General features: G+C 50.3%; 385 protein-coding genes, 6 tRNA genes, 3 rRNA genes, 1 other RNA gene, 38 pseudogenes and 1 other annotated feature (2 of these 434 only partly in view). Of the genes and pseudogenes, 187 read left to right on the top strand and 246 right to left on the bottom strand.

The annotated features are described in order from the left end of the window. Positions 1–821 carry the 5' portion of a methionine-oxo-acid transaminase gene (gene ybdL, locus HBM92_RS17450; protein WP_000183964.1) on the bottom strand. Its footprint begins 340 nt before the window's first position, so only the first 821 of its 1,161 coding nucleotides appear in the window; it begins with the start codon at positions 819–821; its stop codon lies beyond the left edge, outside the window. A gap of 108 nt (positions 822–929) precedes the next feature. Here ybdL and hcxA point away from each other — a divergent pair, with 108 nt between their 5' ends. Next, entirely contained in the window at positions 930–2,018 is a 1,089-nt protein-coding gene (gene hcxA / locus HBM92_RS17455; RefSeq protein ID WP_001120427.1) for a hydroxycarboxylate dehydrogenase HcxA, read from the top strand. A gap of 9 nt (positions 2,019–2,027) precedes the next feature. On the opposite strand, the gene HBM92_RS17460 is transcribed toward hcxA, so the two are convergent. From HBM92_RS17460 to entC, 7 genes are all read right to left on the bottom strand, one after another. Further along, a complete protein-coding gene (locus HBM92_RS17460; RefSeq protein ID WP_000460431.1) occupies positions 2,028–2,225 on the bottom strand; it encodes a YbdD/YjiX family protein in 198 nt (65 codons plus the stop codon). A 112-nt stretch (positions 2,226–2,337) separates the two neighbouring features. Further along, on the bottom strand, positions 2,338–4,443 hold the full coding sequence (cstA, locus tag HBM92_RS17465) for a pyruvate/proton symporter CstA (protein ID WP_001043146.1): 2,106 nt from the start codon (positions 4,441–4,443) through the stop codon (positions 2,338–2,340). A gap of 180 nt (positions 4,444–4,623) precedes the next feature. Then, positions 4,624–5,037, bottom strand: a complete 414-nt coding sequence (entH, locus tag HBM92_RS17470; RefSeq protein WP_000637953.1) for a proofreading thioesterase EntH — start codon at positions 5,035–5,037, stop codon at positions 4,624–4,626. 2 nt (positions 5,038–5,039) lie between these two features. Then, complete coding sequence (gene entA, locus HBM92_RS17475; RefSeq protein ID WP_000347672.1) at positions 5,040–5,786, bottom strand: 2,3-dihydro-2,3-dihydroxybenzoate dehydrogenase EntA; 747 nt, start codon at positions 5,784–5,786, stop codon at positions 5,040–5,042. Next, a complete protein-coding gene (gene entB / locus HBM92_RS17480; protein ID WP_001007140.1) occupies positions 5,786–6,643 on the bottom strand; it encodes an enterobactin biosynthesis bifunctional isochorismatase/aryl carrier protein EntB in 858 nt (285 codons plus the stop codon). Before entB ends, entA begins: the two co-directional genes overlap by 1 nt. A 13-nt stretch (positions 6,644–6,656) precedes the next feature. Continuing rightward, positions 6,657–8,267: a (2,3-dihydroxybenzoyl)adenylate synthase EntE gene (entE, locus tag HBM92_RS17485; protein ID WP_000026784.1), complete on the bottom strand. Its 1,611-nt coding sequence runs from the start codon at positions 8,265–8,267 to the stop codon at positions 6,657–6,659. Between the two features lie 9 nt (positions 8,268–8,276). Beyond that, positions 8,277–9,452 carry an isochorismate synthase EntC gene (entC, locus tag HBM92_RS17490; protein WP_001336900.1) on the bottom strand — a complete coding sequence of 392 codons (1,176 nt, stop codon included), beginning with the start codon at positions 9,450–9,452 and terminating at the stop codon, positions 8,277–8,279. Between the two features lie 188 nt (positions 9,453–9,640). Here entC and fepB point away from each other — a divergent pair, with 188 nt between their 5' ends. Then, positions 9,641–10,597: a Fe2+-enterobactin ABC transporter substrate-binding protein gene (gene fepB / locus HBM92_RS17495; RefSeq protein ID WP_001234311.1), complete on the top strand. Its 957-nt coding sequence runs from the start codon at positions 9,641–9,643 to the stop codon at positions 10,595–10,597. A gap of 3 nt (positions 10,598–10,600) precedes the next feature. Here the strand turns inward: fepB and entS are convergent, their stop codons facing one another. Further along, positions 10,601–11,851, bottom strand: a complete 1,251-nt coding sequence (gene entS, locus HBM92_RS17500; RefSeq protein ID WP_001041793.1) for an enterobactin transporter EntS — start codon at positions 11,849–11,851, stop codon at positions 10,601–10,603. Positions 11,852–11,961: 110 nt separating this feature from the next. Between entS and fepD the strand changes: the two genes are divergently transcribed. The 3 genes from fepD to fepC are packed head-to-tail and all read left to right on the top strand — an operon-like array spanning position 11,962 to position 14,767. Continuing rightward, positions 11,962–12,966: a Fe(3+)-siderophore ABC transporter permease gene (gene fepD / locus HBM92_RS17505; protein ID WP_001443194.1), complete on the top strand. Its 1,005-nt coding sequence runs from the start codon at positions 11,962–11,964 to the stop codon at positions 12,964–12,966. Then, positions 12,963–13,955 carry an iron-enterobactin ABC transporter permease gene (gene fepG, locus HBM92_RS17510; RefSeq protein ID WP_000640938.1) on the top strand — a complete coding sequence of 331 codons (993 nt, stop codon included), beginning with the start codon at positions 12,963–12,965 and terminating at the stop codon, positions 13,953–13,955. The genes fepD and fepG overlap by 4 nt, the downstream gene beginning before the upstream one ends. Beyond that, a complete protein-coding gene (fepC, locus tag HBM92_RS17515; RefSeq protein ID WP_000140634.1) occupies positions 13,952–14,767 on the top strand; it encodes an iron-enterobactin ABC transporter ATP-binding protein in 816 nt (271 codons plus the stop codon). The genes fepG and fepC overlap by 4 nt, the downstream gene beginning before the upstream one ends. On the opposite strand, the gene wzz(fepE) is transcribed toward fepC, so the two are convergent. The 4 genes from wzz(fepE) to fes form a co-directional block, all read right to left on the bottom strand. Beyond that, on the bottom strand, positions 14,764–15,897 hold the full coding sequence (wzz(fepE), locus tag HBM92_RS17520) for an LPS O-antigen length regulator Wzz(fepE) (protein ID WP_000096764.1): 1,134 nt from the start codon (positions 15,895–15,897) through the stop codon (positions 14,764–14,766). The genes fepC and wzz(fepE) overlap by 4 nt on opposite strands. A gap of 246 nt (positions 15,898–16,143) precedes the next feature. Next, entirely contained in the window at positions 16,144–20,025 is a 3,882-nt protein-coding gene (entF, locus tag HBM92_RS17525) for an enterobactin non-ribosomal peptide synthetase EntF (protein ID WP_000077767.1), read from the bottom strand. Next, the gene (ybdZ, locus tag HBM92_RS17530; RefSeq protein ID WP_000885787.1) at positions 20,022–20,240 is read right to left on the bottom strand and encodes an enterobactin biosynthesis protein YbdZ; all 219 of its coding nucleotides are present in this window, start codon (positions 20,238–20,240) and stop codon (positions 20,022–20,024) included. The genes entF and ybdZ overlap by 4 nt, the downstream gene beginning before the upstream one ends. Positions 20,241–20,242: 2 nt before the next feature. Next, a complete protein-coding gene (fes, locus tag HBM92_RS17535; protein WP_000125846.1) occupies positions 20,243–21,445 on the bottom strand; it encodes an enterochelin esterase in 1,203 nt (400 codons plus the stop codon). Positions 21,446–21,687: 242 nt separating this feature from the next. On the opposite strand from fes, the gene fepA reads away from it, so the two are divergent. Together fepA and entD are read left to right on the top strand one after the other, a co-directional pair. Beyond that, positions 21,688–23,928 (top strand): siderophore enterobactin receptor FepA, encoded by a 2,241-nt coding sequence (gene fepA / locus HBM92_RS17540; protein WP_001034892.1) that lies wholly within the window; start codon positions 21,688–21,690, stop codon positions 23,926–23,928. Between the two features lie 174 nt (positions 23,929–24,102). Next, positions 24,103–24,723 (top strand): enterobactin synthase subunit EntD, encoded by a 621-nt coding sequence (entD, locus tag HBM92_RS17545; RefSeq protein ID WP_001375021.1) that lies wholly within the window; start codon positions 24,103–24,105, stop codon positions 24,721–24,723. A 121-nt stretch (positions 24,724–24,844) separates the two neighbouring features. Here entD and hokE read toward each other — a convergent pair whose 3' ends face one another. After that, positions 24,845–24,997, bottom strand: coding sequence for a type I toxin-antitoxin system toxin HokE (gene hokE / locus HBM92_RS17550; RefSeq protein ID WP_000956465.1), 153 nt, complete (start codon positions 24,995–24,997; stop codon positions 24,845–24,847). Between hokE and HBM92_RS25710 the strand changes: the two genes are divergently transcribed. From HBM92_RS25710 to ybdG, 6 genes are all read left to right on the top strand, one after another. Continuing rightward, positions 24,966–25,235: a hypothetical protein gene (locus HBM92_RS25710; RefSeq protein WP_001332745.1), complete on the top strand. Its 270-nt coding sequence runs from the start codon at positions 24,966–24,968 to the stop codon at positions 25,233–25,235. The two genes, hokE and HBM92_RS25710, sit on opposite strands and share 32 nt — an antisense overlap. A 213-nt stretch (positions 25,236–25,448) precedes the next feature. Continuing rightward, positions 25,449–26,567, top strand: coding sequence for a YbdK family carboxylate-amine ligase (locus tag HBM92_RS17555; RefSeq protein ID WP_001130647.1), 1,119 nt, complete (start codon positions 25,449–25,451; stop codon positions 26,565–26,567). 65 nt (positions 26,568–26,632) lie between these two features. Next, positions 26,633–26,881, top strand: a complete 249-nt coding sequence (locus tag HBM92_RS17560) for a DUF1158 domain-containing protein (RefSeq protein WP_000682524.1) — start codon at positions 26,633–26,635, stop codon at positions 26,879–26,881. A 64-nt stretch (positions 26,882–26,945) separates the two neighbouring features. Continuing rightward, complete coding sequence (locus HBM92_RS17565) at positions 26,946–27,329, top strand: MmcQ/YjbR family DNA-binding protein (RefSeq protein ID WP_000360948.1); 384 nt, start codon at positions 26,946–26,948, stop codon at positions 27,327–27,329. 78 nt (positions 27,330–27,407) lie between these two features. Continuing rightward, complete coding sequence (nfsB, locus tag HBM92_RS17570; RefSeq protein ID WP_000351450.1) at positions 27,408–28,061, top strand: oxygen-insensitive NAD(P)H nitroreductase; 654 nt, start codon at positions 27,408–27,410, stop codon at positions 28,059–28,061. A gap of 107 nt (positions 28,062–28,168) precedes the next feature. After that, positions 28,169–29,416, top strand: a complete 1,248-nt coding sequence (ybdG, locus tag HBM92_RS17575) for a mechanosensitive ion channel YbdG (RefSeq protein WP_001153132.1) — start codon at positions 28,169–28,171, stop codon at positions 29,414–29,416. Between the two features lie 156 nt (positions 29,417–29,572). On the opposite strand, the gene pheP is transcribed toward ybdG, so the two are convergent. The 5 genes from pheP to cusC all read right to left on the bottom strand — a co-directional run bounded on the left by pheP (position 29,573) and on the right by cusC (position 37,189). Then, positions 29,573–30,955 carry a phenylalanine transporter gene (pheP, locus tag HBM92_RS17580; RefSeq protein WP_001443193.1) on the bottom strand — a complete coding sequence of 461 codons (1,383 nt, stop codon included), beginning with the start codon at positions 30,953–30,955 and terminating at the stop codon, positions 29,573–29,575. Positions 30,956–31,056: 101 nt separating this feature from the next. Beyond that, complete coding sequence (gene cusA / locus HBM92_RS17585) at positions 31,057–34,200, bottom strand: Cu(+)/Ag(+) efflux RND transporter permease subunit CusA (RefSeq protein ID WP_000573983.1); 3,144 nt, start codon at positions 34,198–34,200, stop codon at positions 31,057–31,059. Between the two features lie 11 nt (positions 34,201–34,211). Beyond that, complete coding sequence (gene cusB, locus HBM92_RS17590) at positions 34,212–35,435, bottom strand: Cu(+)/Ag(+) efflux RND transporter periplasmic adaptor subunit CusB (RefSeq protein WP_000717136.1); 1,224 nt, start codon at positions 35,433–35,435, stop codon at positions 34,212–34,214. 15 nt (positions 35,436–35,450) lie between these two features. Continuing rightward, positions 35,451–35,783, bottom strand: coding sequence for a Cu(+)/Ag(+) efflux RND transporter periplasmic metallochaperone CusF (gene cusF / locus HBM92_RS17595; protein WP_000709873.1), 333 nt, complete (start codon positions 35,781–35,783; stop codon positions 35,451–35,453). A 23-nt stretch (positions 35,784–35,806) separates the two neighbouring features. Continuing rightward, complete coding sequence (cusC, locus tag HBM92_RS17600; RefSeq protein ID WP_000074211.1) at positions 35,807–37,189, bottom strand: Cu(+)/Ag(+) efflux RND transporter outer membrane channel CusC; 1,383 nt, start codon at positions 37,187–37,189, stop codon at positions 35,807–35,809. 156 nt (positions 37,190–37,345) lie between these two features. Here cusC and cusR point away from each other — a divergent pair, with 156 nt between their 5' ends. From cusR to HBM92_RS17635, 7 genes and pseudogenes are all read left to right on the top strand, one after another. After that, a complete protein-coding gene (gene cusR / locus HBM92_RS17605) occupies positions 37,346–38,029 on the top strand; it encodes a copper response regulator transcription factor CusR (RefSeq protein WP_000770953.1) in 684 nt (227 codons plus the stop codon). Then, complete coding sequence (cusS, locus tag HBM92_RS17610; RefSeq protein WP_000253822.1) at positions 38,019–39,461, top strand: Cu(+)/Ag(+) sensor histidine kinase CusS; 1,443 nt, start codon at positions 38,019–38,021, stop codon at positions 39,459–39,461. Before cusR ends, cusS begins: the two co-directional genes overlap by 11 nt. A 149-nt stretch (positions 39,462–39,610) precedes the next feature. Then, positions 39,611–41,848: pseudogene (gene nrfB / locus HBM92_RS17615) on the top strand (cyclic di-3',5'-guanylate-activated glycosyltransferase NrfB). Then, positions 41,835–44,807, top strand: a complete 2,973-nt coding sequence (gene nfrA, locus HBM92_RS17620; protein WP_001304814.1) for a bacteriophage adsorption protein NfrA — start codon at positions 41,835–41,837, stop codon at positions 44,805–44,807. The pseudogene nrfB and the gene nfrA overlap by 14 nt, the downstream one beginning before the upstream one ends. Continuing rightward, positions 44,808–45,698, top strand: a complete 891-nt coding sequence (locus tag HBM92_RS17625) for a DUF4434 family protein (protein ID WP_001224595.1) — start codon at positions 44,808–44,810, stop codon at positions 45,696–45,698. Between the two features lie 658 nt (positions 45,699–46,356). After that, positions 46,357–47,310, top strand: coding sequence for an omptin family outer membrane protease OmpT (ompT, locus tag HBM92_RS17630; RefSeq protein ID WP_001201849.1), 954 nt, complete (start codon positions 46,357–46,359; stop codon positions 47,308–47,310). Between the two features lie 243 nt (positions 47,311–47,553). After that, entirely contained in the window at positions 47,554–48,210 is a 657-nt protein-coding gene (locus HBM92_RS17635) for a class I SAM-dependent methyltransferase (RefSeq protein ID WP_000742375.1), read from the top strand. Positions 48,211–48,264: 54 nt separating this feature from the next. Here the strand turns inward: HBM92_RS17635 and HBM92_RS17640 are convergent. Continuing rightward, positions 48,265–48,639: pseudogene (locus tag HBM92_RS17640) on the bottom strand (tail fiber assembly protein); the annotation flags it as partial. 18 nt (positions 48,640–48,657) lie between these two features. On the opposite strand from HBM92_RS17640, the pseudogene HBM92_RS17645 reads away from it, so the two are divergent. Then, positions 48,658–49,247: pseudogene (locus tag HBM92_RS17645) on the top strand (site-specific integrase); the annotation flags it as partial. A 15-nt stretch (positions 49,248–49,262) separates the two neighbouring features. On the opposite strand, the gene HBM92_RS17650 reads toward HBM92_RS17645, so the two are convergent. Further along, positions 49,263–49,339: transfer RNA gene (locus HBM92_RS17650), tRNA-Arg, on the bottom strand. Positions 49,340–49,371: 32 nt separating this feature from the next. Beyond that, complete coding sequence (locus HBM92_RS17655; protein ID WP_000025786.1) at positions 49,372–49,569, bottom strand: hypothetical protein; 198 nt, start codon at positions 49,567–49,569, stop codon at positions 49,372–49,374. Between the two features lie 40 nt (positions 49,570–49,609). Here HBM92_RS17655 and folD point away from each other — a divergent pair, with 40 nt between their 5' ends. The 3 genes and pseudogenes from folD to HBM92_RS17670 all read left to right on the top strand — a co-directional run bounded on the left by folD (position 49,610) and on the right by HBM92_RS17670 (position 51,319). Continuing rightward, on the top strand, positions 49,610–50,476 hold the full coding sequence (gene folD / locus HBM92_RS17660; RefSeq protein WP_000729155.1) for a bifunctional methylenetetrahydrofolate dehydrogenase/methenyltetrahydrofolate cyclohydrolase FolD: 867 nt from the start codon (positions 49,610–49,612) through the stop codon (positions 50,474–50,476). Between the two features lies 1 nt (position 50,477). After that, positions 50,478–50,690 carry a ribosome-associated protein YbcJ gene (gene ybcJ, locus HBM92_RS17665; protein ID WP_000190290.1) on the top strand — a complete coding sequence of 71 codons (213 nt, stop codon included), beginning with the start codon at positions 50,478–50,480 and terminating at the stop codon, positions 50,688–50,690. Between the two features lie 107 nt (positions 50,691–50,797). Further along, a pseudogene (locus HBM92_RS17670) lies at positions 50,798–51,319 on the top strand (metal-dependent hydrolase). Positions 51,320–51,354: 35 nt separating this feature from the next. Here the strand turns inward: HBM92_RS17670 and cysS are convergent. Further along, positions 51,355–52,740 carry a cysteine--tRNA ligase gene (cysS, locus tag HBM92_RS17675; RefSeq protein WP_000912345.1) on the bottom strand — a complete coding sequence of 462 codons (1,386 nt, stop codon included), beginning with the start codon at positions 52,738–52,740 and terminating at the stop codon, positions 51,355–51,357. A 173-nt stretch (positions 52,741–52,913) separates the two neighbouring features. On the opposite strand from cysS, the gene ppiB reads away from it, so the two are divergent. From ppiB to purK, 5 genes are all read left to right on the top strand, one after another. Continuing rightward, complete coding sequence (ppiB, locus tag HBM92_RS17680) at positions 52,914–53,408, top strand: peptidylprolyl isomerase B (RefSeq protein ID WP_000256002.1); 495 nt, start codon at positions 52,914–52,916, stop codon at positions 53,406–53,408. Between the two features lie 2 nt (positions 53,409–53,410). Beyond that, complete coding sequence (gene lpxH, locus HBM92_RS17685) at positions 53,411–54,133, top strand: UDP-2,3-diacylglucosamine diphosphatase (RefSeq protein ID WP_000212234.1); 723 nt, start codon at positions 53,411–53,413, stop codon at positions 54,131–54,133. A 110-nt stretch (positions 54,134–54,243) separates the two neighbouring features. Beyond that, complete coding sequence (locus HBM92_RS17690) at positions 54,244–54,573, top strand: hypothetical protein (RefSeq protein ID WP_001188438.1); 330 nt, start codon at positions 54,244–54,246, stop codon at positions 54,571–54,573. A 95-nt stretch (positions 54,574–54,668) separates the two neighbouring features. Continuing rightward, positions 54,669–55,178, top strand: coding sequence for a 5-(carboxyamino)imidazole ribonucleotide mutase (gene purE / locus HBM92_RS17695; RefSeq protein WP_001304818.1), 510 nt, complete (start codon positions 54,669–54,671; stop codon positions 55,176–55,178). After that, on the top strand, positions 55,175–56,242 hold the full coding sequence (gene purK / locus HBM92_RS17700) for a 5-(carboxyamino)imidazole ribonucleotide synthase (RefSeq protein WP_000815579.1): 1,068 nt from the start codon (positions 55,175–55,177) through the stop codon (positions 56,240–56,242). The genes purE and purK overlap by 4 nt, the downstream gene beginning before the upstream one ends. A gap of 132 nt (positions 56,243–56,374) precedes the next feature. Here the strand turns inward: purK and HBM92_RS17705 are convergent, their stop codons facing one another. The 4 genes from HBM92_RS17705 to HBM92_RS17720 are packed head-to-tail and all read right to left on the bottom strand — an operon-like array spanning position 56,375 to position 61,027. Next, entirely contained in the window at positions 56,375–57,268 is an 894-nt protein-coding gene (locus tag HBM92_RS17705) for a carbamate kinase (RefSeq protein WP_000855367.1), read from the bottom strand. Continuing rightward, positions 57,265–58,080: a DUF2877 domain-containing protein gene (locus HBM92_RS17710; RefSeq protein ID WP_001304819.1), complete on the bottom strand. Its 816-nt coding sequence runs from the start codon at positions 58,078–58,080 to the stop codon at positions 57,265–57,267. The genes HBM92_RS17705 and HBM92_RS17710 overlap by 4 nt, the downstream gene beginning before the upstream one ends. A gap of 10 nt (positions 58,081–58,090) precedes the next feature. Continuing rightward, positions 58,091–59,350 carry a DUF1116 domain-containing protein gene (locus HBM92_RS17715; RefSeq protein ID WP_000495395.1) on the bottom strand — a complete coding sequence of 420 codons (1,260 nt, stop codon included), beginning with the start codon at positions 59,348–59,350 and terminating at the stop codon, positions 58,091–58,093. Between the two features lie 9 nt (positions 59,351–59,359). After that, positions 59,360–61,027 carry an acyl-CoA synthetase FdrA gene (locus HBM92_RS17720; protein WP_000580879.1) on the bottom strand — a complete coding sequence of 556 codons (1,668 nt, stop codon included), beginning with the start codon at positions 61,025–61,027 and terminating at the stop codon, positions 59,360–59,362. A gap of 316 nt (positions 61,028–61,343) precedes the next feature. Here HBM92_RS17720 and allD point away from each other — a divergent pair, with 316 nt between their 5' ends. The 3 genes from allD to allE are packed head-to-tail and all read left to right on the top strand — an operon-like array spanning position 61,344 to position 64,446. Next, positions 61,344–62,393 carry an ureidoglycolate dehydrogenase gene (gene allD / locus HBM92_RS17725; protein WP_000703882.1) on the top strand — a complete coding sequence of 350 codons (1,050 nt, stop codon included), beginning with the start codon at positions 61,344–61,346 and terminating at the stop codon, positions 62,391–62,393. Positions 62,394–62,414: 21 nt separating this feature from the next. Beyond that, positions 62,415–63,650, top strand: a complete 1,236-nt coding sequence (gene allC / locus HBM92_RS17730; RefSeq protein WP_001298347.1) for an allantoate deiminase — start codon at positions 62,415–62,417, stop codon at positions 63,648–63,650. A 10-nt stretch (positions 63,651–63,660) separates the two neighbouring features. Further along, the gene (gene allE / locus HBM92_RS17735; protein WP_000540994.1) at positions 63,661–64,446 is read left to right on the top strand and encodes a (S)-ureidoglycine aminohydrolase; all 786 of its coding nucleotides are present in this window, start codon (positions 63,661–63,663) and stop codon (positions 64,444–64,446) included. 128 nt (positions 64,447–64,574) lie between these two features. Here allE and glxK read toward each other — a convergent pair whose 3' ends face one another. The 9 genes from glxK to allA all read right to left on the bottom strand — a co-directional run bounded on the left by glxK (position 64,575) and on the right by allA (position 75,157). After that, a complete protein-coding gene (gene glxK, locus HBM92_RS17740; protein ID WP_001304820.1) occupies positions 64,575–65,720 on the bottom strand; it encodes a glycerate 3-kinase in 1,146 nt (381 codons plus the stop codon). Positions 65,721–65,741: 21 nt separating this feature from the next. Continuing rightward, complete coding sequence (locus HBM92_RS17745; protein ID WP_001298336.1) at positions 65,742–67,043, bottom strand: uracil/xanthine transporter; 1,302 nt, start codon at positions 67,041–67,043, stop codon at positions 65,742–65,744. Between the two features lie 55 nt (positions 67,044–67,098). Continuing rightward, complete coding sequence (gene allB / locus HBM92_RS17750; RefSeq protein WP_000006873.1) at positions 67,099–68,460, bottom strand: allantoinase AllB; 1,362 nt, start codon at positions 68,458–68,460, stop codon at positions 67,099–67,101. Between the two features lie 59 nt (positions 68,461–68,519). Then, positions 68,520–69,974, bottom strand: a complete 1,455-nt coding sequence (locus HBM92_RS17755; protein ID WP_000401115.1) for an allantoin transporter — start codon at positions 69,972–69,974, stop codon at positions 68,520–68,522. A 169-nt stretch (positions 69,975–70,143) separates the two neighbouring features. Beyond that, complete coding sequence (gene glxR / locus HBM92_RS17760; RefSeq protein ID WP_000765831.1) at positions 70,144–71,022, bottom strand: 2-hydroxy-3-oxopropionate reductase; 879 nt, start codon at positions 71,020–71,022, stop codon at positions 70,144–70,146. A gap of 99 nt (positions 71,023–71,121) precedes the next feature. Next, the gene (hyi, locus tag HBM92_RS17765) at positions 71,122–71,898 is read right to left on the bottom strand and encodes a hydroxypyruvate isomerase (RefSeq protein ID WP_000943566.1); all 777 of its coding nucleotides are present in this window, start codon (positions 71,896–71,898) and stop codon (positions 71,122–71,124) included. Positions 71,899–71,910: 12 nt separating this feature from the next. Beyond that, positions 71,911–73,692, bottom strand: a complete 1,782-nt coding sequence (gcl, locus tag HBM92_RS17770; protein WP_001304821.1) for a glyoxylate carboligase — start codon at positions 73,690–73,692, stop codon at positions 71,911–71,913. Positions 73,693–73,781: 89 nt separating this feature from the next. Further along, a complete protein-coding gene (allR, locus tag HBM92_RS17775; protein ID WP_000141275.1) occupies positions 73,782–74,597 on the bottom strand; it encodes an HTH-type transcriptional repressor AllR in 816 nt (271 codons plus the stop codon). Between the two features lie 77 nt (positions 74,598–74,674). Further along, on the bottom strand, positions 74,675–75,157 hold the full coding sequence (gene allA / locus HBM92_RS17780; RefSeq protein ID WP_000776370.1) for an ureidoglycolate lyase: 483 nt from the start codon (positions 75,155–75,157) through the stop codon (positions 74,675–74,677). Between the two features lie 229 nt (positions 75,158–75,386). Here allA and allS point away from each other — a divergent pair, with 229 nt between their 5' ends. Both allS and mnmH read left to right on the top strand, forming a co-directional pair. Beyond that, positions 75,387–76,313, top strand: a complete 927-nt coding sequence (allS, locus tag HBM92_RS17785; protein WP_000460119.1) for an HTH-type transcriptional activator AllS — start codon at positions 75,387–75,389, stop codon at positions 76,311–76,313. A 68-nt stretch (positions 76,314–76,381) separates the two neighbouring features. Continuing rightward, a complete protein-coding gene (gene mnmH / locus HBM92_RS17790) occupies positions 76,382–77,476 on the top strand; it encodes a tRNA 2-selenouridine(34) synthase MnmH (RefSeq protein WP_001157949.1) in 1,095 nt (364 codons plus the stop codon). A 140-nt stretch (positions 77,477–77,616) separates the two neighbouring features. On the opposite strand, the gene ybbP is transcribed toward mnmH, so the two are convergent. Together ybbP and ybbA are read right to left on the bottom strand one after the other, a co-directional pair. Then, on the bottom strand, positions 77,617–80,031 hold the full coding sequence (ybbP, locus tag HBM92_RS17795) for a putative ABC transporter permease subunit YbbP (RefSeq protein WP_000561822.1): 2,415 nt from the start codon (positions 80,029–80,031) through the stop codon (positions 77,617–77,619). Continuing rightward, entirely contained in the window at positions 80,028–80,714 is a 687-nt protein-coding gene (gene ybbA, locus HBM92_RS17800; protein WP_001110578.1) for a putative ABC transporter ATP-binding protein YbbA, read from the bottom strand. The genes ybbP and ybbA overlap by 4 nt, the downstream gene beginning before the upstream one ends. Here ybbA and tesA point away from each other — a divergent pair. The 3 genes from tesA to cnoX are packed head-to-tail and all read left to right on the top strand — an operon-like array spanning position 80,685 to position 83,022. Next, positions 80,685–81,308, top strand: a complete 624-nt coding sequence (gene tesA / locus HBM92_RS17805; protein WP_001295836.1) for a multifunctional acyl-CoA thioesterase I/protease I/lysophospholipase L1 — start codon at positions 80,685–80,687, stop codon at positions 81,306–81,308. The genes ybbA and tesA overlap by 30 nt on opposite strands. Next, a complete protein-coding gene (ybbO, locus tag HBM92_RS17810; protein WP_000148959.1) occupies positions 81,298–82,107 on the top strand; it encodes an NADP(+)-dependent aldehyde reductase in 810 nt (269 codons plus the stop codon). Before tesA ends, ybbO begins: the two co-directional genes overlap by 11 nt. A 60-nt stretch (positions 82,108–82,167) precedes the next feature. Further along, positions 82,168–83,022, top strand: a complete 855-nt coding sequence (gene cnoX, locus HBM92_RS17815) for a chaperedoxin (protein WP_001443070.1) — start codon at positions 82,168–82,170, stop codon at positions 83,020–83,022. Positions 83,023–83,084: 62 nt separating this feature from the next. On the opposite strand, the gene fetB is transcribed toward cnoX, so the two are convergent. After that, the gene (gene fetB, locus HBM92_RS17820; RefSeq protein ID WP_001295323.1) at positions 83,085–83,864 is read right to left on the bottom strand and encodes an iron efflux ABC transporter permease subunit FetB; all 780 of its coding nucleotides are present in this window, start codon (positions 83,862–83,864) and stop codon (positions 83,085–83,087) included. Then, positions 83,851–84,528, bottom strand: coding sequence for an iron efflux ABC transporter ATP-binding subunit FetA (gene fetA, locus HBM92_RS17825; protein WP_001298568.1), 678 nt, complete (start codon positions 84,526–84,528; stop codon positions 83,851–83,853). The genes fetB and fetA overlap by 14 nt, the downstream gene beginning before the upstream one ends. Positions 84,529–84,673: 145 nt before the next feature. Between fetA and HBM92_RS17830 the strand changes: the two genes are divergently transcribed. The 3 genes from HBM92_RS17830 (at position 84,674) to HBM92_RS17840 (ending at position 87,388) form a co-directional block, all read left to right on the top strand. Next, positions 84,674–85,591: an SPFH domain-containing protein gene (locus HBM92_RS17830; protein ID WP_000904502.1), complete on the top strand. Its 918-nt coding sequence runs from the start codon at positions 84,674–84,676 to the stop codon at positions 85,589–85,591. Beyond that, entirely contained in the window at positions 85,588–86,046 is a 459-nt protein-coding gene (locus HBM92_RS17835; protein ID WP_000970324.1) for an NfeD family protein, read from the top strand. The genes HBM92_RS17830 and HBM92_RS17835 overlap by 4 nt, the downstream gene beginning before the upstream one ends. A 118-nt stretch (positions 86,047–86,164) precedes the next feature. After that, entirely contained in the window at positions 86,165–87,388 is a 1,224-nt protein-coding gene (locus HBM92_RS17840) for a hypothetical protein (RefSeq protein ID WP_000492611.1), read from the top strand. Here HBM92_RS17840 and cueR read toward each other — a convergent pair whose 3' ends face one another. The 4 genes and pseudogenes from cueR to glsA all read right to left on the bottom strand — a co-directional run bounded on the left by cueR (position 87,389) and on the right by glsA (position 90,148). Beyond that, positions 87,389–87,796: a Cu(I)-responsive transcriptional regulator gene (cueR, locus tag HBM92_RS17845; protein ID WP_001026743.1), complete on the bottom strand. Its 408-nt coding sequence runs from the start codon at positions 87,794–87,796 to the stop codon at positions 87,389–87,391. Then, positions 87,793–87,890: pseudogene (locus HBM92_RS25460) on the bottom strand (hypothetical protein); the annotation flags it as partial. The pseudogene HBM92_RS25460 and the gene cueR, both read right to left, overlap by 4 nt. Before the next feature lie 30 nt (positions 87,891–87,920). Continuing rightward, positions 87,921–89,213, bottom strand: a complete 1,293-nt coding sequence (locus HBM92_RS17850) for an APC family permease (RefSeq protein WP_000982162.1) — start codon at positions 89,211–89,213, stop codon at positions 87,921–87,923. 2 nt (positions 89,214–89,215) lie between these two features. Then, positions 89,216–90,148 (bottom strand): glutaminase A, encoded by a 933-nt coding sequence (glsA, locus tag HBM92_RS17855; protein ID WP_000883041.1) that lies wholly within the window; start codon positions 90,146–90,148, stop codon positions 89,216–89,218. 262 nt (positions 90,149–90,410) lie between these two features. On the opposite strand from glsA, the gene copA reads away from it, so the two are divergent. Then, on the top strand, positions 90,411–92,915 hold the full coding sequence (gene copA, locus HBM92_RS17860; protein WP_000083983.1) for a copper-exporting P-type ATPase CopA: 2,505 nt from the start codon (positions 90,411–90,413) through the stop codon (positions 92,913–92,915). Between the two features lie 57 nt (positions 92,916–92,972). Here the strand turns inward: copA and HBM92_RS17865 are convergent, their stop codons facing one another. Both HBM92_RS17865 and HBM92_RS17870 read right to left on the bottom strand, forming a co-directional pair. After that, positions 92,973–93,314 carry a HigA family addiction module antitoxin gene (locus HBM92_RS17865; protein ID WP_000806442.1) on the bottom strand — a complete coding sequence of 114 codons (342 nt, stop codon included), beginning with the start codon at positions 93,312–93,314 and terminating at the stop codon, positions 92,973–92,975. Positions 93,315–93,349: 35 nt separating this feature from the next. Beyond that, positions 93,350–93,651: pseudogene (locus HBM92_RS17870) on the bottom strand (type II toxin-antitoxin system RelE/ParE family toxin). Positions 93,652–93,783: 132 nt separating this feature from the next. Between HBM92_RS17870 and HBM92_RS17875 the strand changes: the two are divergent. Together HBM92_RS17875 and ybaK are read left to right on the top strand one after the other, a co-directional pair. Continuing rightward, the gene (locus HBM92_RS17875) at positions 93,784–94,578 is read left to right on the top strand and encodes a TraB/GumN family protein (RefSeq protein WP_000365160.1); all 795 of its coding nucleotides are present in this window, start codon (positions 93,784–93,786) and stop codon (positions 94,576–94,578) included. A gap of 203 nt (positions 94,579–94,781) precedes the next feature. Then, positions 94,782–95,261 (top strand): Cys-tRNA(Pro)/Cys-tRNA(Cys) deacylase YbaK, encoded by a 480-nt coding sequence (gene ybaK, locus HBM92_RS17880; protein ID WP_000186633.1) that lies wholly within the window; start codon positions 94,782–94,784, stop codon positions 95,259–95,261. A 36-nt stretch (positions 95,262–95,297) separates the two neighbouring features. Here the strand turns inward: ybaK and ushA are convergent, their stop codons facing one another. Further along, entirely contained in the window at positions 95,298–96,950 is a 1,653-nt protein-coding gene (gene ushA / locus HBM92_RS17885; protein ID WP_000771783.1) for a bifunctional UDP-sugar hydrolase/5'-nucleotidase, read from the bottom strand. Between the two features lie 217 nt (positions 96,951–97,167). Between ushA and fsr the strand changes: the two genes are divergently transcribed. Beyond that, positions 97,168–98,388: a fosmidomycin MFS transporter gene (gene fsr, locus HBM92_RS17890; protein WP_001251634.1), complete on the top strand. Its 1,221-nt coding sequence runs from the start codon at positions 97,168–97,170 to the stop codon at positions 98,386–98,388. A 237-nt stretch (positions 98,389–98,625) separates the two neighbouring features. After that, positions 98,626–100,302: a YbaL family putative K(+) efflux transporter gene (gene ybaL / locus HBM92_RS17895; protein ID WP_000546254.1), complete on the top strand. Its 1,677-nt coding sequence runs from the start codon at positions 98,626–98,628 to the stop codon at positions 100,300–100,302. A 129-nt stretch (positions 100,303–100,431) separates the two neighbouring features. Here ybaL and gsk read toward each other — a convergent pair whose 3' ends face one another. Continuing rightward, positions 100,432–101,736, bottom strand: a complete 1,305-nt coding sequence (gene gsk, locus HBM92_RS17900) for an inosine/guanosine kinase (protein WP_000671574.1) — start codon at positions 101,734–101,736, stop codon at positions 100,432–100,434. Positions 101,737–101,887: 151 nt separating this feature from the next. Here gsk and aes point away from each other — a divergent pair, with 151 nt between their 5' ends. Next, on the top strand, positions 101,888–102,847 hold the full coding sequence (gene aes / locus HBM92_RS17905) for an acetyl esterase (protein ID WP_000801819.1): 960 nt from the start codon (positions 101,888–101,890) through the stop codon (positions 102,845–102,847). Here aes and hemH read toward each other — a convergent pair. The 8 genes from hemH to HBM92_RS17945 all read right to left on the bottom strand — a co-directional run bounded on the left by hemH (position 102,844) and on the right by HBM92_RS17945 (position 110,875). Beyond that, on the bottom strand, positions 102,844–103,806 hold the full coding sequence (gene hemH, locus HBM92_RS17910; protein WP_001250114.1) for a ferrochelatase: 963 nt from the start codon (positions 103,804–103,806) through the stop codon (positions 102,844–102,846). The genes aes and hemH overlap by 4 nt on opposite strands. A 131-nt stretch (positions 103,807–103,937) precedes the next feature. Continuing rightward, positions 103,938–104,582, bottom strand: coding sequence for an adenylate kinase (gene adk / locus HBM92_RS17915; RefSeq protein ID WP_001313630.1), 645 nt, complete (start codon positions 104,580–104,582; stop codon positions 103,938–103,940). Positions 104,583–104,762: 180 nt separating this feature from the next. Further along, positions 104,763–106,637 (bottom strand): molecular chaperone HtpG, encoded by a 1,875-nt coding sequence (gene htpG, locus HBM92_RS17920; RefSeq protein WP_000678201.1) that lies wholly within the window; start codon positions 106,635–106,637, stop codon positions 104,763–104,765. A gap of 109 nt (positions 106,638–106,746) precedes the next feature. Then, on the bottom strand, positions 106,747–107,352 hold the full coding sequence (gene recR, locus HBM92_RS17925; protein ID WP_001195025.1) for a recombination mediator RecR: 606 nt from the start codon (positions 107,350–107,352) through the stop codon (positions 106,747–106,749). Continuing rightward, positions 107,352–107,681, bottom strand: coding sequence for a YbaB/EbfC family nucleoid-associated protein (locus HBM92_RS17930; protein WP_000467098.1), 330 nt, complete (start codon positions 107,679–107,681; stop codon positions 107,352–107,354). The genes recR and HBM92_RS17930 overlap by 1 nt, the downstream gene beginning before the upstream one ends. A gap of 52 nt (positions 107,682–107,733) precedes the next feature. Further along, positions 107,734–109,665: a DNA polymerase III subunit gamma/tau gene (dnaX, locus tag HBM92_RS17935; RefSeq protein ID WP_000122015.1), complete on the bottom strand. Its 1,932-nt coding sequence runs from the start codon at positions 109,663–109,665 to the stop codon at positions 107,734–107,736. Further along, positions 108,337–108,401: a sequence feature (DnaX frameshifting element), on the bottom strand. It overlaps the preceding gene by 65 nt. 128 nt (positions 109,666–109,793) lie before the next feature. After that, positions 109,794–110,345: an adenine phosphoribosyltransferase gene (gene apt / locus HBM92_RS17940; RefSeq protein WP_000127356.1), complete on the bottom strand. Its 552-nt coding sequence runs from the start codon at positions 110,343–110,345 to the stop codon at positions 109,794–109,796. A gap of 152 nt (positions 110,346–110,497) precedes the next feature. Further along, positions 110,498–110,875, bottom strand: coding sequence for a DUF454 family protein (locus HBM92_RS17945; protein ID WP_001188900.1), 378 nt, complete (start codon positions 110,873–110,875; stop codon positions 110,498–110,500). Between the two features lie 69 nt (positions 110,876–110,944). On the opposite strand from HBM92_RS17945, the gene priC reads away from it, so the two are divergent. Next, positions 110,945–111,472 (top strand): primosomal replication protein N'', encoded by a 528-nt coding sequence (gene priC, locus HBM92_RS17950; protein WP_000858961.1) that lies wholly within the window; start codon positions 110,945–110,947, stop codon positions 111,470–111,472. 13 nt (positions 111,473–111,485) lie between these two features. Then, positions 111,486–111,647, top strand: coding sequence for a pleiotropic regulatory protein RsmS (gene rsmS / locus HBM92_RS17955; RefSeq protein WP_000051146.1), 162 nt, complete (start codon positions 111,486–111,488; stop codon positions 111,645–111,647). Between the two features lie 211 nt (positions 111,648–111,858). On the opposite strand, the gene mscK is transcribed toward rsmS, so the two are convergent. Together mscK and acrR are read right to left on the bottom strand one after the other, a co-directional pair. After that, entirely contained in the window at positions 111,859–115,221 is a 3,363-nt protein-coding gene (gene mscK / locus HBM92_RS17960) for a mechanosensitive channel MscK (RefSeq protein WP_000177755.1), read from the bottom strand. 127 nt (positions 115,222–115,348) lie between these two features. Further along, on the bottom strand, positions 115,349–115,996 hold the full coding sequence (acrR, locus tag HBM92_RS17965; protein ID WP_000101737.1) for a multidrug efflux transporter transcriptional repressor AcrR: 648 nt from the start codon (positions 115,994–115,996) through the stop codon (positions 115,349–115,351). A 141-nt stretch (positions 115,997–116,137) separates the two neighbouring features. Here acrR and acrA point away from each other — a divergent pair, with 141 nt between their 5' ends. The 7 genes from acrA to pdeB all read left to right on the top strand — a co-directional run bounded on the left by acrA (position 116,138) and on the right by pdeB (position 124,690). Continuing rightward, a complete protein-coding gene (gene acrA / locus HBM92_RS17970; RefSeq protein WP_001295833.1) occupies positions 116,138–117,331 on the top strand; it encodes a multidrug efflux RND transporter periplasmic adaptor subunit AcrA in 1,194 nt (397 codons plus the stop codon). A gap of 22 nt (positions 117,332–117,353) precedes the next feature. Further along, positions 117,354–120,503 (top strand): efflux RND transporter permease AcrB, encoded by a 3,150-nt coding sequence (acrB, locus tag HBM92_RS17975; protein WP_001132480.1) that lies wholly within the window; start codon positions 117,354–117,356, stop codon positions 120,501–120,503. 544 nt (positions 120,504–121,047) lie between these two features. Next, a complete protein-coding gene (gene tomB, locus HBM92_RS17980; protein ID WP_000344800.1) occupies positions 121,048–121,422 on the top strand; it encodes an Hha toxicity modulator TomB in 375 nt (124 codons plus the stop codon). A 25-nt stretch (positions 121,423–121,447) separates the two neighbouring features. Beyond that, positions 121,448–121,666 carry an HHA domain-containing protein gene (locus HBM92_RS17985; protein WP_001291435.1) on the top strand — a complete coding sequence of 73 codons (219 nt, stop codon included), beginning with the start codon at positions 121,448–121,450 and terminating at the stop codon, positions 121,664–121,666. 172 nt (positions 121,667–121,838) lie between these two features. Then, a complete protein-coding gene (gene maa, locus HBM92_RS17990) occupies positions 121,839–122,390 on the top strand; it encodes a maltose O-acetyltransferase (protein ID WP_000102539.1) in 552 nt (183 codons plus the stop codon). A gap of 115 nt (positions 122,391–122,505) precedes the next feature. Then, positions 122,506–122,976: a YlaC family protein gene (locus HBM92_RS17995; protein WP_001304825.1), complete on the top strand. Its 471-nt coding sequence runs from the start codon at positions 122,506–122,508 to the stop codon at positions 122,974–122,976. Positions 122,977–123,139: 163 nt separating this feature from the next. Then, positions 123,140–124,690 carry a cyclic-guanylate-specific phosphodiesterase PdeB gene (gene pdeB, locus HBM92_RS18000; RefSeq protein WP_001528761.1) on the top strand — a complete coding sequence of 517 codons (1,551 nt, stop codon included), beginning with the start codon at positions 123,140–123,142 and terminating at the stop codon, positions 124,688–124,690. Between the two features lie 41 nt (positions 124,691–124,731). On the opposite strand, the gene HBM92_RS18005 is transcribed toward pdeB, so the two are convergent. Both HBM92_RS18005 and ffs read right to left on the bottom strand, forming a co-directional pair. After that, positions 124,732–125,085 carry a DUF1428 domain-containing protein gene (locus HBM92_RS18005; RefSeq protein WP_000878140.1) on the bottom strand — a complete coding sequence of 118 codons (354 nt, stop codon included), beginning with the start codon at positions 125,083–125,085 and terminating at the stop codon, positions 124,732–124,734. A gap of 119 nt (positions 125,086–125,204) precedes the next feature. Then, positions 125,205–125,301: signal recognition particle sRNA small type (gene ffs, locus HBM92_RS18010), an RNA gene on the bottom strand. Between the two features lie 162 nt (positions 125,302–125,463). On the opposite strand from ffs, the gene HBM92_RS18015 reads away from it, so the two are divergent. Beyond that, entirely contained in the window at positions 125,464–125,775 is a 312-nt protein-coding gene (locus tag HBM92_RS18015; RefSeq protein ID WP_000409908.1) for an MGMT family protein, read from the top strand. Positions 125,776–125,805: 30 nt separating this feature from the next. On the opposite strand, the gene HBM92_RS18020 is transcribed toward HBM92_RS18015, so the two are convergent. Further along, entirely contained in the window at positions 125,806–126,378 is a 573-nt protein-coding gene (locus HBM92_RS18020) for a YbaY family lipoprotein (RefSeq protein ID WP_000779831.1), read from the bottom strand. Between the two features lie 217 nt (positions 126,379–126,595). Here HBM92_RS18020 and tesB point away from each other — a divergent pair, with 217 nt between their 5' ends. Further along, positions 126,596–127,456 (top strand): acyl-CoA thioesterase II, encoded by an 861-nt coding sequence (tesB, locus tag HBM92_RS18025; protein ID WP_001304827.1) that lies wholly within the window; start codon positions 126,596–126,598, stop codon positions 127,454–127,456. A gap of 48 nt (positions 127,457–127,504) precedes the next feature. On the opposite strand, the gene amtB is transcribed toward tesB, so the two are convergent. The 6 genes from amtB to cof all read right to left on the bottom strand — a co-directional run bounded on the left by amtB (position 127,505) and on the right by cof (position 134,345). Continuing rightward, positions 127,505–128,791, bottom strand: coding sequence for an ammonium transporter AmtB (gene amtB / locus HBM92_RS18030; protein ID WP_000685055.1), 1,287 nt, complete (start codon positions 128,789–128,791; stop codon positions 127,505–127,507). A gap of 29 nt (positions 128,792–128,820) precedes the next feature. Next, complete coding sequence (gene glnK, locus HBM92_RS18035) at positions 128,821–129,159, bottom strand: P-II family nitrogen regulator (protein WP_000780338.1); 339 nt, start codon at positions 129,157–129,159, stop codon at positions 128,821–128,823. 180 nt (positions 129,160–129,339) lie between these two features. Beyond that, the gene (locus HBM92_RS18040) at positions 129,340–131,121 is read right to left on the bottom strand and encodes a SmdB family multidrug efflux ABC transporter permease/ATP-binding protein (RefSeq protein ID WP_001256201.1); all 1,782 of its coding nucleotides are present in this window, start codon (positions 131,119–131,121) and stop codon (positions 129,340–129,342) included. Then, the gene (locus tag HBM92_RS18045) at positions 131,114–132,886 is read right to left on the bottom strand and encodes a SmdA family multidrug ABC transporter permease/ATP-binding protein (RefSeq protein ID WP_001235634.1); all 1,773 of its coding nucleotides are present in this window, start codon (positions 132,884–132,886) and stop codon (positions 131,114–131,116) included. Before HBM92_RS18045 ends, HBM92_RS18040 begins: the two co-directional genes overlap by 8 nt. Before the next feature lie 29 nt (positions 132,887–132,915). After that, positions 132,916–133,374, bottom strand: coding sequence for a DNA-binding transcriptional regulator DecR (decR, locus tag HBM92_RS18050; protein ID WP_000884589.1), 459 nt, complete (start codon positions 133,372–133,374; stop codon positions 132,916–132,918). Between the two features lie 152 nt (positions 133,375–133,526). After that, complete coding sequence (cof, locus tag HBM92_RS18055; RefSeq protein WP_001346341.1) at positions 133,527–134,345, bottom strand: HMP-PP phosphatase; 819 nt, start codon at positions 134,343–134,345, stop codon at positions 133,527–133,529. A 99-nt stretch (positions 134,346–134,444) separates the two neighbouring features. On the opposite strand from cof, the pseudogene HBM92_RS18060 reads away from it, so the two are divergent. Both HBM92_RS18060 and queC read left to right on the top strand, forming a co-directional pair. Continuing rightward, positions 134,445–136,145: pseudogene (locus HBM92_RS18060) on the top strand (SgrR family transcriptional regulator). A gap of 64 nt (positions 136,146–136,209) precedes the next feature. After that, positions 136,210–136,905 (top strand): 7-cyano-7-deazaguanine synthase QueC, encoded by a 696-nt coding sequence (gene queC, locus HBM92_RS18065; protein ID WP_000817227.1) that lies wholly within the window; start codon positions 136,210–136,212, stop codon positions 136,903–136,905. A 51-nt stretch (positions 136,906–136,956) separates the two neighbouring features. Here queC and fadM read toward each other — a convergent pair whose 3' ends face one another. The 9 genes from fadM to bolA form a co-directional block, all read right to left on the bottom strand. After that, a complete protein-coding gene (fadM, locus tag HBM92_RS18070) occupies positions 136,957–137,355 on the bottom strand; it encodes a long-chain acyl-CoA thioesterase FadM (protein ID WP_001194552.1) in 399 nt (132 codons plus the stop codon). Between the two features lie 105 nt (positions 137,356–137,460). Beyond that, positions 137,461–137,832 carry a helix-hairpin-helix domain-containing protein gene (locus HBM92_RS18075; RefSeq protein WP_000680314.1) on the bottom strand — a complete coding sequence of 124 codons (372 nt, stop codon included), beginning with the start codon at positions 137,830–137,832 and terminating at the stop codon, positions 137,461–137,463. A gap of 150 nt (positions 137,833–137,982) precedes the next feature. Beyond that, a complete protein-coding gene (gene ppiD / locus HBM92_RS18080) occupies positions 137,983–139,854 on the bottom strand; it encodes a peptidylprolyl isomerase (protein ID WP_000969418.1) in 1,872 nt (623 codons plus the stop codon). Positions 139,855–140,045: 191 nt separating this feature from the next. Next, a complete protein-coding gene (gene hupB / locus HBM92_RS18085; RefSeq protein WP_254892905.1) occupies positions 140,046–140,336 on the bottom strand; it encodes a nucleoid-associated protein HU-beta in 291 nt (96 codons plus the stop codon). Between the two features lie 190 nt (positions 140,337–140,526). Continuing rightward, positions 140,527–142,881 (bottom strand): endopeptidase La, encoded by a 2,355-nt coding sequence (gene lon / locus HBM92_RS18090; RefSeq protein ID WP_001295325.1) that lies wholly within the window; start codon positions 142,879–142,881, stop codon positions 140,527–140,529. 187 nt (positions 142,882–143,068) lie between these two features. Beyond that, positions 143,069–144,343: an ATP-dependent protease ATP-binding subunit ClpX gene (gene clpX / locus HBM92_RS18095; protein WP_000130305.1), complete on the bottom strand. Its 1,275-nt coding sequence runs from the start codon at positions 144,341–144,343 to the stop codon at positions 143,069–143,071. A 125-nt stretch (positions 144,344–144,468) separates the two neighbouring features. After that, positions 144,469–145,092, bottom strand: coding sequence for an ATP-dependent Clp endopeptidase proteolytic subunit ClpP (gene clpP, locus HBM92_RS18100; protein WP_000122253.1), 624 nt, complete (start codon positions 145,090–145,092; stop codon positions 144,469–144,471). A 245-nt stretch (positions 145,093–145,337) separates the two neighbouring features. After that, a complete protein-coding gene (gene tig, locus HBM92_RS18105; protein WP_001198388.1) occupies positions 145,338–146,636 on the bottom strand; it encodes a trigger factor in 1,299 nt (432 codons plus the stop codon). Positions 146,637–146,979: 343 nt separating this feature from the next. After that, positions 146,980–147,297, bottom strand: a complete 318-nt coding sequence (bolA, locus tag HBM92_RS18110) for a transcriptional regulator BolA (protein ID WP_000973448.1) — start codon at positions 147,295–147,297, stop codon at positions 146,980–146,982. 304 nt (positions 147,298–147,601) lie between these two features. Between bolA and HBM92_RS18115 the strand changes: the two genes are divergently transcribed. From HBM92_RS18115 to HBM92_RS18150, 8 genes are all read left to right on the top strand, one after another. Beyond that, positions 147,602–148,180, top strand: coding sequence for a lipoprotein (locus HBM92_RS18115; RefSeq protein ID WP_001295326.1), 579 nt, complete (start codon positions 147,602–147,604; stop codon positions 148,178–148,180). Between the two features lie 43 nt (positions 148,181–148,223). Next, a complete protein-coding gene (gene ampG, locus HBM92_RS18120) occupies positions 148,224–149,699 on the top strand; it encodes a muropeptide MFS transporter AmpG (protein ID WP_000098433.1) in 1,476 nt (491 codons plus the stop codon). A 458-nt stretch (positions 149,700–150,157) separates the two neighbouring features. Then, positions 150,158–151,105: a cytochrome o ubiquinol oxidase subunit II gene (cyoA, locus tag HBM92_RS18125; protein WP_001239436.1), complete on the top strand. Its 948-nt coding sequence runs from the start codon at positions 150,158–150,160 to the stop codon at positions 151,103–151,105. Positions 151,106–151,126: 21 nt separating this feature from the next. Beyond that, a complete protein-coding gene (gene cyoB / locus HBM92_RS18130; protein ID WP_000467180.1) occupies positions 151,127–153,118 on the top strand; it encodes a cytochrome o ubiquinol oxidase subunit I in 1,992 nt (663 codons plus the stop codon). Further along, the gene (locus HBM92_RS18135; protein WP_000179819.1) at positions 153,108–153,722 is read left to right on the top strand and encodes a cytochrome o ubiquinol oxidase subunit III; all 615 of its coding nucleotides are present in this window, start codon (positions 153,108–153,110) and stop codon (positions 153,720–153,722) included. The genes cyoB and HBM92_RS18135 overlap by 11 nt, the downstream gene beginning before the upstream one ends. Continuing rightward, positions 153,722–154,051 (top strand): cytochrome o ubiquinol oxidase subunit IV, encoded by a 330-nt coding sequence (locus tag HBM92_RS18140; RefSeq protein ID WP_000019802.1) that lies wholly within the window; start codon positions 153,722–153,724, stop codon positions 154,049–154,051. Before HBM92_RS18135 ends, HBM92_RS18140 begins: the two co-directional genes overlap by 1 nt. A gap of 11 nt (positions 154,052–154,062) precedes the next feature. Next, complete coding sequence (cyoE, locus tag HBM92_RS18145) at positions 154,063–154,953, top strand: heme o synthase (protein WP_000971336.1); 891 nt, start codon at positions 154,063–154,065, stop codon at positions 154,951–154,953. Positions 154,954–155,101: 148 nt separating this feature from the next. Then, positions 155,102–156,466: an MFS transporter gene (locus HBM92_RS18150; RefSeq protein WP_001001001.1), complete on the top strand. Its 1,365-nt coding sequence runs from the start codon at positions 155,102–155,104 to the stop codon at positions 156,464–156,466. Positions 156,467–156,593: 127 nt separating this feature from the next. Here the strand turns inward: HBM92_RS18150 and yajQ are convergent, their stop codons facing one another. After that, positions 156,594–157,085, bottom strand: a complete 492-nt coding sequence (gene yajQ / locus HBM92_RS18155) for a nucleotide binding protein YajQ (RefSeq protein WP_001138904.1) — start codon at positions 157,083–157,085, stop codon at positions 156,594–156,596. A 167-nt stretch (positions 157,086–157,252) separates the two neighbouring features. On the opposite strand from yajQ, the gene panE reads away from it, so the two are divergent. Together panE and yajL are read left to right on the top strand one after the other, a co-directional pair. Beyond that, positions 157,253–158,164 (top strand): 2-dehydropantoate 2-reductase, encoded by a 912-nt coding sequence (gene panE, locus HBM92_RS18160; RefSeq protein ID WP_000705832.1) that lies wholly within the window; start codon positions 157,253–157,255, stop codon positions 158,162–158,164. Continuing rightward, positions 158,127–158,717 (top strand): protein deglycase YajL, encoded by a 591-nt coding sequence (gene yajL / locus HBM92_RS18165; protein WP_001276309.1) that lies wholly within the window; start codon positions 158,127–158,129, stop codon positions 158,715–158,717. Before panE ends, yajL begins: the two co-directional genes overlap by 38 nt. Before the next feature lie 53 nt (positions 158,718–158,770). On the opposite strand, the gene thiI is transcribed toward yajL, so the two are convergent. Next, a complete protein-coding gene (gene thiI / locus HBM92_RS18170; RefSeq protein ID WP_000668687.1) occupies positions 158,771–160,219 on the bottom strand; it encodes a tRNA uracil 4-sulfurtransferase ThiI in 1,449 nt (482 codons plus the stop codon). A gap of 205 nt (positions 160,220–160,424) precedes the next feature. On the opposite strand from thiI, the gene xseB reads away from it, so the two are divergent. The 4 genes from xseB to yajO are packed head-to-tail and all read left to right on the top strand — an operon-like array spanning position 160,425 to position 164,482. Further along, positions 160,425–160,667: an exodeoxyribonuclease VII small subunit gene (gene xseB / locus HBM92_RS18175; protein WP_001124935.1), complete on the top strand. Its 243-nt coding sequence runs from the start codon at positions 160,425–160,427 to the stop codon at positions 160,665–160,667. Then, positions 160,667–161,566, top strand: a complete 900-nt coding sequence (gene ispA / locus HBM92_RS18180; protein ID WP_000347211.1) for a (2E,6E)-farnesyl diphosphate synthase — start codon at positions 160,667–160,669, stop codon at positions 161,564–161,566. Before xseB ends, ispA begins: the two co-directional genes overlap by 1 nt. Before the next feature lie 24 nt (positions 161,567–161,590). Next, positions 161,591–163,453 (top strand): 1-deoxy-D-xylulose-5-phosphate synthase, encoded by a 1,863-nt coding sequence (gene dxs / locus HBM92_RS18185; RefSeq protein WP_000006816.1) that lies wholly within the window; start codon positions 161,591–161,593, stop codon positions 163,451–163,453. Between the two features lie 54 nt (positions 163,454–163,507). After that, positions 163,508–164,482 carry a 1-deoxyxylulose-5-phosphate synthase YajO gene (gene yajO, locus HBM92_RS18190; protein WP_001199807.1) on the top strand — a complete coding sequence of 325 codons (975 nt, stop codon included), beginning with the start codon at positions 163,508–163,510 and terminating at the stop codon, positions 164,480–164,482. Positions 164,483–164,535: 53 nt separating this feature from the next. Here the strand turns inward: yajO and pgpA are convergent, their stop codons facing one another. From pgpA to nrdR, 6 genes are all read right to left on the bottom strand, one after another. After that, entirely contained in the window at positions 164,536–165,054 is a 519-nt protein-coding gene (pgpA, locus tag HBM92_RS18195) for a phosphatidylglycerophosphatase A (RefSeq protein WP_000154049.1), read from the bottom strand. Further along, a complete protein-coding gene (thiL, locus tag HBM92_RS18200) occupies positions 165,032–166,009 on the bottom strand; it encodes a thiamine-phosphate kinase (protein WP_000742109.1) in 978 nt (325 codons plus the stop codon). The genes pgpA and thiL overlap by 23 nt, the downstream gene beginning before the upstream one ends. A 77-nt stretch (positions 166,010–166,086) precedes the next feature. Next, entirely contained in the window at positions 166,087–166,506 is a 420-nt protein-coding gene (gene nusB / locus HBM92_RS18205) for a transcription antitermination factor NusB (protein WP_000801125.1), read from the bottom strand. A 19-nt stretch (positions 166,507–166,525) separates the two neighbouring features. Beyond that, positions 166,526–166,996: a 6,7-dimethyl-8-ribityllumazine synthase gene (ribE, locus tag HBM92_RS18210; protein WP_001021161.1), complete on the bottom strand. Its 471-nt coding sequence runs from the start codon at positions 166,994–166,996 to the stop codon at positions 166,526–166,528. Between the two features lie 88 nt (positions 166,997–167,084). Further along, a complete protein-coding gene (ribD, locus tag HBM92_RS18215) occupies positions 167,085–168,188 on the bottom strand; it encodes a bifunctional diaminohydroxyphosphoribosylaminopyrimidine deaminase/5-amino-6-(5-phosphoribosylamino)uracil reductase RibD (protein WP_001150440.1) in 1,104 nt (367 codons plus the stop codon). Between the two features lie 3 nt (positions 168,189–168,191). Next, a complete protein-coding gene (gene nrdR, locus HBM92_RS18220; RefSeq protein WP_000543535.1) occupies positions 168,192–168,641 on the bottom strand; it encodes a transcriptional regulator NrdR in 450 nt (149 codons plus the stop codon). 150 nt (positions 168,642–168,791) lie between these two features. On the opposite strand from nrdR, the gene HBM92_RS18225 reads away from it, so the two are divergent. Both HBM92_RS18225 and tsx read left to right on the top strand, forming a co-directional pair. Continuing rightward, on the top strand, positions 168,792–169,331 hold the full coding sequence (locus HBM92_RS18225; protein WP_001298536.1) for a DUF3251 domain-containing protein: 540 nt from the start codon (positions 168,792–168,794) through the stop codon (positions 169,329–169,331). 298 nt (positions 169,332–169,629) lie between these two features. Further along, on the top strand, positions 169,630–170,514 hold the full coding sequence (gene tsx, locus HBM92_RS18230) for a nucleoside-specific channel-forming protein Tsx (protein WP_001295827.1): 885 nt from the start codon (positions 169,630–169,632) through the stop codon (positions 170,512–170,514). 37 nt (positions 170,515–170,551) lie between these two features. Here tsx and yajD read toward each other — a convergent pair whose 3' ends face one another. From yajD to queA, 6 genes are all read right to left on the bottom strand, one after another. Next, complete coding sequence (gene yajD, locus HBM92_RS18235; protein ID WP_000974813.1) at positions 170,552–170,899, bottom strand: HNH nuclease YajD; 348 nt, start codon at positions 170,897–170,899, stop codon at positions 170,552–170,554. Between the two features lie 129 nt (positions 170,900–171,028). Beyond that, positions 171,029–172,000, bottom strand: a complete 972-nt coding sequence (gene secF / locus HBM92_RS18240; RefSeq protein ID WP_000046637.1) for a protein translocase subunit SecF — start codon at positions 171,998–172,000, stop codon at positions 171,029–171,031. A gap of 10 nt (positions 172,001–172,010) precedes the next feature. Beyond that, a complete protein-coding gene (gene secD, locus HBM92_RS18245) occupies positions 172,011–173,858 on the bottom strand; it encodes a protein translocase subunit SecD (RefSeq protein WP_000934823.1) in 1,848 nt (615 codons plus the stop codon). 27 nt (positions 173,859–173,885) lie between these two features. Further along, positions 173,886–174,218, bottom strand: a complete 333-nt coding sequence (gene yajC / locus HBM92_RS18250) for a preprotein translocase subunit YajC (protein ID WP_000007629.1) — start codon at positions 174,216–174,218, stop codon at positions 173,886–173,888. A gap of 22 nt (positions 174,219–174,240) precedes the next feature. Continuing rightward, positions 174,241–175,368 (bottom strand): tRNA guanosine(34) transglycosylase Tgt, encoded by a 1,128-nt coding sequence (gene tgt, locus HBM92_RS18255; RefSeq protein WP_000667319.1) that lies wholly within the window; start codon positions 175,366–175,368, stop codon positions 174,241–174,243. 54 nt (positions 175,369–175,422) lie between these two features. Then, the gene (gene queA / locus HBM92_RS18260) at positions 175,423–176,493 is read right to left on the bottom strand and encodes a tRNA preQ1(34) S-adenosylmethionine ribosyltransferase-isomerase QueA (RefSeq protein WP_001266507.1); all 1,071 of its coding nucleotides are present in this window, start codon (positions 176,491–176,493) and stop codon (positions 175,423–175,425) included. Positions 176,494–176,711: 218 nt separating this feature from the next. On the opposite strand from queA, the gene acpH reads away from it, so the two are divergent. Then, positions 176,712–177,293 carry an ACP phosphodiesterase gene (gene acpH, locus HBM92_RS18265; protein ID WP_001009873.1) on the top strand — a complete coding sequence of 194 codons (582 nt, stop codon included), beginning with the start codon at positions 176,712–176,714 and terminating at the stop codon, positions 177,291–177,293. A 4-nt stretch (positions 177,294–177,297) separates the two neighbouring features. Here the strand turns inward: acpH and malZ are convergent, their stop codons facing one another. The 5 genes from malZ to phoB form a co-directional block, all read right to left on the bottom strand. Beyond that, positions 177,298–179,115 (bottom strand): maltodextrin glucosidase, encoded by a 1,818-nt coding sequence (gene malZ, locus HBM92_RS18270; protein ID WP_000979355.1) that lies wholly within the window; start codon positions 179,113–179,115, stop codon positions 177,298–177,300. 155 nt (positions 179,116–179,270) lie between these two features. Continuing rightward, the gene (gene proY / locus HBM92_RS18275) at positions 179,271–180,644 is read right to left on the bottom strand and encodes a proline-specific permease ProY (protein WP_001295329.1); all 1,374 of its coding nucleotides are present in this window, start codon (positions 180,642–180,644) and stop codon (positions 179,271–179,273) included. A gap of 75 nt (positions 180,645–180,719) precedes the next feature. Beyond that, on the bottom strand, positions 180,720–182,039 hold the full coding sequence (gene brnQ / locus HBM92_RS18280; RefSeq protein WP_000149635.1) for a branched-chain amino acid transporter carrier protein BrnQ: 1,320 nt from the start codon (positions 182,037–182,039) through the stop codon (positions 180,720–180,722). A 406-nt stretch (positions 182,040–182,445) separates the two neighbouring features. Continuing rightward, on the bottom strand, positions 182,446–183,741 hold the full coding sequence (gene phoR / locus HBM92_RS18285; protein WP_000893603.1) for a phosphate regulon sensor histidine kinase PhoR: 1,296 nt from the start codon (positions 183,739–183,741) through the stop codon (positions 182,446–182,448). Positions 183,742–183,798: 57 nt separating this feature from the next. Then, entirely contained in the window at positions 183,799–184,488 is a 690-nt protein-coding gene (gene phoB, locus HBM92_RS18290; protein WP_000113933.1) for a phosphate response regulator transcription factor PhoB, read from the bottom strand. A 189-nt stretch (positions 184,489–184,677) separates the two neighbouring features. Here phoB and sbcD point away from each other — a divergent pair, with 189 nt between their 5' ends. The 3 genes from sbcD to araJ all read left to right on the top strand — a co-directional run bounded on the left by sbcD (position 184,678) and on the right by araJ (position 190,330). Further along, entirely contained in the window at positions 184,678–185,880 is a 1,203-nt protein-coding gene (gene sbcD / locus HBM92_RS18295) for an exonuclease subunit SbcD (protein WP_001221290.1), read from the top strand. Next, positions 185,877–189,020 carry an exonuclease subunit SbcC gene (sbcC, locus tag HBM92_RS18300; protein ID WP_000698972.1) on the top strand — a complete coding sequence of 1,048 codons (3,144 nt, stop codon included), beginning with the start codon at positions 185,877–185,879 and terminating at the stop codon, positions 189,018–189,020. The genes sbcD and sbcC overlap by 4 nt, the downstream gene beginning before the upstream one ends. A gap of 125 nt (positions 189,021–189,145) precedes the next feature. Then, positions 189,146–190,330: an MFS transporter AraJ gene (gene araJ / locus HBM92_RS18305; RefSeq protein WP_001304835.1), complete on the top strand. Its 1,185-nt coding sequence runs from the start codon at positions 189,146–189,148 to the stop codon at positions 190,328–190,330. Positions 190,331–190,598: 268 nt separating this feature from the next. Here the strand turns inward: araJ and mak are convergent, their stop codons facing one another. Next, entirely contained in the window at positions 190,599–191,507 is a 909-nt protein-coding gene (gene mak / locus HBM92_RS18310) for a fructokinase (RefSeq protein ID WP_001219315.1), read from the bottom strand. A 124-nt stretch (positions 191,508–191,631) separates the two neighbouring features. Between mak and rdgC the strand changes: the two genes are divergently transcribed. Next, positions 191,632–192,543 (top strand): recombination-associated protein RdgC, encoded by a 912-nt coding sequence (rdgC, locus tag HBM92_RS18315; protein ID WP_001366457.1) that lies wholly within the window; start codon positions 191,632–191,634, stop codon positions 192,541–192,543. Between the two features lie 80 nt (positions 192,544–192,623). On the opposite strand, the gene HBM92_RS18320 is transcribed toward rdgC, so the two are convergent. The 7 genes and pseudogenes from HBM92_RS18320 to HBM92_RS18350 all read right to left on the bottom strand — a co-directional run bounded on the left by HBM92_RS18320 (position 192,624) and on the right by HBM92_RS18350 (position 195,887). Next, entirely contained in the window at positions 192,624–192,704 is an 81-nt protein-coding gene (locus HBM92_RS18320) for a hypothetical protein (protein WP_122083095.1), read from the bottom strand. Further along, positions 192,701–193,042: pseudogene (locus tag HBM92_RS18325) on the bottom strand (DUF2773 domain-containing protein); the annotation flags it as partial. The pseudogene HBM92_RS18325 and the gene HBM92_RS18320, both read right to left, overlap by 4 nt. A gap of 147 nt (positions 193,043–193,189) precedes the next feature. Continuing rightward, positions 193,190–193,474 carry a pyrimidine/purine nucleoside phosphorylase gene (ppnP, locus tag HBM92_RS18330; RefSeq protein ID WP_000941942.1) on the bottom strand — a complete coding sequence of 95 codons (285 nt, stop codon included), beginning with the start codon at positions 193,472–193,474 and terminating at the stop codon, positions 193,190–193,192. 71 nt (positions 193,475–193,545) lie between these two features. Then, the gene (locus HBM92_RS18335) at positions 193,546–194,223 is read right to left on the bottom strand and encodes an AroM family protein (RefSeq protein ID WP_001276402.1); all 678 of its coding nucleotides are present in this window, start codon (positions 194,221–194,223) and stop codon (positions 193,546–193,548) included. Positions 194,224–194,480: 257 nt separating this feature from the next. Continuing rightward, positions 194,481–194,672: a protein YaiA gene (gene yaiA / locus HBM92_RS18340; protein WP_001142439.1), complete on the bottom strand. Its 192-nt coding sequence runs from the start codon at positions 194,670–194,672 to the stop codon at positions 194,481–194,483. A 49-nt stretch (positions 194,673–194,721) separates the two neighbouring features. Further along, positions 194,722–195,246, bottom strand: coding sequence for a shikimate kinase AroL (gene aroL / locus HBM92_RS18345; RefSeq protein WP_000193393.1), 525 nt, complete (start codon positions 195,244–195,246; stop codon positions 194,722–194,724). Positions 195,247–195,428: 182 nt separating this feature from the next. Further along, a complete protein-coding gene (locus tag HBM92_RS18350; protein ID WP_000158159.1) occupies positions 195,429–195,887 on the bottom strand; it encodes a YaiI/YqxD family protein in 459 nt (152 codons plus the stop codon). A 119-nt stretch (positions 195,888–196,006) separates the two neighbouring features. Here HBM92_RS18350 and proC point away from each other — a divergent pair, with 119 nt between their 5' ends. Further along, the gene (gene proC, locus HBM92_RS18355; RefSeq protein ID WP_001304841.1) at positions 196,007–196,816 is read left to right on the top strand and encodes a pyrroline-5-carboxylate reductase; all 810 of its coding nucleotides are present in this window, start codon (positions 196,007–196,009) and stop codon (positions 196,814–196,816) included. Positions 196,817–196,832: 16 nt separating this feature from the next. Here the strand turns inward: proC and adrA are convergent, their stop codons facing one another. From adrA to HBM92_RS18380, 5 genes and pseudogenes are all read right to left on the bottom strand, one after another. Further along, positions 196,833–197,948, bottom strand: a complete 1,116-nt coding sequence (gene adrA, locus HBM92_RS18360; protein ID WP_000484048.1) for a diguanylate cyclase AdrA — start codon at positions 197,946–197,948, stop codon at positions 196,833–196,835. Between the two features lie 101 nt (positions 197,949–198,049). Next, on the bottom strand, positions 198,050–198,370 hold the full coding sequence (psiF, locus tag HBM92_RS18365; RefSeq protein ID WP_001295332.1) for a phosphate starvation-inducible protein PsiF: 321 nt from the start codon (positions 198,368–198,370) through the stop codon (positions 198,050–198,052). A 118-nt stretch (positions 198,371–198,488) separates the two neighbouring features. Further along, complete coding sequence (gene phoA, locus HBM92_RS18370; RefSeq protein WP_001304842.1) at positions 198,489–199,904, bottom strand: alkaline phosphatase; 1,416 nt, start codon at positions 199,902–199,904, stop codon at positions 198,489–198,491. 100 nt (positions 199,905–200,004) lie between these two features. Then, positions 200,005–200,265: an anti-adapter protein IraP gene (gene iraP, locus HBM92_RS18375; protein WP_000792973.1), complete on the bottom strand. Its 261-nt coding sequence runs from the start codon at positions 200,263–200,265 to the stop codon at positions 200,005–200,007. Positions 200,266–200,447: 182 nt separating this feature from the next. Continuing rightward, positions 200,448–200,650, bottom strand: a pseudogene (locus HBM92_RS18380) (hypothetical protein). A 77-nt stretch (positions 200,651–200,727) separates the two neighbouring features. On the opposite strand from HBM92_RS18380, the gene ddlA reads away from it, so the two are divergent. Further along, positions 200,728–201,822, top strand: a complete 1,095-nt coding sequence (gene ddlA / locus HBM92_RS18385; RefSeq protein ID WP_000413685.1) for a D-alanine--D-alanine ligase — start codon at positions 200,728–200,730, stop codon at positions 201,820–201,822. 23 nt (positions 201,823–201,845) lie between these two features. Here ddlA and HBM92_RS18390 read toward each other — a convergent pair whose 3' ends face one another. After that, positions 201,846–202,058 (bottom strand): DUF2754 domain-containing protein, encoded by a 213-nt coding sequence (locus HBM92_RS18390; protein WP_001295334.1) that lies wholly within the window; start codon positions 202,056–202,058, stop codon positions 201,846–201,848. 259 nt (positions 202,059–202,317) lie between these two features. On the opposite strand from HBM92_RS18390, the gene HBM92_RS18395 reads away from it, so the two are divergent. Further along, positions 202,318–202,626, top strand: a complete 309-nt coding sequence (locus tag HBM92_RS18395) for a YaiY family protein (protein ID WP_000763151.1) — start codon at positions 202,318–202,320, stop codon at positions 202,624–202,626. Positions 202,627–202,684: 58 nt separating this feature from the next. On the opposite strand, the gene yaiW is transcribed toward HBM92_RS18395, so the two are convergent. After that, the gene (gene yaiW / locus HBM92_RS18400) at positions 202,685–203,779 is read right to left on the bottom strand and encodes a surface-exposed outer membrane lipoprotein YaiW (RefSeq protein WP_000092069.1); all 1,095 of its coding nucleotides are present in this window, start codon (positions 203,777–203,779) and stop codon (positions 202,685–202,687) included. 12 nt (positions 203,780–203,791) lie between these two features. Continuing rightward, complete coding sequence (gene sbmA / locus HBM92_RS18405) at positions 203,792–205,012, bottom strand: peptide antibiotic transporter SbmA (RefSeq protein WP_001304845.1); 1,221 nt, start codon at positions 205,010–205,012, stop codon at positions 203,792–203,794. Between the two features lie 351 nt (positions 205,013–205,363). On the opposite strand from sbmA, the gene ampH reads away from it, so the two are divergent. After that, the gene (gene ampH, locus HBM92_RS18410; protein ID WP_000830766.1) at positions 205,364–206,521 is read left to right on the top strand and encodes a D-alanyl-D-alanine-carboxypeptidase/endopeptidase AmpH; all 1,158 of its coding nucleotides are present in this window, start codon (positions 205,364–205,366) and stop codon (positions 206,519–206,521) included. Here ampH and iprA read toward each other — a convergent pair whose 3' ends face one another. From iprA to HBM92_RS18430, 4 genes and pseudogenes are all read right to left on the bottom strand, one after another. Then, positions 206,522–207,145 carry a hydrogen peroxide resistance inhibitor IprA gene (gene iprA / locus HBM92_RS18415; protein WP_001350621.1) on the bottom strand — a complete coding sequence of 208 codons (624 nt, stop codon included), beginning with the start codon at positions 207,143–207,145 and terminating at the stop codon, positions 206,522–206,524. It lies immediately after the preceding gene. Between the two features lie 85 nt (positions 207,146–207,230). Next, positions 207,231–208,676: pseudogene (locus tag HBM92_RS18420) on the bottom strand (autotransporter outer membrane beta-barrel domain-containing protein); the annotation flags it as partial. A gap of 47 nt (positions 208,677–208,723) precedes the next feature. Continuing rightward, positions 208,724–209,893: pseudogene (locus HBM92_RS18425) on the bottom strand (IS3-like element ISEc52 family transposase). A gap of 72 nt (positions 209,894–209,965) precedes the next feature. After that, a pseudogene (locus HBM92_RS18430) lies at positions 209,966–211,471 on the bottom strand (autotransporter outer membrane beta-barrel domain-containing protein); the annotation flags it as partial. Between the two features lie 525 nt (positions 211,472–211,996). On the opposite strand from HBM92_RS18430, the gene hemB reads away from it, so the two are divergent. Further along, on the top strand, positions 211,997–212,971 hold the full coding sequence (gene hemB / locus HBM92_RS18435; RefSeq protein WP_001313620.1) for a porphobilinogen synthase: 975 nt from the start codon (positions 211,997–211,999) through the stop codon (positions 212,969–212,971). A 39-nt stretch (positions 212,972–213,010) separates the two neighbouring features. On the opposite strand, the gene tauD is transcribed toward hemB, so the two are convergent. From tauD to tauA, 4 genes are read right to left on the bottom strand one after another with little or no spacing between them, the layout of a single operon-like run. After that, positions 213,011–213,862, bottom strand: coding sequence for a taurine dioxygenase (tauD, locus tag HBM92_RS18440; RefSeq protein ID WP_000004079.1), 852 nt, complete (start codon positions 213,860–213,862; stop codon positions 213,011–213,013). Beyond that, positions 213,859–214,686 carry a taurine ABC transporter permease TauC gene (gene tauC, locus HBM92_RS18445; protein ID WP_000114575.1) on the bottom strand — a complete coding sequence of 276 codons (828 nt, stop codon included), beginning with the start codon at positions 214,684–214,686 and terminating at the stop codon, positions 213,859–213,861. Before tauC ends, tauD begins: the two co-directional genes overlap by 4 nt. Further along, on the bottom strand, positions 214,683–215,450 hold the full coding sequence (tauB, locus tag HBM92_RS18450; protein ID WP_000939358.1) for a taurine ABC transporter ATP-binding subunit: 768 nt from the start codon (positions 215,448–215,450) through the stop codon (positions 214,683–214,685). The genes tauC and tauB overlap by 4 nt, the downstream gene beginning before the upstream one ends. Before the next feature lie 12 nt (positions 215,451–215,462). After that, positions 215,463–216,425 carry a taurine ABC transporter substrate-binding protein gene (tauA, locus tag HBM92_RS18455; RefSeq protein WP_001018401.1) on the bottom strand — a complete coding sequence of 321 codons (963 nt, stop codon included), beginning with the start codon at positions 216,423–216,425 and terminating at the stop codon, positions 215,463–215,465. A gap of 607 nt (positions 216,426–217,032) precedes the next feature. Between tauA and HBM92_RS18460 the strand changes: the two genes are divergently transcribed. From HBM92_RS18460 to fghA, 7 genes are all read left to right on the top strand, one after another. Further along, positions 217,033–217,704 carry a PIG-L deacetylase family protein gene (locus tag HBM92_RS18460; protein WP_000362014.1) on the top strand — a complete coding sequence of 224 codons (672 nt, stop codon included), beginning with the start codon at positions 217,033–217,035 and terminating at the stop codon, positions 217,702–217,704. 9 nt (positions 217,705–217,713) lie between these two features. Continuing rightward, positions 217,714–218,910 carry a glycosyltransferase gene (locus HBM92_RS18465; protein ID WP_000860428.1) on the top strand — a complete coding sequence of 399 codons (1,197 nt, stop codon included), beginning with the start codon at positions 217,714–217,716 and terminating at the stop codon, positions 218,908–218,910. A gap of 34 nt (positions 218,911–218,944) precedes the next feature. Continuing rightward, positions 218,945–219,469 (top strand): acetyltransferase, encoded by a 525-nt coding sequence (locus tag HBM92_RS18470; RefSeq protein WP_000582568.1) that lies wholly within the window; start codon positions 218,945–218,947, stop codon positions 219,467–219,469. A gap of 1 nt (position 219,470) precedes the next feature. Next, complete coding sequence (locus tag HBM92_RS18475) at positions 219,471–220,244, top strand: YaiO family outer membrane beta-barrel protein (protein WP_000596103.1); 774 nt, start codon at positions 219,471–219,473, stop codon at positions 220,242–220,244. A 185-nt stretch (positions 220,245–220,429) separates the two neighbouring features. Beyond that, entirely contained in the window at positions 220,430–220,705 is a 276-nt protein-coding gene (gene frmR / locus HBM92_RS18480) for a formaldehyde-responsive transcriptional repressor FrmR (protein WP_001141271.1), read from the top strand. 34 nt (positions 220,706–220,739) lie between these two features. Continuing rightward, positions 220,740–221,849, top strand: coding sequence for an S-(hydroxymethyl)glutathione dehydrogenase (frmA, locus tag HBM92_RS18485; protein ID WP_000842109.1), 1,110 nt, complete (start codon positions 220,740–220,742; stop codon positions 221,847–221,849). Positions 221,850–221,941: 92 nt separating this feature from the next. Beyond that, positions 221,942–222,775, top strand: coding sequence for an S-formylglutathione hydrolase (gene fghA, locus HBM92_RS18490; protein WP_000419067.1), 834 nt, complete (start codon positions 221,942–221,944; stop codon positions 222,773–222,775). A gap of 227 nt (positions 222,776–223,002) precedes the next feature. Here the strand turns inward: fghA and HBM92_RS18495 are convergent, their stop codons facing one another. Then, positions 223,003–223,542, bottom strand: a complete 540-nt coding sequence (locus HBM92_RS18495) for a DUF2058 domain-containing protein (protein ID WP_001304849.1) — start codon at positions 223,540–223,542, stop codon at positions 223,003–223,005. 66 nt (positions 223,543–223,608) lie between these two features. Between HBM92_RS18495 and HBM92_RS18500 the strand changes: the two are divergent. The 5 genes and pseudogenes from HBM92_RS18500 to lacA all read left to right on the top strand — a co-directional run. Further along, positions 223,609–223,707: pseudogene (locus HBM92_RS18500) on the top strand (GlxA family transcriptional regulator); the annotation flags it as partial. Positions 223,708–223,743: 36 nt separating this feature from the next. Beyond that, on the top strand, positions 223,744–224,826 hold the full coding sequence (gene lacI, locus HBM92_RS18505; RefSeq protein ID WP_000805862.1) for a DNA-binding transcriptional repressor LacI: 1,083 nt from the start codon (positions 223,744–223,746) through the stop codon (positions 224,824–224,826). A gap of 122 nt (positions 224,827–224,948) precedes the next feature. Continuing rightward, entirely contained in the window at positions 224,949–228,023 is a 3,075-nt protein-coding gene (gene lacZ, locus HBM92_RS18510) for a beta-galactosidase (protein WP_000177874.1), read from the top strand. Positions 228,024–228,074: 51 nt separating this feature from the next. Then, on the top strand, positions 228,075–229,328 hold the full coding sequence (lacY, locus tag HBM92_RS18515; protein WP_000291549.1) for a lactose permease: 1,254 nt from the start codon (positions 228,075–228,077) through the stop codon (positions 229,326–229,328). A 65-nt stretch (positions 229,329–229,393) separates the two neighbouring features. Further along, a complete protein-coding gene (gene lacA / locus HBM92_RS18520; protein ID WP_001298545.1) occupies positions 229,394–230,005 on the top strand; it encodes a galactoside O-acetyltransferase in 612 nt (203 codons plus the stop codon). A 120-nt stretch (positions 230,006–230,125) separates the two neighbouring features. Here the strand turns inward: lacA and codA are convergent, their stop codons facing one another. The 6 genes from codA to prpB all read right to left on the bottom strand — a co-directional run bounded on the left by codA (position 230,126) and on the right by prpB (position 238,613). Beyond that, entirely contained in the window at positions 230,126–231,409 is a 1,284-nt protein-coding gene (gene codA / locus HBM92_RS18525; protein ID WP_001443227.1) for a cytosine/isoguanine deaminase, read from the bottom strand. Next, positions 231,399–232,658 (bottom strand): cytosine permease, encoded by a 1,260-nt coding sequence (gene codB / locus HBM92_RS18530; protein WP_000076233.1) that lies wholly within the window; start codon positions 232,656–232,658, stop codon positions 231,399–231,401. The genes codA and codB overlap by 11 nt, the downstream gene beginning before the upstream one ends. Positions 232,659–232,982: 324 nt before the next feature. After that, positions 232,983–234,869: a propionate--CoA ligase gene (gene prpE / locus HBM92_RS18535; RefSeq protein ID WP_000010237.1), complete on the bottom strand. Its 1,887-nt coding sequence runs from the start codon at positions 234,867–234,869 to the stop codon at positions 232,983–232,985. 39 nt (positions 234,870–234,908) lie between these two features. Then, positions 234,909–236,360, bottom strand: coding sequence for a 2-methylcitrate dehydratase (gene prpD, locus HBM92_RS18540; RefSeq protein ID WP_001275885.1), 1,452 nt, complete (start codon positions 236,358–236,360; stop codon positions 234,909–234,911). A gap of 33 nt (positions 236,361–236,393) precedes the next feature. Then, the gene (gene prpC, locus HBM92_RS18545; protein WP_001285915.1) at positions 236,394–237,563 is read right to left on the bottom strand and encodes a 2-methylcitrate synthase; all 1,170 of its coding nucleotides are present in this window, start codon (positions 237,561–237,563) and stop codon (positions 236,394–236,396) included. Positions 237,564–237,722: 159 nt separating this feature from the next. Next, a complete protein-coding gene (prpB, locus tag HBM92_RS18550; protein ID WP_000052186.1) occupies positions 237,723–238,613 on the bottom strand; it encodes a methylisocitrate lyase in 891 nt (296 codons plus the stop codon). A 238-nt stretch (positions 238,614–238,851) separates the two neighbouring features. Between prpB and prpR the strand changes: the two genes are divergently transcribed. Then, positions 238,852–240,438 carry a propionate catabolism operon regulatory protein PrpR gene (gene prpR, locus HBM92_RS18555; RefSeq protein ID WP_000941018.1) on the top strand — a complete coding sequence of 529 codons (1,587 nt, stop codon included), beginning with the start codon at positions 238,852–238,854 and terminating at the stop codon, positions 240,436–240,438. A 100-nt stretch (positions 240,439–240,538) separates the two neighbouring features. Here the strand turns inward: prpR and yahO are convergent, their stop codons facing one another. Further along, a complete protein-coding gene (yahO, locus tag HBM92_RS18560; RefSeq protein ID WP_000691951.1) occupies positions 240,539–240,814 on the bottom strand; it encodes a DUF1471 family periplasmic protein YahO in 276 nt (91 codons plus the stop codon). 146 nt (positions 240,815–240,960) lie between these two features. On the opposite strand from yahO, the gene HBM92_RS18565 reads away from it, so the two are divergent. Further along, on the top strand, positions 240,961–241,635 hold the full coding sequence (locus HBM92_RS18565; protein WP_000976985.1) for a LysE family transporter: 675 nt from the start codon (positions 240,961–240,963) through the stop codon (positions 241,633–241,635). 16 nt (positions 241,636–241,651) lie between these two features. Here HBM92_RS18565 and yahM read toward each other — a convergent pair. The 10 genes and pseudogenes from yahM to HBM92_RS18610 all read right to left on the bottom strand — a co-directional run bounded on the left by yahM (position 241,652) and on the right by HBM92_RS18610 (position 251,078). Next, positions 241,652–241,895, bottom strand: a pseudogene (yahM, locus tag HBM92_RS18570) (protein YahM). 621 nt (positions 241,896–242,516) lie between these two features. Beyond that, on the bottom strand, positions 242,517–243,566 hold the full coding sequence (yahK, locus tag HBM92_RS18575) for an NADPH-dependent aldehyde reductase YahK (protein ID WP_000692760.1): 1,050 nt from the start codon (positions 243,564–243,566) through the stop codon (positions 242,517–242,519). 86 nt (positions 243,567–243,652) lie between these two features. After that, positions 243,653–243,727 (bottom strand): annotated as a pseudogene (locus tag HBM92_RS25465) (hypothetical protein); the annotation flags it as partial. Between the two features lie 215 nt (positions 243,728–243,942). Then, positions 243,943–245,325 carry an amidohydrolase family protein gene (locus HBM92_RS18580; protein ID WP_000662399.1) on the bottom strand — a complete coding sequence of 461 codons (1,383 nt, stop codon included), beginning with the start codon at positions 245,323–245,325 and terminating at the stop codon, positions 243,943–243,945. Between the two features lie 9 nt (positions 245,326–245,334). Continuing rightward, positions 245,335–246,285 (bottom strand): carbamate kinase family protein, encoded by a 951-nt coding sequence (locus HBM92_RS18585; RefSeq protein WP_000661611.1) that lies wholly within the window; start codon positions 246,283–246,285, stop codon positions 245,335–245,337. Between the two features lie 31 nt (positions 246,286–246,316). Next, entirely contained in the window at positions 246,317–246,589 is a 273-nt protein-coding gene (locus HBM92_RS18590) for a hypothetical protein (RefSeq protein ID WP_001101851.1), read from the bottom strand. Positions 246,590–246,614: 25 nt separating this feature from the next. Then, on the bottom strand, positions 246,615–248,033 hold the full coding sequence (locus tag HBM92_RS18595) for a DUF1116 domain-containing protein (RefSeq protein ID WP_000083433.1): 1,419 nt from the start codon (positions 248,031–248,033) through the stop codon (positions 246,615–246,617). Beyond that, the gene (gene fdrA / locus HBM92_RS18600) at positions 248,033–249,580 is read right to left on the bottom strand and encodes an acyl-CoA synthetase FdrA (RefSeq protein ID WP_000111854.1); all 1,548 of its coding nucleotides are present in this window, start codon (positions 249,578–249,580) and stop codon (positions 248,033–248,035) included. Before fdrA ends, HBM92_RS18595 begins: the two co-directional genes overlap by 1 nt. Beyond that, the gene (locus HBM92_RS18605; RefSeq protein WP_001304856.1) at positions 249,570–250,433 is read right to left on the bottom strand and encodes a DUF2877 domain-containing protein; all 864 of its coding nucleotides are present in this window, start codon (positions 250,431–250,433) and stop codon (positions 249,570–249,572) included. Before HBM92_RS18605 ends, fdrA begins: the two co-directional genes overlap by 11 nt. 39 nt (positions 250,434–250,472) lie before the next feature. After that, positions 250,473–251,078 (bottom strand): ankyrin repeat domain-containing protein, encoded by a 606-nt coding sequence (locus tag HBM92_RS18610; RefSeq protein WP_000153091.1) that lies wholly within the window; start codon positions 251,076–251,078, stop codon positions 250,473–250,475. A 257-nt stretch (positions 251,079–251,335) separates the two neighbouring features. Here HBM92_RS18610 and HBM92_RS18615 point away from each other — a divergent pair, with 257 nt between their 5' ends. Together HBM92_RS18615 and HBM92_RS18620 are read left to right on the top strand one after the other, a co-directional pair. After that, entirely contained in the window at positions 251,336–251,833 is a 498-nt protein-coding gene (locus HBM92_RS18615; RefSeq protein WP_001013871.1) for a DUF1097 domain-containing protein, read from the top strand. 91 nt (positions 251,834–251,924) lie between these two features. Further along, positions 251,925–252,857, top strand: a complete 933-nt coding sequence (locus HBM92_RS18620) for a LysR substrate-binding domain-containing protein (protein ID WP_001084388.1) — start codon at positions 251,925–251,927, stop codon at positions 252,855–252,857. 41 nt (positions 252,858–252,898) lie between these two features. Here HBM92_RS18620 and pdeL read toward each other — a convergent pair whose 3' ends face one another. Continuing rightward, a complete protein-coding gene (gene pdeL / locus HBM92_RS18625; protein WP_001295808.1) occupies positions 252,899–253,987 on the bottom strand; it encodes a DNA-binding transcriptional activator/c-di-GMP phosphodiesterase PdeL in 1,089 nt (362 codons plus the stop codon). A gap of 875 nt (positions 253,988–254,862) precedes the next feature. Continuing rightward, complete coding sequence (betT, locus tag HBM92_RS18630; RefSeq protein WP_000131040.1) at positions 254,863–256,896, bottom strand: choline BCCT transporter BetT; 2,034 nt, start codon at positions 256,894–256,896, stop codon at positions 254,863–254,865. A 128-nt stretch (positions 256,897–257,024) separates the two neighbouring features. Here betT and betI point away from each other — a divergent pair, with 128 nt between their 5' ends. From betI to ykgH, 8 genes are all read left to right on the top strand, one after another. Then, entirely contained in the window at positions 257,025–257,612 is a 588-nt protein-coding gene (gene betI, locus HBM92_RS18635) for a transcriptional regulator BetI (RefSeq protein WP_001313612.1), read from the top strand. A 13-nt stretch (positions 257,613–257,625) separates the two neighbouring features. Beyond that, positions 257,626–259,098, top strand: a complete 1,473-nt coding sequence (gene betB, locus HBM92_RS18640; protein ID WP_001443225.1) for a betaine-aldehyde dehydrogenase — start codon at positions 257,626–257,628, stop codon at positions 259,096–259,098. A gap of 13 nt (positions 259,099–259,111) precedes the next feature. Then, positions 259,112–260,782: a choline dehydrogenase gene (betA, locus tag HBM92_RS18645; RefSeq protein WP_001159142.1), complete on the top strand. Its 1,671-nt coding sequence runs from the start codon at positions 259,112–259,114 to the stop codon at positions 260,780–260,782. Positions 260,783–261,866: 1,084 nt separating this feature from the next. Beyond that, positions 261,867–262,430, top strand: coding sequence for a tyrosine-type DNA invertase IpbA (ipbA, locus tag HBM92_RS18650; protein ID WP_001295805.1), 564 nt, complete (start codon positions 261,867–261,869; stop codon positions 262,428–262,430). A gap of 329 nt (positions 262,431–262,759) precedes the next feature. Continuing rightward, positions 262,760–263,554, top strand: coding sequence for a LuxR family transcriptional regulator HyxR (gene hyxR, locus HBM92_RS18655; RefSeq protein ID WP_001304859.1), 795 nt, complete (start codon positions 262,760–262,762; stop codon positions 263,552–263,554). A gap of 153 nt (positions 263,555–263,707) precedes the next feature. Then, complete coding sequence (hyxA, locus tag HBM92_RS18660) at positions 263,708–264,469, top strand: protein HyxA (RefSeq protein WP_001213046.1); 762 nt, start codon at positions 263,708–263,710, stop codon at positions 264,467–264,469. Between the two features lie 41 nt (positions 264,470–264,510). Next, positions 264,511–266,808 carry an outer membrane autotransporter HyxB gene (hyxB, locus tag HBM92_RS25615; RefSeq protein ID WP_000798212.1) on the top strand — a complete coding sequence of 766 codons (2,298 nt, stop codon included), beginning with the start codon at positions 264,511–264,513 and terminating at the stop codon, positions 266,806–266,808. A gap of 183 nt (positions 266,809–266,991) precedes the next feature. Then, positions 266,992–267,660 carry a protein YkgH gene (gene ykgH, locus HBM92_RS18675; RefSeq protein WP_001005270.1) on the top strand — a complete coding sequence of 223 codons (669 nt, stop codon included), beginning with the start codon at positions 266,992–266,994 and terminating at the stop codon, positions 267,658–267,660. Between the two features lie 242 nt (positions 267,661–267,902). On the opposite strand, the gene HBM92_RS18680 is transcribed toward ykgH, so the two are convergent. From HBM92_RS18680 to rclR, 4 genes are all read right to left on the bottom strand, one after another. Continuing rightward, the gene (locus HBM92_RS18680; RefSeq protein WP_001298555.1) at positions 267,903–268,598 is read right to left on the bottom strand and encodes a lactate utilization protein C; all 696 of its coding nucleotides are present in this window, start codon (positions 268,596–268,598) and stop codon (positions 267,903–267,905) included. Beyond that, complete coding sequence (locus HBM92_RS18685) at positions 268,591–270,018, bottom strand: LutB/LldF family L-lactate oxidation iron-sulfur protein (protein WP_000023919.1); 1,428 nt, start codon at positions 270,016–270,018, stop codon at positions 268,591–268,593. The genes HBM92_RS18680 and HBM92_RS18685 overlap by 8 nt, the downstream gene beginning before the upstream one ends. A 10-nt stretch (positions 270,019–270,028) precedes the next feature. Next, positions 270,029–270,748 (bottom strand): (Fe-S)-binding protein, encoded by a 720-nt coding sequence (locus HBM92_RS18690; RefSeq protein WP_001102123.1) that lies wholly within the window; start codon positions 270,746–270,748, stop codon positions 270,029–270,031. Positions 270,749–271,273: 525 nt separating this feature from the next. Beyond that, positions 271,274–272,128, bottom strand: coding sequence for a reactive chlorine-specific transcriptional regulator RclR (rclR, locus tag HBM92_RS18695; protein WP_001304864.1), 855 nt, complete (start codon positions 272,126–272,128; stop codon positions 271,274–271,276). Between the two features lie 226 nt (positions 272,129–272,354). Between rclR and rclA the strand changes: the two genes are divergently transcribed. From rclA to rclC, 3 genes are all read left to right on the top strand, one after another. Continuing rightward, positions 272,355–273,680: a reactive chlorine resistance oxidoreductase RclA gene (rclA, locus tag HBM92_RS18700; RefSeq protein WP_001046333.1), complete on the top strand. Its 1,326-nt coding sequence runs from the start codon at positions 272,355–272,357 to the stop codon at positions 273,678–273,680. 108 nt (positions 273,681–273,788) lie between these two features. Next, on the top strand, positions 273,789–274,025 hold the full coding sequence (gene rclB / locus HBM92_RS18705) for a reactive chlorine resistance periplasmic protein RclB (protein WP_000474088.1): 237 nt from the start codon (positions 273,789–273,791) through the stop codon (positions 274,023–274,025). Positions 274,026–274,036: 11 nt separating this feature from the next. Continuing rightward, on the top strand, positions 274,037–274,630 hold the full coding sequence (gene rclC, locus HBM92_RS18710) for a reactive chlorine species resistance protein RclC (protein WP_001298546.1): 594 nt from the start codon (positions 274,037–274,039) through the stop codon (positions 274,628–274,630). A gap of 159 nt (positions 274,631–274,789) precedes the next feature. Here rclC and HBM92_RS18715 read toward each other — a convergent pair whose 3' ends face one another. After that, complete coding sequence (locus HBM92_RS18715) at positions 274,790–275,659, bottom strand: aldo/keto reductase (protein ID WP_001295799.1); 870 nt, start codon at positions 275,657–275,659, stop codon at positions 274,790–274,792. A gap of 247 nt (positions 275,660–275,906) precedes the next feature. On the opposite strand from HBM92_RS18715, the gene HBM92_RS18720 reads away from it, so the two are divergent. Beyond that, entirely contained in the window at positions 275,907–276,764 is an 858-nt protein-coding gene (locus tag HBM92_RS18720; protein ID WP_000620996.1) for a helix-turn-helix domain-containing protein, read from the top strand. A 124-nt stretch (positions 276,765–276,888) separates the two neighbouring features. Here the strand turns inward: HBM92_RS18720 and fdeC are convergent, their stop codons facing one another. Then, positions 276,889–281,139, bottom strand: a complete 4,251-nt coding sequence (fdeC, locus tag HBM92_RS18725; RefSeq protein ID WP_000092538.1) for an inverse autotransporter adhesin FdeC — start codon at positions 281,137–281,139, stop codon at positions 276,889–276,891. A gap of 565 nt (positions 281,140–281,704) precedes the next feature. Here fdeC and HBM92_RS18730 point away from each other — a divergent pair. Further along, positions 281,705–282,556 (top strand): aldo/keto reductase, encoded by an 852-nt coding sequence (locus HBM92_RS18730; RefSeq protein WP_001174452.1) that lies wholly within the window; start codon positions 281,705–281,707, stop codon positions 282,554–282,556. A gap of 26 nt (positions 282,557–282,582) precedes the next feature. Continuing rightward, positions 282,583–283,572, top strand: coding sequence for an aldo/keto reductase (locus HBM92_RS18735; protein ID WP_001172293.1), 990 nt, complete (start codon positions 282,583–282,585; stop codon positions 283,570–283,572). 30 nt (positions 283,573–283,602) lie between these two features. Here the strand turns inward: HBM92_RS18735 and HBM92_RS18740 are convergent, their stop codons facing one another. Continuing rightward, the gene (locus tag HBM92_RS18740; RefSeq protein ID WP_001356933.1) at positions 283,603–284,496 is read right to left on the bottom strand and encodes a LysR family transcriptional regulator; all 894 of its coding nucleotides are present in this window, start codon (positions 284,494–284,496) and stop codon (positions 283,603–283,605) included. Between the two features lie 199 nt (positions 284,497–284,695). After that, a complete protein-coding gene (locus HBM92_RS18745; RefSeq protein ID WP_001304867.1) occupies positions 284,696–285,622 on the bottom strand; it encodes a LysR family transcriptional regulator in 927 nt (308 codons plus the stop codon). A 156-nt stretch (positions 285,623–285,778) separates the two neighbouring features. On the opposite strand from HBM92_RS18745, the gene HBM92_RS18750 reads away from it, so the two are divergent. The 5 genes from HBM92_RS18750 (at position 285,779) to ykgO (ending at position 289,355) form a co-directional block, all read left to right on the top strand. Further along, a complete protein-coding gene (locus tag HBM92_RS18750) occupies positions 285,779–286,699 on the top strand; it encodes an alpha/beta hydrolase (protein WP_000860032.1) in 921 nt (306 codons plus the stop codon). A 171-nt stretch (positions 286,700–286,870) separates the two neighbouring features. Continuing rightward, positions 286,871–288,013 (top strand): NADH-dependent flavin oxidoreductase, encoded by a 1,143-nt coding sequence (locus HBM92_RS18755; protein WP_000182341.1) that lies wholly within the window; start codon positions 286,871–286,873, stop codon positions 288,011–288,013. A gap of 472 nt (positions 288,014–288,485) precedes the next feature. Continuing rightward, positions 288,486–288,587, top strand: coding sequence for a small membrane protein YkgR (ykgR, locus tag HBM92_RS18760; protein WP_000662258.1), 102 nt, complete (start codon positions 288,486–288,488; stop codon positions 288,585–288,587). A gap of 364 nt (positions 288,588–288,951) precedes the next feature. Beyond that, positions 288,952–289,215, top strand: coding sequence for a type B 50S ribosomal protein L31 (locus HBM92_RS18765; protein WP_000803998.1), 264 nt, complete (start codon positions 288,952–288,954; stop codon positions 289,213–289,215). Next, on the top strand, positions 289,215–289,355 hold the full coding sequence (gene ykgO / locus HBM92_RS18770) for a type B 50S ribosomal protein L36 (RefSeq protein WP_000866436.1): 141 nt from the start codon (positions 289,215–289,217) through the stop codon (positions 289,353–289,355). The genes HBM92_RS18765 and ykgO overlap by 1 nt, the downstream gene beginning before the upstream one ends. A gap of 34 nt (positions 289,356–289,389) precedes the next feature. On the opposite strand, the pseudogene ykgL reads toward ykgO, so the two are convergent. Beyond that, positions 289,390–289,615: pseudogene (gene ykgL, locus HBM92_RS18775) on the bottom strand (protein YkgL). Between the two features lie 823 nt (positions 289,616–290,438). On the opposite strand from ykgL, the gene ecpR reads away from it, so the two are divergent. The 7 genes from ecpR to HBM92_RS18810 all read left to right on the top strand — a co-directional run bounded on the left by ecpR (position 290,439) and on the right by HBM92_RS18810 (position 297,867). Further along, complete coding sequence (gene ecpR / locus HBM92_RS18780; protein ID WP_000389022.1) at positions 290,439–290,981, top strand: ECP biosynthesis operon DNA-binding transcriptional regulator EcpR; 543 nt, start codon at positions 290,439–290,441, stop codon at positions 290,979–290,981. Between the two features lie 74 nt (positions 290,982–291,055). Continuing rightward, positions 291,056–291,643: a common pilus major fimbrillin subunit EcpA gene (gene ecpA, locus HBM92_RS18785; protein ID WP_000730982.1), complete on the top strand. Its 588-nt coding sequence runs from the start codon at positions 291,056–291,058 to the stop codon at positions 291,641–291,643. A gap of 56 nt (positions 291,644–291,699) precedes the next feature. Next, complete coding sequence (gene ecpB, locus HBM92_RS18790; protein ID WP_000716404.1) at positions 291,700–292,368, top strand: fimbrial chaperone EcpB; 669 nt, start codon at positions 291,700–291,702, stop codon at positions 292,366–292,368. A 25-nt stretch (positions 292,369–292,393) separates the two neighbouring features. Further along, a complete protein-coding gene (gene ecpC, locus HBM92_RS18795; protein ID WP_001131117.1) occupies positions 292,394–294,919 on the top strand; it encodes a fimbrial usher EcpC in 2,526 nt (841 codons plus the stop codon). Then, a complete protein-coding gene (gene ecpD, locus HBM92_RS18800) occupies positions 294,909–296,552 on the top strand; it encodes a fimbrial adhesin EcpD (protein ID WP_001265646.1) in 1,644 nt (547 codons plus the stop codon). Before ecpC ends, ecpD begins: the two co-directional genes overlap by 11 nt. Beyond that, entirely contained in the window at positions 296,521–297,231 is a 711-nt protein-coding gene (gene ecpE / locus HBM92_RS18805) for a fimbrial chaperone EcpE (RefSeq protein WP_001295798.1), read from the top strand. The genes ecpD and ecpE overlap by 32 nt, the downstream gene beginning before the upstream one ends. 306 nt (positions 297,232–297,537) lie before the next feature. Further along, on the top strand, positions 297,538–297,867 hold the full coding sequence (locus HBM92_RS18810; RefSeq protein WP_001443224.1) for a YkgJ family cysteine cluster protein: 330 nt from the start codon (positions 297,538–297,540) through the stop codon (positions 297,865–297,867). 55 nt (positions 297,868–297,922) lie between these two features. Here HBM92_RS18810 and HBM92_RS18815 read toward each other — a convergent pair whose 3' ends face one another. The 3 genes from HBM92_RS18815 to HBM92_RS18825 all read right to left on the bottom strand — a co-directional run bounded on the left by HBM92_RS18815 (position 297,923) and on the right by HBM92_RS18825 (position 299,130). Further along, positions 297,923–298,042, bottom strand: coding sequence for a hypothetical protein (locus tag HBM92_RS18815; RefSeq protein WP_001327337.1), 120 nt, complete (start codon positions 298,040–298,042; stop codon positions 297,923–297,925). Positions 298,043–298,115: 73 nt separating this feature from the next. After that, positions 298,116–298,730 carry a YagU family protein gene (locus tag HBM92_RS18820; protein WP_001019923.1) on the bottom strand — a complete coding sequence of 205 codons (615 nt, stop codon included), beginning with the start codon at positions 298,728–298,730 and terminating at the stop codon, positions 298,116–298,118. Positions 298,731–298,992: 262 nt separating this feature from the next. After that, the gene (locus HBM92_RS18825; RefSeq protein WP_000146239.1) at positions 298,993–299,130 is read right to left on the bottom strand and encodes a hypothetical protein; all 138 of its coding nucleotides are present in this window, start codon (positions 299,128–299,130) and stop codon (positions 298,993–298,995) included. Between the two features lie 63 nt (positions 299,131–299,193). On the opposite strand from HBM92_RS18825, the pseudogene HBM92_RS18830 reads away from it, so the two are divergent. Beyond that, positions 299,194–299,337 (top strand): annotated as a pseudogene (locus tag HBM92_RS18830) (integrase); the annotation flags it as partial. A 216-nt stretch (positions 299,338–299,553) separates the two neighbouring features. Here HBM92_RS18830 and HBM92_RS18835 read toward each other — a convergent pair. After that, positions 299,554–300,247, bottom strand: a pseudogene (locus HBM92_RS18835) (IS1 family transposase). 592 nt (positions 300,248–300,839) lie between these two features. Between HBM92_RS18835 and vat the strand changes: the two are divergent. Together vat and HBM92_RS18845 are read left to right on the top strand one after the other, a co-directional pair. Beyond that, positions 300,840–304,970 (top strand): vacuolating autotransporter toxin Vat, encoded by a 4,131-nt coding sequence (gene vat / locus HBM92_RS18840; protein WP_001034006.1) that lies wholly within the window; start codon positions 300,840–300,842, stop codon positions 304,968–304,970. 155 nt (positions 304,971–305,125) lie between these two features. Next, positions 305,126–305,620 carry a MarR family winged helix-turn-helix transcriptional regulator gene (locus tag HBM92_RS18845; protein WP_001059463.1) on the top strand — a complete coding sequence of 165 codons (495 nt, stop codon included), beginning with the start codon at positions 305,126–305,128 and terminating at the stop codon, positions 305,618–305,620. Between the two features lie 437 nt (positions 305,621–306,057). Here the strand turns inward: HBM92_RS18845 and HBM92_RS18850 are convergent. The 4 genes and pseudogenes from HBM92_RS18850 to proB form a co-directional block, all read right to left on the bottom strand. Continuing rightward, positions 306,058–306,393: pseudogene (locus tag HBM92_RS18850) on the bottom strand (Arm DNA-binding domain-containing protein); the annotation flags it as partial. A gap of 154 nt (positions 306,394–306,547) precedes the next feature. Further along, positions 306,548–306,623 (bottom strand) — tRNA-Thr (locus tag HBM92_RS18855). A 114-nt stretch (positions 306,624–306,737) separates the two neighbouring features. Next, positions 306,738–307,991 carry a glutamate-5-semialdehyde dehydrogenase gene (gene proA, locus HBM92_RS18860; protein WP_000893307.1) on the bottom strand — a complete coding sequence of 418 codons (1,254 nt, stop codon included), beginning with the start codon at positions 307,989–307,991 and terminating at the stop codon, positions 306,738–306,740. An 11-nt stretch (positions 307,992–308,002) separates the two neighbouring features. After that, the gene (proB, locus tag HBM92_RS18865; protein WP_001285288.1) at positions 308,003–309,106 is read right to left on the bottom strand and encodes a glutamate 5-kinase; all 1,104 of its coding nucleotides are present in this window, start codon (positions 309,104–309,106) and stop codon (positions 308,003–308,005) included. Between the two features lie 288 nt (positions 309,107–309,394). Here proB and phoE point away from each other — a divergent pair, with 288 nt between their 5' ends. Then, positions 309,395–310,450, top strand: coding sequence for a phosphoporin PhoE (gene phoE, locus HBM92_RS18870; RefSeq protein ID WP_000749899.1), 1,056 nt, complete (start codon positions 309,395–309,397; stop codon positions 310,448–310,450). 38 nt (positions 310,451–310,488) lie between these two features. On the opposite strand, the gene crl is transcribed toward phoE, so the two are convergent. The 3 genes from crl to gpt form a co-directional block, all read right to left on the bottom strand. Continuing rightward, positions 310,489–310,890, bottom strand: coding sequence for a sigma factor-binding protein Crl (gene crl / locus HBM92_RS18875; protein WP_000174685.1), 402 nt, complete (start codon positions 310,888–310,890; stop codon positions 310,489–310,491). 57 nt (positions 310,891–310,947) lie between these two features. Then, entirely contained in the window at positions 310,948–312,192 is a 1,245-nt protein-coding gene (gene frsA, locus HBM92_RS18880; protein WP_000189578.1) for an esterase FrsA, read from the bottom strand. 91 nt (positions 312,193–312,283) lie between these two features. After that, complete coding sequence (gene gpt / locus HBM92_RS18885) at positions 312,284–312,742, bottom strand: xanthine phosphoribosyltransferase (protein ID WP_001291991.1); 459 nt, start codon at positions 312,740–312,742, stop codon at positions 312,284–312,286. Between the two features lie 260 nt (positions 312,743–313,002). On the opposite strand from gpt, the gene pepD reads away from it, so the two are divergent. After that, positions 313,003–314,460 carry a cytosol nonspecific dipeptidase gene (pepD, locus tag HBM92_RS18890; protein ID WP_001293000.1) on the top strand — a complete coding sequence of 486 codons (1,458 nt, stop codon included), beginning with the start codon at positions 313,003–313,005 and terminating at the stop codon, positions 314,458–314,460. 56 nt (positions 314,461–314,516) lie between these two features. Here the strand turns inward: pepD and prfH are convergent, their stop codons facing one another. From prfH to lafU, 5 genes are all read right to left on the bottom strand, one after another. Further along, a complete protein-coding gene (gene prfH / locus HBM92_RS18895; RefSeq protein ID WP_000602135.1) occupies positions 314,517–315,131 on the bottom strand; it encodes a peptide chain release factor H in 615 nt (204 codons plus the stop codon). Further along, a complete protein-coding gene (locus tag HBM92_RS18900) occupies positions 315,128–316,267 on the bottom strand; it encodes an RNA ligase RtcB family protein (RefSeq protein WP_000521562.1) in 1,140 nt (379 codons plus the stop codon). Before HBM92_RS18900 ends, prfH begins: the two co-directional genes overlap by 4 nt. Positions 316,268–316,456: 189 nt before the next feature. Beyond that, positions 316,457–316,909, bottom strand: a complete 453-nt coding sequence (locus HBM92_RS18905) for a GNAT family N-acetyltransferase (protein WP_001059897.1) — start codon at positions 316,907–316,909, stop codon at positions 316,457–316,459. Next, on the bottom strand, positions 316,906–317,961 hold the full coding sequence (gene dinB, locus HBM92_RS18910) for a DNA polymerase IV (RefSeq protein ID WP_001226161.1): 1,056 nt from the start codon (positions 317,959–317,961) through the stop codon (positions 316,906–316,908). The genes HBM92_RS18905 and dinB overlap by 4 nt, the downstream gene beginning before the upstream one ends. 70 nt (positions 317,962–318,031) lie before the next feature. After that, entirely contained in the window at positions 318,032–318,817 is a 786-nt protein-coding gene (lafU, locus tag HBM92_RS18915; RefSeq protein WP_000207550.1) for a putative lateral flagellar export/assembly protein LafU, read from the bottom strand. Between lafU and HBM92_RS18920 the strand changes: the two are divergent. Next, positions 318,783–320,501 (top strand): annotated as a pseudogene (locus HBM92_RS18920) (flagellar biosynthesis protein FlhA); the annotation flags it as partial. The gene lafU and the pseudogene HBM92_RS18920 overlap by 35 nt on opposite strands. A 274-nt stretch (positions 320,502–320,775) precedes the next feature. On the opposite strand, the gene HBM92_RS18925 reads toward HBM92_RS18920, so the two are convergent. Then, on the bottom strand, positions 320,776–321,525 hold the full coding sequence (locus HBM92_RS18925; RefSeq protein ID WP_000093934.1) for a C40 family peptidase: 750 nt from the start codon (positions 321,523–321,525) through the stop codon (positions 320,776–320,778). 311 nt (positions 321,526–321,836) lie between these two features. Between HBM92_RS18925 and dpaA the strand changes: the two genes are divergently transcribed. Beyond that, positions 321,837–322,577 (top strand): peptidoglycan meso-diaminopimelic acid protein amidase, encoded by a 741-nt coding sequence (gene dpaA / locus HBM92_RS18930; RefSeq protein WP_001225680.1) that lies wholly within the window; start codon positions 321,837–321,839, stop codon positions 322,575–322,577. Here dpaA and HBM92_RS18935 read toward each other — a convergent pair. Together HBM92_RS18935 and lpcA are read right to left on the bottom strand one after the other, a co-directional pair. After that, positions 322,548–323,315, bottom strand: coding sequence for a class II glutamine amidotransferase (locus HBM92_RS18935; protein ID WP_001304889.1), 768 nt, complete (start codon positions 323,313–323,315; stop codon positions 322,548–322,550). The genes dpaA and HBM92_RS18935 overlap by 30 nt on opposite strands. A 204-nt stretch (positions 323,316–323,519) precedes the next feature. Further along, on the bottom strand, positions 323,520–324,098 hold the full coding sequence (gene lpcA / locus HBM92_RS18940) for a D-sedoheptulose 7-phosphate isomerase (RefSeq protein ID WP_000284050.1): 579 nt from the start codon (positions 324,096–324,098) through the stop codon (positions 323,520–323,522). A 239-nt stretch (positions 324,099–324,337) separates the two neighbouring features. On the opposite strand from lpcA, the gene fadE reads away from it, so the two are divergent. Then, the gene (fadE, locus tag HBM92_RS18945; RefSeq protein WP_000973126.1) at positions 324,338–326,782 is read left to right on the top strand and encodes an acyl-CoA dehydrogenase FadE; all 2,445 of its coding nucleotides are present in this window, start codon (positions 324,338–324,340) and stop codon (positions 326,780–326,782) included. 42 nt (positions 326,783–326,824) lie between these two features. Here the strand turns inward: fadE and ivy are convergent, their stop codons facing one another. Beyond that, positions 326,825–327,271: an Ivy family C-type lysozyme inhibitor gene (ivy, locus tag HBM92_RS18950; RefSeq protein ID WP_001308392.1), complete on the bottom strand. Its 447-nt coding sequence runs from the start codon at positions 327,269–327,271 to the stop codon at positions 326,825–326,827. Positions 327,272–327,451: 180 nt separating this feature from the next. Between ivy and yafV the strand changes: the two genes are divergently transcribed. After that, positions 327,452–328,222, top strand: coding sequence for a 2-oxoglutaramate amidase (yafV, locus tag HBM92_RS18955; RefSeq protein WP_001304891.1), 771 nt, complete (start codon positions 327,452–327,454; stop codon positions 328,220–328,222). Between the two features lie 51 nt (positions 328,223–328,273). On the opposite strand, the pseudogene HBM92_RS18960 reads toward yafV, so the two are convergent. Next, a pseudogene (locus tag HBM92_RS18960) lies at positions 328,274–328,468 on the bottom strand (ISAs1 family transposase); the annotation flags it as partial. 25 nt (positions 328,469–328,493) lie between these two features. Continuing rightward, positions 328,494–328,694 (bottom strand): PFL_4695 family integrating conjugative element protein, encoded by a 201-nt coding sequence (locus HBM92_RS18965; RefSeq protein ID WP_001304892.1) that lies wholly within the window; start codon positions 328,692–328,694, stop codon positions 328,494–328,496. 389 nt (positions 328,695–329,083) lie between these two features. Here HBM92_RS18965 and HBM92_RS18970 point away from each other — a divergent pair. Further along, positions 329,084–329,892 (top strand): annotated as a pseudogene (locus HBM92_RS18970) (IS630 family transposase); the annotation flags it as partial. Positions 329,893–329,908: 16 nt separating this feature from the next. Here HBM92_RS18970 and HBM92_RS25620 read toward each other — a convergent pair. The 7 genes from HBM92_RS25620 to HBM92_RS19005 all read right to left on the bottom strand — a co-directional run bounded on the left by HBM92_RS25620 (position 329,909) and on the right by HBM92_RS19005 (position 340,150). After that, on the bottom strand, positions 329,909–330,418 hold the full coding sequence (locus tag HBM92_RS25620; protein WP_000862929.1) for a helix-turn-helix domain-containing protein: 510 nt from the start codon (positions 330,416–330,418) through the stop codon (positions 329,909–329,911). A 21-nt stretch (positions 330,419–330,439) separates the two neighbouring features. Beyond that, on the bottom strand, positions 330,440–330,757 hold the full coding sequence (locus HBM92_RS25715; RefSeq protein ID WP_250236938.1) for a helix-turn-helix transcriptional regulator: 318 nt from the start codon (positions 330,755–330,757) through the stop codon (positions 330,440–330,442). A 284-nt stretch (positions 330,758–331,041) separates the two neighbouring features. Beyond that, entirely contained in the window at positions 331,042–334,869 is a 3,828-nt protein-coding gene (locus HBM92_RS18985) for a beta strand repeat-containing protein (protein WP_000781923.1), read from the bottom strand. 198 nt (positions 334,870–335,067) lie between these two features. Continuing rightward, on the bottom strand, positions 335,068–336,315 hold the full coding sequence (locus HBM92_RS18990; RefSeq protein ID WP_001304895.1) for an HlyD family type I secretion periplasmic adaptor subunit: 1,248 nt from the start codon (positions 336,313–336,315) through the stop codon (positions 335,068–335,070). 60 nt (positions 336,316–336,375) lie between these two features. Further along, positions 336,376–338,523, bottom strand: coding sequence for a type I secretion system permease/ATPase (locus HBM92_RS18995; protein ID WP_000835430.1), 2,148 nt, complete (start codon positions 338,521–338,523; stop codon positions 336,376–336,378). Positions 338,524–338,547: 24 nt separating this feature from the next. Continuing rightward, positions 338,548–339,708 (bottom strand): TolC family protein, encoded by a 1,161-nt coding sequence (locus tag HBM92_RS19000; protein ID WP_001304896.1) that lies wholly within the window; start codon positions 339,706–339,708, stop codon positions 338,548–338,550. Positions 339,709–339,847: 139 nt separating this feature from the next. Then, the gene (locus tag HBM92_RS19005) at positions 339,848–340,150 is read right to left on the bottom strand and encodes a PapB/FocB family fimbrial expression transcriptional regulator (protein WP_016265937.1); all 303 of its coding nucleotides are present in this window, start codon (positions 340,148–340,150) and stop codon (positions 339,848–339,850) included. Between the two features lie 594 nt (positions 340,151–340,744). On the opposite strand from HBM92_RS19005, the gene HBM92_RS25910 reads away from it, so the two are divergent. Then, complete coding sequence (locus HBM92_RS25910; RefSeq protein WP_170989054.1) at positions 340,745–340,858, top strand: hypothetical protein; 114 nt, start codon at positions 340,745–340,747, stop codon at positions 340,856–340,858. A 106-nt stretch (positions 340,859–340,964) separates the two neighbouring features. On the opposite strand, the pseudogene HBM92_RS19010 reads toward HBM92_RS25910, so the two are convergent. Then, a pseudogene (locus tag HBM92_RS19010) lies at positions 340,965–342,511 on the bottom strand (ISL3 family transposase). Positions 342,512–342,874: 363 nt separating this feature from the next. Then, positions 342,875–343,097 (bottom strand): annotated as a pseudogene (locus HBM92_RS19015) (hypothetical protein); the annotation flags it as partial. 1,105 nt (positions 343,098–344,202) lie between these two features. On the opposite strand from HBM92_RS19015, the gene pic reads away from it, so the two are divergent. Beyond that, positions 344,203–348,318 (top strand): serine protease autotransporter toxin Pic, encoded by a 4,116-nt coding sequence (gene pic / locus HBM92_RS19020; protein ID WP_001045652.1) that lies wholly within the window; start codon positions 344,203–344,205, stop codon positions 348,316–348,318. Between the two features lie 246 nt (positions 348,319–348,564). Continuing rightward, a complete protein-coding gene (locus HBM92_RS19025; RefSeq protein ID WP_001270785.1) occupies positions 348,565–348,837 on the top strand; it encodes a PapB/FocB family fimbrial expression transcriptional regulator in 273 nt (90 codons plus the stop codon). 483 nt (positions 348,838–349,320) lie between these two features. On the opposite strand, the pseudogene HBM92_RS19030 reads toward HBM92_RS19025, so the two are convergent. The 9 genes and pseudogenes from HBM92_RS19030 to HBM92_RS19070 form a co-directional block, all read right to left on the bottom strand. Next, positions 349,321–350,528, bottom strand: a pseudogene (locus HBM92_RS19030) (IS256-like element ISEc39 family transposase). Positions 350,529–350,601: 73 nt separating this feature from the next. Next, positions 350,602–350,853: pseudogene (locus tag HBM92_RS19035) on the bottom strand (DUF6862 domain-containing protein); the annotation flags it as partial. 250 nt (positions 350,854–351,103) lie between these two features. Beyond that, positions 351,104–351,295 carry a hypothetical protein gene (locus HBM92_RS19040; RefSeq protein WP_000181305.1) on the bottom strand — a complete coding sequence of 64 codons (192 nt, stop codon included), beginning with the start codon at positions 351,293–351,295 and terminating at the stop codon, positions 351,104–351,106. A gap of 36 nt (positions 351,296–351,331) precedes the next feature. Further along, the gene (locus HBM92_RS19045; RefSeq protein WP_001313590.1) at positions 351,332–351,709 is read right to left on the bottom strand and encodes a hypothetical protein; all 378 of its coding nucleotides are present in this window, start codon (positions 351,707–351,709) and stop codon (positions 351,332–351,334) included. A gap of 75 nt (positions 351,710–351,784) precedes the next feature. Next, on the bottom strand, positions 351,785–352,273 hold the full coding sequence (locus tag HBM92_RS19050) for a hypothetical protein (protein WP_001207945.1): 489 nt from the start codon (positions 352,271–352,273) through the stop codon (positions 351,785–351,787). After that, complete coding sequence (cdiA, locus tag HBM92_RS19055) at positions 352,230–361,880, bottom strand: contact-dependent inhibition effector tRNA nuclease (protein ID WP_000554183.1); 9,651 nt, start codon at positions 361,878–361,880, stop codon at positions 352,230–352,232. The genes HBM92_RS19050 and cdiA overlap by 44 nt, the downstream gene beginning before the upstream one ends. 12 nt (positions 361,881–361,892) lie before the next feature. Further along, positions 361,893–363,665 (bottom strand): annotated as a pseudogene (locus HBM92_RS19060) (ShlB/FhaC/HecB family hemolysin secretion/activation protein). Between the two features lie 221 nt (positions 363,666–363,886). Next, positions 363,887–364,510 carry a hypothetical protein gene (locus HBM92_RS19065; RefSeq protein WP_001313589.1) on the bottom strand — a complete coding sequence of 208 codons (624 nt, stop codon included), beginning with the start codon at positions 364,508–364,510 and terminating at the stop codon, positions 363,887–363,889. A 754-nt stretch (positions 364,511–365,264) separates the two neighbouring features. Beyond that, positions 365,265–366,296, bottom strand: coding sequence for a LacI family DNA-binding transcriptional regulator (locus HBM92_RS19070; protein WP_000416159.1), 1,032 nt, complete (start codon positions 366,294–366,296; stop codon positions 365,265–365,267). 270 nt (positions 366,297–366,566) lie between these two features. Between HBM92_RS19070 and HBM92_RS19075 the strand changes: the two genes are divergently transcribed. Genes HBM92_RS19075 through HBM92_RS19085 form a run of 3 tightly spaced genes read left to right on the top strand, consistent with a single transcriptional unit; the run spans position 366,567 to position 368,582 of the window. Further along, complete coding sequence (locus HBM92_RS19075; RefSeq protein ID WP_000916811.1) at positions 366,567–367,010, top strand: PTS sugar transporter subunit IIA; 444 nt, start codon at positions 366,567–366,569, stop codon at positions 367,008–367,010. Positions 367,011–367,025: 15 nt separating this feature from the next. Continuing rightward, on the top strand, positions 367,026–367,313 hold the full coding sequence (locus HBM92_RS19080; protein ID WP_000705927.1) for a PTS sugar transporter subunit IIB: 288 nt from the start codon (positions 367,026–367,028) through the stop codon (positions 367,311–367,313). A gap of 12 nt (positions 367,314–367,325) precedes the next feature. Continuing rightward, positions 367,326–368,582, top strand: coding sequence for a PTS ascorbate transporter subunit IIC (locus tag HBM92_RS19085; protein WP_000345349.1), 1,257 nt, complete (start codon positions 367,326–367,328; stop codon positions 368,580–368,582). A 246-nt stretch (positions 368,583–368,828) separates the two neighbouring features. Here the strand turns inward: HBM92_RS19085 and HBM92_RS19090 are convergent, their stop codons facing one another. From HBM92_RS19090 to rbsK, 4 genes are all read right to left on the bottom strand, one after another. Further along, positions 368,829–369,083, bottom strand: a complete 255-nt coding sequence (locus HBM92_RS19090; protein ID WP_001327567.1) for a transposase — start codon at positions 369,081–369,083, stop codon at positions 368,829–368,831. 421 nt (positions 369,084–369,504) lie between these two features. Beyond that, on the bottom strand, positions 369,505–370,518 hold the full coding sequence (locus HBM92_RS19095) for an aldose 1-epimerase family protein (protein WP_000107474.1): 1,014 nt from the start codon (positions 370,516–370,518) through the stop codon (positions 369,505–369,507). Between the two features lie 11 nt (positions 370,519–370,529). Beyond that, positions 370,530–371,846: an L-fucose:H+ symporter permease gene (gene fucP / locus HBM92_RS19100; protein WP_000998353.1), complete on the bottom strand. Its 1,317-nt coding sequence runs from the start codon at positions 371,844–371,846 to the stop codon at positions 370,530–370,532. 27 nt (positions 371,847–371,873) lie between these two features. Beyond that, positions 371,874–372,794 carry a ribokinase gene (gene rbsK / locus HBM92_RS19105; RefSeq protein WP_000350265.1) on the bottom strand — a complete coding sequence of 307 codons (921 nt, stop codon included), beginning with the start codon at positions 372,792–372,794 and terminating at the stop codon, positions 371,874–371,876. A gap of 305 nt (positions 372,795–373,099) precedes the next feature. Here rbsK and HBM92_RS19110 point away from each other — a divergent pair, with 305 nt between their 5' ends. Continuing rightward, a complete protein-coding gene (locus HBM92_RS19110; protein ID WP_001305338.1) occupies positions 373,100–373,882 on the top strand; it encodes a DeoR family transcriptional regulator in 783 nt (260 codons plus the stop codon). 1 nt (position 373,883) lies between these two features. On the opposite strand, the pseudogene HBM92_RS25115 reads toward HBM92_RS19110, so the two are convergent. Then, a pseudogene (locus tag HBM92_RS25115) lies at positions 373,884–374,110 on the bottom strand (acetolactate synthase small subunit). 1,310 nt (positions 374,111–375,420) lie between these two features. On the opposite strand from HBM92_RS25115, the gene HBM92_RS19120 reads away from it, so the two are divergent. Both HBM92_RS19120 and HBM92_RS19125 read left to right on the top strand, forming a co-directional pair. Beyond that, complete coding sequence (locus tag HBM92_RS19120; protein WP_001529506.1) at positions 375,421–375,879, top strand: hypothetical protein; 459 nt, start codon at positions 375,421–375,423, stop codon at positions 375,877–375,879. A 342-nt stretch (positions 375,880–376,221) separates the two neighbouring features. Further along, a complete protein-coding gene (locus HBM92_RS19125; protein WP_001327842.1) occupies positions 376,222–376,650 on the top strand; it encodes a CPBP family intramembrane glutamic endopeptidase in 429 nt (142 codons plus the stop codon). A gap of 319 nt (positions 376,651–376,969) precedes the next feature. Here HBM92_RS19125 and HBM92_RS19130 read toward each other — a convergent pair whose 3' ends face one another. From HBM92_RS19130 to HBM92_RS19155, 6 genes are all read right to left on the bottom strand, one after another. Further along, positions 376,970–377,935, bottom strand: a complete 966-nt coding sequence (locus HBM92_RS19130; protein ID WP_001305344.1) for a hypothetical protein — start codon at positions 377,933–377,935, stop codon at positions 376,970–376,972. Positions 377,936–378,042: 107 nt separating this feature from the next. Then, positions 378,043–380,277 (bottom strand): right-handed parallel beta-helix repeat-containing protein, encoded by a 2,235-nt coding sequence (locus tag HBM92_RS19135; protein ID WP_001032962.1) that lies wholly within the window; start codon positions 380,275–380,277, stop codon positions 378,043–378,045. 1 nt (position 380,278) lies between these two features. Continuing rightward, a complete protein-coding gene (locus HBM92_RS19140; protein WP_000134160.1) occupies positions 380,279–381,793 on the bottom strand; it encodes an MFS transporter in 1,515 nt (504 codons plus the stop codon). A gap of 365 nt (positions 381,794–382,158) precedes the next feature. After that, on the bottom strand, positions 382,159–382,482 hold the full coding sequence (locus HBM92_RS19145; protein WP_000497518.1) for a cupin domain-containing protein: 324 nt from the start codon (positions 382,480–382,482) through the stop codon (positions 382,159–382,161). A gap of 54 nt (positions 382,483–382,536) precedes the next feature. Next, positions 382,537–383,337 carry a gluconate 5-dehydrogenase gene (locus tag HBM92_RS19150; RefSeq protein ID WP_000345753.1) on the bottom strand — a complete coding sequence of 267 codons (801 nt, stop codon included), beginning with the start codon at positions 383,335–383,337 and terminating at the stop codon, positions 382,537–382,539. A 29-nt stretch (positions 383,338–383,366) separates the two neighbouring features. After that, entirely contained in the window at positions 383,367–384,539 is a 1,173-nt protein-coding gene (locus HBM92_RS19155) for an oligogalacturonate lyase family protein (RefSeq protein ID WP_001051732.1), read from the bottom strand. A 241-nt stretch (positions 384,540–384,780) separates the two neighbouring features. Between HBM92_RS19155 and HBM92_RS19160 the strand changes: the two genes are divergently transcribed. Then, the gene (locus HBM92_RS19160) at positions 384,781–385,419 is read left to right on the top strand and encodes an RpiB/LacA/LacB family sugar-phosphate isomerase (protein ID WP_000684812.1); all 639 of its coding nucleotides are present in this window, start codon (positions 384,781–384,783) and stop codon (positions 385,417–385,419) included. A 237-nt stretch (positions 385,420–385,656) separates the two neighbouring features. Here the strand turns inward: HBM92_RS19160 and HBM92_RS19165 are convergent, their stop codons facing one another. The 7 genes and pseudogenes from HBM92_RS19165 to HBM92_RS19195 form a co-directional block, all read right to left on the bottom strand. Next, positions 385,657–385,854, bottom strand: coding sequence for a helix-turn-helix transcriptional regulator (locus tag HBM92_RS19165; protein WP_001305346.1), 198 nt, complete (start codon positions 385,852–385,854; stop codon positions 385,657–385,659). Positions 385,855–385,921: 67 nt separating this feature from the next. Further along, positions 385,922–386,192: pseudogene (locus HBM92_RS19170) on the bottom strand (hypothetical protein); the annotation flags it as partial. A gap of 49 nt (positions 386,193–386,241) precedes the next feature. Further along, positions 386,242–386,808 (bottom strand): inovirus-type Gp2 protein, encoded by a 567-nt coding sequence (locus HBM92_RS19175; protein ID WP_000287897.1) that lies wholly within the window; start codon positions 386,806–386,808, stop codon positions 386,242–386,244. Between the two features lie 471 nt (positions 386,809–387,279). After that, a complete protein-coding gene (locus HBM92_RS19180) occupies positions 387,280–387,705 on the bottom strand; it encodes a putative zinc ribbon protein (RefSeq protein ID WP_001013326.1) in 426 nt (141 codons plus the stop codon). Next, a complete protein-coding gene (locus tag HBM92_RS19185; RefSeq protein ID WP_000270955.1) occupies positions 387,702–388,085 on the bottom strand; it encodes a putative zinc ribbon protein in 384 nt (127 codons plus the stop codon). The genes HBM92_RS19180 and HBM92_RS19185 overlap by 4 nt, the downstream gene beginning before the upstream one ends. A gap of 371 nt (positions 388,086–388,456) precedes the next feature. Beyond that, positions 388,457–389,056 carry an inovirus-type Gp2 protein gene (locus HBM92_RS19190; protein ID WP_000860849.1) on the bottom strand — a complete coding sequence of 200 codons (600 nt, stop codon included), beginning with the start codon at positions 389,054–389,056 and terminating at the stop codon, positions 388,457–388,459. A 231-nt stretch (positions 389,057–389,287) separates the two neighbouring features. Continuing rightward, positions 389,288–389,437, bottom strand: coding sequence for an Hha/YmoA family nucleoid-associated regulatory protein (locus tag HBM92_RS19195; RefSeq protein WP_072146520.1), 150 nt, complete (start codon positions 389,435–389,437; stop codon positions 389,288–389,290). 1,065 nt (positions 389,438–390,502) lie between these two features. Between HBM92_RS19195 and HBM92_RS19200 the strand changes: the two genes are divergently transcribed. From HBM92_RS19200 to HBM92_RS19210, 3 genes are all read left to right on the top strand, one after another. Next, entirely contained in the window at positions 390,503–391,294 is a 792-nt protein-coding gene (locus HBM92_RS19200) for a hypothetical protein (RefSeq protein ID WP_001367564.1), read from the top strand. 383 nt (positions 391,295–391,677) lie between these two features. After that, entirely contained in the window at positions 391,678–391,884 is a 207-nt protein-coding gene (locus tag HBM92_RS19205; protein ID WP_001305352.1) for a helix-turn-helix transcriptional regulator, read from the top strand. An 87-nt stretch (positions 391,885–391,971) separates the two neighbouring features. Then, complete coding sequence (locus tag HBM92_RS19210) at positions 391,972–392,580, top strand: hypothetical protein (RefSeq protein ID WP_000782654.1); 609 nt, start codon at positions 391,972–391,974, stop codon at positions 392,578–392,580. Here the strand turns inward: HBM92_RS19210 and HBM92_RS25720 are convergent. Beyond that, the gene (locus HBM92_RS25720; RefSeq protein WP_011076196.1) at positions 392,483–392,683 is read right to left on the bottom strand and encodes a hypothetical protein; all 201 of its coding nucleotides are present in this window, start codon (positions 392,681–392,683) and stop codon (positions 392,483–392,485) included. The two genes, HBM92_RS19210 and HBM92_RS25720, sit on opposite strands and share 98 nt — an antisense overlap. Positions 392,684–393,060: 377 nt before the next feature. On the opposite strand from HBM92_RS25720, the pseudogene HBM92_RS25625 reads away from it, so the two are divergent. Both HBM92_RS25625 and HBM92_RS25125 read left to right on the top strand, forming a co-directional pair. Next, positions 393,061–393,195: pseudogene (locus HBM92_RS25625) on the top strand (AAA family ATPase); the annotation flags it as partial. A 1,181-nt stretch (positions 393,196–394,376) separates the two neighbouring features. Next, positions 394,377–394,588, top strand: a pseudogene (locus tag HBM92_RS25125) (hypothetical protein); the annotation flags it as partial. Between the two features lie 524 nt (positions 394,589–395,112). On the opposite strand, the gene HBM92_RS19215 reads toward HBM92_RS25125, so the two are convergent. The 5 genes from HBM92_RS19215 to HBM92_RS19235 form a co-directional block, all read right to left on the bottom strand. Continuing rightward, on the bottom strand, positions 395,113–395,331 hold the full coding sequence (locus HBM92_RS19215) for a hypothetical protein (protein ID WP_072276226.1): 219 nt from the start codon (positions 395,329–395,331) through the stop codon (positions 395,113–395,115). A 92-nt stretch (positions 395,332–395,423) separates the two neighbouring features. Beyond that, positions 395,424–396,191, bottom strand: coding sequence for an ABC transporter ATP-binding protein (locus HBM92_RS19220; protein WP_000016205.1), 768 nt, complete (start codon positions 396,189–396,191; stop codon positions 395,424–395,426). Then, complete coding sequence (locus HBM92_RS19225; protein ID WP_000217077.1) at positions 396,188–397,246, bottom strand: FecCD family ABC transporter permease; 1,059 nt, start codon at positions 397,244–397,246, stop codon at positions 396,188–396,190. Before HBM92_RS19225 ends, HBM92_RS19220 begins: the two co-directional genes overlap by 4 nt. An 18-nt stretch (positions 397,247–397,264) precedes the next feature. Beyond that, entirely contained in the window at positions 397,265–398,254 is a 990-nt protein-coding gene (locus tag HBM92_RS19230; RefSeq protein WP_000778018.1) for an ABC transporter substrate-binding protein, read from the bottom strand. A 10-nt stretch (positions 398,255–398,264) separates the two neighbouring features. Further along, a complete protein-coding gene (locus HBM92_RS19235) occupies positions 398,265–400,430 on the bottom strand; it encodes a TonB-dependent receptor (RefSeq protein WP_000856947.1) in 2,166 nt (721 codons plus the stop codon). Between the two features lie 482 nt (positions 400,431–400,912). Between HBM92_RS19235 and HBM92_RS19240 the strand changes: the two genes are divergently transcribed. Beyond that, positions 400,913–401,722 (top strand): hypothetical protein, encoded by an 810-nt coding sequence (locus tag HBM92_RS19240; protein ID WP_001305362.1) that lies wholly within the window; start codon positions 400,913–400,915, stop codon positions 401,720–401,722. A gap of 117 nt (positions 401,723–401,839) precedes the next feature. Here HBM92_RS19240 and HBM92_RS19245 read toward each other — a convergent pair whose 3' ends face one another. Both HBM92_RS19245 and HBM92_RS19250 read right to left on the bottom strand, forming a co-directional pair. Beyond that, positions 401,840–402,577: an ETEC_3214 family protein gene (locus tag HBM92_RS19245; protein WP_000019301.1), complete on the bottom strand. Its 738-nt coding sequence runs from the start codon at positions 402,575–402,577 to the stop codon at positions 401,840–401,842. Positions 402,578–402,804: 227 nt separating this feature from the next. Beyond that, positions 402,805–403,407, bottom strand: a complete 603-nt coding sequence (locus tag HBM92_RS19250; protein ID WP_001305361.1) for a site-specific integrase — start codon at positions 403,405–403,407, stop codon at positions 402,805–402,807. 398 nt (positions 403,408–403,805) lie between these two features. Between HBM92_RS19250 and HBM92_RS19255 the strand changes: the two genes are divergently transcribed. From HBM92_RS19255 to HBM92_RS19335, 17 genes and pseudogenes are all read left to right on the top strand, one after another. Further along, entirely contained in the window at positions 403,806–404,906 is a 1,101-nt protein-coding gene (locus HBM92_RS19255; RefSeq protein WP_001313577.1) for a hypothetical protein, read from the top strand. Between the two features lie 221 nt (positions 404,907–405,127). Next, positions 405,128–405,562: a hypothetical protein gene (locus tag HBM92_RS19260; protein ID WP_001069809.1), complete on the top strand. Its 435-nt coding sequence runs from the start codon at positions 405,128–405,130 to the stop codon at positions 405,560–405,562. A 217-nt stretch (positions 405,563–405,779) separates the two neighbouring features. Then, positions 405,780–408,176 (top strand): dynamin family protein, encoded by a 2,397-nt coding sequence (locus HBM92_RS19265; protein WP_000544741.1) that lies wholly within the window; start codon positions 405,780–405,782, stop codon positions 408,174–408,176. Next, positions 408,173–409,078 (top strand): diguanylate cyclase regulator RdcB family protein, encoded by a 906-nt coding sequence (locus tag HBM92_RS19270; RefSeq protein WP_000203555.1) that lies wholly within the window; start codon positions 408,173–408,175, stop codon positions 409,076–409,078. Before HBM92_RS19265 ends, HBM92_RS19270 begins: the two co-directional genes overlap by 4 nt. Beyond that, the gene (locus HBM92_RS19275) at positions 409,075–410,145 is read left to right on the top strand and encodes a patatin-like phospholipase family protein (RefSeq protein ID WP_000102646.1); all 1,071 of its coding nucleotides are present in this window, start codon (positions 409,075–409,077) and stop codon (positions 410,143–410,145) included. Before HBM92_RS19270 ends, HBM92_RS19275 begins: the two co-directional genes overlap by 4 nt. A 128-nt stretch (positions 410,146–410,273) precedes the next feature. After that, a complete protein-coding gene (locus HBM92_RS19280) occupies positions 410,274–410,741 on the top strand; it encodes a hypothetical protein (RefSeq protein ID WP_001239911.1) in 468 nt (155 codons plus the stop codon). Positions 410,742–410,796: 55 nt separating this feature from the next. Then, positions 410,797–411,426, top strand: coding sequence for a hypothetical protein (locus HBM92_RS19285; RefSeq protein ID WP_000680181.1), 630 nt, complete (start codon positions 410,797–410,799; stop codon positions 411,424–411,426). A 434-nt stretch (positions 411,427–411,860) separates the two neighbouring features. After that, positions 411,861–412,313, top strand: a complete 453-nt coding sequence (locus HBM92_RS19290; RefSeq protein ID WP_000682723.1) for a hypothetical protein — start codon at positions 411,861–411,863, stop codon at positions 412,311–412,313. 117 nt (positions 412,314–412,430) lie between these two features. Continuing rightward, a complete protein-coding gene (locus tag HBM92_RS19295) occupies positions 412,431–412,664 on the top strand; it encodes a DUF905 family protein (RefSeq protein WP_001213776.1) in 234 nt (77 codons plus the stop codon). A 99-nt stretch (positions 412,665–412,763) separates the two neighbouring features. Further along, positions 412,764–413,585, top strand: a complete 822-nt coding sequence (locus HBM92_RS19300; RefSeq protein WP_001234359.1) for a DUF932 domain-containing protein — start codon at positions 412,764–412,766, stop codon at positions 413,583–413,585. 341 nt (positions 413,586–413,926) lie between these two features. Further along, complete coding sequence (locus HBM92_RS19305) at positions 413,927–414,400, top strand: antirestriction protein (RefSeq protein ID WP_001313575.1); 474 nt, start codon at positions 413,927–413,929, stop codon at positions 414,398–414,400. A 15-nt stretch (positions 414,401–414,415) separates the two neighbouring features. Beyond that, positions 414,416–414,892, top strand: coding sequence for a RadC family protein (locus HBM92_RS19310; RefSeq protein ID WP_001313574.1), 477 nt, complete (start codon positions 414,416–414,418; stop codon positions 414,890–414,892). Positions 414,893–414,954: 62 nt separating this feature from the next. Next, positions 414,955–415,176: a DUF987 domain-containing protein gene (locus HBM92_RS19315; protein ID WP_000692315.1), complete on the top strand. Its 222-nt coding sequence runs from the start codon at positions 414,955–414,957 to the stop codon at positions 415,174–415,176. Between the two features lie 18 nt (positions 415,177–415,194). After that, on the top strand, positions 415,195–415,839 hold the full coding sequence (locus HBM92_RS19320; protein ID WP_000086761.1) for a hypothetical protein: 645 nt from the start codon (positions 415,195–415,197) through the stop codon (positions 415,837–415,839). Between the two features lie 49 nt (positions 415,840–415,888). Continuing rightward, complete coding sequence (locus HBM92_RS19325; protein ID WP_001285481.1) at positions 415,889–416,263, top strand: type IV toxin-antitoxin system YeeU family antitoxin; 375 nt, start codon at positions 415,889–415,891, stop codon at positions 416,261–416,263. A gap of 46 nt (positions 416,264–416,309) precedes the next feature. Beyond that, positions 416,310–416,687, top strand: coding sequence for a TA system toxin CbtA family protein (locus HBM92_RS19330; protein WP_000854730.1), 378 nt, complete (start codon positions 416,310–416,312; stop codon positions 416,685–416,687). Then, a pseudogene (locus HBM92_RS19335) lies at positions 416,684–417,176 on the top strand (DUF5983 family protein). The gene HBM92_RS19330 and the pseudogene HBM92_RS19335 overlap by 4 nt, the downstream one beginning before the upstream one ends. Positions 417,177–417,254: 78 nt before the next feature. Here the strand turns inward: HBM92_RS19335 and HBM92_RS19340 are convergent. Further along, positions 417,255–418,243, bottom strand: a pseudogene (locus HBM92_RS19340) (IS630 family transposase). A gap of 147 nt (positions 418,244–418,390) precedes the next feature. Then, positions 418,391–418,579 (bottom strand): annotated as a pseudogene (locus HBM92_RS19345) (IS66 family transposase); the annotation flags it as partial. A gap of 60 nt (positions 418,580–418,639) precedes the next feature. Between HBM92_RS19345 and HBM92_RS19350 the strand changes: the two are divergent. Further along, a complete protein-coding gene (locus HBM92_RS19350) occupies positions 418,640–419,773 on the top strand; it encodes an IS110-like element ISEc45 family transposase (RefSeq protein ID WP_000555401.1) in 1,134 nt (377 codons plus the stop codon). A gap of 253 nt (positions 419,774–420,026) precedes the next feature. Here HBM92_RS19350 and tnpC read toward each other — a convergent pair. From tnpC to HBM92_RS19365, 3 genes and pseudogenes are all read right to left on the bottom strand, one after another. Beyond that, positions 420,027–421,431, bottom strand: a pseudogene (tnpC, locus tag HBM92_RS19355) (IS66 family transposase); the annotation flags it as partial. 30 nt (positions 421,432–421,461) lie between these two features. Then, the gene (gene tnpB / locus HBM92_RS19360) at positions 421,462–421,812 is read right to left on the bottom strand and encodes an IS66 family insertion sequence element accessory protein TnpB (protein WP_000624707.1); all 351 of its coding nucleotides are present in this window, start codon (positions 421,810–421,812) and stop codon (positions 421,462–421,464) included. After that, positions 421,809–422,100: pseudogene (locus HBM92_RS19365) on the bottom strand (transposase). The gene tnpB and the pseudogene HBM92_RS19365 overlap by 4 nt, the downstream one beginning before the upstream one ends. Positions 422,101–422,141: 41 nt before the next feature. Between HBM92_RS19365 and HBM92_RS25480 the strand changes: the two are divergent. Both HBM92_RS25480 and HBM92_RS25130 read left to right on the top strand, forming a co-directional pair. Further along, the gene (locus tag HBM92_RS25480; protein ID WP_001313570.1) at positions 422,142–422,336 is read left to right on the top strand and encodes a DUF957 domain-containing protein; all 195 of its coding nucleotides are present in this window, start codon (positions 422,142–422,144) and stop codon (positions 422,334–422,336) included. Between the two features lie 81 nt (positions 422,337–422,417). Then, positions 422,418–423,275 (top strand): annotated as a pseudogene (locus HBM92_RS25130) (DUF4942 domain-containing protein). Between the two features lie 120 nt (positions 423,276–423,395). Here HBM92_RS25130 and HBM92_RS19390 read toward each other — a convergent pair. Next, positions 423,396–423,472 (bottom strand) — tRNA-Asp (locus tag HBM92_RS19390). Between the two features lie 132 nt (positions 423,473–423,604). Beyond that, entirely contained in the window at positions 423,605–424,336 is a 732-nt protein-coding gene (dnaQ, locus tag HBM92_RS19395; RefSeq protein ID WP_001308374.1) for a DNA polymerase III subunit epsilon, read from the bottom strand. A gap of 64 nt (positions 424,337–424,400) precedes the next feature. Here dnaQ and rnhA point away from each other — a divergent pair, with 64 nt between their 5' ends. Further along, positions 424,401–424,868, top strand: a complete 468-nt coding sequence (gene rnhA / locus HBM92_RS19400; RefSeq protein ID WP_000917878.1) for a ribonuclease HI — start codon at positions 424,401–424,403, stop codon at positions 424,866–424,868. On the opposite strand, the gene HBM92_RS19405 is transcribed toward rnhA, so the two are convergent. Next, positions 424,865–425,587 (bottom strand): class I SAM-dependent methyltransferase, encoded by a 723-nt coding sequence (locus HBM92_RS19405; protein ID WP_001295200.1) that lies wholly within the window; start codon positions 425,585–425,587, stop codon positions 424,865–424,867. The genes rnhA and HBM92_RS19405 overlap by 4 nt on opposite strands. Positions 425,588–425,620: 33 nt before the next feature. On the opposite strand from HBM92_RS19405, the gene gloB reads away from it, so the two are divergent. Together gloB and mltD are read left to right on the top strand one after the other, a co-directional pair. Continuing rightward, a complete protein-coding gene (gene gloB, locus HBM92_RS19410; protein WP_001052735.1) occupies positions 425,621–426,376 on the top strand; it encodes a hydroxyacylglutathione hydrolase in 756 nt (251 codons plus the stop codon). Between the two features lie 71 nt (positions 426,377–426,447). Continuing rightward, a complete protein-coding gene (mltD, locus tag HBM92_RS19415; protein WP_000644685.1) occupies positions 426,448–427,806 on the top strand; it encodes a murein transglycosylase D in 1,359 nt (452 codons plus the stop codon). Between the two features lie 48 nt (positions 427,807–427,854). Here the strand turns inward: mltD and HBM92_RS19420 are convergent, their stop codons facing one another. Beyond that, complete coding sequence (locus tag HBM92_RS19420) at positions 427,855–428,625, bottom strand: class I SAM-dependent methyltransferase (protein ID WP_000211716.1); 771 nt, start codon at positions 428,623–428,625, stop codon at positions 427,855–427,857. 77 nt (positions 428,626–428,702) lie between these two features. Next, positions 428,703–429,503 carry an endonuclease/exonuclease/phosphatase family protein gene (locus tag HBM92_RS19425; RefSeq protein WP_001230983.1) on the bottom strand — a complete coding sequence of 267 codons (801 nt, stop codon included), beginning with the start codon at positions 429,501–429,503 and terminating at the stop codon, positions 428,703–428,705. A gap of 240 nt (positions 429,504–429,743) precedes the next feature. Between HBM92_RS19425 and yafC the strand changes: the two genes are divergently transcribed. Then, a complete protein-coding gene (yafC, locus tag HBM92_RS19430) occupies positions 429,744–430,658 on the top strand; it encodes a DNA-binding transcriptional regulator YafC (protein WP_000648563.1) in 915 nt (304 codons plus the stop codon). Here yafC and dkgB read toward each other — a convergent pair. The 8 genes from dkgB to gmhB all read right to left on the bottom strand — a co-directional run bounded on the left by dkgB (position 430,655) and on the right by gmhB (position 437,792). Beyond that, positions 430,655–431,458, bottom strand: coding sequence for a 2,5-didehydrogluconate reductase DkgB (dkgB, locus tag HBM92_RS19435; RefSeq protein ID WP_000997016.1), 804 nt, complete (start codon positions 431,456–431,458; stop codon positions 430,655–430,657). The two genes, yafC and dkgB, sit on opposite strands and share 4 nt — an antisense overlap. Positions 431,459–431,620: 162 nt before the next feature. Then, positions 431,621–431,697 (bottom strand) — tRNA-Asp (locus tag HBM92_RS19440). 54 nt (positions 431,698–431,751) lie between these two features. Further along, a 5S ribosomal RNA gene (gene rrf, locus HBM92_RS19445) occupies positions 431,752–431,867 on the bottom strand. 95 nt (positions 431,868–431,962) lie between these two features. Then, positions 431,963–434,866 (bottom strand): 23S ribosomal RNA (locus HBM92_RS19450). A gap of 183 nt (positions 434,867–435,049) precedes the next feature. Next, positions 435,050–435,125 (bottom strand) — tRNA-Ala (locus tag HBM92_RS19455). Between the two features lie 42 nt (positions 435,126–435,167). Beyond that, positions 435,168–435,244: transfer RNA gene (locus HBM92_RS19460), tRNA-Ile, on the bottom strand. 68 nt (positions 435,245–435,312) lie between these two features. Continuing rightward, positions 435,313–436,854 (bottom strand): 16S ribosomal RNA (locus tag HBM92_RS19465). The 16S, 23S and 5S rRNA genes sit together here with 3 tRNA genes alongside, the layout of an rRNA operon. Before the next feature lie 365 nt (positions 436,855–437,219). Then, positions 437,220–437,792, bottom strand: coding sequence for a D-glycero-beta-D-manno-heptose 1,7-bisphosphate 7-phosphatase (gene gmhB / locus HBM92_RS19470; RefSeq protein WP_001140167.1), 573 nt, complete (start codon positions 437,790–437,792; stop codon positions 437,220–437,222). 187 nt (positions 437,793–437,979) lie between these two features. Between gmhB and metN the strand changes: the two genes are divergently transcribed. The 8 genes and pseudogenes from metN (at position 437,980) to HBM92_RS19510 (ending at position 445,882) form a co-directional block, all read left to right on the top strand. Further along, positions 437,980–439,011, top strand: a complete 1,032-nt coding sequence (gene metN / locus HBM92_RS19475) for a methionine ABC transporter ATP-binding protein MetN (RefSeq protein WP_000593994.1) — start codon at positions 437,980–437,982, stop codon at positions 439,009–439,011. Next, the gene (locus tag HBM92_RS19480; protein ID WP_001294595.1) at positions 439,004–439,657 is read left to right on the top strand and encodes a methionine ABC transporter permease MetI; all 654 of its coding nucleotides are present in this window, start codon (positions 439,004–439,006) and stop codon (positions 439,655–439,657) included. The genes metN and HBM92_RS19480 overlap by 8 nt, the downstream gene beginning before the upstream one ends. Positions 439,658–439,696: 39 nt before the next feature. Next, positions 439,697–440,512: a methionine ABC transporter substrate-binding lipoprotein MetQ gene (metQ, locus tag HBM92_RS19485; RefSeq protein ID WP_000874226.1), complete on the top strand. Its 816-nt coding sequence runs from the start codon at positions 439,697–439,699 to the stop codon at positions 440,510–440,512. A 117-nt stretch (positions 440,513–440,629) separates the two neighbouring features. Next, the gene (gene rcsF / locus HBM92_RS19490) at positions 440,630–441,034 is read left to right on the top strand and encodes an Rcs stress response system protein RcsF (RefSeq protein WP_001202329.1); all 405 of its coding nucleotides are present in this window, start codon (positions 440,630–440,632) and stop codon (positions 441,032–441,034) included. Further along, positions 441,031–441,738, top strand: coding sequence for a tRNA (N6-threonylcarbamoyladenosine(37)-N6)-methyltransferase TrmO (tsaA, locus tag HBM92_RS19495; RefSeq protein WP_000094025.1), 708 nt, complete (start codon positions 441,031–441,033; stop codon positions 441,736–441,738). The genes rcsF and tsaA overlap by 4 nt, the downstream gene beginning before the upstream one ends. Positions 441,739–441,848: 110 nt before the next feature. Next, positions 441,849–443,567 (top strand): proline--tRNA ligase, encoded by a 1,719-nt coding sequence (gene proS / locus HBM92_RS19500; protein WP_001260694.1) that lies wholly within the window; start codon positions 441,849–441,851, stop codon positions 443,565–443,567. 52 nt (positions 443,568–443,619) lie between these two features. Further along, positions 443,620–444,444 (top strand): YaeF family permuted papain-like enzyme, encoded by an 825-nt coding sequence (locus HBM92_RS19505; protein WP_000360474.1) that lies wholly within the window; start codon positions 443,620–443,622, stop codon positions 444,442–444,444. Positions 444,445–444,538: 94 nt separating this feature from the next. Further along, positions 444,539–445,882: pseudogene (locus tag HBM92_RS19510) on the top strand (IS3-like element IS1397 family transposase). A gap of 147 nt (positions 445,883–446,029) precedes the next feature. On the opposite strand, the gene nlpE reads toward HBM92_RS19510, so the two are convergent. Genes nlpE through HBM92_RS19525 form a run of 3 tightly spaced genes read right to left on the bottom strand, consistent with a single transcriptional unit; the run spans position 446,030 to position 447,718 of the window. Then, positions 446,030–446,740, bottom strand: coding sequence for an envelope stress response activation lipoprotein NlpE (gene nlpE, locus HBM92_RS19515; RefSeq protein WP_000239175.1), 711 nt, complete (start codon positions 446,738–446,740; stop codon positions 446,030–446,032). Between the two features lie 13 nt (positions 446,741–446,753). Then, the gene (arfB, locus tag HBM92_RS19520; protein ID WP_000635528.1) at positions 446,754–447,176 is read right to left on the bottom strand and encodes an alternative ribosome rescue aminoacyl-tRNA hydrolase ArfB; all 423 of its coding nucleotides are present in this window, start codon (positions 447,174–447,176) and stop codon (positions 446,754–446,756) included. Next, positions 447,173–447,718 (bottom strand): YaeQ family protein, encoded by a 546-nt coding sequence (locus HBM92_RS19525; protein ID WP_001185284.1) that lies wholly within the window; start codon positions 447,716–447,718, stop codon positions 447,173–447,175. Before HBM92_RS19525 ends, arfB begins: the two co-directional genes overlap by 4 nt. A gap of 165 nt (positions 447,719–447,883) precedes the next feature. On the opposite strand from HBM92_RS19525, the gene HBM92_RS19530 reads away from it, so the two are divergent. After that, complete coding sequence (locus tag HBM92_RS19530; RefSeq protein WP_000417060.1) at positions 447,884–448,084, top strand: YaeP family protein; 201 nt, start codon at positions 447,884–447,886, stop codon at positions 448,082–448,084. Further along, a complete protein-coding gene (rof, locus tag HBM92_RS19535) occupies positions 448,071–448,331 on the top strand; it encodes a Rho-binding antiterminator (RefSeq protein WP_000062311.1) in 261 nt (86 codons plus the stop codon). Before HBM92_RS19530 ends, rof begins: the two co-directional genes overlap by 14 nt. A gap of 33 nt (positions 448,332–448,364) precedes the next feature. Here rof and tilS read toward each other — a convergent pair whose 3' ends face one another. The 11 genes from tilS to skp all read right to left on the bottom strand — a co-directional run. Beyond that, the gene (tilS, locus tag HBM92_RS19540; RefSeq protein ID WP_000176513.1) at positions 448,365–449,678 is read right to left on the bottom strand and encodes a tRNA lysidine(34) synthetase TilS; all 1,314 of its coding nucleotides are present in this window, start codon (positions 449,676–449,678) and stop codon (positions 448,365–448,367) included. 64 nt (positions 449,679–449,742) lie between these two features. Beyond that, entirely contained in the window at positions 449,743–450,132 is a 390-nt protein-coding gene (locus HBM92_RS19545; protein ID WP_000901082.1) for a VOC family protein, read from the bottom strand. 56 nt (positions 450,133–450,188) lie between these two features. Then, positions 450,189–452,330: a lysine decarboxylase LdcC gene (gene ldcC, locus HBM92_RS19550; RefSeq protein WP_001021003.1), complete on the bottom strand. Its 2,142-nt coding sequence runs from the start codon at positions 452,328–452,330 to the stop codon at positions 450,189–450,191. A 97-nt stretch (positions 452,331–452,427) separates the two neighbouring features. Then, positions 452,428–453,387, bottom strand: coding sequence for an acetyl-CoA carboxylase carboxyl transferase subunit alpha (gene accA, locus HBM92_RS19555; protein ID WP_000055746.1), 960 nt, complete (start codon positions 453,385–453,387; stop codon positions 452,428–452,430). 12 nt (positions 453,388–453,399) lie between these two features. Then, positions 453,400–456,882, bottom strand: a complete 3,483-nt coding sequence (gene dnaE / locus HBM92_RS19560) for a DNA polymerase III subunit alpha (RefSeq protein ID WP_001294736.1) — start codon at positions 456,880–456,882, stop codon at positions 453,400–453,402. A gap of 36 nt (positions 456,883–456,918) precedes the next feature. Beyond that, on the bottom strand, positions 456,919–457,515 hold the full coding sequence (rnhB, locus tag HBM92_RS19565; protein WP_000569424.1) for a ribonuclease HII: 597 nt from the start codon (positions 457,513–457,515) through the stop codon (positions 456,919–456,921). After that, positions 457,512–458,660, bottom strand: coding sequence for a lipid-A-disaccharide synthase (gene lpxB, locus HBM92_RS19570; RefSeq protein WP_000139678.1), 1,149 nt, complete (start codon positions 458,658–458,660; stop codon positions 457,512–457,514). The genes rnhB and lpxB overlap by 4 nt, the downstream gene beginning before the upstream one ends. Further along, positions 458,660–459,448 carry an acyl-ACP--UDP-N-acetylglucosamine O-acyltransferase gene (gene lpxA / locus HBM92_RS19575; RefSeq protein WP_000565966.1) on the bottom strand — a complete coding sequence of 263 codons (789 nt, stop codon included), beginning with the start codon at positions 459,446–459,448 and terminating at the stop codon, positions 458,660–458,662. The genes lpxB and lpxA overlap by 1 nt, the downstream gene beginning before the upstream one ends. 3 nt (positions 459,449–459,451) lie before the next feature. Beyond that, positions 459,452–459,907, bottom strand: a complete 456-nt coding sequence (gene fabZ / locus HBM92_RS19580) for a 3-hydroxyacyl-ACP dehydratase FabZ (protein WP_000210739.1) — start codon at positions 459,905–459,907, stop codon at positions 459,452–459,454. A gap of 104 nt (positions 459,908–460,011) precedes the next feature. Then, positions 460,012–461,037: a UDP-3-O-(3-hydroxymyristoyl)glucosamine N-acyltransferase gene (gene lpxD / locus HBM92_RS19585; protein ID WP_001139282.1), complete on the bottom strand. Its 1,026-nt coding sequence runs from the start codon at positions 461,035–461,037 to the stop codon at positions 460,012–460,014. Positions 461,038–461,040: 3 nt separating this feature from the next. After that, positions 461,041–461,373, bottom strand: partial view of a molecular chaperone Skp gene (gene skp / locus HBM92_RS19590; protein WP_000758956.1) — the 3' portion only. The gene runs 153 nt beyond the window's last position; only the last 333 of its 486 coding nucleotides appear in the window; its start codon lies beyond the right edge, outside the window; the stop codon is at positions 461,041–461,043.

Genomic DNA, 461,373 nt, shown 5'->3' on the forward strand with positions numbered 1-461,373 from the left:
TGTGCCGGGGTATTCACCGAAAAGGTCAGATACTGATGCACTTTGCGGATCTCGGCGCTGATGGGCGCAGGCGCAACGCAATAACCCACTTTCCAGCCGGTCATATGATAGGTCTTGCCAAACGATGACACCGCCACCGCTCGCTCACGCAATTGCGGATGCGCCAGCACGCTGGCATGGCCCTGTTGTGAAAAATTGATGTGCTCGTAGACTTCATCGCTAATGACAAAAATCTCGTGCCCGGCGATCGCCTGCCACAGAGCGGCGAAATCAGTCTGCTGCCAGACAGTTGCACTGGGGTTATGCGGGGTGTTGAGGATCACCAGTCGGGTGCGCTCGCTTAACAATGCGGCAAATTCCTGCCAGTCAACGCGAAAATGCGGCGGTTGCAGTGCAATACGTTTCACTATTCCCCCCGAAAGTGCGATGGCGGGGGCGTAACTGTCATAGCTGGGATCAAAACAAATCACTTCGTCGCCATTGCGCACCAATGCGGTTATCGCCGCGTATAACGCCTCCGTCGCCCCTGCCGTCACGGTGATATTGCTGTCGACATCCGGTTGATAGCCATACAGACGTTCCGTTTTCTGAGCAATCGCCTCGCGCAAGGCCTGCACGCCGGTCATGGGCGCGTATTGGTTTGCCCCCTGGGCAACGTGGTACGCCAGCCGCTCCTGTAAATAGCGCGGACCATCAAAATCAGGAAAGCCTTGCGAAAGGTTAATCGCCTGGTGTTGCTGCGCCAGCGCGCTCATCCGGGTGAAAATAGTGGTGCCAAGTTGTGGAAGTTTGCTTTGTGGAATCAGAGGGTTATTTGTCATTTTTATTGTACCTGACGAAGTTGCGTGTTGAAGGCACTATAACACGATGCTAGTATTTGGCAATCAAGACGTTTAGATGTCTAAATAAAACAATAAGGACAACACAACATGCCTCACAATCCTATCCGCGTGGTCGTCGGCCCGGCTAACTACTTTTCACATCCCGGAAGTTTCAATCACCTGCACGATTTTTTCACTGATGAACAACTTTCTCGCGCGGTGTGGATCTACGGCGAACGCGCCATTGCTGCGGCACAAACCAAACTGCCGCCTGCGTTTGAACTGCCAGGGGTAAAGCATATTTTGTTTCGTGGTCATTGCAGCGAAAGCGATGTGCAACAACTGGCGGCGGAGTCCGGTGACGATCGCAGCGTGGTGATTGGCGTCGGCGGCGGCGCACTACTCGACACCGCGAAAGCCCTCGCCCGCCGTCTCGGTCTGCCGTTTGTTACCGTTCCGACGATCGCCGCTACCTGCGCCGCCTGGACACCGCTCTCTGTCTGGTATAACGATGCCGGACAAGCGCTGCATTATGAGATTTTCGACGACGCCAATTTTATGGTGCTGGTGGAACCGGAGATTATCCTCAACGCGCCGCAACAATATCTGCTGGCGGGGATCGGTGACACGCTGGCGAAATGGTATGAAGCGGTGGTGCTGGCCCCGCAACCAGAAACGTTGCCGCTAACCGTGCGGCTAGGGATCAATAATGCGCAGGCTATTCGCGACGTCTTGTTAAACAGTAGCGAACAGGCGCTGAGCGATCAGCAAAATCACCAGTTAACGCAATCATTTTGCGATGTGGTGGATGCCATTATTGCTGGTGGTGGGATGGTTGGTGGTCTGGGCGATCGTTTTACGCGTGTGGCGGCAGCTCATGCCGTGCATAACGGTCTGACCGTGCTGCCGCAAACCGAGAAGTTTCTCCACGGCACCAAAGTCGCCTACGGAATTCTGGTGCAAAGCGCCTTGCTGGGTCAGGATGATGTGCTGGCGCAATTAACTGGAGCGTATCAGCGTTTTCATCTGCCGACTACGCTGGCGGAGCTGGAAGTGGATATCAATAATCAGGCGGAGATCGACAAAGTGATTGCCCACACCTTGCGTCCGGTGGAATCCATTCATTACCTGCCGGTCACGCTGACACCAGATACGTTGCGTGCAGCGTTCGAAAAAGTGGAATCGTTTAAAGCCTGACGTACATATTTAGCAGCAGCGCGCGCCGCCTTTTCCACCGTAGCGCGCGTCCTGCCGCTCACGGAAAAACTCTTCGTAGGTCATCGGCGTTTGATCGGGATGGTTAACCCGCATATGTTCGACATAGTTGTCGTAATCAGGCATACCAATCATCAGTTTCGCCGCCTGACCTAAATATTTTCCGGCTTTTGCCAGTGAATCAAACATCTAAACCTCCAGTAATACAAATGCCCTCCTGAATTAAGAGGGCTTAACTGCTATCAACACGCTCGGGCTGAGAGTAAGGGGAACGCTCAGCACATTCCCCCTCACTCTGACTTTAGTGCGCGCCTTTCGCCTGCGCCACGATCTCCTCGACATTTTCCGGCATCGGCTCATACGGCGTTTCTTTCGCCGTTGGCTTCGGCTCTTTCAATGCCGCCAGTGCCGTCTTAATCGAGAACAGTGCCAGAACCACCACGACCACCATAAAGAAGATGGTTAACCCGGCATCCAGACGGTTGTTGAACACCAGTTGCGCCAGCTGTGACTCAGTATACTGCGACGGAATATTGCCGCTGTCGATCATTGCCTGGAACTTATTAGCAATGGCCAGGAAGCCGACTTTCGCATCCGGGCTAAACGCTTTCTGCCAGCCTGCGGTCAGGGTACAAATCAGCAGCCAGGCCGTTGGTACCAGTGCCACCCAGGCATAACGTTGACGTTTCATTTTGAACAGCACCACGGCACAGAGCATCAGCGCCATCCCTGCCAGCATCTGGTTGGCAATACCAAACAGCGGCCACAGAGTGTTAATACCGCCCAGCGGATCGACCACGCCCTGATGCAGGAAGTAGCCCCACGCCAGCACGCACAGCGCCGTTGCCAGCAGGTTAGCAGGCAGTGAATCGGTCCGTTTCAGGCCCGGAGACACCACGCCCAGCAGATCCTGCAACATAAAGCGCGCAGCACGCGTACCCGCATCCACCGCCGTCAGAATAAACAGTGCTTCAAACAGAATGGCGAAGTGATACCAGAACGCCACATCCATCATGCCGCCCAGCGCACCGTGCAGAATGTAGGCCATCCCCACCGCCAGGGTCGGCGCTCCGCCCGCACGGGAAATGATCGACTGTTCACCCACTTCGCTGGCAATCTGGTTTAGCGTATCCGGGGTAATCGCAAAGCCCCAGCTACTCACCACCTGCGCGGCAGAAGCAACCACATCCGCCGTCCCTGCCGGAGCCAGCACCGCCATCGGGCTGTTCATGGCGAAGTACACACCCGGATCGATGATACAGGCGGAAACCAGCGCCATAATCGCCACGAAGGATTCCATCAACATCCCACCGTAGCCGATAAAGCACGCCTGCCCTTCGTTCGCCAGCATCTTCGGTGTAGTGCCGGAAGAGATCAGTGCATGGAAGCCAGACACCGCGCCACAGGCGATGGTGATAAACAGGAACGGGAACAGGTTACCGGTCCATACCGGGCCAGTGCCATCGACAAATTTAGTTAGCGCAGGCATGGTCAGCGTCGGGCGCATAATCAAAATGCCCACCGCCAGACCGACGATAGTCCCGATTTTCAGGAAGGTTGAGAGGTAGTCACGCGGAGCCAGCAGCAACCACACCGGCAGCACCGCCGCCACAAAACCGTAACCCACCAGCATCCAGGTCAGCTGCACGCCGGTAAAGTCAAAGTACGGTGCCCACGTCGGGCTTTCTGCCACCCAGCCGCCAGAGATAATGGCGAAAATAAGGAACACCAGACCAATCACCGACACTTCGCCAATACGCCCCGGACGCAAATAGCGCAGGTAGATCCCCATAAACAGCGCCAGCGGAATGGTGAACGCAACGGTATACGTTCCCCACGGGCTATGAGTCAGGGCTTTAACCACGATCATCGCCAGCACGGCAAGGATAATGACCATGATCATAAAGCAGGCCACCAGCGCTATCACCCCGGCGGTTGGCCCCATCTCTTCTTTGACCAGCTCACCCAGCGAGCGACCGTCACGGCGCGTGGAAACAAACAGCACCATGAAATCCTGCACCGCACCGGCGAGAACCACCCCTGCGAGCAGCCAGATCATCCCTGGCAGGTAACCCATTTGCGCCGCCAGTACCGGCCCAACCAACGGACCTGCTCCGGCAATGGCCGCAAAATGGTGACCGAACAGCACTTTTTTGTCCGTCGGCACATAGTCCAGCCCGTCGTTATGGCGCACCGCTGGCGTCATACGCGTCGGGTCAACCGCCAGCACATTTTTGGCGATATACAGCCCATAAAAACGGTAAGCGATCAGATAGATACAGACCGACGCCACCACAATCCACAGCGCGTTGATCTGTTCCCCACGATTTAAAGCAATGTATCCCAGAGCAAATGCTCCCATTACAGAGAGCACTGTCCAGACGAGGTATTTCCCTGATTTGTTCATAGTTGTTATCCGTGTGCGTGTCCATAGAGATGTTACATTTTGTTTCTATAACATCTTTGTACAATTTAACAACACAGCAACCATGCAAATCGGAGTTGAAACCAATATTTAACTTAACAATGTTAACTCGATCACTCCGTTAACCGAATTTTCCTGCAATCTCATTTTATTCTGTCGGGTTCATCCCAAAACCGCTGTGCCCAGCCGACAGGTGCAGCAACGCCGCCCCTGTTCATCGAAAACGACGATTTCCCAGCTCTGATTTTGTCGTCCAAGATGCAGCGGCTGGCAGACACCGCGCACCTTTCCCTCAGACACCGGGCGATGATGTGTGGCGTTAAGTTCCGTGCCCACCACACACTGTCCGTCGCGGGTCATCATAAATCCGGCCATCGATCCCAGCGTTTCCGCCAGCGCCGCCGACGCGCCGCCATGCAGCAGGCCAAACGGCTGATGAGTACGGGTATCAACCGGCATTTCGGCTTCGAGTACATCATCGCCCAGACGGGTATACACAATTCCCAGATGCGCCACCATTGTGTTATCGCTGGTGGCGTTCAGCTCGTCGAGCGTTAAATGGCGTTTCCAGATCATGCTTATGCCCCCAGCGTTGAGCCGCCATCGACCACAATATCCTGTAGGGTAATATGGCTGGCGAGGTCAGAGGCGAGGAACAAAATCGTGTTGGCGATCTCCTGCGGACGGGCGATTTTCCCTAGCGGAATGCCGAGTTTAAACTGCTCGCCAAAGCCGCGAATACGCTGCTCTTCGGCGTCATCGCTCACCCACAGCGTGCGTTGCATATCAGTGTCGGTGGAGCCCGGCGAAACCACATTACAGCGCACGCCGCTACCCGCCAGTTCCAGCCCGACGCTCAACGCCAGGCTTTTCAGCGCCGCTTTCGATGCGCCATAAGCACTCATGCCAATGCGCGGCGTGTGTGCGGCGTCGGACGCAACAGTAACAATCGCCCCGCCCCGCTGATGGCGAAACTGGTTCATGGTCTGCTGAAACAGGTTAAACGCACCGCCGACGTTGACCGCAAAAGTCTGCTGCCAGTCCTCTTTACTGAGCTGATCGGTCGCACCCATGCGCAAAATTCCCGCCGCATTGACCAGCACGTCCAGTCGCTCCGTTTCAGCTAACAGTCGCTGACATACCTGCGCCACCTGCGCAGCATCGGCAACATCCATTACTTCGGTCGCAAAAGGATATTGCTCCTGAGTAAACGCTTGATCAAAACCTGTAACTTTCGCCCCCGCCTCAACAAATGCCATCGCCGTGGCATAGCCGATACCTTTCCCCGCGCCAGTTACCCAGACATTTTTACCGCTGAAATCCATTATTTCACCTCGCGGGAGAGTAGCTTCCACCAGGCGTCGATGGTCGGGTTTTTCGCCAGCATGACAAAGTCGATATCACCATGCACTTTGCGCCAGCGCGCCGCCAGCGCCATCATGCGCACCGAATCCAGACCGTAGTCGATCAGGTTGTCGTCATCGAAGGGTTCATCGGACTCGTCCAGCAACGGCAGGATCACCTCACGCAGCTCCGCTTTGCTGGCGGGGATAGGTGCTGGCAGCAATTCTTCGGTCATCACCACCCGACCAGAACGTCCGGCCACATATTTCAGCGACATCAAATGCTCGTCACGGCTGAAATCGGCCAGCGCATCCGCCACCATAAACGGTTTAATATCGCGCATAAATGCGTCCGTTGCGGTGGTCATACAGCCAATGTGGGCATATACCCCGGTAATAATCAGCTGGTTACGTCCACTCTCTTTGAGCATTTGCTCCAGCGGGGAACGATGAAACGCGCTGTAGCGCCATTTCACCAGCACCGTGTCGTCGGCATCTGGCGTCAGGCGATCCACCACCTTTTGCTGTTCCGGCGAACGGGTCAGGCCAGGCCCCCACATATCATTCAACAGCGCCCGATCTTCATCGCTCTGCTCTTTCGGCTGGGCGGTGTAATAAACCGGGATATTGTGCTGTTTGCAGTAGTCGCGTAGTGCCGCAATATTCGCGATCACCTGCTCCATCATCGGGCAGTTCTCACCCCAGAAGCTGACAAAATAGTCCTGCATATCATGGATTAACAACGCGGCACGTTGCGGTTCAAAGGCCCAGTCGACTTTATTCTGCGGAATATCGTGAGACTCCGGCAGTGCGTAAGCCTGTAATTTTGGAATAGCCATCGTGTTCTCTCCTTCAGGCTGATGTGCGTGACGCCAGCCACTGACGTAATTGTTTTTTATCGACTTTCCCGACCGCCGTCAGCGGAAGTGAATCTACACACTCCACGCGATCCGGTAATTTAAATTCGGCAATACCCTGTTCACGCAGGAAACGACGCACCTGCACCGCGCGCAGCGGCTCTTTTACCACCAGATAAGCACAGCTTTTTTCGCCCATCAGCTCATCTTCCATGCTCACCAGTGCGGCGTAGATCACCGCCGGATGGCGCAGCAGCAGGTTTTCGATCTCTTCGGCAGCGATCTTCTCGCCGCCACGGTTGATCTGATCTTTCTCGCGCCCCTGCACAGTGATGTAACCCTCTGGATCAATAGAGATCAGATCGCCGGAACAGTAAAAACCGTTAGCATCAAAGGCGCTGGCATTGTGCTGCGGGCTTTTGTAATAGCCACGGAAGGTGTACGGCCCGCGCGTCATCAGGCGTCCAACTTCCCCTTGCGGCAGTGGATTTCCTTCGGCATCGGCAACCCATACTTCATCGTCCGGGCACATTGGGTAACCCTGGGTATGGATAATTTTCTCCGCACTATCATCAAGACGGGTGTAGTTCACCAGCCCTTCCGCCATGCCAAACACCTGCTGCAACTGACAGCCAATCTCAGCGGGAATACGCGCCGCAAGGGTGGCAGAAAGACGGGCGCCGCCGACCTGTAACAGTTTCAGCGAGGCAAGCTGCGCCCGGCTTTCGCCTCCAGCCAGTGCCTGCAACCACAGGCTGACTGCTGGCGGCACCAGCGCGGTGACGTTCACCTGATGTTTTTCAATCAATGGGAAGCAAAACGTGGCGCTGGGGTCGGCAGCCAGAACGACAGTGCCGCCAGCGAGAAATACCCCCAACGATCCCGGTGAACTCATGGCGTAGTTATGAGCCGCCGGGATCGCGCACAGGTAGCGCGTCTGTTGTGTGAACTGACAAATCTCGACGCTACGACGCACGCTGTAGTAGTAGTCGTTATGAGTGCGCGGGATCAGTTTCGGAGTGCCGGTGGTGCCGCCGGAAAGCTGGAAATAGGCCACTTCATCAGCAGGAGATGGCGTGGCAGTAAAATCCTCAGCCGGATGGTTAATCGCATCCTGCAAGTTATGCTCACCGCTGTCGTTGAGCAGCTGCACCACGCGAATCGAAGAATGCTCTGCAACAAATGTGTTGAGGAAATCATCCCCGCTAAATAGCGCATGTTGGCGATCGGCAATCAGTAACGCCGGTTCAATCTGGCTGGCATAGGCGTTCAGTTCACTACGCTGATGGCTGAACAGCGCCAGCACCGGCGCAACGCCCAGTTTCAGCAGCGCGAAAAAGGTAATGTAAAGTTCAGCGACGTTACCCAGTTGTACCAGCGCGGTTTCACCAGGTTTAATGCCCTGACGGCGCAAACTACAGGCGAGGTTATCCGCCGCCTGATTCAGCTCCCGGTAACTCAACTGCCGCTCGCCGTCGATGACCGCGATGCTGTCGCTTGCGGCATGACGGGTCAGAATGTCGGTCAGCGGCAAATCCTGCCAGTAGCCTTTTTCCCGATAGCGACGGGCAAACTCTTCCGGCCAGCGGGTGAATGGAATGCTCATCCTCGCTCCTTAATGCAATCCAAAAACGTTCAACATGGTAGAAAGTTTGACGCCTGTTTCGCGCCACTCACCCAACGGTGAGGACGCAGGCACAATCCCCGCTCCGGCAAACAGACGCACCTGATTTTCCCGCAGCTTCGCGCAGCGGATGGTCACCACCCATTCACCGTTACCTTCGCTGTCACACCAACCCACAATGCCGCCAAACAGTTCGCGGTCGAACGGCTCCAGTTCAGCAATAACCTGAGTCGCGGCCTGATGCGGGAAACCGCTCAGCGCGGGGGTCGGATGCAGCAGACAAGCCAAAGTCAGTGCGTTTTCTTGCGAATTCGCTTTACCTTCAAAGGGAGTTGCGAGATGCCACAGCGTCGGCGTGGTAATCAATTGTGGAGAGGAGGTAACGTGTAACTCACTACTGCGTTTGCGCAGTACCTCTTTCATCGCCTGAGTCACCAGTTCATGTTCATGGCGATCTTTTTCTGACGCCAGCAGACGATTACCCGCTTCGCGATCGAGCACTTCATCCGGCTGACGACGCGCGGAACCGGCTAACGGAATGGAGCTAAAACGCTCGCCGTCTTTACGTAGCAGCAGTTCCGGGCTGGCCCCCAGCAGAACGCCACCATCAGCCAACGGAACATGGAAGTTGTAACTAACCGGGTTTTGCGCAATCAACCGTTCCAGCAATACGCCACTATCAATGGCGGCGTCAGTAGTGATATCAATCAACCGTGACAACACCACTTTGTCGACCTGCGGCGTGGCGGTAAGTGCGGCAGCACGGGCAACCATCTGTTCAAACGTGGTTTGTTCCGGAATGGCCTGACGTTCCACCACGTTCAGCGACTGGCTGCGGGTGAAACGGCGTGCGGAAGCTTGTTTTTCCTGACGGGAGAACGACTGCCAGGATTCAGGTATATACAGCGACGAAGGCTGACGTGGATCGAAGGGAATCGCCCCGACCATCACCGGATTTTTGATGCCCTGCGCTTTGGCATCGGCAAACAACGCGGCGAGTTTTTGCTGGAAGGGACTGTCGGGCGAATCCCCGTTCACAGCCGGTTCATCGAAGCGGGCGAAACATCCTGACGTCGTAAAACTGCGGTACGGCGACATAAAGAAAAAGCGATTGGGCGCAAGTGTTGCCATGGTCTGCTGTACTTCCTCAGCCAGTGACGTATCCATATCATCCTCCACAAAATGATAAAGGCTTTAATAATGATTATCATTTATATTTTCGGTCGCTAACCTAAAAGCAAACGCGCACTATGTCAACTCTTGAGGTAACGCAATCTGCAACTCGGGGTTGCATCTGGTTGTGGTTACAATGAAAATGAGAAGCATTAACTTCATTAATAACAGGAAGCTGACTTGTGAGACTCGCCCCGCTCTACCGCAACGCCCTTCTATTAACAGGACTTTTGCTTTCAGGAATAGCCGCAGTTCAGGCCGCCGACTGGCCGCGTCAGATTACTGACAGCCGTGGCACTCATACCCTGGAAAGCCAGCCGCAGCGTATAGTTTCCACCAGCGTCACCCTGACCGGCTCACTGCTGGCGATTGATGCTCCGGTGATCGCCAGCGGCGCGACCACGCCAAATAACCGCGTCGCGGATGACCAGGGCTTTTTACGCCAGTGGAGCAAGGTGGCGAAAGAACGCAAACTGCAACGGCTCTATATCGGCGAACCGAGTGCAGAAGCCGTTGCCGCGCAAATGCCGGATCTGATTTTAATTAGCGCAACCGGCGGCGATTCGGCGCTGGCGCTGTACGATCAGCTTTCTACCATCGCCCCAACATTAATCATCAATTACGACGACAAAAGCTGGCAGTCGCTGTTAACGCAGCTTGGCGAAATTACCGGGCATGAGAAACAAGCGGCAGAGCGGATTGCACAGTTTGATAAGCAACTGGCGGCGGCGAAAGAGCAAATCAAATTACCGCCGCAGCCGGTCACTGCCATCGTCTATACCGCCGCTGCACACAGTGCCAATCTCTGGACGCCGGAATCAGCACAAGGGCAGATGCTGGAACAACTCGGCTTTACGCTGGCGAAGTTGCCCGCAGGGTTAAACGCCAGCCAAAGCCAGGGCAAACGCCATGACATCATTCAGCTTGGTGGAGAAAATCTGGCTGCAGGGTTAAATGGCGAGTCACTATTCCTGTTCGCCGGTGATCAGAAAGACGCCGATGCTATTTATGCTAATCCGCTGCTCGCGCACCTGCCTGCAGTACAAAACAAGCAGGTTTATGCGCTGGGAACCGAGACGTTCCGTCTGGATTACTACAGCGCCATGCAAGTGCTGGATAGACTTAAGGCGCTGTTTTAAGCATTAACTGTCGGACGCTGTCACCTGCGGCGGCGTCTGGCGAAAACGTCGCAACTCCACCAGCACCAGCAACAACAACACGCCGATAATCAACAAACCAAAACCGCTCGCGCTTGCGGAAGCAACCGGTGTCATCATCGCTCCCAAACCGCCCAGCAGCGCCGCGCCTATGGCATCGCCCGTCACGTTTTGCGCCGTCCACAAACCGTTAATCCGCCCTAACATCGCTTCCGGGGTTTGCGTTTGCAGCATTGTATATTGCAGCAACGAACTAACCGCACTCAGCCAGCCGAACAGTGCCAGACAAACCACGCCTAAAATCCACATCGGCATCAGGCCAAACAGACCAATGGCGAGGAACGCCCCCAATGTGGAGAGCAACATCAACAGACCTGGCCGTACGCTATGCGCCAGTTTTCCACTGGTTAACGCGCCAATAGCCGCACCGAGCGGGATTGCCGCATAGAGAAAGCCAATTTGCGCCGCCGACATCTGCCAGTTGTCAGCCAGCGCCGGATACAGTACCCGCACCGCGCTCGCCATCGTCAATAAACCCCCCAGCAACGCAATCCCTCCCACCAGCGGGCTGGCGAGTAGAAAACGAAATCCTGCCAGTAATGATTTCAACGGATGCTCACGCGGCTGCGGTGGTGGTGGTAACGCCGGAAGGCTTAACAACGGTAGCAAGGTAATAAACGTGCCCGCCGCCGCCAGCCCGTAGTTCCAGGCCACACCGCCAGTCGCCAGCAGTAAACCGCCAATCATGGGCGAAATCACCGACCCCAGGCGCACGGTCAACATGGTGATCGCCCCGGCCTGCATTAAGTTTTCACGCCCTACCAGTGCAGGTGTCGCCGCCAGTAGCGCCGTAACGCCAAGTGATGCGAAAAAACCATCCCATAAACCAAGTAAATAGATTGCCAGCAATGACGGCTCCGGCAGCAGCGCGTTCAGGCACAGTCCAATGAAGCCAATGCCACAGGTGCCGCGCGCCAGCAAAATCACTTTTTTACGCTCATAGCGATCCGCCAGCACACCGCCGACCATCAGGCCAACAAACATCGCGCCGCCGGTCAGCGTCACCGAAAGCCCCACCTGCCAGGTGGAATGCGTCATCATCTGGATCTGCACCGGCACCGCGACGCCGAGCAAACCCAGAGAAACAATTGAGATAAAACGAGCGAGGAATACTGCGCGAAACGCCGGGTGCGTTTTCAACAGGCTGAGGTTAAGCAGCCAGGATTGTTTATTCATTACAATGCCTTGCCATCAAATATTTTAAATACCTATTCTTAGGCTGCACATGCTAACATATCCAAATAAGATCGATAACGATAATTAATTTCATTATCATGGAAGTTCGTATGTCTGGTTCTGTTGCCGTGACACGCGCCATTGCCGTGCCCGGATTGCTGTTATTACTGATTATCGCGACGGCATTAAGCCTGCTCATTGGGGCAAAATCACTCCCCGCTTCCGTAGTGCTGGAGGCCTTCTCCGGCACCTGCCAGAGCGCCGACTGCACCATCGTGCTCGACGCACGACTGCCGCGCACCCTTGCCGGTTTACTGGCAGGCGGTGCGCTTGGCCTTGCCGGGGCGTTAATGCAAACCCTCACCCGAAACCCACTTGCCGATCCTGGTTTGCTTGGCGTGAACGCCGGTGCCAGTTTTGCCATTGTGCTGGGTGCGGCGCTGTTTGGTTACTCTTCCGCACAGGAACAACTGGCGATGGCCTTCGCCGGGGCGCTGGTGGCCTCGTTGATTGTTGCCTTTACCGGCAGCCAGGGCGGCGGGCAGTTAAGTCCGGTGCGTTTAACCCTGGCGGGCGTGGCGCTGGCGGCGGTGCTGGAAGGGCTGACCAGCGGCATCGCCCTGCTTAATCCTGACGTCTACGATCAACTGCGTTTCTGGCAAGCCGGTTCGCTGGATATTCGCAATCTACATACCTTAAAAGTGGTGCTGATCCCGGTGCTTACCGCTGGAGCAACTGCGCTATTACTGAGCCGCGCGCTGAACAGTTTAAGCCTTGGCAGTGACACCGCGACGGCACTGGGCAGTCGCGTAGCGCGCACACAGTTGATTGGTCTGCTGGCAATTACCGTGCTTTGTGGTAGTGCGACGGCGGTAGTTGGCCCGATTGCCTTTATTGGCCTGATGATGCCGCACATGGCGCGCTGGCTGGTAGGTGCCGATCATCGCTGGTCGCTGCCCGTCACGCTACTCGCTACCCCTGCCCTGCTGCTGTTTGCCGATATCATTGGGCGGGTGATTGTTCCCGGCGAACTGCGCGTTTCTGTAGTCAGTGCCTTTATTGGCGCACCAGTGCTGATCTTCCTCGTACGACGTAAAACGCGAGGTGGCGCATGATTTACGTCTCTCGCCGATTAATTATCACCTGTCTGCTGTTGCTAATAGCTTGTGTGATGGCAGGCGTGTGGGGATTACGTAGCGGTGCCGTCACGCTGGAAACTTCGCAGGTATTCGCCGCGTTGATGGGCGACACGCCGCGCAGTATGACGATGGTGGTCACCGAATGGCGTTTACCACGCGTGCTGATGGCGCTGTTGATTGGCGCGGCGCTGGGCGTCAGCGGCGCGATTTTTCAGTCGCTGATGCGTAACCCGCTCGGCAGCCCTGACGTAATGGGCTTTAACACCGGGGCGTGGAGCGGCGTGCTGGTGGCGATGGTGCTGTTTGGTCAGGACCTGACGGCTATCGCGCTGGCAGCAATGGTGGGCGGCATTGTCACTTCGCTGTTGGTCTGGCTGCTCGCCTGGCGTAACGGTATCGACACCTTTCGGTTGATTATTATCGGTATCGGTGTTCGCGCCATGCTGGTGGCCTTTAATACCTGGCTGTTGCTGAAAGCGTCTTTAGAAACGGCGCTAACAGCGGGTTTGTGGAATGCCGGATCGCTCAATGGCCTGACGTGGGCAAAAACCTCGCCTTCCGCACCCATCATTATATTAATGTTAATTGCCGCCGCCTTGCTGGTGCGGCGAATGCGCTTGCTGGAAATGGGCGATGATACCGCATGTGCGCTGGGCGTCAGCGTCGAACGTTCGCGACTGTTAATGATGCTGGTCGCCGTAGTGCTTACCGCAGCTGCCACTGCCCTGGCGGGGCCAATTTCCTTTATTGCTTTAGTCGCGCCACACATTGCCCGCCGCATCAGTGGCACCGCTCGCTGGGGGCTGACCCAGGCGGCGCTGTGCGGGGCGTTGTTACTGCTGGTGGCCGATCTCTGCGCCCAACAACTGTTTATGCCGTATCAACTTCCGGTTGGCGTCGTTACCGTCAGCCTCGGCGGTATTTACCTTATCGTCTTGTTAATTCAGGAGTCTCGCAAAAAATGACCGAATCAGTAGCCCGTTTGCGCGGCGAACAGTTAACCCTCGGATATGGCAAATATACCGTTGCGGAAAATCTGACTGTAGAAATACCTGATGGTCACTTCACGGCAATTATCGGGCCAAATGGCTGCGGTAAATCCACGTTACTGCGTACCTTAAGCCGCCTGATGACGCCTGCTCACGGGCATGTCTGGCTGGATGGCGAGCACATTCAACATTACGCCAGTAAAGAGGTTGCACGCCGGATTGGTCTGTTGGCGCAAAATGCTACCACACCGGGCGATATCACCGTGCAGGAGCTGGTGGCGCGTGGGCGTTACCCGCATCAACCGCTGTTTACCCGCTGGCGCAAAGAAGATGAAGACGCGGTAACAAAAGCGATGCAGGCCACGGGAATAACTCATCTGGCGGATCAAAGCGTGGACACCCTTTCTGGCGGACAACGCCAGCGAGCGTGGATCGCGATGGTGCTGGCCCAGGAAACGGCAATTATGCTGCTCGATGAACCCACGACCTGGCTGGATATCAGTCATCAGATTGATTTGCTGGAACTGTTAAGCGAACTGAACCGCGAGAAAGGCTATACCCTGGCGGCGGTGCTGCACGATCTTAATCAGGCCTGTCGTTACGCCAGCCATTTGATTGCATTGCGGGAAGGGAAAATTGTTGCTCAGGGAGCACCGAAGGAGATTGTCACTGCTGAACTGATCGAGCGCATTTATGGTCTGCGCTGCATGATTATTGACGATCCGGTTGCCGGAACGCCGCTCGTGGTGCCGCTCGGACGAACGGCACCTTCAACCGCAAAGATTTAAACTAAGTGGTCTGCCATCATGGCATCCTGTTTTCTGGATGCCATCGCATGACGCAACAACACACCACCACAAGCCACCATCCCGCCGACCAACGCAGAAAGGATCACAATAATCGCCTTACCCTGACCGTCTTTTTTTACGGGTAATGACGGACGCAACTGATATTTAAACGGTGTAAAATTCACATCGTTGATATTTGTTTTTGTTAATTGCTCGACTAGATACTGACGATTACGTAATTCACCGTTCAATTCCGCAACGTCAGTGACTGCTTTTTCAATTTCCAGTTTGCGTTCAATACCGTCTGCACCGAGAGAAATAGAGAAATCGGGGTCATCTTTAACGGCCTGACCATTACTGTATACGGGCTTTTTAATTCCTGCCGCGTTGGCAATGTCAAGTGAATAATTGAGGCGCTGAATGTTTGCATCAAGTTGATTTTTCGTTTTAATGCGATCCTGAGCCAGTTTTTCTTTTTCAAACTGGGTTTTGATCTCCAGTTTATTACGGACGTTTTCTATCGACTCTTTCACCACCAACGCAGAGATATAATCGATATACCCGGCCAACACTTTCTGTGCCTCTTCACTGGTGGGTGCGGTGAAACTTAGCGTCCAGGAAGTATACAATGCAGACTCATCTTTTTTCTTACTGGCATTGTCATCAACCGCTTTCATTTTTTCGCTCAATGCAACAATGGCGCGATGCAGATCCAGTGGGTCGATTTTCGCTTCTTTTAATTGATCCATCACATAAGGTGATGAACGCAGGTACTCCTCAAGCAAGCTAACAGACTGAAATTTCTTGATAAACAGGTTAAATGCTTCTGTACGATCAATTTTGATATCCAGATCCAGCACACGAAGCTTAGTGAATGTTTTCTCCAGCTCTTGCCACTGAACAGGTTCTGGAGGCGTGACAACCGCCGCGCTAGTCCATTTTTGCGGCAGGATGAAAGAGATCAGCAAGCCTGCGCAGGCAAACGCAAAAACGACCGCCATGACCGTTTTTTTTGCCCGCCATAAAACCTCGATTAGATTAAGTAAATCAATTTCATTATTACTGGGCGACGCCAGAGGATACTCGGGAAAATGAGCTTCACTTCCCTGTTTAATATTCAGTGATGACATGTAGTGAAACCTGAGGTTTTAGTCCGTAAAGCACAACGATGTACATAGCATTCTAACAGGAACTGAGATTTATCCGAAAGCACTCTTTCACTATTATTATTCTCAAAATGAATAACAAACTTAGCAACCCCAGCAATGACGCTGCTCTCAGAAAAATAAATAAATTTTAAGAATAAAAAAACCATAATCATTTAGTCGGATTATGGTTTTACATGAGGTTATGGCAAGTTCTTTACTAACGTACGGTTAGTTATTAATTTGTGTATTTATTAGTGGTCCTATTTCTTTAAAATACTCCGGGGAAATAATATCCACATGCGCACAATCCTGACGATAGATATCCAGCTCAGCAATCCACGGTGCCCAGGCCTGTTCAGGAGTCATACCTTCCTGAAGCGTGCGTTCGGCAACAAATAGCGTCGCTTTACCATCAAACGGTACGCTATGAGCTGTCGTCAGCAGGCGCACAGCATCAGCGTAGTTGCCTTCAATGGTGGTAAACAACTCCGTTGAGGTACTTCCCTGCTGTGCCGCCAGGAAGGCTTCGCGCTCGCGGTTAATCTCCGCCAGCACTTCCGGATCCAGACCATTGGCTTCTTTTTCCTGCCAGTTTTGCGTTTCTGGCGGCCAGGTATCCAGCAAGCCAAGAAATGCCACCTGTTCGCCACGGGCACGCAGTCGCGCCGCAATGCCCTGCGCCAGCGTACCGCCAAGTGAATAACCCAGCAGGTAATATGGGCCGTGCGGTTGTTGTTCAAGTAAGGTTGCCAGATGCGCTTCGCAGACTTCATCCAGGTTTGCCGCCGTCTGCATGGGGCCATGAGGGCGCGGCGACTGAATGCCGATAATCGACCATTGTGGATCGAGATAACGCGAGAGCACGCTGAACTGCCAGGCAAAACCGGATGCCGGATGGAAACAAAACAGCGTCGGGCCATTACCTTCACGCAACGGCAGAATGGTTTCGAATCCCATGCGCTGGGTGCTGTCTTCTTCACCATCAATAATCGTTGCCAGTTTGGCGACAGTTGACGCGACCATCACCTGCCCCGGCGTCACCTGACGAGCAAACTGTCGACTTAACTGCGCTGCCAGTTTCATTGCCAGTAGCGAATGACCGCCAAGCGCAAAGAAATCAGCATCGGCATCCTGCACGTCACAACCCAGCAACGACGAGAATGCCGCGGCGATAATCGTTTCACTGCCCGCTTTCGGCACACGCCCCGGCGTTTGTGCCTTCAGTTCAGGCAACGGTAAGGCTTTGCGATCCAGCTTGCCGTTGGCGCTAAGTGGTAACTGTGGAAGTTGCAGCAGAACCACCGGTACCATATGTGGTGGCAATGTTTCTCGAAGCTGCGCCTGTAATGCGCTGGTATCCAACGGCAGACCTGATTGCGACACCAGATAGCCCACCAACTGACGCGCATCACCACCAGTGGCTGCCGCCTGGTTAATCACACAGGCGTGGGTAACGGCTTGTTCGACATCCGGCAGCGCCTGCATCACGCGATCAATTTCGCCCAGTTCGATACGCTGCCCGCGAATTTTTAGCTGATCGTCACTGCGCCCGAGGTACTCCACCGCGCCGTTATCCAGCCAGCGGGCCACATCGCCGGTACGGTACATCCGTTCACCTGGGGCAAAAGGATCGGCAATAAAGCGGCTGGCGGTCAGATCGGGTCGTCCAAGATACCCCTGCGCCAGTTGAATACCGGTGAGATAGAGATCTCCCGCCACACCCGGCGGCACCGGATGCATCATCGCATCGAGAATGCGCAGGCCCGTATTCCACACCGGATAACCGATCGGCACACTGCTGCCGCGCACCTCTGCCAGTTCCTCGCCAAAAGCCGGATACCAACTGACATCTACCGCCGCTTCCGTCGGGCCATATAGATTATGCAACGGCGCGCCGGTTAACTGTTGCCATTCGCGGCATAAATCAGCCGGTAAGGCTTCACCACTACAGAAAACCTGTTTCAACGTCGCGCAACTCTGGCGAGCGGTTTGCGGCGTCAGCGATGCAACAAATGCCGCCAGCATCGACGGCACAAAGTGCGTGGTCGTTACGCCATAATCAGCAAAAAAATGCTGCATAGCGAGCGGGTCGCGGTGCGCTTCCGGTTCAGCCATCACCAGTTTCGCCCCGGCAATAAACGGCCAGAAAAACTCCCACACCGAGACATCAAAACTGCACGGCGTTTTTTGGGCAACAACATCTTCGCCTGTAAGCGGGTAATGGTTTTGCATCCATAGCAGGCGGTTAACGATAGCCTGCTGACCGACCATTACCCCTTTTGGTCTGCCGGTGGAACCTGAGGTGAAGATGATATAAGCCGTGTGGTGCGGTTGTGAAAGCTGCAGCGGCGCACTGCCCTGCGGTGTAAGCGGGGCGTTATAGCAAAGGCTGGTTAAATTGGGGATATCGCTAAAGCGCGGCAGTTGATCGTCGGTGGTGATTAACAGCGACGGACGCGCATCTTCCAGCATCATTTTCAGGCGATCGTCCGGATAGCCGGTATCCAACGGTAACCAGGCCGCACCAGCTTCAACTATCGCATGTAGCGCCAGGGTCAAAAAGACCGAGCGCGGTAGAGCCACCGCCACGCTGTCGCCCGGTTTAACGCCGCGCTCACGCAGCAGATTCGCCAGCGCCACCACCTGCTCGCGCATTTCCCGATAGCTGAACTGGTAACGCGCATCTGCCAGCGCCGGAGCATCCGGTGTTTTTGCCGCTTGTTCTGCCACCAGCGCGCTCAGCGTGGTTTCTGGAATCTCAACCTGAGTGGCGTTGATCTGCGCCAGCTGCGCATACTCACCTGGCAGCATAATATCGACATCGCCGCACAACAGCGACGGATTCGCAGCGAACTGCGCAATCAGCATTTTCAGGCGTTCAGCGTGTTGAATTAACGTTGGCTCATCGTAACGCTGTTTATTGGCGAGGATTTCAATACTCAAATCACCGTGTTCATCCGGGAACAGGGCCAGTTCAAGGTCATTAACCGGACCGGTTGCCAGGGTATGGGTTTGCGCCTGAACACCAGGAATATCCAGTTGGTAATCAAATACCTTGATATTGAGTACCGGACCGAACAGCGGTTCCTCTCCTGCCGCTCGCCCGCTGTCACGGACAATTTGTTCGGCATCGTAACGTTGATGGCGACGCATTTTTTTCAGTTGAGCTGCCAGTCGGGTTGCCAGTTGCGGCAGCGTTTCTTGCGCCGCAATGTGAATACCCAATGGCAAAACGTTGAGCACGGGTCCGGTAGCCGTCAGCGCCGCCGAGCCCAGTCGACGCATAAAGATAAATCCGGCAGCGTAGTCCATGCGGTTGCACAATCGCCCCAGCCACAAGGCTGCCAACGCAAGTGCTAAATCGGTACGCTGCACACCTGAAAGTTGCGTAGCCAGCTGGCGGAATTCCCCGTTGGTAAATTCCAGTTTCAGGCGCAAAATATCTGCCGAAGCGCTGCGCCCCGGTAAAGGTGCCGGAGAAAGTGACGCGGGCGGTGGTAGTTGACGACGCTGTTCCGCCCAGAATGCCGCATCACGCTGCCAGGCTTCACTTTCGCGGTACTGCTGATACTCTTCCACTACATCAGCGAAAGGCGTAAACGGCGAAGCAGGCGTTGGTTCGCCACGCAGCAATGCGCAGTAAATGTTGGCGATCTGGCGTGTAATGGCCGGGAAACTGAAGCCATCGACCAGCAAATGGTGATAACGCTGATACCAGTACCAGCGGTTATCCGCCACCTGTATCAGTTGATGAAAGACCAGTGGTTTACCACTATCGACGCGCAGATCTTGTTGCAAATCCGCCTGCATTAATGCCCGCGCAGTACCGTGCGGATCAATGTTGGTTCGCAGGTCGATAATTTCTGGCAGTTCGAACGTCTGCGCATCATCGACCCACTGCCAGACTTCGCCGTTATCTTCCGTAAAACGCATCCGCAACGTATCTGCTTGCGCTAGTCCGGCAACCACCGCGCGGGCCAGTAGTGGCGCATCAACCTCTCCGGTTAACTCAACGTAATGCGCCACGCTCCAGGCGGAGGGTAAATCCGACAGTTTTTCTGCCATCCAGATGCCGGGCTGTGCGGCGACCAAAGGTAAATGCTGGCTCATTGTGCCTCCTGCAACTGGGTGAAATTCGCCGGTGTCAGAGTACGCCAGTGGGCTTCCAGCCACTGCTGGCAGGACGCCTGTGACTGCGGCTGACACACAACGTCCCAGCCTGCCGGTAAGGCGCATTGTTGCGGCCACAGACTGAATTGCCCCTGCGCATTGCGCAAAATGTAAAACGCTCCCTGTGGATCATCGAAGGGATTACTGAATGCCATATTCAACTCCTGTCATGGAAAAGTGGTTGCCAGAGGTCGATTAGCCCCTGCATCAAGCCACCGCGCCAACAAAGCGCATCATGTCCGCCGTCAACCTGACGCCAGAAAATGGATTCTTTTAGGGGGTGTAATTGCGCATACAGCGCCTGATTGGCCTGCATGATCATCGGCTCGCGAACACCCGCTTCCAGCACAATGCGCAGACCTTCGGCGCTAACTTCACCAGTATTTAGCTGTTCAAGTAACATGCCCTCTTGGTGCCCGCCCCGATGCGGCCACCAGTACGAACCTGACTGGCTTAATACACAGCCAAAGCGTTCAGGCCAGTGCAGTCCGGCATACAGCGCGGAAAGCCCACCAAAACTCTGTCCGGCGACCACGGTGCGATCGGCGCGATCGCTAAAAGGGGCAATAGCTTTCACCTGGGGTAATAACTCTTGCTGTACTGCCAGCCAGAAATCCGCATTACACGGCAGTTCGTGGGCGCGGTGCGTGGTGTCGATAGCGTCGATCAACACATACACGGCGGGCGGAAGTTGCCGACGATGGGTCAGCGAAGTCAGCGCAGGCCAGACGGGCATACTCTGCGCCCAAAATTCGCCATCAAGCAAAACTGCCAGCGGGCGTTCTTCTGCTGTTGCATCGCCGGTGGTAAAAATCCATACACGGCGTGAATTTTTCAACCGTTCACTTTTCCAGATAATTTCTTTGGCAGGCGTTTCTGGCGCTTGCGGACAATCCCATCCCGGTTGCAGAGGCGCTTGCGGCATTTCGAGTGCAGAAACAGCGTGCCCTCGCCCGCCTTTCCAGCTTTGTGGATTCAGCGGATCGGCTATCGCCTGGGGTAATAGTTTTCGCCAGCCTTCGCGTAATTCGAGGCGATCGGGGGATGGTGCAGAAAAAATGTCATCGCGTTCAGTAGGAATAAAGCAGTAGCTGCCGCGCCAGTTGGCATTGAGTTGTGTCGTCCACTGCCAAACATCGGTTCCTGCAATTCGCTGCATCGACCGGGGCTGGCTGTTCTGATGGTGATCGGTCACGCCAGTGATATAGACCCATACGCGCTTTATCGTCGAGTATTCTTCAGAACCCTGGGGATCACGCCACCAGAAAGTGACCTCAAACATTTCGTCATTCAGACGTTGCCATTCCGGGCCATGTTTCGACTGCCACCAGCTCTCACTTCCTACTTTTAACGCCGTCACACCATAACCCCATGTTTACTGTGCAATTTTTTATTGATTGCAGAAATATATTGATAATATTATTGATAACTATTTGCATTTGCAATAGCGTAATGGCGCGCCGTGGGAAGCGCGGACATTAATTAATCAGCTGCACTGCGTGTCTTTCAGGATCAAAGGTTTTCGCGGTAGCGGGATGCGTCGTGTTGATGGCGACCATGCCCGACAGTTGCAATTCGTGGCAAAAATGCAGGAATAAAACAATGAACAAGAAGATTCATTCCCTGGCCTTGTTGGTCAATCTGGGGATTTATGGGGTAGCACAGGCACAAGAGCCGACCGATACTCCTGTTTCACATGACGATACCATTGTCGTTACCGCCGCCGAGCAGAACTTGCAGGCGCCTGGCGTTTCGACCATTACCGCAGATGAAATCCGCAAAAACCCGGTTGCCCGCGATGTATCGGAGATCATTCGTACCATGCCTGGCGTTAACCTGACCGGTAACTCCACCAGTGGTCAGCGTGGTAATAACCGCCAGATTGATATTCGCGGCATGGGTCCGGAAAACACGCTGATTTTGATTGACGGCAAGCCGGTAAGCAGCCGTAACTCTGTGCGTCAGGGCTGGCGTGGCGAGCGCGATACCCGTGGTGATACCTCCTGGGTGCCGCCTGAAATGATTGAACGTATTGAAGTTCTGCGTGGTCCGGCAGCTGCGCGTTATGGCAACGGCGCGGCGGGCGGCGTGGTTAACATCATTACCAAAAAAGGCAGCGGTGAGTGGCACGGCTCCTGGGATGCTTATTTCAATGCGCCAGAACATAAAGAGGAAGGTGCCACCAAACGCACCAACTTCAGCCTGACCGGTCCGCTGGGCGACGAATTCAGCTTCCGCTTGTATGGCAACCTCGACAAAACCCAGGCTGACGCGTGGGATATCAACCAGGGCCATCAGTCCGCGCGTGCCGGAACGTATGCCACGACGTTACCAGCCGGGCGCGAAGGGGTGATCAACAAAGATATTAATGGCGTGGTGCGCTGGGACTTCGCGCCTCTGCAGTCACTCGAACTGGAAGCGGGCTACAGCCGCCAGGGTAACCTGTATGCGGGTGATACGCAGAACACCAACTCTGACGCTTACACTCGATCGAAATATGGCGATGAAACCAACCGCCTGTATCGCCAGAACTACTCGCTGACCTGGAACGGTGGCTGGGATAACGGCGTGACCACCAGCAACTGGGTGCAGTACGAACACACCCGTAACTCGCGTATTCCGGAAGGTCTGGCGGGCGGTACCGAAGGGAAATTTAACGAAAAAGCGGCACAGGATTTTGTAGATATCGATCTTGATGACGTGATGCTGCACAGCGAAGTTAACCTGCCGATTGATTTCCTCGTAAACCAAACGCTGACGCTGGGTACAGAGTGGAATCAGCAACGGATGAAGGACTTAAGTTCCAACACCCAGGCGCTGACCGGGACGAATACCGGCGGTGCTATTGATGGTGTGAGTGCCACCGACCGTAGCCCGTATTCAAAAGCAGAAATTTTCTCGCTGTTTGCCGAAAACAATATGGAGCTGACTGACAGCACCATCGTAACGCCGGGGCTGCGTTTCGATCATCACAGTATTGTCGGCAATAACTGGAGCCCGGCGCTGAACATATCGCAAGGTTTAGGCGATGACTTCACGCTGAAAATGGGCATCGCCCGCGCCTATAAAGCGCCGAGCCTGTACCAGACTAACCCAAACTACATTCTCTACAGTAAAGGTCAGGGCTGCTATGCCAGCGCGGGCGGCTGCTATCTGCAAGGTAATGATGACCTGAAAGCAGAAACCAGCATCAACAAGGAGATTGGTCTGGAGTTCAAACGCGACGGTTGGCTGGCGGGCGTGACCTGGTTCCGTAACGATTATCGCAATAAGATTGAAGCGGGCTATGTGGCTGTAGGGCAAAACGCAGTCGGCACCGATCTCTATCAGTGGGATAACGTACCGAAAGCGGTGGTTGAAGGTCTGGAAGGATCGTTAAACGTACCGGTTAGCGAAACGGTGATGTGGACCAATAACATCACTTATATGCTGAAGAGTGAAAACAAAACCACGGGCGACCGTTTGTCGATCATCCCGGAGTATACGTTGAACTCAACGCTGAGCTGGCAGGCACGGGAAGATTTGTCGATGCAAACGACCTTCACCTGGTACGGCAAACAGCAGCCGAAGAAGTACAACTATAAAGGTCAGCCAGCGGTTGGACCGGAAACCAAAGAAATCAGTCCGTACAGCATTGTTGGCCTGAGCGCGACCTGGGATGTGACGAAGAATGTCAGTCTGACCGGCGGCGTGGACAACCTGTTCGACAAACGTTTGTGGCGTGCGGGTAATGCCCAGACCACGGGCGATCTGGCAGGGGCCAACTATATCGCCGGTGCCGGTGCGTATACCTATAACGAGCCGGGACGTACGTGGTATATGAGCATTAATACTCACTTCTGAAGCTAACGTCAGATTGTTGACAAAGTGCGCGTAGTTCATGCCGGATGCGGCGTGAACGCCTTATCCGGCCTACAAAAATCTTGCCAATTCAATATATTGCAGGACCACGTAGGCCTGATAAGCGTAGCGCATCAGGCAGTTTTGCGTTTGTCATCATTCTCTAATATGGTTGACATGAAAACTACGCATACCTCCCTCCCCTTTGCAGGACATACGCTGCATTTTGTTGAGTTTGATCCGGCGAGTTTTCGCGAGCAGGATTTACTCTGGCTGCCGCACTACGCACAACTTCAACACGCTGGACGTAAACGTAAAACAGAGCATTTAGCCGGGCGGATCGCTGCAATTTATGCGCTGCGGGAATATGGCTATAAATGTGTGCCTGCAATCGGCGAGCTACGCCAACCTGTGTGGCCTGCGGGGGTATACGGCAGCATTAGTCACTGTGGGACTACGGCATTAGCCGTGGTTTCCCGTCAACCGATTGGCATTGATATTGAAGAGATTTTCTCTGCACAAACCGCAAGAGAATTGACAGACAACATTATTACACCAGCGGAACACAAGCGACTTGCAGACTGCGGTTTAGCCTTTCCTCTGGCGCTGACACTGGCATTTTCCGCCAAAGAGAGCGCATTTAAGGCAAGTGAAATCCAAACTGATGCAGATTTTCTGGACTATCAGATAATTAGCCGGAATAAACAACAGGTCATAATTCATCGTGAGAATGAGATGTTTGCTGTGCACTGGCAGATAAAAGAAAAAATAGTCATAACGCTGTGCCAACACGATTAATTGACAACATCTGGTACGATTCGCCCGCAGCCATCACTGACCGCGGGCGAAAGTGTAAAGCAGGTGCCTTACCACCCTGACCTGACAACCGGATATGCGGGGATTGCTCCCCGCACAACGGCTACTTCTTCGGTTCGTAAGCGAGAACAGCCTTAAACTCAATATTACGTTCCTTTACGGTAAACTCACACAGCGAGTCTCCGACCAGAAGCGTAAATCCCAGCACCGTTAAACACAGCACTATGACTGCCACAAGGGCATATTTTGTCAGCATGTTTATATTGCCTCCATGCGAAGAAGGGACTACCATCCAAATTGTTCAGGTTTGGGTAGGTAGCCCCAGGGTTGATAGAAATATCGTCCTGGGGCTTCATCCTTCCAGACCTCAGAGTAAACCTGAAACCGGAAAGCTTCAGGCACCCGCCGTTATCTTACCCTTCTTCAGCAAAATAGCTGTTTATTTATACAGTAAGTCCTGTTTCGGACTTCTCTCTCCTCATTTGATCAACTGAAGCTGAACCCGTATTTTTCTGCATGCCGCAATCGTCAAAATTCTTCGCAGCCAGCCAGCTCTGCCATAACTTGGCACATTGCAAAAGTAGCCAAATTGCTTCAGTAGCAATCAGTTCACCATACCCAAAAAAGAAACATTCCAGAACTTCCGCATCTCGCCCAGCCGCTCCGACTTCTATACTGAATAGAAAACGCCAACATAAGAGAAACCTATGCCATTACCCGATTTTCATGTTTCTGAACCTTTTACCCTCGGTATTGAACTGGAAATGCAGGTGGTTAATCCGCCGGGCTATGACTTAAGCCAGGACTCTTCAATGCTGATTGACGCGGTTAAAAATAAGATCACGGCCGGAGAGGTAAAGCACGATATCACCGAAAGTATGCTGGAGCTGGCGACGGATGTTTGCCGTGATATCAACCAGGCTGCCGGGCAATTTTCAGCGATGCAGAAAGTCGTATTGCAGGCAGCCGCAGATCATCATCTGGAAATTTGCGGCGGTGGCACGCATCCGTTTCAGAAATGGCAGCGTCAGGAGGTGTGCGATAACGAACGCTATCAACGAACGCTGCAAAACTTTGGCTATCTCATCCAGCAGGCGACCGTTTTTGGTCAGCATGTCCATGTTGGCTGCGCCAGTGGCGATGACGCCATTTATTTGCTGCACGGCTTGTCACGGTTTGTGCCGCACTTTATCGCCCTTTCCGCCGCGTCGCCATATATGCAAGGAACGGATACGCGTTTTGCCTCCTCACGACCGAATATTTTTTCCGCCTTTCCTGATAATGGCCCGATGCCGTGGGTCAGTAACTGGCAACAATTTGAAGCCCTGTTTCGCTGCCTGAGTTACACCACGATGATCGACAGCATTAAAGATCTGCACTGGGATATTCGCCCCAGCCCCCATTTTGGTACGGTGGAAGTTCGGGTGATGGATACCCCGTTAACCCTTAGCCACGCGGTAAATATGGCGGGATTAATTCAGGCCACCGCCCACTGGTTACTGACGGAACGCCCGTTTAAACATCAGGAGAAAGATTACCTGCTGTATAAATTCAACCGTTTCCAGGCCTGTCGCTATGGGCTGGAAGGCGTCATTACCGATCCGCATACTGGCGATCGTCGGTCACTAACGGAAGCCACCTTGCGTTTACTGGAAAAAATCACCCCTTCTGCACATAAAATTGGCGCATCGAGCGCAATTGAAGCACTGCACCGTCAGGTCGTCAGTGGTCTGAATGAAGCGCAGCTAATGCGTGATTTCGTCGCCGATGGTGGCTCGCTAATTGGGCTGGTGAAAAAGCATTGTGAGATCTGGGCCGGAGAATAAGTCGGGAATTGCCTTACAGAAGAATATCCCTGACAATGGTGTTTTAACTTACATTTAACAATGTTATGAAACACCCTTTAGAAACCTTGACCACCGCAGCAGGCATTTTGCTGATGGCTTTCCTCTCTTGCCTGCTGCTGCCCGCCCCCGCACTGGGGCTAACGCTGGCACAAAAACTGGTGACCACGTTCCATCTGATGGATCTTAGCCAGCTTTACACTTTATTGTTTTGTCTGTGGTTTTTAGTGCTGGGCGCTATTGAGTATTTTGTTCTACGCTTTATCTGGCGACGCTGGTTCTCGCTGGCGGATTAAACGTCGATTATCGCCGAACTTCGCGGCATACTTTGCTTATTCTCCTTCGCCTAAAGGAACATTTATGGATAAGCAATCACTGCACGAAACGGCGAAACGCCTGGCTCTTGAGTTACCCTTTGTCGAGCTTTGCTGGCCTTTTGGCCCGGAGTTCGATGTTTTTAAAATTGGCGGCAAGATTTTTATGCTGTCGTCGGAGCTGCGCGGCGTCCCCTTTATCAATCTGAAGTCCGATCCACAAAAATCCCTGCTAAATCAGCAAATATACCCAAGCATCAAGCCTGGGTATCACATGAATAAAAAGCACTGGATTTCAGTGTATCCCGGCGAGGAAATCTCCGAAGCGTTACTTCGCGATCTGATCAACGATTCGTGGAATCTGGTGGTTGATGGTCTGGCTAAACGCGATCAAAAACGACTGCGTCCTGACTCAACCGTAAATCAATAGCGCATTTTTCTCGCTTACCATTTCATCTCGATCCTTGTAATCTGCTGGCACGCAAAATTACTTTCACATGGAGTCTTTATGGATATCATTTCTGTCGCCTTAAAGCGTCATTCCACTAAGGCATTTGATGCCAGCAAAAAACTTACCCCGGAACAGGCCGAGCAGATCAAAACTCTACTGCAATACAGCCCATCCAGCACCAACTCCCAGCCGTGGCATTTTATTGTTGCCAGCACGGAAGAAGGTAAAGCGCGTGTTGCCAAATCCGCTGCCGATAATTACGTGTTCAACGAGCGTAAAATGCTTGATGCCTCGCACGTCGTGGTGTTCTGTGCAAAAACCGCGATGGACGATGCCTGGCTGAAGCTGGTTGTTGACCAGGAAGATGCCGATGGCCGCTTTGCCACGCCGGAAGCGAAAGCCGCGAACGATAAAGGTCGCAAGTTCTTCGCCGATATGCACCGTAAAGATCTGCATGATGATGCAGAGTGGATGGCAAAACAGGTTTATCTCAACGTCGGTAACTTCCTGCTGGGCGTGGCGGCGCTGGGTCTGGACGCGGTGCCCATCGAAGGTTTTGACGCCGCCATCCTCGATGAAGAATTTGGTCTGAAAGAGAAAGGCTACACCAGTCTGGTGGTTGTTCCGGTGGGTCATCACAGCGTTGAAGATTTTAACGCTACGCTGCCGAAATCTCGTCTGCCGCAGAACATTACCTTAACCGAAGTGTAATTCTCCCTTGCCGGGCATCTGCCCGGCTATTTCCCCTCAGATTCTCCTGATTTGCATAACCCTGTTTCAGCCGTCATCATAGGCTGCTGTTGTATAAAGGAGACGTTATGCAGGATTTAATATCCCAGGTTGAAGATTTAGCGGGTATTGAGATTGATCACACCACCTCGATGGTGATGATTTTCGGTATTATTTTTCTGACCGCCGTCGTGGTGCATATTTTTTTGCACTGGGTGGTACTGCGGACCTTCGAAAAACGCGCCATCGCCAGTTCACGGCTTTGGTTGCAAATCATTACCCAGAATAAACTCTTCCACCGTTTAGCTTTTACCTTGCAGGGGATTATCGTCAATATTCAGGCGGTATTCTGGCTACAAAAAGGCACCGAAGCGGCAGATATTCTGACTACCTGCGCGCAGTTGTGGATCATGATGTATGCGCTGCTTTCAGTCTTCTCGTTGCTGGATGTGATTTTGAATCTGGCGCAGAAATTCCCGGCGGCATCTCAGTTACCGCTGAAAGGGATTTTTCAGGGGATTAAACTGATCGGCGCGATTCTGGTCGGCATTTTGATGATCTCGCTGCTGATTGGTCAGTCGCCAGCGATTCTGATCAGCGGTCTTGGTGCAATGGCTGCCGTGCTGATGTTGGTATTTAAAGATCCGATTCTTGGTCTGGTGGCAGGTATTCAGCTTTCCGCGAACGATATGCTGAAACTGGGCGACTGGCTGGAGATGCCGAAATACGGCGCGGATGGCGCGGTGATCGATATTGGGTTAACCACCGTCAAAGTACGTAACTGGGACAATACCATTACCACTATTCCCACCTGGTCTCTGGTTTCTGACTCCTTTAAAAACTGGAGCGGGATGTCAGCATCTGGCGGGCGACGTATTAAGCGCAGTATCAGTATTGATGTCACCAGTATTCGTTTTCTTGATGAAGACGAAATGCAACGTCTGAATAAAGCGCATTTGTTAAAGCCTTATTTAACCAGCCGCCATCAGGAAATTAATGAGTGGAATCGCCAGCAAGGTTCTACGGAGTCGGTATTAAACCTGCGCCGAATGACCAATATTGGAACCTTTCGTGCCTATCTGAACGAATATCTGCGGAATCATCCGCGGATTCGCAAAGATATGACCTTAATGGTACGCCAACTGGCTCCTGGTGATAACGGTTTACCGCTTGAGATCTATGCGTTTACCAACACCGTGGTGTGGCTGGAATATGAAAGCATTCAGGCTGATATATTCGATCACATATTTGCGATTGTCGAAGAGTTTGGTCTGCGACTTCATCAGTCGCCAACCGGCAATGATATTCGCTCTCTGGCGGGTGCATTTAAGCAGTAATTAAAAAAACCGCTCTCATCGAATGGATGAGAGCGGTTTCGGATGGTTGACATCATTTTGTCGGATGCGGCGTGAACGCCTTATCCGACCTACAGAATCGTTACAAATTGTAGGCCCGATAAGCTTGCGCATCGGGCAAATCAGCCTCACATCAGCTTAATTCACTTTCCTACGCAATGTTTTAAACGCCACAAACAGGAACACAATCCACACCGGCAGCAGAATCGCTGACAAGCGCATATCATCCATCGTGCACATCAGCAGCAAAATCATGCCGAGGAAGGCGATGCAAAGATAGTTGCCGAACGGATAGAGCAGCGCCTTAAACTGTGTTTCACGCCCCTGACGACGCATCGCTGCACGAAAACGCAGATGCGCCAGGCAGATCATAATCCAGTTCAACAGCAGCGTTGCTACCACCAGCGCCATCAGCAGACCAAACGCTTTTTGCGGCAGCAGATAGTTGATTAACACCACCAGCGAAGTGATCGCTCCGGAAAGCATCAGCGAGTTAATCGGCACGCCGCGACGGCTGACGCGAGTCAAAAACTTTGGCGCATTACCCTGCACAGAAAGGCCAAACAGCATGCGGCTGTTAGAGTAAACCCCGCTGTTATACACCGACAGCGATGCCACCAGAATGACGAAGTTCAGCGCAGAAGCTACCACGTTGCTGTCGAGATTATGGAAAATCATCACAAACGGGCTACTGTTGGATTTCACTTCCACCCACGGGTAGAGCGCCAGTAAAACCACCAGTGAACCGATATAAAACAGCAGGATGCGATACACCACCTGATTCACTGCTTTAGGGATGCTTTTTTCCGGATCGCGCGCTTCAGCCGCAGTAATCCCAATCAGCTCCAGACCGCCGAAGGAGAACATAATTACCGCCAGCGACAAAATCAATCCATTCCAGCCGGTGGCAAAGAAACCGCCGTAGCGCCAGAGGTTATTGATACTGGCTTTCTCACCGCCGTGCCCAGAAAACAGCAGCCGCAGGCCAAAGCCGATCATACCGATGATCGCCAGCACTTTAATCAGCGCAAACCAGAACTCGGTTTCGCCATATAAGCGCACGTTCACCAGGTTAACGGCGTTGATGATAATAAAGAAGGCGGCAGCCCAAATCCACGTTGGAACATCCGGGAACCAGTACTGCATATAGATGCCCGCAGCGGTCAGCTCTGCCATTCCCACCAGCACGAACATTACCCAGTAGTTCCAGCCAGAGAGGAAGCCCGCAAACGGTCCCCAGTATTTATAGGCAAAGTGGGCAAATGAACCGGATACCGGCTCTTCGACCACCATCTCGCCGAGCTGGCGCATAATCAGGAAAGCGATGATCCCGGCGACGCCGTAGCCCAGCAATACAGCCGGACCCGCCATCTGAATCGCCGGGCCAATGCCAAGAAACAGACCAGTACCAATTGCGCCACCCAGCGCAATCAGTTGAATATGACGGTTATGTAATCCGCGATGAAGCGTCGGCTCTTGATTCGACGCAGTATCTTCCGATACGGTTGACGCGTTTTTCACGCCTTTCCCCTGTGTGTCTTTTTTGTTGAGGGGCACCTTTTAACATTTAGTGCCCATCGTCGCAAGACACAATCCACACGGTTAAACGGGGTATCCTGCTTTTATTTCCGTACCCGATGTCGGTGCAGCCACATCAGCTTATACGCCGCCGGGATAATAAACAGCGACAGCAAAGGCGCGGTGATCATGCCGCCAATCATCGGCGCGGCAATCCGGCTCATCACCTCTGACCCTGCTCCTGTTCCCCACAGAATCGGCAGCAGACCAGCGATAATCACCGCCACCGTCATCGCTTTCGGGCGCACGCGCAGTACCGCGCCGTGATATAACGCCTCATCCAGCTTCTGCTCGCTGAATGTTTGCGGATTATTCAACGACGGCTCGGCCTCTATGGCGTGACGTAAATACATCAGCATCACCACGCCAAATTCGGCGGCGACCCCGGCAAGGGCAATAAAACCGGTGCCCGTCGCCACGGAAAGATGAAAGCCCATCCACCACAGCAACCAGATGCCGCCCACCAGCGCAAACGGTACGCTGCTGATAATCAGCAACGCTTCGCCCACCCGACGGAACGCCAGATACAACAGCACGAAGATGATCATCAGCGTCATCGGCACCATCAGTTTCAGCTTATGGTTGGCGCGCTCCAGTAGCTCGAACTGCCCGGAGAATGCCACGCTGGTGCCCGGTTTTAACTGCACTTTTTCAGCTATCGCTTTTTGCAGATCGTGAACCACCGACACCATGTCACGATCGCGGGCATCGATATAAATCCAGCTCGTCGGGCGCGCATTCTCGGTTTTCAGCATCGACGGTCCGGTAGAGACTTTAACGTCGGCCACGTCCGCCAGAGTGATTTGCTGCTTCATCGGCGTGAGGATCGGCAACTGGCGCAGTGCCTGCGGGCTATCGCGCCAGCTTTGCGGATAACGCAGATTAATTGGATAACGAGCAATCCCTTCCACCGTTTCGCCAACCATCGCCCCGCCCACCGCAGAAGTCACAAACAACTGCACATCCGCCACCGTCATACCGTAACGCGCGGCTTTTTCACGGTTAATCTCAACGTTGATATAGCGCCCACCTTCCAGACGCTCAGCAAGCGCAGAAGCCACGCCTGGCACCGTTCGCGCCACTTCTTCAATTTGCTCCGCCATCGTGTCGATATCCGCCAGCACAGTGCCGGAAACTTTAATGCCGATAGGGCTTTTAATGCCAGTCGAGAGCATATCGATACGGTTACGAATTGGCGGCACCCACAGATTCGCCAGCCCCGGCAGACGCACGGTGTTATCCAGTTCCTCAATGATTTTGTCCATCGTCATGCCAGGCCGCCACTGATCCTGCGGCTTAAGCTGAATGGTCGTTTCTACCATTTCCAGCGGAGCAGAATCGGTGGCGGTTTCCGCTTTCCCGGTTTTGCCAAATACCCGCGCCACTTCAGGTACGCTCATAATCAGCTTGTCGGTTTTTTGCAGCATACTCGCCGCCTCCGCTGCGGAAATCCCCGGCAGCGTCGATGGCATATACAACAAGTCGCCTTCATTGATCTGCGGTAAAAATTCCCCGCCAACTTTATTGAGCGGCCAGAGAACCGTCAGCACCGAAAGCGCTGCCACCAACAGCGTGGTTTTCGGCCAGTGCAGTACTTTCAGCAACAGCGGATGATAAACACGAATCAAAAAGCGATTGAGCGGGTTACTGCTTTCTGGCGGAATTTTGCCACGGATCCAGTAGCCCATCAGGATCGGGATCACTACGATCGCCAGCAGCGCCGCGCCCGCCATCGCATAGGTTTTGGTGAACGCCAGCGGGCCAAACAGACGCCCCTCCTGCCCTTCCAGGGTGAAAATCGGGATAAACGACAGCGTGATAATCAGCAGACTGATAAACAGCGCCGGCCCCACTTCAACAGATGCATCGGTGATCACCTGCCAGCGCGTTTTATTATCCAGCGTGGCGTCAGGATGCTGGTGCTGCCACTCTTCCAGCCGTTTATGCGCATTCTCGATCATGACGATAGCGGCATCGACCATCGCCCCGACGGCAATCGCAATGCCACCCAACGACATAATATTGGCGTTCAGTCCCTGAAAGTGCATGACAATAAAAGCAATACACAACCCCAGCGGCAACGAAATAATCGCCACCAGCGCCGAGCGCACATGCCAGAGAAACAGCGCACAGACTACCGCCACCACAATAAACTCTTCCAGCAACTTGCCGCTGAGGTTGTCAATGGCGCGGTCAATGAGCTGACTGCGATCGTATGTTGTAACTATCTCCACGCCTTCCGGCAGACTGCTTTTCAGCGTTTCCAGTTTGTCCTTCACGGCGGCGATCACTTCACGGGCGTTTTTGCCGGAACGCAGGATCACCACCCCGCCCGCCACTTCGCCTTCGCCGTTCAGTTCGGCAATGCCCCGGCGCATCTCCGGGCCAACCTGGACCTTCGCAACATCACGCAGATAAACGGGCACGCCATTTTCACTGGCTTTTAAAACGATGTGATTAAAGTCGTCGAGCGTTTGCAGATAGCCGCTGGCGCGCACCATATATTCCGCTTCCGCCAGTTCGATCGACGAACCGCCCGCTTCCTGGTTTGAAGCATCCAGCGCGCTTTTTACTTCGGCGAGACTGATGCCATACTGCGCCAGGCGCTGAGGATCGATAACCACCTGATACTCTTTCACCACACCGCCCACCGACGCCACTTCCGCAACGTCAGGGATGGTTTTTAGCTCATATTTGAGAAACCAGTCCTGCAATGAGCGTAAATCGGCCAGATCGTGCTTACCGCTGCGATCCACCAGTGCATATTCATAGATCCAGCCAACACCCGTGGCATCTGGCCCCAGCTCGGCGCTGACTCCCGCAGGCAGCTTACCCTGTACCTGGTTGAGGTACTCCAGCACCCGCGAGCGCGCCCAGTACGGATCGGTGCCATCTTCGAAAATGACATACACATAAGAGTCGCCAAACTGCGAGAAACCGCGCACAGTCTTCGCGCCAGGCACCGACAACATGGTGGTGGTTAGCGGATAAGTCACCTGATTTTCAACGATTTGCGGTGCCTGACCGGGATAGCTGGTTTTAATAATCACCTGCACATCGGAAAGATCCGGCAGTGCATCCACTGGCGTGTTAATGATAGTCCAGGTGCCCCAGATACTCAGAAACAACGCGCCCATCAGCACCAGAAAACGGTTCGCCACCGAGCGACGAATAATCCATTCAATCATTGGCTATTCCCTCAATGCGCATGGGTAGCACTTTCAGAGCGCATCCGCTCCAGTGCGCCAGAAATATTGGCTTCAGAATCAATCAGGAACAGGCCGCTGGAAACCACCTTTTCACCTTCCGCCAGACCAGAGCGTAACGCGGTGACGCCTTGCGATGCCTGGAAAACGGCAACGCGTTTCGGTACAAAGCGCCCGTCAGCATCAACGGTAATCACCCGCTGTTCGTTGCCGGTATCAATCAGCGCCTGTGACGGAATGAGCAGCATCGGTTCGCTGGCGGTATTGAGTTGCAACCAGGCGTTCATGCCCGGTTTTAGCGCCTCGTCGGCGTTGTCGACTTCCAGACGCAGTTGCAGCGTGCGGGTCGCAGCATCCACGCCAGGTAGCAGCGTCCATTTGCGGATGGTGAGTGTTTTATCAGGTCGCGCCGGAACGGTGAGCGTAAACTGCGAGGCATCTTTCACCAGCCAGGCGATGGACTCCGGGATCGCAGCAGTGACCCACACCGGGTCCATACCCTGAATTTTCGCGACCACGTTATCTTTGGCGATATTCATTCCCGCGCGCAGATCAAACGCGGTGATCACGCCATCAATGGGCGCTTTGAGCGTAAAGCGAGTCTGGATTTTTTGCGTGGCGATCAGGCGGCGAATATCAGCCTCCGGCATTCCCGCCAGTCGCAGTCGCTCAAGAATGCCTTCAGTCTGGGTCGCCGTACCGCCGGTTTCGCGCAGCAGTAAATACTCACTCTGCGCTTCCACCCAGTCGGGAATGGTCAGGTCGAGAAGCGGCGCGCCCTTTTGCACTTTATCGCCCACGGTAAGCGGATACACCTTGTCGATAAACCCGGCGGCGCGGGCCTGCACAATGGCATACTGATACTCGTTGTAACTGACATTCGCCGGGAAACTCTGGGAAAAAGTCAGCGGCCCGCGCGTGACGGTCGCCGTTTTCACCCCCAGATTCTGCGTCTGAGTCGGGTCAATGCGCACACCAGACGCAGAACTCTCTTCATCGGCATATTTCGGCACCAGATCCATATCCATAAACGGCGATTTCCCTGGTTTATCGAACCGCGTATTGGGATACATCGGGTCGTACCAGAATAAGACTTTACGTTCTGCGGTCGACGTTTTTTCTGCGGGCGGTTCCTCCTTTGCAAACCAGGTAAAACCTGCCGCAGAAATAATACCGCCCGCGATCATGCTGCCGATAATAAGCGCGATTTTTTTCATCTCATTAAACCTGGGTTACTGGCTGACTTTAATATCCTGTAATAAAGAAAGGTTGCCCTGTTGGACAAAATTAAACGCTACTTTATCGCCGGTTTTAATTTCGCTCATTTTCGTCTGCGGGGTGATGGTAAAGCGCATAGTCATCTCCGGCCAGTTCACGGCAGCAATCGGATCGTGATGGATGGTGATTTTTTTGCTTTCCAGATCAACACCTTTTACCACGCCAGTGGCGCTAATAACCTGTGGTTGTGCTTCGCTCATGGTTTCATGATGATGTTCGTTAGCCTGGGCATTAAAGCCAATAACGGTAAACAGACTAAACATTGCGACTTGCAGTGCTTTTTTCATTTATTCTCTCCTGGAGTTAAAAATTATTGCTGCCAACCGCCCCCTAAGGCGGTATATAAAGAAATTTCGTTAACCTGACGGGCATAATTCAGGTCAAGTAAAGTTTGTCGGGTTGCAAATAAAGAACGCTCGGCATCCAGCACTTCCAGATAACTGACTGCGCCGTGCTGATATAATGTCCGCGCCCGTTGCAAAGTAATTTGCAGCGACGCAAGATAACGCTGCTGGGCGCTGATTTGATCGTTCAGGCTTTGACGTAATGCCAGCGCATCTGCCACTTCTTTAAAGGCGTTCTGGATTTTCTGTTCATAATTCACCACCGACTGCTGCTGGCGAATTTCGGCGATATCCAGATTGGCCTGGTTGCGTCCGGCATTAAAAATGGGGATCTCAATTTTAGGAATAAAATTCCACATCCCGCTGCTGGCGTTAAATAATGACGACAGATCGCTGCTGGCGGTTGATATTCCGCTGGTCAGGCTGATAGACGGGAAAAATGCCGCACGCGCAGCACCAATATTGGCATTAGCCGCCATTAACGCGTGTTCAGCTTCCATAATATCAGGGCGCTGCAATAAGATTTGCGACGGCAAGCCCGCCGGTAATTTAACGCTTTGCAGGCTGTCGCTGTTTACTGTCTGCGCTTGCGGCAGCTTGCCGTAGCTTCCCAATAACAGTTGCAATGCATTATTTGCCTGCGCCAGTTCCCCCTGACGTTTAGCGATGTCGCTGCGGGTACTTTCTATCACCCCGCGAGCCTGTTCCAGCGCCAGAACATTGCTGCTACCGGTCAACAGTTGTTTTTCGACAAACGCATATGACTGCTGATAATTACGCAGCGTTTCTTCGGCTATTTGCAATTGCGCATACGCCAGTTGCTGATTGAAATAGCTTTGCGCGACATTAGAAACCAGCAAAATATGCACCGCGCGCTGAGCTTCCTCAGTGGCTAAATAATTTTGGCGCTCGGCTTCGCTCATGTTCTTTAAGCGCCCGAAAAAATCGAGATCAAAGCTGGCGTTAAGGCCAGTCGAGAACTCCCGCGTCGTGGCTGAATCGCCTTTAAGATTGCCGCTCCAGCTGCCGCTGCCCTCGCCATTGAGCTGTGGGTAGCGGTCGGCATCGGTCAGACGATATTGCGCCCGCGCTTCCTGCACTTTCAGCGCCGCCATGCGCAAATCCCGGTTATTCACCAACGCCTCGCTAATCAGCGTCTTCACCTGATTATCAACAAAAAAGGTGCGCCAGCCCGCGTTCTGGTAGTTATCTGCTGCGTTAACCAGGCCGTTCTGGCTGAGTGAGAACTGCTGCGGCACGGGCATTGCCGGACGCTGATAATCCGGTGCCAGTGAACAACCGGTTAGCGCAAGGGCCACACAAAATGGCAGAAGTTTACAAGGAGACATAGGCTCATAATTTCTGGTGATTTTATGCTGCCAACTTTACTCGCCAGGCTCTGATTTTCCGGTGACAGGAAAATGACAAAATTGTCATTTTGCCAATAAGCGATTGCCATCTGATCCCGCTACTCTAGAATTGCCCGGGCAACATGCGGAGGAAATATGAAACTGTTGATTGTCGAAGATGAAAAGAAAACCGGAGAATACTTGACCAAAGGGTTAACCGAAGCCGGTTTTGTGGTCGATTTGGCCGACAACGGGCTGAATGGCTACCATCTGGCGATGACCGGTGATTATGATCTGATAATCCTCGATATTATGCTGCCGGACGTGAACGGCTGGGATATCGTGCGCATGTTGCGTTCCGCCAATAAGGGGATGCCGATTCTGTTGCTTACCGCGCTTGGCACCATTGAACATCGCGTCAAGGGGCTGGAGTTGGGGGCGGATGACTATCTGGTGAAGCCGTTCGCTTTTGCTGAACTGCTGGCGCGGGTGCGCACTCTACTGCGGCGCGGGGCGGCGGTGATTATCGAAAGTCAGTTTCAGGTTGCCGATCTGATGGTCGATCTCGTCAGCCGCAAAGTCACCCGCAGCGGCACGCGCATCACTCTGACCAGTAAAGAATTTACTCTGCTGGAGTTTTTCCTCCGCCATCAGGGCGAAGTGCTGCCCCGCTCGCTTATCGCCTCGCAGGTATGGGACATGAATTTTGACAGCGATACCAACGCCATTGATGTGGCGGTGAAGCGGCTGCGCGGCAAAATCGACAACGACTTTGAGCCAAAGTTGATTCAGACCGTGCGCGGCGTGGGTTACATGCTAGAGGTGCCGGATGGTCAGTAAACCATTTCAGCGCCCGTTTTCGCTGGCAACTCGCCTGACCTTTTTTATCAGCCTCGCCACCATCGCGGCGTTTTTCGCCTTTGCATGGATCATGATCCACTCGGTAAAAGTGCATTTTGCCGAGCAGGATATTAATGATTTAAAAGAGATTAGCGCCACCCTTGAACGGGTACTTAATCACCCTGACGAAACGCAAGCCCGACGCTTAATGACGCTGGAAGATATCGTCAGTGGTTATTCCAATGTGTTGATCTCTCTGGCAGATAGCCACGGTAAAACGGTGTATCACTCCCCCGGTGCGCCGGATATCCGCGAGTTTACGCGTGACGCCATACCCGATAAAGACGCGCAGGGCGGCGAGGTGTATCTCCTTTCCGGCCCAACGATGATGATGCCAAGGCACGGTCACGGGCATATGGAACACAGCAACTGGCGGATGATTAACTTGCCGGTTGGCCCGCTGGTTGACGGCAAACCGATTTATACGCTCTACATTGCGCTTTCGATCGATTTTCATCTTCATTACATCAATGATTTGATGAATAAACTTATTATGACCGCATCGGTAATCAGCATCCTGATCGTCTTTATCGTGCTGTTGGCGGTACATAAAGGTCACGCGCCGATCCGCAGCGTCAGCCGTCAAATCCAGAATATCACCTCGAAAGATCTCGACGTTCGCCTTGACCCGCAGACCGTGCCCATTGAGCTGGAACAGCTGGTACTGTCGTTCAACCATATGATCGAGCGTATTGAGGATGTCTTTACCCGCCAGTCCAATTTCTCAGCGGATATCGCCCACGAAATTCGCACACCTATTACTAATCTCATTACGCAAACGGAAATCGCCCTCAGCCAGTCGCGCAGCCAGAAGGAGCTGGAAGATGTGCTCTACTCTAATCTCGAAGAGCTGACGCGAATGGCGAAAATGGTCAGCGATATGCTGTTTCTCGCTCAGGCCGATAACAACCAGCTAATCCCCGAAAAGAAAATGCTCAACCTGGCGGATGAAGTCGGCAAAGTGTTCGATTTTTTCGAGGCGTTAGCAGAAGATCGCGGCGTGGAGCTGCGGTTTGTTGGCGACGAGTGTCAGGTTGCGGGCGATCCGCTGATGCTGCGTCGGGCGTTAAGCAACCTGCTTTCTAATGCCCTGCGTTATACGCCAACCGGAGAGACAATTGTTGTGCGCTGCCAGACGGTCGATCACCTGGTGCAAGTTACCGTCGAAAACCCCGGTACGCCCATTGCGCCCGAACACTTACCGCGATTGTTTGACCGTTTCTACCGCGTTGATCCTTCCCGCCAGCGAAAAGGCGAAGGTAGCGGCATTGGCCTGGCGATAGTGAAATCGATTGTTGTCGCGCATAAAGGCACAGTTGCAGTAACGTCAGATGTGCGGGGGACAAGGTTTGTTATCATATTACCCGCTTAATCCTTCAGCAAACGGCAACTTTTATAACCAGTGTAAAAATAACATGCCGCAATAGTAATACCTATTAATGATAAAAAGCTGTCACAATTCATAAAAAACCTTAATATACGCCACCCTAAACATAACCAGCGTTAATGTAAGGTTTTTGTGTGGACTGGCTTCTTGATGTTTTTGCTACCTAGCTCTACGGCTTAAAAGTAATCGCGATAACGTTAGCGGTCATTATGTTCATCAGCGGGCTGGACGATTTTTTTATTGATGTCGTCTACTGGGTACGCCGCATTAAACGCAAGTTGAGTGTTTATCGCCGCTACCCGCGAATGAGTTACCGCGAACTGTATAAACCAGATGAAAAACCGTTAGCGATTATGGTTCCGGCGTGGAATGAAACGGGCGTCATCGGCAATATGGCCGAGCTGGCGGCGACCACGCTCGACTACGAAAACTATCATATCTTTGTTGGCACCTACCCCAACGACCCCGATACTCAGCGTGATGTTGACGAAGTGTGCGCTCGCTTCCCGAACGTGCATAAGGTAGTCTGCGCGCGTCCTGGCCCCACCAGCAAAGCCGACTGTCTGAACAACGTGCTGGACGCCATCACCCAATTTGAACGTAGCGCCAATTTCGCTTTTGCTGGTTTTATTCTGCATGACGCCGAAGATGTGATTTCACCGATGGAATTGCGTCTGTTCAACTATCTGGTCGAGCGTAAAGATCTGATTCAGATCCCAGTGTATCCGTTCGAACGCGAATGGACGCACTTCACCAGCATGACCTACATTGATGAGTTTTCAGAACTGCATGGCAAAGATGTTCCGGTGCGTGAAGCCCTCGCCGGACAGGTGCCCAGCGCAGGCGTCGGCACCTGTTTCAGCCGCCGCGCCGTGACCGCACTGTTAGCTGACGGTGACGGTATTGCTTTCGACGTGCAGAGTCTGACTGAAGATTACGACATTGGCTTCCGCCTGAAAGAGAAAGGTATGACGGAAATTTTTGTCCGTTTTCCGGTGGTGGACGAAGCCAAAGAACGCGAGCAGCGTAAATTTTTACAGCATGCACGGACGTCAAACATGATCTGCGTGCGCGAATATTTCCCCGATACCTTTTCGACTGCGGTTCGGCAAAAATCTCGCTGGATCATCGGCATTGTTTTCCAGGGCTTTAAAACCCACAAATGGACCTCCAGCCTGACGCTGAACTACTTTCTCTGGCGCGACCGCAAAGGGGCAATCAGTAACTTTGTCAGCTTCCTCGCGATGCTGGTGATGATCCAGCTTTTGCTGTTGCTGGCGTATGAAAGTTTGTGGCCCGATGCCTGGCATTTCCTTTCTATTTTCAGCGGCAGCGCATGGTTAATGACTCTGCTGTGGCTAAACTTTGGCTTGATGATTAACCGCATCGTGCAGCGGGTGATTTTCGTTACTGGCTACTACGGCCTGACGCAGGGGCTGCTATCTGTCCTGCGTCTTTTCTGGGGCAACCTGATTAACTTCATGGCCAACTGGCGCGCGTTAAAACAGGTACTTCAACACGGCGATCCACGTCGCGTCGCGTGGGATAAAACAACGCATGACTTCCCCAGCGTGACTGGCGATACCCGCTCGTTGCGTCCGTTAGGTCAAATCCTGCTGGAAAATCAGGTCATCACTGAAGAACAACTCGATACAGCACTGCGTAATCGCGTCGAAGGTCTACGCCTGGGCGGTTCAATGCTGATGCAGGGGCTGATTAGCGCCGAGCAACTGGCACAGGCGCTGGCAGAGCAAAACGGCGTGGCGTGGGAATCCATCGATGCCTGGCAGATCCCTTCCTCGCTGATTGCCGAAATGCCGGCCTCCGTGGCGCTGCATTATGCGGTACTGCCGCTGCGTCTGGACAATGATGAGTTAATTGTCGGCAGTGAAGATGGTATTGACCCGGTTTCGCTGGCGGCCCTGACGCGTAAAGTCGGACGCAAAGTGCGTTACGTCATTGTTCTGCGGGGACAAATTGTCACCGGATTACGCCACTGGTATGCACGCCGACGCGGTCACGATCCGCGGGCAATGTTGTACAATGCAGTTCAGCATCAGTGGCTCACGGAACAGCAGGCCGGTGAAATCTGGCGGCAATATGTGCCGCATCAGTTCCTGTTCGCCGAAATACTGACCACGCTCGGTCATATTAATCGTTCAGCAATTAACGTGTTGTTATTGCGCCATGAACGCAGTTCTCTGCCGCTCGGCAAGTTTTTGGTCACCGAAGGCGTTATCAGCCAGGAAACGTTGGATCGCGTCCTGACAATTCAACGCGAATTACAAGTTTCGATGCAATCACTATTACTCAAAGCAGGTTTAAACACTGAACAGGTTGCACAACTGGAGTCCGAAAATGAAGGAGAATAACCTTAATCGCGTCATCGGATGGTCTGGTTTACTGCTGACATCTTTATTGAGTACCAGCGCACTCGCAGACAATATCGGCACCAGCGCAGAAGAGCTGGGGCTGAGCGATTATCGCCATTTTGTTATTTATCCCCGTCTCGATAAGGCGCTGAAGGCACAGAAAAATAACGACGAAGCAACCGCCATCCGCGAATTTGAATATATACACCAGCAGGTGCCGGATAATATTCCGCTGACTTTATACCTTGCGGAAGCCTATCGCCATTTTGGTCATGATGACCGGGCGCGGCTGTTGCTTGAGGATCAACTGAAACGTCACCCTGGAGATGATCGGCTTGAGCGCAGTCTGGCGGCTATTCCTGTTGAAGTGAAAAGCGTTACGACTGTTGAAGAACTGCTTGCCCAGCAAAAAGCGTGCGATGCTGCGCCGACCCTGCGTTGTCGCAGTGAAGTCGGGCAGAATGCCCTGCGGCTGGCACAATTACCTGTCGCCAGAGCGCAACTGAACGATGCGACGTTTGCTGCATCGCCGGAAGGAAAAACGCTGCGAACCGATCTGCTGCAACGCGCAATCTACCTGAAACAATGGTCCCAGGCAGATACGCTATACAATGAAGCACGCCAGCAGAACACATTAAGCGCGGCAGAACGCCGTCAGTGGTTTGACGTGCTTCTTGCCGGGCAGTTGGACGATCGGATCCTGGCGCTGCAATCACAGGGGATCTTCACCGATCCTCAGTCATATATTACTTACGCGACCGCGCTGGCTTATCGTGGCGAAAAAGCACGCCTCCAGCATTATCTCATTGAAAATACGCCGCTATTTACCACGGACGCACAAGAGAAAAGTTGGCTCTATCTGTTATCTAAATACAGCGGCAACCCCGTTCAGGCGTTGGCGAATTATACGGTACAGTTTGCCGACAACCGCCAGTATGTTGTTGGCGCGACGCTACCGGTGCTGTTAAAAGAAGGTCAGTACGGCGCAGCGCAAAAACTGCTCGCCACCCTCCCCGCCAATGAAATGCTTGAGGAGCGTTATACCGTTAGCGTAGCGACCCATAACAAGGCTGAAGCTCTGCGTCTGGCACGATTGCTGTATCAGCAAGAACCGGCAAATCTTACCCGCCTGGATCAACTGACCTGGCAACTGATGCAGAACGAACAGTCACGCGAAGCTGCCGATTTATTGCTGCAACGCTATCCTTTCCAGGGCGATGCGCGTGTCAGCCAGACTTTAATGGCGCGACTGGCGTCTCTGCTGGAAAGTCATCCTTACCTGGCAACGCCGGCGAAGGTGGCGATTTTATCGAAACCCTTACCGCTGGCGGAGCAACGTCAGTGGCAAAGTCAGTTGCCGGGTATTGCAGATAATTGCCCGGCAATAGTTCGCTTGCTGGGCGATATGTCGCCTTCCTACGATGCCGCCGCCTGGAACCGTCTGGCAAAGTGTTATCGGGACACGCTACCCGGTGTGGCGTTGTATGCATGGCTTCAGGCCGAACAACGACAACCGGACGCCTGGCAACATCGTGCGGTAGCCTATCAGGCGTATCAGGTTGAGGACTACGCCACCGCACTGGCGGCCTGGCAGAAAATCAGTCTTCACGACATGAGCAATGAGGATCTGCTTGCTGCTGCCAATACCGCCCAGGCGGCAGGAAATGGTGCGGCTCGCGATCGCTGGCTTCAGCAGGCAGAACAACGTGGGCTGGGAAACAATGCCCTCTACTGGTGGCTGCATGCGCAACGTTACATTCCTGGTCAGCCGGAACTTGCACTGAACGATCTCACGCGCTCAATCAATATTGCGCCTTCTGCCAACGCTTACGTTGCGCGGGCGACAATTTATCGCCAACGTCATAATGTCCCGGCGGCGGTGAGTGATTTGCGCGCCGCGCTGGAACTGGAACCGAATAATAGCAACACCCAGGCAGCGCTCGGTTACGCCTTGTGGGATAGCGGTGATATCGCACAGTCGCGGGAAATGCTCGAACAGGCGCATAAAGGGCTACCGGACGATCCGGCACTTATCCGACAACTGGCCTACGTGAACCAGCGTCTGGATGACATGCCTGCGACGCAGCACTACGCCCGGCTGGTGATTGATGACATTGATAATCAGGCGCTGATAACCCCACTGACTCCAGAGCAAAATCAGCAACGCTTCAATTTCCGCCGTCTGCATGAGGAGGTCGGTCGCCGCTGGACGTTCAGTTTCGATTCTTCTATCGGCTTGCGTTCCGGCGCAATGAGTACCGCTAACAATAATGTCGGCGGCGCAGCGCCAGGGAAAAGCTATCGTAGCTACGGGCAACTGGAAGCCGAGTACCGCCTCGGACGCAATATGCTGCTGGAAGGCGACCTGCTCTCAGTTTATAGCCGCGTCTTTGCCGATACCGGAGAAAACGGGGTGATGATGCCGGTGAAAAATCCGATGTCCGGCACCGGTCTGCGCTGGAAGCCGCTGCGCGATCAGATCTTTTTCCTCGCCGTCGAACAGCAGTTGCCGCTGAACGGGCAAAATGGCGCATCCGATACCATGCTGCGCGCCAGCGCCTCATTCTTTAATGGCGGCAAATACAGCGACGAATGGCACCCGAACGGTTCAGGCTGGTTTGCCCAAAACCTGTACCTCGATGCGGCGCAATATGTCCGCCAGGATATTCAGGCGTGGACGGCAGATTATCGCGTAAGCTGGCATCAGAAGGTGGCGAACGGACAGACTATTGAGCCTTACGCTCACGTTCAGGACAACGGTTATCGTGATAAAGGCACTCAGGGCGCGCAGCTTGGCGGTGTCGGGGTCCGCTGGAATATCTGGACCGGCGAGACGCACTACGACGCCTGGCCGCACAAAGTCAGTCTCGGCGTCGAATATCAACATACCTTTAAGGCGATTAATCAACGTAACGGAGAGCGCAACAACGCGTTTCTCACCATTGGAGTGCACTGGTAAATGCGTAAGTTCATTTTCGTATTGTTGACACTGCTTTTGGTCAGCCCTTTTTCCTTTGCGATGAAAGGTATTATCTGGCAACCACAAAACCGTGATAGTCAGGTTACCGATACCCAGTGGCAGGGGCTGATGAGTCAGTTACGTTTGCAAGGCTTCGATACCCTGGTTTTGCAATGGACCCGTTACGGCGATGCATTCACCCAGCCAGAACAGCGCGCGTTATTGTTTAAGCGTGCTACAGCTGCGCAACAGGCTGGCCTGAAGCTGATTGTCGGGCTGAACGCCGATCCGGAATTTTTTATGCACCAGAAACAGTCGTCCGCAGCGCTGGAAAGCTATCTTAATCGCCTGCTGGCTGCCGATCTCCAGCAAGCCAGATTATGGAGCGCCGTGCCTGGCGTAACGCCGGATGGCTGGTACATCAGCGCGGAAATTGACGACCTGAACTGGCGCAGCGAAGCCGCCCGTCAGCCTTTGCTAACATGGTTAAACAACGCGCAGCGGTTGATTAGCGATGTTTCAGCAAAACCGGTTTATATCAGTAGTTTTTTCGCCGGAAACATGTCGCCAGATGGCTATCGCCAACTGCTGGAACAAGTTAAAGCAACCGGTGTTAATGTCTGGGTACAGGATGGCAGCGGCGTGGATAAACTGACCGCTGAACAGCGTGAACGTTATCTACAGGCCAGCGCCGATTGCCAAAGTTCCGCCCCAGCAAGCGGCATTGTTTATGAACTGTTTGTCGCTGGTAAAGGTAAAACGTTTACAGCGAAACCGAAACCGAACGCAGAAATTGCCTCGCTGTTAGCGAAACGTTCCTCTTGCGGTAAAGACACGCTCTATTTCTCTCTGCGCTATTTGCCCGCCGCGCAGAGTATCCTTGAGTATTAATGATTAAAGGGAGCAACTTAGCTTGCTCCTTTCCTTTTCACTTTCCTAATCAAAATCCTGGCAAGATGAATTGTTTAGCAGAATTTCTGTTTTCATTTTATTCGTCTGACGTGTTCCAATTATTTAGCAAAACCGCGACAACAAAGTGATGGTGTAATTTGTAAAAGGGAACAAATAAATGGCGAGGAAATGGCTCGCCCTGCAGGATTCGAACCTGTAGCCCACGACTTAGAAACTCCAAGAACGACATTTTAAATCAACAAATTACCGCGCCATCTCTGCGTTCACACGTTCCACCACCTCAAAATATGTAAAACCTTGCAAGCCATTGCGAGGCCTTATGTGTCTCAGTTTTGTTCCTCTTTTTTATACTAAAAAACACAGCAATTGAGGATAAACCTCATGCTATTATCGCTAATATGCATCTAAAGGCATGGCACTTGAATAGATAAAAACTCCACAAAGAAAAAAATAATTAGCCCATAAAACCACAATACAAAACACAAACAGACAATTAAACTAAAAAACTGACAGCGCATTGTGACAAAAATTCAATGTTAAACAAAATATAAACAGTGGGGCAATATACAATTGACTCATTAAGTTAGATATAAAAAATACATACTCAATCATTAAAACGATTGAATGGAGACCTTTTATGCGGGCGAAACTTCTGGGAATAGTCCTGACAACCCCTATTGCGATCAGCTCTTTTGCTTCTACCGAGACTTTATCGTTTACTCCTGACAACATAAATGCGGACATTAGTCTTGGAACTCTGAGCGGAAAAACAAAAGAGCGTGTTTATCTAGCCGAAGAAGGAGGCCGAAAAGTCAGTCAACTTGACTGGAAATTCAATAACGCTGCAATTATTAAAGGTGCAATTAATTGGGATTTGATGCCCCAGATATCTATCGGGGCTGCTGGCTGGACAACTCTCGGTAGCCGAGGTGGCAATATGGTCGATCGGGACTGGATGGATTCCAGTAACCCCGGAACCTGGACGGATGAAAGTAGACACCCTGATACACAACTCAATTATGCCAACGAATTTGATCTGAATATCAAAGGCTGGCTCCTCAACGAACCCAATTACCGCCTGGGACTCATGGCCGGATATCAGGAAAGCCGTTATAGCTTTACAGCCAGAGGGGGTTCCTATATCTACAGTTCTGAGGAGGGATTCAGAGATGATATCGGCTCCTTCCCGAATGGAGAAAGAGCAATCGGCTACAAACAACGTTTTAAAATGCCCTACATTGGCTTGACTGGAAGTTATCGTTATGAAGATTTTGAGCTAGGTGGTACATTTAAATACAGCGGCTGGGTGGAAGCATTTGATAACGATGAACACTATGACCCAGGAAAAAGAATCACTTATCGCAGTAAAGTCAAAGACCAAAATTACTATTCTGTTGCAGTCAATGCAGGTTATTACGTAACGCCTAATGCAAAAGTTTATATTGAAGGCGCATGGAATCGGGTTACGAATAAAAAAGGTGATACTTCACTTTATGATCACAATGATAACACTTCTGACTACAGCAAAAATGGTGCAGGCATAGAAAACTATAACTTCATCACTACTGCTGGTCTTAAGTACACCTTTTAACAACGTTAAATAGATTTTCTCCCCGGTGGTATTGTATAGCCCCGGGGAATTTGTTTACCGTTAAAAGCAAACAATATCCCCTAATATTGTAAGCATTTAACCTGCGTCCTGGCGTGTAACCTCTTACCGCAACACAAGACCCAATATATTCAAATTCGTTATGCCGTGGCATCATTTAACCCCTTGTAATTCATCTCTATAATTGATTTAATTCACAAATAAAACTATAACACGGTGAAACTAATGAAAAAAAACACAGATGATGGGGCTAAAATTTACACACCACTTACCCTAAAGCTTTATGACTGGTGGGTTTTGGGAGTATCAAATCGGCTTGCATGGGGATGTCCTACAAAGGAACACCTTCTTCCACACTTTCTGGAACATTTAGGTAACAACCATCTGGATATTGGCGTTGGAACTGGGTTTTACCTTACTCACGTACCTGAGAGTAGTCTGATATCTTTAATGGATTTGAACGAAGCTAGCCTGAACGCGGCATCGACAAGGGCTGGGGAATCAAAAATTAAACATAAAATTAGCCATGATGTTTTTGATCCTTATCCCGCGGCGTTACATGGTCAATTTGATTCCATTTCCATGTTTTACCTTCTTCACTGCCTGCCTGGAAATATATCTACAAAAAGCTGTGTAATACGCAATGCGGCGCAGGCCTTAACTGACGATGGAACTCTATACGGAGCCACAATTCTTGGTGACGGCGTTGTGCACAATAGCTTCGGTCAAAAACTGATGCGCATTTACAATCAGAAAGGCATCTTTTCAAACACAAAAGATTCCGAAGAAGGCTTAACACATATACTCTCAGAGCATTTCGAGAATGTTAAAACCAAGGTTAAAGGTACTGTAGTAATGTTTTCCGCTTCAGGGAAAAAATAGCATCCAGCCGCAGCACGTTCTTGCGCACGACGTGCTGCGGCATAATCCCAATGATTACTCTCTGACAGGGTTCACAGGCCACTCAATATCAGGGGCAGTTGATGTATCAACTCGGTTCAGCAACACCCGATACATCTTACAGGCTTCCAGCAACGAGGTTTCTTCCTCCGTATCCTTTATCCATGATGTGCCGTTCCACTTCTGAAACTCCCCTGCCGGGGATAACCAGGTAACATTTTCCGGTAACGGACCGAGCTCAGAAATAAATAACGCGTCCCCTGATGCCACGTCATAAACCGTTTTACCCCGATGGTCTTCAACGAGATGCCACGATGCCTCATCACTGTTGAAAACAACCACGAAGCCAGCCGGAATATCTGGCAGTGCAATATCAGTACTGTTTGCAGGCAAACCTGTATGAGGTGGAATGGCACAAGAGACTTACAAAAGAATCAGGAAAAACGCCTGATTGATGAGAGCCCCAAGCCACTGAAATCTGTCGTCAAGTTTGCGCTGGTAACTGTTCTGAGAAAGTCGAACATCATAAATCTGGAGTGGCAACAGATTGACATGCAGCGACAAGTTGCCAGGGTGAATCCAGAAGATAGCAAATCAAATCGCGCCATTGGTGTGGCGCTGAACGATACCGCCTCTAAAGTGCTGCATGATCAAACAGGCAAGCATCACAAATGTGGGTGTACATACCAGGGCGGCTAAGCGAGCAGATGGAACATCAATGCCTGCGCTCAGGAAGATGCGCATTGACAGCAAGACAGCATGGCTATCAGCTTGTCGTCGTGCAGGAGTTGAAAATTTCCGTTTCCATGACCTCTGGCATACCCGGACAAGCAGGTTGATTCCGTCAGGCGTCCCATTATCAGTGCTTCAGGAAATGGGCGGATGGGAGTCCAGAGAAATGGTTCGTAGATATGCTCACCTTGCGCCTAATCATTTGACTGAGCACGCGAGGAAAATAGACGACATTTTTGGTGATAATGTCCCACTCTGGAATTATAGAAGAAATAAAGAAGGCGTAACTGATTGAATTTTAATGGCGCGCCCTGCAGGATTCGAACCTGCGGCCCACGACTTAGAAGGTCGTTGCTCTATCCAACTGAGCTAAGGGCGCATTGATACCACGGTGTGCTGTAATCGCGTGAATTATACGGTCAACCCTTGCTGAGTCAATGGCTTTTGAACCAGTTGCTGAACAAGTGTACGACCGCATCTGATGTAGCTCACTATGGCGGCAAACCAACGACGGTTATCATGATAGGTGTGAATCAGCCAGGTACAGAAGGTTTTACTTTTCAGAAAACGAAAACTGACAGCGCGCCACGCTTCTGACAAAATAGACACATCCCCTTCGACCTACGTAACAGATGGAATCCTCTCTCTGATGGCAGCAAAGATTATTGACGGTAAAACGATTGCGCAGCAGGTGCGCTCTGAAGTTGCTCAAAAAGTTCAGGCGCGTATTGCAGCCGGACTGCGGGCGCCAGGACTGGCCGTTGTGCTGGTGGGTAGCAACCCTGCATCGCAAATTTATGTCGCAAGCAAACGCAAGGCTTGTGAAGAAGTCGGGTTCGTCTCCCGCTCTTATGACCTCCCGGAAACCACCAGCGAAGCGGAGCTGCTGGAGCTTATCGATGCGCTGAATGCCGACAACACCATTGATGGCATTCTGGTTCAACTGCCGTTACCGGCGGGTATTGATAACGTCAAAGTGCTGGAACGTATTCATCCGGACAAAGACGTGGACGGTTTCCATCCTTACAACGTCGGTCGCCTGTGCCAGCGCGCGCCACGTCTGCGTCCCTGCACCCCGCGCGGTATCGTCACGCTGCTTGAGCGTTACAACATTGATACCTTTGGCCTTAACGCCGTGGTGATTGGCGCATCGAATATCGTCGGTCGCCCAATGAGCATGGAACTGCTGCTGGCAGGTTGCACCACTACCGTGACCCACCGTTTCACTAAAAATCTGCGTCACCACGTAGAAAATGCCGATCTACTGATCGTTGCCGTCGGCAAGCCGGGCTTTATTCCTGGTGACTGGATCAAAGAAGGCGCAATTGTGATTGATGTCGGCATCAACCGTCTGGAAAATGGCAAAGTTGTGGGCGACGTCGTGTTTGAAGACGCGGCTAAACGCGCCTCATACATTACGCCTGTTCCGGGCGGCGTTGGCCCGATGACGGTTGCCACGCTGATTGAAAACACGCTACAGGCGTGCGTTGAATATCATGATCCACAGGGTGAGTAACATGGCGACATTTTCTTTAGGTAAACATCCGCACGTTGAGCTGTGCGACTTGCTGAAACTGGAAGGCTGGAGCGAAAGCGGCGCGCAGGCGAAAATCGCGATTGCCGAAGGCCAGGTGAAAGTCGACGGTGCGGTTGAAACGCGCAAACGCTGCAAAATTGTCGCCGGTCAGACAGTGAGTTTTGCAGGTCACACCGTACAGGTTGTTGCCTGATCCCTTTCCCGGCCTGTATCAACAGGCCGGTTCTCTTTTCAGACTTTTGCCCTCTACGCCCCGTTCATCCATGCTGATAGCATCGACATTTTGCCGAAGCGACCATCATGCCAACCGTTATTACGCACGCCGCCGTTCCCCTATGCATTGGTTTAGGGTTGGGTTAGAAAGCCATCCCACCGCGTCTGTTATTTGCCGGAATCGTCCTGGCGATGTTGCCTGATGCCGACGTATTATCGTTTAAATTTGGCGTTGCTTACGGCAACGTTTTTGGTCATCGCGGGTTTACCCATTCGCTGGTGTTTGCGTTTGTTGTCCCGCTGTTATGTGTGCTGATTGGACGTCGATGGTTCAGGGCTGGGCTGATTCGCTGCTGGCTGTTTTTAACCGTCTCATTGCTATCGCACAGCTTGCTGGATTCGGTAACCACTGGTGGTAAAGGCGTTGGCTGGATATGGCCGTGGTCAGATGAACGCTTTTTCGCTCCCTGGCAGGTGATTAAAGTCGCGCCGTTTGCATTGTCTCGTTACACCACGCCGTACGGGCATCAGGTGATTATTTCTGAATTGATGTGGGTGTGGTTGCCGGGGATGCTACTGATGGGAATGTTGTGGTGGCGCAGGCGATAACCGGATGCGAAAACTCGCATCCGGCAATAGCGCAATTACTTACGACGCCAGGTGGTCCCTTGCGGGCCATCTTCCAGCACGATCCCCATCTCGTTAAGGCGGTCACGCGCCGCATCTGCCGCCGCCCAGTCTTTCGCTTTACGGGCATCCAGACGCTGTTGAATTAACGCTTCAATCTCAGCCACTTCGCTGTCGTCTGCCTGCGCACCGCTTTGCAGGAACGCTTCCGGTTCTTGCTCCAGCAGGCCCAATACGGCAGAAAGTTTACGCAGGTGAGACGCCATTGCATTCGCCGCTGCCATATCTTCTGCTTTCAGACGGTTCACTTCACGCGCCATATCAAACAGCACGGAATAGGCTTCCGGGGTGTTGAAATCGTCGTCCATTGCTTCAATAAAGCGCGCTTCAAACGCTTCGCCACCGGCAGGCGCAACGGTTTTGTCTGTGCCGCGCAGCGCAGTGTAGAGACGTTCCAGCGCCGCACGCGCCTGTTTCAGGTTCTCTTCGCTGTAGTTCAACTGACTGCGATAGTGACCCGACATCAGGAAGTAACGCACAGTTTCCGCATCGTAGTATTTCAGCACATCACGCACGGTGAAGAAGTTACCCAGCGATTTAGACATCTTCTCGCGGTCAACCATCACCATACCGGAATGCATCCAGTAATTCACATACTGGCCATCGTGCGCACAGGTGGACTGGGCAATTTCGTTCTCGTGGTGCGGGAACATCAGGTCAGAACCGCCGCCGTGGATATCAAAGTGGTTACCCAGCTGCTTGCAGTTCATTGCCGAACATTCAATGTGCCAGCCAGGACGGCCCGCGCCCCACGGAGACGGCCAGCTCGGTTCGCCCTCTTTCGACATCTTCCACAGAACGAAGTCCATCGGGTTACGTTTGTCATCGACCACGTCAACGCGCGCGCCTGCCTGCAGCTGATCGAGATCCTGACGCGACAGCACGCCATATGTCGGATCGGTCGGGACGTCGAACATCACGTCGCCGTTGTCCGCCACATAAGCGTGACCTTTGGCGATCAGTTGTTCAGTGAGTTCAATAATTTCGGCGATATGGTGCGTCGCGCGCGGCTCCATATCCGGGCGCAAAATGTTCAAAGCATCAAAATCTTTGTGCATTTCGGCGATCATGCGATCCACCAGCGCCACAAAGCTTTCGCCATTTTCATTGGCGCGTTTGATGATTTTGTCGTCGATATCGGTAATGTTGCGCACATACTTCAGCTTATAGCCGAGGAAACGCAGATAGCGCGCAACCACGTCAAAAGCAACAAAAGTACGCCCGTGACCGATATGACAGAGATCGTAAACGGTGATTCCACACACGTACATGCCGACTTCCCCGGCGTGAATAGGCTTAAATTCCTCTTTTTGGCGTGTCAGAGTATTGAAGATTTTTAGCATCGAAGATTCCGTTTAGACATGTGTGGGTAATTGAGTTGCGTATAATACCCATATTTCCCGCGCGAATCAGCATACATTGCGAGATGATCCGATCGTGCGGTTATGCTATAACACCACCCTATATATGACCCGAACCGGGTTGAAGCACCAATCAAACGGAACAGGATGCAAAAATGGTTACTTTCCACACCAATCACGGCGATATTGTCATCAAAACTTTTGACGATAAAGCACCTGAAACAGTTAAAAACTTCCTGGACTACTGCCGCGAAGGTTTTTACAACAACACCATTTTCCACCGTGTTATCAACGGCTTTATGATTCAGGGCGGCGGTTTTGAACCGGGCATGAAACAAAAAGCCACCAAAGAACCGATCAAAAACGAAGCCAACAACGGTCTGAAAAATACCCGTGGTACGCTGGCAATGGCCCGTACTCAGGCACCGCACTCTGCAACTGCCCAGTTCTTCATCAACGTGGTTGATAACGACTTCCTGAACTTCTCTGGCGAAAGCCTGCAAGGTTGGGGCTACTGCGTATTTGCTGAAGTGGTTGAAGGCATGGACGTGGTAGACAAAATCAAAGGTGTTGCAACCGGTCGTAGCGGTATGCACCAGGACGTGCCAAAAGAAGACGTTATCATTGAAAGCGTGACCGTTAGCGAGTAATCGTGGCGACACTCTTTATTGCAGATCTTCATCTCTGCGCGGAAGAACCGGCGATCACCGCCGGTTTTCTGCGTTTTTTAGCGGGGGAGGCCCGCAAGGCCGATGCGCTGTATATTCTTGGCGATCTGTTTGAAGCCTGGATCGGCGACGACGATCCCAACCCACTTCATCACCAGATGGCCGCAGCAATCAAAGCGGTATCCGATTCCGGCGTTCCCTGTTATTTCATTCATGGCAACCGTGATTTTCTGCTCGGCAAACGCTTTGCCCGTGAAAGCGGCATGACGTTATTGCCGGAAGAAAAGGTGCTCGAACTTTATGGTCGTCGGGTGTTGATTATGCATGGCGACACGCTGTGCACCGATGACGCGGGTTATCAGGCTTTTCGTGCCAAAGTCCACAAACCCTGGCTGCAAACGCTATTCCTCGCCCTGCCGTTGTTTGTGCGCAAACGCATTGCCGCGCGAATGCGCGCGAACAGTAAAGAAGCCAACAGCAGTAAATCGCTGGCGATCATGGACGTTAACCAAAACGCGGTGGTCAGTGCGATGGAAAAACATCAAGTGCAATGGCTGATCCACGGGCATACCCATCGCCCGGCGGTGCATGAACTTATCGCCAATCAGCAAACGGCTTTTCGCGTGGTACTGGGTGCCTGGCATACAGAAGGTTCGATGGTGAAAGTCACGGCGGATGACGTTGAGCTAATCCATTTTCCTTTCTGACCACGAATGGACAGATTCTGAAAAAGCACCGAACTAACGCAACCTGTATATCTTTTTTAAAATCAGCAAGGTAATAATCTCTGAGTGAAATAACAACAGGGAATATTATTATGCAACGCTGCAACGGATTTTTGATTTCTGGCATCGCCCTTACGGCAGGAGCGCCACTGTGTATTAGCTGGTTCGGTCTTGTCGGCTTCTATTTTGGCGCATTGTCACTGGTAGCTGCGGCGGTCATTTCCTGGATAGTCTATTTCTGGCTCATTTATTTAGTACTCACCCGCCCCCATAACCAACGTTTTGTAGAAAGATTTATATTGATTGTCGGTATTTGCTTTTTTCCATGGAGCATTGTGTTGATATGGGCATTCTTTGCCAGTTCAGCCAGAGCGCATAATCAACACGCAGAACAAATTAAAAACTCAACAACTGACGGTTAATTCCGCCTACGCAACCGTTTTCCTTGCACTCTTTCCGTGCTATTCTCTGTGCCCTCTAAAGCCGAGAGTTGTGCACCACAGGAGTTTTAAGACGCATGTCTTCCCGCAATAATCCGGCGCGTGTCGCCATCGTGATGGGGTCCAAAAGCGACTGGGCTACCATGCAGTTCGCCGCCGAAATCTTCGAAATCCTGAATGTCCCGCACCACGTTGAAGTGGTTTCTGCTCACCGCACCCCCGATAAACTGTTCAGCTTCGCCGAAAGCGCCGAAGAGAACGGTTATCAGGTGATTATTGCGGGCGCAGGCGGCGCAGCGCACCTGCCTGGCATGATTGCCGCCAAAACGCTGGTGCCGGTGCTGGGCGTGCCAGTACAGAGCGCCGCACTGAGCGGTGTCGATAGCCTCTACTCCATCGTACAAATGCCGCGCGGCATTCCGGTGGGTACGCTAGCGATTGGTAAAGCTGGCGCGGCAAACGCGGCGTTACTGGCAGCACAAATTCTTGCGAATCATGATAAAGAACTGCACCAGCGTCTGAATGACTGGCGCAAAGCACAAACTGATGAAGTGCTGGAAAACCCGGACCCGCGAGGTGCGGCATGAAACAGGTTTGCGTCCTCGGGAACGGGCAGTTAGGCCGTATGCTGCGTCAGGCAGGCGAACCGTTAGGCATTGCTGTCTGGCCGGTCGGGCTGGACGCTGAACCGGCGGCGGTGCCTTTTCAACAAAGCGTGATTACCGCTGAGATCGAACGCTGGCCGGAAACTGCATTAACCCGCGAGCTGGCGCGCCATCCGGCCTTTGTGAACCGCGATGTGTTCCCGATTATTGCCGACCGTCTGACTCAGAAGCAGCTTTTCGATAAGCTCCACCTGCCGACCGCACCGTGGCAGTTACTTTCCGAACGCAGCGAGTGGCCTGCGGTGTTTGATCGTTTAGGTGAGCTGGCGATTGTTAAGCGCCGCACTGGTGGCTATGACGGACGCGGTCAATGGCGTTTACGCGCCGATGAAACCGAACAGTTACCTGCTGAATGCTACGGCGAATGTATTGTCGAGCAGGGCATAAACTTCTCTGGTGAAGTGTCGCTGGTTGGCGCGCGCGGTTTTGATGGCAGCACCGTGTTTTATCCGCTGACGCATAACCTGCATCAGGACGGCATTTTGCGCACCAGCGTCGCTTTCCCGCAGGCCAACGCACAGCTGCAGGCGCAAGCTGAAGAGATGTTGTCGGCGATTATGCAGGAGCTGAGCTATGTAGGCGTGATGGCAATGGAGTGTTTTGTCACCCCACAAGGTCTGCTGATCAACGAACTGGCTCCGCGTGTGCATAACAGCGGTCACTGGACGCAAAACGGTGCCAGCATCAGCCAGTTTGAGCTACATCTGCGGGCAATTACCGATCTGCCGTTACCGCAACCAGTAGTGAATAATCCGTCGGTGATGATCAATCTGATTGGTAGCGATCTGAATTATGACTGGCTGAAACTGCCGCTTGTGCATCTGCACTGGTACGACAAAGAAGTCCGTCCGGGCCGTAAAGTGGGGCATTTGAATTTGACCGACAGCGACACATCGCGTCTGACCGCGACGCTGGAAGCCTTAATCCCACTGCTGCCGCCGGAGTATGCCAGCGGCGTGATGTGGGCGCAGAGCAAGTTCAGTTAATTGATGCTCATTTTCTTGCCGGATGCGGCGTAAACGCCTTATCCGGCCTACCGTTCCGACACCGCCTGTAGACCTGATAAGACGCGCCAGCATCGCATCAGGCTAGATGTGCCAATTGCCTGGTGCCCATCACTACAGCGAAATACAAGTCCCCGCTTCGCCCGCCAGCGTCTCTTCAATCCGCGATAACGCCCCAATCCACGCGGGTTTACCACGGCTTCTGACATAGCCACTCACCGCCGTTACCTTCGGCCCCATCGAACCATCGGCTTTGGCAAATGGCGCTAACTCATCCGGTGTGGCATGGCGAATGGCACGTTGCTGCGGCGTTCCCCAGTTTTCATATACCGCATCAGCATCGGTGAGGATCACCAGTCCATCGGCATTAATCTGCTCGGCGAGCAACGCAGCGGCGAGATCTTTATCAATCACCGCTTCACTCCCTGCCCCGTCTTCCGTCACAGGCACACCGCCGCCGCCACTGCAAATCACCACATGCCCCTCTTTGAGCAACAACTCGATGGCTTCGCTGTCGAGAATTTTACGCGGTTGCGGAGACGCCACCACCCGGCGCAAATATTTACCATCACGTTTCATCTGCCAGCCGTAAGTCGCTTCCAGTGCCTCTTGTTCTTCTGGCTGATAAACCGGACCAATAAACTTCTCTGGCTGCAAAAACGCCGGATCATCAGGCGAAACCTCAATGCGCGTCAGCACCGTCGTGACATGCGGCATCTGCGGCTGTGCGCTCAAGCTCTGCGCCAGCATATAGCCAATCATCCCCTGGCTTTCCGCCACCAGTACATCCAGCGGATACGGTTCTACCTCTTTCCACGCCAGATTCTGTAACGCCAGCAGCCCCACCTGCGGCCCGTTGCCGTGAACAATCGCCAGCCGATAAGAACGGGCCAGGCGCGCCAGCGCGGGCACAGCACTGGCAATATTGCGATATTGATTTTCTGCCGTCAGCGCCTCACCGCGCTGGAGTAAGGCGTTGCCCCCAAGAGCCACAACCAGTGTTTTCATGGTTTTCCTTGTAATAATTGTTGGCCAAGCCAGAACCCCAGCAGCGTATCGGCCCCTGACGTATGCCCCAGCGCCAGCAGCGAATCGATCGCCGCTGCGGTACGTTTCGGGCAACTCAGAGCATGAACAAAGTGCAGGAGTGGCGAGGCGAAATATCCTTGCGCGGCATAACGTAAATAACTGACGCTCACCGCAGTGGTAACGAGTTGAAGATTGTCGGAACAGGCAAAAAACGGGCGACCGGAGCGCGCATCTAAAGCCCCATAATACCAGGCCGCCAGCAGCATTCCGCTCAGCGTGTCATCATGACTTGGCGTTAATCCGGGGCCTTTACCCAGCCAGTGCCGCCAGTCGGTCTTAACGCCATTGAGCGCGGCCTGAAAACAGTGACGAAACTGGCGTAATTCAGCAGGCAGCGGATCGCTTGCCGCCAATGCCAGTGGCCCGAAAAGCCCGGTTTCCTCCGCGCGTTGCATCCATGCAACGGCAAGCGCTTGAGGATGCGCAGGCGGCGTAATACGCAGCAGATAATAACGCTGTGGCTGTTTAACCGTGAAACGCCCGAGGCGAATCCCTTGTGCCACAACCTGTGGTCGTTCATTGCCGCATAATCCACCGCATAACGCATCGAATTGCGCGCGGCGAAGCACCCATCCGCCGGGGCCGAAACCACTCCCCTGACGATGCAGCGTTAACAGTTCGCCGCTTTCCGTCATCAGGTTAATCGCCCGCCGCCACACTCCCGCTAACCGCCAGGACTGGCGATAATTCGGTGCGCTACGGCTGGCAAGTAGAGGATGGATGATCGTCATTGTGCGTTCCTCAACCAATCCCCATGCTTTCAGCCAGTGCTTCCAGCGCCTGTTCAAAGCACGCCAGCGGTGCCCGCACAGTGCCTGCACCAATCTGCCCGATCCCCGCCTCTTTATGGGCGATACCGGTATTGATGAGTGGCGTAATGCCGGTTTCTACCACGCGACGAATATCCAGCCCCAGGCACGCGCCCTGAAAATCCCAGCTTGGGATCTGCAACTGCATATTGCGCTCAAGGTAAATTTCCGCCATCTCTTCAGAAACGGTTCTGGCCGCTTCCATGCCACCCGCACCGACAAAGCGCGTTACGCCAGGCGCTGCGATCATCGCCGCTCCGCCAATACCAAAGGTTTCGGTAATCGCGCTGTCGCCCATATCCGGGTTCGCCTGCTCCTGCGAGAAGCCGGTGAAAAACAGACCTTGCGGAGTGTTTACAGGCGCCGTAAACCAGCGTTCACCCAGCCCGCTGACCCGAATCCCGAACATATTGCCGTTGCGGGTCATAGCCGTAACGATGCTGCCTGCGCGGATCATCGCGCCTGCATCCATCGCCGCCTTGCAGTAAGCCATCGCGAGGTTAAGGAAGAACTGATCGGTCACGCTGAGGAAATCCATCACTTCCGCAATGTGCTGTTTATCATGATCGAGGCGAGCAATTTGTGGGGCCAGCGCACGCATTAACAGTGCAGAGGAAGCAATGTTGCGTTGATGGAACTCATCGCCCATGGTAATGCCCTGCGCCATCATTGCCGTGAGATCGATGCCGCGCTCCATGCGCCCCAGCGCCGCGCTTAATACTGGCATTAACACATCGCGCATCCAGCGATGGCGAGTCAGGACATCTTCGCCGTAAGCGCCAAAACGCATCACTTTGCCGATACCTTCGTTGAGGTTGCAGTACGCCCGGTTGCCGTCGGTCACGTTCTCGACCACCAGCATCGGCATACTGGCAGAAGTAATGCCGCCCATTGGCCCGACAGCATTCACATGGTGACAAGGAATGAAGTTCACTTCCCCCTGCTCCAGCATTGCCAGTGCCTGCGCTTCATCTTTCGCCCAGCCTTCAAACAGACATGCGCCCACACATGCACCTTTCATTGGCCCGGTCATCTCCTGCCAGCGCATTGGCGGCCCGGCGTGAAGCAGTGTTTTGCCCTTGTTTAGTTCGCTGATAAGTGAAGAAGCCGGTTGCACATCCAGCCAGTGTGGACGAGCCCGACGAATTTGTTCAATAACCGCAGCATTGGCTTGCGCCACTGATGTAAACATGGGAACCCCTTATTGCAAACGTTCTAATAAACGAGCCAGTTTTTTATTGCCGCCGGCGACTGGCGACCATTGGTAATGCACAACCGGTTTGCTGGCGCTTTGTAGCTCCAGCGCAAAGCTGCGTAATCCGATGTTAATCACGGCGACGTTTTCCAGTAATGACGGTGTGTGTTGCTGTGTGGCAGGCGAGAGCGGATGAATTAACGCCGCCGCCAGCAAGGTGGCTTCCGGCAGCGAACTCACTACCGCGATCCCCGCATCTTCCAGCGTGGCGATTTGCTGCGAGCGGCATTGCGGGTCACGTTCAGTGCCTGTCACCGTGGCAATGGCATACAGTGGTTGATTGTCTGAACGCGCGGCACAGGCTTTTTGCCAGGCGCTCACCAGCGAGGCGGCAGGATCGGCGGTCGCACCGAAGCCAATCACGACATCAAGCAGCAACACGCGCACTTGCGGTTTAGCGCCGAGATCGGCAATTAACAGGTTGCGTAAGGTCGGGTCGATCATCGGATGGGGACGCCCGACGGTGTAAAAATCATCGCCCAGGTCGAGGATCTGATGTCCGTCGGCGTCCAGCATCATGCCATGTTGATGGGTATCGTCGGCTTCCACGCCAAGGTGTCCGGCAAGTAATCCCGCCGCTTCAGCAGCCAGCGTACCGCCGGTATACAAACCGCAAATAAATCCGCTGCTGACAGGCGCTATCGCGTTACGTCGCGCAGTGACGCGTGAAAGCAGACAAGCCAGACGAGCGGCCTCATCCAGCGAGGAGGCAAACCAGACATTCTCGTCGCGGGCCACCGCCGGGGTATAACCTAAAAACAGCGCCACCGTCGGTTTGCCAGTTGCTTTCATGGCATTAACAATTTTCAGACGCACAGTTTCGGCAGGTGGTTTTGAAACAAATGCCAGCACTTCGCTTTTCTCGTCTGCACTGAGCATTTCCAGCGCCGTTAGCGCACTGATGCCGCCCACTTCACGGCTGAGATCGCGCCCGCCAAGACCAATCGCGTGAGTAATTCCCTCCCCTGCCAGCGCAATCTGTGAGCACAGCTCCTGAATCCCGGTACCGGAAGCGCCTATGACGCCAATGTTGCCTTCCGGCATCACGTTAGCAAAAGCCAGCGGCGTGGCGGCAATCATCGACGTACCGCAGTCTGGCCCCATCACCAGCAAGCCTTTTTCCCGCGCGCGGGTTTTAAGTTGGATTTCATCTTCCAGCGTGACGTTATCGGAAAACATCATCACGTTGAGGTTGCGATCCAGCGCCTGGTTCGCCAGCTCCGCCGCATACTCACCAGCCACTGAAATCAGCGCCAGATTGGCATCGGGTAATTTCTGACAGGCACTGTCCCAGCGACGCACCTGCGTCAACGCCTGGCTGCTGCCTGAACCCTGCGCCAGTTGTTTTAGCGCCTCTTCAAGCTGCTGCATAACCGCCTGCGCGATCCCCGCATCCGCCGCTTCGCTACGAATTGCCACGCAAATATCGTTCGGCGTGGCGTTATTAAAATCGTCATGCCAGAAACCTGTAGTATCTAATAACGCTTTATTGGCGGGCGTACCCATCATTACGGAAACATCATCAACATTTTCTGATTCGCTGAGTTTTCGTGAAATAATCATTAAACTGACCGAATCCTGAAAACACCCTTTTTTAATAAAGGCGTGGATCATAACAACTCCTTAAAAATTGCACCCATGGCAATTGCACGAGCAGTGTTAATGTGGCGATTACGGTATCGATGACAACGAGTAAATAAGGTGATGAATATCACACGGGAATTATTAACAAAAGAATTCAAATAACCGCCAGACTATTACGCGTTATTTTTTAATAAGCATGGTTGTTTTAAAAACCAGGTTAAAAGCACGAAGATTATCAAATAAATTCTAACTATATTTTTTTGCCTGTCTGGATCACATAATCCAGATATTTTCCCTGTATGTTAATTGCAGTCATGCTTCACACCGTCGTTAAAAAGGAAGACAGATGAAAATCAGTCGGGAAACACTCCACCAGCTAATCGAGAATAAACTCTGCCAGGCTGGGTTAAAACGTGAGCACGCTGCAACCGTGGCTGAAGTATTGGTTTACGCCGATGCCAGAGGGATCCACTCTCATGGCGCGGTGCGCGTTGAATACTACGCCGAACGTATTTCAAAAGGCGGCACCAACCGCGAACCGGAGTTTCGTCTTGAGGAAACCGGACCGTGCTCGGCAATTTTACATGCCGACAATGCCGCCGGACAGGTCGCAGCGAAAATGGGTATGGAACATGCCATCAAAACCGCCCAGCAAAAAGGCGTTGCGGTGGTCGGTATCAGCCGGATGGGTCACAGCGGCGCAATCTCTTATTTTGTGCAGCAGGCAGCCCGCGCCGGATTAATTGGCATTTCGCTGTGCCAGTCCGATCCAATGGTGGTGCCGTTTGGCGGCGCGGAAATTTACTACGGCACTAACCCACTGGCCTTTGCCGCGCCGGGAGAAGGCGACGAGATCCTTACCTTTGATATGGCGACTACCGTACAGGCATGGGGAAAAGTGCTCGACGCCCGCTCGCGCAATATGTCTATCCCGGATACCTGGGCAGTCGATAAAAACGGTGCACCAACAACCGATCCGTTCGCGGTACATGCTCTGCTCCCCGCCGCTGGGCCGAAAGGGTATGGCCTGATGATGATGATTGACGTCCTCTCAGGCGTCTTACTCGGCTTACCGTTCGGGCGACAGGTTAGTTCGATGTATGACGATTTACACGCCGGGCGTAATTTGGGGCAATTACATATAGTTATTAACCCGAACTTTTTCTCCTCCAGCGAATTATTCCGTCAACATCTTAGCCAGACCATGCGCGAATTAAATACCATTACCCCCGCGCCCGGTTTTAATCAGGTTTATTATCCCGGACAGGATCAGGATATTAAACAACGCAAAGCCGCCGTCGAAGGCATCGAAATTGTTGATGATATTTACCAGTATTTAATTTCCGACGCGCTTTATAACACGTCATACGAAACGAAAAATCCCTTTGCGCAATAATTATTGAGACAGGACTTTCTTATGATTACACATTTCCGTCAAGCTATAGAAGAAACGCTGCCCTGGCTTTCCTCTTTTGGCGCTGACCCAGCGGGTGGGATGACCCGTTTACTTTATTCGCCGGAATGGCTGGAAACCCAGCAGCAGTTTAAAAAAAGAATGGTAGCAAGCGGGCTGGAAACACGTTTCGATGAAGTGGGGAATTTATACGGTCGCCTGAGTGGCACCGAATATCCACAGGAAGTGGTTCTGAGCGGTTCGCATATCGATACCGTGGTTAACGGCGGTAACCTCGACGGGCAATTCGGTGCGCTGGCGGCGTGGCTGGCTATTGACTGGCTGAAAACGCAATACGGCGCGCCGTTACGTACGGTCGAAGTGGTGGCGATGGCAGAAGAAGAAGGCAGCCGCTTCCCGTATGTTTTCTGGGGCAGTAAAAATATTTTTGGGCTGGCGAATCCTGACGACGTGCGGAATATCTGTGATGCCAAAGGAAATAGTTTTGTCGATGCGATGAAGGCTTGCGGATTTACTCTGCCGAACGCCCCACTAACTCCGCGTCAGGATATTAAAGCCTTTGTCGAACTGCATATCGAACAGGGCTGTGTGCTGGAAAGTAATGGGCAATCAATTGGCGTGGTGAATGCAATTGTCGGGCAGCGTCGTTATACGGTGACGCTGAATGGCGAATCAAACCATGCAGGCACCACGCCGATGGGTTATCGTCGTGATACGGTTTACGCTTTCAGTCGCATTTGCCATCAGTCTGTCGAAAAAGCGAAAAAGATGGGCGACCCGCTGGTTCTGACCTTTGGCAAAGTAGAGCCGCGCCCGAATACGGTGAATGTAGTGCCGGGTAAAACCACGTTCACCATTGATTGTCGTCATACCGACGCTACCGTGCTGCGCGATTTCACCCAACAGTTAGAAAACGACATGCGGGCGATTTGCGATGAAATGGATATTGGTATTGATATCGATTTATGGATGGACGAAGAACCCGTGCCGATGAATAAGGAGCTGGTCGCCACCCTGACAGAATTGTGTGAAAGCGAAAAACTGAATTACCGGGTGATGCACAGTGGTGCCGGGCACGACGCGCAAATTTTCGCGCCTCGCGTGCCGACCTGCATGATTTTCATTCCCAGCATCAACGGGATCAGCCATAACCCGGCGGAACGCACCAATATTACCGACCTTGCCGAAGGGGTCAAAACGTTGGCACTCATGCTTTATCAACTTGCCTGGCAGAAATAAGGAGTTATAAATGGGATATTTAAATAACGTCACCGGTTACCGCGAAGATTTACTGGCTAACCGTGCGATTGTTAAACACGGTAATTTCGCACTGTTAACACCAGACGGTCTGGTAAAAAATATTATTCCGGGCTTTGAAAATTGTGACGCGACAATCCTCTCCACGCCAAAGCTGGGTGCCTCTTTTGTTGATTATCTGGTCACACTGCATCAAAACGGCGGCAACCAACAGGGCTTCGGTGGCGAAGGCATTGAAACGTTCCTGTATGTGATCTCTGGAAATATCACTGCCAAAGCCGAAGGGAAAACATTTGCCTTAAGCGAAGGTGGCTATCTTTATTGCCCGCCAGGCTCCTTAATGACGTTTGTTAACGCCCAGGCCGAAGACAGCCAAATCTTTTTATATAAGCGTCGCTATATTCCGGTAGAAGGTCATGCGCCGTGGCTGGTTTCTGGCAATGCCAGCGAACTGGAACGCATTCATTATGAAGGCATGGACGATGTTATTCTGCTGGATTTTCTGCCCAAAGAGTTAGGTTTTGATATGAACATGCATATCCTCTCTTTTGCGCCAGGTGCCAGCCATGGTTATATCGAAACACACGTTCAGGAACACGGTGCCTATATTCTTTCCGGTCAGGGGGTTTATAACCTCGACAATAACTGGATCCCGGTGAAAAAAGGCGATTACATCTTTATGGGCGCTTATTCCTTACAGGCCGGTTATGGCGTGGGGCGTGGTGAAGCGTTCAGCTATATTTACTCGAAAGATTGCAACCGCGACGTAGAGATTTAAGTCATACCACTCGCCTGATTATTTTTAGCTATGTTGGATTTTGCCACGGTTTATTCCGTGGCTTTTTTTGTAGTCAATTCAGGTAAAAAAAGATGCGATATAAATCGCATCCGCTTTAAAGGTAATAGTCAGTTTTTAATTCCCTGACCTATTTTAATGGCGCAGGCAATATTTCGCGCACTGTTGAAGAGATTGGTTTCACCGCTGGCGAGCACTTCGGCTAAAGGTGCCAGACGTGGCAAAATGCTGAATACCGCATCAATGCCGTACTGGTGCACCACTTCCACGCCATCACCCAATACGCCAGCAATCCCAATCACCGGGACATTAAACTGCTTCGCCACCGACGCCACGCCCAGCGGCGCTTTACCGCCTGCCGTTTGCGAGTCGATGCGCCCTTCCCCGGTGATCACCAGTGCTGCACCCTGCACCGCCTGCGCCAGATTGACCGCATTCAACACAATCTCAATACCCGGTTTAATATCCGCATTGAGGAATACCGTCGCCGCAATGCCCATACCGCCCGCAGCGCCGCCGCCCGCCATCTGGCAGACATTAATTTCAGTTTGCTGTTGTAAAACACGGGCGTAATTTTGCAGCCCCTGTTCCAGTTCTTCGACCATTTCCGGCGTTGCCCCTTTTTGCGGACCAAACACCGCCGCCGCGCCGCGTGCCCCTACCAGCGGGTTATCAACATCACATGCTACTTCAATATGGCAGTTCGCCAGACGCGGATCGCATTCATCCATCTCAATGCTTGCCACGCGCGCTAAATTGCCGCCGTTAGCCGCCAGCACCTGACCGTCAGCATCAAGGAAACGCACACCGAGCGCCTGCGCCATGCCCATACCGCCGTCGACCGTCGCACTGCCGCCAATGCCGAGAATAATATGGCGAATGCCGTTATCCAGCGCATGACGAATCAGCTCTCCGGTGCCAAAACTTGACGCCAGCAACGGATTACGCTTTTCAGGCGCGACCAGCATCAGGCCGCTTGCCGCCGCCATCTCAATCACCGCCGTTTTCCCGTCGCCGGTAAGGCCATAAAAAGCATTCACTGTTTCGCCCATCGGCCCGCAGACTTCAAGCGTCACGATGTTGCCGCCCGTCGCGGCGACCATCGCATCCACCGTCCCTTCGCCGCCATCCGCTATCGGCAAACAGATATAGTGCGCATCGGGAAATATGGTCGAAAACCCGGCTTTAATTGCCTGACAACATTTTTCTGCACTTAAACTCTCTTTAAAAGAGTCTGGCGCAATGACAATCTTCATTATCAATCCTTTTTCAACAAATTATTCGATGCGTTCCCACGGAATAAGATTATCCATAAGAACAGCCAGTAAAATTCCGACCAGTAAGCCGTTACTGAGCAGAGGACGAAGCGTTAATGGAAGGTCTTGCAGATACACAGGCGGTAATGCCATTAAAAATATGCCGACAAATAACGGCAATGCGAGTCGATAAATATTGCGAGCGGTAAACGTTATTTGCTGGCTAAACACCAGCGCGGAAAAGAGTAAAGGCAGATAAGAAACCAGCATGACCGCGCTACTCACGGGTAAAGGGATACTGCAAAACAGTCGCGTGAGTGCCGGAACCAGTGCCACCAGCAGGCAAATAACGCTGCCATAAATAAACGAACGCCGCGTGTAATCGCCAGTCTGGGTTAATAAACCAATGGATGAAACAAACGGTGAAAATGGAATTACTGCCAGCGGCACGGTTATCAGTGTCATAAATCCGGTCGCCACAAAGCTGCGACGATAACGCGTATTCCCCGCGCCCTGCTGCGGATAAAAAACATCCGTGCCCCGAATCGCACCGTAGGTATTGCTGATATTTACCAGACCTGTAATCACCGCCGTCAGAATAATCCCCGGCGACAAAGCACCGCCACTGCCGAGCGGGAACCACTGCCAGTGCAACTCACCGGAGAGCGAATGCGAAGAAGGAAAGCAAAAGTACCACAACAACCAGCCGGTTATTGTACCGACCAGCAGGCCGTAACGGGCAAAACGTTGTGGCAGGAAAATAATCATCGCCAGTACCAGGCACATCACCGCCACCGAGAGCGCGAACGGCGGTAATTGAATTTTAAAATTCGGGTCGGCTATGCCAAACGGCAGCCCGAGCATACCTTTGAAAAAGATAGTGGTCAGTTGCGCACCCAGCATCAACATAAACAAGACCATCACAGACGGCGTAAATAACCGTGCCAGGCGATGGCCTAATCCGCTAAAACCAATCAACATCGTCAGCACGCCGGAGAGCGCAATCCCCACCGCCAGACTGGTAGCGATATCGTTGATCGGTGTCCCGCGCGATGCTTCGCCAAGGGTGATAGTCAGGATGGTTCCCCACCACAGGCCGCCCGGCCCCTCCATAATAGCGCGACGATGACCGCAGAACGCCTGAGCGAAGCAGGCCAGTGCGGTAGCAAGAAAAGCATATTGCGTGAGCGTAAGCAGGCTACTTTGCGGCAACTGAAAAGCAGAAAGTAGCGTAGGAGGAACCACAACCGTGTTGCAAAAAATAAAGAAAAACCACTGAAATCCTGATAACAGGCTTTCGCGGCCCACAGCAAAATTGAACATAAACACACCTTAACCGGAGAATGCCCGCCACAAGGACGGGCATTGCAGGGCCAGATTACTGCTGATGTTTAAGGATAAATTGACCTTTCGGCGCAACAGGGAAGCCCTGTTCGATATCGTAAATCACATCACCACGTAAGATGGTTTTCGTGATACGCGCGCCAATAGTACGGCCAACATACGGGCTGACTTTGTGGCGATATTCCAGATCGTCATTGGTAAGAACATAGCTGCTATTCGGCTGAATGAAGACGAAGTCGGCATCTTTTCCTGGAGCGATACGGCCTTTTTGCTGCAGACCGAAAATATCTGCTGCGTTAGTCGCCATTAATTTGCCGAACATTGGCAGAGACATTCCGCGTTTCTGTACCGCTTCATCGAACATCACGTCCATGCAGCTTTGCAGACCAGCGATACCGCCCCACGCTTTCATGATGTTACCGGCTTTCATTTCCGGCGGGCATGGAGAGTGGTCGGAAACCAGGCAGTCTATTTCACCGTTAAACAGTTTTTCCCACATGCCTTTCTGGTTTTCCAGATCGCGGATCGGCGGTGAACACTTCGCCAGAGTACCGATTTCTTCGAACTGATCGGTATCCAACACAAAGTAATGCGGGCAGGATTCACAAGTAACATCCTGACCTTCCTGACGTGCACGAGTCACTTCCTCAACACCTTCCGGGCTGCTGACGTGGCAAACGTGCAGACGGCAACCAGCGACTTTCGCCAGGTACAGTACGCGGCGAATCGCTTCCACTTCGGTAAATACCGGACGCGAAGCCACATAGTCATGGGCAGTTACGCGACCTTCACGCTTCGCTTCTTCGCCCAGTGCGTCACAGATCAGCGCGTTTTCGCAGTGCACCAGCACCGGCTGGCCTAGTTCACCCAGCTTCTGCGCGCCTTTGAAGAATTGCCAGTCATTGACGTCACGGAAGTCGTTGTCGATACCGCGATCGCCACAGGTCGCAACGAAGCATTTGAAACCGACAACACCCACTTCATCCAACTCATGCAGACGGTCAATGTTGTAAGACACCAGGCCACCGAGTTGTGCCGCATCGATAGTCAGCTTTCCTTTAGCGGCATCGAACTTCAGTTCAATTGAGGCGCGGTCAACCGTTGCAGGCAGCTGGTTGAGCGGCATTTCGATCATGGTGGTGATACCACCTTTTGCTGCTGCGCGAGTACCGGTTTCATAACCTTCCCAGTGGCTGCGACCCGGTTCAGAAATATGGGTGTGCGCATCAACCATGCCCGGCGAAACCACCAGACCAGACGCATCCATAACGTCTTTTGCATCGCCCAGATCCTGGCCGATAGCAGCAATTTTTCCGTCTTTAACGGCGATATCTACAACGCGAGCTTCGTTTTCTAAAATAACGGTGCCGTTTTTAATGATTAAATCAAAAGACATAACAAACTCCTTGTAAAATACAGATTGGTTTTTAACTCAATGTTCAATATCGTGATTAATTAACCTATGGTTTTTTGTTCTCCTGTTTTTTCTGCTGTTGTACGTTTCTTTAATAAGGCGTAGGCCGCAAAGGCGACGATGACGCCGACAAACCATGAAACACGTGATAACGGTTCCATAAAGGGAATAAACTTACCGCCAAGAGATAAAATAACGGCCACCAGAGTTACTGAAAACGCGGTGAGGTTAAAACCGTTATCGTAATATTTATAATCGCCAGGTGCGGTGTACAGTTCATCAAGATTAATTTGCCCACGCATCACCACAAAATAATGCGCCATCATCACACCAATTACCGGACCAAGCATTCCGCCGATAATATCGAGGAACAGATAAATACTGTCCTGATTTTCCATTAATTTCCACGGGCAGATCAGCAGGCTGATAATACTGGCAATCAGTACGCCGTTTTTATAGGTCAGTTTCGTCGGTGCAATGGCGGCAATCTGATAACCAGCCGGAATAATATTACCGGTGGCGTTAGTAGAGATAGTCGTCATCAGAATAACCAGTACCGCAAAGAACGAGGCGAACAGGCTGTCCCAACGCTGAACAATATCCAGCACGTTCCAGGTGTCAGCGCCGTAATGAATACTGGCTCCGGCAATAATACATACCCCGGCGACCGCAAACAGAATATAGGCCACAACTAAACCCAGCGTTTGCCCCAGCGCCTGCTCACGAAACGAGTGGGCGTTTTGCGTAAAGTCGGATGCGCTCACCGCCGGTGCCGCCCAGACCGCAACCACCGCGTTTATCACCACCAGAAACAGGAAGCCACTGTTTTCTGCTTTCTGAATACCGCCCGGAATGTAGTCAAAGATTGGACCGATCCCGACCAGCGAAATCGCCCAAATCGCCATACCGCCGAAAACGATATAGATGCACGGGTTAAGAATGGCAGTGAATTTATTTAAAACTTTTCCGCCGCCAAAACCAATACCAACGTTAACCAGCCAGAAGAGTAAAAAAGTAATTAATCCCGGTAGAGAAAGGCCTAACAGCGTGAAATCGCCACCGAGAGTCAAAAATCCCGGCCAGATTTTGCCAATCAGAATCAAGCAGGCCAGTGACCCCGCGTAACATTGCAGGCCAAACCACATAATGGCAGCAATACCGCCTCTTAATAATCCGGGAAACAGTGCACCACGTACGCCGTAAGAAGCACGCAGGATCATGGCAAACGGTACGCCGTATTTACTGCCCGCAGCACCGTTTAATACCATTACCGCGGCAATGAAAAAGGCACTGAGGATAATTGCCAGCATAATACTAAAGGTAGACAAGCCGAGAATAAAAAAGCCGCCAACCATCACATAATTGGGAACGTTATGAACCGAACCCATCCATAAGGTAAAATAGTTAAATGTTTTCCAGGTCCGCTGACTTTGCGTTTTCGGCAGTAGATCTTCGCTATAGCCGCGTTGCTGGAATAGTTTTCTCTGATGTTCCATAAATCCCTCTTAATTTCACGTATCGAATAACGTTGTTTTAATCTAGCTATGAGGAACAAATAAAATAAAAATATTATTTTTAATACTGAAGCAACATCTTTGGCTGCTTTCTTTTTTTAATATTGCTGGCCGATTCATTTTCTGATATCGGCCATTTTTATTGCGGGTATCAGGCCAGTTTATGGTTAGCCATTAATTCCAGCGCCTGCACTAATGCAGAGTGATCCAACTGGCTGCCACCGTTTGCCGCACAGGTATTAAACAATTCCTGGCAGGTCGCGGTGTTTGGCAGGTTCAGCGCCAGTGCTTTCGCACTTTGCAGTGCCAGGTTGAGATCTTTCTGGTGCAGCGCAATTTTGAAACCTGGATTAAAGGTGCGTTTAATCATGCGCTCACCGTGAACTTCCAGAATACGTGAGGAAGCAAAGCCGCCCATCAGCGCCTGGCGCACACGTACCGGGTCCGCACCGGCTTTTGAAGCAAACAACAAGGCTTCAGAAACCGCTTCAATATTGAGCGCCACGATAATCTGATTTGCCACTTTGCAGGTTTGACCGTCGCCGTTACCGCCCACGAGAGTGATATTTTTACCGAGCAGTTCAAACAGCGGTTTTACACGTTCAAATACTGCTTCATCACCGCCAACCATAATCGATAACGTCCCTTCACGCGCGCCGATTTCACCGCCGGAGACTGGCGCATCGAGATAATCGCCGCCCAGTTCATTCACCTGACGAGCGAAACGTTTAGTTTCAATCGGGGAAATGGAGCTCATATCAACAATGGTTTTGCCCTTCAGCGAGACTTTGGTACAACCATTTTCACCAAACAGAACGTCTTCAACCTGTGGCGTATCCGGCACCATAATAAAAATGATGTCCGATGCATCTGTTACCTGGCGCGCAGTTTCAACACTAACGGCGCCCAGTGACAGTAATTCATCAGCAACCGGACCAATGGTTGTGACATGCAGTTGATGACCGGCACGCGCCAGATTAATGGCCATCGGTGTACCCATAATGCCTAAGCCAATAAATCCCAGTTTCATAATTAACCTCTTTTAAATTTCGCTTTTCCTGAATTCAGACAACACGATCCCCTGCCAACTTAGCGGCCTAAAAAAGCATTGTCTGAATAGCGTTACGTTTTAACGGTACGGATCCATCCAGCGTAAACCGGCTTCCGTGGTGGTTTGGGGTTTATATTCACAGCCAACCCAACCGTTGTAGTCAGAATTTTCAATTACCGTAAAGAGATATTCGTAATTAATTTCTCCGGTTCCCGGTTCGCCGCGATGCGGATTATCAGCAATTTGCAGGTGACCAATTTTATCGGCCCACTGAGTCATGGTATTAGTTAATTCACCTTCCATCCGCTGCATGTGATAAATGTCATACTGAATTTTCAAATTGCAGCAACCAACATCGTCAATCAGTTTCAGTGCCTGCCGGGTTCCGGTGAGATGGAAACCAGGAATATCAAAATGGTTAATAGGTTCAATCAGTAATAAAATATCTTCTTTCATCAGCATATTCGCGGCATAACGCAGGTTTTCTACAAGCGTTGTGTGAATCTGTTCACTGCTGAAACCAGTCGGCGTTTTACCGACCAGACAGTTAATTTTTTTATTACCCAGAGCACGAGCATAACGAATCGCTGCTGCTACGCCATCCCGAAACTCTTCTTCACGGCCAGGAATACAGGCAATACCCCGCTCGCCCGCCGCCCAGTCACCCGCTGGTAAATTGTGCAGCGTATGCTCGAGTTTATTACTCGCCAGCACCTGTTTTAATTCTTCAATGTCGTAGTCATAAGGGAACATAAATTCAACGCCGCGAAAACCACACTGCGCAGCTTTCTCAAAACGGGCGAGAAAATCATATTCACCAAATAACATCGATAAATTAGCAGAGAAACGTAACATTATTTATCTCCCTTATTCATAGTGCATGAAACAGGTTTCAGTCGGTGCATCCGCTGCGTTATCGGCGATATCTTCAAATTCCATGACGTTATCCAGTTCACTGCCCATCGAAATATTAGTCACACGCTCGAGAATAACTTCCACGACTACCGGTACCCGATATTGCGCCATTAAGACTTTTGCCTGTTCAAAGGCTGGTGCAATATCTTCCGGTTTGAAAACGCGAATAGCTTTACAACCTAAACCTTCCGCTACTTTTACGTGGTCGACGCCATAACCGTTCACTTCGCTGGAGTTAATATTTTCGAACGCGAGCTGTACGCAGTAATCCATATCAAAGGCACGTTGCGACTGGCGAATCAGACCCAGATAGGCGTTATTGACCAGTACATGGATGTACGGAATGTTGAACTGTGCGCCAACGGCTAATTCTTCAATCAGGAACTGGAAGTCGAAGTCACCGGAAATCGCCACCACATTGCGCTCTGGATCAGCGGCACAAACCCCCAGCGCCGCCGGAATCGTCCAGCCCAGCGGGCCTGCCTGCCCACAGTTGATCCAGTGGCGGTCTTTAAAGACATGCAGCATTTGTGCCGCAGCGATTTGTGACAGGCCAATGGTGGTGACATAACAAACATCGCGGCCAAAGGCTTTGTTCATCTCTTCATACACGCGCTGCGGTTTCACCGGCACGTTGTCGAAGTGGGTTTTGCGCAGCAAAGTGCGTTTGCGCTGCTGGCAGTCGGCGACCCACTCTTTACGACACGGCAGACGACCGGCTTTTTGCATCTCCTGCGCCACTTCAACCAGCAGCGTCAGCGCCGCTTTAGCATCAGAGACAATGCCAAGATCCGGACACAGTACGCGGCCAATTTGCGTCGGCTCAATATCGATATGAACGATTTTGCGCCCTTCAGTGTATTTCTCTACCGAACCGGTATGACGGTTAGCAAAACGGTTACCGATACCAAACACCATGTCGGACGCCAGCAACGTTGCATTACCGTAACGATGCGCGGTTTGCAGGCCCACCATCCCGGCCATCAGTTCATGATCGTCCGGGATACAGCCCCAGCCCATCAGCGTTGGGATCACCGGAATGCTGGTCAGTTCAGCAAACTGTTGTAACAGTGCAGCTGCGTCAGCATTGATTACCCCGCCTCCGGCAACAATCACCGGACGTTCGGCCTGGATTAACATTTCTACAGCTTTTTCGATCTGCATACGGCTGGCAGCAGGTTTGTAGACCGGCAGCGGTTCATACATATCAGGATCAAACTCGATTTCCGCAACCTGTACGTCGAACGGTAAATCCACCAGTACCGGACCCGGGCGACCAGAACGCATCAGGTGAAACGCCTGTTGCAGCACACGAGGCACCAGCGCCGCTTCACGAACTGTAACCGCCATTTTGCTGACCGGTTTAGCAATTGCTTCAATATCAACGGCCTGGAAATCTTCTTTATGCAGACGGGCGCGCGGAGCCTGGCCGGTAATACACAGAATAGGAATGGAATCAGCAGAAGCGGAATAGAGCGCGGTGATCATGTCCGTGCCCGCAGGACCGGAAGTCCCCAGACATACGCCGATATTCCCTGCCGTTGCGCGGGTATAACCTTCCGCCATGTGCGAAGCACCTTCCACATGACGCGCCAGAATGTGACGAATACCGCCGTGCTTACGCATCGCTGAGTAGAACGGATTGATTGCAGCTCCCGGAACACCGAAGGCGGTGGTGATACCTTCTTTCTCCAGCACATACATTGCCGCGTCAACGGCTCTCATTTTTGCCATTTTATTCCTACCTCTATTAATTGGAAAAATTTTCCAACTCTCAAATTTTGTCAAAAAAACCCGCTCCGCAGAGCGGGATACGACAGACACTATGGATGTGCTTTCAGTCCCAACGCCGTGCTGATATCGCGGGCGGTGTCTCTGACCAGCTCACCCTGGCTGACAAAACGATCTTCTGTCAGTCTTGATGAAGGCCCGGAGATGGAGATAGCGGCAACAACACTACCTACATCATCGTAAATTGCTGAAGCTATGCAATTCAGGCCGACAACATGCTCTTCTTTATCTACGGTATAGCCCAGTTCACGCGCTTGTTCCAGGTCCTTCAGCAAGGTGGGCATATCCACAAGCGTCGTTGGCGTAAACTGCTGCAAACCGGTTTGCAGAATGATGCTCATCAACTCTTCTTCCGCCAGCGGATAAAGCAGCGCCTTGCCCGCTCCGGAAGCATGCAGCGGCAGACGACTGCCCAGCGGCGCACACATCCTGACCATCGATTTACACTCTAACTGACCAATTAATACCGCTTCATTGCCGTTACGGATCGCGACATTGACCGTTTCGCCGGAAAGTAACATCAGGCGGCGCATAAACGGCCCGGCGACGGAGAGTACATCGCGGTTATGGATGTACGCTGCACCGACGTTAAAGACACCTAATCCTATATGCCACCAGCCTAACTGACTGTCCTGATAGACAAAATCCGCTGCCTGTAAAACCTTCAGCAAGCGAAAGGTCGTGGAGAGCGGCAAATCCAGATTGAGAGAGATATCGCTAACCGACGAACTTCCCCCACTTTTTTCCAGATATTGCAGAATCGCAATTCCCCGCTCTAACGCCTGTGCACCCTTCTGTGCCACAGGCTCCGCCTGTCCTGGCCTGCCGCGCCGTCTAACTTCCGTCATACCTACGTTAACTCCGACCTACAAATGAGCATAAACAATGAACAATTCGTTTATCTTATGCAAGTCGGTTGCAGGCGTCACGCAAAACAGAGTTCCTGTTCAGGAATACTTTCAACATCACAGTTGTCACTGCCGCCGCGATCGATGGTCAGAAAATCGGTGACGCGCTGCCAGGCGAAAAGTGGGTGATGCCAGACGTTACGATGGTAATTCACTCCCTGTTCGCCGTTGGTAATAAACGCCCGCAGGGTTGACAGGTCTGGTTTGTCGTCACCTAACGCCACGACTACCACAAACACTTCACCTTTCATCGGGATAAAGGCCTGAGTGCCCAACGGATGACGTTCGAGTTCGTGAATGGTCAGCGGCAGATTCGCCGGTTGCGCGCGGTTAATGCTGATAAGCGTACGGTCTTGCTCAAGAATCTCAACCAGCGCTAAATCGTGATAGCGCTCCACCAGGCCATTGTTAATATGGAAAAAATCCCGTTTCTGCGTTTCGATTACGTCGCCATAAGCACAGAAGGCTTCCTGACTTAACGGTAATACCTGAAGTTTCATCTTTTTGTCCTTGTAACATAATTCCGTTCAACCACCGCCGACCGGTCAGCTTGGTTTCAATAACAGGCAATCTAAAACCTTAAGAGAACAACATCAACACAAAAGTTGGAATATTTTTCCAAAACTAGATTTAGTCCACAAATTGAACAGGGTTATCATGTAAAAATACTGATAAATCAGAGGATAAGAAAATCACGCAACTTGCGGATTTAAAAGGGGATACCTGAAGATGTTCGATCCAGAAACCTTGCGGACTTTCATTGCGGTTGCTGAAACAGGAAGTTTTTCAAAAGCGGCAGAACGATTATGTAAAACCACGGCGACGATCAGTTATCGCATTAAACTTCTGGAAGAGAATACCGGAGTGGCGCTGTTTTTCCGCACGACTCGCAGCGTGACGTTGACGGCGGCTGGCGAGCATCTACTTTGTCAGGCCAGAGACTGGCTGAGCTGGCTGGAAAGTATGCCCAGCGAGTTACAACAGGTGAATGATGGCGTGGAACGCCAGGTGAATATCGTCATCAACAACCTGCTCTATAACCCTCAGGCCGTTGCCAGGCTGCTGGCGTGGCTAAATGAACGTTACCCGTTTACCCAATTTCACATCTCCCGACAAATCTATATGGGCGTCTGGGACTCGCTATTGTACGAAGGTTTTTCACTGGCTATCGGCGTCACGGGAACCGAGGCGCTGGCAAATACCTTTAGTCTTGATCCCTTAGGATCGGTGCAATGGCGCTTTGTCATGGCGGCGGATCATCCGCTGGCGAACGTTGAAGAGCCGCTAACAGAAGCACAGTTGCGGCGCTTTCCGGCGGTCAATATTGAAGACAGCGCCCGCACCTTAACCAAACGCGTCGCCTGGCGATTGCCGGGGCAAAAAGAGATTATTGTTCCCGATATGGAAACGAAAATCGCCGCCCATCTGGCGGGCGTGGGCATTGGTTTTTTGCCAAAATCACTTTGCCAGTCAATGCTCGATAATCAACAACTGGTCAGCCGGGTAATCCCAACGATGCGCCCTCCTTCGCCATTGAGTCTGGCATGGCGCAAATTTGGCAGCGGCAAAGCGGTAGAAGATATTGTGACCTTGTTTACCCAGCGCAGGCCGGAAATCAGCGGATTTTTAGAAATTTTCGGCAACCCACGCAGTTAAAAATCAAGTTTCCTTGCGCGTTGGCGCGTAAAATAGCGCGCAAGCTGATTTGAGGTTCACTTTTTACTATGCAAGAGAGACACACGGAACAGGACTATCGTGCCCTGCTGATTGCTGATACGCCCATTATTGATGTTCGCGCCCCCATCGAGTTTGAGCAAGGCGCAATGCCCGCCGCTATCAACCTGCCGTTAATGAATAACGATGAACGCGCCGCCGTTGGCATCTGCTATAAACAGCAAGGGTCAGACGCGGCGCTGGCACTGGGGCATAAACTGGTGGCGGGTGAAATTCGTCAGCAGCGCATGGACGCCTGGCGGGCAGCGTGCCTGCAAAATCCGCACGGTATTCTCTGCTGCGCCCGTGGCGGTCAACGCTCGCATATTGTGCAACGCTGGCTGCATGACGCGGGGATTGATTATCCGCTGGTGGAAGGCGGTTATAAGGCACTGCGCCAGACCGCGATTCAGGCAACCATTGAACTGGCACAAAAACCGATAGTGCTGATTGGCGGTTGTACCGGCAGCGGCAAAACGCTGTTAGTACAACAACAGCCGAACGGTGTTGATCTGGAAGGGCTGGCGCGCCATCGCGGTTCTGCTTTTGGTCGCACGTTACAACCACAACTTAGCCAGGCGAGTTTTGAAAACATGCTGGCTGCCGAAATGCTAAAAACCGACGCCCATCAGGATTTGCGCCTGTGGGTGCTGGAAGATGAAAGCCGGATGATCGGTTCGAATCACCTGCCGGAATGTCTGCGCGAACGAATGACTCAGGCGACGATTGCGGTGGTAGAAGATCCGTTTGAGATCCGTCTTGAACGCCTGAACGAAGAGTATTTCTTGCGTATGCATCATGATTTTACCCACGCTTATGGCGACGAACAGGGCTGGCAGGAGTATTGCGAATACCTGCATCACGGGCTTTCGGCGATTAAACGTCGGCTGGGACTACAACGCTATAACGAACTGGCTGCAAGGCTGGATGCGGCGCTGACAACGCAACTCACCACCGGCAGCACCGACGGTCATCTGGCCTGGCTGGTGCCGTTACTTGAAGAATATTACGACCCGATGTATCGCTATCAGCTTGAGAAAAAAGCGGAAAAAGTTGTCTTTCGCGGTGAGTGGGCGGAAGTGGCGGAATGGGTTAAGGCGCAGTGATGGGGGATTCTGTGCACGCTGTTCATGCCGGATGCGGCGTGAACGCCTTATCCAGCCTACAAAATTTCGAAAACTCAATATATTGCACGATCTTCGTAGGCCTGATAAGCGTAGCGCATCAGGCAATCTAACACCTGTCATCACCCCGCAAACTGCCTGAACAGCGCCTTACCCTTAAGCAGTCGCGCACCCAGCCAGCCGCCGCAAAGCGACAGCAGTAGCGCACCGCTGCACGGCAGCACAATCCACAATCGCCAGTCTGGCTCCCACGGGAAATCAAACACTTTCGATTGCAGTACCGCCAGTGCCGTTTCCGCACCGATTGCGGCCACCAGGCCGGATACAAACCCGAGCATGGCGAACTCACACCACAATGTCGTGCGCAGCAGTTTTTTCCCCGCACCAAGTGTGCGCCACACCACCAGCTCCTGATGACGCTGACGCATTCCCACCTGCACCTGCGCCAGCAACAGCAACATGCCGCAGGCGGTGACCAGCACCACCATCACTTCCAGCGCCCGACTTACCTGCTCCAGCACCTGACCGACCTGTTTTAAAATCGCGCCAATGTCTAACAGGCTAATGGTCGGGAACTGGCGGTTGAGTTGCGTCAACATGCCGTTGCCATTCTCCCAGCGGAAACTGGTAAGCCAGCTCTGCGGTTGCCCGTCTAATGCCCCTTCCGGGAAAATAAAATAGAAATTAGGCCGCAGACTTTCCCAGTCCACTTTGCGCAGGCTGGTCACTTTAGCGCGGAACTCCTGGGTATCGCCCATAAAAGTCACGGTATCGCCGAGGGCAACGTTTAAGCGTTTCGCCAGCCCCTCTTCCATCGACACTTCATCGGCTTTTGGCGGCCAGTTACCGGCGACGATCGGGTTATGATCAGGCCGCGTATTTTGCCAGGTGAGATTCAGCTCGCGGTTGAGCGCCTCATCTCCATTGCCTTCTGTCGGCTTGTCGTTAATCGCCGTCAACCGCGCCCGCACCACCGGATAAAACGATTCCGGGACTATCTGATGTTCCGCGAGAAACGCTTTCAGCGGCGTAACCTGTTCCGTAGCGATGTTGATTAAAAAGTAGTTCGGGCTTTCTGGCGGTAGCTGCTGTTGCCAGCGGTCGAGCAGATCGCCACGCAACACCAGCAACAGTGCCAGCAGCATAAAGGAGAGCGAAAATGCCGAAAGCTGGCTTAACGTCGCCCACGGCTGACGCAACAGGCGGCTAACCGCCAGGCGCAGAGGTAGCGATTTCAGCGTCATGCGGCGAAGTACATTCAGCAGCATCCAGCCCAGCACACCGCACAGCAAAGCCAGTACTACCGCGCCCGCCAGCACCGCCCAGAGCAGCATACTGCCGCCCATCAGTCCGGCGAGCAGCAGCACAACCACCACACTGACAATCGGCAGATAAAACTTCAGCGGCCAGACGTTTGCAACCACATCATTACGTAACACGCGTAAAGGCTGCGTTGCCAACAACAGGCGGTATGGTCGCAGCCCCACCAGCAGCGAGATGACCGTCATGGTGCCGAGCGCCCACAGCCACGGCCAGAGGCTGGCAGGAGGTAAAGCGGCAGGTAGCACGGGCTTGAGCAGCACCATCAACACGTTTTCGAACAACAGGCCTATCGCCCCACCGGTAACGGCTGAAAGCGCCAGCACCATCAACCACTGACCGACGATTAACTTACGCAGTTGCGCTCGCCCTGCCCCCAGCGTTTTGAGGATCGCCACCAAGTCGTAGCGACTGCGACAGTAATGATTCATCGCCACCGCGACCGCCGCCACCGCCAGCAGCAAGGTCAGAAGCGCCGAAAGCAGCAGGAACTGTTGCGAACGTTCTATCGATCGCCCCAGCGCGCCTTCGTCCTGTTCCAGACCGTACCAGCGTTGTTCGGGTTTAAGCTGGGGTAACAACCATTTCTCATAGCCGTCGAGCTGGTTCTCGCTGCCGCCGAATTTATAGCGCCAGGTGACCCGACTCCCCGGCTGCACGGCTCCGGTTTTATCAACATCCGCCAGATTCATCATCAGGCGTGGGGCTATCTGGAAAGGATTAAAACCGGAATCCGGTTCCTGAATCACTTCTCCGGCAATCCGCAAGGTGGCATCGCCCACGTCAATGGTATCGCCCGTTTTCAGGTTAAGCAGTGCCATCAGGCGTGGGGCCAGCAATACGCTGCCCGCCTGCGGTTTCAGGCCAGGGGGATTAGTTTGCAGATCGCCATACATCGGGTAGATATCATCCACCGCTTTGACGTTCGCCAGCTGCGGTGTGTCGCCTGCAAAGGTCATTGTGGCGAAAGTCAGCTGCTTGCCGACTTTCAGGCCGCGCTTTTGCGCTTCCTCCAGCCACGCTTGCGGCACTTCGCGCGAACTGCGCAACGCCCTATCGCCCGCCATAAACTCACGGCTTTGCTGGCTTAAACCTTTCTCCATGCGATCGCTAATATTGCCCAGCGCCAGCACACAGGCCACCGCCAGGCTTAACGCCAGCCAGACAATTAATAGCGACGGCGAGCGCCATTCGCGCCAGAACCAACGTGCAATCATGCTTCCTCCTGCAACTGCCCGTTCACCAGCCGTAAGCAGCGGTCACAGCGTGCCGCCAGTTGCAGGTCATGGGTCACCATAATCAACGTGGTGCCATGCTCACGGTTGAGGGAAAAAAGCAGATCGGCAATTTTATCGCCCGTCTGGCGGTCAAGGTTGCCGGTGGGTTCGTCGGCAAACAGCACATCAGATCGACCATTAAAGGCTCGCGCCAGCGCCACTCGTTGCTGTTCGCCGCCAGAAAGCTGTGCCGGAAGATGATCAAGACGTTTACCCAACCCTAACTGTTCGAGCAACGCTTTCGCCCCGTTACGACTTTCTGCGCTACTCTCACCGCGCAGCAGCGCCGGAAGCTCGACGTTTTCCAGCGCGTTAAGGGTAGGAATTAACATAAATGACTGAAAAACAAAGCCTACGTGCTTCGCGCGCAACTTTGCCCGCGCTTCTTCGTCCATATTATGTAGCGGTTGTCCCACCAGACTCACTTCGCCACTGCTGCCGTCATCCAGCCCGGCGAGGATCGCCAGCAAGGTTGACTTACCCGATCCCGACTCACCCACCAGTGCGATGGTCTCGCCACGTTTGACAACCAGCTCAACTCCGGTGAGGATGGAGAGTTCATGCTCCCCCTGACCGACGGACTTCTTAAGATGATGAACTTCAACAATGTTTTCCGCTGGCATTTGCCCTTCCTGTTCCTGGTCCTGTTAACCTTCCGTGCCGCTGCAGCGGACACGTTATTGATTCTGGGTGATAGCCTGAGCGCCGGGTATCGAATGTCTGCCAGCGCGGCCTGGCCTGCCTTGTTGAATGATAAGTGGCAGAGTAAAACGTCGGTAGTCAATGCCAGCATCAGCGGCGACACCTCGCAACAAGGGCTGGCGCGCCTTCCGGCTCTGCTGAAACAGCATCAGCCGCGCTGGGTGCTGGTTGAACTGGGCGGCAATGACGGTTTGCGTGGTTTTCAACCACAGCAAACCGAGCAAACGCTGCGCCAGATTTTGCAGGATGTCAAAGCCGCCAACGCTGAACCATTGTTAATGCAAATACGTCTGCCTGCAAACTATGGTCGCCGTTATAATGAAGCCTTTAGCGCCATTTACCCCAAACTCGCCAAAGAGTTTGATGTTCCGCTGCTGCCCTTTTTTATGGAAGAGGTCTACCTCAAGCCACAATGGATGCAGGATGACGGTATTCATCCCAACCGCGACGCCCAGCCGTTTATTGCCGACTGGATGGCGAAGCAGTTGCAGCCTTTAGTAAATCATGACTCATAAAGCAACGGAGATCCTGACAGGTAAAGTTATGCAAAAATCGGTCTTAATTACCGGATGTTCCAGTGGTATTGGCCTGGAAAGCGCGCTCGAATTAAAACGCCAGGGTTTTCATGTGCTGGCAGGTTGCCGGAAACCGGATGATGTTGAGCGCATGAACAGCATGGGATTTACCGGCGTGTTGATCGATCTGGATTCGCCAGAAAGTGTTGATCGCGCAGCCGACGAAGTGATCGCCCTGACCGATAATTGTCTGTATGGGATCTTTAACAATGCCGGATTCGGCATGTATGGCCCCCTTTCCACCATCAGCCGTGCGCAGATGGAACAGCAGTTTTCCGCCAACTTTTTCGGCGCACACCAGCTCACCATGCGCCTGTTACCCGCGATGTTGCCGCACGGTGAAGGGCGTATTGTGATGACCTCATCGGTGATGGGATTAATCTCCACACCGGGTCGTGGCGCTTACGCGGCCAGTAAATATGCGCTGGAGGCGTGGTCAGACGCACTGCGCATGGAGCTGCGCCACAGCGGAATTAAAGTCAGCCTGATCGAACCTGGTCCCATTCGTACTCGCTTCACCGACAACGTCAATCAGACGCAAAGTGATAAACCAGTCGAAAATCCTGGCATCGCCGCCCGCTTTACGTTGGGACCGGAAGCGGTGGTCGACAAAGTGCGCCATGCTTTTATTAGCGAGAAGCCGAAGATGCGCTATCCGGTAACGCTGGTGACCTGGGCAGTAATGGTGCTTAAGCGCCTGCTGCCGGGGCGCGTGATGGACAAAATATTGCAGGGGTGAGTTGAAGCGCGCGCTTAAGCCCCCATGTCAAAGAAAATATCGACAACAGAGAGCGACTCCATGTCCGTAGAAAATATTGTCAACATTAACGAATCTAACCTGCAACAGGTTCTTGAACAGTCGATGACCACTCCGGTGCTGTTCTATTTTTGGTCTGAACGTAGCCAGCACTGTTTGCAGTTAACCCCAATTCTGGAAAGCCTCGCGGCGCAGTACAACGGGCAATTTATTCTGGCGAAGCTGGACTGCGACGCGGAGCAGATGATTGCCGCCCAGTTTGGTCTGCGCGCGATTCCGACCGTATATCTGTTCCAGAACGGGCAACCAGTAGACGGTTTCCAGGGGCCGCAACCGGAAGAGGCGATCCGCGCCCTGCTGGATAAAGTGCTGCCGCGTGAAGAAGAGCTGAAAGCGCAGCAGGCGATGCAACTGATGCAGGAAGGCAATCACACCGACGCCCTGCCATTGCTGAAAGACGCCTGGCAGTTGTCGAATCAGAACGGGGAGATCGGCCTGCTGTTGGCAGAAACGCTGATTGCGCTGAACCGTTCTGAAGATGCAGAAGCCGTGCTGAAAACCATTCCGTTGCAGGATCAGGACACCCGCTATCAGGGGCTGGTGGCGCAAATCGAACTGCTGAAGCAGGCGGCTGATACGCCGGAAATTCAACAGTTGCAACAGCAGGTGGCGGAGAATCCTGAAGATGCCGCACTGGCGACGCAACTGGCACTGCAACTGCACCAGGTTGGGCGCAATGAAGAGGCGCTGGAGTTACTGTTTGGGCATCTGCGTAAAGATCTCACCGCCGCAGATGGTCAGACACGTAAAACATTCCAGGAGATCCTCGCTGCGCTGGGTACGGGTGATGCACTGGCGTCGAAGTATCGCCGCCAGCTGTATGCGTTGTTGTATTGATGTTTTGTTGATCGGCACATGAACCACAACGCCGGATGCGATGCTGCGCATCCGGCATCGCATCATTTCTTCTTCAATTGCGTCACCACCAATTGGTGGCGCGAATTGTAAAACTTACGATAGGTTAAATAGCAGGCAATAATGGTCGACAAGCTGGCGGTTGAGAGCAGCATAAAGGTCACCATAATCTGATATTTAATCGCCTTCACCGGATCAATCCCGGCAAATATCAGCCCGGACATCATTCCTGGTAAACTCACTAAGCCTACCGTTTTTGCTGAATCGACCGTCGGAATTAAAGCCGCGCGAATACTGTCGCGAATCAATATCGCTGAAGCCTGTTTCGGCGTCGCGCCAAGACTCAGTTTCTCCTGAATCTGTTGCTGTTCGCTAATGACCCGTTGCCCTAAATTGTTGTAACACAACCCCACCGCTACCATGGCGTTACCGGCTATCATCCCGGCGATAGGGATCACCTGCATCGGGATAAACTCAATCGATCCCGATAAAATCAGCACCGCCAGAGTAATTCCCGCCCCGACCGTAATGGCAATAAACGATGAGATAAAAGCTTTAGCAATATATTTACTGCGTTTTTGCGCGTTCCACGCCGCATTAAAGCAGATAAATAACACCATCAATAATGTCAGGCTGGCATCATCCACGCTGAAAATATACTTCAGCACATAGCCGACAATAATCAGCTGAATTATCGCGCGCCCGACGCTCCAGAGAATATCTTTCTCCAGCGCCAGTTTTTCTTTATGGCTAATTAAGATTGCCACCACCACCAGCATTAATGCCAGTGCCAATGATTCGTTAGTAATATTATGCGAGTTCATAGCGTGCTTCCTGCATTTCTCCGGCATGCGGTTGCAGTGTAATCACTTTATCCGCATGATTAATTTCGTCTTTATCGTGTGTCACCCACAGCACGGCAATATTTTGCTCGTGCACATAACGATGGATCATCTCATTAACGTTATGTTTATTACTTTCATCCAGCGCACTGGTGATTTCATCCAGCAATAAAACCTTCGGCATAAATTGCAGGTTACGAATCAATGAGATGCGTTGTTTTTCACCCCCAGATAGCTCGGCGATATTTTTCGTCAAAATGGTGTCCGGCAAAGCGAAGCGTTCGAGAAAATCGAGAAAAATGGCTGGGTCAGGCTGCTGGTTACGGATCTGCCAGGGAAAGATCAGATTATCGTATACCGTATCGCCAAACAGCGTCGGCGTCTGGGCGCAGTAAGAGACTTGCTGGCGGTAGATTTCTGGCTTTAGTGTGCTGACATCCTCACCTTCAAACAGTAACGTTCCGCTGGTTGGGCTGATCAATGAAGCAACTATTTTTAGCAGCGTACTTTTGCCACAACCAGAAGGACCGGTAATTAACTTAAATTCGCCAGCACGCAGCGAAAAATTGATGTTATTAAGAATCTTCGCATCACCCGCCAGATATCCTACGTTTTGTAGCTGAAGCAAAGGACTATTTTCCTGCATCACTGTTCCCTTTTTCTGATTTTTACTAAAAACAGTTTATCCTTCGCAGGAATAGGGGGGAACTCTCTTTCAGTAATCAGGTATAATTTGTTTAATCAAGCAGCAATTTTGCTGATTATGGACGGTACAACAGGAGGTTTTTCCGATGCTTATCTTTATCCCTATTCTCATTTTTGTCGCGCTGGTCATTGTCGGCGCGGGCGTCAAAATCGTGCCGCAGGGCTATCAATGGACGGTAGAACGTTTTGGTCGCTATACCAAAACGTTACAGCCGGGGCTCAGTCTGGTGGTGCCGTTTATGGATCGCATTGGTCGCAAGATCAATATGATGGAGCAAGTGCTCGACATCCCTTCCCAGGAAGTTATCTCGAAAGATAACGCCAACGTTACCATCGACGCCGTGTGCTTTATTCAGGTGATTGATGCCCCGCGCGCCGCTTATGAAGTCAGCAATCTGGAGCTGGCGATCATCAACCTGACCATGACTAACATCCGTACCGTGTTGGGTTCAATGGAACTTGATGAAATGCTCTCTCAGCGCGACAGCATCAACTCACGCCTGCTGCGTATTGTCGATGAGGCCACCAACCCGTGGGGGATTAAAGTCACCCGTATTGAAATTCGCGACGTGCGCCCACCGGCAGAGCTTATCTCTTCAATGAACGCGCAGATGAAAGCGGAACGTACCAAACGCGCTTACATCCTTGAAGCGGAAGGGATCCGTCAAGCGGAAATCCTCAAAGCCGAAGGTGAAAAACAGTCGCAAATCCTGAAAGCGGAAGGTGAACGTCAGTCGGCATTCTTACAGGCCGAAGCGCGTGAACGTTCTGCCGAAGCGGAAGCCCGCGCCACCAAAATGGTGTCTGAAGCCATTGCCTCCGGCGATATTCAGGCGGTGAACTACTTCGTAGCACAGAAATACACCGAAGCGTTACAGCAGATCGGTTCCTCCAGTAACAGCAAAGTAGTGATGATGCCATTAGAGGCCAGCAGCCTGATGGGGTCGATTGCCGGGATTGCCGAGCTGGTGAAAGACAGCGCCAACAAACGGACTCAGCCATGATGGAGTTAATGGTCGTTCATCCACATATTTTCTGGCTCAGTCTCGGCGGGTTGCTGCTGGCAGCCGAGATGTTGGGCGGCAATGGTTATCTGTTGTGGAGCGGCGTGGCAGCGGTGATTACCGGCCTGGTGGTCTGGCTGGTGCCGCTGGGTTGGGAGTGGCAAGGGGTGATGTTTGCCATTCTGACACTGCTCGCCGCCTGGTTGTGGTGGAAATGGCTGTCGCGGCGGGTGCGCGAACAAAAGCACAGCGACAGTCATTTAAACCAGCGCGGGCAGCAGCTGATTGGCCGACGTTTTGTGCTGGAATCTCCACTGGTCAACGGGCGCGGTCATATGCGCGTCGGTGACAGTTCATGGCCTGTCAGCGCCAGCGAGGATCTCGGCGCTGGTACGCATGTTGAAGTCATTGCGATAGAAGGGATAACGCTGATCATCCGTGCGGTCATCGCCTGATGCGTCTTATCACACCTGGAAATCTGTACCAAACCCCATGCCGGATAAGGCGTTTACGCCGCATCCGGCATATAGCCCCCTACATAGTGTTAATTGAATGTTCGGCTAAGGAGTAGCCATGTTTTCCCCCTTTCGAAAACCTGAAGTACGTCTGCTGAAAAATACTGCTGCGGGCGTCATTTTTTCGGTGAAGTCCGGGAAAGGATTTCTGCGTCAATGTGTGATTTACGATCCGCACTCGCACGGTCTTATCCATTCGCTCTGCTGGCAGGATGTCCCGTTAATACGTTTCTGGTCCGAGGCTGGATGCCCTACCTGTGCGGAATTTGTCTACAGCGGTTTTGCGGAGGATGAACAGGGAGCCGCCCGGTTTTTGTCTGCTCTCGAAAACTGGAATCGCCCGTGGTCTGGCATAACGGACGCTTTTGCCGCGCTGACACCGCTGTTCTCATGCATGGCTGATGGTTATTATTTGCTGGAAGATCGTGAACTTTACCCGACGGATGGCAACGGGCATTTCTTTTGGGCGGCAACGGACCATAGTTCCAGTAATCCGGCAACCGTTGCCGTCTGGGATCCTGAATATTGCTCTTTCAGTGACACCGCGCCCTGCTTTCTTCTACCCGGCCAGCCGCCATCACATTTTAATCCTGAGCGTGCGACGTTTTATCGCGATAAACCGGACGCCCGCGCTCTGGCCTGGTATCTCCCTGATTCCTATCTCTGCGTTCTGCTCGACGGACACCATAAGGCTACTGCCGCCGCGCTGGAAGGGCGACCGCTCAAAACACTGGTGCTCAGCACGGCAACCCATTTTAATGATGAGCAACAAACCCTGGTATTTCCTGGCGGGGAATGTCTGCACAAAACAGAGCTGCAATACCACATACCAAAACTCACCGCGTGCAAAACATTACCGCCCAGCGCATGGGAGAGTTTCGGCCCTGATAAGCACATCAGCCCATCCGAAACCTGGTCAGAAGAGTTAAAGCAGAGCGTCAGTCGGTACCCCTCGCTGGATCAAGCCTGGCAAATTGTTGAGGCCGGGAATTTGAGCGAAACTCGTATTAAGAGCATGATCCAACAAGGTTTGGGGGAGGATGAAAAGGCTGATATTATTTTGCAGGCGCTGTTTTCCACACACTCGCCGCTTTTTATTGACTTTGCCCGATTCGTTATCAGCCATCCGGCATACGCCATTTATCGCCCCCTCACCTTCCGGTTGATGGCGCAAAACCGAACGCCGCAAGCAGATGCTTTTTTTCTGGATTTTGCCATCAATGATGACGGGGAACGTCCGGAGCTGACGAAAATAATGGACGACTATTTTCGCAAGCCTTAATCACCCCGCCCGATGATGACAGCAGCCGGAGAGATTTTCGATAATCGGGCAGTCGGCGCTGTCATCACCGGGGCAGGCATTCGCCAGCGCCAGCAGCTGGTTACGCATGGATTGCAGTTCTTCGATATGCTGTTCGATCTCCGCTACTTTCTCCAGCGTACGACGTTTGACGTCGGCGCTGTGACGCTGCGGATCGTTAAACAGATTTACCAGTTCGCCGCTCTCTTCCAGGTTAAAGCCCACCTGGCGTGCCTGGCGCAGTAAGGTCAGTTCGTTGAGATGCTGCTGCGTGTAGGTGCGATAACCGTTTTCGCTGCGCATCGGCGGCGTCACCAGCCCCTTCTCTTCATAGAAGCGAATGGCTTTGCTGGTCAGGCCGGTAATTTTTGCTACATCGCTAATGTTCATCGTTCGCGCAACGCCTCCTGTGCTTTGTTAAAGGGTTTCAACAAATATTCAAGCACGTTTTTTTGCCAGTGCGAATATCGACCGCCACCACAATAATACAGGAAGTACTGCGCACAGAGAGATGTTATACGGTTTTATTGCGCTTCATGACCATTGCCACAATAAGGCTGAGTAAGAGTGCGCCAATAATCCATATCAGCGCACGGCTGCCCTGGGACCAGAGACTGTAGATAAAGCCAACGATCACCAACAACATAACCAACGTACCAACGATAAGAATCGGCAACGAGGCGTGAATATCATGACGCAGGCGGATCGCCACCACAAACACCGCCAGATAGCAGATCAAAAAGGTGGCGCTGGCAACGCTGGCGAGTGAGCCTAAATTCAGCGCCGCCGTCATCAGCATAATCAACACCACGACGATGATGTTGCCCCAGGTACTCTGCCGCCACAGAGGTTTATTCATTAGCTTCGGCAGTTCGCGTTCGCTGCCCATGTTGTCCATGATGTTAAACACGGCGAACAGGTTTGCGTTGATGGCTGAAGCCGTCGCCAGTAAAGCGCCGATGACGACGATCACATACCCCACATGCCCGAGGAGCGGAGAAGCAGCCTGCGCTACGGCGGTATCGGCATATTTTTCTAACTCTAATGCCGATACATCGCTAAGCAAAACCAGCGCCAGCGAGATATAAAGCAACGTGGTAACGCCAATCGCCACCAGAAACGCCCGTGGCATTATGACCTCCGGATCTTTCACTTTATCCGCCGCGTTCGCCATCATGCCAAAGCCCGCATAGGCAAGGAAGGTTATCCCGATACAGGAGAAGAACGCCCCGGAGCTGGGGGGCGCAGAAACGGAAATATGCGCCGGTTGCAGCGACCAGACACCGGCAATAATCAGCAATAACAGGATCATCATTTTAATGCCGACGAGGATCACTTCCAGCCGCCCTACCGCATGGTTGCTTAAGGAGTTGAAAAGCGTCATCACCGCAATGATCCCCAATGCGTAGAGCAAAATAAGGTGCTCCTCCTGGCTGCCTTCATGCAAAAACTGCACGGCATAAGCGCCAAAAGCACGGGCGACCATGGCGATACTCACCGCCAGCGTCAACAGGTACAATAACGAGAGCGCCAGCGAAAAAACGCCGTTGCCTAATCCGCGACGAAAGAAGTCGATAATACCGCCATTGCTGGGATAGCTCGCCCCCAGACGCGCATAGGCATAACCGGAAAACATCGCCACAATACCGCCAAAAGCAAAGGCGACCCAGGTCGAGGCTTCCATTAGCAACGCAGCCTGCCCCAGCAGCGCGAAGATCCCCGCCCCCACCATTGCCCCAATGCCGATGGAAACGACGTTCCATAGACCGAGGGGTTTGTTACCGTTATTACCTTCCGTGTTCATCATGATCAGCCCTTAAACACGTTATAGCCGAGTTGCTTAGCGACCGATGCCACCATTTTTTGACCGCGAACACTGTTGCCTTCTTCGTCCAGCGGTGGTGAAAACGCGGCAATTCCCATCACGCCAGGAACGACCGCCAGAATACCGCCACCTACACCGCTTTTGCCCGGTAAACCAACGCGATACGCCCAGTCACCGGAGCGACCATACAGCCCTTCCATCATCATTTCGGCCAGAATGTACGGCACATTGTCGGCCTGAAGAACGCGTTTATGCGTCAGCGGATTCACACCACCCGCCGCCAGCGTCGCGCCAAGCGTTGCCAGTTCAATAGTATTGATGAGCGTGGAGCACTGACGGGTGTACACGTCACAGGCTTCCATTGCATCACAATAGAGATATCCGGCGGAGTACAGCAGCCAGGCAATGGCCCGGTTATGGAAGTTGGTTGTTTGTTCCGACTGGTTGACTTCATCAGAGAGCGCTACCTGCTCACCAGCCAGTTGTTGTTGGATATGTAAAATTCGCTGCCAGCGTTGTTCAGTATTTTCAGCGTTAATCAGGCTGGTGGTGGCAATAGCGCCAGCATTTACCAGTGGCGAAAGCGGTTTGCCGCCATGCAACTCTAAGGCGATAACTGAGTTAAAGGGCAATCCGGTCGGGTCAGCGCCAACTTTGTCCTGTACCGCCTGCGGGCCGACATCTTCTAACGCAAGGGCTAACGTACAGACTTTCGAGATGGATTCCAGCGCAAAGCGGTAATCACTGTCACCCGCACTATAGACGTTGCCATCGCTGGTCACGATAGCCACTGCCGCCAGTTGACCAGGGACATTCGCCAGAAAGGGAATGTAATCGGCATTTTGTCCGCCGTTAAGTGAGTGAAATTGGGTGTAAGCCTGATCCACTGCCTGCTGTAATTTGTTTGCATCTAACATCTTTTGTTAACTCCTTTTTATAGATGCGGGAGGTAATTCCTCACCCCGGTGCCGATTTTCATGCATCCTGATTTAACTTAGCACCCGCAACTTAACTACAGGAAAACAAAGAGATAAATGTCTAATCCTGATGCAAATCGAGCCGATTTTTTAATCTTTACGGACTTTTACCCGCCTGGTTTATTAATTTCTTGACCTTCCCCTTGCTGGAAGGTTTAACCTTTATCACAGCCAGTCAAAACTGTCTTAAAAGGAGTGTTTTATGTCACAAACTATCGACCTGACCCTGGACGGCCTGTCCTGCGGTCACTGCGTTAAACGCGTGAAAGAAAGTCTCGAACAGCGCCCGGATGTTGAACAGGCGGATGTGTCTATCACTGAAGCGCACGTTACCGGGACTGCCAGTGCAGAACAGCTAATCGAAACCATCAAACAAGCGGGTTATGACGCATCTGTAAGCCACCCAAAGGCTAAACCGCTGGCGGAGTCATCAATCCCGTCGGAAGCACTGACAGCGGTTTCTGAGGCGCTTCCGGCAGCGACCGCCGATGACGATGACAGCCAGCAGTTGCTGCTGAGCGGCATGAGCTGCGCCAGCTGTGTCACCCGCGTACAAAATGCGTTGCAAAGCGTACCGGGCGTCACTCAGGCACGGGTAAACCTGGCGGAGCGTACTGCGCTGGTGATGGGCAGTGCCTCCCCACAAGATTTAGTGCAGGCGGTGGAAAAAGCGGGCTACGGCGCGGAAGCGATTGAAGATGACGCTAAACGCCGCGAGCGCCAGCAAGAAACCGCCGTCGCTACGATGAAGCGCTTCCGCTGGCAGGCAATTGTCGCGCTGGTGGTGGGTATCCCGGTGATGGTCTGGGGGATGATCGGCGATAACATGATGGTCACCGCTGACAACCGCAGCCTGTGGTTAGTTATCGGCCTGATAACCCTGGCGGTAATGGTTTTCGCCGGCGGGCATTTTTACCGCAGCGCATGGAAAAGCCTGCTGAACGGTGCGGCGACGATGGATACGCTGGTGGCGCTGGGAACGGGTGTTGCGTGGCTCTATTCGATGAGCGTCAACCTGTGGCCGCAGTGGTTCCCGATGGAAGCACGGCATCTTTACTATGAAGCCAGTGCGATGATTATCGGTCTGATTAATCTCGGTCATATGCTGGAAGCGCGCGCACGTCAGCGTTCTTCAAAGGCGCTGGAGAAATTACTCGATTTAACTCCGCCGACGGCGCGCCTGGTTACTGACGAAGGTGAAAAAAGCGTGCCGCTGGCGGAAGTGCAACCAGGTATGTTGCTGCGCCTGACGACCGGCGATCGCGTGCCAGTAGATGGCGAGATTACCCAGGGCGAAGCATGGCTGGATGAAGCGATGCTGACGGGCGAACCTATACCGCAGCAAAAAGGCGAAGGCGATAGCGTCCATGCCGGGACAGTGGTGCAGGACGGTAGCGTGCTGTTTCGCGCCAGTGCGGTTGGCAGCCATACTACGCTGTCGCGGATTATTCGTATGGTGCGCCAGGCCCAGAGCAGTAAGCCAGAAATCGGTCAGCTGGCGGATAAAATCTCAGCCGTATTTGTGCCGGTAGTGGTGGTGATTGCGCTGATCAGTGCGGCAATCTGGTATTTCTTTGGTCCGGCACCGCAGATTGTCTATACTCTGGTGATTGCCACCACGGTGCTGATTATTGCCTGTCCGTGTGCGCTGGGGCTGGCGACGCCGATGTCGATTATTTCCGGCGTCGGGCGGGCGGCTGAGTTTGGCGTGCTGGTACGGGACGCCGACGCGCTGCAACGCGCCAGTACGCTCGACACCGTAGTGTTCGATAAAACCGGGACGCTGACCGAAGGGAAGCCGCAGGTTGTCGCAGTAAAAACATTTGCTGATATTGATGAAGCGCAAGCATTGCGTCTGGCGGCGGCGCTGGAGCAAGGTTCCAGCCACCCTCTGGCACGGGCGATCCTCGATAAAGCAGGTGATATGCAGCTACCGCAGGTCAACGGTTTCCGCACATTGCGCGGGCTGGGCGTGAGCGGTGAAGCTGAAGGTCATGCGTTATTGCTGGGCAATCAGGCGCTGTTAAATGACCAACAGGTCGATACCAAAGCAATTGAAGCAGATATTTCAGCTCAGGCATCGCAAGGGGCAACGCCTGTGCTGCTGGCGGTTGACGGGAAAGCAGTAGCCCTGCTGGCTGTACGCGATCCGTTGCGTAGTGATAGCGTGGCGGCGCTGCAACGCCTGCATAAAGCGGGATATCGCCTGGTGATGCTAACCGGGGATAACCCGACCACCGCCAATGCGATCGCTAAAGAAGCCGGGATTGATGAGGTGATAGCCGGCGTGCTGCCAGACGGTAAAGCCGAAGCGATCAAACGTCTGCAAAGTGAAGGACGTCAGGTGGCAATGGTGGGCGACGGCATTAACGATGCGCCAGCGCTGGCTCAGGCGGATGTCGGTATTGCGATGGGTGGCGGCAGTGATGTTGCCATTGAAACCGCGGCGATTACCCTGATGCGCCATAGCCTGATGGGTGTTGCGGATGCGCTCGCAATTTCCCGCGCAACGCTGCGCAACATGAAGCAGAACCTGCTCGGTGCGTTTATCTACAACAGCATTGGTATTCCGGTCGCCGCCGGTATTTTGTGGCCGTTCACTGGAACACTGCTTAACCCGGTGGTTGCCGGAGCGGCAATGGCGCTCTCGTCGATCACCGTAGTGAGTAACGCCAACCGATTGCTGCGGTTTAAACCGAAGGAATAAGTACATCATTGCGGATGCGCTGCTTTAGGGTGGCGCATCCGTTATAGGGAAATTATTCTACGCGACCTTTTTTGCACGCTCTTCACGGCGTGCCAAATATTCAGCCACTGTTTCAATCCGTCCCAATTCTTCCTGGGTACGCATGTTGTTTTCAACTTCCCAAAGATCAACTGCCGCCTGGAGGTTTAGCCAAAAATCGACTGTGGTATCAAAAACTTTCGCCAGACGGAATGCCATCTCAGTGGTGAGTTTACGATTGTTATTGATCAGTGCACTGACGCTATTACGATGAACATGCAGCAACTCTGCTAACTCATTGATTTTCAAATCGAGCGGTTCCAGATATTCATAGAGAAGAATATCTCCGGGTGTCGTCGGTTTTCTTGTTGCCTGTTTCATAGTTTTACCTTTCTCGTCAATACGACAGCTATGTTTTAGTAGTTGTGTGGGTCTAAAAACAATTCTTCGGCCTTGCCATTAACCCATTTAAAAATCAGTCGGTACTGTTTATTCACTCTAATGGAGGAGTATTCCTGTAATTTCCCGGATAACTCTTCGTATCGGTTCCCCGGAGGGGAGCGTAAATCCCGATGAGAAGTGGCAGCATTAATGATGTCCAACTTTCGTGATAACGTGGTATGGATTTCAGCAGGGATCTTTCGATGTGGCGTTGAATGGACAAAAAATCAGCCAACCAGGCATCACGAAAACTCCTTATATTTTTCTTTTGAGCCATTCCTCTCTCATCTCCTTGTCCATTATTTAATCATTGTAATGCACACAAGCACTGTGCACAAGTGCAACAATCAACTCCATTTGCGCCATCCCTCCCCGCGCGCTAGCATGATATTTCACAAAGGGAGGTCGTATGGATCTGTTGTACCGGGTAAAAACGCTTTGGGCCGCGCTGCGCGGTAATCATTACACCTGGCCTGCTATCGATATCTCTCTTCCCGGCAATCGCCATTTTCATCTGATCGGCAGTATTCATATGGGTAGCCACGATATGGCTCCCCTGCCCACCCGTTTGCTCAAAAAGCTCAAAAACGCCGATGCGCTGATCGTCGAGGCGGATGTTTCCACCAGCGATACGCCTTTTGCTAATTTGCCTGCCTGCGAGACGCTGGAAGAGCGCATTAGCGAGGAGCAACTCCAAAATCTGCAGCATATTAGCCAGGAGATGGGCATTTCTCCGTCGCTCTTTTCTACTCAACCGCTGTGGCAAATCGCGATGGTTCTTCAGGCGACGCAGGCACAAAAACTGGGGCTGCGGGCAGAATACGGTATCGATTACCAGCTATTGCAGGCGGCGAAGCAACAACATAAACCCGTGATTGAACTGGAAGGGGCTGAAAACCAGATTGCCATGTTGCTCCAGCTCCCTGACAACGGACTGGCGCTGCTGGACGACACGCTGACCCACTGGCACACCAATGCACGGTTGCTGCAACAAATGATGAGCTGGTGGTTGAATGCGCCGCCGCAAAATAATGAAATAACGCTGCCCAATACGTTCAGTCAGTCGCTGTACGATGTGCTGATGCATCAGCGAAATCTCGCCTGGCGGGATAAATTACGCGCCATGCCGCCGGGGCGCTATGTGGTCGCAGTCGGTGCACTACACCTGTATGGAGAAGGGAATTTGCCGCAGATGTTGCGCTAAAAAAATGGCCAATATCGCTATTGGCCCGTCAAAGAGGAATTTCATTTTTTTATTATTATGCCGTCACTTTAAGCGACGGTGTAACTCGATTGTCGCTCAATCTCACCATCCTGCCAATACTCTTAGGCAAGATGACTCTTTTTTTTGGACCGCCATCAGGCGTATGCTTGCTTCGTTTTTTTGTTTAAGGCAGGAAAATTACCATGACACCCGCAGTTAAATTACTCGAAAAAAACAAGATTTCGTTTCAAATCCATACCTACGAGCACGATCCGGCTGAAACCAATTTTGGCGATGAAGTCGTCAAAAAATTAGGTTTGAATCCGGATCAGGTCTACAAAACGCTGCTGGTCGCAGTGAACGGTGATATGAAACACCTTGCCGTGGCCGTTACGCCGGTCGCAGGTCAACTGGATCTTAAAAAAGTAGCAAAAGCGCTGGGTGCCAAGAAAGTTGAGATGGCCGATCCGATGGTCGCGCAGCGTTCGACGGGATATCTGGTTGGAGGGATTAGCCCACTGGGGCAGAAAAAACGTCTGCCAACGATTATCGACGCCCCCGCACAAGAATTTGCCACTATTTATGTTTCCGGCGGCAAGCGCGGTCTGGATATCGAACTGGCGGCAAGCGACCTGGCAAAGATACTCGATGCCAAATTTGCTGATATCGCCCGTCGCGATTAAGCATTGTGCCGGATGCGAACATCCGGCACTTTCGGATTACTGCCAGCTCACCTCACCTTTCGGTTCATAAACACTCACATCCAGCGGCGAGCTTTTCTGGATATACGCTTTCAGCACTTCGGCATCAATAAAGCCGGTATTCACATAGCCCGGTTTGTTATCAAGGCGCGGATAGCCATCCCCGCCGGTGGCATTGAAGTTTAATGTCGCCATGCGGTAAGTTTTCGCCGGATCGACCGGTTCGCCTTTGATTTTCAGGTCGTTCAGTTTACCGTCTTTCGCCACAAAGCTAACGTTGGCAAATTGCGGGTAGGCACCTGAATCTGGCTTCATCTGCGCGACGGCGGTCAAGTAATCAATCACCTCTTTACCGGTCATGTCGGCATACACCACCACATTGCCGAATGGCTGCACTTTCAGTACGTTTTTATAGCTGATATCACCTGCTTCGATAGAATCACGAATTCCGCCTCCGCTCATCACCGCAAAGTCGGCACCAGTGCGATCCATTTGTGCTGCCAGAATCAACCGCCCCATATTGGTCTGTACAAAACGCACTTTGTCACGATCGCCTTCCAGACGACCATTGGTTTCGCCTATTTTCACTTCCAGCTGCGCTTTACCTTTGTTCTGGAACGGTGATAACAGCGAGATCATTTGCTGGTTTTCAGCGATTTCAGGGGTGTACAGCACGCGCTCGCTTTTCCCGTCTTCCCAGGTCACTTTCTTCTTCAGGTTCACCGGAATCAGCTGGTAGTTAACCATTTTCATTTCGCCATTACGAAACTCAAAATCAGCCCGTCCCACGTATTTGCCCCACTCATGCGCCTGCACAATCCAGATGCCGTTTTGTTGATCCGGTTTGCATGGCGTACCCGGCACGTAATCGACCTGTTTTTTGTTTTCTGCCGCCATACAGACCGGATCTTGCGAGTGACCACCGACGATCATCGCCAGCGATCCGGCAGGCAGCGCGCGTGCCATCTCCACATCGCCCGGTGCGTTAGAGCCGTGCTCACCATTGTCGTAATGCCCCATATGGGTCGCCGCGATAATAATGTCTGGCTTTTCTGTCTGTTGCAGCTCCTGAATCACCAGCTTCGCTTCATCAGCGGGCTTACGAAATTCGATATCAGTGAAATATTCCGGATTACCAATTTTGGCTGTGTCATCCGTCGTCAGGCCAATAACGGCAATTTTCAGATCCTGACGCTTAAACAGCGCCCATGGTTTAAACAGGCGCTCGCCGGTACTTTTCTGGTAGATATTGGCGGAAAGCAACGGGAACTTAGCCCACTTTTCCTGCTGGCGTAATACGGTGAGCGGGTTATCAAATTCATGATTACCGATCGCCATCGCGTCATAGCCCACCAGATTCATACCGCGAAAATCAGGTTCGGCATCCTGTAAGTCGGACTCGGGCACGCCAGTGTTAATGTCGCCACCGGAAAGTAGCAGCACGCTACCGCCTTCAGCCGCAACCTCTTTGCGGATACCATCCACCAGCGTTTTTTGCTCCGCCAGACCATATTCACCATATTCATTGCGCCAAAAATGCCCATGATGATCATTGGTATGCAGAACTGTAATTTTGTAGGTTTTATCCTGCTCGTACGCCAGAGCAGTTTCACTCGCCAGTGTAAATGTGGTTAACAGTGCTAACGCCACGCCCCGCTGCAATAATTTCATACTTCTCTCCCTGACCTGATTTCAACGTGTTGAAAAATAGTATGACGCGACATCATAAACAAGTCTGCGTCCGGTGAAGATAAATCTGCATCCAGATTAGAAATTCTGTATTCCGCGTTGAGACTTCCTTCAGGCAGCGCATACAGGTATGTTAGTCGGGTAATAATCACAAATAAGATCATTCTTTACATCGCAACCCTGAAAAAGTGACTTTCCTATGGCAATGAGTGAACAAACCCAGCCTGTGGCGGGCGCGGCTGCGTCAACGACTAAGGCCCGAACATCGTTTGGTATTTTAGGTGCTATCAGCCTCTCACATCTGCTGAACGACATGATCCAATCGCTGATTCTGGCGATTTATCCACTGCTTCAGTCAGAATTTTCTCTGACATTTATGCAGATTGGCATGATAACCCTCACCTTCCAGCTCGCCTCTTCGTTACTGCAACCGGTGGTCGGCTACTGGACCGATAAATATCCGATGCCGTGGTCGTTGCCGATTGGCATGTGCTTTACCTTAAGTGGTCTGGTGCTGCTGGCGCTGGCGGGCAGTTTCGGCGCAGTTCTGCTGGCAGCGGCGCTGGTCGGTACCGGTTCATCGGTCTTTCATCCGGAATCTTCTCGCGTGGCCCGTATGGCTTCCGGCGGGCGTCATGGCCTGGCGCAATCTATATTTCAGGTCGGCGGCAACTTTGGCAGTTCCCTGGGCCCCTTGCTGGCGGCGGTGATTATCGCGCCTTATGGCAAAGGCAACGTTGCCTGGTTTGTGCTTGCGGCACTGCTGGCGATCGTGGTGTTGGCGCAAATCAGCCGTTGGTACTCGGCACAGCACCGAATGAATAAAGGAAAACCCAAAGCGACGATTATCAATCCACTGCCGCGCAATAAAGTTGTTCTGGCGGTCAGCATTCTGTTAATCCTCATTTTCTCGAAATATTTCTATATGGCGAGCATCAGCAGCTATTACACCTTTTATCTGATGCAAAAATTCGGATTATCTATCCAGAATGCTCAGCTTCATTTGTTTGCCTTCCTGTTTGCCGTTGCGGCAGGTACGGTGATTGGCGGGCCTGTAGGGGATAAAATTGGACGGAAATATGTGATTTGGGGCTCTATCCTCGGCGTTGCGCCGTTTACGCTGATTTTACCCTACGCCAGCCTGCACTGGACGGGGGTTTTAACGGTGATTATTGGATTTATCCTCGCTTCGGCATTCTCTGCCATTCTGGTCTATGCCCAGGAGCTGCTTCCGGGACGTATCGGTATGGTTTCTGGACTATTTTTCGGTTTTGCTTTCGGCATGGGAGGTCTGGGGGCGGCAGTTCTGGGGCTTATCGCCGACCACACCAGCATAGAGTTAGTCTATAAAATCTGTGCTTTCCTGCCACTATTGGGGATGTTGACCATATTCCTGCCTGATAACCGGCATAAAGACTGATTTCATTGCAGCCAAAGGCAAACTTTGGCTGCATCGTTTTACAGTCGCCATAAGCCTTTCCTCTGTTAAACCGCCTTCTGTTTTCCGATCCGTGCTTTTTTTGCAGCTAATTCCATTTTTCTGCAAAATTCAACAATTATTCATAAACATCATCAATGAAATTGTCATAAACTATTACCTGTAATTTTGGTTTTCCCGGCCAAAAATGGACAATAACCACCAGGAAAAGGAGACGGAATGCATCACGCCACCCCGCTTATCACCACCATTGTTGGCGGCCTTGTGCTCGCCTTTATCCTCGGCATGCTGGCCAATAAACTACGTATTTCTCCTCTGGTGGGATATCTGTTAGCGGGTGTGCTGGCAGGACCATTCACTCCGGGCTTTGTTGCCGATACCAAGCTTGCGCCGGAACTGGCTGAACTGGGCGTTATTTTGCTGATGTTCGGCGTCGGTTTGCATTTTTCGCTCAAGGATTTGATGGCGGTAAAGTCCATCGCCATTCCCGGCGCGATCGCCCAGATAGCCGTGGCGACGCTGCTGGGTATGGCGCTCTCCGCCGTGCTGGGCTGGTCGTTAATGACCGGTATCGTGTTCGGCTTATGTCTTTCCACCGCCAGTACCGTGGTGTTACTGCGCGCACTTGAAGAACGGCAATTAATTGACAGTCAGCGTGGGCAAATCGCCATCGGTTGGTTGATTGTGGAAGACCTGGTGATGGTCCTGACGCTGGTATTGCTACCCGCGGTAGCAGGAATGATGGAACAGGGCGATGTGGGCTTTGCCACTCTTGCAGTCGATATGGGGATCACCATCGGCAAGGTGATCGCATTTATCGCCATTATGATGTTGGTAGGTCGCCGTCTGGTGCCGTGGATTATGGCACGCAGCGCAGCAACCGGTTCCCGCGAGCTGTTTACCCTGTCGGTGCTAGCGCTGGCGTTAGGGATTGCCTTTGGTGCGGTAGAGCTGTTTGATGTCTCCTTTGCACTCGGTGCGTTCTTTGCCGGGATGGTACTGAACGAGTCTGAACTGAGTCACCGTGCCGCCCACGATACACTGCCATTGCGCGACGCGTTTGCGGTGCTGTTTTTTGTCTCCGTCGGGATGTTGTTTGATCCGTTAATTCTGATTCAGCAACCGCTGGCAGTACTGGCGACGCTGGCAATTATTCTGTTTGGTAAATCGGTCGCGGCCCTGTTCCTTGTGCGTTTGTTTGGTCACTCCCAGCGCACGGCGTTAACCATCGCCGCCAGCCTGGCGCAGATTGGTGAGTTCGCGTTTATCCTGGCGGGACTAGGAATGGCATTGAATTTACTGCCGCAGGCCGGACAAAACCTGGTACTGGCAGGGGCGATCCTGTCGATTATGCTCAACCCGGTACTGTTCGCACTACTGGAAAAATATCTGGCGAAGACCGAAACGCTGGAAGAGCAGACGCTGGAAGAGGCAATCGAAGAAGAGAAGCAGATCCCAGTGGATATTTGCAACCATGCGCTACTGGTGGGTTACGGTCGTGTAGGCAGCCTGCTGGGGGAGAAATTGCTCGCCTCTGATATTCCGCTGGTGGTGATTGAGACGTCACGAACTCGTGTTGATGAGCTGCGCGAGCGCGGGGTCCGCGCAGTATTGGGCAATGCGGCGAACGAAGAAATTATGCAACTGGCGCATCTGGAATGTGCAAAATGGCTGATCCTGACGATTCCCAACGGCTATGAAGCGGGCGAGATTGTGGCATCTGCCCGCGCGAAAAATCCGGATATTGAGATTATTGCCCGCGCCCATTATGACGATGAAGTGGCGTATATCACCGAACGTGGTGCGAATCAGGTAGTGATGGGTGAGCGTGAAATTGCCCGTACTATGCTGGAACTGCTGGAAACGCCACCGGCGGGTGAGGTGGTGACGAGGTAAACGGTGGTTGCCGGATAATAGGCGCGGATATGTAGGCCTGATAAGACGCGCCAGCGTCGCATCAGGCATTGAAAGCAAAATGCCAGATGCGGCGTGAACGCCTTATCTGGCCTACGAACCGACGATAACTTAACGATCCCAGTAAGACTCTTCCAGGCTGTCTTCACGCTCCGGCAAGCCGCGCGTTAAACGAGGTGAATGCTGGTTCAGTACCTGATAGCTCACACGGTTAGCATATTTACACACCTGCGCTAACGATGAATAAGTTAACCAGGTGAATTTATGTTTGCTGGAGTTTGGTACGTTGCTACGGTGGTAGCTGTTGGCGGTAATGTCATGCAGCAACGCTGCCAGTGCGCCATCCCCTGCTCCATTAGTGTTCATGATTTTTTCCGGCCCGCCCATGTACGGCGCAATGTGCGAATAGACACGCAGCGGATTCTGGCAATCCTTGTGGCGCATGGCGCGGCTAAACTCATACTGATTAAATTCCGCTATAGCACCCGGCAGCAGCGGATGCTGGGTTTTACGTTTCGCTTCGTCTTCGGTAAAGCCTGCCATATACAAGCCGATTGGCCCGGCGGTGCACAGCACCAGATCTACCCAGTCCAGCGCCTTGTCAGATGCCAACAACGGATCGCTTTCTCCGGTCAACGCTTCGGCTTCATCTTCGTTCATCGCAAGGATAGAGACGTGGTCTTTGAGGAATTGCTGCCACCACTGTGGATTCTCGGCAATGACAAACTTGGTGCCCAGCGTCAGCACCACCGGTACGTTATATTTCTTCGCGTACTCAATGGCTTTCATGGTTGCTTCCGGCATGGGTTCACCCGGCTTGCAACGCACCAGATAAGAGGTGAGAACCAGAGCCGAGGCTCCGGCAATCACATCTTCCGGAATACTTTCAGCCCGCAGCTGGTTCATGTGGCCGGGGCTGATAGCAAAGGTACGTTCCCCGGACTCGCCAATCAGCGTAAAGCAACGACCAATTGGGCCATCCACGCCTTGTAGATAGTTAAGATCGGTACGGCTGGAGGTGTTACACAGGTAACGATAGGCATAGCTGCCAATTTCAATATTGCTGCACATGACGCCCAGCAGCACCGAACGGTCGTCCGCGAGCACCGAGTAGTTGTGCATGGTGTTACCAATGGTGCCACCCGCAAACTGATGGGTAATCAGGTTTTTCTGTTTTAGTTCCTGATAAAGCGCTTCGGCAACGTCATCCTCAATCACCAATGAATGCCCGGCGCTTAATCCATAACGCTCAATGAATTCATCATCCACTTTCGCTTCAATATCGACCAGCGTTTGATCGATACCCACTACCCAGGCGGCGCTGGTTTCGTTTTCTGGCTGGAATTGCTGAAGCAGCGGATCGCGTGCGTTTACGGGGAAGTAATGTTTGGATTTACGTTTACCGGGAAATTTCATGGTTGTTTTTACGGGTGGTTAACTGAGCGGCGAATGTTAACACAATCTGACGGGAGCGCGCGAGACACAGCCAGTTTCAATATCAGCAGGCGGGATCGCATTTTCATGGCAGTGGTTCCTTACAATGACGTAATTTGAAAGGAGTTTTTGCATGAAGCCGGAAAACAAATTACCCGTTCTGGACCTTATCTCTGCTGAAATGAAGACCGTTGTGAATACTCTTCAGCCGGATTTACCGCCCTGGCCTGCAACGGGAACGATTGCTGAGCAACGACAGTATTACACGCTTGAGCGCCGATTCTGGAATGTGGGCGCTCCAGAAATGGCAACCAGAGCTTACAGGGTTCCAACAAAATATGGGCAGGTGAAAACACGTATCTTTTATCCGCAGCCAGATAGGCCGGCGACGCTATTTTATTTGCATGGAGGCGGTTTTATTCTCGGCAATCTCGATACCCACGATCGCATCATGCGCCTGCTGGCAAGCTACAGCCAATGTACGGTGATTGGCATTGATTACACCCTTTCACCTGAAGCGCGTTTTCCGCAAGCGATAGAGGAAATTGTGGCTGCCTGTTGTTATTTCCACCAGCAGGCGGAGGATTATCAAATCAATATGTCCCGCATTGGTTTTGCCGGTGATTCCGCAGGTGCCATGCTGGCGCTCGCCAGTGCGTTGTGGTTGCGCGATAAACAGATCGATTGCGGTAAAGTTGCGGGCGTTTTGCTGTGGTATGGGCTTTACGGATTACGGGATTCCGTGACTCGTCGTCTGTTGGGTGGTGTCTGGGATGGCTTAACGCAACAGGATTTGCAGATGTATGAAGAGGCGTATTTAAGCAACGACGCGGACCGCGAGTCGCCATATTACTGCCTGTTTAATAATGATCTCACTCGCGAAGTTCCGCCCTGTTTTATTGCCGGGGCGGAGTTCGATCCACTGCTGGATGACAGCCGTCTGCTTTACCAGACGTTAGCGGCGCATCAGCAGCCCTGTGAGTTCAAACTCTACCCAGGCACGCTGCACGCCTTTTTGCATTATTCACGGATGATGAAAACCGCCGACGAGGCTCTTCGCGACGGCGCTCAGTTCTTTACCGCTCAGCTTTAGCGATACGCGGCAACAAGATTAGCCATCATTTCGATATGTTCCGGCGTGGCATTAAGCGCCGGAATATATTCATATTTTTTCCCGCCCGCACCGAGGAAGACCTCACGGTTTTGCTCGGCAATCTCTTCCAGCGTCTCCAGACAATCCGCAGCAAAGCCCGGGCACATCACCTGAATATGACCCACGCCTTTTTCTCCGAGCATTTTCAGCGTTTCGTCGGTATAAGGCATCAGCCAGGGTTCCCGGCCAAAGCGCGACTGAAAGGTCATCATCACTTTTTCCGGTGCCATCTCCAGTGCGGAAGCGAGTTCGCGAGTTGTTGTGCGGCAACGTTGCGGGTAATCATCGCCTTCATCTGCATAACGCTGGGGAATGCCATGATAAGAGAGCAACAGCAGATCCGGTTCGCCATGTTTGGCAAAAGAAGCACGTACGCTGTTCGCCAGTGCATTAATATAATCGTGGTTATCGGCGTAATCACGAATAAACGATATCCCCGGAATGCTACGTTTGCGCGCCAGAATGCGTGCCAATTCATCCCATACCGCACCGACCGTTGAACAGGAGTATTGCGGATAAAGCGGCAGCACCACAATATGATCTACATGCTCTGCCAGAAGTTCATCTACGGCGCTTTCCAGTGATGGCGAGCCGTAGCTCATTCCCAGCGCCACGGGCGTCTCCGGTAAACGTTGCGCCAGCGCCTGCTGTTGCTGGCGGCTGTAAACCATCAGCGGCGAGCCACCTTCCATCCAGACAGAGGCATACAGCTTCGCCACACGCGGCGAACGCAGCGGCAAAATCACGCCGCGCAGCAACGGCCACCATAACAACCGTGAGGTATCAACCACGCGTCTGTCGCTTAAAAATTGTTTCAGATAGCGTTTTACCGCTTCAGGTGTGGGGGCATCGGGCGTACCCAGGTTTGCCAGCAGGATACCGGTTTTAGTTTGACGCATTACCGCCTCTTATCGATTCAACTTGTTGATAATTGTAGCGGAAAAGTGAAGAAGAAGAACTAATTGCTGTAAGAGGTATTGCCTGAGGAGGATGAGCAGACCTGCCCGAGAGCAGATCTGCGGCGGCTTGATTAGCCGAGAATTTTTTCCAGAGCTGCGCGAACTTCAGCCACCGGCTTGGTGCCGTCAACTTTCGCGTATTTGGTGTTACCCGCTTCAGCTTCTTTGGAGTAGTAGCCGATCAGCGGTGCAGTCATCTGATGGTATTCAACCAGACGTTTACGTACGGTCTCTTCCTGATCGTCTTTACGGGTAGTCAGTTCTTCACCGGTAACGTCGTCTTTGCCTTCTACTTTCGGCGGATTGAATTTAACGTGATAAACACGACCAGACGGCGCGTGAACGCGGCGGCCTACGATACGGTCAACAATCAGTTCGTCCGGTACGTCGAATTCCAGAACGTAATCAACATTGATGCCCGCTTCTTTCATCGCGTCTGCCTGCGGAATGGTACGCGGGAAGCCGTCCAACAGGAAACCGTTGCGGCAGTCTTCCTGAGCAATGCGCTCTTTAACCAGCGCGATCACCAGTTCGTCGGTGACCAGTTTGCCAGCATCCATAATGTCTTTTGCTTGTTTACCCAGCTCGGAGCCAGATTTGACCGCAGCACGCAGCATATCGCCAGTGGAGATTTGCGGAATACCATATTTCTCCATGATGAACTGAGCCTGAGTCCCTTTCCCCGCGCCCGGAGCGCCAAGCAGAATGATACGCATTGCGAAAATCCCCTTAAAATGTGTCGAATTTTTTGAAAAAGCGATAAACGATACCACCAACAGGCGATTGCCTCAAGAAAGGCACCTGAGGCTGAAACGGTTAATGGCAAGATAATTTGCGGAAAGTGCAGATGAAGAAAAGAAAAATGCCGGATGACACGAAGGTCATCCGGCATGACATCAGGAAACCAGCAGCTGGTTCATACGACGAATAAACAGGTTCGGATCTTCCAGCGTACCGCGTTCTGCCAGCAGCGCCTGATCCAGCAGCAGTTCTACCCACTCGCTGAACTTCGCTTCATCTTCAGTATCCGCCGCACGTTTCACCAGTACGTGATCCGGGTTCAGTTCGAAGATGTATTTCACTTCTGGCACTTTCTGGCCCGCCGCAGCGAACAGTTTCGCCATCTGAGTGCTCATTTCGTCCGCGTCGGTCGAAACGATCGCTGGCGTATCGGTCAGACGGTGAGTCAGACGGACATCTTTCACGCGCTCGCCGAGCAGGGCTTTCACACGGTCGATGAACGGAGTCAGTGCTTTCTCCGCTTCTTTCGCGCTCTCATCAACTTCGTCAGCCAGTTTTTCCAGCGACTCGTCAACTTTAGACACAGACTGGAACGGTTTACCGTCGAACTCAGTCAGATAGTTCATCATCCACTCATCGATGCGGTCGGAAAGCAGCAGAACTTCGATGCCTTTCTTACGCAGCAGTTCCAGGTGCGGGCTGCTCTTCGCTGCCGCGTAACTGTCTGCGGTGATATAGTAGATTTTCTCCTGCCCTTCTTTCATGCGGGAAACGTAGTCTTCCAGAGACACGGTCTGCGCAGAAGAATCGGTATGGGTAGAAGCAAAACGCAGCAGTTTGGCGATCGCTTCCTGGTTAGCGAAATCTTCCGCCGGACCTTCTTTCAGTACCAGGCCAAACTGTTGCCAGAAGGTCTGGTATTTTTCCGCGTCGTCTTTCGCCAGTTTTTCCAGCATTTGCAGCACACGCTTGGTCAGCGCATTGCGCAGGTTACGCGTTACCGTGCTGTCCTGGAGGATTTCACGGGAAACGTTCAGCGGCAGATCGCTGGAGTCAATCAGACCACGCACGAAGCGCAGATAGTTCGGCATGAACTGTTCTGCGTCGTCCATGATGAACACACGCTGAACATACAGTTTCAGACCGTGTTTATGATCGCGGTTCCACATATCCCACGGTGCCTGAGACGGAATGTACAGCAGGCTGGTGTACTCCTGCTTACCTTCAACGCGGTTGTGGCTCCAGGTCAGCGGATCGTTAAAGTCGTGGGCGATGTGTTTGTAGAACTCTTTGTACTCTTCATCGGTGATTTCCGACTTGTTACGAGTCCACAGCGCCTGCGCTTTGTTGATTTTCTCCCAGGAGATAACGGTTTCGCCGTCTTTCTCTTCGCGTTTTTCGATCTCTACCGGCAGCGCGATATGGTCGGAATATTTGCTGATGATGGAACGCACACGCCAGTCATCGAGGAACTCGTCTTCGCCTTCACGCAGATGCAGGGTGATTTCAGTACCACGATCTTCTTTAGTGATGTCGGCAACGGTGTATTCACCTTCGCCAGCCGATTCCCAGAAGACGCCGTTTTCTGGTTTTTCGCCTGCCGCGCGAGTACGCACGGTCACTTTGTCAGCCACGATAAACGCAGAGTAGAAACCAACACCAAACTGACCGATCAGCTGGCTGTCTTTCGCCTGGTCAGAACCCAGGGATTCGAGGAATGATTTGGTGCCGGATTTAGCGATAGTCCCCAGATGGTCAATCACTTCGTCGCGGGTCATCCCCACGCCGTTATCGGAGATGGTCAGCGTGCGCTTGTCTTTATCGAAAGAGACACGAACGCGTAGTTCACCATCACCTTCGTACAGGTCCGGGTTAGAAAGCGCGCGGAAACGCAGCTTGTCCGCCGCATCGGAGGCGTTAGAGATAAGCTCACGCAGGAAGATTTCTTTATTGGAATAGAGAGAATGGATCATCAGGTGCAGAAGCTGTTTCACTTCTGACTGAAAACCACGAGTTTCTTGTCCTTTCATGTAGGTCTACCTCAATAATGCCATTTTAAGGTTAAAAACAGGATGAGGGAGAGATGGGGACAAGGGAGAATAATTTCAAGCGAGAGCAGGTGATCCTGCTCTCGTTTGCTTAAAAACGAATCTTATGACGCCCGGCAAGGGAGTGTGACAGCGTGGTGCCATCGACCATTTCCAGTTCGCCGCCAACCGGTACGCCATGAGCGATTCGGCTGGCTTCCACGTCATATTGCGCACAAAGCTCGGCAATGTAGTTAGCGGTAGCTTCACCTTCAACCGTGGGGTTGGTGGCGAGGATCACTTCAGTGATTTTTTCCTCTGCCAGACGCTGTTCCAGACGATCAAGCCCGATATCATCAGGACCGATGCCGTCCAGCGGTGACAGGTGTCCCATCAACACAAAATAACGACCTGAAAACTGCCCCGTCTGCTCAATGGCGTAAATGTCCGCCGGACTCTCCACCACGCAGATTTGACCGTTTTCCTGACGACGTGGATTCGAACAGATGTTACAGACTTCCTGTTCGGTGAAGGTGCGGCAATCGGCGCAGTGACCGATTTCCGACATCGCCCGGGTGAGCGCCTGCGCCAGACGCATCCCGCCGCTACGATCGCGCTGAAGCAGCGTGAACGCCATACGCTGCGCCGACTTCGGGCCAACGCCCGGCAGACAGCGCAGTGCTTCCATAAGCTGTGTTAACAGCGGGCTGGTTTGCATCAGAATGGCATCTTAAAGCCAGGCGGCAGCTGCATTCCGGAGGATACAGAGGCCATTTTTTCTTTCTGCGTTTCTTCAATACGACGTGCTGCGTCGTTGAATGCTGCAGCCACCAGGTCTTCCAGCATCTCTTTGTCGTCTTCCAGCAGGCTCGGGTCGATCTCTACGCGACGGCAGTTGTGTGCACCGTTGATGGTCACTTTTACCAGACCTGCGCCAGATTCGCCGGTGACTTCCAGCTGCGCGATCTCTTCCTGCATTTTCTGCATTTTTTCTTGCATCTGCTGGGCTTGCTTCATCAGGTTACCCAGACCGCCTTTACCAAACATAGGTTTCTCTCTCAATCACGTTAAGGATGACGAACGTAAGCTGTGCTTACGATCAAATGGGGCGGATACTTTCTTCATCCAGCTCCGCATCGAAGAATCGACGCAGGGTCTGAATATTATTATCCGCAATAATGGACTCGCGCGCCTGCGCAAGTTTTTCTTCGTATATCGCCTGACGCCATTCCAGCGGCGTACGCACCGCGGGATTATCATCTTCAACGATAGTCAGTTCAACCGTTGAACCTTTTAACGTGCTCAACGCTTCAGCCAGTTTTTGCTGTGCGCCGCGGTTGTTCAAATGCCGCTGAGAGGAGCGCAAATGCAGACATACTGCGTTGTCGCTCTCCTCTTTCCAGGCATTTAACGCCACCTGTTCGACCAGTTTTGGTAGCGAAAGTTGACTCACCTGAGCCGCCCACGGGTCGCGCTCAATGGCTTCTGCCGCCAGCTTCGCCGCCAGTTCCGGCGTTTTTTCATGTTCCAGCGCTTTTTTCAGCGCCTTCGGCGTGGCGACCACTTCTTTTTGCTGCATCACTGGAGTGGTCGCCTTCCAGCGATACGCTTCTTTTTTGGCTGGCGCTTTTTCCAGCGCCGATGGCACCGGGCGCGCCTGAACGCGATCGGTGACCGAAGCCAGTCTTTCCAGCGCAGCGTTATTCACCGGCCGCGCGCGGGTAGCGGCTGCCGGTTCACTCTTTTTTGCTTTGGTTGCTCCCTGCACGCGCTGCAACTGCTGGCGCGCCGCCAGCACCTGGCTGGTGGTTTCCGGGAGCGGTACAGTCGGTGCCTGCTGCGGCGCTGATTGCGGTTGCGGCGGCACCTGTGTTGGCGTCATTACTGCCGTTGGCGCAACGGGCGCAAAGGACTGGCGTGGCACTTCTGGCTCAGGCAGAGGCATACGCGGATGGAACGCCAGCGCGCGCAGCAGCGTCATCTCAACACCCATACGGCGGTCTGGCGCATACGGTAATTCTTTGCGACCAATCAACAGCGTCTGATAGTAAAGCTGAATATCCGTCGGCGGTATGGTGCGCGCCAGTTCACGCATCCGCAGCTCAATGGCGGCCATGTCGTTGCCAAGAGCAGCAGGCGAAAGTTGTACCATCGCGATACGATGCAACAGACCAAGCATTTCCACCAGCAACGCTTCCCACTCGATACCACGGGCAGCAGCTTCATTAATTAGCGCCATTACGCGCTCGCCGTTGGCCTCGACCATCGCTTCAACCAGCGATAACGCCTGATCGTCGTCAAGCGTACCCAGCATCGCACTGACCGCCTGGGTTGAAACCTGGCCGTCACCGCTGGCAATCGCCTGGTCGGTCAGACTTAAGGCATCTCGCAGGCTGCCTTCAGCGGCGCGTGCCAACAATTGCAGCGCCCGCGGCTCGTGAGCGATATGTTCTTCGTTGAGGATGTGCTCAAGCTGATGGCGAATTTGCTCGACATCCAGCGCCTTGAGATGAAATTGCAGACAGCGTGACAAAATCGTCACCGGCAATTTCTGCGGATCGGTCGTCGCCAGCAAAAACTTAACGTGCTCTGGCGGCTCTTCAAGGGTTTTTAACAGTGCGTTAAAGCTGTGACGCGACAGCATATGCACTTCGTCGATGAGATAAACTTTGAAACGACCACGCGCCGGAGCGTACTGAACGTTATCCAGCAGGTCGCGGGTATCTTCGACTTTAGTGCGCGAGGCGGCGTCGATTTCAATCAGATCGACAAAGCGCCCCTGCTCGATTTCACGACAGTTATCGCACACGCCGCACGGCGTCGCGGTAATGCCGGTTTCGCAGTTTAGCCCCTTCGCCAACAGTCGGGCGATAGAGGTTTTTCCGACGCCACGGGTGCCGGAAAAAAGATAAGCATGATGAATACGCCCTAACGACAAGCCGTTCGCCAGTGCGGTCAGCACATGTTCCTGGCCGACGACGTCAGCAAAGGTTTGTGGGCGCCATTTTCGGGCTAAGACCTGATAACTCATTGGCAGGCTCTGAAACGCTGGAAGGTGGATTCACGAAGGGGGAATGCTAACACAGCCCCGTCAGAACGGCGAGGCTGAATGCACATCTTGTGCTGCCCGTAGCGTGAGCAGCGCAAGACTGACGATAATTAATGGCCCGGGAACGGGACAAGGCTGTAGCTGGTAATGCCCTGTTTTTCGAGACGCTGTTCGCCGCCGAGATCGAACAGGTTGATAATGAACGCAGCGTCAGCTACTTCACCACCCAGACGACGGATCAGTTTAACGGTCGCTTCGATAGTGCCGCCGGTTGCCAGCAGATCGTCCACCACCAGAACTTTGTCGCCCGGTTTGATGGCATCAACGTGGATTTCCAGCTGATCGGTGCCGTATTCCAGGTCGTAAGTTTCACTGATGGTTTCACGCGGCAGTTTGCCCGGTTTACGGACCGGTACAAAGCCAACGCCCAGACCCAGAGCTACCGGAGCGCCAAACAAGAAGCCACGCGCTTCGGTGCCGACCACTTTGGTAATGCCCGCATTTTTGTAACGCTCAACCAGCAAGTCGATGCTGAGAGCGTAAGCTTTCGGGTCTTCCAGTAAGCTGGTGACATCGCGGAAAAGAATGCCGGGTTTTGGGTAGTCCTGAATGCTTTTGATGCTATTTTTGAGATACTCAAGCTGCTGTGCAGTCGCGGTCATAAGTGTATGCCTGCTTGTTACGGTGGTACTCACGGCGCGTTTTGAACGTATCAAAAGTAACAGTTGTTTAACCTTTGACCGCCTGCGCCTGTGCTCGAAAACGCCAGAATGTACTGGCTGTACGCAATAATTGCAACTGCGATTGTTGTGCTTCAGTGCTTTTCTTGCTTTTCATCAATCACCGGAATTCGCCACATATAAAAAAGCAAACAGGCGAGAATTACCAGCAACATGATGCGCACCCACGGCATCTGGACGAACCACAGCGAAATCGTAAACGTAATCAAAATAAGCAAAATCGCCCGTGGTTTTGCGCCGCGCGGCATCGCATGATGTTTCTGCCAGAAACGTAGATAACTGCCAAACCATGAGCGGTACAGCAACCAGGCGTGAAAGCGCGGGGAAGAACGGGCAAAGCACCAGGCCGCCAGCAGGATAAACGGCGTCGTCGGTAATACCGGTAATACCACGCCCAGCGTACCCAGCACTACCGCCAGCCAGCCAATGATGATTAAAATGATTCGTTGCATATTGAGTGTTGTCAGCTTACAGAGTGGCTACTTTAGCATAACAATTATCATTTTCATTGAGGTCTTATCGTGAAAACCACCCTGCTACTGGAAAAACTGGAAGGACAGCTCGCCACGCTGCGTCAGCGTTGTGCCCCGGTAGCGCAATTTGCCACGCTAAGTGCCCGTTTTGACAGGCACCTTTTTCAGACCCGTGCGACAACACTACAGGCTTGTCTCGATGAGGCGGGCGATAACCTGGCTGCGCTTCGTCATGCGGTTGAGCAGCAACAGCTGCCGCAAGTCGCCTGGCTGGCAGAACATCTGGCGGCGCAACTGGAGGCTATAGCGCGTGAAGCCACAGCCTGGTCGCTACGCGAGTGGGATAGCGCACCACCGAAAATTGCCCGCTGGCAGCGTAAACGTATTCAGCATCAGGATTTTGAGCGGCGGCTACGTGAGATGGTTGCCGAACGTAGAGCCCGTCTGGCGCGAGCGACCGCTCTCGTGGAACAGCAGACGCTGCATCGTGAAGTGGAAGCCTATGAAGCGCGCCTGGCACGCTGCCGCCATGCGCTGGAAAAAATCGAAAACAGGTTAGCGCGTTTAACCCGCTAGCAATGGAGAGAGTATGTCACTGGAAAATGCCCCTGACGATGTCAAACTGGCCGTCGATTTGATTGTGCTACTGGAAGAAAATCAGATCCCAGCCCGCACCGTGCTGCGCGCGCTGGATATTGTAAAACGCGATTATGAAAAGAAATTAACGCGCGATGATGAGGCGGAAAAGTGAGAAATAAATGGGGCCGCTAAATGTCCCCTAAGATTGTGGGCAAACGCAAAACTGCCTGATGCGCTACGCTTATCAGGCCTACACCGCTCCTGCAATATATTGAATTCTTGCGGTTTCGTAGGCCGGATAAGGCGGTCACGCCGCATCCGGCATGAACAACGCGCACTTTGTTAGTAATCTCGGGGCAACTAAATGTCGCCCCCTTTGGTTATTACCCTACCGCTGGCGTCGGATCGTCGCCTTTGTAGTCGCGTTTCACTTCCGTCACTTCATCGCCCCTCTCGTTGTGCAGATGCACTTCAAGCTGGTTAAAGGCAATGTTGATGTCGTTTTCACGGCACAGCTGATCGATAGTACGGTTCAGCTCATCGACAGTACGGCTACGGTCACGCAGTTCACGCACATACAGACGCAGCTCATGATCCAACGTGCTGGCACCAAACGCCGTAAAGAAGACTTCCGGCATTGGTTCGTGCATCACCCTTGGGTGCTCAGTCGCCGCCTTCAGTAACACTTTACGCACTTTTTCCAGATCGGAGCCATAGGCCACGCCGAGACGGATCACCAGACGCGTAGTCGTGTCAGTCAACGACCAGTTGATCAGACGCTCGGTAACAAACGCTTTGTTCGGGATAATCACTTCTTTGCGATCGAAATCGGTAATCGTTGTCGCACGAATACGGATCTTGCTGACCGTACCCGAGAAGCTACCAATGGTTACCGTGTCGCCTATGCGCACCGGACGTTCGAACAGAATGATCAAACCGGAAACGAAGTTACCGAAGATCTCTTGTAAACCAAAACCAAGACCTACGGATAATGCTGCCGCCAGCCACTGGAGTTTATCCCACGAGACGCCCAGCGATCCGAACACCGTCATCGCACCAACGGCAATAATGATGTAGTTAAGGATAGTAGTAATGGCATACGACGCGCCCTGGCGCATATTCAGTCGCGAGAGCACCAGCACTTCCAGCAAACCAGGCAGGTTGCGAATCAACGCCCAGGCCACCATTGAGGCGATAATCGCAAACAACAGACTGCCCATGGTGACGTTTTTCACCACCGCAGCACCAGCTTCAGTAGCGTTGTAATGCCAGAGCGTAATGCTGTCGAGATAGCTGAACACGGTGATCAAATCAGACCAAATTGCCCAGAACATGACACCGAACAGCGCAAACATCAGCAACATGGTAATACGCAGCGTCTGCTGGTTAACCTGCTCCAGCGCAATGGTGGGTTCTTCCGGCGGTTCGGCACCTTCTGCGCCCTCTTTCACCAGATTCTGCCGACGCGCCAGTGCACGACGCCAGGCGATACGCCGCGCCGCTACGCTTAAGCCGCGCAATACCGTCTGGTACAGCAGGTTCCAGATGATCACCAAATAAACGGTTTCAATCCAACGCCCGGAGAGGCGCAGCGTGGTGTAGAAGTAACCCGTGGCGGTCAGCACCATCAACGCAATCGGGATAATCGACAGCACGGTAATGGTGACCAGTCGCATGGTGTGCGACTCTTTATCACGCCAGCTTTCGCGGCACATCGGCCACACCAGGAAGGCAATCAGCAGCAGGTTGAAGAAAATCATCGCCTGCCCCAGCACATCATCCATCAGATGCAGCGGGGAGAGTTCTGCCACCACAGACCAGAAATGGATCGGCAGCAACGCGAGGCTGATGCGGACAATTTGCCGACGCCAGTGGCTGGTCTGCTGTTCCGGCATACCAAAGTGACGCACGGCAACACCATTTTTCTCCAGCACTTTCCAGCACAGGCCAAATACCAGCCAGAAAATCGCCAGTTTTTTGCTGAACGACCACAATAACTCGCTGATATTGAGCTGCATAGTCAGCAGAATCAGGCCGACAGCGAGAATAATCAGGCACACCGGCAGTGCGCGGATCAGGTCGATAAGGATCGCTTTTGGTGTGTTGAGCTGGCTGTCGTTACGCAGGGAACCCACAGCGGAAGCCAGTTTTTGTTGATACGCTTTCAGCCAGCCCAGACGCCAGTGGATCAGCCCGGCAATCAACAGCAGCGGCAAACCAGCGAGGAAGGCGATGAATACGGCGGGCCAGGCTTTTTCCCAGTTCACCGTGATTTTCATCGACTTAAATTCATCTTTCAGCGTTTGCGGGAACGCTTTAATCCAGTCCCAGTCCATCGGGCGGTTACTGTTCACCCAAAAAATTTGCTGCGTCAGGATGGATTTCAGGTTTTTCGACACACTCATTAACTGCTGCTGGTTGATTTGCAGGTTAATGGCCATCATCAGCTGGTTACCCAACTGTTTGTTAAGCTGATCCAGCAATTCGCGACGCATATCAACTACTTGCAATAATGCATCGTGAACTTCGCTGTTGACTTCGTTGGTGTGACCTTCTTCCAGTTTGCTGACGAACGCATCGCTCTGGAACAGCGCGTCACGCTGCTGGTTGACTTCAAACTGTTCGAGACGCAAATCCGCGATGCGGTTGGTCATGTTTTCCAGTTCATCTGCCGAGGGGAGTGTTTGTTGTTGCTGGTACAGGATACGTGACAACAGCAGACTGCCCTTCAGAACGGCAATCTGCTCCTTAATATTACGTTCCGATTGCAGCGCACGCTCCAGCCAGTTTTTGACTTTAATGTTTTGCTGCATCAACTGATTACCGTTTTCAGTCGCGGTAATCAGACGCTGACTTAACTGCTGGTTAATTTCCAGTTCCTGCTTCACCAGCGGATTAGCCTGAATACGCGCGGCTTCATCCGGGGAGACAGCTTCCTGCGCCGTTTTTTCGGTTAAAGTCAGGCGCTTGCTGTTTACCGCTTCTTGCAACAGTTGTAACTGGTGCTCCAGACGGGCGCTGTTCGCCGTCACGTAATCACGCTGCTTTTGCAAGGTATCCTGCAAGACAGTGTTCCCTTCCAGGCTTTTACGCTGCTGGTCAATCTCGGCATTCAGCAAAGCCTGCTGGACCTGCATTAACACTTTCTGGCTGGGACGTAAGGCAGTCTCGCCGACATCAGTCCCATCCAGACGACTGCGAATTTGTTGCAGCTGCTGCGAAGCGTTATACATCGCATTTTGTACGCGTTCGGGCTGCGTCTGTAGCGAAACCAGTTGGCTGTTATAAGAGGCCAGATCATTTTGTGCGTTTTGCAAATCGTCCAGCGCCTGGGCAACGCGAGTTTCCAGCTGGCGCAACGAAAGCGTGCTCAGAATTTTGCGCGTTTCTTCGTCGTTATCGACATCACTAAGTGCTGTTAACGCCGCTGTCGCCTGGCGCATTTTTTCCGGCGCTTCAGCGACTTTTTGCCGTAGCTGAACTGTCTCTTCTTTTACGCGATCGATTTTATCGAGGGTGGCTAATGTATCTGTCAGATCCTGCTGCACCAGTTTGTCCTGAGCAGAAAGATCTTTTTGTTTATTCAGTGAGTCAAGTTGTGCCTGCAGGTCCGCTTTTGTCGGTAAATCACCATTCGATGACGCCCGTGCAAACGCCGTGTTCTGGCATAACAAGACAAAAACAAAAGCAATAAATGCTGAAAAAACAAAATGCCGTGATCGTTTGTAATACTGGAACATAGTCATGATGAATGAAGGTTTCTGAACCTGAAGAACGACCTGAAAAAGTCAAACCGCAAGAATATCACGACGCAGTGAACCAGAATAGCAACGACGAAAATGTCCAGGAAAATTCCTGGAGTCAGATTCAGGGTTATTCGTTAGTGGCAGGGTTACGAAGCGTGGGGCACAGGAGATACATCTCCAGTAAGATGGCGACGTAATCGCGGGCTTCTTTTTTAAGATCAAAAGATTGCGGGGCAAAGAGCCAGTTTTCCATCAGGCCGGAAATATAGCCGCGCATAATAATTGCTGCGCGACGCGTCATTAAATCCGCAGGCAACATTTTCGCTTCAATACAATGTTTTAACGTTTGTTCTATACGGTCATAACTTTCCAGACAGAGATTACGTTGTGCCTGTTGCACAACAGCCATTTCTCCGACAAATTCGCATTTGTGGAATATAATCTCCATCAATAATCGACGCCGTTCTTCTGTCACCGTGGACTCAAGAACATGAATTAATATCTCTCTTAATACTGAGAGTGGATCGCCAGGGAATTTTGCCTGATACTCAAGCTCGAGTTCACCAATATTGGATTCTGACAGTTCCCAGATCTCACTGAACAAATCCGACTTGTCTTTAAAATGCCAGTAGATTGCACCGCGCGTAACGCCAGCTGCTTTTGCAATCTCACCCAGCGAGGTGGATGATACCCCCTGCTGTGAGAAAAGACGTAGAGCCACATCGAGGATGTGTTGGCGCGTTTCTTGCGCTTCTTGTTTGGTTTTTCGTGCCATATGTTCGTGAATTTACAGGCGTTAGATTTACATACATTTGTGAATGTATGTACCATAGCACGACGATAATATAAACGCAGCAATGGGTTTATTAACTTTTGACCATTGACCAATTTGAAATCGGACACTCGAGGTTTACATATGAACAAAAACAGAGGGTTTACGCCTCTGGCGGTCGTTCTGATGCTCTCAGGCAGCTTAGCCCTAACAGGATGTGACGACAAACAGGCCCAACAAGGTGGCCAGCAGATGCCCGCCGTTGGCGTAGTAACAGTCAAAACTGAACCTCTGCAGATCACAACCGAGCTTCCGGGTCGCACCAGTGCCTACCGGATCGCAGAAGTTCGTCCTCAAGTTAGCGGGATTATCCTGAAGCGTAATTTCAAAGAAGGTAGCGACATCGAAGCAGGTGTCTCTCTCTATCAGATTGATCCTGCGACCTATCAGGCGGCATACGACAGTGCGAAAGGTGATCTGGCGAAAGCCCAGGCTGCAGCCAATATCGCGCAATTGACGGTGAATCGTTATCAGAAATTGCTCGGTACTCAGTACATCAGTAAGCAAGAGTACGATCAGGCTCTGGCTGATGCGCAACAGGCGAATGCTGCGGTAACTGCGGCGAAAGCTGCCGTTGAAACTGCGCGAATCAATCTGGCTTACACCAAAGTTACCTCTCCGATTAGTGGTCGCATTGGTAAGTCAAACGTGACGGAAGGCGCATTGGTACAGAACGGTCAGGCGACTGCGCTGGCAACCGTGCAGCAACTTGATCCGATCTACGTTGATGTGACCCAGTCCAGCAACGACTTCCTGCGCCTGAAACAGGAACTGGCGAATGGCACGCTGAAACAAGAGAACGGCAAAGCCAAAGTGTCGCTGATCACCAGTGACGGCATTAAGTTCCCGCAGGACGGTACGCTGGAATTCTCTGACGTTACCGTTGATCAGACCACTGGGTCTATCACCCTACGCGCTATCTTCCCGAACCCGGATCACACTCTGCTGCCGGGTATGTTCGTGCGTGCACGTCTGGAAGAAGGGCTTAATCCAAACGCTATTTTAGTCCCGCAACAGGGCGTAACCCGTACGCCGCGTGGCGATGCCACCGTACTGGTGGTTGGCGCGGATGACAAAGTGGAAACCCGTCCGATCGTTGCAAGCCAGGCTATCGGCGATAAGTGGCTGGTGACAGAAGGTCTGAAAGCAGGCGATCGCGTAGTAATAAGTGGGCTGCAGAAAGTGCGTCCTGGTGTCCAGGTAAAAGCACAAGAAGTTACCGCTGATAATAACCAGCAAGCCGCAAGCGGTGCTCAGCCTGAACAGTCCAAGTCTTAACTTAAACAGGAGCCGTTAAGACATGCCTAATTTCTTTATCGATCGCCCGATTTTTGCGTGGGTGATCGCCATTATCATCATGTTGGCAGGGGGGCTGGCGATCCTCAAACTGCCGGTGGCGCAATATCCTACGATTGCACCGCCGGCAGTAACGATCTCCGCCTCCTACCCTGGCGCTGATGCGAAAACAGTGCAGGACACGGTGACACAGGTTATCGAACAGAATATGAACGGTATCGATAACCTGATGTACATGTCCTCTAACAGTGACTCCACGGGTACCGTGCAGATCACCCTGACCTTTGAGTCTGGTACTGATGCGGATATCGCGCAGGTTCAGGTGCAGAACAAACTGCAGCTGGCGATGCCGTTGCTGCCGCAAGAAGTTCAGCAGCAAGGGGTGAGCGTTGAGAAATCATCCAGCAGCTTCCTGATGGTTGTCGGGGTTATCAACACCGATGGCACTATGACGCAGGAGGATATCTCTGACTACGTGGCAGCGAATATGAAAGATGCCATCAGCCGTACGTCGGGCGTGGGTGACGTTCAGTTGTTCGGTTCACAGTACGCGATGCGTATCTGGATGAACCCGAATGAACTGAACAAATTCCAGCTAACGCCGGTTGATGTCATTACCGCCATCAAAGCACAGAACGCTCAGGTTGCAGCTGGTCAGCTCGGTGGTACGCCGCCGGTGAAAGGCCAACAGCTTAACGCCTCTATTATTGCTCAGACGCGTCTGACCTCTACTGAAGAGTTCGGCAAAATCCTGCTGAAAGTGAATCAGGATGGTTCCCGCGTGCTACTGCGTGATGTGGCGAAAATTGAGCTGGGTGGTGAGAACTACGACATCATCGCAGAGTTTAACGGCCAACCGGCTTCCGGTCTGGGGATCAAGCTGGCGACCGGTGCGAACGCGCTGGATACCGCTGCGGCAATCCGTGCTGAACTGGCGAAGATGGAACCGTTCTTCCCGTCGGGTCTGAAAATTGTTTACCCGTATGACACCACACCGTTCGTGAAAATCTCTATTCACGAAGTGGTTAAAACGCTGGTCGAAGCGATCATCCTCGTGTTCCTGGTAATGTATCTGTTCTTGCAGAACTTCCGCGCGACGTTGATTCCGACCATTGCCGTACCGGTGGTATTGCTCGGGACCTTTGCCGTCCTTGCCGCCTTTGGCTTCTCGATAAACACGCTAACAATGTTCGGGATGGTGCTCGCCATCGGCCTGTTGGTGGATGACGCCATCGTTGTGGTAGAAAACGTTGAGCGTGTGATGGCGGAAGAAGGTTTGCCGCCAAAAGAAGCCACCCGTAAGTCGATGGGGCAGATTCAGGGCGCTCTGGTCGGTATCGCGATGGTACTGTCGGCGGTATTCGTACCGATGGCCTTCTTTGGCGGTTCTACTGGTGCTATCTATCGTCAGTTCTCTATTACCATTGTTTCAGCAATGGCGCTGTCGGTACTGGTGGCGTTGATCCTGACTCCGGCTCTTTGTGCCACCATGCTGAAACCGATTGCCAAAGGCGATCACGGGGAAGGTAAAAAAGGCTTCTTCGGCTGGTTTAACCGCATGTTCGAGAAGAGCACGCACCACTACACCGACAGCGTAGGCGGTATTCTGCGCAGTACGGGGCGTTACCTGGTGCTGTATCTGATCATCGTGGTCGGTATGGCCTATCTGTTCGTGCGTCTGCCAAGCTCCTTCTTGCCAGATGAGGACCAGGGCGTATTTATGACCATGGTTCAGCTGCCAGCAGGTGCAACGCAGGAACGTACGCAGAAAGTGCTCAATGAGGTAACGAATTACTATCTGACCAAAGAAAAGAACAACGTTGAGTCGGTGTTCGCCGTTAACGGCTTCGGCTTTGCGGGACGTGGTCAGAATACCGGTATTGCGTTCGTTTCCTTGAAGGACTGGGCCGATCGTCCGGGCGAAGAAAACAAAGTTGAAGCGATTACCATGCGTGCAACACGTGCTTTCTCGCAAATCAAAGATGCGATGGTTTTCGCCTTTAACCTGCCCGCAATCGTGGAACTGGGTACCGCAACCGGCTTTGACTTTGAGCTGATTGACCAGGCAGGCCTTGGTCACGAAAAACTGACTCAGGCGCGTAACCAGTTGCTTGCAGAAGCAGCGAAGCACCCTGATATGTTGACCAGCGTACGTCCAAACGGTCTGGAAGATACCCCGCAGTTTAAGATTGATATCGACCAGGAAAAAGCGCAGGCGCTGGGTGTTTCTATCAACGACATTAACACCACTCTGGGCGCTGCATGGGGCGGTAGCTATGTGAACGACTTTATCGACCGCGGTCGTGTGAAGAAAGTTTACGTCATGTCAGAAGCGAAATACCGTATGCTGCCGGATGATATCGGCGACTGGTATGTTCGTGCTGCTGATGGTCAGATGGTGCCGTTCTCGGCGTTCTCCTCTTCTCGTTGGGAGTACGGTTCGCCGCGTCTGGAACGTTACAACGGCCTGCCATCTATGGAAATCTTAGGCCAGGCGGCACCGGGTAAAAGTACCGGTGAAGCAATGGAGCTGATGGAACAACTGGCGAGCAAACTGCCTACCGGTGTTGGCTATGACTGGACGGGAATGTCCTATCAGGAACGTCTCTCCGGCAACCAGGCACCTTCACTGTACGCGATTTCGTTGATTGTCGTGTTCCTGTGTCTGGCTGCGCTGTACGAGAGCTGGTCGATTCCGTTCTCCGTTATGCTAGTCGTTCCGCTGGGGGTTATCGGTGCGTTGCTGGCTGCCACCTTCCGTGGCCTGACCAATGACGTTTACTTCCAGGTAGGCCTGCTCACAACCATTGGTTTGTCGGCGAAGAACGCGATACTTATCGTCGAATTCGCCAAAGACTTGATGGATAAAGAAGGTAAAGGTCTGATTGAAGCGACGCTTGATGCGGTGCGGATGCGTTTACGCCCAATCCTGATGACCTCGTTGGCGTTTATCCTCGGCGTTATGCCGCTGGTTATCAGTACTGGTGCTGGTTCCGGCGCGCAGAACGCAGTAGGTACCGGTGTAATGGGCGGGATGGTGACCGCAACGGTACTGGCAATCTTCTTCGTTCCGGTATTCTTTGTGGTGGTTCGCCGCCGCTTTAGCCGCAAGAATGAAGATATCGAGCACAGCCATACTGTCGATCATCATTGATACAACGTGTAATCACTAAGGCCGCGCAAGCGGCCTTTTTTATGCATAACCTACGAACATTAAGGAGTATTGAACCACCAACTCAGGATCTCATACGAAAACCAGTATTAACCACGTATAAAATTCATAAAAAATACTGATTGTTAGTTAATTTATATTAAGTAGCGCTAATAGATTTAATAATCCATAACCATTTAGAGGCTATTCTTAATTATTTGCGGTAATTCTTTATTCATTCCTCGGTTATTACGTCATATTCAGAGCAATCCTGGTATTAGTGTCACCAATTTCTTCTGGCGATAATTCTGAAATGTTATGAACAGTTCGAGCAAACTGCTTTTACCTGCTGCGGGTTGGTGCTAGCATGAAAAAGTGAGTCCTGTCCCGCTTCCTTCCTAATTGTAATTTTTCGTAATAATGCGATGAAAACCTACAAAGAGTGGCTTATAGTTAAGCTAACAAACGAGAGGGCAAGTCCAGGTCAGTAAGTTTTTTCCATCCCGAAAGGTGTCCGTTAGTTCAACCGCTAAGAAGGGGACGCGTTATGGATGAATACTCACCCAAAAGACATGATATCGCACAGCTTAAGTTTCTCTGTGAAACCCTGTATCATGACTGCCTTGCAAACCTTGAAGAAAGCAATCATGGCTGGGTTAACGACCCAACCTCGGCGATCAACCTCCAGTTGAATGAACTGATTGAGCATATTGCGACCTTCGCACTTAATTACAAAATTAAGTATAATGAAGACAATAAGCTCATTGAGCAGATCGACGAATATCTGGATGACACCTTTATGTTGTTCAGTAGTTATGGTATTAATATGCAGGATCTTCAGAAATGGCGGAAGTCAGGTAATCGACTATTCCGTTGTTTTGTCAATGCGACGAAAGAGAATCCTGCGAGTTTATCTTGTTAGAATTATTACAACCATGGGTAGAAGTATGTCCGAAAAACCTTTAACGAAAACCGATTATTTAATGCGTTTACGTCGTTGCCAGACAATTGACACGCTGGAGCGTGTTATCGAGAAAAATAAATACGAATTATCAGATAATGAACTGGCGGTATTTTACTCAGCCGCAGATCACCGCCTCGCCGAATTGACCATGAATAAACTGTACGACAAGATCCCTTCCTCAGTATGGAAATTTATTCGCTAATAAATAACTCACTTTCGGAGCTATAACTGGCTGTTTATTAAGAATTTTGCACTTTTTTCGCCATGAAGACATACCCTATGTGATCTTCATCACACAGATGTAATGGGAACGTTCTCTTCACTGACTTTTCGTCTTACTGTGTTGCCGCATTTTCAGCAACCGGAAGTCAGTAATGAGCACAGAAAAAGAAAAGATGATTGCTGGTGAGTTGTATCACTCGGCAGATGAGGCGTTATCTCGCGATCGCCTGCGAGCTCGTCGGCTTATTCACCGATACAATCATTCCCTGGCGGAAGAGCACACATTACGCCAGCAAATTCTTGCTGATTTATTCGGTCAGGTGACAGAGGCTTATATTGAGCCAACGTTTCGCTGTGACTATGGCTATAACATTTTTCTCGGCAATAATTTTTTCGCCAACTTCGATTGCGTGATGCTTGATGTCTGCCCTATTCGCATTGGTGATAACTGTATGTTGGCACCAGGCGTTCATATCTACACGGCAACACATCCCATCGACCCTGTAGCACGTAATAGCGGTGCTGAACTGGGGAAACCCGTCACCATCGGTAATAACGTCTGGATTGGCGGACGTGCAGTCATTAACCCTGGTGTGACCATTGGTGATAACGTCGTGGTAGCCTCAGGTGCAGTTGTCACAAAAGATGTCCCGGACAACGTTGTCGTGGGCGGTAATCCAGCCAGAATCATTAAAAAATTGTAACCAGCTTTTCTCAACTGTTATGCAAAATCGTGGCAAATCTGTTACTTCCCCTCTACTATTCCCACGTTAAAATAGGGTGTTCCCTGGAAAGTTGCAGATATCACGAAGGCAAACGATGACCGAAATACAACGCCTGCTGACCGAAACGATTGAGTCTCTGAATACCCGCGAAAAACGCGACAACAAACCCCGCTTTAGTATCAGTTTTATCCGTAAACATCCGGGGCTGTTTATCGGTATGTACGTTGCTTTTTTTGCCACCCTGGCGGTGATGTTGCAGTCCGAAACGCTTTCAGGCTCTGTCTGGCTACTGGTTGTATTATTTATCCTGCTTAATGGTTTCTTCTTTTTCGATGTCTACCCACGCTACCGCTATGAAGATATCGACGTGCTGGATTTCCGCGTTTGCTATAACGGCGAATGGTACAACACGCGCTTTGTACCTGCCGCGCTGGTTGAAGCCATCTTGAACTCTCCGCGTGTCACGGATGTTCATAAAGAACAACTGCAAAAAATGATCGTCCGTAAAGGTGAACTATCTTTTTACGATATTTTTACCCTCGCTCGCGCCGAATCAACATCTTAAGTTAGGGGTACATACCAGGCGTAAAGCTCTACGCCTGGTCAAATGACAACGATCGCTTCCACCCATCACTTCAGGAAATACCAGCTCTACCTCCTTATCTCCTGCCAGCCTTTTTCCACAATCAGATATACTTTCCCTACACTGTGTTAATAAGGATATGCTGGTGAGAACACGACATCTGGTCAGCCTTATTTCGGGAGTACTGATTCTTTCAGTATTGCTGCCTGTCGGCTTAAGCATCTGGCTGGCCCATCAGCAGGTAGAAACATCATTTATTGAAGAGCTGAATACGTATTCCTCCCGCGTCGCTATTCGGGCCAATAAGGTGGCGACACAAGGGAAAGATGCGCTGCAAGAGCTGGAAAGATGGCAAGGCGCTGCCTGTAGCGAAGCCCATCTCATGGAAATGCGTCGGGTATCTTACAGTTATCGCTATATTCAGGAAGTGGTTTATATCGATAACAACGTTCCCCAGTGTTCGTCTCTGGAGCATGAAAGCCCGCCCGATACCTTCCCCGAGCCAGGTAAAATTTCGAAAGATGGTTATCGTGTCTGGTTAACATCGCATAGCGATTTAGGCATTATCCGTTATATGGTCGCCATGGGAACGGCACATTATGTCGTCATGATCGACCCTGCTTCCTTTATTGATGTCATTCCCTATAGCTCATGGCAAATTGATGCCGCCATTATTGGCAATGCCCATAACGTTGTCATAACCAGCAGCGATAAAATTGCTCAGGGAATTATTACCAGGCTACAAAAAACACCCGGTGAGCATATCGAAAATAATGGAATCATTTACGATATCCTGCCCTTACCGGAGATGAATATTTCGATCATCACCTGGGCTTCAACGAAAATGTTGCAGAAAGGCTGGCATCGGCAAGTCTTTATTTGGTTACCGCTCGGGTTGGTGATTGGCCTGCTGGCAGCGATGTTTGTGCTGCGTATTTTGCGCCGTATCCAGTCACCGCATCATCGGCTGCAGGATGCTATCGAAAATCGTGATATTTGCGTGCACTATCAGCCGATTGTCTCCTTAGCCAATGGCAAAATTGTCGGTGCTGAGGCACTGGCGCGCTGGCCGCAGACAGACGGTAGTTGGTTGTCACCAGATAGTTTTATTCCGCTGGCACAGCAAACGGGCCTTTCTGAGCCATTGACGCTACTGATTATAAGAAGCGTCTTTGAAGATATGGGCGACTGGCTGCGTCAGCATCCTCAGCAGCATATTTCGATCAATCTTGAATCCACCGTGCTCACCTCGGAAAAAATCCCGCAATTGCTGCGTGAAATGATCAATCACTATCAGGTTAATCCCAGACAGATCGCGCTTGAACTCACTGAACGCGAGTTTGCCGATCCGAAAACCAGCGCCCCGATAATTTCTCGCTACCGGGAGGCGGGCCATGAAATTTATCTCGATGATTTTGGTACAGGGTATTCAAGTTTAAGCTATTTACAGGATCTGGATGTCGACATTCTGAAGATCGATAAATCTTTCGTTGATGCGCTGGAATATAAAAATGTCACGCCGCATATCATCGAAATGGCAAAAACACTGAAACTGAAAATGGTTGCGGAGGGAATCGAAACCAGTAAACAAGAAGAGTGGCTACGCCAGCATGGCGTGCACTACGGTCAGGGCTGGCTCTACAGCAAGGCATTACCGAAAGAGGATTTCTTACGCTGGGCCGAGCAACATTTGTGAATTTTAGGGCTGACGGCACGCCGCACAGCCCGTCACGCTACCTACTCGTCGATGATTGATTCGAATCCACCATAGATCATTCGCTTGCCGTCAAACGGCATGGACTCGCCGAACTCTTTCATCCGTGGGTCCGACATCATCTTTTGATTAGCAGCGTCGCGGACCTCTTTTGAAGGGTATTCAATCCAGCTAAAGACAACTTCTTCATTCTCTTCCGCTTTCACCGCCATACGAAAATCGGTCACTTTACCATCCGGTACATCGCTGGCCCAGCATTCGACAATACGAAGCGCACCGAACTCTTTAAATAATGGCGCGGCCTTAGCGGCCATTTCCCGATAGGCATCCTTTTTATCGGCAGGAACGGCAACAACAAAACCATCAACATACTTCATCAGACATACCTCCGAAGCGTACTGCGCAGCCAGACAATTCTTGCGACGTCAGTTGTGGTTAAAGTTTAGCCATGTTGGGATTTTTTGACGAAACGGTGGGAGGCAGAAATGGGTGGGGGCCCTGCCAGCTACATCCCGGCACACGCGTCATCTGCCTTGGCTGCTTCCTTCCGGACCTGACCTGGTAAACAGAGTAGCGTTGCGGGAGAACCAACAGAGCCCCCATTGAGAGCGTTGAGAACCAACGCGCAGGCGCATTATCACTGCTGCCCCGGCTAATTGCAACCCATTGCGTGCCAGATGCTGGTTTCTTGCGCAATGCGGCTTCACTCGGGCGTTTTTCCAGATTATGCTGAAAAATTACCTCAGGAAGAAAAGATGGAAAAAGAAGATTCATTTCCCCAGCGCGTCTGGCAAATCGTAGCCGCTATTCCCGAAGGCTATGTCACCACTTACGGTGATGTGGCGAAACTGGCGGGATCGCCGCGCGCCGCGCGCCAGGTAGGCGGTGTGTTAAAGCGTCTCCCCGAAGGCAGCACCTTGCCATGGCACCGGGTGGTTAATCGCCACGGCACCATTTCACTGACCGGACCGGATTTACAGCGTCAGCGACAGGCATTACTGGCAGAAGGTGTGATGGTGTCGGGAAGCGGGCAAATCGACTTGCAGCTTTATCGCTGGAACTACTAACCCTCTCCGGGCGGAGAGGGTTAACTTCGCTTAATATTGCGTTGGAGCTGGAACTGCCGAAGACGGATTCACCTGGGTTGGTGAAGTTGAAGGTACGGTAGTCGTTGCGCCACCGCTAGCCTGAACCGGCACGGCGGTTTGCTGCACCGGCACCAATGTCAGGTCGGCTTTAGTTCCGCCCTGGTTGATCACCGGCTGAACGGTATCGGTAATAAATACCAGTTTGTCATTCACGGTAATCGCCGCACTCAACAGAATACGCGCGTTCGGCTGAACATCTGCCGGGTTAAATGGCAGAACAAAGCTGAATGGTGACTGTTTACCTTCGGTACGCACCGCTTTCTGCGCCAGCACTTTCGACGGCGCATCGGCTAACGACGCGTCAGAAAGTGTCACGGTCAGCACGGCATCAGGCGGCAGTGCGACTTTCTGACGGATCCAAACGGTACCGGAGACATTCGGTTGCTGGATAGCAGGTTGTTGTGTTGCTGAAATAGACGTATTTGCAGCCGGTGCTGGCGTCTGAATATCCGCGCTTTTATCTGCGCAAGCCGCCAACGCAATCGCAACCGCTAAACCACTGGCCATGTGCACGAGTTTCATTCACTTCTCCTTATTATCAATGCACCAGCGGGCTAACTTTCCTCGCCGGAAGAGTGGTTAACAAAATAGTAACGTCAACAAGTGTGGCACACATCACGCATTTCTGCCTGTAATTAGCCCGTAATTCAGACCATTGCACCCATCGGACCAGTGGCAAATTTGCGTTATACTCAACTCACTTTGGCTTGCTGCGGCAGCTTTGTTACTGGAGAGTTATATGAGTCAGGCGCTAAAAAATTTACTGACATTGTTAAATCTGGAAAAAATTGAGGAAGGACTCTTTCGCGGCCAGAGTGAAGATTTAGGTTTACGCCAGGTATTTGGCGGCCAGGTCGTGGGTCAGGCCTTGTATGCTGCAAAAGAGACCGTCCCTGACGAGCGGCTGGTACATTCTTTTCACAGCTACTTTCTTCGCCCTGGCGATAGTAAGAAGCCGATTATTTATGATGTCGAAACGCTGCGTGACGGTAACAGCTTCAGCGCCCGCCGGGTTTCTGCTATTCAAAACGGCAAACCGATTTTTTATATGACTGCCTCTTTCCAGGCACCAGAAGCGGGTTTCGAACATCAAAAAACAATGCCGTCCGCGCCAGCGCCTGATGGCCTGCCTTCAGAAACGCAAATCGCCCAATCGCTGGCGCACCTGCTGCCGCCAGTGCTGAAAGATAAATTCATCAGCGATCGTCCGCTTGAAGTCCGTCCGGTGGAGTTTCATAACCCACTGAAAGGGCACGTCGCAGAACCGCATCGTCAGGTGTGGATCCGCGCAAATGGTAGCGTGCCGGATGATCTGCGCGTTCATCAGTATCTGCTCGGTTATGCTTCTGATCTTAATTTCCTGCCGGTAGCTCTACAGCCGCACGGCATCGGTTTTCTCGAACCGGGGATTCAGATTGCCACCATTGACCATTCCATGTGGTTCCATCGCCCGTTTAATTTGAATGAATGGCTGCTGTATAGCGTGGAAAGCACCTCGGCGTCCAGCGCACGCGGCTTTGTGCGCGGTGAGTTTTATACCCAGGACGGCGTGCTGGTTGCCTCGACCGTTCAGGAAGGGGTGATGCGTAATCACAATTAAAAAAATAGCCGGAGGTGAAAACCGTCCGGCTGTTTTTTGCAGTGCTTGTTACGCGTTATAGGCATTCTCGCCGTGGCTGTTGACGTCCAGCCCTTCTCGCTCCTGCTCTTCCGGTACACGCAGACCAACCGTCAGATCCGCCAGTTTGTAGCCGATAAATGCCACCACACCAGACCAGACAATCGTAATGGCGATGCTTTCCAGCTGTACCAGCAACTGATGGCCCATCGTCACACCTTCAGCGAAGCCCACACCGCCCAGCGAGCTGGCGGCAAAAATCCCGGTCATGATACAGCCGACAATACCACAAACGCCGTGCACACCGAAGACATCGCAGGGATCATCCACCCGCAGCAAGCGTTTGAGCATGGTAACGCCCCACAAGCCCGCCAGACCAGCTACCACGCCGATAATCAACGCGCCGCCAACCCCAATGTAACCACAGGCTGGCGTCACGCCGACCAGACCGGCAATCGCGCCAGAACACGCTCCCAGCAGTGAAGGCTTACCACGCAGCGCCCATTCACCGAAGATCCAGCCAAGAATTGCCGCCGCAGTTGCGACCACAGTATTCACAAATGCCAGTGCCGCGATTTCATTCGCCGTGCCCGCTGACCCGGCGTTAAAGCCAAACCAACCGATATAGAGAATAGCAGTCCCGGTGAAGACCATCGGCAGGTTGTGCGGTTTAAACGCCTCTTTACCGAAGCCCACGCGTTTGCCTATCAGATACGCGCCCACCAGACCGGCGATTGCGGCGTTAATATGCACCACCGTGCCACCCGCGAAATCCAGTGCCCCGTGAGAAGCCAGCAAACCGCCGCCCCAGACCATATGCGCAATCGGAATGTAAGAGAGCGTCAGCCATACCACCACAAAAATCAACACAGCTGAGAAGCGGATTCGTTCCGCCAGCGCCCCAACTATCAAGCCTACGGTAATGCAGGCAAACGATCCCTGAAACGCCACGTGGATATACTGATAAATGCTGCCCATCACCGCCGTCAGTTCAATGTTTTTCAGCATCAACCCGTTAATGTTGCCGAAGAAGTTGTTGCCTTCGCCAAACGCCAGCGAGTAGCCGTAAACCACCCAGAGAATACAGACCAGTGCAAACGTCACGGTCACCTGCGTCAGCATCGACAGCACGTTTTTGCCACGAATCAGCCCTCCATAAAACAGGGCAATCCCCGGAACGGTCATAAACAGCACCAGCGCAGTACAAATCATCATAAACGCATTGTCGGCTTTATCGGCCACCGCAGGTGCAGCCATTACCAGTCCCGGCAGCATCGCCAGTGAAGTAAGCCCAGTTTTTATCGTTGCTATCTTCATTTTTCGTTCCTGTTGCTGTGTGCCAGAGATTACAGCGCCGCTTCGTCGGCTTCGCCGGTACGAATACGAATGACGCGTTGCAATTCAGCGACGAAGATTTTGCCGTCGCCAATTTTTCCGGTGTAAGCCGCTTTGCTGACGATATCGATCACTTCATCGAGTTGGTCATCAGCAATCGCCACATCAATTTTTACTTTTGGCAGGAAGTTGACGCTGTATTCCGCCCCCCGGTACAGCTCGGCATGCCCTTTCTGACGCCCGAAACCTTTCACTTCGGTGACGGTCAGGCCCTGAATACCAATGGAAGATAACGCTTCACGAACGTCTTCCAGCTTGAATGGTTTGATTATCACGGTCACCAGCTTCATAGATCCCCTCCGGTCAGAATTCGGTAATGGTTCTGCTACACGAAGAAGGTATTGCAAGCGGTGTGCCAGAAATGAAAAACGAGAAAGAGAGCAGGAAGTTAAGAAGATTGAAAATGAAAACGCACTATGACAGTGCACAGTGCGTTACATTTTTGCACCAACGATGAAATATTGCGCTATTCAGGCGCTCAATGATTCCTCTTCACGCACGCTGGCTGCCAGCTCTTCGCCCGCAAGTTGCAGTTGATACATCTGCCAGTAGCGTCCCTGGGCCGCCAGCAGTTGCTGGTGAGTGCCCTGCTCCACAGCTTGCCCACGATGAAGCACCAGAATGGTGTCGGCATCAACAATAGTTGATAAGCGGTGAGCAATCACCACAAGCGTAGTATGTTCACGCACCGCCGCCAGAGCATGTTGAATCGCCTGTTCAGTACCGGAGTCAATGCTGGCTGTTGCCTCATCAAGGATCAGGATTTGCGGCGTCTCCACCAACACGCGTGCCAGTGCCAGCAGTTGCTTTTGCCCGACTGAGAGATTATTCCCCTGCTCGCCAAGCGGCGTGTAAATACCGTCGCTCATGCTACGCGCCAGCTCCGCCAGTTGCACGGTTTCCAGCGCCTGCCAGACGCGTTCTTCGGAGATATCACGCCCCAGCGTCACGTTGGCGAGGAAGGTATCCGCCAGCACCACCGGATCTTGCTGCACCATTGCCACGCCCTGGCGCAGCGCGCTGTGACTTAGCGAACTTAATGGACGACCATCAAGGCGAATCTCACCTTCCGTTAGCGGGTAATAGCCCATCAATAAACTGGCGAGGGTGCTTTTGCCACTGCCGGTATGCCCGACCAGCGCCACAAAGTTGCGCGAAGGCACAGAGAGATTAATGTTCTTTAGCACCAGATTGTCATCGCGATAAGCAAATGACACGTTATCGACTTCGATGGTGCCGCTCTGCAACGGGCGATCATCATTGCCATATTGCTGGCGCGGTCCGTCCATCAGCTCAAAAACGCGCTCACCAGCAACAACAGCCTGTTGCAGCATCGCCTGCTGCGTGGTCAGTTCGATTAAGGGTTCGTTAAGTCGCCCCAAATAACTGATGAACGCATACAACACGCCCACTTCAATGGTGCCGCTGGCGGAGAAACCAAACAGCATCAACAAGCCACAAAGAATGAGCGATGAAAACAGACTCAGCAGCGGACGCAGCAGAAAACCGTCGAGGCGCAGGGTTTGCATCCTCGCCATATAGTGTGAACGACTGGCCTCACCCATACGTTCGCCAAATCGCGCCTGCTGACGGAACTGCTGGATAACGCTCATGCCATTGATGATTTCGTTAAAGCCGTCGTTGATATCCGCCAGATAAGCGCGCACACGACGGACAATCGGCGTGCTGTAACGCTGATATATCACCATTACCACCAGCACCACCGGGAAAATCATTATCGCCACCAGCGCCATTCGCCAGTCGAGGCTGAACATCGCCACCAGCATCGCGCCCACCAGTGCGGCGCTACGCAGGACAGTTGCCACTACGGTAACGTAGAGATCGCGGATCACTTCAGTGTCATTAGTGACGCGGGAAATCACCTGCCCGACGGGTTGGGTATCAAACTCGCTTAATGGCTGGCGTAACGCAGCATCCATCACGTCGGTACGCAACTGTTGCACTACGCCTACTGCCGCCCGATTAAACAGCAGCGACTGCGCGTAATGTAGCCCGGCGGCAAACAGTTGCAGCCCAACATACGCCGCAGCCAGCCCTGCAACCACTTTCAACGGCAGGTTATTTTTCGCTACCATATTGTCGATAAAATAGCTGATAAGCAGCGGCCCACTGACTTCTGCCGCCGCCGCAACCCACATCATCAGGACCGCAATCCCCAACGGTTTACGCCACGGCGAACCGTACGCTAACAGGCGCTTGAGAGTCGGCCACAGTTGGCTAAAACTACGCATCGATGGCCTCCTCGCGAATTTCCGGAGCGTCGTCGAGCGCCGCCTCCAGTTGTTGATAGCGATACATATCGCGATACCAGCCACTTTGTTGCGCCAGCTCATCATGATTGCCACGCTGGGCGATATGTCCGTGCTGCATCACAATAATTTCACTGGCTTCCGTCAGTGCAGAAAGGCGATGGGCACTGATGATTACCGTTCTTCCCTGCCCCCACTGACGCAGGTTATGCAGGATCTGGTGCTCTGTGCGTCCGTCCACCGCTGAAAGCGCATCATCAAGGATGAGGATTTCCGCGTTGACTAATAACGCACGAGCAATGGAGATACGCTGTTTTTGCCCACCGGAAAGCATCACGCCGCGCTCGCCCACTTCTGTATCGTAACCTTGCGGTAAACGCAAAATATCGTCATGCACGCTGGCTAACCGCGCGACATGCTCAATCTCTTGCTGGGTGGCATTCGGGCAACCCAACGCGATGTTGTTCGCTACGGTGTCGGAAAAAAGGAACGGTGTCTGGCTAACTACCGCCAGGCGGCTACGCCAGCTATCGAGTTGTAACTTCGTCAGAGGAATATCATGAAAGCGGATATCCCCCTCGCTGACGTCGAAATGACGCTGAATGAGCGACAACAGGGTACTTTTGCCGGAACCAGTCGGCCCGCAAATACCTACCATCTGACCGGGTTTCAGGGCGAAATTGACGTTTTCCAGCGCAGGATGGTCAGTCTGCGGATACGTAAACTGGCGAATATTCACATCCAGTTCACCACGACCTTCTGGCACCTTATCACTACCATCAATAACGACTGGCGCTTCGGCCAGCATGGTACGAATTCGGCTATACGCCGCGCTGCCACGTTCCACAATGTTAAACATCCATGCCAGCGCCAGCATTGGCCAAATCATCAGACCTAAATACATCATAAAACTGGTGAGCTGGCCCAGCGTTAAACTGCCCTGTACCACCATCCAACTACCGCCGCCAATCGCCAGCAAGTTCGCCATACCAATCGCGATATAGATGGTCGGGTCGAAACGAGCATCAATACGCGCCACCCGCATGTTTTTTTTGCCGGTATCTTCGGCATCCGCGGCAAATAACGCCGACTGACGATCTTCCAGACCAAAGGCTTTGATCATGCGAATACTGGTGAGGCTTTCCTGGGTGCGGTCATTAAGACTGGAAAACGCCGCCTGTGCCAGCTTAAAGCGTTCATGCAAGGCATCGCCGTTGCGCTTGATCATGATCGCCATCACTGGCATCGGCAACAGGGCAAATAAGGTCAACTGCCAGCTAATTTGCGTAGACATCATAATCAACACAGCGCAGCCCATTACCAGTGAATCCACCAGCGTCAGCACCCCTTCTCCGGCGGCAAACACGACGCGATCGACGTCATTGGTCGCACGAGCCATGAGGTCACCCGTGCGATGACGCAGGTAAAACTCAGGATGCTGCCGGCTTAGCTGGCGGTAATAATCTTCACGCAGTTCAACAGCCAGTTGATAAGACGCACCAAACAGCAATACGCGCCAGACGTAACGCAGGAGATAAACCACAACGGCAATCAGCACCATGGTGGCGATCCACATCAGGATCTGCCCGGTAGTAAAGTGTTGTTCTGTCACGCCATCAACAACAATACCAACCACTTTTGGCGGAACCAGTTGCAGCATCGCGATAATGACAAGCAAGGCGACAGCCCCGAGATAGCGACGCCATTCCCGACGGAAATACCAGCTTAATTGAGCAAATAATCGCACGCGTTGTGTCCTGACTTGATTCTGGATATTTATTCGATGGGTAAAGAAGTGGTGTATTTAATCTGTTCCATCGCGAAGCTGGAAGTGACGTCCGACAGCCCCGGTACACTGTTTACCAGACGCTTATAAAACTCGTCGTAGCGTTTCATGTCGGCAACCTGGACGCGCATCAGATAATCGTATTCACCAGCCATGCGCCAGAACCCCAGCACTTCTGGCATTTCGGTAACCACCGTGACAAAGCGGCAATACCATTCGCTGCTGTGATGTTGCGTTTTTATCAGCACAAAGGCGGTCAGGCCGAGGCCTATTTTTTCCGGATCCAGCAGGGCGACTTTGCCGATAAGGATACCGTCGTCCTCCAGCCGTTTCAGACGCTTCCAGCAGGGGGTGGTTGTCAGATTAACGGCTTCAGCCAGTGCCTGCAAAGAGAGGGTGCAATCCTGCTGTAGCAAGGCCAGCAGCTTACGGTCAATTTTATCTAACATAGCCCTTCCACAGAGAATTTTTTTCTCTTTTAATTCTATTTTAAAGGTGAAATCGCGACAATTTATTCTGTGCGGTTTAAGCATCACGGCACAAAATGACAAATTCAACGCAAAAAAAACCGGGCAATTGCCCGGTGCTGGAAGGGATCTCGTTATTCGGGGGAATAAGGTAGATGTGGATAGTCCAGCCAGTGCGTCAAATAGTGAGAGACAGCCTGATTTCGGCAATGTCCAATCACCGGTAAATGCGGGAGCTCCGCGCGCAGTTGCGGCATCGCATTGCCCATAATAAATCCGCTACCGACGCTGCCTAACATTTCGCGATCGTTCATCGCATCACCAAAGGCCATGCAATCGCGTAACGATAAACCTAAATGTTGGGTCAGCACCGTCAATGCAGCGCCTTTATTGCAACCCACCGGCAGCACTTCGAGGCAATCCGTGGCGGAAAAACATAAATGTGCACGCTCGCCTAATGCTTCGTATAGCTGGATCTGCAAGCGTGTAAGATCGTCGTGATCGCCACAGAAGCAGATCTTGGTGACGCTGCCGAGTGGCATTTTTTTGACATCGATTATCTGATAACGAAAACCGCTATAGACAAATGCCTGCAACAACGCAGGGTTCTCTTTCCCGGTAAACCAACCATCGTCATTGAAGATATGCATGCTGGCTCGGGTATCCCATTGCTGATACAGCACCAGCTCCGCGACATCCGCAGGTAAATCATCACGATGTAAAAGTTCACCTTCCAGAGAATGCACGCGCGTTCCGTTGCCGGTAATCAAATATGCATCCAGCGATAGCGCCCCGAGAATATGCTGCATCTCCAGCGCATGACGCCCCGTGGCAAAAGTGAGGGTAATGTCGCGTTCACGCAGCCGCGCCAAAGTAGAGAGGGTTTTCTCACCTAAATGATGGTCAGGCATCAATAAAGTGCCATCCATATCAAATGCTGCCAGACGAGCCATTTCTTTCTCCACTCTGTGACACGGTTAATGGTGATTGAGTATCACCTGATATATACGGAAGTAATAGTGAATAGTTAAATAATATTGTTCCGGGTTTATATGCGACTGCTCAACCGTCTTAACCAGTATCAACGTCTGTGGCAACCTTCCGCCGGAAAGCCGCAAACCGTCACCGTCAGCGAACTGGCCGAACGCTGTTTTTGCAGCGAACGCCATGTTCGTACGCTGTTACGCCAGGCACAGGAGGCGGGATGGCTGGAGTGGCAGGCGCAGTCAGGACGCGGAAAGCGCGGTCAACTGCGCTTTCTGGTCACGCCAGAATCGCTACGCAATGCGATGATGGAACAGGCGCTGGAAACCGGAAAGCAGCAAGATGTGCTGGAGCTGGCGCAACTGGCCCCAGGTGAGTTGCGCACTCTGTTACAGCCGTTTATGGGCGGACAATGGCAAAACGATACGCCCACGTTGCGTATTCCCTACTATCGCCCGCTCGAACCGCTACAACCGGGCTTTTTGCCCGGCCGTGCCGAGCAGCATCTGGCCGGGCAGATATTTTCCGGCCTGACCCGCTTCGATAATAATACCCAGCGCCCGATTGGCGATTTAGCGCATCACTGGGAAACCTCTACTGACGGGTTACGCTGGGATTTTTATCTTCGCTCAACCTTACACTGACATAACGGCGATGCAGTAAAAGCCTCCCACTTACACCAGCGGTTATTGATGCTGTTACAACTGCCAGCACTGGATCAATTATTTATTAGCGTGAAGCGTATTGAAGTCACCCATCCGCAGTGTCTGACCTTCTTTTTACATCGCCCCGATTACTGGCTTGCGCACCGACTGGCGAGCTATTGCAGCCATCTGGCGCATCCGCAATTCCCACTGATCGGCACAGGTCCTTTTCGCTTAACACAATTCACAGCGGAACTGGTGCGCCTGGAGAGCCATGATTATTACCATTTACGTCATCCGCTGCTTAAAGCGGTTGAGTACTGGATAACTCCGCCGCTTTTCGAAAAAGATATGGGAACCAGTTGTCGGCATCCCGTGCAAATCACCATTGGCAAACCGGAGGAGCTGCAACGGGTCAGCCAGGTCAGTAGCGGCATCAGTTTAGGTTTTTGCTATTTAACATTGCGCAAAAGTCTCCGACTGTCCCTCTGGCAGGCGCGAAAAGTAATCTCCATTATTCATCAATCCGGTTTATTACAAACGTTAGAAGTCGGAGAAAACCTGATCACTGCCAGTCATGCATTACTGCCAGGCTGGACTATTCCGCATTGGCAAGTACCGGATGAAGTTAAACTACCGAAAACCTTGACGCTGGTTTATCACCTACCGATAGAACTTCATACCATGGCAGAACGCCTACAGGCGACACTGGCAGCGGAAGGCTGTGAACTCACAATTATTTTTCATAACGCAAAAAACTGGGACGACACGACCCTACTGGCACACGCAGACCTCATGATGGGCGACAGATTAATTGGCGAAGCACCGGAATATACCCTGGAGCAATGGCTGCGTTGCGATCCACTGTGGCCACATGTTTTCGACGCTCCAGCATATGCACATTTGCAATCGACACTGGACGCAGTGCAAGTAATGCCTGATGAGGAAAACCGATTTAATGCCCTGAAAGCGGTTTTTAGCCAGTTAATGGCAGATGCGACGCTGACGCCGCTGTTCAACTATCACTATCGCATTAGCGCCCCTCCCGGCGTGAACGGTGTGCGACTGACACCGCGCGGCTGGTTTGAATTTACCGAAGCCTGGCTTCCCGCGCCGTCGCAATGAATAGCTGGTCCGGGTTAATCGCAGGCGTTACCATAACGTTTTTATTGTTCAAGCAGGATTATCTATGAAACGTGCTGTCGTTGTGTTCAGTGGAGGCCAGGATTCCACCACCTGTCTGGTGCAGGCATTACAACAATATGATGAAGTCCATTGCGTGACGTTCGATTACGGTCAACGCCATCGCGCAGAAATCGACGTGGCACGCGAACTGGCGCTGAAACTGGGGGCACGCGCGCATAAGGTGCTTGATGTAACGCTGCTCAACGAGCTGGCGGTCAGCAGCCTGACGCGTGACAGCATTCCGGTGCCTGATTATGAACCTGAAGCCGATGGTATCCCGAATACGTTTGTCCCAGGGCGTAATATTTTGTTCCTGACACTGGCGGCAATATATGCGTATCAGGTAAAAGCAGAAGCCGTAATTACCGGCGTCTGCGAAACGGATTTCTCCGGCTACCCGGATTGCCGCGATGAGTTTGTGAAAGCACTAAACCATGCCGTCAGTTTGGGCATGGCGAAAGATATTCGTTTTGAAACGCCGCTGATGTGGATTGATAAAGCGGAAACCTGGGCGCTGGCAGATTATTACGGCAAGCTGGATTTAGTCCGTAACGAAACGCTGACCTGTTATAACGGCATTAAAGGCGACGGTTGCGGTCATTGTGCGGCGTGTAATTTACGTGCCAACGGTTTGAATCATTATCTGGCCGATAAACCGACGGTGATGGCAGCGATGAAGCAGAAAACCGGGTTGAAGTAATTATTCCGGGTGTCGCCGGATGCGGCTTGAGCATCCGGCACCACAAAACGTTTACTTAACCATCTGCTCCAGCTTTTCGCGCAATTCCCCTTCCAGAGCTAATGCTTTCTGCGTTTTAAGATCAATACAAACAAACGTAATAAGCGCATCCGCTACCACCTGTCCTTCCGGCTCCAGTGTAATGACCTGGCTTAAGATGCCACTTTTACCGTTTAATTGCTGCAACTGACTGGTAATGGTTAACAGGTCGCTTAATACCGCCGGGCGGCGATAGTTAATATTGATATTGACCACGACGAAGGCGATGTTATGGGCCGTCATCCAGTGAAAACTGTCGCTATTTTCCAACCCATGCCAGCGGGCTTCTTCGAGAAATTCAAGGTAGCGGGCGTTGTTTACGTGCTGGTAAACGTCGAGATGATATCCACGAACTTTGATTTGTGTTTGCATAGCGCAATAACCTTACGTTGTTGTTATAAGAACTGTTATAAGTACAGAGGTCATAACTGGTATGACCTCTTCAGTCTGGCAAAAAATTGCCACTATGCAAATTAATTACAGGGTTAATACCGCCAGATTACGTTCCACCAGCGAATTGCCCATCCCCGGCACCTGCTTTAGATCCTCCACCGTTTTAAACGGACCGTACTCTTCGCGATAACTGACAATCGCCTGCGCTTTCTTCAGGCCAACGCCATTCATCGCGCGGGCTAACTCTTCCGCGCTGGCATTATTAATGCTGACCCGGGTGCCTTCTTCGTCACTGGCTTTCGCCGGTACTGCTGCTTTACTTTGTGCTGCAGGAGCTTCCGCTTTGGTTTCTACTGTTGTCGGTTTCGCCACAGAAGCTGCCGCCAGCGCGCTATGAGACATTCCGGCACAGGCCAGGGACAGGGTAATGAGCAGTGCTTTAATTCCGTGTTTCATACTGTTTTCTCCTTGTTTGTTAACAGTGGAATCACCTTAACGGCAGTGAAAACAGTAAACAAATGGCAATGTTCAGAAATGGAAAAGGCCGCGAAAGCGACCTTTTCTTGTTACAGCTGCAAAGCATTTTTTTGCGAGGCGGCTTCAGGATTATTGCTGTTCCAGCGCATCGCCAATTTTGATTTTCGCCTCTTTACGCAGGTTACTCATCAGAGCTTCAAAGACGATTTGTGCGTTGTTCTGGGTGATACCCTGCACCATCGCTTTTTTCTGATCTTCCGGCATTGAACCTTGTTTCACTTCATCCAGCGCCAGCAGAACCACATTACCTTGCATATCGGTCGCCATACCGTAGCTCGGTTTGTCTTTCGCTGGCAGTGGCAGTGCAAACGCAGCCTGGCTAATCGGGTCACGACCGGAACGGCTTAAGGTTTTCGGCTCGCCAAATTTCAGACCGGCAGCCTGCATAGCTTCCGCACCTTTGCCGGCTTTCAAATCAACCAGCAGTTTCTCAGCATCCACTTTCGCCTGTTGTTCAGCTTTGTTGTGCTGAACCAGTGCCTTAACTTGTTCCTGAACATCTGCCAACGGTTTCACCGCTTCCGGTTTGTGCTCGCTGATGCGCAGCACGAATGCGCGGTCGCCGTCTACGGTGATGATGTCAGAGTTGATGCCCGGCGCGCCGTTTTCACCTACCAGACCGCCGTTGAAGATAGCGTCGGCAACTGGCTTGAAGTTCAACTCTTCCGGCAGGTTATCTTTGCTGAACCAACCCGTCTGAGTGGCTTTAACGCCGGCAGCTTGCTCTGCACCGGCCAGAGACTCGGTGTCGTTGCTTGCCGCATCGCTCACTTTCTGCTGCAGCGCGTAGTACGCATCGAGGGCTTTTTCGTGTTTCACTTTCGCCGCAATGTCGTCACGTACTTCGTCTAACGATTTCACTTTCGCTGGCTGAATGTCGTCCAGACGCACAATCAGGAAACCGACCGAAGATTTGATAACACCAGACAGTTGGCCTTTTTCTTTCAGACCAGCATTTTTCAGTTCGTCCGGGATAGTGGCATCTTCTAACCAACCCATATCACCGCCGTTGCGGGCAGAGATAATATCGGCAGATTTTTCTTTGGCTAATGCAGCAAAATCACCGCCCTTATTCAGCTCATCAAGTACCGCTTTCGCTTCATCTTCAGTTTTGGTCTGGATGATGCTGTAACGGGTACGCTGCGGCTGGGTGAATTGATCCTGATGCTGATCGTAGTAGCTCTGGATATCCGCATCGCTAACCGGTTGCTGCATCGTCGCGGCATCCAGCTTGATGTAACTCACGCGGAATTGTTCCGGCGTCATGAAATTGTTTTTGTTTTGTTCGTAGTAGCTGGCAATTTCCTGTTCGGTCACAGGCTGCTTCGCCGCCAGCGCGTTAACATCGATAGTCGCTTCACGCACCACGCGTTGTTGAGCTACCAGTGCCGCCAGCTCGTCGGTTTCACCTTTCAGCATAAAATCGGTACCGGCAACGCCGTTAATCAGCTGTTGGGTAGTGAGCTGGTTACGCAGCGCCTGGGCGTACTGATCGGCGGTCATCCCCATCTGGTTGAGGATACCGTTATAGCGGCTGTTATCAAATTTGCCGTCAACCTGGAAGGCTGGGGTCGCGAAAATCGCCTGTTTAACCTGCTCATCGCTGATACCCAGTTTCAGCTCACGAGCGTACTGATCCAGAAGCGCCTCGTCGATCAGACGATTCAGCACCTGTTGACGCAGGGTTTTCATATAGCCTTCGTTCGCTGCCAGCTCGGAGTATTGATCGCCCAGCTGTTGCTGCATGCGATTACGCTCGCTGTTGAAGGCGTTCTCGAATTGCCCACGGCTGATTTCCTGGTCATTCACTTTTGCGGCGTAGTTATTGCCTCCGCCAATCAGGTAACCAGTCACGCCGGTCAATATGAACGACACGATAATGATACCGAAAATAATCTTGAGCACGAGACTGTTTGCAGCCGTGCGTAAGCTGTCCATCATGGTGTAACAACACTCCGCTGTAGATGACTGTGTACCTCACGCAACGTATCGATGCGCGCAAAGGCCTATTGTGACAAGAAACGGGGGCAATTGTCAGCCCACAAGACGCAGAAAGTCACCGAATACAAATAAAAAAGGCACATCAGTAGATGCGCCCTTGAACTTCGTCACATCCCCACTGGGGACAACGCTTAGTTTACCGCGTCTTTCAGTGCTTTACCTGCACGGAAGCTCGGTACTTTAGCAGCAGCGATGGTGATCTCTTTACCGGTCTGCGGGTTGCGGCCAGTACGGGCAGCACGCTCTTTAACGGCAAAAGTACCAAAACCTACCAGTGCTACATCATCCCCTTCTTTCAGAGATTCAGTTACGGAAGCAATAATAGCATCTAACGCACGGCCAGCCGCAGCTTTAGAGATATCAGCCCCTGCAGCAATCTTGTCGATCAATTGAGATTTATTCACTCTTCTCTTCCTCTTTATAATTTATATCGCACTTGAATCCTTCAAGGTACGAACGCGCAGCAGTTATATCAGGCCAGCCATCCCCTTACAACACCCCTTAATAAGGGCAAGCCCGATCCGCCATCTAACTTAGCGAGACAAAAAAAGGCTGGCAAGCCCGAATTAGCCTGCCAGCCCTGTTTTTATTAGTGCATTTTGCGCGAGGTCACTATTTTGCAGTCACAACCTGCATGCCAGACGGTTCATTTTGTAGCGCCAGAGTCAGAACTTCCTCAATGCGCTTCACAGGATGAATGTCCAGATCGGCAATTACGTTGTCAGGAATCTCTTCCAGATCGCGTTTATTTTCGAACGGAATTAACACTGTTTTAATCCCGCCGCGATGCGCTGCCAGTAGTTTTTCTTTCAAACCACCGATCGGCAGTACCTGACCACGCAGAGTGATCTCACCGGTCATTGCCACATCGGCACGAACCGGGTTACCGGTCAGGCAAGAAACCAGCGCGGTGCACATGGCAATACCGGCACTCGGACCATCTTTCGGCGTCGCACCTTCCGGTACGTGGACGTGGATGTCACGTTTTTCGTAAAAATCAGGGTTGATCCCCAGTTTTTCCGCACGCGCACGAACCACTGTTAACGCCGCCTGAATAGACTCCTGCATCACTTCGCCGAGCGAACCGGTATAGGTCAGTTTACCTTTCCCCGGAACGCACGCGGTTTCAATGGTCAGCAAGTCACCGCCCACTTCCGTCCACGCCAGACCGGTTACCTGGCCGACACGGTTTTCGTTATCCGCGCGCCCATAGTCGAAACGCTGAACACCGAGGTAGTCATGCAGGTTATCTCCGTTAATTTCGATATGTTTTAATGACTTATCGAGCAGTAACTGCTTAACCGCTTTGCGACACAGTTTGGAGATTTCACGCTCCAGACCACGCACGCCCGCCTCACGGGTGTAGTAACGAATAATGCCGATAATGGCGCTATCGTCGACGGTCAGCTCACCTTTTTTCAGTGCATTACGTTCAATCTGCTTCGGCAGCAGGTGACGTTTGGCGATGTTCAGTTTTTCATCTTCGGTATAACCGGAGAGGCGAATCACTTCCATACGATCCAGCAGCGGTGCCGGAATGTTCATGGAGTTCGACGTAGCGACAAACATTACGTCGCTGAGATCGTAATCCACTTCCAGGTAGTGGTCGCTGAACGCTACGTTCTGCTCTGGATCCAGCACTTCAAGCAGTGCGGAGGCCGGATCGCCACGCATGTCAGAAGACATTTTGTCGATCTCATCGAGCAGGAACAGCGGGTTTTTCACGCCCACTTTCGCCATTTTCTGGATCAGTTTACCCGGCATAGAACCGATGTAAGTACGGCGGTGACCACGGATTTCCGCTTCATCACGCACGCCGCCCAGCGCCATACGGACATATTTACGCCCGGTGGCTTTGGCGATGGACTGACCCAGGGAGGTTTTACCTACCCCCGGCGGCCCTACCAAGCAGAGGATCGGTCCCTTGATTTTGTTGACACGGCTTTGAACCGCAAGATACTCAAGGATACGATCTTTCACGCGCTCCAGACCATAATGGTCGGTATCAAGGATTTCCTGCGCCTGACGCAGGTCTTTTTTGACCTTGCTACGCGCATTCCACGGCACCTGTACCATCCAGTCGATATATCCACGCACTACGGTCGCTTCTGCCGACATCGGAGACATCATTTTCAGCTTCTGCAGCTCTGCTTCCGCTTTCTCTTTTGCCTCTTTCGGCATCTTCGCCGCGTCGATTTTGCGCTTCAGGGCTTCGTTTTCGTCCGGCGCGTCGTCCATTTCACCGAGTTCTTTCTGAATAGCTTTCATTTGCTCGTTCAGATAGTACTCACGCTGGGATTTCTCCATCTGCTTTTTAACGCGGTTGCGAATGCGTTTCTCAACCTGCAGCAGATCGATTTCCGATTCCATCATTGCCATCAGATATTCCAGACGTTCGTTAACGTCGGACATCTCCAGAACGGACTGTTTGTCAGCCAGTTTCAGCGGCATATGTGCAGCAATGGTATCCGCCAGACGCGCCGGATCGTCGATGCTATTCAGCGACGTCAGCACTTCTGGTGGGATTTTTTTGTTTAGCTTGATGTAGCCTTCGAACTGGCTGATTGCAGTACGCACCAGCACTTCCTGTTCCCGCTCATCAATGGTCGGCGACTCCAGATACTCCGCCTTCGCAGAAAAGTGTTCGCCATTGTCAGAGAGCGCAGAAATACGCGCGCGCTGTAACCCCTCGACCAGCACTTTGACGGTGCCGTCAGGCAGTTTCAGCATCTGCAATATAGAGGCCACGGTCCCGACAGTGAAAAGATCGTTTACACCCGGCTCATCCGTTGAAGCTTCTTTCTGCGCGACCAGCATAATTTTTTTATCATGGTCCATCGCCGCTTCCAGACAACGGATGGATTTTTCCCGCCCGACAAATAAGGGGATGACCATGTGCGGATAAACCACCACATCGCGCAGCGGCAATACGGGGATTTCAATGCGTTCAGAACGCTCAGGATTCATAGAGCTCTCTCTTAGTTTAATTTCCGCCAGGTAATCAGATGACACGACTGTGCTTCACGCCATCTATTAACATGTACGTCAGTATATGGGGATGTTTCCCCCACATTCAACGCCGAGAATAGAGGAAAAATTAAAGGGGAGATAAAATCCCCCCTTTTTGGTTAACTAATTGTATGGGAATGGTTAATTATTCACCAGATGCCTGTTGCGCTTCCGGCTTACCATAAATCAGCAACGGTTTGCTTTGACCATCAATTACCGACTCGTCGATAACCACTTTTTCGACATCTTCCATGGACGGCAGATCGTACATGGTATCGAGCAGTGCGGCTTCTACGATGGAACGCAGACCACGGGCACCGGTTTTACGCGCCATCGCTTTCTTAGCGATAGCATCCAGCGCCTCGTCACGGAATTCCAGATCCACGCCTTCCAGATTAAACAGCGCCTGATACTGCTTGGTCAGGGCGTTTTTCGGCTCTTTGAGGATCTGAATCAGAGCTTCTTCGCTCAGTTCATTCAACGTTGCGACAACCGGCAGACGACCAATGAACTCAGGGATCAGACCAAACTTGATCAGATCTTCCGGTTCAACCTGCGCCAGCAGCTCGCCTTCGCTTGCTTTGTCGGACTTCGCTTTTACCGTCGCGCCAAAACCAATGCCGGAACCGGTTTCTACACGATGGGAAATCACTTTATCCAGACCGGCAAACGCACCGCCACAGATAAACAGGATCTTAGAGGTATCAACCTGCAAGAATTCCTGTTGCGGATGTTTACGCCCACCTTGCGGCGGAACAGCAGCTACCGTACCTTCGATCAGTTTCAACAGTGCCTGCTGTACGCCTTCACCGGAAACGTCTCGGGTAATGGACGGGTTGTCTGACTTACGAGAAATCTTGTCAATTTCATCGATGTAGACAATCCCGCGCTGCGCTTTCTGTACGTCGTAATCGCACTTCTGCAACAGCTTCTGAATGATGTTTTCAACGTCTTCGCCCACATAACCGGCTTCGGTCAGCGTGGTTGCGTCAGCCATGGTGAACGGAACGTCCAGCAGGCGCGCCAGCGTTTCGGCCAGCAGCGTTTTACCGGAACCGGTCGGACCGATCAGCAGAATGTTACTTTTGCCCAACTCGACGCCATTGCTGGTATCTCCGTTGCGCAGACGTTTGTAGTGGTTGTATACCGCGACCGCCAGCACTTTTTTCGCCTGTTCCTGACCGATAACGTAATCGTCCAGGTGGTTGCGAATTTCATGCGGCGTCGGTAGCGCACTGCGTTCACGATGCGGTGCAACTTCTTTAATCTCTTCGCGAATGATGTCGTTACATAAATCAACACATTCGTCGCAGATATACACGGATGGACCGGCAATCAGCTTGCGCACTTCATGCTGGCTTTTGCCGCAAAAAGAGCAATACAGCAATTTGCCTGAGCCATCTTTGCGTTTATCTGTCATGGGTCAAAACCTCTTCTTTGTTCTTTGTGCCGCACACGACGACGCAAATGCCATTCTCAGGCGCAAGCCGCTTACAGCGTTGTGCCGCCCTGGATAAGTATAGCGGCACAGTTGCGCCTCTGGCATCAATTACGATGGGTCAGAATCGAATCGACCAGACCGTATTCCACCGCTTCAGGGGCAGAAAGGAAGCGATCGCGCTCGGTATCACGTTCAATCTGTTCTAATGATTGACCCGTATGAAGCGCCATAAGTTCATTCATGCGCCCTTTAACTTTCAGAATTTCACGGGCATGAATTTCGATATCGGTCGCCTGGCCCTGGTAGCCGCCCAACGGCTGGTGAATCATCACGCGCGAATTCGGCAGGCAGAAACGTTTACCTTTTGCCCCTGCAGTCAGCAAGAAAGCACCCATCGAGGCCGCCTGGCCCATACAGATGGTGCTGACATCAGGCTTGATAAACTGCATGGTGTCATAGATAGACATCCCGGCAGTAATCACCCCGCCTGGAGAGTTAATGTACAGATAGATATCTTTTTCTGGGTTTTCTGCTTCCAGGAACAGCATCTGCGCCACAATCAGGTTAGCCATGTGATCTTCAACCTGGCCAGTCAGAAAAATGACGCGTTCCTTAAGTAGACGAGAATAGATATCAAAAGAGCGCTCACCTCGTGAGGTCTGTTCAATGACCATCGGCACCAGCGCCATATGGGGTGCAAAGTTATCTCGTTCGCCGCTGTATGACATTTCCGTCTCCTGGATAAAATTGAAAAAACCTGCTGTACCGATTGTAACCTTATGGACGGATTATCAGCTAGTCCCTGTGTTATGGGTACGGCATCACCATATTTCAAGCATAACAATCTTTTGTTGTTACGCTAACACCGAAAGAGGCTTTTCGCACGGTTCCATGCAAAATTCATGACAAAAAAAAGCCCACCACCTGGCGGTGACGGGCCTTTGTGCGAATTTAGCGCGTTATGCTACGTAAATTACGCCTGCTGGTTCATCAGCTCGTTGAAAGTGGTTTCTTTTTCAGTCACTTTCGCTTTCGCCAGTACAGCTTCAACAGCCTGTTCTTCCAGAGCAACATTGCGCATGTTGTCCATCAGTTCTTTGTTTTTGCTGTAGAACTCGATAACTTCTTTCGGATCTTCGTACGCAGAAGCCATCTCTTCGATCAGGCCTTTCACGCGCTCTTCGTCAGCTTTCAGCTCGTTGGTGCGGATAACTTCGCCCAGCAGCAGGCCAACAACTACGCGGCGTTTAGCCTGTTCTTCGAACAGTTCGCGCGGCAGTTCCAGAGCTTGTTTTTCGTTGCCACCGAAACGCTGTGCAGCCTGGCGACGCAGAACGTCGATTTCGCTGTCGATCAGCGCAGCCGGTACGTCGATGTCGTTAGCTTTTACCAGACCTTCGATCGCCTGAGACTTAACGCGGTTACGGATGGCGCTCTTCAGCTCGCGCTCCATGTTTTTACGCACTTCAGCGCGCAGACCTTCTACGGAACCATCTTCAACGCCGAAACGTTTGATGAATTCTTCAGTCAGTTCCGGCAGTTCACGCTCTTCAACTTTCTTCAGGTTGATAGCGAATTTCGCTGCTTTACCTTTCAGGTTTTCTGCGTGGTACTCTTCCGGGAAGGTCACGTCGATGGTGAACTCTTCGCCAGCTTTGTGGCCTTTGATACCGTCTTCAAAGCCCGGGATCATACGACCCTGACCCATCGCCAGTACGAAATCAGACGCTTTACCGCCTTCGAACTCTTCGCCGTCAACAGAACCGGTGAAGTCGATGGTCACACGGTCTTCTGCTTCAACAGCGCCGTCTTTTTCTTTCCAGGTTGCCTGCTGTTTACGCAGAGTATCCAGCATGCCGTCAACGTCAGCGTCGGTCACTTCAACGATCGGTTTTTCAACTTCGATCGCTTCCAGACCCTGCAGTTCAACTTCCGGATAAACTTCAAACTCTACAGAGTAGGTGAAGTCTTCACCCAGCTTGTATTCGCCCGGAACATAGGTCGGTGCGCCAGCCGGATTGATTTTTTCTTTAATGATGGCGTCAATGAAGTTACGGCTCATCAGGTCGCCCAGGACGTCCTGGCGTACAGACGCGCCATAACGCTGAGCAACGATATTCATTGGCACTTTGCCTTTGCGGAAGCCGTCAATACGTACTTTTTTCGCAACGTTGACCAGCTCGCTTTTAACAGCGGTCTCGATGCTGTCAGCAGCGATAGTAATCGTTACACGGCGGCCAAGGCCTTGAGTGGTTTCAACTGAAACTTGCATCTTGTTACCTCAAAAAATCACAGTGCTCGGTCAACTCTTACCCCGCAAGCACAGGTTGTTGGCTTCGCGGAACCGGGATGTTCTTATAATCAATCACATTCCCTGTTACCAGAATCATCCCGAAAGCATTCAAATAGGACGCGGCATTATAGCGGCATCACTTTTATGAGTCGAGAACGGTTATTGCGCGCTGTCGCGTATTTTTTCACAATTCCCGGGCGATTTTCGTCTGAATGCTGGGCAAAAAGCGCAAAATCCAGACAAAACAAAACGGCCCGCAGGCCGTTTTTCATAAAATCTTTAGCAACATACTGGAAAAGCGCCGACAGTTGCAAATGCGTTTTTACGCGATGCTTCCTGCTCCACGACAGGGAGGAGAGGCAAAGACGGTGTCCTGCAACCCTTCCCACTCCTTAATAGTGTAAGTATGCAGAGCCAGCGCATGAACGGTAGTAGAGAGTTCCTCCGCTAAAGTACTGTAAATCATTCGATGACGATTCAGAAAACGTTCACCCGTAAAACGATCGCTGACCAGCACAACTTTAAAATGGCTTTCAGAGCCGGCTGGGACATTGTGACGATAGCTTTCATCCACTACTTCGAGGAATACGGGTTGGAACGCCGCCCTTAATTTTTCTTCTATCCGCTCACGTATCATCATGAAATATCTCCTCCGACAACGCTGAGATGTCATCCATCCCTTTAAATACTAGCCGCTTTTACCGTTTCCATTGCAGCTTAACAACAAATATTTAGGTTTCGTCCTGGTTTTTCCGTCAAGCGTATGAAGTTTACTGATTTAAAGATTGAAACACAGGCCTCGCATCAGCGTTTCTTTTACCAGGGGCGATTATTTCGTCAACATGATGAATTTACATGCCTTACCCACTTCCCCTCGCCGTTGGCAATGTTATGATGGCGGGAATTTTTACCAAACACGCTTAAGAGTCTCTGAGAGCCCGAACATGTTCAAAAAAATCCTCTTCCCGTTAGTTGCTCTGTTTATGCTTGCAGGATGCGCAAAACCGCCAACAACTATCGAAGTTTCCCCGACGATTACACTGCCACAGCAGGATCCAAGCCTGATGGGCGTCACCGTAAGCATTAATGGTGCCGATCAGCGTACCGATCAGGCGCTGGCAAAAGTCACCCGCGATAATCAAATCGTTACCCTGACCGCCTCCCGCGATCTGCGTTTCCTGCTGCAAGAAGTGCTGGAAAAACAGATGACCGCCCGTGGATACATGGTTGGTCCGAATGGCCCGGTTAATCTGCAAATCATCGTTAGCCAACTGTATGCTGACGTGTCCCAGGGCAACGTGCGCTACAACATCGCGACCAAAGCGGATATCGCCATCATCGCTACCGCGCAGAATGGCAACAAAATGACCAAAAACTATCGTGCCAGCTACAACGTTGAAGGTGCATTCCAGGCCTCCAACAAAAATATCGCCGATGCGGTTAACAGTGTGCTGACCGATACCATCGCTGATATGTCTCAGGACACCAGCATCCACGAATTCATCAAGCAGAACGCGCGTTAATTTCTGCCCTCTGGCCCGGTGCAAGCCGGGCCTGTAGACACCCATGTCCAGTCAATATTTACGTATTTTTCAACAGCCGCGTTCAGCCATATTGCTGATCCTGGGTTTTGCTTCCGGGCTACCGCTCGCCCTGACGTCCGGCACCTTACAGGCCTGGATGACGGTCGAGAATATCGATCTCAAAACCATTGGTTTCTTCTCTCTGGTAGGCCAGGCTTACGTTTTTAAATTCCTCTGGTCACCACTGATGGACCGCTACACGCCCCCATTTTTCGGGCGGCGGCGCGGTTGGCTGCTCGCCACGCAAATTCTGTTATTAGTCGCCATTGCGGCGATGGGTTTTCTCGAACCAGGCACCCAGCTCCGCTGGATGGCGGCACTGGCGGTGGTGATCGCTTTTTGCTCTGCCTCCCAGGATATTGTCTTCGATGCGTGGAAAACCGATGTGCTCCCGGCAGAAGAACGTGGTGCGGGCGCGGCAATCAGCGTGCTGGGTTACCGTTTAGGGATGCTGGTTTCCGGCGGCTTAGCCCTGTGGCTGGCAGATAAATGGCTGGGCTGGCAGGGCATGTACTGGTTGATGGCGGCGCTGTTGATCCCCTGTATTATCGCGACGTTGCTTGCACCAGAACCCACCGACACCATTCCTGTGCCCAAAACGCTGGAACAAGCGGTTGTTGCACCTCTGCGAGATTTCTTTGGTCGCAATAATGCCTGGCTTATTTTGCTTCTTATCGTGCTGTATAAGCTGGGCGACGCATTCGCTATGAGCCTGACAACCACGTTTTTGATTCGCGGCGTCGGGTTTGATGCGGGTGAAGTAGGCGTGGTTAACAAAACGCTTGGCTTACTGGCGACCATTGTTGGCGCATTGTACGGTGGGATTTTGATGCAGCGCCTGTCGCTGTTCCGTGCACTGCTGATTTTCGGCATTTTACAAGGTGCATCTAACGCCGGTTACTGGCTGCTGTCGATTACTGATAAGCATCTCTACAGCATGGGTGCAGCCGTCTTTTTCGAAAACCTCTGTGGCGGGATGGGTACATCAGCCTTTGTCGCGCTGTTAATGACGCTGTGTAATAAGTCATTTTCCGCTACTCAATTTGCCCTGCTCTCAGCGCTTTCTGCTGTAGGGCGAGTTTATGTCGGCCCCGTGGCGGGTTGGTTTGTTGAAGCACACGGCTGGTCGACATTCTATCTATTCTCCGTCGCCGCTGCCGTACCAGGGCTTATTTTGCTGCTGGTTTGCCGCCAGACGCTTGAATATACACGAGTAAATGACAACTTTATCTCCCGTACCGAATATCCTGCAGGTTATGCCTTTGCCATGTGGACACTGGCGGCGGGCATCAGCCTGTTGGCCGTGTGGTTACTGCTGTTGACAATGGACGCGCTGGATTTGACGCACTTCTCTTTCCTGCCTGCGCTGCTGGAAGTCGGGGTTTTAGTCGCCCTTTCTGGCGTTGTGCTTGGTGGTTTGCTGGATTATCTGGCGCTACGAAAAACACATCTGATGTAATCTGTAATATTATTTAGCTGTAGTAATCACTCGCCGTAATTATTACGGCTAAATAAACATCAGCATCGCTTATTAATATTTGTTCTTTTGTGCGGCTTAGCGTTTGGAAATTATTGACGCAATTTATGAATTCTATTTTTCTTACACGATTCAGCTAATGAGTCCTTATTTTCTCACCACCCAGTTGTCACCTCAATGATAATTATTTGTTAAATAATTGTTTTATTTTATATTGATTATACCAATTGCCCGCCCAAACTCCTTCTGCACTCCCCTTTCGTTATAACGCCCTTTTGCAACAGCTTCTTAAAATCAACTTGATATGTTTTGCAACATATGTGACCTGACAGCCAAATCCAAGTAACAGGAATTTAATCATGTTTACAGTAATGTAACCTTCCCGTAAAATGCCCACACACTTTAAACGCCACCAGATCCCGTGGAATTGAGGTCGTTAAATGAGACTCAGGAAATACAATAAAAGTTTGGGATGGTTGTCATTATTTGCAGGCACTGTATTGCTCAGTGGCTGTAATTCTGCGCTGTTAGATCCCAAAGGACAGATTGGTCTGGAGCAACGTTCACTGATACTGACGGCATTTGGCCTGATGTTGATTGTCGTTATTCCCGCAATCTTGATGGCTGTTGGTTTCGCCTGGAAGTACCGTGCGAGCAATAAAGATGCTAAGTACAGCCCGAACTGGTCACACTCCAATAAAGTGGAAGCTGTGGTCTGGACGGTACCTATCTTAATCATCATCTTCCTTGCGGTACTGACCTGGAAAACCACTCACGCTCTTGAGCCTAGCAAGCCGCTGGCACACGACGAGAAGCCCATTACCATCGAAGTGGTTTCCATGGACTGGAAATGGTTCTTCATCTACCCGGAACAGGGCATTGCTACCGTGAATGAAATCGCTTTCCCGGCGAACACTCCGGTGTACTTCAAAGTGACCTCCAACTCCGTGATGAACTCCTTCTTCATTCCGCGTCTGGGTAGCCAGATTTATGCCATGGCCGGTATGCAGACTCGCCTGCATCTGATCGCCAACGAACCCGGTACTTATGACGGTATCTCCGCCAGCTACAGCGGCCCGGGCTTCTCAGGCATGAAGTTCAAAGCTATTGCAACACCGGATCGCGCCGCATTCGACCAATGGGTCGCAAAAGCGAAACAGTCGCCGAACACCATGTCTGACATGGCAGCGTTCGAAAAACTGGCCGCGCCTAGCGAATACAACCAGGTGGAATATTTCTCCAACGTGAAACCAGACTTGTTTGCTGATGTGATTAACAAGTTTATGGCTCACGGTAAGAGCATGGACATGACCCAGCCAGAAGGTGAGCACAGTGCACACGAAGGTATGGAAGGCATGGACATGAGCCACGCGGAATCCGCCCATTAAAGGGGTTGAGGAAGAATAAAGATGTTCGGAAAATTATCACTTGATGCAGTCCCGTTCCATGAACCTATCGTCATGGTTACGATCGCTGGCATTATTTTGGGAGGTCTGGCGCTCGTTGGCCTGATCACTTACTTCGGTAAGTGGACCTACCTGTGGAAAGAGTGGCTGACCTCCGTCGACCATAAACGCCTCGGTATCATGTATATCATCGTGGCGATTGTGATGTTACTGCGTGGTTTTGCTGACGCCATTATGATGCGTAGCCAGCAGGCTCTTGCCTCGGCGGGCGAAGCGGGTTTCCTGCCACCTCACCACTACGATCAGATCTTCACCGCGCACGGCGTGATTATGATCTTCTTCGTGGCGATGCCTTTCGTTATCGGTCTGATGAACCTGGTGGTTCCGCTGCAGATCGGCGCGCGTGACGTTGCGTTCCCGTTCCTCAACAACTTAAGCTTCTGGTTTACCGTTGTTGGTGTGATTCTGGTTAACGTTTCTCTCGGCGTGGGCGAATTTGCGCAGACCGGCTGGCTGGCCTATCCACCGCTATCGGGAATAGAGTACAGTCCGGGAGTCGGTGTCGATTACTGGATATGGAGTCTCCAGCTATCCGGTATAGGTACGACGCTTACCGGTATCAACTTCTTCGTTACCATTCTGAAGATGCGCGCACCGGGCATGACCATGTTCAAGATGCCAGTATTTACCTGGGCATCACTGTGCGCAAACGTACTGATTATTGCTTCCTTCCCAATTCTGACGGTTACCGTCGCGTTGTTGACCCTGGATCGCTATCTGGGCACCCATTTCTTTACCAACGATATGGGTGGCAACATGATGATGTATATCAACCTGATTTGGGCCTGGGGCCACCCGGAAGTTTACATCTTGATCCTGCCTGTATTCGGTGTGTTCTCCGAAATTGCGGCAACTTTCTCGCGTAAACGTCTGTTTGGTTATACCTCGCTGGTATGGGCAACCGTCTGTATCACCGTGCTGTCGTTCATCGTTTGGCTGCACCACTTCTTTACGATGGGTGCGGGCGCGAACGTAAACGCCTTCTTTGGTATCACCACCATGATTATCGCCATCCCAACCGGGGTGAAGATCTTCAACTGGCTGTTCACCATGTATCAGGGCCGCATCGTGTTCCATTCTGCGATGCTGTGGACCATCGGTTTTATCGTCACCTTCTCGGTGGGCGGTATGACAGGCGTGCTGCTGGCAGTACCTGGCGCAGACTTCGTTCTGCATAACAGCCTGTTCCTGATTGCACACTTCCATAACGTGATCATCGGCGGCGTGGTCTTCGGCTGCTTCGCAGGGATGACCTACTGGTGGCCTAAAGCGTTCGGTTTCAAACTGAACGAAACCTGGGGTAAACGCGCGTTCTGGTTCTGGATCATCGGCTTCTTCGTTGCCTTTATGCCGCTGTATGCGTTGGGCTTTATGGGGATGACCCGTCGTTTGAGCCAGCAGATTGACCCGCAGTTCCACACCATGCTGATGATTGCAGCCAGCGGTGCGGTACTGATTGCGCTGGGTATTCTCTGCCTCGTTATTCAGATGTACGTTTCTATTCGCGACCGCGACCAGAACCGTGACCTGACTGGCGACCCGTGGGGTGGCCGTACGCTGGAGTGGGCAACCTCTTCCCCGCCTCCGTTCTATAACTTTGCCGTTGTGCCGCACGTTCACGAACGTGATGCATTCTGGGAAATGAAAGAGAAAGGCGAAGCGTACAAAAAGCCTGACCACTATGAAGAAATTCATATGCCAAAAAACAGCGGTGCCGGTATCGTCATTGCGGCTTTCTCCACCATCTTCGGTTTCGCCATGATCTGGCATATCTGGTGGCTGGCGATTGTTGGCTTCGCAGGCATGATCATCACCTGGATCGTGAAAAGCTTCGACGAGGACGTGGATTACTACGTGCCGGTGGCAGAAATCGAAAAACTGGAAAACCAGCATTTCGATGAGATTACTAAGGCAGGGCTGAAAAATGGCAACTGATACTTTGACGCACGCGACTGCCCACGCGCACGAACACGGGCACCACGATGCAGGCGGAACCAAAATTTTCGGATTTTGGATCTACCTGATGAGCGACTGCATTCTGTTCTCTATCTTGTTTGCTACCTATGCCGTTCTGGTGAACGGCACCGCAGGCGGCCCGACAGGTAAGGACATTTTCGAACTGCCGTTCGTTCTGGTTGAAACTTTCTTGCTGTTGTTCAGCTCCATCACCTATGGCATGGCGGCTATCGCCATGTACAAAAACAACAAAAGCCAGGTGATCTCCTGGCTGGCGTTGACATGGTTGTTTGGTGCCGGATTTATCGGGATGGAAATCTATGAATTCCATCACCTGATTGTTAACGGCATGGGTCCGGATCGCAGCGGCTTCCTGTCAGCGTTCTTTGCGTTGGTCGGCACGCACGGTCTGCACGTCACTTCCGGTCTTATCTGGATGGCGGTGCTGATGGTGCAAATCGCCCGTCGCGGCCTGACCAGCACTAACCGTACCCGCATCATGTGTCTGAGCCTGTTCTGGCACTTCCTGGATGTGGTTTGGATCTGTGTGTTCACTGTTGTTTATCTGATGGGGGCGATGTAATGAGTCATTCTAACGTGAGCGGCGGCGCGTCCCATGGCAGCGTAAAAACCTACATGACAGGCTTTATCCTGTCGATCATTCTGACGGTGATTCCGTTCTGGATGGTGATGACAGGGGCTGCCTCTCCGGCCGTAATTCTGGGAACAATCCTGGCAATGGCAGTGGTACAGATTCTGGTGCATCTGGTGTGCTTCCTGCACATGAATACCAAATCAGATGAAGGCTGGAATATGACGGCATTTGTCTTCACCGTGCTAATCATCGCCATCCTGGTTGTGGGCTCCATTTGGATTATGTGGAACCTCAACTACAACATGATGATGCACTAAGAGCGGCGGTTATGATGTTTAAGCAATACCTGCAAGTAACGAAACCAGGCATCATCTTTGGCAACCTGATCTCGGTGATTGGGGGATTCCTGTTGGCCTCAAAGGGCAGCATTGATTATCCCCTGTTTATCTACACGCTGGTTGGGGTGTCACTGGTTGTGGCGTCGGGTTGTGTGTTTAACAACTACATCGACAGGGATATCGACAGAAAGATGGAAAGGACGAAGAATCGGGTGCTGGTTAAAGGCCTGATCTCTCCTGCTGTCTCGCTGGTGTACGCCACCTTGCTGGGTATTGCTGGCTTTATGCTGCTGTGGTTTGGCGCGAATCCGCTGGCCTGCTGGCTGGGGGTGATGGGCTTTGTGGTTTATGTCGGCGTTTATAGCCTGTACATGAAACGTCATTCTGTCTACGGCACCTTGATTGGTTCGCTCTCCGGCGCTGCGCCTCCGGTGATCGGTTACTGTGCGGTAACCGGCGAGTTCGATAGCGGCGCAGCGATCCTGCTGGCTATCTTCAGCCTGTGGCAGATGCCTCACTCTTATGCCATAGCCATTTTCCGCTTTAAGGATTATCAGGCAGCAAACATTCCGGTACTGCCGGTGGTGAAAGGCATTTCGGTGGCGAAGAATCACATCACGCTGTATATCATCGCCTTTGCCGTTGCCACGCTGATGCTCTCTCTTGGCGGCTACGCTGGGTATAAATATCTGGTGGTCGCCGCTGCGGTGAGCGTCTGGTGGTTAGGCATGGCTCTGCGCGGCTATAAAGTTGCTGATGACAGAATCTGGGCACGCAAGCTGTTCGGTTTCTCTATCATCGCCATCACTGCCCTCTCGGTGATGATGTCCGTTGATTTTATGGTGCCGGACTCGCATACGCTGCTGGCTGCTGTGTGGTAACACAACCTCTCAGTTAAAAAGGTGCTACGGCACCTTTTTTCTTAGCATTAGAATCATATCCCTCTCGAAATATTTACTAAAAAATCCGCATGTTTACCCCATTCGTTTGCCGCTTTACACTAGTCGCGGATTTAAAACAGAGGTGGTAATGAACGATTATAAAATGACGTCAGGTGAGCGGCGCGCGACCTGGGGTTTAGGCACCGTTTTCTCGTTGCGCATGCTGGGCATGTTCATGGTTCTGCCGGTTCTGACCACGTACGGCATGGCTCTGCAAGGTGCCAGCGAAGCATTAATCGGTATTGCCATTGGTATTTATGGTCTGACTCAGGCCGTTTTTCAGATTCCGTTTGGCCTGCTTTCAGACCGCATTGGTCGCAAACCATTAATTGTCGGTGGGCTGGCGGTGTTTGCCGCCGGTAGCGTTATCGCTGCGCTCTCTGACTCCATCTGGGGAATTATTCTGGGTCGGGCGCTACAAGGCTCCGGTGCGATTGCCGCTGCCGTTATGGCGCTGCTTTCCGATCTCACGCGCGAACAAAACCGCACCAAAGCGATGGCGTTTATCGGCGTGAGCTTTGGCATTACCTTTGCCATTGCGATGGTGCTTGGCCCGATCATCACTCACAAACTTGGGCTGCACGCGCTGTTCTGGATGATCGCTATTCTGGCAACAACCGGCATTGCGTTGACCATTTGGGTTGTGCCCAACAGTAGCACTCACGTACTTAATCGTGAGTCCGGAATGGTGAAAGGCAGTTTCAGTAAAGTGCTGGCGGAACCGCGGCTGCTGAAACTCAACTTTGGCATTATGTGTCTGCATATTTTGCTGATGTCGACCTTTGTTGCCCTGCCCGGACAGATGGCTGATGCGGGGTTACCGGCGGCTGAACACTGGAAGGTCTACCTGGCAACGATGTTAATCGCCTTTGGCTCGGTCGTGCCTTTCATTATCTACGCTGAAGTTAAGCGCAAAATGAAGCAAGTCTTTGTCTTCTGCGTCGGGTTGATCGTGGTTGCGGAAATTGTGTTGTGGAACGCACAAACGCAGTTCTGGCAACTGGTGGTCGGCGTGCAGCTTTTCTTTGTGGCGTTTAATTTGATGGAAGCCCTTCTGCCTTCACTTATCAGTAAAGAGTCGCCAGCAGGTTACAAAGGTACGGCGATGGGTGTTTACTCCACCAGCCAGTTTCTTGGCGTGGCGATTGGCGGTTCGCTGGGCGGCTGGATTGACGGCATGTTTGACGGTCAGGGCGTATTTCTCGCTGGCGCAATGCTGGCCGCAGTGTGGCTGGCAGTCGCCAGTACCATGAAAGAACCGCCGTATGTCAGCAGCTTGCGCATTGAAATCCCGGCGAACATTGCCGCAAACGAGGCGTTAAAAGTGCGTTTGCTGGAAACTGAAGGCATCAAAGAAGTGTTGATTGCAGAAGAAGAACATTCAGCTTATGTGAAAATCGACAGCAAAGTGACGAATCGCTTTGAGGTTGAACAGGCAATTCGCCAGGCATAAAAGCGAGGCGAAATTGCCTGCTGCGCTACGCTTATCAGGCCTACTAAGTTCCTGAGTTACAAACCTTTGTAGGCCGAATCAGGCGTTCATGCCGCATCTGACATGAACAAAGCGCAGGTTGTCGCGATTAATCGCGGAAGTTTTTGAACTGGAACGGCTGACCGAGATCGCCACCACGTACCATCGCCATGACAGCCTGTAAATCATCACGAGATTTACCCGTTACGCGGATCTCATCGCCCTGAATTTGCGCCTGCACTTTCAGTTTGCTGTCTTTGATCATTTTGACGATTTTCTTCTGAGTCGCGCTCTCAATGCCCTGTTTCAGTTTCGCTTCCACAAACCAGGTTTTACCGCTATGAACGATATTTTCCGGTACATCCAGTGAACTGCCTTCAATGCCGCGCTTCAGCAACTTGGCACGCAGAATATCCAGCAACTGATTGACCTGGAAGTCGGACTCGCTCAACACTTTGATGGTTTTGCTGGCGTCATTCAGCTCAAATGAGGCTTCAACGTTACGGAAGTCAAAACGGGACTCCACTTCGCGGCTCGCGTTATCGACCGCGTTACGTGCTTCCTGAAGATCAACTTCAGAGACAATATCGAAAGATGGCATCTTTTCCTCTCCCTTCATTTTTGATGCGAAGCATAATACCTGCAAAGTTAAATAACCAACAGTCCTGCACCAGGACGTATCCCTTAATTGTGCATAGTCGCAACAGCATGCACAATTAAGGGATAGCCTTATTGAACACCCGGAGTGGTTGCGGGTGAGGAGGAACAATGAAAATTACCGTATTGGGATGCGGTGCCTTAGGGCAATTATGGCTTACAGCACTTTGTAAACAGGGTCACGACGTTCAGGGCTGGCTGCGCGTACCGCAACCTTATTGTAGTGTGAATCTGGTTGAGACAGATGGTTCGATATTTAACGAATCGCTGACCGCCAACGATCCCGATTTTCTCGCCACCAGCGATCTGCTCCTGGTGACGCTGAAAGCATGGCAGGTTTCCGATGCCGTCAAAAGCCTCGCGTCCACACTGCCTGTAACCACGCCAATACTGTTAATTCACAACGGCATGGGCACCATCGAAGAGTTGCAAAACATTCAGCAGCCATTACTGATGGGCACCACCACCCATGCCGCCCGCCGCGACGGCAATGTCATTATTCATGTGGCAAACGGTATCACGCATATTGGTCCGGCACGGCAACAGGACGGCGATTACAGTTATCTGGCGGATATTTTGCAAACCGTATTGCCTGACGTTGCCTGGCATAACAATATTCTCGCCGAGCTGTGGCGCAAGCTGGCAGTCAACTGTGTGATTAATCCACTGACCGCCACCTGGAATTGCCCGAATGGTGAATTACGTCATCATCCGCAAGAAATTATACAGATATGCGAAGAAGTCGCGGCAGTGATCGAACGCGAAGGGCATCATACTTCAGCAGAAGATTTGCGTGATTACGTGATGCAGGTGATTGATGCAACAGCGGAAAATATCTCGTCGATGTTGCAGGATATCCGCGCGCTGCGCCACACCGAAATCGACTATATCAATGGTTTTCTCTTACGCCGCGCCCGCGCGCATGGGATTGCCGTACCGGAAAACACCCGCCTGTTTGAAATGGTAAAAAGAAAGGAGAGTGAATATGAGCGCATCGGCACTGGTTTGCCTCGCCCCTGGTAGTGAAGAGACTGAAGCCGTCACCACTATCGATCTGCTGGTTCGCGGCGGTATCAAAGTCACCACTGCCAGCGTCGCCAGCGATGGTAACCTGGCGATTACCTGCTCGCGCGGCGTGAAGCTGCTGGCGGATGCGCCGCTGGTTGAAGTGGCTGATGGCGAATATGACGTGATTGTGCTGCCTGGTGGCATCAAAGGCGCAGAGTGTTTTCGCGATAGCACCCTGCTGGTTGAAACCGTTAAACAGTTCCACCGTTCCGGGCGTATCGTCGCGGCTATTTGCGCCGCGCCAGCCACCGTGCTGGTCCCGCACGATATCTTCCCGATTGGCAATATGACCGGCTTCCCGACGCTGAAAGACAAAATACCCGCCGAACAATGGCAGGACAAGCGCGTCGTCTGGGATGCACGGGTAAAATTGCTGACCAGCCAGGGGCCAGGTACAGCTATCGACTTTGGTCTGAAAATTATCGACCTGCTGGTTGGGCGCGAGAAAGCCCATGAAGTGGCATCACAACTGGTGATGGCGGCAGGGATTTATAATTATTACGAGTAGTGTCGGATGCGGTAAACGTCGCATCTGACCAGATGCGACGTTACAACCACATATTACGGGCGATACACCTTCACATTGTTAAAGCCCTGCTCGCGCAGATAGAGCGCCTGCAGGCGGCTCATCACCCCGCGCTCACACCACAACAGCCAGGTTTTGCTCTGGTCGAGATCGCCAAATTTGGTGCTCAGTTTATAGAACGGCAGAGAAACCACATCAATCCCTTCGACTTTCAGTGGCTTATCTTCCTGTTCATCGATAGAACGGATATCGAGGATCACGTCGTTCGGGCCGAAGCCATTGACGGTTTCCACTTCCACCACTTCCTGCTCGGTCTGCTGGGCGATTTCGCGGATATCAACGTTATTCGCTTCCTCCACCACTTTATCGAGAATGCTGAAGTCGAACTTCTCTTCTTCCGCTTCAATCTTCGATTTAACCGCTTTCACCGTCGGGCTTTTGGAAATCACGCCGCAATATTCCGGCATCGTGCGGGCAAAGTCTTCGGTGCCAATCTGGCGAGCCAGGTTGATGATGTGCTCTTTGTCGTAAGAGATCAGCGGACGCAGGATCAGCGTATCGGAGACGTTATCAATCAGGCGTAGGTTGGTCAGCGTCTGGCTGGACACCTGGCCGAGCGCTTCGCCGGTGACCAGCGCCTGTACGCCGTAACGTTCAGCCACTTTAGATGCGGCACGCACCATCATACGTTTGAGGATAACGCCCATCTGACCGTCGTCGATTTTCTCGAGAATTTCCCCGACGACCGGTTCGAAATTAATGGCGACAAAACGCACGCGGTGGGAGCTGCCAAAGCGGTTCCACAGATAATGCGCCACCTGACGCACGCCAATTTCATGCGCCGCGCCGCCGAGGTTAAAGAAGCAGTAATGCACGCGGCAGCCGCGACGCATCAGCATATAACTGGAAACGCCGGAATCGAAACCACCGGAAATGAGCGACAACACATCTTCCTGGGTGCCGATCGGGAAACCGCCAATACCTTCGTAGCGGCCTTTAATCAGCAGCAGACGATCGTCTTCCACTTCCAGATGGACAGTCACTTCCGGATTGGTCAGCTTCACGCGCGCGGATTCAATATGCTGATTTAAACCGCCGCCGACGTAACGTTCCACATCAATCGAGCTAAAATCATGTTTGCCGCGGCGCTTCACGCGTACGCAGAAGGTTTTGCCTTCCAGCTGATCGCGATATTGAACCAACGCTTTCTCGAAAATATCGTGCATGTCGGTAAACGGCACGTCTTCGACTTCGAGAATATGGTGGATACCCGGAATACGGGTCAGGGCGTCGCGAATAGCCAGACGCTGGTTTTCATCTTTTGCGCGAACTTCGATGTTATCCCAGTGACGGACGACAGCGAGCGTCTCATCATAGTGCTTTAAAACGTTACGAATGTTCCCGGTAAGGATTTTTATAAAGCGCAAGCGCACAGATTGGCTTTTGATGGTGATTTCCGGGAACAATTTAATGATAAACTTCATGGCGGCAATGGTTCGTTGGCAAGCCTTAAGCGACTTGTATAGGGAAAAATACAGCAGCCCACACCTGCGGCTGCATCCAGGCGCGGAAGTATACCACTAACATCGCTTTGCTGCGCACATCACCTTACCATTGCGCGTTATTTGCTATTTGCCCTGAGTCCGTTACCATGACGGGGCGAAAAATATTGAGAGTCAGACATTCATTATGCCGAAGAAAAATGAGGCTCCCGCCAGCTTTGAAAAGGCGCTGAGCGAGCTGGAACAGATTGTAACCCGTCTGGAAAGTGGCGACCTACCGCTGGAAGAGGCGCTGAACGAGTTCGAACGCGGCGTGCAGCTGGCACGTCAGGGGCAGGCCAAATTACAACAAGCCGAACAGCGCGTACAAATTCTGCTGTCTGACAATGAAGACGCCTCTCTAACCCCTTTTACACCGGACAATGAGTAATGGACTTTCCGCAGCAACTCGAAGCCTGCGTTAAGCAGGCCAACCAGGCGCTGAGCCGTTTTATCGCCCCACTGCCCTTTCAGAACACTCCCGTGGTCGAAACCATGCAGTATGGCGCATTATTAGGTGGTAAGCGCCTGCGACCTTTCCTGGTTTATGCCACTGGTCATATGTTCGGCGTTAGCATAAACACACTGGACGCACCCGCTGCCGCCGTAGAGTGTATCCACGCTTACTCATTAATTCATGATGATTTACCGGCGATGGATGATGACGATCTGCGTCGCGGTTTGCCGACCTGCCATGTGAAGTTTGGCGAAGCAAACGCGATTCTCGCTGGTGACGCTTTACAAACGCTGGCGTTCTCGATTCTAAGCGATGCCGATATGCCGGAAGTGTCAGATCGCGACAGAATTTCGATGATTTCTGAGCTGGCGAGCGCCAGCGGTATTGCCGGAATGTGCGGTGGTCAGGCATTAGATTTAGACGCTGAAGGCAAACACGTACCTCTGGACGCGCTTGAGCGTATTCATCGTCATAAAACCGGCGCATTGATTCGCGCCGCCGTTCGCCTTGGTGCATTAAGCGCCGGAGATAAAGGACGAAATGCACTGCCAGTACTCGACAAGTACGCAGAGAGCATCGGCCTTGCCTTCCAGGTTCAGGATGACATCCTGGATGTGGTGGGAGATACTGCAACGTTGGGAAAACGCCAGGGTGCCGACCAGCAACTTGGTAAAAGTACCTACCCTGCACTTCTGGGTCTTGAGCAAGCCCGGAAGAAAGCCCGGGATCTGATCGACGATGCCCGTCAGTCGCTGAAACAACTGACTGAACAGTCACTCGATACCTCGGCACTGGAAGCGCTAGCGGACTACATCATCCAGCGTAATAAATAAACAATAAGTATTAATAGGCCCCTGATGAGTTTTGATATTGCCAAATACCCGACCCTGGCACTGGTCGACTCCACCCAGGAGTTACGACTGTTGCCGAAAGAGAGTTTACCGAAACTCTGCGACGAACTGCGCCGCTATTTACTCGACAGCGTGAGCCGTTCCAGCGGGCACTTCGCCTCCGGGCTGGGCACGGTCGAACTGACCGTGGCGCTGCACTATGTCTACAATACCCCGTTTGACCAGTTAATCTGGGATGTGGGGCATCAGGCTTATCCGCATAAAATTTTGACCGGGCGCCGCGACAAAATCGGCACCATCCGTCAGAAAGGTGGCCTGCACCCGTTCCCGTGGCGCGGCGAAAGCGAATATGACGTATTAAGCGTCGGGCATTCATCAACCTCCATCAGTGCCGGAATTGGGATCGCAGTTGCTGCCGAGAAAGAAGGCAAAAATCGCCGCACCGTCTGTGTCATTGGCGATGGCGCGATTACTGCTGGCATGGCGTTTGAAGCGATGAATCACGCGGGCGATATCCGTCCTGATATGCTGGTGGTTCTCAACGACAATGAAATGTCGATTTCCGAAAATGTTGGCGCGCTCAACAACCATCTGGCGCAGCTGCTTTCCGGTAAGCTTTACTCTTCACTGCGCGAAGGCGGAAAAAAAGTTTTCTCTGGCGTGCCACCCATTAAAGAGCTGCTCAAACGTACCGAAGAACATATTAAAGGCATGGTAGTGCCTGGCACGTTGTTTGAAGAGCTGGGCTTTAACTACATCGGCCCGGTGGACGGTCACGATGTGCTGGGGCTTATCACCACGCTTAAGAACATGCGCGACCTGAAAGGCCCGCAGTTCCTGCATATCATGACCAAAAAAGGTCGTGGTTATGAACCGGCAGAAAAAGACCCAATCACCTTCCACGCCGTGCCTAAATTTGATCCCTCCAGCGGTTGTCTGCCGAAAAGTAGCGGCGGTTTACCAAGCTATTCAAAAATCTTTGGCGACTGGTTGTGCGAAACCGCAGCGAAAGATAACAAGCTGATGGCGATTACTCCGGCGATGCGTGAAGGTTCCGGCATGGTCGAGTTTTCACGTAAATTCCCGGATCGCTACTTCGACGTGGCAATTGCCGAGCAACACGCAGTGACCTTTGCTGCGGGTCTGGCGATTGGAGGCTACAAACCCATTGTTGCGATCTACTCCACCTTCCTGCAACGCGCCTATGATCAGGTGCTGCATGACGTGGCGATTCAAAAGCTTCCGGTCCTGTTCGCCATCGACCGTGCGGGCATTGTTGGTGCTGACGGTCAAACCCACCAGGGCGCTTTTGATCTCTCTTACCTGCGCTGCATACCGGAAATGGTCATTATGACCCCGAGCGATGAAAACGAATGTCGCCAGATGCTCTATACCGGCTATCACTATAACGATGGCCCGTCCGCGGTGCGCTACCCGCGCGGCAACGCAGTTGGCGTGGAACTGACGCCACTGGAAAAACTGCCAATTGGCAAAGGCATTGTGAAGCGTCGTGGTGAGAAACTGGCGATCCTTAACTTTGGTACGCTGATGCCAGAAGCGGCGAAAGTCGCTGAATCGCTGAACGCTACGCTGGTCGATATGCGTTTCGTGAAACCGCTTGATGAAGCGTTAATTCTGGAAATGGCCGCCAGCCATGAAGCGCTGGTTACCGTAGAAGAAAACGCCATTATGGGTGGTGCAGGCAGCGGCGTGAACGAAGTGCTGATGGCCCATCGTAAACCAGTACCCGTGCTGAACATTGGTCTGCCGGACTTCTTTATTCCACAAGGAACTCAGGAAGAAATGCGCGCCGAACTCGGCCTCGATGCCACCGGTATGGAAGCCAAAATCAAAGCCTGGCTGGCATAATCCCTACTCTACTCCTGCTATGCTTAAGAAATTATTCATGGCAGGAGTGGCAGCATGCAATACAACCCCTTAGGAAAAACCGACCTTCGTGTTTCCCGACTTTGCCTCGGCTGTATGACCTTTGGCGAGCCAGATCGCGGTAATCACGCATGGACACTGCCGGAAGAGAGCAGCCGTCCCATCATTAAACGTGCGCTGGAAGGCGGCATAAATTTCTTTGATACCGCCAATAGCTATTCCGATGGCAGCAGCGAAGAGATCGTCGGTCGCGCACTGCGGGATTTCGCCCGTCGTGAAGACGTGGTCGTTGCGACCAAAGTGTTCCATCGCGTTGGTGATTTACCGGAAGGATTATCCCGTGCACAAATTTTGCGCTCTATCGACGACAGCCTGCGCCGTCTCGGCATGGATTATGTCGATATCCTGCAAATTCATCGCTGGGATTACAACACGCCGATCGAAGAGACGCTGGAAGCCCTGAACGACGTGGTAAAAGCCGGGAAAGCGCGTTATATCGGCGCGTCATCCATGCACGCTTCGCAGTTTGCTCAGGCACTGGAACTACAAAAACAGCACGGCTGGGCGCAGTTTGTCAGTATGCAGGATCACTACAATCTGATTTATCGTGAAGAAGAGCGCGAGATGCTGCCGCTGTGTTATCAGGAAGGCGTGGCGGTGATTCCATGGAGCCCGCTGGCGCGGGGCCGTCTGACGCGTCCTTGGGGAGAAACCACCGCACGGCTGGTGTCGGATGAAGTGGGGAAAAATCTCTACCAAGAAAGCAATGAAAATGACGCACAAATTGCAGAACGCTTAACGGGCGTCAGTGAAGAACTTGGTGCAACGCGAGCACAAGTTGCGCTGGCCTGGTTGTTGAGTAAACCGGGCATTGCCGCACCGATTATCGGAACTTCTCGGGAGGAACAGCTTGATGAACTGCTAAACGCGGTGGATATCACCTTGAAGCCGGAACAGATCGCCGAGCTGGAAACGCCGTATAAACCGCATCCGGTCGTAGGATTTAAATAGGTATGCAGGCCTGATGAGACGTGACAAGCGTCACATCAGGCATCGGTGCACAACTACGACAGAATACCCAGCGGCCAGTGATGACCGATAAAATACAGGATGCCAGCGGAGATCACCCCGGCGACAATATCGTCAATCATGATCCCCATGCCGCCATGTACATTGCGATCAAACCAGCGGATCGGCCACGGCTTCCACATATCCAGAATACGGAAAATCACAAATCCGGCGGTAACCCACTGCCAGTCATTGGTCGGCAGCGCCATGAGCGTAATCCACATACCAATAAATTCGTCCCAGACAATACTGCCGTGATCGTGCACGCCCATGTCTTTCGCCGTTTGATGACAAAGATAGACGCCGATACAGATCCCCAGCATTACCACCAGCGAATAGAGCTGCCAGGGCAAAAAAGTCATCAGATACCAGAAGGGAATCGCCGCCAGCGACCCCATCGTGCCAGGAACGATCGGGCTTAATCCACTTCCGAATCCGACAGCAAGCAGATGCCACGGATTACTCATTTTCAGGCGACTTTTCGCGACATCTTTATGGCGTGGCAAAATGGTCATATCCTTTCCAGTCTAACGTGACAGGTTCGCCGTCACGAATAAAACAAAGCCCTTCGATATCGGCGGTCATTTGCCCGATACAGGTAAACGGTACGCCCAGGTGTCCGAGAGCCACATCCAGCGCGCCACGGTTCAGTTCCGGCACCGTGAAACACAACTCGTAATCTTCACCGCCAGAGAGCGCCCAGCGCAGCGCCTGTTCCGGTTCAACATGGCGAGAAAGCGCATCAGAAAACGGCAGCAATGCCAGGTCAATACGTGCGCCGCAGTCGCTGGCTTTCACGATATGCCCGAGATCGGAAATCAGACCGTCAGAGAGATCGATAGCTGAATTTGCCAGATCGCGCAGTGCCTGCCCCTGTAAAATACGCGGCGACGGACGGAGATGACGTTTGATCAAGTAGTCCGCATCTTTAGCATCGGCAACCTGCAAACGGTTTTGCAAAATCGCCAGCCCGGCAGCGCTATCGCCCGGTGTACCGGTCACATAGATCCAGTCACCCGGTTTCGCCCCAGAGCGCGTTAAGGCTCGTCCCATCGGAACAAAGCCGTGGATACCCAACGTCATTGATAATGGCCCACGCGTGGTATCGCCGCCAATGAGTTGCATATCGTAATAATTGAGAAGATCAAACAAGCTGTCGCTGAAGGACTCAAGCCACGCTTCGTCTACGTCCGGTAAGGTTAATGCCAGCGTCAGCCAGGCCGGATCGGCCCCCATCGCTGCCAGATCGCTTAGGTTCACCGCCAGTGCTTTATAAGCCAGATCAGCAGGATCGATATCAGGGAGGAAGTGGTTGCCCGCCACCAGCGTATCAGTGCTGATCGCCAGGGTCTGTTTCTCGGGGATATTGAGAAGAGCGCAATCGTCGCCGATGCCCAGTTCGACATCAAGACGAGAACTTCTTACACGGTCAAAATAACGGGCAATCAGGGAGAACTCGCCACATGCCATACGTTACGCCTCAGCAGATAAAAAAGAAAAGGCCGGCGATCGCGGAACGGTCTTCCGTGAATCTACCGGCCTGGATATTACTTTTTGTTAGGGCGAATCACAGGTGCTGCTTTATCGAGTACGCCGTTGACGAACTTATGGCTGTCTTCTGCGCCGAACGATTTCGCCAGTTCGATCGCTTCGTTAATGGCCACTTTGTATGGCACATCGCTACGTTTAGACAGCTCGTACAGCGCAATGCGCAGTACTGCTTTTTCTACCTGGCCCAGTTCTTCCAGCAGACGGGACAGGTACGGCTTCATCAGTCCGTCGAGGTATGCGGTGTTAGTCGCCACCCCGGCCAGCAGCTCACGGAAGTACAGGACGTCAACGTCTTTTACATCCTGTTCAGCCAGGAACTGGTATTCAACATCAGCGATGTCGTTCTGGGACAACTGCCAGGAGTAGAGCGCCTGGACGGCACACTCACGAGCGCGGCGACGAGCAGCAGGTTTCACGGATTTCCCCTTACTAATTTCAGGCCTTGATGGCTTTCAATACATTAATCATTTCAAGCGCGGTCAGTGCAGCTTCTGCACCTTTGTTGCCAGCTTTGGTGCCAGCACGTTCGATCGCTTGTTCAATGCTTTCAGTGGTCAGAACCCCAAAAGCAACCGGAATTTCGCTGTCCTGGGCAACATGCGCCAGGCCGTTGCTTGCACCACCAGCGACATATTCAAAGTGGGCAGTGCCACCACGAATAACCGTACCCAGCGCAATCACCGCGTCGTATTTACCGGTTTTAGCCAGTGCACCCGCCGCCAGCGGCAGCTCATAGGCACCTGGCACCCAAACAACGGTAATGTTTTCATCTTTTACCTGACCGATACGTTTCAGTGCGTCAATTGCACCTTCCAGCAGGCTGTCATTGATAAAGTTGTTGAAACGCGCGATGGTGATGGCGACGCGAGCGTCCGGGGTAGCAACGTTAGCTTCAATAATGTTCATTTTCTTCCTTCGGGTTCGAGTATGGCCCCGCAGGGGGGCGGATTTTAGCATAATATTTCGTGCGCTGCTTCCCTTTCGAGCCGGGAGATCATGCACCCACTAAATGCAGGCAAACATCCGGGCCTACATGACGTATCTCTTTGAATTTAAATTGGGGAGCGTCGGCTAATTTCTCAAGCCCTGGCAGCGTGCATAATCCACGGGCGTCGTTGCCTAATAGTTTAGGTGCGATATAGACAATCAGCTCATCGACTAAACCCGCCTGTAGCAATGCGCCAGCGAGCGTTGGCCCCGCTTCCACCCAGATGCTGTTAATCTGCTGTTTACCCAGTTGCATCATTAGTACAACCAGATCCAGGTGACCTTTATGCTCTGGAATCAGCAAGGTACGCACCGTTTCCGGCCACTCACGAGAATCTTCCTGCGTACGCGCGAACCAGGTTTCGCCGGGCTGCTGCACAATGCGATGTTCCGGCGTCACGCGATTTTGGCTATCAATCACAATACGTACCGGCTGACGGAGATTTTGTTGCGGGTAGAGCCCCTGAGTTTGTTCATCCAGTTCAGACCAACGCACTGTTAAGGCTGGATCATCCGCCAGCACCGTGGCGCTGCTGGTTAAAATGGCATGACTTTGTGCGCGCAGTCGTTGTACGTCGCGCCTCGCCTGAGGTGAAGTGATCCACTGGCTTTCGCCACTCGCCATCGCCGTGCGACCATCAAGCGATGCGCCAAGTTTTAACTGAATATAAGGAAAGCCGGTGCGCATCCGCTTGAGAAAGCCTTTATTCAATTGCTCAGCTTCACTCATCATCAGCCCGTGGCTGACGTCAATGCCAGCCTGTTGCAGACGGTAAAGTCCACGTCCAGCGACCTGCGGATTGGGGTCTTGCATTGCAGCAACCACGCGCGCCACGCCCGCAGCAATTAATGCATCACAACACGGTGGCGTACGACCATGATGGCTACAGGGTTCGAGTGTGACATACGCCGTTGCGCCTTTGGCTTTTTCGCCGGCCATGCGCAACGCGTGTACCTCGGCATGCGGCTCACCCGCGCGTTGATGGTAACCTTCACCGACAATTTCGCCATCTTTGACAATGACGCACCCGACATTCGGGTTGGGATGCGTGGTAAAACGTCCTCGTTGCGCCAGCTTTAGCGCCCGCGCCATGTAATACTCGTCCTGCACGGCTTAGTCCTCCAGGCGCGCGATCTCTTCGCCAAATTCTTTGATATCTTCGAAACTGCGGTAGACAGAGGCAAAACGGATATAGGCGACTTTATCGAGCTTTTTCAATTGCTCCATCACCAGATTGCCAATCATCTTGCTCGGCACTTCGCGCTCACCGGTGGCGCGCAGCTGCGATTTTATATGATTGATTGCCATTTCGACGTCATCGGAACTCACCGGACGTTTTTCCAGCGCCCGCAGCATTCCGCTACGTAATTTCTCTTCATTAAACGGTTCACGCACGTCGTTGCTTTTTACAACACGCGGCATAACCAGCTCCGCCACTTCAAAGGTGGTGAAACGTTCATTACACACCAGACACTGCCGACGGCGGCGTACGGATGAACCCTCGCCCACGAGACGAGAGTCAATTACCTTAGTGTCCACGGCGAAACAGAATGGGCAATGCATACGGCGTCCTGACCAGGTGGTTAACAGAAATCTATTTTACCCTGAACTGACGATACAACAAAGGCGCAACGCTTTTGAGATAAAGGATCGATGCTTTCACTGCTTTTACCCTCTACCACTAGGCTAATTGCGACGAGAAAGGGACGACCTATGAATACTAACGTTTTTCGACTGCTCCTGCTGGGAAGCCTGTTCAGCCTTAGCGCCTGTGTGCAGCAAAGTGAAGTGCGACAGATGAAACACAGCGTCAGCACGCTGAACCAGGAGATGACGCAGCTCAATAAAGAAACGGTCAAAATCACTCAGCAAAACAGGCTGAATGCAAAATCCAGCAGTGGGGTTTACCTTCTGCCTGGAGCAAAAACACCAGCAAGACTGGAAAGCCAGATCGGTACTTTACGTATGTCGCTGGTGAATATTACGCCTGATACAGATGGCACCACCCTGACGCTACGTATTCAGGGCGAATCCAATGACCCTTTACCCGCATTTAGCGGAACCGTTGAATATGGGCAAATTCAGGGAACAATAGACAACTTTCAGGAAATCAATGTGCAGAATCAATTGATTAACGCACCTGCCAGCGTCCTCGCCCCCAGCGATGTTGATATTCCGTTACAGTTAAAGGGTATGTCTGTGGATCAGTTAGGCTTTGTACGTATCCACGACATTCAACCTGTTATGCAGTAAACGTATTGCGGGGCGATATTGTGCGTCCCGCAACATCTTTCTCCGTCATTTTGTTACTCCGCTTACATCACCTGGATTGATAGTAAAAGTTTGCAACAAGGGTGAAAGTCAGTACAATCCCCGCCCGAATGTGTGTAAACGTGAACGCAATCGATTACGTAAATGATAGAACTGTGAAACGAAACATATTTTTGTGAGCAATGATTTTTATAATAGGCTCCTCTGTATACGAAATATTTAGAAACGCAATTTGCGCCTTTTTCACTCCCGCAAGGGATTTTCAAACAGTGGCATACATATGAAAAAAACATTACTGGCAGCCGGTGCGGTACTGGCGCTCTCTTCGTCTTTTACTGTCAACGCAGCTGAAAACGACAAACCGCAGTATCTTTCCGACTGGTGGCACCAGAGCGTTAACGTTGTCGGAAGCTATCACACCCGTTTCGGACCGCAGCTCCGCAACGATACCTACCTTGAGTACGAAGCATTCGCTAAAAAAGACTGGTTCGACTTCTATGGTTATGCGGATGCGCCGGTATTCTTCGGCGGTAACTCCGATGCAAAAGGTATCTGGAACCACGGTTCTCCGCTGTTTATGGAAATCGAACCGCGTTTCTCCATCGACAAGCTGACCAATACTGACCTTAGCTTTGGTCCGTTCAAAGAGTGGTACTTCGCGAACAACTACATTTACGACATGGGTCGTAATAAAGATGGCCGCCAGAGCACCTGGTACATGGGTCTGGGTACCGACATCGATACTGGTCTGCCGATGAGCCTGTCCATGAACGTCTATGCGAAATACCAGTGGCAGAACTACGGCGCAGCGAACGAAAACGAGTGGGACGGTTACCGTTTCAAAGTGAAGTACTTTGTGCCGATTACCGATCTGTGGGGCGGCCAGCTGAGCTACATCGGCTTCACCAACTTCGACTGGGGTTCCGACCTGGGCGATGACAGCGGTTATGCGAACAACGGTATTAAAACACGTACCAATAACTCTATTGCGTCCAGCCATATTCTGGCGCTGAATTACGATCACTGGCACTACTCTGTCGTTGCCCGTTACTGGCATAACGGTGGTCAGTGGAATGACGATGCAGAACTGAACTTCGGCAACGGCAACTTCAACGTTCGCTCTACCGGCTGGGGTGGTTATCTGGTAGTAGGTTACAACTTCTAATTGTGAGAATGCCGGATTTCATATCCGGCATTTTTTATCACTTCTTCTTGTTCATCATCGCTTTCAAATCAGCGAATGGGTTGTACTTCGCTTCACCGACATCTTTCTGCGCATCTTCCCCTGCGATAACGGTCGTACCATACTGATCCGCTTCGGTGTATTTCGAATGCTCATGATCGTGGCAATAGAGACAAAGTAATTCCCAGTTACTGCCATCTTCCGGGTTATTAGTATGGTCGTGATCAATGTGGTGAACGGTAAGTTCACGCAGGTTGGAATAAACAAACTCGCGGGAACAGCGACCGCAGACCCACGGATAGATTTTTAATGCTTTTTCGCGATAGCCGCTTTCTAACCGCGCATAGTTTTTTGGGATGATAGCCATGAAAAAGTTACCTGGATGAAATGTAGGGTTACGCGCAGTTTCCCAAGATGCGGGGATTTTCGCAATCACCTTACATCAAAAAAAATCCCGATCTTCTGACCGGGATTTTCAACATCAGCTGAAACTTGATTAAGGCAGAATTGACGGCTGATCCGCCCCTTCTTTTTCCACTTTCTGCTGCAACATGTGTTCGCGCTTCATACCCAGTTTCAGAGCCAGCGCAGATGCCACATAGATGGAAGATGCAGTACCGATGGAAACACCGATAAGCATGGTCAGCGAGAAGCCTTCCAGTACCGGACCACCGAAGAGGTACAGCATCAGGATAACCATCAAGGTAGTACCGGATGTGATCAAGGTACGGTGCAGCGTCTGGGTCAAGGACACGTTAAAGATTTCGTAAGGCGTACCGCGACGGATCTTGCGGAAGTTTTCACGAATACGGTCCGATACCACGATACTGTCGTTAAGCGAGTAACCGATAACCGACATCAACGATGCCACAATGGTCAGGTCAATCTCGATATGGAATAACGACAAAATACCCAGCGTAATGATAACGTCGTGCGCCAGCGCAATAACAACCCCTGCCGCCAGTCGCCACTCAAAGCGGAAACCTACGTACACGAGGATAGACAGCAGCGCCGCCATCAACGCCATCGCACCGGTTTGCGCAAGGTCTGCCCCCACGCTCGGACCGACGAACTCAATACGCTTCACTGCCGCATTCTGATTGGTGGATTCGTTAATCACCTTCAGAACCTGGCTGCCCAGCACCTGACCGCCGGTTTCGCCTTCAGCAGGCGGCATACGGACCATGATGTCGTGGCTGCTACCAAAGTTTTGCAGCATCGGCTCTTCAAAACCGGCTTTTTGCAATGCATCACGCATTACGTCAATTTCAGCCGGTTTTTCGAGCGTAATTTCAATAACCGTACCACCGGTAAAATCCAGCCCCCAGTTAAAGCCGCGCACGCCCATAATAACGATAGCGGCGATTAACAGCAGACCAGAGATGCCGAAAGCCCAGTAGTCCCAGCGCATAAAGTCATAGACTTTACGGCCGTGGTTTAGTTGTTCAACAGTATATTCCTGTGCCACATCGCACTCCTCAGATTGACAGCTTCTTGACGCGCTTGCCGCCATATAGCAGGTTTACGATGGCACGCGTACCGACAATCGCGGTAAACATCGACGTCGCCACACCGATACCGGTAGTAATCGCGAACCCTTTAATTGCCCCGGTACCCACTGCATACAGGATGATGACTTTAATCAGCGTGGTGATGTTCGCATCGAAGATGGAACTGAATGCGCCACGATAACCTTCATCAATTGCCTGTTGAACAGTACGTCCGTTGCTCAACTCTTCTTTAATACGTTCGTTGATCAGTACGTTCGCATCGACCGCTACCGCAAGGGTTAAGACGATACCCGCGATACCTGGCATACTCAGCGTTGCGCCTGGCAACAGCGACATAATACCGACAATCAAGATCAAGTTGGCAATCAGAGCACTGGTCGCAATCAGACCAAACTTCTTATAGAAGATGATCATGAACAGAATAGAAACCAGCAGACCGGCAAGGCAAGCCTCCAGCCCCTGCTCAATGTTCTGCATACCCAGGGTTGGGCCAATGGTACGTTCTTCAACAATCTGAATCGGCGCGATCAACGCACCGGCACGCAGCAGCAGTGAAAGCTGACGCGCTTCGCTTGGGTTATTGATGCCAGTAATACGGAAGCTGTTACCCAGACGAGACTGGATGTTGGCGATGTTAATCACCTCTTCCTGTTTCACCAGAACCGCACGACCGTTTGCATCTTTCTTACCGCTGTCTTTGTACTCCACAAACAGAGTTGCCATCGGTTTGCCGATGTTGTCCTTGGTGAAGTTAGACATGATGTTACCACCCGCGCTATCGAGCGAGATGTTAACCTGCGGCTGGTTGTATTCGTCCTGGCTGGAAGTGGAGTCGGTGATATGGTCACCGGTCAGAATTACGCGTTTGTACAGCACAACCGGCTGACCTTCGCGGGTCTGTTTCACTTCAGAGTCGCCCGGTACGCGACCGGATGCCGCAGCGGCCTGATCAACGTTGGTGTTTACCAGACGGAATTCCAGCGTTGCCGTCGCACCCAGAATCTCTTTCGCACGCGCAGTGTCCTGAATACCTGGCAGTTCAACAACGATACGGTCAGCACCCTGACGCTGAACCACCGGCTCCGCCACGCCAAGTTGGTTTACACGGTTACGCAGGATATTGATGTTCTGCTGCACCGCATATTCACGCGCTTCACTCAGACGAGCATCGCTCATTACCGCACGCAGCTGGTTGCTGCCCTGGCTGCTAATCACCAGGTCCGGATGGCGCTTGCTCAGATACGCAATGGCTTCATCACGAGCTTTAGCATCGCGGAAAGTGATGCTCAGGCCGTAGTTGTTTTCTTTACGAACGGTGGTATACGGGATGCCCTTTTCACGCAGGTCGCTGCGCAGGCTATCGATATTTTGTTCCTGGAGTTTGCCAAGCGCGGTGTCCATATCCACTTCCATCAGGAAGTGAACGCCGCCACGCAGGTCAAGGCCGAGCTTCATCGGCTCAGCATGAATGGCTGCCAGCCAGCGCGGCGTTGCCGGGGCAAGATTAAGCGCCACGACGTATTTGTCACCCATAACGCCCATTAATGCTTCACGAGCGCGCAGCTGGGTGTCAGTGGAGTCGAAGCGCGCAAGAATAGCGCCCTCTTCCAGTGCCACAGACTTAGCAGTTATTTTTTCTTCTTGTAACGTTTTCTGGACCTGGATCAGCGTTTGCTCACTGGCGGCGACTCCGCGCGCACCAGTGATCTGAACAGCCGGATCCTCACCAAACAGGTTGGGAAGCGCATACAGCAGACCGATGACAATCACCACGATCAGCATGACGTACTTCCACAAAGGATAACGGTTTAACACGGCAATTCCCTTAGGGAAAAATTTTAATTACAGCGCCTTCATGGTGCCTTTCGGCAGAACGGCAGCTACGAAGTCACGTTTAATAACTACTTCAGTGGTGTCATTCAGTGCGATAGCAATGTAGCCGTTTTCCGCTACTTTGGTTACGCGACCGACCAGGCCACCGTTCGTCAGCACTTCATCACCTTTAGCGATGGAGTCCATCAGCTTTTTGTGTTCTTTGGTGCGCTTCTGCTGTGGACGCAGGATCATGAAATAGAAAATCAGACCGAATACCACCAGCATCAAAATCAAAGACATCGGGCTACCTTGCGCCGGTGCACCCGTTGCCGCTACCGCATCAGAAATAAAAAAGCTCATTAAATTTCCCTCATTATTAATATTAATCAACGTTCAAAGGTGGTACTTCTCGCCCCTGACGCTGGTAAAAATCAGTTACGAAGCTCTCTAATTTACCCTCTTCAATAGCCTTGCGTAAACCCGCCATCAAACGCTGGTAGTAACGAAGGTTATGAATGGTGTTGAGTCGCGCGCCTAATATTTCGTTGCAACGGTCGAGATGATGCAAGTAAGCGCGTGAATAATTGCGACAGGTGTAGCAATCACACTCAGGATCGAGTGGGCCAGTATCGCTCTTATACTTCGCATTGCGGATTTTCACCACGCCATCGGTCACGAACAAATGACCATTTCGGGCGTTGCGGGTTGGCATTACGCAGTCAAACATATCGATACCGCGACGTACGCCCTCAACCAGGTCTTCTGGTTTACCAACGCCCATCAGGTAACGCGGTTTGTCTGCCGGAATTTGCGGGCATACATGCTCCAGAATACGGTGCATATCTGCTTTCGGCTCACCCACAGCCAGACCGCCGACAGCGTAGCCATCAAAACCGATATCTACCAGACCTTTAACAGAAATATCACGTAAATCTTCGTAAACACTGCCCTGAATGATACCAAACAGCGCATTTTTGTTTCCGAGACTGTCAAAACGCTCACGGCTACGCTTCGCCCAACGCAGAGACATCTCCATGGAGCGTTTTGCGTAATCCCAGTCAGCAGGATACGGCGTACACTCATCAAAGATCATGACGATATCCGAACCAAGATCGTACTGAATCTCCATCGACTTTTCCGGGTCGAGGAAAATCGGGTCGCCGTTGATCGGGTTGCGGAAGTGAACGCCCTGTTCGGTGATTTTACGAATATCACCAAGGCTGAAGACCTGGAAGCCGCCGGAGTCGGTAAGGATTGGTCCTTTCCACTGCATAAAATCGTGCAGATCGCCGTGCAGTTTCATGATTTCCTGGCCCGGGCGCAGCCACAGGTGGAAGGTGTTGCCGAGGATAATTTGCGCGCCAGTGGCTTCAACTTCTTCCGGCGTCATCCCTTTTACGGTGCCGTAAGTGCCAACAGGCATAAAACAAGGCGTTTCCACTACGCCACGATCAAAGACCAGGCGGCCACGGCGTGCGCGACCGTCGGTGGTGTCCAGTTCAAATTTCATTTTTTCTCCACTACGTCAGAAAAACAGTCCAACGTTTAAACCAGCGCCGCGGAATTACTCCCCAACGCGCTCATTAATTGCCTGCGGATTGTACGTGATAAACATCGCATCACCGTAACTAAAAAAGCGATATTTCTCTTCTACCGCCGCTTTATAGGCATTCATGGTGTGTTGATAACCAGCAAATGCCGAAACCAGCATAATCAGCGTCGATTCCGGAAGGTGGAAGTTCGTCACCAGCGCATCGACCACTTTGTACTGGAAGCCCGGATAGATAAAGATTTGGGTATCGTCAAATAACGGTTCAATGAGATCGTTTTTCGCTGCCTGAGCCGCACTTTCCAGCGAACGTACTGAGGTGGTACCAACCGCAATCACCCGGTTACCGCGCGCTTTCGCCGCCAATACCGCGTCTACCACATCCTGCGGCACTTCAGCGTATTCCGAGTGCATGATGTGATCTTCAATGGTGTCGACGCGCACCGGCTGGAAGGTGCCCGCACCAACGTGCAACGTCACAAACGCCATCTCCACGCCTTTGGCGCGTAATTTTTCCAGCAAAGGTTCGTCAAAGTGCAGTCCGGCGGTCGGTGCTGCTACCGCGCCGGGTTTTTCGCTATAAACCGTTTGATAAAGTTCGCGGTCTGCATCTTCGTCCGGACGGTCGATGTACGGCGGCAGCGGCATATGGCCGATGCTGTTGAGAATATCCAGCACCGAACGTTGATCATTAAATTCGACTTCAAACAGTGCGCCGTGGCGCGCGGTCATTGTTGCGTTAATACTTTCGTCATCGCCCAGCAGCAGTTCTGCGCCAGGTTTTGGCGCTTTCGAGGCGCGAATATGCGCAAGAATGCGTTTGTCGTCGAGCATCCGCTCAACCAGCACTTCAATCTTGCCGCCGCTGGCTTTACGCCCAAACAGACGCGCCGGGATCACGCGGGTATTATTAAAAACCAGAAGATCGCCGGGGTTGAGCTTATCGAGTAAATCGGTGAAAGTACCGTGCGTCAGCGCGCCCGTCGGCCCGTCCAGCGACAGTAAACGACAGCTACTGCGTTCAGGCATGGGATAGTGGGCAATCAGGGATTCGGGCAATTCAAAAGAGAAATCGGTAACGCGCATGACACTGACTCAGACTAAAATAAGAGGCGGGTAGTCTAGTGCCGGGGCGCTCTCCCTGCAACCTTTACCCTCCTTGATGGATGACATAATCTATACACAAAATCATTCAAGATGCATCGAGATGGCAACTGAATGAGTCCCCAGGAGCTTACATTAAGTAAGTGACTGGGGTGAGTGAAGGCAGCCAACGAAGAGGCAGTTTGAAGGATGAAGTGTATATGAATTTTTTAGCTCACCTGCATTTAGCCCATCTCGCGGAAAGCTCGCTTTCCGGCAATTTACTGGCTGATTTCGTACGCGGAAATCCTGAAGAAAGTTTTCCGCCCGACGTCGTGGCTGGCATTCATATGCATCGGCGAATCGACGTATTAACCGACAATCTGCCAGAAGTCCGCGAAGCGCGGGAGTGGTTTCGTAATGAAACGCGCCGTGTCGCGCCTATTACGCTGGATGTGATGTGGGATCACTTTCTGTCCCGCCACTGGTCGCAGCTGTCGCCCGATTTTCCGCTACAGGAATTTACCTGTTATGCCCGGGAGCAAGTGATGACTATTCTTCCAGACTCACCGCAACGCTTTATCAATCTGAACAACTACTTATGGTCAGAGCAGTGGTTGGTGCGCTATCGCGATATGGATTTCATCCAGAGCGTGTTAAACGGCATGGCAAGCCGTCGCCCACGTCTGGATGCCCTGCGTGACTCCTGGTACGATTTAGACGCCCATTACGATGCTCTCGAAACCCGCTTCTGGCAGTTTTATCCGCGGATGATGGAGCAGGCGTCACGCAAGGCGTTATAAGACGTTAATTCATCCACACCGTAGCCGAAATGGCAGGCAAAGCCAGAATCCCGTCCGTCAGTTGCCCGTGACCTTCTTTGCGTTGCCATTGCGCGACATTAAGCAACGGTGACGCGGGTAGCACCACTTCACAGGCTTCGCCACGGTTGATTGCCACCAGTACACGCTGCTGATTCAGCACGCGGACAAATACCACCACGTTATCTTCCGCATACAGCACCTGACAGCCGCCACGACGCAACGCCTGACCTTTCTTACGCAGCGCAATCATTCGCTGGTACAGCGCGAATAACGCCGAATCCTGCTTTTCCACCTGCCAGGGGAACGGCTTACGGCAAAACGGATCGTTTTTGCCATCCAGTCCCACTTCATCACCGTAATAAATGCACGGTACACCAGGCCAGGTGAACAGCCAGACCACCGCCAGGGGCAGGCGCGCAACATCCCGACCGAGCAGCGTTTTAAATCGCGCAGTATCGTGGCTGTCGAGCTGATTAAACATACGTAATTGTTGTTGATGAGAAAGCCCTGCGCGGTAATTATCCATCCAGGCCATACAGGTTTGGGCGTCAATTTGCTGCGGATCGTAAGAGATATCGGTGTTGGCAAGAAATCCCCACAACGGGAATGTGAAGCCGCGATAGTTCATGGCGGCATCTTCCACATCGGCCTGTAACCATTGCCGTGCATCGCCAAAATGTTCGCCGACAATATACGCATCCGGCTGGGTTTCTTTCGCCGCTTCGGTGATCCCGGCAACGTGCTGCAAATTATTGCGCGCCCCACCCGCTTCCCCCAGCATATGCACCACATCCAGCCGCCAGCCATCCATATTCCACGGCGCTTTCAGCCAGTGGCGGACAATACTGTCTTCCCCGCGATAAATTTCATTCACCAGACTTTCCGACTGATAATCCAGCTTCGGCAAGCTGGCATAGCCCAGCCAGTCGAGCGCCGTGCCATCATCACTAAACGAGTACCAGTCACGCCAGAGTGATTCGGGGTTGCGACAAGCTCCCCCCGTGCCACGATTGTGCCTGTCAAACCAGGCATGGGAATCGCCACTGTGGTTAAACACGCCGTCCAGCACCAGTCGTATTCCCAGCTGCTGCGTATTGTGTCGCAAACGCAGCAACGCCCCATCACCGCCAAACTGCGGATCGACATGGCGATAATCCTCGGTATCGTATTTATGCACGCTGGGAGCTTTAAACACCGGATTGAGATACAGCGCCGTCACGCCAAGTTTTTTCAGATACGGCAGTTTTTCACTTATCCCGTCCAGATCGCCGCCATAGAACGTTGCTCCGCCAGCCTGCGCCGTGACCGGTTCATCCCAGTCACGCAATATGATCTCTTGTCCGGCTGCGTGATGGTAATAGACATGATCCTGTTCAGCTTCACGAGGAAGATTACGGGCGAAACGATCAGGGAAGATCTGATAAAAAATCTGATCCGCAGCCCATTGTGGGCCGATATCCGGTACATCGATGGCAAACTGCTCCAGTCGTGCCGGCGGCATTCGGCTGAAGCCTTGCGGTGTAAACCAACGCTGGCGATCGTGCCACAGCAATTTGAAACTATAACGCCGCCGAGGTTGTCCGCTGGAGAGATCGATCGCCGCCCGCCATGCGGTGACGCCAGGCTGCGGCTGACTGCGCTGCTTATGCATCGGTACTGACATTTCTTCGTTATCGTGTTCTGTACGCAGCATAATGCGCTGCGGTGGGTCTTCGCCCGTCAGCCACAGTGTAATGAGCAGTTGATCTTTGCTTTGTTTAACAAATGGGGGCACCGGCAGATGCCATGCATTTAACATCATAATTCCCCTGTGATGAAAATCTGATCACCTTGCCATAGCCTAATGCAGGATCACTCATCATCTGAAGGATATTTGGGGGAGGAGGACGGGGGCGGATAACTTTCGGAATAGCCGGATCAGGATTTCCTCCTGAACCGGCTTACAGAACGCAAGGATTACTGGTTTTCAGCCAGCTGACGATCGTGGCGGCGCTTAAACATCCAGCCAATCAACAGCACAACAATCCACGCGAAACCAACATACAGCGAGATACGCGTATCAGGGTGATAACCAATCAACCCGATAATAAAGAGCAGGAAAATCAAACCGCCGATGGTGGTTGCGACCCCACCCGGCACTTTAAATTTCAGCGCCTTAACTTCTTCTGGCGGCAAACGGCGACGGAAGGCGATTTGCGACAGCAGGATCATAATCCACACCCACACCGTGGCGAAGGTTGCCAGCGAAGCGATCACCAGGAAGACGTTTTCCGGCATGATGTAGTTCAGATACACCGCAAACAGCAGCGCGGTAGTCATCACCAGCACCGTAACCCACGGAATACCGCGACGCGAGGTTTTGCTGAAAATTTTTGGCGCGCTGCCCTGCTCTGCCATACCGTGGAGCATACGGCCTACACCAAATACGTCACTGTTAATTGCCGACAGCGAAGCGGTCAGCACAACAAAGTTAAGAATGCTGGCGGCAAAGGTAATGCCCATATGCTGGAACGTCAGCACAAACGGGCTACCGGCAGTGCCAACCTGATTCCACGGGTAGATAGACATAATGACGAACAGCGTACCGACGTAGAACACCAGAATACGCATCGGCACGGAGTTAATCGCACGCGGAATCGATTTCTCAGGATCTTTCGCTTCACCGGCGGTAATCCCGATAATTTCGATCCCACCGTAAGCAAACATCACCATTTGCAACGACATCACCATACCAAGCCAGCCGTTACTGAAGAAGCCGCCGTTGCTCCACAGGTTATGAATACCGGTCGGTTGCCCGCCGTTGCCAATCCCCCAGATGATGATGCCGAAACCGGCGACAATCATGATGATGATAGTGGCGACTTTAAAGAACGAGAACCAGAACTCCAGCTCACCGAATACCTTCACGCTCATCAGGTTTACGGCGCAAATGATCAGCACCACACTCAGTACCCAAATCCAGTGCGGCACCGTCGGGAACCAGACACCCATATAGATACCAAAAGCGGTCACATCGGCGATGGCGACAATAAGGATTTCAAAGCAGTAGGTCCAGCCGGTAATGTAACCTGCCAGCGGGCCGAGGTTTTCCTGCGCATAACGCGAGAAAGAGCTGGCTGCCGGGTTATGTACCGACATTTCCCCCAGCGCACGCATAATGATATACGCCGCGATACCACCGATAATATAGGCCAACAACACGCTTGGACCGGCCATTTTGATGGCATCTGCCGAACCGTAAAACAGCCCGGTGCCAATTGCTGAACCCAGTGCCATAAAGCGTATGTGTCGGGTACTTAGCCCACGCTTTAGCTTGTTCTTACTTTCCATCAATTCCTAACCCATCAACACAATAAAAAACCACGGGGCATCGCAGCCCCGTGGTTAAAACAAATGTTCAGTGATTTAGTGAGCGCTGGAGGTCACCTGACGACCTGCCGCACGATCCCAGATAATGGCCAGAACCACCATCACCACTGTTGGCATTAACCACGCCAGACCTTGTTCGGCCAGCGGTAAACGCTGCGCCCAGGACGGTAAGATATCGCTGAATGCAGATGCCTTGATCCCGTCGAGAATACCAAAAAGCAGGCTGATAAACATCGGCGGAGCAATCACGCGGGACGAATTATGCCACCATGAGCGTGTAAAACTTAATACAACCAGTGCGATACACGGCGGATAAATGGCGGTCAGCACCGGTACAGAGATCTGAATCAGCTGGCTCAAGCCGAGGTTAGACACCACCATCGAGAAGCCGCCGAGGATAAACACCAGCGTACGATAAGAGAGCGGTACGTACTGGGCGAAGAATTCTGCACAAGCACAGGTCAGGCCAACCGCCGTGACCAGGCAGGCGATGAAGATTAACGCCGCCAGCAGGAAGCTACCGCCGCCGCCAAAGGTATGCTGAACGTAAGCATGCAGGATCGCCGCACCGTTTGCAGACTGATCGACCAGCGACGCGCTGTCTGAACCCAGACGGAACAGCGCCAGGTACAGCAGAGTCAGACCAACACCCGCCATCAGGCCAGCCCAGACGGTATAACGGGTCAGCAGACGCGCTTCGGTAACGCCACGAGAACGCGCCGCGTTAACAATAACGATACCAAACACCATTGCGCCCAGCGTATCCATGGTCAGATAGCCGTTGACGAAGCCGTTAGAAAACGCAGCGTTTTGATAAGCCTCAGTCGCCGTACTGATAGAACCCGCCGGCCAGATAATTGCGGCAACAGACAGGATGACCAGCGCGATAATTTTCAGCGGCGCAAGGAAGTTGCCCACGGTATCCAGCAGCTTGCCCGGATAGAGCGAAACCAGAATAACGATAGCGAAATAGACCAGGCTGTAAATAAACAGCGGCAGCGCGGAATCACCCGTCAGCGGCGCAATGCCCACTTCAAAAGAAACGGTAGCTGTACGCGGCGTAGCAAAAAGCGGCCCCACCGCCAGGTAACAAACTGTTGCCAGCAGTACGCCAGCGACTTTACCAATTGGCGTGCTGAGACTGTCAACACCGCCGCCAACTTTTGCCAGCGCCACTACCGTTAATACCGGTAGGCCAACGGCAGTAATGAGGAAGCCGAATGCCGCAGTCCAGACGTGTTCGCCTGCCTGCAAGCCGACCATTGGAGGGAAAATAATGTTACCTGCGCCGACGAACAACGCAAATGTCATAAAGCCCAGAGCGATGATATCGCGCGATCTTAATTGATGGGTCATAAATCATACTGCCTGTGGATGTGGTGTTGTAACGTTAAATTTTTGTGCCAATCCCTGGGGATGATACAGCGGTATATTTAAACAATTTTAGCGGGAAATACTCCCAACCAGGCGCGGCGAAGAATAGTTTTTCGATTTACCGCGTAAATGCAGTCAGTATGACAGCACCTGAAGCGCAATTTAAACGCTTATAACGTTTTAAAGCAAGAAGGGATCTAAAAACCAGAGGTATATAGCGATAAGAAATCACCAACCAGTATAAAACACTATTTCAATGAAAAAGACATGGCTAATCATGCGAACAAAAAATCACCAACCGTTGTAAAATCTAACGCCCGTATTTCGACTGCAAAGAAAATAAGCCAGCATCGGCTGGCTTATGGCAATAAAAGATGACAAAGGCGAATTAATCGCTGTTTTTGGCAATTAAACGTTCCGGGATAACAAAACTGAAACGTGTACCTTTTCCTACTGTACTCTCAATATTCAGGCGACTTTCGTGATGATTCACCGCATGTTTCACGATCGCTAACCCTAATCCGCTACCACCGGTTTGCCGGGAACGCGCTTTATCAACGCGATAAAAACGCTCGGTCAGGCGCGGAATATGCTCCGGTGCAATGCCCGGTCCGTTATCTTCAACACTAAATTCGGCACCGTGCGGCACTCGCTGCCAGCGTACGGTGATATGCGTGCCTTCCGGCGTATGATTCACGGCGTTATAGACCAGGTTCGAAATCGCACTGCGTAGCTGATCTTCGTTGCCTGACACCTTGAGGCCGTTATCTATCTCAAAGGTAAATGTCTGTTTTTTCTGACTCAGAGTCTGAGCCTCGCGCTCAACGACGCGCAGCATCATCGGCACATCAACCTTTTCATTGAGCAAATGCGTCGGTGCGGCTTCTATTTTCGACAGCGTCAGCAATTGCTTCACCAACCCTTCCATCCGCTGGGTCTGCTCGCGCATGGTGTGCAACGCTTTTTCACGTACCGCGCCTTCCAGCGGTTGCTCATCCATCATCTCCAGGTAACCCTGTAACACGGTCAATGGCGTACGTAACTCATGGCTCACGTTGGCAAAAAAGTTACGCCGCGCCCCTTCCAGTTGATGCATTTGCGTGACATCTCGCGCCACCATCAGCAACTGTTTGTGGGTATAAGGCATGACGCGAATCTCCAGATGCCGCCCGGTGTTGAGCACCAGATTGAGCGGGCGAGAGAAATCACGCGTTTTCAGATATTGCGTAAACTCCGGGTAACGCAGCAAGTTAAGGATGTTCTGCCCGTTATCTTCCGGCCAGCGCAAGCCAAGAATCTGTTGCGCCAGACCGTTGCACCAGAAAATACCGCCCTCTTCCGTGGTCAGCACCACCGCGTCGGGCAGCGACTCCGCGCCGCTACGAAAGCGTTTAATCAGATTGCCCAGTTCACGGCGGCGTTTTTTATTTCGCAGCTGCATCTGGTGTAAGCCGTATAGTAGCGGTTCCCAGCTACCACGCCCCGGTGGCGGGGTCATACTACGATCCACCCACAGCCACCATGAAAGGCGCAATAAATTCCAGAAATGCCAGATAAGCAGTCCTGTTACCGATGCCAGCAAAAACCAGGGCAGGTAACCAAAAAATGCACCCAGGATGAAAGCCGGGAGGCAGCAAAGTAGCAGCTCCAGCACCAGCCTTTTCCACGACAGCCGTTCCAGCACGTAAGATACTCCAGTTAAGAAATCATAAGCCCTGCTCTACGTCCGATGAGCAAGGCCTTAAAAGCGGGTTGAAAAACGATACCCTGTACCGCGCACGGTCTGCACCATGCGGTCATGCCCGCCGGGCTCCAGTGCTTTACGCAGGCGACGAATGTGGACATCGACCGTACGATCTTCCACATACACGTTGGTTCCCCAGACGTGGTTTAACAGCTGCTCGCGGCTGTACACGCGCTCAGGATGCGTCATAAAAAAGTGCAGCAGTTTAAATTCTGTCGGCCCCATCTCCAGCGGTTCTTCGCCCGCCATCACCCGGTGAGATGTCGGGTCCAGACTTAGCCCCTGCATCTCGATCACCTCTTCCACCGCCATTGGCGAAATACGGCGCATTACCGCTTTGATTCGCGCCACCAGCTCCTTCGGAGAAAACGGCTTGGTGATATAGTCATCCGCACCGGTTTCAAGGCCGCGCACGCGATCTTCTTCTTCCCCTCTGGCGGTCAACATTACCACTGGGATATCCCGGGTCATCGACTCGCGCTTGAGGTGTTTGATGAACTGGATACCGGAGCCGCCAGGTAACATCCAGTCAAGGAGAATTAAATCCGGCCAGGGTTCATTCAGTTGATTCACAGCACTGTCATAATCTTCCGCTTCGACCGGCTGAAAGCCATTTTGTTCGAGCACGAAGCAGACCATTTCGCGAATTGGAGCTTCATCTTCTACGACCAGAATACGTCTCGCCATGATTTGCCCTGTTGTAATAGATAGGTTGCGATCATTAATGCGACGTCATTATGCGTCAGATTTATGACAGATTTATGAAAAGCTCGTCGCACATATCTTCAGGTTATTGATTTCCGTGGCACAGAAAAAAGCAAATGGCACATCTGTTTGGGTATAATCGCGCCCATGCTTTTTCGCCAGGGAACCGTTATGCGCATCCTTCACACCTCAGACTGGCATCTCGGCCAGAACTTCTACAGTAAAAGCCGCGAAGCTGAACATCAGGCTTTTCTTGACTGGCTGCTGGAGACAGCACAAGCCCATCAGGTGGATGCGATTATTGTTGCCGGTGATGTTTTCGATACCGGCTCGCCGCCCAGTTACGCCCGTACTTTATATAACCGTTTTGTTGTCAATTTACAGCAAACTGGCTGTCATCTGGTGGTACTGGCAGGAAACCATGACTCGGTCGCCACGCTGAATGAATCGCGCGATATCATGGCGTTCCTCAATACTACCGTGGTCGCCAGCGCCGGACATACGCCGCAAATCTTGCCTCGTCGCGACGGGACGCCAGGCGCAGTGCTGTGTCCCATACCTTTTTTACGCCCGCGTGACATTATTACCAGCCAGGCGGGGCTTAACGGTATTGAAAAACAGCAGCATTTGCTGGCGGCTATTACTGATTATTATCAACAACACTATGCCGATGCCTGCAAACTGCGCGGCGATCAGCCTCTGCCCATCATCGCCACTGGACATTTAACGACCGTGGGTGCCAGTAAAAGTGACGCCGTGCGTGACATTTATATTGGCACGCTGGACGCGTTTCCGGCACAAAACTTTCCACCAGCCGACTACATCGCGCTCGGGCATATTCACCGCGCGCAGATTATTGGCGGCATGGAACATGTTCGCTATTGCGGTTCCCCCATTCCACTGAGTTTTGATGAATGCGGTAAGAGTAAATATGTCCATCTGGTGACATTTTCAAACGGCAAATTAGAGAGCGTGGAAAACCTGAACGTACCGGTAACGCAACCCATGGCGGTGCTGAAAGGCGATCTGGCGTCGATTACCGCACAGCTGGAACAGTGGCGCGATGTATCACTGGAGCCGCCTGTCTGGCTGGATATCGAAATCACTACTGATGAGTATCTGCATGATATTCAGCGCAAAATCCAGGCATTAACCGAATCATTGCCTGTCGAAGTATTGCTGGTACGCCGGAGTCGTGAACAGCGCGAGCGTGTGTTAGCCAGCCAACAGCGTGAAACCCTCAGCGAACTCAGCGTCGAAGAGGTGTTCAATCGCCGTCTGGCACTGGAAGAACTGGATGAATCGCAGCAGCAACGTCTGCAGCATCTTTTCGCCACGACATTGCATAGCCTCGCCGGAGAACACGAAGCATGAAAATTCTCAGCCTGCGCCTGAAAAACCTGAACTCATTAAAAGGCGAATGGAAGATTGATTTCACCCGCGAGCCGTTCGCCAGCAACGGGCTGTTTGCTATTACCGGCCCAACCGGTGCGGGGAAAACCACCCTGCTGGACGCCATTTGTCTGGCGCTGTATCACGAAACCCCGCGCCTCTCTAACGTTTCACAATCGCAAAATGATCTCATGACTCGCGATACCGCCGAATGTCTGGCGGAAGTGGGGTTTGAAGTCAAAGGTGAAGCGTATCGCGCGTTCTGGAGCCAGAATCGGGCGCGTAACCAGCCGGACGGTAATTTGCAGGTGCCACGCGTAGAGCTGGCGCGCTGCGCAGACGGCAAAATTCTCGCCGACAAAGTGAAAGATAAGCTGGAACTGACGGCGACGTTAACCGGACTGGATTACGGGCGCTTCACCCGTTCGATGCTGCTTTCGCAGGGGCAATTTGCTGCCTTCCTGAATGCCAAACCCAAAGAACGCGCGGAATTGCTCGAGGAGTTAACCGGCACTGAAATCTACGGGAAAATCTCGGCGATGGTTTTTGAGCAGCACAAATCGGCCCGCACAGAGCTGGAGAAGCTGCAAGCGCAGGCCAGCGGCGTCGCGTTGCTCACGCCAGAACAAGTGCAATCGCTGACAGCGAGTTTGCAGGTACTTACTGACGAAGAAAAACAGTTACTTACCGCGCAGCAGCAAGAACAACAATCACTAAACTGGTTAACGCGTCTGGACGAATTGCAGCAAGAAGCCAGCCGCCGTCAACAGGCATTGCAACAGGCGTTAGCCGAAGAAGAAAAAGCGCAACCTCAACTGGCGGCGCTCAGTCTGGCACAACCGGCACGAAATCTTCGTCCACACTGGGAACGCATCGCAGAACACAGCGCGGCGCTGGCGCATACTCGCCAGCAGATTGAAGAAGTAAATACTCGCTTACAGAGCACAATGGCGCTTCGGGCGAGCATTCGCCACCACGCGGCGAAGCAGTCAGCAGAATTACAGCAGCAGCAACAAAGTCTGAATGCCTGGCTACAGGAACACGACCGCTTCCGTCAGTGGAACAACGAACTGGCGGGTTGGCGTGCGCAGTTCTCCCAACAAACCAGCGATCGCGAGCATCTGCGGCAATGGCAGCAACAGTTAACCCATGCAGAGCAAAAACTTAATGCGCTTGCGGCGATTACGTTGACGTTAACCGCCGATGAAGTTGCTAGCGCCCTGGCGCAACATGCTGAGCAACGCACGCTGCGTCAGCGCCTGGTCGCGCTGCATGGACAGATTGTTCCCCAACAAAAACGCCTGGCGCAATTACAGGTCACTATCCAGAATGTCACGCAAGAACAGACGCAACGTAACGCCGCACTTAACGAAATGCGCCAGCGTTATAAAGAAAAGACGCAGCAACTTGCCGATGTGAAAACCATTTGCGAGCAGGAAGCGCGCATCAAAACGCTGGAAGCTCAACGTGCACAGTTACAGGCGGGTCAGCCTTGTCCACTTTGTGGTTCCACCAGCCACCCGGCGGTCGAGGCGTATCAGGCGCTGGAGCCTGGCGTTAATCAGTCTCGATTACTGGCGCTGGAAAACGAAGTTAAAAAGCTCGGTGAAGAAGGTGCGACGCTACGTGGGCAACTGGACGCCTTAACAAAGCAACTTCAGCGTGATGAAAACGAAGCGCAAAGCCTCCGACAAGATGAGCAAGCACTTACTCAACAATGGCAAGCCGTCACGGCCAGCCTCAATATCACCTTGCAGCCACAGGACGATATTCAACCGTGGCTAGATGCACAAGATGAGCACGAACGCCAGCTGCGGTTACTCAGCCAACGGCATGAATTACAAGGGCAGATTGCCGCGCATAATCAGCAAATTATCCAGTATCAACAGCAAATTGAACAACGCCAGCAGCAGCTCTTAACGGCATTGGCGGGTTATGCACTGACATTGCCACAGGAAGATGAAGAAGAGAGCTGGTTGGCGACGCGTCAGCAAGAAGCGCAGAGCTGGCAGCATCGCCAGAACGAATTAACCGCGCTGCAAAACCGTATTCAGCAACTGACGCCGATTCTGGAAACGTTGCCGCAAAGTGATGAACTCCCGCACAGCGAAGAAACTGTGGTGCTGGAAAACTGGCGGCAGGTTCATGAACAATGTCTCGCATTACACAGCCAGCAGCAGACGTTACAGCAACAGGATGTTCTGGCGGCGCAAAGTCTGCAAAAAGCCCAGGCGCAGTTTGACACCGCGCTACAGGCGAGCGTCTTTGACGATCAGCAGGCGTTCCTTGCGGCGCTAATGGATGAACAAACACTAACGCAGCTGGAACAGCTCAAGCAGAATCTGGAAAACCAGCGCCGTCAGGCGCAAACGCTGGTCACTCAGACAGCAGAAACGCTGACACAGCATCAGCAACACCGACCTGGCGGGTTATCTCTCACTGTGACGGTGGAGCAGATTCAGCAAGAGTTAGCGCAAACTCACCAAAAGTTGCGTGAAAACACCACGAGTCAAGGCGAGATTCGCCAGCAGCTGAAGCAGGATGCAGATAACCGTCAGCAACAACAAACCTTAATGCAGCAAATTGCTCAAATGACGCAGCAGGTTGAGGACTGGGGATATCTGAATTCGCTAATAGGTTCCAAAGAGGGCGATAAATTCCGCAAGTTTGCCCAAGGGCTGACGCTGGATAATTTAGTCCATCTCGCTAATCAGCAACTTACCCGGCTGCACGGGCGCTATCTGTTACAGCGCAAAGCCAGCGAAGCGCTGGAAGTTGAGGTTGTTGATACCTGGCAGGCTGATGCGGTACGCGATACCCGTACCCTTTCCGGCGGCGAAAGTTTCCTCGTCAGTCTGGCGCTGGCACTGGCGCTTTCAGATCTGGTCAGCCATAAAACGCGTATTGACTCGCTGTTCCTTGATGAAGGTTTTGGCACACTGGATAGCGAAACGCTGGATACCGCCCTTGATGCGCTGGATGCCCTGAATGCCAGTGGCAAAACCATCGGGGTGATTAGCCACGTTGAGGCGATGAAAGAGCGTATTCCGGTGCAGATCAAAGTGAAGAAGATCAATGGACTGGGCTACAGCAAACTGGAAAGTGCGTTTGCAATGAAATAACTATTCAGCAGGATAATGAATACAGAGGGGCGAATTATCTCTTGGCCTCGCTGGTCGTTATCCTGCAATCTATCACTTTATTGGCTACGGTGATTGGTAGCCGTTCTGGTGGTTGTGATGGTGGTATGAAAAAAGTTATTTTATCTTTGGCTCTGGGCACGTTTGGTTTGGGGATGGCCGAATTTGGCATTATGGGCGTGCTCACGGAGCTGGCGCATAACGTAGGAATTTCGATTCCTGCCGCCGGGCATATGATCTCGTATTATGCGCTGGGGGTGGTGGTCGGTGCGCCTATAATCGCGCTTTTTTCCAGCCGCTACTCACTCAAACATATCTTGTTGTTTCTGGTGGCGTTGTGCGTCATTGGCAACGCCATGTTCACGCTCTCTTCGTCTTACCTGATGCTCGCCATTGGTCGGCTGGTTTCCGGCTTTCCGCATGGTGCATTTTTTGGCGTCGGCGCGATCGTGTTATCAAAAATTATCAAACCCGGCAAAGTCACCGCCGCCGTGGCAGGGATGGTTTCCGGGATGACAGTCGCCAATTTGCTGGGCATTCCACTGGGAACGTATTTAAGTCAGGAATTTAGTTGGCGTTACACCTTTTTGTTGATCGCTGTTTTTAATATTGCGGTGATGGCATCGGTCTATTTTTGGGTGCCGGATATTCGCGACGAGGCGAAAGGAAAACTACGCGAACAATTTCACTTTTTACGCAGCCCTGCCCCGTGGTTAATTTTCGCCGCCACCATGTTTGGCAACGCAGGTGTATTTGCCTGGTTCAGCTACGTAAAGCCATACATGATGTTTATTTCCGGTTTTTCGGAAACGGCAATGACCTTTATTATGATGTTAGTGGGGCTAGGGATGGTGCTGGGGAATGTGCTAAGTGGCCGGATTTCAGGACGTTATTCACCACTGCGCATTGCGGCAGTAACTGACTTTATTATTGTGCTGGCACTGCTGATGCTCTTTTTCTTCGGCGGCATGAAAACAACGTCGCTTATTTTTGCATTTATTTGTTGCGCGGGATTATTTGCCCTTTCAGCACCACTGCAAATATTGTTACTGCAAAATGCCAAAGGCGGAGAGTTATTAGGTGCCGCAGGTGGGCAAATAGCGTTTAACCTCGGTAGCGCCGTCGGCGCATATTGCGGTGGTATGATGCTGACGCTGGGGCTGGCATATAATTACGTGGCGCTACCTGCCGCCCTGCTTTCGTTTGCTGCGATGTCGTCGTTGCTGCTGTATGGTCGCTATAAGCGCCAGCAAGCGGCGGATAGTCCGGTGCTGGCGAAACCAGTGGGGTAGATTGCAGCCACGGTGCACGTTGCTTATTGCCGGATGCGGCGTGAACACCTTATCCGGCCTACGGGACTGTTCATTTTGTAGGCCTGATAAGACACGCCAGTGTCGCATCAGGCATCGGAGCACCGGGGGGTTGCCGCCACTGTGCGCGTTATTTGTTGCCGGATGCGGCGCGAGCGCCTTATCCGGCCTACCGGACGGCTCACTTTGTAGGCCTGATAAGACGCGGCAAGCGTCGCATCAGGCATGATACGCCAATTGCCTGGTTTTTTTACTCTTGTGGCCATAACCATGCAGCGCCGCGTACGCCGCTCGAATCACCATGTTTCGCCTTGCGTACCGGCGTTTCACATTCTCCGCCGAAGACAAATTGTTTAATCAACTGTGGAACCGTTTGATATAAACGGTCTACATTGCTCATTCCGCCGCCCAGGACAATCACATCCGGATCGAGAATATTCACGACATGTGCCAGCGATTTTGCCAGCCGCAGCTCGTAGCGACGCAATGCCAGTTCCGCTACCGGATCGCTTTCTTCAACCAGGCGGATAATTTCACTGCCTTTCAGCGCATGTCCGCTCAAACGACGATAATCCGTCGCGAATCCCGTGCCTGAAATAAAGGTTTCAATACAACCTTGTTTACCGCAATAACAAGGGACTTCCTCGCGATAACGCAGTTCGTCTTCGTCCATCCACGGTAGCGGATTGTGTCCCCACTCGCCTGCCGTGCCATTGCCGCCGATATGCGCCCGCCCATTGAATGCCACGCCCGCGCCGCATCCCGTGCCGATAATCACGGCAAATACCGTCTGCGCTCCCGCTGCCGCGCCATCTACCGCTTCTGAAACCGCCAGACAGTTGGCGTCATTTGCCAGCCGCACTTCCCGCTGCAACCGCGCGCTTAAGTCTTTATCGAATGGCTGACCGTTGAGCCAGGTTGAATTGGCATTCTTCACCACGCCGGTGTAGGGCGAAATCGAACCAGGAATGCCCATACCTACCGTTCCGCGCTGCCCTGTTGCCTGCTCCGCCATATCAACCAACGTGGCGATCGTTTCAATAGTCTGCCGGTAATCATCACGCGGCGTGGGCAGACGATGGCGGTACAACTGCTCCCCTGCATCGCCCAATGCAATCACTTCAGTTTTGGTGCCGCCTAAATCGATACCTATACGCACGGTACTCTCCTTATTTTTTTCAATATCAATAGCGTAGAGACGGACAACCGGATTGGCAATGCAAGGCCGCCGACAATTCGTTATCATGCCCGCTAAATTTAACGACAAGGCCGTGGAAATTATCATGCTGTGGTTCAAAAATTTAATGGTTTACCGTCTTAGCCGCGAGATTTCGCTGCGTGCAGAAGAGATGGAAAAACAGCTAGCCTCGATGGCATTTACCCCATGCGGCAGCCAGGACATGGCGAAGATGGGCTGGGTACCTCCGATGGGATCGCACAGCGATGCGTTAACGCACGTTGCCAATGGTCAAATTGTTATCTGTGCGCGCAAAGAAGAAAAAATCCTCCCGTCCCCGGTGATTAAACAGGCGCTGGAAGCGAAAATCGCCAAACTGGAAGCAGAACAGGCGCGTAAGCTGAAGAAAACCGAAAAAGATTCGCTGAAAGACGAAGTGCTGCACTCTCTGCTGCCGCGTGCTTTCAGCCGTTTTAGCCAGACAATGATGTGGATCGACACGGTTAACGGTTTGATTATGGTGGACTGCGCCAGCGCCAAAAAAGCGGAAGATACGCTGGCACTGTTGCGTAAAAGCCTGGGGTCGTTACCGGTTGTACCATTGAGCATGGAAAACCCGATTGAACTGACGCTGACCGAATGGGTACGTTCCGGCAGCACGGCACAGGGCTTCCAGCTGCTTGATGAAGCCGAGCTGAAATCGTTGCTGGAAGATGGCGGCGTGATCCGCGCGAAGAAACAAGATCTGACCAGCGAAGAGATCACCAACCACATTGAAGCCGGAAAAGTGGTGACTAAACTGGCGCTCGACTGGCAGCAGCGCATTCAGTTTGTGATGTGCGACGATGGTTCGCTCAAGCGTCTGAAGTTCTGCGACGAGCTGCGCGATCAAAACGAAGATATCGACCGTGAAGATTTCGCCCAGCGTTTTGATGCCGATTTCATCCTGATGACTGGTGAACTGGCAGCGTTAATTCAAAACCTGATTGAAGGATTAGGTGGCGAAGCACAACGTTAATTGCTGATTTACCTTTAATGCCGGATGCGACGCCTGCCGCGTCTTATCCGGCGTACGAAGCCACACCAGGAATATAATCGTTAGCTACAGCGGGCAATAATTCTTAGCGCAGCAATATTATGCGTTTTATGCTGTAACTTGCTCCAGGGGCGTTGTGTCATTGTTTTTCCTCAAGCCGGTGACGCGCTTCACTGCGAATTTTCCGCGTTGCCCCGGTTTTCACTAAATCACGTAACAGCGAAAGATCGGGTTGTTCGACAAATAAGAGTAATGATGGCTCCTCTTTTAACCACGCCGTTTTCACATCGGCAGCCAGCTGTGAATTATTAATAGCCAGCGACCGCTCCTGAGGCTCAGTCAATGTCGTTAACAACAACACCGGGGTATGTGCGTTGTGCAATGCCGTTTGGCGCAAATGATCATTGCGACTTTGCAGCAATGCACGCCACCATTCATCATCTGATTTATCTTTTATCGTCGCCAGTTCCGCAACAATATCTGGAGATCTTCGCTGATATTTATATCAACCTTGATGAATTATGAATATATCGGAAATCGAAAAAATCCCAGCAAAGGAAATATTATTATGGGTTAAAGAGAGGACATTTCAGAAAAATGCCCTCCCGTTCAAGGGGAAGGCGAGGAATTACAGATAGCGGCACAGATAAGAGGTGGGTTCGGCAACTTGCAGATGAAACTCGCTGTGACCGGGAACATTAAACACCGAACCGGCTTCATACACTTGCCAGTCGGTCGCGTCAGGCAGTAACACATTCAGCGCGCCACTGATTACCGTCATCTCTTCAGGCTCAGCGGTGCTGAAGGTGTATTCACCTTCAACCATAACACCCACGCTGGCGCGACCAGTGCTGCTGCTGGAAAAGCCGATCGATTTCACTTTGCCGGAAAAGTACTCATTACTTTGAAGCATAAACTGGCCCTGTCTGGTAGTTGAACATCTACTTCACTATAGGGGCCAGAGGCGCTGGCTGTCACGCAAAATTACATCAGTAATTCCGCAGCCAGCCGTGCAATCAATACGTTAGAGAGCAAGACAGGAACATCGAGCTGTTTTTGCAGTAAATCGCGATGACGCTGGTTAAATCCCAAACAATCCAGCATGATGACATCTGCACCTTTTGCCAGTAATTCTTTCCCGGCATCAATGATTTTTTGTTCCGAATCATGAATGGGGTTACCCAATGAAAATACTGGCGGTTTCTGCAAAATTTGCCATTTTTGCGCCTGAACGGTCAGCAACTCCTCAACCGGTACGATAACCCCCACCTGATGATCTTCAACAATAGAGGAAACCAGCGGTGGCAATATCCGCGACGGCTCAAGAAAGATCGTATTACGCGCGGTCATACTACTAATGTTTGCTGTACTCATTAATATAATGACGTCGTAACCCTGATTATCGAGCACTTCAACCACACCTTGCAGGTCTCGCTCCACTTTGCGACGCGAAACATGGGCCAGATGGTTGTCATTTAATAATGTGAGAATTGTGTCTTCGCCTGCTTCTGGCGCGTACTCCGCCATCACTTCTTCGCGGCTTAACTTCCCCAGCAGGCTATGATGGGAAATATTATCTTCGTCAATGTATTCTGTCAGGAGCGGCAAAACTTCCTGCATAGGTACAATGCCGATAGTCAGGATCGCCAACGACGCACTCATTGTTCTTCCACCTTACTTTTATTTCGTCGTTAATTACCGGGCAAGTGTTAAGCACCACTGCTGACACTTACTTGTGCTACAAATGACAAAAAGCGTAGCAGCAGACCTGCACTGCATAATGTAAAGATTCCAAATGATTCCAGTAATGGATTGTTATTGTTTAATATTCTAATTATTTGAAAAACATGAATTGTGAAAAATGTGACGCAGATCCCTTGTGGCGGCACTCAGAATCCCTTCCGAGCAGTCTGATGCGGTCACTCTTTGTCAGGGTCCTCATAGCGTTTTTTCGCATCCATCGCTTCCTGAGCGGTCGGATGTTCACTGATCAACGAGTCTGGTTTAGGATGATCGGCTCTGAGTTGGTACCAGGTTACCGTCTGTCCTGGCTTTCCTTTTTCAATCGTCACTATATATGCTTCACGAGGATAAGGCGGTTTCGTTGGCATCGTTCTTCCTTATTTCACGGGATGAACGTTAAGTATAGGCGCTCGAAAATCAACAATTGATCGTCTGTGCCAGAGCGCTGCGAATTTCAGAAATCACCTGGCTGGGTTCGTTTGTTGCGTCGATGATAATATGCGCAACTTCGCGATATAGCGCATCGCGTTCTTCCAGCACTTCCTGAACTTCTTCGCTCAGTGGTTTTCCCGTTAAGGTTGGCCGTAAATCTTCTTCCGGTGCAGCTTGCAGTCGGTTAACCAGGACTGATACTGGCGCACACAAATAAACCACGATCCCGTTATTTTGCATGAAGTGACGATTAAATTCCGTCAGAATAATGCCGCCGCCCGTGGCGATAACGGTGGATGGCGCAGTTACCGCTTCCAGTGCCGCCGTTTCTCTGGCGCGGAATCCCGCCCACTCTTCCCTTTCGACGATCTCCGCGACCGTCATATTGAGCTGTGATTGCAACCACTGGTCGGTATCGACAAACCGACGGTTAAGCGAATCGGCAAGGGCCATTCCGACCGTTGTTTTACCACAGCCCCGAGGCCCGATCAGAAAAAGAGGTTGTGTCATCGTGGGTTTTCCCCAAAAGGTCGCAATGCGGCGAAAGCCGGTGTCATGAGAATAGCGATCATACCATCAAACTAGTACAATTTCGATTGTAAAGAAAAAATTCCACTTAAAGTGAAAATCTCAATACATCCCTTACTATACCAATAAATATTCAAGAATGAAGTGTAAATAATAAATTACATTTAGCCACGACTACGTTGCACTTCCAGCCACCACTTCTCCAGCTCCGCAGCAAAGGCCTGGCGGTCACGTTGTGAAAGACTATCTGGTCCTCCGGTCTGGATCCCACTGGCACGTAAGGTATCCATAAAATCGCGCATCGTCAGGCGCTCACGAATGGTCGCTGGCGTGTAACGTTCGCCGCGAGGATTAAGCGCCGCCGCGCCTTTCTCGATGGCTTCAGCAGCCAAAGGTATATCTGCGGTGATCACCAAATCGCCCGCTTCACACTGCCGGACAATTTCGTTATCGGCAACGTCGAAACCTGCCGCGACGCGCAGCGTACGAATAAATCGCGATGGCGGCACGCGTAAACTCTGGTTTGCTACCAGTACCAGCGGCATCTGCATACGTTCCGCCGCGCGATACAAAATCTCTTTAATTACATTGGGACACGCGTCGGCATCCACCCAAATTGTCATAAAGTCATCCTTTGTTGGGTAATCCTCTATTGTGTCGCGCTTTTGCCTTCCGGCATAGTTCTGTTTATGCTTCTGCCAGCGATTATCAAAACAATGAATTTCACGGCAGGAGTGAGGCAATGGAAAAGAAAATCGGTTTTATTGGCTGCGGCAATATGGGAAAAGCCATTCTCGGCGGTCTGATTGCCAGCGGTCAGGTGCTTCCAGGGCAAATCTGGGTATATACCCCCTCCCCGGATAAAGTCGCCGCCCTGCATGACCAGTTCGGCATCAACGCCGCAGAATCGGCGCAAGAAGTAGCGCAAATCGCCGACATCATTTTTGCCGCCGTTAAACCTGGCATCATGATTAAAGTGCTTAGCGAAATCACCTCCAGCCTGAATAAAGACTCTCTGGTCGTTTCTATTGCTGCAGGTATCACACTCGACCAGCTTGCCCGCGCGCTGGGCCATGACCGGAAAATTATCCGCGCCATGCCGAACACTCCCGCGCTGGTTAATGCCGGGATGACCTCCGTAACGCCAAACGCGCTGGTAACCCCAGAAGATACCGCTGATGTGCTGAATATTTTCCGCTGCTTTGGCGAAGCGGAAGTAATTGCCGAGCCGATGATCCACCCGGTGGTCGGTGTGAGCGGTTCTTCGCCAGCCTACGTCTTTATGTTTATCGAAGCGATGGCCGACGCCGCCGTGCTGGGCGGGATGCCACGCGCCCAGGCGTATAAATTTGCCGCTCAGGCGGTAATGGGTTCCGCAAAAATGGTGCTGGAAACGGGAGAACATCCAGGGGCACTGAAAGATATGGTCTGCTCACCGGGAGGCACCACCATTGAGGCGGTACGCGTACTGGAAGAGAAAGGCTTCCGTGCCGCAGTGATCGAAGCGATGACGAAGTGTATGGAAAAATCAGAAAAACTCAGTAAATCCTGATGACTTTTGCCGGACGTCAGGCCGCCACTTCGGTGCGGTTACGTCCGGCTTTCTTTGCTTTGTAAAGCGCCAAATCTGCCGATTTCAACCACTCACGATAGTGACTCATTTGTGGGTTCAGCGGCGCAACCCCCACACTAATCCGTAAAGTTACCTGTGGCGTATTCGGCAGACGTAATGTATTTAGCCCTTCATGCACTCGTAACATGGCGGTAATGGCGCTCTCAGCTGGCGTACCGGACATGATTACCGCAAACTCATCGCCGCCAAACCGACCAATCACATCGCTACCGCGCAGGGTTATTTGTAACTGTCGGGTAAGCGCCACAATCGCTTCATCGCCCACATCATGGCCCCAGGTATCGTTGATGCTCTTGAAATGGTCGATATCGATAATCAGTAATGTCGCATCGCGGTTATGCCGCCGACAGTTATCAAATTCATTGCGTAACATAGTTTCCCAATGACGTCGGTTATACACGCCCGTCATACCGTCGCGGGTACTCATGACCTGCAACCTGCGTTTATGTTCCGCCAGTTTAGTCGCCGTCTGGTAGCTGACCCAGCCAAACAGCAGAGGATAAATGACGATAATGGGAAGGGAGAGCCACCATTCCAGCGGCGCACTATTGAACGACACGGTGATGCCCGTCAGTTCGAGGGTGACAAGGCAGGAAACCACCATCAACACCAGACCCGCGACAAACAGACGGGGGCCGCCTGCCCCCATCAAATTCAGACACATAATCATCAACATCGCGGTGGAAGGCAGCACGTTTACGCCCATTACGCCTACCCACATTCCCGCTAATACTGCATCGGTTTTTAAGTTGTAAATTTCCCGGCTAAGCGGATCGACGGCCCTGCTCGCTATCTGCCAGGCTAAATGCGGCCAGACGAACGCCCAGCCGACCAACACCAGCCACCACCAGCCCGGCGGCGGGTGCGAAACCAGCGTTGAAGCAATCGGTAAGAACATGCCAGCCAGGCCAACCGCGCGGGGTAGTCTGACGCGACGGGCGAAGCGCAGCCCGGATCGCTGATGTTCGTTTTGAGGAGTTAAAGGAGGTTCCTCCCCATGCGCCGCCGCTTTTTTGAAAAAGTTTTCATCATTCATTATTTTTGGGAACATTCAGAAACAATTTTCCCAAATTATAGAGACGGGGCTAAAGGCAGAAGTATGAAATTTCGGGTGAGCCATTTTCGTAGCTCACCCGTTAGCACTATCAGGTATCAGGCGGCTTTCTTGAGGCAGGCGCTCATAAACTTATTACGATCATCACCTTTCAGAGATTGTTGCGTTGCTTGATTATTACATTCGCGCATCTTTTGCTGCTGTGGCGTCAAACTTTTTTCACCAGGCGCAGACTTGCTGTTCTTCAGGCAATCACTCATGTAGGTCTTACGAGCATCCCCTTTCAACGCCTGCGCCGTCGCCTGCTGATTACAGGAGGTCATACGCTGTTGTTGCGGGGTTAAGGTTCTCTCGGCAGCGCCGACGGTGGTTAAAAAAACCAGTCCGAAAAGCAAGGTAACCAGTAATGTTATTTTCATAGCACCATCCCTCTTCATGTTTTAACCATGAGCGTTTGCGCCCGTGATCTGCCATTAAGTCTGGTTGCTAACAGCAAAAAAACCACCCGACAGCGAAAATTCACCGCCGGGCGCGGTTTTATTTCAGCCCCAGGGCGGCTTTCATGGTGTAGAAGAGATCGGTCTGGTCGGTCAGTCCAACGACATTGGCGGCATGTGGGCCATACGCTGCAATACGCAACTGACTGCCGGTATGTTCTTGTGAATCCTCTTCGGAGTTCCCGTAACTCATCACCATCACTGCGCCATCTTTGGTATTTAGCGCCTGGGTGAGGCCCGGAGCTTTGGTATCCGGCGCAACTATCTGGCTGGCATGGGCGTGATCAGCGGTGACTATGACCAACGTGTTACCATCCTTTTTAGCGAATTCCAGCGCCCGTTGTACGGCTTCATCGAGATCGACCGTCTCGCCAATTTGCCCACAAGGATTCGCTGCGTGATCCTGTTTATCGATTGACGCACCTTCAACTTGCAGGAAAAAGCCTTTCTCATTTTTACTCAACAATTCAATGGCTTTGTCGGTCATCTGCGCCAGGGTCGGTACACTGTCATTACGTTGCGGATTAGGCGTACAGGTGACTGCGGGCTTATCTATATTACCGTGGTACGTTGCTTTCGGTCCTTGCCAGCGCACTGGCATATTGCCGTCAGCAAACAGTCCTAATAGGGGTTTTTGCTGATTCGCTTCCGTCACCGAATTCAGTGAGGCAGTATCGCTCACCAACTGATAACCACGCGCCTGTGCCTGTTCACGCAGCGTTTTTCCCTGCCATTCACCGGCGGTTGCCGTTTCAGCAAAGGTTTTTGCACCGCCGCCAAGCGTAACATCGGCACGGGCGTTAAGCAGCTGTTCGGTAATCGATCCTTTTCCGCCTTTTTCCAGAGCGTTACCCGGACATTTTTCACTGGTCGCACTCGGACCGTAGCATTTGCGCGAGGTCACATGCGCCACCAGCGCAGCGGGCGTGGCATCCTGCAACTCTGCGGTAGAAACGTTACCGGTCGCCAGACCTGCGGCTTTTGCCATTTCCAGAATCGTTGGGTGATCTTTTTCGTGAATATCGACGCCCAGCGCGCCGTTATAGGTTTTGACACCAGTTGACCAGGCGGTTGCTGATGCAGCCGAGTCGGTGACGTAGTCCGGTTTGCCGGTTTTTTTATTCAGCGCATAGTGAGTGTATTGCCCGGTAAGCGGTAAGGCATCGATACCTTTAAAAAAGCCGCCCGCACCTTCGGCATAATTGCGTGCGGCAGTAATTTCCGAGTCCCCCATCCCATCGCCAATCAGCAAAATAATATTTTTTGCAGGTTTATCGCTAAGAGAATCACGCAGAGCGGCGGTCTGATCACCCGTTAAGCGGTGAGCACCGCCGGGTGCAGTAATATCGCCCTGAGCAGCCCGGTTTTCCAGAACAGGCATTTCTGGTGTCCGGGCTTTTGTCACAGGGGTAAACAGTAACGGTAAGAGTGCCAGTGCAATAGTGCTTTGTTTCACTTTATTTTCTCCATGTACAAATACATTAAAAAATAAAAACAAAGCGACTATAAGTCTCGGCCGTGACAACTTTATGACAGCTGTTGAAAAGATTAACTTTTTACTGACGAGGATGCCTCAATAACTTCTTTACGTAATCGCGCAGCAGCTCCGTATCGTCGTCAGGAATGCTGGCATCGGGCTTTACCTCGTACAGCGCCCCCTCTACCTGATCAATCAACCGCTGTTGATCATTTTGCGCCATATTGCGAAGCATTGCCGTGACGATAATCTCCAAAGCTTCTACCTGCGCGCACAGTTCTTTCGACTCTTCTTCTTTTTGGGCAAGCTTAAATAACAACTCAGCAATGAGATTTTTCATGTCTGTATTTCCTTATCCAAAGTATGGAGAAGTTAACATTATGTTTCACAACTTCATAGTGTCTGGAAGTATTATTTTTATGACAAAGGAAATACTTTGCGCAAATATTTTTTTGTTTGATTACCAGCGAAACGTTTCTCTTATTTAAATAATTACCCACATAAAATACAGGCCTTTAATTATCAACCTTTATTATAAATAAAAGTTATGAAATATATTCTCTTCGTTATCTTATAATTAAGAGAAAAAACTCACCACATGGTCATTTAAGCCAGGAATAAATTAGCTTCCCGTTCATCATTTTTGTGATCTTGCACACATCTTTGAGATAACGCACTTTCTTCACCAGTACGTTGCTCGCTTTGTCAGCAGAAGATTGCAACATTCTGTCAGAAGGCCGCGAATCCCCCGTTTTGTCATGGTAATGTATGCACTTTGTGTTAGACGGGATAGGTTTTTAAGATGGAAAAACTGCGGGTAGGAATCGTTTTTGGTGGTAAATCAGCGGAACATGAAGTGTCTCTGCAATCGGCAAAAAACATTGTCGATGCCATTGATAAAAGTCGCTTCGATGTTGTGCTGCTGGGCATTGATAAACAAGGGCAATGGCACGTCAGCGATGCCAGCAATTATCTGCTAAATGCAGACGATCCTGCCCATATTGCGTTGCGTCCTTCGGCGACCAGCCTTGCGCAGGTGCCAGGTAAACATGAGCATCAGCTTATCGACGCACAAAACGGTCAGCCGTTGCCGACGGTGGATGTCATTTTCCCGATTGTCCACGGTACGCTGGGCGAAGATGGTTCCTTGCAGGGAATGCTGCGGGTCGCCAATTTACCGTTTGTAGGTTCTGATGTTCTGGCTTCAGCGGCCTGTATGGATAAAGATGTCACCAAACGTCTGCTGCGCGATGCCGGGCTGAACATTGCGCCATTTATTACCCTGACGCGCGCTAATCGTCACAACATCAGTTTTGCCGAAGTGGAGTCTAAACTGGGGTTACCGCTGTTTGTAAAACCGGCTAATCAGGGCTCTTCTGTTGGTGTCAGCAAAGTAACCAGTGAAGAACAGTACACAATTGCCGTCGATCTGGCGTTCGAGTTCGATCATAAAGTGATCGTTGAGCAAGGGATCAAAGGTCGTGAAATCGAATGCGCAGTTCTTGGCAACGATAACCCGCAAGCAAGCACCTGTGGCGAGATCGTACTCACCAGCGATTTCTATGCCTACGACACCAAGTACATTGACGAAGATGGCGCGAAAGTGGTAGTTCCAGCAGCCATTGCGCCAGAAATCAACGATAAGATCCGGGCGATTGCCGTTCAGGCTTATCAGACGTTGGGATGCGCAGGCATGGCGCGTGTAGACGTGTTTTTAACCCCAGAGAACGAAGTAGTGATCAACGAGATCAACACCCTGCCTGGCTTCACCAACATCAGTATGTATCCGAAGCTGTGGCAAGCCAGCGGTCTGGGTTACACCGACCTGATCACGCGTTTGATTGAGCTGGCGCTGGAGCGTCACGCTGCGGATAACGCACTGAAAACCACAATGTAATATTCAAACGCCCGGTAATATTCTTATTGGGCGTTTTCAGTTTCTTCATCGCGACGACGAATAATCAACCCCGCCAGCCAGAAACTAATCACCCACGTCACCAGACCGACGGCATAGGTCTGCCAACCTTTTGCTTCAAATCCCAGTAACCCCACCACGCCATTAAGAATGAATATAAGGCCAATGGCGAACGCATAGTAGTGCCAGTCACGGCGGATTTTTACAGGCAGATTCATGGCAGCTCCGTTAACGAAAAACAACATCCTTGCATATTCTGTAACAACTGTCTGTGGTGTAGACAACACTTTCGCAATTGTTAATAAATTTAACTTAAGGTTGCTATTTTGTGACTCACAACGAAGATTCACGCTTCGGGAATATTCCCAACATCAATTTACCATGATTCTGATATTGACAATCGAAATGACCTGTCAGACTTGCCATAAGCCGCTGGTATCACACCAGAAGAGAAGCAGATGACTTCCGGAGGTTTTTATGGCTGATTTCACCCTGTCAAAATCGCTGTTTAGCGGAAAATATCGCAATGCATCTTCAACGCCTGGCAATATTGCCTATGCGTTGTTTGTGCTGTTTTGCTTTTGGGCTGGGGCGCAATTGCTGAACCTGCTAGTGCATGCGCCCGGCGTCTATGAGCGTTTAATGCAGGTCCAGGAAACAGGTCGCCCACGGGTGGAAATTGGTTTAGGTGTCGGCACCATTTTTGGGCTGATCCCGTTTTTAGTAGGCTGCCTCATTTTTGCAGTAGTGGCGCTATGGCTGCACTGGCGACATCGCCGCCAGTAAGATTTACGTTGCCAGATGCTGCCTAAAACGCCTTATCTGGCGTGACATTCCTGTTTGATCACTGTTTCATACAACGCGCCCGCCGTTCGTCTACGCGCTTCGCAAACCAGGCCGTAGTCAGATTGCGGGTGATTTTCGGGCTTTCCAGTTGAATGCCAGGCAACATTTCGCGGGGTAGTGATTTACCGGTTTTCGCTTCGGCAAGTTGATAAACTTTCTTGTACAGCGCCGTCTCCTCAAAAGAGAAGCTGTCCCCTTTCTCTAACTGACGGCGAATTTCGCTGTCGCTCATCCCCAGTTTTCCCGCCAGTTTGCGCGTTGCCAGTTCGGTTTTCCCGGGCTCTTTACTGTCGTAACGAATTAAATCACCGTCCAGTGCCAGCTTCACGCCGCTGGCCTTACTGACCGCGTTCTGAAACGCGGCATTACGACTGGCGTACCAGCCAGCGTTAAAATCAGCAAAACGGTATATCGGCGCGCTATAGCTGGCGGGATAATTCAGTAAATGGTAAGTACCAAACCACAACCCGCCGCGGCGACTGAAGACTTCCTGACGGACTGTACCGTCCATTTTCCACGGATACCCTTTGGTATGCTGTTCGGCAAAAGCAATACTGACCTGCATCGGCCCACCGGTGCGCACCGGATTGAGCGAACCAAACAGCGTCTGCCCCATTGGCACCATGCTGATCAGATCGTCAAAAATCGCGCTCAATTGCTTTTCTGTACGCACCGAATCTAACCGTTCGCTATAGCTTTTGCCGTTTGGCGATTTGATTTTTAGCGCGGTATGCACCAGAAAAGCAGGAATGTGCATCCGTTCAGCACGACGGTCAATCTCTTGCCAGGCGATCTTGCTTAAGCCCGGAACGGCCGGATCTGCCTGATAATTTGACTCCTGCTGCGCCACCGCCAGCACCGAGCAGACGTTTTCCAGCGTCGGTGCCAGCCCCTGACTTTCAAAGGTGGTGGCGAGATCTTTCGCCCAGGCATCGCGGTCTTTCACGCTCGCAGGCATCTTCTGCCGCACGACGCTCGCCACATCTATCGCTTTTTCGCCCTTTTTCAACGGTTGCGGAGCCTGACTACTACACCCCGCTAAAACCAGAACCGCCAACAATGACAGCGAAGATAGAGGATTGACGCGCGACATTACTTCTCCTTTTTAGCTCAAGGTATGGGTTACTTCCTGAATTTTGTCACCATCCAGCTCATGTTCAAAGCTGCGCAGACGTTTGTAGATAGACATCAACTCAACCAGTGTGGTCCATGAGTTAATCAGGTACTGGAAAGCACCGCGAACCTGACCAAAAACGTTAGTAATCTGCGTCATCAGGCCGAGTGTAATCGTACCGGCAACAATTGACGGAAACAGCAAGAACAAACCGAAAACGTTATCGACCTGCAAATAGAGAATGCGGGCGATATTGAAATACATATAGTGAAAATAGAGGCGGAAATAGTTTTTCCGTACGGCGCTAAAAAGCTCGCGTACCGTAGGCGGCGTCGCGCGCGTGGCATCGTCTTCACCATAAACCAGCTCTTTACGGTAGGCAGCCTCTACACGCTGGTTTTTAAACTCCAGCCCCGGCAGTTTGATCCCTACCACTGCCAGTAATCCGGTCCCCATCAGCGACCAGACGATAGCGGCAATCACCAGACCATACGGAATGTGCCCGACAATCGGCAGCTCCGGCACATGTGCGGAGAGCGTTACCAGCACCGGCAGGAAGGCGATCAACGTCATGATAGCGTTGATAAAGCTGACGCCCATATTCTCCAGCGTTGAAGCAAAACGCATGGTGTCTTCCTGCACACGCTGCGCGGCCCCTTCGATATGACGCAGTTGTTGCCAGTTCGCCATGTAATATTCGTTCATCGCCGTACGCCAGCGGAACACGTAGTGACTGACAAAGAAGTTGTTCAGCACACTGATCACCACCGCGATCAGCGCAATCCCCAGAAAGACGCCCACTTCGCGGTAAAATTGTTCGATGGTGACTTTATGCGGCGAACTTAGCGCCGTTTGAATCAGATCATAGAACGGCGCATACCAGGCGTTGACGGCAACCCCGACTTCCACCAAAAACCAGGTGACGAAGATAATCAGCGCAGTACCGAGTATTGACCAGTATTGCCAACGGTGCGGGCTATAGATAAACCAGAACAATGCAAAAAGTCCTACGCAAACAATGTAGTAAGCGTAAAAAATCAGGAAATCCAACGACCAGAAACGCGCGGCGCTAATCGGGATCTGCCCGGAAGCGCCGGTGATACGCGCCACCCAATCACCCCCACCGGCTTGCCAGAAGATAACGGCAATCAATGCCCAAACAAAGGCCGAGAGAAAAAACGTTCCCGGCTTTGGGAAAAAAGACTTAAACATATGCACTCCTGCTAACTTCTTATCGTTTTAACAACTGCTGTGTATTAACCGCATGACCGCTACAAAGCGTCAGCCAAATGAAACTGCCCATTGTGACCCATAGCAAGGCGCTTAGTTCGCCAGCCTGACCATAAGAATTGTTTCGACGGGTTTCACAAACCAAAGATTGTTTACATAAGCGGATTAACACGCGCAGGATCACAAATGCAGGCATTGGTGAGCAGGAAAAAGATCGTGTTTACGCGCCGTTACGTTTTTAACACTATTATTGCACTAATTCGCCCTTTGCAATCCATCAATGAGTAGTATAAATACGCTCAGTTACCTTCATTCAATCTATGGACACCACCGTTGAAACGTAGTCTGCTTTTTTCTGCCGTGCTGTATGCGGCGTCATTGACCTCCGTCCATGCGGCGCAGCCGATCACTGAACCGGAGTTTGCCTCTGATATTGTCGATCGTTATGCCGATCATATTTTTTACGGCAGCGGTGCCACGGGGATGGCGCTGGTTGTTATCGACGGTAACCAGCGCGTCTTTCGCAGTTATGGCGAAACGCGACCTGGTAATAACGTTCGCCCGCAGCTGGATTCCGTCATACGTATTGCTTCCCTCACCAAGTTAATGACCAGTGAGATGCTGGTGAAATTGCTCGACCAGGGGACCGTGAAGTTAAACGATCCGCTAAGTAAATATGCTCCGCCAGGCGCACGCGTACCGACCTACAATGGGACGCCCATTACGCTGGTGAATCTGGCAACCCATACCAGCGCCCTGCCCCGTGAACAGCCCGGTGGCGCGGCACATCGTCCGGTATTTGTCTGGCCAACGCGCGAGCAACGCTGGAAATACCTTTCCACTGCCAAACTAAAAGCCGCGCCGGGCAGCCAGGCCGCGTACTCCAACCTCGCATTCGATCTGCTGGCAGATGCACTGGCGAATGCGTCCGGCAAGCCTTATACCCAGTTGTTTGAAGAGCAGATTACCCGTCCGTTGGGGATGAAAGACACCACCTACACCCCCTCACCGGATCAGTGCCGCCGTTTAATGGTTGCTGAGCGCGGTGCCAGTCCGTGCAATAACACGCTGGCGGCAATTGGCAGCGGCGGCGTCTATTCCACGCCAGGCGATATGATGCGCTGGATGCAGCAGTATTTGTCATCTGATTTTTATCAGCGCAGTAACCAGGCTGATCGCATGCAGACGTTGATTTATCAGCGCGCGCAGTTTACAAAAGTGATTGGCATGGATGTCCCCGGCAAAGCGGATGCGCTTGGTTTAGGCTGGGTATATATGGCCCCGAAAGAGGGTCGTCCGGGGATTATTCAGAAGACAGGTGGTGGTGGCGGTTTCATTACCTATATGGCGATGATCCCGCAGAAGAATATTGGCGCGTTTGTGGTGGTCACTCGTTCGCCGTTGACGCGCTTTAAAAATATGAGCGATGGCATCAATGACCTGGTGACCGAGCTAAGCGGGAATAAACCGTTGGTTATCCCCGCATCCTGATTAATACTCTGAAGGCAAACGGTTGATAGCGACCAGTTTGCCTTTATTCATTTCGATATAGCCGCCTTTACGCAAAGCAGCAAGAACTTCCGCAACGACAGAACGCGATATACGTGTACGTTGATGGATATAATTCATCACGCCAATACGTGATCGCAATTCTTCATTCCAGTCAATCATTGATAATAACGTCGCGCGGATTTGTTCGTAGGAATTATGCCCAATGAGCTGAACGTCGCGTAATTCCAGAATTCTATTTTGCCAGGCTAACCAGTAAAAAGCGTCTCGCCAGAGTTGATTTTGTTCAATAAGAGTAATGGTTTGTTTGGCTGGCAAATGATATCCCGTACAGTTTCCTTCTGATATTAATTTGTATGGTATATCGTTTTTCATTAAACCATCAGCCAGCCCCATAATATAAGGAGCCTGTGTAATACCGATAAGTACGTTTTCTTCTCTACGCAAAGAGATAACGCCCTCTAAAATAACGAAAGTATCTTCGCTATTGACATTACTGGAAAATATAACTTGCTTTTCATTATTAAACTCGAAGCGCGTACCGTATCTGGACAAACATTTATCGAGCTTACCAAATTCCTGAAGAGGTTTAACTACAGATAACATTTGCGCGTCCTTTGCAGTAATGCCCGTCAAATCCTTGACGGGCATTATTTAGATTAAATTACCTATTTCTTCGGAGTGAAGAATATTACCAGGTATATTTAACACCCACATTCGCGGACCAGTCTTGATCTACGTCACCACCACCGAGGTAGTTAGCATCGGTATAGGCGCTGAAGTTCTTGGTGAAGCTGAACTGAGTACCCAGACCAACACGTACCGCAGACCCTTCAGTACCGTTATCGATGGAATCACCGTTCACATCGTTATCGTTGTTAGAGTCGTCGTAGACGTAAGCCAGTTTGAAGTACGGAGTCAGAGCCTGGTCTTCGCTGTAGGTGAAGGTATAACCTGCATCTACACCCAGTTCATAACGCATGCTGTCGTAAGACTGACCATCAACTTTCATGTCGTTGCTCAGCTGGTAATCATCACCAGACTGGAACAGACCAGAAACGCTGCCGTAAGGAGTCACGTAACCTGCATCACCCAGTTTGAAGTCGTAACCGGCTTTCAAACCAAAGCCCCAAGCGTCGGAGTTGGTGCTGCCGTCAACGTAAGTACCGTTGCTCATGGTTGCAGACAGGTCGTTGTTGAAGTGAGAGTAGCTCAAGCTACCGTCAACAAAGACGTTGTTCGCGAAGTGAGCAGAAGAGTAGATGTAGGCAGTCTGGCTGTCTTGATCCACCTGACCAGAACGGTCATTCATATCACCTTTAGCGAAGCCTGCAGCCGCACCGACGATCCACTTAGCGTTGTTACCGTCAATTTTGGTATCAACACCGACCATGATGCCGTTAACATCCTGATCATAGTTGATGGTGCCGTTGTCGCCGTTGAAGTTACCACCGAAGTAGCTTACCCATGCGCCGCCGTTATCAGCCAGACCATGACGAGAGTTGGTCAGACGAGTACCAACGGTGTCTTGTTCCAGGTTCCAGATATTGGTGTTCGCAGACGGGATGCTCAGCGCCATGTTAGCGTAGTCGGTCAGCTCCATCTGTTGCAGAACAACGGTGTTACCACGCTGCTCAGCCTGATAGGTGTATGCACCCAGGTCAGCTTTGTTAGCAGCAGAGAAGGTCGCGTTGCTGTTGACGTCGTTTACATAGATAATTTCTTTATCTTTGTAATCAGCGATTGCGCCAGCGCCAGTTGCGTTGTCGATACGAACTTTGTAGTTACCGGTTGCCGCAACAACGTTGTCTACAGAACTGTTATCCAGTTCAGTACCGTTGTCTACGTCGCCGTTACCGTTGATAGTCAGATGACCATCAGAGTTCATAGCAACAACACCGTAGCCGTAGTTAGCCTGAGCGGTATCCCAAGTACGGTCGTTCACCAGGTCAGCGTTCAGAACATAATCGCTGCTGTTGATATCGAACACACCAGAAACTACATTGCCGTTGTGGTCAGCGATGTTGCCGCTAGTCAGTTCCAGTTTGTCAGTACGGAAAGCTTCAGTATCAAACTGATCAACGTTCACATCCAGTACACCACCGTTAGTTACGGTGATGGTATTGGCATACAGGTTAGAATAGTTATTCCAGCCAGTAGATTCGGTTAAATTAACTGAAGTGGTCAACAAAAACTGGCCACCGAGTTAGAGTTTTTTCCAGTATCGATTTTCCGATTCGTTTGGTGGTAACCCACCATTATATTCGTGCGGTCTTAGTGCGCTGTAATATCCAACGATATAGTCCGTTATTGCGTGAGCTGCATCGCTGAAGCTTACATAGCCCGTCGCCGGCACCCATTCGTTCTTCAGACTCCTGAAGAAGCGCTCCATTGGGCTGTTATCCCAGCAGTTTCCACGCCGACTCATACTCTGCCTGATCCGGTATCTCCACAGTAACTGCCGGAACTGCCTGCTCGTATAATGACTGCCTTGATCGCTGTGGAACATCACCCCGACGGGCTTACCACGGGTTTCCCATGCCATTTCCAGTGCTTTCATGGTAAGCCTGCTGTCCGGCGAGAACGACATGGCCCAGCCCACTGGTTTTCTTGCGAACAGGTCGAGAACAACGGCGAGGTACGCCCAGCGCTTACCCGTCCAGATATAGGTCACATCACCGCACCACACCTGATTTGGCTCGGTCACGGCGAACTGCCGTTCAAGGTAGTTAGGGATAGCAACATGTTCATGACCACCACGTTTATACCGGTAAGTCGGCTGCTGACAGCTGACCAGCCCCAGCTCTTTCATGAGTCTGCCAGCAAGCCAGCGCCCCATCTGGTAGCCTCTCTGGGTTGCCATTGTGGCGATGCTTCTTGCTCCGGCAGAGCCGTGGCTGATGCCATGCAGTTCAAGTACCTGGCTGCGTAATACAGCCCGTCTGCCGTCTGGCTTTTCAGGACGGTTTTTCCAGTATTTGTAGCTGCTGCGATGGACCCCGAACACATGGCAGAGAGTGGCCACAGGATAACGCGCCCTGAGTTTCCCGATTATCGAGAACTGTTCAGGGAGTCTGACATCAAGAGCGCGGTAGCCTTTTTTAATATTTCATTTTCCATTTCAATACGTTGTAGCTTTTTCCTGAGCTCACGGATTTCAATTTGTTCCGGGGTAATAGGGGAGGCTTTTGGTGTTTTTCCCTGCCGCTCATCACGTAATTGTTTCACCCATCGCGTCATTGTGGAAAGGCCGACATCCATAGCGCTGGCTGCATCTGCCACGGTGTAATTCTGGTCAACGACCAGTTGAGCGGATTCGCGTTTAAACTCTGCGCTGAAATTTCTTTTTTTCATTATGGCACCTGTGTTGTTCTGAGGTGAGCATATCACCTCTGTTCAGGTGGCCAAATTCAGTAAACCACTTCAAACGGTACTGTAGCTATCAACAGTCAGGTGGTCTGTAGCAACCAAACCATCTTCACCAATATTCAGTGAGGAGCCGTTGGTTAAACCAATGGTATCTGAGACCAGAGAGGAATCAGTAACATTTACCTGAGAGCCATTATTTACAGCTAATGTATCAATTACTGAACTATTAACGGTATTCCATTCTGAACCATTGTTCAGTGCTACGTTAAATACGCCGCTCTGGAATACCTTGTTGTCAATAATACGACCCCAATCGTTAGCTTCGATAGTGGCACCAGGGGTCAGGCTGTTCGGCGCAACATCATACATATCTGCCGGAGCAATTACTTCAGCACTCATGTTTGCTGAGCCAACCCACTTACTACCGTTGTTCAGAGTAATGTTCAGTTCATCAACGTTCTGAGCATCATCTACCCAACCACCGTTGGTATCAAGGACACCGTCACCATTGCTGTCATGGCCGGTTGAATAGAAGAATACGCCATCGTTATTCCAGTGGCTTGTGAACTCGACATCACCCAACAGGGTTGAATGGTCAAAGTTTACATTGTTTTTCATGGAATAATTTGAGCCAGCATTGTCAGAGAATGACAGAGCTACGTCATTTTCGCCACCATTACCAGCGTAATCACTTGGTTCAGCAGATTTACCGAAGAAGCCATTGCTTTCTTCCAGCGGAGTCTGTGACCCTGAAGTTACAGTGGAGTTAGACACATTAATGTTGTTGTCCCACTGATGATATTCGCTAGTATAAGTCGTGTTGCTTGTATTGCCTTCAGACAGCGCAATACCAGCTACACGGGAGTTGTTAGTAATATTGATATTGCTTTCAACATCAAGATTTACTGCAACACCCAGAGCGGTATAGAACGTTTCATTGGTTGACTTAGATTTATCACCATCAAGATATGTGTCAGTGAAGTAAAGAGCTTCATAGTCATCATCAATGGTGGAATTGGATACGTTCAGAGTGAATACGTCACCATCGTACCAATTGTAGTCAAGGTCAGTAGTGATTCCGTTATAGAAATTATAGCCATTATAGGTCTGTGGAGTTACAACTTCACCTTTAGCATTAACTTCTGCAGGAGTAATGCTGTAATAACCAAATGGCAGTTCAGAGGTGATTGCCCCATGAATTACTGAATTGCTGATATCTACCTGGTTAACAGAACCGCTAGCGTAATCATGATTCAAGTAATAAGTAGAAATGGTACCGTTAACGGTATCGCCTTTAAAGACAGTATCGAAATCGCCATTGGCATTGTTATAGTAAACAAAACCATTGTAAGTTACGTAGTTACCGTCTGAACCCATCGGGTCCATGCCGCCAGCATCGGCAATTCCATCATTGTCAGTGTCATACGGCCAAACTAAATCGGTCGTGGTGTTGTCATGATACCCCCAGGTATCATAGTTTGCTGCATTAGCCTGAGAGGTGATAGCCAGAGTGCAAGCCAATGCTAATTGTGATACTACAAGTTTCTTTTTCCAGGAGTGCATTTGTCATCCCTCCTCAGGGACGTAATAAGTTGATCCATCAATTATCAATGCATAGAAAACATATTATGTTTCGCGTTTACGATTATGCGGCGTTATAGAGGAATGGTTCAATTATTCTTTCCCCTAAGTCCGATTGCGGACATATATAAAGCACGTGAACACACACAAAGAAAGAAATAACAAAAACACAATATTTCAATACGTTAATGAAAGCGTTAATTTTAAAACATAGACCATGAAAATATAAAACAACAAAAACAGACAAATAATGTATCAATAAGCAATGAACTTTAAGCTATTCACTTTTTGGAAACGTCACCAAATCCCCAAAAACAATAATCTATGGCTATAAATAAAAATTAAAAATATTTTCAGTGAATATGAAATTATTGCTATTTCTATTACAAAGATGTCCTGACCTCTTTTTCATTCTCTTTTTGTCAACATCGCGACAACTTTCGTAAAACACACCCAGCCTGCTTCAGGTATACTATGCTCCTCGATTCCACAAACATCAGGCAGACCATGACAGATTTAATCCAACGCCCTCGTCGCCTGCGCAAATCTCCTGCGCTGCGCGCTATGTTTGAAGAGACAACACTTAGCCTTAACGACCTGGTGTTGCCGATCTTTGTTGAAGAAGAAATTGACGACTACAAAGCCGTTGAAGCCATGCCAGGCGTGATGCGCATTCCAGAGAAACATCTGGCACGCGAAATTGAACGCATCGCCAACGCCGGTATTCGTTCCGTGATGACTTTCGGCATCTCTCACCATACCGATGAAACCGGCAGCGATGCCTGGCGGGAAGATGGACTGGTGGCGCGTATGTCGCGCATCTGCAAGCAGACCGTGCCAGAAATGATCGTTATGTCAGACACCTGCTTCTGTGAATACACATCTCACGGTCACTGCGGTGTTCTGTGCGAGCATGGCGTCGACAACGACGCGACTCTGGAAAATTTAGGCAAGCAAGCTGTGGTTGCAGCTGCTGCAGGCGCAGACTTCATCGCCCCTTCTGCCGCGATGGATGGTCAGGTACAGGCGATTCGCCAGGCGCTGGACGCTGCGGGCTTTAAAGATACGGCGATTATGTCGTATTCGACCAAGTTCGCCTCCTCCTTTTATGGCCCGTTCCGTGAAGCTGCCGGAAGCGCATTAAAAGGCGACCGCAAAAGCTATCAGATGAACCCAATGAACCGTCGTGAGGCGATTCGTGAGTCGCTGCTGGATGAAGCCCAGGGCGCAGACTGCCTGATGGTTAAACCTGCCGGAGCATACCTCGACATCGTGCGTGAGCTGCGTGAACGTACTGAATTGCCGATTGGCGCGTATCAGGTGAGCGGTGAGTACGCGATGATTAAGTTCTCCGCGCTGGCGGGTGCTATAGATGAAGAGAAAGTCGTGCTCGAAAGCTTAGGTTCGATTAAGCGTGCGGGTGCGGATCTGATTTTCAGCTACTTTGCGCTGGATTTGGCTGAGAAGAAGATTCTGCGTTAATGATCATTATGCCGGGTTATCCAACCCGGCATTTCCCCCTTACCCCGCCCGATAAAACGGAATATCCCCAAGAATCGTCGCCCGATGCATAATCCGCCGCTGTGGCAGGTAATCCGCATTGGCATAGTGCTGAGTCACGCGGTTATCCCAAATCGCAATATCATTCGGTTGCCAGCGCCAGCGCACCTGAAACTCCGGTTTAGTGATATGGGCAAACAAAAAACCTAACAAGGCTTCGCTCTCTTTCTCGCTGACATCAACAATTCGTGTGGTAAAACCTTCGTTCACAAACAGCGCCTGTTTACCGGTCACCGGATGCGTTCGCACCACCGGATGTAGCAACGGTGGATTTTTCGCGACCGCCTCACGCCAGCGTTGATGCTCAGCCTCGGTTTTGCGGTACTTGTATTCCGGGAACGATTTACGGAAATCATGCTCCGCACGCAACCCGCTCAACAGCTGGCGGAAGGGAACAGAGAGCGCCTCATATGCGGCAATACCACTGGCCCAGAGCGTATCGCCGCCGGTCGAGGGTAACTCTTTCGCCGCCAGAATCGCCCCTGCGGGTGGCGTTTGAATAAATGTCACATCGGTGTGCCAGTTGTCGTTATCCGGCGGATTATCGTTATGGGTATCCAGGACGATGATCTCGTCAACCCCTTCAGCATGAGGGTAAACAGGGTGAATATGCAGCTCGCCAAAACGCTGGGCCAGCGCGCGTTGCTGCTGCGGCGTAATAGCTTGATCGCGCAGAAACACCACATGATGGCGCAGCACCGCATGGTAAAGCTGTTCAAACTGATTATCGCTTAACGGGCGCGTTAAGTCGGCCCCCGTAATTTGTGCGCCAATATACGGCCCCAGCGAGGTAATGCTCAGACGTTCACTCATTGTACTTCTCCATGCCAGGGCGTCAGGCGGCGCTGTAACGCGCGCAGACCCAGTTCTAAAAGAAAGGCGATAATCGCAATCACCGCGATCCCCGCCAGCACCACGTCAGTCGCGAGAAATTCACCCGCTGACTGAACCATAAATCCTAAACCGCGCGTTGCGGCAATCAGCTCCGCCGCCACCAGCGTAGACCAGCCCACACCCAGACCAATGCGTAATCCGGTGAGGATTTCCGGCAGCGCGCCGGGCAAAATGACAAACCACAGCACCTGCGCACGGCTGGCACCCAGCGACTGGGCGGCACGAATGCGAACCTGCTGCGCGCTTTTCACCCCCGCCAGCGCCGACATCGCCACCGGCGCAAAAATCGCTAGATAGATCAGTAAGATCTTCGAGGTTTCGCCAATACCAAACCAGATCACCATCAGCGGCAAATAAGCCAGCGGCGGCACCGGACGATAAAGCTCGATTATCGGATCCAGAATGCCGCGCACCGTCGGGCTTAGCCCCATGGCGATCCCGACCGGAATACCGATCAACACCGCCGCGAGTAGCGCCAGCACAATGCGCGTCAGGCTGGCTGCCAGATGCTGCCACAGCGTGGCGTCCATAAATCCCTGCGGCCCGGCAATGGTGAGCAGTTTTGCCAGTACCTGTTGCGGTGGCGGCAAAAACAGCGGGCTAATCAGTTGCAGCGCCGCGACTACCCACCATACAGTGAGTAAAATCGCTAACGTGCCAATGCTTAAGGTCACCTGACGCGAGAGCGGCCAGCGCCATTTCAGCCGATGCGAATGCAGTTTTTCATTAATGAGCACACTCATGAGAACGCCTCCCGTTGCTCAAATACGCGGCTTAAAACATATTCGCGCATGGCGATGAATTGTGGATCGGACTTGATGCTGCGGCTCGACTCTCCCGCAACAAAGCGGCGGGCGAAGTTGAGCGGCAGCCGCTCCAGCACGCGGCCTGGGCCGGGTGAAAGCAGAACCAGTTCAGTCGCCATAAACACCGCTTCTTCTATATCGTGGGTAATCAACAGCACCTGCTTTCCCGTCTCCTGCCAGAGTTTCAGCAGCAGGGTTTGTATCTGGTCGCGGGTGAAGGCGTCCAGCGCACCAAACGGTTCGTCGAGTAATAACAGCTGGGGATTTGCCGCCAACGCGCGGGCAATCCCCACCCGCTGACGTTGACCACCGGAAAGCTGCCAGATGTAGCGTTTTTCTGCGCCTTCCAGCCCGACTTTTTTCACCATCTGGTGTGCGATTTCCAGTCGCTGCATTTTCTCTACACCTGCCAGTTGCAGGCCGAACGCCACGTTGTCCTGTACATTGCGCCACGGTAACAACCCTTCATTCTGAAAAACTACGCCACGCTCTGCTCCCGGTCCCTGAATACCCTTACCCGCCAGTTGAATGCTGCCATGCTGATAAGGCACAAAACCAGCAATCAAATTCAGCAACGTAGTTTTGCCGCAGCCAGACGGCCCCAGAACTACCAGAAGCTCGCCGCTTTCCAGCGTCAGGTTGATATCTTCCAGTGCCGGTTTGCCGCCATAATCGGCGTAAAGATGAGAAATTTGCAGCATCTGCGCCTCCTTTTATTGCACGAAGCGCGAGGTAACGTACTGGCTGTAATCATTCGCTACAGCCGGGACTTTGCCCTGCTCTTTCAAAAACTGCGCGGTGTCGATGATCGCTTTGTTCACCGGTCCGGTCAGTTCTGCCGTTTGCTGCTGCGGCGTCAGATAGGTATTCCCCTTCACCAGCCCCGGAATGTCACCTTCCGGCACGCCGCTTAACCGCGCCAGTTTGCTGATGTTTTCCGGCTGTTTCAGCCACGCGTCTGGGTTAGCAATGTACGGTTGCTGAGCATCGATGGCGCTTTTAGCGAACGCTTTCACGACCTCAGGATGTTTCTCGGCAAAATCTTTCCGCACGACCCAGACGTCCAGTGTCGGCGCGCCCCACTGCCCGACCTGTTCAGAATCGGTCAGCACCTTGCCATCTTTTTCCAGGGCGTTAACCGCCGGTGCCCAGACATAAGCACCATCAATATCTCCCCGCTGCCATGCGGCGATAATCGCGGGCGGCTGCAGGTTCACAATCTCAACTTGCCCAGGTTTAATACCCCAGTGTTTCAGCGCCGCCAGCAGGCTGTAGTGGGTGGTGGAGATAAACGGTACGGCGATGCGTTTACCAATCAAGTCTTCCGGTTTACTGATAGTTTTCTTTACCACCAGCGCTTCGGAGTTACCCAGTTTTGACGCCAGCAAGAAGACTTCAATCGGCACCTGTTGGCTGGTTGCAACCGCTAACGGGCTGGAACCGAGGTTGCCGATTTGCACGTCGCCCGAAGCCAGCGCCCGCACGATGCTGGCTCCACTGTCAAACTTACGCCAGTCCACGGTTGCTCCGCTTTCTTTAGCAAAGGTGTTGTCGGCCTGAGCCACTTTCGCCGGTTCGGCGGAGGTTTGATACGCCACGGTGACGTTCACCGCTTGCGCCTGAAAAGCGATGAATGCCAGTGCGGCAAGAAATGTGTTACGCGATGAAATTGCCATGATTGTCTGCTCCCCCGTCTTGTTATGGGAGCAGTATTCAGGAATAAAAACATTCATTAAAAGAATTAGTCGTTATCGTACAGATGATTTTATTCTTAGCAAAAAAGCGGCAAAGGAAAGATTAAATATGCAATTACGCCCACTCTGATAACTCAGTAAATTACTGCACTTCATTTTATTAATGCATAAACAAGCAGGTTCTAATGTCTGTTATTTTATTAACAGCAACACATATAATGAAACCATTATATTCACATTGCATATATAAATGTATCATTCTCAATCAACCACATAATGTATTCACATAATGTATATAATCAATATTTGTGCATAGAACATATTTTTAATATGCAATTAATTGACAAACTAAATCACATTTAAATACAATATATAAAACAAAATAACCATACAAACCAAACACACAAACACTTAACATATGAACTACATAAAAGATTACACACTCTTATCCCCGTACCTGACAGCCCCTTGTTTTTCAGCTATCAGCTATTTTTAACACTTAAAAATTAGCATCTGTCTGCGTCAGAGGTTACGTCTCTGGGGGCGTCGTTGTGCTTGTAGTATAATAAATAAAATGGAGTGTCATAAAGTGGATAAGGTTTTAGATTCAGCGATCCTTTCTTCGGCAAATAAAAGAAAGGGTATCCTTGCCATTGGCGCGCATCCTGACGATATAGAATTAGGCTGTGGCGCATCGCTAGCTCGCCTTGCGCAAAAAGGAATTTATATTGCTACCGTGGTGATGACTACCGGTAATTCTGGCGTAGATGGAATAATCGATCGCCACGAAGAATCACGCAACGCTCTAAAGATATTAGGGTGCCACCAAACTATTCATCTTAATTTTGCTGACACCCGCGCTCATTTACAGCTCAATGATATGATTTCTGCCCTGGAAAACATCATAAAAAATCAAATTCCCTCTGATGTTGAAATTATACGTGTATATACCATGCATGATGCTGACCGCCATCAGGATCATCTTGCAGTCTATCAAGCCTCAATGGTTGCCTGTCGCGCTATTCCGCAAATTCTCGGCTATGAAACACCAAGTACCTGGCTTTCATTTATGCCTCAGGTTTTTGAATCCGTGAAAGAAGAATATTTTTCTCTTAAACTGACTGCGTTAAAAAAACATAAAAGTCAGAGCCAGCGAGATTATATGCGCCCGGAGCGTCTGCGTGCAGTTGCTCAATTTCGCGGGCAACAGGTCAATAGCGATCTGGGTGAAGGTTTTGTTATTCATAAAATGATTCTTTGAGCAAATTGCATGAAAACCTGGATCTTTATATGTATGGCCGTAGCAATATTGCTATGGTTTCTGAGTACGTTAAGGCGTAAGCCCAGCCAAAAGAAAGGCTGTATTGACGCCATTATACCTGCTTATAACGAAGGCCCGTGTCTGGCGCAGTCACTGGATAATCTGCTGCGTAACCCTTATTTTTGCCGGGTAATTTGCGTTAACGACGGCTCCACGGACAATACCGAAGCGGTCATGGCGGAAGTCAAACGCAAATGGGGCGACCGCTTTGTTGCCGTCACGCAAAAAAATACCGGTAAAGGTGGTGCGCTGATGAATGGCCTCAATTACGCCACCTGCGATCAGGTTTTTTTAAGTGATGCCGACACCTATGTTCCGCCCGATCAAGACGGAATGGGCTATATGCTGGCGGAAATTGAGCGTGGCGCTGATGCCGTAGGCGGCATTCCCTCTACTGCGTTGAAAGGCGCGGGTCTGTTACCACACATCCGCGCGACCGTAAAGTTGCCGATGATTGTTATGAAGCGCACGCTACAGCAGCTTCTGGGCGGCGCACCGTTTATCATCAGCGGTGCCTGCGGGATGTTCCGTACTGATGTATTGCGTAAGTTCGGTTTCTCGGATCGTACTAAAGTCGAAGACCTTGATCTCACCTGGACATTGGTGGCAAACGGCTATCGTATTCGGCAGGCGAATCGCTGCATCGTATACCCACAGGAATGCAACAGCCCGCGTGAGGAATGGCGTCGCTGGCGGCGTTGGATTGTGGGCTACGCGGTCTGTATGCGCCTGCATAAAAGACTTTTATTTAGCCGCTTCGGTATCTTCAGTATATTTCCTATGCTGTTGGTTGTGCTTTATGGCGTTGGGATTTATCTCACTACCTGGTTTAATGAATTCATCACCACCGGGCCACATGGTGTGGTGTTGGCAATGTTCCCGCTTATCTGGGTCGGCGTAGTTTGTGTTATTGGTGCATTTAGCGCCTGGTTTCATCGTTGCTGGTTGTTGGTGCCTTTAGCACCGCTTTCCGTTGTGTATGTATTATTAGCTTATGCCATCTGGATTATTTATGGACTTATTGCCTTTTTTACTGGACGCGAACCTCAGCGCGACAAACCCACCCGCTATTCCGCACTGGTGGAAGCGTCAACCGCTTATTCCCACCCTTCTGTCACAGGAACTGAAAAACTTTCTGAAGCTTAATGTTAAAGAGAAAAATATTCAGATTGCAGACCAGGTGATTATTGATGAAAGTGCCGGTGAGGTTGTTATCGGCGCGAATACCCGTATTTGCCACGGTGCCGTTATTCAGGGTCCGGTAGTGATTGGCGCAAACTGCCTGATAGGTAATTATGCGTTTATTCGTCCTGGCACAATAATCAGCAATGGCGTAAAAATTGGTTTTGCCACCGAAATTAAAAATGCGGTTATTGAAGCGGAAGCAACGATTGGTCCGCAATGCTTTATTGCCGACTCGGTAGTTGCAAACCAGGCATATTTGGGCGCACAAGTACGAACCAGTAATCATCGTCTGGATGAACAGCCCGTGTCTGTTCGAACTCCAGATGGAATTATCGCTACCGGATGCGATAAATTAGGTTGTTATATCGGGCAGCGTTCACGCCTTGGCGTACAAGTTATTATTTTGCCTGGGCGAATTATTTCCCCGAACACGCAACTTGGCCCGCGCGTGATTGTAGAACGTAATTTACCTACCGGAACTTATTCACTCCGACAAGAACTTATCCGTACAGGAGATTAAAATGATAAAACGGACGTTATTAGCGGCGGCAATTTTTAGCGCATTACCCGTTTATGCCGGGTTAACTTCCATTACCGCGGGCTACGATTTTACCGATTATTCTGGCGATCATGGCAACCGTAATTTAGCGTATGCTGAACTGGTGGCGAAAGTTGAAAACGCAACGCTGCTTTTTAATCTTTCCCAGGGGCGTCGTGATTATGAAACTGAACATTTCAATGCCACTCGCGGCCAGGGTGCAGTCTGGTACAAATGGAATAACTGGCTGACAACCCGAACGAGTATTGCCTTTGCGGATAATACGCCGGTCTTTGCCTGCCAGGATTTTCGTCAGGATATTAGCCTGGCCCTGTTGCCAAAAACGCTTTTCACGACCGGTTATCGCTACACTAAATATTACGATGATGTCGAAGTCGATGCCTGGCAAGGCGGCATATCACTCTATACTGGCCCGGTGATCACCAGCTATCGCTATACCCACTATGACTCCAGCGATGCAGGTGGTAGTTACAGCAATATGATTTCCGTGCGTCTGAATGACCCGCGCGGCACTGGTTACACGCAACTATGGCTAAGCCGCGGAACAGGTGCTTACACCTACGACTGGACGCCAGAAACACGCTACGGCAGCATGAAGAGCATCAGTTTGCAACGTATTCAACCGCTGACTGAGCAACTTAATCTCGGGTTGACGGCAGGTAAAGTGTGGTACGACACCCCAACCGATGATTATAACGGTCTGCAACTTGCAGCCCATCTGACCTGGAAATTCTGATTCCTTCTGCCGCCCGCTATCCGGGGCGGCCTTCCCTGCAGATTAGCCCCCCCCTTTCCTCTTTGTTTTCCGACTACATTCACCGGATAAATTTTATTCTCCAGTGTTATATACTATAGGGGGGTATGCATTGACATATAGCATACCCCCCTATAGTATATTGCATGCAGATGATGAGGTGCGAAATGCCCAGTACTCCGGAAGAGAAGAAAAAGGTCCTTACTCGAGTTCGTCGTATTCGGGGGCAGATTGATGCTCTGGAACGGTCGCTGGAGGGTGATGCCGAATGCCGTGCCATACTCCAACAGATCGCTGCCGTTCGGGGCGCGGCTAACGGGCTGATGGCAGAAGTGCTTGAAAGCCATATCCGGGAAACGTTTGACCGAAATGACTGCTACAGCCGCGAAGTCAGCCAATCCGTTGACGACACTATTGAACTGGTTCGTGCCTATCTTAAATAGCTGAATCTATTACCATATTGAGGAAGAGCGAGAGATGAAATCACGTGCTGCCGTTGCATTTGCTCCCGGTAAACCGCTGGAAATCGTTGAAATTGACGTTGCACCACCGAAAAAAGGTGAAGTGCTGATTAAAGTCACCCATACCGGTGTTTGCCATACCGACGCATTTACCCTCTCCGGCGATGACCCGGAAGGTGTCTTCCCGGTGGTTCTCGGTCACGAAGGGGCCGGGGTTGTAGTTGAAGTCGGTGAAGGGGTAACCAGCGTCAAACCTGGCGACCATGTGATCCCGCTTTACACCGCAGAGTGCGGCGAGTGTGAGTTCTGTCGTTCTGGCAAAACTAACCTGTGTGTCGCGGTTCGCGAAACGCAGGGCAAAGGCTTGATGCCAGACGGCACCACCCGTTTTTCTTACAACGGGCAGCCGCTTTATCACTACATGGGATGCTCAACATTCAGTGAATACACCGTGGTAGCGGAAGTGTCTCTGGCCAAAATTAATCCAGAAGCGAACCATGAACACGTCTGCCTGCTGGGCTGTGGCGTGACCACCGGTATTGGCGCGGTACACAACACAGCTAAAGTCCAGCCAGGTGATTCTGTTGCCGTGTTTGGTCTTGGCGCGATTGGTCTGGCAGTGGTTCAGGGCGCGCGTCAGGCGAAAGCGGGACGGATTATCGCTATCGATACCAACCCGAAGAAATTCGAACTGGCGCGTCGCTTCGGTGCCACCGACTGCATTAACCCGAATGACTACGACAAACCGATTAAAGATGTCCTGCTGGATATCAACAAATGGGGTATCGACCATACCTTTGAATGCATCGGTAACGTCAACGTGATGCGTGCGGCGCTGGAAAGTGCGCACCGCGGCTGGGGTCAATCGGTGATCATCGGTGTCGCAGGATCTGGTCAGGAAATCTCCACCCGTCCATTCCAGTTGGTCACCGGTCGCGTATGGAAAGGTTCCGCGTTTGGCGGCGTGAAAGGTCGTTCCCAGTTACCGGGTATGGTTGAAGATGCGATGAAAGGTGATATCGATCTGGAACCGTTTGTCACGCATACCATGAGCCTGGATGAAATTAATGACGCCTTCGACCTGATGCATGAAGGTAAATCCATTCGAACCGTAATTCGTTACTGATTTCCCGCTGGTTTACCCCGTCCAGTTCAGATGGGGTTCTTAATACTCTCCCCGGGCAGCCGTCCGGGGGATTAACCGTGAGATAATGACTGATGGAACTCATTGAAAAACATGCCAGCTTTGGCGGCTGGCAAAATGTGTATCGGCATTATTCCCAATCACTGAAATGTGAAATGAATGTCGGCGTCTATCTCCCACCAAAAGCCGAGAATGAAAAATTGCCGGTGTTGTACTGGCTTTCAGGCCTGACCTGCAACGAGCAGAATTTCATTACTAAATCGGGGATGCAGCGTTACGCGGCTGAGCACAACATTATTGTTGTTGCGCCGGACACCAGTCCGCGAGGCAGTCATGTCGCAGATGCTGACCGTTACGATCTCGGGCAAGGTGCCGGGTTTTACCTGAACGCGACGCAAGCGCCGTGGAATGAACATTACAAAATGTATGACTATATCCGCAACGAGCTGCCGAATTTAGTGATGCATCATTTTCCAGCAACGGCCAGAAAGTCTATCTCAGGTCATTCTATGGGCGGGCTGGGCGCGCTGGTGCTGGCGTTACGTAACCCAGATGAATATGCCAGCGTCTCGGCGTTTTCGCCCATTGTCTCCCCATCGCAAGTACCGTGGGGACAGCAAGCCTTTGCCGCATATCTTGGTGAAAATAAAGATGCCTGGTTGGATTACGACCCGGTGAGTCTTATTTCACAAGGTCAACGCGTTGCGGAAATCATGGTTGATCAGGGGTTGAGTGATGATTTTTACGCAGAACAACTGCGGACTTCAAATCTTGAAAAGATCTGCCAGGAGATGAATATCAAGACGTTAATCCGTTATCACGAGGGTTATGATCACAGCTATTATTTTGTCTCCAGTTTTATTGGCGAGCATATTGCGTACCACGCCAATAAACTGAATATGCGTTGAGCATCCGCGCACGCATGCCGGATGCGGCGTAAACGCCTTATCCGGCCTACATTTCACCCGTAAGCCGTAGGCCTGATAAGACGCGAAAAGCGTCGCATCAGGCATCTGCGCACGGCTGCCGGATGCGGCGTGAACGCCTTATCCGGCCTACACTTCGCCCATAAACCGTAGGCATGATAAGACTCGCAAAGCGTCGCATCAGGCATCTGCACACGATTTATCTATGTTTACCACATCAAATCATCAGGCACTTTGAAGTCGGCATACGGATCGTCTTCATCCTGCTCTTCGGCGCTGAGCGCGCTGTGCAACACAATACTGCTGGCATCACGCTGAGCAATTTTATCGGCAACGCTGGCGGGAATAATGGCGTATTCACCTTCGCTATTGTTATCGACCAACAAGCGAGCAATCGCCAGACGACCATTAATCAACTGCGTTTGCGTGAGCTTATCAACAAAAATCTTCTTAATCAGATTGCCGTCAGTGAAGTTAAAACCAATATCGCCATTGGCAATGATAATTCGGTTCATTTCAATGAGCTGCTTCACCTGGGCTTTATATTCTTTCGCCAACGCCGCTTGTTTTTGCTGCTCGCTAAGCTGTTTATCACGCTCAAGCTGTGCCTTTTTATTTTCTTCTACCGCCGCCCGAGCTTCACGCGCCTGAACACGCGATTTTTTCGCTGTTCTCTCGACCTTCGCCGCTTTTTTGCTGGTGACTAGTCCCGCTTTGAGCAACTGCTCTTGTAAGGTAAGTTTTGCCATCTTTGTTTCCAAACCCACTGAATAATTTTTAGCGAGTATACCTGTAAACGCCGTAGGTGTATTGGCGTGGGTTTTCTCTCACCTGTGACCTGGCGTCAGCATTTTAAATCTCACTTCGGCGTCAGCCCCGCCGAATGGCGCAAAACCTTTCGCGGTATGGCATGATAGCGCCCGGAAGAGAGTCAATTCAGGGTGGTGAATGTGAAACCAGTAACGCTATACGATGTCGCAGAGTATGCCGGTGTCTCTTATCAGACCGTTTCCCGCGTGGTGAACCAGGCCTGCCACGTTTCTGCGAAAACGCGGGAAAAAGTGGAAGCGGCGATGGCGGAGCTGAATTACATTCCCAACCGCGTGGCACAACAACTGGCGGGCAAACAGTCGTTGCTGATTGGCGTTGCCACCTCCAGTCTGGCCCTGCACGCGCCGTCGCAAATTGTCGCGGCGATTAAATCTCGCGCCGATCAATTGGGTGCCAGCGTGGTGGTGTCGATGGTTGAACGAAGCGGCGTCGAAGCCTGTAAAGCGGCGGTGCACAATCTTCTCGCGCAACGCGTCAGTGGACTGATCATTAACTATCCGCTGGATGACCAGGATGCCATTGCTGTGGAAGCTGCCTGCGCTAATGTTCCGGCGTTATTTCTTGATGTCTCTGACCAGACTCCCATCAACAGTATTATTTTCTCCCATGAAGACGGTACGCGACTGGGCGTGGAGCACCTGGTCGCATTGGGTCACCAGCAAATCGCGCTGTTAGCAGGCCCATTAAGTTCTGTCTCGGCGCGTCTGCGTCTGGCGGGCTGGCATAAATATCTCACACGCAATCAAATTCAGCCGATAACAGAACGGGAAGGCGACTGGAGTGCCATGTCCGGTTTTCAACAAACCATGCAAATGCTAAATGAGGGCATCGTTCCCACTGCGATGCTGGTTGCCAACGATCAGATGGCACTGGGCGCAATGCGCGCCATTACCGAGTCCGGGCTGCGCGTTGGTGCGGATATCTCGGTAGTGGGATACGACGATACCGAAGACAGCTCGTGTTATATCCCGCCGTTAACCACCATCAAACAGGATTTTCGCCTGCTGGGGCAAACCAGCGTGGACCGCTTGCTGCAACTCTCTCAGGGCCAGGCGGTGAAGGGCAATCAGCTGTTGCCCGTCTCACTGGTGAAAAGAAAAACCACCCTTCCGCCCAATACGCAAACCGCCTCTCCCCGCGCGTTGGCCGATTCATTAATGCAGCTGGCACGACAAGTTTCCCGACTGGAAAGCGGGCAGTGAGCGCAACACAATTAATGTGAGTCAGCTCACTCATTAGGCACCCCAGTCTTTACACTCTATGTGTCCGGCTCGTATGTTGTGTGAAATTGTGAGCGGATAACAATTTCACACAGGATACAGCTATGACTATGATTACGGATTCTCTGGCCGTCGTATTACAACGTCGTGACTGGGAAAACCCTGGCGTTACCCAACTTAATCGCCTTGCGGCACATCCCCCTTTCGCCAGCTGGCGTAATAGCGAAGAGGCCCGCACCGATCGCCCTTCCCAACAGTTGCGCAGCCTGAATGGCGAATGGCGCTTTGCCTGGTTTCCGGCACCAGAAGCGGTGCCGGAAAGCTGGCTGGAGTGCGATCTTCCTGACGCCGATACTGTCGTCGTCCCCTCAAACTGGCAGATGCACGGTTACGATGCGCCTATCTACACCAACGTGACCTATCCCATTACGGTCAATCCGCCGTTTGTTCCCGCGGAGAATCCGACAGGTTGTTACTCGCTCACATTTAATATTGATGAAAGCTGGCTACAGGAAGGCCAGACGCGAATTATTTTTGATGGCGTTAACTCGGCGTTTCATCTGTGGTGCAACGGGCGCTGGGTCGGTTACGGCCAGGACAGCCGTTTGCCGTCTGAATTTGACCTGAGCGCATTTTTACGCGCCGGAGAAAACCGCCTCGCGGTGATGGTGCTGCGCTGGAGTGACGGCAGTTATCTGGAAGATCAGGATATGTGGCGGATGAGCGGCATTTTCCGTGACGTCTCGTTGCTGCATAAACCGACCACGCAAATCAGCGATTTCCAAGTTACCACTCTCTTTAATGATGATTTCAGCCGCGCGGTACTGGAGGCAGAAGTTCAGATGTACGGCGAGCTGCGCGATGAACTGCGGGTGACGGTTTCTTTGTGGCAGGGTGAAACGCAGGTCGCCAGCGGCACCGCGCCTTTCGGCGGTGAAATTATCGATGAGCGTGGCGGTTATGCCGATCGCGTCACACTACGCCTGAACGTTGAAAATCCGGAACTGTGGAGCGCCGAAATCCCGAATCTCTATCGTGCAGTGGTTGAACTGCACACCGCCGACGGCACGCTGATTGAAGCAGAAGCCTGCGACGTCGGTTTCCGCGAGGTGCGGATTGAAAATGGTCTGCTGCTGCTGAACGGCAAGCCGTTGCTGATTCGCGGCGTTAACCGTCACGAGCATCATCCTCTGCATGGTCAGGTCATGGATGAGCAGACGATGGTGCAGGATATCCTGCTGATGAAGCAGAACAACTTTAACGCCGTGCGCTGTTCGCATTATCCGAACCATCCGCTGTGGTACACGCTGTGCGACCGCTACGGCCTGTATGTGGTGGATGAAGCCAATATTGAAACCCACGGCATGGTGCCAATGAATCGTCTGACCGATGATCCGCGCTGGCTACCCGCGATGAGCGAACGCGTAACGCGGATGGTGCAGCGCGATCGTAATCACCCGAGTGTGATCATCTGGTCGCTGGGGAATGAATCAGGCCACGGCGCTAATCACGACGCGCTGTATCGCTGGATCAAATCTGTCGATCCTTCCCGCCCGGTACAGTATGAAGGCGGCGGAGCCGACACCACGGCCACCGATATTATTTGCCCGATGTACGCGCGCGTGGATGAAGACCAGCCCTTCCCGGCGGTGCCGAAATGGTCCATCAAAAAATGGCTTTCGCTGCCTGGAGAAATGCGCCCGCTGATCCTTTGCGAATATGCCCACGCGATGGGTAACAGTCTTGGCGGCTTCGCTAAATACTGGCAGGCGTTTCGTCAGTACCCCCGTTTACAGGGCGGCTTCGTCTGGGACTGGGTGGATCAGTCGCTGATTAAATATGATGAAAACGGCAACCCGTGGTCGGCTTACGGCGGTGATTTTGGCGATACGCCGAACGATCGCCAGTTCTGTATGAACGGTCTGGTCTTTGCCGACCGCACGCCGCATCCGGCGCTGACGGAAGCAAAACACCAACAGCAGTATTTCCAGTTCCGTTTATCCGGGCGAACCATCGAAGTGACCAGCGAATACCTGTTCCGTCATAGCGATAACGAGTTCCTGCACTGGATGGTGGCACTGGATGGCAAGCCGCTGGCAAGCGGTGAAGTGCCTCTGGATGTTGGCCCGCAAGGTAAGCAGTTGATTGAACTGCCTGAACTGCCGCAGCCGGAGAGCGCCGGACAACTCTGGCTAACGGTACGCGTAGTGCAACCAAACGCGACCGCATGGTCAGAAGCCGGACACATCAGCGCCTGGCAGCAATGGCGTCTGGCGGAAAACCTCAGCGTGACACTCCCCTCCGCGTCCCACGCCATCCCTCAACTGACCACCAGCGGAACGGATTTTTGCATCGAGCTGGGTAATAAGCGTTGGCAATTTAACCGCCAGTCAGGCTTTCTTTCACAGATGTGGATTGGCGATGAAAAACAACTGCTGACCCCGCTGCGCGATCAGTTCACCCGTGCGCCGCTGGATAACGACATTGGCGTAAGTGAAGCGACCCGCATTGACCCTAACGCCTGGGTCGAACGCTGGAAGGCGGCGGGCCATTACCAGGCCGAAGCGGCGTTGTTGCAGTGCACGGCAGATACACTTGCCGACGCGGTGCTGATTACAACCGCCCACGCGTGGCAGCATCAGGGGAAAACCTTATTTATCAGCCGGAAAACCTACCGGATTGATGGGCACGGTGAGATGGTCATCAATGTGGATGTTGCGGTGGCAAGCGATACACCGCATCCGGCGCGGATTGGCCTGACCTGCCAGCTGGCGCAGGTCTCAGAGCGGGTAAACTGGCTCGGCCTGGGGCCGCAAGAAAACTATCCCGACCGCCTTACTGCAGCCTGTTTTGACCGCTGGGATCTGCCATTGTCAGACATGTATACCCCGTACGTCTTCCCGAGCGAAAACGGTCTGCGCTGCGGGACGCGCGAATTGAATTATGGCCCACACCAGTGGCGCGGCGACTTCCAGTTCAACATCAGCCGCTACAGCCAACAACAACTGATGGAAACCAGCCATCGCCATCTGCTGCACGCGGAAGAAGGCACATGGCTGAATATCGACGGTTTCCATATGGGGATTGGTGGCGACGACTCCTGGAGCCCGTCAGTATCGGCGGAATTCCAGCTGAGCGCCGGTCGCTACCATTACCAGTTGGTCTGGTGTCAAAAATAATAATAACCGGGCAGGCTATGTCTGCCCGTATTTCGCGTAAGGAAATCCATTATGTACTATTTAAAAAACACAAACTTTTGGATGTTCGGTTTATTCTTTTTCTTTTACTTTTTTATCATGGGGGCCTACTTCCCGTTTTTCCCGATTTGGCTACATGACATCAACCATATCAGCAAAAGTGATACGGGTATTATTTTTGCCGCTATTTCTCTGTTCTCGCTATTATTCCAACCGCTGTTTGGTCTGCTTTCTGACAAACTCGGGCTGCGCAAATACCTGCTGTGGATTATTACCGGCATGTTAGTGATGTTTGCGCCGTTCTTTATTTTTATCTTCGGACCACTGTTACAATACAACATTTTAGTAGGATCGATTGTTGGTGGTATTTATCTTGGCTTTTGTTTTAACGCCGGTGCGCCAGCAGTAGAGGCATTTATCGAGAAAGTCAGCCGTCGCAGTAATTTCGAATTTGGTCGCGCGCGGATGTTTGGCTGTGTTGGCTGGGCGCTGTGTGCCTCGATTGTCGGCATCATGTTCACCATCAATAATCAGTTTGTTTTCTGGCTGGGTTCTGGCTGTGCACTCATCCTCGCCGTTTTACTCTTTTTCGCCAAAACGGATGCGCCCTCTTCAGCCACGGTTGCCAATGCGGTAGGTGCCAACCATTCGGCATTTAGCCTTAAGCTGGCGCTGGAACTGTTCAGACAGCCAAAACTGTGGTTTTTGTCACTGTATGTTATTGGCGTTTCCTGCACCTACGATGTTTTTGACCAACAGTTTGCTAATTTCTTTACTTCGTTCTTTGCTACCGGTGAACAGGGTACGCGGGTATTTGGCTACGTCACGACAATGGGCGAATTACTTAACGCCTCGATTATGTTCTTTGCGCCACTGATCATTAATCGCATCGGTGGGAAAAATGCCCTGCTGCTGGCTGGCACTATTATGTCTGTACGTATTATTGGCTCATCGTTCGCCACCTCAGCGCTGGAAGTAGTTATTCTGAAAACGCTGCATATGTTTGAAGTACCGTTCCTGCTGGTGGGCTGCTTTAAATATATTACCAGCCAGTTTGAAGTGCGTTTTTCAGCGACGATTTATCTGGTCTGTTTCTGCTTCTTTAAGCAACTGGCGATGATTTTTATGTCTGTACTGGCGGGCAATATGTATGAAAGCATCGGTTTCCAGGGCGCTTATCTGGTGCTGGGTCTGGTGGCGCTGGGCTTCACCTTAATTTCCGTGTTCACGCTTAGCGGCCCCGGCCCGCTTTCTCTACTGCGTCGTCAGGTGAATGAAGTCGCTTAAGCAATCAATGTCGGATGCGGCGCGAGCGCCTTATCCGACCAACATATCAGGGCGGAATGATCGCAATGAACATGTCGATGACAGAAAGAATAAAAGCAGGCAAGCTATTTACCGATATGTGCGAAGGCTTACCTGAAAAAAGACTTCGTGGAAAAACGTTAATGTATGAGTTTAATCACTCGCATCCATCAGAATTTGAAAAAAGGGAAAGTCTGATTAAAGAAATGTTTGCCACGGTAGGGGAAAACGCCTGGGTAGAACCCCCCGTCTATTTCTCTTACGGTTCCAACATCCATATAGGCCGCAATTTTTATGCAAATTTCAATTTAACCATTGTCGACGACTACACGGTAACGATCGGTGATAACGTACTGATTGCACCCAACGTTACTCTTTCCGTTACGGGACACCCGGTACACCATGAATTGAGAAAAAACGGAGAGATGTACTCTTTTCCGATAACGATTGGCAATAACGTCTGGATCGGAAGTCATGTGGTTATTAATCCAGGCGTCACCATCGGGGATAATTCTGTTATTGGCGCGGGTAGTGTCGTCACAAAAGACATTCCACCAAACGTCGTGGCTGCTGGCGTTCCTTGTCGGGTTATTCGCGAAATAAACGACCGGGATAAGCAATATTATTTCAAAGATTTTAAAGTTGAGTCTTCAGTTTAAATAAGCAAAATTACCTGATGCGCTCCGCTTATCAGGCCTACAATTTCAGTGATCTACGTAGGCCGGATAAGGTGTTCACGCCGCATCCGGCATAAACTACGCTCGCGGTAGCCCAGCCGATTACCGTTTGTAATCGATGGCTTCTGGCTGCTCCAGATATACGGTGGTTTGTGCCGGTTGTGTGCTGGCCATCACCTTACCGCCACGTACCGAATAACGTACCGGAACCTGACGGCGCAACGCATCAAACCCATTTTCAGCCGGCAGGATAATCAGGTTGGCGCTGTTTCCGGCGGCAATGCCGTAATCCTGCAAATTCAACGTCCTGGCGCTGTGGTGGGTGATTAAATTCAGGCCGTCGTTAATCTGCCCGTAGCCCATCAGCTGGCAAACATGCAGCCCCATATGCAGCACTTGCAGCATATTCGCCGTTCCCAGCGGATACCACGGATCGAAGACATCATCGTGACCAAAGCAGACGTTAATGCCGGACTCCAGCATCTCTTTAACGCGCGTGATGCCGCGACGTTTTGGATACGTATCGAAACGTCCTTGCAGATGAATATTGACCAACGGGTTGGCGACAAAGTTAATACCGGACATTTTCAGCAAACGAAACAGGCGCGAAGTATACGCCCCGTTATAGGAGTGCATTGCCGTAGTATGGCTGGCGGTGACTCGCGCGCCCATGCCTTCACGGTGCGCCAGGGCAGCAACGGTTTCGACAAAGCGTGATTGCTCATCATCAATCTCGTCACAGTGAACATCGATGAGACGGTCGTATTTTTGCGCCAGGGCGAAGGTTTTATGCAGCGACTCCACGCCATATTCACGGGTAAATTCAAAATGCGGAATCGCCCCAACAACGTCTGCCCCTAAGCGTAACGCCTCTTCCAGCAACGCTTCACCGTTGGGATACGACAAAATCCCTTCCTGCGGGAAGGCGACGATTTGCAGATCAATCCACGGCGCAACTTCCTGTTTCACTTCCAGCATCGCTTTCAACGCAGTCAGCGTTGCGTCGGAGACATCGACATGGGTACGCACATGCTGAATGCCGTTGGCAATCTGCCATTTCAGCGTTTGCCAGGCGCGTTGTTTCACATCGTCATGGGTTAATAACGCTTTGCGCTCGGCCCAGCGTTCAATGCCTTCAAACAGCGTGCCGGACTGATTCCAGTTCGGTTGTCCGGCGGTTTGCGTGGTGTCCAGGTGAATATGCGGCTCCACAAACGGCGGTAAAACTAAACCTTGTTCGGCATCCAGGCTGTTTTCAGTTACGGGCATCACACCAGATTGCGTATCAATGGCGCTGATTTTTCCGTCGTGAAGATGAATCTGCCACAGCCCCTCTTTGCCGGGTAACCGGGCGTTAATAATTGTTTGTAAAGCGTTATTCGACACTGTTAGCCTCCACATGCGTCATTGCTGCTGTCGTTTTACGATTCAAAATCGGGTTAAGGATCAGATAGCTCAGCGCGCCACCTAATACCGCGTTGACCGGAACAATTCCCGGTAACCAGTGGCCTGCGGCAATCCCCAGCGCGACCGCCAGAATCGCCACCCAATTGACACTCATCATACGCGTGGTCGCAAAGTGCTCATAGCGGCGACGGTTCATCAGATAATCAGCGATGATCACGCCGCCCACCGGAGGAATAGCTGCCGAAAGGAAGGTCAACCAGCCGACAAAATTGTTATACAGCCATAATGCGCAGACCGTACCGATAATACCGTTAATCACCGAAAGGGTTTTGCTCGACATACCGGTAATGTTGGCGAAACCTAAACCCGACGCATAGAGCGCGTTATCGTTGGTGGTCCAGATATTCAGCCCCAGCACCACAATCGCAGGCAGCAGAAGGCCCTGAGCAATCATCACATCAGAGATATCCGCCATCCCCAGTGCCGCCGCGCCCGCTGCACCGAAAATAAACATCAACGAGTTGCCGAGGAAAAAGGCCACCATCGCCACCAGCACCGCCAGTTTGGCATTACGACCAAACCGGACAAAGTCAGCGGTGAGCGTGCCCGCACTGATAAATGACCCCACAACCAGCGCCAGCGCGACATTGAAATCTAACGGTTGTGCGGGAACGACCGCTTTTAATGCGTCCAGGCCGCCCATGCCGTTAACGGCCAACCACACGGAATAACCGCCAAGACAGGCGATAGCCGGAACCGCAATCACCGAAAGAACTGTCAGCGCCGAAATGCCAAAGAAGACGGTGACGGTCATCAGTAAACCGGAGACGGCAATCAACAAATTAATATCCAGCCCGGTTGCCTTGCCCACCGGAATAGCAAACATCGCCACGCCAACGCCAAACCAGCCAACCTGGGTGCCGCCCAGCAGCAGTGAAGGCAACCATGAGCCTTTAACACCAAACGAGAAGCGAGCAAGAAGATGGGTGGTCAGGCCGGTTTTTGCGCCAATGTAACCAAGAAATGAAGTGTAAATACCGAGGAGAAGATTACCGATGAGAACTGCGAGGAAGAAATCATGATAGCTAAGACCGGTTCCGAGAGTGCCGCCGGTCCACATACTGGCGGAAAAGAAGGTTAATCCCAGCATGACGAACGTCAATGCCAATACCCCTTTCCGCGCCGACTGCGGGACTGGCCCCTGGCTAAAGTTGTTATCTTGCGACACGAAATTCCCCCTTTTTGCTGTTTGAAACCCAAAAAATCCGCCGCATTCTATTCATCTGAAGATAAAAAGCAATCGTTTTCGTAGGGGGATATATTTTTTATATGAATGAGTGCAAAAAGGCGGGGGAAACTTATCTGTGTAAAAACAGTGGGTAGGCATGATAAGACGCGTCAGCGTCGCATCAGGCATCTGCGCATGGTGTCGGATGCGGCGCGAGCGCCTTATCCGACCTACGGTTCAGGCCTGTAGGCATGATAAGACGCGTCAGCGTCGCATCAGGCATCTGCGCACGGTGTCGGATGCGGCGCGAGCGCCTTATCCGACCTACTCTTCCATCGCCTGGCGGATCTGATCCAACGACGCCGGATCATCAATGGTCGTCAGATCCCCAGGATCGCGTCCTTCGCAAATCGCCTGGATCGTGCGGCGCAGCATTTTTCCGGATCGCGTTTTTGGCAATTGCGAGACAAACCAGACGTGCGCCGGGCGGCCAAAGTTGCCAATCTGGCTGTCCACCAGCGCCATAATCGCCTTCTCTTGCGAGTGCGCCACCTCACGGTCTTCCAGACTGTCGCTCTCTTTCGGAATGACAAACGCCACCGCCACCTGCCCTTTCAGCGCATCTTTCACCCCAACCACCGCCACTTCGGCAACGCCCGGATGACTGGAGATACTCTCTTCAATCTCACGCGTACCCAGCCGATGTCCGGCAACGTTAATCACATCGTCAGTGCGCCCGAGAATAAAGTGATAACCGTCAGCATCGCGGATGCCCCAGTCAAAAGTGGCGTACACCGGACGGGAAAACAGCGACCAGTACGTCTTCACAAAGCGGTCGTCGTCGCCCCAGATGGTTTGAATACAGCCTGGCGGCAATGGCCCCTCCACTACCAGCATCCCTTTCTCATTGACGCCACACGGTTCGCCGGTGACTTCATTGAGCAACTGCACGTTATAGCCATACATCGGCACGCCGGGGCTTCCCAGACGCGTCGGTCTGTCATCCAGACCGCGAGCAATCGCCATAATCGGCCAGCCGGATTCGGTCTGCCAGTAGTTGTCGATGACCGGCACATCCAGCGTATTGCTCACCCAACTGGCGGTCGGCTCGTCCAGCGGTTCTCCAGCCAGATAGAGCACTTCCAGCGACGAAAGATCGTGTTTGCGAATTTCAGCGGTAGGGAATTTTTTCAGCACGCGAATGGCGGTCGGCGCTGAGAACATGCGGCTAACCTGATATTTCTCGACAATTTTCCACCACACGCCGCAGTCCGGCCAGGTCGGCAATCCTTCGTAAACGATAGTCGCCATCCCCGCCAGCAGCGGCGCGTAAACGATATACGAATGCCCTACCACCCAGCCGATATCCGAAGCACAAAAGAACACGCCGCCCGCTTTGCCGCCAAAAATGGTGTCCATCGAGGTCGCCAGCGCCACCGCATATCCGCCGACATCACGCTGCACACCTTTAGGTTTGCCGGTCGTGCCGGAGGTGTAGAGAATGCAGGAGGTTTCGTTGGATTCCAGCCATGCCACCGGCACCCGCGCGCCGATGTGTTGATGGCGCAACGACGCGAAATCGACATCCCGCCCGCTAACGCGCGCCATTTTCGCCAGCCCGCGATCCACCAGTAAAACGTGACGCGGCTGATGCTGTGCCTGACTTATCGCATCGTCGAGCAATTTTTTATACGGAATGATTTTACCGCCGCGCGCCCCGGCATCAGCCGAGACAATCAGCACCGGTTTAGCGTCATCAATTCGCGTTGCCACGCTGTGCGAAGCAAATCCCCCAAACACCACCGAGTGAATAGCACCAATGCGCGCGCAGGCCAGCAGGGTAATATGCGCTTCGGCAATCATCGGCATATACACCAGCACCCGATCGCCACGCTGCACGCCCAGTGAGCGCAGCATTGACGCCACCGCATTCACTTCGTCATGTAACTGGCGGAAGGTAAAGGTACGCTCTTCCTCTGTTTCCGAAGAGACGGCAATCAATGCCAGCGCCTCTGGCTGTTTCTCCAGCCAGCGGTCGATAGCGTTGTGACACAAGTTGGTTCGGCCTTCACAAAACCAACGGGCAAACGGCGGGTTGCTGTGGTCGAGCGTTTGCGTAAAGGGCGTCTGCCAGTCAATACGCCGGGCCTGCTCGGCCCAGAACTTCTCCGGTTCGTTAATCGAACGCTGATAAAATTCGCTAAAAGACATAATGCTCTCCTGTTGAACTTACGCCTTACCGCCGTTTACTTAAATGACGTACAGGTCGAGATACTCATTGACCGGCATCTGTTCCAGGCGAGTTCTGTCGAGAGAAACCTCCAGAATGCGCTGCTGCTGGCGAGTCGGGAACTGGCGCGCGAGATTGATTTTGAATTTATCGACCAGCTTCGGAATGCCATCCTGACGGCGGCGAGCATGACCAATTGGGTACTCCACCACCACTTCTTCAAATCGTGTGCCGTCGGTGAACTCAAGGGTTATGGCATTGGCGATGGCGCGTTTTTCCGGGTCGTGGTAGTCAGCGGTAAACGCCGGATCTTCAAAGCAATTGATCTTCTCGCGCAGGGCGTCGATGCGTTTATCTTGCGCAACGTTGTCCTCGTAATCTGCCGCCGTTAAGCGTCCGAACAGCAGCGGGATCGCCACCATGTACTGAATGCAGTGGTCGCGGTCTGCCGGGTTATTGAGCGGCCCTTTTTTGTCGATGATGCGAATACAGGCTTCGTGGGTGCGAATGGTCACTTTTTCGATATCTGCCGCCGTTTTGCCTGCTGCCTGCATCTGTTCATAGAGCGTCATCGCCGCTTCAACTGCCGTCTGGGAGTGGAACTCCGCCGGGAAGGAGATTTTGAACAGCACATTTTCCATGACGTAGGAACCGTACGGACGCTGGAAGCGGAATGACTCACCTTTAAAGGAGACGTCGTAGAAACCCCACACCGGCGCGGTCAGGGCTGACGGGTAACCCATTTCGCCCGTTTTCGCCATCAGCGCCAGACGTACCGCGCGGGATGTAGCATCGCCCGCCGCCCAGGATTTACGCGTACCGGTGTTCGGTGCATGACGATAAGTGCGCAGCGACTGTCCGTCTACCCATGCCAGCGAAACGGCGTTGAGAATTTCCTCGCGGGTCAGGCCGAGCATTTCGGCGACCACGGCGGTGGAAGCCACTTTCACTAACAGAACGTGGTCGAGACCAACGCGGTTAAAGGAGTTTTCCAGCGCGATGCAGCCCTGAATTTCATGGGCTTTGATCATTCCGGTCAGCACCTGTTTCATGGTCAACGGCGCTTTGCCGCTGGCGATCGCGTTGCGCGAAAGCCAGTCCGCCGTTGCCAGAATGCCGCCGAGGTTGTCGGAAGGATGCCCCCACTCCGCCGCCAGCCAGGTATCGTTGAAATCGAGCCAACGGATCATCGCGCCAATGTTAAATGCCGCCTGGACGGGGTCGAGCTGAAACTGAGTTCCGGGAACGCGCACGCCGTTGGGTACGACGGTGCCGGGGACAATTGGCCCCAGCAGTTTTTTACAGGCCGGATATTCGAGAGCTTCCAGACCGCAGCCGAGCGTGTCAAGCAGGCAGTAATGAGCGGTGTCGTAGGCTACTCTGGAGCTGATTTCGTAGTTCATCACGTAATCGACGATATCAACGATTTCACGATCAAATTCCGGGCGGATGTTGTTGATTTGAGCTGACATTGGGTACGTTTCCTTATTGTTATTCGTAGAGGTTTACTGGCGCTTATCCAGCGCGACAAACTGGCGGTCTTCCGGTCCAACATAATTGGCGGAAGGACGGATAATTTTGTTGTCCTGACGTTGTTCGATAATGTGCGCCGCCCAGCCAGTGACGCGGGCGATAACAAACAGTGGTGTGAACATCTCGGTGGGAACACCCATCATGTTGTAGGAAACAGCGGAGAACCAGTCGAGATTGGGGAACATCTTTTTGCTCTCCCACATCACCGTTTCCAGGCGATCGGCGATGTTGTACATCTTCAGCGAGCCGCCTTCCTGCGAGAGCTGCTTCGCCACACGTTTGATCACCTGATGACGCGGGTCGGCGATGGTATAAACCGGATGCCCAAAACCAATGACCACTTCTTTGTTTTCCACCCGCTTGCGGATATCGGCTTCGGCTTCGCCCGGCGTTTCGTAGCGTTGCTGGATCTCCAGCGACACTTCATTCGCCCCGCCGTGTTTCGGCCCGCGCAGTGCGCCAATCGCGCCAATAATGGCGGAATACATATCAGAGCCAGTGCCCGCAATCACCCGGCTGGTAAAGGTGGAAGCGTTAAACTCGTGTTCGGCGTACAGCACCAGCGAGATATGCATCGCCTTTTCCCAGCTTTGCGACGGCTTTTCGCCGTGCAGCAGATGCAGGAAGTGACCGCCGATAGAGTCGTCATCAGTTTCCGGCTGGATGCGTTCGCCGTTGTGGCTGTAGTGATACCAGTAGAGAAGAATCGAACTAAGTGACGCCAGCAGTTTGTCGGCAATATCCCGCGCACCAGAAACGGTGTGCCCCTCTTTTTCTGGCAGCGTGCAGCCGAGCGCGGAAACGCCGGTGCGCATAACATCCATCGGGTGTGACGCCGCCGGTAAGGCTTCCAGCACGGTACGCACGTTAGCCGGTAAACCACGCAGGGCTTTCAGTTTCGTTTTGTAGGCGGCGAGTTCGTCACGGGTTGGCAGTTTGCCGTGGATCAGCAGGTGCGCCACTTCTTCAAATTCACAATGTTCCGCCAGATCAAGAATATCGTAGCCACGGTAATGCAGGTCGTTGCCGCTTTTACCCACGGTGCAGAGCGCCGTATTGCCCGCCGGAACGCCGGAAAGTGCCACCGATTTTTTCGGTTTAATGACATGGGTACTGTTTTGCAGGATCGTTGTGTCGCTCATATTGTCCTCGTCATTGTTATCATTTGTAGGGTCGAGATTGTTGTCGGATGCGACGCTATGCGTCTTATCCGACCTACAGTTCAGTTCACCTCGTAGGCCTGATAAGTCGCGTCAGCGGCGCATCAGGCATCGGTTGTCGAATACAACCAACGGGCGTTTTTATTTCACCTGACCACGGGCAAACAGGTCGTCGAGCTTCTCTTCGTACTGGTAGTAGTTGATGCTTTCGTACAGCTCGTTGCGGGTCTGCATGGTGTCGATGACGCTTTTCTGTGTGCCTTCCTGACGCAGGATGTTATAGACATGTTCAGCGGCGCGGTTCATGGCGCGAAACGCTGAAAGCGGGTAGAGCGCCATTGCGACATGGGCGCTGCGTAATTCGTCGGTGGTAAACAGCGGTGTTGCGCCAAATTCGGTAATGTTGGAGAGGATCGGCACCTGCACCGCATCGGCAAACTGGCGATACATGGCGAGTTCGGTAATCGCCTCCGGGAACAGCATTTCGGCACCCGCTTCAACATAGGCCTGCGCACGCTCGATCGCCGCATCCAGCCCCTCTACCGCCAGCGCATCGGTGCGCGCCATGATCACAAAATCAGGATCGGTTTTCGCATCCACCGCCGCGCGGATCCGATCCACCATCTCTTCTTTCGAGACGATCGCTTTATTCGGACGATGACCGCAGCGTTTCGCACCAACCTGATCTTCAATATGCAATCCTGCCGCACCGGCTTTAATCATTGATTTCACCGTACGCGCCACGTTAAAGGCTGAAGAACCAAAACCGATATCCGCATCCACCAGCAGCGGCAGCGAACAAACGTCGGTGATACGGCGAATATCTGTCAGCACGTCATCAAGAGTAGAAATACCGAGATCGGGCAGCCCCAGCGATCCTGCCGCCACGCCACCGCCGGAGAGATAAATCGCCTGATATCCGGCACGCTGCGCCAGCAGCGCATGGTTAGCGTTGATGGTGCCAACAATTTGCAACGGGGTTTCTTTGCTAAGTGCAGCGCGAAACGCTTTACCTGGAGAGTGTAGAGACATAGCCCATCCTTTGTTATCAACTTGTTATTTGCGTTGATAAAGACAAAGCAATGAGTGTGCCACAATTGCCTTAATAAAATTAAACATTTAATTTCAATGAGTTAAAGATAAAGTCATGAAGTAATCCGCAAATATGCGTTTCAGTTAACGTTTCAGGCAATGTTTCACTGCGTTTCATTGCAACAATTATGAAACAAGACTAAACCCAATATTCGGTTTCTTAACTTTGCGGTGCGCTATGGCACATCCACCACGGCTGAATGACGACAAACCGGTTATCTGGACGGTATCTGTAACGCGGCTGTTCGAGCTGTTTCGCGATATCAGCCTCGAGTTTGATCATCTGGCGAACATCACCCCTATTCAGCTTGGCTTTGAAAAAGCGGTGGCCTACATCCGCAAAAAACTGGCCAGCGAACGCTGCGACGCCATCATTGCCGCTGGCTCTAACGGTGCGTACCTGAAAAGCCGCCTGTCGGTACCGGTGATTCTGATAAAACCGAGTGGCTACGATGTGTTACAGGCGCTGGCAAAAGCCGGAAAACTCACCTCTTCTATCGGCGTTGTCACCTATCAGGAAACCATTCCGGCACTGGTAGCGTTTCAAAAAACCTTTAATTTGCGCCTCGACCAACGTAGCTACATTACCGAAGAAGACGCACGCGGGCAGATTAACGAGCTAAAAGCCAACGGCACCGAAGCGGTGGTCGGCGCGGGGCTGATTACCGATCTGGCAGAAGAAGCCGGAATGACCGGAATTTTTATCTATTCTGCCGCCACCGTGCGCCAGGCATTTAGCGATGCGCTGGATATGACGCGCATGTCGTTACGCCATAACACTCACGATGCCACCCGCAACGCCCTGCGTACTCGTTACGTGCTGGGCGATATGCTCGGTCAATCACCACAGATGGAACAGGTGCGGCAGACTATTTTGCTGTATGCCCGCTCCAGTGCGGCGGTGTTGATTGAGGGGGAAACGGGGACGGGCAAAGAGCTGGCGGCCCAGGCGATTCATCGAGAATATTTTGCCCGCCACGATGTGCGACAGGGCAAAAAGTCACATCCGTTTGTTGCCGTCAACTGCGGGGCGATTGCCGAATCGCTGCTGGAAGCAGAGCTGTTTGGCTATGAGGAAGGGGCGTTCACCGGCTCGCGACGCGGAGGTCGCGCCGGGCTGTTCGAAATTGCCCACGGCGGTACGCTGTTTCTGGATGAGATTGGCGAAATGCCGCTGCCGTTGCAGACTCGCCTGTTACGGGTGCTGGAAGAAAAAGAGGTCACCCGCGTCGGCGGGCATCAGCCTGTTCCGGTAGATGTGCGGGTCATTAGCGCCACTCACTGCAATCTGGAAGAAGATATGCAGCAAGGGCAGTTTCGCCGTGACCTGTTTTATCGGCTGAGTATTTTACGCCTGCAACTGCCGCCGCTACGCGAGCGGGTGGCGGATATTCTGCCGCTGGCGGAAAGCTTTTTGAAAATGTCTCTGGCGGCACTCTCTGTCCCTTTTTCTGCCGCATTACGTCAGGGATTAGAGACCTGTCAGATTGTATTATTGCTCTACGACTGGCCGGGCAATATTCGTGAACTGCGCAATATGATGGAACGACTGGCGTTATTTTTAAGTGTGGAACCGACGCCGGATTTAACGCCGCAATTTTTGCAGCTGCTACTGCCGGAACTGGCGCGCGAGTCGGCGAAGACTCCCATTCCAGGCTTGCTGACAGCACAACAGGCACTGGAGAAATTTAATGGCGATAAGACAGCAGCGGCGAATTATTTAGGTATCAGCCGGACGACGTTCTGGCGGCGGCTGAAAAGCTGAACTGCCGAATGCAGCGCGAACGCTTTATCCGGCATAAATTTCGATAGATGATGATCACCGATAAACTTACGCATCGGGGATGTTTACATAGGATTCAGAATTACTTCTTCTTATAAATATTTGCCGTGCCGTGGATCTTATTGTCAGTTTGACCAGAGGTCAGTACCAACACATCAGCCCCTTTTTCATCGGCTTTTTTGATCAAATCTTCTTTCGCATCTGCGGTCGACATTTCATTACTGGTTGAAATATCACCTATTTTTTCATATTGCGATGCAACCTTTTCAAATTCCGCTTTGGTCATTAATTCTGCGGCATAGACATTGGTAACGGCAAACGCTAACGCACCGACTAACATTTTAGAGATTATTTTCATATTACGGCTCCAGAGTTGTTATCACACTATCACCCACCCACATTATTGGGTTGATTAATAATTAGTTCAGTCAGGGCATAAACGCCAGTAACCGGAAATAAGACACTTTGTGATCTCTCTCGCACCCGATTATTTTTGGTAGAAATATGATGAAGTTACTTCACTTATTTATGGATGAAATCACTATGGATCCTTTGCACGCCGTTTACCTGACCGTAGGATTGTTCGTGATTACTTTTTTTAATCCGGGAGCCAATCTCTTTGTGGTAGTACAAACCAGCATGGCTTCCGGTCGACGCGCAGGGGTGTTGACCGGGCTGGGCGTGGCGCTGGGCGATGCATTTTATTCCGGGTTGGGTTTGTTTGGTCTTGCAACGCTAATTACGCAGTGTGGGGAGATTTTTTCGCTTATCAGAATCGTCGGCGGCGCTTATCTCTTATGGTTTGCGTGGTGTAGTAGCATGCGCCGCCACTCAACACCGCAAATGAGCACACTACAACAACCGATTAGCGCCCCCTGGTATGTCTTTTTCCGCCGTGGATTAATTACCGATCTCTCTAACCCGCAAACCGTTTTATTTTTTATCAGTATTTTCTCAGTAACATTACATGCCGAAACACCAACATGGGCACGATTAATGGCCTGGGCGGGGATTGTGCTCGCATCAATTATCTGGCGAGTCTTTCTTAGTCAGGCGTTTTCTTTGCCCGCAGTGCGTCGTGCTTATGGGCGTATGCAACGCGTTGCCAGTTGGGTTATTGGTGCAATTATTGGTGTATTCGCGCTACGCCTGATTTACGAAGGGGTGACGCAGCGGTGAGCAGATAATTTACTCTCTACGTAATCAACCTGATTTGCCGAATCCCAACCATCGGCGATGATAGCCCCCGTAATGCGTGGTCCTTATTTCCGATAAGTTTACTTGAGTCTTTAGCTTCCCATTTCAGCCACTCTCCCCTGTGTGGGCTTTTTCATTGGTCTGACCCGTCTTGAATAGCCAAACAATGGCAATGTTCCACTTTGCAGGGATGATAATAAGGGGATCTGATTCAGAAAAGTTTTGAAAAGTTGGACCGCCATCGAGGCCTCGAACCCCGTACCATACAACAATCCTGGTTGTCGTCTGCTCTTCCTGATGAGCTAATGGCGGTTTTTGATATGAGCCTTACAACATATTTTCTGTCAGGCTTGAGTGCGATGCGTAATATACAGAAAAGACCCCACACAAACATGATGGAATTATGATTTTTTTCATATGAATGTCAACCCACACATTCACAAAACATCTGTATGAGAACATTTTTTATACACCATATAGCTGCGAAACCACTACTGGTGCTTTTTTAAGCGAAACTCCGCCGTTCACAACAAAATATCGGCGAAAAAGGAGGGGGAATGCCATTTGGCATACAGATATACAGATGAAATGATGACCTGCTTTGCGATTCACTCTCTGGTGGAATAACAACTTGCAGGTGGCTCTCTTAAATAAAAATAAACGTCGCAGATAATAAAGCTCTGATAAAACCAGACACTATCAGAAATCGCTCATAACTAACGTGTAAAGTAGTGAAGTTAATTTAACAATCTGAATTTACGCTATAGGTTTACCACTACTTTGATATTATTTCGCTCTCCTTAACTAAAAAGTTAAGTGGAGCGAAGTTAATATGTTAAACCACAGGATGTTTATTAATTTTTTCAGTCTGTTAGTGTGCGATTATCGATAACAAAACGATATTTCACATCACCACGCAGCATTCGCTCATAGGCTTCATTAATTTGATCGGCCCGAATCATCTCTATATCAGCCACGATGCCATGTTCGGCGCAAAAATCGAGCATCTCCTGAGTTTCTGGAATGCCGCCAATCATAGAACCAGCTATCGCGCGGCGTTTCATGATCAGGTTGAAAACTTCCGGCGATTTATGCGGTGTCGCAGGCGCACCAACCAGCGTTATGGTGCCATCGCGCTTCAGCAAGGTGGTAAAATCGTCGAGATTATGTGGCGCAGCTACTGTATTCAAAATGAAATCGAAACTCTTCACATGAGCCACCATCTCATCGGCATTGCGTGAGTTAACAACTTCATCGGCTCCCAGGGCTTTTGCCGCTTCGCGTTTTGACTCAGAAGTGGTAAATGCCACCACATGCGCCCCCATCGCGTGGGCCAGTTTAATCCCCATATGTCCCAGACCGCCGATGCCGACCACGCCCACTTTTTTACCCGGCCCGGCCAGCCAGTGGCGTAGCGGCGAGTACGTGGTGATTCCTGCACACAATAAAGGAGCCACCGCCGCCAGCTGCTCTTGCGGGTGACGAATACGCAGAACATATCGCTCATGAACGACGATCTGTTGTGAGTAGCCGCCCAGAGTATGGCCCGGTTCATCCGGTGTCGGCGAGTTATAGGTTCCGGTCATGTGATCACAGTAGTTTTCCAGCCCATCTTCACACTCTTCGCAATGTTTACAACTGTCGACAATGCAGCCGACACCAACCAGATCGCCCGGCGCATGTTTTTCTACCTGATCACCAACGGCTACCACGCGCCCCACAATTTCATGACCCGGCACGCAGGGGTAAACCGTCCCCGCCCACTCGGAACGGACCTGGTGGATATCGGAATGGCAGACGCCACAGTAAGCGATTTCAATTTTGACATCATGCGGTCCCGGTTCACGCCGGGTGATATCCATCGATTCAAGTGGTTGTTTAGCGGAATATGCACCAACAGCTTTGATCTTCATTGTGTTTACTCCTGATTAGCTATGTGTATTTGGCGATGCCTGATATGTCATCGCGGCAAAACGCGTCCATTGAATATAGCCAATATTTAAACCACCCGATCCAGCCCCAACATGCCGCGAGCCTGAATGAAACAGAGCAGCAACGTTCCCCATAAGGCGAGCGCCTATAAGTGTGATATTTGCTATCCGTAAAAGACAAAAATCGGCAAAACTGATGATATTTTCACGTAGACAAATAGTTATCTACACAACGTCAATAAGGGCATATTCTTCAAAGATAATGTCCATTTCTGCCAACACACTCATACTCAGGCCGCCCCACTCCCTGGGGCTTAAATCTCTTACTGTTCACCGTTGCAGACATATTAAATGCATATCAACCTGCCACACTTCCCCACACCAGTTGCCCTTTATGGAACGTCGCCGTTCTCGGCGAAATACGCGCCACCGCCTCGGCGGAACAGGAGGCGTCCACCAGCACAAAACTGGCGTCATCCTGCGCTTTAGGCCACACACGCTCGCCTTTTTCATTCAGCGGCAATATATCGCCAGTGGCTAAAAACAGCGAGCGGGAGAGGTTCTGTTCGTTAGGACGAATATAGAGCTGCGCGTACAGATTGGCTTTTTCCAGCATGTCGCCCAGGCCGTAAGGCGACCAGTGGTCGATAACGCTGTCGGTGCCGGTCATGACTTTTACGCCTTTGTCGTGCAACTGTTTGAGCGGCATATGCAACGTGCCAATCGGCACCGTCGAGGCGATAGAAATTTGCTGCGCCACCATCCGGTGCGCCAGTTTATCTACCTGTTGTTCGTTGAGCGTTGCCAGCGCAAAGGCGTGGCTGATGGTCAGCTTGCCTTTTAGCTGCGGCGTTTTCTCTACCGTTTCAACCATATAATTGATGGCTGCCACGCCTGCCGGCGTGGTTTCGTGCAGGTGAATATCGACGCCTTTGTCATAGTCCAGCGCAATCTGGAACATGGTGTCGAGGGATTTTTCCATCGCGCCATCAACACTGGTCGGGTCCAGCCCGCCGACGTAATGCGCCCCCGCCTGCATCGCTTCGCGCATTAAGGGTTCCGATTTCGACAGCAGCAAACCGTGCTGCGGGAAGGCGACGATTTCACACTCGAAGCCCGCCTGACGTCGCGCCAGCACCGCCTGCAAATTTTGCAGATTTTTCAGGCCGGAAACCGGTTCGATATTGCAGTGGCTGCGGGCAATGGTGGTGCCTTTCGATTGCAATAAATCGATCAGTTTTTCCGCCCGTTCCTGCGTGTACGGTTGCAGTTCCGGCAGCATTTTCTGCTCGAGTTTGATCATGTCCTGGATAGTGGTGCCTGCCGGACGATTGAGCGAGCGCCACGGCCCGCCGTAGAAGGTTTTGTCGAGATGAATATGCATGTCGCGGGTGGTGGGCAGCATCAGCTTACCGCCAGCGTCATAGTGCGGCAGCGTGGCGTCCGGATGCTGCTTGTTCTCGCGCAGGGCAACAATTTTACCGTCCTGAATCTCCACGGTCTGGCGCGCCGTGCGGGTCTGTACCGCCACGCCATTTTCGTAGTCAAAACCGGTTTCCAGCAGCACGTTATCGAGATAGTAATACGGGTCAGTGATTTTCATGGTGTTGTTCGCTTCGCAGTTTAGGGTGCCAGCTACCCCCGCATGGGCGAGCGGCACTGAGGGACCAAACAGCGCGGCGGCGGTGACCATCTTACCGCTCTGGCTCAGAAATTCACGGCGGCTATTGTTTTCTTTCATCTTACGTCCTTAGGTTTTAATAATATGGGTGCCCGTTTCGCCGCGTAGCGCCGCAGGCAGGCATTCCGGCGTGGTGATAATCACTTCTTTGCCGCCCTGTTCCAGGAACGTCAGGCTGGCGATGATTTTTGGCAACATGCTGCCAGGTGGGAAATGCCCTTCCTGCATATAGCGGGTCATGGTGGCAATATCTACGCGATCCAGCGCCTGCTGCTGCGGTTTGCCAAAGTGAATACACACTTTTTCGACGCCAGTGGTGATCACCAGAATGTCGGCGTGAATTTCGCGAGCCAGTAGCGCGGTAGAGAGATCTTTGTCGATAACCGCGTCCACGCTTTGGTAATCCCCCGCGTCAGTACGCACTACCGGAATTCCGCCGCCGCCCGCGCCAATCACCACAAAGCCTTGTTGGATCAGCGCCTTAATGGCAGGTGCTTCGACAATACGTTTCGGTTCCGGCGAGGCGACCACGCGGCGATAGCCCCGTCCGGCATCTTCAACAAAACGCCAGTCAGGGTTTGCCTTTTGTAGTTCGTCACGCTGGCTTTCACTAAAGAATGCGCCAATGGGTTTGATGGGATGGGCAAACCCCGGATCGTTTTTATCCACTTCTACCTGAGTCACCACGGTGACGGCTTTTTTCTCGCCGTGACGCGCCAGTCGGTTGTTCAGCGCCTGCTGGATCAGATAGCCAATGCCACCTTGCGTATCCGCCACACAGTTCGCCAGCGGCGTTAAGGGCAGCCCTTCGCGCTCGTGGGCAATCTCCGCGCGGCGTAAATCCAGCCCGACCTGCGGCCCGTTGCCGTGGGTCAGCACAATGTCGTAATCGGAAGCCAGCATTTCCAGCACCGTATCGGCCACGGCTTTCACCGCCTCCGCCTGATGCTCAATCGACTGGCTGGCGTTATCTTTGATAATGCTGTTGCCACCAATGGCAACGACCACAAGTTCTTTCATGTTGTTATGTCCGCGACAGAGGGTGATGGGGTTATGACCAACGCCAGACTGCCTGATGCGCTACGCTTATCAGGCCTACAGATTCCCGTGCCATTCGTAGGCCGGATAAGGCGTTCACGCCGCATCCGGCTGTGGTGGCCAATGCCTGAAGCGCCACGCTTATCAGGCCTACAGATTTCCGCGCCATTCGTAGGCCGGATAAGGCGTTCACGCCGCATCCGGCTGTGGTGGCCAATGCCTGAAGCGCCACGCTTATCAGGCCTACAGATTTCCGCGCCATTCGTAGGCCGGATAAGACATTCATGTCGCATCCGGCATAAACATGTAACTCAGACGCCGTAACGTTCGCACCAGCCAAGAATGGCTTTCTCGAAGCAGGCGAAGGGTGGATGCACAATGCCCGCGCCAATCATGCCGACGCCCGCATCTTTATGGGCAATAGCGGTGTTGATCACCGGCAGAATGCCGCTGCTACCCACGCGGGTGATGTCGATTGCCGACGGCACGCCCATAAAACCGAGCAGCGGAATGGTGACGTTGGGGTTTTCGCCAAGGGTGATTTCACGCATCTGACGGGAGAAATCGATAGCCTCTTCCACCGTGCCGCCCACCAGCGCGACGATCGCGGGCGCGGTCGCCATCGCAAATCCGCCAATACCGTAGGTTTCGGTGATGGCGCTGTCGCCGATATCCAGCCCCGAATCTTCCGGCTTATAACCGGCAAACATCGGGCCGATGACCTGCTGCGCCGGGCCGGTAAACCACTGCCCCGGCAGGCCGCTGACCCGCAGGCCGAACTCGACGCCGTTACGCGCCATAGTGGTCACCACGGTGCTGTATTCGATGCCGTGCGCCGCATCCATCGCCGCTTTACACATCGCCATCCACGTCGGGCCGGAGAAGTAGTCGCTGCTGGCGACAAACTCAAACACTTCGCGCTGTTGCTCGACGGAATAACCTGCCTGAATAATCCCCGGCGTCAGCGCCTGAATCAGCAGCGTCGTCCCGGCGTTATTGCGGTTATGGCATTCATCGCCCATATGCAGCGCCTGCGCCAGCATTAAGCGCAGATCGATTTCGCCGATAATTTTCATCGCGTCGCGCAGCATGGGTCCCTGCACATCGCGCATCCAGTTGAGGCGGTCGATCACGCTCTGGTCGTTAGCGCCCATACGCAAAATCTTCGCCATCTGCTCGCTCATGTTGGTATAAGCGATGTTGCCATAGGTTTTGTTTTTCACGATGTGCATAAACATCGAGGCCGAGGTGACGCCCGCCATCGATCCCACACAGTCGTGTTCGTGGCACGGCGAGAAGGTGATCTCCCCGGAAGCCGCCAGCTCAGCCGCCTCGTCGAGATCTTTCGCCAGTCCTTCAAACACCAGCGCTCCGGTGACCGCGCCTTTCATCGCGCCGCACATTTTTTCCCAGGTGACCGGCGGCCCGGCGTGAAGAATGGTTTTCGCCGTCATGCCCGGCACCACGTTAATCGCCTGATCAAAACCAATCAGCACCGGATGCGACTGGATAATGCGCTCCAGCGCCTGCTGATTCGCGGCGGCGATTTTGTCTGCCAGCGGCGAATCGGCAATGTTATCCAGCGCCTGCACCACCTGCATATTGCCCTGCCCCGGCGGCGTCCAGTCGAGTTGGGTCACTTCTACATGCTGCTTTTTCAGATCATCGCTAAACATGGCGATACCGACGTTAATAACGTTCAACGGTTGGCTAAACAGTGACTGGCTCATCAGGCTTCCTCCCCTTTGCAGATAAATTCACGCGCCAGCAATCCGGTATTGGTGCTGCTGCTCGCCAGAATCACTCCGGCATCAAGCAGCATCTGGCTTTGTTGTTCTAATGATGGCGTATCGAGATCGGTGCCCAGCACATAGGCGAGAATGATCAACTCGCGTCCTTCGGCAGCGGCGATCGCTTTCGCTTCTTTGATCGCCTCGATGGTGGAACCGACCGGATCTTCATGCGATCCAAATCCGAGCACAAAATCCATCACGATCACCGCCACTTCTGGATCGCGCGCTTCTTCGATCAAGCGGCTGATACGGTTGGTCGGGTCAATCATTGGATGCGGCTTGCCGTTGGTGAAGTCATCATCGCCAAAATCGAGGAAGGTGTGTTTGATGCTGCGGTTGATATCTTGCAGGCGGAATTCAGGATCGGGCTGGATATTGCTGTAGACATCGCCATGTTTTTCCATCACCGCGAACAGGGTTTCGTCACACAGCGTACCGCCGCAGAACAGACCACGAATGTATTTCTGCTGCGGTTGCAGACGCGCACGCACATCCGCAATCAACGGCTGGTTAAGCGTATGCAGGTCGAGATGTTCTTGTTTCACGCCGGAGAGCATCACCGCTTTCAATGCCGCCTCTTTGCTGCCGCGAGCAAACTGTAGCCCCTGCTCATCCACTGGCGTTTCGCCACGACCGAGGAAGCAGGCCACCACTGGCTTGCGGCAGGCGCGTGCGCGTTCCAGCACTTTGCGGGCCACCGCAGGCGCAGGCGGTTTGGAGATAAGCACAATGATTTCAGTTTGCGGATCGTTTTCCAGCATCCCGATGGCATCGAGCATCATCAGGCCACCGATTTTCTCGCTCAGGTCGCGCCCGCCGGTGCCGATCAGTTGTGAAACGCCGCCACCAAATTCATAGATACGGACGCTCAATTCCTGGCTGCCGGTGCCAGATGCGCCAACAATACCGATGTTGCCGCGACGCACGGCGTTACCAAAGCAGAGCGCCGCGCCGTTGATAATCGCCGTGCCGCAGTCTGGCCCCATCATCAGCAGCCCTTTTTCATGGGCCAACTGTTTGAGCGCCAGTTCATCTTCAACTGAGACATTATCGGAAAACAGCATCACGTTGAGGTCATTTTGCAGCGCCTGACGCGCTTCGCGAGCGGCAAACAGACCGTTGACCGAAATCACTGCCAGGTTACTTTCCGGGATATACTTTTTGGCGCTGGCAATAGTGGCGTAACGCGCCTCGTGCGAGCCGCTTTGCGCTTTGGTGTTGAACAGTTCTTCAATCTCCGCCAGCAACTGCTCGTTGTCCACACCCGATTTACCATTGATGACAATCATCAGGTCGCCGTTTTTCGCCTGCTCCAGCTCCGGCGTCAGCAGTCCTAAATTCTTCAACACGCCTTTGTTCATTTCGGTCGCCATCGCCACAAATGCCTGCTCGACGCCGTCGAGTTTATTTGCACGCGTGGAGATAGACATCAGCGAGACAGAATCAAAATAGGTATTCGGTTTAATGACTATTTTAACTGACATAATTCCCTCCGTAAGTTTGGCTCAGCGCACAACCATCGGCCATGCCATACAGCATGTCGCAGCCGGAACTGGAGCCAATATGTTTAATTTTTTCTATTGCCTGAGTTGCGTTCCCAGGGATGTCATAAATAATGTTGTGAATAAAACGATGAATATTTTCCCGGCAGCGTTGTTGTAATGCGGCTTCCAGCGTGATGGCACTTAATAACGTGGTATTATTTCTGCCGCGTTGCAAACCGAGATAAAATTCCTCTTTGTATTTTTCCGCCGGATGTCCGGAAATAAATAAAATAAGTACCAGTCCGGTCAGATAATCATCGGCTGATGGCGTAAGGCCAATCCCTAAGCCCATCATACTGGCGACCGCTACGGCGATATTTTGTTTATCGTTTACGGCCTGAATAACTGCCCGACGTTTAATATGTAGTTCTTTATTTAACGCCTGATAAAACGGATTATCGCCGCGATAATTAAACAGGGTTTCATTTTCCCCCAGGTGCTGATGAATAATGTCGTGCCACTGTTGCCAGGCGATAAGGTGAAAATTCAGAGCGGTCATTTGCATGGTTGGGGACAGCCAACGCTGGCAATGACTCATCTCTATATGATGATGTTGACCAATCGTAATGCCTTGATCGTCAAACTGAACCTTATCACCATGCCGGAACAGACCATTAAAGTGAGTGAGTGCCAACCGACAACTGTTAGGCGCATTGTCGTACTCTTCACAAAGCAGCGTCAGCAACTGCTGGCGAGCCGGGAGTACGATATTTACCGCTCTGGCAAAGACCTGTTCAACCTGTCCTTGCCCCCGCTGCGCCAGAAAATCAGCATCCGCAGTTAGCGCCCACACACACCGTTTTTCTGGTGTGTTGATAACAAGCCTCCCGGTTTATGCACCTGCGGCGATCAGCAACTGCGCAATCTCTTCAAAGCCCCGTTCCCGCGCCAGTTCCAGCGGCGTTTTGCCATATTTATCGGTCAGATGCGGGCTGGCACCGTGTTCCAGCAATAACTGGACAATCGCCTGCTGTTTAATCCCGCCATCGTTAAGCACAATCGCTTCCAGCAACGGTGTCCAGCCAACATGGTTAGTCTGGTTAACGTTAATCTCCGTATTTGCCAAAAGCTCTTTTACAATACTTAAATGGCCTTTTTCACAGGCAGGCGTCAGGCCGACACCGCCAAAACGGGTTACGCAATTAAGATCGGGTTTAGCCGGTAAAATAATTCGTAGTAGCGTTAAATCATCGTTCAGACAGCTAATTAAAAAAGGATTTAAACAGGTATGATCTTGTTTATTAATATCCGCTCCGGCGTCAATTAATGCCTGAACGCAAGCATATTGCTGATATAAACTTGCCAGCGTAATTGCCGTTTTCCCGTGGCGATCGCAGGTATTAATATCGACACCCAGCGCAAGGCAGTTTTTTACTTTATCGATATCGCCCTGTTGTGCAGCCAATAAATAGTCGGCAGGTAGATTTTTTATAGTCATTCACATTCCCCTGGTTTTTGTGGCTGTTTTCGATGAATTGAGAATAGCAACGATAATCTGATAAAAGAACCCGCTTAAATTTAATTCGCCGTATTTCGCCTTTTTGTTGAATGATGTTCAACAATCTTTTCGCCGTGTGCGGTAGTGCAATATTTGTTTCTTTGACCCGATACCCTTTCACTCAATCAGGTTTTATTTCTCTATAGTCTGCACATGTAAGAGTAGCTTTCGTCCATGTCTAACCAGAGGGGAACAAGATGAACGGACTCACGGCAACGGGTGTCACCGTCGGTATTTGTGCAGGGCTTTGGCAGTTAGTGTCTTCACATGTCGGGCTCTCTCAGGGATGGGAATTATTAGGAACCATTGGCTTCGTCGCCTTTTGCAGTTTTTATGCCGCAGGCGGCGGTAAATCGGGGTTTATCAAAAGCCTGGCGGTTAATTATTCCGGGATGGTGTGGGCGTTTTTCGCCGCGCTGGCTGCCGGTTGGCTGGCCCCGGTGAGTGGACTGTCCGCGTTCTGGGCGAGCGTGATTACGACTGTACCCTTCTCGGCGGTGGTGGTCTGGCAAGGGCGTTTCTGGTTACTGTCTTTTATTCCCGGAGGCTTTCTCGGCATGACGCTATTTTTTGCCAGCGGGATGAACTGGACGGTGACATTACTGGGTTTTCTGGCGGGTAACTGCGTGGGGATAATTTCAGAATACGGCGGACAAAAATTAAGCGAAGCGACGACCAAAAGCGACGGGTATTAAAAGTTATTCAAAAATGATTATCCATCTTTAATGGATACCTCTACAGTCATGGCTGGAGAAATTCAGAATCGAAAATGGCGGGAGCGGGTCAATGAACTCAATTTTTACCGAAGAGAATCTGTTGGCATTTACTACCGCTGCGCGTTTTGGCAGCTTCAGTAAAGCCGCAGAAGAGTTGGGTTTAACCACTTCCGCCATTAGCTACACCATTAAACGTATGGAGACGGGGCTGGATGTGGTGCTGTTCACTCGCAGTACCCGCAGCATTGAGTTAACGGAGTCCGGGCGTTATTTTTTCCGCAAAGCTACCGACCTGCTGAATGATTTTCATGCCATTAAACGCAGTATCGATACTATTTCGCAGGGCATAGAAGCGCGTGTGCGCATTTGTATTAATCAGCTGCTTTATACGCCCAAACACACCGCACGCTTATTACAGGTGCTGAAAAAGCAGTTTCCTACCTGCCAGATTACCGTCACCACCGAAGTGTATAACGGCGTCTGGGATGCGATTATTAATAATCAGGCAAATATCGCTATCGGCGCCCCCGACACGCTGCTGGACGGTGGCGGCATTGATTACACGGAGATTGGCGCGATTCGCTGGGCTTTTGCCATCGCCCCGGATCACCCATTAGCCTTTGTGCCGGAGCCGATCGCCGAAAGCCAGCTGCGTCTCTACCCTAATATCATGGTGGAGGACACCGCGCATACGATTAATAAAAAAGTGGGCTGGTTGCTGCATGGGCAGGAGTCAATTCTGGTGCCAGATTTCAACACCAAATGTCAGTGCCAGATTTTAGGTGAAGGAATTGGTTTTTTGCCGGATTACATGGTCCGTGAGGCGATGGCGCAATCCTTGCTGGTTACCCGACAAATCCATAACCCGCGCCAGGATTCACGCATGTTACTCGCAACCCAGCACTCTGCCACCGGTCAGGTGACGCAGTGGATTAAAAAACAATTTGCGCCAAATGGCATATTAACGGGGATCTATCAGGATTTACTGCATCGGGAGAATTAATCGCTGCCAACCTCCCGATGCGCTGTGAATAGCGGTTTACATCAACCACCTGCTTTCATTACCCATTCAGAGATAAATTTATTACCCGGTACTGGCGGAGAGTACAAATAGCCCTGTAAAAAGTGAACGCCTTTACCGATCATTAAATCCGCCTGCTCCTGGGTTTCTACCCCTTCCGCCACGATACTCAGACCAGGCTTACGCGCCAGTTCGACAATATTGTCCACAATATGACCGGAGATTTCATCGACACTCGCCATTTGCACAAACGACTTGTCAATTTTAATAAAATCGACCGGGAACGCCTGCAAGTAACGATAGGTCGCATAACCCGTACCAAAGTCATCCAGCGCAAAAGTAATATTGTGCTGATGAAGGCTGTCAAATATCGCTCTGGCTTCTGGCGTTACCGGAATAGGATTACGTTCCGTCAGCTCAAGAACCAGCTTGATTTTATCGTTACCTAATTTCTTAACCAGGTTCAGACACTCTTTTTCAAATCCCGCAGCCAAAAAACAGCCCGCCGAGACGTTGATACCAATATGGAAATTGTCCGGCAGCAAATGTTTTACCGGCATCAGAATATCCGCAGTCTGTTTCATCAGCTGGCGAGTCATTATGACAATAAGACCGGATGACTCCGCCAGAGGAATAAACTGATCCGGTGGGATCATTCCCGTTTGTGGATGTTCCCAGCGGACAAGCACTTCACAGCCCGTCAGTACCCCAGTCTGCGCGCAGAAAACCGGTTGGATCCACGGTTTAAACTCGTGGTTTTCCAACGCCAGACTGATGGCTTCAGGCGTGACGATATGGTGATAGTGATTATCATTAATATATTTGTGACTATTATTACCCGTGGCGGATATGATCTCCGGATTGTACTGAAAGAAAATATCCCGCCAGAAAGTAATATCGCTCTGAATCCCCAGTTTCTCAAAGAGCTGTTTCTTTTGATGTGAAATGGTCTTTGCACTGCGATTTCTGTACTGTGATATTTCTGTTACAGACATTCCCTGCATCAGCAGCTTGAGTAGCAGTCGTTCTTTCTCGGATACGCTACCAGGCAATGACAAATGAACCGTTGTACCGAACTCTTGCAGAAAAACACGAAAATCACATGAATTCATGAACACACCTTTTATCTTTTATCGCTGTTCAGTATGAGTGATTACCTGTGGATTCCTGAGCACACATAAGGGGTAACCATAAACATTAGCGATGCCATACGTATAACATCCCACATCACTATCAAGAAGATTATCTTTACCTCTGATGCTCGCTCAAAAACAGTTACGCTAAATACCTTAAAAAGGTAATCACAAGTCAAACTCAGGAGATAATCACGCAAGAATGCAATATTAAAATTCAGATACTCATTTTTGGTAATAAAGAAGTAGTTGGACTATTTCGATATTTATAATTTCCCACTACGTATTGACGCCCATTCATGAGTAAAGGCGCATTATATGAATTTAACAATCCAGATCAACTGAAAATACCTCAACCTCATAAACACATAGCGTCAACATTCAATGACATAATGAGTAAAGATGTTGGTTATGCATACACGTCATTACTCCATGCCTATCCCTTAACAACCTGCTTTTTAAGACTGAATCCATTCAGCAATAGATAGCCAACATTATAACAATGACAATAAAAACAATATTTAAAACAATCAATAAAATATCAGACACAGACAATTAAACCTTAAACAACAAACGGTTACATTGATTTTAGTTGATTTGCGCTACGCGTTCCCCATGAATAAAGCGTCATTTCAAATTAGCACCAATATTTACATTAAATAAGACTAAGCTTATTGAACATTCACAACAGTCCAAACGTAGTTTTTGGGCTTCAATAGTTCTTTTCTTTTTTATTATCTGTTGCCTGGCAATCATCAATCGATACTAAGGGCTTAACTGTACAGATATAACGTATCAAGAGGTAAGAGAAACCGCGCCATATGCAGACATGGCGCGGTTTTATGCAATAACAATCACGCGTCCGGGAACATCACGCTATGGCCCGGCGCTTCACGATGGAGATGGATAAAGTTAAGGTGCCGCTCGTACTGGTCGAGAATATCGGTGATCACCTGCTCTTTGCTGTAGTCCATCAGGTCGTTGCCCTGGCTGCCTTCTAACAGGAAGGTTTCCAGCCGGTAGTAGGTCGATTTCCCGCTACGTGCGCGGTAGGTAAAGCCCGGCACTGAATATTGCTGCGGCCAAATCTGATAGACAAAGTTCTGCTCTTCGCCCATATGCACCAACAAATCCAGATGCCCCAACTGTTGTCCCTCTTCCGGCGGCAGGTTTTTTAGCTCCACGTACGCGCCGCGCAACCGCAGTTCCTGCGCCACTTCTTCCATTGCCGGATAACAGACCGTCTCCATCATCTGTTTAGTGTAACGCGTGCCCGGATAATTCATCAGGCGCGAGAGACGTTTTTTCCAGCTCAGGCGATCCTGAAGACCCAGCGGTCGCGGTGCGGTATCGCGGTTGGCACTTTCACGGCGGTAATCTTCTACCTTCAGAGATTTATACAACCCCGCCATCACGAAGAAGATCACAAAGCTGAACGGCAGGCCCATAATCACCGTGGTGTTTTGCAGCGCGGATATCCCGTTGGTCATCAGCATGCCTAGCGTCAGCAGGCCAATCGCCACCGACCAGAAGACGCGCAGCCAGCCGGGGGCGTCGCTGTTGATATCTTTAAGCTGCGAGGTGAAATTCCCCAGCACCAGCGCACCGGAGTCCGCCGAGGTCACATAAAATAGCAGGCCAGTAATGGTGGCGACGGAGGCGCTAAAGGTAAACGCCGGATACTGCGCCAGCAGGCTGTAGAAGCCGCGCTCCGGATGGACCATCGCTTCCTCGGCAAATGCCGCGCCGCCGTGGATGATTTCATACAGCGCGCTATTGCCGAATACCGAGAGCCATAACAGCGTGAAGGTAAACGGAATAATCAACGTGCCCAGCACGAACTGGCGAATGGTACGCCCACGCGAGATACGCGCCAGGAACAAGCCGACAAACGGCGACCATGCCACCCACCATGCCCAGAAGAAGAGCGTCCAGTTATTCATCCACTCAACCGGACGGTCGAAGGCAAAACTGTTGAGCGTCATGCCCATAAAGCGATTCACATAGTCGCCAACATTCAGCACCAGTGCATTAAGCAGGAACGAGGTGTCGCCCATAAACAACACGAACAGAATCAATCCCAGCGCCAGCGCAACGTTGAGTTCCGATAACACGCGAATGCCCTTATCAACACCGGATGTCACCGAGATAGTGGCGATGATCACCGACAAGGCGATCAGTGCCGCTTTCGCCGCCATCGAATCGGGAATATCAAACAGCACGCTCAAGCCATAGTTAAGCTGCACCACACCGATACCGAGCGTAGTGGCAATACCGAAGATGGTGCCGATCACCGCAGCAATATCCACTGAGTGACCTATCGGCCCGTTAATCCGTTTACCGAAGATCGGGTACAGCGCCGAGCGGATAGTGAGCGGCAAATTATAACGATAGCTAAAGTATCCGAGCGCCATGCCCATCAGCGCATACATCGACCAGCCGGTTAAGCCGTAGTGAAACAGCGTCCAGACCATCGCCTGACGCGCGGCCTCAATCGTCTGTCCCGCGCCTTCCGGCGGCTGCATATACTGCGTTACCGGTTCGGCTACGGAGAAGAACATCAGGTCGATACCGATCCCGGCAGCAAACAGCATCGCCGCCCAACTCAGCAGACTGAATTCCGGTTTTGATTGTTCTGGCCCGAGCTTCACCGAACCAAAACGCGAACAAGCGATACAGACCACAAAGACAATATAGAGCGTTGCCGCCAGCAGATAGTACCAACCGAAGGTTTTAGAAACCCAGTCCAGCGTGCGGCCAATCCACAGGGCCGAGAAGTCGCGAAACAGGATCGTTGTCAGGGAAAACAACAAAATCAGTCCGGCGGAAGTGTAAAACACCACCGGATTGATTTTGTCCTTTTCCCTGCTGTGTGAAAGGTCTGTCATCCAGTATCCCCACTGTTACTGTTACCATTTAAAATCAAATTAGTAACAATTAAGACACATTTTATATTGAACGTCCAATCAATAACCGCTTTAATAGATAAACAACGCTGATGAATGGAGTGGCGAAAATGCCCAAATTGGGAATGCAGTCGATCCGGCGCAGACAACTGATCGACGCCACGCTGGAAGCAATAAATGAAGTGGGCATGCACGATGCAACGATCGCGCAGATCGCCCGCCGTGCAGGCGTTTCTACGGGGATCATCAGCCACTATTTCAGGGACAAAAATGGTCTGCTGGAAGCAACCATGCGCGATATCACCAGTCAGCTGCGTGACGCGGTTTTGAATCGATTACATGCACTTCCGCAGGGCAGTGCAGAGCGGCGATTACAGGCGATTGTTGGCGGAAACTTCGATGAAACCCAGGTGAGCAGTGCGGCGATGAAAGCCTGGCTGGCCTTCTGGGCCAGCAGTATGCATCAGCCGATGCTCTATCGCTTGCAGCAGGTCAGTAGCCGCCGCTTATTGTCGAATCTGGTGAGCGAATTTCGCCGCGAGTTACCGCGCCAACAGGCACAGGAAGCGGGCTACGGCCTTGCCGCGCTAATTGACGGATTATGGCTGCGCGCGGCACTGAGCGGCAAACCGCTGGATAAACCTCTCGCACACTCGCTGACCCGTCACTTTATTACTCAGCATTTACCCACCGATTAACCGAGGAGACGTGATGTCCCGAATGGCAGAACAGCAGCTTTATATACATGGTGGTTATACCTCCGCCACCAGCGGTCGCACCTTCGAGACCATTAACCCGGCCAACGGTAACGTGCTGGCGACCGTGCAGGCCGCCGGGCGTGAGGATGTCGATCGCGCCGTGAAGAGTGCCCAACAAGGGCAAAAAATCTGGGCGGCGATGACCGCTATGGAACGCTCGCGTATTCTGCGTCGGGCCGTTGATATTCTGCGTGAACGCAATGACGAACTCGCAAAACTGGAAACCCTCGACACCGGAAAAGCATATTCGGAAACCTCAACCGTCGATATCGTTACCGGTGCGGACGTGCTGGAGTACTATGCCGGGCTGATCCCGGCGCTGGAAGGCAGCCAGATCCCGTTGCGTGAGACGTCATTTGTTTATACCCGCCGCGAACCGCTGGGCGTAGTGGCGGGGATTGGCGCATGGAACTACCCGATCCAGATTGCTTTGTGGAAATCCGCCCCCGCGCTGGCGGCGGGTAACGCGATGATCTTCAAACCGAGCGAAGTCACCCCGCTTACCGCGTTAAAGCTGGCTGAAATTTACAGCGAAGCGGGCCTGCCGGACGGTGTATTTAACGTGTTGCCGGGCGTGGGCGCGGAGACCGGGCAATATCTGACCGATCATCCGGGCATTGCCAAAGTGTCATTTACCGGCGGCGTCGCCAGCGGCAAAAAAGTGATGGCTAACTCGGCAGCTTCCTCCCTGAAAGAAGTGACCATGGAGCTGGGCGGTAAATCACCGCTGATCGTTTTCGACGATGCGGATCTCGATCTCGCCGCCGATATCGCCATGATGGCGAATTTCTTCAGCTCCGGTCAGGTGTGTACCAACGGCACTCGCGTCTTCGTTCCGACGAAATGCAAAGCCGCATTTGAACAAAAGGTTCTGGCGCGCGTTGAGCGCATTCGCGCGGGCGACGTTTTCGATCCGCAAACTAACTTCGGCCCGCTGGTCAGCTTCCCGCATCGCGATAACGTGCTGCGCTATATCGCCAAAGGCAAAGAGGAAGGCGCGCGCGTACTGTGCGGCGGCAATGTACTGAAGGGGGATAGCTTCGATAACGGCGCATGGGTTGCACCGACCGTGTTCACCGATTGCAGCGACGATATGACCATTGTGCGCGAAGAGATTTTCGGGCCGGTGATGTCCATTCTGACCTACGAGTCGGAAGACGAAGTCATTCGCCGCGCTAACGATACCGACTACGGTCTGGCGGCGGGTATCGTGACGGCGGACCTGAACCGCGCGCATCGCGTCATTCATCAGCTGGAAGCGGGTATTTGCTGGATCAACACCTGGGGCGAATCCCCGGCAGAGATACCCGTTGGCGGCTACAAACACTCCGGCATTGGTCGCGAGAACGGCGTGATGACGCTCCAGAGTTACACCCAGGTGAAGTCCATCCAGGTTGAGATGGCTAAATTCCAGTCCATATTCTAACCAGGAGGTTTATTTGCAATTTGACTACATCATTATTGGTGCCGGCTCAGCCGGCAACGTTCTCGCTACCCGTCTGACTGAAGATCCGAACACAACCGTGCTGCTGCTTGAAGCAGGCGGCCCGGACTATCGCTTTGACTTCCGCACCCAGATGCCCGCCGCGCTGGCGTTCCCGCTACAGGGCAAACGCTATAACTGGGCCTATGAGACGGAACCCGAACCGTTTATGAACAACCGCCGCATGGAGTGCGGACGCGGCAAAGGTCTGGGCGGTTCATCGCTGATCAACGGTATGTGCTACATCCGTGGCAATGCGCTGGATCTCGATAACTGGGCACAAGAACCTAGTCTGGAGAACTGGAGTTATCTCGACTGCCTGCCCTACTACCGCAAGGCCGAGACTCGCGATGTGGGCGAGAACGATTACCACGGTGGCGATGGCCCGGTGAGCGTCACCACCTCCAAACCCGGCGTCAATCCGCTGTTTGAAGCGATGATTGAAGCGGGCATGCAGGCAGGCTACCCGCGCACGGACGATCTCAACGGCTATCAGCAGGAAGGTTTTGGCCCGATGGATCGCACCGTCACGCCGCATGGCCGTCGCGCCAGCACCGCGCGTGGCTATCTCGATCAGGCCAAATCGCGCCCTAACCTGACCATTCGTACTCACGCCATGACCGATCACATCATTTTTGACGGCAAACGCGCGGTGGGCGTCGAGTGGCTGGAAGGCGACAGCACCATTCCGACCCGCGCGGCGGCGAATAAAGAAGTGCTGTTATGTGCAGGCGCGATTGCTTCACCGCAGATCCTGCAACGCTCCGGCGTCGGCAACGCTGAACTGCTGGCGGAGTTTGATATTCCGCTGGTGCATGAATTACCCGGCGTCGGCGAAAATCTTCAGGATCACCTGGAGATGTATCTGCAATACGAGTGCAAAGAACCGGTTTCCCTCTACCCTGCTCTGCAGTGGTGGAATCAGCCGAGAATCGGTGCGGAGTGGCTGTTTGGCGGCACCGGCGTTGGTGCCAGCAACCACTTTGAAGCAGGCGGATTTATTCGCAGCCGTGAGGAATTTGCGTGGCCGAATATTCAGTACCATTTCCTGCCAGTGGCGATTAACTATAACGGCTCGAACGCAGTGAAAGAGCACGGCTTCCAATGCCATGTCGGATCGATGCGCTCGCCAAGCCGTGGGCATGTGCGGATTAAATCCCGCGACCCGCACCAGCATCCGGGAATTCTGTTTAACTACATGTCGCACGAGCAGGACTGGCAGGAGTTCCGCGACGCAATTCGCATCACCCGCGAGATCATGCATCAACCCGCGCTGGATCAATACCGTGGCCGCGAAATCAGCCCTGGTGTCGAATGCCAGACGGATGAGCAGCTCGATGAGTTCGTGCGTAACCACGCCGAAACCGCGTTTCATCCGTGCGGTACCTGCAAAATGGGTTATGACGAGATGGCTGTGGTTGACGGCGAAGGCCGCGTACACGGGCTGGAAGGCCTGCGCGTGGTGGATGCGTCAATTATGCCGCAAATTATCACCGGCAATTTGAACGCCACGACGATTATGATTGGCGAGAAAATAGCGGATATGATTCGTGGGAAGGAAGCGTTGCCGAGGAGCACGGCGGGATATTTTGTGGCAAATGGGATGCCGGTGAGAGCGAAAAAATGAGTCGTGATGTGAACTGACTCAGGAACCGATCAGATTGAGAGTTACCGTTCTACTATGAGGACCGAATCCTTATATAAAACACTGAGGTAACTCTCATGCTTCATCGTGACAATCTCGCCAGCAAATTCTAAGCTGACTTGCTCAATCTGGCTGATGAAGGTGCTATGCATACACAGATAAACTACAGATGAAATACCACTCAGCTTAAGAATTACGCCGCTAATGTTCCTGGCTATGGTTACCTGTTCATTCCCGCTCACGGTTAGCATATACGAAAAGGGTTCTTGTAACGAGTACAAAAATAAGTCAGACCAAAACCACATGGAGCTTTAAACACGATTCGTATAATTTATTAGCAGTGATTTATTTTTACTCTTCTTTAATTAATCATCATGCTTAAATATTTTTTAGCACAAGATTATCGCTTCGCTAACATTTTAGTTTACATTAATTTTCAATTGATAATAAAAAGTTGTTAATAAGTTTTTTGCGAAAAATAAAAAGTGTTGGAATACTCTCCATCAAATGAATGCAAAATAAACAAATTGAGATATACAAAAAGTAAAAATCATTTAAATGAATATTTTTAATTTATGAGTAGAACCCATTAACAATGATTTACTCACGACCAAAAAAGTAAAGAACACCTTGCAACAATATGTATTTACAAATTCATATCATTGATATTAAGCTAATCTTACTTTCTATCCTCCAAATTTATGCATCAAAAAAACAAAAGTAAAATCAATTGGATACACAACAAGACAATCTCACAGGAAATGATGTTAAATATCTCATAACTAATAAAAAATTACTAAAACGTTAGACGTAATACACATCCCACACGACCTGTCACTCATAGTTTTAATATTTATTTTTTCACATTATAGTAGATAAAAACACGCATTAAAAATGACTTGTAGAAAAGCTGCACAATAAATAGTTCATATTTAATCTGTTGCGTAGAACTACTATTCAAAAAATCTTATTAATGAGATAATGAGATTACATCGATAACGTTCTGATTGCAGGCATACTTATCTGGGTGTGCCTCTCTTTTTTTTACAACTGTACACGGTGGCGTATGACGAGAAAATATCTCACACAGGATGAAGTCTACAGGCTGATGGATGCAGCCCAGAGCATGTCCTTTCCTGAAAGAAATCGCTGTCTGATTATGATGGCTTTCATTCACGGTTTTAGGGCCAGTGAACTTCTTGATTTACGTTTATCCGATATTGATGCATCTGGAAAACAACTTAATATTCGGCGTATTAAAAATGGTTTCTCGACAACACATCCTCTTCTTCCTGATGAATATAATTTGATCAAGTTGTGGCTTAAGCAGAGGAAGTTAATTGAAAACGGAGTTGAAGGAGACTGGCTTTTTCTCTCCCGGAAACGCCGCCCTATCAGCAGACAACATTTTTTTTCTATCATTCGTGAGGCTGGAAAACGTGCAGGATTAGCTGTAAAAGCACATCCTCATATGTTACGTCATGCCTGTGGTTTTGCTCTGGCTGACAATGGTGTCGATACCCGACTACTTCAGGATTATCTGGGTCATCGAAATATTCAGCATACTGTCAGATACACAGCCAGTAATGCTGCTCGTTTTAAAGGGGTGTGGAAAAAAAAGCCTCGTTAAAACAGTACCTTCTGATTCAAAATGTCAGATTCCTACGTTTTCCTCAATTCTTCCATAAAAAAACAGCCCATTCAATTAAATAAAACACATAACATGTTGATATTTCTAGCTAAATTAAAATAACCCCATGATTTAAAATGATTAATCACAAAGGTCATACCAGTGATTAACTTTCGCCCATATTGTTAAATAACACAAAATTAAAAACAATAAAAACCAAACAAATTAGATTTATATTCCAAGAAAATTAAATATTCAGGCTATTAAACCAAACCTGACATTTTGAATCAAAATGTCAGGTTTTGTAGCAATGGCGTGGACGAGTCTGAATGAAGAAGCCTCTGGTTATTATCAGTGCCTGTCAGTTCACCAGGTTGGCACTGGAGTCTCTCATCCCAACGGACAGGTATATCGTGCGGGTGTACAGCAACGTCACTACAGAGGTTGAATTCGTTTTAAAGACCTCCTGTGGCTACCTGTTAGCTGATATCCCTTCGCTTCCTTCAGGGGAGTTGGTTCTTCTGGCTTGTCTCGCCCGTTTGCGGAGTGATGCCGGGCAATGGCAGGTCTGCCTGACCGGTGACTCCGACTGGTTCGATAATGCTCCTGCTGCAAGTCTGTATAACGGCTTCCCACGCATCGGCACCATGCTGACAGCGAGTCGTTATCAGAATCAAATTATCCGCTGGTTACTGCGTCCTTTGCCCGGCGATATGAGCGATTTCTGGCTCCTGACTGCACGGGAGTTGAGCGTGCTTAAGATTCTGATGCAGGGTATGAGTTTCAGTGAGATTGCCCGTTATGAACAACGCAGTTCAAAGACCCTGCATGCGATTGCCACACGGGCTTTAATGAAACTTGGACTGGGAACACTGAGCGATTTCAGGCTGCTCTATACGGGATGCGGTGACAGCAGAGTGAAACGGAATATACGGCTACATGCAAAATATATCGGACAACATTCCGCTCATCGACTCACTCAGTATGTGCAGAACATGGTATCCGGAATCCTTTATCCAGAGAAAGTTGCCGTTGGTGAATCAATAAATTCTGACGCCATTTCCGGAAAAGTACTTTCCGGACAAAGAAAAAATATATCTAAAAAAAGACCAGGATTGTTATGACACAGCAGCGTTGTTACTACCACCCACTGCGGCGCATACGGACTCGCTACAGTGTAGGAGCCAAAATATTTCTACTGTTCTGGGCTGCAGGATTGGGAGGCACGCTGTACAGCCTGTACAGCGTGCTGGCGTACTGACATCTGTGAGGGAAGGATGCGTTTCGTTCTTTTCTGTCCCTCAGGAATTGTACCAGCGCAGTTCGCAGCTCTATCAACCGGTTCTGTCGGCAATGTTACCTGCATCAGAACAGAAGAGGAGTTACGCAATAAATTGCGGCACAGGCCACAGAGTGTCGTGATATCGGCAGGGCGACCTGCCGAATGCGCTGAAATGTGGTTCCGATTTTATCGGGATCACTCATTCGTGGTGGTGTTGTGCGTCGCGCCCTTTTTTCTGCCACCGGATGTGAGTATTTCTGGCGTTCTCAAAAACCTGAGGTTACTGAAACCAGGAATGTCAGTAGAGCGTGTCATCAGTATTGCAAATGCCTCTGGTGGGTTTTCAGGGCTGAAGCATGCAGAAATTTTGCCAGTTATGGACAGTTACTCTGTCTTTATGAAAGAGGTGAATAACTGCACAAAGACAATCGTCATGTCAGAACGCTTCCCGGAAAAGCAAAAGAAGGTGTTGTCGTTACTTCTTGCCGGACACAGCTGGGAATACAGTGCGCAGTTTCTCAAAACGGGGATAAGACAGATATGGCTTGCCGAGCAGTCGCTAAAAAAGCGTTGGGGAATACCGGACAGCATGTCATTGCGGGAAGCCCTGCTGCTGAGCAGCAATAATTTTCACGGTGATGGAAATGCATTGGAAACAACGAATGCCATGACATTGCGTGAAAACGGAAATACCAACAGGTATTCCGTGGTGGTAAATGCAGGGACGCAGGCTTTATCTCTGCATAAATATAAATAAGTGGGAAATTGAAATTAGTTACCAGAATGGAGAATTTCTTCATGAAAAACAGTAAGGTATTTTACCGCAGCGCATTAGCGACAGCTATTGTTATGGCTCTTTCTGCACCAGCATTCGCTACTGATAGCACGGTATCAACTGATCCGGTTACGCTGAATACAGAGAAGACGACTCTGGATCAAGATGTTGTTATTAACGGTGATAACAAGATTACAGCCGTAACAATTGAAACGTCAGATTCAGATAAAGACCTTAATGTTACTTTTGGCGGTCACGATATTACCGCCGCATCAACGGTAAACCAAGATTTCGTTGAAGGTGTAAAAGTTAGTGGTAACAAAAATGTTGTGATTAATGCTACAGACTCCACCATCACAGCTCAAGGTGAAGGCACCTATGTCCGGACTGCAATGGTCATTGATTCAACTGGCGATGTTGTTGTTAATGGCGGTAATTTCGTTGCAAAAAATGAAAAAGGTAGTGCGACAGGGATATCTCTGGAAGCGACCACGGGAAATAATTTAACGCTCAATGGTACAACCATAAATGCTCAAGGTAATAAGAGTTACAGCAACGGCTCTACGGCAATTTTTGCTCAAAAGGGTAATTTGTTGCAGGGTTTTGACGGTGATGCAACCGACAACATCACCCTTGCTGACTCAAATATTATTAATGGCGGGATTGAAACAATAGTTACTGCCGGGAATAAGACGGGAATTCATACAGTCAACCTGAATATTAAGGATGGCTCAGTAATTGGGGCGGCTAATAATAAACAAACAATTTATGCCTCTGCTTCGGCACAAGGCGCAGGTTCAGCAACGCAAAATTTAAATTTGTCTGTTGCTGATTCAACCATCTACTCTGATGTCCTGGCCCTTTCTGAAAGCGAGAATTCAGCCAGTACCACAACAAATGTAAATATGAACGTTGCCCGCTCTTACTGGGAAGGTAATGCTTATACCTTCAATAGCGGCGATAAAGCGGGTAGTGATCTGGATATAAATCTTTCCGATAGTTCAGTCTGGAAAGGCAAAGTTTCAGGGGCAGGAGATGCCAGTGTATCTCTGCAAAACGGGTCTGTCTGGAATGTTACGGGTTCCTCAACTGTTGATGCTCTGGCAGTAAAAGACAGTACGGTTAATATCACGAAGGCTACAGTCAATACTGGCACGTTTGCTTCTCAAAACGGCACTCTGATTGTTGATGCCTCTTCTGAAAACACTCTGGATATCAGCGGTAAAGCGAGCGGTGACTTGCGTGTTTACAGTGCGGGTTCATTGGATCTTATCAATGAACAAACGGCATTTATTTCTACCGGCAAAGACAGCACTCTAAAAGCCACAGGCACAACGGAAGGTGGTCTGTATCAATATGACCTGACACAGGGAGCTGATGGTAACTTTTATTTCGTAAAAAACACGCATAAAGCATCCAACGCCAGCTCCGTGATTCAGGCAATGGCAGCTGCTCCGGCTAACGTCGCTAATCTGCAGGCTGACACGCTCTCCGCCCGTCAGGATGCTGTCCGTCTGAGCGAAAATGACAAGGGTGGCGTATGGATTCAGTACTTTGGCGGTAAACAGAAACATACCACCGCGGGAAATGCATCCTATGACCTGGATGTAAATGGTGTAATGCTGGGTGGTGATACCCGCTTCATGACTGAAGATGGTAGCTGGCTGGCCGGTGTGGCGATGTCTTCTGCGAAAGGTGACATGACTACCATGCAGAGCAAAGGTGACACTGAAGGTTACAGCTTCCACGCTTACCTGAGCCGCCAGTATAACAACGGTATCTTCATTGATACTGCTGCACAGTTTGGTCACTACAGCAACACGGCAGATGTTCGCCTGATGAATGGTGGCGGTACCATCAAAGCTGACTTTAACACCAATGGTTTTGGTGCGATGGTTAAAGGCGGTTACACATGGAAAGACGGTAATGGCCTGTTTATTCAGCCATATGCCAAACTGTCTGCTCTGACTCTGGAAGGTGTGGATTATCAACTCAACGGCGTGGACGTTCATTCTGACAGCTATAACTCTGTGCTGGGTGAGGCCGGTACGCGCGTGGGTTATGACTTCGCTGTGGGCAACGCGACCGTTAAACCTTATCTGAATCTGGCCGCACTGAACGAATTCTCTGATGGCAACAAAGTCCGTCTGGGTGATGAGTCTGTCAATGCCAGCATTGACGGTGCAGCATTCCGCGTGGGTGCAGGTGTACAAGCTGATATCACCAAAAACATGGGAGCATATGCAAGCCTTGACTACACCAAAGGTGACGACATTGAGAACCCGCTACAGGGTGTAGTTGGTATCAATGTGACCTGGTAAGAATAAAGCAGTCGGTTCCCCTGTCGACTGTTATACCCCCTGCAGGCAGCAGTATGCTGCCTGCAGGCTATAAATATCCAGTATTCATGATGCTGGCTTTTTGCTGATATTTACCCTGAACATTCCTGATACAGACTATTAATACAATCTTATCTGCGACAGATTTCATTTTCTGGATATATTATGAATGAACAAATCAAACAGGATATCGATCTGATTGAGATTTTATTTTATCTGAAGAAAAAGATTCGTGTTATCCTTTTTATTATAGCTATCTGTATGGTAATGGTGCTGTTGTTTCTGTATATCAATAAAGATAATATAAAAGTGAGTTACAGCCTAAAAATAAATCAGACAACACCAGGCATACTTGTTAGCTGTGATAGCAATAATAACTTTGCCTGTCAGACCACAATGACTGAAGATGTTATTCAGCGAATTACTACATTTTTTCAGACCAGCCCAGATGTCAAGAACAGAGAAATAAAGCTGGAATGGTCAGGAGATAAGAGAGATTTACCAACTGCTGAAGCGGAAATATCTCGCGTGCAGGCGTCTATCATTAAATGGTATACGTCAGAATACCATAATGGCAGGCAAGTTCTCGATGAGATACAAACGCCTTCAGCAATTAACAGTGAGCTTTATACAAAAATGATATACCTGACCAGGAACTGGTCACTGTATCCGAACGGTGATGGCTGTGTCACTATAAGCTCACCAGAAATAAAAAATAAATACCCTGCTGCCATTTGCCTGGCTCTGGGATTTTTTCTAAGTATTGTGATTTCTGTAATGTTTTGCCTTGTCAAAAAAATGGTAGATGAATACCAACAAAACTCTGGGCAGTAATAAACAGCATTCTGACAGAGAGTGCCTGTATAAAACTATAGTGACAGTGACCGGGAAGGGAGCCCGTCTTCAGGAATGGATTCCTGTCTTTTTAACTGTAAATATCCTGGCATTATTAATGTCAGGATATTTACAGAAAAGCAGCATAACCATGACGGAACGGGGTTAAGTCAGGTTGTCCTTAACGTTATTCACAACCTCGTATACCGCCTTCAGGTTTATGTCCAGACTACATATCTCTCTCAGCAATCCTCAATAATCAGATACACCGCTTTCACCGGACCATGAACCCCGACGACTTTGATAAGCTCAATGTCCGCCGTTGAACTGGGACCACTGATGATGTTAATACATGACGGCATTCGTTCGCCGGCCTGCGCTTTCTGATGCAATTTTTCTGCAAGTTGCGCTACACGCGGCAGGATTGTGCTTTTACGCAGGATAAAAAGAGAAGATTCCGGGAGCAGGCTCAATGAACGCCCGCGCCCGGCGGCGGAAAAAAGAACCACGCCTCCCGATTCGGTTAAACCATATTCAGCATATACGACGCCCACTTTAGCCTGCTCTGCTTGTGATATGTTCTCAATACCTTTCGCCGGATCCCAAACAACGGCATTGCATTCCTGCTGCAAACGTTCGCTAATCCCCAATTCCTCCAGCCTCGTGTCACCACTAATCACGACCGACTGATCTCCCAGCTCTTTACACAGACGTATTGCAGCTTCTGCCGCCTTCGCCTCGCTGGTCAGTTCACAGCGCGTCAACATAACATCGCTGGCAAACTGGATAAACGCGTCACAGCGCTGCTGTTGGGTAAGTTGGGTAAGCCGCTCGTTAGCATAGTTGTTAAGCGGCGCATCTTCTGCTTGCGGTTCAAGTCGCAGCGGGCGCCCCAGTGCCTGAGCAACGTTATTCAAAAATTTGCTCCGATTATCCATTCTTTTTCTCCTGCGCCTGATGTTTCTTAAACCAACTACGGAAACTCTCTCCGTCAGCTTCAGGAAGATCGCGTGCTTCCATCCAGTCGCTAATCGCGCCAAATTTGAGTGGTGTTTTGCCGCCATTGATAAACCAGCTTGCCGCATGAGCACCAGCCATCATCCCAACTTTCCACAATCCTGGATGACTATTGGCATAAGCGAACATTTTTATCGCCCGTTGCTCTGCTTTTGCGGTGATCCCTTTTTCAGCCATCACCCGACGATGACGCAAAATCAGTTTTGACAGCGGAATACGCACCGGACACACGCTGTCACAAGCGGTGCATAAAGAGCAGGCGTAGGGTAAATCTTTAAAATCTTTATAGCCGCCAAGTAACGGGGAAATCACCGCACCAATTGGCCCTGGATAAATAGAGCCATATCCATGACCGCCAATATGGCGATATGCCGGACAAGTATTCATACAAGCCCCGCAACGAATACAGCGCAGCACATCCCGAAATTCAGAGGCCAGCACCTCAGAACGCCCGTTATCGACAATAACCAGATGAAACTCTTCAGGACCATCAACGTGCCCCGCTTCGCGCGGTCCTGTCAGCCAGGTGTTGTATCCCGTCAAACGTGCACCAACGGCACTGCGCGCCAGCATGGTGATCAATACATCTACCTCTGCAAACGTGGGAGCAATACGCTCCATTCCCATCACTGCAATATGCGTTTTAGGCAGCGTGGTACACATTCGCGCATTACCTTCATTGGTCACCAGGCATACCGAACCGGTCTCTGCCACCGCGAAATTACAGCCGGTAATACCTATTTCAGCACTGAGGAAATCTTCGCGGATTTTTTGCCGAATGAATAAGGTCATCGCTTCAGGCGTTTCCGGCCCCTCATAGCCCAGACGTTCGTGTAGCACTCGACGGATCTGATGGCGATCTTTATGAATTGCCGGGACCACAACATGAGAGGGCGGATCTTGATCCAGCTGGAGAATGTATTCACCCAGATCGGTTTCAATCACCTGAATCCCGGCATCCTGCAACACATGATTGACACCAATCTCTTCGGTCACCATCGATTTAGATTTCACTACCTTCCGGGCATTTTTGCGTTGGGCAACCTGTAAAATGTAGCGGGTGGCGTCTTCTTTGGTTTTTGCAAAATAGACGTGACCGCCGTTTTGTGTCACTTTTTCTGAGAGCTGGTACAGATAAGCGTCGAGATTACTCAGAACATGATCACGTATCTGGGCGGCCCGATCGCGCCACTCCTCCCAGTGCCCCAATTCATCGACCATTTTTTGCCGATTTGCCCCAATACGCTGCTGCGCGTTTGCCACCGCTTTACGCATGATCGGATCTTCAATTTGCTGACGGATGCGTGTCTTAAAATCTGTATTACTGGTTTTGATCGACATCTTTATATCCTCAGCGGCTCATCAGCACTTCAGCAATATGCATCACTTTGACTTTCTGCCCTTCCCGTTGTAATCGTCCACTGATGTTCAGCAGGCAACTCACGTCAGCACCAATTAAATACTCAGGGCGGACTTCCATCAGGTGCGCAACCTTTTCTTTCACCATCTCGCCGGATATTTCGGCCATTTTGACCGAGAACGTGCCGCCAAATCCGCAGCAGGTATCCTGTTCAGCAAAGGTCAACAGCTCCAGTCCACGCACATTTTTCAGCAGCGTAAGTGGTTCGTCCTTCACCCCCAGCTTACGGGCCAGGCTACAAGATGGGTGATACACCGCTCTCCCTTGCAAACTGGCACCTACATCGACTACCCCTAATGTATTAACAATAAAAGAGGTGAGATCCTGCATACGCGCGGCAACCTTTTCGGCACGTGATGCCCATTCAGGTTCATCCGCCAGATACGTCGGGTAACTTTTTACGGCATAGGTGCAAGAGCCAGCCGGTGAAATAATGGGATCGTCGTTATCCTCCAGTGCGGCGATCAGATTTTTCATCCCTGGAATCGCTTCTTTGATATAACCACTATTGATCGCAGGCTGACCGCAGCATCCCTGTTTCTCCGGGAAATTTACGCGACAGCCGAGTTTTTCCAGTAGCAGCACGGAGTCTCGTGCCATTCTTGATTTCAGGGCGTCACCAATACAGGTGACAAAGAAATTGACATTCACAACTAATACTCCATTACTTCATGCCCATTTATGCCCGATGGTTCCCCCCTTCCGGGGGATCAATCATCAATAAATATGGCGTTCTTTTTTAATTGGCTAGCAACATACCACCCCTCATTTGTATGACAAATGATAATCTTTCATCTAAACTTCAAATGCAATAACTAATTTTATTTCTTTCGGCATCGCTCACATTTTATAGGGAAATCGACGATCATTTTTGGCATAAGAAATCCATTTAAAAAGGCTACATCCCTTATACCTATTCAGAGCTACTTATTCAGGGGTTATTGAGATATACACTGATGGTGTACAAAAAAATCACCGACAATAATCACGTATCAAGTAATAGTCGGGATTTTATTTAATTGAAGAAATTTAGTTTGCATTTTTATTTAAAAACTGAGCTAGAGTCCATCAAAAAAATATATAAAACCCAAAACCACCGTTGGAAATAGAAATAGTTGAAAGGCTCACAACTCCCGGAATGCGGATTATCTTTGCCCTGATTTCTGGCGGTTTTATTCAGGGTGCAAGCTGTCTGACCCTTTCCCGATATTCTCCCGGAGTACAACCAAACTCGCGGACAAACGCCTTGTGAAAAGATGATTCGCTGGCATAGCCTACTGACTCAGCGATCACCACAACAGGGAGCATTTCCCGGGAAAACATCTGGGCCGCTATTTGTAGACGCAACTTTGTTAATACAGCCAGCGGCGTGGTTCCGGAAACATCACGGAAAAGCTGGGCAAAACTTGCCCGGGACATGTGGGCGATGCTGGCCAGCGATTCGACGGTCCAGGCGTGTCCTGGCATTTCCAGCATTTGCTGTATTACCGCACCAAGACGTGGATGCAGAAGCAAACTGAGAATGTTTTTCTCTGTATTAACCTGTGCAATCCACTCACGCACCGCGAGGGTAAAGAATGTAGCGCAGATCTGGCTACACAGAGCATCCACTCCCGGCATTGCCGATCTGGATTCCTGTTGTAAAAACGGGATCGCCTCCCTCAGCCAGTTATATTCCACGCTATGGTTCACTGGTGCTACAAACAGCGTTTCCGGCAAAGACGTTAAAAAATAACGCGCCGAATGTTGCAGTCGAATAGTGCCACAGACAATACAGGTCGATTCATTATCGACATGACTCAGGCGATGAGCTGAATTTTGTGGTAGCAGGACCACATTTCCCGGGCGTAATGTAAAAATCTCTCCCGTCGGCATTTCCAGCTTCGCCGCTCCTTGCGTTAACGCATGCCAACGAATAACCGACAATTCCCCGGCACCATGTGGAAGTTGCCAGTCACTTCCTAACACGCAATTCTTATCGATCGTTCCTTGTGGAGCGTTAAGCATCAACAAACGGCTAAGAGCATCCATATCAGACTCCTGAGTGGTTTTTTGATTACAAACACCAACAATCTTAGTCAATAATTAATCTAATACCATCAAATAGTTAATCATGATTTTTGTTTTGTGATTCTGATTAAGAAAAAGAAAATACCAGACGATAAGACAAAATATCAAGCGTTGTGAAGAAATGTTATTTGCTCTTTTGCGTCTATAGTCATGATGTCAAATGAACGCGTTTCGACAGGAAATCATCATGAATAAATATCAGGCAGTTATTATTGGTTTTGGCAAGGCTGGAAAAACATTAGCCGTCACGCTGGCAAAAGCAGGTTGGCGTGTGGCTCTCATCGAACAATCAAATGCAATGTATGGCGGGACCTGTATTAATATCGGCTGTATCCCAACCAAAACATTGGTTCATGACGCACAGCAGCACACAGATTTTGTCCGTGCCATACAGCGTAAAAATGAAGTGGTTAATTTTTTACGTAATAAGAATTTTCATAATCTTGCGGATATGCCCAATATCGACGTGATCGACGGCCAGGCGGAGTTTATCAATAATCATAGCCTGCGTGTTCATCGGCCTGGGAGAAATCTGGAGATTCATGGCGAGAAAATTTTTATTAATACCGGTGCACAAGCCGTGGTTCCGCCAATTCCTGGAATTACCACCACGCCTGGTGTATATGACAGCACCGGATTACTTAATCTAAAAGAATTGCCTGGGCATTTAGGTATTTTGGGCGGCGGATATATTGGCGTTGAGTTCGCCTCTATGTTCGCTAATTTTGGCAGCAAAGTAACCATTTTAGAGGCAGCTTCGCTGTTTTTGCCTCGGGAAGATCGGGATATTGCTGATAATATCGCGACGATTTTACGCGATCAGGGTGTCGATATAATCCTCAATGCCCATGTGGAGCGAATCAGTCACCATGAAAATCAAGTGCAAGTGCATAGCGAGCACGCCCAACTGGCGGTGGATGCACTGTTAATAGCTTCCGGTCGTCAACCGGCTACCGCTTCGTTACATCCAGAAAATGCAGGTATCGCAGTAAACGAGCGCGGGGCAATTGTCGTTGACAAGCAATTACATACCACCGCAAACAATATTTGGGCGATGGGAGATGTTACCGGCGGGCTGCAATTTACTTACATTTCACTGGATGATTACCGCATTGTGCGTGATGAATTGCTGGGAGAAGGCAGACGTAGTACTGATGATCGGAAAAATGTGCCTTATTCCGTATTCATGACACCGCCACTGTCCAGGGTTGGTATGACAGAAGAACAGGCCAGAGAGAGTGGTGCTGATATTCAGGTGGTGACATTGCCTGTAGCTGCAATTCCGCGTGCCAGAGTGATGAATGATACTCGTGGGGTATTAAAAGCGATTGTTGATAATAAAACCCAACGTATATTAGGGGCATCACTGCTATGTGTTGACTCCCACGAGATGATCAATATAGTGAAAATGGTGATGGATGCCGGGCTGCCTTATAGCATATTACGCGATCAGATATTTACTCATCCGTCGATGAGCGAATCACTCAATGATCTATTTTCATTAGTCAAATAAACTCAAAATCAGACGCCAGAACAAATATTCTGGCGTCTCAGAGAAAAGAATCTTATTAATTCCCTGTTACTTTATAACTTCTTAATCACTTCATTGATGGTATTTTATATGTTTAAAAAATCTGTTTTATTTGCAACACTATTATCTGGCGTTATGGCATTTTCCACCAATGCAGATGATAAAATAATTCTGAAACATATCAGCGTCTCATCAGTATCAGCATCACCGACAGTTCTTGAGAATGCCATTGCTGATATGGCCAGAAAATATAATGCTTCATCCTGGAAAGTTACATCGATGCGAATTGATAATAATTCAACCGCAACAGCAGTATTGTATAAATAAGGATGTTTACAATGGAAAGATACCTGCACCTGTTAAGTCGGGGAGATAAAATTGGCCTGACATTGATTCGTCTGAGTATTGCGATTGTTTTTATGTGGATTGGGTTATTAAAGTTTGTCCCTTACGAGGCAGACAGCATTACACCATTCGTCGCAAACAGTCCACTAATGTCGTTCTTTTATGAACACCCGGAAGACTATAAACAGCATCTGACTCACGAAGGCGAATACAAACCAGAAGCAAGAGCATGGCAAACGGCTAATAATACCTATGGTTTTTCCAACGGTCTTGGCGTCGTGGAGGTGATTATTGCTCTGCTGGTTTTGGCTAATCCTGTCAATCGCTGGTTAGGTTTATTGGGTGGGCTGATGGCATTTACCACGCCGCTGGTAACACTCTCATTTTTAATCACCACCCCGGAGGCATGGGTACCCGCATTGGGTGACGCTCATCATGGTTTCCCTTATTTATCCGGTGCTGGTCGTCTGGTATTGAAAGATACTCTGATGCTGGCAGGTGCTGTCATGATAATGGCAGATTCGGCGCGGGATATTCTTAAACAACGCAGTAATGAATCCAGTTCAACGTTAAAAACTGAATATTGATAATCCGAACACTGTCTGTTGTTCACTTTTTCAGGCGTCAGGCTCCCTTTCTGATGATGAAGCCTGACGCCATATTACCGGAGATATGACAGAGTGAAGGTCAATATCACTCCCCTATTAAAAGATTCTTGTCGTCTCAGGTAAAATAAGTGATTAATATCAATCATGTATTTTTACAGCAAGACAACCACGAACAAACTCAGGATTAAAATGTTTTACCGATTCCCCAACATAACCCAAATCAAGCGAACTAATTTGCGCCATTTCTTTCTCTGTCAGTGAGAAATCCCAAATAGCAAAATTTTCTTCGATACGCTGTTGATGTGTCGATTTCGGAATAACGACCACTCCCCGTTGAATATTCCAACGCAGAATGACCTGAGAAATCGATTTTTGATGGGCATCTGCAATACTCTGAAGCAGATTATTTTCAAAGGGTTTATGTCGTCCACCACCTAACGGAGCCCATGCTTCAGGCTGCACGTTATAATACTTCATGGTTGCCAGCGCCTCTGGTTGGGCAAAATAGGGATGCAACTCGACCTGGTTGACCATCGGTTTAACTCTTACCGTTTCACAAAAGTTCGCCAGAACATGAGGGTAGAAATTGGAAACCCCAATCGCTTTTAATTTGCCCTCTTCATAGGCATCTTCGAGTGCACGCCACGCACTAAAATAATCGCGCATGGCCTGGTGCAATAAATAGAGATCGAAGTATTCTAGCCCCGATTTTTTTAATGATGCTTCAATACCTGCTGCTGCAATATCCTGATTCAACATATCCTGCACCCACAATTTAGACGTTATAAATAACTCTTCTCGGGTACATAAACCTTCAGATATGGCTTCACGAACGGCTTCACCGACGGCATCTTCATTACCGTATACCGCTGCAGTGTCGATGAGTCGATAACCCGTGCGGATAGCATTCAACACTGACTGTTTGCACACGTCTTTATCGGTAACCTGAAAAACACCAAATCCCATCATCGGCATTTTCAGATTGTTACTTAATACGGAAAATTCCACTGTCAGTCCCTCCATTAGGTATGAACAATGAGTCTACGTTAAAACGTAACCTCAAATTAGTATGTGGATTTTGATATCACTTATGCAAAAAATTCATTAATAATGTAGGACTGAAACCTCTCTATTTTTGGGGCAATGAAGCAGACGCTATCAGTGCTTTTGCCTTGGGACTTGCTGTTTTTGATACACTTAGGGCCCAGGACATAACGAAAATGTGCGATATGACAAAGAATTAACGGAGTATGTGATGATCAGGCAGAAGATTCTACAGCAGCTCCTGGAGTGGATTGAGTGCAATCTTGAGCACCCTATTTCAATCGAAGATATCGCACAGAAATCTGGCTACAGCAGACGCAACATCCAGCTTCTGTTCCGAAATTTCATGCATGTGCCTTTGGGAGAATACATTCGCAAACGAAGGCTTTGTCGTGCCGCCATTCTTGTCCGGCTCTCCGCGAAATCTATGCTTGATATTGCACTCTCTTTGCATTTTGATTCACAGCAGTCATTCAGCCGCGAATTTAAAAAGTTATTCGGCTGCTCTCCCCGTGAATACCGCCACCGTGATTATTGGGATCTCGCAAATATCTTCCCTTCTTTTTTAATACGTCAACAGCAAAAGACGGAGTGTAGATTAGTCAACTTTCCTGAGACACCTATTTTTGGCAATTCATTTAAATATGATATTGAAGTGTCGAATAAATTACCGGATGAAGAAGTCAAACTGCGACGTCATCATTTAGTCAGATGTATGAAGAATTTTAAGACGGATATCTATTTCGTCTCCACGTTCGAACCATCAACAAAATCGGTCGATTTGCTCACAGTTGAAACTTTTGCCGGTACGGTATGCAAACAAACCGATTCAGAGATGCCGAAAGAGTGGACAATTAACCGAGGACTGTATGTCTCTTTCCGCTATGAAGGTGAGTGGGAGCACTACCCTGAATGGGCGCGAAACCTCTATCTGATGGAATTACCTGCCAGGGGGTTAGCCAGAGTGAACGGCAGTGATATTGAGCGATTTTATTACAATGAAAACTTCGTCGAAATTGATAGCAATAACATTGTTTGCGAAATTTTTATCCCCGTTCGCCCGGTTTAGCCTGTAACTCCATCACATAAGATTTACCCTACCCTGCCACCGTCTAATCGGTGCCAGGGTAGGTATTCAGTAAATAATGGCGCTGCGCATGTCAACGCCATTATTATTTATTACATCGTCGTTTTTATTTCTCCTCAGCGCCTTCAGTATCTGCAGGAACGGCGTTAATTGTCACAGTCACTGGTTTCATTTCATACCCTCCATATGTCAAAGAGTTGAATGTGAATGTGTATGTACCTGGCTTGTTGGTACTAAATGTACGCGTGATTTTCCCGCTCGCGAAATGGTCATTTTTCGACGGCAGGAACTGATAATCCGCCTCTGTCACCCCTTCCGGAGCCTCAATGTCGACCCACATGGTTCCTCCTACGGGGTTGACACCCGACATCAGAGTAACCGTCAGTGTTGCAGTAGTCTTCCCGTCCGCCACCAGAGAATCTACACGCTCTGGAGATGCAGCGAGCACCGCGTTTTTATCATCCGCGACGAATTTAGATTCGGCAGTTTTCGTCGATTCCTGACCGTCGGCCTGTTCCACTTTCGCCGTGAGTGTATATGTCGCTGCGACAGTGGTCGTGGCGGTGAAAATAGCCTGCCCTTGCTCATTCGTTGTCGCCGTCCCATTGGGAGTCAGAACTAAATTTTCCGGGCTGGCAGTCAGCGTCACTTCGCTATCTTTCAGCAGGTTGTTATTGGCATCAGTCACCGTAACTTTATACGTCTGTTTGGTTTTGCCGTCCGCCACTGCACGGTTGCCAATCACCTCAATACTGGAGATGGTCGCCGTAGTCTTATCAGCCACAAACGTTACAGACTGCGCATTCGAAGGCTGGTCATTTCCTGCTGACGCCGTGATCTCATAGGTTCCGGCAGTCACGGAAACCACTTTCAGTTCCGCTTTACCCTCCTTGTCGGCGTTCACCATGATATTACCGTCTGCAAGCGGTTTGACGCCCCGAGGCAGATTAAAGACGACCACAGCGCCAGGAAGAAGGTTGCCGTATTGATCCTTAACCGTTGCCGTCAGCGTAAAGGCATCTTTGCCGTTTGCCACTTTTTGAGCAGCGGCGTCTACCTCCAGGCTCGCCTGACCGGTACTGAAATCCGCCTTGAATTTCACCTTGACCGTCTTCTGAGAGTTTTTCACCGAGGCCTCGATCTCAAGTTCCCCTGCAACCGTTGACATAAGCTCAATGTCCACTTTCCCTGCCGCATTGGTTGTTACTGTATTCCCCGTCTTGCTGGTCACACCCTGCGGTAAAGTCAGCGTAACTTCTTGCCCCTGCAACGGGTTACCATAGCTGTCCACGACGGTCAGGGTTATCTGGTTAGCAGACTGTCCATTAGCCAGTTGGTTATTAACCTTCACTGTCATATCACGAATCTCAGCCTTAGATGCGTCACCTGCAACATTCAGCACCAGTGGCTGAGCAACGGCATTTTGGCCGTTCACTCGCGGCATCACAGACAACTGACCCGCGGCAGATCCCAGCGTTAAGGTCGACACGTAGACCCCATTACCTTTCTCTGTCCAGTTTCCTGCTGAAGGACGCTCACTCCCCGTGCTGGCGGCACCACTAAACACTGGTGCATCTGGCTTCAGCCCGGTGACCGGATTCCCGTACGCATCCTTCACGGTGAAGGTGAGTTCCGTCGTCGTTTTAACCGTTGGAGTTTTATTGTCCGCAACAAGCGTAGAGTTCGCTGATGACATCTCTCCGGCAATAACAGTCAGCTGCGCGGCTTCGGTGGCTGCAGGCTGGCCGTTGAAGAGCGGCATGACACGAAGCTCGCCCGTCTTTCCGCCTGTAGTTAACGTAGCAACATAGGAACCGTCACCTTTTTCGGTCCAACTGGAAACGGTCGCCCCTTCAGAGGCGGTCCCCGTCAAACTTGCCGACAACGAAAGACCACTGATAGCGTTGCCATGCGCATCTTTCGCCACCAGCGTTACGGTTGTGCTTTCACCGGCTTTTACGTGATCTTCTGCGACAGAGACTTTCGACTGGTTTGAAGATAATGCATCAGCCACCACGGTTACTTTTGCCGCATTTGCTGCCGCGTCCTGCCCATTGAGCTTCGGCATAACGTCTAATTCACCCGCCGTAGTGCCGAGAGAAATCTGCGCAGTCCAGGTCCCGTCGCCATTATCCGTCCAGCCTGATGCCGTAGAACCAGCAGCAGCTGCGCCCGATAATGACGGTGCATCCGGATTGAGGCCAGTTACAGGGTTGTCATTAGCATCTTTTGCCGTCCAGATTGCCGTAACTGTACCGCCAACCACCGGTTTATCAGGATTCAGTGTGATGGACGAATGTGCTGCATCAAGCGGCCCGGCAACAAACTTCAGCGTTTGTTGTAATGTGCCCAGCTGATACTGCTCGCTGAAGGCACGCACAACAACGTTTCCGGCACGGGTCGAAGAAACCGTGGCGCTGTAAACCCCTGGTTTTATTTCCGAAATGGCACCAACGGTTACACCATTAGTGTCTTGCGGAACAAGTCGCAGGCGGCTGGCTTCTCCCGTCACCGGATTACCCTCGGAGTCCACCGCTGTCAGTGTCAGCGTGTAGGCTTGCTGACCATCAGCAACCACATCACCTGACGGCTCGTTAGCGCTCAGGGTGGAGTTTGCCACATCCATCATCGTGGCCCGCAGTTCTGCAGTGACAGTTTTGCTCATGTCATCAACGCTAACAGTAATCGTTGCCTCACCTGACTGCGTTCCGGTAGTAAAGACAGACTGATACACCCCTGCTTCAGTTTCGGTGAACTCACCCAGTGTTGGCTTTGCCTGTGATTTAGTGGCCTTCAGGGTACGAGTCACAATATTTCCAGCCGGTTTGAAGGTTAGTTCAGTCTTGATCTGATCTTTCATGCCCGTGACTGGCTGCCCCTCGGCGTCGCGCAGAGACAGCACCAACGGCTTTTGCTCATTACCGTTAGCAAGCATTTGAATACGGCTCTGACCGTCAAGCGTTAACGCCGTACGATCGGCGCTCATACCAGCTCCGCTAATAACCACTTCTGTCTGCACACGTTTCGAGGCATTGCCTTTGTTATCGTAGGCAATCGCTGAAATCGCATAATAATTGTCTTTGCCTGCCTGATAAGCCGGGAGCGTCACTTGCCACTGATTGCCCTGCCCCGTAATTTTTCCGCCTGCGGCCAGCAAAGACGGCGCTTCCCATTGCACATTTTTCAGACCGTGAGTTGCTTTGCTGACCACAAGCCCCAGGGAAACCGTCTGGCCGCCCTTGCCTTCAATACGCTCAGGCAGAGCAATACGGATCACTTCAGATTTGCGATACTCAAGAACGATATTGTTATTACGCTCAACCAGGTCATAGCGGCTGCCTGCCAGCATTCGACGCTCGCGAATGCTGTCTGTATCGAGTTGTTTTTCCAGAGGTTCGCCAATCCGATAATTAACTTCCAGGCCAAAGCGAGTGTCATTCTCACCACTCTTGCCCTGCTTATGCCCGGCACTCAGGGTCAGAAGAGGCACTGGCGTGTAATTCACTTCAGCGGTAATCGCATGTGGATCTTTCTGGCGTTTATCTTTACCAAACAGCCCGACTTCATCGCCATAATACTGTTCATACATCAGGCTTGCGCCAAGCTGCGGCCAGGCAGGTAAATAGCCCTCAGCACGAATATCCCAGCCATTCGCCGGGCGTTCCTGATAATCCTCAACATCCGGCGATTTTTTCCAGCCAGAAGCCCGGATATAACCATTGGCGCTCAGTTTCAAATAATCACGCCAGTATTCCGCACCAACACCAATGCGGGTATGACTACGGGATAAATCATGATCGATAAAAGTATTCACCCCCGCCATCCAGTCATTTTCTGAAAAATGACGCCAGCCAAAACCAATATTTGACTGAGTACGATCGTCGGTACGATGTATTGCCCCCTGAGTGAACAACATATTTGTCGGTGTATCATAAATCGGATAAAGCATTTCCAGCGAAGAGTCCTTCAGCGAGAATTTTTTATCGACATTCAGTTTGACGCGCGCAGTACCGTATTTCCCGAGCCACTCCTGAATTTCCTGGTTAGCTTTAGCGGTGGCCATTCCGGTAATAAAGTTACGTGTCGCATCGCTATCTGGCTGACTGCTTAAAAATGTCCCGGCATTAGCGGCAAGCGACGCGACATTTTTCTCCACGTTATTATCAGCAGTTACCGTAGTATTTTCCATGCTCAACCGTGGCTGAACCGCATGCTGCGCACGTGCTGCCATTACTGGCGTAAAGGTGACTGCGAGTGGAAAAAGAACCTGAACAGAGATATTTGCCCACGCCACGCAGCGGGCCAGAACTGAATAACGAAATCGTGGCTGTTTATTGTCTGTTTTATAACGTGACATTGAGATAATTTCCTGATGAACGAATTAACGAACATAGGCAGACACAAATAATGGCGTCTGCTTGTCAGAAAAACCGGGGATTTCCCGGTTTCCTTTTCCACAGAAAAGGAAATACCTTTATGTAAGAAAGTACACCGCCACCTAATATATCCAGTGTCTGTAGCCACTCATCAGGTGGTTGGGCGCGGGATTATATTTTTATTTATGGGTAAAAATTTAGCTTTTTGTGCAAGTCATTAAATAGATACTTAAGTTATATTTCTTACTCTGCGGGCAGTGAATAATTCATTATTCAGAGTGAATAATAATGACCCGCCTTTAATTAACTGCTATTGGGAGTACGTCGAAGTAAGTATATACGCTGGGATAAACCAATATATTTTTTATGGACATTCATTTTTATTCATCGGACTGTAAATTCCGGGGATATCGAACTTGCACGACTAATCTCAACCCTCAAACAGATTTATGAATTTTGTTCATAACCCCTGACAAATCCTGCCGTCTAATCGAGCTCTTCCCTTTACGTTATGCTTCTCATGAACGATAACGGAAGGATAACACCATGCAAAAAGTAAAACTGAACAACGGTATTGAAATGCCCCTGTTGGGCTTTGGTGTATTTCAGATGACCGATGCCGCCGAATGCGAAAGAGCGGTCATTGACGCTATTAACAGCGGTTATCGACTGATTGACACCGCCGCCTCTTATCAAAATGAAATCCAGGTCGGGAACGCACTGAAACAAAGCGGTATCGCCCGTAACGAACTCTTTGTCACCACGAAACTCTGGTTGCAGGATACCAGTTACGAAGGGGCCAAAGCCCAGTTCGAACGCTCTCTGAATCGACTGCAACTTGATTACGTTGACCTGTACTTGATTCACCAGCCATATGGCGATGTCCACGGAGCCTGGCGTGCCATGGAAGAGCTGCAACAGGCCGGTAAAATTCGCGCTATTGGCGTCAGTAACTTCCATCCTGACCGACTGGCAGACCTTATCGCTTTTAATAACGTCGTTCCGGCGGTAAACCAGGTTGAAGTTAACCCTTTCAATCAGCAGCTACAGGCCGTTCCCTGGATGCAAAGTCGTGGCATTCAGCCAGAAGCCTGGGCACCGTTTGCGGAAGGGAAAAATGGTCTGTTCCAGCATCCTGTTCTCACGGCAATTGGCGAGAAGTATGGCAAAAGCGTGGGCCAGGTTGTTCTGCGCTGGATCTACCAACGAGGCATTGTTTCACTGGCAAAATCAGTGCGAAAAGAACGCATGGAAGAGAACATCAACATTCTCGATTTTGAACTCAGCCCTGAAGATATGCTGCAAATTACCGCCCTGGATACCGCAACCAGCGCGTTCTTCTCTCACCGCGATCCCGCAATGGTGGAATGGCTGACTGGCCGCAAACTTGATGTTTAAGCCGCGATAAAAGAGGTATTCATTCAATGCAAAAACGTTATCTGGGTAAATCCGGACTCGAAGTCTCCGCCCTTGGGCTCGGTTGCATGGGCTTAAGCCACGGCTACGGCCCGGCGACCGATACCCGTCAGGCTATCGAACTTATTCGTGCTGCGGTTGAACGTGGCGTCACCTTCTTCGATACCGCCGAAGTGTATGGTCCGTATCTGAATGAAGAAGTGGTCGGCGAAGCCTTAAAACCGTTTCGTGACCGCGTGGTAATTGCCACTAAATTCGGTTTTACCTTCGGCAATGATAATAAGCAGCAGATTTTAAACAGCCGTCCGGAACATATCCGTGAAGCCGTTGAAGGATCATTACGTCGTCTGAAAACAGATGTTATTGACCTGCTGTATCAACACCGTGTTGATCCAGATGTTCCTATTGAAGATGTTGCAGGAACGGTGAAAGACCTCATCGCAGAAGGTAAGGTCAAACATTTCGGCCTGTCTGAAGCAGGAGCACAAACCATTCGTCGTGCACATGCGGTACAACCTGTCACCGCCCTGCAAAGCGAATATTCCATGTGGTGGCGTGAGCCTGAACAGGAAATTCTGCCGTTGCTTGAGGAACTGGGAATTGGTTTTGTCCCCTTCAGCCCACTAGGTAAAGGTTTCCTGACAGGGGCGATTAAGCCGGGAACCACTTTCGGCAAAGATGATTACCGCAGCACCGTACCGCGTTTCGCAGCACAAGCCATTGAAGCCAATGAAAAACTGGTCACCTTGTTAGGTGAACTGGCTGCGGAGAAAGGGGTAACGTCTGCACAAATCGCACTGGCATGGCTATTAGCACAAAAGCCGTGGATTGTTCCCATCCCTGGCACCACTAAACTGCACCGGCTGGAAGAAAACCTGGCCGCTGCTGACATTGTTCTTTCGCAGAAAGATACGCAGCAGATAAGCGAGGCGCTGGAAACAATTAAAATCGTCGGTGAACGTTACTCGCCTGAACATCAGGCACGCGTAGGCCGCTAATACCCAAACGGGTCCAGGATAAAGGACCCGTTATTCGGTGTAGCGAAGCGCATCGATCAACAACGCAAAAGCTGGCGGATGCTGCTTGCGGCTGGGGTAGTAAAGATAATACCCAGGAAAAGTTGGACACCACTCCTGTAACACCTGAATAAGCTTGCCTGACTCTATATACTCCTGAACCATGTCTTCAGGGACACAAGCGATCCCAAACCCTGATAACGCGGCATCAATTCTTTCTGGCAATGGACTACACGTCAGTTGCCCATCAACCTTAACGCGAAGCGGTTTCCCTTCTCGCTCGAACTCCCAGTGGTAAAGCCCACCGGCAGTTGGCAAACGCATGTTGATGCAGCGATGATTTTGTAGCTCATGAGGCGTTTCAGGCGCAGGGTTTGCAGCAAAATACGCCGGAGCTCCCACCACAGCCATCCGCATATCTGGTCCAATCCTGACTGCAACCATATCTTTATCAACATTTTCACCCAGTCGTATCCCGGCATCAAAACGGCCTTCAACAATATCGACAAAACCATTATCCACCACCAGTTCGACATTGATTTCGGGATACTCTCTGAGAAAAGGTTTTAGCTTCGGCCAGACCAGACTTCGCGCGGCATGTTCCCCGGCAGATAACCGAATATTCCCGGAGGGCATGCCGTTCAATTGAATAAGTGATTCCAGTTCCTGTTCAAGCTCGTCAATACGCGGTTCAAGGCAGGCAATGATTCTCTCCCCCGCTTCTGTGGGAGCCACACTGCGGGTAGTCCGTGTCAGGAGGCGGATATTGAGCCTTTCCTCCAGAGCCTTCATTGCATGGCTAAGTGCAGACTGAGAGACGCCGAGTTTGCCCGCTGCTTTGGTAAAACTTCGCTCTCTTGCCACCACAAGAAAGATTTGCAGTTCGTTGAAGTTTTCTTTGAGCATTGGCGATTTCCTTGTAGAAGCATCCTCTTCACAGACACTCATGAAGGGGGGCATAGATGCTATTATTTTAACCACATTATTAGTAACAATGATAATCTGGCTGTATCGAAAATAATTCTAAACTTTCAGGAGATTTATTATGAATAAACGTATCCTCACGATTGCGCCATTCTTCTTACCGATATTCTGACACACATCATTAACTTTCTATTTTTACTCTTTTCTCCACCATAAAATCAATAAAAGCACGAACTTTAGAGGGCATTCTCACCCGTGATGAAACATATATATAAAATCCAGGAAATGAAACGGCCCAATCCTCAAGAATCGGCTGTAACTTGCCCGCATTGATATGTTCAGCGATTGCAAAATCCAGATGTTGAATGATACCCGTTCCATTCAGCGCCATTCGTATCATGCTTTCGTCATCATTAGAAATATACTTACCTGACACCTCTATTTCGAACTCTTCATTACCCCCCACAACATTCGAAAACTCCCATGCTGAGAGTGCACCGCTACTTTTATGCCGCAACCGAAGACAATTATGGTTACTCAATTCCTGAGGAGTTTCAGGAATACCGTGTTCTTTTAAATAATCTGGCGATGCCACAGTAACCAGTTTAATAAGCGGAGAAACAGGAACGGCAGTCATATGCTCATCCAGTCCTTGCTCAAGACGTATGCCCACATCACAGCCGTCCGCAATAATGTTAGATAAACCGTCATCCATAATGAGTTCTATCTTTGTTTTGGGGTAACGAGTAAGAAACTCGCCAATATGAGGTTCAACAAGCATCCTTGCTGCAACACGGGAGGAATTTATTCTCAACAGTCCTGTAGGTTCAAGTTGGGTATCACCGACATCTTTCAACGCATCATCAATTTGCCCCAAAGCCGACACCAGCACTTCATACAGATGCTGTCCTTCCTCAGTAAGCGACATATTGCGGGTCGTACGGTATATCAGCTTGGTGTTAAGACGTTCCTCAAGAGATTTTAAATTCTGGGACAATGCGGCCCGCGTAATACCCATTTCAGAGGCTGCTCTGGAAAAACTGCCGGCACGAACAATCAGCGCAAACCAGGCAAGAGAAGGCAAAATTGAAGGCTCTATTTTCATCATTGTAAACCTTAACTTAACACTGTGATAGATATTAGACCATTGATGATAACCAATACAAGTCATACTATTACGCCGTTCGCGATATGAACACGAATGCCAGTTGCGGATAATAGAAATGATATTTAAATCTGTTTAGGCAAATCCCTGGAGCTTGAAATGAAAACTGTTTCGATAAAACACACTTACTGGGATATAGCTGCTGATATCTATTTCCCTGACGATTTTAATAGTGAAAAAAAGTATCCTGCCATTATCAGTGCCCATCCAATTGGAAGCTGCAAAGAACAGACATCGGGTAGTGTGTATGGTGCCGCCCTGGCAAAAGCTGGCTTTATCGTCATTGCTTTTGATGCCAGTTTTCAGGGAAGCAGCGGTGGAGAACCGCGTTATCTGGAAGATCCAACAATGCGAGTAAAAGACTTCAGCATTGTCGTTGATTACCTTACCACCTTACCTTACGTTGATGCCGGGCGTATTGGTGTACTGGGTATTTGTGGTGGAGGTGGATATGCCATTAATGCCGCAATGACAGAACGTCGGATTAAAGCCATTGGTACTGTCACGGGTGCAAACTACGGGCGTCTTATGCGTGAGGGATTTACAGCGTTTAATCCTATCGGAGCACTCGAAGCAATGGCGCAACAAAGAACAGACGAAGCTAACGGCGCAAAACTTCGCGTAGATGATTTGCTCCCTTCTTCTCCGGAAGCAGCTCTTGAAGCGGGATTAACAGAAATAGACCTTTTTGAAGCAACAGAATATTATCGTTCGCCACGAGGCTGTGCGCCTAATGGGGTAAATCGTTCGCTATTTTCACATCAGACTGTTGCCGTGGGCTGGGATGCTTTTCATCTTGCAGAAGTCCTGTTAACTCAACCACTAATGGTTGTAGTGGGCGATAGAGTGGGCGCTTTTGGTGCCTATCGTGACGGCTGCGAAATTATTGGTCGTGCAGCCTCAAAACATAAAGAACTGGTCGTGGTTGAAGGTTATTCACATTACGACCTGTATGATAAGCCAGAACCTGTGAAACAGGCGCTCGATAAATTAATTCCTTTTTACAAAACACATTTGTAATAACCTTGCAGGGAGATTCATTATCTCCCTGACATTTATCCTTTATTGACTACACGACAATAATGAAATTACTCAAAAAGAATTCTATTAAAGAAAAAAGCATCAAAAAGCAGCAACTCAACTTATTAAGATTATACGCATTAAAATCAGATAAACATTTGAGGTATTGTTATGACAAATAAACACCCATCATTGTTTTCTCCTTTTATGCTGACAGAAAAAATAAAGCTACGTAATCGTATCGTTATGGCTCCTATGACAACCTGGTCAGCTAATCCTGATGGAACCATCTCTGAGCAAGAACTCGAATTTTATAAACGTCGCTCACAAAATGTTGGTTTAGTAATAACAGGATGTACCTATGTCACGCCAAGCGGCATTGGGTTTACTCATGAATTTGCCGCGTATGACGACCGTTTCATTAACAGCCTTGAAAAGTTAGCAGCTGCAGCCAAAAGTGGCGGTGCTCCGGCTATTTTGCAGATTTTCCACGCCGGTAATAAAGCCATCCCGGAGCTTGTGCCAAATAACGATGTTATTAGTGCCAGCGCATCAAGCGTAAAATCTGGTGACTTTATGAAGAGAGTGGTACAAAGCAGGGAAATGACTGAAAACGAAATTCAGGAAACCATTAGAGCATTCGGAGATGTCACAAAAAGGGCGATTAAAGCAGGTTTTGATGGCGTTGAACTTCATGGTGCGCACGGATTCCTTCTGCAGAATTTCTTCTCCCCTCTATTTAACCAGCGTAATGACCGATGGGGAGGAGATCTTGAAGGACGTATGCGCTTCCCGCTGGCCGTATTACAGGAAGTAAAAAATGTAGTCTATGAATATGCGACAAAGCCCTTTGCTATCGGTTACAGAATATCTCCTGAAGAATCTGTAACAGGGGGGCTGCGGATAGAGGATACTTATAAACTCCTTGATCGGCTCATTTCATCCGGTATTTCGTATATACATACCTCGCTGGTCAGTATTAACGATAGCTACCCTGTTGAGTCGCCAAATGGCCCCCGAACTATTGAATTGATTTTAAATCATATTGCAGGCAGAGTGCCGGTAATCGCCGCAGGTAAAATACGCACACCGTCTCAGGCTCAAGAAGCAATTTCCGCTGGCCTGCCACTTGTTGCGATCGGTAAAGGGCTGGTGATAAATCCAGAATGGGTGACTTTAGCTGAATCAGGTAGAAGTCATGAAATTCAAACAGCCCTTAATCCACAACGCGTTCCTGAATTAACCATTCCGGATAAACTATGGGATCAAATTCAGGCATCGAAAGGAACTGGCTGGTTTCCGTTAATGGATTAAATATCGATTACTCTCCCGAGAGTAAAACTATCAAATCAATGAGTAACCGATACAGCCTCGCAAATTCTTTCAGATAATTAACCCGTCACTGCGGCACGTTCTCTCGTAAGGCGTGCCTGCAGTGTAATCCAGTATGTATCCGGCATAGTTGACGGTTTAATAGACTCAATTCCTCTCCCTGGTTACCTACAACGATATCTTGTATAACACCCCAGGAGATACGACGTTACGATGAGATGCGATATGCTCCTCAGCGCCAATCAACGCCAGGACTGGGCCAGTCTTGAGATCAGACTCATTCCCGTAACTGATTTCAGGCGACATATATCAATGACATTGGGGCAATAAAAGATAGCCGATGTAATACATCTATTCAAATTTGTGATACATGTCAAAAAATTGGTTGACCAAACTCGTTATTTATATAAGGGCACTTACGAAGTGCACTCTTTTTTAAAGCGAGGAAGTACCAATGAAAGAGAATAAAGTACAGCAAATCAGTCATAAACTGATTAATATCGTTGTTTTTGTCGCAATTGTAGAATACGCCTATTTATTTCTCCATTTCTATTAATAACGGCAATAAACTGTTCACTTCAGTGATATTTAAAATATGCATCCTCTCCCTTTTTTGTAAGTAATTATTATATCCGTGGGAGAGGAATACACATTGTCAGGTAATCAATCATGCTGCAATAAATCATCGGCCAGTAAAGTGGAGATAGCCTCCATTCTCGAAAAATCCATACTCTCAGCGAAACCATCATCAATCACTCATCCAGGCGTTTATGGGAGCGTCGCCAATGGCTGCTAACAATGCCAGACTTCCCCGTTGCGGAAATTCCACATCCCACAAATAGTCACAGTGATTGGGTGTTGAAATGATCCGGATGAGCATGTATCTTTACGGTTATGTTATAACATAACAGGTAAAAATGATGAAACCCAATATCCATCCTGAGTATCGTACTGTGGTGTTCCACGACACCAGCGTTGATGAGTACTTTAAAATCGGCTCGACTATCAAAACAGACCGTGAGATTGAGCTGGATGGCGTAACGTATCCGTACGTAACAATTGATGTCTCTTCGAAATCGCACCCGTTCTATACAGGGAAGCTGAGAACAGTGGCATCAGAAGGAAATGTTGCACGGTTCACCCAACGTTTTGGTCGTTTTGTTAGCACGAAAAAGGGGGCATGATGAAAGTCCTTAACTCTCTGCGTACCGCAAAAGAACGCCATCCAGACTGTCAGATTGTGAAGCGAAAAGGACGGCTGTATGTGATTTGTAAATCTAATCCACGTTTTAAGGCCGTTCAGGGTCGTAAGAAAAAACGTTGATTTAAAATTCGACGAATTAACGATATTTGTCTGATTAATAATCAGACCGGATTAATGTTGGTGTATTTATTACACCAGCATTAATTTTCCTGGGGATGTATCTTCCTGTTCATTTAAGGTCAACTGCCTGACGTTTCTCTCCGAATATTCCATTATATTAATGTTGACTTGTTGACCAGCTGCGCCCTGTATGCTGGCATCAACTCTATTTTAGACTGAACACGCCACTCAGTTTCCTCCCTTTGCGACGCAGCCTGCATTTACACTCAAACTGTTAAGATGATAAATGTGGTAAATCTGTTGGTACTGACATAAAAACGTTTACGCCACAGGAACGGCCAGATCCATCGGTAACCCCATCGCCGACGTTCGAGTGCCAGTTAGAGTAACGCGTACAGATGACTGAATGCAGTGCCCTGGCAAAGAGGCCATCGTTCCTGTGACAACTGGCAGTCTTCGTTTAACTTCACTTAATTTGGCTCTTGGGGGGCTTACCGGACAGATGACGTACTTACACCTGTTTAATTTTTCATCACTTATTGGGATGAACACCCATAACCATTTTGTGCGGCATGTTAATCCATTAAAACACCTTACTGATTGGCAAATCATCTTTAATTATGACTTATGATAGTTTTATATTCTATTTCTTATCATTTAAACTTGTTTTTTTACTAGTCCATTACACAACACATTAAGACTATTCCTAACACCTCAGGGCAAAGTTCCTGGCTAATATAAAATGCAAGTAAGAATTGAACGTTATATTGCCAATAACCTTATGAAACTGAATGTCTTTTTCTTCTTATCAAAAAAGCAATATTTTCATTTTTTGTAAATATTGACTTAACCATGGAATTCATTTTCTGTTCACATATTGACACTCATCAGGAAAAAAACATAAATTTAAACCTAATCGAAATAATTAAAACTTAATCTCGTTTAACCTATATTGATATGTGCTACGTATCTTATTTACTTCCGATTTACTAAAGAAACTGAATGTACCTGTAAAAATTACAGGTTTGGAAAGTAGTGACATGGCAAAATGATTACAGCAGGGACTATGAGGTTAAAAACCATATGGAATGTCAAAACCGTTCTGATAAATACATCTGGTCTCCCCATGACGCCTACTTCTATAAAGGACTATCTGAACTGATTGTGGATATCGACAGATTAATTTATCTATCGCTGGAGAAAATCAGAAAAGATTTCGTGTTTATCAATCTCAATACGGATTCTTTAACTGAGTTTATAAACCGTGATAATGAGTGGTTATCCGCGGTAAAGGGGAAACAGGTCGTATTGATTGCGGCCAGAAAGTCAGAAGCCTTAGCAAATTATTGGTATTACAACAGCAATATTAGGGGCGTGGTATACGCTGGACTGAGTCGTGATATTAGAAAAGAACTGGCCTATGTGATTAATGGCAGGTTCCTGAGAAAAGATATTAAGAAAGATAAAATCACTGACCGGGAAATGGAAATTATCCGCATGACGGCTCAGGGAATGCTGCCTAAATCGATTGCCAGAATTGAAAATTGTAGTGTGAAGACAGTGTATACCCATCGGCGGAATGCAGAGGCCAAGCTGTACTCAAAATTATATAAGTTGGTTCAGTAAACTCCAGGCAAGTTAGTTTTAAAAAATGACTCACCGGGACTTCATGTCCTCAATTCAACTCGGGAAGAAAAGCAATGAAAAAAAAGGTTCTGGCAATAGCTCTGGTAACGGTGTTTACCGGTACAGGTGTAGCGCAGGCTGCTGACGTAACAGCTCAGGCTGTAGCGACCTGGTCAGCAACAGCCAAAAAAGACACCACCAGTAAGCTGGTTGTGACGCCACTCGGTAGCCTGGCGTTCCAGTATGCCGAAGGCATTAAAGGTTTTAACTCACAAAAAGGTCTATTTGACGTGGCTATCGAGGGTGACTCAACGGCTACCGCCTTTAAACTGACCTCACGCCTTATCACCAACACCTTAACCCAGTTGGATACCTCAGGTTCCACACTGAATGTGGGCGTGGATTATAACGGCGCGGCAGTCGAAAAAACTGGCGATACCGTGATGATCGATACCGCCAACGGCGTACTGGGCGGCAACCTTAGCCCACTGGCTAACGGTTACAATGCCAGCAATCGTACCACCGCACAGGATGGTTTCACTTTCTCCATCATCAGCGGCACCACCAATGGTACCACCGCAGTAACCGATTACAGCACTCTACCGGAAGGCATCTGGAGCGGCGACGTTAGCGTACAGTTCGACGCTACCTGGACCAGTTAATCTCTCTGATGTACCAGCAGGGGTACCCCCCTGCTTTATTCCTGGACGGAATTGTTATGAAAAAGCACCTTCTGCCTCTCGCTCTGCTGTTTTCCGGAATATCACCGGCCCAGGCGCTGGATGTCGGCGATATATCATCGTTTATGAACAGTGACAGCAGCACGCTGAGCAAAACGATCCAAAACAGTACCGACAGTGGCCGCCTCATCAATATCCGTCTCGAACGGCTCTCTTCACCGCTTGACGACGGGCAGGTTATCGCAATGGACAAGCCGGATGAGTTGCTACTCACTCCCGCCAGCTTGCTGCTACCCGCCCAAGCCAGCGAAGTGATCCGCTTCTTCTATAAGGGACCAGCAGATGAAAAAGAGCGCTACTACCGCATTGTCTGGTTTGATCAGGCCCTCAGTGATGCGCAGCGCGATAATGCCAACCGTAGCGCTGTGGCCACTGCTTCCGCCCGCATCGGCACCATTCTGGTCGTCGCACCCCGCCAGGCGAACTACCACTTTCAGTACGCCAACGGCTCCCTGACAAATACAGGAAATGCGACGTTGCGGATCCTCGCCTACGGCCCCTGCCTGAAAGCCGCCAATGGTAAGGAGTGTAAAGAGAATTACTACCTGATGCCGGGCAAGTCGCGTCGTTTTACCCGCGTGGACACGGCGGATAACAAAGGACGGGTTGCACTTTGGCAGGGTGATAAGTTCATTCCCGTGAAATAGATAGCTGTGCAGATGGATAACGACAATGCCTTTACGACGGTTCTCCCCAGGACTGAAAGCCCAGTTTGCCTTCGGCATGGTCTTTTTGTTCGTTCAGCCCGATGCCAGCGCTGCTGACATAAGTGCGCAGCAAATAGGTGGGGTGATTATTCCGCAGGCCTTCAGTCAGGCGCTTCAGGACGGCATGAGCGTCCCGCTCTATATTCATCTCGCCGGTAGCCAGGGTCGCCAGGACGATCAGCGAATCGGCAGCGCTTTTATCTGGTTGGATGATGGACAGTTACGCATCCGAAAAATACAGCTGGAAGAGAGTGAAGATAACGCCAGTGTCAGCGAACAAACTCGACAGCAGCTGACGACTCTGGCCAACGCCCCGTTCAATGAGGCCCTTACCATCCCCCTGACTGACAACGCGCAGTTGGATCTCAGCTTGCGCCAACTGCTGCTGCAGCTGGTGGTCAAGCGCGAAGCGCTGGGCACCGTACTACGCTCACGTAGCGAAGACATCGGGCAGTCCAGTGTTAACACCCTCAGCAGTAATCTGAGCTATAACTTCGGCGTCTATAACAACCAGTTGCGTAACGGCGGGAGCAACACCTCCAGCTATCTGTCGCTGAATAACGTTACTGCGCTGCGCGAACATCACGTGGTGCTCGACGGCTCACTGTACGGGATTGGTAGCGGTCAACAGGACAGTGAATTATATAAAGCGATGTATGAACGCGATTTTGCTGGTCACCGATTTGCCGGTGGAATGCTCGACACCTGGAACTTGCAGTCCTTAGGGCCGATGACCGCCATTTCAGCAGGGAAGATTTACGGCCTTTCCTGGGGAAACCAGGCCAGCTCCACCATCTTCGACAGCAGCCAATCGGCCACGCCAGTGATCGCCTTTTTACCGGCGGCGGGCGAAGTACATCTCACCCGTGATGGGCGACTACTAAGCGTTCAGAACTTCACCATGGGCAATCATGAAGTGGATACCCGGGGTCTACCGTACGGTATTTACGATGTGGAAGTTGAGGTAATCGTTAACGGTCGCGTGATCAGCAAACGCACCCAGCGGGTCAATAAGCTGTTTAGCCGGGGACGTGGCGTCGGTGCACCGCTGGCGTGGCAGATATGGGGCGGTAGCTTTCATATGGATCGCTGGTCGGAAAACGGGAAAAAGACGCGACCAGCCAAAGAGAGTTGGCTGGCAGGTGCCTCGACCTCCGGCTCACTGAGTACGTTTAGCTGGGCGGCAACGGGATATGGATACGATAATCAGGCGGTGGGTGAAACCCGTCTGACGCTGCCGCTTGGGGGGGCGATCAACGTTAACCTGCAAAACATGCTGGCCAGTGACAGCTCATGGAGCAACATCGCCGGCATCAGCGCCACTCTACCTGGAGGCTTCAGTTCGCTGTGGGTTAACCAGGAAAAAACCCGCATTGGCAATCAATTGCGACGTAGCGATGCCGACAACCGTGCAATCGGCGGCACACTCAACCTGAACTCACTGTGGTCGAAGCTGGGTACGTTCAGCATCAGCTACAATGATGACCGCCGCTACAACAGCCATTATTACACGGCAGATTACTATCAAAGTGTCTACAGCGGTACCTTTGGTTCGCTTGGCCTGCGGGCCGGTATTCAGCGCTATAACAACGGCGACAGCAGCGCCAATACAGGGAAATATATCGCTCTCGATCTCTCGCTACCACTGGGCAACTGGTTTAGCGCAGGGATGACCCATCAAAACGGCTACACCATGGCAAACCTGTCAGCACGCAAACAGTTTGATGAAGGAACCATTCGCACTGTTGGTGCCAATCTGTCACGAGCCATCTCCGGCGATACCGGTGATGACAAAACCCTCAGCGGTGGGGCGTATGCACAGTTCGACGCTCGTTACGCCAGCGGAACGCTGAACGTCAATAGCGCGGCGGACGGCTACATCAATACCAATTTGACCGCCAACGGCAGCGTCGGCTGGCAGGGTAAAAACATCGCTGCCAGCGGGCGGACCGATGGCAACGCTGGGGTGATATTCGACACTGGCCTGGAGAACGATGGTCAGATCAGCGCCAAAATCAACGGGCGGATTTTCCCGCTTAACGGCAAGCGTAACTATCTCCCGCTCTCTCCCTATGGAAGATATGAGGTGGAGTTGCAGAACAGCAAAAACTCACTCGACAGTTACGATATCGTCAGCGGTCGCAAAAGTCATCTGACTCTCTATCCAGGCAATGTCGCTGTCATTGAGCCAGAGGTGAAGCAGATGGTTACCGTCTCCGGTCGTATCCGTGCGGAAGACGGCACACTACTGGCTAACGCACGGATTAACAACCATATCGGCCGAACCCGAACCGATGAAAACGGCGAGTTTGTCATGGACGTGGATAAGAAATACCCCACTATCGATTTTCGCTACAGTGGCAATAAAACCTGCGAAGTGGCACTGGAACTCAACCAGGCGCGCGGTGCCGTCTGGGTCGGTGATGTGGTCTGCAGCGGCCTCTCATCGTGGGCGGCGGTGACGCAGACAGGAGAAGAGAATGAGAGTTAACCTACTGATAGCGATGATAATCTTTGCGCTAATCTGGCCTGCAACCGCGCTCAGAGCGGCAGTGAGCAAAACAACCTGGGCGGATGCTCCGGCACGCGAGTTTGTGTTTGTCGAAAACAACTCAGACGACAACTTTTTCGTCACTCCTGGCGGGGCGCTGGATCCGCGCCTGACCGGTGCCAACCGCTGGACCGGTTTAAAATACAATGGTTCAGGAACCATCTATCAGCAAAGCCTCGGCTACATTGATAACGGTTACAACACCGGCCTTTATACCAACTGGAAGTTTGATATGTGGCTGGAAAATTCACCAGTTTCATCTCCTTTAACTGGCTTGCGCTGCATCAACTGGTACGCAGGGTGTAATATGACCACCAGTCTTATCCTGCCGCAAACCACCGACGCCAGTGGATTTTATGGCGCGACGGTGACCAGCGGCGGCGCGAAATGGATGCACGGCATGTTGTCAGACGCGTTTTACCAGTATCTGCAACAAATGCCCGTCGGCAGCAGCTTTACAATGACCATCAATGCCTGCCAGACCTCTGTGAACTATGACGCCAGCAGCGGCGCACGCTGTAAGGATCAGGCCTCCGGCAACTGGTATGTTCGCAACGTCACCCATACGAAAGCAGCAAATCTGCGGTTGATAAATACCCACTCGCTGGCGGAAGTATTTATCAACAGCGACGGAGTACCGACTCTGGGCGAAGGGAATGCCGACTGCCGGACGCAAACCATCGGCAGCCGTTCAGGATTAAGTTGTAAGATGGTTAACTATACCCTGCAAACGAACGGACTCAGCAACACCTCAATCCATATATTCCCGGCGATCGCCAACTCGTCGTTAGCCTCGGCCGTCGGGGCGTACGATATGCAGTTCAGTCTGAATGGCAGTTCATGGAAACCGGTGAGCAATACTGCCTATTACTACACCTTCAACGAGATGAAGAGCGCAGACTCGATCTATGTGTTCTTCTCGAGCAACTTCTTTAAGCAGATGGTGAACCTCGGGATCAGCGATATCAACACCAAAGATCTATTCAACTTTCGCTTTCAGAACACCACATCACCGGAGTCTGGCTGGTATGAATTTTCTACCTCCAACACGCTGATTATCAAACCCCGTGATTTCAGCATCAGTATTATCTCCGATGAATATACTCAGACACCGTCGCGGGAGGGATATGTTGGCAGCGGCGAGTCGGCACTCGATTTCGGCTATATCGTAACCACCAGCGGTAAAACAGCTGCCGACGAAGTGCTGATCAAGGTGACCGGACCCGCGCAGGTGATTGGCGGGCGCTCCTATTGTGTCTTCAGCTCCGATGACGGTAAGGCGAAAGTACCGTTCCCGGCGACACTTTCCTTTATTACCCGCAACGGAGCTACAAAAACCTACGATGCCGGGTGCGATGATAGCTGGCGGGATATGACCGATGCGCTGTGGTTGACCACACCGTGGACTGATATCTCTGGCGAAGTGGGGCAGATGGATAAGACCACAGTCAAATTTTCGATTCCAATGGATAACGCCATTTCTCTGCGTACGGTAGATGATAACGGCTGGTTTGGCGAAGTCAGCGCTTCAGGAGAGATTCATGTTCAGGCGACGTGGCGTAACATTAACTAAGGCCCTGCTGACAGTGGTCTGTATGCTGGCGGCACCTTTGACACAGGCGATTTCGGTCGGCAATCTGACTTTTTCACTGCCGTCCGAGACTGACTTTGTCAGCAAACGTGTCGTGAATAACAACAAAAGCGCACGGATATACCGTATTGCCATCAGTGCTATTGATAGCCCGGGCAGCAGTGAATTGCGCACCCGACCGGTGGATGGTGAACTACTTTTCGCCCCCCGCCAGCTGGCGTTGCAGGCTGGTGAGAGCGAGTATTTTAAATTTTACTATCATGGTCCACGGGATAACCGCGAGCGCTACTACCGGGTCTCATTTCGCGAGGTCCCCACTCGTAACCTGACAAAACGCAGCCCAAGCGGCGGTGAGGTCAGCACGGAGCCGGTGGTGGTGATGGATACCATTCTGGTAGTACGACCACGTCAGGTTCAGTTTAAATGGTCCTTCGATCAGGTGACCGGAACGGTAAGTAACACCGGCAACACGTGGTTTAAGCTACTGATTAAACCAGGATGTGATTCGACCGAAGAGGAAGGCGATGCCTGGTATCTACGTCCGGGAGACGTGGTTCATCAGCCTGAGTTACGTCAGCCGGGGAATCACTATCTGGTCTATAACGACAAATTCATTAAGATTAGCGATTCCTGTCCGGCTAAGCCCCCTTCGGCGGACTAAGACTTATCCATCGGACGAGGGAAGAATTCCACCTCAGAGACTCAAAAATCGTTTAAATGATGTGGAAGCGATCGTCAATGTCACCGATGAGCTTTCTCATATGCACACCACAGTGTTCAGGAGACACGGAAAGGTACCAGGCGGCCTGCTAACGAGTGGTTTCTTCACTAATTAGGACGTAAAATCGGTAACGGCTGGAAATCATTCAATACTCACACTATCGAAAGTACACCAGCCAACCGCGATACGTCCCTGCATACGACGTACCGCAGTTCTCTTTACGATTTATAGCTGTACTGGTGAATTATGAGCAATCTGAATCCATGCATGACGTGTGGTGCCTGTTGTGCATTTTTCCGCATCTCTTTTTACTGGGCCGAAGCCGACGATGCTGGCGGTACCATTCCCGCCAGGCTCACTGAACAAATATCCCCTTTTCACCGATGCATGAGCGGTACTAATCAGAAAAATCCCCGATGTATTGCCCTTGCAGGAACACCGGGCCAAAATGCCTGCTGCACGATATATGAAAATCGATCGTCCACATGCAGAGAATTCGCCATGTCTGGTGAGAACGGAGAAGTCAATGAGGCTTGCAATCGTGCAAGAGCTAAATACGGGCTAACACCGTTATAAATATACAATAATTAATTGCATTGCCCCGCCAGCTGTAATAGCGGGGCTTCGTTTTTCAGGGACAACAAAACCTGAAACTTCTTCCATTTTCCAGCAACAATGCCTCTTCTTCTGTAGCGTTCTCCGGATCTACATCATCCTGAAGTAGCGCGATATGATCACTGACTGTCCGCATCAGAATATGAAAAGCAACGTTTTTAACCTATAAAAATGGCGCTATATTTGCGCCATTTTTATCATTCAAAGCATTATCTATTTGAGCCTAAAGGGATCTCAGGATCTGGCTCATGGGTAATTCTGTTTCGTAAATCTCTGCGAATAATTTCAATAGACCAGAACCAGACTAAATGTCCAAAAATTTCAGAGACATTCTCATACCACGGAAGATCAAAGAGAGGTGGTGTAAGTCCCATGAGAGGGAATGAAATCATATGAACAAAAAGTTGCGCTAAAGCACCTGCCAGTAAGCCCTGCCAAAGTTTAATTTTCGGAAATACTTCGGCGACCACACAGTAACCAACGGCAAAAACTATCGAAAAGATTATGTGCGTTACACCAACCCAGTTAAAGACATGCCCGGCGAAGGTATAAACAGCCGAATTTGGATCTGTCAGTCCCAACCAATCCCGAAGAAAAATGTACGGAGGATTGAGAAAGTTACGGGAGCAATCAATTTGGCCTGCAGCCCTGATTAATGATTCCGGACCACACGCTGCATTAAACATATCAACCGGACTACGTGGTGGCAATGGAACTTCTGCCCCCCACTTAACAAATGCGGAAACAACGCCAGCAATCAGCCCAATGAATGCAGCAAGACCATAACGTCTGCGGTTTGGTGGAGTTTGTTCAAATATATTCATATCTACCCTGCTTGTACCATTATGTTATACACCTCTTTAGGAGTATTCATAAAACAAGGCAAATGTAAAGAACTGTATTGTTTTGTATAACCACATGGTTACCTAATCGCCAATTAATATAAGCTCCATTATTTCTCCATATTTTTATGTTAGAAGTGACAAGGAGAAATGTAATGTTTCTCTCAGAGAATATAAATCATTCCTTTTGCCCACCTTAATGGTGGGCTTTTTTATGCAAAACCTGAACGTCCTGTGGTATTCCTCAGGCATAATGATTTTCGCGATTAACCAACAACCAGACCAGCAAAGACGCCACCACAAGCACAGTAACATCCATCAGGCTTGCCACACCCCATGCGTGCGGCTCAAAGCCGCCATGGCATATTAATCCGCTTGCCATTTTCGAACAGCTGATTGGTTTGGTCCGGTGTTTCCCTGCTTGCACTTAAAAATGAGCGGATAGGAAACTCTCGAAATGGTTCGTCGATATGCTCATCTCGCACCTAATCACCTTACCGAACACGCACGGTAAATAGATTCGATCCTGAACCCATCGGTCCCAAATCTGTCCCAATCAAAAAATAAGGAAGGTATTAACGATGTGTAACCTATTGATTTAAAATGGATAATATAAACAGATTGTAAAAAGCAAGACATTGATATGTATATAAAAAAACTATTACGCAATCATTAGATACCCCCAGATTTAGTTGTAAAGCAAGCACACTTTGCATTTCGAGACAATCCAGGTAAAGACTCTTACCTCCCATTTTGTGATTTTTATACTTATGATGATAAGTTGAACGTTGGGTAGTGCTTCCAATCAGTAGAACATGTGCTTTTCAATGAAGGAACCGATGACTTTTTCGTGGATTGCAACGGAACGCGAGAAGCAGATTGTTTTACTTACCAGCCGCTTGATGCGGGTGCGGAGGGTCAAGTTGTTACGTTCAATACGTTGCGTGAAGATTTTGCCGGTCAGGTATTTCTCCTTCGGCACTTCTCTGGCGTAGCTGCCCCAGTCATCGCGGCCACCATGCCGATACAGAACGGAGTCAACAGGGCTAACAATTCCCGACAGGCCTCATCATTCCGTGGCCCGAAAGTGTAAGCCAACACACCGCCAGTTTTAGTGTTCTATGCATACCAGAGCCAGTGTTGTTGCGCCTTGTTGCCAACGAAGCTCCACAGCTCATCAAGTTCACAGATAAGGGCAACATCAGCGTGAGCTGACTGACGCAGATGTTATCCGCTGGGGCGAGAGCTTTTTAATGTCCGTATGACGGTATTGATGCTGATTTTCAGTGTTCTGGCGATATCACGGCCCCTGTGCCATTATGCGCCATTTCAACGATCAGCTCCTTAAAGCCGGGTTTTCTGGCTTCATAAGAGTAAGTGAGCTGGAAAACACGTTTACATGAACGACAACGGAAACGCTCATGCTGGGAACAACTACGACCATGTCGATAAACTTTATCGGAATTACAGCGCGGACAATGAACAGTAACGGTAGCCATGGAAAACCTTAAATACCAGTAGATTACCAGAAACTTCTATCAATTGAAGACATTACCGTTTTTGATTACAGCAAATGTTTTATTAATTACCCCACCATCGACTAAATCCGTTAGAACGTCGAATGATGCCATTCGTAAATACATTAAAAAGACTGTTGTAATCAACGAAGATGGAAAACAGTGTGTTAAAACTAATCTGAACTTCAGAAAAACAGATGATGGTATGGTGATATATATATCCGCTCTGAACCGCCACGCAATTTAAAATAAAAATCAACAAATATCGTCGATATCCATATATACCATTTTTCTGTAGTTGTATTAGCGTCGCATATTTTATGACTTTAAGTCATAAGTCAAAACACCTGAGAAAAAGCAAACAACATTTTCATTACCACCAACGAAAACCACAGACAAAGAATGCGTGCAACTACAAAATATTGTAGTTTTAAGCAAAAATAAATGTGACATATATCACATTTATAATTATATAGCTAATTAATAATTAGCGCGCAATTCAACAATACTTTCGTTTGAAATTGTCTATGGTTATTAATGTAACTTTGGAATATACGTTCCGGAATCATTTACTATGAATAAAATATACGCTCTAAAATATTGTTATATTACTAACACAGTAAAGGTTGTCTCTGAACTAGCCCGAAGGGTATGTAAAGGGAGTACCCGCAGAGGAAAAAGACTTTCAGTACTTACCTCTCTGGCACTATCTGCATTACTCCCAACCGTTGCTGGTGCATCAACGGTTGGTGGCAACAATCCTTACCAGACATACCGCGACTTTGCAGAAAACAAAGGGCAGTTTCAGGCTGGCGCAACAAACATTCCTATTTTTAATAATAAAGGGGAATTAGTAGGACATCTTGATAAAGCGCCCATGGTTGATTTTAGCAGTGTGAATGTAAGCTCAAATCCCGGCGTTGCAACATTAATTAACCCGCAATATATAGCCAGTGTAAAACATAATAAAGGATATCAGAGCGTCAGCTTCGGTGATGGTCAGAACAGTTACCATATTGTGGATCGTAATGAACACAGTTCATCTGATCTCCACACACCAAGACTTGATAAGCTCGTAACTGAGGTTGCTCCGGCTACCGTAACCAGCTCATCAACAGCTGATATATTGAACCCTTCAAAATACTCGGCATTCTACAGGGCTGGTTCGGGAAGTCAGTATATTCAGGATAGTCAGGGTAAGCGACATTGGGTAACAGGTGGGTATGGTTATCTGACAGGAGGAATACTCCCGACATCATTCTTTTATCACGGCTCAGACGGCATTCAGCTGTATATGGGGGGCAACATACATGATCATAGCATCCTGCCCTCTTTTGGAGAGGCCGGCGACAGTGGTTCTCCATTATTTGGCTGGAATACGGCCAAAGGGCAGTGGGAACTGGTCGGTGTTTACTCGGGAGTAGGAGGGGGGACCAATTTGATATATTCTCTTATTCCTCAGAGTTTTCTCTCACAGATCTATTCAGAGGATAATGACGCTCCCGTCTTTTTTAATGCCTCATCCGGCGCCCCCCTGCAATGGAAATTTGACAGCAGCACCGGCACTGGCTCTCTGAAACAGGGTTCCGATGAATATGCCATGCACGGGCAAAAAGGTTCTGACCTGAACGCAGGTAAAAATCTGACATTCCTGGGACATAATGGTCAGATTGACCTGGAAAACTCTGTCACGCAGGGTGCCGGTTCACTGACATTTACTGATGACTACACTGTCACCACTTCAAACGGAAGTACCTGGACCGGGGCCGGTATTATTGTGGACAAGGATGCCTCCGTAAACTGGCAGGTTAATGGTGTGAAAGGTGACAACCTGCATAAAATCGGCGAAGGAACCCTGGTTGTACAGGGAACCGGTGTTAATGAGGGCGGCCTGAAAGTCGGGGATGGGACCGTTGTCCTCAATCAGCAGGCTGACAGTTCAGGACACGTTCAGGCATTCAGTAGCGTGAATATTGCCAGCGGCCGCCCGACAGTCGTGCTGGCAGACAACCAGCAGGTTAATCCGGACAATATATCCTGGGGCTACCGGGGGGGGGTTCTGGATGTTAACGGGAATGACCTGACATTTCATAAGCTGAATGCCGCCGATTATGGCGCAACTCTCGGTAACAGCAGTGATAAAACGGCTAATATCACTCTGGATTATCAGACGCGTCCGGCAGACGTAAAAGTTAATGAATGGTCATCATCAAACAGGGGAACAGTAGGTTCATTATATATTTATAATAATCCCTATACTCATACCGTCGATTATTTTATCCTGAAAACAAGTAGTTATGGCTGGTTCCCTACCGGTCAGGTCAGTAACGAGCACTGGGAATATGTCGGACATGACCAGAACAGTGCACAGGCACTGCTTGCAAACAGAATTAATAATAAAGGGTATCTGTATCATGGCAAGTTGCTGGGAAATATTAATTTCTCAAATAAAGCAACCCCGGGTACAACCGGCGCATTGGTTATGGACGGCTCAGCGAATATGTCCGGTACATTTACTCAGGAAAACGGTCGTCTGACCATTCAGGGCCACCCGGTTATCCATGCTTCAACGTCTCAGAGTATTGCAAATACAGTCTCGTCTCTGGGCGACAATTCCGTTCTGACACAGCCCACCTCATTTACACAGGATGACTGGGAGAACAGGACGTTCAGCTTTGGTTCGCTCGTGTTAAAAGATACAGACTTTGGTCTGGGCCGCAATGCCACACTGAACACAACCATCCAGGCAGATAACTCCAGCGTCACGCTGGGCGACAGTCGGGTATTTATCGACAAAAAAGATGGCCAGGGAACAGCATTTACCCTTGAAGAAGGCACATCTGTTGCAACTAAAGATGCAGATAAAAGCGTCTTCAACGGCACCGTCAACCTGGATAATCAGTCAGTGCTGAATATCAATGAGATATTCAATGGCGGAATACAGGCGAACAACAGTACCGTGAATATCTCCTCAGACAGTGCCGTTCTGGAGAACTCAACGCTGACCAGTACCGCCCTGAATCTGAACAAGGGAGCAAATGTTCTGGCCAGTCAGAGTTTTGTTTCTGACGGTCCGGTGAATATTTCTGATGCCACCCTGAGTCTGAACAGCCGTCCTGATGAGGTATCTCACACACTTTTACCTGTATACGATTATGCCGGTTCATGGAACCTGAAGGGAGACGATGCCCGCCTGAACGTGGGGCCGTACAGTATGTTGTCAGGTAATATCAATGTTCAGGATAAAGGGACTGTCACCCTCGGAGGGGAAGGGGAACTGAGTCCTGACCTGACTCTTCAGAATCAGATGTTGTACAGCCTGTTTAACGGGTACCGCAATACCTGGAGCGGGAGCCTGAATGCACCGGATGCCACCGTCAGCATGACAGACACCCAGTGGTCGATGAACGGAAACTCCACGGCAGGAAATATGAAACTTAACCGGACAATAGTCGGTTTTAACGGGGGAACATCATCGTTCACGACACTGACAACAGATAATCTGGACGCGGTTCAGTCAGCATTTGTCATGCGTACAGACCTTAACAAGGCAGACAAACTGGTGATAAACAAGTCGGCAACAGGTCATGACAACAGCATCTGGGTTAACTTCCTGAAAAAACCCTCTGACAAGGACACGCTTGATATTCCACTGGTCAGCGCACCTGAAGCGACAGCTGATAATCTGTTCAGGGCATCAACACGGGTTGTGGGATTCAGTGATGTCACCCCCACCCTTAGTGTCAGAAAAGAGGACGGGAAAAAAGAGTGGGTCCTCGATGGTTACCAGGTTGCACGTAACGACGGCCAGGGTAAGGCTGCCGCCACATTCATGCACATCAGCTATAACAACTTCATCACTGAAGTTAACAACCTGAACAAACGCATGGGCGATTTGAGGGATATTAACGGCGAAGCCGGTACGTGGGTGCGTCTGCTGAACGGTTCCGGCTCTGCTGATGGCGGTTTCACTGACCACTATACCCTGCTGCAGATGGGGGCTGACCGTAAGCACGAACTGGGAAGTATGGACCTGTTTACCGGCGTGATGGCCACCTACACTGACACAGATGCGTCAGCAGGCCTGTACAGCGGTAAAACAAAATCATGGGGTGGTGGTTTCTATGCCAGTGGTCTGTTCCGGTCCGGCGCTTACTTTGATTTGATTGCCAAATATATTCACAATGAAAACAAATATGACCTGAACTTTGCCGGAGCTGGTAAACAGAACTTCCGCAGCCATTCACTGTATGCAGGTGCAGAAGTCGGATACCGTTATCATCTGACAGATACGACGTTTGTTGAACCTCAGGCGGAACTGGTCTGGGGAAGACTGCAGGGCCAAACATTTAACTGGAACGACAGTGGAATGGATGTCTCAATGCGTCGTAACAGCGTTAATCCTCTGGTAGGCAGAACCGGCGTTGTTTCCGGTAAAACCTTCAGTGGTAAGGACTGGAGTCTGACAGCCCGTGCCGGCCTGCATTATGAGTTCGATCTGACGGACAGTGCTGACGTTCACCTGAAGGATGCAGCGGGAGAACATCAGATTAATGGCAGAAAAGACGGTCGTATGCTTTACGGTGTGGGGTTAAATGCCCGGTTTGGCGACAATACGCGTCTGGGGCTGGAAGTTGAACGCTCTGCATTCGGTAAATACAACACAGATGATGCGATAAACGCTAATATTCGTTATTCATTCTGATGCTGTGCAGCAAAGGGACTATTGCTTTGTCCCTTTGCTGCGATTATCTGATTACGGTACAGGCTGGAACTTAGATTTTCCGGCGTTCACGATACTTCATGTAACACTCAGGTTGAGTAATCTTCATGAGTTTTCTTTTGCCGTGTGGTGGAATTATGAATAATATAGATTTATTAAAAACTATAACAAACTACAAAAAAATCAAAAATCCGGCATACCCGGCTCAGGAGAGTCTGTTAATACACTTATATATTAGAGTAAATGACAAAATCCAGAGTATTATAGAAAATGAATTGAGCGAGTATAGAATAAACACCTCAACATTTATGGTGTTAGTTTCATTATATATGTCTGATGATTATTGTCAGTCCCCTTCTGATATTTACAAGGAGTTACAATTCTCCAAAACAAACATCACACACATCATAGACAAATTAGAAAAAAAGAATATTGCCAAAAGAATTAATAATAAAAACGATCGTCGAAGCAAAAGTATTTGCTTAACCCCTGACGGAGTTACACTTGCTCAAAAACTAATAAACACTCAAAATGTAATGCTAAAGAAAATCTGGAGCGGGCTATCAGATGATGAAATGAAAACATTTGAACTCGCCAACAAAAAATTATTATCAAACCTTAATGTTAATTGATGTTAAAACATACTAGCAGTCATCTTCTTACAATGTATTCTTCTGGAGAGAATAACTACCAGAATATATAAAGACATTAATCACACTCTCATTTAATTACAATGAGCATAAGAGCCACCAATGTTTATGCTGGTTAGGCTTTATATAGGAAACAATAAAAAAACGTCATTAAACAAAGCGTTTTTAATGGCGTTGTTATTTAAAAGAAAGATATCAAATATAGATTAACCCCCATCGAATAAAGATGTTGTCTAATCATACCTGAAGGTATTTATCACTAGAATTTTATTTGTATAAATGGACATATACCATTGGAAGATTTAGAAAAGCATGTCCAGGAGTTTAAGGACAAATCTCATACTGATTATCGGAAGCTTTTATCATTATATGATTACCAAGCATACAATGTATAATTATATACACTATTATTGTGATTATAATTTGTTACTGTGCCACTCAAGGGCAATATCTTTGAAGGTGTTGTTTAACTGCGTTTCCCGGGCAATCTTTTCCTCTCGCTTCACTTCCATCAGATCGATTCCCCCAGAGATACCTCTTTTAGCTTCTTCAAGTTTTGCAGGAGCATCAGCTAAGGTGACCTCAGGATACACACCTAGTGCTAACAGCTTCTCTTTACCAGCTACACGATACTTGAGACGCCAATATTCTCCTCCACCAGGTTTTACCAGGAGGTACAGACCACCACCATCAGCCAACTTGTAAGCCTTCTCTTTTGGCTTGGCAGTGTCTATTTGACGGGCATTGAGTTTCACTTGGGGGTATCTCCACTAAACTGAACAGCAAATCCCCTCAATTGCTTGTAGAGTTTGGGGTACTTAAATAGACGTCAAAAGACTAAAAGGGGCATTAATATACTGATTATAAGAGGTTTTTAAATACTTGAGTAGACTTGGGGAGACGTTAGAATGGTGCCGATAATAGGAGTCGAACCTACGACCTTCGCATTACGAATGCGCTGCTCTACCAACTGAGCTATATCGGCCCTGAAAGGACATGTTCACGAACGTGAATCACGGTGGACAAGGTTAAAACTAACCGGGCGATGCGTCAATGGCCTTGTGAATCAAATGGCTACTTTTGCATCACCCGGTTTTATTTACGCACGAATGGTGTAATCACCAATGCCGATCCACTTATAAGTGGTCAGTGCTTCCAGCCCCATTGGGCCGCGCGCGTGGAGTTTTTGTGTGCTTACCGCAACTTCCGCCCCCAGTCCAAACTGGCCGCCGTCGGTAAAACGCGTAGAGGCGTTAACGTAAACAGCGGAGGAATCCACTTCGTTAACAAAACGCTGGGCGTTGCGCATATCGCGGGTCAGGATCGCATCGGAGTGTTGCGTGCCGTGTTCACGAATATGGGCGATGGCATCGTCAAGATCGCTAACGATTTTGACGTTCAAATCTAATGACAGAAACTCATCGTCATACTCTTCGGCTTTAACCGCCACCACCTTCGCGGGGCCTGTCTGCAACTGCGCCAGCGCAGCAGCATCTGCGTGTAACGTCACGCCGCTTTCCGCCATTTGCTTGCTTAATGCGGGCAGGAAGCTATCGGCGATGTTTTTATTTACCAGCAAGGTTTCTACCGTATTACATGTGCTTGGTCGCTGAGTTTTCGCGTTGACGATCACTTTTAATACTTCAGCGATCTCTGCGCTTTCATCAACGTAAATATGGCATACGCCTATACCGCCTGTGATCACCGGGATTGTCGACTGCTCGCGGCACAGTTTATGCAAACCAGCCCCACCGCGCGGGATCAGCATGTCGATGTATTTATCCATACGCAGCATTTCACTGACCAGCGCACGGTCAGGATTATCAATTGCCTGCACGGCACCCGCCGGTAAGCCGCAGGATTTCAGGGCGTCCTGAATCACCGCTACCGTTGCAGCGTTAGTGCGACAGGTTTCTTTGCCGCCGCGCAGGATCACCGCGTTACCGGTTTTCAGGCACAGGGAAGCAACATCAACCGTCACGTTCGGGCGCGCTTCATAAATCACGCCAATCACCCCCAGCGGCACGCGACGGCGCTCCAGACGCAGGCCGCTGTCCAGTACGCCGCCATCGATTACCTGCCCCACCGGATCGGCGAGATTGCACACCTGGCGCACATCGTCGGCAATGCCTTTCAGCCGTGCGGGCGTCAGTGCCAGACGGTCAAGCATCGCTTCGCTAAGGCCATTGGCACGCGCGTCTGCAACATCCTGCGCGTTAGCGTTGAGGATACTTTCGCTTTGTGCTTCCAGTTCATCGGCGATTTTTTCCAGCACACGATTTTTTTCGCGGCTGGAGAGTTGCGCTAATTTATACGAGGCTTGCTTCGCGGCAATGCCCATTTGTTCCAGCATCGGCCAGCTCCTTAACGGGTAATCATGTCATCACGGTGAACGGCAACCGGGCCGTATTCATATCCCAGTATTGCATCAATTTCTTGCGAGTGGTGTCCGGCAATACGGCGTAATGCATCGCTGTTGTAACGACTGACGCCGTGGGCGATATCGCGACCTTCGAGGTTGCAAATACGGATGACTTCACCACGCGAGAAATTGCCAGTCACGCTTTTAATGCCTTTCGGCAACAGGGAGCTGCCGCGTTCCAGAATGGCGGCAGTTGCCCCTTCATCTACCGTGATTTCACCCGCAGGCGGCGCACCGAAAATCCAGCGTTTACGGTTTTCAAGCGGAGTCGCCTGGGCATGGAACAGCGTACCGACGGAAATGCCTTCCATCACATCACCAATAACGCCCGGCTTGCTGCCCGCGGCAATAATGGTGTCGATACCCGCACGGCAAGCCACGTCAGCGGCCTGCAATTTGGTGCTCATACCGCCAGTTCCGAGGCCTGAAACGCTATCACCGGCAATCGCGCGCAGTGCGTCATCAATGCCGTACACATCTTTAATCAGTTCTGCCTGCGGATTGCTGCGCGGGTCAGCGGTATACAAACCTTTTTGATCGGTCAGCAGCAACAGTTTATCGGCACCCGCCAGAATCGCCGCCAGCGCAGAAAGGTTATCGTTATCACCGACCTTAATCTCTGCAGTAGCGACAGCATCGTTCTCATTAATTACCGGAACGATATTGTTATCGAGCAACGCACGCAGGGTATCGCGGGCGTTCAGGAAGCGTTCACGATCTTCCATATCAGCACGGGTCAGCAACATCTGCCCGACATGAATGCCGTAAATTGAAAACAGCTGTTCCCACAGTTGAATCAGTCGACTCTGCCCTACCGCCGCCAGCAGCTGTTTTGAAGCGATAGTCGCTGGCAATTCCGGGTACCCCAGGTGCTCACGTCCGGCGGCAATCGCACCCGACGTCACAATAACAATCCGATGCCCGGCGGCATGTAACTGCGCGCACTGGCGAACAAGTTCAACGATATGGGCACGGTTCAGGCGGCGCGATCCGCCTGTTAGCACACTGGTGCCGAGTTTTACCACCAGCGTCTGGCTGTCACTCATGATTCTCTGCCATTCAATTTTAGGAAAAAATGATATCAAACGAACGTTTTAGCAGGACTGTCGTCGGTTGCCAACCATCTGCGAGCAAAGCATGGCGTTTTGTTGCGCGGGATCAGCAAGCGTAGCGGCAGTTGTTTACGCTTTTATTACAGATTTAATAAATTACCACATTTTAAGAATATTATTAATCTGTAATATATCTTTAACAATCTCAGGTTAAAAACTTTCCTGTTTTCAACGGGACTCTCCCGCTGAATATTCGCGCGTTAATTAAAATCAGGAATGAAAATGAAAAAGAGCACTCTGGCATTAGTGGTGATGGGCATTGTGGCATCTGTATCCGTACAGGCCGCAGAAATATATAACAAAGACGGTAATAAACTGGATGTCTATGGCAAAGTTAAAGCCATGCATTATATGAGTGATAATGACAGTAAAGATGGCGACCAGAGTTATATCCGTTTTGGTTTTAAAGGCGAAACACAAATTAACGATCAACTGACTGGTTATGGTCGTTGGGAAGCTGAGTTTGCCGGTAATAAAGCGGAGAGTGATACTGCACAGCAAAAAACGCGTCTCGCTTTTGCCGGGTTGAAATATAAAGATTTGGGTTCTTTCGATTATGGTCGTAACCTGGGCGCGTTGTATGACGTGGAAGCCTGGACCGATATGTTCCCGGAATTTGGTGGCGACTCCTCGGCGCAGACCGACAACTTTATGACCAAACGCGCCAGCGGTCTGGCGACGTATCGGAACACCGACTTCTTCGGCGTTATCGATGGCCTGAACTTAACCCTGCAATATCAAGGGAAAAACGAAAACCGCGACGTTAAAAAGCAAAACGGCGATGGCTTCGGCACGTCATTGACATATGACTTTGGTGGCAGCGATTTCGCCATCAGTGGAGCCTATACCAACTCTGATCGTACCAACGAGCAGAACCTGCAAAGCCGTGGCACAGGCAAGCGTGCAGAAGCATGGGCAACAGGTCTGAAATACGATGCCAATAATATTTATCTGGCAACTTTCTATTCTGAAACACGTAAAATGACGCCAATCTCTGGCGGCTTTGCCAATAAGACGCAGAACTTTGAAGCGGTCGCTCAATACCAGTTTGACTTTGGTCTGCGTCCATCGCTGGGTTATGTCTTATCGAAAGGGAAAGATATTGAGGGCATCGGTGATGAAGATCTGGTCAATTATGTCGATGTTGGTGCTACGTATTATTTCAACAAAAATATGTCAGCGTTTGTTGATTATAAAATCAACCAACTGGATAGCGATAACAAATTGAATATTAATAATGATGATATTGTCGCGGTTGGCATGACCTATCAGTTTTAATGGATATTGCCGGATGTGATGCATCCGGCACATTTCATTCACGCCGTTAACTTCACCGGTTCATCACGAAAATCATCTGCCGGTTCCAGCTTCAGATTCAGCGTCGCCAGCAGCTCACGCAGCTTCTCGTGAAATTCACGCAGGGTGTGCTCCAATCGTTCAACCACTTCGGCATCTTTTATCCGAACACTCGTCCAGTCGCCTGCTTTATCGAACAGACCAAACTGGTAACTGTAGGTAAAACGGGATTCCTGCGCTTCCAGTTCCATCCACCAGCCCCAGAACTCACGCACTTCCGGTGCCGGTTTCACGTTGACGCATACAGCCAGACAATCGAAAAAGAATCGATTATCTTCGCACTTACCTTCACGAATATACGGGCCTAGTGCGGTAAATTTTTTGATCAATCTGCTCTTCGGGTGTCCACTCGGTAACGTCATTGCAATCTCCTGTTGTGATGCAACTGTTTTACCAAATTGGTAAAATTTAGCAAATTTTTAACACAACCGTTTTTCGATCCAGTCTGTGATTTCCTGAAGGCCTTTGTCAAAATTCCGATACACCGGGTTAAATGGGATCTCTAATAATTTACCGTCAGCAGATGACGACGTGATTAAGCGTGAGTCCTCTTCCGGGCTGAACGGATCGTTCTTCCAGTAGCCTGATAACATTGGCGTTGGGCAGCGACGTCCCAGCAATCCTTGCACTTTTAATGAATAGCGATTCAACTCCACTCGCAACGCTTCATCGGAAGCATCATGCATCCCTAAACGACTGGCCAGAACGTCAAGATACATTTCCGGCACCTGTTGCTGGCACTTAAAATCACTCAACAGGGTATGAACTACCGGACCAAGACAGGCAACCACTTTCAGACGCGGCGATTCAAGGTATGCCAGACGCACGGCAACGTTAGCGCCGAAACGGAAACCAAAGGCCGCGACGCGAGTGTGATCCACCCACGGTACGTTAGGCAGCGCCTTTAAAACGTGCTGATGCAACAGGCTGGAGTCCTGGGTGAGCTTCCATTTTGAAGAAAAGCCCACCGACGGCATATCAATAGTCAGCATAGCAATGCCGCGCGGCGCAAAATAACGTTCATACAGGCTGTAATAGTCCGTCTGCATCGCATCCAGACCACCACACATTAATACTGTCGGGAACGGGCCATCGCCTTTCGGCATATGCAAAAAGCCGGTGATGGGCGCACCGCCGGGTACGGTAAACTCCATCTGCCGCATCGTGCCCGGCAGACGCTGAGCGGCCTCTTCATAGGCGCGGTTTGACAAAGCCTGCGCTTGCTCGGCCAGGTCATCTCCTTTCAGATGAGGATAGGCAGCAATGTTGTACAACGTAGCCGCATGCAGCCAGTGTCGACCGCTGAGTTGCGGATCTTCTTCCGCACAGGCTTTTTGTTGCCACACCATCGCCTGGGTAGCCCACTCATAAATCCAGTTGCCGCCGCGGTAGCCAATCACCGTATCGTATAAATCATCGTCGGTACGTTCGGCATCGCTCATCACAATACGCGCCTGGACGTCGAGGATTTCACGGGGGTCAATGCCGCGCCAGATCCACATCAGACGGTTAATCATGCGATACCAGTGAGGGATGGTTTTACCATCAAGGGCCGACTGCACAGGCGGTTGTGCGCCGTGACTAAAGCGGCGGACTAGCGTCGAGGTTTCAGGATGTTTAAAGCGGGGTTTGAACAGGGTTTCGCTCAGGTTTGCCTGTGTCATGGATGCAGCCTCCAGAATACTTACTGGAAACTATTGTAACCCGCCTGAAGTTAAAAAGAACAACGCCCGGCAGTGCCAGGCGTTGAAAAGATTAGCGACCGGAGATTGGCGGGACGAATACGACGCCCATATCCCACGGCTGTTCGATCCAGGTATTTTGCGGGATATCAACAACATAATCATCAACCAGCGGACGACCAGCCGGTTTTGCGAAGATGGTGACAAAGTGCGCTTTTGGATACATTTCACGAATCGCAACCGCAGTACCACCGGTATCTACCAGGTCATCAATAACGATGAAGCCTTCGCCATCGCCTTCTGCGCGTTTCAGCACTTTAAGCTCGCGCTGGTTGTCGTGATCGTAGCTGGAAATACAAACGGTATCGACATGACGAATACCCAGTTCACGCGCCAGTAACGCACCCGGTACCAGACCGCCACGGCTTACGGCAATAATGCCTTTCCATTGTTCAGAAGGCATCAGTCGGCTTGCGAGTTTACGTGCATGGATCTGCAACATGTCCCAGGTGACGATGTATTTTTCGCTCATGTGAAGTGTCCCAGCCTGTTTATCTACGGCTTAAAAAGTGTTCGAGGGGAAAATAGGTTGCGCGAGATTATAGAGATCTGGCGCACTAAAAACCAGTATTTCACATGAGTCCGCGTCTTTTTACGCACTGCCTCTCCCTGACGCGGGATAAAGTGGTATTCTCAAACATATCTCGCAAGCCTGTCTTGTGTTGACAACATTTTCTGCTAACCCTGTGACCTGCAATACTGTTTTGCGGGTGATCGACAAGGAGACTTAACGTGTCTGAACTGTCTCAATTATCTCCACAGCCGCTGTGGGATATTTTTGCCAAAATCTGTTCTATTCCTCACCCGTCCTATCATGAAGAGCAACTCGCTGAATACATTGTTGGTTGGGCAAAAGAGAAAGGTTTCCATGTCGAACGCGATCAGGTAGGTAATATCCTGATTCGTAAACCTGCTACCGCAGGTATGGAAAATCGTAAACCGGTCGTCTTGCAGGCCCACCTCGATATGGTGCCGCAAAAAAACAACGACACCGTGCATGACTTCACTAAAGATCCTATCCAGCCTTATATTGATGGCGAATGGGTTAAAGCACGCGGCACCACGCTGGGTGCGGATAACGGCATTGGTATGGCCTCTGCACTGGCGGTTCTGGCTGACGAAAACGTGGTTCACGGCCCGCTGGAAGTGCTGCTGACCATGACCGAAGAAGCCGGTATGGACGGTGCTTTTGGCTTACAGAGCAACTGGTTGCAGGCTGATATTCTGATTAACACCGACTCCGAAGAAGAAGGTGAAATCTACATGGGTTGTGCGGGAGGTATCGACTTCACCTCCAACCTGCATTTAGATCGTGAAGCGGTTCCAGCTGGTTTTGAAACCTTCAAGTTAACCTTAAAAGGTCTGAAAGGCGGTCACTCCGGCGGTGAAATCCACGTTGGCCTGGGTAATGCCAACAAACTGCTGGTGCGCTTCCTGGCGGGTCATGCAGAAGAACTGGACCTGCGCCTTATTGATTTCAACGGCGGCACACTGCGTAACGCCATCCCGCGTGAAGCCTTTGCGACCATTGCTGTCGCAGCTGATAAAGTCGACGCCCTGAAATCTCTGGTGGATACCTATCAGGAGATCCTGAAAAACGAACTGGCAGAAAAAGAGAAGAATCTGGCATTGCTGCTGGACTCCGTAGCGAACGACAAAGCTGCATTAACGGCGACATCTCGCGATACCTTTATTCGTCTGCTGAACGCAACCCCGAACGGTGTGATCCGCAACTCCGACGTGGCAAAAGGTGTGGTCGAAACCTCCCTGAACGTCGGTGTGGTGACCATGACCGACAATAACGTAGAAATTCACTGCCTGATCCGTTCTCTGATCGACAGCGGTAAAGACTACGTAGTGAGCATGCTGGATTCACTGGGTAAACTGGCAGGTGCGAAAACAGAAGCAAAAGGCGCATATCCTGGCTGGCAGCCGGACGCTAACTCTCCGGTAATGCATCTGGTACGTGAAACCTATCAGCGTCTGTTCAACAAGACGCCGAACATCCAGATTATCCACGCGGGCCTGGAATGTGGTCTGTTCAAAAAACCGTATCCGGAAATGGACATGGTGTCTATCGGGCCAACCATCACCGGTCCACACTCTCCGGATGAGCAAGTTCATATCGAAAGCGTTGGCCATTACTGGACACTGCTGACTGAACTGCTGAAAGAAATTCCGGCGAAGTAATTATTTGATTTGCTGCCGGATGGCGTTTAATCGCCTTCCGGCAGTTTCATCCTTCATTACCCTTCGATAAAGGCCATCCCTGTAAACGTTCGTCGCGGGTTGCCACGTTCAATCTGGTGATGGAACATTCGCCGCTGCGATTTCAGCGCCGCGCTATTTTCCTGTTGCTGTTGTTCCAGCTTCCAGGCAATCAGTAATCGCGCCAGCCGTTTGTTAGCATGCTGACTGCGCTCTGACTGAACCTTCACGCTAATACCGGATGCCAGATGCGTGGCGCGTACCGCCGAGTCGGTTTTATTGACATGTTGACCGCCCGGCCCCGACGAACGCAGCGTCTCATAACGGATTGCATCCGATTGTTCCTGCTCATCAGCGGTAAAACGCCCAATGCCCAGAAACCAGTTTTTGCGCCCATGATGAGGCCGATACGGACTCGGACAAATCCACTGAATAGTGCCGCACCAGCTTTCGCTTAGAGCCCATGCGTTATCGCCATCCAGAGAAATCAGCGCCGAACGCAGTGTGTCAGAGTAGCGACCCGTTTCTGTTTCCAGCACCGTTACCGCGACGTCCTGTCGGGTAGCTTCTTTAATCAGCCTGTCCAGTGCTTTTCTCACTGCGAGACAACATTCTTCCGGCCCCTGAGCAGAGGAGAGTTGTAGCAAGATCATCCTTTTTTCCCTCCACTGTTTTTGAGCGTCAGCACCGGGCGCAGTCGCGCGACAGGAATAATTAACCCAGCCAGCACCAGACATTGCACCACGCTTTCAGCCGATTTATAGGCTTGTGGCGCTTCTTCAAAGATGAGTTGTTTATCGCGACAAATTACCCGACTGCCAAGTTCAGTCCGCGAGAGTTGCGTCGCCGTGTATTTCGCTGCCAGACGCCCTTTACACTCGGTGCGCCCCCATTTACGCCCCGCCCCATGCGCCAGCGAGTGGAGCGTTTTTTCGTTCGCAACAGGTTTAACCAGCCAGGAGTAATCGCCGCGTGAACCGGGAATAATCACCAGACCGTTGTCATCCGGCGTGGCGCCTTTACGATGCAACCAGCCCTGTTGATCGCCGATTTGGCACGCGCTAACAAAGTTATGCGCCACATCCAGAACCGGACTTCCGGTGGCCTTAACTTGTTGCATTATGCGCAAAGCGATCAGCTGGCGATTAATACGCGCAAACGCCAGCGCATCGTCATGTTCCGCAATATACCGTAGCGCGTCGTCACTGCCTTCAGGCAAACCATGATGCGAAAACGAGGCAATATGCCGCTGTAAAATAGACTGCCCCAATCCCCTCGAGCCGCTATGAACCAGCAGTTGCAGATGCTGCGCATCCAGACCAGCCAGTGCAAACAGTTCCGCGTCGATAATTTGATCAATCTGTTGCAGTTCTACGAAGTGGTTACCGCCACCGATGGAGCCAAGCGAGTTGCGCCACGGATGCTGTGCAAATGCTGACGGCAGGTTTTCCTCCAGCCAGCTTTCTTCAGCAACGTCATCCAGATCTGATAATCGCTTTTCAAACTTATCGGCGTTGTATTTGCGAGCGAGAATATCTGTTTGCCATAGCGCCATGCCGCAGCCGATATCATTGCCGACCAGTGCCGGGTAAAAACGACCAACAGAGAAGAACGCTGCGCCAATCGGGTAGCCGCGTCCGGGATGTAAATCTGGCATCCCCACAACGCGCTGCATGTTGGGTAAATTTGCCGTGGTGTGTAATTGTTGGATCGCTAAACTCTCGATCCACAGGTCATCAGATGCGATGGTAAATACCGCATCGGATAAGGGACGAATATATTTGCCCATGTACCATTCCATTTATGAATAAAAATCAGGAAATGGCAGACGAATCCAGGGCAAGAAAAAAGAATTAATCCTGGAAAGGTCTGCAAAGAGTCATTGATAAAGGATTTGTCATGATTTACCTCCTTGCAGTTTGTGGAATAAGAAAACGCGCACATACTAGACGGGCGTTATTTTCATTGCAAGCTGGATTTAATGTTGCGGTTTATATCGCATATAAAAATTAGTAAACCACGTTCCCCGGCATTCAACGCGCTGCTGCTTAACTGTCTGAAAACCATAACGTTCAAAAAAGGGTTTTGCGGTTATGCTGGCGTCCACCGTAAGTTCGGATTCAGACTTAATCAATGGTTTTAACAAAGCGCTGGCAACTCCGCGTCGGGTGTATTCCGGTTCAACAAATAACATATCGATATAATGTCCAATGCGGGTAATAAAACCAACCGGTTGTGCATTAATAACTGCAACCCGCACTTGTGATTTCGCGAGTTTCTCCTTCCAGCGAGATTCGTCAATCTGCGCCCAGGCGGCAATTTGCTGTGGAGAATAGTGCTGACTCGCCGTCATCGTAACAGCTCGAAGGAAAATAGCGCATAGTTGCTGAAAATCACCAGGCTGATAGTTTCTTATTTGTATGTTATTCATAATCCCAGCACCAGTTGTCTTTCCATTTGAGGGTCAAGCAACGTCACATGCAGCCCCACCAGTCGCACACCGCGCCCGCCGCGACGTTCATCCCAGGTTTTACGCGCGGTGGCGATTAGATCAGCTTTATTCAGCCGCGGCCAGACGTGCTCCTGAGTAGTTTGCTGAAAATCGTCGAACTTTAATTTCACCCCCTGGCGAGCAATCAGTAAATCAGGTTTTACCTTTGCCAGACGGCGTTCAAGTTCAGGATACAGCCGCTCAATAATCGCTTCACATTCAGACCAGTGATGAATATCTTCCGCCATCGTGCGTTCCACGCCGACGGATTTTCGCAACCGTTCACTGTTAACGTCGCGCTCGTCAATCCCCTGACTACGCTCCCACAAAATGCGGCCAAATTTGCCAAAGCGTTTAAGCAGAATCACCAGATCACACTTTTGCACATCACCGCAGGTCCGCAGCCCCATCGCTTCCAGTTTTGCCGCCGAGACTTTGCCGACGCCGGGAATTTTTGCCAGCGGTAAGGTTTGCAGAAATGCCGGAACTTCTGCCGGCGTAATCACAAACTGACCGTTGGGTTTATTCATGTCGGAAGCAATTTTGGCGAGAAACTTGACCGGCGCAACGCCCGCAGACGCCGTCAGTTGCAGCTCGTTGAAGATCGTCTGGCGGATTTCCTGGGCGATGAGGGTCGCAGAACCGTGGCAATGGACGCTATCGGTGACATCGAGATAGGCTTCATCCAGTGATAACGGTTCAATGCGCGAGGTATAGCGCGAGAAAATTTCGCGGATATGATTTGAGGCTTCTTTGTAGGCGTCAAAGCGCCCTGGAAGCAAGGTGAGATGCGGGCATAATTTGAGCGCCATCCCTGTCGGCATAGCGCTACGTACGCCAAATTTACGCGCGGGATAATTGGCGGTGCTGATCACCCCCCGTCGTTCGCGGCTGCCGCCAATAGCAATAGGGATATCGCGCAGGGCGGGATTATCGCGCATCTCCACCGCTGCGAAAAAGCAGTCCATATCCACATGAATGATTTTACGCATTGCTCACCTCTCAACACTGGTAAAGTATACAGTAATTTCAGGGGTTGAGAAATGCGTAAAGATTCAGCATTTAACGCGCTCGCTGCGAAAGCACCTGCTGCTTATCCAGCTTTTGCACCAGCGGCTGCACCACTTTATCCCCATGCTGACCAAAGTATTGATACAGCGTATCGGACGCACTTTTGGTCAGCACCATAATCTCAATGCGCCGGTTGCCCGCGCTTTGCGGATTTTTGGCATCCAGCAACATCTGGTCCGCCATTGCGCTTACCTGCATCACTTTATCTTCCGGCATTCCGGCCTCTTCCAGCACCCGACGAGCCGAAAGCGCGCGATCGCCCGAAAGGTTCCAGTTGTTGTAGATATTGTTTTTGTAGGCCATCGCATCGGTATGCCCGGTAATAATAATTTTGTTATCGAGAGAGTCGAACACCGGCGCAAGCTCCACCAGCAGCGTTTTAAAGAACGGCATAATCTTCGCGCTGCCGCGTTCAAACATATTGCGGTTCTGGTCGTCTTTAATCAGCACGCGTAATCCCTGGGGAACAATCTCCATCTCCAGATTCGCTTCCATATGCGCATCACGGGCGATGGTATTGATACTGGTTGCCAGCTCGCCAAGCTCGGTGGCGGATTTCTTCTTCAGCAGCGCCGTTTTCTCGTTGACGTCGCGCGCTTTTTTCTCCGTCTCTTCCGGCACCGCCACGGTGGCAGGTTTTGGCGGATGAGACGGGCTGATTTTATTTAACGGCGACAGCCCGCCACCATTGAAAATCGACTGCCCGTGCAGCGCGGCGATAATGCTTTCACGCTCGGATTTACTGACGCTGTTGACAATCAACTTTATCGTCGTCACCAAGGGGGCCGAGCGTATTTCCGAGGTTTCTGCCCGCTTTACCCTGGACGCGATGCCCGGCAAACAGATGGCGATTGACGCCGATCTTAACGCCGGGTTGATCAACCAGACGCAGGCGCAAACCCGGCGTAAAGATGTCGCCAGCGAGGCCGATTTCTACGGCGCAATGGACGGGGCATCAAAATTTGTGCGCGGGGACGCCATCGCCGGGATGATGATTCTGGCAATCAACCTGATCGGCGGCGTCTGTATCGGCATCTTCAAATACAACCTGAGCGCCGACGCCGCCTTCCAGCAATATGTGCTGATGACTATCGGCGATGGGCTGGTGGCGCAAATCCCTTCCCTGCTGCTCTCCACCGCGGCGGCGATTATCGTCACCCGCGTCAGCGATAACGGTGATATCGCCCATGACGTGCGTAATCAGTTGCTGGCAAGCCCGTCGGTTCTCTACACCGCCACTGGAATTATGTTCGTGCTGGCGGTGGTGCCGGGAATGCCGCATTTCCCGTTCCTGATGTTCAGCGCCCTGCTTGGTTTTACCGGCTGGCGGATGAGCAAGCGCCCGCAAGCGGCGGAGGCGGAAGAGAAAAGCCTCGAAACGCTAACCCGTACGATGACAGAAACCAGCGAGCAACAGGTCAGTTGGGAAACTATTCCGCTGATCGAACCTATCAGTTTAAGCCTCGGCTACAAACTGGTGGCGCTGGTGGATAAAGCGCAGGGCAACCCGCTCACCCAGCGTATTCGCGGCGTACGTCAGGTGATTTCCGACGGCAACGGCGTGCTGCTGCCGGAGATCCGTATTCGGGAAAACTTCCGCCTCAAGCCCAGCCAGTACGCCATTTTCATCAACGGCATTAAGGCTGATGAAGCGGATATTCCGGCAGATAAACTGATGGCCCTGCCCTCCAGCGAAACCTACGGCGAGATAGACGGCGTGCTGGGGAACGACCCGGCGTACGGGATGCCGGTCACCTGGATTCAGCCCGCGCAGAAAGCGAAGGCGCTGAATATGGGGTATCAGGTGATCGACAGCGCCAGCGTAATTGCCACCCATGTGAATAAGATTGTGCGCAGCTATATTCCTGATTTGTTTAACTATGACGATATTACTCAGCTGCATAACCGTTTGTCGTCGATGGCACCGCGACTGGCGGAAGATTTGAGCGCGGCGCTCAATTACAGCCAGTTGCTGAAAGTGTACCGGGCGCTACTGACTGAAGGCGTTTCCCTGCGCGATATCGTCACCATCGCCACCGTGTTGGTCGCCAGTAGTGCGGTGACTAAAGATCATATTCTGCTGGCGGCCGATGTGCGCCTGGCGCTGCGGCGCAGCATTACCCATCCGTTCGTTCGCAAGCAGGAGCTGACGGTGTATACGCTGAATAATGAGCTGGAAAATCTGCTGACCAACGTGGTGAATCAGGCGCAACAGGCCGGCAAAGTGATGCTTGATAGCGTGCCAGTGGATCCGAATATGCTCAACCAGTTCCAGAGCACGATGCCTCAGGTGAAGGAGCAGATGAAAGCGGCGGGGAAAGATCCGGTGCTGCTGGTGCCGCCGCAGCTGCGCCCCTTGCTGGCGCGCTACGCAAGGTTGTTTGCGCCGGGGCTGCATGTGCTGTCGTATAACGAAGTGCCGGATGAGCTGGAGTTGAAGATAATGGGGGCGCTGATATAGGCATGATAAGACGCGTCTGCGTCGCATCTGGCACCGGTACACAACCGCCGGATGCGGCGTGAACGCCTTATCCGGCCTACGGGTGAGCACGGTTTTGTCGGCATGATAAGACGCGTGGCGTCGCATCTGGCATCGGCGCACAACCGCCGGATGCGGCGTGAACGCCTTATCCGGCCTACTGGTGAGTGCGGTTTTGTCGGCATGATAAGACGCGTAGTGTCGCATCAGACACCGGCGCACAACCGCCAGATGCGGCGTGAACGCCTTATCCGGCCTACAAAATCGTCTCTTCCGTCAAAATCCGTCGCGCGCCTAAAAAATGGTCCTGCCAGAAAGGTTCGGCTAACCGACTTACCCGAATGGTTTCCCCGGTGCGCGGTGACTCGATAAACTGACCGTCTCCAAGATATACGCCCATATGGTCGGCTATCTCACGACTGTGGATATGGAAAAACAGCAAATCTCCCCGGCGCAGGTCGTTATTCGCCACAATCGTTGCCCGACGGTAGTGGTACATCTCATTGGCCGTGCGCGGGAGCTTAGCCTCAAGGATCTTGTTGTAGGCATAAAAAACCAACCCGCTACAGTCGAAGCCTTTATCAGGCCGCGTGCCCCCCCAGATATAAGGCTTACCTAGCTGCTGCTCCAGGCGGTGAATCGCCACTTCGGTGATGTTATGTAGATGGTCGCTGCTTAAGAAATGATTATTCTCCACCAACGCCTGCCAGCGTCTGTCACTCGCCTTGAGCGGCGCAGGAAACCATTCTGGATGCTGTTTTATCTGCTCCCGATTATGCTGGCGCAGCGCCCTTCTGCTTTTGGCATTGCCTTCCACAATATAGCTGGCCTGCTTTTTCAGATGGGTTTGGTACTGTTTTAATAAACGCGCACGGTTTTGCATCCGCTGGCGGGCGGCGTAGCTAAAAGAGATATGTGATGTGGTGGCGCTGGCGAGTAAAGGGAGCAAAACGCATAACGAAAACACGCCTGGATGCAGAAATCTGCCGTGCAAGAACGAAGACATGAAGGACATAAACCAGCTGAATGAAGGTGAGAATTTTAAAAGACCGGAGGAGTAAACGGGATTATTAATTGCTTATTTGCATATTACTATTGCGGTTTCATAATCTTAGGAAATAAGAAATAAATCTACAATCCATGCGCTTTTCGGACTCTTGAAAACTGCCCCTGTGCTAAATTTGTAAACCCTGCGCCGACAGGCTTGCGTAAAACTCTTTTGGTGATAATGTGAGCCTTCCAAATCCAGACTATTCCGATTTGGGATTCATTTTGCCGTCCTGGCGTGTGTAACCGTTTTATCAAGGAATAAGCAGTATGCGTAAAATCGCATTAATTCTTGCGATGTTGTTGATCCCGTGCGTTTCGTTTGCCGGTTTGCTGGGCAGCAGTAGCTCGACCACGCCAGTGAGCAAAGAGTATAAGCAGCAGTTGATGGGATCCCCTGTCTACATCCAGATCTTCAAGGAAGAACGTACGCTCGATCTCTACGTCAAAATGGGCGAGCAATATCAACTGCTCGACAGCTATAAAATCTGTAAATATTCCGGCGGATTAGGGCCAAAACAGCGTCAGGGCGATTTCAAAAGCCCGGAAGGGTTTTATAGCGTCCAGCGTAATCAGTTAAAACCAGACAGCCGTTACTACAAAGCGATTAATATTGGATTCCCAAACGCCTATGACCGTGCGCATGGTTATGAAGGGAAATACCTGATGATTCACGGCGATTGTGTTTCCATCGGCTGCTACGCGATGACCAATCAGGGTATTGATGAGATCTTCCAGTTCGTTACTGGTGCGCTGGTGTTTGGTCAGCCGAGCGTGCAAGTGAGTATTTACCCGTTCCGTATGACCGACGCCAATATGAAGCGCCATAAATATTCCAACTTTAAGGACTTCTGGGAGCAACTGAAGCCGGGCTACGACTACTTTGAGCAAACCCGTAAGCCACCGACCGTTTCTGTGGTCAATGGCCGTTACGTGGTCAGCAAGCCGTTAAGCCACGAAGTTGTGCAGCCACAACTGGCATCAAACTACACGCTCCCCGAGGAAAAATAAGCGCCATTCACCTGGCATAATCTTTTGCCAGGTTTCATTGCCCGTCAGCGGCTGTGTCGCAATCACCGTGACCACATCATTCGGTGTGGTCTGCGAGCTGAAGTCGATTTCCACATCCTGATCCAGCAACGTTGCCACGCCAAACGGCGCGCGGCGGGTGATCCAGTGTAAATTAGTCGAGCAATACGCCATTACATAGCGCCCGTCAGAAAGCAGCATGTTGAAAACGCCCTTCTGCCGCAGTTCATCCGCCAGTGAGGCGATATATTTAAACACTGCCGCCATGTTGCCCGGTGTGCGCGGGTAACGCTGCGTTAATTTATGCAGGAGCCAGCAAAAGGCTTTTTCGCTATCGGTTTCACCGACCGGGCGGAAGTTGCCGGTTTCCAGTGATTTGTAGCCCGTCAGTTGTCCATTATGGGCATAAGTCCAGTTACGCCCCCATAACTCGCGGGTAAACGGGTGAGTATTTTCCAGCGCCACCTCGCCCCGATTAGCCTGGCGAATATGAGCCACCACCGAACAGGATTTTATCGGGTAGTCCTGGACAAGTTTGGCGATGGGGGAATTAAAGCTGGGTTGCGGATCTTTAAATGTGCGACAGCCTTTACCTTCGTAAAAGGTAATGCCCCAGCCATCTTTATGTGGCCCGGTTCCACCACCACGCTGTACAAGTCCGGTGAAACTAAAGCAGATATCGGTAGGGACGTTGGCGCTCATCCCGAGCAATTCGCACATGGGTAACCTCCACAACAGCGGGAGCGCATGGCCCCCGGCGAAGATTGATTTAAGAATTTTCAGGTCGGATGTGGCGTGAACGCATTATTCGGCCTACGGTTCGGGTGCAGATTGTAGGCATGATAAGACGCGTCAGCGTCGCATCAGGCATCAGAGCACAAATGCCGGATGCGGCGTAAACGCCTTATCTGGCCTACGCCAGACTTACTTAACCATCTCTTTTTCAATTAACTGGATCAGGATATGGATCACTTTAATGTGGATCTCCTGAATGCGGTCGGCATAACCAAAGTGCGGAACGCGAATTTCAATATCCGCCGTGCCAGCCATTTTGCCGCCGTCTTTACCCGTCAGGGTGATCACTTTCATCCCCTTCTCACGCGCCGCTGCGATCGCTTTGATCACGTTTGCAGAGTTACCGGAGGTGGAGATCCCCAGCAGTACATCGCCTTCGCGACCTACCGCTTCAACGTAACGCGAGAAAATATCATTGAAACCAAAATCGTTACCGACGCAGGAAATATGACTAACGTCAGAAATGGCAATCGCCGGGTAGCCCGGACGGTTTTCACGGTAGCGACCGGTCAACTCTTCGGCAAAGTGCATGGCGTCGCAATGGGAGCCGCCGTTGCCACAGGAAAGCACTTTACCACCGGCTTTAAAGCTGTCTGCTAACAGGACCGCCGCGCGCTGAATGGCGTGAATATTGGCGTCATCTTTTAAAAAGTTAGCCAGCGTTTCCGCCGCTTCGTTCAGTTCATTACGAATAAGATCCTGGTACATGAGGATATCCTTCAGCATAAATGTAATAGACAAAATGCAGTGTACCGGATACCGCCAAAAGCGAGAAGTACGGGCAGGTGCTATGACCAGGACTTTTTGACCTGAAGTGCGGATAAAAACAGCAACAATGTGAGCTTTGTTGTAATTATATTGTAAACACATTGCTAAATGTTTTTACATCCACTACAACCATATCATCACAAGTGGTCAGACCTCCTACAAGTAAGGGGCTTTTCGTTATGATGATTTTGAGTATTCTCGCTACGGTTGTCCTGCTCGGCGCATTGTTCTATCACCGCGTGAGCTTATTTATCAGCAGTCTGATTTTGCTCGCCTGGACAGCCGTCCTCGGCGTTGCTGGTCTGTGGTCGGCGTGGGTACTAGTGCCTCTGGCCATTATCCTCATACCGTTTAACTTTGCCCCTATGCGTAAATCGATGATTTCTGCGCCAGTGTTTCGTGGATTCCGCAAAGTGATGCCGCCGATGTCGCGCACCGAGAAAGAAGCGATCGACGCGGGCACCACCTGGTGGGAGGGCGACTTGTTCCAGGGCAAGCCGGACTGGAAAAAGCTGCATAACTATCCGCAGCCGCGCCTGACCACTGAAGAGCAAGCGTTTCTCGACGGTCCGGTAGAAGAAGCCTGCCGGATGGCGAATGATTTCCAGATTACTCATGAGCTGGCGGACCTGCCGCCGGAGTTGTGGGCGTACCTTAAAGAGCATCGTTTCTTCGCGATGATCATCAAAAAAGAGTACGGCGGGCTGGAGTTCTCGGCTTATGCCCAGTCTCGCGTGCTGCAAAAACTCTCCGGCGTGAGCGGGATCCTGGCGATTACCGTCGGCGTGCCGAACTCATTAGGCCCGGGCGAGCTGCTGCAACATTACGGCACTGACGAGCAGAAAAATCACTATCTGCCGCGTCTGGCGCGTGGTCAGGAGATCCCTTGCTTTGCACTGACCAGCCCCGAAGCGGGTTCCGATGCGGGCGCGATTCCGGATACCGGGATTGTCTGCATGGGCGAATGGCAGGGCCAGCAGGTGCTGGGGATGCGTCTGACCTGGAACAAACGCTACATTACGCTGGCACCGATTGCGACCGTGCTTGGTCTGGCGTTTAAACTCTCCGACCCGGAGAAATTACTCGGTGGTGCAGAAGATTTAGGTATTACCTGTGCGCTGATCCCGACCACCACGCCGGGTGTGGAAATTGGTCGTCGCCACTTCCCGCTGAACGTACCGTTCCAGAACGGACCGACGCGCGGTAAAGATGTGTTCGTGCCGATCGATTACATCATCGGCGGGCCGAAAATGGCCGGGCAAGGCTGGCGGATGCTGGTGGAGTGCCTCTCGGTAGGCCGCGGCATCACCCTGCCTTCCAACTCAACCGGCGGCGTGAAATCGGTAGCGCTGGCAACGGGCGCGTATGCGCACATTCGTCGGCAGTTCAAAATCTCTATCGGTAAGATGGAAGGGATTGAAGAGCCGCTGGCGCGTATTGCCGGAAACGCTTATGTAATGGATGCTGCGGCATCGCTGATTACCTACGGCATTATGCTCGGTGAAAAACCTGCCGTGCTGTCGGCTATCGTTAAGTATCACTGTACCCACCGCGGGCAGCAGTCGATTATTGATGCGATGGATATCACTGGTGGTAAAGGCATTATGCTCGGGCAAAGCAACTTCCTGGCCCGTGCTTACCAGGGCGCACCGATTGCCATCACCGTTGAAGGGGCCAACATTCTGACCCGCAGCATGATGATCTTCGGACAAGGAGCGATTCGTTGCCATCCGTACGTGCTGGAAGAGATGGAAGCGGCGAAGAACAATGACGTTAACGCGTTCGATCAACTCCTGTTTAAACATATCGGTCACGTCGGTAGCAACAAAGTTCGCAGCTTCTGGCTGGGCCTGACGCGCGGTTTAACCAGCAGCACACCAACCGGCGATGCCACTAAACGCTACTATCAGCACCTGAACCGCCTGAGCGCCAACCTCGCCCTGCTTTCTGATGTCTCGATGGTGGTGCTGGGCGGCAGCCTGAAACGTCGTGAGCGTATCTCGGCACGTCTGGGGGATATTTTAAGTCAGCTTTACCTCGCCTCTGCCGTTCTGAAGCGTTATGACGACGAAGGCCGTAATGAAGCCGACCTGCCGCTGGTGCACTGGGGTGTACAGGATGCGCTGTATCAGGCAGAACAGGCGATGGACGATTTACTGCAAAACTTCCCGAACCGCGTGGTTGCCGGGCTGCTGAATGTGGTGATCTTCCCGACCGGACGTCATTACCTGGCACCGTCTGACAAGCTGGATCATAAAGTGGCGAAGATTTTACAAGTGCCGAATGCCACCCGTTCACGTATTGGTCGCGGTCAGTACCTGACACTGAGCAAGCATAACCCGGTTGGTTTACTGGAAGAGGCGCTGGTGGATGTGATTGCCGCCGACCCGATTCATCAGCGGATCTGTAAAGAGTTGGGTAAAAACCTGCCGTTTACCCGTCTGGATGAACTGGCGCACAACGCACTGGCGAAGGGGCTGATTGATAAAGATGAAGCCGCTATTCTGGTGAAAGCTGAAGAAAGCCGTCTGCGTAGTATTAACGTTGATGACTTTGATCCAGAAGAGCTGGCGACGAAGCCGGTAAAGCTGCCGGAGAAAGTGCGGAAAGTTGAAGCCGCGTAATTGAATAACGGAGCCGAAAGGCTCCGTTTCTTTATCCGCTAATTATTTAAAATTAAAGCCATCCGGATGGTTTTCCAGGCTGCCGGTCAACGCCGCGAACAGCACCGTTTTACCATCAATAGAAAGCGCATCGTTCACATTCAACCAGGTGAGTTTCTCTTGCGACGTTTTCTCATCAATGGTCGAGAACAGCCCCGTCATCTGATTAGATTTCTCGGACCACATCACAGCGATACGTTGCGAGCCACAGTCATGCGGTTTGCACGCGCTCATCACCTGATACGTCTCATCTCCCAACGTTACGGTTTGTGCGGGAGTATACGTACCGCCTTTCATCACCCAGGCAGGCAGCTTATGCCCTTGCACCATCTGATTAAAAGCAGCTTTGGTGGTTTCGCCCTTTGCAAGGCTGCTAATGGTTAAATCATCCTGCGCCATTGCACTGGTGGCGATGACCAGAGCGGCGACTGTCGTTATTGCCTTAAACATCATTCCTCCCGGGCTTATCCTGCCCATGTTATTAACCTCCTAAAGCTTGGCGATAACACGATAATTTGCAAATCAGATATTTCCAATATCAGAATTTGTTATCAATTTATTCTGCGCTAAGGCAACTGCCTGATAAGGTGTTAAAGTTATAAAACCCTTCGCATAAAGGAGTTGTACACCGTGCCTGGTTTGAAGATTACGCTTTTGCAGCAACCACTGGTGTGGATGGATGGCCCTGCCAATCTGCGCCATTTTGATCGTCAACTGGAAGGTATTACCGGGCGCGATGTGATCGTTCTACCGGAAATGTTTACCAGCGGCTTTGCCATGGAAGCGGCAGCTTCGTCGCTAGCACAAGATGACGTAGTGAACTGGATGACAGCCAAAGCGCAGCAGTACAATGCGCTGATTGCAGGCAGTGTTGCATTACAAACGGAGTCTGGTTCGGTTAACCGCTTTTTGCTGGTTGAGCCGGGCGGCACGGTACATTTTTATGATAAGCGTCATCTGTTCCGCATGGCAGATGAGCATCTACATTATAAAGCGGGCAATGCGCGAGTGATTGTGGAATGGCGCGGCTGGCGTATTTTGCCGCTGGTGTGCTACGACTTACGTTTTCCAGTGTGGTCGCGCAATCTCAACGATTATGACCTCGCCCTGTACGTCGCCAACTGGCCTGCTCCGCGCTCTCTGCACTGGCAGGCATTGCTGACGGCCCGCGCGATTGAGAATCAGACGTATGTAGCGGGATGCAATCGCGTCGGCAGCGATGGCAACGGCTGCCATTATCGCGGTGACAGCCGGGTGATTAATCCACAGGGCGAGATTATCGCTACTGCCGACGCGCATCAGGCAACGCGCATTGATGCGGAGTTGTCGATGGCTGTATTAAGGGAATATAGAGAAAAGTTTCCGGCATGGCGGGATGCGGATGAGTTTAGGTTGCTGTGAGTGGGTGTTGCGTTTAGGGCCGGGGAGAGTCGGGGTAAGACTACGAAAGCCCGCTCTCCTGCGACGGCTTTTATCATAGGAGTGTGGAAGTGCTTTTCCATCAATCGCGATGACGTCTTTGTCATCTGAAGAATGACATTCACGCATCCGGTTAATAAAGCATTCGTGAAATTATACTGAACGGATACAAGACATAACTCTAATTATAGTGCCGTGAACAGGATTACCACTTTCAAAATTACGATATTATTAGCAGTAATTATGTTATTAATCATTGTGATATTTCCATCTCTGTGATCAATACCGGATAAGCATTTAATTGCAGCATTTGCACGAAATTATCGCAGATAACTGGCAATAACAATAACCCATCAGCCCGCTTCTGTAATACCTCCATTCGTTCTACTGATTCAACATTAACAACCAAACCAAGGGTATTTAGCGATTTAAGGATCTCCAGATGTTCACTCATCCAGCGCAGAGAAAAAGGATCATCACCAATTATAAAAACAGGCCCCTAGCAGGTTAATAACTGGCGTTTCATTACGGATCTAGGATGAAGTCGAGTACATATTACAGGAAATACGCCCTGTTGCGATGGTTCCGATGATGTGGAATATTCAGAAATATTTCCATTGTTAGTGAAGAATTAACATCCATTAATAATGGTGAAACAGCCTCACTTTCCTTGCTAGTAATGGCTGCACTAATCTGAAAGGAAAATAACAATATTATTACGTATAAACTCATTTTTAACATAATACATTCAATCCGTTTATTCATGTTATAGAATAATGATGCTATACCCGTGATCATTGAAGATGCTTGATTTTGTCATGACAGAGGATCATGCTACGCAACATGAAAATCTTCATCTCCGATCTACAAAAAGCAGAGCTGGAACGCCTTCACGATACCAGTCGTAACAAGCGGGTCTGCGATCGTATTAAAGCCATTCTTCTGGCTTCTGAAGGCTGGAGTTCAGTCATGATTGCTCAGGCTCTGCGCCTGCATCAGACCACCGTTGATCATCATATCCATGAGTTTATGAATAAAGGGAAGTTAAAGCCCGAAAACGGTGGTTCAGACAGTAAACTCAGTGCTGAACAAACATCACTCTTAATCAAACATTTATCTGATAATTTGTTTCACCATACTCATGAAATTATCGCCTTTGTTCTCCACACATGGGGAATTTTGTTCAGCGTTGCCGGTATGAACAAATGGTTGCATCGTAACGGCTTCTCTTACAAAAAACCGGCTGGAACGCCTCATAAATTCAGCGAAGAGAGGCAGGCGCAATTCATTGAATTTATGAAGACCTGAAAGAAAAAGCAGGCGATGAACCTGTTCTTTTTATAGATGCTGTCCACCCCACTCAGGCCACCAAAATCAGTTATGGCTGGATACGAAAAGGGCACCGGAAAGCAATAGAAACAACAGGTAGCCGTACACGGCTGAATATCATGGGTGCGCTAAATCTGAAGTCTCCGGAACGCCCACTCATCAGTGAGTACCCAACCATTAATGCGTTAAGCATATCCCGGTTTTTCAATGAGATAAGAAAGGTTTATCCTGATTATAATCAAACAGTCAACATCATTCTGGATGGTGCACGTTATCACCATGCTCAACTGGTAACAGACTGGGCTGAAGTCGTTAATATCAAACGCGTTCAATTAGCACTTATCTACATAATAATAGACCTTTGTAAAATAACTGTATATCATTACTGACATACAGTCTATTCATTAAAGACTTTTTATAACTCGAAACAGTTTTTATTGAAACGCCGAGGTTATTAGCAATATCTTTTCCACTTAAACCATATAAAAACATCAGCAGGACCTCCTTCTGCCTTCCAGATAAAGAAAGCTTATAATGAGAGTTCTTTACTCTATAAATATAATGTGTGTTATTAAGTGGATTGTTTTTAGTTAAATCCTTTATATTGCAAATAGGGGCGTGGATAATATCCCTGAGAAAATCAAAGGTTTCAGGGGGAGCATAAAAAATGGTATCCGAACACCTAAAATCAATGTTATTGAACTGTAAAAAACAAAAAACATCTGACGTTTTAGGGGATGATATTATAATAATATTTTTTACGCCATTAATTTTATTTTTCTGGATGACATCTTCAATTGTTTTGTTGATCCCAATAAGGAAATAACGATTATCACATATAACTTTCATATAAAGCGACCAACACTTCAATTAACAGACAAGCCTTTCATAAGCACATTTATATTTGAGATTTTTTCCTGATATTCCATTTTTTTTCTTTGCTTTATATATATGAGTATACACAGTCTTTGAACTCATACCAAACTGATAAGCAATACTTGCTACATTCCACCCATGGAAAACATAATAGAATAGTATAATCATCTCATTCATGGTTAATTTATGTGGAGAGTTCCCAAACAACAACCTGCCACTAAACATACATTCATAAATCGATGACAGGCTACTTATTGATTCTACTGGTAATAAGTAAAATCTATAACCGTTAAAAATATAATTCATTAACATACTGTTTTTTTATCACAGAGAATGACAAAAATATTATTGTTTATTATATGCTCACGATTATCTGGTATAAAAAAATCAGCACCAATAGTAATAGAATGCCTGCTCAATAATTTTTTCAAACCTAACTCAAGATATTTATTGTGCGTAACAATCATTATATTCATACATTATGCCTTCTACAAGAAGTATATAAATGTCATATTGACTCATTTGCAAATTATTAAGTTGTTTCTATAACACTCAAAAATGTGGGAAGTTTCCCTCCCACATGAATAAGACAACTATTAAATTACACCATTCGCATCAATAATATTGTTATCAATATACACATTTGCGCCACTTACACTGCTGTATAACGTATAAGTATGCTCAATACCATCTAACGCAGTTGCTTTAACAGTTGTTGCCGTTGCCGTAAATGTACCCAGACTTCCCGCTCCGTCAGCCCCCAAATCAACTTTGTCATTGGCATCACCGGAAATATAAATCGTTGAATTGTCATTTATACCCAATACATCCGATGCCGTTAACTTGACTAACTGAGCTGCATTGTCAGCTTTCAGATCGCTACCAACAGTCATATCCACTTTCTCGAAGCCGGCAATACCTTCATTTTTACCGGCCGCTAGATTGACAGAAATGGTACCTGTCAGAACCAGGGTATCACTGCCTTCCCCGCCGTTAATATAGCCCTGATTACCGGAGGAGGTGGAGTCATAGTCTTTTGTCAGAACAACAATATCATCACCGGCACCGGCATCAATGGTCAGGTTTTTGGCAATTGTGCCTAATTTAAAGGTATCATTGCCGTCTTCACCATTAACGACAGTGGCATAAGCAGAATCCCCCATTACACCAGAAGTTGCATCAAATACATCATCTCCCGCCCCCAGTGAAATAGTCGTGTTATATGCACCATCTGTGATGGTAACAGTATCATTGCCGTCCCCCATAGAGACAGTACTGCCACCATAAATCCATCCGGCCGTTAAGGTATCCGCATTGTCACCGACAGAAATATTACCGGTCAGATTTTTAGTTACCGTAATATTATCACTGCCGTATCCGCCTAAAATTTCACCAGACACAGAGCCATAAATAGTGACGGTATTAACATCTGTGGCAGTGTCAATATTGTTGTCGTTACCCAAGCTTAAATTACTGCCATCCTGATAAACAGAAAGATATTCCTTAGGCATATTAGATATATCTTTTGTACCACTACCAAGATCCAATAAACCAGATAATGTTGTATCGTTATTGTCAGTAGCATCCCCCTGGATAAATGTATCACTACCTGAACCAAGATAAATCTGTCCGGCATTTGTTACACCAGTACGTTTGATCGTAACAATATCATCGCCAGACTCAGTAAAGATATAACTACCCGCATACATAACACGTAATGCAGTATTCATACCATCCATAGTAAAAGTATCGTTACCCTCACCAGTATATACTCTTGTATTAGCCAGCATGTTACCACGAATGACCATTAGATCATCACCAGCACCTAAATCAACAGTCGTAATGCTTTGATTGCCATCGGTTTTTGTTCCGTCTGGCCCATTATCCTGTGAGTTAGCAACATTACTATACGATGTTGTTTCTTTACCACTCTGGTAATAACCAACATAAACCGTATCATTGTAATCTGTTGTTACCATTGGATCATTTTCACCACTATTCGCGCCAATGGTATACCCAAAGTCCCCTTTTTCGGCGATAGAAGATGATAGTGAATATTTCAGTGTAAAATCACCGTCCAGATTACGTAATGAAATGGCATTACCATCATAAATAACACCTGTTGCGGATGCTCCCGCATTATCAACGATGTCAGTAGCTGCCGTAACGTTATCAGATGTTCCCGTAATGGTCGCAACAACTTTTTCCATACCCTCGGCATTAAAGGCATCTTGGTTAGCCTCAAGCGTTGGATCAACTATAAATGAAACACTTTTTGAACCGGCAGGAATAACAATTGTTACGGTTGTTGCACCATCATAGGTTACTTTTCCAGTATCACCATGAAGGCCAATTTTCCCGTTATGCTGTGCTCCACCAATATCAGAATAGTCAGCAGCATCAGAATGCCCAGCTCCGCTACCCAATGTAACTGTAACTGTTACATCTGTTGTAGTGACATGATTCAGAGAAACCGTATAAACCAGTCCAGTGGAATCATCCTTATCTTCAATAGTTGCGGGAACATCCATTACGGTCCCATTGACACTAGCTATACCAGTAAAACCATCACCATTGACATCTGTTGATGTTGTCTCAACGCTAATACTCACTGTTGGTAACACATCAGTTTTTGAGGTTACGGTTGACGGGTCACTTTCATTACCGCTCGGATCTTTGGCAACCCCGGTAACTTCACTGTTATCCTTCACGTTATCTGCCGGAATGGTCGCTTTATCGCCAGTGCTGTCCGGGATCAGCGTCGGATCACTGGATGTCCAGCCGTTATCCCCTTTCTCCAGCGTCACGGTGTGCTTACCACCTTTTTCATCTTCAAAGGTGACATCCACGGTATCGCCTTTATTGGCATCACCCGGCAGCTCAACAGAAACAGAACCATCATCCTCTGCTTTTAATACCGGTGCCGACGGCGCCACTGTATCCACTGCGAAGTCAGCCGGCTGGCCCTGGCCACTGGTGTTACCTGCCGGGTCTGTGATTTCCGCGGTTACAGAATACTGACCATCTGCCGTCACTTTATCCGCCGGAATGGTCACATCAGCTTTACCTGCAGCCACTTCATCTGCGGTCAGCGTGTGCTCCACCGTGTCCGTCGTGCCGTCCGGTTTGGTGACCGTCAGCGTCAGGGTATCACCGGCAGCGCTGCCTTTCGGTACCGTGACTTCGGTCTGTACACCATCCTTCAGCTCTTCGGCATTCACACCATCTGCCGCTTCCGGAATGGCAACTACCGGTGTTGCATCTGTTGCACCATCACCATCGGTATCCCCCGGGATCTGGGTATCGGCAGCAAAATCAACCACATTCCCGGGTTTCGCCGGGTTACTGCCCTGAGTCAGAGTGACACTGACGCTGTTCTGCCCGTCAATCACCGCATCCTTCGGAATATCCATGGATACTTTACCGGCAGCCACTTCATCTTTAGTCACGGTATGTGTCACGTTCTCCGTGGTTTTGTCCGGACGGGTCACGGTAAGTGTAATAACTGCACCTTCTGCCGTGCCTGCCGGCAACGTGACCTCTGCCTGCAAACCGTCTTTCAGCTCATCAGCATTGGCATAACCGTCAGTCACTTCAGGAATGCTCAGAACCGGGGCATCTGCCACACCATCAGTTTTTGACGTCACGGTTGACGGGTCACTTTCATTACCGCTCGGATCTTTGGCAACCCCGGTAACTTCACTGTTATCCTTCACGTTATCTGCCGGAATGGTCGCTTTATCGCCAGTGCTGTCCGGGATCAGCGTCGGATCACTGGATGTCCAGCCGTTATCCCCTTTCTCCAGCGTCACGGTGTGCTTACCACCTTTTTCATCTTCAAAGGTGACATCCACGGTATCGCCTTTATTGGCATCACCCGGCAGCTCAACAGAAACAGAACCGTCATCCTCTGCCTTCAGTGCTGGTGACGATGGGGCTGTAGTATCAGAGTCATCATTTTCATGTCTATGTTTGCTTCCACCGCCACCTGCAGCTAAAGCCATAGCAGCCAGTCCCCCACCAAATGCCAGACCGCCCAACCATATAAAACCGCCACGATCATCATCTGACAAGGTTCCCGATTGTCCGGCAGTAATATCATCCAGCACCGGGCCATCCTGAGTCAGTACGGCTTCGGTGACCTGTCCATCTTCCCCAACAATATTAAATACCGCCGTACACTGTGTTTCCCCGGGCTGGCATTCTTCCCAGAATCCCTCTATCCGGACCTCAGTATCTTCTTCCTTTTTACGCAGAATTAAATCATCACCGGAGCGATCCGCCTCAACACCGTCAGGCACTAGGCCGGTCACCTCATCGATCAGTCCATACTGCTCCCCGGGCTGTGCTTTAACTGTATGACGACCTCCGACAGTCAGCACGGTTTTTTCTCCGCTGACCTTACCGGTAAAAATCATTTTCATATAAAATCCTTAGGCTAATTAAAACCTGCGATTATCAATATAAAATAAATTAATCATTTCCAGAGGTGGAAAAATAATAATTTCTATACGTGACTTATTCTCCTTAAATTTAATAAAATTATTTTTTCATTGCGATACGATACAGACTTCCTGTTGAGTGTCTGTATTACGGAGCCATGATATTAATAATATAATAAATCATCGTTCCTGAAGAGCTTGTTTCATTCTGGTGATTGGTTTAATCAGGTACTGAAATACACTTTTCTGACCTGTTTTTATATCCACGCTGGCTATCATGCCAGGAATAACTGGCAATATTTTTCCGTTCCTGTCTGTCAGATAATTATTACTGGTAGTAACCAGTACTCGATAATATGCTTCATTTGGATCCAGTTTTAAATCTCCCGGCCGTTTCTGGTCACGTAAAGTATCCGGACTTACCAGTGTCACCACTCCGTCAAGACCACCATAAATGGCATAGTCATAAGCCGTCAGTTTTACAAGTGCCGGCATCCCTGTTCTGACATAGGCAACATCCCGTGGATTTATATAAGCCTCAATCAGCAACTGGTCTTCCAGCGGAATAATTTCCATTATGTCCTGTCCTGCAGAAACCACGCCTCCCAAAGTATTTACCCGAATATTTTTTACGATGCCTCTCAGGGGAGCCCTGATACGTGAACGCTCAACCGGGTCGGCTCTGCCAGCCATATTCTCTTTTGCCTGTGCAAGCTCTGCTTCTGTCTTCACTAGTTCAGCTCCAGCTTCCGTCAGGTATTTATTCTGTTTCTCATCCATCTGTAACTGCAGCTCCGCTGACTGACGCTGCATACGTAACAGTTCGACTTCCGACATCGCCCCTTCACGCACAATTGGCCGGGTCATTGCTATTTCCTTATCCAGCAGAGCCTTACTCTGCTTAAGGCCGGCGATGCTTTGTGCCAGTTCAGTCTTTCGTAGTCGATAAACAGTACTTTCCCTCTCCCTCAAATCTGCAGGCACGTCATCCGGAAATGTCAGTGATTCGGAATAAGCTTCTGCACGGAGTCTTGCCCTGACTGCTTCCAGGTTATTCACCCGGGCTTCACTTTCCCTCAGCATGGCAGAGCTTCGGGTATCATCCAGTGTCAGCAGTACCTGACCTTTCTCAACAATATCTCCTTCCCTGACCTCAAGTGTTTTCAAAATACCCGGGTCAAGGGTCTGTATAACCTGCTCCCTGCTGCCGGGAATAATACTCCCCTGACCACGGGTCACTTCATCCAGAGGACTGTTCCATGCCCAGATAACAAACGTCACTACCAGTACCAGCAGAAAAATCACCATCAGGAAAAGGGCATGATGCTTTTCCTGCTGAAGGGCTGCCTGTACATCTGTCAACAGGGCCAGGTCTGACTGCCTAACCACCTCTGACGACGCTTTATTCCGTTCCGTTTTTTCTGTCATACCCCTGCGGTCCACAAACTGTTAAACATATATGCTCTTTATTTCTTATCCGCTTGACGCTCATGAAGTTATCGCTCTGCTCTCCCCACTCTGCTGTTTCCCTGACAGTTTTTTCAGTATTTCATCGCGGGGACCATCCATCATTACCCGGCCTTCATTCATCACGATAATACGGTCAACAATATTCAGCACCTGCAGACGATGCGTCACCACCACCATTGTGCGTCCACGGCTCCAGTGATTCAGCCCTTTCAGAACAATGTTCTCTGTCTGCAGATCAAGACCCGTCGTGGGTTCATCAAGCAGAACTACCCGGGGAGAACCCAGTACCATTCTCGTCAGAGCGACCATCTGACGCTGTCCTCCTGACAGCCCCTGACCTCCTTCCCCTATCTGCATATCAAGCCCGCATGGGTGATGACGAATAAAACGGTCAAACCCGAAACGTCCGGCTGCATTAATCATATCCACATCCGACAGGCTTCCCGGAAGACGCGAAAGCTGCAGATTTTCACGCAGAGTTCCCAGAAAAAGCCGGGGATTCTGCTCAAGCAGGAAAACCTTATCCCGAACAAAACAGGGATCCAGTTGCTGCATAGCAACCCCGTCAAGGGTAATTTGTCCTTTATTTTGACGGTATAGCCCTACCATCATTTTCAGTAGCGTCGATTTACCACATCCGATAGTGCCAATAATGCCCACCTTTTCTCCGGGCCGGATACAGACAGACATACCTTTCAAGGCTGCAGGTAATTCAGGCTTATAGAAAAACGTGACTGCGCTGAAATGGAATTCCCCCTGGATATCCTTCACGGTCAGATAATGTGTCTGACTTTCCCGTTCCACCGGGCGGCGAACTATTTCATTCACCCCCTGCATAGCCAGACGGGCCTGCTGGAAACGGGTGGCCAGTGATGCTATCTGGCCAAGCGGTGCAAGCGCGCGGCCGGAAAGAATAACGGCTGCAATCAGTGCCCCCATGGTGATACGGTTATGTGGGTCATCACTGTGAATAAGGTACGTTCCCAGAATGACCAGCAGAACAGTATTAATTTGCTGAATTGCTGTGGAAAAGCTGATTATGACATTACTGGTATTTTTTACCCGAATGGACGAACGGGCGACACTTGCAGTATATCCATCCCAGCGTCGCTGAACCCAGTTAACAGCATTATTCAGCTTCAGGGTTTCTATTCCGTCCAGAGCCTCCACAAGTAATCCCTGACGCTGCGATGATTCCCGCATGGAGGCATTAATATGACGGGAAAGCGGTCGCTGCAGTAATATTCCTGCCAGAATAACCAGCGGGACCAGCGTAAGAGGTACAACCGCAAGCCAGCCTCCCACGAGCCCGATAACACTGATGAAAAGCAGAATAAAAGGCAGATCAACAAAAGCCAGTAACGTAGCGCTGGTCATAAACTCCCTGACAGACTCATATTCCCGCAAATTGCTGGCGTATGAACCAGAGGATGCCGGCCTGTCAGACATTTTTACCGCCATCACCCGACGTAGCAGAGCAGAGCTGATAATCAGGTCTGCCTTCTTACCCGCAACATCCGTCAGATAACTCCGGATTAACTTTGCAGCACACTCAAACAGAATTGCTGTAATCACCCCGATACTCAGCATCCATAACGTTTCCCAGGAACGATTAGGTATAACCCGGTCATAGACGTTCATTACATACAGGGAACTGACCAGAGCAAGAAAGTTAATGATAAAACTCGCAACAATAACCTGTCCGTAATATGCCCTGAATCGCCACAGTACCCGCCAGAACCATGCCCCGCTCATGTCATACTCTGGCAGCTCCGAGCGACGATCCTGCTTTGCCTGTGGCTGAACAAACCAACAATAACCAGAATAAACGGCCATTAATGCATCGTGAGAAAGTGTCTTACGGAGACCTCCAGGCTGAAGCACATGATACTGTCTTGCCAGACCGGCCCCCTCAATACGCACTACCACAATAGCTTCCTGAGCGTTCAATAAAAGAAGCGCCGGAACCGCAAGTGACGGGATATCTTCCGGAGATCGCCGGGAAAGATGATTATCAAATCCTTCACTACGAAGAAACTCGCCAACAGAACGAAAATCAATCCCGGATACATCTGTACGGACAGTACCGGCAGCCAGAGTCTCAGCAGATACAGGTGTACCCAGTAACGCCGTTATCTGTGATAATCCTTCAAAAATACTCTTCACTTAATTACCAACCCTTCAACCCCGTTATTTTTCTTCTTCACCAGAAAGATTCACTCCGCTCCATTTCAGGAGCATTCCCTGGGAATACAGATAATCCAGCATACCGTGGAGCATCTGATCCTCCGTCTGAACCCGGGAGAGTCCGACACTGTACAGTTCGTTTTCAGCATTCAGTAATTCAATCAGTGTTTTTCTTGCCACCTGAAACTGAAGACGATAAAAGTCCACAACTCTGGCTGAAGCCTGTTCCTGACGTCTGAGCGTTTCCATTTCCCCTCGACTTTGTCTGACTGTTATCAGAGATAATCGCCCGGTTTCATCAATCATTCGGGCGACAGAGTCCAGTCGTCCGGTAGCTGCCACTATTTGCGCAGCTTTTTCTGTAACACCATAACTGGCATTACGGTTAAAGAGGTCCCAAGACAGATTGACCCCTATCTGCTGGTCATCCCGGGTTACAGACCCCGTTAAATCCACCCGAGGGTACCGGGCAAGCTCCTGTGCTTTCAGTGCCGCTTTTTTACTCTCAACATCAGCTTGGCTGGCAAGCCACGACGGGTTACCTTTCTGTGGAGCCTGTGTAAAATCAGTTAATAATTTGGCCTCTGTCATCCTAGAAAAAGGATTTTCAAGATCAGCTTCGGTTACCGGATTTTTTGTCCAAGTGGACAGTTTTCCCAGCGTGGTTTTAAGTACTCTGCTCCTAGAATTTATCTGCTGCCGAACCATCAACCTTCTGGCTTCGGCCTGAACAAGCTCAGACTCCCGCCCGGTATCATGAATACTGATGGTATTCAGGTCATTAAGAATTGCGTTATGCCGGGAAAGGCTCTGTTCAAGTACCGCAATGGATTGTTTTTCCCTGAGTGCATCAAGATATAATGAAACAAAAGAGTGAATTGTTTCCTCTTTTGTTTCTTCCATTTTATAATGATAATATTCGGCTTCTGACTCACTCCGACGCACATCCGCCTCAATAGCCCCTGAAGCAAATATATTCACTTCACCACGAATACCGGGTAAAATATCTTCAGTGTCATAATCGTAGGAATAACGGTGACTTTGTGAAAGGAGTTTACTTCCTGTAGCTGTGACAACTGGCCAATGTGCAGAGCTTGCCTGCTCTATGCGGGATTGTGCCGAAGTTAACTCCGCCCGGGCTTCCATTACTATGGGATCGTGCATAACTGCCTCCCTAATTAAGGAGTAAAGAGGCGCACTGTTAGTGGAAAATGAAAACAACAATAATAATAACAAATGTTTACGCTTCATTTTTATGATTTTTATTTAAAATATTAATAACGTGATTGTCCGTGCTTTTGCACTAAAAACTATTATTATAATATTCACTTAGCAATGCGCAGACATTATGTATATGAGATATTTTCTTTAAGCTAATAGAAAAATAACTCAGTGAAACATCGTTTCTTTCACATACTTCTCGTTTTGTAAAACCATCTACTAAGTGCTCTCTTAATGACATAATGATCTTATCACTTCGAATTCCAGATAATTCTATTAGTAACCAGAAGTGTTCATTTGAAATGTTATTTATAGCTGGTTTTACATTAAATCGATAATGAGTTAGCGTATTCCGCTGTATATGATCTGCTATACCATTACACATTATTCAATGTTTAATTTATTATTGATTCACATTATAAATACATATTTGTTTGCATCAAATTTTTTTGCCCTCAATCAAAAAACCATTAAATGAAATTTAAAACCAATAAAACCAATAATACTAGAGATTACATCTAAAAAATTACTTCTCTGTAGGGTTTTTATCTAAAAAAAGTGAAATCTCAAAACAAAAAATTATTTATAAAATAAAACAAATGGGCATTTTTTTGGTAAAAATCAATTTTTATATGCAGATAATATCTATATTATAGATATTATTGTTATCCATCATGTAGCGACCAAGGCGGTAGTGATTAAAGGGGGGGTGGATATAAAAATTTATTGTACGTGGACTGCACCCCAAAACTTGGAGACCCAACTGATTAATGTGCAATTTTTATGGCAAAGCCAAAATATTCTCTCGAAACCAGATTGGTTGTAGTTAATCATTATCTTTCCAGACACGATGGCGCACGTCGTATCGCTAAACGTTTTGGTGTTGAAAAAACATCTGCTGGGTAAGGTAAGAGACTGGTAACTCCACGATATTGATCGTATCACATGGAAAAATGACCTCCACACTCCTGAGTTTCGACTGACGGTTGTCCTGAAGTCTCTGAGTGAAGAACTTACCACGCGCGAGGCCGCTGCACGGTTTAATATCTCAAATGAATCCGTTATCCGGCACTGGGTGAAGAAGGTCTTCTGAACATAAAACCAGGCCGGAGCAAAGACATGACAAAATCTCAAAAAACACCTCCACTTACTGATGCAGAACTGGAAAAGTGGCTCTTCTGCAACCTGGGTGGAGATTCTCATGCCAGTGGACTCATTACCCTCTGTTTGAGTAGTTCAAATCCGGCTCGACCATACATCTGGCGTTTCAACATCTTCAGGCGATTTACATGACCTTCGACAACACCATTACTCCAGCGACTGCTGATTGCCTCACATATAGCCGCAGCATCAGCTTCCATCCCCGCAGCCACGCACCGAAGTTCTGCTGAGCCGCTTTCGTGGACTCGAGTGAACAAGCTGCTTAGCTGTGATTTATTTTGGGTTTTCAGAATACGGTAGAACTCGAGTACCAGTTGCTGCGCTATTTTCAGCTCCGGTTCTTTTTCACACATCAGACTAATAAATCGGGAAGCATAATTTTCTTCACCCCTGATTATTAACCAGTGGCTTACCCGGGACACTGAAGGAAGTCTGAAGGAAGTCTGACGGCAGTAGTAACCGGTGGGATCCAGCCTTTACGCGATTTGGCAACAGCATCCCTGACGATGGTTTCACTGCCTGTACCCCCCTGGCCACCATTTCCCGCCATATCCTGCTGGCGTTATAATTACCACTTTCTCGTTGCTCTTTTAACCACTCCCTCCATGGGTCCAGAAGCCCTCGCTTTGGAGGCCGGGTTGACATTTCAGGGAATGTTCCTGAACGCCCCCTGCGACTGACTGTCACACGCGACAGGCCTGTAATACGGGATATTTCCCTGAAACTACATCCCTTGTTATGCAGGGCCATAACCTCTGTCCAAAGCTGATGCCGTTTTTTGCGGGTTTGCTGTTTAAGGCGTTCCGGACGACGGAGCGATACTGCAGGCACAGATGGTTTTGCCCCGGGTTATTCCTTTGGTGACAACTAACTGGTAACAAGACGTATCAGAGTCATATGTCTGTACATCATTCGTTCAGGCGCATCGCCAATATTGTTTAGCAGAAGCCATCGTTCAGCTACCTGTCTGGCCTGAGGTGCACCTTCACGTGCTGCTGTCGCATTGATTCCGCAGCGATCACGCGAGACAACCTGTATTTCCGGATATTTTCTGAACCAGGTCGCCAGCGTATGCTGATCGCGACCGTGCAACAGGACGAGGGGACGGTGAGTATCAAGATTGACTATTAACATACCGCAGCAGTGGCCCCGATGCCACGCCACTCATCAATACCGACATGGGGCGAGCCTGACAGTTTCGTCTCCAGGGTATTATAAGCCTGCGAAGAAGAGTATCTGCACTGCAACGGAGACCCACTGTCGTTGCTGCCCGTTTTCCAGCCTCACCTCCGGCTATTAATCCCATCTGACGCTGTAAATTTTGTAACGACTGTGAAGACTGCTGGTGTGAACTGGCTAAGGGAGCAAGCGACCCGGCAAAAATTTTACGTGAACAAGCCGGGTTACGGCAGTACCAGTGGCGGACGGAAAATACAAGCCATAGCGTCTGGCCTGTGCAGGGTAGATGCTGTATCCGGCGCCGGGGACAACTATGAACAGAATCGCTACGCTTAAAGCATTCAGGACATTGCGCTGTTTTGCGTTTTCCGCGGAGATGGAGGGTTATACCGTCAGATCTAATAATTTGTCGACTGCATTACCATCCGCAAGGTAACTGTAGAAGTGTCTTAAGAGAGTGCATTGCGTTGCCCATAACTGAAAACAGCTTAGATCCTTGTTCACCAGAAAGTTTCATCCATTTTCTTCCACCCAGGTTGCGGAAGAGCTACTTTTCATCCGTCGTTGACAAATAATGATGAGATAGTCACAGAGCAGCGTTTGGGAAGCGCACAATCACAATATTGTACGGTTGCATTATCGCGGTAGAGTATACCGCATGCTAAAAATAAGTTAAGTAAGCGTCTGAATGATATTACATACTATATGTATGGAACCAAAATACATTTTTGATTAATTACTTGCTTTTTCAGGACGGAGACGTATATCTCATCCTGGATACAACTCCACAGAGAGGAGAATTGTTTTTATCCGGAACAAATCTAGGACCACGCAGGAAACAGAGTAATACCGCAAAGTTCTAGTGATTAGCTGGACACCGCTGCTTATTAATGAGAGCAATATTTCTGTAACAAAGATAACACATTCTGAGTCAGAATAATTTCATCATCAGGTATAACCAGCAGGCAAGCTTGCGAACGGAGCGTGCACACAGCCCAGCTTGCAGCGAACGACCTGTACCAAAATGAGATACCAACAGCGTGAGCTATGAGAAAGCGCTACGCTTCCCGAAGGGAGAAAGGCGGAGAGGTACGCACAAGGGAGCTTCCAGAGGGAAAGGGAGTACCAGCTGGCGAATTTGCACTCCAACAAATAATTCCCCCTTTTCTACTCCACTACTTTTGACCATACGTCTGGCGCTTAATTCGTTGATTGTTGGCCTTGCAAGCGCCGTTAGACCTGATTCACCATACCCAGGCAGTCTTGGAAACGGAAAGCTTGCGCGTTAAGCGCACGTTTTAACTAATTCAAATACATAATGAATTGATTCAGGAATAAATTGTGATGCTCATCACAACAAAAGAAGGTAACAATAATAAAATATTTATTATTTCTTATTATTATCACTGGGAAATTATAAGAAATGTCCGATTTTTTTGAATCTTACAAATGACAATGACAATAAAAGCCGGTTGTTGCATGCATTTTCATTCTTTATCACCAATAAAAAAATAAATTTTTATTTAACATTACCCCATTAAAAGATATAGACATAAAATGAAGTTTTAAAATAGTATTTCAGCGAGAAAGTCGTTAAAAACTTAAGGTGTTATGCACATCGCACAAGTGATTATGAACAGAATGGCATTTAAACAAAATGCTGTAGTATCTCAATTACATTTACAATAAAAATAGTCATCCGAGGACAATCGATGAGGAAGTCGGGTACTCCGTGGTAAACATAATTTATGAATACTGAATGAGGCAACCTATACTTGTCATATCCGGATAAAATCACCCTCTGGTAATACTCTTAAGTAAATACCCAGGGTAACAATGTTATAAAATTAGATGGGTTATGTTTATTTTTTATAAGTAAAAATCACGAGTATAATTAATGGTGGCAGTAATAAAAACATATAAAAACAATACCGCATATGTGAAAAAAATTGCAGGAGCGGTAATTTTGTAAGCAAACGAAAAGTATTTCACTATGTAACAGACATCACAAAAATACATTAATGCAGTCACTATATTTTCCGCCCGGGTGATAACGTCTGGTTATCATTAGTACTTAAACATCATGGAGAGTCCGCAGTGAATAAAGTTTATTCTCTTAAATATTGCCCTGTCACCGGGGGACTTATTGTTGTCTCTGAACTTGCCAGCAGGGTAATAAAAAAGACATGCCGAAGATTAACGCATATTCTTCTGGCTGGCATTCCAGCAGTCTATCTGTATTACCCTCAGATATCCCAGGCGGGCATTGTCCGTTCCGATATTGCCTATCAGATTTATCGTGATTTCGCTGAAAACAAAGGGCTTTTTGTACCTGGTGCCACAGATATTCCGGTATATGATAAGGACGGAAAACTTGTGGGGAGACTGGATAAAGCCCCAATGGCCGATTTCAGCAGTGTGAGCTCAAATGGCGTTGCTACGCTTGTATCACCTCAATATATCGTCAGCGTAAAGCATAACGGAGGATATCAGAGTGTGAGCTTTGGTAATGGGAAAAATACATATTCCCTTGTTGACCGTAATAACCACTCTTCTGTTGACTTCCATGCTCCACGTCTGAATAAACTGGTTACAGAAGTTATTCCCTCAGCGATAACATCAGAAGGAACCAAAGCCAATGCTTATAAAGACACTGAACGTTACACCGCTTTTTATCGGGTGGGTAGTGGTACGCAGTACACTAAGGACAAGGACGGAAATTTAGTTAAGGTTGCCGGCGGATATGCTTTTAAAACAGGAGGAACCACAGGAGTTCCTCTGATATCTGATGCAACAATAGTCTCTAATCCCGGGCAAACCTATAATCCTGTAAACGGACCTTTACCTGACTATGGTGCCCCTGGGGACAGTGGTTCTCCTTTGTTTGCTTATGATGAACAACAAAAAAAATGGGTTATTGTTGCTGTATTAAGAGCATATGCAGGTATTAATGGTGCTACGAACTGGTGGAATGTCATACCAACAGATTATCTGAACCAGGTTATGCAGGACGATTTCGATGCCCCCGTGGACTTTGTTTCCGGACTGCCCCCCCTGAACTGGACATACGACAAAACATCAGGCACAGGCACCCTGAGCCAGGGCAGTAAAAACTGGACCATGCACGGGCAGAAAGACAATGATCTCAATGCCGGTAAAAATCTGGTATTCAGCGGGCAGAACGGTGCAATTGTCCTGAAAGACAGTGTGACTCAGGGGGCCGGTTATCTCGAATTTAAAGACAGTTACACCGTATCTGCTGAATCCGGAAAAACCTGGACGGGTGCCGGCATTATTACTGACAAGGGGACGAATGTGACCTGGAAGGTCAACGGGGTTGCCGGTGACAACCTGCATAAATTGGGGGAAGGAACCCTGACCATAAACGGAACAGGTGTAAACCCGGGAGGACTGAAAACGGGAGACGGTACCGTTGTACTTAACCAGCAGGCAGACACTGCAGGTAATGTTCAGGCCTTCAGTTCCGTGAACCTCGCCAGCGGACGACCGACCGTGGTGCTCGGAGATGCCCGTCAGGTCAATCCGGATAACATTTCATGGGGATACCGGGGAGGTAAGCTTGACCTTAATGGTAATGCCGTTACCTTCACCCGACTGCAGGCTGCCGATTACGGGGCGGTGATTACAAATAATGCACAGCAAAAATCCCGGCTTTTACTGGATCTTAAGGCTCAGGATACAAATGTCAGTGTTCCGATTGGCAGTATATCCCCCTTTGGCGGTACCGGCACACCGGGAAACCTATACAGCATGATACTCAACGGCCAGACCCGCTTCTATATTCTGAAATCTGCCAGCTATGGTAACACCCTGTGGGGGAACAGCCTGAATGACCCGGCTCAGTGGGAATTTGTTGGCACGGACAAAAACAAAGCAGTTCAGACAGTAAAAGACCGGATCCTGGCCGGGCGGGCAAAACAACCCGTTATCTTTCATGGTCAGCTGACCGGGAATATGGATGTCACCATTCCACAGCTGCCGGGGGGAAGAAAGGTCATCCTTGATGGTAGCGTGAACCTGCCGGAAGGTACCCTGAGTGAGGACAGTGGCACCCTGATATTCCAGGGGCATCCGGTTATCCACGCCTCCGTCAGTGGCAGTGCGCCGGTCAGCCTGAACCAGAAAGACTGGGAAAACCGCCAGTTCATAATGAAAACACTGTCGCTGAAAGATGCTGACTTCCATCTTTCACGTAACGCCTCGCTGAACAGTGACATTAAGTCGGATAACAGCCATATCACACTGGGAAGTGACAGGGTATTTGTGGATAAAAATGACGGAACAGGAAATTATGTCATTCTGGAGGAAGGTACCTCTGTCCCGGACACCGTGAATGACAGGAGCCAGTATGAAGGGAATATTACGCTGGACCATAACTCAACCCTGGATATCGGCAGCCGGTTCACCGGAGGGATTGAAGCTTATGACAGTGCCGTCAGTATCACCTCTCCGGACGTCCTGTTAACAGCCCCGGGTGCTTTTGCCGGCAGTTCACTGACAGTGCATGATGGCGGTCATCTTACAGCACTGAACGGTCTTTTCAGCGACGGGCATATTCAGGCCGGTAAGAACAGCAAAATCACCCTGAGCGGTACACCGGTTAAAGATACGGCTAACCAGTATGCCCCTGCTGTATATCTGACGGACGGATATGACCTGACCGGCGATAACGCAACACTGGAAATTACCCGTGGAGCACATGCTTCCGGTGATATTCATGCCTCTGCGGCATCAACAGTTACCATCGGGTCTGACACGCCGGCAGAACTGGCTTCTGCGGAAACGACTGCATCGGCGTTTGCCGGCAGTCTTCTTGAGGGCTATAACGCAGCATTCAATGGTGCCATAACCGGTGGCAGGGCTGATGTCAGTATGCATAATGCACTGTGGACTCTGGGTGGGGACTCCGCCATCCACACTCTTACCGTCAGAAACAGCCGTATCAGTTCTGAAGGAGACCGTACTTTCCGTACCCTGACGGTGAATAAACTGGATGCAACAGGCAGTGATTTTGTTCTGCGTACGGACCTGAAAAATGCCGATAAAATTAATGTGACTGAAAAAGCCACGGGTTCAGATAACAGCCTGAACGTCAGCTTTATGAAGGATCCGGCTCAGGGACAGTCCCTGAATATTCCTCTGGTCACGGCACCGGCGGGAACTTCAGCAGAGATGTTTAAGGCCGGCACCCGGATGATAGGTTTCAGTCGGGTGACTCCAACCCTGCATGTTGACACCAGTGGTGGCAATACGAAGTGGATACTGGACGGTTTTAAAGCGGAGGCTGATAAAGCCGCTGCCGCGAAGGCTGACAGTTTCATGAATGCCGGGTATAAAAACTTCATGACGGAAGTCAACAATCTGAACAAACGTATGGGTGACCTGCGTGACACAAACGGTGATGCCGGAGCCTGGGCGCGCATCATGAGTGGTGCCGGTTCTGCAGACGGTGGTTACAGTGATAATTACACCCATGTTCAGGTCGGCTTTGACAAAAAACATGAACTGGACGGAGTGGACCTGTTTACCGGTGTCACGATGACCTATACCGACAGCAGTGCAGACAGCCATGCGTTCAGCGGCAAGACGAAATCGGTGGGGGGCGGTCTGTATGCTTCAGCATTGTTTGAGTCCGGTGCCTATATCGATTTGATTGGTAAATATATTCACCATGACAATGATTACACAGGTAACTTTGCCGGTCTGGGAACGAAACACTACAACACCCATTCCTGGTATGCCGGTGCTGAAACGGGTTACCGCTATCACCTGACAGAGGAAACGTTCATTGAGCCGCAGGCTGAACTGGTTTACGGCGCCGTGTCCGGGAAAACATTCCGCTGGAAAGACGGTGATATGGACCTGAGCATGAAGAACAGGGACTTCAGTCCGCTGATTGGAAGAACAGGGATTGAACTGGGCAAGACCTTCAGTGGTAAGGACTGGAGTGTGACGGCCCGTGCCGGGACCAGCTGGCAGTTTGACCTACTGAATAATGGTGAGACGGTACTGCGTGATGCGTCCGGGGAGAAACGGATAAAAGGCGAGAAAGACAGCCGGATGCTGTTTAATGTTGGTATGAATGCGCAGATAAAGGACAATATGCGCTTTGGTCTGGAGTTTGAGAAGTCAGCCTTTGGTAAATATAACGTGGATAATGCGGTAAACGCAAATTTCCGGTATATGTTCTGATGTGGGGGAAAGGCTGCCGGAAGGCAGCCTTTCTCAGAGATTCTTAAAATATAAAACAGTATTTTCTTAATCATCCTTCTTATGGTAGTTCTGTATGAGCCATGAATATATTATTCATGTTTTGTAAAAACTTACATTGCAAAAAAATTATTCTTTCATGTCTTATAACTTGAAGGGGAGTAAGGTGATTTCATTACATAATGAATTACAAAATGATTTTATAAATACAAGTTGGTGAGTGTGTATATGCGTTATTCTTCTTATGCAAAAAAAACATATAATTCAGGATTACAACGAGCAAGTGTAAATGATGAGCACTTTTCGCTTCTGATTGAAATATCACCAATCAGAAGTGAAAAAACAATAGTGGCTCTTAGAGAATATTTGGTTTATGGTTACTCAAAACAAGAAAGCTGTGACAGAAATAATGTATCCAATAGTTATTTTTGTTTGTGTCTGAAAAAACTGAATTATACCCATGGTATTGTATCTGCCCTGAAATATTTCTATCAAACATAAAATATAATCATAATATCGCTTTACCTCCCAAAATACAGCTGAACTTTATGACTTGGCTGATAAAGTGATACTACGATGAAAACTGAATTTGTTTAAAAATCCCGGGCGTCAGTCCTCTGATTGCTGCAGTATTTTTCAGCAAAATTGATGCCACATAGTTCTCTGGCCGGTGACAATTATCGACATGGTTCGGATTCGCTCCCCGCCAGCACAGCTCTGGCGGTAAACAGCACTACCTTCTGTGGTCAAAAATAGCAACCAGTGTCTGATAGCTTTCATTCTCCGTGATGCGAGTTTCGTAATGTGCGGTGTGAAAAATGCGTATTTTCATGGTAGTAGAACACCCAATAACGGCGTTTTTCAAGCTAATTGTCGCCTTTTGTAATAAAATTACATTATGCTGTTTCTTTTCTGGATTCAGATACACTGCCTGAATATGTTCCCAGTCGACCCTGTAAATAATTCTGTGTAACTGCCGCCGTATTAAAGGTGCTCGCTAAGGCGGTCACCAAACTCGATAATAAAACGGCTCATTGCCAGCCGCCAGTTCTGGATTGGCATACTCCATTTTTTTGACGCCGACTGTATCGCCAGATAAATCACTTTTCGCACCGAGTCGTCCGTTGGGAACACCTTGCGCTTCTTTATCGCCTGCCGAATGACGCTGTTCAGCGATTCGATGGCATTCGTCGTGTAGATGGCCTTGCGGATATCCGGTGGGTAACCGAAGAAGGTGTTGAGATTTTCCCAGTGTGTGCGCCAGCTCTTGCTGATTTGCGGGTATTTTTCATCCCAGACGCCTGCAAACTTATCCAACGCCATCAACGCCGCTTCCTCTGTCGGGGCCTGATATACCGCTTTCAGCCCGCTGGTGACGGCTTTGTAATCCTTCCACGACACGAATTTCAGGCTGTTGCGCACCATATGGATGATGCAGAGCTGAATATGCGTCTGCGGGTACACGCTATTTATCGCTTCCGGGAAGCCTTTCAGGCCGTCCACGCAGGCAATCAGGATGTCCTGAAGGCCACGATTTTTCAGCTCAGTCAGTACACCCAGCCAGAACTTTGCACCTTCATTTTCTGCCAGCCACATACCCAGCAGCTCTTTCTGACCGTCGGTATTGATGCCCAGCGCGAGGAACACCGCTTTGTTAATGACACTCCCGCCGTGACGAACCTTAACCACAATACAGTCAAGATAAACAATGGGATACAGTGCATCCAACGGTCGATTTTGCCATTCAGAGACCTGCTCTTTAACCGCATCGGTCACTTTGGATATCAGCGTGGGCGAGACATCGGCGTCGTACATTTCTTTGAACGTGGCAACGATTTCCCGCGTAGTCATGCCTTTGGCATACAGGGACAAAATCTGGCTGTCCATCTGGGTGATGCGTGTCTGATGCTTCTTAATTAGTTGCGGTTCGAAGGTATTTTCACGGTCACGCGGCGTGTTAAGTTCGATCTCGCCATCATCGCACAATACCGTTTTTGACGAGTAGCCATTACGGGTATTAGAGCCTGATTTAGGAGCATTTTTCTCATGACCGAGATGGTCAGTCAGTTCTGCATTGAGCGCCGTTTCGACGGTAAGCTTTGTCAACATGCGTGAAAACTGGTTGAGGTCGGCTTCGGTTTTAAGGCCTTTGGCCAGTCAGCCGCAAGGGCTTTAAGTTTCTTTTCGTCCATCGTTTGCCTGTCTCCGTTGTTGGAGTGAACATATCAAAAACAGGCAATTACACAATTTTAATTACAGTCTCTTATAAGGGCCATCTTCGTACCCTTCTTTCGACGCAATAACTTTCAGCCTTGCGCTAGCACACGCTGAACTCCCCGCATTACCATTACTGCAGGCAGCAATAACCTCCTTATCACTGGCAATATCTTTTTCAAGCAATGCATCATATTTCTGCTGTACCTTTTCACGTTCTGCCGGATCTTTACTGTTTTTAAGCGTCTGTTTTGCTATCTCAAGTTCTGTCTTTTCAGACACGCTCAGGTAGTTATTCTCAACTAAAGCCCTTTGCCCTAAAAAGATATAACAAAACCCAACAAAAACCTAATATGCCCCCCCCCCAGACCACCCAACTGAGCAGCATAAACAATATCGCTCCACAAAACTTCAAAAATCCCGCTTTGAAACCATGCTAACGCTACAAACGTTAGTTTAGTTATTATGGCCGCTAAGATCATGCCAATAAAACACAATAAGAGAATTGAACTGCATATAATAAACTTACCTATTACCACTCGAAAAGAATATTTCATTTCTTGAGTTCCTCAGATACTTTATCTGTTACTTTTCCACCTAGCTCGGATCCTATAGAACCGCCAATATCTCCAGCAGTTCCAGGAATATTGCTCGGTTTCATGCCTTCTCGAATGATATCGTTACGATTTACTTCAGCATATTTTATCCATGTTGGATCGTACTTAGGATCCCAGCCATTTGTCACCCATTTTCCTACAGCATTCGTAATCTTATCTGTCCCCTAAGTAATACCTTTACCGATACCATACCCAGCAGCAGAACCGATACCATTTGAAATTGCACCAGACAGAGGATCTTTGTTGCCGATCCAGTTACCCAGCGCACCACCTGCAGCATTCCAGCCCACAGTCCCCGCCAGGCCATTACCCATGCTGAACACATTCCCCCAGCCTGCAATGGCTGCGTTTGCCGGATCTACAGTACCATCAGCCAGATAACTGATACCAGCATTCGCACTTGCTCCAAGTCCCCACATTACCTGAGCACTACCGGGGAGTAGTGCCACAGTACCTGTTGCCAAAGCCAGCCCTACAGCATCCCTCTCATTCATTGCTTTCTGGCAGGCGGCACCGGAAGAGTTTTCTGTACATGTCGCCATGTCGATACCATGCTGGCGTATCCACGCAGCATGAGCATATTCACTACCGCCAAGTAAATTATTCTCAACAACAAATCAACGATAAAAACGATTTAATATCAATATGATGAATAATAATCGTGACAACCATAAAAATATTAACCTTAGTTTTATTTTTAGGTTGAAAAAAAGCTCTCTTACAAAAATAATTTTTGTCTTACCATATTCCAGATTAGAAAAAAAACGACAGTGTATAAAAAATAAAACAACACCTAAAAACCATACTATATCGACCAAGTAATTCTTAACAAGTGGATTACGATTATGATCAAAAGCCAATCCAAATATAAAAACACAGATAACCGATAGTGCAGAGGCATTTGCTCTCATGTCAGAACTAAAAAATATATAATCAAAAAACAAAAAAGAGTCCCGGGCAAATTTTACACCACCGAGATCTTTATATATAAACAAAGCAAATAGCACTGTGAAGGAAAATATTGACAGCGCAAGCATCAATAAAAATAGTAAACTATAAAAATTATTTAAAATCATATCGATAAACCTCACTTGTTGAAGTGCCATTAACGTCAACGCCTTTAATTTCAGTTGCACTCCAACCCCAACTTGGGCCAAAACCAAAAGTGAAACTAACACCATCTTTACCCGTAGAAAGCCCCACTGCACCAACGCCAAAACCACCATTTATCGAATAATCGTTATCATTTGAATTTATTAATCCCGGGAAATACGGGCCAAAGGATAATCCGATCGAGGCTCCGCCATGAGCACCTATACTATAAATATCCCCTTGATTAACTGAAATATGATTGTCATCTATAGTTCCGCTTAAAGTATAACCCCGGATAAAGCTAACATCACCGCCAGCCTGAACTACCGGGTGTACTTTATATGTTGTCCCCCAAGAAGGCCCTTCACCAATAGCTATACGATTCATCCCTTCTTGAACCTGCTCCGGTGTCAGATTATTGTCCTGAGCATACTGATTCCACGAGGCTACGGCCTGTCCGTAATCCTGTGTTCCTGATGGCAGGATATTGTTCCAGCCATCACTGAGTGAGTTATTCTCAACAGCATTCTTCCCGCTTTGTGCTCCCACTGCTGCTGATGCGGTGCTGTTTCCGGTAAGACCGCAGGCCAGCCCTGCTGACACAGTTGCCAGCGTACTTATCGTCTGCTTCTGCTCTTCACTGAGGTCTGACTGCTTCACGCCAGGATACAGCATTCCGGTAATCGCTCTGGCTGCCAGCTCTCCCGTTGCTGCGCCTGCTGCACCGGCAGCGACATTATTACCCTGCATTGCCGCCACTGCGCCGCCCAGAATGGCGTGAGCAATGGCGTTTACTGCCGGGTCTTTTTCTGTTGATTTCAGCAGATGTGCCAGTTCCGGTGCTGAAGCTCCGGCCAGAGCACCTGCTAAATTACCCCCCGCCAGCCCCTGAAGCGCCGCTGTCGCGGCCTGGATACCCCGCTGAATTTCACTGCCGGTACCATACTTCGCCATTTCATTCCTGTAAGCCTGCGTGTCACGCAGTTTCGCAAGATATTCCTGACGTTGTTTCTCTGTTGCATTAGCAGGAAGTGTTTCGCCGGTTGCTTCCTTCGCGGCCTTCAACGCATTCAGTTCTCCCTGTGTACGCGCAATATCCGCCACCTGACTGCCTATGTCACTGATAAGCCCCACTGTCTGCAGACGCCTCTGCTCTTTCTCCTTGTCAAATATCGGGCTGATACTGTCATTAGCGTGCGCAGGGTCACGGCTCAGGTTCGCCAGATTCTGCTTCTGATTGTCCCTGTCCCGGATGGTGATAGTGCCTTCTGCCACTGCGGCCTGAGTCGTTCCTTCCGCATGTCCGCTGTGACCTCCGGCGGATATCATGCCACCCGGCATGTTACCCTGAAATTTATCCCCGAAGCTGCCACCACCGCTCAGACTGATTCCACTGTGACTGACTTTATAATCCGCTTCGTTGTGAAGGTCACTGAACCCCAGCGTTCCGGTATCCAGGTGGTTTTTATCCGGTGTGGCAGTGGAGGCAATCACCGCACCATCCAGTTGGGTATGTCTGCCCACTGTAATGTCGAAGCCACCATCACCGGCAAACATTCCGGTTTGTTCAGCAACGGAGTCAAAGCGGCTCTTCATCTTATCCCGGGAGGCAGCGATGTAACCTGAGCCGGTCATGGAGCCAAAGGTAAAACTGCCGCCGGCAGCCACGCTGGTCTGTTTACTGTCGTACTTACTGGTGTCCTGCTGGCTGCTTATCAGCAGGTCGTGGCCCACATCGGCGATAATCCTGTTGCCGTTGACCTGAGCACCGTTCAGTACCGTATCCCGACCACTGTTGATGGTGACGGTTTTACCGCTGTCTGTTGTGGTTTCAGTCCACTCAGTACCGTTACCTTTCTCGCTGCCTTTTGCCGCATTAACGCCGGCAAAGACGCTGATACCGGCACCGTTACCACCGGCACCGATACTGACACCCACGCCACCGCCACTGCTGCTGTTCCTGCCCGTTGTTTTTTGTGTGTTTGCGGCGCCACTCAACAGAATATCATTCGCGGCATCCAGGCTTGTGTTACCACCGGCCTTAAGCTGGCTTCCGGCAATCACAATATCTCCGCGGTTATCGCCCCTGTTTTTACCGGTTGCGACAACAGACAGATTATTCCCGGCATTCAGCGTACTGCCGGATACTGTGTCACTTTCAGAATGTTGTTGTGATTTCGATTTCTGGGTGGTGAGCGACAGGCTGACTCCCATCGCATTCGGGTCACCGGTTGCGGAGGCCATTGTCGCAGCCTGTCCGGCCTGCACACCAGACAGCGCTGTCTTTGTGGCCTGCAGGGCTTTCAGACGGCTGTCACTGCTCTCCTTCGTCTCCTGTGCACTGGTAACCGCATTATTGATGGCACTGCCCACCGTGCCGGAAAGGGCAACCGTCAGCCCGCTTTTCTTCTGCTCAAATTTTTCGTCCACAGTACGACGGTCATGCCCCGGGTCAACCACCACACTGTCACCGGTAATGCTGATATCCCGGTTCGCAATCACATCCGAACCGCTGATATGAGCCTGTTTGCCCGCGGTAATACTGACATTACCGGCAGTGGAGCCGATGGTGCTGGCACTCTGACTCTGCGTTGTCCCGGCCTCGCGCCGGTCGTGCGTTGTCTTACTGCTGCCAATGGTGAAACCAATACCGCCGGTACCCATCAGACCGGATTTCTTCGTTTCCTTAAAGCGCCAGGACGTATCTGTACTGGTGGCAGCAAGAACATCAACATGGTTACCCGCCGCCAGTGACACATCCCGGTCAGCCACCACATCCGAACCCTCTACCGTCAGGTTATCACCGGCGTTAACGGTCACGCGGTTCCCCGACAGCAGGGAGCCTGCTTCACGGGTGGCACTGTCCTCACTGATGGTGCGGGTGGTTTTCTTACTGAGAAAACCTCCGCTTTTTTTCTTCGTTTCCAGATAGTGATAGTCACTTTCTGTCGCCGTGGTCAGGGCAACATCACGACCGGCATTCACGCTGATATTGCCGGTTGCGGTAACGGATGACGCAACAGCGGTGATATCCCGTCCTGCGTTGACGGTGGTGTCACCACCGCTGGCGATTTCCGTTCCCTGCTGACGGACTGTCTCGTTAATCTCTTTCTTTTTCTTCGACGTATAGCTGTCGCCTGCGCCGGCAGACTCTGCCACCAGGTTCACATCACGTCCGCCCCGGATGACCACGTTATTTTCCGCAGCCATACCGGCAGCCTGACTGGCAATATCACGACCGGCAACAAGGAGGAAGTTATCGCCCGCTGTCACCGTGGACACAGCTGCGTGGCTTTCATGACTTTCTGACCTGCCGTTGCGACTGTTTTTGCTTTCCCTGACTGCATTCAGACTCAGGTCGTTACCTGCAGAAAGCAGGGCGCTGTGCCCGGCAGAAACAGAGGATGCCGTGACATCCAGATTATGGCCTGCAGCCATCGCCAGGTTACCGCCGGCGCTGATGCTGCTGCCCTGTGAGGTGGTGGATGATGAACTGTTGTCATCAGTGTGCCAGAAACCGGACTGACTTTTGCTCCCACTTATCAGGTTTGCGGCAATGTTGATATCATTACCCGCAGACATTCCAAGGTCTCCACCGGACGAGACCGTTGCCCCGGTAATATCAATGTTTTTCCCTGCATCCAGCGAAAGTGAATCAGTGCCTTTAATGGTCGCAACCGGACCGGTGTCCGTACCGCTGAGATGCACACCACCATATTGGCTGTCACTGCCCGCATTCCATTGCTGACGCCGGGTGATATTGCTGATGTTGCCACTCACGCTTTCCAGTTGTACGGTTTTACCGCTGATGACTGAGCTGATATTGCTGATATCCCCGATGGCGCTCAGGTCCAGGCTACCGCCCGCGCTTATCAGCCCCGCATTCAGGTTGTCGATATAGCCGGAACTGTCGAGCGAGAGGTCGTTCTGTGCGTTGATGCTGCCGCCGCTGTTGGTGATATTGCCGCCCGCAAGTTGCACGTTGTTCCCGCTGATAACGCTGCCGTTATGCAGGGTGATATCTTCCGGCGACAGATACAGTTTCGGGACCATGACTGTTTGTCCGTTGATGGTGACTGACTCCCACCACAGTATGCTGCCGTCAAGCTGAGCAATCTGTTCAGCTGTCAGCGCCACACCAAACTCTAATCCCAGTCCTTTCTGTTGTCTGGCCGCGTTATCCATCAGATACCGCATCTGTTCCGTGTCTGAACCCAGTCCGTTGAGATAACGTGAACCCGTCCGGCTCAGCACCGCGTTACTGACATACCGGGTATCAAAGACCGCATCCCCCAGGAAACGATAATCTTTTTCCGGTTTCAGCCCGAGGCGGTCAAGAAAATACGATGAGCCCAGAAACTGTTTTTCATCGGTATACGACGGAGCCGTTTCACGTGGCGCCTGACCCGGCTTCGCTCCAAGAAGCTCATACAGTCCGGCAAACAAATGGCTGTCCACCTGTCCGAGACCATCCAGTTTCGGGTTCACCGTAATCAGATACGGACTGTCCGGGTCCGTGGACGGAACCAGGTATCCATTGTTGCCGGAAGGCAGTGGCCAGTCATCACTGATACCGGTCTGACCGGTCAGTGGCGAACCTCCGGCAATATTTTTCAGGGCACCTGCCAGTTCATCGTGCCATTGCGGAGAGCCAACCACCACCGGCTCATACTGCTGCAGCGCTGTCTGTGTCAGACTGTCTCCGCCGGTCTGCTGACTTAACGTATTCAGTACAGGTGCAGAGACCACCGGACTGACACTACCTGCATGTGCAGTGGTTGTTCCGTTATTGATACTGCTGGTAAAACGGGTCTTAACATCCCCGCCCGCCTGAATAACGGAATAATACGTCTTACCGGGCGTGTAATCTTTTTCCCGGCCATCCAGTGAAAATCTGATGGTATTGTTTTCAAATTCCGGTGACAGCAGGGGCAGTTTATCCAGAGAGCCTGTTGCATAGCTACCGTAAAACGTTTTCGGGTCGTAGCGGTATACCAGATATTCATTCTCTGTCCCCGTCTGCCAGCTCTGATTGCTTAACTCTCTGCCCGAGAGTGCGATATCCCCATTCGCCAGGATAAATGACGCCCGGTTTTCCAGTCGTTCAGCCTCAGCAGAAAGATTACGCCCTGACGCAATGCGGCCTGCCGGATTATCAGCACCGGTTACTGTTGTGATGTTCTGGCTGCTGAGAAAGCGCTGTGTGGCACTGTCAGCAAACGGCGCGTAATAATAAAGCGTATCCATTGTGATATTGCATGCCCCGTGCCCGTTGCAGGGCGTACCGTGCTGATTTTCAACTTCACGGGTGAAATAGCCATAGCTGCCGTCAGGAAGAAGGGAAAGGGGAATATCAACCAGAGCATTTCCCATTCCCTGAATGGATGAGGGGTTAGTCCGGGTTGTTGTTGTGGCAGAAAATCCCTCCCGCTGGTTCAGAAGATGCCCGGTTCTTACAACAATATCGCCCTGATGCGTCTCAATATTCCCGGAATTATTGATAATCTCTGTGTTTGCACCGCCGGAAGCATCCTTCTGTACCCACAGACTGTTGCCGGCCAGGATATCACCATGCTGGTTATGCAGACGGTCTGTAAACAGCTTCAGGTTATTCCCCGCATAAATCAGCGCACTGTTCAGCAGGGTACCGGCCACATTCATTGTCAGACTGCCTGCCGTGCCGGTAAAACCACTGATGGTGATATCACTCCGGCTGTTCAGACTCACATCGCCACCGCCCTGAAGTGAACCCGGTGCGTTAAGGAAAAGACGCTGTGCGCTGAAAACACTGTTGCCTTTACCGGCAGTCAGCGTTCCATTGTTGGTGAATGCCTCTCCGGCACCGAGCACCATGGCATCACCCTGCATGACACCGCCGTTGGTGATGGCATTTTGCGACGTGACGGAAAGGGTTTTCCCTGCGGCCAGGGTACCATGATTCGTGAGGGCAGCAATCAGTTTCAGTGTGACATCACCGGTGGCCACCACCTGCCCCTGACCACTGAAGTCCTGAGCGTCAAGCAGCAGGTTGCCTGCACTGTACAGCCGCCCTGTACCATTTTGCAGCAGTGAACTGCCCTTGACGCCAAGCCCGGAGGTTCCCAGCAGGGTACCGCTGTTGCTGAATGTGTGGTAATTCACCAGCAGGTCCGCACCCTGAAGCGTACCGGTATTATTCAGCGTGGTTCCTTTAACGTCGGCACTGCCGGTGGCAAGTACGCGTCCGCCGTTGACAGTATTCACCACATCCAGCAGCAGGGTGGCAGCCTGTACCAGTCCGCTGCCGGTGTTCGCCAGCACCTGCGCCGTCAGCGTGAGGTTACTGCCGGAGAGGATTTTGCCGTCGTTCTGCAGACGGTCTGTGGCGTTCAGGGAAACCCCGCCTCCACCCTGTATCGTGCTCTGGTTACTCAGGGTCGCAGTACTGACATTCAGTGCATTCCGGCTCATCAGAACACCACCGGAACGGTTGTTCACGCCACCGGAGGCTGTCAGCGTCAGCGTTTCGCCCTGCAGATGCCCGCCGTTTGTGAGTTGTCCTGCCGTGATGGTGGTGACATTTCCCTGTAATTGCCCGTCGTTTGTGACACTGTCTGCCTTCAGCGTCAGCACACCTGCACTGAGCAGTTTTCCGTTCGCCTGATTGTTCAGCGTCTGATTCACCGTGAGCGTGAGAGTATCCACACCGGTGATGTCACCCGCACTGGTCAGTGAGTTCGCCTTCAGGGTCAGATTTTTTGCAATCCATTGTCCGCTGTTGCTTAAATTCAGTGCACTGAGCGCCATTTCACCGTTCGAGGTGACTTTGCTGCCCGCTGTGCTGACGAGCTCACCCGTCAGACGTGCAGTCAGGCTGTCAGCCGCCTGGATCGCCCCGCTGTTTGCCAGACTGTCTGCGGTGATCAGCACCCGTTTGCCCTGCCAGTGTCCGGAACTGGTAATACTGCCTGCGGTGATTGTCAGATCGCCGCTGGTCAGCAATGAACCTCCGTTATTCATCAGCGCAGGTTGAGGGGATGCCATACGGGCGGCAAGCGTCAGTGCGGCGATCCCGGTGAGCGTGCCACTGTTGGTGACACTGTTCTGGCGAATCGTGACATGGTTACCCTGGACAGTGCCGCGGTTATCCAGTGAATTTCCATCAAGGGAGAGCGTGCCGGCCGAAAGCAGACTGCCCCGGTTGTCCGTGGTGGCTGCTTTCAGCGTGGTGTCACCCTGGCTCATGATATCGCCGGTACTGGTCAACTGACCGGTTGCCGAAGCAGTAAGGTTACCGGTTGCCAGCACGGAACCACTGTTCGCCCATCTGTCCGCCTGCACGGTGATATTCTGTCCCTGCGTGGTCCCTGCGGTATTCAGTGTTTTGCCCCGGAGGGAGAGGTCGTCCGCCGTCAGCCAGCGTCCGTGACTACCCTGTGAGAGGGTGTCGCCAGCAAGCGCCAGTGCACCGGCGCCCTGCAACAGGCCGTCACCATCCAGCGTGGTCGCCCTGACGCTCAGCGTGTCAGCGATGATTTTTCCCGGATTGCTGAGGGAGACAGCATTTAACATTAAACCATTATCACCGGTGATAAGCCCGCTGTTGCGGATGTCCGGTATATCCAGCGTCAGGTCTGCAGCACTGTACAGCGTGCCGTTCTGCTGATTATCAAGCCTCTGTGTGTTAACGGTGAGTGAGGCCTCCCCCTGCAACAGACCGCTGTTGGTCAGGGTCTGTGACTGTGTATTCAGGGCGGAACCAACAAGTACGCCGCTGCTGGTCAGTTCCGGCGCACTGAGGCTGAGCGACGGGGCACTGCTTTTCCCGCTGTGGGTGAGCTTTTCACTGGCGTTCACCACCATGGTCTGTTGTGCTGCCTGCGTACCTGCAAGACGTGCATCTCTGGCGTTGATGCTGAGATTTTTGCCGCTCTGAAGTTGTGCGCCCGCTGCGGTACTCAGTTTGTCTGCCTGAACCCGGAGGGTGTCACCGGCACTGGTTTCCCCGTCCAGCGCCACTGTTGTCACATTCAGCGTCATCGCAGCATCGCTGTGGGTGACCGATTTTTTACCGGAGCTCAGCGTCTGCGCACTGACCGTCAGCCCTTTGCCGCCGGACAGCACACCGTTCTGTGTCACATCCTGCGCCTTCAGCACCAGTGCATCATCGCTCACCAGCAAACCTGTACTGGTCAGTTTCCCACTGGCCATGATATCCACTTTGCCCTTCGCGCCAGTGCGGCCGCTCTGGGTAAAGTCGCGGGTATTCATGGTCAGGGGACCGCCACTGAGCAGGGAGCCACTGTTGCTGAGCGTTGTACTGCCGAGCGTCAGGGTAGCTCCCTGAACGGCGCCACTGTTATTCAGCGTACCGGCATTGAGTCCCGCATGACTTTTCGCCAGCAATATTCCGTCCTGCGTCAGCGTGGTGGCGCTGGCCGTGAGATTCTGCCCGGCGGTTATCTGTCCCTGTGTTGTCAGCGTGTCACTGGCGACAGTCACGATATCGCGGGCCGCGTTAATCTGGCTGGCGGTATCCTGTGTGATGTTTTTCGCGGCAAGCGTTACATCCCGGCCGGCAGTCAGTTTTTCATTCTGTTGAGTGATTCTGCCGCCGGCGGTCAGGCTGAGGTCCTTGTCGCTGTTAAGCGTTCCATTGCTGAGAACGATATCTCTCCGGCTGCTGACGCTCAGGTTACCTCCCGCTTTATGGTCGCCGGTTAAGGTGACGCCCTGACCTTTTGCAGTGACGGCCCCCGTGGCGAGACTGTTGTTGACAGTCAGTCTGCCGCTGGCATCCAGGGTGATATCGCCATCGCGGGCATAAAGGTTACCAAGATTAACCCCGACACCACTTTCAGTGGAGGTCAGATGAATACGCCTGGCGTACATTCCACCGAGAGCGCCGGTATCAACGGCAACTTTCGGCACATCACCTTCGCCCTTCAGGGCTCTGACACGACCATCTGCAGTTACACGGTTAGCGCCTGCAGTGACAGTTAAATCCTTCGCATGAAGCGCGGCATTCACTTCCGTTGCACGGGCAATAATGGATACGGCATCGCTCCGGGTGCCGTCCAGGCCCGCGCCATTGATGGTGATACTGCCTTCAGTCACCTCCAGCGCCTGCAGGCTGCCGTCGGCATTCATCACAGGTTTGCCCGTGGTGAGCGTCGCGTGCGGCGTGTTGATAAAGCCACAGCCGTCACAGGTGATACCATACGGGTTGGCAACCATCACATTCGCCGCTTTGCCGGCCACTTCCGTATAGCCCTGCAGCAGTGAACGCTTACCGCCGGTCACTTCGTTGATGATACCCTTCGCTTCCCCGCCCGCTTTCAGGTTCGGGTTATTCTGTATCAGTCCACCAAGCTGCGTCGGATTAAGCTTACCGGTGGCATTATTGAGAATCAGCCCTTCCTTCCCGACGTTGTAATCCGTAAACCGGTTATGCGAAATCCCGGCCCCGTTCGGCGTGGCAATGTTCACGACCGGCACACCATTTGCCGCTTTATCCATTCCGGCCCCGTTTTGTGGGGTGATGACGGCCCCCACAGCCGGTAACAACGGCTGCCCGGCGATAATCGCACTGACCAGGTAACTCAGCAGGCGGTAAGTGAAGCGAACGGGAGGCTGATGCATGGTAATAATCCCTTAAAACGCGACGGCAACGCGCCAGTAAACCGTGAGATGGTCAGGGGCAAGCCAGTCCGGGTAAACCAGAGGCAGTCCGGCAGTGAACGAACCGGAAACATGGCCACTGGTGGTGCTGAGCCCGGCAGCAGCACCCCACAGCGTGCCGGACGAGTACGGGTCATCGCTGTCAGAGTGCAGCCAGCCGCCGTCCAGTGCAGCCACTGCACGGACAGTTCCCACATATGGCAGGGAGAACAGAGACCAGGACAGCTCATTCCGCAGATAACCGCCGTTATTACCGGAGATATACTGATCCTTAAAGCCACGCACTGAACTCTCACCCCCGAGGCTCAGTTGTTCCACACCATGAAGACGGTCCGGTGACCACTGGGCATAAGCGCTGGTCAGCCACCACACCCTGTCCGTGACGGGGCGCTGAAAACTGGCACTCACCGACCATTTCCGGAACTGATTTACGGGCAGGTCTCCCCTTTTCCCGTGGTCGCTTTCTGCGCCGAACTAGGGCATCCCCCGTGTGAATACCGGATTCAGTGTTCCGACCCCCCCCAGAAACTTGTGGGTGTGATTCAGCCCGACAGAAAATGAAGTGAGTTTACGGCTGCTGCCCTGAAGCAGAACATCATCCAGATAATTGTGAATAATGCGGTGCTGCAGACCTCCGGTCAGTGCTGTCTTCATGTCCCCGTTACGGAACAGGACATGCGACAGTCCCAGCCGGTGAGTCTGCAGGTCTCCCGTGGAACGCCACCGCCAGCCCCGGTTATCAATGGTGCTGAGGTAGTCACTCCATGAATACGTGTAATCCACCAGGGTATAGCCATACGGCAGACTGACACCGGCGGCAAAATTCCTCGCATCATGTGACACCGAAAAGTCACTGCTCCGTCCCCCGCTGACAAACCAGTTGTCAGCCAGCCCCAGAGGATTATTAAAGGAAAGGACACCATTTAACTGCCCCGTACCGGTACTCTTCTGCCCGCTGTTGTCGATGCCCACGCTCCCTGTGACAGGCCATTCCGGCAATGCCGTCAGTGTCACCACCGACCATCCCTCACGGTCACCGGGCGATATTTCAATCTGTACCGGCTCCGTACGCAGACGATTAATCTGCTCCATCCCCTGCTCAATATCCCGCAGGTTCAGAACCTTCCCCTCCATTCCCGGGAAAACCATCTTCAGGGTGCGGGCAGGAAGGTCAGCGCCTTCCGCCCGGATTTGCTGCAGCCTGCCTTCCATGACCGTTATGTGCAGTACGCCCCCTGAAAGGTCCTGCTCTGTCAGAAAGGCCCGGCTGGTGATATATCCCCGGCGTATATAGCCGTCCGTCACGGCATCCGTGACCGCGGTCAGCCCCGTGATATTCAGACACTGATTCACCCACGGTGCCACCAGTCTGTCGGTTTCTGCAGACGTCAGTCGGGTGGCCCCACTGACAACAATGCTTGACACCGTAAAGCAGGGACCTTCAGTACCGGCAGACGTTTCCGGAGACGGCGTGATGGTCAGCGGCGCACTGCGCTCCAGCGCATCACGCTGACGCTGGTTTTCATCCAGCAACTGCTGCTGTTGCTGCTGAATTGCACTGCGGTCACCCGGAGACAGCATGGCTGCCGGAGACGAAAATGCGGGGATGAAACAACCAGAAAAAACGGAGAGGGAGAGATAGCATATCCACGGAGAGCCGCGCCGGAACATATCACAACAGGGGACAGACAACGCACGGGATAAAAGGGACGTTTTCGTCAGAATGTTTTTCTGCCGGTGCTGCATGTTCTCCCCGTATTCTGGCCTGTGTGATGCCAGTGTAAATTCATGTCAAAAAGTGTCAGTAAAGAAATTTACATCAGAAGAGAAGCATTTTTGAACAGTAACCCGGTAAAATATCAGGAAAAATCGAAGAAATGTGATAAAGGACGTATTTTTGGCTGTGACGAGGGCAAAACCCTGTTCCGGTTACCGGTCATGCTCCGGCCCCCACAGACTATTTTGCGTCAGGAGTAATATACAGGGATATGACGAGTTGTTCCGGTTATGTTGTCATACACGTCCACAGAAGCCGTCGCAATCCGCATCCCGTACTTTCTCAGCCTCAGGATATCTGCCGCAATGCGCTGGCTGCCGAACCAGAACAGGCCGTCCAGTGCGCTCACCTGCAATCCTGTCTCCAGCGCATACTTCAGCCGTTGACGGGGCGCTTTCACTTCCCGGGCAATCAGTTGGTATGGCGATGATGTGTTTTCATTCGCAACCACCCGCCGAATACGGTGAGACAGATGATACCGGAATGTATCCGGCCCACCCGAAAGGCTGGCCTTCAGGTTGTACACGCAGCCAAAGCGTTTATCGTTGAACACCACATTTTTCTGGCTGATGTCCCATTCTTCACGCAGCGCGGCAATCAGTTGTGGTGTACGAGTAAGCAACAAGCGAAAAGGCAGTTCAAAACTGGTGACGTAATCCACATTCAGCAGAGCAATACGCAGCCGTTCTTCTGGCCCGGCCTCTGTCTGCCGGCACTCCTCCAGAACATCCTGCCACTGCCGGCGAAGGCGTGGAGATTCATTCAGTTCTGTAAAGCAGTTTTTATCCGCCAGATAGTCAATTCGTATATGCATACTGAAGAGCATTCCGTATAAAGATTCAGCTGGCAAAACTTTATCAGTCTGTAAAAACTAACGGAAGAGTCGATATTTCTCCCGTCCATCACCGGATGATTGTTGCAATACCCCGTGGCATCAGAGACTGAACAGCCGTTTTTAACGCAACGTATTGCTCTGATGTATCAGGCCGGACAACCCGAAAACAGCCTTTCACCCTGCATTGTCCGCCAGCGCTTATTACCAGCCACGTCTGTTGCAGTAAATTAATCAGTTGAGAACATTCTTCATCAATCGTGACGCTGGCTCGCGCATGGCAGAAAAGGTCCTGACTGAGCAACAACAGGCATCGTATTGTTGCTGCTCCATGTTGTTTATATGAACGCATCCCGTTTGCAAGGCTTCCGTGTTTTTGACGTTGACGGTAGATTGCTGCTCTATATCCCTATTGCAGCCGGTGCTGCGGGCCTCGATGAGATTCGCTGACTCTCGCCTTATTCACGCAACGAGCTTTAAGCTCAGAAAAACATCCAAGTTTGGTGAGTCACAGTCTTACGTGTCGTTGTCATCAATATAGGAATGGATAATCTGGAGAGCGACACTGCGGGCTGATATTGCGGTTTTACGGCAAGTTTTTAGCATCCGCTTCTACGCCAAATACCTGAAGTAGGAATGGATGCGTTAGCAGCACACATCCGGATCTGCGCGGGGAATAGCCGGAAACGGCTATCCCTACCACAATAGCTAACTTTGCAATAGTGCCCTTTTAGGCTCATGTACTCTGACGTAATTCTATCTGGTAGTTGAATTGCACGATACGCGACTCTTCTGATTCATCATGATTATTATTCAATAGTCCAATCAGTAACTTACCCGTCTCTATCCCCATTTTTTTGTAGTCAATACGGATGGATGTCAAGGTTGGGTGTGTTTGATCGCAACTGTCTGAACCGTCAAGACAAGCTACAGCGATATTTCCAGGGATTTTTAACAAACGCCGCTGACACTCAAACATGATACCCAGCGCAATCTCTTCGTGGCTGCAAATCACAGCATCCAGCTCTGGTTGTCGCAGTAATATCTCGTTTAATGCGTAACGCCCCAATTGCAGACTTGCGGCATCCGGCATTGTGATAACAAGATCAGTGTTCTGGTAATGGCTCAGCATTGCTTTATGCCAGCCGTTCAGTTGCTGACGTTGCAGGCGGTTTTCCATATGCGCACCGATAAATCCGATATTCTTATAACCCTGCTCCAGCAGATGTTCGGTCAGTTTATGTGATGCTTCAAAAAATGCTGTTTCGATGGTAATTTGAGCCGGACTGAAAGGGGAACCGACAACGTTAACGGTAGGTATATTTGTTTTCTCGAGTATCTGGTGAGTTTTATCAGCCAACTGAGAACCAAAAATAACTAACGCCGCCGGGTTGCCTTGAAGAAGCGTCATCAGAATTTCAGCTTCTTTGAGCTGATTATACTCATGACACCCAAGCAGTAGCTGGAATTCATTTTTATTAAGCACCTGCTGCAACGACTGCATAAAGCGGGAGCTGGCTTTATCTGTCAGGGAAGGAACCAGTACGGCGACTGTATGACTGTGACCAGATGCAAGGGCGCCAGCAGTTCTGTTGGGAATATAACCCAACTCTTCTACGGCCTGTTCTATCTTTTCCCTCAGCTTGTCAGAAACCTGTTCCGGTGTTCTCAGCGCGCGGGAGACGGTCATGGTTCCGACACCTGCAAAGTTAGCGACCTCCTGCAGCGTCACCCGTCCGGTACCACGGCGCTTACGTGTTTTTTCCATTTCGACTCCATGGATAATTACAACCAGCTGTTTTCATTACTTTTATTTTACCATTACTCTTTCCAGTTTTTGCCCACGGTAGCAAATATCCTGTTGCATTGTATATGCAGGAACCGAATATAGCCAAAGCATGGCGGCAGAGAAATGATAGCGCTATCACAAAGATTGGTAGCGTTATCAGATAGCGCTATCAAATGCGACAATCATCACATTAATTAATGCGTAAAATATCTACTCTCCTGTTAATTATCATCGGGAGTTATCAGTCGTATGTTAAAAAATCTATTAAATACAGAGGTCGTTCAGGTCGTGGAACAGGTCAAAGACTGGCGGGAAGCCGTGGCGATTTCATGCCGACCGTTGATTGAAAACGGTTCTATCGAACCGCGTTATGTTGATGCGATCTATCACTCGCACGACACTATCGGTCCGTACTATGTGGTTGGCCCTGGTATTGCGATGCCTCATGCGCGCCCGGAAGAGGGGGCTAACAAGCTGTCATTAGCACTGACCCTGATCCCTTCAGGTGTGAATTTTGATGCCGATGAAAACGATCCAGTGAAATTACTGATTGTGCTGGCTGCAACCGACAGTACCAGCCACATTGAAGCGATTTCTCAACTCGCCAAGTTATTCGATAACGAAAAAGACATACAGGCTATTTTGACGGCCAAAACGACGCAGGACATTTTGTCTGTTATTGCGCGCTATTAATTCTGAGGAACATTTATGAAAATTACAGTGGTTTGCGGTAACGGCTTAGGCACCAGCCTGATGATGGAAATGAGCATTAAAAGCATTTTGAAGGATTTGTCCATCAGCGCTGATGTTGATCATGTCGACCTGGGCTCCGCGAAAGGGACGCCGAGTGATATCTATGTCGGCACCAAAGATATTGCCGAGCAGTTAGTCGCGCAGTCTGTCGCAGGCAAAATCGTCGCCCTGGAAAATATGATTGATAAGAAAGCCATGAGAGAACGTTTGTCCGTGGCATTAACCGAATTAGGCGCACTGTAAGCTGGGGGCGATATGGATTTCTTTCGTTTTTTGATGAGCGATGTACTTTCCGAACCCGCGGTGCTGGTCGGTTTAATCGCCCTGATTGGCCTGATTGCACAGAAAAAACCGGTAACCGAATGCATTAAAGGTACCGTCAAGACCATTATGGGGTTTGTGATTTTAGGCGCAGGGGCGGGTTTAGTTGTGTCGTCACTGGGTGACTTCGCAAACATTTTCCAGCATGCCTTTGGTATTCAGGGTGTCGTGCCGAACAATGAAGCCATTGTTTCCGTAGCGCAGAAAAGCTTCGGGAAAGAAATGGCGATGATTATGTTCTTTGCGATGGTTATCAACATTATGATTGCCCGTTTCACACCGTGGAAATTTATCTTCCTGACCGGTCATCACACGTTGTTTATGTCGATGATGGTAGCGGTAATTCTGGCAACAGCAGGCATGACCGGCGTTACGCTTATAGCCGTTGGCTCTTTGGTTGTTGGCGTGGCAATGGTCTTTTTCCCGGCTATTGCGCATCCGTACATGAAGAAAGTGACCGGTTCTGATGACGTTGCCATCGGCCACTTCTCAACATTATCTTATGTATTGGCCGGTTTCATCGGCAGCAAGTTTGGTAATAAAGAGCACTCGACTGAAGACATGAATGTGCCGAAAAGTCTGCTGTTCTTGCGCGACACGCCGGTTGCTATCTCTTTTACCATGAGCATAATTTTCCTGGTGACGTGCCTGTTTGCGGGTGCAGATGCGGTGAAAGAGCTTAGCGGTGGTAAAAACTGGTTCATGTTCTCTATCATGCAATCCATTACCTTCGCAGCTGGCGTGTACATCATTCTGCAGGGTGTGCGCATGGTGATTGCGGAGATTGTCCCGGCATTCAAAGGTATTTCAGACAAGCTGGTTCCGAATGCCAGACCTGCTCTCGATTGCCCGGTCGTCTTCCCTTACGCACCTAACGCTGTACTGGTTGGTTTCCTGAGTAGCTTTGCTGCAGGTTTAATCGGTATGTTCACGTTGTATCTGCTGAACATGATCGTGATTATTCCTGGTGTGGTGCCGCACTTCTTCGTAGGTGCAGCTGCAGGGGTATTCGGTAATGCAACGGGTGGACGTCGTGGTGCGATTTTGGGTGCCTTCGCTCAAGGCTTGCTTATTACCTTCCTGCCAGTATTCTTATTGCCGGTGCTGGGTGATATTGGTTTTGCTAACACCACCTTCAGTGATGCTGACTTTGGCGCACTGGGTATTTTGTTAGGGATTATCGTTCGCTAATATTTTGATGACATTAATATCCTCCAGGATTTCAGGAACGTGGAGGATATTAATTCCTCTTGTTTTCTCCATTTTTCTTTCTTCCAGTCAGGACTGCATCCGATTAATTGTAAGCGCTCCGAGAAGTACGTAGCGTAAGGATTATTTTACAGCTGAGAAGTTTCAGTGCAGCAGTTCATGCACACGGTTCGACGGCTAGTCATTGATCTTCATAATTACCTCGCGTAAAAAACGGGGTAAGGCCGCTCATCCCAGCGTCATCTCCACAGGTAATAATTCAACGCCAATGCCAGAAGAGTTCGTTAACGGAAGACGCCGTGATATACGCCCTTTGATCAGCGAGAGCCTGAGCCATTTGAACAGAAGATTATCATTGATATCATGCTCCCGGGCAATACGGGCAACAGAACCCCTTGGTTGTAAAGCCAGTGTAACCATTTGAAGTTTAAACTCATTTGAAAATGACCTGCGGGGTTCAGCTGATAATGTTTTTTGTTCCATAACAGGTGTCCACTAGTTGAAAAGGTGGGTACCTATGTTACCAATACTGGCTTAATGGCTACATACAGCAGTCGGTTTACGCATACACTTTTATAGTGCACTCCGGCCTCATGAATATAACGGTGGATTACCGCCGAACGAATCGGAAAATAGATACTGGAAAAAAACTGAAATTGTGACCAGTTTTTGTTGACCACTACAAATAAATAAAAGAGTTGCAGTGCTTGCTCGGTAAGAAAACAATGGAAGTTGAGATCCTCAAAGAAGCTGTGGAGTACACCACTCTACAGTAGTTGCGCAAATTTGGAGTGGACGATAATGTGATCGTCTATAAGGGCAACGCTATCATAGTCTTGTCCTGGCGGGTAAAAAAGCGCGCTTACCTTAACGATAAGCGCGCCGCTGTTCAGGCCTTGAGTGGTTATTCAATTCCTGTGGTGACTGTAAAAGTGCGCGTTTGCTGCGGTGCAACCTGAATCAGCGTGCCATTACGTTGCGCGGCAAGATACCCCTCAGGCCGACAGGTTGCAGGTAATGCAAAGGCGGCTACCTGTTGCTCTCCGTTATAAAGGATCCAGCGTGTCACATAATTTAGTTCAGCACTGTAGAAACGAGTAACAAACGTAGTGCCATCGGGAGAGATCATGCGAAACTCTGGCTGATCTGTATAAGCGTCCAGTTTGTCTGCAAAGAAGACAATTTCTGGATCATAAAATTCCGGTTGACTCAGCGTCGACAGAGAGGCTTCTCCCTGCATAATCCGTTGATTAAACGCCAGCCACTGAGCGGTGGGATTAACATGCGAAGGCACTGATTCACGCAATCTTAATATTTCGTCCGGGATATTCTGGCTGAATGTAGCATTTGGTATATATGCATAATTCATGTGGCACATATATTGTAGTGGCATATCTACAGAAGCCAGATTGGTTACGGCCATCTTAATATCGAACAGTGTAGAGGATTTGTGAAGGACCACTGTTGGTTGAGCCAGATAATGATGACCGAAACCCATTACATACTCGTAACGCCCGTTAAGGCGTAACATATCTCCGTCTAATTCCAGCCATGCTTCATCCATCGCGGCACAGGCCATTTCACCGTGTAGCAGATGAGTATCTTCCGCAGATGGGCAGCCATTAGCCAGCAAACCTGAATGAAAAGCAAAACAGCCATAGGTCTCTATCACCTCTGTCGCCGGTTTAGGCTGGCGAAACATATTGCACATGGTGAGGCCGTGTCCATCAAATTGCGCATCCCAAATCATCTGCCCCATCCAGGGAAGAATAATCAAATGTCCACGACTGTTTGCAATTTTAAGCCCCTCGACACCGCTGTCATAGCGAAAAGACGTGACAGTAAAATCACTATTTTCCAGCAAGATACGAGGTTTCTCGCCAAAAAGCGCCCGCCACAAATTAATACGCGTACTCATAACGGTTCTCCTCAGGACGCTGTGACTTCAGCCAGTGCGGTACGTACTTTGCTTTCACGCCAGAAGTAGACTCCGACATAGACAAAGCAGAGCATAGAAACCAGGAATGAAAGCTGTAGTGAGTGGAACATATCTGCAATATATCCCTGAATTGCTGGAACCACCGCGGCACCGACAATAGCCATAACAATGACTGCTCCTGCCATTTCTGTATGTTCGTTATCAACTGTATCCAGTGTTCCTGCATAGATCGTCGCCCAGCAAGGGCCAAACAAAACACTTACCAGGACGGCGACATAGACCGCGCTGAAACTTGGAGCCAGTGCAACATATGCCAGGAACAGCGCCCCTATAACGGAATAGAGAATCAATACTTTTTCCGGATTAAAACGCGTCATAAGGATGTTGGCTATAAACTTGCCAATAAAGAAGCAGGCAAAGCTATAGACCATGAAGTTTGAAGCATCACGTTCGTTGATATCGCCCAACTCCAGCGCCAGACGAATGGTAAATGACCATACTGCGACCTGCATACCCACATAAAGGAACTGCGCCACAATACCGCGACGAAAGCGCGGATTTCTAGCCAGATAGCGCAGCGTATCCATTGCTGACGGGCGTTTATGGTGACTTGTCTGTGCCACTTTACAGGTTGGGAAGCGGGTTAAAAGGAACAACACCATGACCACAACCAGAATCATAATCATATACTTATACGGTTCAAGGGTGTTCTCTAACATCAGCACCTTAAAGTTGTGAATTTGCCCGGCGTTCATTCCTGACATCTGCTTTTCAAGGCTTTCCCCCTCGGAGAAAACCAGATATTTGCCCAATAAAATACCAGACGCAGCACCAATCGGATAAAAGGTCTGGCTGATATTGAGCCGCAATGTGGCATAGGCTTTTGGACCGATCATTGAACTGTATGTGTTCGCTGCAGTTTCAAGGAAACTCAGGCCAATCGCAATCGCAAAAATAGCTGCAAGGAACATAGTGTAGGTTGCCATATGTGAGGCAGGGAAAAAAAGTGTACAACCACCAATATACAGCGTCAGGCCAATTAAAATTGCCACCTTATAACTGGTCTTTTTAATCACAAGGGATGCTGGTATTGCAATTAAAAAATAACCTCCATAAAATGCGCTCTGCACCAATGCTGAAGCAAAGTTACTTAGCGAAAATACACTTTTGAATTGAGTGATTAATATGTCATTTAATGCAGCTGCGCATCCCCATAGCGGGAATAAACACGATAACAAAATAAACTGGAACAAGGGAGTCTTATTCAGATACCCATCAGGCATCTGAATGATGTTTTTATCGTTCATAGTGCTACCTTTAACTGTGCAGGATGATTATTCGTTTAAGGTTAAAAATTCATTAAATTGTTCAATACTCGGATAAGATGATTGCGTACCTTTCCCTGTGACGCTGAAAGCGGCAAAGAGAGCGGCTTTTTTCAAAGCGGCTTCAACATCACCGCTTTGAACATAATAATGGGAAAAGCAACCAATAAATGCGTCACCAGCGCCACTAGTATCAACAGCATTTACTTTGAATGCAGGAACATGGACTTCCTGATCACGGGTCATCCATAATGCGCCTTTTTCGCTCATGGTAACAATAATATTGTTCAGCCCTTTATCAACTAACGAACGTGCGGCCAAACGAATATGATCATAAGTATCAACCGACATACCGGTTAATATTTCCAGTTCTGTTTCATTCGGGATAAAGAAATCACATTTGCAGGCATAAGACATATCTAACTCACGCAATGCCGGAGCCGGATTTAATAACACTTCAATACCATTTTTCTTACCAAACTCAATCGCGTGGTAAACTGTTTCCAGTTGAACTTCCAGTTGTAAAACGATCAATTTGCATTTTTTCAGATCTTCTGCAGCTCGATCGATATCTTCCGGGGAAAGAAATTTATTCGCTCCCTTAATTATTAATATACTATTGCTCGAGTTGGCATTAACAAAGATCGGTGCAACACCACTGCTGGTACAGGGGACCTTCTCAACATAAGTGGTATTAATTCCCCATGATTCGAGATTACGAATAGTATTATCCGCAAAAATATCATCACCTACTTTAGTCAGCATCAGGACTTTTGAATTCAATTTAGCCGCCGCCACCGCTTGATTAGCACCTTTCCCACCACATCCGATTTTGAAGGCAGGTGCTTCCAGAGTTTCTCCTTCTTTAGGCATCTGATTCGTGTAAGTAATGAGATCCACCATATTGGAACCAATAACTGCAATGTCCATTTCACTACCTCTTATAAACTTTCGCATAACAATGGTATTTAAATAACATTAGCATGTTACTTTTGCATCATTTGTGACTGAGATCGCGATTAGCACATCAACCCGATGTTTATTTAATAGACTTCCAGTCTTATCACTCAGGCCAACACTATCTAATCATAAGCAACCTAACAGGATTAATACCGAAAATTCAGCAGTCTATACCCTTTTCATTTCAAAGGGTCGGTCGTATAGTATGGTAACTAAAACAATGTTTACTAATGCCATAATGTTATTTTTATAACATTTTTACGGAGAGAGAGTTGATGGAAACGAAGCAAAAAGAGCGTATCCGACGTTTGATTGAAATACTTAAGAAAACCGACAGAATCCATTTGAAAGACGCGGCACGAATGCTGGAAGTTTCTGTAATGACTATTCGTCGCGATCTCCATCAGGAAGATGAACCTCTGCCACTGACCCTACTGGGTGGCTATATTGTAATGGTGCATAAACCCGCACCATCCATGCCAGTAATCCAGGACGTTCCGAGAAATCATCGTGATGACTTACCTATTGCAATTCTGGCCGCCGGAATGGTTAATGAAAATGATCTGATCTTCTTTGATAATGGCCAGGAGATACCGCTCGTTATAAGCATGATCCCGGATGCAATCACCTTCACTGGCATCTGTTACTCACATCGTGTCTTTGTTGCGTTGAATGAAAAACCTAATGTGACAGCAATACTTTGTGGTGGTACGTATCGTGCCAGAAGTGATGCTTTTTACGATGCCAGTAACTCTTCGCCATTAGACTCTCTCAATCCGCGAAAAATATTTATTTCCGCCAGCGGTGTACATGATCACTTTGGCGTCAGCTGGTTTAATCCCGAAGATCTTGCCACTAAGCGTAAAGCGATGGCCCGTGGACTAAGGAAAATTTTGCTCGCCCGCCACGCCTTGTTCGATGAAGTAGCCTCTGCCAGCCTCGCACCGCTCTCTGCATTTGATGTTCTGATTAGCGATCGTCCGTTACCGGCAGATTATGTTACGCACTGCCGGAATGCTTCTGTAAAGGTCATTACACCTGATTCAGAAGACGAATGACTTACTGAAAAAACACCGTACTCTTGTTAAACATCGTCGGATTGGACTGATTACGTTGCACTTTCATCACATATTCCAGCTTATCAATTTGGCTTATCATCTACTCCAGACGCTGGTCATCATTGACCAATAGTCTGATATGGCTTTTGTCGCTGTCCTGAATCGGCAGGCAGAAAATGCCTTCAACGTTAAAAGCGCGACGGGAAAAAGCCCACAAGGGTGAGTCATTACGCCCGGATAATAAACAGGCTCCTCCCTGTTATGGAAGCCGTTGTATTGTCCATAATGTCTGGGTTTTTAATGCACACTGGATAACAACCGGACGAATCTTCAAATATCACTGGCGCTGACAGCCGGTTTGAATTCATCTCACAACCCTGCATAGAGCGAATCTCCTGCCTGCACGTCACTCCACTCCATGGTATAAACTTCACACTCTTTATCTGCGGCTAGTTTCAGTCACCAGATAAGCATCGACTATGAAAGGTGAGCCATGACAACATAACGTTGGTAACGCTCTGACGCCTTAACGGAAGATGCCTGCCACCACAGGGAATGTAAACGACTGAAGTGTGGCCTTTAATGCCGTGAACGGCTCATGGTCTCCTGGCACGGTTGCCGCCCCAACCTGTAACAACATTCCACAGTACAATGTCTGTCAGAGCCGGAGCCTCCCATGCCTGTTGTAGTAACTCTACCAGTTACGAACATCCTTCTTCAAAAGTGTTGTCGTATCTCGCATGGAAGAAAAGATCCTGACTAAGCAGCAACACACAACGTATTGCGGAACCTGCATGTTTTTCCTGTAACTAGTGCATTACGACATATGGTAATAGCTACCTGTGTGGTTTCGCTGGATAACAAGGGGATTTATTCGCAAGTAAAATGCCTGATAAAATACACGAATCTAGTAATCATCAATATTTACTCTGGTCGAATGACGCGTGAAGTGGACGGCCAACAGACGCAGTCAGTGATCTACAGCCTGTTGAATAAAACGCTGGATGTCTCCCGGCTCTGAAATTAATGCTTCGGTTATTTGCACGAAATGTTCCTTTTCAAACCCTGTTGAATTTTGTTAAGCCGGTGCAGACACAGTAAAGCGCGCATCAACACCTGAAAGGTACGATACAAACACAAGTTACAAACAATAATAACGGAAGGACAATTAATCAGTGAGGAATAATAACTAAATTAACCAAAAGAATGTTACTGGCAATACAACCAAAACTTAAATAGTAATATATTTGTTAATATTATAAATTCAGACTGAGTATGATATCAGAAAATACATTAGTTAATGTAAGAACAGATGCCCAGTAAGACATATACACAAGACACCCACAAACACTCTCTTTTTATTAAATAAATCACCTGATTAAATTATAAAAGTGTGATATAAGTCAAAATTACTGACGAAATCAATTGATAATGATTATCTCTATCATTATCGTGATATTCGAGAATGAAAGGGGAAGTAGTCATTATAAGCCTTTTATAAATCGTCATAGTAGAACACTTTTTATATGAGTTGCTATATGAAAATATACTGGACAAGAAAAAGCATTCCTGAACTTTCAGCACTTCCACCTTCATTAAGAAAGAAAAATTTTACTGACACATATAATGCTGCATCTTCTCATATCGAATACTGGATAGGTGCTGGCGTCTCATTTATCTCGATGATGATTTTATTCAGAGTATATGACTTTCTTTTACCCGCCCAAGATACTTTCCCGGGTGATATCATCAGAAGTTTATGTGTTGTGTGTCCATCCATATTAATCTGGTTTCAGTTTTCGGTATATGTCATGAGGAAATATTACAGGCATATTCTGGTGCGAGGAAAGGAAACCGAAACCATTTCAGAAAGGTTGATACGTGAGGCTGATACACGAGAATATGAACTATGGCGTCCGGTCCGTCGCTTTTTCTCCATTCTTTTTCTCATTGTTCTATTAGTTTGCATTCATTCACTGATAACAACTATAAAATAAAAGTTATAGCTGTTCTGATACCGGAGAAGAAACGTTCATGCTATGGTCTCCTCTTCCTGTTATATAAAAGAATTTAAGAAGACAAGTAAGGGAATATAAATAAAAACAACAAAAATTAAAAATGCAACTATAAAAAACAGTCATCAACCAGCTGTTTTTCAATGTTTACTTTATTATTCGCTATTACTCTTATTTCTGCATTCATTACAAACAAACAGGAACTTATATCCAGGGGGCTTCTTGTTCCAGCATTATTTCTTGCTGAATTTCTAATTCTTGTTTCACTGCATTTTATTTTCTTCCGAAAAAGAGAAGAATTAGGAAGAGGTTCTTTTCGACTGTATGTTTTTTACACTCCTCTCTTTAATAATTATTCAATTATTTGTCCCTTATCTTCTGGGAGTAAGGAAAACGGAAGAGTGGATAGTTTCGCAAATGTCTTTTTCTGGGGCAATTTTATGGATTAAAATATTTTCTTCTGTATTTCTTGTTCCTGTATATGAAGAGATTGTATTTCGAGGGTGTCTTTTTAACTCTTTTAAACTCTGGTTCCATGATAATATTTATATCCCTGCAATTGTAACATCAGTTATAATCTCTGCATTGCATCTACAATATACATACTTTCGTACATTTTTGATGTTATTTCTGGTATCGTTAGTTCTTATTAGTGCAAAAATAAAGTCGAATGGCCTATTAATGCCTATATTACTTCACATCGCGATGAATGTAGCCATAGCAGGAATACAATATCTGGCTTATATCAATTAAGCCCGTTAGCAAGATTTTTTGTTAAACAACCCTACAACAAAAATGAAATGGAATCGTTATTATGCTGTATCTTATCAACACAAGGTAGCCATCATCTCTTATGATATAATGAAGCACCTGCTATAGGCGCTTCATTAATATAATATTTAACTCTCTCAAAATATGTGCCTGATATTACACTGACTGAACCAGACTGACATGAAAAATCTATACTAATAGTAATATATGAAGGTTTGTTACTGCAATATCTCCCATAAACACATTATAATTATGATAAGACTTATATAATATATTTATATTAAAATATCTTTATATGGCTTTAAAATGTTTTGTTTATACCAAGTTTGTAGAACATGCGGTTTTTGTCTTCAGAATGCTCTCCATAATAGTTTTCAATGTTGGTTGTTTGCCTGTATATTTCTCCTACCAGTTTTACAGAAGGGATAATTTTATAGGAAAAGCTGGCTCCAGTTCGAATTTCTTTATTATTTTTTGATAAACCATTATTACTTGTGCTTTCGAGGTTTTTTTCTCTATAAGAGAGGTCATATCTTATGAATGGACTCAAAACAAACTCCTCTGTAACTTTAAAATCATAGCCTCCACGCAATTGCCAGCGATCATATTTTGAGGAATGTTGATTATATTTTCTTTCATTATAGACTGATGCCCAGAGCGTATTATCATTATTAAATTTATATCTGACACCCAGAATCTGGAGTTCCTGATAATAATCGTTGTTATAACGTTTCGCCCCTAACTTACCCTTTACATAATTGTTATCTTTTCTCGACTCTTGTTGTGTTTTAAAAAATACAGGGGCAACAAAACCATTCATATATAGGCTTAACTGGTCATTGAGTTTATAAGTCATATTAGGATAAAAGCGTAGTTCCAGTTTCCACTTATCCTGCTTTTTCGGATTATCGTAGTTTACATCCCATGACTCATAACGGAAACCTGCGGAAGGAGAAAAAGAATATGCTCCCCTATTTAAAGTATAACCTTTAAGATAGAGCTCTATGCGATCGCGATTGGTTTTAAATCTGTCCTCAGATGTTTTTTTATGTTTTTTCCCATATTGATCCTGATACATATAGGTGAGTGACACATTCAAAGCAGAATCAGTAACAGGGTTGAAATTACTCTTAATATACGGCATGAAGACATCTGCAGAACGATAAGCATAATTATATTGCTCATTTTCAAAACCTAATTCTACAGTTGCAGCAATTACGTTGCCAGAGAATAACGTTAATATAAATATCGTTTTCTTCAACATCATAAAATCCCATAACAAAATTTTATATTTTTGTCAACAAAGATATATTACTGCCAGTGTCCATTCTGGAATAACCTGCTTCCGGTAGGCAGCAGGTTAATGGGCATTGTCTAATTAAATTTATTAATGATATTAAGAAAAAAATCAGGATAGATAATATTTCCACTATCATCTCGTGTGAAAAATAAATCTTTTTGTACCGGTCCTGTTTCATGTGAAACAAGCAATTTATAATTCACACTGTTAACTGTATCACCTAAGAAGTCTTTTATTTTATTTTCCCAATCATCTCTGATTGAATAATTATTATCAAAAAGGATAGATGATGGGAATTTATATGGGTTAGTTCTTAAAATATAATTATAGCGTGCATTGTTCATTGCTATATTATTTCTAACTATCAATGACCCAGTATTAAAATTATCAGTGAATCCATCCATATTATTATTAATAGCAATGGAATTAATAACTTTGTGATTTACTGGTTGACCTTCACCACCTAATTTAAAGCCATTGCCAATACTCCCTTTTAGGATATCCGCTTTATTGTATGGCAGGCCATTTTCATAGGCTACAGAATTCTCAATAGTAACAGATGCATTTGGACCATCTTCAATTTTGTTAAATAGGTCCCAACCATCATCTGCATTATTATGTGCAATGCATCCTCGAAAAATGTTTCCCGGTCCGACACCTAATTTTGCAGCAAAACCATCGGCATTAATCCCGGATAAATCAAGATTATTATATGAATCTGAGTTTAAAACTAAGTTATGAGCTGGCCAGAAAAAACGGTTTTTATCTTTCGCTGAAATAGAAATTCCCGTATCATCATTATTTCTGGCTATCACATGCTCAATAATATTATAGCTACCAGCTATACGCAAATATGCTGGTTTATTATTTCCATTATCCACATTGCCGTCAAAGACCACGGATTTTAGATGCCAGTAACTTGCATCCAGATTGAATGTCTTGTTTATAAAAATGGCTTTATGTGGATTAATGGCAGAAATTGTTTTATACTTGCCAGGTATTCCACTTAATTCCCGATCTAAGGTAATTCCATGATATTGACCATCGTTAAGGTATATATTACCGCCGGGTGCGACAAATTTTACGGCTGTCTGTAAATCTACAGGGTCATTTTTGCTGCCTCTGGCCCCCTGTCGACAATCACTACATACGTAAATCTCATAAGGATCAGTCAGGTTTGATTTAACCTGCTCTATGCGTATAGCTTTTTTTGATATATTCCCATCAACGTTAAAGTTGACGGTGAAGTCATTATGTTTTTTTTGCAAAGTAACTGGAAACTGTACCAGTTCACCCGCCTGCACCTGCTTAGTCTGCTTATCATTATCAATACTGACTATTCCAGCCTGATTGGCCAAAAATTGAAGAGTTGTTGAGTTTCTTACAACGGATTGAGGTGAAGCAAGAAAAAGTTCAGGGGCTTTATGCCGGACACGACTGAATTGACGTGAAGTTAATTGTTTGTAATCAACCAGTGGCTTGCCCGGTTTAAATGATGCATTTTTCACCCTTAGTTTCGCATTTCGTGCGGCAAAAAAACCAATAGCTAAACTATTATTATCCAGTTGATTCATAAAGCCTGAGTAATCAGAAAATTGCCATGACTGATTTTCTTTACGATCGGTATCAAAAGCGGTCAGGATGAACTTCTCTGGTAGTCGCTCGATCGTCATATGAATATTTCTTTTTTGCGTAAAGTTTATATTCTCAATGATCGGCTGTTTCTTAATTGTAATACCTTCATTACCCCATGTTTTTATTACTCCTTCACGAACAATTGAAGTAATCTGTACTAAGTTATCATTCTTTTTATTCTGTGTAATAAAGGCATTCATCAATATATTAGAGGCCTGGGGATATTCTTCTGTTCCAGCTGACTGAGGTTCCTGTCGCTGAGGACCGATAATATCTCTGACAAACAATCCAGCTCCCTCCTGTCCCGCTGGTGATTTTCCATTCACCTCCGGACCAATCTGTTCTAATGTCAAATCAGCCTCCAGTCGGAATGTCTGAGTAACCGGAACAATAGTATAAAAGACGGTCATACCGTCATGGGAGTTAGCAATTTTTCCCCCACGGCTTTCAATAAAAAAATCTGTTGGTAAAGTGTAAAATTTTCCAGCTTCAAGAAAATTATTGTTTCCTGCAAGCCAGGCATTATTCCGTCCGATCTTGGCCGAATCTATCAGCGATGAAAAGTTGAGATCCGTAGACTGACCAAACGTCGCCACCTGCCAGTTTTGAGCAAAAACGGGAGTACAAATCAAATTCAGAAAAAGAACAGTCAGTAATAGTGTGTGCTTATTCATTCTAGAATGCCCCTGCTTTGTTTTCAAATTTAAAGCCAACATTGTTATTACCGAAGCACTGGTCATATTCATAACCAGTCAGTTGCTTAACAAGCTTACGAATTTCCGGTGTAGCATCTTCTTTTCTGCCACCTTTTTTCAGACGCTCTAATTCTTTAGTTATTTCGGCGTGAGATGCTTTATCTAATTTCATTTTTACAGAGAAATAGATACCTATTAACGCCATACCAGCCACACCAAATATCATGACGCCATTAATTGCATTTACTGCACTGGCTGATTGATGATGAATGCCTGACTCAAAACCAAACAGACTGAGGACAACCCCCAGACAAAATACTACAGTGGCTCTCATTAACTTACCGGCCATAACCATTGCACCAGCATAAAGACCTTCACGACGACGACCAGTTAAGACCTCATCAACATCGGCAAGGAATACATATACACTCCACGGAATGTAATATACCCCCCCCGTCCCCAGACCAAACCAGATAGTGATGCCAATAATGAGCCAGGTCAGATGGGGAATATTAAGATAGTACACACCAACATAACCAATCACTGAAGATACAACAATTAAGATAGCAATGATAAATGGGCGTTTAAATCCTCGTTTGGCACACCACATCATAAAGAATGCTGTAGAGAAGAACTGACAAATACTGCTTAATGAGTTCATCTCAGAAACAAATGTTCTCGGTTGTTCAAGGTTGAAAACAATGAAATAGGTAAATGTCGCTGTAAATAGCCATTCAGCGCCGAAACCAAATAGATACATACCAAGATGGGTTCTGAAGGTTTTTAGCTTAAAGGTTGAGAAAAGATCGGTAAAAAGTTTATTAAAGCCCTCCATAAAACCATGCGTTGATTCATCAACTACATCATCAGTTGGACGTTCCCAACTGTTGAAATAGAGCATTATTAATGAAGTGATCATAATAATAGCATAAGTTAAACCGGTCAGGAAAAATGGGGTGGCTGAATCTTTATTGAAGAAGTAAAAATAGATACCAGGAATAGCGGCTGCTAAGAAATTAGCTACTTTACCAAACATAGCTTTAGAACCTGTCAAATAGGTCCTTTGATTGAAATCCTTTGTCATTTCAACAGGTAAGGTATTATACGGTATCATAATCATAGTATATACCACTTCAAAAATGATATAAGTAGAAAGATAATACCAAAAACTCATACCATTTACCCAAAGCAATGGATAGATAATCATACATGGAATGGCAATTAATATGAAGAAGCGACGACGACCAAAGCGACGACCGAGTTTTGTCTGATAAAAATTATCCGTAATAAACCCCATTAGTGGATTCAGGATGACATCCAGATAAGTAGCAATGGAAAATATTACAGTGGCCTGAAAAACTGTCAATCCACAAAATGTAGTGTAGAAATAAAGTAACCATGCTCCACTAATAGCCAGAGCTCCACTGCCGATAAGATTTCCACTACCATATGAAAAACGAGTTATGGCTTTTATTCTTCTGTTTTCTTCAGTCATTTATGATACCTCTTCCACAACAAAAGTCCATTTCCATCTCCTGGAAAAGATGGAGTATATTATTGAAGTAACATTACACTGTTATTTATAAAGTAAATTTATAGAGTCTCACTGTATATGTGTTTTTCCTGAATTATTTAAATTAACTATATTGATACAACAATATGTTCACTCGACTTTATAGAATTCAACTAAATATCCGGATAATCAGATTCTATTATTTCTAAAATTTCCATTTAAAAGATAATATTTTTCAGATTAAAGCTGTCTATGGCAGAAAGAAAAACAATAGATAATTAGTTAACTATATCAATATGTAGCGCATTTTATGCGCTACCATTTTAGTTCATATTAATACTGGGTATTTACTTTAAAAAATCCTGACGTTGAGGTGTAAATATATCAAGCAAAACTCCTTTTTCTAGACATTTGCACCCGTGCACAATGTTGGGCTGCTTATATAAAGTATCACCAGTTTTTACTGTACGCACTTCATCGCCGATGGTAAATTCAAAAATACCTGATAAGACATACGTCAACTGTTCATGTTGGTGGTGATGTAAAGAGCCGATAGCCCCCTTAGAGAAATGGACCTCTACTGCCATCATATTGCCACCATGAGCCAAAACTTTTCTTTTGACCCCGTTGCCTAAATCTTCTATTGCTGTATCTTCATTAAATACAAACATCACCACCTCTCTGAAAATATTTAAAGTAGTACATACAGTTATGACTGAATATAACTAAGGCTGTTTGCCAATGTAGGCCAGAATGCCACCATCGACATATAAAATATGACCATTGATAAAGTTTGAAGCATCCGATGCTAAAAATATAGCTGCACCAGCAAGATCATCTGGTTTACCCCAGCGTCCAGCTGGCGTTTTTGATATAATAAACTGATCAAATGGATGGCGGCTGCCATCTGGTTGAATTTCACGTAACGGTGCTGTTTGAGGTGTAGCAATGTAGCCTGGACCAATACCATTACACTGAATATTTTTTTCACCAAACTCAGAACAGATATTTTTAGTCAGCATTTTTAAGCCGCCTTTTGCCGAAGCGTAGCCTACAACGGTTTCGCGACCCAATTCGCTCATCATGGAACAGATATTAATGATCTTGCCATGTCCTTTTTTAATCATTGAAGGCAATACCGCCTTAGCCATAATAAACTGACCTGTCAGATCAATATCTATTATTTTGCGATAATCAGCTGCTGTAGTTTCTAGCATAGGTTTACGCTGAATAATCCCTGCATTATTTACCAGAATATCAATAATGCCTACGTCACTCTCTATTTTTTTGATATTTTCCTTCACAGACTGTTCATCTGTAATATCAAATAAATAACCATGTGCGTTGATGTTGTTCTCTTTATATGCTGCCAGGCCTTTTTTAATGTTTTCTTCTATTACATCATTAAAAATGATCGTTGCACCAGCGTTACTTAGTGCTTTAGCGATCTCAAAACCAATACCATATGATGCTCCAGTGACTAAAGCATTTTTACCTTTAAGAGAGAACATATTGATGAAATCCATAAAAACTCCAATAGTGAAAAATTTGTCAGTTATTGCTGGGTTAAGATTTCCTCAGGAATTTTAGCCATATATAGTGCTGGTTCACCTTCGGCATCGCAAGAATATAAAACGTACTTATTATCTGGAGAAAATGATGGATGCGGGTGCGTTACCTGCCGGTCTCCTTTCTGTACCCTCCAGGAACTATTATGTTTCACCAATTTATGTATTTTTTTATTTTTACTGCTAAGAATGTAAATCCAGGGATCATTTTCAATTTTATAACTGCAGGTATCTTTAACATCAACCGGACTACCTGAACCATCACCAACATAGAGAATACCATTATGGTTACTCATTAAATGGGAACATGCCGGCATTTCCATCACTAATGAATCTTCATCAGTATCAGGATTATATTTGCGAATATAACGCTGTTGCTGTCCTTTCATATAGGAAACATAAGCCAGTGCAGATCCATCAGGGATCCAGAACTCGTGTGTACAACTTTCACCAAGTTGGTGCTCATGCACTTTACGCTCATTTGTCCCATCACGGTTAATCATCCACATTCTTGCATCCACCAGGTCATGGGGCCCTTCGTGGCAAAAGGCGATAGTATCGTTATTATTCGGACGAAAAATTGGATGCCCTAACCAAGTATTACGATCCAATATCACTTCAGCGTTTCCGGTTTCCAGATCAATCGTAATTAAACGGCATCGTGGATTCTTATGATAAAATTCCAGAAATATTTTCCAGTCGCTAAGCGGGGTCCAGTCAGTTTTACTGATTTCGATTCCGACGATTTCCGTACAATCAGTATTAGCAACCCATGTTCCGTACCCCACCCAATTATCCGGTACTGTGTATATGGTAACTTCTTCTAATGTGGTCAAATCAACACGCTGCAAATGTTTTTCATTCTTCACATAAAAAAGATAATTATCATCAGGGGACAGGAAGCCACCAAAGGTGTTATCTCCAGCTCCTTCAGTGAGTTGTTTCGCTGTCTGAGTTACCAAATCCATAAGATAATAATTCCGGTTACAATCAAACTCAGCAGCGAAAATCAATTTTTTACCATCATTTGTAAAACATTTTTGATAAAAATAATTGCGATGGCAAAGAATATCTGTTGGCGTTAATCGAATAACTTCGTTATTCGATTCACTATCGTAGAAAGATTCAAACTTCAACTTTTTAATATCACCCTTAGCCATATAATCTTATCCTTTATAAGAATGACAATACTTCATCATATCGTTTCTATCGTTTCGTTAGCATCCAATATAGCGTTCAAAAGTGCAGCAAACCGTGATCGAGAGCACACAACAATAAAAATGAAATGATGTTTTGAATTTTCAAATACAATGTTGCAAGTAATGTTTGTAATGTATTATCATATCGTTCATGTTGTTATGCTATGAAGTTTAACAGTATGATTTTAAATGAGGAATTCGTATGAAAATCGCATTGATGAATGAATTTAGCCAGGCATCTAAAAACGCAATAATTTTTAATGAGTTAGTTGCAGCAAGCGCACATCAAGGCCATACTATTTTCAATGTAGGAATGTGTGATGACAATGATCATCGTCTGACTTACGTTCATCTCGGCATTATTTCGGCTATCTTGTTAAACAGCAGATCTGTTGATTTCGTTATTACTGGCTGTGGTACAGGACAGGGGGCATTGATGGCACTGAACACATTCCCGGGAGTTACTTGTGGTTATTGCATCGAACCAACAGATGCCTACCTGTTTGCACAGGTAAATAATGGGAATGCACTGTCCTTGCCATTTGCAAAGGGTTTTGGCTGGGGGGCAGAATTAAACATGCGCTATATTTTTGAAAAAGCATTTGATGGCGAAAAGGGATTAGGCTATCCGGCAGAACGTCGTGAATCACAAAATGCGAATGCCATTATACTGAGTAATATGAAAGAAGCAGTTAGTAAGCCACTCATGGATGCTCTCCAGGCCATCGATCCGGAGTTACTTAAACAAGCTCTTGGTGGCGAAAAATTCCAGAAATGCTTCTTTAATAATAGTAAAGATAAAGAATTGGTTAATTACGTTAAAAATTTATTAGATAGATGAGTTATTATGAGAAGCCATATATAATAAATATGGCTTCTCTTTTATCTTCACAATTTATCTCAAATGTCGATATTACATAATCTGAGTATAAGTTTACTGTTGTAATGGAAATTAAACGTTTCAGCAGACCTTTCTTTTACCAAACAATATAGTTTTACCAGAGGTATACTAATCCTGAACAATACTGCAGCCCCCCCCCTTGATCACTCGATTCGTTGCTACATCCACTGCTCTACTTCACTTCCACTGCTCCACTTCTCTTTTGTACCAGCGGCTGCTGCGCCCCAGTTTGATGGGTTTAGGGAAATGGCCTTCACTGATCAACTTGTAAAACCATTTGTCAGTCATACCGGTGAAACTGGTGATATAGTTCATGTCGATCAGGGAATTATCGGCACGCAGAAATACGCTGTCGTGGCTTGTTGTAGTCAACACGGTCAGAATGTCCCCTGTGAGATTTATGAAGATTGTGCGAATGCGGGGAATCTGCTGAGCTGTGCTTTCAGAACTGGCCTGTTACGGGATACCAGGGATTACCGGCGAGGTAACGGGCTTCCGGATCATACACACCTCGATGATCGCGGACAAAATCACTGAACGCCCATATCACCTCTTTAAGTATGTCTTCGCAGTCCGGTAAATGACGATCCAGCGCCACATCCCGGGTGGTACTGCTTTGATGCGCCCGGTGACACAAAGCCCGGATTATTCCAGACATCCTGAATCAAACGCCCCAGATTAGGGGCGTCGAAATATGCCTCTCTGACCATTATATTCCGGCGTACAGGTAGCAGGTCAGAAGTGACAATGCGTCACCTGACGTTAAAAGTCACTACACCCAAGATGACGTTCAATGGTACCATGTGATTCAATGTAAGCCCGGGCCGTCTGTTCCAGTACACCAGGCTCAGCGTTGTATGTGTTAGCTGCATCAAATACCAACGACAGCACTTCAGGATACACAACCAGATGTGTAATGGAGTTATCTTCACCCAATACTTTTCCCCACGCCTGCTCAATCAGATTTCTGAGAACCACCACCTCACGACTCTTACACCAGACATCGTTATTAAGTAGCAGCACCATAAGATAAGGAGTGGTATCGTTAGCCACAGCTTCCCTACTCCAGAGATAATATAAAGGGGTGGGCTCAACAGATTGATCTTTACGTCGCTTACACTGCAAATATTCAGAAATGAGTCTATGCAGTTCACCAGTAAAATCAGCCATCAGAGAGGGAATGGCCTTATTAATACCCTGCCCTGGTATTAATTTAAATTGTAATAATTTAATTTCAGGATGTGTGGCTGCAGCCCGATACAGAGTTGCAAGGACACACTTTTGCCAGAGGGCGTTACAGGAAAGCTTAACATTTGATTCTGTATACATAATAAATCACCTTACAGTTACAACAGGTCAAAAACCGCTGTAGCCAGAGTTACGCTGGCCTGATGCTTTAGTACCGGGCATCGTCTGATAATCCAGACGCTCCAATAAGCGCTGATACTGCTCAGGGAAATCAGGATCATGAATATCCTGGATGTCACGTCCATTAGCAGGGAAATAAACAATGCAGCCCCCTGGATTAACTATGCAGAAATCGTCCTGAGGCACTGATAAATACGGAGAGGACTCTCGCGTATGGTTGGTTGACACCACAGTGCGGATTCGGCGAATCCGCGATCACGGTGCGATTTCGCACCACAGTACACAATCAATACCCCGGGTTTTATTCAGGTAAGCAGGACTGCGGATATCCGGTGTCGCGCCTTTGTGTCACGAACGGGGTGGGTGCGAAACACCAGATAAAATGCAGGTTCCGATACCTCTGAACGCCCTGAGCAGGTCGGGCATTTCGGATTAAGTACTCGCACCTCCGCAGTCCTGAAACAAGTCTGGCTGGTAGCTGTAAACAGACTTCGTACATACCGCTCTGCAATAAATCCCCGTACCACAGGCCTCACAGAATTTCTTCCCATGAAAAAACTGCTCACACATCATACAATGCCACTCCAGCACGACCGGTAATGGCGATAAAAACATCTCCATATCCTCAATGTAAGGGTGGGACTTTTCCGGATTCAGCACCACGCAGGCTGCCTTCTGTTGCTCGCTCAGGGCATATAAATCATGCTCAAACCATGCCCCCTGAGCATCTGTCTGCAAAATCAACCGGCCATGACAGGAAAGGCAGAAACACTGCCGGATATTTCTGCTGAGTGCAGAATCAGCACTGATTATGTGTTCACCCGGCGTGATCCCCAGCCCCGTTTTTATACCGTTCATTCTGCCACCCCCTCCTCACTGAAGTGCCCGGTATGGCAGTGCGTGCAGTACCGCTCCCCATAATAATCGTGATGACATTGTCTGCAGTGCCGGCTGGCTTTACGCACCACGGGTAAGGCATCCGGTACGAATTGCTGCAGACGCTTAATCAGTTGTATCTCCCTGCGTTCCGGTCTGACATAAGGGCACTGCTGACCGTGCTCCGTCAGCCCGTCGTCAGTGTGTTCAAACCAGGGACGCTCAGTGTCGTATTGCGGGTGGTATCTGAGCGCACTGCCGCAAAGGTGGCAAGTGTAGCGATCGTAAGGTGCAGTCTGTGCGGTACGGGCACCCGTCAGACGCCCATTGCCATCAAATGCAATAAAGGATTTTGCGTACATCGTCATATTCCTCAGCCGCCAGACGACACGCAGGCAACAGCTGTCCCGGTACGGGCAGTGTGGTCAGGGGGTGAATGGCGGTTCAGTTAAAATCTGGACTGGAGTTTGGGTAAAGCAGGCTGGTTGCTGTTACAGCACTGTGGTTGTCACACAATGGCCCACCGGCGTAAAAAACTGTCAGTAGGCAGGGATGGACATCGGGGGATGCGCTGTATCGGTTGCCGGAAGGAATGGTAAAGAATGTGCCATGGTTAAATCTCCGTATGGTTCATACGGAATAGCCATGTCGTAAAAAATGCGCAGAGTCCCTGAAGTGGCCTCCGGAACCGACCGTAACAATTAGCGCCAGCCCGTAGTTGTCGTTCAGGGTCTTACACCAGAGAATAAGTCTCCGGCAGGGTGCTGCCCAGTCGCGGTCGACCCCGGTTACTTTTTTCAGGAAGCCCGCTGCATTTCAGGATGATGCCACATTCTTTCTGTTCTCGTTTGGCCAGGTAGCTGAGGGCATAGCGTAAGGCATTCACCGCTTTGTGATCTGAATAGTGAATGACGTGGTTAATGTTTACCGGATAATTTTTATTAAACCGGCACCAGTGGTAGTAACCATCCCCCCCGGTAACCCGCCTCCAGATATCTCCCATCAATCTGGATACCAGATACGAACTCCTGTGGCTCTGACCGTTCAGATAGCCCACAAAATGAATGTGAAGCCCTTTACGTTCCGTATATTCCATTACCCAGGCATACCCGACCAGTTTCTCTCCCACTTCGTTAATCAGTCGCAGTATCTCCGCACACATGGCGTACCTGCAGGCACACCTGTAGCTGAGGGTGTTTTTTCGGTAAGCAAAATCCATTCTGAACGGTAACAGTTTCGAATATACCCCGAATAATGAATCCAGATGCTGGTTAAAGTGTGTCAGGAGCTGGGGATCCATTTCGTAACCGGGATTGGTGTTGTAAGTCTTCATGTTTCTTCCTCGTGTTCTGTAACACAGGAAGAAGCGCTGGCGTAATTTTTGAAGAAAACGTTATCACACGAAGACGTGCAGGTTCACAACTCCCCGGGCGCCACAGAGAAAGTGGGACCACACCCGGGTATCAGAACCATACAGAGAACGGCATACGTGACAGTCAATCACAGCGCAGATAATATCTGAAGTGATGTCATTGTGACGACTGTACTTCATCAGAAACATTTATCAGGTAACATATTTCCAGACTGAAGCGGGAACACGATCGTAAAGTTTGTTCATGGTCAGTTCTGCCAGCCGGTGATCGACCGCAGAGTTGAAGGCTTCCATCTCCTCTGGAGTAAGCTTATAACGCGCGTGGGAAATCACTTTTTCCAGTGAACAACAGTGGAACTACTCTGGTTTAAAATTCCATTACCCTCTCGTTATCTTGTACTGTGATTAACGTAATATCGTCATAATGGCCTGACGTTATCCCGAAAGCCTTTCCACTTCCCTGTTTCTCCGGTAAAAGATGTTTTTAATACTGAAGGCATAACGCCATAACCAGATATTACAATTAACGTAGCTTTCCGCAACGTACTACATGAGTAATAGAGGTACAGGGTTAAACAACACTCCGGAAGACTTTTTAATGACATGAGGCATACTCTTTTACGTATTACTACCAAAACTCATCAGGTGAGCTGCAGGAACAGATCATTAACAGTAATTCCTTAATCACCGTTATCCACAGTATCAACACTGGCGAAGTCATACTCTTAGCTATAAAGGTGATGACGGGTTCAGAATAGTTATTACACCATACAACAAAATACAGAAAACAACAGGAAAAATAACAGAAAAAAATAGCAGACATTACTTAACAAAGCACGTTACAGTCAGTGTGTGAACATTACAGATTTATATTCAGGTGTGGCGGGACTACATTACTGAAGAGAGAGTTAAGGGCAGAGTTACAAGTACTACTACAGAGAATATCGCTGCACAGGAATATTGTTCGATGAGACAGACTTCTGCAGGACTTGGTTACAAGGTGTATTTACGAGGTAGAATTACAGGATAGAATTACAAGGTACAATGACAGAGTTCATTTACACGGTAGAATTACATAAACATACTTCTATAAATAATACTAATTAACCTTTATTATTTTTTAATGGTACATGAACTGTTTTTAGCTGTAACGATAAACAAATCGCCCAAAACGAAAAATACTGGTTATCATTGCTCAGAAAACTCGTACGAGTGGCAGCTTCCCCCCTGAGCAATGCTTCATTTTCGGTGGTTCTGTGTGATAGAGTTATGCTGACTACAGTGGCAGTAACACTACTTTCCACCACACGAGGATAAAACCAGTCAAAAAATCAATTATATGAATTAAAAGTATTTTTTATGAAATGTTATGCATATCAACCAGTATGATTAACAGAAAATTTCATCATGACAACACGTATAACTTTCAATATGACCAGTGATGAGACGCTGCGAATTGTGGATGAGTACTGTCATACCCACAAACTTTCGCGCTCTAAGGTAATCGACGCATTACTCAGCGCCACAGCACCTGTCCTTAACGATATTAACTGTTATTATCAACTTGCAGGCAAACTGCAGTCACGCTTATTAAATGGAGTGTATCAACGGGATCTTCCTCACAAACGCAATGTCGTCAGTGCAGAGAAGTATTGTCTGGAGATCTGGGAAAACAAACTTTTCACCAAAAGAATCCTGGAGTTTGACAGTTCAAATGGTGTTCTGTACGCGCTGAAACATAAAAGACACTATCGCCGGGATAAGATGATTGGACGGGTTGAAAGCCGGCGTATCAAAGACATTTGCGAATACCAGATGCAACTGTCCGGGGAGAAGGCAAAATATGCCTGTTTTATTTATATTGAAAGAACAATATACAATCACGATAATCCATCCGGTGGGACACCTGTAAAAGCGGCTGTTGGTAATGCAGTCATCCTGCTGGCAAAAGACGTGATATATGACGAGTACTTTTTTGATCTGCGGCAGTCATTTTTCGTGAGCGTTAAAGATCTGATGGCCTCTGGCGCAAAAGGTATTCCGGAGACACAGAAATATCCGGACGTTTATTGCTGGATCCCGCTTTTCTCCATAAATTCCGGCGTGGTCATTACCCCGGTCTATAAAATTGATCCCCGGAAACCCGTAACGGTAAAAAAACCGGATCAGATCACTGTTGTTTGTAATTACAGAGAATAATCTCAGTCTTCTCCGCTCACCGCAACAGTGTTTACCTCGCTTTATCTTCCGTTCAGTAAATACAAACCTCCGCTCTGGCAGGTACAGGGCGTGGTTTATCTCCGGTACTCCCCTGCACAGTAATAATCATCACTGAAAATACTGATCCCGTCACGGCAAAACGCCATCCCATATTCCGGCAACACAAAATCATCTTCCGTTTATACCGGCTTCACTGACAAAACAGACAACCTGTATTGCCTGTACACAACAGTTTCTCTCCTGGCAGGAATATTCCCCTACTGATTTTTTACGTTTCTCCCCGGTTGTTATGCCGGTGAAGGTGGTGCGTTGTTTTCATCATCAACGCCGGCTGAGATTAACAACATCCGGAGGAGATTTTTATGACCACCCCAGTTTCGCTGATGGATGACCAGATGGTCGATATGACGTTTATCACTCAGCTGACCGGCCTGACCGATAAGTGGTTTTACAAGCTCATCAAGGATGGGGCCTTTCCGGCACCCATCAAACTCGGCCGCAGCTCCCGCTGGCTGAAAAGTGAAGTGGAAGCCTGGCTGCAGGCGCGTATTGCACAGTCCCGTCCGTAATTTTTAACCACTGGCCCTTCGCCCACAGCAGACGCAATCTCCGGCCTGCCGGCGGCACTCTGCTGCCTGTTATCCCCCGTGAGGAATATGAAAATGAAACCACAGTATCAGACCCGTTACGAGCTGCTCCACGAAAGCTACCAGAAATGGCTGACCGGCTTCACCCGGCACGCCGTATCCTGGGGCGTGTGTCATCCGAATATCCACTACTTCCAGAATCTGACGCCCGGGTGGGTGTCATTCAATGGTGAAAAACCGAAGATTGCCATCGTACCCCGGAGTCTGCACCGGCTGATTTATGGCTCTGACAAACGGGCCACGCCGCCCCTGGATGATGATCTGGTGGTGAACTTATGCACCAGCGAACATCTGCTGGTTCATCATCCGATGCTGGAAGGGATTCTGCTGTCTGAATGTGAACGTCTGAGGCAGCGTTCTCTGGCAAATAAACTGATCAGCCTCTTCCGTCAGTTTGGTGGCACGGAGTTGCGCCTCAAACTGGTCTGGCTTTGCTGGCTTGATTTAATGACCGGAAACAGCCTTGACGACTGGACGGAGAACCTGAAACGGAAATCAGAAAAAGAGCTGGGGGAATGGATCATCGACCGTCAGAAGCAGAACGCAGCACTGACGGATCTGATGGATCAGTACGTGCTCCTGGCATACCGCACAACGGTTGACGGTAACCGTAACTGATGCCGGTTGTTTCCGGAAGGTGCGGCAAAATACGGAAATGATGATACCCCCGGCCCTGCATGCTCACCTGCAGAGCGTGTTCGTCGTCATCATACTGAGCCATGACGGATGTCTTAAGGGCATCCTGTCATTGCTGAGCTGGCATGCTGCGGTACATGCCTCACCCTGGTGACAATAAGTACATGGCGACAGCACTCCCTGCACCGCAAAAGAGATGTACACGGCCGGATGTTATGGCTGAATGTTTCTTCGTCAGATATTCAGGAACAGTTGTAGTAACGAATTTTACCGATCTCTGTACACGGCCGGACGCCGTCAGTGTATACGGGCGGACGTTCCATGCTGCATGACTACATCCGGCCCGGATGTCAATGAGTCCGTCAGGAACGCTTCGCTTCGAAACCCGGCCTGGATACCAGCGCCGGCACGCCGGGAAGAAGTTGATATGGTGGTTGCCGGACAACAGCGCTCCTGGATTGACTGCTGCATCACTCAACCACGCTGAATATCAAAGGAGAGCGTTACCGATTAAAAGAGAAACGGAAAGCTGTGGTGATGACCCAAAACAACACGACAATCAGTGAGGATGGAATGGTGAAAATCAGACTGCATCAGTGTAGAAAATATACTGGCTGGCATGAAAATGGCCCGGCTCGTGGCGTTGACATATTCTCTCCTGAGCATCCTGAATGACTGCAGTTGCTGTGGAAAAGTAAGCAGTCTCCACCCACGGCACCACTTAACAGACATTCAGTAACTCACCCCAGACTTTCTATAACGCTTATCGGTGCACTGAAAACAGGAGAGTGCGCTTAAAACCGCAGACCGCATTGCGGGTGTTACTGCATGACAGCCTGGCGGTATTGTGAAATGTCGGCAGGAACCGATGTCTGCGCAGGGGGAACTTCCGTGATCGGGATAAGTGCAGAAGAAATCAGATCACGACGTAAACCTGCAGTGCCTGACGCTGCAAGTGGCATTAACCATGGGACGTTGCCGATCCCGGATTGCGGAAACAGGAGCACTATTTTCTGCCGCGGGGAGTACCTCTGGCAGTAAATCCGGCTCGCTCATCTGACCGTCTCTCTCCCGGAAAAGACCAGAAATGAGATCGTCACCTCAACAGCAGGGAAGATGTCTTGACAGACTGGTTATATTGCATACGATTTATGAAGAAAAAGACAGCAAATATGGAGGCTATAGCGGAGAACACCCTACGAAATTCCTGTGAAAAACGATTGAAAAAACGATCAGATTCGATTCGTTTTTATATGCTTTTTGGGCACGTGGCGATGACGAACTGTTGCATGTGCAGAGGAGAATGCACCCGGAAGCACCAGAATCATCCAGAAAGGCAGAACGATTACGCATCAAACCAGGAGACAGCAATATCAGGATAACATACTGATTTAAAATGAATTTACAGCAATACGTGAAAACATTTTTTACTTAAAGGAGACAGATGCGCTGAAGACAGTGCAGGTATTTTTATATAAAAATGAGAAGGTTACGGGATGTCTATCCAGCACACTATGACCGGAGAATATCAGTCAGGCTTAAAAAGACAATAAATACAGTGAGTTAAATACACAGAGAAAACGAAAACGTAGTATCAGAGGGTACATCTTACAACAGAGACTGAATTTCCGGTTTTTCATAACCGGCACATTCCGGAAAGAGCAGGCTAACCGGAGGCTTTCTGACACCAGTCCCTGGCAGTTTAATCTGTACATCATGTACGGATGTTTTGTTCGCATTTTTAAAATCGGCAAAAATGCGAGAAGAGCAGCTATATTGTGGATGAACTGAAAAGTGCCCGGGAGCAACAAAAAAGGCGTGATGAACGTGCTGATGGTTCCGTTCCGCTGAAACTGTCCGGAAAAATCCACAAACAGCCTGAAAGTATTGCCCGAAGTCGTGGTGCCCCCCAAAAAAACTGTTGAATGAAATGATTGAGCTGGCGTACCAGGATTTTGTGGCAAATGAGCAGCACAAGACTCGGAGTTAAAGACTGCAGGGCCCCGGTTACCAATTCTGCAGCATACACAACGAATGTATCCGGCTCTTACCTGTGAGGGGCACGAAAATTATACATTGAGCATGAGTGGATAATCCCGGGTGAGAGTCTCCCGTTTTACACTATTCACTAAAGGTGAGGCATATCATTCAGTCTCTCTGAATTCTTCATTTCAGTAACTTCAGCTACCTTCGTTTCATCTCCCCCACGAACCGGGGCCGCAGCTTGTTGTATCAATACCAAATTGTTGGTCATTACTGTCCTGTATCACTGGGCTGGCAAGTGAACTGAAATCCGCACCTTAATATTCTGACTGGCTGCGTACATTCATGGCATGAAGCGGCCGGAACGGCTGAGCTGAAGGTCCGTTGTGAGCGAACAGCGGACATTCACTACACATGGTTCAAACATGAACCGGAGCTTTATTGTCTAGCTGTCAGTGTACTGCGATTTACCCGCTCGGTTGTCCAGAAAATCGGTCTGAAATCCAGTCATTAAAGGGCCTTAGCCTGACATTAAGCAACTTGGTAGGCGGATAGATAATAGAAATAGGAATGCGCAGGTCTGTCATGTTGCCTAGAACGGTGACAAGCTGTCCGGTGCGAAATCATTCCGGCAGCGACAGGCTCATGTGTCAGCCCGACGCCCAGACCGTCAACGAGCATGTGGATCTGCGAGGCGTTATCGTTCGCAGCGATGTTAAAACGAACAATCTGCTCATCTTCTAGAAGCACAAGTGCTTTAATGACATTAAGGCGGTCTATATGTTGCATTACAGACTTCCTATTGATCTTTACCTGAGGCTGAAGCAACCACGTTAATCCGACTATTTTTCGATTGCACCATCCACTATCACCATCGATCTTCCCTGAGCACAACGTTCAACTCTCCCGCGTACGCCGTATACCTGCGCAAGGCTCTCTGCATGGATCACCGTTTGCGGGTCGCCGCTGTCGATAAGTTTCCCCTCTTTCAGCATGATGACCTGGGCGGCATGCCGCAGTGCGATATTGATATCGTGTAAGACGACCAGCGTAACCATATTGCGTCTTCGCGTTTCGCGCGATACAACATCCATCACATGGAACTGATAATTGAGATCCAGCGCGCTCAGTGGTTCATCCAGCAATAATAATGCGGGGCGGCGAATAAGCGACTGTGCAAGCCCCACCAGCTGCTTCTGACCGCCGGACAGGCTATCGAGGTAGTTCATTGCCAGATGTGCGATGCCTAGCTCTTCGAGCAGCGCTATAGCCTGCGCCTGATTTTGCCCGGCGCCGGAGGCGCGCTGGGCGACAACCACCGACTCCAGCACCTGTAAATGCACGCCCTGCGGCAGGGACTGCGGCAGGAACACAACTTTTTCAGCCCGACGAGCAAACGGCAGCGATAAGAGATTCTCTTCATTCAGCCAGGCTTCGCCACTGGCGCGATTTAGCCCGGCCAGGGCGCGCAGTAGCGTTGATTTACCGCAGCCATTAGGCCCCAGCAGTACAGTGACTTCGCCGCGCGGCAGCGTAGAAATCGACAGATGCTCAATAATCCGCCGTTTGCCGTAACCGGCGCACAGCGCATTAATCGTAAGCCCGCTCATGACATACTCCCTCGATGACGCATTACAATGCTCAGAAAGAACGGAACGCCTACCAGCGAGGTAACAATTCCTACCGGTAAAATGACACCGGGAATGATGTTCTTCGACGCTACCGAGGCCAGCGATAGCACCAGCCCACCGATAAGGATGCTTCCGGGCAAATAAAAGCGATGATCTTCTCCCAGCAACAGGCGGGAAATATGCGGTGCAACCAGGCCAATAAAGCCAATTGGCCCCACAAACGCAACCGAAAGGGCCGCCAGCAGGCTGATGCGCAGCAGGGAACCCAGGCGCAAACGGCGAACATCAATGCCAAAACTCATCGCCCGCTCTTCGCCGAGGCGTAGCGCGGTAAGCTGCCAGGCACGACGCAGCGACCAGGGTAAAACAATCGCCATCGCCGCCGCCAGCACCGCCAGTTTCTCCCATGATGCGCGAGCCAGGCTGCCCATCGTCCAGAACACCAGGCCCTGCAAAGTATCTTCATCGGCGACAAACTGCATAATGGACACCAGCGCATTGAAGGTAAACACCAGCGCAATCCCAAACAGCACAACGCCCGACGTCGGCACGCGCGTCCAGCGGGTCAGACTATCGAGCAGCAGGGCGGACAGGAGCGCAAAAAGAAAAGCGTTTGCCGGTATAAACCCGCTTTCGGGAACGCCGGGAATACCGATGCCCAGAACAATCGCCAGCGCTGCGCCAAAGGCCGCCGCCGACGAAACGCCAAGCGTAAACGGGCTGGCGAGGGAGTTATTCAGAATAGTTTGCATCTCTGCCCCGGCCAAACCCAGCGCCATTCCTACCAGGAGCGCCATCAGCGCATAGGGCAAACGGATGTCCCAAACGATAACCCGCATGCCGTTAGTCGCCCCGGACGGATGCATCAAAGTCTTTATCAGCGAATGTAAAGGGAGCCCTGAGGGGCCGAGGGTGAAATCGAGCAGCAGCGAAGCAATGATAGCGATAAAAATAACCGCCAGTATTACCAGACGCTGGCGAAAAAGCTGGCGATAGCGGTTCTCGACCGACAGCGTACTTTCCAATACAGTCATGGTTTTTCACAGCCTCCGTTAGCGCGGCGGATTGAGCACATCGCTCATCTGCGCATCGCTTAACGTCAGGCCAAAGAACTGCCGATAAAACTCACGCGTCTCTTTGCGTATATCCACATCAGCAAATCGCGCAGGATAAAGCGTTTTCGCCAGCCACAAAAATTGCAGCGCCTCTTCGCTGGTTTCACGGCACCACCAGAACATTCCTTTCGGATTAACGTAAACGCGATGATGAATGACCGCGTCCACGCTTGCCCACTGCGGAGAACTCAGAATGGCATCCGCGTCGCGCTTGTTCATCGCGATGATAACCGCCGGATTGGCAGTGACAATTTTCTCCAGCGCGACTTCACCCGAACGGTTTTGTTGATGCTCGCCAAACCAATTTTCAGCGATATTTTTGCCGCCGGCCAGGTCAATCCAGTCCTGGTTTAGCGAGGGTCTACCGGTGGTGGTCAGCGGATTGCCCATACTGTGATAGAGCGACACGCGCTGTGACGCAGGAAGATCTTTCAGGCGCCCGGTGACCAGGGCCACGTTGCGATCGAAGTAGCGTTGATAGGCGAGCGCTTTTTGCTGCGCATCGGGCCCCAGCACCGCTGCCGTTTGCTGTACGCGCTGCGTTAACGCCCGCAGTGAATTCGCCTCAAACGCCAGCACCTGCACCCCAGCCTGTTTCAGCAACGCCTGTTGAGGCACTACCATATTCTGCGGTACAAAAAGCATATCGACCCCCAGCGCGATAATCTGTTCGGGATTGATTTCATGCCCGCTGTTTACGCTAACTGCTGCGACTTTCTCTATGCGCGGCAGGCTCTGGCGAAACAGGGGGATCCTTTTTGCAATCATCGAGGTTCCGACAATGTTATCGCCGTACCCCAGCATGGCAATAATGGTATTTTGCGCCGGCCACGGTGACGCGATACGCACCTCCTTGTGCGTATTTTCTGCGTGCAGGCTGGCCGCCAGCAGCAGCGCCAGCAGCGGAAATAAACGGGAGAGTTTCATCATTTATCCATCAGAAATCGAAGGTGACGGATGCACGCACTTCGCGGCCGCCGCCGATAAACGCACTTGGGGAACCGTTATCGCCATCGGTACCCGATGGGAAGATAGAAGCCCAGTAATGTTTATCAAACACGTTGTTTACCACCACGCGGAAAGTGGTTGGGACGTTGCTCACTTTCGTGGTGTAACGCGTTCCCAAATCCCATGTGGTATAGCTGCTGGCGTAAGAGGTGTTGGTATCGTTCGCCGCGCGTTTGCCCGTATAATGGACGTTAGCGCTGTAAACCCATTCCGGTATGGACGGCAAACTGTATTCCGCCAACAGATTGGCCTGCACTTTCGGCACGCCGACAACCTGTTTATTGCTGGTTGAGGCATTCGCCGTATCTTTCAGTTTCGGGTCGAGGAAGGTCACGCCGCTGTAAATATTCAGCCCCTGCCACACATTCCCGGCAGCGGTTAACTCAAGGCCGTTGTTAACCTGGTTACCCTGCTCTTTATACACGTTATCCGTATCAAGATAGGCAAACGGACGTTCCAGTCGGAACAGCGCGGCGCCTAGATTCATCTCGCCGATGTCCGATTTTAGCCCCACTTCATACTGCTTGCTGCGATACGGGTTTAGCGTTTGACCGGCATTTTTTACGCTCTCATCCGTCGGTGCGGTACCGCCCTGCTCCAGCGAATCGGCATAGCTAACGTAGGCCATTGTGTTAGGGGTAATTTTATACATCAGCGCGGCGTTCGGACTTAAACCATTTTCATCAACCTGGTTCGTTTGATTACCGTGCTTATCGTAGTTTTTAGTCTGCAGCCAGCTCTGGCTGAGATAGAACATTGCCGACCACTGCGGCGTAAATGTCACCGTATCGCCGAGCGTAACGCTCTGCTGAGTATTTACGCTGGAGCGGTATCGCGGCCCGCCGGTGCGGATTTTGCCATCGCCCTGCTCATCTATCGCATCCGGGTGATACATATTTGTTGTACCCCAGCTATAGCTGGAACCTGTTCCTTTGGCACTATAAAGCGACCAGACATATCCCGTGGTAGAAAGTGACAGATCGTGGCCGATAGAGCCGGTATCAATATGACCATTCAGCCCGGCGGTGTTGCTCAGGACGCGAAAACGTCCGGCAGCGGTGGAATCCTTCATCGAACGAGAGATATCGCCCTGATTGTTGAGTATTTTACTGGAAACACTACGCATCGCGCGGTCAGCCTGCTGCCAGCCCACGCCAGCGTTCATGGACCAGTCGTCGTTAAAGTAGTGGATCAGGCGAGTGCTGATGGTATCGGTAGTGAGGTCGTTGCCCGCAGTGCTGAGCGCCAGATTTTTGTCCTTCGGATTCGGCGCAGACGGCAGTTTGACGTTCGGCCCATAGTTAAAGCTACCGACATAGCCTTTCTGGATAAATTCGTAATGGCTGGCGTCGAGCTGTAGCTGAGTGCCCGGCTGAATATTCCAGTCGAGCGCAACGGAAACGAGTTTGCGACGCAGCGTGCTGTCATCCACATTGCCTTCCCCTTCCTGATCAAGCAGGTTCACGCGATAGCCAAACCGTTTGTTTTCATCAAAATGGCCACCCAGATCGGCATGGCCGGTAAACGCACTGCGGCTTTGATAGCCCAGCGTCACTTTACGCAGCGTCTCTTCGGTTGGGCGCTTCGCCACGAAATTAAACTGCCCTGCTGGGCTCGCCGGGCCGTACAGCGCGCCGGTCAAACTGTTAAGCACATCCATGCGCTCAAGCATTTCCACCGGAAACGCGGTTGTTGAAACGATATTCAGCCCGTCCAGACGGCTGTTGGCCACCACGCTGCCCTGCATCCCCCGACTTTGCGGACGCCCGACATCCATTCCACCGCGCGCCTGCATTTGCGTACTGGGAGAGTATTTCAGCATCTCGCTGACGCTTTGCGCCTGCTGATTTTCAATCATCTCTTTAGTTACAGTGGTGCTGGAATATGGTGTTTCGATCCAGGATTTCGTTCCCAGCGGGCCGACATCTATATCGTTCGTTTTGAAACCGGCACCGGCGGCAGAATCGGTGGTGTCGGCGGCGGTGTTGCCCGTGACAATCATTTCATCTTCAGAAGTAGACGAGGCATGAGCATGAAGCGGTATGAAAGACGCTAATGCTGGCAAAAGCGCAGCGAAAGTTATTTGAGTTTTCATGAATCACTGATCGTTATGTAAATATTTATATTACGATCGGTGCATAGGCAAAATTATGATCCAGATCACACGTGAATGTAAGTTATTTACAAATTACGCTAACCTTCTGTCTCCGCTCTTTGCAGCATAAAAGTATGGCGGCGCGTTGTTGAAAGCAGGAGCGGCCGGGTTGTCAGAAAGCTGGTTTGGACGCAAGTAATATATAACAACTCTGATTACCGCATACTGTCAGGACAGTATCTACTTGAGCGTCCGCCTTTGGCACAGAGCGGACGATATCACTGAGCTGAAGGTCCGCTGAGAGCGAGGAGCGGAAGTAAGCATGTATCTGCTAATGCGAAAAATCACTAACGAAACATTGGATCCCCATTGTTGCCGATCTTTAGTGGCGTTCAAGATTAGCCCCAATCCTGATTATCATTTGATTACACTGACTGAAATGATATAAAACCTAATTATCTGATATTTGTAGGGGTTTAGTAATGTCACTTCCTGTTCCTTTTGGTGCAATTGTTACAGTAGTGAAGAAATGCTGGTCTACTCTTACCCAGATAATGCTGATAAAAACTTATCAACTCTCACATGAGCGCTGGGCAGTGAGACACAGGCTAGGGGCGAGCTGGCATTCCTTAGGGAATTATTTGGAGTACAGTCTACGATTTGCTCAGTTGACAGATAAAGAACCTCGTTGTTCACGTATTGCTTTCAGAAGCAAAGAGGAACGACTGCAACAAGTTGAACTTGTTTTTGAAGCCATTGGCAGTGGCTTACGCTACCAAGAAACACTATGCATTCATGATGTAAATAACTCACCGATAATATTAACGCTTTCAAATATTCCTACACTTGATGTACTTATTCTAGATGATGGATTCGCATTTACGGTTGAACAGTACCAGTTAAAATATTGCACGATAAAATTAATGACTGGTGAAAGTATATCTATTGACAATTCGCCCAAATATTCGCTAATGCAAAACTGGTGTCTCAATGATACATGGAAACGGCGTTGGGGTATCATCTGGAACTGTAATGCAATTGAATGTGCCCGAAGGCGTATTGCTGAATATTGGAAATGGGGCTTTTGTCTGCCGTTAGTGGGACGCCCCCCGTTATATTCACCATCGCGAAAAGGTATTCATCTGTTTGAAGCAAAACCGTTACGCTGGTTTATGACACGCCCATGGTGTCTGAATATCCAGTTTTGGACGGCAATTTGGTCAGGACTGTTTATTCTCAGCGATGAGAATGTCTTGCAATGGCGCTGGAAAGAGCCACCACAACAAGACTAACTTTCACGAAGGCCGTCCGCTCTGAGCGAGGAGCGGACCTCAGTGCTGGTTAGATTAACTAGTCTAATTGTGACTACCTAATTTGAAACGATATAAAAATGGTATGATACATGATCACTAATCTTTATCTGGAATATCTCTCGCATCGTAATAATCAATCCCAAGTCCAAAGCTTAACTCAAGCCCCTCAGGACCTCCGTGGATATCGCCAACCCCAAATGTATTTGGAGCATTATTATTTCTGAATTTTTCAAGATCATTTTTATTTGGAGGCGATTTGTCGTCATTAGAGAGATCTGGAAGTGGATCTAACTCAAAATAATCAACTCCAGCAGGGTTATAGGCAAGGTAAAAATTTCTATAGTTGCCAGGATTTCCTAAATAATGCCCTTCTTCATATTGATAGAACTTCGAAGAATAGCTCGACTGTAAATAATCAATATCACTTCCAAAATCTTTGAACTTATGTCCAAGGGTTTTTCTCAGATATGGTACTTCAGGATGAAAATTCTCATCCTTGCTGGTTACGGAATAGAGTATCACTGTGTTATTATTATCATAAACCACTTGCAGATAGAACTTTTTGAAAGAGTAAATATACTCATGAACCCTCCCATCCTCAGAATGTTCTTCCTTCACGGGAGGGCCAAAAATTGACTCGATGTACTTTATTGACGCTCCGGTGTAAATCACATGAAGATTATCCTCTGCTTTTTTTTGCAAAAAATTATCTGCGATATGTTGATATAAATCAAACACTCCGTTCAATGCAACAAAATATCCAAGAACAGCAAGAATACCACTCAAAAAAACAGTAATTAATGATTTTTTAAGTTTTTTAGGGGGATGTGACATAGTTCCTCTCTTTTTGTTTTTTAATTTTTTTGGAGTGTATCATGATTTCTCTCTTATTTTTTCAAAATTCTATTTATTTCTGAATGCAAAGTAAAACGCTGACATGCAAAAAAGTCATTCTTATTTAAGATTAAGTCAAAAATTTATCGAAAGACATTCTATTAATCTTACATGAATAGAGCAACGTCCGCATCTGGCACAGGACTGCTGTTGCAGCCCTGGCAACCTTAGACTTCAATCGATTCAGAGATCTCTAACGCATCATCGACTTCAATGCCCAGATAACGGACTGTGCTTTCCAGTTTCTTATGGCCTAACAGAAGTTGGATCACCCTGAGATTCTTAGTTTTCTTGTAAATCAGGTAAGGTTTTGTTCTTCTCAAGGAATGTGTACTGTAAAGCGAATCTTCGAGACCAAGTTTTGCTACCCACCCATGAAAAATTCGGTTGTATTGCCGGGTTGATATGTGTTGGTTAGTACCGACCCGAGATCGGAACAAATAGTCTTTACTGCGTAAATTGCCAAGCTTTATCAATGCAGAAACAGCTTCTCTTGTCCCTTTGGTTATCTCAAATTGGACAGGGCTGCCGGTTTTCTGTTGTAGAACCGTAGCTCTGCTTGAAACAGAGCTACCATATGCAACATCAGATACTTTGAGTTTGACTAGATCACAGCCTCGAAGCTTACTGTCCAAGGCCATGTTGAACAGAGCTAAATCGCGTGTTTTACCTTCCAGTTCAAGTCGGATTCGGATACCCCAGATATGAGATATCTGAAGTGGTCTTTTTTGGCCTATGATACGGTCTTTGTTCCACGGTGACGTGTTCATACTCAAATCTCCTGCAATGTGGGAGATTTGAGTATGGTTGTCCTTATGAGCGAGGCGCGGAAGCTCACTTTAGGGCAATCTAATTCACATGTCAGAGGATTTATAAAAAGAGAATAGTGCAGATTTTAGGGATACTTACACTTGCTATGGCATACTTTTTGGGACCCCATCAGTTTAGGGATCTGAATCGCCACAGCTTTGGTAGGCACCTGCTTTATGGTCACGTGCACCCGAAGATCCTGCGGGTACGCATGGGTCACGAAAAGTACGAGTCTACAGAAGTTAATTTACGGTTTTTTGCGCTCGATGTGGCTGCCAGCTACCAAGTCCAGTTTACACTGGATACAACTAACGCGCTGTAGCAACTGCGTGGTGGAAGCTGATTAAAGGAGATAATGATGTTCGATGTTGACGATACTGCACCCGATACTCCCGCCCCCCGTGAACTCAGTCAGGATGTGCAGGCGCTGATCAACAATGGTCTGGATTTTCTGGATAAAGCCCGTGAAGAGTTGGAGGCCTCGAAGCCGAAGTTCTCCGTCGTCAGTTTCTGGACTGCGGTCGAGATTTTACTGAAAGTTCCGCTGGCGCACGAACACTGGTCGTTGGTCTGCAGCCCGAAAAAGCCAATAAAAAAGCAGGCTTACCTAGCCGGTGATTTTCAGTCGGTGACCTACGAAGAAACCCGTGAAAGGCTTAAGGACGTACTTGAAAGACCCCTAGACAGAGAAACGGACAGTGCTTTTGATAAGGTCAGAAAGCACCGCAACCGCGTAGTTCATTTCTACCACCCCACTTTCACCGAGGCTGAACAACGTCAAATACTCAAAGAACAAGCTGACGCCTGGTTTGCCCTGAACCGGTTATTAAGGGATGAATGGAAAGTTATCTTCGGTGTCAAACATAATTGGAAGCTGGCTTTCGGTGAAACTCGTCTGATTAGGGGAAACAAATTTTATGCCGAGGTGCGGTTTAAACAGGTTAAGCCTGAACTCGAGCAGCTCTCTGAAAAGAATATTCAAATCGGTAACTGCAATGAGTGCCATCAGCATGCGACGGTAACAGGGACTGAAACGACCGGTAATGAAAACCGTAAGCTTGAAGTTACGCGGTGTAAGGTTTGCACCAGTGCTGTAAGGCAAATTACCCTAGTTTGTCCAGACTGCGAAATACCTCAATTGCTACCTGAGGGAGATAGTGATTTTGAATGCGAACACTGCGACTACACTTCGGATAGGTATAAACTGCTGGATGAGGAGTTGTTCCACAGTGTGGATGAACAGCTACTCTCCGTATTTCCTGCTGGATGTACCAATTGCATGACTCCTGAAAGCGTATGTAAATTTGGAGACGGCTATCTTTGCACTCAGTGTTTCATCTATTACACCGAGCTTCATGTATGTGGTTGTTGCGGTCACCTGAGCGATAGCGTTCCTGAACTGAGCCATATCCGAGGATGTGAATTTTGTGATGGTGACCAACGTTATTTTGATGACTGAATTACCATACATAATCTAGGCTCTTCAGGGATGGGTTGGACAGTCCGCTCCTGGCACAGAGCGGACTGTCAGATTAGATTCAGACCTGTACTCATTAGCTGATACAAATCAGCCACATATACCTGCATTCCAAATAATTTCAGGCAGATATTATCTCCGTGAATCCCCCCGCCACCTTTCCGGTGCGCGGGGTTTTGTCTTTTTTCACCGGGAATACATGTATGAATCCGTCTGATGCCATTGAGGCAATTGAAAAACCGCTCTCCTCCCTGCCTTACTCACTTTCCCGTCACATCCTGGAACATCTGCGCAAACTCACCAGCCACGAACCCGTGCCTGGCATTATGGGTAAAAGCGGGGCCGGTAAATCCTCACTCTGTAATGCACTGTTTCAGGGGGAGGTCACCCCGGTCAGTGCACTCATGACAGCGCTTCCCGGACATGCCGCCATCCCTCTGATGACACGCCTGCAGGACGAACTGCGCACGGAGTCTGTCCGCACTCAGACCCGTGAACAGTTTACCGGTGCGGTGGACCGGATATTTGACACGGCGGAGAGTGTCTGTGTTGCCTCTGTTGTCCGTACGGCCCTGCGCGCAGTTCGTGACACGGTGGTCTCTGTTGCCCGCGCGGTATGGAACTGGATTTTCTTCTGAACCCGGTGGTGATGTACCAGGCTGTTGTTACAGATTTTTAACTCCATGAAAACACTATGCAAACGCAGCCATACCCGGGGTGTCCCCTTGCGTTGTGCTTCCCAAGTTAATAGAATACATCGATCGTTACTATCATATCGATCGTTATAAACGATCGTTTGTAGTAAATGACCTCCTCCGTGGTTGTCATGAAAATGCGTCTCAGGAAGGTTAAATAATGCACGAAAAGAACATCGCCCTGCTTTGTGATGAAGCCGACCGACTTTTGCAACTGAACATTAATCTGCTCCGGCAAATGGTTGAGGAGCCAGATGTGTTATCTGACAGTAAGAACGAAAACAGACTGCTTTTTGATAAACAGAAAGCACTGAAAAGAATTGAGGAGCTGGAGGGCGAACAAATCAAAACCGCCCGCAGGGAGATGGTGCTGGCTGTTGTCGGCACGATGAAAGCAGGCAAATCAACCACCATCAACGCCATTGTGGGGCAGGAAATTCTGCCTAACCGTAACCGCCCCATGACCTCTGTACCGACGCTCATCCGCCACGTTCCCGGAAAAACTGAGCCGGTTCTCCATCTGGAACATATTCAGCCTGTCCGCAATTTATTAATCACACTGCAGGAAAAACTCGCCACCCCGGCAGGACAGCAGGTCGCACAGACCCTGCAGCAAACCGGGGATACCCGCGAACTGCTGGATATTCTGACGGATGATGGCTGGCTCAAAAATGAATACCACGGGGAGGAGGAAATCTTTACCGGACTGGCATCGTTAAACGATCTGGTTCGTCTTGCTGCGGCAATGGGGACTGAATTTCCTTTTGATGAATACGCAGAAGTGCAGAAACTGCCGGTGATCGACGTGGAATTCAGCCATCTGGTGGGGATGGATGCATGCCAGGGAACACTCACACTGCTGGATACCCCCGGCCCTAATGAGGCCGGACAACCGCAGATGGAAGTGATGATGCGGGATCAACTGCAGAAAGCCTCTGCGGTTCTGGCTGTGATGGATTACACCCAGATGAACTCAAAAGCGGATGAAGACGTCCGTAAAGAGCTTAATGCCATTGCTGACGTATCAGCCGGCCGCCTGTTTGTACTGGTCAATAAATTTGATGAGAAAGACCGCAATGGCGATGGGGCAGATGCCGTACGCCAGAAAGTTCCGGCAATGCTGAACAGCGATGTGCTGCCCGCCTCCCGCGTTTATCCCGGATCCTCACGCCAGGCATACCTGGCTAACCGTGCGCTTCATGAGTTACGGAAAAACGGAACCCTTCCTGTTGATGAAGCCTGGGTCGATGATTTTGTCAGGGAAGCCTTCGGTCGCATGAAAAAAGATTACGTCTGTAAAGACAGCGAACTGGCAACTGAAGGGGCGACAGACCTGTGGGAAGGCTCACTTATCGATCAACTGATAACGGAAGTCATACTGAGTTCACACTCCAGAGCGGCGGCACTGGCGGTTGATTCTGCTGCCGCAAAACTGATGCAGAATGCAGAAAATGTCAGCGAATATCTGTCATTACGCCATCAGGGGCTGCAGCAAAGCATTCAGTCACTGCAGGCGAATATCACCAGCCTGCTTGCGGATATCCGGAAAATCGCGGACTGTCAGGAGCAGGTGACCGCTGATGTCAGAATGGCCATGGAGGAGATCGATGCCAGAACCCGGGAATTACTGACGGGGGTCTGCACCTCACTGGAAGAGGAGCTGAATGACTATTTCAGAACTGGTAAACGCAAAGAACAGCAAATGTTGGAGGAAGAAGACGCAGAACAACGAAGGTCCCGGTCCGGATTATGGGGAAAGATTTCTCAATGGTCCGGTATCAACAACCCGGGCTGGGAAGATTACAGGAAACGAGACTTTGACCCGGAAAACCCCGAGATAACACTAAATAATCGCAGGGAAGCAATTGAATATATAGAGGAAATTGAGTCAACTGTGACCAGCCTGCACCGTGAGGCTGAAGCACAGTTCCGGCCTGAGCTGGAGAAAATCGTCAGCGGGATTGAAACAGGTTTTCGTGGCACGGCCCTGTACGCCACAGAAAACATTGCCGGTCGCATCAATGCCCGCCTGGAGGATGAGGGCTTTACCGTAAAAATCAGTTTTCCGGCAGTCAGTCAGTTACAGACCCGGCTCGCGGTAAAAACAAATCTGAGTGCGCTTATGGAGGAAAGAACGGAGACCGTCACCCGTCGCCGTCGGCAGAGTGGCGTATGGGGAACCGTTTGTCGATGGTTTGGCACCAGTGACCTGGGCTGGGAAAACTATGACGAGGATGTGAGTCGCAGCGTGATCAATATCAACAAGGTCAGAGAGGAAGTTATGTCACTGACCCGGGCATATTTCGGGGAGCTGCAGGCATCCATTGAGCAGGATATTAACCAGCCCGTCCGCCAGGAAATCGATGCCTTTTTCTGCGCATTCAGGGAGAAAGTTGAACAACTGCGTAACACGCTGATTCAGAGCTCTGAAGATCATAAACGCGATCAGCAGGCACAGGAACGGCTTACCGGGAGACTTCAGGCATTAAATGAAAGGGTTCCTGAGCTCATTACTGACAGTAAGGCGCTGAGGGAAGAGCTGGAGACAATGCTGTGACTTCACCATTTATTCAACAAATTGCTGATAACCGGGTATGTCAGGTACTCACCTGTCTTCCTGAAAAATTTGTGGTTGATTTCGCAAACGGAATCGATGTTGCACAGGAGCATATCCGCACGGCCAGAGAGCGCACGTTCTTCCGGCGTTTAAAAGAGGGACTGACCGGCGAAGGCGCTGCACGGCAGAATGCCATCAATGCTTCGCTTGCACAGGGCGTTGAGGCGTCCCTGCGCTGGCTGACGGAGCTGACAACGTCACTTGCCACCACAAACTACGCGATTACCCGGGTAAACGACAGGGTCAGTTCACTGGTCAGTGATACTGCCAGGCTGGCGCATTATTCCGCAGATACACGGGAGCAGTTACTCATCCTGGCCGATCAGGTTCACCATAAACTGAATCATCTTGAAGAAAAACTCCACCGTGTTGACCAGGTTCAGCGGGCGCAGTTACATCTTGAGCAGATATTCTCATGGTGGAGCGCCGGGCGATACGCGTCATTTTCCCCTGCCGGACGTTGTTATGTGGCACTTGAAGAGCTTCGCTGGGGCGCGTTTGGTGATGTGATACGTCAGGGCGAAACAGGCCAGGTTAACCAGCTACTGGATATTCTCAGACATAAAGCATTAACGCAGATGGCACAGGAGAGTGGCGGTAGTGCAACCGTGCGTCTGAACACTCTGGACTGGCTTGGTGGTCAGGGCCGGGAGCAGGCAGATAACGAGTGGCATGACGCGATTAACTGGCTGGGAGACTGGTGCAGTGAAGAGCAGCATCCGGTGATCTGGTCAACCACGCAGGCTGCAGAACACTTACCGGTTCGCATGCCTCGCCTCTGCTCTGCAGAACGCCTCTCTGAAAGTATGGTCGATGAAATATTTCAGAAGGGGGCTGCATGAGTACAGAAATGAAAACGGGGCTGGTGCTGTCCGGTGGCGGGGCGGTGGGCGCTTATCAGGCGGGAGTGGTTAAGGCACTGGCAGAGTGTGGTACACAGATCAGCATGGTTTCAGGGGCCAGCATTGGCGCATTCAATGGTGCCATTATCGCGGCCTCTCCCGATCTGTCAGAAGCTGCCGTACGCCTGGAGGCGCTCTGGGATCATCTGGGGAATAATCAGGTGCTGTCGGTAAACAGATTGGTTTACTTTTCATTGCTGAAAAAACTGCTCCCGGCCATGAACCTCTGCCAGCTCCCCGGACGTGCGGGCGCACTGCTTACGACGCTTCTTCACCATATATCGACAATCAACAGGTTTGACAATCTGATGACTCAGCCGTTGTTGTCAGATGGGCCCCTGACAGTGCTGATGGATCATTATCTTGATACTGATGATCTGGCTGACGGGCTACCGTTGTATGTGTCGCTGTACCCCACGGAAGGGGGAATGCAGGATATTATCGACTGCATTCGTGCTGAACTGGGTACCGGAACTACAAAAAACTCCGTTTTTCAGCATATCCAGAGCCTGCCCCACGGGCAGCAGAAAGAAGCCTTACTGGCGTCAGCAGCACTGCCCCTGCTGTTCCGTCCCCGTGAGGTACAGGGAAAAATGTACGGTGATGGTGGTATGGGCGGATGGCAAAATATGCAGGGGAATACCCCTGTGACGCCACTGGTGGATGCCGGATGCAATATGGTGATTGTGTCGCATCTGAGTGACGGTTCTTTATGGGATCGCCGGGCTTTTCCGGACACCACAATCCTTGAAATCCGTCCCCGGAAAAAGCTGAAACAAACAGGGGAAGAAGGCAAAAGTGGCGGTCTGCTCAGTTTTACATCGGCACATATCGACACCTGGCGTCAGCAGGGCTATGAAGACACGATGCTGGCGATGGAGCATATCCGGAAACCACTGGAGGCGCGTCAGGCACTGACCCGGTCAGAGGCGGTGTTGCAGAAAAGTCTGGAGAAAACGGAAGAGGCAGATTTGGCACTGAGAAACGCGATGGCCCGGATTAAATAAAGACGCCCCAAAGAAACGCCACCGCCTGTGGTGGTGTTTTTCCTGGCTGGTGTTATTGAAAATATTTTCAGATATATATTACCCGGACGATGGTTAAGATTGATTTATTTAATTTTGGGGAGAAAATTATGAGACTGTCAAATATTTTCCTGGCTGTAGTTTTAACTGTGACCGTATCTGTAGCACACGCTATTCCAAATATGTGGGGCAGTGGCTTCACGATGGGCGTTACTGAGTTCAGTATTGATAACGGTAAGTGGGGTATCAATATCAGTTGCACAGGTAACCCCAACGAAAACAATGTGCTGGCGCACACAATCTATATTTACAAAGGAGATAAGGTGGTCGCAAACTCGGAAGAAAAAAATATTAGTTTCGTTATTGACGGTGAAGAATTCTGGGGTGTGGTTCCTGACGGTACCCGTATGAACGATAACGCCTGGGTTAGCTTTGTAAAAGCAATAAGCACTGCAACCGGGTTTGAACTGTACATAAACGAGAAGAAAGTTGCGACGTTTAACCCGTCTGCCAAAAACGTTAAGAAAGTGATGGATAATAACTTTATCCAGTCGTGCTGGAATACCTGGTACGAATAACGATTACAGGAGAGGGGGACTTCCTGGCCCTCGATTTATTTAAGGAGTGCATGAAATGAAACATTTTTTAATTCTGGTTATCGGTTTACTCATTTCCATCACCGCGACTGCCGAATCGCTGGGTCAGTTTGAAGAGGATATCACCGGTTTTCCGCAGGGAGTATGGTTTTACAAAGAAAAAGCAGGCTGGAAAAACGAAACCGGGTATAAAAAAGAATATTTAAACAGTCTCCTCTATAAGGCCGAAGAAATTGCGAATTATCCGGGTAACAGATACACGATTTACCGTAGTAAAAACAGCAGCATAATTTTCGTCGCTGACAACGAAACCAGGACTTTCTACTTGCTAAACAACAAGGACGCCTTATGGTCTGATATTCAGATCGGGTATTGGGCTGAGAACAAAAACTCGTGTCACTACGTCTTTGTCGATACTCAATACCTTGCGCAAAGTAACGAACTTGACGAGTTCTTTCGAACCGGGGTGCTCGATACTCATGGTGTTGGTGAATCGGATCGTAAAGTAAAAGAGATCAGACAAAAACATAAGACTCATGTCTTACTCCGCCTGCCTGCGCAATGTGTGAATGATGCGATCCTCAGCAGAATGAATAAGTCCGAACGTCGTGATCTAATGAAAGCGCAAGAAGATTTCAAACAATATCTTGCCAGAATGGAGCTGTAAGTATTCAACCTTTTCGCAACTGTGAGTGAAATGAAAATCAAAACTATACTTTATACTATCATTCTTTTCTGTGAAATTGGCATCACCGACACTTATGCACTCGGTGGTTCGGATATCCGTCACTGCGAACCAACTGAAGAATCTGTAATTATTAACCCGGACGAGTCACCGGTGTTAATATATAGCTTCAGTAAACACGAAGTGTATAAACTGATGCAGGGGGATACCTGCACTGGGCTAGTTATTAGCGATAAAAAGCCAAAGCCTGTCCACGTTTAATGGACATCGCTTGCGAACCGCCAGAAGTCATGTCTGCCAGCATTCATCTACTGGCCGCGGATAATTATACGACCATGGATTTCTGCCATAACGCCGAATTAATCGGTCGTATTCCGTAAGCCGTGGTATCGAATAATTTAAGAAGGATTTTTATCATGAAACACCGACACATTTTAACGTTCTTTGTTGCTTTCCTGTTCATGACTATCGTACCTGATAGCGACGCCGCATTAGTAAAGCGTCCTGAGAAAGGTCGTGCACCGTTCCCGGAATATGTGGAGTTCGCGCAAAACCGTAACCAGTTCCCATGTAATGCACGTTTACGCTTTAAAGGTCTCTGCTTTGTTGAACAAACTGACCCCTGGGGTGCAGCAAGCGTTGTCCGAATCCCTTTCAATTCCCCCAATGGTAAAGGCAGACTTAACGCTTATGGCGTGGTTGTTCATGCAATAATGGTTGGTGATGTTGTCGTTGGTGGCAGCTATTCAACTGGCAAGAATGTTACCTGGAATTTCGATACGTTTTATAGGGAGGGTAAACGTCGCGGTAAGGTGACCTTTTATGTTGATGGTAAATACTGGCACTATCGCGACTATCCACTCGAATAATCCATAACGAACAAAACTATTAAAGGAATTATGCGTCTTATCTGCGCATTATTAAAATCAATAGTAAATTCGCTCCTGCCATTATGGCTGGGGCTTTTTATTTTCAGGTGAAAACACATGAGGGGCTGTACATTACTCTTATTTTCCGAAGCCCCTTTCTTACGCGAACAGGAGGTTGCTGTCATAACAGCTTACCGCAATGTGTTTATCCAGGATGACCCGGGAATGCATTTCCGTTGGGTTATCCGCAACGCGGAAGGTCAGCGACGCTGGCGCTGCCGGAATTCTGAACCCGATGCCGGAAAGGTGCTTAATACGCGGCTCGCCAGTGACGGTCCTCTAAGACAATAAACGTCATTCATTTCACCCATCAGGCTGCGTCTTCTCCGGGAGACGTGGCTTTTTCATTTATTACACCAGTAAATCTTAACCACCGATAAGGAGCAAAGTATGCGATTAGCCAGTTGTTTTGGTTATGCTGCGAACCAGATACGCCGTGACCGTCCACTGACACATGAAGAGCTGATGCACCATGTGCCGGGGATTTTCGGGGAAGAGAAACACACGTCCCGAAGCCAGAACTATACGTACATCCCCACCATCACCGTACTGGAAAGCCTGCAGCGGGAAGGCTTTCAGCCATTCTTCGCCTGCCAGACCTGTGTGCGCGACCCGGGCCGCCGGGGATACACAAAACACATGCTGCGCCTGCGCCGTAACGGAGAGATAAACGGAGAACATGTCCCTGAAATTATTCTGCTCAACTCTCATGACGGTACCTCCAGCTACCAGATGCTGCCGGGTTACTTCAGGTTCGTCTGCCAGAACGGATGCGTCTGTGGTCAGTCTCTGGGGGAAGTGCGTGTTCCGCACCGGGGAAATGTGGTGGACAGAGTCATTGAAGGGGCTTACGAGGTGGTGGGCGTGTTTGACCGGATAGAGGAGATGCGTGATGCCATGCAGTCGCTGATTCTGCCGCCACCGGCACGCCAGGCGCTGGCACAGGCGGCACTGACTTACCGTTATGGTGACGAACATCGGCCCGTCACCACCGCCGACATTCTGACGCCACGACGCCGGGAGGATTACGGTAAGGACCTGTGGAGTACTTATCAGACCATCCAGGAGAATATGCTGAAAGGCGGGATTTCCGGTCGCAGTGCAAAAGGAAAACGTATCCACACCCGTGCCATTCACAGCATCGACACCGATATTAAGCTCAACCGCGCATTGTGGGTAATGGCAGAAACGCTGCTGGAGAGCCAGCGCTGATGCAGCATGTCCCTGAAGGCGTGATTCAGGCACCAGAATCACCCGACGCCCCGGAGGCGCTGCCGGGGTGTCGTTCCATTTCTGATGATGACCTGTGCGCCTGGTGTACCCGTCTGCTTTACCGTCCCGGAGAAATCAGTCTGTGCAGACTGAGTATACAGGCAATGGCATCTGGCCATCCGTCTGTGACCGGAACGGTTACGCGTACGGCTGTCCGGAATTTCAGCCGAATATCATTCATCCCTGATATTACCGGGTCATCACGGTCAGTGATGAACGTGATGTTGCCAGCTCCCGACCTTTACTCCCTCTCATTTATTCACATTACAAGGATTTCATACATGAAAACATTGTCTCAGAACACCACCTCTTCGGCCTGTGCACCGGAGACTGGCCTGCAACAACTGGTTGCCACCATAGTCCCTGATGAACAGCGCATCAGCTTCTGGCCGCAGCATTTTGGCCTCATTCCACAGTGGGTGACCCTGGAGCCCCGTGTCTTCGGCTGGATGGACCGTCTGTGCGAAAACTACTGCGGTGGTATCTGGAATCTGTACACCCTGAACAACGGCGGGGCATTTATGGCCCCTGAACCGGATGACGATGATGACGAAACATGGGTACTGTTCAATGCCATGAACGGTAACCGCGCTGAAATGAGCCCGGAAGCCGCCGGCATTGCCGCCTGTCTGATGACGTACAGTCATCACGCCTGCCGTACGGAGTGTTATGCCATGACGGTTCATTATTACCGTCTGCGGGATTACGCCCTGCAGCATCCGGAATGCAGCGCCATTATGCGCATCATCGACTGAATGGAGGCAGGGACAATGCAGCAGCTTTCCTTTCTGCCCGGAGAAATGACAACCAGAGAGCGCAGCCTCATTCTGCGGGCCCTGAAAACCCTGGACCGCCATCTTCATGAACCCGGCGTGGCCTTCACCTCCACCCGTGCGGCACGGGAATGGCTGATTCTGAACATGGCGGGACTGGAGCGTGAAGAGTTCCGGGTGCTGTATCTGAATAACCAGAATCAGCTGATTGCCGGTGAAACCCTCTTCACCGGCACCATCAACCGCACGGAAGTCCATCCCCGGGAAGTGATTAAACGCGCCCTGTATCACAATGCCGCAGCCGTGGTGCTGGCACATAATCACCCGTCCGGTGAAGTCACACCCAGCAAGGCAGACCGGCTTATCACGGAACGTCTGGTACAGGCACTGGGCCTGGTGGATATCCGGGTGCCGGACCATCTGATAGTCGGTGGCAGCCAGGTTTTCTCCTTTGCCGAACATGGTCTGCTTTAACCCGTCACAACCACATCACACCTGTTTTCACTTTTATCTTCTGTCTTCAGAGGTATCCCATTATGAAAATCATCACCCGTGGTGAAGCCATGCGTATTCACCAACAGCATCCTGCATCCCGTCTTTTTCCGTTCTGTACCGGCAAATACCGCTGGCACGGCAGCACTGAAACGTATACCGGTCGTGAAGTGCAGGATATTCCCGGTGTGCTGGCCGTGTTTGCTGAACGCCGTAAGGACAGTTTTGGCCCGTATGTCCGGCTGATGAGCGTCACTCTGAACTGAGTCAGTAAGGGCATTCTGATGAGCAGAATTATCACCACCACCGTGTATACACTGCATGAGCTATCCTCCACCGCACAGGAAAAAGCCCGCGACTGGTACCGTCAGCATCATGCTGACAGCAACTGGTATGAAAACGTGTATGAGGACTTCAGGGAGGTCTGTGGCATTTTCGGAATTGACCTCCGCCAGCGCGTTTTCCGGCTCAGCAACGGCAGGTTTATGGAAGAGCCGTGCATCTGGTTCAGCGGATTCTGCAGCCAGGGGGACGGAGCCTGTTTTGAAGGGCGCTGGCACTGGCAGCCAGCGACACCCCGGAAAATCAGGGAATATGCCCCTCAGGACCGTGAGCTTCATCGTATCGCGGATGCCCTGCAGGCGGTACAGAAGCGTAACTTCTGGCAGTTACAGGCTGAAATCAGTCACCGGGGACGTTACTGCCATCCGTACAGCATGGATATCACCGTCACCCGGAACAGTCCGACTGGTCAGGCACTGACAGCCGATGCGGAAGCCGCTGTCAGCGAAGCCCTGCGCGACCTGGCCTTCTGGCTGTACCGCCAGCTGGAAAACGAGTACGACTGGCTGACCTCAGACGCCGCTGTGGATGAGGCCCTGCTCATCAACGAATACACCTTCACCGAAGCCGGTCTCCACGCCGGCTGACCTGTCATCGTTAAACTATCATTCACCGATTTTCTGTGAGGACTTTATCGTGTCAGACACGCTCCATGAAACAAATTATCCCGACGACAACAACGACCGCCCCTGGTGGGGGCTACCCTGCACCGTGACGCCCTGTTTCGGGGCACGTCTGGTGCAGGAGGGCAATCAGTTGCATTACCTTGCCGACCGCGCCGGTATCAGAGGGCAGTTCAGCGACGCGGATGCATACCATCTGGACCAGGCTTTTCCACTGCTGATGAAACAACTGGAACTCATGCTCACCATCGGTGAACTGAATCCCCGCCATCAGCATACCGTCACGCTGTATGCCAGAGGGCTGACCTGCGAAGCCGACACCCTCGGCAGCTGTGGTTACGTTTATATGGCTGTTTATCCGACACTGGCACCCGCAACCACCTCATAACCCCGAATATCTCACCTTTAGCACTACCAGTTACAGAGAACTTAAGATGAAAACATTACCTGACACACACGTACGGGAGGCATCGCGCTGCCCGTCTCCCGTCACCATCTGGCAGACACTGCTCACCCAACTGTTGGACCAGCATTACGGCCTCACACTGAATGACACACCGTTCGCTGATGAACGTGTGATTGAGCAGCATATTGAGGCAGGCATTTCACTGTGCGATGCGGTGAACTTTCTCGTTGAAAAATACGCACTGGTACGTACCGACCAGCCAGGATTCAGCGCTTGTACCCGTTCTCAGTTAATAAACAGTATTGATATCCTCCGGGCCCGCCGGGCAACCGGCCTGATGACCCGCAGCAACTACAGAATGGTGAACGACATCATCCGGGGTGAACATTCGGAGGCGAAACGATGAAACTGACTCTGACGCTCGAAGCAGACAGCGTTAACGTGCAGGCACTGAACATGGGGCGAATTGTCGTTGACGTCGATGGTATTGACCCCGCTGAGTTGAATAATAAGGTCGCTGAAAACGGTTATTCACTCCGCGTGGTGGATGCTCCCGAACAGCAGACAACCGACTCTCCACCACCGTTTACTGCCCTTACCGACATACGTTCGTTGCAGTACCGCACATATCACGGAAAAGGACAACGCCTGGCTGTACTCACTGTCACATCAGACGAATGACTTCGGCGAATCAGAATGGATTCATTTTACAGGTACCGGTTATCTGTTACGTACTGATGCGTGGTCGTATCCGGTTCTGCGGCTTAAACGTCTTGGCCTGTCAAAAACGTTCCGTCGTCTGGTTGTCACTCTCATCCGGTGTTATGGCGTCGGTCTCATTCATCTGGCTGCCAGTGCAGGATGTCTGCCGGGCCTGCCCACTTTCGACTGGTAACTAGGAACGACATGACATCATTAATCACGGAAACGGCGCTGGAAATTCTGATTGCCTAAATAGCTGCGCTTAATACCGCTACACTTTTGCCAGCCCATGTTTGCCTCCGGGGAATGGGCTAACGGTTTCCATAAAATGGCGAACTTTTTTCAACAGTTGCCACATTGAGCGGCACTGATGATTACGCGTTATTGTGTCGTGAAGTGCCTGCCATAGCCGTTCAACATGATTCACCCATGGCGAGTAAACCGGCTGATAAATGACCCTGAACTTCGGGTTCTCCTTCAGCCAGCTCTGTGTTTCCCGGCTTTTGTGGATAATGTAGTTGTCCACGATCAGCGTGATGGTTTTCGCCCGACGGTATGTCGCTTTAAGCCGTTTCAGCAGGCTGATGAACAGCGCCGAACTTTTGCTGTTGCCGCCCACATAGCTGGCTTTACCTGTCCCGGCGTGACCACCCGTTTTTGCTGTCCGCGCAGTTGCCAGTCCGCACCGATTTTGGGATTAAGATGGATATCCACTTCATCTTCATAAAAGACCGGATGCTCTGCGCAGCATTCGTCCAGTGCTTTATGGATTGCTGCCATCTTTTCATCTTTATGCGGGTCACGGATACGCAGAGTTGGCGCAGCCCTTCGCCACACAATCCCCGCAGACGGCAACCAGCGGCGAACGGTTCCGGCATTTAACTGGCAACCGGTTATCTCATTGATTTTTATTGCCAGCAGTTCTGTACTCCAGCGTGAACGCTGGTAGCCAAAGTCGCCGGGAGAATGTTTTACCAGCTCACGTAACAGTGTGCAGATATGCTCAAACGGCCAGCGACGGGCACGCCCGGCAGGTAATGATTTCAGTCCCTCAACACCCGACTGCGTGAACCAGTTAATCCAGCGTCCAACAGAGGAACGGGCGCAGCAGAGCGTTCTGGCAACGTCGCTGACACGGTCGCCCCGGTGCAGCATCAGCATGGCAGTCAGTCTGCGGGCATAATTTTTATCGTGTGTTTTATGGATGGCTTTCTGCATCAGGCGTCGTTCGTCACGGGAAATTGGTGCTATGATCGGCATTGCTCAGTCCGGTTGGTGATTTGTTTTGATTTGGCGATTGATCAGATCGCACAATCCGGGCTGAGTTCCCTCAAAGTGATCTACTATTCCGCGCAGCTATTTAGCTGCAGAACAATAGTAAGCGTCAACGGAGCACCGTATTGACGCTTATTTATTGGTGAGAACTACGTTCCATGGCAGGAGTTCGTCAACACGGTTGGAGGGCCATTCCGGCAGTACGCTCAGAATATGGCGCAGATACGCTTCCGGATCGATACCGTTCAGACGGCAGGTGCCGATCAGCCCGTACAGCAGTGCTCCACGCTCGCCGCCGTGATCGCTACCGAAGAACACGTAGATGATATGACCTTTATATACTCACTATAGCATTGGTGGGATATTCCAGAGGAGGTCATCATGCATTCGGAAAATATTGCGGCTTACGTCGGGCTGGATGTGCATAAAGAAACGTTGGCGGTTGCTATTGCTGCACCTGAACGGCTTGGCGAAGTTCGTTATTATGGTACGATTAACAACGAAGCCCAGGCTGTACGTCGATTATTTCAGAAATTGCAGGGACTTTACGGAAACATTCTTTCCTGCTATGAGGCTGGCCCCTGTGGTTTTGGGCTATATCATCAACTCACAGCGATGAATATAAAATGCCAGGTTATTGCCCCTTCCCGCATACCAAAATCACCGACAGACAGAATCAAAAATGATCATCGGGACGCAATTTCTCTCGCCAGGTTACTGCGGGCTGGAGAACTTACCCCTGTCTGGATCCCTGACCTGACTCATGAAGCTATGCGGGATCTAATCAGAGCCCGTGCAGCAGCTAAACGAGACAGCAGAGTTGCCCGACAGCGAATTCTGAGCATGCTATTGCGAACAGACAAACATTATGCAGGAAAGCACTGGACAGGAAAACATCGAACCTGGTTAGCTAATCAATCATTTAGTCAGCCATCTCAACAGATTGCTTTTCAACACTATTGTCAAAGTCTGGAGCAGATTGAAGATCGCATACTTCAACTCGACCAGGAAATATCTCGCCTGTTACCTGAGTGGTCTCTGTGCAATCTGGTCTGCCAGTTGCAGGCTCTTAAAGGTGTTGGTCAGCTAATTGCAATAACTCTGGTTGCTGAACTGGGTGATTTTTCGCGATTTTCCAATCCCAAACAGCTCATGGCTTTTCTGGGACTGGTGCCAGGTGAATATTCCAGTGGAAACAGTATTCGTCCCAGAGGAATAACAAAAGTTGGAAACAGCGAACTGAGACGTCTGCTTTACGAAGCCGCCTGGTCTTATCGTACACCTGCAAAAGTTGGGGCATGGCTTATATATTACCGACCGGACTCTGTAACACAATATTCCAAAGATATTGCATGGAAAGCTCAACAACGATTGTGTTCTCGTTACCGAAGTCTGACAGCAAAAGGGAAAAAATCACAAGTAGCCATTACGGCGGTGGCTCGTGAGTTGACTGGATTTATGTGGGATATTGCACTTGCTGCCCAATCATCATTCAGTCAGCAGAAGCAAAATTAAACCCTGAAGCAGTCAGACACGGAATGAGTGATCCTCGTAAAAGAATTCAGGGAAGCCAGAATGCGCTAATACCTGCACGTAGAAAGAGGCCAGCTCACTGCGTAAATCGTCATGGGGCTAAAATCCCCGAATAAGAGTTTGTAAAATCCAAGATACAGTCTGACTGTTTCAGGTTCTTTAATCCGCGATATAACGAAGCTCCCGGAGCTGCGTAAGGTCTTTTTGGGCTTAATATTTGACAAAGGTCATAAGAATTTTTCTTTCCGAGACAGACTGCACGAAGCGCTCTTTCCGCTGTGTTATTGTCCGCCTCCGCCAGACCGTCATCACGGTAATAACAGAGGGCGTCCCACTGATTCAGTACATAGCTGAACGCTTCGCCCAGTCTGGATTTTTTCGACAGCGTGCCATTCTTCTCCACCATCCATTCATGCAGCGACGTCAGTAACGCTTTGCTTCGCTGCTGCCTGACTGCAAGACGCTCTGACTCTGGTAATCCCCGTATTTCATCCTCGATGGCGTACAGTTCACTGATTCGCTTCAGGGCTTCTTCTGCCATCGCACTTTTGCTGCTGATGTATACATCGTGGATTTTTCTCCGGGCATGAGCACAGCACGCAACTTCTGTCAGCGCACCACCTTCGCGTTCTGCACTGAACAGCCTGTCGTAACCTGTGAACGCATCCGCCTGCAGGATACCCCGGAAGGGGCGGAGGTGTTGCTCCGGGTGTTTCCCCTGCCTGTTCGGTGAGTACGCGAACCAGACCGCCGGAGGAGATGACGAACCCGCATTGCGATCATCCCGGACATACGTCCAGATGCGCCCTGTTTTCGTCTTTTTCAGGCCCGGTGCCAGTACCTTTACCGGTGTGTCGTCAGTGTGAAGCTTGCGGGTATTCATCACATAACGATACAGGGCATCATTCAGCGGCGTCATTAACTGGCAGCACGCGTCAACCCAGTTGGAGAGTAATGCACGGCTCAGTTCGACACCCTGTCGGGCAAAGATTTCACTCTGACGATACAGTGGCAGGTGTTCGCAGTATTTTCCCGTAAACACGCGGGCAAGTAATCCGGGGCCCGCGATACCACGCTCTATCGCGGCGGGACGGCGCCGGTGCTTCAACGATGCAGTCACATTTTGTACAGGCTTTTTTTACCCGTTCTGTGCGGATCACTTTCAGAGCGCTGCTCACCAGTTCCAGTTGTTCTGCACTGACTTCCCCCAGATAATCCAGCTCACCGCCACACTCCGGGCAACAGCTTTCTTCAGACTCCAGACGGTGTATTTCACGGGGAAGGTGTGCCGGGAACGGACGACGATGGCGCGACTGCCGCAACTGGCGGGGAACCTGTGGATCGTCTTCCCGCCCACTGTAACGATCGCTGTCCTGTTCGCGTTGTTTCAGCAGGGCCTCAGCCTGTTCAACTTCACGACGCAGTTTTTCAGAACAGGTACCGAACAGCATCCGGCGCAGTTTTTCTATCTGAGCCCGCAGATGTTCTATTTCCCGTTCATCTTCTTCGATCTTTTCTTCGGCACGTGCCAGTGCAGAGCGCAGGAAGGTCTTCGTCTCTTCAACCAGACTCAGTTGCTGGTCTTTCTGACGGAGCTGGCTTTCCAGTTCTGCAATGCGAATGAGGTATTTCTGACTCATGGCCGTTTTTATAATGCGGCCAGGCATTTTTTACAACATTGTCAGTGAGTTAAGGCGGAATGTTTTTGGCTGACGCCAGTCCAGCTTATCGAGGAGCATTGCCAGTTGCGAGCGGGTAATGGATACCTTACCGTCACGCACCGCAGGCCAGATAAACTGGCCTTCCTCCAGGCGTTTGGTGAACAGGCACAGACCATCAGCATCGGCCCAGAGTATTTTAACAGTGTCACCCCGTCGGCCACGAAAGATAAACAGGTGACCTGAGAAGGGGGTCTCATCCAGCACATGTTGTACCTGTTCTCCCAGACCGTTGAAGGATTTACGCATATCGGTAACGCCGGCCACGAGCCAGATGCGGGTACCTGATGGGAGTGAGATCATCTTCCCCTCCCGGTCAGTTCACGGATCAACACCGTGAGCAGCTCTGGTGAAGGATTTCCCAGTGTCATTTTACCGTAATGGAATAGTTGGAGGCATTCTACGAGAAATACGTCCTTCTCTTTGCCAGAGACGTAGCCATTTAAAAATCAGGTTGTTATCAACGCCATGTTCCCGGGCCAGTTGTGCAACATTGGCATTTGGTTTCGAAGCCAGTTCAACCATATGAAGCTTAAATTCATTAGAAAATATCCGGCGCGTCCCAGAGCGCCAGTCTGTAGGTTTATCCATCAATAGAACTCCGTCTAATTTAGAAGGAGCTCTAATTTAGTCTGCAAGGATCAGGAGTTACAGACGGCATTGGCTTTACGCTTACGAACAATATCGACTGCGAATCGGGAATTATCTTTGACAACGATGAGGATAAAACAGATTCGGCAGTACTGTTTCCCTGGATTGAACGTGCATGTCAGGACGTTCGCGAGCTGTGTCAGTTTCAACGTCTGCAAAAGACCCGTACAGATTAACTCCCTGTCCGTACTCATTACACACATACACGTGCCAGCCCCCACCGGCTGGCGCTTTGCTTTGTATAAAGGAAATAAATAATGTCAGAACCTACTCTCACCAACCCCGAAGTATTAACCGATCATACCGATGTGATTTGCTCCACCAGTATTGAACGCATCGTCACCGGACGTAATGCGGCGCTGACACAGATTGAAGCATTGCTCCACCAGATTAACGATATTTCGACACAAACCCTCAGTATCGGCGGAAAAACCGCCCTGGACTGGGTCATGAAACAGGATTTTCGCTGTGGTTGCTGGCTTATGGAGAAGCCTGAAACAGCGATGAAAGCCATTACCCGCAATCTCGATCGCGGTAAATGGCGGGATTTAATGAAACGCTCAGGGATGCTGTCGATTATGGACGCTCAGGCCCGTAACCAGTGGTACAACAGCCTAGAAAAGGATGATATTCCGGTGGTCAGCGAAGCGAATATTCTGAGCACCTTTAAGCAACTGCATTTGAACAAGGGTGAGGTGTTTTAGCGTGGCGTCATTAACGTTTTCAAAGGATTAAGCTGGAATTTTAAGACGAATTCGCCCTGCGGGTTTGGAGCGAAAATCATTGTGACGGGACTGGTCAAATTCGACCGGTGGGGATTCGGGCTTAACCATGGCTGACAGCGTGACCGGTTAGCAGACCTTGAGCGAATGCTGATGATCCTTGACGGGAAGCCTGTTCCCGACAACCGCGCTGACGTTACCCGTCGGCTGGGAGACCATATTCATGAAAACCGGCACAGCAACCACTATGAGGATGAGATGTTTGTGATTAAGTATTTTCAGAAGGGAACTGCACAAATCGTATTCAAGCGACCTGAGCTGATTGATAAGCTGAACAACATCATCGCCCGACACCAATCCGGGAGCACTGCCAGCGAGATGAGAGGTGAGTGAGTTGTCTGAAGCTATTTCAGGTGAGCCAGTGCAAGCCGGACGGCAATGGCATACTGGATGGCATACCGAAAAAACAAGCATATAAAAGGCCATGCTAATCAACAGCATGGCCTCGAATAGTGGCGGAACGGACGGGACTCGAACCCGCGACCCCCTGCGTGACAGGCAGGTATTCTAACCGACTGAACTACCGCTCCGCGTTGTGTTCCGTTGGGAACGAGGCGAATATTACGGATTGCCTCACCCTTCGTCAACGGTTTTTCTCATCTTTTGAATCGTTTGCTGCAAAAATCGCCCAAGTCGCTATTTTTAGCGCCTTTTACAGGTATTTATGCCCGCCAGAGGCAGCTTCCGCCCTTCTTCTGCACCAGATCGAGACGGGCTTCATGTGCTGCAAGCTCTTCATCTGTCGCAAAAACAACGCGTAACTTACTTGCCTGACGCACAATGCGCTGAATTGTTGTTTCACCTTGTTGCTGTTGTGTCTCTCCTTCCATCGCAAAAGCCATCGACGTTTGACCACCGGTCATCGCCAGATAAACTTCCGCAAGGATCTGGGCATCGAGTAATGCCCCATGCAGCGTTCGTTTACTGTTATCTATTTCGTAGCGGGCACATAACGCATCGAGGCTGTTGCGTTTACCGGGAAACATTTTCCTCGCCACCGCAAGGCTATCGGTGACCTTACAGAAGGTATTGGTCTTCGGAATATCGCGCTTAAGCAACGAAAACTCGTAGTCCATAAAGCCGATATCAAACGCTGCGTTATGGATCACCAACTCCGCGCCGCGGATATAATCCATGAACTCATCGGCTACCTCGGCAAACGTGGGCTTATCGAGCAAAAATTCATCGGCAATACCATGTACGCCAAAGGCTTCCGGATCCACCAGCCGATCGGGTTTGAGATAAACATGGAAGTTATTGCCCGTCAGGCGACGGTTCACCACTTCAACGGCACCAATCTCAATGATCTTGTGGCCTTCATAGTGCGCACCAATCTGGTTCATACCGGTGGTTTCGGTATCGAGAACGATCTGGCGTGTAATTGCAGTGCTCATAGCGGTCATTTATGTCAGACTTGTCGTTTTACAGTTCGATTCAATTACAGGAAGTCTACCAGAGATGCTTAAACAGGTAGAAATTTTCACCGATGGTTCGTGTCTGGGTAATCCAGGACCTGGGGGTTACGGCGCTATTTTACGCTATCGCGGACGCGAGAAAACCTTTAGCGCTGGCTACACCCGCACCACCAACAACCGTATGGAGTTGATGGCCGCTATTGTCGCGCTGGAGGCGTTAAAAGAACATTGCGAAGTCATTTTGAGTACCGACAGCCAGTATGTCCGCCAGGGTATCACCAAGTGGATCCATAACTGGAAAAAACGTGGCTGGAAAACAGCAGACAAAAAACCAGTAAAAAATGTCGATCTCTGGCAACGTCTTGATGCTGCTCTGGGGCAGCATCAAATCAAATGGGAATGGGTTAAAGGCCATGCCGGACACCCGGAAAACGAACGCTGTGATGAACTGGCTCGTGCTGCGGCAATGAATCCCACACTGGAAGATACAGGCTATCAAGTCGAAGTTTAAGCCTGTGGTTTACGACATTGCCGGGTGGCACCAACCGCCTGGCGAATTCGCGGTTTATTCTTGCTCTGTTTCATCGGATTTAGCGTTAAAGGAATAGTCCGTTTCCGGGCAACAATAAGTTGTAAGCAACCAAGCGCAGGAATATGCGCATTCAATAGTTTTCCTCCGTGTTTGTTCCACGGAAGAACGTGGAAACGGCTGGCGTGTAGCACTTCAAAATTCAACAAAGAGAGCCAGTCCAGCTGCCGCATCAGAGTGAACATCCGGCTGTTATAGGGCGATGTTTTGCGCAATACCGGCACAAGTTTGCGTAATCCCATTAAACTGATGGGATTGAAGCCACTAATCACCAGCCAGCCATCATCAATCAGTACCCGATCGGCTTCACGCAATAAACGATGCGGATCAGTGCACCACGGCAATGTATGTGCCAGTAGACAAACATCAACGGATTTATCGGCAAAAGGAAGATGAAGTGGATCCGCCTGCACCTGGACGGGCATTCCTTGCGCAGAAACATTCACTTGATGAGAAACCGCGCACGCTTCGCAATTGATTTCTGCGCTTAAATTGCCAATCTTAAGCAGATGAAAACCATACATTTTAGTGAACCACGGGTTGAGCTGACGCTCCAGCGCCTTGCGATAAAGCTCTCCCCAGGGCAAATCGCCCCAGCAATCAGGAGCCACGACAGTTTGAGGGACTCTTGCCGGTTTCATCACAACCTTCCGTTTCACACTGAGAGGTAATCTATGAATCTTAACAGTATTCCCGCCTTTGATGACAATTACATCTGGGTTTTGAATGATGAAGCAGGTCGCTGCCTGATTGTCGATCCCGGAGACGCAGAGCCAGTATTAAACGCCATTGCCGCCAATAACTGGCAACCGGAGGCCATATTTCTCACCCACCATCACCACGATCACGTTGGCGGCGTAAAAGAACTGGTGAAAAAGTTTCCGCAAATTGTGGTGTATGGTCCACAAGAGACACAAGATAAGGGAACAACACAGGTAGTCAAAGATAGCGAAACTGCCTTCGTTTTGGGGCATGAATTTAGTGTAATTGCCACACCGGGTCACACTTTAGGACATATCTGTTACTTCAGTAAACCTTATCTATTTTGCGGCGACACGCTGTTTTCTGGTGGGTGTGGTCGGTTGTTTGAAGGGACACCATCACAAATGTATCAATCACTTAAAAAGTTAAGTGCGTTACCTGACGATACATTGGTATGTTGTGCTCATGAATATACCTTATCAAATATGAAGTTTGCTTTGAGTATTCTTCCGCACGATTTGTCCATAAATGATTATTATCGTAAAGTTAAGGAGTTACGGGCAAAAAATCAAATAACACTACCCGTAATTCTGAAAAATGAGCGGCAAATTAATGTTTTTTTAAGAACGGAAGATATTGATTTAATTAATGTAATTAATGAAGAAACATTATTGCAACAACCTGAAGAACGTTTTGCATGGTTAAGGTCAAAGAAAGATAGGTTCTGATAAAACTTTCTTGTCATCGGCTCCGTTCGCCGTTATGATCGGTCGTCTTTTAAGCAACTATTGACACACACATGAAGGCAAAAGCGATATTACTCGCCTCTGTCCTGCTCGTGGGTTGCCAGAGTACCGGCAACGTTCAACAGCACGCACAGAGCCTTTCTGCAGCTGGTCAAGGGGAAGCAGCAAAGTTTACAAGTCAGGCACGATGGATGGACGATGGGACGTCTATCGCGCCAGATGGTGACTTGTGGGCTTTCATTGGCGACGAGCTAAAGATGGGAATTCCGGAAAACGACCGGATTCGCGAACAGAAACAGAAATATTTACGCAATAAGAGCTATCTCCACGATGTAACTTTACGGGCAGAGCCGTATATGTACTGGATAGCCGGGCAAGTTAAAAAACGTAACATGCCTATGGAACTGGTACTACTACCCATAGTGGAGAGCGCTTTTGATCCTCACGCAACGTCTGGCGCCAATGCCGCGGGCATCTGGCAGATCATTCCGAGCACGGGGCGCAATTATGGTTTGAAACAGACACGCAATTATGACGCGCGTCGCGATGTTGTTGCTTCAACAACTGCCGCGCTGAACATGATGCAGCGTCTGAACAAGATGTTTGACGGCGACTGGCTTCTGACCGTAGCGGCTTATAACAGCGGCGAAGGTCGGGTCATGAAGGCAATTAAAACGAACAAAGCGCGTGGGAAATCCACGGACTTCTGGTCGTTACCGTTGCCGCAGGAAACGAAGCAGTACGTGCCTAAAATGCTGGCATTGAGTGATATTCTCAAAAACAGCAAGCGTTATGGCGTACGTCTGCCAACGACCGATGAAAGCCGTGCTCTGGCGCGTGTGCACCTGAGCAGCCCGGTTGAAATGGCGAAGGTTGCAGATATGGCGGGGATTTCCGTCAGCAAGCTGAAGACATTCAACGCAGGCGTGAAAGGCTCCACGCTGGGCGCAAGTGGTCCGCAGTACGTGATGGTGCCAAAGAAGCATGCAGATCAACTGCGTGAATCTCTGGCTTCAGGCGAAATTGCTGCTGTACAGTCGACGCTGGTTGCCGACAATACGCCGCTTAACAGCCGTGTTTACACCGTACGCTCTGGCGACACGCTTTCAAGTATCGCTTCACGTCTCGGCGTAAGCACCAAAGATTTGCAGCAGTGGAACAAACTGCGCGGATCTAAGCTGAAGCCAGGCCAAAGTTTGACGATTGGTGCAGGCAGTAGCGCACAGCGACTGGCAAACAACAGCGATAGCATTACGTATCGTGTGCGCAAAGGCGATTCGCTTTCAAGCATTGCTAAACGCCACGGCGTGAACATCAAAGATGTAATGCGCTGGAACAGCGACACTGCGAATCTGCAACCAGGCGATAAGCTGACGTTGTTTGTGAAAAACAACAACATGCCAGATTCCTGACAAACCAGATAATAAAAAAGGCACCGATTCCCCCGGTGCCTTTTTTATTTATGCCGCTTTATGTGCTTCTAGCATGATGATATCACTGGTGAAAGAGCCATCATTCTGCAAGGCAAAATACGTTTTCACCTCTGTCGATGCGCTCTGTTGGTAAATGCGAATAGCGTCTACTAACGCTTCTGGCGTACGCATTCTCGCTACCCATGAAGAAAATTCCAGCGGTAACTTATCTGTAATTAAATTATCAACTATCAGATTGGCTTCACTGATTAACGTCAACCACTCACCGCTGGCGTAGTTCCGTGTGTGAGATATATCGCGTAATGCTTCTACCGTCTGTAACCAGATGTCGCGCACTGGGTGGCCCGGAGACATTACGTCCATCACAATCAGCTTACCGCCAAGTTTCAATATCCGGTTCACTTCACGCAGTGCTGCACCAACATCATGCCAGTGATGGGCAGAATAACGGCTGATAACAATATCAAATGCGTTATCGGCAAATGGCAGGCTTTCGACATAACCCTGGCGGGTGGTGATATTTTTCAGTTGCCGGGCTTCGGCAGCTTGTGCCACGACATCCAGCATATGGGCAGATAAGTCATACGCCACCACCGTGCTCACGTTTTGCGCAGCGACAAAGCTGGCATGCCCTGCTCCGCAGCCCATATCAAGTACACTTGCATCAGGATAATCAGCCAGACGCACCGCCAGGCGCTGTAAATCTCGTCCGGATGCATGTACGGTACTGGTCAGATATTCGCTGGCTTGAGAGCTAAACTGCTTTTCTACGTGGTCATGGTGGGATTGTGTTGTCATTGCGCTGTCCTTTTGTTATTTGAGTATAAAAGGGCAGCGCCAAACGTTGGTCTGCCCTGTGGCAGACCTGACATACCTTATTTATCAGGCTTGCCGGGACTGAATTCAACGAGTAGCGGATTGTGATCGGAAGCGCGCGTAACCAGTACAGAAGCTTCGCTGACGTTCAGACCACGGTAGAAAACAAAATCGAGCGGGCGGCCAAACGCCCGACGGCGCTGATCATCAGTAAAACGCACCTGGCGCAGCGACATTTCCCGCGCAAAGCGATATAACGCGTTCATCCTTCTACGGCTCCAGGCATTGAAATCTCCCGCCATAATGACCGGGCCGCTGTGGTGAGCTATCTGATCGCCAATAGGAAGTAACTGCTTACTATAGACATCCACGCCCAGACTGAAATTGACGGCGTGTATATTAACCACCATCAACAGGCGAGTGTCAGGTAAGGGATAGACCGTCACCAGGGCCGACTTCGCCAGACGCAAAATGGGTTCTCGTTCACGTAACGGGCAGCAATACACTGGATGCGCCGCCGAAAGGGTCATTACGCCAGAAGGATGTTGTGGCAGTACGAAAGCGGGTACCTGATCGGCGGCAAGATAGTTAGCGGTCGCAAACTGTACTAACTCTGGCGTTGTCTGCGCTTCCTGCAATAACACCAGATGTGCATCTTTGCCGTAGTTCTTTAATACCGACAACCATTCAGCGCGTTGCTGTTTGTATATGTTCCACACCAGGATCCGAATACGCTCTTCGGTACTTAACGGTTCTCCAGGTGGTAATGCCTGGCCGATGCTCGCAAAAGACCCCGGCGGTAAGATCCTTTCCGCAGGTTGTCCGGCAACATAGCGCATGGCATAGGTGTTTTTTCGCACTTTTGACTTTGAAACCTCTATCACGTCAACCCTTCCGCACTCGGGAGGGTTCTACTGTTATAGGGATTTTAGCTCACTCTTTCAACGAGCAATTGTATATTGTTATGTAAGCAAGTGCTTACACCGGTCAGGATTTTGCTCATTATTGAGAACATTAAATCGGATGGCATATCTCGCATCCTGATGGTTTAATGACAAATAAATTCAAAATATCTCTTCTATTTTGCAACAGGAGCAAAAATGAAAGCCACGTCGGAAGAACTCGCCATTTTTGTTTCAGTCGTCGAAAGCGGCAGCTTTAGCCGGGCAGCGGAACAATTAGGGCAAGCAAACTCAGCGGTAAGCCGGGCGGTGAAAAAGCTGGAGATGAAACTTGGCGTTAGCCTGCTTAATCGGACCACGCGGCAACTTAGCCTGACGGAAGAAGGCGAGCGTTATTTTCGTCGCGTACAGTCAATTTTGCAGGAGATGGCAGCGGCAGAATCAGAAATTATGGAGACGCGTAATACACCGCGTGGACTGTTACGGATCGATGCCGCAACTCCAGTGGTGCTGCACTTTCTGATGCCGTTGATTAAGCCTTTTCGTGAACGCTATCCGGAAGTCACTTTATCGCTAGTCTCCTCCGAAACGATTATTAATTTGATCGAAAGAAAAGTGGATGTCGCGATACGCGCCGGTACGTTAACGGATTCCAGCTTACGTGCCAGGCCGTTATTTAACAGTTATCGAAAAATTATCGCCTCCCCCGATTATATTTCCTGCTACGGGAAGCCAGAAACGATCGACGATTTAAAGCAACATATTTGCCTGAGATTCACTGAACCCGCTTCCCTCAATACCTGGCCGATAGCCTGTAGCGATGGACAATTACATGAGGTGAAGTACGGTTTGTCATCCAATAGTGGGGAAACACTGAAACAGCTTTGCCTGAGTGGCAACGGGATTGCGTGTTTGTCCGACTACATGATCGACAAAGAAATCGCTCGCGGAGAATTGGTGGAGTTAATGGCAGATAAAGTGTTGCCAGTGGAAATGCCATTCAGTGCAGTCTATTACAGCGACCGTGCGGTAAGTACGCGCATCCGGGCTTTTATCGATTTCCTTAGCGAGCATGTAAAAACAGCTCCCGGAGGAGCTGTCAGAGAGGCTTAATCCCATTCAGGAGCCAGACCTTCCGGGCTAACCAGGCGGTCGTTGCAATCCAGTGCGGCGATCGCTTTTTTATCTTCGGCATCAAGCTGTAAATTTTGTGCCTTAAGATTACTCTCCAGGTTTTCACGTTTAGTAGAAGAAGGAATTACTGAGTAACCTTCCCCCATAGCCCACGCCAGAATCACTTGAGCCGGAGTCGCATTGTGTTTAGCTGCAATACGAGCAATAACCTTATCTTTCAGTGCATTGCCATACGCCAGAGTCATATAGGAAGTAATATGGATACCGTGCTGTTTAGCCCAGGCGACCACTTTACGGTTTTGCAGATAAGGAGAGAGTTCAATCTGGTTAGTAGCGATGTTTTCAGCGCCAACAGCAGCAATCGCTTTTTCCATCAATGGGATCGTGAAGTTGGAAATACCGATCTCACGCGTCAGCCCTTGTTTTTTGGCTTCCAGCAGCGCCTGCATAAACTCTTCAGCAGAGACTTCATCGCTTGGTGACGGCCAGTGGATTAGCGTCAGATCAACATAATCGGTACGCAATTTTTGCAGGCTCTCTTTCAGACTCGGGATCAATTTGTCTTTGCTGAGATTTTCAATCCAGATTTTAGTGGTGATGTAGAGTTCATGACGTGGCACGCCACTTTCTGCAATCGCCTGACCTACTGCGGCTTCGTTATCATAGATTTGTGCGGTATCAATTGCGCGATAATCAAGTTCAAGCGCCGTTTTCACAGATGAAATAACAACGTCGTCTTTCAGACGGAAAGTGCCTAAACCAAATGCAGGGATAGCCATAATATGCCTCTTTTAATGCTATTTTCGTTAACTGAGGTGATTATGGGCTTCAGACTGTTGTGGAAAAATGGCGTAAAACGCAGAGGATTTTTGCGATTTTGGCAATAATAGAAATACAAACGAAAAAAAACCTCGAGCGTTAACTCGAGGCTTCTTAATAAGTGGCGGAACGGACGGGACTCGAACCCGCGACCCCCTGCGTGACAGGCAGGTATTCTAACCGACTGAACTACCGCTCCACCGAATTCTTTTACAACCACCGGTTTTATGACCAGCTTACTGCTAAATTTGATGCCTGGCAGTTCCCTACTCTCGCATGGGGAGACCCCACACTACCATCGGCGCTACGGCGTTTCACTTCTGAGTTCGGCATGGGGTCAGGTGGGACCACCGCGCTAAGGCCGCCAGGCAAATTCTGTTTCATTAACCCGCTTGTCGCCGGTTAATCTAATCTGTATCAGGCTGAAAATCTTCTCTCATCCGCCAAAACATCTTCGGCGTTGTAAGGTTAAGCCTCACGGTTCATTAGTACCGGTTAGCTCAACGCATCGCTGCGCTTACACACCCGGCCTATCAACGTCGTCGTCTTCAACGTTCCTTCAGGACCCTCAAGGAGTCAGGGAGAACTCATCTCGGGGCAAGTTTCGTGCTTAGATGCTTTCAGCACTTATCTCTTCCGCATTTAGCTACCGGGCAGTGCCATTGGCATGACAACCCGAACACCAGTGATGCGTCCACTCCGGTCCTCTCGTACTAGGAGCAGCCCCCCTCAGTTCTCCAGCGCCCACGGCAGATAGGGACCGAACTGTCTCACGACGTTCTAAACCCAGCTCGCGTACCACTTTAAATGGCGAACAGCCATACCCTTGGGACCTACTTCAGCCCCAGGATGTGATGAGCCGACATCGAGGTGCCAAACACCGCCGTCGATATGAACTCTTGGGCGGTATCAGCCTGTTATCCCCGGAGTACCTTTTATCCGTTGAGCGATGGCCCTTCCATTCAGAACCACCGGATCACTATGACCTGCTTTCGCACCTGCTCGCGCCGTCACGCTCGCAGTCAAGCTGGCTTATGCCATTGCACTAACCTCCTGATGTCCGACCAGGATTAGCCAACCTTCGTGCTCCTCCGTTACTCTTTAGGAGGAGACCGCCCCAGTCAAACTACCCACCAGACACTGTCCGCAACCCGGATTACGGGCCAACGTTAGAACATCAAACATTAAAGGGTGGTATTTCAAGGTCGGCTCCATGCAGACTGGCGTCCACACTTCAAAGCCTCCCACCTATCCTACACATCAAGGCTCAATGTTCAGTGTCAAGCTATAGTAAAGGTTCACGGGGTCTTTCCGTCTTGCCGCGGGTACACTGCATCTTCACAGCGAGTTCAATTTCACTGAGTCTCGGGTGGAGACAGCCTGGCCATCATTACGCCATTCGTGCAGGTCGGAACTTACCCGACAAGGAATTTCGCTACCTTAGGACCGTTATAGTTACGGCCGCCGTTTACCGGGGCTTCGATCAAGAGCTTCGCGTTACCGCTAACCCCATCAATTAACCTTCCGGCACCGGGCAGGCGTCACACCGTATACGTCCACTTTCGTGTTTGCACAGTGCTGTGTTTTTAATAAACAGTTGCAGCCAGCTGGTATCTTCGACTGATTTCAGCTCCACGAGCAAGTCGCTTCACCTACATATCAGCGTGCCTTCTCCCGAAGTTACGGCACCATTTTGCCTAGTTCCTTCACCCGAGTTCTCTCAAGCGCCTTGGTATTCTCTACCTGACCACCTGTGTCGGTTTTGGGTACGATTTGATGTTACCTGATGCTTAGAGGCTTTTCCTGGAAGCAGGGCATTTGTCGCTTCAGCACCGTAGTGCCTCGTCATCACGCCTCAGCCTTGGTTTTCCGGATTTGCCTGGAAAACCAGCCTACACGCTTAAACCGGGACAACCGTCGCCCGGCCAACATAGCCTTCTCCGTCCCCCCTTCGCAGTAACACCAAGTACAGGAATATTAACCTGTTTCCCATCGACTACGCCTTTCGGCCTCGCCTTAGGGGTCGACTCACCCTGCCCCGATTAACGTTGGACAGGAACCCTTGGTCTTCCGGCGAGCGGGCTTTTCACCCGCTTTATCGTTACTTATGTCAGCATTCGCACTTCTGATACCTCCAGCAACCCTCACAGGCCACCTTCACAGGCTTACAGAACGCTCCCCTACCCAACAACACATAGTGTCGCTGCCGCAGCTTCGGTGCATGGTTTAGCCCCGTTACATCTTCCGCGCAGGCCGACTCGACCAGTGAGCTATTACGCTTTCTTTAAATGATGGCTGCTTCTAAGCCAACATCCTGGCTGTCTGGGCCTTCCCACATCGTTTCCCACTTAACCATGACTTTGGGACCTTAGCTGGCGGTCTGGGTTGTTTCCCTCTTCACGACGGACGTTAGCACCCGCCGTGTGTCTCCCGTGATAACATTCTCCGGTATTCGCAGTTTGCATCGGGTTGGTAAGTCGGGATGACCCCCTTGCCGAAACAGTGCTCTACCCCCGGAGATGAATTCACGAGGCGCTACCTAAATAGCTTTCGGGGAGAACCAGCTATCTCCCGGTTTGATTGGCCTTTCACCCCCAGCCACAAGTCATCCGCTAATTTTTCAACATTAGTCGGTTCGGTCCTCCAGTTAGTGTTACCCAACCTTCAACCTGCCCATGGCTAGATCACCGGGTTTCGGGTCTATACCCTGCAACTTAACGCCCAGTTAAGACTCGGTTTCCCTTCGGCTCCCCTATTCGGTTAACCTTGCTACAGAATATAAGTCGCTGACCCATTATACAAAAGGTACGCAGTCACCCCATTAAGAGGCTCCCACTGCTTGTACGTACACGGTTTCAGGTTCTTTTTCACTCCCCTCGCCGGGGTTCTTTTCGCCTTTCCCTCACGGTACTGGTTCACTATCGGTCAGTCAGGAGTATTTAGCCTTGGAGGATGGTCCCCCCATATTCAGACAGGATACCACGTGTCCCGCCCTACTCATCGAGCTCACAATATGTGCATTTTTGTGTACGGGGCTGTCACCCTGTATCGCACGCCTTTCCAGACGCTTCCACTAACACACACACTGATTCAGGCTCTGGGCTCCTCCCCGTTCGCTCGCCGCTACTGGGGGAATCTCGGTTGATTTCTTTTCCTCGGGGTACTTAGATGTTTCAGTTCCCCCGGTTCGCCTCATTAACCTATGGATTCAGTTAATGATAGTGTGTCGAAACACACTGGGTTTCCCCATTCGGAAATCGCCGGTTATAACGGTTCATATCACCTCACCGACGCTTATCGCAGATTAGCACGTCCTTCATCGCCTCTGACTGCCAGGGCATCCACCGTGTACGCTTAGTCGCTTAACCTCACAACCCGAAGATGTTTCTTGCGATTCATCATCGTGTTGCGAAAATTTGAGAGACTCACGAACAACTCTCGTTGTTCAGTGTTTCAATTTTCAGCTTGATCCAGATTTTTAAAGAGCAAAACTTCGCAGTGAACCTTTGCAGGTACACTCTGAAGTATTTTTTATTTAATCACTACAGAGATGGTGGAGCTATGCGGGATCGAACCGCAGACCTCCTGCGTGCAAAGCAGGCGCTCTCCCAGCTGAGCTATAGCCCCATAACATGTAGTTAAAACCTCTTCAAATTTGCGGTGCAAATTTGGTAGGCCTGAGTGGACTTGAACCACCGACCTCACCCTTATCAGGGGTGCGCTCTAACCACCTGAGCTACAAGCCTGTAGAGGTTTTACTGCTCATTTTCATCAGACAATCTGTGTGAGCACTGCAAAGTACGCTTCTTTAAGGTAAGGAGGTGATCCAACCGCAGGTTCCCCTACGGTTACCTTGTTACGACTTCACCCCAGTCATGAATCACAAAGTGGTAAGCGCCCTCCCGAAGGTTAAGCTACCTACTTCTTTTGCAACCCACTCCCATGGTGTGACGGGCGGTGTGTACAAGGCCCGGGAACGTATTCACCGTGGCATTCTGATCCACGATTACTAGCGATTCCGACTTCATGGAGTCGAGTTGCAGACTCCAATCCGGACTACGACGCACTTTATGAGGTCCGCTTGCTCTCGCGAGGTCGCTTCTCTTTGTATGCGCCATTGTAGCACGTGTGTAGCCCTGGTCGTAAGGGCCATGATGACTTGACGTCATCCCCACCTTCCTCCAGTTTATCACTGGCAGTCTCCTTTGAGTTCCCGGCCGGACCGCTGGCAACAAAGGATAAGGGTTGCGCTCGTTGCGGGACTTAACCCAACATTTCACAACACGAGCTGACGACAGCCATGCAGCACCTGTCTCACGGTTCCCGAAGGCACATTCTCATCTCTGAAAACTTCCGTGGATGTCAAGACCAGGTAAGGTTCTTCGCGTTGCATCGAATTAAACCACATGCTCCACCGCTTGTGCGGGCCCCCGTCAATTCATTTGAGTTTTAACCTTGCGGCCGTACTCCCCAGGCGGTCGACTTAACGCGTTAGCTCCGGAAGCCACGCCTCAAGGGCACAACCTCCAAGTCGACATCGTTTACGGCGTGGACTACCAGGGTATCTAATCCTGTTTGCTCCCCACGCTTTCGCACCTGAGCGTCAGTCTTCGTCCAGGGGGCCGCCTTCGCCACCGGTATTCCTCCAGATCTCTACGCATTTCACCGCTACACCTGGAATTCTACCCCCCTCTACGAGACTCAAGCTTGCCAGTATCAGATGCAGTTCCCAGGTTGAGCCCGGGGATTTCACATCTGACTTAACAAACCGCCTGCGTGCGCTTTACGCCCAGTAATTCCGATTAACGCTTGCACCCTCCGTATTACCGCGGCTGCTGGCACGGAGTTAGCCGGTGCTTCTTCTGCGGGTAACGTCAATGAGCAAAGGTATTAACTTTACTCCCTTCCTCCCCGCTGAAAGTACTTTACAACCCGAAGGCCTTCTTCATACACGCGGCATGGCTGCATCAGGCTTGCGCCCATTGTGCAATATTCCCCACTGCTGCCTCCCGTAGGAGTCTGGACCGTGTCTCAGTTCCAGTGTGGCTGGTCATCCTCTCAGACCAGCTAGGGATCGTCGCCTAGGTGAGCCTTTACCCCACCTACTAGCTAATCCCATCTGGGCACATCCGATGGCAAGAGGCCCGAAGGTCCCCCTCTTTGGTCTTGCGACGTTATGCGGTATTAGCTACCGTTTCCAGTAGTTATCCCCCTCCATCAGGCAGTTTCCCAGACATTACTCACCCGTCCGCCACTCGTCAGCAAAGCAGCAAGCTGCTTCCTGTTACCGTTCGACTTGCATGTGTTAGGCCTGCCGCCAGCGTTCAATCTGAGCCATGATCAAACTCTTCAATTTAAAAGTTTGATGCTCAAAGAATTAAACTTCGTAATGAATTACGTGTTCACTCCTGAGACTTGGTATTCATTTTTCGTCTTGCGACGTCAAGAATCCGTATCTTCGAGTGCCCACACAGATTGTCTGATAAATTGTTAAAGAGCAGTTGCGACGCGGCTTTCAGCTCACTGTCGCGAGGTGGCGTATATTACGCTTTCCTCTTTCAGAGTCAACCCTGAATTTCAGGATTTTTCTCTTCAACCGAACCGGCTGTTTGTGTGAAGTGATTCACATCCGCCGTGTCGATGGAGGCGCATTATAGGGAGTCGTTTCAGGAAGACAAGCGGAAAAATGCATTTTTATTTCAACCGCTCATCTTTTAATCATCACGCCGGTTTTTGCTGCTTTTTTATCGCTTGCGGCAGGTCTGCCAGACTATTTAACACCCAATCCGCCGCGTTTTCTGCTTCAGGCGTAATAGGTTTACCCGTACGCACCAGCACTTTCGTTCCCACGCTCGCCGCAGCCGCTGCCTGCATATCTTCTAATTTATCGCCCACCATATAAGAAGCGGCCATATCAATATGCAAATAATCGCGTGCTGACAAAAACATCCCCGGATGTGGTTTGCGGCAGTCGCAGACCTGGCGAAACTCTTCAACACTACCCTGCGGATGATGCGGGCAATAATAGATGCCATCCAGATCGACATCGCGGTCCGCAAGCGACCAGTCCATCCACTCGGTCAGCGTTTCAAACTGTGCTTCAGTAAATTTACCGCGAGCAATGCCAGACTGGTTGGTTACTACCACCAGCGCAAAGCCCATTTTTTTTAGCTCGCGCATGGCGTCAATAACACCGTCGATAAATTCAAAGTTGTCGATCTCATGGACATAGCCGTGATCAACATTAATGGTGCCATCACGGTCAAGAAAAATTGCGGGTACGCTCTTCGCCACCTTTTATAGCTCCTTAATAAGGCATGTGACGCTAGTATCGCATGTTTCGACCTGCAAGAAAGTGCTCTTCGCATAAACCTGATTGATTTAGACGTCTGGATGCCTTAACATCCATTTCATTGACGGCGTTGCCCGTTCCAGGCATTCGAAATGCCACGACTAACTTAATGACGATAATAAATAATCAATGATAAAACTTTCGAATATCACCAAAGTGTTCCACCAGGGCACCCGCACCATCCAGGCGTTGAACAACGTCAGCCTGCATGTGCCAGCTGGACAAATTTATGGCGTTATCGGTGCCTCAGGCGCGGGTAAGAGTACGCTTATACGTTGTGTAAACCTGCTGGAGCGCCCAACCGAGGGTAGCGTGCTGGTCGATGGCCAGGAACTGACCACGCTGTCAGAATCCGAGTTGACCAAAGCTCGTCGCCAGATTGGTATGATTTTCCAGCATTTTAACCTGCTCTCTTCGCGTACTGTTTTTGGCAACGTGGCTCTGCCGCTGGAGCTGGACAACACACCGAAAGACGAGATCAAACGTCGCGTGACGGAATTGCTGTCATTGGTTGGTCTTGGCGATAAGCATGATAGCTACCCGTCGAATCTTTCCGGTGGGCAGAAACAACGTGTGGCGATTGCCCGTGCATTAGCCAGCAATCCCAAAGTATTGCTGTGTGATGAAGCCACCAGCGCGCTGGACCCGGCAACGACACGTTCTATTCTCGAACTGCTGAAAGACATCAACCGCCGTCTGGGTTTGACGATTCTGTTGATCACTCACGAAATGGACGTTGTGAAGCGCATTTGTGATTGCGTGGCGGTCATCAGCAATGGCGAACTGATCGAGCAGGACACGGTAAGTGAAGTGTTCTCGCATCCGAAAACGCCGCTGGCGCAGAAGTTTATTCAGTCGACCCTGCATCTGGATATCCCGGAAGATTACCAGGAACGTCTGCAAGCGGAGCCATTTACTGACTGCGTGCCGATGCTGCGTCTGGAGTTTACCGGTCAATCGGTCGATGCCCCACTGCTTTCTGAAACCGCGCGTCGTTTCAACGTCAACAACAACATTATTAGCGCGCAGATGGATTACGCCGGTGGCGTTAAGTTCGGCATCATGCTGACTGAAATGCACGGCACACAACAAGATACGCAAGCCGCCATTGCCTGGCTGCAGGAACACCATGTAAAAGTAGAGGTACTGGGTTATGTCTGAGCCGATGATGTGGCTGCTGGTTCGTGGCGTATGGGAAACGCTGGCAATGACCTTCGTATCCGGTTTTTTTGGCTTTGTGATTGGTCTGCCGGTTGGCGTTCTGCTTTATGTCACGCGTCCGGGGCAAATTATTGCTAACGCGAAGTTGTATCGTACCATTTCTGCGATTGTGAACATTTTCCGTTCCATCCCGTTCATTATCTTGCTGGTATGGATGATTCCGTTTACCCGCGTTATTGTCGGTACATCGATTGGATTGCAGGCAGCGATTGTTCCGTTAACCGTTGGTGCAGCACCGTTTATTGCCCGTATGGTCGAGAACGCTCTGCTGGAGATCCCAACCGGGTTAATTGAAGCTTCCCGCGCAATGGGGGCCACGCCAATGCAGATCGTCCGTAAAGTGCTGTTACCGGAAGCGTTGCCGGGTCTGGTGAATGCGGCAACTATCACCCTGATTACCCTGGTTGGTTATTCCGCGATGGGTGGTGCAGTCGGTGCCGGTGGTTTAGGTCAGATTGGCTATCAGTATGGCTACATCGGCTACAACGCGACGGTGATGAATACGGTACTGGTATTGCTGGTCATTCTGGTTTATTTAATTCAGTTCGCAGGCGACCGCATCGTCCGGGCTGTCACTCGCAAGTAACGTTCAACACAACATAAATAATTGAAGAAGGAATAAGGTATGGCGTTCAAATTCAAAACCTTTGCGGCAGTGGGAGCCCTGATTGGATCACTGGCACTGGTAGGCTGCGGTCAGGATGAAAAAGATCCAAACCACATTAAAGTCGGCGTGATTGTTGGTGCCGAACAGCAGGTTGCAGAAGTCGCGCAGAAAGTTGCGAAAGACAAATATGGCCTGGACGTTGAGCTGGTAACCTTCAACGACTATGTTCTGCCAAACGAAGCATTGAGCAAAGGCGATATCGACGCCAACGCCTTCCAGCATAAACCGTACCTTGATCAGCAACTGAAAGATCGTGGCTACAAACTGGTCGCAGTAGGCAACACATTTGTTTATCCGATTGCTGGTTACTCCAAGAAAATCAAATCACTGGATGAACTGCAGGATGGTTCGCAGGTTGCCGTGCCAAACGACCCAACTAACCTTGGTCGTTCACTGCTGCTGCTGCAAAAAGTGGGCTTGATCAAACTGAAAGATGGCGTTGGCCTGCTGCCGACCGTTCTTGATGTTGTTGAGAACCCAAAAAATCTGAAAATTGTTGAACTGGAAGCACCGCAGCTACCGCGCTCTCTGGACGACGCGCAAATCGCTCTGGCAGTTATCAATACCACCTATGCCAGCCAGATTGGCCTGACTCCAGCGAAAGACGGTATCTTTGTCGAAGATAAAGAGTCCCCGTACGTAAACCTGATCGTAACGCGTGAAGACAACAAAGACGCCGAAAACGTGAAGAAATTCGTTCAGGCTTATCAGTCTGACGAAGTTTACGAAGCAGCAAACAAAGTGTTTAACGGCGGCGCTGTTAAAGGCTGGTAATATTTAGGCTGTTTCCACAATTTGTAATATCATTCAGGACGGGCGCTTGCCCGTCTTGTCATTTTTACAAGCGCCTGATTCAATATTGACGTTTTGATCATACATTGAGGAAATACTATGCGTGCTTTACCGATCTGTTTAGTAGCACTCATGCTAAGCGGCTGTTCCATGTTAAGCAGATCCCCTGTCGAACCCGTTCAAAGCACTGCACCCCAGCCGAAAGCGGAGCCTGCAAAACCGAAAGCGCCGCGCGCCACGCCGGTCCGAATTTATACCAATGCAGAAGAATTAGTCGGCAAACCGTTCCGCGATCTCGGTGAAGTCAGTGGCGACTCTTGCCAGGCCTCTAATCAGGACTCTCCGCCGAGCATTCCAACCGCACGTAAGCGGATGCAAATCAACGCCTCGAAAATGAAAGCCAATGCGGTATTACTGCATAGCTGCGAAGTTACCAGCGGTACGCCAGGTTGCTATCGTCAGGCTGTATGTATCGGTTCTGCGCTTAACATCACGGCGAAATGAGCAGTTTTCAGTTCGAGCAAATAGGCGTTATTCGCTCGCCCTATAAAGAAAAATTCGCCGTTCCGCGCCAGCCAGGTCTGGTAAAAAGCGCCAACGGCGAACTACATCTCATTGCTCCCTACAACCAGGCCGACGCCGTTCGCGGCCTGGAAGCATTCAGCCATTTATGGATCCTTTTCGTCTTTCATCAAACGATGGAAGGCGGCTGGCGTCCGACTGTGCGTCCGCCTCGTCTTGGCGGTAATACCAGAATGGGTGTTTTCGCTACGCGCTCCACTTTCCGCCCTAACCCGATTGGTATGTCGCTGGTAGAGCTGAAGGAGGTTGTTTGCCATAAAGACAGCGTGATTCTGAAGCTCGGCAGTCTGGATCTGGTCGATGGTACGCCGGTAGTGGATATCAAACCGTATCTCCCCTTTGCTGAATCGCTTCCCGATGCCAGTGCCAGCTATGCGCAAAGTGCGCCAGCGGCAGAAATGGCGGTGTGTTTTACCGCAGAGGTCGAAAAGCAGCTTTTGACGCTGGAGAAGCGTTATCCGCAGTTAACGCTGTTTATCCGCGAAGTACTGGCGCAGGACCCGCGCCCGGCCTATCGTAAAGGTGAGGAAACGGGCAAAACCTATGCCGTCTGGCTGCATGATTTTAACGTTCGCTGGCGCGTCACCGACGCAGGTTTTGAAGTCTTTGCGCTGGAACCGCGTTAAATTCACGCCCTTCTCTTTTGACATTTCTTTTGCACTGGTAAACTAAATCACTTTTTTTGTCCCAGGCTCGCCTTGAGCCTGTTCTACCTTCCAACTGGAACCGTAACAACATGCGTACTAGCCAATACCTGCTCTCCACTCTCAAGGAGACACCTGCCGACGCCGAGGTGATCAGCCATCAGCTGATGCTGCGCGCCGGGATGATCCGCAAGCTGGCCTCCGGGTTATATACCTGGCTGCCGACCGGCGTGCGCGTTCTGAAAAAAGTCGAAAACATCGTGCGTGAAGAGATGAACAACGCCGGTGCGATCGAGGTGTTAATGCCGGTGGTTCAGCCATCTGAACTGTGGCAAGAGAGTGGTCGTTGGGAACAGTATGGCCCGGAATTGCTGCGTATTGCTGACCGTGGTGACCGTCCGTTCGTACTCGGCCCAACTCATGAAGAAGTGATTACAGACCTGATTCGTAACGAGCTGAGCTCTTACAAACAGCTGCCGCTGAACTTCTATCAGATCCAGACCAAGTTCCGCGACGAAGTGCGTCCGCGTTTTGGCGTCATGCGTTCCCGCGAATTCCTGATGAAAGATGCTTACTCTTTCCATACTTCTCAGGAATCCCTGCAGGAAACCTACGATGCAATGTATGCGGCCTACAGCAAAATCTTCAGCCGCATGGGGCTGGATTTCCGCGCCGTACAGGCCGATACCGGTTCTATCGGCGGTAGCGCCTCTCACGAATTTCAGGTGCTGGCGCAGAGCGGTGAAGACGATGTGGTCTTCTCCGATACTTCTGACTACGCAGCGAACATTGAACTGGCAGAAGCTATCGCGCCGAAAGAACCGCGCGCTGCTGCTACCCAGGAAATGACGCTGGTTGATACGCCGAACGCGAAAACCATCGCGGAACTGGTTGAACAGTTCAATCTGCCGATTGAGAAAACGGTTAAGACTCTGCTGGTTAAAGCCGTTGAAGGCAGTAGCTTCCCGCTGGTTGCGCTGCTGGTGCGCGGTGACCACGAGCTGAACGAAGTTAAAGCAGAAAAACTGCCGCAGGTTGCCAGCCCGCTGACTTTTGCGACCGAAGAAGAAATTCGTGCCGTGGTTAAAGCCGGTCCGGGTTCACTGGGTCCGGTAAACATGCCGATTCCGGTGGTGATTGACCGTACCGTTGCGGCGATGAGTGATTTCGCTGCTGGTGCTAACATCGATGGTAAACACTACTTCGGTATCAACTGGGATCGCGATGTCGCTACTCCGGAAATTGCTGATATCCGCAACGTGGTGGCTGGCGATCCAAGCCCGGATGGTCAGGGTACGCTGCTGATCAAACGTGGTATCGAAGTCGGTCACATCTTCCAGCTGGGTACCAAGTACTCCGAAGCACTGAAAGCCTCCGTACAGGGTGAAGATGGCCGTAACCAAATCCTGACGATGGGTTGCTACGGTATCGGCGTAACGCGTGTGGTAGCTGCGGCGATTGAGCAGAACTACGACGAACGCGGCATCGTATGGCCTGACGCTATCGCGCCGTTCCAGGTGGCGATTCTGCCAATGAACATGCACAAATCCTTCCGCGTACAGGAACTTGCTGAGAAACTGTACAGCGAACTGCGCGCACAAGGTATCGAAGTGCTGCTGGATGACCGCAAAGAGCGCCCGGGCGTGATGTTTGCTGATATGGAACTGATCGGTATTCCGCACACTATTGTGCTGGGCGACCGTAACCTCGACAACGATGATATCGAATATAAATATCGTCGTAACGGCGAGAAACAGTTAATTAAGACTGGTGACATCGTCGATTATCTGGTGAAACAGATTAAAGGCTGATGCCAGAAAGGGTCCTGAATTTCGGGGCCCTTTTTTACATGGATTGTATAAAATGGATAAACCAAAGGCGTACTGCCGCCTGCTTCTCCCCTGCTTTCTTTTACTTTCGTCCTGTACCGTTGATATCAGCCAGCCAGACTCATCAGCCACAGTGGTAAATGCCGAGGCGAAAACATGGGCTGTTAAATTCCAGCATCAAAGCTCTTTCACCGAACAATCAATAAAAGAAATAACGGAACCAGATCTCAAACCCGGCGATTTGCTTTTCTCCTCAAGCCTTGGGGTAACCTCATTTGGTATCCGCGTATTCAGCACTTCCTCTGTGAGTCACGTTGCAATCTATTTGGGAGATAACAACGTTGCCGAAGCGACAGGCGCTGGCGTCCAGATTGTTTCCCTTAAAAAAGCCATGAAGCATAGTGATAAGCTTTTCGTCTTACGAGTCCCGGACCTTACCCCGCAACAAGCCACAGAAATCACCGCGTTCGCCAATAAAATCAAAGATAGCGGTTATAACTATCGCGGCATTGTCGAATTTATTCCATTTATGGTGATTCGCCAGATGTGCTCACTAAATCCGTTCTCCGAGGATTTTCGTCAACAGTGCGTCAGCGGCCTGGCGAAAGCGCAGTTAAGCAGTGTGGGCGAAGGAGACAAAAAGTCGTGGTTTTGTTCGGAATTTGTCACTGATGCATTTGCCAAAGCCGGGCATCCGCTTACGCTGGCGCAATCAGGCTGGATTAGCCCTGCCGATCTGATGCATATGCGTAGTGGTGATGTCTCTGCATTTAAACCAGAAACGCAGTTACAGTATATTGGGCACCTGAAGCCAGGGATTTATATTAAAGCAAGTCGCTTTGTTGGACTGACTCAGTGATAAAAGCCAGCCTCGTGCGCAAAATGCCGGATGCGGCGTGAACTGAACTGCACCCCAAATGTTGGACATAATCTGACATCTGAAGGTGCAGTTTATGAAACATTCATTTGAAGTAAAACTTGCCGCTGTAAATCATTACCTGGCTGGTCATGCAGGCATCATTTCTACGGCAAAACTCTTTCAACTTTCTCACACCAGCCTCTCACACTGGATTAATCTTTTTCTTCTTCACGGTCCTCGGGCACTGGATTGCAGACACAAGCGTAGCTATTCTCCTGAAGATAAACTTTGCGTGGTTCTTTATGCTCTCGGGCATTCTGAGTCTCTACCCCGGGTAGCAGCCCGGTTTAACATTCCCAGCCACAACACGGTTAAAAACTGGATAAAAGGCTACCGCAAATCTGGTAATGAGGCCTTTATCAGGCGCAGGAAGGAGAAAAGCATGACCCGTTCTGATGATACCCATGAAAACGAGGCAAACATGACGCCGGAAGAGATGAAGAATGAGCTGCGTTATCTTCGCGCAGAAAATGCATATCTGAAAGCCATGCAGGAGCATCTTCTGGAAAAAAAGCGCCAGGAGCTGGAGAAAAAACGAAAGTCATCCAGAGCCTGAGGTACGGACACTGCCAGTCTGACCTGTTAAAGGCCGCAGGGCAGAAGCACGCTGTACTACCAGCTGTCACTGCAGAAGGCTAAGGACAAGTATGCTGATGTGAAACAGCTCATAGCCTCCATCTTCCATGAACACCGGGGATGTTATGGGTACCGGCGGATCCATTGTGAGCTTCAGAAAAGAGGTCTTAAGTTCAGTGGCAAAACGGTGAGAAAACTGATGCAACAGCTCGGCCTGAAGTCTCCTGTGCGCCTGAAGAAATACCGGTCTTACCGGGGAAATATGGGACTCGCTGCAGAAAATATCCTTCAGCGACAGTTCAAAGCGGAAGCTCCCTGTGAGAAATGGGTGACAGATATCACCGAATTCAGGGCTGGCGGACAAAAACTGTACCTGTCCCCGATACTTGATTTGTTTTACGGGGAAATCGTGGCGTGGGAAACGGCCTGCAGGCCTACAGAGGAGCTGGTGAAGCGGATGTTAAATAAGGGTCTGGAAAGCCTTGCTGAAGGGGAGAAACCGCTGCTCCACAGTGATCAAGGATGGCATTACCGGATAAAAAGTTATCAGTCCGCCCTGGCGGACAGAGGGTTAGTGCAGAGCATGTCGCGCAAGGGCAACAGCCTTGATAATGCGGTAATGGAGAACTTCTTTGGTCACCTGAAAGAAGAAATGTACTATCGCCGGGACTACAGAAATGTAGAAGAGCTGGAAAATGCCGTTAACGAATACATAACTTACTGGAATCAAAAAAGAATAAAACTCAGTCTTGGGGGACTCAGCCCGGTAGAATACCGGACTGAGTATCAAAAAGCCGGTTAACTGAAACTGTCCAGGTTTTGGGGTTCAGTTCAAACGCCTTATCCGGCCTACAAAATCGTGCTAATTCAAAATATTGCATTGTATGCTTTAGGCCTGATAAGCGCAGCGCATGAGGCAATATTTCATTTGTTTCTGTCTCAAGACGGGTTACAGCCCCAAACTACTGCAATCCTGGTTTGGGTAAAATTTACCTGCCGTATCGGGCGCTAATACTTTAGTCGGCGCACCGGTATCGGGATTAGCCTCCAGCGTAAAGTGACCTTCAACTGACAGTAACACTGGTTTTTCACTGTTACCGCGCGCAGCCAGGTAGCCACGCTCCAGCTCTGCGTTATTCGCCACAATAAAACGTTTTCCGGTCGCGCAATCAGTGAAGGTCGCCGCATCAGCCATATAAAAATACATGCCCCGCAGGGTCATCGGCGTCATGGGTAAGCTGGATTGTGCCGGTTCCAGCGTGTAGTTGAACTGCGATTCAATCGGATTACCTTCACGATCGAGCATCTCCAGCGCATCTCCTTTCGCGCGATAATATGACTTTTCACCTTTGCTATCGGTTAATACCAGCTTGTCAGCGGTTCGCGCCCATGTACCGTAGGAAGCGAAGGAGGAAGGTTCTTCACGAGCCCCCAGATAACGCTCATTCATCACCCAGGTTCCGTCTTTTTCGAGGAACAGAGAGGTTTCGATTCCTTCGCAATCAGCACACGGCAGCACGCCGCGCCAACTTTGCGGCATCGGTTTCAATTCGGCAGCCTGCGCCGGAGAAAGCGTATCGACTTCGGCCCGATTATTACATCCCATCAGAGTAAAGAGGCTGATTACAGCCATCGCTGTCACTATCGCTTTTTTCACCATCCATTCCTTCTTTTTATTCCCGACCGCTGCGCACTTTGCCGCGCATCGCCTTCACGCTTGATTTTTGTGCTTTCGATGCCAGCCTGCGCTCTTTCGATGCACGGGTGGGCCGCGTAGGTCTTCGGGCTTTTTGTTCTGTTGTTAAATCTTTAATCACTGCCACCAGCCGGGCCAGCGCCGCTTCGCGGTTCAGTTCCTGACTTCGGTATTCCTGTGCCTTAATGACAATCACTCCGTCACTGCTGATCAAATGATGGCTGGCGGCGAGCAGACGCTCTTTGTAATACTCTGGCAGGCTGGACGCCCGAATGTCAAAACGCAGATGAATAGCCGTTGAGGTCTTATTAACATGCTGCCCGCCCGCGCCCTGCGCACGAATGGCGGTGATCTCAAACTCGCCATCAGGGATAGCAACATGTCGGGAAATCACAATCATGAAGGTTGTTGCCAGACGGTTAAGTTCACTTCCAGATTATTCTTATCATCCGATAACCAGATAACACCATCCTGAATCGTTGCCTGCAGCGTCATGGTACGATCGGCAAAGCCGCTCACTTTCGCCAGCTGCTCGTCGTCCAGATACCAGACGGAAAGATTGGCAAACTGCGCACATTTGCTCTGATTTTGCTGCCACCAGATTTGCGCCGCCCGACTATTATAGGCAAACAGCGCCACTTCTGCGGCCTGGGTGCAGGCTTTCTTAATCCGTCGCTCATCCGGCAGCCCCAGCTCAATCCACAAATCAATACCCAAATGATCGTTACGCAGCCACGCTTCCGGCTCATCATCGGCACACAAACCACGGGTAAATTGCAGACGTTCATCGGCATATTTTAGCCACGCCAGCAGGCGCAGCATCATACGCTCCTGGGTTTCTGAAGGATGGCGCGCCAACGTCAGAGAGGCATCGAGAAACTGGTTGCGGTCGAGATCGGCCACATTAACCGTCGCTTTATAAATTGTCGCTTTAAGCGCCATAAGAAAACTCCTTTCGAATCAGGAGGCCATTGTAACGGAATACGTGCAGTTGCGGCGCTGATATTGCAGAAATGAGTGTGGTATAGTCACCTTGCGAAACAGAGTTTATCTTCGTAGGCTTAGACTTGCATCCACGGTTAAGTCAGAGTGCTGACAGGAGGGCATGTGGAAAAATATTGTGAGTTAATACGCAAGCGGTACGCGGAAATCGCCAGCGGAGACTTAGGATACGTTCCGGACGCGCTGGGCTGCGTTTTGAAAGTGCTGAATGAAATGGCTGCCGACGACACCCTTTCTGAGGCTGTCAGGGAAAAAGCAGCATACGCTGCGGCAAACTTACTGGTGAGCGATTATGTCAATGAATGATACGTATCAACCAATCAATTGTGATGATTACGATAATCTTGAGCTCGCCTGCCAGCATCATTTAATGCTGACACTTGAGCTGAAAGATGGCGAAAAATTGCAGGCGAAGGCCAGCGATTTAGTCTCCCGCAAAAATGTGGAGTATCTGGTCGTCGAGGCCGCTGGTGCAACCCGCGAGCTGCGTCTGGATAAAATTACCAGCTTTAGCCACCCGGAAATCGGTACGGTGGTGGTGAGCGAGTCCTGATTGACTTTCGCCGGATGCGACGTTTGATGCGTCTTATCCGGCTTTCACTTGACTAAGCGTTTTCTGCCAGACAAAACTGACGCCATTCTCACCTACAGCCACACCTTCTTGCGTCACAAATACCCCTGCCGCCGCAATCAGCGTTTCGCCATAAAACAGCAGTGGCGTGGTATCACGTAGCCACGGCGGAACGCCTAACTCTTGCCAGATTTTCTTCAGCTTACGTCCGCCGTTGCGCCCGACAATATGCAGCAGTCCTGGCGCTTTGAAACGCACGCTGACCGCTTCATCTGCACGCGGAGGGCGAATATCGCCTCCCGCAGTAAGCTGTACACTTCCCAGCCCCGCCGGTAATTCCAGCGGTTGTAGCCACGTCTGCCACGGCAGAATGGTTTCGCTTTGCCCGGCAACGGATTTAATCCACCATAGTTGCGACTGATAGCGGCGGATTTCAAACGCGCCCAAACGTAAACAGGGGGAGGCATCTTCCCGCGCCAGCGCCACTTCCTGCCAGATCCTCACCAACGCGTCGCGGGAAGGCATCGGTGCATTCTGCCCTGCTAGCCAGCGGCGGATAATCGCCGCGCGACGGGCATCACTCATCGCCAGCATTGGCGCAATCTGCAGCGTCCCCTGCGGAGTTTGACAGTGCGCTAAATCATCCGCCAGCAGTTCATCTAACAGGCTCTCTTGTTCAGCGCAAAGTGCGGCGCTGCGCGCTGTTGCTTCGGCAAAATGCGGCCAACGCTGCTGCAATAACGGCACTACGCGCAGGCGCAGAAAGTTACGATCGTAGCTATCATCCTGATTACTTTCGTCTTCAATCCAGCGTAAACCATGCGCCAACGCCCACTGCTCCAGTTCCCCCCGCGTGCGGGCAAGCAACGGGCGGATAAGCTGTGTTCCGGCAAACTCCGAAACTTCCGCCATAGCCGAAAGCCCGGCAGGGCCGCTACCGCGTTTTAGCGCCAGCAGAAAGGTTTCACATTGATCGTCAAGATGTTGCGCTGTAACCAGCACTTCGCCGGGTAACAAGGTGCGGGCAAATGCCTGATAACGCGCCTGCCGAGCCTGAGCCTCAATACCTAGCCCCTCTTGCGCAAGCTGCACACGTTCGACCACCAGCGGCACCTGCCACTGTTGGCAGATGTTTTCACAATGTTTCACCCATGCATCAGCATTGGCGCTTAAACCGTGATGCACATGGATAGCGCGCAGAGTGACGCCCGGATTTTCCGTCCGCCACTGCACCAGTTGATGCAGTAAGACAGTAGAATCAAGGCCGCCGCTAAAGGCCACCAGAATCTGGCGTGAGGAGAGAAGTTGTCTATTGAGCGTGAGTGTCATGATGGTGCGATTTTACAGTAGCAATGCCGGGCACGTTACCGGGCAAATGCGGCGATGACAAGCCTTACTGCTCATACAGTTCCAACGGCAGCCCGTCCGGATCGTTAAAGAACGTGAAGCGTTTTTGCGTGTAGGGATCGACACGGATGGCTTCACACTTCACGTTATGGCTTTCAAGGTGCGCCACTGCCGCATCGATATCATCAACGCTAAAAGCCAGATGACGCAGGCCGCAAGCTTCCGGTCGGCTGGGGCGCTCCGGCGGGAACGGAAATGAGAAAAGCTCAATCACATATTGCCCATTAAGCGCCAAATCCCCTTTCCACGAGTCGCGCGCTTCGCGATAGACTTCGCTTTGCAGCGTGAAACCAAGAATATCGCAGTAGAAAGCTTTGCTCATCGCATAATCCGTCGCAATAATCGCAATATGGTGAACCTGTTTTAAACCCAGCATAACGTCTCCTTTATTTGTTAACAGCACGTTACTCGCCCGGAAGCCGCTCTGGCAAGTTATCCTGCCATTTTTAGGACTCGTACGCGGTAAACACCGTCTTCGTCCTGTTTCGCGCCGTGAATATCCGTTTCAAAACCGGGGTAATGTTGCCCTACGGAACAAAGCATCAGTAGAAAATCGAGTACCGTGCGGCTCTCTTCGGTAAGCATTTCTCCCGGCATCAGCAGCGGTACGCCGGGTGGATAAGGCAGGATCATATTTGCCGATACTCTACCGACCAGTTGTTCCAGCGCAATGGTTTCTACTTCGCCTTTAATCTGTCTCTGCCATGCCTGATGTGGCGTCATGATCATCTCCGGCAAGGTATCAAATGCCCGCAACATCAAACCGGGAAGATCGTGTTTACGAATCAGCTTATGGATCCCTTGCGCCAGATCCTGAATACGCATATTGCGGTAGAAATCGGGATCTTCTGCATAGAGATCGGGCAGCATATTTTTGATCCGCAGGTTGAGATCGTAAGAGCGCTTAAATTCCGTCAACCCACGCAATAATCCCATTGCTTTGGTTTTATCGATGCCAATACTAAAGAGAAACAGCAGGTTATAAGGGCCGGTTTTCTCTACTACGATCCCACGTTCGTCGAGGAATTTTGCCACCAGCGCCGCCGGGATCCCCTCCTCGCTCATATTGCCCTGCTCGTCCATCCCCGGTGTCAAAATAGTGACTTTAACCGGATCGAGAAACATGTGATTGGCATCCGCATCGCTAAAGCCGTGCCACTGTTCGCCAGGCGCAACGGGCCAGCATTCGGCTTCATCCACCTGCGGCGGTTGCCAGATATCGAAAAACCAGCCGTCAGACTCTTCCCGCAGCCGCTGGACCTCTTTGCGAAAATGCAGAGCTCGTTCTACTGAACGGTTAATCAGCCGTTTGCCCGGATTACCACGCAACATCGCCGCCGCCGTCTCAACAGAAGCAACAATGGGATAACTGGGCGAGGTGGTGGTATGCATCATAAAGGCTTCGTTAAACGCCTCTTCGTCATACTCACCTTTAATGTGGATCAGCGACGCCTGCGATAACGCCGCCAGCATTTTGTGGGTCGACTGCGTTTCGAAGATCACTTTTCCTGCAACACGCTCGCCGCTCATACCACTTTTACCCTGGTAGATTGGATGAAAATGGGTGTACGGCACCCAGGCAGAATCGAAGTGAATCGACGGGACATCCAGCGTCTGTTTGATCCAGTCGGTGTTGTAGAGCAAGCCATCATAGGTGGAGTTGGTGATCACCGCATGAACCGGCCATTGTGCCTGCGTGGTGGCAGCGACTTTCTCTTCGATGCTGTCGCGAGTAAATTCACCGCGCGGGATCCCACCCAGAATCCCCAACGCATTACGCGTCGGTTTCAGCCAGACTGGCACTACATCGTTCATCATCAACAGATGCGCCAGCGATTTATGACAATTGCGGTCGATCAACAGCGTACTGCCGGATGGCGCGGCGTACATACCCACAATTTTGTTCGACGTCGATGTTCCGTTGGTAACGATATAACTCTGTTCCGCGCCAAACGTCCGCGCGATGTACTCTTCCGCTTCCAGGTGTGGCCCGGTGTGGTCGAGCAACGAACCAAGCTCGGTGACCGAAATAGAGACGTCCGCCTTGAGGGTATTCCCGCCGAAAAAATCATAAAACAGACAGCCAACCGGGCTTTTTTGATATGCGGTGCCGCCCATATGCCCCGGCGTACAAAAGGTGTACTTCCGCTCTTTGACGTAGGTAAACAAGGCTTTCGTGAACGGCGGCGTAATGTTATCAAGATATTCGTTGGTGTACTGACGCATACGAATGGCGATATCTTCCGCCTGCCCCAGCGCATATTCAAAAAACCAGAGCGCCATCCGCATATCCTGCACGCTGACATCCATCGTCGAGTGGGTGTTGATGAAGGCATAAAGCGGGAGATATTCATTAAGTTGATTGATATCGCTACATAAATCGAGACTGTACTCATCCCAGTCAAAAATCACGCCGCAAATTCGTGGGTTATGTTCGATAAACTTCAGCAAATCAACGCTGTTTTGTGGCCAGATAATCTGAAAGCCTTGCGCCACCAGCGCCGACTCCAGTTCTTTGATGGGCTCATCTTTATAAAAGACGCCATGCGGTCCCATAATGGCAATGATGTTCATGTGTTCCTCCTGGAAAATCCTTCCTTAATCATAGCCTGCTCAAACCGTGACGATAAAAAAGGGCCACCGAAGTGACCCCTTTCAGAACATTTGCCGATTACGCGTAGCCGTAGCTCATCAGGCGCTGATAACGACGATTTTTTAAATCTTCAGTACTTAACACGTCGAGATCGGCCAGATCCGCCAGCAGTTGCGCTTTCAGAGACGCCGCCATCGCTTCCGGGTTACGGTGAGCGCCGCCCAGCGGTTCCGGGATGATGGAGTCGATCAGTTTCAGTTCTTTCAGACGCGGAGCGATGATCCCCATCGCTTCAGCCGCCAGCGGTGCTTTGTCGGCGCTCTTCCACAGAATGGACGCGCAACCTTCCGGCGAGATAACGGAATAGGTGCTGTATTGCAGCATATTCACTTTATCGCCCACGCCAATTGCCAGTGCGCCGCCAGAACCACCTTCACCGATAACAGTGCAGATAGTCGGTACGCTAAGGCGAGACATTTCACGCAGGTTGCGTGCAATGGCTTCAGACTGACCGCGTTCTTCTGCGCCCACGCCAGGATAAGCCCCCGGGGTGTCGATAAAGGTGATGATTGGCATCTTAAAGCGTTCAGCCATTTGCATCAGACGCAGTGCTTTGCGGTAACCTTCTGGCGCTGGCATACCAAAGTTACGGCGAATTTTTTCTTTGGTTTCACGACCTTTTTGATGACCAATGATCATCACCGGACGACCATCGAGACGGGCGATACCACCGACGATAGCTTTATCGTCTGCATACGCGCGGTCGCCAGCCAGTTCGTCAAATTCATCAAAGGCCAGGCGAACGTAATCCAGGGTATAAGGACGCTGTGGATGGCGTGCCAATTGCGCAATCTGCCATGCACCGAGATCGGCGAAGATTTTACGCGTCAGTTCTACGCTTTTTTCACGCAGACGATGCACTTCTTCATCGATATTAATATCCAGTTTCTCATCCTGGCGGCTAACCGCAGTCAGAGAATCGATTTTCGCTTCCAGCTCTGCAATCGGCTGTTCAAAATCAAGGAAATTCAGACTCATAGTATTCCTGTATTAGTCAAACTCCAGTTCCACCTGCTCCGAACCAATGAGGCCACGGAGATCGTTTAATAAACGATCGCTCGGAGAGACACGCCACGTCGCGCCAAAACGCAACCGCGCGCGTGCATCCGCCCTCTGATAGTAGAGATGTACTGGAATTGTCCCAGAGCGGTGGGGTTCCAGAGACTGACGGAGTCGGTTTAAAAGCTGGTCATCAATTTGCCTGTCCGTCAGCGAGATAGCAAGCCCGCGAGCATATTTTTCCCGGGCTTCGTCAATATCCATCACTTCGCGAGCGGTCATTTTAAGCCCACCGCTGAAGTCATCAAAGCTGACCTGTCCGCTGACGATAAGTATGCGGTCTTTTTCCAGCAATTGCTGGTATTTATCCAGGGCGTCAGTAAACAACATCACTTCCAGCCGCCCGGAACGGTCATCCAGCGTGCAGATACCGATACGATTGCCGCGCTTGGTGACCATAACCCGCGCAGCAACAACGAGCCCCGCAGCCGTGGTGACTTTACCACGTTCTGTCGGGTGCATGTCTTTCAGCCTTACGCCTCCGACATAACGCTCAATCTCTTTTAAATACTGGTTGATAGGGTGTCCCGTCAGGTACAGACCTAACGTTTCACGTTCCCCATCTAACACCACCTGCTCCGGCCACGGTTGGCAACTGGCGTAGGATTGTTCAATTTGTTCCGGCTCTTCTGCCAGCACGCCGAACATATCGGCCTGACCGATGGCTTCTGCTTTCGCGTGTTGATCAGCCGCCTTTAACGCATCGCCCAGCGAGTTCATCAGCGCCGCACGGTGTGGCCCAAGACGGTCAAACGCCCCGGACATGATCAGTTTTTCCAGCACTCGCCGGTTTAACTTTTTGGTGTCTGTACGGGCGCAGAGATCAAACAGTTCACGGAAATAGCCGCCTTTATTACGGGCTTCGATGATCGCCTCAATCGGACCTTCACCTACCCCTTTGATCGCGCCAATACCATACACGATTTCGCCGTCGTCGTTGACGTGGAAATGGTAAAGACCGGAGTTTATATCTGGTGGCAGGATTTTCAGCCCCATCCGCCAGCACTCATCCACCAGGCCCACCACCTTCTCGGTGTTGTCCATATCGGCGGTCATTACTGCCGCCATAAACTCCGCCGGATAGTGCGCTTTCAGCCATAACGTTTGATATGACACCAAAGCATAGGCCGCAGAGTGCGATTTGTTAAATCCGTAACCGGCGAATTTCTCCACCAGGTCGAAGATTTTCATCGCCAGTTCGGCGTTGATCCCGTTCTTTTCTGCGCCTTCAGCAAATACAGAACGCTGCTTGGCCATCTCTTCCGGCTTTTTCTTACCCATCGCACGACGCAGCATATCCGCGCCACCGAGGGTATAACCAGAAAGCACCTGGGCAATCTGCATGACCTGTTCCTGATACAGGATAATGCCGTAGGTTGGCTCCAGTACCGGTTTCAGGCTTTCATGCTGCCACTGCACATCCGGATAGGAGATCTCTTCGCGACCATGTTTACGGTCGATAAAGTTATCCACCATCCCTGATTGCAACGGACCGGGACGGAATAGCGCCACCAGTGCGATCATATCTTCGAAGCAGTCAGGTTGCAGACGTTTGATCAGATCCTTCATGCCGCGCGATTCAAGCTGGAATACCGCCGTGGTTTCAGAGCGTTGCAGCATGTCGAAACTTTTCTTGTCATCCAGCGGGATCGCGGCGATATCCAGCGGCGGCTCGCCATTCTTCGCCCGCCGCTTGTTGATCATCTCCAGCGCCCAGTTGATGATGGTGAGCGTACGCAAACCAAGGAAGTCGAACTTCACCAGCCCGGCGTATTCAACGTCGCTTTTATCAAACTGGGTAACCGGATGTTTGCCCTCTTCATCGCAATAAAGCGGCGCAAAATCGGTAATTTTGGTCGGCGCGATAACCACCCCACCGGCGTGCTTACCGGCGTTACGGGTGACCCCTTCCAGTTTGCGCGCCATGTCGATCAGCGCCTTAACTTCTTCATCCGCTTCGTAGATTTCCGGCAGTTGCGGCTCGGCTTCAAACGCTTTCGCCAGCGTCATCCCCGGATCGGGCGGGATCAGTTTCGAGATACGATCGACAAATCCGTACGGATGCCCCAGTACACGACCTACGTCGCGGATCACCGCTTTCGCCGCCATCGTACCGAAGGTGATGATCTGCGATACCGCATCGCGACCGTACATGTCCGCCACGTGTTCGATAACCTGGTCACGTTTCTCCATACAGAAGTCAACGTCGAAGTCAGGCATGGAGACACGTTCCGGGTTAAGGAAACGTTCGAACAGCAGGTCAAATTCCAGCGGATCGAGGTCGGTAATTTTCAGCGCGTAGGCCACCAGTGACCCTGCACCGGAACCACGGCCAGGCCCTACCGGTACGCCGTTATCCTTCGACCACTGGATAAATTCCATAACGATGAGGAAGTAACCCGGGAAGCCCATCTGGTTGATAACCTGAAGTTCAGTATCCAGACGCTCGTCATACTCCGGGCGACGCTTAAGACGTTCTTCCTCGTCAGGGAATAAAAATGCCAGACGCTCTTCCAGGCCTTCTTTTGCACGCTTGACCAGATAATCTTCGGTGCTCATGTCCCCGGTCGGGAACTGCGGCAGGAAGTATTCACCCAGACGCACAGTCACGTTACAGCGTTTGGCGATCTCAACAGTGTTGGCAAGGGCTTCGGGGATGTCGGCAAACAGCTCGCACATCTCCTCTTCGCTGCGCATATATTGCTGCGGCGAATAATTACGCGGGCGTTTGGGATCGTCGAGAGTAAAGCCGTCATGGATCGCGACGCGGATTTCGTGAGCGTCAAAGTCGCTGCTGTCGATAAAGCGCACGTCATTGGTCGCCACGACGGGCAAACCGCGCGCTTCCGCCAGTTCCACTGCCGCGTGCAGATAACTTTCTTCGTCCGGCCTGCCGGTTCGGATCAGCTCGAGAAAATAGCGATCCGGGAAGTGCTCTTCATAAAACGCAACGCACTCATCTACCAGCGCGCTGTTACCACGCAAAAGACTGCGCCCGACGTCGCCCATGCGCCCGCCGGAAAGGAGGATCAGCCCTTCGTTTAATTCGATAAGCCAGTCGCGATCGATGATCGGCCCGGCGGCACCGTACCCGCGCTGATACGCTTTTGAGATCAGCAACGTCAGATTCTGATAGCCGATATTGTTCGCCGCCAGCACCGTCAGGTGGGTTAACTCATCACCCAGCAGGTCGCACTGGACATTAAAATCTGCCCCGACGATGGGCTTAATCCCTGCGCCATGTCCCGCTCCGTAGAACTTCACCAGACCGCAAAGGTTGGTGAAATCGGTGATCGCCAGTGCTGGCATACCCAACGCCGCCGCCTTTTTTACCAGCGGCGCGGTTTTGGCCAGGCCATCGATCATCGAGTAGTCGCTGTGCACCCGCAGGTGTACGAAACGTGGTTCAGACATCTTCAGATTCCGGTTTACTTAATCTCGACACAAGAATCAGGACGCAAGTCCCAGTGCGCGTTTGACAGGCCCAAAGCTACGACGATGATGTTCAGTCGCGCCATATTCAGCCAGTTTTTCCAGATGAAAAGCGGTTGGATACCCTTTGTGTTGGGCAAAACCATATTGCGGGAAAACAATATCCAGCGCCGCCATTTCGGCGTCGCGCGTCACTTTCGCCAGGATGGACGCAGCACTGATTTCCGGTACGCGGCTATCGCCTTTCACCACTGCCATCGAAGGCATCGGTAATTTTGGGCAGCGGTTACCATCAATCAACACATATTCCGGCGCAATATGCAGCCCCGCGACGGCGCGCTGCATCGCCAGCATGGTCGCATGAAGAATGTTCAGTTCGTCGATTTCGTGGGGTTCCGCGCGGCCCAGACTCCAGCTCAACGCTTTCTCTTTGATCTCTTCACAGAGCGCCAGACGGCGTTTTTCGCTCAGCTTTTTGGAATCATTCAGCCCGGCAATTGGGCGCGCCGGGTCAAGGATCACCGCAGCGGTGACGACCGCGCCAACTAACGGCCCGCGTCCGACTTCATCCACACCCGCAACCAGCTGCGTGTGCGGATAGACAAATTCGATCATTGTGCTAACTCCAGAACGGCTTGTGCCGCCTGCTCATCGGCATTGCAGCGGATCTGCTGATGCAGCTCGCGGAAGGTGTCGTGCATCGCATGGCTGGTTTTCCCGTTCGCCAACAGCGGTAACAGCGCCGCAGCCAATTTTTGCGGCTCACACTCTTCCTGCAATAACTCTTTGACTAACTCTCTGCCCGCCAGCAGATTTGGCAGCGAGACATAATCAGTTTTCACCAGTCGCTTCGCCAGCCAGAAGGTGAAAGGCTTCATGCGATATCCCACTACCATCGGGCATTTAGCCAACATACACTCCAGTGCTGCCGTACCCGACGCCAGTAGCGCCGCATCACTGGCGACCATCGCCTCACGGCCCATTCCATCCAGCAAATGAACCGACAGGTCTGGCGCGACTGCAGCTTTGATGCGTTCAAACTGCTCGCGGCGTTTGGCATTCACCAGCGGCACCACGATTTCGAGATCCGGATATGTCTGGCGCAAAAGCTGGGCCGTTTTCAGGAAATCGGCACTAAGCATTTCGACTTCTGCACCACGGCTGCCCGGCAACAATGCCAGACAGTGGGCATCGTAAGGGATCCCCAGCACATCACGGGCACCATTTTTATCTGGATCTAATGGCATGGCATCAGCCATGGTATGACCGATAAAGCGGCACGGTACGTTGTATTTGTCATAAAACGCTTTTTCGAAAGGCAGAAATGCGAGCACCAGATCGGTGGCTCTGCCTATTTTGAAAACGCGTTTCTGTCGCCACGCCCAGACGGACGGGCTGACGTAATGAATGGTTTTGATACCCTGCTTTTTGAGGTTACCTTCAAGAGTAATATTGAAGTCAGGCGCATCAATACCAACAAAAACATCTGGCTTCAATTCGCCAAAACGCTTTGTCAGATCGGCACGAATATGTAGTAAGCGACGCAGACGACCTAGCACTTCAACAATGCCCATCACTGCCAGTTCTTCCATTTCGTACCAGGCTTCGCAGCCTTCAGCCTGCATTCGTGGCCCGGCAACACCAACAAAGCGGGCGTTGGGCACACGTTCTTTCAGAGCGCGGATTAAACCGGCCCCCAGGATATCGCCGGAGGTTTCTCCGGCGACCAGGGCAATCGTTAATGGACGCTGTTCAGTCATTAACGAATCAGACCGCGCGTTGAGCGTGCAAAGAAATCGGTAAAGGCTTTCACTTCCGGATATGTTTCCGCCAGTTCAGCAATTTCCGGTTTCACTTCATCGAGCGTTTTACCGCTACGATAAATCAGCTTATACGCATTGCGGATAGCGGTAATCGCCTCACGGCTGAATCCGCGGCGCTTCAGCCCTTCGATATTGACACCGAACGGCGTTGCGTGGTTACCCTGCGCAATGACATAAGGAGGGACGTCCTGCGCCACACCGGAGCAGCCGCCAACCATCACATGCGCACCAATGATGCAGAACTGATGGACTGCGGTCATGCCGCCGATGATCGCGAAGTCGTCAACCGATACGTGACCCGCCAGCGTTGCGTTGTTGGCGAGGATGCAGCGGTTACCTACCGTACAATCGTGCGCAATGTGCGCATTGATCATCAGTAAGTTGTCGCTGCCCACCTTCGTCAATCCACCGCCCTGGACTGTGCCACGATGAATGGTGACGCTTTCGCGAATGCGGTTACGATCGCCGATTTCCACGCGGGTCGGTTCGCCAGCATATTTCAGATCCTGGTTAACTTCGCCGATGGAGGCGAACTGATAAATCTCATTATCGCGGCCAATTTTAGTATGACCATTCACGACAACGTGAGATTTCAGTACGGTACCCTCACCAATTTCGACATGGGGTCCAACGATACAAAAAGGACCAATGTGAGCGTTCGCGCCAATCGACGCGCCCTCTTCCACAATGGCGGTTGGATGCACAAAGGCGGATTTATCAATCACGTATCAGGCCTCCCGGCTACGAGCACACATCATCGTTGCTTCGCAAACTACTTTACCGTCGACCAGAGCAACCCCTTTAAAACGGGTCAGGCCGCGGCGCGTTTTTTCGAAAGTGACTTCCATGATCATTTGATCGCCAGGCACGACCGGGCGCTTAAAGCGCGCTTCGTCAATACCGGCGAAGTAGTACAGCTCACCCGGTTCCAGTTTTCCTACGCTTTTAAACGCCAGAATACCTGTTGCCTGTGCCATTGCTTCCAGAATCAGCACACCCGGGAAAATCGGTTTTCCAGGGAAATGGCCCTGGAAGAATGGCTCATTGACAGAGACATTTTTTACTGCGCGCAGAAAACGACCTTCTTCAAAATCCAGCACGCGATCCACCAGTAAGAACGGGAAACGGTGCGGCAGAAGTTCTAAAATCTCTTCAATCTGCAGAGTATGAGTGTTAGTAGTCAAGATACTCTTCCTGTCAAAATATAAGAAACGACAATAATAACACGGCCTGCCGCAATCGTAAGAATGAGACAGGCCGTAAAGTTTGGCGAACAAAAGATGGAACGTTAGTCTTGTTGATTAACCTTGCGCTCAAGCGATTTCAGACGCTTGCTCATGTCATCAATGTTCATCACCAGTGCAGCGGTTTTGCGCCAGACTTTGTTGGGTTGCAGCGGAATGCCTGAGGAATAGACGCCTGGTTCAGTGATGGGACGCATCACCATACCCATGCCCGTAACCGTCACTTTGTCGCATATTTCCATATGCCCGTTGATTACGCTGGCTCCGCCGATCATGCAGTAACGACCAATTTTCAGGCTGCCCGCCATAATGACGCCACCGGCAACTGCCGTATTGTCGCCAATCACGACGTTATGTGCAATCTGGCACTGGTTATCAATGATCACACCATTGCCAATAACAGTGTCATCCAGCGCGCCACGATCAATGGTAGTGCAGGCACCGATCTCCACGCGATCGCCAATAATTACGCGACCAATCTGTGGGATCTTCACCCAGTTACCACGATCGTTAGCATAACCAAAGCCGTCTGCGCCTACCACTGTTCCGGACTGGATCAGGCAATTCTGACCGATCTGGATCTCATGGTAAATGGTTACGTTCGCCCAGAGACGCGAACCTGCACCGATTTTGCTGTTTTTACCTACGAAGCAACCGGCACCGATAATCACGTTATCGCCCAGTTCAACGCCGGACTCAATCACCGCGTTAGCGCCAATCGATACGTTGTTACCCAGCTTCGCCGTCGCGTCAATCACCGCACTGGGTGCAATGTTCTGCGCGGGCTGCGGCGTGGTATCTAAAATTTGCGCCATACGCGCGTAAGTCAGGTAGGGATTCTTCACTACCAGCGCGGCACTTTTCGCGAAAGGAAGATCGTCCTGGGTCATGACAACCGCGGACGCCTGGCACAAGCCTAAATGCTCACGGTATTTGGGGTTAACCATGAACGTAATGTGACCTGTTTGTGCAGATTGCATGGACGCAACGCCGGTGATGACGATATCGCCATCACCGTGTAGTTCTGCATCCAACTGCTGCGCTAAATCAGCCAGTCGAATTGAAGGCATTACTTATTTAACCTGTTTCAGTACGTCGGCAGTGATGTCTTTTACATCGCTGCTGTTGTAAGCAACGGCGTTTGCATCAACAACCAGATCGATATCCTGGCTGTTGGCAACTGATTTCACAGCAGTCTGGATACGAGTAACCAGTTTGCCGCGTTCTTCGTTGGAACGACGTGCGCGATCCTGCTCAAAAGCCTGCGCTTTCTGAGCAAAAGTCTGGCGCTGAGCCATCACGTCTTTTTCCAGCTTAGTGCGATCGCTGCCCGCTTTCATGGACTGCAGCTTTTTCATTTTAGCCTGCAGATCGGTTTCCATACGCTGCAGTTCGCTGGCACGGCC

This window comes from Escherichia sp. E.sYA108 (assembly GCF_011754335.1).
GTDB classification, from domain to species: domain Bacteria; phylum Pseudomonadota; class Gammaproteobacteria; order Enterobacterales; family Enterobacteriaceae; genus Escherichia; species Escherichia coli.

What these genes read in the sequence shown, in the direction of transcription:
- hcxA (WP_001120427.1), top strand. Translation starts at nt 930, where the DNA reads ATGCCTCACAATCCTATCCGCGTGGTCGTCGGCCCGGCTAACTACTTT.
- HBM92_RS17460 (WP_000460431.1), bottom strand. Translation starts at nt 2,225, where the DNA reads ATGTTTGATTCACTGGCAAAAGCCGGAAAATATTTAGGTCAGGCGGCG.
- cstA (WP_001043146.1), bottom strand. Translation starts at nt 4,443, where the DNA reads ATGAACAAATCAGGGAAATACCTCGTCTGGACAGTGCTCTCTGTAATG.
- entH (WP_000637953.1), bottom strand. Translation starts at nt 5,037, where the DNA reads ATGATCTGGAAACGCCATTTAACGCTCGACGAGCTGAACGCCACCAGC.
- entA (WP_000347672.1), bottom strand. Translation starts at nt 5,786, where the DNA reads ATGGATTTCAGCGGTAAAAATGTCTGGGTAACTGGCGCGGGGAAAGGT.
- entB (WP_001007140.1), bottom strand. Translation starts at nt 6,643, where the DNA reads ATGGCTATTCCAAAATTACAGGCTTACGCACTGCCGGAGTCTCACGAT.
- entE (WP_000026784.1), bottom strand. Translation starts at nt 8,267, where the DNA reads ATGAGCATTCCATTCACCCGCTGGCCGGAAGAGTTTGCCCGTCGCTAT.
- entC (WP_001336900.1), bottom strand. Translation starts at nt 9,452, where the DNA reads ATGGATACGTCACTGGCTGAGGAAGTACAGCAGACCATGGCAACACTT.
- entS (WP_001041793.1), bottom strand. Translation starts at nt 11,851, where the DNA reads ATGAATAAACAATCCTGGCTGCTTAACCTCAGCCTGTTGAAAACGCAC.
- fepD (WP_001443194.1), top strand. Translation starts at nt 11,962, where the DNA reads ATGTCTGGTTCTGTTGCCGTGACACGCGCCATTGCCGTGCCCGGATTG.
- fepG (WP_000640938.1), top strand. Translation starts at nt 12,963, where the DNA reads ATGATTTACGTCTCTCGCCGATTAATTATCACCTGTCTGCTGTTGCTA.
- fepC (WP_000140634.1), top strand. Translation starts at nt 13,952, where the DNA reads ATGACCGAATCAGTAGCCCGTTTGCGCGGCGAACAGTTAACCCTCGGA.
- entF (WP_000077767.1), bottom strand. Translation starts at nt 20,025, where the DNA reads ATGAGCCAGCATTTACCTTTGGTCGCCGCACAGCCCGGCATCTGGATG.
- ybdZ (WP_000885787.1), bottom strand. Translation starts at nt 20,240, where the DNA reads ATGGCATTCAGTAATCCCTTCGATGATCCACAGGGAGCGTTTTACATT.
- fepA (WP_001034892.1), top strand. Translation starts at nt 21,688, where the DNA reads ATGAACAAGAAGATTCATTCCCTGGCCTTGTTGGTCAATCTGGGGATT.
- entD (WP_001375021.1), top strand. Translation starts at nt 24,103, where the DNA reads ATGAAAACTACGCATACCTCCCTCCCCTTTGCAGGACATACGCTGCAT.
- HBM92_RS25710 (WP_001332745.1), top strand. Translation starts at nt 24,966, where the DNA reads ATGACTGCCACAAGGGCATATTTTGTCAGCATGTTTATATTGCCTCCA.
- hokE (WP_000956465.1), bottom strand. Translation starts at nt 24,997, where the DNA reads ATGCTGACAAAATATGCCCTTGTGGCAGTCATAGTGCTGTGTTTAACG.
- HBM92_RS17555 (WP_001130647.1), top strand. Translation starts at nt 25,449, where the DNA reads ATGCCATTACCCGATTTTCATGTTTCTGAACCTTTTACCCTCGGTATT.
- HBM92_RS17560 (WP_000682524.1), top strand. Translation starts at nt 26,633, where the DNA reads ATGAAACACCCTTTAGAAACCTTGACCACCGCAGCAGGCATTTTGCTG.
- HBM92_RS17565 (WP_000360948.1), top strand. Translation starts at nt 26,946, where the DNA reads ATGGATAAGCAATCACTGCACGAAACGGCGAAACGCCTGGCTCTTGAG.
- nfsB (WP_000351450.1), top strand. Translation starts at nt 27,408, where the DNA reads ATGGATATCATTTCTGTCGCCTTAAAGCGTCATTCCACTAAGGCATTT.
- ybdG (WP_001153132.1), top strand. Translation starts at nt 28,169, where the DNA reads ATGCAGGATTTAATATCCCAGGTTGAAGATTTAGCGGGTATTGAGATT.
- cusA (WP_000573983.1), bottom strand. Translation starts at nt 34,200, where the DNA reads ATGATTGAATGGATTATTCGTCGCTCGGTGGCGAACCGTTTTCTGGTG.
- cusB (WP_000717136.1), bottom strand. Translation starts at nt 35,435, where the DNA reads ATGAAAAAAATCGCGCTTATTATCGGCAGCATGATCGCGGGCGGTATT.
- cusF (WP_000709873.1), bottom strand. Translation starts at nt 35,783, where the DNA reads ATGAAAAAAGCACTGCAAGTCGCAATGTTTAGTCTGTTTACCGTTATT.
- cusC (WP_000074211.1), bottom strand. Translation starts at nt 37,189, where the DNA reads ATGTCTCCTTGTAAACTTCTGCCATTTTGTGTGGCCCTTGCGCTAACC.
- cusR (WP_000770953.1), top strand. Translation starts at nt 37,346, where the DNA reads ATGAAACTGTTGATTGTCGAAGATGAAAAGAAAACCGGAGAATACTTG.
- cusS (WP_000253822.1), top strand. Translation starts at nt 38,019, where the DNA reads ATGGTCAGTAAACCATTTCAGCGCCCGTTTTCGCTGGCAACTCGCCTG.
- nfrA (WP_001304814.1), top strand. Translation starts at nt 41,835, where the DNA reads ATGAAGGAGAATAACCTTAATCGCGTCATCGGATGGTCTGGTTTACTG.
- HBM92_RS17625 (WP_001224595.1), top strand. Translation starts at nt 44,808, where the DNA reads ATGCGTAAGTTCATTTTCGTATTGTTGACACTGCTTTTGGTCAGCCCT.
- ompT (WP_001201849.1), top strand. Translation starts at nt 46,357, where the DNA reads ATGCGGGCGAAACTTCTGGGAATAGTCCTGACAACCCCTATTGCGATC.
- HBM92_RS17635 (WP_000742375.1), top strand. Translation starts at nt 47,554, where the DNA reads ATGAAAAAAAACACAGATGATGGGGCTAAAATTTACACACCACTTACC.
- folD (WP_000729155.1), top strand. Translation starts at nt 49,610, where the DNA reads ATGGCAGCAAAGATTATTGACGGTAAAACGATTGCGCAGCAGGTGCGC.
- ybcJ (WP_000190290.1), top strand. Translation starts at nt 50,478, where the DNA reads ATGGCGACATTTTCTTTAGGTAAACATCCGCACGTTGAGCTGTGCGAC.
- cysS (WP_000912345.1), bottom strand. Translation starts at nt 52,740, where the DNA reads ATGCTAAAAATCTTCAATACTCTGACACGCCAAAAAGAGGAATTTAAG.
- ppiB (WP_000256002.1), top strand. Translation starts at nt 52,914, where the DNA reads ATGGTTACTTTCCACACCAATCACGGCGATATTGTCATCAAAACTTTT.
- HBM92_RS17690 (WP_001188438.1), top strand. Translation starts at nt 54,244, where the DNA reads ATGCAACGCTGCAACGGATTTTTGATTTCTGGCATCGCCCTTACGGCA.
- purE (WP_001304818.1), top strand. Translation starts at nt 54,669, where the DNA reads ATGTCTTCCCGCAATAATCCGGCGCGTGTCGCCATCGTGATGGGGTCC.
- purK (WP_000815579.1), top strand. Translation starts at nt 55,175, where the DNA reads ATGAAACAGGTTTGCGTCCTCGGGAACGGGCAGTTAGGCCGTATGCTG.
- HBM92_RS17705 (WP_000855367.1), bottom strand. Translation starts at nt 57,268, where the DNA reads ATGAAAACACTGGTTGTGGCTCTTGGGGGCAACGCCTTACTCCAGCGC.
- HBM92_RS17710 (WP_001304819.1), bottom strand. Translation starts at nt 58,080, where the DNA reads ATGACGATCATCCATCCTCTACTTGCCAGCCGTAGCGCACCGAATTAT.
- HBM92_RS17715 (WP_000495395.1), bottom strand. Translation starts at nt 59,350, where the DNA reads ATGTTTACATCAGTGGCGCAAGCCAATGCTGCGGTTATTGAACAAATT.
- HBM92_RS17720 (WP_000580879.1), bottom strand. Translation starts at nt 61,027, where the DNA reads ATGATCCACGCCTTTATTAAAAAAGGGTGTTTTCAGGATTCGGTCAGT.
- allD (WP_000703882.1), top strand. Translation starts at nt 61,344, where the DNA reads ATGAAAATCAGTCGGGAAACACTCCACCAGCTAATCGAGAATAAACTC.
- allC (WP_001298347.1), top strand. Translation starts at nt 62,415, where the DNA reads ATGATTACACATTTCCGTCAAGCTATAGAAGAAACGCTGCCCTGGCTT.
- allE (WP_000540994.1), top strand. Translation starts at nt 63,661, where the DNA reads ATGGGATATTTAAATAACGTCACCGGTTACCGCGAAGATTTACTGGCT.
- glxK (WP_001304820.1), bottom strand. Translation starts at nt 65,720, where the DNA reads ATGAAGATTGTCATTGCGCCAGACTCTTTTAAAGAGAGTTTAAGTGCA.
- HBM92_RS17745 (WP_001298336.1), bottom strand. Translation starts at nt 67,043, where the DNA reads ATGTTCAATTTTGCTGTGGGCCGCGAAAGCCTGTTATCAGGATTTCAG.
- allB (WP_000006873.1), bottom strand. Translation starts at nt 68,460, where the DNA reads ATGTCTTTTGATTTAATCATTAAAAACGGCACCGTTATTTTAGAAAAC.
- HBM92_RS17755 (WP_000401115.1), bottom strand. Translation starts at nt 69,974, where the DNA reads ATGGAACATCAGAGAAAACTATTCCAGCAACGCGGCTATAGCGAAGAT.
- glxR (WP_000765831.1), bottom strand. Translation starts at nt 71,022, where the DNA reads ATGAAACTGGGATTTATTGGCTTAGGCATTATGGGTACACCGATGGCC.
- hyi (WP_000943566.1), bottom strand. Translation starts at nt 71,898, where the DNA reads ATGTTACGTTTCTCTGCTAATTTATCGATGTTATTTGGTGAATATGAT.
- gcl (WP_001304821.1), bottom strand. Translation starts at nt 73,692, where the DNA reads ATGGCAAAAATGAGAGCCGTTGACGCGGCAATGTATGTGCTGGAGAAA.
- allR (WP_000141275.1), bottom strand. Translation starts at nt 74,597, where the DNA reads ATGACGGAAGTTAGACGGCGCGGCAGGCCAGGACAGGCGGAGCCTGTG.
- allA (WP_000776370.1), bottom strand. Translation starts at nt 75,157, where the DNA reads ATGAAACTTCAGGTATTACCGTTAAGTCAGGAAGCCTTCTGTGCTTAT.
- allS (WP_000460119.1), top strand. Translation starts at nt 75,387, where the DNA reads ATGTTCGATCCAGAAACCTTGCGGACTTTCATTGCGGTTGCTGAAACA.
- mnmH (WP_001157949.1), top strand. Translation starts at nt 76,382, where the DNA reads ATGCAAGAGAGACACACGGAACAGGACTATCGTGCCCTGCTGATTGCT.
- ybbP (WP_000561822.1), bottom strand. Translation starts at nt 80,031, where the DNA reads ATGATTGCACGTTGGTTCTGGCGCGAATGGCGCTCGCCGTCGCTATTA.
- tesA (WP_001295836.1), top strand. Translation starts at nt 80,685, where the DNA reads ATGAACTTCAACAATGTTTTCCGCTGGCATTTGCCCTTCCTGTTCCTG.
- ybbA (WP_001110578.1), bottom strand. Translation starts at nt 80,714, where the DNA reads ATGCCAGCGGAAAACATTGTTGAAGTTCATCATCTTAAGAAGTCCGTC.
- ybbO (WP_000148959.1), top strand. Translation starts at nt 81,298, where the DNA reads ATGACTCATAAAGCAACGGAGATCCTGACAGGTAAAGTTATGCAAAAA.
- cnoX (WP_001443070.1), top strand. Translation starts at nt 82,168, where the DNA reads ATGTCCGTAGAAAATATTGTCAACATTAACGAATCTAACCTGCAACAG.
- fetB (WP_001295323.1), bottom strand. Translation starts at nt 83,864, where the DNA reads ATGAACTCGCATAATATTACTAACGAATCATTGGCACTGGCATTAATG.
- fetA (WP_001298568.1), bottom strand. Translation starts at nt 84,528, where the DNA reads ATGCAGGAAAATAGTCCTTTGCTTCAGCTACAAAACGTAGGATATCTG.
- HBM92_RS17830 (WP_000904502.1), top strand. Translation starts at nt 84,674, where the DNA reads ATGCTTATCTTTATCCCTATTCTCATTTTTGTCGCGCTGGTCATTGTC.
- HBM92_RS17835 (WP_000970324.1), top strand. Translation starts at nt 85,588, where the DNA reads ATGATGGAGTTAATGGTCGTTCATCCACATATTTTCTGGCTCAGTCTC.
- HBM92_RS17840 (WP_000492611.1), top strand. Translation starts at nt 86,165, where the DNA reads ATGTTTTCCCCCTTTCGAAAACCTGAAGTACGTCTGCTGAAAAATACT.
- cueR (WP_001026743.1), bottom strand. Translation starts at nt 87,796, where the DNA reads ATGAACATTAGCGATGTAGCAAAAATTACCGGCCTGACCAGCAAAGCC.
- HBM92_RS17850 (WP_000982162.1), bottom strand. Translation starts at nt 89,213, where the DNA reads ATGATGAACACGGAAGGTAATAACGGTAACAAACCCCTCGGTCTATGG.
- glsA (WP_000883041.1), bottom strand. Translation starts at nt 90,148, where the DNA reads ATGTTAGATGCAAACAAATTACAGCAGGCAGTGGATCAGGCTTACACC.
- copA (WP_000083983.1), top strand. Translation starts at nt 90,411, where the DNA reads ATGTCACAAACTATCGACCTGACCCTGGACGGCCTGTCCTGCGGTCAC.
- HBM92_RS17865 (WP_000806442.1), bottom strand. Translation starts at nt 93,314, where the DNA reads ATGAAACAGGCAACAAGAAAACCGACGACACCCGGAGATATTCTTCTC.
- HBM92_RS17875 (WP_000365160.1), top strand. Translation starts at nt 93,784, where the DNA reads ATGGATCTGTTGTACCGGGTAAAAACGCTTTGGGCCGCGCTGCGCGGT.
- ybaK (WP_000186633.1), top strand. Translation starts at nt 94,782, where the DNA reads ATGACACCCGCAGTTAAATTACTCGAAAAAAACAAGATTTCGTTTCAA.
- ushA (WP_000771783.1), bottom strand. Translation starts at nt 96,950, where the DNA reads ATGAAATTATTGCAGCGGGGCGTGGCGTTAGCACTGTTAACCACATTT.
- fsr (WP_001251634.1), top strand. Translation starts at nt 97,168, where the DNA reads ATGGCAATGAGTGAACAAACCCAGCCTGTGGCGGGCGCGGCTGCGTCA.
- ybaL (WP_000546254.1), top strand. Translation starts at nt 98,626, where the DNA reads ATGCATCACGCCACCCCGCTTATCACCACCATTGTTGGCGGCCTTGTG.
- gsk (WP_000671574.1), bottom strand. Translation starts at nt 101,736, where the DNA reads ATGAAATTTCCCGGTAAACGTAAATCCAAACATTACTTCCCCGTAAAC.
- aes (WP_000801819.1), top strand. Translation starts at nt 101,888, where the DNA reads ATGAAGCCGGAAAACAAATTACCCGTTCTGGACCTTATCTCTGCTGAA.
- hemH (WP_001250114.1), bottom strand. Translation starts at nt 103,806, where the DNA reads ATGCGTCAAACTAAAACCGGTATCCTGCTGGCAAACCTGGGTACGCCC.
- adk (WP_001313630.1), bottom strand. Translation starts at nt 104,582, where the DNA reads ATGCGTATCATTCTGCTTGGCGCTCCGGGCGCGGGGAAAGGGACTCAG.
- htpG (WP_000678201.1), bottom strand. Translation starts at nt 106,637, where the DNA reads ATGAAAGGACAAGAAACTCGTGGTTTTCAGTCAGAAGTGAAACAGCTT.
- recR (WP_001195025.1), bottom strand. Translation starts at nt 107,352, where the DNA reads ATGCAAACCAGCCCGCTGTTAACACAGCTTATGGAAGCACTGCGCTGT.
- HBM92_RS17930 (WP_000467098.1), bottom strand. Translation starts at nt 107,681, where the DNA reads ATGTTTGGTAAAGGCGGTCTGGGTAACCTGATGAAGCAAGCCCAGCAG.
- dnaX (WP_000122015.1), bottom strand. Translation starts at nt 109,665, where the DNA reads ATGAGTTATCAGGTCTTAGCCCGAAAATGGCGCCCACAAACCTTTGCT.
- apt (WP_000127356.1), bottom strand. Translation starts at nt 110,345, where the DNA reads ATGACCGCGACTGCACAGCAGCTTGAGTATCTCAAAAATAGCATCAAA.
- HBM92_RS17945 (WP_001188900.1), bottom strand. Translation starts at nt 110,875, where the DNA reads ATGCAACGAATCATTTTAATCATCATTGGCTGGCTGGCGGTAGTGCTG.
- rsmS (WP_000051146.1), top strand. Translation starts at nt 111,486, where the DNA reads ATGTCACTGGAAAATGCCCCTGACGATGTCAAACTGGCCGTCGATTTG.
- mscK (WP_000177755.1), bottom strand. Translation starts at nt 115,221, where the DNA reads ATGACTATGTTCCAGTATTACAAACGATCACGGCATTTTGTTTTTTCA.
- acrR (WP_000101737.1), bottom strand. Translation starts at nt 115,996, where the DNA reads ATGGCACGAAAAACCAAACAAGAAGCGCAAGAAACGCGCCAACACATC.
- acrA (WP_001295833.1), top strand. Translation starts at nt 116,138, where the DNA reads ATGAACAAAAACAGAGGGTTTACGCCTCTGGCGGTCGTTCTGATGCTC.
- acrB (WP_001132480.1), top strand. Translation starts at nt 117,354, where the DNA reads ATGCCTAATTTCTTTATCGATCGCCCGATTTTTGCGTGGGTGATCGCC.
- tomB (WP_000344800.1), top strand. Translation starts at nt 121,048, where the DNA reads ATGGATGAATACTCACCCAAAAGACATGATATCGCACAGCTTAAGTTT.
- HBM92_RS17985 (WP_001291435.1), top strand. Translation starts at nt 121,448, where the DNA reads ATGTCCGAAAAACCTTTAACGAAAACCGATTATTTAATGCGTTTACGT.
- maa (WP_000102539.1), top strand. Translation starts at nt 121,839, where the DNA reads ATGAGCACAGAAAAAGAAAAGATGATTGCTGGTGAGTTGTATCACTCG.
- HBM92_RS17995 (WP_001304825.1), top strand. Translation starts at nt 122,506, where the DNA reads ATGACCGAAATACAACGCCTGCTGACCGAAACGATTGAGTCTCTGAAT.
- HBM92_RS18005 (WP_000878140.1), bottom strand. Translation starts at nt 125,085, where the DNA reads ATGAAGTATGTTGATGGTTTTGTTGTTGCCGTTCCTGCCGATAAAAAG.
- HBM92_RS18015 (WP_000409908.1), top strand. Translation starts at nt 125,464, where the DNA reads ATGGAAAAAGAAGATTCATTTCCCCAGCGCGTCTGGCAAATCGTAGCC.
- HBM92_RS18020 (WP_000779831.1), bottom strand. Translation starts at nt 126,378, where the DNA reads ATGAAACTCGTGCACATGGCCAGTGGTTTAGCGGTTGCGATTGCGTTG.
- tesB (WP_001304827.1), top strand. Translation starts at nt 126,596, where the DNA reads ATGAGTCAGGCGCTAAAAAATTTACTGACATTGTTAAATCTGGAAAAA.
- amtB (WP_000685055.1), bottom strand. Translation starts at nt 128,791, where the DNA reads ATGAAGATAGCAACGATAAAAACTGGGCTTACTTCACTGGCGATGCTG.
- glnK (WP_000780338.1), bottom strand. Translation starts at nt 129,159, where the DNA reads ATGAAGCTGGTGACCGTGATAATCAAACCATTCAAGCTGGAAGACGTT.
- HBM92_RS18040 (WP_001256201.1), bottom strand. Translation starts at nt 131,121, where the DNA reads ATGCGTAGTTTTAGCCAACTGTGGCCGACTCTCAAGCGCCTGTTAGCG.
- decR (WP_000884589.1), bottom strand. Translation starts at nt 133,374, where the DNA reads ATGTTAGATAAAATTGACCGTAAGCTGCTGGCCTTGCTACAGCAGGAT.
- cof (WP_001346341.1), bottom strand. Translation starts at nt 134,345, where the DNA reads ATGGCTCGTCTGGCAGCATTTGATATGGATGGCACTTTATTGATGCCT.
- queC (WP_000817227.1), top strand. Translation starts at nt 136,210, where the DNA reads ATGAAACGTGCTGTCGTTGTGTTCAGTGGAGGCCAGGATTCCACCACC.
- fadM (WP_001194552.1), bottom strand. Translation starts at nt 137,355, where the DNA reads ATGCAAACACAAATCAAAGTTCGTGGATATCATCTCGACGTTTACCAG.
- HBM92_RS18075 (WP_000680314.1), bottom strand. Translation starts at nt 137,832, where the DNA reads ATGAAACACGGAATTAAAGCACTGCTCATTACCCTGTCCCTGGCCTGT.
- ppiD (WP_000969418.1), bottom strand. Translation starts at nt 139,854, where the DNA reads ATGATGGACAGCTTACGCACGGCTGCAAACAGTCTCGTGCTCAAGATT.
- lon (WP_001295325.1), bottom strand. Translation starts at nt 142,881, where the DNA reads ATGAATCCTGAGCGTTCTGAACGCATTGAAATCCCCGTATTGCCGCTG.
- clpX (WP_000130305.1), bottom strand. Translation starts at nt 144,343, where the DNA reads ATGACAGATAAACGCAAAGATGGCTCAGGCAAATTGCTGTATTGCTCT.
- clpP (WP_000122253.1), bottom strand. Translation starts at nt 145,092, where the DNA reads ATGTCATACAGCGGCGAACGAGATAACTTTGCACCCCATATGGCGCTG.
- tig (WP_001198388.1), bottom strand. Translation starts at nt 146,636, where the DNA reads ATGCAAGTTTCAGTTGAAACCACTCAAGGCCTTGGCCGCCGTGTAACG.
- bolA (WP_000973448.1), bottom strand. Translation starts at nt 147,297, where the DNA reads ATGATGATACGTGAGCGGATAGAAGAAAAATTAAGGGCGGCGTTCCAA.
- HBM92_RS18115 (WP_001295326.1), top strand. Translation starts at nt 147,602, where the DNA reads ATGTTCAAAAAAATCCTCTTCCCGTTAGTTGCTCTGTTTATGCTTGCA.
- ampG (WP_000098433.1), top strand. Translation starts at nt 148,224, where the DNA reads ATGTCCAGTCAATATTTACGTATTTTTCAACAGCCGCGTTCAGCCATA.
- cyoA (WP_001239436.1), top strand. Translation starts at nt 150,158, where the DNA reads ATGAGACTCAGGAAATACAATAAAAGTTTGGGATGGTTGTCATTATTT.
- cyoB (WP_000467180.1), top strand. Translation starts at nt 151,127, where the DNA reads ATGTTCGGAAAATTATCACTTGATGCAGTCCCGTTCCATGAACCTATC.
- HBM92_RS18135 (WP_000179819.1), top strand. Translation starts at nt 153,108, where the DNA reads ATGGCAACTGATACTTTGACGCACGCGACTGCCCACGCGCACGAACAC.
- HBM92_RS18140 (WP_000019802.1), top strand. Translation starts at nt 153,722, where the DNA reads ATGAGTCATTCTAACGTGAGCGGCGGCGCGTCCCATGGCAGCGTAAAA.
- cyoE (WP_000971336.1), top strand. Translation starts at nt 154,063, where the DNA reads ATGATGTTTAAGCAATACCTGCAAGTAACGAAACCAGGCATCATCTTT.
- HBM92_RS18150 (WP_001001001.1), top strand. Translation starts at nt 155,102, where the DNA reads ATGAACGATTATAAAATGACGTCAGGTGAGCGGCGCGCGACCTGGGGT.
- yajQ (WP_001138904.1), bottom strand. Translation starts at nt 157,085, where the DNA reads ATGCCATCTTTCGATATTGTCTCTGAAGTTGATCTTCAGGAAGCACGT.
- panE (WP_000705832.1), top strand. Translation starts at nt 157,253, where the DNA reads ATGAAAATTACCGTATTGGGATGCGGTGCCTTAGGGCAATTATGGCTT.
- yajL (WP_001276309.1), top strand. Translation starts at nt 158,127, where the DNA reads ATGAGCGCATCGGCACTGGTTTGCCTCGCCCCTGGTAGTGAAGAGACT.
- thiI (WP_000668687.1), bottom strand. Translation starts at nt 160,219, where the DNA reads ATGAAGTTTATCATTAAATTGTTCCCGGAAATCACCATCAAAAGCCAA.
- xseB (WP_001124935.1), top strand. Translation starts at nt 160,425, where the DNA reads ATGCCGAAGAAAAATGAGGCTCCCGCCAGCTTTGAAAAGGCGCTGAGC.
- ispA (WP_000347211.1), top strand. Translation starts at nt 160,667, where the DNA reads ATGGACTTTCCGCAGCAACTCGAAGCCTGCGTTAAGCAGGCCAACCAG.
- dxs (WP_000006816.1), top strand. Translation starts at nt 161,591, where the DNA reads ATGAGTTTTGATATTGCCAAATACCCGACCCTGGCACTGGTCGACTCC.
- yajO (WP_001199807.1), top strand. Translation starts at nt 163,508, where the DNA reads ATGCAATACAACCCCTTAGGAAAAACCGACCTTCGTGTTTCCCGACTT.
- pgpA (WP_000154049.1), bottom strand. Translation starts at nt 165,054, where the DNA reads ATGACCATTTTGCCACGCCATAAAGATGTCGCGAAAAGTCGCCTGAAA.
- thiL (WP_000742109.1), bottom strand. Translation starts at nt 166,009, where the DNA reads ATGGCATGTGGCGAGTTCTCCCTGATTGCCCGTTATTTTGACCGTGTA.
- ribE (WP_001021161.1), bottom strand. Translation starts at nt 166,996, where the DNA reads ATGAACATTATTGAAGCTAACGTTGCTACCCCGGACGCTCGCGTCGCC.
- nrdR (WP_000543535.1), bottom strand. Translation starts at nt 168,641, where the DNA reads ATGCATTGCCCATTCTGTTTCGCCGTGGACACTAAGGTAATTGACTCT.
- HBM92_RS18225 (WP_001298536.1), top strand. Translation starts at nt 168,792, where the DNA reads ATGAATACTAACGTTTTTCGACTGCTCCTGCTGGGAAGCCTGTTCAGC.
- tsx (WP_001295827.1), top strand. Translation starts at nt 169,630, where the DNA reads ATGAAAAAAACATTACTGGCAGCCGGTGCGGTACTGGCGCTCTCTTCG.
- yajD (WP_000974813.1), bottom strand. Translation starts at nt 170,899, where the DNA reads ATGGCTATCATCCCAAAAAACTATGCGCGGTTAGAAAGCGGCTATCGC.
- yajC (WP_000007629.1), bottom strand. Translation starts at nt 174,218, where the DNA reads ATGAGCTTTTTTATTTCTGATGCGGTAGCGGCAACGGGTGCACCGGCG.
- tgt (WP_000667319.1), bottom strand. Translation starts at nt 175,368, where the DNA reads ATGAAATTTGAACTGGACACCACCGACGGTCGCGCACGCCGTGGCCGC.
- queA (WP_001266507.1), bottom strand. Translation starts at nt 176,493, where the DNA reads ATGCGCGTTACCGATTTCTCTTTTGAATTGCCCGAATCCCTGATTGCC.
- acpH (WP_001009873.1), top strand. Translation starts at nt 176,712, where the DNA reads ATGAATTTTTTAGCTCACCTGCATTTAGCCCATCTCGCGGAAAGCTCG.
- malZ (WP_000979355.1), bottom strand. Translation starts at nt 179,115, where the DNA reads ATGATGTTAAATGCATGGCATCTGCCGGTGCCCCCATTTGTTAAACAA.
- proY (WP_001295329.1), bottom strand. Translation starts at nt 180,644, where the DNA reads ATGGAAAGTAAGAACAAGCTAAAGCGTGGGCTAAGTACCCGACACATA.
- brnQ (WP_000149635.1), bottom strand. Translation starts at nt 182,039, where the DNA reads ATGACCCATCAATTAAGATCGCGCGATATCATCGCTCTGGGCTTTATG.
- phoB (WP_000113933.1), bottom strand. Translation starts at nt 184,488, where the DNA reads ATGGCGAGACGTATTCTGGTCGTAGAAGATGAAGCTCCAATTCGCGAA.
- sbcD (WP_001221290.1), top strand. Translation starts at nt 184,678, where the DNA reads ATGCGCATCCTTCACACCTCAGACTGGCATCTCGGCCAGAACTTCTAC.
- sbcC (WP_000698972.1), top strand. Translation starts at nt 185,877, where the DNA reads ATGAAAATTCTCAGCCTGCGCCTGAAAAACCTGAACTCATTAAAAGGC.
- araJ (WP_001304835.1), top strand. Translation starts at nt 189,146, where the DNA reads ATGAAAAAAGTTATTTTATCTTTGGCTCTGGGCACGTTTGGTTTGGGG.
- rdgC (WP_001366457.1), top strand. Translation starts at nt 191,632, where the DNA reads ATGCTGTGGTTCAAAAATTTAATGGTTTACCGTCTTAGCCGCGAGATT.
- HBM92_RS18320 (WP_122083095.1), bottom strand. Translation starts at nt 192,704, where the DNA reads ATGACACAACGCCCCTGGAGCAAGTTACAGCATAAAACGCATAATATT.
- ppnP (WP_000941942.1), bottom strand. Translation starts at nt 193,474, where the DNA reads ATGCTTCAAAGTAATGAGTACTTTTCCGGCAAAGTGAAATCGATCGGC.
- HBM92_RS18335 (WP_001276402.1), bottom strand. Translation starts at nt 194,223, where the DNA reads ATGAGTGCGTCGTTGGCGATCCTGACTATCGGCATTGTACCTATGCAG.
- yaiA (WP_001142439.1), bottom strand. Translation starts at nt 194,672, where the DNA reads ATGCCAACGAAACCGCCTTATCCTCGTGAAGCATATATAGTGACGATT.
- aroL (WP_000193393.1), bottom strand. Translation starts at nt 195,246, where the DNA reads ATGACACAACCTCTTTTTCTGATCGGGCCTCGGGGCTGTGGTAAAACA.
- HBM92_RS18350 (WP_000158159.1), bottom strand. Translation starts at nt 195,887, where the DNA reads ATGACAATTTGGGTGGATGCCGACGCGTGTCCCAATGTAATTAAAGAG.
- proC (WP_001304841.1), top strand. Translation starts at nt 196,007, where the DNA reads ATGGAAAAGAAAATCGGTTTTATTGGCTGCGGCAATATGGGAAAAGCC.
- adrA (WP_000484048.1), bottom strand. Translation starts at nt 197,948, where the DNA reads ATGTTCCCAAAAATAATGAATGATGAAAACTTTTTCAAAAAAGCGGCG.
- psiF (WP_001295332.1), bottom strand. Translation starts at nt 198,370, where the DNA reads ATGAAAATAACATTACTGGTTACCTTGCTTTTCGGACTGGTTTTTTTA.
- iraP (WP_000792973.1), bottom strand. Translation starts at nt 200,265, where the DNA reads ATGAAAAATCTCATTGCTGAGTTGTTATTTAAGCTTGCCCAAAAAGAA.
- ddlA (WP_000413685.1), top strand. Translation starts at nt 200,728, where the DNA reads ATGGAAAAACTGCGGGTAGGAATCGTTTTTGGTGGTAAATCAGCGGAA.
- HBM92_RS18390 (WP_001295334.1), bottom strand. Translation starts at nt 202,058, where the DNA reads ATGAATCTGCCTGTAAAAATCCGCCGTGACTGGCACTACTATGCGTTC.
- HBM92_RS18395 (WP_000763151.1), top strand. Translation starts at nt 202,318, where the DNA reads ATGGCTGATTTCACCCTGTCAAAATCGCTGTTTAGCGGAAAATATCGC.
- yaiW (WP_000092069.1), bottom strand. Translation starts at nt 203,779, where the DNA reads ATGTCGCGCGTCAATCCTCTATCTTCGCTGTCATTGTTGGCGGTTCTG.
- sbmA (WP_001304845.1), bottom strand. Translation starts at nt 205,012, where the DNA reads ATGTTTAAGTCTTTTTTCCCAAAGCCGGGAACGTTTTTTCTCTCGGCC.
- iprA (WP_001350621.1), bottom strand. Translation starts at nt 207,145, where the DNA reads ATGTTATCTGTAGTTAAACCTCTTCAGGAATTTGGTAAGCTCGATAAA.
- hemB (WP_001313620.1), top strand. Translation starts at nt 211,997, where the DNA reads ATGACAGATTTAATCCAACGCCCTCGTCGCCTGCGCAAATCTCCTGCG.
- tauD (WP_000004079.1), bottom strand. Translation starts at nt 213,862, where the DNA reads ATGAGTGAACGTCTGAGCATTACCTCGCTGGGGCCGTATATTGGCGCA.
- tauC (WP_000114575.1), bottom strand. Translation starts at nt 214,686, where the DNA reads ATGAGTGTGCTCATTAATGAAAAACTGCATTCGCATCGGCTGAAATGG.
- tauB (WP_000939358.1), bottom strand. Translation starts at nt 215,450, where the DNA reads ATGCTGCAAATTTCTCATCTTTACGCCGATTATGGCGGCAAACCGGCA.
- tauA (WP_001018401.1), bottom strand. Translation starts at nt 216,425, where the DNA reads ATGGCAATTTCATCGCGTAACACATTTCTTGCCGCACTGGCATTCATC.
- HBM92_RS18465 (WP_000860428.1), top strand. Translation starts at nt 217,714, where the DNA reads ATGAAAACCTGGATCTTTATATGTATGGCCGTAGCAATATTGCTATGG.
- HBM92_RS18475 (WP_000596103.1), top strand. Translation starts at nt 219,471, where the DNA reads ATGATAAAACGGACGTTATTAGCGGCGGCAATTTTTAGCGCATTACCC.
- frmR (WP_001141271.1), top strand. Translation starts at nt 220,430, where the DNA reads ATGCCCAGTACTCCGGAAGAGAAGAAAAAGGTCCTTACTCGAGTTCGT.
- frmA (WP_000842109.1), top strand. Translation starts at nt 220,740, where the DNA reads ATGAAATCACGTGCTGCCGTTGCATTTGCTCCCGGTAAACCGCTGGAA.
- fghA (WP_000419067.1), top strand. Translation starts at nt 221,942, where the DNA reads ATGGAACTCATTGAAAAACATGCCAGCTTTGGCGGCTGGCAAAATGTG.
- HBM92_RS18495 (WP_001304849.1), bottom strand. Translation starts at nt 223,542, where the DNA reads ATGGCAAAACTTACCTTACAAGAGCAGTTGCTCAAAGCGGGACTAGTC.
- lacZ (WP_000177874.1), top strand. Translation starts at nt 224,949, where the DNA reads ATGACTATGATTACGGATTCTCTGGCCGTCGTATTACAACGTCGTGAC.
- lacY (WP_000291549.1), top strand. Translation starts at nt 228,075, where the DNA reads ATGTACTATTTAAAAAACACAAACTTTTGGATGTTCGGTTTATTCTTT.
- lacA (WP_001298545.1), top strand. Translation starts at nt 229,394, where the DNA reads ATGAACATGTCGATGACAGAAAGAATAAAAGCAGGCAAGCTATTTACC.
- prpE (WP_000010237.1), bottom strand. Translation starts at nt 234,869, where the DNA reads ATGTCTTTTAGCGAATTTTATCAGCGTTCGATTAACGAACCGGAGAAG.
- prpD (WP_001275885.1), bottom strand. Translation starts at nt 236,360, where the DNA reads ATGTCAGCTCAAATCAACAACATCCGCCCGGAATTTGATCGTGAAATC.
- prpC (WP_001285915.1), bottom strand. Translation starts at nt 237,563, where the DNA reads ATGAGCGACACAACGATCCTGCAAAACAGTACCCATGTCATTAAACCG.
- prpB (WP_000052186.1), bottom strand. Translation starts at nt 238,613, where the DNA reads ATGTCTCTACACTCTCCAGGTAAAGCGTTTCGCGCTGCACTTAGCAAA.
- prpR (WP_000941018.1), top strand. Translation starts at nt 238,852, where the DNA reads ATGGCACATCCACCACGGCTGAATGACGACAAACCGGTTATCTGGACG.
- yahO (WP_000691951.1), bottom strand. Translation starts at nt 240,814, where the DNA reads ATGAAAATAATCTCTAAAATGTTAGTCGGTGCGTTAGCGTTTGCCGTT.
- HBM92_RS18565 (WP_000976985.1), top strand. Translation starts at nt 240,961, where the DNA reads ATGATGAAGTTACTTCACTTATTTATGGATGAAATCACTATGGATCCT.
- yahK (WP_000692760.1), bottom strand. Translation starts at nt 243,566, where the DNA reads ATGAAGATCAAAGCTGTTGGTGCATATTCCGCTAAACAACCACTTGAA.
- HBM92_RS18580 (WP_000662399.1), bottom strand. Translation starts at nt 245,325, where the DNA reads ATGAAAGAAAACAATAGCCGCCGTGAATTTCTGAGCCAGAGCGGTAAG.
- HBM92_RS18585 (WP_000661611.1), bottom strand. Translation starts at nt 246,285, where the DNA reads ATGAAAGAACTTGTGGTCGTTGCCATTGGTGGCAACAGCATTATCAAA.
- HBM92_RS18590 (WP_001101851.1), bottom strand. Translation starts at nt 246,589, where the DNA reads ATGAATGTCTTATCCGGCCTACGAATGGCGCGGAAATCTGTAGGCCTG.
- HBM92_RS18595 (WP_000083433.1), bottom strand. Translation starts at nt 248,033, where the DNA reads ATGAGCCAGTCACTGTTTAGCCAACCGTTGAACGTTATTAACGTCGGT.
- fdrA (WP_000111854.1), bottom strand. Translation starts at nt 249,580, where the DNA reads ATGTCAGTTAAAATAGTCATTAAACCGAATACCTATTTTGATTCTGTC.
- HBM92_RS18610 (WP_000153091.1), bottom strand. Translation starts at nt 251,078, where the DNA reads ATGACTATAAAAAATCTACCTGCCGACTATTTATTGGCTGCACAACAG.
- HBM92_RS18615 (WP_001013871.1), top strand. Translation starts at nt 251,336, where the DNA reads ATGAACGGACTCACGGCAACGGGTGTCACCGTCGGTATTTGTGCAGGG.
- HBM92_RS18620 (WP_001084388.1), top strand. Translation starts at nt 251,925, where the DNA reads ATGAACTCAATTTTTACCGAAGAGAATCTGTTGGCATTTACTACCGCT.
- pdeL (WP_001295808.1), bottom strand. Translation starts at nt 253,987, where the DNA reads ATGAATTCATGTGATTTTCGTGTTTTTCTGCAAGAGTTCGGTACAACG.
- betT (WP_000131040.1), bottom strand. Translation starts at nt 256,896, where the DNA reads ATGACAGACCTTTCACACAGCAGGGAAAAGGACAAAATCAATCCGGTG.
- betI (WP_001313612.1), top strand. Translation starts at nt 257,025, where the DNA reads ATGCCCAAATTGGGAATGCAGTCGATCCGGCGCAGACAACTGATCGAC.
- betB (WP_001443225.1), top strand. Translation starts at nt 257,626, where the DNA reads ATGTCCCGAATGGCAGAACAGCAGCTTTATATACATGGTGGTTATACC.
- ipbA (WP_001295805.1), top strand. Translation starts at nt 261,867, where the DNA reads ATGACGAGAAAATATCTCACACAGGATGAAGTCTACAGGCTGATGGAT.
- hyxR (WP_001304859.1), top strand. Translation starts at nt 262,760, where the DNA reads ATGAAGAAGCCTCTGGTTATTATCAGTGCCTGTCAGTTCACCAGGTTG.
- hyxA (WP_001213046.1), top strand. Translation starts at nt 263,708, where the DNA reads ATGCGTTTCGTTCTTTTCTGTCCCTCAGGAATTGTACCAGCGCAGTTC.
- hyxB (WP_000798212.1), top strand. Translation starts at nt 264,511, where the DNA reads ATGAAAAACAGTAAGGTATTTTACCGCAGCGCATTAGCGACAGCTATT.
- ykgH (WP_001005270.1), top strand. Translation starts at nt 266,992, where the DNA reads ATGAATGAACAAATCAAACAGGATATCGATCTGATTGAGATTTTATTT.
- HBM92_RS18680 (WP_001298555.1), bottom strand. Translation starts at nt 268,598, where the DNA reads ATGGATAATCGGAGCAAATTTTTGAATAACGTTGCTCAGGCACTGGGG.
- HBM92_RS18685 (WP_000023919.1), bottom strand. Translation starts at nt 270,018, where the DNA reads ATGTCGATCAAAACCAGTAATACAGATTTTAAGACACGCATCCGTCAG.
- rclR (WP_001304864.1), bottom strand. Translation starts at nt 272,128, where the DNA reads ATGGATGCTCTTAGCCGTTTGTTGATGCTTAACGCTCCACAAGGAACG.
- rclA (WP_001046333.1), top strand. Translation starts at nt 272,355, where the DNA reads ATGAATAAATATCAGGCAGTTATTATTGGTTTTGGCAAGGCTGGAAAA.
- rclB (WP_000474088.1), top strand. Translation starts at nt 273,789, where the DNA reads ATGTTTAAAAAATCTGTTTTATTTGCAACACTATTATCTGGCGTTATG.
- rclC (WP_001298546.1), top strand. Translation starts at nt 274,037, where the DNA reads ATGGAAAGATACCTGCACCTGTTAAGTCGGGGAGATAAAATTGGCCTG.
- HBM92_RS18720 (WP_000620996.1), top strand. Translation starts at nt 275,907, where the DNA reads ATGATCAGGCAGAAGATTCTACAGCAGCTCCTGGAGTGGATTGAGTGC.
- fdeC (WP_000092538.1), bottom strand. Translation starts at nt 281,139, where the DNA reads ATGTCACGTTATAAAACAGACAATAAACAGCCACGATTTCGTTATTCA.
- HBM92_RS18730 (WP_001174452.1), top strand. Translation starts at nt 281,705, where the DNA reads ATGCAAAAAGTAAAACTGAACAACGGTATTGAAATGCCCCTGTTGGGC.
- HBM92_RS18735 (WP_001172293.1), top strand. Translation starts at nt 282,583, where the DNA reads ATGCAAAAACGTTATCTGGGTAAATCCGGACTCGAAGTCTCCGCCCTT.
- HBM92_RS18740 (WP_001356933.1), bottom strand. Translation starts at nt 284,496, where the DNA reads ATGCTCAAAGAAAACTTCAACGAACTGCAAATCTTTCTTGTGGTGGCA.
- HBM92_RS18745 (WP_001304867.1), bottom strand. Translation starts at nt 285,622, where the DNA reads ATGATGAAAATAGAGCCTTCAATTTTGCCTTCTCTTGCCTGGTTTGCG.
- HBM92_RS18750 (WP_000860032.1), top strand. Translation starts at nt 285,779, where the DNA reads ATGAAAACTGTTTCGATAAAACACACTTACTGGGATATAGCTGCTGAT.
- HBM92_RS18755 (WP_000182341.1), top strand. Translation starts at nt 286,871, where the DNA reads ATGACAAATAAACACCCATCATTGTTTTCTCCTTTTATGCTGACAGAA.
- ykgR (WP_000662258.1), top strand. Translation starts at nt 288,486, where the DNA reads ATGAAAGAGAATAAAGTACAGCAAATCAGTCATAAACTGATTAATATC.
- HBM92_RS18765 (WP_000803998.1), top strand. Translation starts at nt 288,952, where the DNA reads ATGAAACCCAATATCCATCCTGAGTATCGTACTGTGGTGTTCCACGAC.
- ykgO (WP_000866436.1), top strand. Translation starts at nt 289,215, where the DNA reads ATGAAAGTCCTTAACTCTCTGCGTACCGCAAAAGAACGCCATCCAGAC.
- ecpR (WP_000389022.1), top strand. Translation starts at nt 290,439, where the DNA reads ATGGAATGTCAAAACCGTTCTGATAAATACATCTGGTCTCCCCATGAC.
- ecpA (WP_000730982.1), top strand. Translation starts at nt 291,056, where the DNA reads ATGAAAAAAAAGGTTCTGGCAATAGCTCTGGTAACGGTGTTTACCGGT.
- ecpB (WP_000716404.1), top strand. Translation starts at nt 291,700, where the DNA reads ATGAAAAAGCACCTTCTGCCTCTCGCTCTGCTGTTTTCCGGAATATCA.
- ecpC (WP_001131117.1), top strand. Translation starts at nt 292,394, where the DNA reads ATGCCTTTACGACGGTTCTCCCCAGGACTGAAAGCCCAGTTTGCCTTC.
- ecpD (WP_001265646.1), top strand. Translation starts at nt 294,909, where the DNA reads ATGAGAGTTAACCTACTGATAGCGATGATAATCTTTGCGCTAATCTGG.
- ecpE (WP_001295798.1), top strand. Translation starts at nt 296,521, where the DNA reads ATGTTCAGGCGACGTGGCGTAACATTAACTAAGGCCCTGCTGACAGTG.
- HBM92_RS18810 (WP_001443224.1), top strand. Translation starts at nt 297,538, where the DNA reads ATGAGCAATCTGAATCCATGCATGACGTGTGGTGCCTGTTGTGCATTT.
- HBM92_RS18815 (WP_001327337.1), bottom strand. Translation starts at nt 298,042, where the DNA reads ATGCGGACAGTCAGTGATCATATCGCGCTACTTCAGGATGATGTAGAT.
- HBM92_RS18820 (WP_001019923.1), bottom strand. Translation starts at nt 298,730, where the DNA reads ATGAATATATTTGAACAAACTCCACCAAACCGCAGACGTTATGGTCTT.
- HBM92_RS18825 (WP_000146239.1), bottom strand. Translation starts at nt 299,130, where the DNA reads ATGGCAAGCGGATTAATATGCCATGGCGGCTTTGAGCCGCACGCATGG.
- vat (WP_001034006.1), top strand. Translation starts at nt 300,840, where the DNA reads ATGAATAAAATATACGCTCTAAAATATTGTTATATTACTAACACAGTA.
- HBM92_RS18845 (WP_001059463.1), top strand. Translation starts at nt 305,126, where the DNA reads ATGAATAATATAGATTTATTAAAAACTATAACAAACTACAAAAAAATC.
- proA (WP_000893307.1), bottom strand. Translation starts at nt 307,991, where the DNA reads ATGCTGGAACAAATGGGCATTGCCGCGAAGCAAGCCTCGTATAAATTA.
- proB (WP_001285288.1), bottom strand. Translation starts at nt 309,106, where the DNA reads ATGAGTGACAGCCAGACGCTGGTGGTAAAACTCGGCACCAGTGTGCTA.
- phoE (WP_000749899.1), top strand. Translation starts at nt 309,395, where the DNA reads ATGAAAAAGAGCACTCTGGCATTAGTGGTGATGGGCATTGTGGCATCT.
- crl (WP_000174685.1), bottom strand. Translation starts at nt 310,890, where the DNA reads ATGACGTTACCGAGTGGACACCCGAAGAGCAGATTGATCAAAAAATTT.
- frsA (WP_000189578.1), bottom strand. Translation starts at nt 312,192, where the DNA reads ATGACACAGGCAAACCTGAGCGAAACCCTGTTCAAACCCCGCTTTAAA.
- gpt (WP_001291991.1), bottom strand. Translation starts at nt 312,742, where the DNA reads ATGAGCGAAAAATACATCGTCACCTGGGACATGTTGCAGATCCATGCA.
- prfH (WP_000602135.1), bottom strand. Translation starts at nt 315,131, where the DNA reads ATGATCTTGCTACAACTCTCCTCTGCTCAGGGGCCGGAAGAATGTTGT.
- HBM92_RS18900 (WP_000521562.1), bottom strand. Translation starts at nt 316,267, where the DNA reads ATGGGCAAATATATTCGTCCCTTATCCGATGCGGTATTTACCATCGCA.
- HBM92_RS18905 (WP_001059897.1), bottom strand. Translation starts at nt 316,909, where the DNA reads ATGAATAACATACAAATAAGAAACTATCAGCCTGGTGATTTTCAGCAA.
- dinB (WP_001226161.1), bottom strand. Translation starts at nt 317,961, where the DNA reads ATGCGTAAAATCATTCATGTGGATATGGACTGCTTTTTCGCAGCGGTG.
- HBM92_RS18925 (WP_000093934.1), bottom strand. Translation starts at nt 321,525, where the DNA reads ATGTCTTCGTTCTTGCACGGCAGATTTCTGCATCCAGGCGTGTTTTCG.
- dpaA (WP_001225680.1), top strand. Translation starts at nt 321,837, where the DNA reads ATGCGTAAAATCGCATTAATTCTTGCGATGTTGTTGATCCCGTGCGTT.
- HBM92_RS18935 (WP_001304889.1), bottom strand. Translation starts at nt 323,315, where the DNA reads ATGTGCGAATTGCTCGGGATGAGCGCCAACGTCCCTACCGATATCTGC.
- lpcA (WP_000284050.1), bottom strand. Translation starts at nt 324,098, where the DNA reads ATGTACCAGGATCTTATTCGTAATGAACTGAACGAAGCGGCGGAAACG.
- fadE (WP_000973126.1), top strand. Translation starts at nt 324,338, where the DNA reads ATGATGATTTTGAGTATTCTCGCTACGGTTGTCCTGCTCGGCGCATTG.
- ivy (WP_001308392.1), bottom strand. Translation starts at nt 327,271, where the DNA reads ATGTTTAAGGCAATAACGACAGTCGCCGCTCTGGTCATCGCCACCAGT.
- HBM92_RS18965 (WP_001304892.1), bottom strand. Translation starts at nt 328,694, where the DNA reads ATGAGTGAACATCTGGAGATCCTTAAATCGCTAAATACCCTTGGTTTG.
- HBM92_RS25620 (WP_000862929.1), bottom strand. Translation starts at nt 330,418, where the DNA reads ATGAAAGTTATATGTGATAATCGTTATTTCCTTATTGGGATCAACAAA.
- HBM92_RS25715 (WP_250236938.1), bottom strand. Translation starts at nt 330,757, where the DNA reads ATGTTAATGAATTATATTTTTAACGGTTATAGATTTTACTTATTACCA.
- HBM92_RS18985 (WP_000781923.1), bottom strand. Translation starts at nt 334,869, where the DNA reads ATGAAAATGATTTTTACCGGTAAGGTCAGCGGAGAAAAAACCGTGCTG.
- HBM92_RS18990 (WP_001304895.1), bottom strand. Translation starts at nt 336,315, where the DNA reads ATGACAGAAAAAACGGAACGGAATAAAGCGTCGTCAGAGGTGGTTAGG.
- HBM92_RS19000 (WP_001304896.1), bottom strand. Translation starts at nt 339,708, where the DNA reads ATGCACGATCCCATAGTAATGGAAGCCCGGGCGGAGTTAACTTCGGCA.
- HBM92_RS19005 (WP_016265937.1), bottom strand. Translation starts at nt 340,150, where the DNA reads ATGTGTAATGGTATAGCAGATCATATACAGCGGAATACGCTAACTCAT.
- HBM92_RS19025 (WP_001270785.1), top strand. Translation starts at nt 348,565, where the DNA reads ATGCGTTATTCTTCTTATGCAAAAAAAACATATAATTCAGGATTACAA.
- HBM92_RS19045 (WP_001313590.1), bottom strand. Translation starts at nt 351,709, where the DNA reads ATGGCGACATGTACAGAAAACTCTTCCGGTGCCGCCTGCCAGAAAGCA.
- HBM92_RS19050 (WP_001207945.1), bottom strand. Translation starts at nt 352,273, where the DNA reads ATGGCACTTCAACAAGTGAGGTTTATCGATATGATTTTAAATAATTTT.
- cdiA (WP_000554183.1), bottom strand. Translation starts at nt 361,880, where the DNA reads ATGCATCAGCCTCCCGTTCGCTTCACTTACCGCCTGCTGAGTTACCTG.
- HBM92_RS19065 (WP_001313589.1), bottom strand. Translation starts at nt 364,510, where the DNA reads ATGCATATACGAATTGACTATCTGGCGGATAAAAACTGCTTTACAGAA.
- HBM92_RS19070 (WP_000416159.1), bottom strand. Translation starts at nt 366,296, where the DNA reads ATGGAAAAAACACGTAAGCGCCGTGGTACCGGACGGGTGACGCTGCAG.
- HBM92_RS19075 (WP_000916811.1), top strand. Translation starts at nt 366,567, where the DNA reads ATGTTAAAAAATCTATTAAATACAGAGGTCGTTCAGGTCGTGGAACAG.
- HBM92_RS19080 (WP_000705927.1), top strand. Translation starts at nt 367,026, where the DNA reads ATGAAAATTACAGTGGTTTGCGGTAACGGCTTAGGCACCAGCCTGATG.
- HBM92_RS19085 (WP_000345349.1), top strand. Translation starts at nt 367,326, where the DNA reads ATGGATTTCTTTCGTTTTTTGATGAGCGATGTACTTTCCGAACCCGCG.
- HBM92_RS19090 (WP_001327567.1), bottom strand. Translation starts at nt 369,083, where the DNA reads ATGGAACAAAAAACATTATCAGCTGAACCCCGCAGGTCATTTTCAAAT.
- HBM92_RS19095 (WP_000107474.1), bottom strand. Translation starts at nt 370,518, where the DNA reads ATGAGTACGCGTATTAATTTGTGGCGGGCGCTTTTTGGCGAGAAACCT.
- fucP (WP_000998353.1), bottom strand. Translation starts at nt 371,846, where the DNA reads ATGAACGATAAAAACATCATTCAGATGCCTGATGGGTATCTGAATAAG.
- rbsK (WP_000350265.1), bottom strand. Translation starts at nt 372,794, where the DNA reads ATGGACATTGCAGTTATTGGTTCCAATATGGTGGATCTCATTACTTAC.
- HBM92_RS19110 (WP_001305338.1), top strand. Translation starts at nt 373,100, where the DNA reads ATGGAAACGAAGCAAAAAGAGCGTATCCGACGTTTGATTGAAATACTT.
- HBM92_RS19120 (WP_001529506.1), top strand. Translation starts at nt 375,421, where the DNA reads ATGAAAATATACTGGACAAGAAAAAGCATTCCTGAACTTTCAGCACTT.
- HBM92_RS19125 (WP_001327842.1), top strand. Translation starts at nt 376,222, where the DNA reads ATGTTTTTTACACTCCTCTCTTTAATAATTATTCAATTATTTGTCCCT.
- HBM92_RS19130 (WP_001305344.1), bottom strand. Translation starts at nt 377,935, where the DNA reads ATGATGTTGAAGAAAACGATATTTATATTAACGTTATTCTCTGGCAAC.
- HBM92_RS19135 (WP_001032962.1), bottom strand. Translation starts at nt 380,277, where the DNA reads ATGAATAAGCACACACTATTACTGACTGTTCTTTTTCTGAATTTGATT.
- HBM92_RS19140 (WP_000134160.1), bottom strand. Translation starts at nt 381,793, where the DNA reads ATGACTGAAGAAAACAGAAGAATAAAAGCCATAACTCGTTTTTCATAT.
- HBM92_RS19145 (WP_000497518.1), bottom strand. Translation starts at nt 382,482, where the DNA reads ATGTTTGTATTTAATGAAGATACAGCAATAGAAGATTTAGGCAACGGG.
- HBM92_RS19150 (WP_000345753.1), bottom strand. Translation starts at nt 383,337, where the DNA reads ATGGATTTCATCAATATGTTCTCTCTTAAAGGTAAAAATGCTTTAGTC.
- HBM92_RS19155 (WP_001051732.1), bottom strand. Translation starts at nt 384,539, where the DNA reads ATGGCTAAGGGTGATATTAAAAAGTTGAAGTTTGAATCTTTCTACGAT.
- HBM92_RS19160 (WP_000684812.1), top strand. Translation starts at nt 384,781, where the DNA reads ATGAAAATCGCATTGATGAATGAATTTAGCCAGGCATCTAAAAACGCA.
- HBM92_RS19175 (WP_000287897.1), bottom strand. Translation starts at nt 386,808, where the DNA reads ATGTATACAGAATCAAATGTTAAGCTTTCCTGTAACGCCCTCTGGCAA.
- HBM92_RS19180 (WP_001013326.1), bottom strand. Translation starts at nt 387,705, where the DNA reads ATGAACGGTATAAAAACGGGGCTGGGGATCACGCCGGGTGAACACATA.
- HBM92_RS19185 (WP_000270955.1), bottom strand. Translation starts at nt 388,085, where the DNA reads ATGTACGCAAAATCCTTTATTGCATTTGATGGCAATGGGCGTCTGACG.
- HBM92_RS19190 (WP_000860849.1), bottom strand. Translation starts at nt 389,056, where the DNA reads ATGAAGACTTACAACACCAATCCCGGTTACGAAATGGATCCCCAGCTC.
- HBM92_RS19200 (WP_001367564.1), top strand. Translation starts at nt 390,503, where the DNA reads ATGACAACACGTATAACTTTCAATATGACCAGTGATGAGACGCTGCGA.
- HBM92_RS19205 (WP_001305352.1), top strand. Translation starts at nt 391,678, where the DNA reads ATGACCACCCCAGTTTCGCTGATGGATGACCAGATGGTCGATATGACG.
- HBM92_RS19210 (WP_000782654.1), top strand. Translation starts at nt 391,972, where the DNA reads ATGAAAATGAAACCACAGTATCAGACCCGTTACGAGCTGCTCCACGAA.
- HBM92_RS25720 (WP_011076196.1), bottom strand. Translation starts at nt 392,683, where the DNA reads ATGGCTCAGTATGATGACGACGAACACGCTCTGCAGGTGAGCATGCAG.
- HBM92_RS19220 (WP_000016205.1), bottom strand. Translation starts at nt 396,191, where the DNA reads ATGAGCGGGCTTACGATTAATGCGCTGTGCGCCGGTTACGGCAAACGG.
- HBM92_RS19225 (WP_000217077.1), bottom strand. Translation starts at nt 397,246, where the DNA reads ATGACTGTATTGGAAAGTACGCTGTCGGTCGAGAACCGCTATCGCCAG.
- HBM92_RS19230 (WP_000778018.1), bottom strand. Translation starts at nt 398,254, where the DNA reads ATGAAACTCTCCCGTTTATTTCCGCTGCTGGCGCTGCTGCTGGCGGCC.
- HBM92_RS19235 (WP_000856947.1), bottom strand. Translation starts at nt 400,430, where the DNA reads ATGAAAACTCAAATAACTTTCGCTGCGCTTTTGCCAGCATTAGCGTCT.
- HBM92_RS19240 (WP_001305362.1), top strand. Translation starts at nt 400,913, where the DNA reads ATGTCACTTCCTGTTCCTTTTGGTGCAATTGTTACAGTAGTGAAGAAA.
- HBM92_RS19245 (WP_000019301.1), bottom strand. Translation starts at nt 402,577, where the DNA reads ATGTCACATCCCCCTAAAAAACTTAAAAAATCATTAATTACTGTTTTT.
- HBM92_RS19250 (WP_001305361.1), bottom strand. Translation starts at nt 403,407, where the DNA reads ATGAACACGTCACCGTGGAACAAAGACCGTATCATAGGCCAAAAAAGA.
- HBM92_RS19255 (WP_001313577.1), top strand. Translation starts at nt 403,806, where the DNA reads ATGTTCGATGTTGACGATACTGCACCCGATACTCCCGCCCCCCGTGAA.
- HBM92_RS19260 (WP_001069809.1), top strand. Translation starts at nt 405,128, where the DNA reads ATGAATCCGTCTGATGCCATTGAGGCAATTGAAAAACCGCTCTCCTCC.
- HBM92_RS19265 (WP_000544741.1), top strand. Translation starts at nt 405,780, where the DNA reads ATGCACGAAAAGAACATCGCCCTGCTTTGTGATGAAGCCGACCGACTT.
- HBM92_RS19275 (WP_000102646.1), top strand. Translation starts at nt 409,075, where the DNA reads ATGAGTACAGAAATGAAAACGGGGCTGGTGCTGTCCGGTGGCGGGGCG.
- HBM92_RS19280 (WP_001239911.1), top strand. Translation starts at nt 410,274, where the DNA reads ATGAGACTGTCAAATATTTTCCTGGCTGTAGTTTTAACTGTGACCGTA.
- HBM92_RS19285 (WP_000680181.1), top strand. Translation starts at nt 410,797, where the DNA reads ATGAAACATTTTTTAATTCTGGTTATCGGTTTACTCATTTCCATCACC.
- HBM92_RS19290 (WP_000682723.1), top strand. Translation starts at nt 411,861, where the DNA reads ATGAAACACCGACACATTTTAACGTTCTTTGTTGCTTTCCTGTTCATG.
- HBM92_RS19295 (WP_001213776.1), top strand. Translation starts at nt 412,431, where the DNA reads ATGAGGGGCTGTACATTACTCTTATTTTCCGAAGCCCCTTTCTTACGC.
- HBM92_RS19300 (WP_001234359.1), top strand. Translation starts at nt 412,764, where the DNA reads ATGCGATTAGCCAGTTGTTTTGGTTATGCTGCGAACCAGATACGCCGT.
- HBM92_RS19305 (WP_001313575.1), top strand. Translation starts at nt 413,927, where the DNA reads ATGAAAACATTGTCTCAGAACACCACCTCTTCGGCCTGTGCACCGGAG.
- HBM92_RS19310 (WP_001313574.1), top strand. Translation starts at nt 414,416, where the DNA reads ATGCAGCAGCTTTCCTTTCTGCCCGGAGAAATGACAACCAGAGAGCGC.
- HBM92_RS19315 (WP_000692315.1), top strand. Translation starts at nt 414,955, where the DNA reads ATGAAAATCATCACCCGTGGTGAAGCCATGCGTATTCACCAACAGCAT.
- HBM92_RS19320 (WP_000086761.1), top strand. Translation starts at nt 415,195, where the DNA reads ATGAGCAGAATTATCACCACCACCGTGTATACACTGCATGAGCTATCC.
- HBM92_RS19330 (WP_000854730.1), top strand. Translation starts at nt 416,310, where the DNA reads ATGAAAACATTACCTGACACACACGTACGGGAGGCATCGCGCTGCCCG.
- HBM92_RS19350 (WP_000555401.1), top strand. Translation starts at nt 418,640, where the DNA reads ATGCATTCGGAAAATATTGCGGCTTACGTCGGGCTGGATGTGCATAAA.
- tnpB (WP_000624707.1), bottom strand. Translation starts at nt 421,812, where the DNA reads ATGATCTCACTCCCATCAGGTACCCGCATCTGGCTCGTGGCCGGCGTT.
- dnaQ (WP_001308374.1), bottom strand. Translation starts at nt 424,336, where the DNA reads ATGAGCACTGCAATTACACGCCAGATCGTTCTCGATACCGAAACCACC.
- rnhA (WP_000917878.1), top strand. Translation starts at nt 424,401, where the DNA reads ATGCTTAAACAGGTAGAAATTTTCACCGATGGTTCGTGTCTGGGTAAT.
- HBM92_RS19405 (WP_001295200.1), bottom strand. Translation starts at nt 425,587, where the DNA reads ATGAAACCGGCAAGAGTCCCTCAAACTGTCGTGGCTCCTGATTGCTGG.
- gloB (WP_001052735.1), top strand. Translation starts at nt 425,621, where the DNA reads ATGAATCTTAACAGTATTCCCGCCTTTGATGACAATTACATCTGGGTT.
- mltD (WP_000644685.1), top strand. Translation starts at nt 426,448, where the DNA reads ATGAAGGCAAAAGCGATATTACTCGCCTCTGTCCTGCTCGTGGGTTGC.
- HBM92_RS19420 (WP_000211716.1), bottom strand. Translation starts at nt 428,625, where the DNA reads ATGACAACACAATCCCACCATGACCACGTAGAAAAGCAGTTTAGCTCT.
- yafC (WP_000648563.1), top strand. Translation starts at nt 429,744, where the DNA reads ATGAAAGCCACGTCGGAAGAACTCGCCATTTTTGTTTCAGTCGTCGAA.
- dkgB (WP_000997016.1), bottom strand. Translation starts at nt 431,458, where the DNA reads ATGGCTATCCCTGCATTTGGTTTAGGCACTTTCCGTCTGAAAGACGAC.
- metN (WP_000593994.1), top strand. Translation starts at nt 437,980, where the DNA reads ATGATAAAACTTTCGAATATCACCAAAGTGTTCCACCAGGGCACCCGC.
- HBM92_RS19480 (WP_001294595.1), top strand. Translation starts at nt 439,004, where the DNA reads ATGTCTGAGCCGATGATGTGGCTGCTGGTTCGTGGCGTATGGGAAACG.
- metQ (WP_000874226.1), top strand. Translation starts at nt 439,697, where the DNA reads ATGGCGTTCAAATTCAAAACCTTTGCGGCAGTGGGAGCCCTGATTGGA.
- rcsF (WP_001202329.1), top strand. Translation starts at nt 440,630, where the DNA reads ATGCGTGCTTTACCGATCTGTTTAGTAGCACTCATGCTAAGCGGCTGT.
- tsaA (WP_000094025.1), top strand. Translation starts at nt 441,031, where the DNA reads ATGAGCAGTTTTCAGTTCGAGCAAATAGGCGTTATTCGCTCGCCCTAT.
- proS (WP_001260694.1), top strand. Translation starts at nt 441,849, where the DNA reads ATGCGTACTAGCCAATACCTGCTCTCCACTCTCAAGGAGACACCTGCC.
- HBM92_RS19505 (WP_000360474.1), top strand. Translation starts at nt 443,620, where the DNA reads ATGGATAAACCAAAGGCGTACTGCCGCCTGCTTCTCCCCTGCTTTCTT.
- nlpE (WP_000239175.1), bottom strand. Translation starts at nt 446,740, where the DNA reads ATGGTGAAAAAAGCGATAGTGACAGCGATGGCTGTAATCAGCCTCTTT.
- arfB (WP_000635528.1), bottom strand. Translation starts at nt 447,176, where the DNA reads ATGATTGTGATTTCCCGACATGTTGCTATCCCTGATGGCGAGTTTGAG.
- HBM92_RS19525 (WP_001185284.1), bottom strand. Translation starts at nt 447,718, where the DNA reads ATGGCGCTTAAAGCGACAATTTATAAAGCGACGGTTAATGTGGCCGAT.
- rof (WP_000062311.1), top strand. Translation starts at nt 448,071, where the DNA reads ATGTCAATGAATGATACGTATCAACCAATCAATTGTGATGATTACGAT.
- tilS (WP_000176513.1), bottom strand. Translation starts at nt 449,678, where the DNA reads ATGACACTCACGCTCAATAGACAACTTCTCTCCTCACGCCAGATTCTG.
- HBM92_RS19545 (WP_000901082.1), bottom strand. Translation starts at nt 450,132, where the DNA reads ATGCTGGGTTTAAAACAGGTTCACCATATTGCGATTATTGCGACGGAT.
- ldcC (WP_001021003.1), bottom strand. Translation starts at nt 452,330, where the DNA reads ATGAACATCATTGCCATTATGGGACCGCATGGCGTCTTTTATAAAGAT.
- accA (WP_000055746.1), bottom strand. Translation starts at nt 453,387, where the DNA reads ATGAGTCTGAATTTCCTTGATTTTGAACAGCCGATTGCAGAGCTGGAA.
- dnaE (WP_001294736.1), bottom strand. Translation starts at nt 456,882, where the DNA reads ATGTCTGAACCACGTTTCGTACACCTGCGGGTGCACAGCGACTACTCG.
- rnhB (WP_000569424.1), bottom strand. Translation starts at nt 457,515, where the DNA reads ATGATCGAATTTGTCTATCCGCACACGCAGCTGGTTGCGGGTGTGGAT.
- lpxB (WP_000139678.1), bottom strand. Translation starts at nt 458,660, where the DNA reads ATGACTGAACAGCGTCCATTAACGATTGCCCTGGTCGCCGGAGAAACC.
- lpxD (WP_001139282.1), bottom strand. Translation starts at nt 461,037, where the DNA reads ATGCCTTCAATTCGACTGGCTGATTTAGCGCAGCAGTTGGATGCAGAA.